Annotated in this window: 408 protein-coding genes and 4 pseudogenes (1 of these 412 only partly in view); 325 read left to right on the top strand and 87 right to left on the bottom strand. The window is 50.4% G+C overall.

Features of this window, described 5'->3' with window-relative positions:
- Positions 1–112: 112 nt before the first annotated feature.
- Positions 113–1,468 (bottom strand): NADP-specific glutamate dehydrogenase, encoded by a 1,356-nt coding sequence (gene gdhA, locus NSQ73_RS17205; RefSeq protein WP_445669672.1) that lies wholly within the window; start codon positions 1,466–1,468, stop codon positions 113–115.
- Between the two features lie 408 nt (positions 1,469–1,876).
- Between gdhA and NSQ73_RS17200 the strand changes: the two genes are divergently transcribed.
- The 7 genes from NSQ73_RS17200 (at position 1,877) to mnhG (ending at position 8,374) form a co-directional block, all read left to right on the top strand.
- Positions 1,877–2,485, top strand: a complete 609-nt coding sequence (locus tag NSQ73_RS17200) for a universal stress protein (RefSeq protein WP_042136847.1) — start codon at positions 1,877–1,879, stop codon at positions 2,483–2,485.
- A 65-nt stretch (positions 2,486–2,550) separates the two neighbouring features.
- A complete protein-coding gene (locus NSQ73_RS17195; protein ID WP_340987411.1) occupies positions 2,551–5,415 on the top strand; it encodes a Na+/H+ antiporter subunit A in 2,865 nt (954 codons plus the stop codon).
- Positions 5,415–5,750, top strand: coding sequence for a Na(+)/H(+) antiporter subunit C (locus NSQ73_RS17190; protein WP_039306114.1), 336 nt, complete (start codon positions 5,415–5,417; stop codon positions 5,748–5,750). Before NSQ73_RS17195 ends, NSQ73_RS17190 begins: the two co-directional genes overlap by 1 nt.
- Positions 5,747–7,240 carry a Na+/H+ antiporter subunit D gene (locus NSQ73_RS17185; RefSeq protein WP_042236055.1) on the top strand — a complete coding sequence of 498 codons (1,494 nt, stop codon included), beginning with the start codon at positions 5,747–5,749 and terminating at the stop codon, positions 7,238–7,240. The genes NSQ73_RS17190 and NSQ73_RS17185 overlap by 4 nt, the downstream gene beginning before the upstream one ends.
- A gap of 6 nt (positions 7,241–7,246) precedes the next feature.
- Positions 7,247–7,726, top strand: coding sequence for a Na+/H+ antiporter subunit E (locus tag NSQ73_RS17180; protein WP_042136855.1), 480 nt, complete (start codon positions 7,247–7,249; stop codon positions 7,724–7,726).
- On the top strand, positions 7,723–8,016 hold the full coding sequence (locus tag NSQ73_RS17175; RefSeq protein ID WP_039306104.1) for a Na(+)/H(+) antiporter subunit F1: 294 nt from the start codon (positions 7,723–7,725) through the stop codon (positions 8,014–8,016). Before NSQ73_RS17180 ends, NSQ73_RS17175 begins: the two co-directional genes overlap by 4 nt.
- On the top strand, positions 7,991–8,374 hold the full coding sequence (mnhG, locus tag NSQ73_RS17170; RefSeq protein ID WP_340989305.1) for a monovalent cation/H(+) antiporter subunit G: 384 nt from the start codon (positions 7,991–7,993) through the stop codon (positions 8,372–8,374). The genes NSQ73_RS17175 and mnhG overlap by 26 nt, the downstream gene beginning before the upstream one ends.
- A gap of 65 nt (positions 8,375–8,439) precedes the next feature.
- On the opposite strand, the gene NSQ73_RS17165 is transcribed toward mnhG, so the two are convergent.
- On the bottom strand, positions 8,440–9,693 hold the full coding sequence (locus tag NSQ73_RS17165; protein WP_340987410.1) for an MFS transporter: 1,254 nt from the start codon (positions 9,691–9,693) through the stop codon (positions 8,440–8,442).
- Between the two features lie 174 nt (positions 9,694–9,867).
- On the opposite strand from NSQ73_RS17165, the gene NSQ73_RS17160 reads away from it, so the two are divergent.
- The gene (locus NSQ73_RS17160) at positions 9,868–10,977 is read left to right on the top strand and encodes a metallophosphoesterase (protein ID WP_340987409.1); all 1,110 of its coding nucleotides are present in this window, start codon (positions 9,868–9,870) and stop codon (positions 10,975–10,977) included.
- A gap of 380 nt (positions 10,978–11,357) precedes the next feature.
- Here NSQ73_RS17160 and NSQ73_RS17155 read toward each other — a convergent pair whose 3' ends face one another.
- Positions 11,358–11,885, bottom strand: a complete 528-nt coding sequence (locus NSQ73_RS17155; RefSeq protein WP_340987408.1) for a MepB family protein — start codon at positions 11,883–11,885, stop codon at positions 11,358–11,360.
- 156 nt (positions 11,886–12,041) lie between these two features.
- On the opposite strand from NSQ73_RS17155, the gene NSQ73_RS17150 reads away from it, so the two are divergent.
- Positions 12,042–13,955 carry a serine hydrolase domain-containing protein gene (locus NSQ73_RS17150; RefSeq protein ID WP_340987407.1) on the top strand — a complete coding sequence of 638 codons (1,914 nt, stop codon included), beginning with the start codon at positions 12,042–12,044 and terminating at the stop codon, positions 13,953–13,955.
- Between the two features lie 198 nt (positions 13,956–14,153).
- Here the strand turns inward: NSQ73_RS17150 and NSQ73_RS17145 are convergent, their stop codons facing one another.
- The 4 genes from NSQ73_RS17145 to NSQ73_RS17130 all read right to left on the bottom strand — a co-directional run bounded on the left by NSQ73_RS17145 (position 14,154) and on the right by NSQ73_RS17130 (position 19,794).
- Complete coding sequence (locus tag NSQ73_RS17145) at positions 14,154–14,909, bottom strand: (2Fe-2S)-binding protein (RefSeq protein ID WP_340987406.1); 756 nt, start codon at positions 14,907–14,909, stop codon at positions 14,154–14,156.
- Between the two features lie 13 nt (positions 14,910–14,922).
- The gene (locus NSQ73_RS17140) at positions 14,923–15,885 is read right to left on the bottom strand and encodes an ABC transporter substrate-binding protein (protein ID WP_340987405.1); all 963 of its coding nucleotides are present in this window, start codon (positions 15,883–15,885) and stop codon (positions 14,923–14,925) included.
- A 120-nt stretch (positions 15,886–16,005) separates the two neighbouring features.
- Entirely contained in the window at positions 16,006–17,670 is a 1,665-nt protein-coding gene (locus NSQ73_RS17135) for a helix-turn-helix domain-containing protein (protein ID WP_340987404.1), read from the bottom strand.
- A gap of 18 nt (positions 17,671–17,688) precedes the next feature.
- On the bottom strand, positions 17,689–19,794 hold the full coding sequence (locus tag NSQ73_RS17130) for a bacterio-opsin activator (RefSeq protein WP_340987403.1): 2,106 nt from the start codon (positions 19,792–19,794) through the stop codon (positions 17,689–17,691).
- Positions 19,795–19,939: 145 nt separating this feature from the next.
- Here NSQ73_RS17130 and NSQ73_RS17125 point away from each other — a divergent pair, with 145 nt between their 5' ends.
- On the top strand, positions 19,940–23,410 hold the full coding sequence (locus NSQ73_RS17125; RefSeq protein ID WP_340987402.1) for an S-layer homology domain-containing protein: 3,471 nt from the start codon (positions 19,940–19,942) through the stop codon (positions 23,408–23,410).
- A 404-nt stretch (positions 23,411–23,814) separates the two neighbouring features.
- A complete protein-coding gene (locus NSQ73_RS17120; protein WP_340987401.1) occupies positions 23,815–23,961 on the top strand; it encodes a hypothetical protein in 147 nt (48 codons plus the stop codon).
- A gap of 126 nt (positions 23,962–24,087) precedes the next feature.
- On the opposite strand, the gene NSQ73_RS17115 is transcribed toward NSQ73_RS17120, so the two are convergent.
- Positions 24,088–24,345: a hypothetical protein gene (locus NSQ73_RS17115; protein WP_340987400.1), complete on the bottom strand. Its 258-nt coding sequence runs from the start codon at positions 24,343–24,345 to the stop codon at positions 24,088–24,090.
- Between the two features lie 660 nt (positions 24,346–25,005).
- The gene (locus NSQ73_RS17110; RefSeq protein WP_042136868.1) at positions 25,006–25,764 is read right to left on the bottom strand and encodes a DUF975 family protein; all 759 of its coding nucleotides are present in this window, start codon (positions 25,762–25,764) and stop codon (positions 25,006–25,008) included.
- A 131-nt stretch (positions 25,765–25,895) separates the two neighbouring features.
- On the opposite strand from NSQ73_RS17110, the gene NSQ73_RS17105 reads away from it, so the two are divergent.
- Complete coding sequence (locus NSQ73_RS17105; protein ID WP_340987399.1) at positions 25,896–26,582, top strand: hypothetical protein; 687 nt, start codon at positions 25,896–25,898, stop codon at positions 26,580–26,582.
- A 182-nt stretch (positions 26,583–26,764) separates the two neighbouring features.
- Here NSQ73_RS17105 and NSQ73_RS17100 read toward each other — a convergent pair whose 3' ends face one another.
- The 3 genes from NSQ73_RS17100 to NSQ73_RS17090 all read right to left on the bottom strand — a co-directional run bounded on the left by NSQ73_RS17100 (position 26,765) and on the right by NSQ73_RS17090 (position 28,999).
- Positions 26,765–27,727: a sulfurtransferase gene (locus NSQ73_RS17100; protein WP_340987398.1), complete on the bottom strand. Its 963-nt coding sequence runs from the start codon at positions 27,725–27,727 to the stop codon at positions 26,765–26,767.
- An 82-nt stretch (positions 27,728–27,809) separates the two neighbouring features.
- Positions 27,810–28,511: a zf-HC2 domain-containing protein gene (locus NSQ73_RS17095; RefSeq protein WP_340987397.1), complete on the bottom strand. Its 702-nt coding sequence runs from the start codon at positions 28,509–28,511 to the stop codon at positions 27,810–27,812.
- A complete protein-coding gene (locus NSQ73_RS17090) occupies positions 28,508–28,999 on the bottom strand; it encodes an RNA polymerase sigma factor (RefSeq protein ID WP_340987396.1) in 492 nt (163 codons plus the stop codon). The genes NSQ73_RS17095 and NSQ73_RS17090 overlap by 4 nt, the downstream gene beginning before the upstream one ends.
- A gap of 86 nt (positions 29,000–29,085) precedes the next feature.
- Here NSQ73_RS17090 and NSQ73_RS17085 point away from each other — a divergent pair, with 86 nt between their 5' ends.
- Positions 29,086–30,051: a phosphotransferase enzyme family protein gene (locus tag NSQ73_RS17085; protein ID WP_340987395.1), complete on the top strand. Its 966-nt coding sequence runs from the start codon at positions 29,086–29,088 to the stop codon at positions 30,049–30,051.
- A 103-nt stretch (positions 30,052–30,154) separates the two neighbouring features.
- Here NSQ73_RS17085 and NSQ73_RS17080 read toward each other — a convergent pair whose 3' ends face one another.
- Positions 30,155–31,087 carry an aminoglycoside phosphotransferase family protein gene (locus NSQ73_RS17080; protein ID WP_340987394.1) on the bottom strand — a complete coding sequence of 311 codons (933 nt, stop codon included), beginning with the start codon at positions 31,085–31,087 and terminating at the stop codon, positions 30,155–30,157.
- 240 nt (positions 31,088–31,327) lie between these two features.
- Positions 31,328–31,699: a hypothetical protein gene (locus NSQ73_RS17075; RefSeq protein WP_042136889.1), complete on the bottom strand. Its 372-nt coding sequence runs from the start codon at positions 31,697–31,699 to the stop codon at positions 31,328–31,330.
- A gap of 260 nt (positions 31,700–31,959) precedes the next feature.
- Here NSQ73_RS17075 and NSQ73_RS17070 point away from each other — a divergent pair, with 260 nt between their 5' ends.
- The 5 genes from NSQ73_RS17070 to NSQ73_RS17050 are packed head-to-tail and all read left to right on the top strand — an operon-like array spanning position 31,960 to position 35,491.
- Positions 31,960–32,931, top strand: a complete 972-nt coding sequence (locus tag NSQ73_RS17070) for an ABC transporter ATP-binding protein (RefSeq protein ID WP_340987393.1) — start codon at positions 31,960–31,962, stop codon at positions 32,929–32,931.
- Positions 32,924–33,673 (top strand): ABC transporter permease, encoded by a 750-nt coding sequence (locus tag NSQ73_RS17065; protein ID WP_340987392.1) that lies wholly within the window; start codon positions 32,924–32,926, stop codon positions 33,671–33,673. The genes NSQ73_RS17070 and NSQ73_RS17065 overlap by 8 nt, the downstream gene beginning before the upstream one ends.
- On the top strand, positions 33,673–34,047 hold the full coding sequence (locus NSQ73_RS17060; RefSeq protein WP_340987391.1) for a GntR family transcriptional regulator: 375 nt from the start codon (positions 33,673–33,675) through the stop codon (positions 34,045–34,047). Before NSQ73_RS17065 ends, NSQ73_RS17060 begins: the two co-directional genes overlap by 1 nt.
- Before the next feature lie 14 nt (positions 34,048–34,061).
- The gene (locus tag NSQ73_RS17055) at positions 34,062–34,763 is read left to right on the top strand and encodes an ABC transporter ATP-binding protein (RefSeq protein ID WP_042136895.1); all 702 of its coding nucleotides are present in this window, start codon (positions 34,062–34,064) and stop codon (positions 34,761–34,763) included.
- Positions 34,757–35,491 carry a hypothetical protein gene (locus tag NSQ73_RS17050; RefSeq protein WP_076244867.1) on the top strand — a complete coding sequence of 245 codons (735 nt, stop codon included), beginning with the start codon at positions 34,757–34,759 and terminating at the stop codon, positions 35,489–35,491. Before NSQ73_RS17055 ends, NSQ73_RS17050 begins: the two co-directional genes overlap by 7 nt.
- A gap of 92 nt (positions 35,492–35,583) precedes the next feature.
- Here the strand turns inward: NSQ73_RS17050 and NSQ73_RS17045 are convergent, their stop codons facing one another.
- Complete coding sequence (locus NSQ73_RS17045; protein WP_339303354.1) at positions 35,584–35,967, bottom strand: PilZ domain-containing protein; 384 nt, start codon at positions 35,965–35,967, stop codon at positions 35,584–35,586.
- 141 nt (positions 35,968–36,108) lie between these two features.
- On the opposite strand from NSQ73_RS17045, the gene NSQ73_RS17040 reads away from it, so the two are divergent.
- The gene (locus tag NSQ73_RS17040; protein ID WP_340987389.1) at positions 36,109–36,714 is read left to right on the top strand and encodes a pentapeptide repeat-containing protein; all 606 of its coding nucleotides are present in this window, start codon (positions 36,109–36,111) and stop codon (positions 36,712–36,714) included.
- Between the two features lie 127 nt (positions 36,715–36,841).
- On the opposite strand, the gene NSQ73_RS17035 is transcribed toward NSQ73_RS17040, so the two are convergent.
- Positions 36,842–37,129 (bottom strand): hypothetical protein, encoded by a 288-nt coding sequence (locus NSQ73_RS17035; protein ID WP_231637862.1) that lies wholly within the window; start codon positions 37,127–37,129, stop codon positions 36,842–36,844.
- 265 nt (positions 37,130–37,394) lie between these two features.
- On the opposite strand from NSQ73_RS17035, the gene NSQ73_RS17030 reads away from it, so the two are divergent.
- Entirely contained in the window at positions 37,395–39,029 is a 1,635-nt protein-coding gene (locus NSQ73_RS17030; protein WP_340987388.1) for a sensor domain-containing diguanylate cyclase, read from the top strand.
- Between the two features lie 418 nt (positions 39,030–39,447).
- Positions 39,448–39,552 carry a sporulation protein YjcZ gene (locus tag NSQ73_RS17025; protein WP_197073088.1) on the top strand — a complete coding sequence of 35 codons (105 nt, stop codon included), beginning with the start codon at positions 39,448–39,450 and terminating at the stop codon, positions 39,550–39,552.
- Between the two features lie 103 nt (positions 39,553–39,655).
- Here NSQ73_RS17025 and NSQ73_RS17020 read toward each other — a convergent pair whose 3' ends face one another.
- Positions 39,656–40,432, bottom strand: a complete 777-nt coding sequence (locus tag NSQ73_RS17020; RefSeq protein WP_340987387.1) for a DUF3169 family protein — start codon at positions 40,430–40,432, stop codon at positions 39,656–39,658.
- On the bottom strand, positions 40,425–40,649 hold the full coding sequence (locus tag NSQ73_RS17015; RefSeq protein WP_340987386.1) for a helix-turn-helix transcriptional regulator: 225 nt from the start codon (positions 40,647–40,649) through the stop codon (positions 40,425–40,427). Before NSQ73_RS17015 ends, NSQ73_RS17020 begins: the two co-directional genes overlap by 8 nt.
- Positions 40,650–40,844: 195 nt before the next feature.
- Between NSQ73_RS17015 and NSQ73_RS17010 the strand changes: the two genes are divergently transcribed.
- From NSQ73_RS17010 to coaD, 10 genes are all read left to right on the top strand, one after another.
- Positions 40,845–41,648, top strand: a complete 804-nt coding sequence (locus tag NSQ73_RS17010; protein ID WP_340987385.1) for a glycoside hydrolase family 73 protein — start codon at positions 40,845–40,847, stop codon at positions 41,646–41,648.
- A 5-nt stretch (positions 41,649–41,653) separates the two neighbouring features.
- Positions 41,654–41,935: a holin gene (locus NSQ73_RS17005; protein WP_039305999.1), complete on the top strand. Its 282-nt coding sequence runs from the start codon at positions 41,654–41,656 to the stop codon at positions 41,933–41,935.
- A gap of 100 nt (positions 41,936–42,035) precedes the next feature.
- Positions 42,036–42,458, top strand: coding sequence for a hypothetical protein (locus NSQ73_RS17000; RefSeq protein ID WP_171719319.1), 423 nt, complete (start codon positions 42,036–42,038; stop codon positions 42,456–42,458).
- Positions 42,459–42,609: 151 nt separating this feature from the next.
- Entirely contained in the window at positions 42,610–42,744 is a 135-nt protein-coding gene (locus NSQ73_RS16995; protein ID WP_099052468.1) for a sporulation protein YjcZ, read from the top strand.
- 142 nt (positions 42,745–42,886) lie between these two features.
- Entirely contained in the window at positions 42,887–43,138 is a 252-nt protein-coding gene (locus NSQ73_RS16990; protein ID WP_042136908.1) for a hypothetical protein, read from the top strand.
- Between the two features lie 52 nt (positions 43,139–43,190).
- The gene (locus tag NSQ73_RS16985) at positions 43,191–43,655 is read left to right on the top strand and encodes a GNAT family N-acetyltransferase (protein WP_340987383.1); all 465 of its coding nucleotides are present in this window, start codon (positions 43,191–43,193) and stop codon (positions 43,653–43,655) included.
- A 77-nt stretch (positions 43,656–43,732) separates the two neighbouring features.
- Entirely contained in the window at positions 43,733–45,460 is a 1,728-nt protein-coding gene (locus NSQ73_RS16980; RefSeq protein WP_340987382.1) for an alpha/beta fold hydrolase, read from the top strand.
- Positions 45,461–45,516: 56 nt separating this feature from the next.
- Positions 45,517–45,876 (top strand): hypothetical protein, encoded by a 360-nt coding sequence (locus tag NSQ73_RS16975; RefSeq protein WP_340987381.1) that lies wholly within the window; start codon positions 45,517–45,519, stop codon positions 45,874–45,876.
- A gap of 359 nt (positions 45,877–46,235) precedes the next feature.
- Positions 46,236–46,844: a 16S rRNA (guanine(966)-N(2))-methyltransferase RsmD gene (gene rsmD, locus NSQ73_RS16970; RefSeq protein ID WP_340987380.1), complete on the top strand. Its 609-nt coding sequence runs from the start codon at positions 46,236–46,238 to the stop codon at positions 46,842–46,844.
- Positions 46,828–47,346, top strand: coding sequence for a pantetheine-phosphate adenylyltransferase (coaD, locus tag NSQ73_RS16965; RefSeq protein WP_144026102.1), 519 nt, complete (start codon positions 46,828–46,830; stop codon positions 47,344–47,346). The genes rsmD and coaD overlap by 17 nt, the downstream gene beginning before the upstream one ends.
- Here the strand turns inward: coaD and NSQ73_RS16960 are convergent.
- Complete coding sequence (locus tag NSQ73_RS16960; protein ID WP_340987379.1) at positions 47,318–48,571, bottom strand: nucleoside recognition domain-containing protein; 1,254 nt, start codon at positions 48,569–48,571, stop codon at positions 47,318–47,320. The two genes, coaD and NSQ73_RS16960, sit on opposite strands and share 29 nt — an antisense overlap.
- A gap of 160 nt (positions 48,572–48,731) precedes the next feature.
- On the opposite strand from NSQ73_RS16960, the gene NSQ73_RS16955 reads away from it, so the two are divergent.
- Positions 48,732–49,772, top strand: coding sequence for a SepM family pheromone-processing serine protease (locus NSQ73_RS16955; protein ID WP_052421855.1), 1,041 nt, complete (start codon positions 48,732–48,734; stop codon positions 49,770–49,772).
- Here the strand turns inward: NSQ73_RS16955 and NSQ73_RS16950 are convergent.
- Positions 49,762–51,000 carry a nucleotidyltransferase gene (locus tag NSQ73_RS16950; RefSeq protein ID WP_340987378.1) on the bottom strand — a complete coding sequence of 413 codons (1,239 nt, stop codon included), beginning with the start codon at positions 50,998–51,000 and terminating at the stop codon, positions 49,762–49,764. The two genes, NSQ73_RS16955 and NSQ73_RS16950, sit on opposite strands and share 11 nt — an antisense overlap.
- Positions 51,001–51,204: 204 nt before the next feature.
- Between NSQ73_RS16950 and NSQ73_RS16945 the strand changes: the two genes are divergently transcribed.
- The 25 genes from NSQ73_RS16945 (at position 51,205) to NSQ73_RS16825 (ending at position 77,409) form a co-directional block, all read left to right on the top strand.
- Complete coding sequence (locus NSQ73_RS16945) at positions 51,205–51,726, top strand: YceD family protein (protein WP_039307410.1); 522 nt, start codon at positions 51,205–51,207, stop codon at positions 51,724–51,726.
- A 53-nt stretch (positions 51,727–51,779) separates the two neighbouring features.
- A complete protein-coding gene (rpmF, locus tag NSQ73_RS16940) occupies positions 51,780–51,953 on the top strand; it encodes a 50S ribosomal protein L32 (RefSeq protein WP_019911234.1) in 174 nt (57 codons plus the stop codon).
- A 312-nt stretch (positions 51,954–52,265) separates the two neighbouring features.
- Positions 52,266–52,862: a transcription factor FapR gene (gene fapR, locus NSQ73_RS16935; RefSeq protein ID WP_039307413.1), complete on the top strand. Its 597-nt coding sequence runs from the start codon at positions 52,266–52,268 to the stop codon at positions 52,860–52,862.
- Positions 52,846–53,835, top strand: a complete 990-nt coding sequence (gene plsX / locus NSQ73_RS16930; RefSeq protein WP_340987377.1) for a phosphate acyltransferase PlsX — start codon at positions 52,846–52,848, stop codon at positions 53,833–53,835. Before fapR ends, plsX begins: the two co-directional genes overlap by 17 nt.
- An 8-nt stretch (positions 53,836–53,843) precedes the next feature.
- A complete protein-coding gene (locus NSQ73_RS16925) occupies positions 53,844–54,833 on the top strand; it encodes a beta-ketoacyl-ACP synthase III (protein WP_144026103.1) in 990 nt (329 codons plus the stop codon).
- A 90-nt stretch (positions 54,834–54,923) separates the two neighbouring features.
- Positions 54,924–55,847, top strand: a complete 924-nt coding sequence (gene fabD / locus NSQ73_RS16920) for an ACP S-malonyltransferase (protein WP_340987376.1) — start codon at positions 54,924–54,926, stop codon at positions 55,845–55,847.
- 51 nt (positions 55,848–55,898) lie between these two features.
- Positions 55,899–56,648 (top strand): 3-oxoacyl-[acyl-carrier-protein] reductase, encoded by a 750-nt coding sequence (gene fabG, locus NSQ73_RS16915; protein WP_039307455.1) that lies wholly within the window; start codon positions 55,899–55,901, stop codon positions 56,646–56,648.
- 121 nt (positions 56,649–56,769) lie between these two features.
- Positions 56,770–57,003 carry an acyl carrier protein gene (locus NSQ73_RS16910; protein WP_039307421.1) on the top strand — a complete coding sequence of 78 codons (234 nt, stop codon included), beginning with the start codon at positions 56,770–56,772 and terminating at the stop codon, positions 57,001–57,003.
- Between the two features lie 221 nt (positions 57,004–57,224).
- The gene (gene fabF / locus NSQ73_RS16905; RefSeq protein ID WP_083442770.1) at positions 57,225–58,463 is read left to right on the top strand and encodes a beta-ketoacyl-ACP synthase II; all 1,239 of its coding nucleotides are present in this window, start codon (positions 57,225–57,227) and stop codon (positions 58,461–58,463) included.
- A 12-nt stretch (positions 58,464–58,475) separates the two neighbouring features.
- On the top strand, positions 58,476–59,180 hold the full coding sequence (gene rnc / locus NSQ73_RS16900; protein ID WP_039307426.1) for a ribonuclease III: 705 nt from the start codon (positions 58,476–58,478) through the stop codon (positions 59,178–59,180).
- Positions 59,181–59,372: 192 nt separating this feature from the next.
- Positions 59,373–62,942, top strand: a complete 3,570-nt coding sequence (gene smc, locus NSQ73_RS16895) for a chromosome segregation protein SMC (protein ID WP_340987375.1) — start codon at positions 59,373–59,375, stop codon at positions 62,940–62,942.
- An 81-nt stretch (positions 62,943–63,023) separates the two neighbouring features.
- On the top strand, positions 63,024–64,022 hold the full coding sequence (gene ftsY, locus NSQ73_RS16890) for a signal recognition particle-docking protein FtsY (RefSeq protein WP_171719333.1): 999 nt from the start codon (positions 63,024–63,026) through the stop codon (positions 64,020–64,022).
- 673 nt (positions 64,023–64,695) lie between these two features.
- Positions 64,696–66,159 (top strand): circularly permuted type 2 ATP-grasp protein, encoded by a 1,464-nt coding sequence (locus NSQ73_RS16885; RefSeq protein ID WP_042136925.1) that lies wholly within the window; start codon positions 64,696–64,698, stop codon positions 66,157–66,159.
- 58 nt (positions 66,160–66,217) lie between these two features.
- Positions 66,218–67,171, top strand: a complete 954-nt coding sequence (locus tag NSQ73_RS16880; RefSeq protein ID WP_039307436.1) for an alpha-E domain-containing protein — start codon at positions 66,218–66,220, stop codon at positions 67,169–67,171.
- Positions 67,168–68,034, top strand: coding sequence for a transglutaminase family protein (locus NSQ73_RS16875; protein ID WP_039307438.1), 867 nt, complete (start codon positions 67,168–67,170; stop codon positions 68,032–68,034). The genes NSQ73_RS16880 and NSQ73_RS16875 overlap by 4 nt, the downstream gene beginning before the upstream one ends.
- A gap of 184 nt (positions 68,035–68,218) precedes the next feature.
- On the top strand, positions 68,219–69,028 hold the full coding sequence (locus tag NSQ73_RS16870; protein WP_042136926.1) for an SDR family oxidoreductase: 810 nt from the start codon (positions 68,219–68,221) through the stop codon (positions 69,026–69,028).
- A 33-nt stretch (positions 69,029–69,061) separates the two neighbouring features.
- A complete protein-coding gene (locus tag NSQ73_RS16865; protein ID WP_340987374.1) occupies positions 69,062–69,718 on the top strand; it encodes a TetR/AcrR family transcriptional regulator in 657 nt (218 codons plus the stop codon).
- A gap of 68 nt (positions 69,719–69,786) precedes the next feature.
- Positions 69,787–70,620, top strand: a complete 834-nt coding sequence (locus tag NSQ73_RS16860; protein ID WP_340987373.1) for an oxidoreductase — start codon at positions 69,787–69,789, stop codon at positions 70,618–70,620.
- Between the two features lie 55 nt (positions 70,621–70,675).
- Positions 70,676–71,368 (top strand): epimerase, encoded by a 693-nt coding sequence (locus NSQ73_RS16855; protein ID WP_340987372.1) that lies wholly within the window; start codon positions 70,676–70,678, stop codon positions 71,366–71,368.
- A gap of 36 nt (positions 71,369–71,404) precedes the next feature.
- Entirely contained in the window at positions 71,405–71,749 is a 345-nt protein-coding gene (locus NSQ73_RS16850; RefSeq protein ID WP_340987371.1) for a DUF1801 domain-containing protein, read from the top strand.
- 179 nt (positions 71,750–71,928) lie between these two features.
- Positions 71,929–72,696, top strand: coding sequence for a DUF2087 domain-containing protein (locus NSQ73_RS16845; protein ID WP_340989303.1), 768 nt, complete (start codon positions 71,929–71,931; stop codon positions 72,694–72,696).
- 56 nt (positions 72,697–72,752) lie between these two features.
- Positions 72,753–73,142 (top strand): GIY-YIG nuclease family protein, encoded by a 390-nt coding sequence (locus NSQ73_RS16840; RefSeq protein WP_340987370.1) that lies wholly within the window; start codon positions 72,753–72,755, stop codon positions 73,140–73,142.
- Positions 73,143–73,206: 64 nt separating this feature from the next.
- Positions 73,207–73,605 (top strand): DnaJ family domain-containing protein, encoded by a 399-nt coding sequence (locus NSQ73_RS16835; protein WP_340987368.1) that lies wholly within the window; start codon positions 73,207–73,209, stop codon positions 73,603–73,605.
- Between the two features lie 540 nt (positions 73,606–74,145).
- A complete protein-coding gene (gene hrpB, locus NSQ73_RS16830) occupies positions 74,146–76,641 on the top strand; it encodes an ATP-dependent helicase HrpB (protein ID WP_340987367.1) in 2,496 nt (831 codons plus the stop codon).
- A 111-nt stretch (positions 76,642–76,752) separates the two neighbouring features.
- Positions 76,753–77,409 carry a general stress protein gene (locus tag NSQ73_RS16825; RefSeq protein ID WP_340987366.1) on the top strand — a complete coding sequence of 219 codons (657 nt, stop codon included), beginning with the start codon at positions 76,753–76,755 and terminating at the stop codon, positions 77,407–77,409.
- 140 nt (positions 77,410–77,549) lie between these two features.
- On the opposite strand, the gene NSQ73_RS16820 is transcribed toward NSQ73_RS16825, so the two are convergent.
- Positions 77,550–78,068 (bottom strand): GNAT family N-acetyltransferase, encoded by a 519-nt coding sequence (locus NSQ73_RS16820; protein WP_340987365.1) that lies wholly within the window; start codon positions 78,066–78,068, stop codon positions 77,550–77,552.
- A 687-nt stretch (positions 78,069–78,755) separates the two neighbouring features.
- On the opposite strand from NSQ73_RS16820, the gene NSQ73_RS16815 reads away from it, so the two are divergent.
- Positions 78,756–78,896, top strand: a complete 141-nt coding sequence (locus tag NSQ73_RS16815) for a hypothetical protein (protein ID WP_340987364.1) — start codon at positions 78,756–78,758, stop codon at positions 78,894–78,896.
- A gap of 788 nt (positions 78,897–79,684) precedes the next feature.
- Positions 79,685–80,044, top strand: a complete 360-nt coding sequence (locus NSQ73_RS16810) for a helix-turn-helix transcriptional regulator (protein ID WP_340987363.1) — start codon at positions 79,685–79,687, stop codon at positions 80,042–80,044.
- 34 nt (positions 80,045–80,078) lie between these two features.
- Here the strand turns inward: NSQ73_RS16810 and NSQ73_RS16805 are convergent, their stop codons facing one another.
- Positions 80,079–80,642, bottom strand: a complete 564-nt coding sequence (locus tag NSQ73_RS16805) for a TraR/DksA C4-type zinc finger protein (protein ID WP_340987362.1) — start codon at positions 80,640–80,642, stop codon at positions 80,079–80,081.
- Between the two features lie 189 nt (positions 80,643–80,831).
- Between NSQ73_RS16805 and NSQ73_RS16800 the strand changes: the two genes are divergently transcribed.
- The 7 genes from NSQ73_RS16800 to NSQ73_RS16770 all read left to right on the top strand — a co-directional run bounded on the left by NSQ73_RS16800 (position 80,832) and on the right by NSQ73_RS16770 (position 87,726).
- On the top strand, positions 80,832–81,215 hold the full coding sequence (locus NSQ73_RS16800; RefSeq protein WP_042136936.1) for a DivIVA domain-containing protein: 384 nt from the start codon (positions 80,832–80,834) through the stop codon (positions 81,213–81,215).
- A gap of 100 nt (positions 81,216–81,315) precedes the next feature.
- Positions 81,316–82,224 carry a CHASE3 domain-containing protein gene (locus tag NSQ73_RS16795; RefSeq protein WP_340987361.1) on the top strand — a complete coding sequence of 303 codons (909 nt, stop codon included), beginning with the start codon at positions 81,316–81,318 and terminating at the stop codon, positions 82,222–82,224.
- 45 nt (positions 82,225–82,269) lie between these two features.
- Positions 82,270–84,057, top strand: a complete 1,788-nt coding sequence (locus NSQ73_RS16790; protein ID WP_340987360.1) for an ATP-binding protein — start codon at positions 82,270–82,272, stop codon at positions 84,055–84,057.
- A 336-nt stretch (positions 84,058–84,393) separates the two neighbouring features.
- The gene (locus NSQ73_RS16785; protein ID WP_081972071.1) at positions 84,394–85,260 is read left to right on the top strand and encodes a PRD domain-containing protein; all 867 of its coding nucleotides are present in this window, start codon (positions 84,394–84,396) and stop codon (positions 85,258–85,260) included.
- A gap of 21 nt (positions 85,261–85,281) precedes the next feature.
- Positions 85,282–85,791 carry a PTS sugar transporter subunit IIA gene (locus tag NSQ73_RS16780; protein WP_340987359.1) on the top strand — a complete coding sequence of 170 codons (510 nt, stop codon included), beginning with the start codon at positions 85,282–85,284 and terminating at the stop codon, positions 85,789–85,791.
- A 42-nt stretch (positions 85,792–85,833) separates the two neighbouring features.
- A complete protein-coding gene (gene nagE / locus NSQ73_RS16775) occupies positions 85,834–87,285 on the top strand; it encodes an N-acetylglucosamine-specific PTS transporter subunit IIBC (protein WP_340987358.1) in 1,452 nt (483 codons plus the stop codon).
- A 126-nt stretch (positions 87,286–87,411) separates the two neighbouring features.
- The gene (locus tag NSQ73_RS16770) at positions 87,412–87,726 is read left to right on the top strand and encodes a hypothetical protein (protein ID WP_076244921.1); all 315 of its coding nucleotides are present in this window, start codon (positions 87,412–87,414) and stop codon (positions 87,724–87,726) included.
- Between the two features lie 161 nt (positions 87,727–87,887).
- Here the strand turns inward: NSQ73_RS16770 and NSQ73_RS16765 are convergent, their stop codons facing one another.
- A complete protein-coding gene (locus tag NSQ73_RS16765) occupies positions 87,888–88,100 on the bottom strand; it encodes a hypothetical protein (RefSeq protein ID WP_039292850.1) in 213 nt (70 codons plus the stop codon).
- A gap of 355 nt (positions 88,101–88,455) precedes the next feature.
- On the opposite strand from NSQ73_RS16765, the gene NSQ73_RS16760 reads away from it, so the two are divergent.
- Genes NSQ73_RS16760 through NSQ73_RS16745 form a run of 4 tightly spaced genes read left to right on the top strand, consistent with a single transcriptional unit; the run spans position 88,456 to position 91,977 of the window.
- Positions 88,456–88,971: a sigma-70 family RNA polymerase sigma factor gene (locus NSQ73_RS16760; RefSeq protein WP_042136946.1), complete on the top strand. Its 516-nt coding sequence runs from the start codon at positions 88,456–88,458 to the stop codon at positions 88,969–88,971.
- Positions 88,972–88,994: 23 nt separating this feature from the next.
- The gene (locus tag NSQ73_RS16755) at positions 88,995–90,119 is read left to right on the top strand and encodes a hypothetical protein (RefSeq protein WP_340987357.1); all 1,125 of its coding nucleotides are present in this window, start codon (positions 88,995–88,997) and stop codon (positions 90,117–90,119) included.
- A complete protein-coding gene (locus tag NSQ73_RS16750; protein WP_340987356.1) occupies positions 90,116–91,099 on the top strand; it encodes an ABC transporter ATP-binding protein in 984 nt (327 codons plus the stop codon). Before NSQ73_RS16755 ends, NSQ73_RS16750 begins: the two co-directional genes overlap by 4 nt.
- Positions 91,096–91,977: an ABC transporter permease gene (locus tag NSQ73_RS16745; RefSeq protein WP_340987355.1), complete on the top strand. Its 882-nt coding sequence runs from the start codon at positions 91,096–91,098 to the stop codon at positions 91,975–91,977. The genes NSQ73_RS16750 and NSQ73_RS16745 overlap by 4 nt, the downstream gene beginning before the upstream one ends.
- Before the next feature lie 74 nt (positions 91,978–92,051).
- Here NSQ73_RS16745 and NSQ73_RS16740 read toward each other — a convergent pair whose 3' ends face one another.
- Positions 92,052–92,378, bottom strand: a complete 327-nt coding sequence (locus NSQ73_RS16740; RefSeq protein ID WP_039292833.1) for a winged helix-turn-helix transcriptional regulator — start codon at positions 92,376–92,378, stop codon at positions 92,052–92,054.
- Positions 92,379–92,672: 294 nt separating this feature from the next.
- On the opposite strand from NSQ73_RS16740, the gene NSQ73_RS16735 reads away from it, so the two are divergent.
- From NSQ73_RS16735 to NSQ73_RS16695, 9 genes are all read left to right on the top strand, one after another.
- Positions 92,673–93,455 (top strand): GTP cyclohydrolase II, encoded by a 783-nt coding sequence (locus NSQ73_RS16735; protein WP_340987354.1) that lies wholly within the window; start codon positions 92,673–92,675, stop codon positions 93,453–93,455.
- A gap of 110 nt (positions 93,456–93,565) precedes the next feature.
- Entirely contained in the window at positions 93,566–94,621 is a 1,056-nt protein-coding gene (locus tag NSQ73_RS16730; protein WP_340987353.1) for an ABC transporter ATP-binding protein, read from the top strand.
- Positions 94,622–94,691: 70 nt separating this feature from the next.
- Positions 94,692–95,486: an ABC transporter permease gene (locus NSQ73_RS16725; protein WP_340989302.1), complete on the top strand. Its 795-nt coding sequence runs from the start codon at positions 94,692–94,694 to the stop codon at positions 95,484–95,486.
- Between the two features lie 6 nt (positions 95,487–95,492).
- Positions 95,493–96,278, top strand: a complete 786-nt coding sequence (locus tag NSQ73_RS16720; RefSeq protein ID WP_039292825.1) for an ABC transporter permease — start codon at positions 95,493–95,495, stop codon at positions 96,276–96,278.
- A 184-nt stretch (positions 96,279–96,462) separates the two neighbouring features.
- Complete coding sequence (locus NSQ73_RS16715) at positions 96,463–97,437, top strand: ROK family protein (RefSeq protein WP_340987352.1); 975 nt, start codon at positions 96,463–96,465, stop codon at positions 97,435–97,437.
- 318 nt (positions 97,438–97,755) lie between these two features.
- Positions 97,756–98,688 (top strand): NAD-dependent epimerase/dehydratase family protein, encoded by a 933-nt coding sequence (locus tag NSQ73_RS16710; RefSeq protein WP_340987351.1) that lies wholly within the window; start codon positions 97,756–97,758, stop codon positions 98,686–98,688.
- Between the two features lie 31 nt (positions 98,689–98,719).
- A complete protein-coding gene (locus NSQ73_RS16705) occupies positions 98,720–99,466 on the top strand; it encodes a 4'-phosphopantetheinyl transferase family protein (protein ID WP_340987350.1) in 747 nt (248 codons plus the stop codon).
- 213 nt (positions 99,467–99,679) lie between these two features.
- Positions 99,680–100,210, top strand: coding sequence for a hypothetical protein (locus NSQ73_RS16700; RefSeq protein WP_340987349.1), 531 nt, complete (start codon positions 99,680–99,682; stop codon positions 100,208–100,210).
- A gap of 41 nt (positions 100,211–100,251) precedes the next feature.
- A complete protein-coding gene (locus NSQ73_RS16695; RefSeq protein ID WP_042136964.1) occupies positions 100,252–100,590 on the top strand; it encodes a DUF6054 family protein in 339 nt (112 codons plus the stop codon).
- A 112-nt stretch (positions 100,591–100,702) separates the two neighbouring features.
- On the opposite strand, the gene NSQ73_RS16690 is transcribed toward NSQ73_RS16695, so the two are convergent.
- Positions 100,703–101,146, bottom strand: a complete 444-nt coding sequence (locus tag NSQ73_RS16690; protein ID WP_340987348.1) for a DUF4395 domain-containing protein — start codon at positions 101,144–101,146, stop codon at positions 100,703–100,705.
- A gap of 185 nt (positions 101,147–101,331) precedes the next feature.
- On the opposite strand from NSQ73_RS16690, the gene NSQ73_RS16685 reads away from it, so the two are divergent.
- Positions 101,332–101,901 carry a TetR/AcrR family transcriptional regulator gene (locus NSQ73_RS16685; protein WP_340987347.1) on the top strand — a complete coding sequence of 190 codons (570 nt, stop codon included), beginning with the start codon at positions 101,332–101,334 and terminating at the stop codon, positions 101,899–101,901.
- Between the two features lie 100 nt (positions 101,902–102,001).
- The gene (locus NSQ73_RS16680) at positions 102,002–103,456 is read left to right on the top strand and encodes a DHA2 family efflux MFS transporter permease subunit (RefSeq protein ID WP_340989301.1); all 1,455 of its coding nucleotides are present in this window, start codon (positions 102,002–102,004) and stop codon (positions 103,454–103,456) included.
- Between the two features lie 281 nt (positions 103,457–103,737).
- Here NSQ73_RS16680 and NSQ73_RS16675 read toward each other — a convergent pair whose 3' ends face one another.
- Complete coding sequence (locus NSQ73_RS16675) at positions 103,738–104,868, bottom strand: IS4 family transposase (protein ID WP_340986060.1); 1,131 nt, start codon at positions 104,866–104,868, stop codon at positions 103,738–103,740.
- 311 nt (positions 104,869–105,179) lie between these two features.
- Here NSQ73_RS16675 and NSQ73_RS16670 point away from each other — a divergent pair, with 311 nt between their 5' ends.
- The 8 genes from NSQ73_RS16670 (at position 105,180) to NSQ73_RS16635 (ending at position 112,756) form a co-directional block, all read left to right on the top strand.
- Positions 105,180–105,512 carry a PadR family transcriptional regulator gene (locus tag NSQ73_RS16670; RefSeq protein WP_039292805.1) on the top strand — a complete coding sequence of 111 codons (333 nt, stop codon included), beginning with the start codon at positions 105,180–105,182 and terminating at the stop codon, positions 105,510–105,512.
- The gene (locus tag NSQ73_RS16665) at positions 105,509–106,843 is read left to right on the top strand and encodes an FtsW/RodA/SpoVE family cell cycle protein (RefSeq protein ID WP_340987346.1); all 1,335 of its coding nucleotides are present in this window, start codon (positions 105,509–105,511) and stop codon (positions 106,841–106,843) included. Before NSQ73_RS16670 ends, NSQ73_RS16665 begins: the two co-directional genes overlap by 4 nt.
- Before the next feature lie 63 nt (positions 106,844–106,906).
- Entirely contained in the window at positions 106,907–107,683 is a 777-nt protein-coding gene (locus NSQ73_RS16660; RefSeq protein ID WP_340987345.1) for a M15 family metallopeptidase, read from the top strand.
- A gap of 100 nt (positions 107,684–107,783) precedes the next feature.
- Positions 107,784–108,554: a stalk domain-containing protein gene (locus tag NSQ73_RS16655; protein WP_340987344.1), complete on the top strand. Its 771-nt coding sequence runs from the start codon at positions 107,784–107,786 to the stop codon at positions 108,552–108,554.
- A 206-nt stretch (positions 108,555–108,760) separates the two neighbouring features.
- The gene (locus tag NSQ73_RS16650; protein ID WP_340987343.1) at positions 108,761–109,384 is read left to right on the top strand and encodes a TetR/AcrR family transcriptional regulator; all 624 of its coding nucleotides are present in this window, start codon (positions 108,761–108,763) and stop codon (positions 109,382–109,384) included.
- A gap of 30 nt (positions 109,385–109,414) precedes the next feature.
- A complete protein-coding gene (locus NSQ73_RS16645) occupies positions 109,415–110,914 on the top strand; it encodes a DHA2 family efflux MFS transporter permease subunit (RefSeq protein ID WP_340987342.1) in 1,500 nt (499 codons plus the stop codon).
- A gap of 364 nt (positions 110,915–111,278) precedes the next feature.
- Complete coding sequence (locus NSQ73_RS16640; RefSeq protein ID WP_340987341.1) at positions 111,279–111,842, top strand: PadR family transcriptional regulator; 564 nt, start codon at positions 111,279–111,281, stop codon at positions 111,840–111,842.
- Positions 111,839–112,756, top strand: coding sequence for an alpha/beta hydrolase (locus NSQ73_RS16635; protein WP_340987340.1), 918 nt, complete (start codon positions 111,839–111,841; stop codon positions 112,754–112,756). Before NSQ73_RS16640 ends, NSQ73_RS16635 begins: the two co-directional genes overlap by 4 nt.
- Here NSQ73_RS16635 and NSQ73_RS16630 read toward each other — a convergent pair.
- The gene (locus NSQ73_RS16630; protein WP_340987339.1) at positions 112,751–113,653 is read right to left on the bottom strand and encodes a DMT family transporter; all 903 of its coding nucleotides are present in this window, start codon (positions 113,651–113,653) and stop codon (positions 112,751–112,753) included. The genes NSQ73_RS16635 and NSQ73_RS16630 overlap by 6 nt on opposite strands.
- 120 nt (positions 113,654–113,773) lie before the next feature.
- On the opposite strand from NSQ73_RS16630, the gene NSQ73_RS16625 reads away from it, so the two are divergent.
- Positions 113,774–114,655 carry a LysR family transcriptional regulator gene (locus tag NSQ73_RS16625; RefSeq protein ID WP_340987338.1) on the top strand — a complete coding sequence of 294 codons (882 nt, stop codon included), beginning with the start codon at positions 113,774–113,776 and terminating at the stop codon, positions 114,653–114,655.
- Positions 114,656–114,721: 66 nt separating this feature from the next.
- On the opposite strand, the gene NSQ73_RS16620 is transcribed toward NSQ73_RS16625, so the two are convergent.
- Positions 114,722–116,035: a transcriptional regulator gene (locus NSQ73_RS16620; RefSeq protein ID WP_340987336.1), complete on the bottom strand. Its 1,314-nt coding sequence runs from the start codon at positions 116,033–116,035 to the stop codon at positions 114,722–114,724.
- Positions 116,036–116,267: 232 nt separating this feature from the next.
- Between NSQ73_RS16620 and NSQ73_RS16615 the strand changes: the two genes are divergently transcribed.
- The 5 genes from NSQ73_RS16615 (at position 116,268) to NSQ73_RS16595 (ending at position 121,782) form a co-directional block, all read left to right on the top strand.
- Positions 116,268–117,485 (top strand): M20 metallopeptidase family protein, encoded by a 1,218-nt coding sequence (locus NSQ73_RS16615; RefSeq protein ID WP_340987335.1) that lies wholly within the window; start codon positions 116,268–116,270, stop codon positions 117,483–117,485.
- A 29-nt stretch (positions 117,486–117,514) separates the two neighbouring features.
- Positions 117,515–118,354 (top strand): enoyl-CoA hydratase/isomerase family protein, encoded by an 840-nt coding sequence (locus NSQ73_RS16610; RefSeq protein ID WP_340987334.1) that lies wholly within the window; start codon positions 117,515–117,517, stop codon positions 118,352–118,354.
- Positions 118,344–119,180 (top strand): enoyl-CoA hydratase/isomerase family protein, encoded by an 837-nt coding sequence (locus NSQ73_RS16605; protein ID WP_340987333.1) that lies wholly within the window; start codon positions 118,344–118,346, stop codon positions 119,178–119,180. Before NSQ73_RS16610 ends, NSQ73_RS16605 begins: the two co-directional genes overlap by 11 nt.
- Positions 119,181–119,202: 22 nt before the next feature.
- Entirely contained in the window at positions 119,203–120,411 is a 1,209-nt protein-coding gene (locus NSQ73_RS16600) for an L-serine ammonia-lyase (protein WP_340987332.1), read from the top strand.
- A 210-nt stretch (positions 120,412–120,621) separates the two neighbouring features.
- Complete coding sequence (locus tag NSQ73_RS16595) at positions 120,622–121,782, top strand: Gfo/Idh/MocA family protein (RefSeq protein WP_340987331.1); 1,161 nt, start codon at positions 120,622–120,624, stop codon at positions 121,780–121,782.
- 57 nt (positions 121,783–121,839) lie between these two features.
- On the opposite strand, the gene NSQ73_RS16590 is transcribed toward NSQ73_RS16595, so the two are convergent.
- The gene (locus NSQ73_RS16590; RefSeq protein WP_042136992.1) at positions 121,840–122,709 is read right to left on the bottom strand and encodes a helix-turn-helix domain-containing protein; all 870 of its coding nucleotides are present in this window, start codon (positions 122,707–122,709) and stop codon (positions 121,840–121,842) included.
- A gap of 124 nt (positions 122,710–122,833) precedes the next feature.
- Between NSQ73_RS16590 and NSQ73_RS16585 the strand changes: the two genes are divergently transcribed.
- From NSQ73_RS16585 to NSQ73_RS16575, 3 genes are all read left to right on the top strand, one after another.
- Positions 122,834–123,721, top strand: a complete 888-nt coding sequence (locus NSQ73_RS16585; protein ID WP_340987330.1) for a sugar phosphate isomerase/epimerase family protein — start codon at positions 122,834–122,836, stop codon at positions 123,719–123,721.
- A 21-nt stretch (positions 123,722–123,742) separates the two neighbouring features.
- Positions 123,743–124,807, top strand: coding sequence for a Gfo/Idh/MocA family protein (locus NSQ73_RS16580; protein WP_340946001.1), 1,065 nt, complete (start codon positions 123,743–123,745; stop codon positions 124,805–124,807).
- A gap of 219 nt (positions 124,808–125,026) precedes the next feature.
- A complete protein-coding gene (locus tag NSQ73_RS16575) occupies positions 125,027–125,620 on the top strand; it encodes a class I SAM-dependent methyltransferase (protein WP_042141156.1) in 594 nt (197 codons plus the stop codon).
- 93 nt (positions 125,621–125,713) lie between these two features.
- On the opposite strand, the gene NSQ73_RS16570 is transcribed toward NSQ73_RS16575, so the two are convergent.
- Positions 125,714–125,920, bottom strand: a complete 207-nt coding sequence (locus tag NSQ73_RS16570; RefSeq protein WP_042136998.1) for a DUF1657 domain-containing protein — start codon at positions 125,918–125,920, stop codon at positions 125,714–125,716.
- A gap of 223 nt (positions 125,921–126,143) precedes the next feature.
- On the opposite strand from NSQ73_RS16570, the gene NSQ73_RS16565 reads away from it, so the two are divergent.
- From NSQ73_RS16565 to NSQ73_RS16515, 11 genes and pseudogenes are all read left to right on the top strand, one after another.
- Entirely contained in the window at positions 126,144–127,004 is an 861-nt protein-coding gene (locus tag NSQ73_RS16565; protein WP_042136999.1) for a DUF421 domain-containing protein, read from the top strand.
- Between the two features lie 1,031 nt (positions 127,005–128,035).
- Positions 128,036–129,349 (top strand): annotated as a pseudogene (locus NSQ73_RS16560) (right-handed parallel beta-helix repeat-containing protein); the annotation flags it as partial.
- A 97-nt stretch (positions 129,350–129,446) separates the two neighbouring features.
- Positions 129,447–130,424, top strand: coding sequence for an aldo/keto reductase (locus NSQ73_RS16555; RefSeq protein WP_340989300.1), 978 nt, complete (start codon positions 129,447–129,449; stop codon positions 130,422–130,424).
- 184 nt (positions 130,425–130,608) lie between these two features.
- Positions 130,609–132,057 (top strand): spore germination protein, encoded by a 1,449-nt coding sequence (locus NSQ73_RS16550; RefSeq protein ID WP_340987329.1) that lies wholly within the window; start codon positions 130,609–130,611, stop codon positions 132,055–132,057.
- Positions 132,054–133,202 (top strand): Ger(x)C family spore germination protein, encoded by a 1,149-nt coding sequence (locus tag NSQ73_RS16545; RefSeq protein ID WP_340987328.1) that lies wholly within the window; start codon positions 132,054–132,056, stop codon positions 133,200–133,202. The genes NSQ73_RS16550 and NSQ73_RS16545 overlap by 4 nt, the downstream gene beginning before the upstream one ends.
- 18 nt (positions 133,203–133,220) lie before the next feature.
- Positions 133,221–134,312 carry a GerAB/ArcD/ProY family transporter gene (locus NSQ73_RS16540; RefSeq protein WP_340987327.1) on the top strand — a complete coding sequence of 364 codons (1,092 nt, stop codon included), beginning with the start codon at positions 133,221–133,223 and terminating at the stop codon, positions 134,310–134,312.
- Between the two features lie 94 nt (positions 134,313–134,406).
- The gene (locus tag NSQ73_RS16535) at positions 134,407–135,384 is read left to right on the top strand and encodes an AAA family ATPase (RefSeq protein WP_340987326.1); all 978 of its coding nucleotides are present in this window, start codon (positions 134,407–134,409) and stop codon (positions 135,382–135,384) included.
- A 3-nt stretch (positions 135,385–135,387) separates the two neighbouring features.
- Positions 135,388–136,476, top strand: a complete 1,089-nt coding sequence (locus NSQ73_RS16530; protein WP_340987325.1) for a DUF58 domain-containing protein — start codon at positions 135,388–135,390, stop codon at positions 136,474–136,476.
- Entirely contained in the window at positions 136,473–137,816 is a 1,344-nt protein-coding gene (locus tag NSQ73_RS16525; protein ID WP_340987324.1) for a hypothetical protein, read from the top strand. Before NSQ73_RS16530 ends, NSQ73_RS16525 begins: the two co-directional genes overlap by 4 nt.
- A 27-nt stretch (positions 137,817–137,843) precedes the next feature.
- The gene (locus NSQ73_RS16520) at positions 137,844–138,251 is read left to right on the top strand and encodes a MerR family transcriptional regulator (RefSeq protein WP_340987323.1); all 408 of its coding nucleotides are present in this window, start codon (positions 137,844–137,846) and stop codon (positions 138,249–138,251) included.
- 98 nt (positions 138,252–138,349) lie between these two features.
- Complete coding sequence (locus NSQ73_RS16515) at positions 138,350–139,291, top strand: alpha/beta hydrolase (protein WP_340987322.1); 942 nt, start codon at positions 138,350–138,352, stop codon at positions 139,289–139,291.
- Positions 139,292–139,295: 4 nt separating this feature from the next.
- Here the strand turns inward: NSQ73_RS16515 and NSQ73_RS16510 are convergent, their stop codons facing one another.
- From NSQ73_RS16510 to NSQ73_RS16500, 3 genes are all read right to left on the bottom strand, one after another.
- Positions 139,296–139,622 carry an AzlD domain-containing protein gene (locus tag NSQ73_RS16510; RefSeq protein WP_042137016.1) on the bottom strand — a complete coding sequence of 109 codons (327 nt, stop codon included), beginning with the start codon at positions 139,620–139,622 and terminating at the stop codon, positions 139,296–139,298.
- Positions 139,613–140,332, bottom strand: a complete 720-nt coding sequence (locus NSQ73_RS16505) for an AzlC family ABC transporter permease (RefSeq protein ID WP_340989299.1) — start codon at positions 140,330–140,332, stop codon at positions 139,613–139,615. The genes NSQ73_RS16510 and NSQ73_RS16505 overlap by 10 nt, the downstream gene beginning before the upstream one ends.
- A 594-nt stretch (positions 140,333–140,926) precedes the next feature.
- Entirely contained in the window at positions 140,927–142,990 is a 2,064-nt protein-coding gene (locus NSQ73_RS16500) for a beta-galactosidase (RefSeq protein WP_340987321.1), read from the bottom strand.
- Between the two features lie 144 nt (positions 142,991–143,134).
- Between NSQ73_RS16500 and NSQ73_RS16495 the strand changes: the two genes are divergently transcribed.
- The 5 genes and pseudogenes from NSQ73_RS16495 (at position 143,135) to NSQ73_RS16475 (ending at position 150,283) form a co-directional block, all read left to right on the top strand.
- Positions 143,135–143,968 (top strand): helix-turn-helix transcriptional regulator, encoded by an 834-nt coding sequence (locus tag NSQ73_RS16495; protein WP_042137023.1) that lies wholly within the window; start codon positions 143,135–143,137, stop codon positions 143,966–143,968.
- A 183-nt stretch (positions 143,969–144,151) separates the two neighbouring features.
- The gene (locus tag NSQ73_RS16490) at positions 144,152–146,749 is read left to right on the top strand and encodes a hypothetical protein (protein WP_340987320.1); all 2,598 of its coding nucleotides are present in this window, start codon (positions 144,152–144,154) and stop codon (positions 146,747–146,749) included.
- Positions 146,750–146,813: 64 nt separating this feature from the next.
- Positions 146,814–147,503: pseudogene (locus tag NSQ73_RS16485) on the top strand (ABC transporter ATP-binding protein); the annotation flags it as partial.
- A 260-nt stretch (positions 147,504–147,763) separates the two neighbouring features.
- Positions 147,764–149,155 (top strand): ABC transporter permease, encoded by a 1,392-nt coding sequence (locus tag NSQ73_RS16480; RefSeq protein ID WP_340987319.1) that lies wholly within the window; start codon positions 147,764–147,766, stop codon positions 149,153–149,155.
- A 24-nt stretch (positions 149,156–149,179) separates the two neighbouring features.
- Positions 149,180–150,283, top strand: coding sequence for an efflux RND transporter periplasmic adaptor subunit (locus NSQ73_RS16475; protein ID WP_340987318.1), 1,104 nt, complete (start codon positions 149,180–149,182; stop codon positions 150,281–150,283).
- Between the two features lie 371 nt (positions 150,284–150,654).
- Here the strand turns inward: NSQ73_RS16475 and nagZ are convergent, their stop codons facing one another.
- The gene (gene nagZ, locus NSQ73_RS16470; RefSeq protein WP_340987317.1) at positions 150,655–152,028 is read right to left on the bottom strand and encodes a beta-N-acetylhexosaminidase; all 1,374 of its coding nucleotides are present in this window, start codon (positions 152,026–152,028) and stop codon (positions 150,655–150,657) included.
- Between the two features lie 116 nt (positions 152,029–152,144).
- Here nagZ and NSQ73_RS16465 point away from each other — a divergent pair, with 116 nt between their 5' ends.
- From NSQ73_RS16465 to NSQ73_RS16445, 5 genes are all read left to right on the top strand, one after another.
- Positions 152,145–152,648 (top strand): ferritin, encoded by a 504-nt coding sequence (locus NSQ73_RS16465; RefSeq protein ID WP_039292730.1) that lies wholly within the window; start codon positions 152,145–152,147, stop codon positions 152,646–152,648.
- Positions 152,649–152,974: 326 nt separating this feature from the next.
- On the top strand, positions 152,975–153,838 hold the full coding sequence (locus NSQ73_RS16460; RefSeq protein ID WP_340987315.1) for a cation diffusion facilitator family transporter: 864 nt from the start codon (positions 152,975–152,977) through the stop codon (positions 153,836–153,838).
- 160 nt (positions 153,839–153,998) lie between these two features.
- Complete coding sequence (locus NSQ73_RS16455) at positions 153,999–154,904, top strand: NUDIX hydrolase (protein WP_340987314.1); 906 nt, start codon at positions 153,999–154,001, stop codon at positions 154,902–154,904.
- A gap of 202 nt (positions 154,905–155,106) precedes the next feature.
- On the top strand, positions 155,107–155,520 hold the full coding sequence (locus NSQ73_RS16450; protein WP_081969990.1) for a bacteriohemerythrin: 414 nt from the start codon (positions 155,107–155,109) through the stop codon (positions 155,518–155,520).
- A 67-nt stretch (positions 155,521–155,587) separates the two neighbouring features.
- Positions 155,588–155,893, top strand: a complete 306-nt coding sequence (locus tag NSQ73_RS16445) for an HIT family protein (protein ID WP_340987313.1) — start codon at positions 155,588–155,590, stop codon at positions 155,891–155,893.
- 40 nt (positions 155,894–155,933) lie between these two features.
- Here the strand turns inward: NSQ73_RS16445 and NSQ73_RS16440 are convergent, their stop codons facing one another.
- Positions 155,934–156,563 carry a hypothetical protein gene (locus tag NSQ73_RS16440; protein ID WP_340987312.1) on the bottom strand — a complete coding sequence of 210 codons (630 nt, stop codon included), beginning with the start codon at positions 156,561–156,563 and terminating at the stop codon, positions 155,934–155,936.
- Positions 156,564–156,770: 207 nt separating this feature from the next.
- Here NSQ73_RS16440 and NSQ73_RS16435 point away from each other — a divergent pair, with 207 nt between their 5' ends.
- The 8 genes from NSQ73_RS16435 (at position 156,771) to NSQ73_RS16400 (ending at position 165,580) form a co-directional block, all read left to right on the top strand.
- Positions 156,771–157,961, top strand: coding sequence for a metallophosphoesterase (locus tag NSQ73_RS16435; RefSeq protein WP_340989297.1), 1,191 nt, complete (start codon positions 156,771–156,773; stop codon positions 157,959–157,961).
- Positions 157,962–158,475: 514 nt separating this feature from the next.
- Entirely contained in the window at positions 158,476–159,606 is a 1,131-nt protein-coding gene (locus NSQ73_RS16430; RefSeq protein ID WP_340987311.1) for an IS4 family transposase, read from the top strand.
- Between the two features lie 520 nt (positions 159,607–160,126).
- Positions 160,127–160,681, top strand: a complete 555-nt coding sequence (locus tag NSQ73_RS16425) for a MarR family winged helix-turn-helix transcriptional regulator (protein ID WP_340987310.1) — start codon at positions 160,127–160,129, stop codon at positions 160,679–160,681.
- Between the two features lie 2 nt (positions 160,682–160,683).
- Positions 160,684–161,520: an SDR family oxidoreductase gene (locus tag NSQ73_RS16420; protein ID WP_340987309.1), complete on the top strand. Its 837-nt coding sequence runs from the start codon at positions 160,684–160,686 to the stop codon at positions 161,518–161,520.
- 84 nt (positions 161,521–161,604) lie between these two features.
- Positions 161,605–162,282, top strand: coding sequence for a response regulator transcription factor (locus tag NSQ73_RS16415; RefSeq protein WP_039292716.1), 678 nt, complete (start codon positions 161,605–161,607; stop codon positions 162,280–162,282).
- On the top strand, positions 162,279–163,664 hold the full coding sequence (locus NSQ73_RS16410; RefSeq protein ID WP_340987308.1) for a sensor histidine kinase: 1,386 nt from the start codon (positions 162,279–162,281) through the stop codon (positions 163,662–163,664). The genes NSQ73_RS16415 and NSQ73_RS16410 overlap by 4 nt, the downstream gene beginning before the upstream one ends.
- A 117-nt stretch (positions 163,665–163,781) precedes the next feature.
- Positions 163,782–164,906 carry an ABC transporter permease gene (locus NSQ73_RS16405; RefSeq protein ID WP_340987307.1) on the top strand — a complete coding sequence of 375 codons (1,125 nt, stop codon included), beginning with the start codon at positions 163,782–163,784 and terminating at the stop codon, positions 164,904–164,906.
- Positions 164,903–165,580 carry an ABC transporter ATP-binding protein gene (locus NSQ73_RS16400; protein WP_042236243.1) on the top strand — a complete coding sequence of 226 codons (678 nt, stop codon included), beginning with the start codon at positions 164,903–164,905 and terminating at the stop codon, positions 165,578–165,580. The genes NSQ73_RS16405 and NSQ73_RS16400 overlap by 4 nt, the downstream gene beginning before the upstream one ends.
- 220 nt (positions 165,581–165,800) lie before the next feature.
- On the opposite strand, the gene NSQ73_RS16395 is transcribed toward NSQ73_RS16400, so the two are convergent.
- Positions 165,801–166,370 carry a TetR/AcrR family transcriptional regulator gene (locus NSQ73_RS16395; protein WP_340987306.1) on the bottom strand — a complete coding sequence of 190 codons (570 nt, stop codon included), beginning with the start codon at positions 166,368–166,370 and terminating at the stop codon, positions 165,801–165,803.
- Between the two features lie 119 nt (positions 166,371–166,489).
- Between NSQ73_RS16395 and NSQ73_RS16390 the strand changes: the two genes are divergently transcribed.
- From NSQ73_RS16390 to NSQ73_RS16345, 10 genes are all read left to right on the top strand, one after another.
- Positions 166,490–167,500: an NADP-dependent oxidoreductase gene (locus NSQ73_RS16390; RefSeq protein WP_340987305.1), complete on the top strand. Its 1,011-nt coding sequence runs from the start codon at positions 166,490–166,492 to the stop codon at positions 167,498–167,500.
- 82 nt (positions 167,501–167,582) lie between these two features.
- On the top strand, positions 167,583–167,882 hold the full coding sequence (locus NSQ73_RS16385) for a putative quinol monooxygenase (RefSeq protein WP_340987304.1): 300 nt from the start codon (positions 167,583–167,585) through the stop codon (positions 167,880–167,882).
- A gap of 692 nt (positions 167,883–168,574) precedes the next feature.
- Positions 168,575–170,827: a hypothetical protein gene (locus NSQ73_RS16380; protein WP_340987303.1), complete on the top strand. Its 2,253-nt coding sequence runs from the start codon at positions 168,575–168,577 to the stop codon at positions 170,825–170,827.
- 158 nt (positions 170,828–170,985) lie between these two features.
- Positions 170,986–173,991 (top strand): glycosyl hydrolase, encoded by a 3,006-nt coding sequence (locus tag NSQ73_RS16375; protein WP_340987302.1) that lies wholly within the window; start codon positions 170,986–170,988, stop codon positions 173,989–173,991.
- A 142-nt stretch (positions 173,992–174,133) separates the two neighbouring features.
- A complete protein-coding gene (locus tag NSQ73_RS16370) occupies positions 174,134–175,096 on the top strand; it encodes an ABC transporter permease (RefSeq protein ID WP_042137054.1) in 963 nt (320 codons plus the stop codon).
- Between the two features lie 76 nt (positions 175,097–175,172).
- Entirely contained in the window at positions 175,173–176,072 is a 900-nt protein-coding gene (locus NSQ73_RS16365; protein WP_171719403.1) for a carbohydrate ABC transporter permease, read from the top strand.
- A gap of 51 nt (positions 176,073–176,123) precedes the next feature.
- Positions 176,124–177,785, top strand: coding sequence for an extracellular solute-binding protein (locus NSQ73_RS16360; RefSeq protein WP_340989295.1), 1,662 nt, complete (start codon positions 176,124–176,126; stop codon positions 177,783–177,785).
- 138 nt (positions 177,786–177,923) lie between these two features.
- A complete protein-coding gene (locus NSQ73_RS16355; protein ID WP_340987301.1) occupies positions 177,924–179,489 on the top strand; it encodes a response regulator in 1,566 nt (521 codons plus the stop codon).
- A 1-nt stretch (position 179,490) separates the two neighbouring features.
- A complete protein-coding gene (locus NSQ73_RS16350) occupies positions 179,491–181,209 on the top strand; it encodes a cache domain-containing sensor histidine kinase (RefSeq protein WP_340987300.1) in 1,719 nt (572 codons plus the stop codon).
- Between the two features lie 42 nt (positions 181,210–181,251).
- Positions 181,252–183,045 (top strand): glycoside hydrolase family 36 protein, encoded by a 1,794-nt coding sequence (locus NSQ73_RS16345; RefSeq protein ID WP_340987299.1) that lies wholly within the window; start codon positions 181,252–181,254, stop codon positions 183,043–183,045.
- Between the two features lie 109 nt (positions 183,046–183,154).
- Here NSQ73_RS16345 and NSQ73_RS16340 read toward each other — a convergent pair whose 3' ends face one another.
- Positions 183,155–184,030 carry a LysR family transcriptional regulator gene (locus NSQ73_RS16340; protein WP_340987298.1) on the bottom strand — a complete coding sequence of 292 codons (876 nt, stop codon included), beginning with the start codon at positions 184,028–184,030 and terminating at the stop codon, positions 183,155–183,157.
- A 197-nt stretch (positions 184,031–184,227) separates the two neighbouring features.
- On the opposite strand from NSQ73_RS16340, the gene NSQ73_RS16335 reads away from it, so the two are divergent.
- Entirely contained in the window at positions 184,228–185,316 is a 1,089-nt protein-coding gene (locus NSQ73_RS16335) for a YeiH family protein (RefSeq protein WP_340987296.1), read from the top strand.
- 28 nt (positions 185,317–185,344) lie between these two features.
- Here the strand turns inward: NSQ73_RS16335 and NSQ73_RS16330 are convergent, their stop codons facing one another.
- Both NSQ73_RS16330 and NSQ73_RS16325 read right to left on the bottom strand, forming a co-directional pair.
- Positions 185,345–186,199 carry an SDR family oxidoreductase gene (locus NSQ73_RS16330; RefSeq protein WP_340987295.1) on the bottom strand — a complete coding sequence of 285 codons (855 nt, stop codon included), beginning with the start codon at positions 186,197–186,199 and terminating at the stop codon, positions 185,345–185,347.
- 138 nt (positions 186,200–186,337) lie between these two features.
- On the bottom strand, positions 186,338–187,015 hold the full coding sequence (locus NSQ73_RS16325) for a GntR family transcriptional regulator (protein WP_039292670.1): 678 nt from the start codon (positions 187,013–187,015) through the stop codon (positions 186,338–186,340).
- 210 nt (positions 187,016–187,225) lie between these two features.
- Here NSQ73_RS16325 and uxaC point away from each other — a divergent pair, with 210 nt between their 5' ends.
- Complete coding sequence (uxaC, locus tag NSQ73_RS16320; RefSeq protein WP_340987294.1) at positions 187,226–188,635, top strand: glucuronate isomerase; 1,410 nt, start codon at positions 187,226–187,228, stop codon at positions 188,633–188,635.
- Positions 188,636–189,063: 428 nt separating this feature from the next.
- Here uxaC and NSQ73_RS16315 read toward each other — a convergent pair whose 3' ends face one another.
- Positions 189,064–189,897, bottom strand: coding sequence for a helix-turn-helix domain-containing protein (locus tag NSQ73_RS16315; protein WP_340987293.1), 834 nt, complete (start codon positions 189,895–189,897; stop codon positions 189,064–189,066).
- 159 nt (positions 189,898–190,056) lie between these two features.
- Here NSQ73_RS16315 and NSQ73_RS16310 point away from each other — a divergent pair, with 159 nt between their 5' ends.
- The 8 genes from NSQ73_RS16310 to NSQ73_RS16275 all read left to right on the top strand — a co-directional run bounded on the left by NSQ73_RS16310 (position 190,057) and on the right by NSQ73_RS16275 (position 197,736).
- Positions 190,057–191,220: a Gfo/Idh/MocA family protein gene (locus tag NSQ73_RS16310; RefSeq protein ID WP_340987292.1), complete on the top strand. Its 1,164-nt coding sequence runs from the start codon at positions 190,057–190,059 to the stop codon at positions 191,218–191,220.
- A 70-nt stretch (positions 191,221–191,290) separates the two neighbouring features.
- Positions 191,291–192,067, top strand: coding sequence for a sugar phosphate isomerase/epimerase family protein (locus NSQ73_RS16305; RefSeq protein ID WP_340987291.1), 777 nt, complete (start codon positions 191,291–191,293; stop codon positions 192,065–192,067).
- Complete coding sequence (locus NSQ73_RS16300; RefSeq protein WP_340987290.1) at positions 192,064–193,152, top strand: Gfo/Idh/MocA family protein; 1,089 nt, start codon at positions 192,064–192,066, stop codon at positions 193,150–193,152. Before NSQ73_RS16305 ends, NSQ73_RS16300 begins: the two co-directional genes overlap by 4 nt.
- Before the next feature lie 39 nt (positions 193,153–193,191).
- Positions 193,192–194,217: a Gfo/Idh/MocA family protein gene (locus NSQ73_RS16295; RefSeq protein ID WP_340987288.1), complete on the top strand. Its 1,026-nt coding sequence runs from the start codon at positions 193,192–193,194 to the stop codon at positions 194,215–194,217.
- Positions 194,218–194,387: 170 nt separating this feature from the next.
- Positions 194,388–194,969: a TetR/AcrR family transcriptional regulator gene (locus NSQ73_RS16290; RefSeq protein ID WP_340786396.1), complete on the top strand. Its 582-nt coding sequence runs from the start codon at positions 194,388–194,390 to the stop codon at positions 194,967–194,969.
- A 22-nt stretch (positions 194,970–194,991) separates the two neighbouring features.
- Positions 194,992–195,426, top strand: a complete 435-nt coding sequence (locus tag NSQ73_RS16285) for a GNAT family N-acetyltransferase (RefSeq protein ID WP_340987287.1) — start codon at positions 194,992–194,994, stop codon at positions 195,424–195,426.
- A gap of 95 nt (positions 195,427–195,521) precedes the next feature.
- Positions 195,522–196,034 (top strand): peptide-methionine (S)-S-oxide reductase MsrA, encoded by a 513-nt coding sequence (gene msrA, locus NSQ73_RS16280; RefSeq protein ID WP_340987286.1) that lies wholly within the window; start codon positions 195,522–195,524, stop codon positions 196,032–196,034.
- Between the two features lie 343 nt (positions 196,035–196,377).
- On the top strand, positions 196,378–197,736 hold the full coding sequence (locus NSQ73_RS16275) for a glycoside hydrolase family 64 protein (protein WP_340987285.1): 1,359 nt from the start codon (positions 196,378–196,380) through the stop codon (positions 197,734–197,736).
- Between the two features lie 230 nt (positions 197,737–197,966).
- On the opposite strand, the gene NSQ73_RS16270 is transcribed toward NSQ73_RS16275, so the two are convergent.
- Positions 197,967–199,229 carry a hypothetical protein gene (locus NSQ73_RS16270; RefSeq protein ID WP_336100210.1) on the bottom strand — a complete coding sequence of 421 codons (1,263 nt, stop codon included), beginning with the start codon at positions 199,227–199,229 and terminating at the stop codon, positions 197,967–197,969.
- Positions 199,230–199,375: 146 nt separating this feature from the next.
- On the opposite strand from NSQ73_RS16270, the gene NSQ73_RS16265 reads away from it, so the two are divergent.
- From NSQ73_RS16265 to NSQ73_RS16255, 3 genes are all read left to right on the top strand, one after another.
- On the top strand, positions 199,376–200,566 hold the full coding sequence (locus tag NSQ73_RS16265; protein ID WP_340987284.1) for a cell wall-binding repeat-containing protein: 1,191 nt from the start codon (positions 199,376–199,378) through the stop codon (positions 200,564–200,566).
- Positions 200,567–200,697: 131 nt separating this feature from the next.
- The gene (locus NSQ73_RS16260; RefSeq protein WP_231575378.1) at positions 200,698–201,411 is read left to right on the top strand and encodes a response regulator transcription factor; all 714 of its coding nucleotides are present in this window, start codon (positions 200,698–200,700) and stop codon (positions 201,409–201,411) included.
- Complete coding sequence (locus NSQ73_RS16255; protein ID WP_340987283.1) at positions 201,401–202,786, top strand: sensor histidine kinase; 1,386 nt, start codon at positions 201,401–201,403, stop codon at positions 202,784–202,786. The genes NSQ73_RS16260 and NSQ73_RS16255 overlap by 11 nt, the downstream gene beginning before the upstream one ends.
- Here the strand turns inward: NSQ73_RS16255 and NSQ73_RS16250 are convergent, their stop codons facing one another.
- Positions 202,787–203,464, bottom strand: a complete 678-nt coding sequence (locus tag NSQ73_RS16250; protein WP_336100204.1) for a DUF1796 family putative cysteine peptidase — start codon at positions 203,462–203,464, stop codon at positions 202,787–202,789.
- A 230-nt stretch (positions 203,465–203,694) separates the two neighbouring features.
- Positions 203,695–204,180, bottom strand: coding sequence for a DUF6803 family protein (locus NSQ73_RS16245; protein ID WP_340987282.1), 486 nt, complete (start codon positions 204,178–204,180; stop codon positions 203,695–203,697).
- Between the two features lie 120 nt (positions 204,181–204,300).
- Here NSQ73_RS16245 and NSQ73_RS16240 point away from each other — a divergent pair, with 120 nt between their 5' ends.
- From NSQ73_RS16240 to NSQ73_RS16195, 10 genes are all read left to right on the top strand, one after another.
- The gene (locus NSQ73_RS16240) at positions 204,301–204,966 is read left to right on the top strand and encodes an HAD family hydrolase (RefSeq protein WP_340987281.1); all 666 of its coding nucleotides are present in this window, start codon (positions 204,301–204,303) and stop codon (positions 204,964–204,966) included.
- Between the two features lie 453 nt (positions 204,967–205,419).
- Positions 205,420–207,333, top strand: a complete 1,914-nt coding sequence (gene thrS / locus NSQ73_RS16235) for a threonine--tRNA ligase (RefSeq protein ID WP_340987280.1) — start codon at positions 205,420–205,422, stop codon at positions 207,331–207,333.
- 59 nt (positions 207,334–207,392) lie between these two features.
- Positions 207,393–207,989, top strand: a complete 597-nt coding sequence (locus NSQ73_RS16230; protein ID WP_340987279.1) for a GNAT family N-acetyltransferase — start codon at positions 207,393–207,395, stop codon at positions 207,987–207,989.
- A gap of 329 nt (positions 207,990–208,318) precedes the next feature.
- On the top strand, positions 208,319–209,317 hold the full coding sequence (locus tag NSQ73_RS16225) for a Wadjet anti-phage system protein JetD domain-containing protein (protein WP_340987278.1): 999 nt from the start codon (positions 208,319–208,321) through the stop codon (positions 209,315–209,317).
- Complete coding sequence (locus NSQ73_RS16220) at positions 209,314–210,819, top strand: hypothetical protein (protein WP_042137094.1); 1,506 nt, start codon at positions 209,314–209,316, stop codon at positions 210,817–210,819. Before NSQ73_RS16225 ends, NSQ73_RS16220 begins: the two co-directional genes overlap by 4 nt.
- Before the next feature lie 11 nt (positions 210,820–210,830).
- Positions 210,831–211,589: a DUF6063 family protein gene (locus NSQ73_RS16215; RefSeq protein ID WP_042137096.1), complete on the top strand. Its 759-nt coding sequence runs from the start codon at positions 210,831–210,833 to the stop codon at positions 211,587–211,589.
- Entirely contained in the window at positions 211,576–216,066 is a 4,491-nt protein-coding gene (locus NSQ73_RS16210; RefSeq protein WP_340987277.1) for a hypothetical protein, read from the top strand. Before NSQ73_RS16215 ends, NSQ73_RS16210 begins: the two co-directional genes overlap by 14 nt.
- 35 nt (positions 216,067–216,101) lie before the next feature.
- A complete protein-coding gene (locus NSQ73_RS16205; protein ID WP_340989294.1) occupies positions 216,102–216,935 on the top strand; it encodes an aldo/keto reductase in 834 nt (277 codons plus the stop codon).
- A 126-nt stretch (positions 216,936–217,061) separates the two neighbouring features.
- Positions 217,062–218,636, top strand: coding sequence for a TPM domain-containing protein (locus NSQ73_RS16200; protein WP_340987276.1), 1,575 nt, complete (start codon positions 217,062–217,064; stop codon positions 218,634–218,636).
- A gap of 194 nt (positions 218,637–218,830) precedes the next feature.
- Entirely contained in the window at positions 218,831–220,297 is a 1,467-nt protein-coding gene (locus NSQ73_RS16195; protein ID WP_340987275.1) for a TPM domain-containing protein, read from the top strand.
- Between the two features lie 123 nt (positions 220,298–220,420).
- Here the strand turns inward: NSQ73_RS16195 and NSQ73_RS16190 are convergent, their stop codons facing one another.
- The gene (locus NSQ73_RS16190; RefSeq protein ID WP_340987274.1) at positions 220,421–221,272 is read right to left on the bottom strand and encodes an aldo/keto reductase; all 852 of its coding nucleotides are present in this window, start codon (positions 221,270–221,272) and stop codon (positions 220,421–220,423) included.
- A gap of 168 nt (positions 221,273–221,440) precedes the next feature.
- On the opposite strand from NSQ73_RS16190, the gene NSQ73_RS16185 reads away from it, so the two are divergent.
- Positions 221,441–221,890, top strand: a complete 450-nt coding sequence (locus NSQ73_RS16185; protein WP_340945903.1) for a MerR family transcriptional regulator — start codon at positions 221,441–221,443, stop codon at positions 221,888–221,890.
- A 73-nt stretch (positions 221,891–221,963) separates the two neighbouring features.
- A complete protein-coding gene (locus tag NSQ73_RS16180) occupies positions 221,964–222,533 on the top strand; it encodes a dihydrofolate reductase family protein (RefSeq protein ID WP_340987272.1) in 570 nt (189 codons plus the stop codon).
- Between the two features lie 207 nt (positions 222,534–222,740).
- Here the strand turns inward: NSQ73_RS16180 and NSQ73_RS16175 are convergent, their stop codons facing one another.
- Together NSQ73_RS16175 and NSQ73_RS16170 are read right to left on the bottom strand one after the other, a co-directional pair.
- Positions 222,741–223,109 (bottom strand): VOC family protein, encoded by a 369-nt coding sequence (locus tag NSQ73_RS16175; protein ID WP_340987271.1) that lies wholly within the window; start codon positions 223,107–223,109, stop codon positions 222,741–222,743.
- Positions 223,110–223,240: 131 nt separating this feature from the next.
- Positions 223,241–224,191: a helix-turn-helix transcriptional regulator gene (locus NSQ73_RS16170; RefSeq protein ID WP_340987270.1), complete on the bottom strand. Its 951-nt coding sequence runs from the start codon at positions 224,189–224,191 to the stop codon at positions 223,241–223,243.
- A gap of 175 nt (positions 224,192–224,366) precedes the next feature.
- On the opposite strand from NSQ73_RS16170, the gene NSQ73_RS16165 reads away from it, so the two are divergent.
- The 24 genes from NSQ73_RS16165 (at position 224,367) to NSQ73_RS16050 (ending at position 251,458) form a co-directional block, all read left to right on the top strand.
- Positions 224,367–225,488 carry a phosphodiester glycosidase family protein gene (locus NSQ73_RS16165; protein ID WP_340987269.1) on the top strand — a complete coding sequence of 374 codons (1,122 nt, stop codon included), beginning with the start codon at positions 224,367–224,369 and terminating at the stop codon, positions 225,486–225,488.
- Positions 225,489–225,606: 118 nt separating this feature from the next.
- A complete protein-coding gene (locus NSQ73_RS16160; RefSeq protein WP_039291538.1) occupies positions 225,607–226,539 on the top strand; it encodes a LysR family transcriptional regulator in 933 nt (310 codons plus the stop codon).
- A gap of 15 nt (positions 226,540–226,554) precedes the next feature.
- A complete protein-coding gene (locus tag NSQ73_RS16155) occupies positions 226,555–227,670 on the top strand; it encodes a 5-methyltetrahydropteroyltriglutamate--homocysteine S-methyltransferase (RefSeq protein WP_340987268.1) in 1,116 nt (371 codons plus the stop codon).
- 852 nt (positions 227,671–228,522) lie between these two features.
- Positions 228,523–230,076 carry a lysine--tRNA ligase gene (lysS, locus tag NSQ73_RS16150; protein ID WP_340987266.1) on the top strand — a complete coding sequence of 518 codons (1,554 nt, stop codon included), beginning with the start codon at positions 228,523–228,525 and terminating at the stop codon, positions 230,074–230,076.
- Positions 230,077–230,170: 94 nt separating this feature from the next.
- Positions 230,171–230,890, top strand: a complete 720-nt coding sequence (locus NSQ73_RS16145) for a YebC/PmpR family DNA-binding transcriptional regulator (protein ID WP_039291545.1) — start codon at positions 230,171–230,173, stop codon at positions 230,888–230,890.
- A 141-nt stretch (positions 230,891–231,031) separates the two neighbouring features.
- Positions 231,032–231,211, top strand: coding sequence for a hypothetical protein (locus NSQ73_RS16140; RefSeq protein ID WP_340987265.1), 180 nt, complete (start codon positions 231,032–231,034; stop codon positions 231,209–231,211).
- 190 nt (positions 231,212–231,401) lie between these two features.
- Positions 231,402–231,836: an NUDIX hydrolase gene (locus tag NSQ73_RS16135; RefSeq protein WP_340987264.1), complete on the top strand. Its 435-nt coding sequence runs from the start codon at positions 231,402–231,404 to the stop codon at positions 231,834–231,836.
- Between the two features lie 122 nt (positions 231,837–231,958).
- Entirely contained in the window at positions 231,959–232,723 is a 765-nt protein-coding gene (locus tag NSQ73_RS16130) for a TSUP family transporter (protein WP_340987263.1), read from the top strand.
- 23 nt (positions 232,724–232,746) lie between these two features.
- Positions 232,747–233,193 (top strand): GNAT family N-acetyltransferase, encoded by a 447-nt coding sequence (locus NSQ73_RS16125; RefSeq protein WP_340987262.1) that lies wholly within the window; start codon positions 232,747–232,749, stop codon positions 233,191–233,193.
- A complete protein-coding gene (locus NSQ73_RS16120) occupies positions 233,186–234,358 on the top strand; it encodes an alanyl-tRNA editing protein (RefSeq protein WP_340987261.1) in 1,173 nt (390 codons plus the stop codon). The genes NSQ73_RS16125 and NSQ73_RS16120 overlap by 8 nt, the downstream gene beginning before the upstream one ends.
- Before the next feature lie 130 nt (positions 234,359–234,488).
- Positions 234,489–236,060, top strand: a complete 1,572-nt coding sequence (locus NSQ73_RS16115) for an ABC-F family ATP-binding cassette domain-containing protein (protein WP_340987260.1) — start codon at positions 234,489–234,491, stop codon at positions 236,058–236,060.
- A gap of 137 nt (positions 236,061–236,197) precedes the next feature.
- Positions 236,198–238,549 carry an ABC transporter permease gene (locus NSQ73_RS16110; RefSeq protein WP_340987259.1) on the top strand — a complete coding sequence of 784 codons (2,352 nt, stop codon included), beginning with the start codon at positions 236,198–236,200 and terminating at the stop codon, positions 238,547–238,549.
- A 47-nt stretch (positions 238,550–238,596) separates the two neighbouring features.
- On the top strand, positions 238,597–239,373 hold the full coding sequence (locus tag NSQ73_RS16105) for an ABC transporter ATP-binding protein (RefSeq protein WP_340987258.1): 777 nt from the start codon (positions 238,597–238,599) through the stop codon (positions 239,371–239,373).
- A 21-nt stretch (positions 239,374–239,394) separates the two neighbouring features.
- Entirely contained in the window at positions 239,395–240,075 is a 681-nt protein-coding gene (locus tag NSQ73_RS16100; protein WP_340987257.1) for a response regulator transcription factor, read from the top strand.
- Positions 240,062–241,348: a sensor histidine kinase gene (locus tag NSQ73_RS16095; protein WP_340987256.1), complete on the top strand. Its 1,287-nt coding sequence runs from the start codon at positions 240,062–240,064 to the stop codon at positions 241,346–241,348. Before NSQ73_RS16100 ends, NSQ73_RS16095 begins: the two co-directional genes overlap by 14 nt.
- Before the next feature lie 214 nt (positions 241,349–241,562).
- Complete coding sequence (locus NSQ73_RS16090) at positions 241,563–244,271, top strand: KAP family P-loop NTPase fold protein (protein WP_340987255.1); 2,709 nt, start codon at positions 241,563–241,565, stop codon at positions 244,269–244,271.
- A gap of 291 nt (positions 244,272–244,562) precedes the next feature.
- Positions 244,563–245,405: a GNAT family N-acetyltransferase gene (locus NSQ73_RS16085; protein ID WP_340987254.1), complete on the top strand. Its 843-nt coding sequence runs from the start codon at positions 244,563–244,565 to the stop codon at positions 245,403–245,405.
- Between the two features lie 514 nt (positions 245,406–245,919).
- Positions 245,920–246,903, top strand: coding sequence for an aldo/keto reductase (locus tag NSQ73_RS16080; protein WP_340987253.1), 984 nt, complete (start codon positions 245,920–245,922; stop codon positions 246,901–246,903).
- A 9-nt stretch (positions 246,904–246,912) separates the two neighbouring features.
- Positions 246,913–248,871, top strand: coding sequence for a translation factor GTPase family protein (locus tag NSQ73_RS16075; protein WP_340987252.1), 1,959 nt, complete (start codon positions 246,913–246,915; stop codon positions 248,869–248,871).
- Between the two features lie 19 nt (positions 248,872–248,890).
- The gene (locus tag NSQ73_RS16070; RefSeq protein WP_340987251.1) at positions 248,891–249,292 is read left to right on the top strand and encodes an NUDIX hydrolase; all 402 of its coding nucleotides are present in this window, start codon (positions 248,891–248,893) and stop codon (positions 249,290–249,292) included.
- Positions 249,293–249,474: 182 nt separating this feature from the next.
- Entirely contained in the window at positions 249,475–249,900 is a 426-nt protein-coding gene (locus NSQ73_RS16065; protein ID WP_039291582.1) for a DMT family transporter, read from the top strand.
- Between the two features lie 31 nt (positions 249,901–249,931).
- On the top strand, positions 249,932–250,630 hold the full coding sequence (locus NSQ73_RS16060) for a Crp/Fnr family transcriptional regulator (protein WP_340987250.1): 699 nt from the start codon (positions 249,932–249,934) through the stop codon (positions 250,628–250,630).
- Positions 250,631–250,678: 48 nt separating this feature from the next.
- On the top strand, positions 250,679–251,173 hold the full coding sequence (locus NSQ73_RS16055) for a DMT family transporter (RefSeq protein WP_042137149.1): 495 nt from the start codon (positions 250,679–250,681) through the stop codon (positions 251,171–251,173).
- A 144-nt stretch (positions 251,174–251,317) separates the two neighbouring features.
- On the top strand, positions 251,318–251,458 hold the full coding sequence (locus tag NSQ73_RS16050) for a hypothetical protein (protein ID WP_340987249.1): 141 nt from the start codon (positions 251,318–251,320) through the stop codon (positions 251,456–251,458).
- A gap of 359 nt (positions 251,459–251,817) precedes the next feature.
- Here the strand turns inward: NSQ73_RS16050 and NSQ73_RS16045 are convergent, their stop codons facing one another.
- On the bottom strand, positions 251,818–252,864 hold the full coding sequence (locus NSQ73_RS16045) for an anthranilate phosphoribosyltransferase (RefSeq protein WP_340987248.1): 1,047 nt from the start codon (positions 252,862–252,864) through the stop codon (positions 251,818–251,820).
- 12 nt (positions 252,865–252,876) lie between these two features.
- Positions 252,877–253,473, bottom strand: a complete 597-nt coding sequence (locus NSQ73_RS16040) for an ANTAR domain-containing response regulator (protein WP_039291592.1) — start codon at positions 253,471–253,473, stop codon at positions 252,877–252,879.
- A gap of 342 nt (positions 253,474–253,815) precedes the next feature.
- Between NSQ73_RS16040 and nirB the strand changes: the two genes are divergently transcribed.
- The 5 genes from nirB to NSQ73_RS16015 all read left to right on the top strand — a co-directional run bounded on the left by nirB (position 253,816) and on the right by NSQ73_RS16015 (position 258,749).
- Positions 253,816–256,242, top strand: coding sequence for a nitrite reductase large subunit NirB (gene nirB / locus NSQ73_RS16035; protein WP_340987247.1), 2,427 nt, complete (start codon positions 253,816–253,818; stop codon positions 256,240–256,242).
- An 18-nt stretch (positions 256,243–256,260) separates the two neighbouring features.
- A complete protein-coding gene (gene nirD, locus NSQ73_RS16030; RefSeq protein WP_042141172.1) occupies positions 256,261–256,572 on the top strand; it encodes a nitrite reductase small subunit NirD in 312 nt (103 codons plus the stop codon).
- 29 nt (positions 256,573–256,601) lie between these two features.
- Positions 256,602–257,471, top strand: coding sequence for a formate/nitrite transporter family protein (locus NSQ73_RS16025; protein ID WP_340987246.1), 870 nt, complete (start codon positions 256,602–256,604; stop codon positions 257,469–257,471).
- Positions 257,468–258,235, top strand: a complete 768-nt coding sequence (gene cobA / locus NSQ73_RS16020; RefSeq protein WP_340987245.1) for a uroporphyrinogen-III C-methyltransferase — start codon at positions 257,468–257,470, stop codon at positions 258,233–258,235. Before NSQ73_RS16025 ends, cobA begins: the two co-directional genes overlap by 4 nt.
- A gap of 193 nt (positions 258,236–258,428) precedes the next feature.
- Entirely contained in the window at positions 258,429–258,749 is a 321-nt protein-coding gene (locus tag NSQ73_RS16015) for an iron-sulfur cluster biosynthesis family protein (protein ID WP_340987244.1), read from the top strand.
- Between the two features lie 71 nt (positions 258,750–258,820).
- Here NSQ73_RS16015 and NSQ73_RS16010 read toward each other — a convergent pair whose 3' ends face one another.
- Entirely contained in the window at positions 258,821–259,579 is a 759-nt protein-coding gene (locus NSQ73_RS16010) for an SDR family oxidoreductase (protein ID WP_039291601.1), read from the bottom strand.
- Positions 259,580–259,716: 137 nt separating this feature from the next.
- Here NSQ73_RS16010 and NSQ73_RS16005 point away from each other — a divergent pair, with 137 nt between their 5' ends.
- On the top strand, positions 259,717–261,102 hold the full coding sequence (locus NSQ73_RS16005) for a sedoheptulokinase (protein WP_340987243.1): 1,386 nt from the start codon (positions 259,717–259,719) through the stop codon (positions 261,100–261,102).
- Positions 261,103–261,205: 103 nt separating this feature from the next.
- Positions 261,206–262,123, top strand: a complete 918-nt coding sequence (locus NSQ73_RS16000) for a class I SAM-dependent methyltransferase (protein WP_340987242.1) — start codon at positions 261,206–261,208, stop codon at positions 262,121–262,123.
- Positions 262,124–262,150: 27 nt separating this feature from the next.
- On the opposite strand, the gene NSQ73_RS15995 is transcribed toward NSQ73_RS16000, so the two are convergent.
- Together NSQ73_RS15995 and NSQ73_RS15990 are read right to left on the bottom strand one after the other, a co-directional pair.
- A complete protein-coding gene (locus NSQ73_RS15995) occupies positions 262,151–262,792 on the bottom strand; it encodes an AAA family ATPase (protein WP_340987241.1) in 642 nt (213 codons plus the stop codon).
- Positions 262,792–263,694, bottom strand: coding sequence for a LysR substrate-binding domain-containing protein (locus NSQ73_RS15990; protein ID WP_340987240.1), 903 nt, complete (start codon positions 263,692–263,694; stop codon positions 262,792–262,794). The genes NSQ73_RS15995 and NSQ73_RS15990 overlap by 1 nt, the downstream gene beginning before the upstream one ends.
- Before the next feature lie 141 nt (positions 263,695–263,835).
- Between NSQ73_RS15990 and NSQ73_RS15985 the strand changes: the two genes are divergently transcribed.
- The 10 genes from NSQ73_RS15985 to NSQ73_RS15940 all read left to right on the top strand — a co-directional run bounded on the left by NSQ73_RS15985 (position 263,836) and on the right by NSQ73_RS15940 (position 275,867).
- The gene (locus tag NSQ73_RS15985; protein WP_340987239.1) at positions 263,836–264,072 is read left to right on the top strand and encodes a thioredoxin family protein; all 237 of its coding nucleotides are present in this window, start codon (positions 263,836–263,838) and stop codon (positions 264,070–264,072) included.
- Positions 264,073–264,241: 169 nt separating this feature from the next.
- Positions 264,242–264,721 carry a GNAT family N-acetyltransferase gene (locus tag NSQ73_RS15980; protein WP_340987238.1) on the top strand — a complete coding sequence of 160 codons (480 nt, stop codon included), beginning with the start codon at positions 264,242–264,244 and terminating at the stop codon, positions 264,719–264,721.
- Between the two features lie 159 nt (positions 264,722–264,880).
- Positions 264,881–265,333 (top strand): MarR family winged helix-turn-helix transcriptional regulator, encoded by a 453-nt coding sequence (locus tag NSQ73_RS15975; protein WP_042137172.1) that lies wholly within the window; start codon positions 264,881–264,883, stop codon positions 265,331–265,333.
- 129 nt (positions 265,334–265,462) lie between these two features.
- Positions 265,463–266,356 (top strand): (Fe-S)-binding protein, encoded by an 894-nt coding sequence (locus tag NSQ73_RS15970; protein ID WP_340987237.1) that lies wholly within the window; start codon positions 265,463–265,465, stop codon positions 266,354–266,356.
- Between the two features lie 346 nt (positions 266,357–266,702).
- Complete coding sequence (locus NSQ73_RS15965) at positions 266,703–270,647, top strand: galactose-binding domain-containing protein (RefSeq protein WP_340987236.1); 3,945 nt, start codon at positions 266,703–266,705, stop codon at positions 270,645–270,647.
- Between the two features lie 149 nt (positions 270,648–270,796).
- Complete coding sequence (locus tag NSQ73_RS15960; RefSeq protein ID WP_340987235.1) at positions 270,797–272,398, top strand: peptide ABC transporter substrate-binding protein; 1,602 nt, start codon at positions 270,797–270,799, stop codon at positions 272,396–272,398.
- A 128-nt stretch (positions 272,399–272,526) separates the two neighbouring features.
- On the top strand, positions 272,527–273,447 hold the full coding sequence (locus tag NSQ73_RS15955; protein ID WP_340987234.1) for an alpha/beta hydrolase: 921 nt from the start codon (positions 272,527–272,529) through the stop codon (positions 273,445–273,447).
- A gap of 14 nt (positions 273,448–273,461) precedes the next feature.
- Positions 273,462–274,373, top strand: coding sequence for a fumarylacetoacetate hydrolase family protein (locus tag NSQ73_RS15950; RefSeq protein WP_340987233.1), 912 nt, complete (start codon positions 273,462–273,464; stop codon positions 274,371–274,373).
- A 255-nt stretch (positions 274,374–274,628) separates the two neighbouring features.
- The gene (locus tag NSQ73_RS15945) at positions 274,629–275,405 is read left to right on the top strand and encodes a flavodoxin family protein (RefSeq protein WP_340987232.1); all 777 of its coding nucleotides are present in this window, start codon (positions 274,629–274,631) and stop codon (positions 275,403–275,405) included.
- A 42-nt stretch (positions 275,406–275,447) separates the two neighbouring features.
- On the top strand, positions 275,448–275,867 hold the full coding sequence (locus tag NSQ73_RS15940; RefSeq protein WP_171719475.1) for an FMN-binding protein: 420 nt from the start codon (positions 275,448–275,450) through the stop codon (positions 275,865–275,867).
- 59 nt (positions 275,868–275,926) lie between these two features.
- Here NSQ73_RS15940 and NSQ73_RS15935 read toward each other — a convergent pair whose 3' ends face one another.
- Positions 275,927–276,610, bottom strand: a complete 684-nt coding sequence (locus tag NSQ73_RS15935) for a YitT family protein (RefSeq protein ID WP_340987231.1) — start codon at positions 276,608–276,610, stop codon at positions 275,927–275,929.
- Positions 276,611–276,962: 352 nt separating this feature from the next.
- On the bottom strand, positions 276,963–277,946 hold the full coding sequence (locus NSQ73_RS15930; protein WP_340987230.1) for an SHOCT domain-containing protein: 984 nt from the start codon (positions 277,944–277,946) through the stop codon (positions 276,963–276,965).
- 223 nt (positions 277,947–278,169) lie between these two features.
- Between NSQ73_RS15930 and NSQ73_RS15925 the strand changes: the two genes are divergently transcribed.
- The 31 genes from NSQ73_RS15925 (at position 278,170) to NSQ73_RS15780 (ending at position 318,370) form a co-directional block, all read left to right on the top strand.
- Positions 278,170–280,830, top strand: coding sequence for a sensor histidine kinase KdpD (locus tag NSQ73_RS15925; protein WP_340987229.1), 2,661 nt, complete (start codon positions 278,170–278,172; stop codon positions 280,828–280,830).
- Entirely contained in the window at positions 280,823–281,539 is a 717-nt protein-coding gene (locus NSQ73_RS15920; protein ID WP_039291624.1) for a response regulator, read from the top strand. The genes NSQ73_RS15925 and NSQ73_RS15920 overlap by 8 nt, the downstream gene beginning before the upstream one ends.
- A 229-nt stretch (positions 281,540–281,768) precedes the next feature.
- On the top strand, positions 281,769–282,095 hold the full coding sequence (locus tag NSQ73_RS15915) for a hypothetical protein (protein ID WP_340987228.1): 327 nt from the start codon (positions 281,769–281,771) through the stop codon (positions 282,093–282,095).
- Between the two features lie 225 nt (positions 282,096–282,320).
- Entirely contained in the window at positions 282,321–282,398 is a 78-nt protein-coding gene (gene kdpF / locus NSQ73_RS34985; protein WP_144026137.1) for a K(+)-transporting ATPase subunit F, read from the top strand.
- Between the two features lie 284 nt (positions 282,399–282,682).
- A complete protein-coding gene (kdpA, locus tag NSQ73_RS15910) occupies positions 282,683–284,359 on the top strand; it encodes a potassium-transporting ATPase subunit KdpA (RefSeq protein ID WP_340987227.1) in 1,677 nt (558 codons plus the stop codon).
- A gap of 18 nt (positions 284,360–284,377) precedes the next feature.
- Positions 284,378–286,411: a potassium-transporting ATPase subunit KdpB gene (kdpB, locus tag NSQ73_RS15905; RefSeq protein ID WP_340987226.1), complete on the top strand. Its 2,034-nt coding sequence runs from the start codon at positions 284,378–284,380 to the stop codon at positions 286,409–286,411.
- A gap of 40 nt (positions 286,412–286,451) precedes the next feature.
- Positions 286,452–287,075, top strand: a complete 624-nt coding sequence (gene kdpC, locus NSQ73_RS15900) for a potassium-transporting ATPase subunit KdpC (RefSeq protein ID WP_340987225.1) — start codon at positions 286,452–286,454, stop codon at positions 287,073–287,075.
- A gap of 77 nt (positions 287,076–287,152) precedes the next feature.
- Entirely contained in the window at positions 287,153–289,474 is a 2,322-nt protein-coding gene (locus NSQ73_RS15895; RefSeq protein WP_340987224.1) for a universal stress protein, read from the top strand.
- Positions 289,475–289,645: 171 nt separating this feature from the next.
- Complete coding sequence (locus NSQ73_RS15890) at positions 289,646–290,587, top strand: ketopantoate reductase family protein (protein ID WP_340987223.1); 942 nt, start codon at positions 289,646–289,648, stop codon at positions 290,585–290,587.
- A gap of 185 nt (positions 290,588–290,772) precedes the next feature.
- Positions 290,773–291,108, top strand: a complete 336-nt coding sequence (locus tag NSQ73_RS15885) for a hypothetical protein (RefSeq protein ID WP_340987222.1) — start codon at positions 290,773–290,775, stop codon at positions 291,106–291,108.
- The gene (locus NSQ73_RS15880) at positions 291,095–291,580 is read left to right on the top strand and encodes a nitroreductase family protein (RefSeq protein WP_340987221.1); all 486 of its coding nucleotides are present in this window, start codon (positions 291,095–291,097) and stop codon (positions 291,578–291,580) included. Before NSQ73_RS15885 ends, NSQ73_RS15880 begins: the two co-directional genes overlap by 14 nt.
- A 31-nt stretch (positions 291,581–291,611) precedes the next feature.
- On the top strand, positions 291,612–293,357 hold the full coding sequence (locus tag NSQ73_RS15875; RefSeq protein ID WP_340987220.1) for an ABC transporter ATP-binding protein: 1,746 nt from the start codon (positions 291,612–291,614) through the stop codon (positions 293,355–293,357).
- Positions 293,341–295,185, top strand: a complete 1,845-nt coding sequence (locus tag NSQ73_RS15870; protein ID WP_340987219.1) for an ABC transporter ATP-binding protein — start codon at positions 293,341–293,343, stop codon at positions 295,183–295,185. The genes NSQ73_RS15875 and NSQ73_RS15870 overlap by 17 nt, the downstream gene beginning before the upstream one ends.
- 148 nt (positions 295,186–295,333) lie before the next feature.
- Entirely contained in the window at positions 295,334–296,014 is a 681-nt protein-coding gene (locus NSQ73_RS15865) for a response regulator transcription factor (RefSeq protein WP_340987218.1), read from the top strand.
- Positions 296,011–297,765 carry a sensor histidine kinase gene (locus tag NSQ73_RS15860; protein WP_340987217.1) on the top strand — a complete coding sequence of 585 codons (1,755 nt, stop codon included), beginning with the start codon at positions 296,011–296,013 and terminating at the stop codon, positions 297,763–297,765. Before NSQ73_RS15865 ends, NSQ73_RS15860 begins: the two co-directional genes overlap by 4 nt.
- Before the next feature lie 57 nt (positions 297,766–297,822).
- Positions 297,823–298,347 (top strand): CDP-diacylglycerol--serine O-phosphatidyltransferase, encoded by a 525-nt coding sequence (gene pssA / locus NSQ73_RS15855; protein WP_171719489.1) that lies wholly within the window; start codon positions 297,823–297,825, stop codon positions 298,345–298,347.
- Between the two features lie 6 nt (positions 298,348–298,353).
- Positions 298,354–298,848 (top strand): DedA family protein, encoded by a 495-nt coding sequence (locus NSQ73_RS15850; RefSeq protein ID WP_039291658.1) that lies wholly within the window; start codon positions 298,354–298,356, stop codon positions 298,846–298,848.
- A gap of 190 nt (positions 298,849–299,038) precedes the next feature.
- On the top strand, positions 299,039–302,161 hold the full coding sequence (locus tag NSQ73_RS15845; RefSeq protein WP_340987216.1) for a GNAT family N-acetyltransferase: 3,123 nt from the start codon (positions 299,039–299,041) through the stop codon (positions 302,159–302,161).
- 20 nt (positions 302,162–302,181) lie between these two features.
- On the top strand, positions 302,182–303,057 hold the full coding sequence (locus NSQ73_RS15840; RefSeq protein ID WP_340987214.1) for an amidohydrolase family protein: 876 nt from the start codon (positions 302,182–302,184) through the stop codon (positions 303,055–303,057).
- 162 nt (positions 303,058–303,219) lie between these two features.
- A complete protein-coding gene (locus NSQ73_RS15835) occupies positions 303,220–304,020 on the top strand; it encodes an alpha/beta fold hydrolase (RefSeq protein WP_340987213.1) in 801 nt (266 codons plus the stop codon).
- Positions 304,021–304,038: 18 nt separating this feature from the next.
- Positions 304,039–305,166 (top strand): NAD(P)/FAD-dependent oxidoreductase, encoded by a 1,128-nt coding sequence (locus NSQ73_RS15830; RefSeq protein ID WP_340987212.1) that lies wholly within the window; start codon positions 304,039–304,041, stop codon positions 305,164–305,166.
- 142 nt (positions 305,167–305,308) lie between these two features.
- Entirely contained in the window at positions 305,309–306,928 is a 1,620-nt protein-coding gene (locus NSQ73_RS15825) for an ABC transporter substrate-binding protein (RefSeq protein ID WP_340987211.1), read from the top strand.
- Positions 306,925–307,914: an ABC transporter permease gene (locus NSQ73_RS15820; protein WP_340987210.1), complete on the top strand. Its 990-nt coding sequence runs from the start codon at positions 306,925–306,927 to the stop codon at positions 307,912–307,914. Before NSQ73_RS15825 ends, NSQ73_RS15820 begins: the two co-directional genes overlap by 4 nt.
- Positions 307,911–308,777, top strand: coding sequence for an ABC transporter permease (locus NSQ73_RS15815; protein ID WP_340987209.1), 867 nt, complete (start codon positions 307,911–307,913; stop codon positions 308,775–308,777). Before NSQ73_RS15820 ends, NSQ73_RS15815 begins: the two co-directional genes overlap by 4 nt.
- Positions 308,777–309,538, top strand: coding sequence for an ABC transporter ATP-binding protein (locus tag NSQ73_RS15810; protein ID WP_340987208.1), 762 nt, complete (start codon positions 308,777–308,779; stop codon positions 309,536–309,538). The genes NSQ73_RS15815 and NSQ73_RS15810 overlap by 1 nt, the downstream gene beginning before the upstream one ends.
- Positions 309,538–310,287, top strand: coding sequence for an ABC transporter ATP-binding protein (locus NSQ73_RS15805; RefSeq protein ID WP_340987207.1), 750 nt, complete (start codon positions 309,538–309,540; stop codon positions 310,285–310,287). Before NSQ73_RS15810 ends, NSQ73_RS15805 begins: the two co-directional genes overlap by 1 nt.
- A gap of 24 nt (positions 310,288–310,311) precedes the next feature.
- Entirely contained in the window at positions 310,312–311,376 is a 1,065-nt protein-coding gene (locus NSQ73_RS15800; RefSeq protein ID WP_340987206.1) for an aminotransferase class V-fold PLP-dependent enzyme, read from the top strand.
- Positions 311,373–312,533: an amidohydrolase family protein gene (locus NSQ73_RS15795; RefSeq protein WP_340987205.1), complete on the top strand. Its 1,161-nt coding sequence runs from the start codon at positions 311,373–311,375 to the stop codon at positions 312,531–312,533. Before NSQ73_RS15800 ends, NSQ73_RS15795 begins: the two co-directional genes overlap by 4 nt.
- Positions 312,534–312,685: 152 nt before the next feature.
- Positions 312,686–313,543 (top strand): Cof-type HAD-IIB family hydrolase, encoded by an 858-nt coding sequence (locus NSQ73_RS15790; RefSeq protein ID WP_340987204.1) that lies wholly within the window; start codon positions 312,686–312,688, stop codon positions 313,541–313,543.
- Positions 313,544–313,902: 359 nt separating this feature from the next.
- Complete coding sequence (locus NSQ73_RS15785) at positions 313,903–315,384, top strand: Lsa family ABC-F type ribosomal protection protein (RefSeq protein ID WP_340987202.1); 1,482 nt, start codon at positions 313,903–313,905, stop codon at positions 315,382–315,384.
- 172 nt (positions 315,385–315,556) lie between these two features.
- On the top strand, positions 315,557–318,370 hold the full coding sequence (locus NSQ73_RS15780) for a glycoside hydrolase family 2 TIM barrel-domain containing protein (RefSeq protein WP_340987201.1): 2,814 nt from the start codon (positions 315,557–315,559) through the stop codon (positions 318,368–318,370).
- A gap of 89 nt (positions 318,371–318,459) precedes the next feature.
- On the opposite strand, the gene NSQ73_RS15775 is transcribed toward NSQ73_RS15780, so the two are convergent.
- The gene (locus NSQ73_RS15775) at positions 318,460–319,908 is read right to left on the bottom strand and encodes a DHA2 family efflux MFS transporter permease subunit (RefSeq protein ID WP_340989293.1); all 1,449 of its coding nucleotides are present in this window, start codon (positions 319,906–319,908) and stop codon (positions 318,460–318,462) included.
- A 302-nt stretch (positions 319,909–320,210) separates the two neighbouring features.
- Here NSQ73_RS15775 and NSQ73_RS15770 point away from each other — a divergent pair, with 302 nt between their 5' ends.
- Genes NSQ73_RS15770 through NSQ73_RS15755 form a run of 4 tightly spaced genes read left to right on the top strand, consistent with a single transcriptional unit; the run spans position 320,211 to position 324,027 of the window.
- Positions 320,211–320,756 carry a hypothetical protein gene (locus NSQ73_RS15770; RefSeq protein WP_340987200.1) on the top strand — a complete coding sequence of 182 codons (546 nt, stop codon included), beginning with the start codon at positions 320,211–320,213 and terminating at the stop codon, positions 320,754–320,756.
- A gap of 49 nt (positions 320,757–320,805) precedes the next feature.
- Positions 320,806–322,260: a methyl-accepting chemotaxis protein gene (locus tag NSQ73_RS15765; RefSeq protein WP_340987198.1), complete on the top strand. Its 1,455-nt coding sequence runs from the start codon at positions 320,806–320,808 to the stop codon at positions 322,258–322,260.
- Between the two features lie 28 nt (positions 322,261–322,288).
- Positions 322,289–322,960, top strand: a complete 672-nt coding sequence (locus NSQ73_RS15760) for a response regulator transcription factor (RefSeq protein WP_340987197.1) — start codon at positions 322,289–322,291, stop codon at positions 322,958–322,960.
- The gene (locus NSQ73_RS15755) at positions 322,957–324,027 is read left to right on the top strand and encodes a HAMP domain-containing sensor histidine kinase (RefSeq protein WP_340987196.1); all 1,071 of its coding nucleotides are present in this window, start codon (positions 322,957–322,959) and stop codon (positions 324,025–324,027) included. The genes NSQ73_RS15760 and NSQ73_RS15755 overlap by 4 nt, the downstream gene beginning before the upstream one ends.
- Positions 324,028–324,049: 22 nt before the next feature.
- Here NSQ73_RS15755 and NSQ73_RS15750 read toward each other — a convergent pair whose 3' ends face one another.
- A complete protein-coding gene (locus NSQ73_RS15750; protein ID WP_340987195.1) occupies positions 324,050–324,649 on the bottom strand; it encodes a TetR/AcrR family transcriptional regulator in 600 nt (199 codons plus the stop codon).
- A 130-nt stretch (positions 324,650–324,779) separates the two neighbouring features.
- On the opposite strand from NSQ73_RS15750, the gene NSQ73_RS15745 reads away from it, so the two are divergent.
- Both NSQ73_RS15745 and NSQ73_RS15740 read left to right on the top strand, forming a co-directional pair.
- Positions 324,780–325,346 carry a cysteine hydrolase gene (locus tag NSQ73_RS15745; RefSeq protein WP_340987194.1) on the top strand — a complete coding sequence of 189 codons (567 nt, stop codon included), beginning with the start codon at positions 324,780–324,782 and terminating at the stop codon, positions 325,344–325,346.
- 45 nt (positions 325,347–325,391) lie between these two features.
- Positions 325,392–326,078, top strand: a complete 687-nt coding sequence (locus NSQ73_RS15740; protein ID WP_340987193.1) for an SDR family NAD(P)-dependent oxidoreductase — start codon at positions 325,392–325,394, stop codon at positions 326,076–326,078.
- A 108-nt stretch (positions 326,079–326,186) separates the two neighbouring features.
- Here NSQ73_RS15740 and NSQ73_RS15735 read toward each other — a convergent pair whose 3' ends face one another.
- Positions 326,187–327,077, bottom strand: a complete 891-nt coding sequence (locus tag NSQ73_RS15735) for a LysR family transcriptional regulator (RefSeq protein ID WP_340987192.1) — start codon at positions 327,075–327,077, stop codon at positions 326,187–326,189.
- 117 nt (positions 327,078–327,194) lie between these two features.
- On the opposite strand from NSQ73_RS15735, the gene NSQ73_RS15730 reads away from it, so the two are divergent.
- The 4 genes from NSQ73_RS15730 to NSQ73_RS15715 all read left to right on the top strand — a co-directional run bounded on the left by NSQ73_RS15730 (position 327,195) and on the right by NSQ73_RS15715 (position 330,721).
- Positions 327,195–327,989 carry an SDR family oxidoreductase gene (locus tag NSQ73_RS15730; protein ID WP_340987191.1) on the top strand — a complete coding sequence of 265 codons (795 nt, stop codon included), beginning with the start codon at positions 327,195–327,197 and terminating at the stop codon, positions 327,987–327,989.
- A gap of 249 nt (positions 327,990–328,238) precedes the next feature.
- Positions 328,239–328,946: a response regulator transcription factor gene (locus NSQ73_RS15725; protein ID WP_042137244.1), complete on the top strand. Its 708-nt coding sequence runs from the start codon at positions 328,239–328,241 to the stop codon at positions 328,944–328,946.
- A complete protein-coding gene (locus NSQ73_RS15720) occupies positions 328,924–330,345 on the top strand; it encodes a sensor histidine kinase (RefSeq protein ID WP_340987190.1) in 1,422 nt (473 codons plus the stop codon). Before NSQ73_RS15725 ends, NSQ73_RS15720 begins: the two co-directional genes overlap by 23 nt.
- A 22-nt stretch (positions 330,346–330,367) precedes the next feature.
- Positions 330,368–330,721, top strand: coding sequence for an Asp23/Gls24 family envelope stress response protein (locus NSQ73_RS15715; RefSeq protein WP_042137248.1), 354 nt, complete (start codon positions 330,368–330,370; stop codon positions 330,719–330,721).
- Here the strand turns inward: NSQ73_RS15715 and NSQ73_RS15710 are convergent.
- Positions 330,716–331,582 (bottom strand): MurR/RpiR family transcriptional regulator, encoded by an 867-nt coding sequence (locus NSQ73_RS15710; protein ID WP_340987189.1) that lies wholly within the window; start codon positions 331,580–331,582, stop codon positions 330,716–330,718. The genes NSQ73_RS15715 and NSQ73_RS15710 overlap by 6 nt on opposite strands.
- A gap of 181 nt (positions 331,583–331,763) precedes the next feature.
- Here NSQ73_RS15710 and NSQ73_RS15705 point away from each other — a divergent pair, with 181 nt between their 5' ends.
- From NSQ73_RS15705 to NSQ73_RS15685, 5 genes are all read left to right on the top strand, one after another.
- A complete protein-coding gene (locus NSQ73_RS15705) occupies positions 331,764–332,780 on the top strand; it encodes a Gfo/Idh/MocA family oxidoreductase (protein WP_340989292.1) in 1,017 nt (338 codons plus the stop codon).
- Entirely contained in the window at positions 332,781–333,770 is a 990-nt protein-coding gene (locus NSQ73_RS15700; RefSeq protein WP_340987188.1) for a Gfo/Idh/MocA family protein, read from the top strand.
- Between the two features lie 105 nt (positions 333,771–333,875).
- A complete protein-coding gene (locus NSQ73_RS15695; protein WP_340987187.1) occupies positions 333,876–334,490 on the top strand; it encodes an HD domain-containing protein in 615 nt (204 codons plus the stop codon).
- A gap of 249 nt (positions 334,491–334,739) precedes the next feature.
- Positions 334,740–335,819: a hypothetical protein gene (locus tag NSQ73_RS15690; protein WP_340987186.1), complete on the top strand. Its 1,080-nt coding sequence runs from the start codon at positions 334,740–334,742 to the stop codon at positions 335,817–335,819.
- A gap of 410 nt (positions 335,820–336,229) precedes the next feature.
- A complete protein-coding gene (locus NSQ73_RS15685) occupies positions 336,230–337,096 on the top strand; it encodes a S66 family peptidase (RefSeq protein ID WP_340987185.1) in 867 nt (288 codons plus the stop codon).
- Positions 337,097–337,180: 84 nt separating this feature from the next.
- On the opposite strand, the pseudogene NSQ73_RS15680 reads toward NSQ73_RS15685, so the two are convergent.
- Both NSQ73_RS15680 and NSQ73_RS15675 read right to left on the bottom strand, forming a co-directional pair.
- Positions 337,181–337,744 (bottom strand): annotated as a pseudogene (locus NSQ73_RS15680) (transposase); the annotation flags it as partial.
- Between the two features lie 8 nt (positions 337,745–337,752).
- On the bottom strand, positions 337,753–337,977 hold the full coding sequence (locus NSQ73_RS15675) for a hypothetical protein (protein WP_340987183.1): 225 nt from the start codon (positions 337,975–337,977) through the stop codon (positions 337,753–337,755).
- A gap of 94 nt (positions 337,978–338,071) precedes the next feature.
- On the opposite strand from NSQ73_RS15675, the gene NSQ73_RS15670 reads away from it, so the two are divergent.
- Positions 338,072–338,461 (top strand): DUF5071 domain-containing protein, encoded by a 390-nt coding sequence (locus NSQ73_RS15670; RefSeq protein WP_340987182.1) that lies wholly within the window; start codon positions 338,072–338,074, stop codon positions 338,459–338,461.
- Between the two features lie 19 nt (positions 338,462–338,480).
- On the opposite strand, the gene NSQ73_RS15665 is transcribed toward NSQ73_RS15670, so the two are convergent.
- Positions 338,481–339,908 (bottom strand): aldehyde dehydrogenase family protein, encoded by a 1,428-nt coding sequence (locus NSQ73_RS15665; RefSeq protein ID WP_340987181.1) that lies wholly within the window; start codon positions 339,906–339,908, stop codon positions 338,481–338,483.
- A gap of 173 nt (positions 339,909–340,081) precedes the next feature.
- Between NSQ73_RS15665 and NSQ73_RS15660 the strand changes: the two genes are divergently transcribed.
- From NSQ73_RS15660 to NSQ73_RS15635, 6 genes are all read left to right on the top strand, one after another.
- Complete coding sequence (locus tag NSQ73_RS15660) at positions 340,082–340,744, top strand: TetR/AcrR family transcriptional regulator (RefSeq protein ID WP_340987180.1); 663 nt, start codon at positions 340,082–340,084, stop codon at positions 340,742–340,744.
- Positions 340,745–340,753: 9 nt separating this feature from the next.
- Positions 340,754–341,098 carry a YojF family protein gene (locus tag NSQ73_RS15655; RefSeq protein ID WP_042137271.1) on the top strand — a complete coding sequence of 115 codons (345 nt, stop codon included), beginning with the start codon at positions 340,754–340,756 and terminating at the stop codon, positions 341,096–341,098.
- Positions 341,099–341,136: 38 nt separating this feature from the next.
- Positions 341,137–341,844 (top strand): bacillithiol biosynthesis deacetylase BshB2, encoded by a 708-nt coding sequence (gene bshB2 / locus NSQ73_RS15650; protein WP_336100463.1) that lies wholly within the window; start codon positions 341,137–341,139, stop codon positions 341,842–341,844.
- Positions 341,845–341,953: 109 nt separating this feature from the next.
- Entirely contained in the window at positions 341,954–342,496 is a 543-nt protein-coding gene (locus NSQ73_RS15645; protein ID WP_340987179.1) for a GNAT family N-acetyltransferase, read from the top strand.
- A gap of 51 nt (positions 342,497–342,547) precedes the next feature.
- A complete protein-coding gene (locus NSQ73_RS15640) occupies positions 342,548–342,856 on the top strand; it encodes a hypothetical protein (RefSeq protein WP_340987178.1) in 309 nt (102 codons plus the stop codon).
- Positions 342,857–342,955: 99 nt separating this feature from the next.
- Positions 342,956–344,287, top strand: a complete 1,332-nt coding sequence (locus NSQ73_RS15635) for a serine hydrolase domain-containing protein (RefSeq protein ID WP_340987177.1) — start codon at positions 342,956–342,958, stop codon at positions 344,285–344,287.
- Positions 344,288–344,369: 82 nt separating this feature from the next.
- On the opposite strand, the gene NSQ73_RS15630 is transcribed toward NSQ73_RS15635, so the two are convergent.
- Entirely contained in the window at positions 344,370–345,749 is a 1,380-nt protein-coding gene (locus NSQ73_RS15630; protein ID WP_340987176.1) for an MFS transporter, read from the bottom strand.
- A 113-nt stretch (positions 345,750–345,862) separates the two neighbouring features.
- On the opposite strand from NSQ73_RS15630, the gene NSQ73_RS15625 reads away from it, so the two are divergent.
- From NSQ73_RS15625 to NSQ73_RS15605, 5 genes are all read left to right on the top strand, one after another.
- Complete coding sequence (locus tag NSQ73_RS15625) at positions 345,863–346,744, top strand: LysR family transcriptional regulator (RefSeq protein WP_340987175.1); 882 nt, start codon at positions 345,863–345,865, stop codon at positions 346,742–346,744.
- A gap of 15 nt (positions 346,745–346,759) precedes the next feature.
- Positions 346,760–347,434: a bacillithiol biosynthesis deacetylase BshB2 gene (bshB2, locus tag NSQ73_RS15620; protein ID WP_340987174.1), complete on the top strand. Its 675-nt coding sequence runs from the start codon at positions 346,760–346,762 to the stop codon at positions 347,432–347,434.
- Between the two features lie 48 nt (positions 347,435–347,482).
- Complete coding sequence (locus NSQ73_RS15615) at positions 347,483–347,956, top strand: MarR family transcriptional regulator (RefSeq protein WP_340987173.1); 474 nt, start codon at positions 347,483–347,485, stop codon at positions 347,954–347,956.
- Positions 347,957–348,107: 151 nt separating this feature from the next.
- Positions 348,108–349,343 (top strand): MFS transporter, encoded by a 1,236-nt coding sequence (locus NSQ73_RS15610; RefSeq protein WP_340987172.1) that lies wholly within the window; start codon positions 348,108–348,110, stop codon positions 349,341–349,343.
- A gap of 140 nt (positions 349,344–349,483) precedes the next feature.
- Entirely contained in the window at positions 349,484–350,092 is a 609-nt protein-coding gene (locus NSQ73_RS15605) for a sugar O-acetyltransferase (protein WP_042137280.1), read from the top strand.
- On the opposite strand, the gene NSQ73_RS15600 is transcribed toward NSQ73_RS15605, so the two are convergent.
- The 3 genes from NSQ73_RS15600 to NSQ73_RS15590 form a co-directional block, all read right to left on the bottom strand.
- A complete protein-coding gene (locus tag NSQ73_RS15600; RefSeq protein ID WP_340987171.1) occupies positions 350,089–350,763 on the bottom strand; it encodes a LutC/YkgG family protein in 675 nt (224 codons plus the stop codon). The two genes, NSQ73_RS15605 and NSQ73_RS15600, sit on opposite strands and share 4 nt — an antisense overlap.
- On the bottom strand, positions 350,760–352,121 hold the full coding sequence (locus NSQ73_RS15595; protein ID WP_445669671.1) for a LutB/LldF family L-lactate oxidation iron-sulfur protein: 1,362 nt from the start codon (positions 352,119–352,121) through the stop codon (positions 350,760–350,762). Before NSQ73_RS15595 ends, NSQ73_RS15600 begins: the two co-directional genes overlap by 4 nt.
- Before the next feature lie 62 nt (positions 352,122–352,183).
- The gene (locus NSQ73_RS15590) at positions 352,184–352,933 is read right to left on the bottom strand and encodes a (Fe-S)-binding protein (protein WP_042137285.1); all 750 of its coding nucleotides are present in this window, start codon (positions 352,931–352,933) and stop codon (positions 352,184–352,186) included.
- Positions 352,934–353,102: 169 nt separating this feature from the next.
- Here NSQ73_RS15590 and aldA point away from each other — a divergent pair, with 169 nt between their 5' ends.
- On the top strand, positions 353,103–354,548 hold the full coding sequence (aldA, locus tag NSQ73_RS15585) for an aldehyde dehydrogenase (RefSeq protein WP_340987169.1): 1,446 nt from the start codon (positions 353,103–353,105) through the stop codon (positions 354,546–354,548).
- A 65-nt stretch (positions 354,549–354,613) separates the two neighbouring features.
- Here the strand turns inward: aldA and NSQ73_RS15580 are convergent, their stop codons facing one another.
- Complete coding sequence (locus tag NSQ73_RS15580) at positions 354,614–355,033, bottom strand: GNAT family N-acetyltransferase (RefSeq protein ID WP_340987168.1); 420 nt, start codon at positions 355,031–355,033, stop codon at positions 354,614–354,616.
- A gap of 215 nt (positions 355,034–355,248) precedes the next feature.
- On the opposite strand from NSQ73_RS15580, the gene NSQ73_RS15575 reads away from it, so the two are divergent.
- From NSQ73_RS15575 to NSQ73_RS15505, 15 genes are all read left to right on the top strand, one after another.
- Positions 355,249–355,992: a metal ABC transporter ATP-binding protein gene (locus tag NSQ73_RS15575; RefSeq protein ID WP_340989290.1), complete on the top strand. Its 744-nt coding sequence runs from the start codon at positions 355,249–355,251 to the stop codon at positions 355,990–355,992.
- A complete protein-coding gene (locus NSQ73_RS15570) occupies positions 355,985–356,827 on the top strand; it encodes a metal ABC transporter permease (protein WP_340987167.1) in 843 nt (280 codons plus the stop codon). The genes NSQ73_RS15575 and NSQ73_RS15570 overlap by 8 nt, the downstream gene beginning before the upstream one ends.
- Positions 356,824–357,747, top strand: coding sequence for a metal ABC transporter substrate-binding protein (locus NSQ73_RS15565; RefSeq protein ID WP_340987166.1), 924 nt, complete (start codon positions 356,824–356,826; stop codon positions 357,745–357,747). Before NSQ73_RS15570 ends, NSQ73_RS15565 begins: the two co-directional genes overlap by 4 nt.
- Before the next feature lie 223 nt (positions 357,748–357,970).
- On the top strand, positions 357,971–359,194 hold the full coding sequence (locus tag NSQ73_RS15560; protein ID WP_340987165.1) for an FTR1 family iron permease: 1,224 nt from the start codon (positions 357,971–357,973) through the stop codon (positions 359,192–359,194).
- A gap of 58 nt (positions 359,195–359,252) precedes the next feature.
- The gene (locus NSQ73_RS15555; protein ID WP_340987164.1) at positions 359,253–359,879 is read left to right on the top strand and encodes an iron transporter; all 627 of its coding nucleotides are present in this window, start codon (positions 359,253–359,255) and stop codon (positions 359,877–359,879) included.
- Positions 359,880–359,936: 57 nt separating this feature from the next.
- Positions 359,937–361,241, top strand: coding sequence for a Fe-S-containing protein (locus NSQ73_RS15550; RefSeq protein WP_340987163.1), 1,305 nt, complete (start codon positions 359,937–359,939; stop codon positions 361,239–361,241).
- A gap of 34 nt (positions 361,242–361,275) precedes the next feature.
- Positions 361,276–362,574 carry an ABC transporter permease gene (locus NSQ73_RS15545; RefSeq protein ID WP_340987162.1) on the top strand — a complete coding sequence of 433 codons (1,299 nt, stop codon included), beginning with the start codon at positions 361,276–361,278 and terminating at the stop codon, positions 362,572–362,574.
- 2 nt (positions 362,575–362,576) lie between these two features.
- A complete protein-coding gene (locus tag NSQ73_RS15540) occupies positions 362,577–363,713 on the top strand; it encodes an ABC transporter permease (RefSeq protein WP_340987161.1) in 1,137 nt (378 codons plus the stop codon).
- A gap of 20 nt (positions 363,714–363,733) precedes the next feature.
- The gene (locus tag NSQ73_RS15535; RefSeq protein WP_340987160.1) at positions 363,734–364,432 is read left to right on the top strand and encodes an ABC transporter ATP-binding protein; all 699 of its coding nucleotides are present in this window, start codon (positions 363,734–363,736) and stop codon (positions 364,430–364,432) included.
- Between the two features lie 201 nt (positions 364,433–364,633).
- Positions 364,634–365,365 carry an SDR family NAD(P)-dependent oxidoreductase gene (locus tag NSQ73_RS15530; protein ID WP_445669515.1) on the top strand — a complete coding sequence of 244 codons (732 nt, stop codon included), beginning with the start codon at positions 364,634–364,636 and terminating at the stop codon, positions 365,363–365,365.
- Positions 365,366–365,591: 226 nt separating this feature from the next.
- The gene (locus NSQ73_RS15525) at positions 365,592–366,140 is read left to right on the top strand and encodes a GNAT family N-acetyltransferase (protein WP_340987159.1); all 549 of its coding nucleotides are present in this window, start codon (positions 365,592–365,594) and stop codon (positions 366,138–366,140) included.
- 170 nt (positions 366,141–366,310) lie between these two features.
- A complete protein-coding gene (locus NSQ73_RS15520) occupies positions 366,311–367,063 on the top strand; it encodes a carboxymuconolactone decarboxylase family protein (RefSeq protein WP_340987158.1) in 753 nt (250 codons plus the stop codon).
- 25 nt (positions 367,064–367,088) lie between these two features.
- A complete protein-coding gene (locus tag NSQ73_RS15515) occupies positions 367,089–367,931 on the top strand; it encodes an SDR family oxidoreductase (protein WP_340987157.1) in 843 nt (280 codons plus the stop codon).
- Positions 367,932–367,991: 60 nt separating this feature from the next.
- On the top strand, positions 367,992–368,849 hold the full coding sequence (locus NSQ73_RS15510; RefSeq protein ID WP_340987156.1) for an aldo/keto reductase: 858 nt from the start codon (positions 367,992–367,994) through the stop codon (positions 368,847–368,849).
- A 215-nt stretch (positions 368,850–369,064) separates the two neighbouring features.
- Positions 369,065–369,490, top strand: coding sequence for a MaoC family dehydratase (locus NSQ73_RS15505; RefSeq protein ID WP_042137298.1), 426 nt, complete (start codon positions 369,065–369,067; stop codon positions 369,488–369,490).
- Between the two features lie 6 nt (positions 369,491–369,496).
- On the opposite strand, the gene NSQ73_RS15500 is transcribed toward NSQ73_RS15505, so the two are convergent.
- The gene (locus NSQ73_RS15500) at positions 369,497–370,645 is read right to left on the bottom strand and encodes an epoxide hydrolase family protein (RefSeq protein ID WP_340987155.1); all 1,149 of its coding nucleotides are present in this window, start codon (positions 370,643–370,645) and stop codon (positions 369,497–369,499) included.
- Positions 370,646–370,798: 153 nt separating this feature from the next.
- Between NSQ73_RS15500 and NSQ73_RS15495 the strand changes: the two genes are divergently transcribed.
- The 9 genes from NSQ73_RS15495 (at position 370,799) to NSQ73_RS15455 (ending at position 380,505) form a co-directional block, all read left to right on the top strand.
- Complete coding sequence (locus tag NSQ73_RS15495; protein WP_340987154.1) at positions 370,799–373,054, top strand: excinuclease ABC subunit UvrA; 2,256 nt, start codon at positions 370,799–370,801, stop codon at positions 373,052–373,054.
- A gap of 536 nt (positions 373,055–373,590) precedes the next feature.
- Positions 373,591–374,028 (top strand): hypothetical protein, encoded by a 438-nt coding sequence (locus tag NSQ73_RS15490; protein WP_340987153.1) that lies wholly within the window; start codon positions 373,591–373,593, stop codon positions 374,026–374,028.
- 32 nt (positions 374,029–374,060) lie between these two features.
- Positions 374,061–374,390, top strand: a complete 330-nt coding sequence (locus NSQ73_RS15485; protein WP_340989287.1) for a low molecular weight protein tyrosine phosphatase family protein — start codon at positions 374,061–374,063, stop codon at positions 374,388–374,390.
- A 47-nt stretch (positions 374,391–374,437) separates the two neighbouring features.
- Positions 374,438–375,142: a class I SAM-dependent methyltransferase gene (locus NSQ73_RS15480; RefSeq protein ID WP_340987150.1), complete on the top strand. Its 705-nt coding sequence runs from the start codon at positions 374,438–374,440 to the stop codon at positions 375,140–375,142.
- A gap of 124 nt (positions 375,143–375,266) precedes the next feature.
- On the top strand, positions 375,267–376,718 hold the full coding sequence (locus tag NSQ73_RS15475) for an IS1182 family transposase (protein ID WP_206101644.1): 1,452 nt from the start codon (positions 375,267–375,269) through the stop codon (positions 376,716–376,718).
- Positions 376,719–377,074: 356 nt separating this feature from the next.
- Entirely contained in the window at positions 377,075–378,313 is a 1,239-nt protein-coding gene (locus NSQ73_RS15470) for an FprA family A-type flavoprotein (protein WP_039307916.1), read from the top strand.
- 16 nt (positions 378,314–378,329) lie between these two features.
- A complete protein-coding gene (locus NSQ73_RS15465) occupies positions 378,330–379,544 on the top strand; it encodes an NAD(P)/FAD-dependent oxidoreductase (RefSeq protein ID WP_340987148.1) in 1,215 nt (404 codons plus the stop codon).
- Positions 379,545–379,571: 27 nt separating this feature from the next.
- Positions 379,572–379,754 carry a rubredoxin gene (gene rd, locus NSQ73_RS15460; protein WP_340987146.1) on the top strand — a complete coding sequence of 61 codons (183 nt, stop codon included), beginning with the start codon at positions 379,572–379,574 and terminating at the stop codon, positions 379,752–379,754.
- 40 nt (positions 379,755–379,794) lie between these two features.
- Positions 379,795–380,505, top strand: coding sequence for a Crp/Fnr family transcriptional regulator (locus NSQ73_RS15455; RefSeq protein ID WP_340987144.1), 711 nt, complete (start codon positions 379,795–379,797; stop codon positions 380,503–380,505).
- Between the two features lie 88 nt (positions 380,506–380,593).
- Here NSQ73_RS15455 and NSQ73_RS15450 read toward each other — a convergent pair whose 3' ends face one another.
- Positions 380,594–381,478, bottom strand: coding sequence for a ketopantoate reductase family protein (locus tag NSQ73_RS15450; protein WP_340987143.1), 885 nt, complete (start codon positions 381,476–381,478; stop codon positions 380,594–380,596).
- A gap of 164 nt (positions 381,479–381,642) precedes the next feature.
- Here NSQ73_RS15450 and NSQ73_RS15445 point away from each other — a divergent pair, with 164 nt between their 5' ends.
- The 3 genes from NSQ73_RS15445 to NSQ73_RS15435 all read left to right on the top strand — a co-directional run bounded on the left by NSQ73_RS15445 (position 381,643) and on the right by NSQ73_RS15435 (position 383,606).
- A complete protein-coding gene (locus tag NSQ73_RS15445) occupies positions 381,643–382,221 on the top strand; it encodes a TetR/AcrR family transcriptional regulator (protein WP_340987142.1) in 579 nt (192 codons plus the stop codon).
- Between the two features lie 13 nt (positions 382,222–382,234).
- The gene (locus NSQ73_RS15440) at positions 382,235–382,597 is read left to right on the top strand and encodes an NUDIX domain-containing protein (RefSeq protein WP_340987140.1); all 363 of its coding nucleotides are present in this window, start codon (positions 382,235–382,237) and stop codon (positions 382,595–382,597) included.
- Between the two features lie 97 nt (positions 382,598–382,694).
- The gene (locus NSQ73_RS15435) at positions 382,695–383,606 is read left to right on the top strand and encodes a glycerophosphodiester phosphodiesterase family protein (RefSeq protein ID WP_340987139.1); all 912 of its coding nucleotides are present in this window, start codon (positions 382,695–382,697) and stop codon (positions 383,604–383,606) included.
- A 143-nt stretch (positions 383,607–383,749) separates the two neighbouring features.
- Here the strand turns inward: NSQ73_RS15435 and NSQ73_RS15430 are convergent, their stop codons facing one another.
- Positions 383,750–384,928 carry a serine hydrolase domain-containing protein gene (locus NSQ73_RS15430; protein ID WP_340987138.1) on the bottom strand — a complete coding sequence of 393 codons (1,179 nt, stop codon included), beginning with the start codon at positions 384,926–384,928 and terminating at the stop codon, positions 383,750–383,752.
- Positions 384,929–385,077: 149 nt separating this feature from the next.
- Positions 385,078–386,040 carry a helix-turn-helix transcriptional regulator gene (locus NSQ73_RS15425; protein WP_340786113.1) on the bottom strand — a complete coding sequence of 321 codons (963 nt, stop codon included), beginning with the start codon at positions 386,038–386,040 and terminating at the stop codon, positions 385,078–385,080.
- 100 nt (positions 386,041–386,140) lie between these two features.
- Between NSQ73_RS15425 and NSQ73_RS15420 the strand changes: the two genes are divergently transcribed.
- The 3 genes from NSQ73_RS15420 (at position 386,141) to NSQ73_RS15410 (ending at position 387,719) form a co-directional block, all read left to right on the top strand.
- The gene (locus tag NSQ73_RS15420) at positions 386,141–386,620 is read left to right on the top strand and encodes a GyrI-like domain-containing protein (RefSeq protein ID WP_042137324.1); all 480 of its coding nucleotides are present in this window, start codon (positions 386,141–386,143) and stop codon (positions 386,618–386,620) included.
- A 24-nt stretch (positions 386,621–386,644) separates the two neighbouring features.
- Entirely contained in the window at positions 386,645–387,109 is a 465-nt protein-coding gene (locus tag NSQ73_RS15415; protein ID WP_042137326.1) for a hypothetical protein, read from the top strand.
- Between the two features lie 118 nt (positions 387,110–387,227).
- The gene (locus NSQ73_RS15410) at positions 387,228–387,719 is read left to right on the top strand and encodes a pyridoxamine 5'-phosphate oxidase family protein (RefSeq protein ID WP_340987137.1); all 492 of its coding nucleotides are present in this window, start codon (positions 387,228–387,230) and stop codon (positions 387,717–387,719) included.
- Positions 387,720–387,809: 90 nt separating this feature from the next.
- Here the strand turns inward: NSQ73_RS15410 and NSQ73_RS15405 are convergent, their stop codons facing one another.
- The 3 genes from NSQ73_RS15405 to NSQ73_RS15395 all read right to left on the bottom strand — a co-directional run bounded on the left by NSQ73_RS15405 (position 387,810) and on the right by NSQ73_RS15395 (position 391,108).
- Positions 387,810–388,544, bottom strand: coding sequence for a hypothetical protein (locus NSQ73_RS15405; protein WP_340987136.1), 735 nt, complete (start codon positions 388,542–388,544; stop codon positions 387,810–387,812).
- A gap of 385 nt (positions 388,545–388,929) precedes the next feature.
- The gene (locus NSQ73_RS15400) at positions 388,930–390,060 is read right to left on the bottom strand and encodes an IS4 family transposase (protein ID WP_340987135.1); all 1,131 of its coding nucleotides are present in this window, start codon (positions 390,058–390,060) and stop codon (positions 388,930–388,932) included.
- 454 nt (positions 390,061–390,514) lie between these two features.
- Positions 390,515–391,108, bottom strand: coding sequence for a TetR/AcrR family transcriptional regulator (locus NSQ73_RS15395; RefSeq protein WP_340987134.1), 594 nt, complete (start codon positions 391,106–391,108; stop codon positions 390,515–390,517).
- 218 nt (positions 391,109–391,326) lie between these two features.
- Here NSQ73_RS15395 and NSQ73_RS15390 point away from each other — a divergent pair, with 218 nt between their 5' ends.
- On the top strand, positions 391,327–392,436 hold the full coding sequence (locus NSQ73_RS15390; RefSeq protein ID WP_340987133.1) for an NADH:flavin oxidoreductase: 1,110 nt from the start codon (positions 391,327–391,329) through the stop codon (positions 392,434–392,436).
- A gap of 111 nt (positions 392,437–392,547) precedes the next feature.
- On the opposite strand, the gene NSQ73_RS15385 is transcribed toward NSQ73_RS15390, so the two are convergent.
- Both NSQ73_RS15385 and NSQ73_RS15380 read right to left on the bottom strand, forming a co-directional pair.
- Positions 392,548–393,774: an MFS transporter gene (locus NSQ73_RS15385; RefSeq protein ID WP_340987132.1), complete on the bottom strand. Its 1,227-nt coding sequence runs from the start codon at positions 393,772–393,774 to the stop codon at positions 392,548–392,550.
- Between the two features lie 42 nt (positions 393,775–393,816).
- On the bottom strand, positions 393,817–394,611 hold the full coding sequence (locus NSQ73_RS15380; protein ID WP_340987131.1) for a TrmB family transcriptional regulator: 795 nt from the start codon (positions 394,609–394,611) through the stop codon (positions 393,817–393,819).
- Between the two features lie 254 nt (positions 394,612–394,865).
- Between NSQ73_RS15380 and NSQ73_RS15375 the strand changes: the two genes are divergently transcribed.
- Entirely contained in the window at positions 394,866–395,669 is an 804-nt protein-coding gene (locus NSQ73_RS15375) for an AAA family ATPase (RefSeq protein ID WP_340987130.1), read from the top strand.
- Between the two features lie 181 nt (positions 395,670–395,850).
- Positions 395,851–396,279: an NUDIX hydrolase gene (locus NSQ73_RS15370; RefSeq protein WP_340987129.1), complete on the top strand. Its 429-nt coding sequence runs from the start codon at positions 395,851–395,853 to the stop codon at positions 396,277–396,279.
- Positions 396,280–396,705: 426 nt separating this feature from the next.
- Here the strand turns inward: NSQ73_RS15370 and NSQ73_RS15365 are convergent, their stop codons facing one another.
- The 3 genes from NSQ73_RS15365 to NSQ73_RS15355 all read right to left on the bottom strand — a co-directional run bounded on the left by NSQ73_RS15365 (position 396,706) and on the right by NSQ73_RS15355 (position 399,326).
- Positions 396,706–397,638: an AraC family transcriptional regulator gene (locus tag NSQ73_RS15365; protein WP_340987128.1), complete on the bottom strand. Its 933-nt coding sequence runs from the start codon at positions 397,636–397,638 to the stop codon at positions 396,706–396,708.
- Positions 397,639–397,659: 21 nt separating this feature from the next.
- Positions 397,660–398,511 (bottom strand): aldo/keto reductase, encoded by an 852-nt coding sequence (locus tag NSQ73_RS15360; RefSeq protein WP_340987127.1) that lies wholly within the window; start codon positions 398,509–398,511, stop codon positions 397,660–397,662.
- Positions 398,512–398,777: 266 nt separating this feature from the next.
- Positions 398,778–399,326 carry a TetR/AcrR family transcriptional regulator gene (locus NSQ73_RS15355; RefSeq protein ID WP_340987126.1) on the bottom strand — a complete coding sequence of 183 codons (549 nt, stop codon included), beginning with the start codon at positions 399,324–399,326 and terminating at the stop codon, positions 398,778–398,780.
- A gap of 231 nt (positions 399,327–399,557) precedes the next feature.
- Here NSQ73_RS15355 and NSQ73_RS15350 point away from each other — a divergent pair, with 231 nt between their 5' ends.
- From NSQ73_RS15350 to ppsA, 7 genes are all read left to right on the top strand, one after another.
- Entirely contained in the window at positions 399,558–399,956 is a 399-nt protein-coding gene (locus NSQ73_RS15350; protein WP_340945645.1) for a cupin domain-containing protein, read from the top strand.
- 28 nt (positions 399,957–399,984) lie between these two features.
- Positions 399,985–400,965, top strand: coding sequence for an aldo/keto reductase (locus NSQ73_RS15345; protein ID WP_340945641.1), 981 nt, complete (start codon positions 399,985–399,987; stop codon positions 400,963–400,965).
- Between the two features lie 44 nt (positions 400,966–401,009).
- Positions 401,010–402,044, top strand: coding sequence for a zinc-binding dehydrogenase (locus tag NSQ73_RS15340; protein WP_340987125.1), 1,035 nt, complete (start codon positions 401,010–401,012; stop codon positions 402,042–402,044).
- A 199-nt stretch (positions 402,045–402,243) separates the two neighbouring features.
- On the top strand, positions 402,244–402,846 hold the full coding sequence (locus tag NSQ73_RS15335; protein WP_340987124.1) for a lysozyme inhibitor LprI family protein: 603 nt from the start codon (positions 402,244–402,246) through the stop codon (positions 402,844–402,846).
- Between the two features lie 377 nt (positions 402,847–403,223).
- Entirely contained in the window at positions 403,224–409,619 is a 6,396-nt protein-coding gene (locus NSQ73_RS15330; protein ID WP_340987123.1) for a rhamnogalacturonan lyase family protein, read from the top strand.
- A gap of 606 nt (positions 409,620–410,225) precedes the next feature.
- Positions 410,226–411,497, top strand: coding sequence for a BNR-4 repeat-containing protein (locus tag NSQ73_RS15325; RefSeq protein WP_340987122.1), 1,272 nt, complete (start codon positions 410,226–410,228; stop codon positions 411,495–411,497).
- Positions 411,498–411,775: 278 nt separating this feature from the next.
- On the top strand, positions 411,776–414,388 hold the full coding sequence (ppsA, locus tag NSQ73_RS15320) for a phosphoenolpyruvate synthase (RefSeq protein WP_340987121.1): 2,613 nt from the start codon (positions 411,776–411,778) through the stop codon (positions 414,386–414,388).
- Positions 414,389–414,435: 47 nt separating this feature from the next.
- Here ppsA and NSQ73_RS15315 read toward each other — a convergent pair whose 3' ends face one another.
- Positions 414,436–414,924: a MerR family transcriptional regulator gene (locus NSQ73_RS15315; protein ID WP_052421872.1), complete on the bottom strand. Its 489-nt coding sequence runs from the start codon at positions 414,922–414,924 to the stop codon at positions 414,436–414,438.
- A 125-nt stretch (positions 414,925–415,049) separates the two neighbouring features.
- On the opposite strand from NSQ73_RS15315, the gene NSQ73_RS15310 reads away from it, so the two are divergent.
- Positions 415,050–416,183, top strand: a complete 1,134-nt coding sequence (locus NSQ73_RS15310; protein WP_340987120.1) for an NADH-dependent flavin oxidoreductase — start codon at positions 415,050–415,052, stop codon at positions 416,181–416,183.
- A gap of 291 nt (positions 416,184–416,474) precedes the next feature.
- Entirely contained in the window at positions 416,475–416,825 is a 351-nt protein-coding gene (locus NSQ73_RS15305; RefSeq protein ID WP_340987119.1) for a hypothetical protein, read from the top strand.
- A gap of 88 nt (positions 416,826–416,913) precedes the next feature.
- On the opposite strand, the gene NSQ73_RS15300 is transcribed toward NSQ73_RS15305, so the two are convergent.
- On the bottom strand, positions 416,914–418,212 hold the full coding sequence (locus tag NSQ73_RS15300; RefSeq protein WP_340987118.1) for an alpha-glucosidase/alpha-galactosidase: 1,299 nt from the start codon (positions 418,210–418,212) through the stop codon (positions 416,914–416,916).
- Positions 418,213–418,394: 182 nt separating this feature from the next.
- Between NSQ73_RS15300 and NSQ73_RS15295 the strand changes: the two genes are divergently transcribed.
- On the top strand, positions 418,395–419,258 hold the full coding sequence (locus tag NSQ73_RS15295) for an AraC family transcriptional regulator (RefSeq protein WP_340987117.1): 864 nt from the start codon (positions 418,395–418,397) through the stop codon (positions 419,256–419,258).
- Positions 419,259–419,358: 100 nt separating this feature from the next.
- Here the strand turns inward: NSQ73_RS15295 and NSQ73_RS15290 are convergent, their stop codons facing one another.
- The gene (locus NSQ73_RS15290) at positions 419,359–419,613 is read right to left on the bottom strand and encodes a hypothetical protein (RefSeq protein WP_340987116.1); all 255 of its coding nucleotides are present in this window, start codon (positions 419,611–419,613) and stop codon (positions 419,359–419,361) included.
- Between the two features lie 62 nt (positions 419,614–419,675).
- On the opposite strand from NSQ73_RS15290, the gene NSQ73_RS15285 reads away from it, so the two are divergent.
- The 3 genes and pseudogenes from NSQ73_RS15285 (at position 419,676) to NSQ73_RS15280 (ending at position 424,522) form a co-directional block, all read left to right on the top strand.
- Positions 419,676–420,158: an NUDIX hydrolase gene (locus tag NSQ73_RS15285; RefSeq protein ID WP_340987115.1), complete on the top strand. Its 483-nt coding sequence runs from the start codon at positions 419,676–419,678 to the stop codon at positions 420,156–420,158.
- A 293-nt stretch (positions 420,159–420,451) separates the two neighbouring features.
- Positions 420,452–420,916: pseudogene (locus tag NSQ73_RS34980) on the top strand (Ig-like domain-containing protein); the annotation flags it as partial.
- A 24-nt stretch (positions 420,917–420,940) separates the two neighbouring features.
- The gene (locus NSQ73_RS15280; RefSeq protein ID WP_340987114.1) at positions 420,941–424,522 is read left to right on the top strand and encodes a collagen binding domain-containing protein; all 3,582 of its coding nucleotides are present in this window, start codon (positions 420,941–420,943) and stop codon (positions 424,520–424,522) included.
- Between the two features lie 347 nt (positions 424,523–424,869).
- Here NSQ73_RS15280 and NSQ73_RS15275 read toward each other — a convergent pair whose 3' ends face one another.
- Positions 424,870–425,526, bottom strand: coding sequence for an MgtC/SapB family protein (locus NSQ73_RS15275; RefSeq protein ID WP_340987113.1), 657 nt, complete (start codon positions 425,524–425,526; stop codon positions 424,870–424,872).
- Positions 425,527–425,755: 229 nt separating this feature from the next.
- Here NSQ73_RS15275 and NSQ73_RS15270 point away from each other — a divergent pair, with 229 nt between their 5' ends.
- Positions 425,756–427,414: a DUF6138 family protein gene (locus NSQ73_RS15270; protein WP_340987112.1), complete on the top strand. Its 1,659-nt coding sequence runs from the start codon at positions 425,756–425,758 to the stop codon at positions 427,412–427,414.
- A 175-nt stretch (positions 427,415–427,589) separates the two neighbouring features.
- Positions 427,590–428,519: an NAD(P)/FAD-dependent oxidoreductase gene (locus NSQ73_RS15265; RefSeq protein ID WP_340987110.1), complete on the top strand. Its 930-nt coding sequence runs from the start codon at positions 427,590–427,592 to the stop codon at positions 428,517–428,519.
- Here NSQ73_RS15265 and NSQ73_RS15260 read toward each other — a convergent pair.
- A complete protein-coding gene (locus tag NSQ73_RS15260) occupies positions 428,503–429,282 on the bottom strand; it encodes an ankyrin repeat domain-containing protein (protein WP_340987109.1) in 780 nt (259 codons plus the stop codon). The two genes, NSQ73_RS15265 and NSQ73_RS15260, sit on opposite strands and share 17 nt — an antisense overlap.
- Positions 429,283–429,441: 159 nt before the next feature.
- Between NSQ73_RS15260 and NSQ73_RS15255 the strand changes: the two genes are divergently transcribed.
- From NSQ73_RS15255 to NSQ73_RS15245, 3 genes are read left to right on the top strand one after another with little or no spacing between them, the layout of a single operon-like run.
- On the top strand, positions 429,442–430,197 hold the full coding sequence (locus NSQ73_RS15255) for a TetR/AcrR family transcriptional regulator (protein WP_340987108.1): 756 nt from the start codon (positions 429,442–429,444) through the stop codon (positions 430,195–430,197).
- A 27-nt stretch (positions 430,198–430,224) separates the two neighbouring features.
- The gene (map, locus tag NSQ73_RS15250; RefSeq protein ID WP_076245909.1) at positions 430,225–430,971 is read left to right on the top strand and encodes a type I methionyl aminopeptidase; all 747 of its coding nucleotides are present in this window, start codon (positions 430,225–430,227) and stop codon (positions 430,969–430,971) included.
- 23 nt (positions 430,972–430,994) lie between these two features.
- On the top strand, positions 430,995–431,741 hold the full coding sequence (locus NSQ73_RS15245; protein WP_340989284.1) for a cyclase family protein: 747 nt from the start codon (positions 430,995–430,997) through the stop codon (positions 431,739–431,741).
- Between the two features lie 378 nt (positions 431,742–432,119).
- On the opposite strand, the gene NSQ73_RS15240 is transcribed toward NSQ73_RS15245, so the two are convergent.
- Entirely contained in the window at positions 432,120–433,406 is a 1,287-nt protein-coding gene (locus NSQ73_RS15240; protein ID WP_340987107.1) for an MFS transporter, read from the bottom strand.
- 31 nt (positions 433,407–433,437) lie between these two features.
- Positions 433,438–435,486, bottom strand: a complete 2,049-nt coding sequence (locus tag NSQ73_RS15235; RefSeq protein WP_340987106.1) for a B12-binding domain-containing radical SAM protein — start codon at positions 435,484–435,486, stop codon at positions 433,438–433,440.
- A gap of 561 nt (positions 435,487–436,047) precedes the next feature.
- On the opposite strand from NSQ73_RS15235, the gene NSQ73_RS15230 reads away from it, so the two are divergent.
- A complete protein-coding gene (locus NSQ73_RS15230; protein WP_340987105.1) occupies positions 436,048–437,136 on the top strand; it encodes an NAD(P)/FAD-dependent oxidoreductase in 1,089 nt (362 codons plus the stop codon).
- On the opposite strand, the gene NSQ73_RS15225 is transcribed toward NSQ73_RS15230, so the two are convergent.
- Positions 437,120–438,031, bottom strand: coding sequence for a ketopantoate reductase family protein (locus NSQ73_RS15225; RefSeq protein WP_340987104.1), 912 nt, complete (start codon positions 438,029–438,031; stop codon positions 437,120–437,122). The two genes, NSQ73_RS15230 and NSQ73_RS15225, sit on opposite strands and share 17 nt — an antisense overlap.
- A 147-nt stretch (positions 438,032–438,178) precedes the next feature.
- Here NSQ73_RS15225 and NSQ73_RS15220 point away from each other — a divergent pair, with 147 nt between their 5' ends.
- Complete coding sequence (locus NSQ73_RS15220) at positions 438,179–438,727, top strand: TetR/AcrR family transcriptional regulator (RefSeq protein ID WP_076246048.1); 549 nt, start codon at positions 438,179–438,181, stop codon at positions 438,725–438,727.
- A gap of 184 nt (positions 438,728–438,911) precedes the next feature.
- Here NSQ73_RS15220 and NSQ73_RS15215 read toward each other — a convergent pair whose 3' ends face one another.
- The gene (locus tag NSQ73_RS15215; RefSeq protein WP_340987102.1) at positions 438,912–442,637 is read right to left on the bottom strand and encodes a glycoside hydrolase family 9 protein; all 3,726 of its coding nucleotides are present in this window, start codon (positions 442,635–442,637) and stop codon (positions 438,912–438,914) included.
- A 282-nt stretch (positions 442,638–442,919) separates the two neighbouring features.
- Here NSQ73_RS15215 and NSQ73_RS15210 point away from each other — a divergent pair, with 282 nt between their 5' ends.
- The 10 genes from NSQ73_RS15210 to NSQ73_RS15165 all read left to right on the top strand — a co-directional run bounded on the left by NSQ73_RS15210 (position 442,920) and on the right by NSQ73_RS15165 (position 459,552).
- Complete coding sequence (locus tag NSQ73_RS15210; protein WP_340987101.1) at positions 442,920–444,572, top strand: response regulator transcription factor; 1,653 nt, start codon at positions 442,920–442,922, stop codon at positions 444,570–444,572.
- Entirely contained in the window at positions 444,460–446,295 is a 1,836-nt protein-coding gene (locus NSQ73_RS15205; RefSeq protein ID WP_340989283.1) for a sensor histidine kinase, read from the top strand. Before NSQ73_RS15210 ends, NSQ73_RS15205 begins: the two co-directional genes overlap by 113 nt.
- Before the next feature lie 106 nt (positions 446,296–446,401).
- On the top strand, positions 446,402–447,337 hold the full coding sequence (locus NSQ73_RS15200) for an ABC transporter permease (protein WP_216626735.1): 936 nt from the start codon (positions 446,402–446,404) through the stop codon (positions 447,335–447,337).
- Positions 447,338–447,353: 16 nt separating this feature from the next.
- Entirely contained in the window at positions 447,354–448,265 is a 912-nt protein-coding gene (locus NSQ73_RS15195) for a carbohydrate ABC transporter permease (protein ID WP_042137408.1), read from the top strand.
- Between the two features lie 77 nt (positions 448,266–448,342).
- Complete coding sequence (locus NSQ73_RS15190) at positions 448,343–449,914, top strand: ABC transporter substrate-binding protein (RefSeq protein WP_340987100.1); 1,572 nt, start codon at positions 448,343–448,345, stop codon at positions 449,912–449,914.
- Positions 449,915–449,999: 85 nt separating this feature from the next.
- A complete protein-coding gene (locus NSQ73_RS15185; RefSeq protein ID WP_340987099.1) occupies positions 450,000–451,103 on the top strand; it encodes a glycoside hydrolase family 88 protein in 1,104 nt (367 codons plus the stop codon).
- A gap of 39 nt (positions 451,104–451,142) precedes the next feature.
- On the top strand, positions 451,143–453,302 hold the full coding sequence (locus NSQ73_RS15180; RefSeq protein WP_340989282.1) for a GH92 family glycosyl hydrolase: 2,160 nt from the start codon (positions 451,143–451,145) through the stop codon (positions 453,300–453,302).
- A gap of 33 nt (positions 453,303–453,335) precedes the next feature.
- Positions 453,336–455,594 carry a polysaccharide lyase 8 family protein gene (locus tag NSQ73_RS15175; protein WP_340987098.1) on the top strand — a complete coding sequence of 753 codons (2,259 nt, stop codon included), beginning with the start codon at positions 453,336–453,338 and terminating at the stop codon, positions 455,592–455,594.
- 488 nt (positions 455,595–456,082) lie between these two features.
- On the top strand, positions 456,083–458,875 hold the full coding sequence (locus tag NSQ73_RS15170; RefSeq protein ID WP_340987097.1) for a polysaccharide lyase family 8 super-sandwich domain-containing protein: 2,793 nt from the start codon (positions 456,083–456,085) through the stop codon (positions 458,873–458,875).
- Between the two features lie 59 nt (positions 458,876–458,934).
- A complete protein-coding gene (locus tag NSQ73_RS15165; RefSeq protein ID WP_340987096.1) occupies positions 458,935–459,552 on the top strand; it encodes an SGNH/GDSL hydrolase family protein in 618 nt (205 codons plus the stop codon).
- Positions 459,553–459,646: 94 nt separating this feature from the next.
- Here NSQ73_RS15165 and NSQ73_RS15160 read toward each other — a convergent pair whose 3' ends face one another.
- Positions 459,647–461,373, bottom strand: partial view of a helix-turn-helix domain-containing protein gene (locus NSQ73_RS15160; RefSeq protein ID WP_340987095.1) — the 3' portion only. It continues 583 nt past the right edge of the window; the window shows 1,727 of its 2,310 coding nt (coding positions 584–2,310); its start codon lies beyond the right edge, outside the window; it ends in the stop codon at positions 459,647–459,649.

Genomic DNA, 461,373 nt, shown 5'->3' with positions numbered 1-461,373 from the left:
AAGCTTTATACATATAACAACATATAGCAACAGCATCTTTTCGGGCAGTCCAAGCTACTCGCTCGTATTAACCAAGGCTGTTCCGCCTCCCATTGATCTGCTGCTTATTTAGTTACACAATCCCTTGTGCCAGCATGGTGTCGGCAACCTTCAGGAAACCGGCGATGTTAGCGCCAGCCACCAGGTTACCGGCCACCCCGTATTCCTCTGCCGCCTGCACCGTTCTGCGGTAGATATTCTTCATAATCTCCTGCAGCTTGGCATCGACCTCTTCGAAGCTCCAGGCCAGCCGCATGCTGTTCTGGCTCATTTCCAGGCCCGAGACCGCTACTCCTCCTGCATTAGCCGCCTTGGCCGGAGCGAACAACACATCATTCTCAAGGAACAATTCTACCGCTTCAATCGTCGTCGGCATATTTGCCCCTTCACCGATGGCCTGAACCCCGTTCAGAATCAGCGTCCGGGCGGATGCCAGATCAATCTCATTTTGGGTGGCACAAGGCAGTGCGATATCGCATGGCAGACTCCAGATTCCGCTGCAGCCGTCAATGTACTGTGCGTGCGGATGCTCCTTCACGTATTCGCTGATACGCAGGCGTTCGGTTTCCTTCAGTCTTTTGACAGTAGCCAGGTTGATGCCTTGCGGATCATGAATGTATCCGTTCGAATCACTACACGCGATAACAAGAGCTCCCAGCTGCTGGGCCTTCTCAATAGCATAGATAGAAACGTTTCCTGAACCCGAGATGACTACCCGGCTGCCCTCGAAGCTGGTTCCCCGCGTGGACGACAGCATTTCCTGCACGAAGTATACACAGCCGTAGCCGGTAGCCTCCTTGCGTGCCAGACTGCCGCCGTACAGCAGCCCTTTTCCGGTGAGAACCCCGGCTGCATGTCCTCCGTGGATCCGTTTATATTGTCCGAACATATAGCCGATCTCGCGTGCGCCCACACCGATATCCCCTGCGGGAACATCCGTATCCTGGCCGATGTGGCGGTACAGTTCCGTCATGAAGCTTTGGGTGAAGCGCATAACTTCCTGATCCGACTTATCCTTGGGATCGAAATCACTGCCGCCTTTGCCGCCGCCCATGGGCAGGCCGGTCAGGGCATTTTTGAAAATCTGCTCGAAGCCCAGGAACTTGATAATGCCAAGATAAACGGATGGGTGGAAGCGGAGTCCGCCTTTGTAAGGGCCGATGGCGCTGCTGTATTGAACGCGGAAACCGCGGTTGACCCGGACCTTGCCGGCATCATCGACCCAGGGCACGCGGAAGGATATGCTGCGCTCGGGTTCAACCAGCCGTTCGAGAATCCCATGCTTCATATATTGCGGATGACGGGCCAGGACAGGCACGAGACAATCCAGGAACTCCTTGACCGTCTGATGAAATTCGGGCTCCTGCGGGTCGCGCTGCTGGACCTCCGCGTAGATCTGATGAACATATTGTACAGCCTGGTTAGTAATTTCTGAAGTAACGGAATGAACGGTGGACACTTTAGCTAGCACTCCCTGTCTGATAGTGGATTCGGGCAGCCCCGGATTTATTTTTAATTTAAAAGAATTCTATAAAACCTTACATCAATTTGCCAATCAATTATTTTTGGTGTGGTCATTAAGAAATTCTATGAACCTTACATGCGATGCCAGATATAGCTTGGGAAAGGACTGATTTAGGCTTCAATATAATGGTAATTATGTTTCAATGTTGTCATATCCTTGTCCGTAAACTTTACAAACAGTATCGGAATAGATATAATTTAAGTATAATTTTTAGGGTTTGAAACAACAGAAAGGGGCCTAACGCCAGTAGGCTCCTTTTGTATTTCTTGCCCATGTTACAGGAGGGCGAAGGTCATTCACAAGGAAAAAATTATGGTATGCGTTCATTATGGTCCGCACGGGGAGCGTTTAATCCGGCGTGGAGTCGAGCTGTCTGAGATGCTGGGGGCACCGCTCTATGTGCTCAATGTGGATAGCTCGGATAGTGATGAATACAATCAGAGCAAAGAAATGTTCATGGCGGTCTGGAAGCGTCTGGCCGAGGAGGCCGGAGCAGAGTTTATGGTCCGCAAACGCCGGGGCCGCAAGACAACGGATGTAATCGTTGAAGCGGCAGAAGAGAAGGATGTCACGCAGATCATTATCGGTCAATCCGCGCAGACGCTGTGGCAGGAGCTGACCAAGCGCAATTTTGTCAATGAGCTGATCAGTAAAATGAAGATGATGGATCTGCATGTTGTGGCAGTGCAGCGGATGCGCGCCGGTCTTGAAGAGACGCATGAAGAAGGTGTAATCTCCTATCTGGTGAAGAATGAGGGCGTTTATCAGCTCAGCGATGAGCCGGAAGGTCAGGATTTCATCAAAGGGAAATTTTTTCACGAATTGCACACGGAATTTGAGAATGGCTTGTTCAGAATTGAGCAAGATGGTAAAGCGAGATATTTGCATATCTGCGAGGGGACATTAAGCGATCCCTTATAACCGTTTTTACTTCCAGAAGTAAGTAACATTGTTCACAACTTAATTTGTAGAGTGGAAAAGGAGGCTTGCCTTTGCTGCATATAACCGTACTTGTTCCGTTTCTGCTGGCCCTAATGATAGCGCTTCTACGCGGGCGGATGGCCAGGCTCCACCGAGGTTGGCTTGTACTTGCCGGACCGCTGGCGTTGTTCATTTATTTCTTGACCCGGATTCCTGTCATTAAGGGAGGGGATTCCGGATATGAGACTGTATCCTGGATTCCGTCCCTTGGCATTAATCTGGTATTTCATCTGGATGGATTAAGTTTGCTGTTTGCATTGTTAATTACGGGAATGGGGATGCTTGTCGTCTTCTACTCGATTTATTATCTGGACAAACGCAAGGAAGAACTGACTCCGTTTTATGTGTATCTCCTGATCTTTATGGGCGCAATGCTCGGGGTGGTGCTGTCTGATAACCTGATGGTCCTGTACGGCTTCTGGGAATTGACAAGTGTATCCTCCTTCCTCCTGATTGCTTATTGGCACCGCAGACAGAAGTCACGCTACGGCGCCTTGAAGTCGATGCTGATCACGGTCTTCGGCGGCCTGGCGATGTTCGCAGGTTTCCTGATGCTGTTCGGCATGACCGGGACCTTCAGCATCCGCGAAATCTGGAGCCAGGCCGGGGACATCAGCGGACAGCCGCTGTTCATACCGTCGATGATTCTGATTCTGCTGGGGGCTTTCACCAAATCGGCCCAGTTTCCGTTCCATATCTGGCTGCCGGATGCGATGGAAGCACCGACCCCGGTCAGCGCTTATCTGCACTCGGCTACGATGGTCAAAGCAGGACTGTATCTGGTCGCGCGTTTCAGCCCGGTGTTTGCGGGGCAACATGAGTGGTTTTGGATTGTGTCGGGCGTCGGCCTGATCACCTTGATCTATGGATCGATCCAGGCGATGAAGCAGACGGACCTGAAGGCTCTGTTAGCCTATTCTACAATCAGCCAGCTGGGGCTGATTATGGGATTACTGGGAATGGGATCGGCGGCTTCATTCTATACGGGTGAAGAGGCTGTGTTCTTTACCGCCGCAACAACGGCTGCCCTCTTTCATTTAATTAATCATGCCATATTCAAAGGTTCGCTGTTTATGGTGGTCGGGATTGTCGACCATGAGACGAATACACGTGATCTGCGCAAGCTGGGAGGACTGGTGTCACTGATGCCGGTGACCTTCACGGTAGCGCTGATCGGCAGCTTCTCCATGGCAGGCCTCCCGCCGTTTGCCGGATTTCTGAGCAAGGAAATGTTCTTCACGGCTGTACTGAATATCAGACAGCTGGATATCCTCAGCCCGCAATCTTTCTTCACGATCTTTCCGGTGCTGGCCTGGATTGCAAGCATATTTACCTTTGCATACAGCATGATTATGGTTTTCCATACCTTCTTCGGTAAATACCAGCCCGAGAAGCTGGATAAGAAGCCGCATGAAGCACCGTTTGGGCTGCTGCTTCCTCCGATTCTCCTGGCACTGCTGGCCGTTATCACCGGACTGTTCCCGAACATCCTGTCCAAGACACTGATTGTGCCGGGAATGAATGCTATTCATCCGCAGCTTGCGGCAAGCTCGCCTTTTTATGTGAACATCTATTTCTGGCATGGCTTCACAGCTGAAGTGTGGATGACTCTGGGTGTGATCCTGCTGGGAATTGTCGTATACCGTGTGTATGGCCGGTTAAGTCTGGTCGATAAGGAATGGCGCAGCGGGTACACACTGAACCAGGTCTACGACGGCAGTATCCGGCTGGTGGAGCGGGTGTCCCGTTCGGTGACAGGGCTCTATATGACAGGCTCCATGCGCCATTATCTGATGTATATTTTCACCCTGATTATTGTTGTAGTTGGCGGTTCATTGCTGTACGCAGACGGAATTACGTTTGGCCAAGGGCAGTATGCTCCGGTCACCTTCTTTGAAGTCGTGGCCGTGCTGGTCATGCTGACAGGTGCGCTTGCGATTCCGTTCGCCAAGTCCAGGATTGCGGCAATTCTGTTAACGGGAATGGTAGGGTATATGGTGACATTGCTCTTCATCCTGTTCCGTGCACCCGATCTGGCGCTTACGCAGATGATCGTCGAAGTGGTGTCGGTGACGCTGTTCCTGCTCTGCTTCCGGCATTTGCCCAGACTGAAGCGGGAGAAGGTCAAATTCCGGGTGAAGATCCCGAAGCTGATCATCGCCGTAGGATTCGGGGCAACGATGACACTTGTCGCACTGGCGGCGCTTGGAAGCAGTCCGTTCGAGTCCATCTCAAGCTACTACGTGGAGAACAGCTATACCCTCGGCGGCGGCAAAAATATAGTCAACGTGCTGCTGGTGGATTTCCGCGGCTTTGATACCATGTTTGAGATTACGGTGCTTGGTCTGGCCTCGCTGGCTATCTATTCAATGATTAAGCTGCAGCTTGAACCGGGCAGTAAGCCTGATCTGGTCAGAGATGTGCCGGACGATAACAAGCCGCGTTATGCGCGCAGTAATGATGTGCTGCTGCAGTCTGTGGCCAAAGTGGCCTTCGTGATTATCATTACCTTCTCGCTGTATTTGTTCTTTGCCGGACACAACCATCCGGGCGGCGGATTTATCGGCGCATTGATGGCTGCAGCCGGGCTCGTGCTGCTCTCGATTGCGTTCGGTACAGAGTTTGTAGAGAAGGTGCTGCCTGTCGATTACCGTAAGTTAATTGCGGCCGGAATTTCTATAGCTTTTCTCACAGGGATAGGTTCCTTTGTATTCGATGTTCCGTTCCTGACCCAGACCTTCGGCTATTTCGAGCTGCCGGTGATGGGCAAGACCGAGCTTACTACAGCAACACTGTTCGATCTGGGCGTATACCTGTCAGTGATCGGTGTTACCATGAATATCATCTTTACGATCGGGAGGGATAACTGATGGAGATCCTTATTGCCCTGGCGATCGGCGTCTTGTTTACCGTAGGTGTATATCTGGTCTTATCCAAAAGCCTGCTCCGCATCCTTCTGGGGACAACACTGCTGACTCACGGTGTTCATCTGCTGCTGCTGACCATGGCAGGACTTAAGACTGGTGCTTCACCGCTGCTTGGCGAGAAAGCGGACAGTTATGTCGATCCGCTGCCGCAGGCGCTTATCCTTACTTCGATTGTAATCAGCTTTGGGGTATCCGCGTTCTTCATCGTGCTGGCTTACCGGGCATACCGCTCGGCAGGCATGGATGATGTGGAAGGAAGCAAGGGGGAGAGACCATGAACAATCTGCTGGTACTGCCTTTGCTGATTCCGGCTTTTACAGCGGTAATCCTCATTTTTCTGAAAGAAAGAATTAACCTGCAGCGTATAATCAGTGCAATCAGTGTATTTGTCAATATTGCTGTTGCGATAATTATTGTGTATCAGGTGAATACAAACGGGATTCAAACGCTGTACATGGGGGGGTGGCTGCCGCCCTACGGCATCGTCTTCGTTGCTGATATGTTTGCGGCATTGCTGGTATTAACCACGGCGGTTGTAGGCGCGGCCTGCCTGTTCTTTTCCTTCGCAAGCATTGGGGAACAGCGGGAGCGGTTCTACTACTATACCTTCTTCCACTTCCTGCTGACCGGTGTGTTCGGCTCCTTCCTTACGGGAGACCTGTTTAACCTGTTCGTATGCTTCGAGGTATTGCTGGTTGCCTCCTATGCGATGATTGTACTGGGCGGAACCCGGGTTCAGCTGCGGGAGACACTGAAATATATTCTTGTCAATGTGATCTCCTCCAGCTTGTTCGTAGCGGCAATTGCTTATCTGTACGCTGCGACAGGTACGCTTAACATGGCGCATCTGGCGGTCCGTGTAGCGGAGGCGGGGCAGGGCGGTGTCATGAATGTAATTGCTGTACTGCTGCTGCTGGTCTTCTCGCTCAAAGCCGGTCTGCTGCTGTTCTTCTGGCTGCCGGATTCATACAGTGCTCCTCCCCTGGCTGTAAGGGCGCTGTTCGGTGCCTTATTGACCAAAGTTGGTCTGTATGCCATCACACGTACATTCTCCCTGATTTTTGTTCATGATCCGGGGCTGACACATACGCTGATCGGCTGGATGGCCGGAGCAACAATGATTCTTGGAGCTGTCGGCGCGCTGGCTTACAATGATCTGAGCCGGATTTTTAATTACAATATTGTGATTAGCGTAGGCTTTATTGCCTTTGGCATATCGGTGGCAACCCAGGATTCATTAAACGGGGTAGTGTTCTATCTGATGCACGACATGATTGCCAAGGCGCTGCTGTTCTTCCTGGGCGGTATGATTATTGCAGCGTCAGGAACGGAGCAGCTACGGCAAATGGGCGGCCTGATCCGCCGGTATCCATGGACGGGCTGGATGTTTTTCATCCTGACTCTGGCGCTGGTGGGCGTTCCGCCGCTTAGCGGTTTCGCGGGGAAAGTGATGATGGTCCGCAGCGGCTTCGGGGAGCAGCACGTCGCTCTTGCACTTATTGCACTGGCGTCAAGTTTCGTTGTGCTCTATTCGCTAATCAAAGTGTTCCAGGAAGTATTCTGGGGTGGTGAACGAAGCGAGGAAGAAGTCCATCCGCTGCGCTACAAAGCAATGATGGCACCGGCTGCCGTGCTGTTTGTCCTCATCATTCTGATGGGGGTCGGCGCCGAAACGGTGAACGGGCTTGTGGCCCAAGCCGGGGCCGTGCTGGCTGATCCGGCAGAGTACATTAACGCTGTGTACATTAACGCTGTCATGAAGGAGTAGATGAAGATGGCCTTTCAAATATTATTAAATCTCATGATAGCGTTCTTGTGGATGTTCCTGAATAATGACTGGACGGCCTCCGGCTTCATTGTCGGGTATGTGCTGGGTATTGCCGTTCTTATGGCTATGCGGCGTTTCTTCGACGGGCGGCTGTATCTTGGCAAGGTATGGGCTATTGTGAAGCTGGCTGGCCTGCTGCTGCGGGAACTGGTTGTATCCAGCTATATCGTGGTCAAGGCGGTGCTTCGGCCGAACCTCAACATCCGCCCGGCGATCCTAATGTACCACACGGAGCTGGAGTCGGACTGGGAGGTTGCTGTGCTGATTACATTGCTCTGCTTGACTCCGGGCTCTGTGGTGCTGGAGGTATCCAAAGATAACCGGACGTTATACATTCATGCGATGGACATACAGGATGTGGAACAGTTCGGTGCCAATATCCGCAATACGTTCGAACGAGCGATTCTGGAGGTGACCCGTTCATGATTCATTTTATACTCATGCTGTCGCTTTCGATCATGGTCATTTCGATTGCAATTTGCGCCTGGAGGCTGGTCAAAGGACCCTCGCTGCCTGACCGGGTCGCAGCACTCGATACAATCGGAATCAACCTGCTGGCGATGGTGGCGGTTCTCTCGATCCTGTTCAAGACTGAGGCCTTCATTGAATACATTCTGCTGATCGGCATTCTCTCTTTCATCGGAACTATGGCGCTGGCCAGATATATCGAAAGGGGAGTGGTGTTTGAATATGGAAATGATCAAGACGGCCGTTGAATTGCTGTTCGTATTGCTTATCCTGACAGGTGCACTCCTCAGTGCTGTCAGCTCTGTGGGGCTGATCCGTCTGCCGGATGTCTATTTAAGATCACATGCTGCTGCCAAAAGCGCTACGCTTGGTGTATTGTGTGTGCTCACCGGGGCGTTTCTCTACTTTGCTTTTTTTCTCGATTACGTCAGTGCAAAGCTGCTGCTGGGGATTGTCTTCGTATTTATGACTTCACCGTTGTCAGCCCACCTGACCGGCCGGGCGGCCTACCGCTCCGGTGTTCCGCTGTGGAACCGCCGTATCCAGGATGACCTAAAAGAGGTGCTGGAGAAGGAACGGATCAAGTCGGATTCTTCAACGTCATAGCCGTAAGGTATAAACAGGGATGTCCTCCAGGCCATAAATGGTCTGAGGGACATCCCTGCCCTGATTTATTGTGAAAGCTGCTGCGGAGAATTGTGATTCTGTGCAGTCCGTCTGCGGTACAGATGCAGCAGTGCGTATGAGAGGACGAACGCAGCTGTAACCAGCCATAGAGGGATTCGCGGATCGAGCTTGTACGCCCAGCCGCCGATGATGCCCGCAGGTGCAGTGAACAGCAGGATCAGCACGGACAGTGTGGAAAAGACTTTGGCCCGTTTATCGTCATCGATGGCGTTCTGTACGGCAGCCTCCAGATAAGGGGAACTGATCATCAGTCCCACGGCTGCCAGTATGGTGCTGAGTCCGATCCACAAGAGGCTGGACGAAGGATATAACACCAGCATAGCATTGGACAGCGCAGATAGTCCGAAGCCGGCCATCATGGAGCGGTTGGCGCTCTGGTCCGGGATTTTGGGCATAAGAAGCCATAGGGTCAGCAGCATGATTATAGAGGAGACTGCGGGAAACAGGGAGAGGATACCGCTATCCATATGCAGATAATCAGCCAGGTACAGTGACAGATAGGTGCTCTTCAGCGTGGCCTGAAAGTTGAACAGGATGTATACGCCGAAGATCAGCAGCAGATTGCGTTCCACCCACAGCTCACGGAAGGCTCCGCCATATTCGACCATAATTTCCCGCAGTCCAAGTTCACGTGTTTCCTGACGTTTCCTTATTCCGGCTTCGGTTTCGCGGGTCGTTAGCTGACGGCCGACGAACTGGAAGGTCATGAACAGAAACGCGAGCACATACATAATCCGCATTCCCTGAATCATGCCATACTGGTGTACAAGCAGACCGCCCAGCGGTGCAAACAACCCTCCGATGACACCGATAATCTGCAGCAGCGTGAAGACATACGTCCGGTCAGAGGGCCGGGTGTCTTCGACAATCAGGCAATAAAAAGCAATATGCGGAACACGCTGGAAGCCGTTAATGACCGCAGCTGCCGCAAAAAACCACAGATTCTGTGATGCGGCCCATAACAGGGTGGCCAGGCTCCAGCTAAGCAGGTCAAAATATAAAATGGCCCGCTTGCGTCCCAGACGGTCCGTTAAATATCCGCTGATTAATGAAGAGAATACCTGTACGATCAGTCCGATGGTGGTAATCCAGCCGATGTTCAGCTCCGTCAGTCCCAGCTCGTACATATAAAGCGTGGCATAGGTGGAGAACATGCTGTAGGGAATCAGGAAAAAAGGCTCAAAGGTTAAGCAGCCCCGGCTGTTTCCCTGCAGCCGCGGAAATAAAGGTTTGGCCATGATGAAATCCTCCAGGGTTGTCTGTAAAGTAAGGAAAGGTCCAAACCATTAAATGATAATTACAGGACAATGTCAACAACAAAACACAGCTTAGTTGCAGTAGTGCCTGAAGTTACTGTAGACTGGTTAGAAAAGATTTTGTGCTCGGGATGAAATTTACATAAGGTGGTTAACATGTATATCCTTATCGGAATCGTATTTATCATTGTATATGCCTTAATTGTATTCTACATCGGCTGGAGCGGCTGGGGCTGGATCAGGCCGGTAGTGTCTGGCAGGTTCCGGCTATTCTATATCCTTGCGCTTGTTTTTCTGGCCAGCTCGCTGATCCTGTCCAGAGTGGTCGCTGGATCGGCCATTTTAAGTGTTATCGGCAGCTACTGGCTGGCATTGTTCAGCTTATTGATTATGCTGCTGCCGCTTGTTCATCTATCGGTCTGGCTAACGAAGCTGAGCAGGCTGCCGCGTCATGCAGTTCAGAAGTGGTCGGGAATTCTTACTATGCTGCTGCTGGCCGGTTTGCTTGGATTCGGGAGCTTCAACGCTTACAGTCCGGTTGTCCGTTCGTATGACATACAGATCGACAAGGCAGGTCCGGCGCAAGGTGAACTTCATATTGTGATGGCATCAGATATGCATTTTGGCTATTTATCAGGAAAAGGCCATGCGGAGCGGATGGTTAAGCAAATTAACGCACTTCACCCGGATATCGTACTGCTCCCGGGCGATATTGTAGATGATGATATTGTGCCGTATAAGGACAAGGGCATCGGTGCGATTTTAGCGGAGATTGAAGCGCCGCTCGGCGTGTATGCTTCACTGGGCAATCATGACCGCTTCAAAGGCGGGACGGAGGAGATCATCAGTCTTCTGGAGGAAAGCGGGATTCAGGTTCTCTATGATGAAGCCATTGAGGTGGGAGACTGGCTGACGCTGATCGGGCGGAAGGATTACAGTGATAAGGATAGAGCGGAGCTGTCTGTTCTGCTGGAGAACATAGATGGCTCGAAGCCGGTATTTATGCTGGAGCATCAACCGGTCGGCTTCGATACAGCAGAGGAGCTGGGGATTGATCTGATGGTATCCGGTCATACCCACCGCGGACAGATTGCGCCTGCCAATATATTGACTGACAGATTGTTTGAGAATGACTGGGGATATCTGCAGAAAGGGCGGCTACATTCCATAGTATCTTCCGGATATGGATTCTGGGGTCCGCCGATCCGTATCGGATCGCGGTCGGAGGTAGTGTCCATTCGTGTGGATTTTAATAAGTCACTCTGATTCTTGTAGAAATAGACTGCCTGCGCGCAGCCGGCGGAACCCGCGTCTGCCATGGTTTCCGGCAGCTCACTCTTGAGACGCAGCTCCTTTGCTGCTCAATATTTCCTTGTAGAGTTCTATAGCCAGCGCCCGTGACTCCTTAAGATAGCATCCGGCTCCCCGTAAAGAATATGGAGAAGCTTACCTTTATGCGCATATTCCTGCTGCAGGCTGGATACATGCTGGAGGAAATTCAGGCCGCTATGCTCAAGATCACGTTCATTCCGTAACAAAAAAGGCTCCAGAATCAATACATGCAGGGAGTTTTCCTGCGCAGAGCAGGGTGGCGTCAAAATCCGGAAGATCATACGTCCGCAGATCCTTCCGGTGAATGAACAGAATCATAGCTGTAATTCCTTTGGTTCATACAACCGGGTTAAGGCCTGCATATGCTGATCGTTCATGGGAGCTACTCTCGAAAAATAAGGCAGCTGCCATTTCTGCGCAGCAGAAGCCTGCTTATTAGTCACGGTATCCCAGTCCGGATACACGCGCATTGCCATTTTTCCTGGTGTATCCTTGTCCGCCAGCACCCCGTGCATTCTCAGCACGTCTTTGGGAAAGACGAACTGTCCACACTCCCCGCTGAAGGGATGGAAGGTATGGATTACCAATATATCGGGAGCGTCCGTATAGGCAAATGCCCGGTTTTTGCGCTCCGCATCCTTTTCCCAGAAGACGACAAACTGCCCTGTCTTCGTTGGGGTGATTTTTGCAACACGAAACCGAACGGACCGGGTATTCAACTGGAACCGCCCTGCTCCGTATTCGGCATTCTGCGGTTCTTCCCGCACTGAATCAACAGTGAAGCGGGCCGGTGCATAAAATGTATCAGTTATATAAGCTAACGTATGATAAAAGTTATTCATGAGATGCCTTCTTCCTGAGTGGGTATAATGCTGTCTCCAATTAAGATAATACCAGTCCATCCCGCATAAATGTAAGCTGTTTGTAATGTTATGGAGGATGATATTTGTTAGAATGGGGGAACTGCAGGAATTTACTCGACTAAAGGAGAGGTTTAATTGTTAAGAAAAGGATTTACCGTTATGTTCTCAATACTATTGCTATTATCCGGCAGTATCACGGCATTTGCTGCCGGGAAAGGCAGCGGGGGAGCAGAGGGAGCAACCCCATCAGGGATTCCGCTGACCGGTTTGGAAGCTTTTGTCGACGATTATGTAAAAGAGTACATAGGACAACAATCCGTAGGTGCGTCTGTTGTTATGGTAAAGGATGGCCGGGTGGTACTGTCCAAGGGTTACGGATACGCTGACTTGGAGCAGCAGGTCCCTGTTTCGAAGGATACGGTAATGGAATGGGGCTCAATCAGCAAGCTTACCGTATGGACCTCTGTAATGCAGCTGGTTGAGCAAGGAAAGCTCAATCTGAATGAAGATATCCGCAAGCTTTTGCCGGACAATTTCCTGACCAGGCTGAAATATGATGATCCCATAACGATGCTTCATCTGATGAACCACAATGCCGGATTCGAGGAGTATATGTTCGACATGGCTTATCAGTCCCCTGAGGAAGTACGCTCTTTGGAAGAGGGTCTGCAGCTGGCCCAGCCGGCCCAGATTTACAGACCGGGTGAGGTTGTTGCCTACTCTAACTACGGCAACTCACTGGCTGCCTATATTGTGGAGAGAATCAGCGGCCAGCCATATCATGAATACGTTCAGCAGCATATTTTTGATCCCCTCGGGATGAAGGATTCGATTGCCTATTCTGTTGTAGAGGACCGTCCGGAGCTGCTGGAGCATAAAGCTAAAGGTTATTTCTTCGAGGGAGAAGGGACCTTTACGCAAGGATCATGGAATTATATGTCCATGTACCCTAACGGAGGCAATAACGGCACTGCAGAGGACCTGGCTAAGTTTGCGATGGCGTTCATGCCTGCAGCCGGAGAAGCATCCCCTCTGTTTGAGAAGCCGGAGACACTGGGCACGATGCTGACTCAGAGTTATACATCAGCTGAAGGGATGCCGGGTATTGCCCATGGGTTCTGGGAATATCCCGGAATGAAGCGTACGCTTGGACATGGCGGAAATACGATTGCATTTGCCACCAATCTGCAGATTGTGCCTGAAGACCGGTTCGCGATTATAATTATGACCAATCAGGCCAGCGAATCCAATATTGTACATGGTCTGACCAAAGCTATACTGGGCACGCGTGAGCAGGCAGATGCCGGTGATCTGCCGGATTCGTCAGAGGTTCAAGGTGAGTTCATGGCTGCGCGGCGCCCCGGACACGGCTTCATGAATCTATTCCCCTATCTTACGCTGATGAAGCTTGAGCCGCAGGGGGAAGATCAACTCCGGGTATCACTTGCCGGGATGACCGGAAGCTATAAGCAGGTTCAGCCCTATCTCTATGAGAAAGTAAGCGGAGACTCGGCGCTGGATGCCTGGCCAATGCTGCATGCAACAGTCAGTGAGGGGAAGGTGGAGGCCATCTCGGTATATACGACAGATTATTTGCCGCTGCCTGCTGGTAAGTCAATGCCGGTGCTGCTCATGAATGCTGTGCTTGCGGCACTGGCCATCCTCTATTTCGTTATCGCCCCGTTTGTATTACTGATACAGGCAATATTGAACAAGCGAAGAGGCGGAACACGCCCTGCATCTCGTGGCGTTAGCCGTATGCTGGCAGCTGGCCTCACCTTGACAGGCACCGGCATTGTGGTGAACAACCTGATTCTGGCCTTGAGGATGCTAAGCAACAATGAACGAGCCTATGCCGAAGTGTATCCGCAGATTTTGGTTAACTATGGTCTGACTGGACTGGCGGTGTTGTTCTTGGCCGCGCTGCTGCTATCCTGGAGGAAGAACCGCTCTGTTACAACTGCCCGTGGCAAGTGGTCTGCTATTCTTCCTATAGTCATGATGGTTGTTCTGGTGGGGTTGCTTGTATTCTGGCAGTTCTACAGTTAAGAGCACATCCAGTTTACAGACGATTGAAATACATGTTGAAATAGCCCAGCCTTAATGATGGTTTTTCTATGCCGAATTACAATAGTTGGAAAAGAGGAATACATTGCCAAGTGGCGCATGCTCACCGGCGATGTATTTTTTGCGTTCCGAAGAGAGTGCGGTGTAATGCGACTTTATGCTCAGCTTGTTGCTGTCTGTCTATTCCACCGGCAGTATAGGACAACTGCTGCAATATCCATGATCCGCTCTGAGCAGGTAGGCCAGACAGCAGGTTGCCTTAACAGATATCATGTGATGGGGAGGGCTGGGGTCCGTCCGGAATCTGGTCCGGATACGGAACGGGTTGCTGCGAAGGCCGAATACTTCCGGCTCCAGTTCCCATGTCACCGCTTGGAATTGTTCCATAGTAAAGCTGCGGCGGCTGTCATCTGCTTCCTCCTGCACATCCTCTTCTACAAAGGTATACAGCTGATTATAAACATGCTTCCAGAGCATTACAGCCCTGGTCTGCGCAGCTTCGGCAAGAGCATGAATAATCGGTCTGACATCATTCTTGTAGAACAATCCAAGCTCCTCCAATGCTTCTTGTCCACATCCAGCCCGCTCCCGGATATTGTCCAGGTTCTCATGAAGATAAAAGGCGAATTTGGGGTATCCCTCCGTGCGGATGAGCTGCACAGACAGGTTGCCAAGGCGCAAAGCATAAGCCATCGGGTGTGCCGCCGTGAGCAGTGCATATTTGGCTCCGCAAATGCCGGCGATCCAGGTGCACAAGATGGCAGCCGCCAAGCGCTTGTCCTCTGTTCCGAGCATGGCGGCATACGTGCTCAGCAGCTGCTCCGCACTGGCGGGCAGGCTTAATTCGGTAAGCGATAAAGTAACCACTGCGTTCTCTGCAGCTTCCGGATGGATGAAATAACGTTCTGCCCATGGTGTTTCGCCGGTATGGCACATCCTTATTTCCCCTTTATTTTGACTTGTCTTCAAAGGCCTCTAGAACCGCATCAATCGCATAACGGTTCGCCAGCGGCGACATTCCCAGGTTGAACCAATCCTTGCCCGCCATCATGTACACCTGATTGTTCTTAACTGCATTCATATTCTTCCACAAAGGACTATCCACCATATTCTCATAGGTCTGCTTAACCTCAGCACTGTCCTCATTGTTCAGCTGAAGAATAAGGTGGTCAGGGTTATATTCGGGCAATTTCTCCAGGGATATGGATAATGACGGGTCCTTGGCAGGGAAGTCGGGAATCATCTCCAGCCCAAGCGTGGTATGAATAAACTTTCCGCGGTCGATCTGATCCCCGTAGAGTATAAGACTGTTAGGCATAACCATCATGTACATTACGGTTTCGTTGCCAACCAGGTCATCAAGCTTCTGCTTGGCTTCAGCTTCCTGATCCGCAAGCTCTTGTATGACCTTCTCGGCAATATCCTTCTTGCCCAGGACCTCGGCGATATCCTTCAATTCATCACGCCAGTCATCGCGCTCAGGCAGCAGCACCGTTGGCGCGATTTCGGATAACTGGTCATAGTCCTTGCCTGACCACCATACCGGAGCCAGGATCAGATCAGGATCGGAGGCCAGTATCATTTCAAAATTCGGGGTTTCGGCAATGCCCATTTTAAGAGTATCCTTGAACGGCTCTTGCAGATAGGTAGGGAAATCCTCCTGATAGTTCTGCACAGCTGCGGGGGTAACGCCTAAGGCCTGCAGGAACTCGGGATAGACTACGGAGAGGCCAATGACTCTGGCCGGATGGGCAGGGATCTTAATCTCACCTTGTTCACTGTTCACTACACGAAAGTCCGCTTCCGCTGTAGCGTCAGCCTTGGCCTGTCCATCCTTATTTGAGCAGGCCGCCATGATCAATATCAGTACAATAGCCATACTGAACGCCATAGTTTGTCTCATTTGTCTCATATATTTTGTAACCTCCTGAGTATCGATACCTTCATCCTCACCTGAGAGTGAGAATCAATATCACTGTTAGGAGTATAAAACAATCTTGAAGATTCGACTATTGATGATCACGCCAATATTTTATGTCCGATTACGCCAAAGAGACGGAGCCAGTTCAAGAATCAACTCCTGTGTGAATGAGGTATACTCCGACCAAGGGAAGGGAGGGAGGTGTTCAACACGCGGATATCCGGCAAGGTCAGGAGACTTCCACCGCTCCTTATTCCGGAGCTTGGACCAGACAGCCTGCGAGTTCGCATCCTCATCGACGATGAGCAGGAGCTTGTCCGTATCCGCAGACTCCAGCTCTTCCAGTGTCAAGGTCTGCCCTTCAAGCCTGCGGTTCACAACGTTCGCTGGAATAAACTTCAGATCATCGTAGAGTACTTCACCGAGGCTCCGGTTAGACAACACGGTGATTGTCTGTGCAGATATTCTCGCAATCAGTAGTCTGGTCCCGGCGGGTTCAAGAGCGAAGTCTGCGCGTACAGATTCGGCTTTGCGCTCATACCGGTTTAGCCATGCCGCCGCTTCCTTTGACTTGCCCAGACATTCTCCAATGAAGCTTAATTGTGTCCGCCAGTCCATCGGAAGACGGGGCACAAGATAAGTGGAGGCAATCTTTCCAAGCTGCTGCTGTATAGCCGGACTTAACGACTGCTCATGCCCCAGAATGTAATCAGGACGGAGGGAGGCGAGCTGCTGTATTCTACTACCATCATCCTGGGCAAGAGGAAGCACTGCACCGGGCTCATATTTACGGCGGTAATATTCAGTCCATGGATGCTCAGCCGGAGCTGCGCAGGCAATAATATTCAGCGTTAGCAGTGTCCCTATCAGGCTGCCGTGGTAAGCAACGATCTTCAGCTTGGCATTTCGCATGAAGGTTGCCGGAGCTACACCGGTAATGTGCTTGAATTTGCGCCGGAAATAAGGGACGTCCTTGTAACCGACGTAGGCGGCGATATCCTTCAATTCATAATTCATGTGCGGCAGCATGAGGCTTCTTGCTTGTCTGATACGGTATTCGGTCAAGTATTCAATCGCGCTGAGACCGTATCTCTGCTTGAACAGCCGGATGAAATGTCTTGTGCTGGTGCCTGCCTCGCCAGCCAGCTGGCGGATGGACAGCTCCTCGCGGTAATGCTGCTCAATATAAGTCTTGACCCGCTCCATAACAGCATCGGTATCGCCCGGCTGCAACTGGTCTGCATCGTTGAGTAATTTGTAGAGCAATTCATAGAATCTGCTCTGGGCCCGCAGCCGCTCCAGGCCGTTATCACTCTGCATGCAAGCGGTGATGGCTTCACAGTGTTTGCTGCAAGTAATCGTTGATGCAATCACTGCTTCGCCTTCTAATGGGAAGAGGAAATGAGGCACCGGAGAGCCTGCCGGTTCATGAGGTTCATGGGGTCCATGAGGTCCAGGCAGATCGCGCTGCCCAAATATATCAAAGCGCAGAATGTATACTCCCTGCTCACCTGAGCTGTCCAGCTGTGCTTCGATTAGCTGCCCCGGCAGGCAGACGAACACATATCCGGCTCTAAGTTCATTATATTTGCCATCTACCGTTATCCATCCCCGTGAAGATATTGGAATCAGGAGCATATGCGATTCAAGGAATTGCAGCCGGAGTGCCCCTTTTTCATTACCTCCGCTGTGCTGAACGATGCTCCGAAGCCTGAACCACATCTGATCAAACTGTCCGAAGCTTCCCGCAGGAGGCATTCTGTCCTTGTCATTCATTCTTCGTACCACCTTCCGCTATGTGTTACCGTGCAGATCATTATCCCTCAGCATCCTTGTGAGCACATGCCCCAGATGGATTAATGCCAGCCTGGAGTGACGGTAGAATGTAGTGCGGCTCATATGAAAAGCTTCGGCAAGCTGTGATTTGCGGTAGTTCTTTTGCAGATAACTCTCTCTCAATATGCTTTGCTCCAGCTCTGTGAGCGGATAAGGCGGCTGCGTATCCGTCAAGATATGCTGCACATTAAGACGTACAGACCCACCGGCAAGCCCAAGCCGCTGCACAAAGGGTATTTCCTCGAGCAGTGTATCAATATACAAATGTTGAACGATTTGCTTAACATCCTTCCAGTCCAGGATCTGCGGTTCTAGCGGAAGGTCTGCTTCCGGGACTTGCACAGCCAGCTGAAACACCCGCTGTACCCACACCTCAAATGTTACCTTGCGGAAATCCAGATCCCACACGGTCAGCATCGCGGGAACATCCGGTTCAAGTCTTGACTGTATCCGTTCCTGAAAGCCCAGAAGCGGCAATAGCAGGTTCAGCTGGTTATCGGCTGTTGCTACAATGGTGCGCAAGCCGCCGGAGGTATACACGAGCCATGACTGGAGCAGCATTGCACCCAGCTCTTCCGGCCGGTAATAGGGCTGCTCTGTATCTACCGCTGCCAGCAGAATGAACAATGTATCAGCAGCTTCCGCTGGCAGGGTGTGCAGAGGCCCGGCCAATTCTCCCAGCAGGTCCCTGTGGGATGGCGCGTAACGGTCGAGTAAGGACAGTGTAAGTGCATGCAGCCGCAAGCCGGCTGAGAATCCCAGCGGAATCCCGCTGCTGTCACAAAGGACAACAATGCTGTCCGGATCATGCGCTGCAATATCATCCAGCAACGGCTGATGTTCCCCGGCTGCAATCAGCTCCGACTGCCAATCCGATTGTGCCAGCGATGCCTCAAGAAAACGGTGCAGATAAGGAAGATCCCCCGGCTCATAACCCCGCTGACGTTCCAGGCTCCTTACTGCTGTGAAATCAGTATATGTGCCGGCAACAGGCAGCTGTTCGCGGTATAACTCCAGCATATGGGCGGCAATCTGCATTTGCTGCAGTGTATTGGACGCAGGGAACTTCTCAGTGAGCAGCTCAAGCATTCTGGACCGCATCCGGTGATATTGTCCCGGGTCCCGCCGTTGGAAGTCTTCACGTAACATCCGCGATACGAGCTGATGCAGGCATAATCCGTTCAAGCCGGTACGCACACAAGACAATCTGCTCAGCTCCGCATAGTCAGAGGCGGACAGAGGGCTGGCCAGCAATTGGTTCAGGATCGTCTGATCTGCCGCAGGAAGGAGAGATAAAAGCTGCAGAGCCTCGTACATAAAGGGGGAAGCGGCTTCCTTAAGCATTTCGGCGCTAAGTATCCCAGGAAGCTGGTATTCGCGTTCCTGTCTCTCCGGTTCCTGACGGAGCAGCATATCAAGCGTCAGCGCGAGCAGCAGGGGGTGGCCTTCTGTCTTATGTACGATATCAAGCTGAAGGGCCGGGGAGAATCCGCTGTCCTGGAGATATTCATAAATCTCTTCACGGGAGAACAGCTCCAGAGGGTAGGAATGAATTCTCCTGGACCAGAAGGGATGACAATGCCATTTAGTCGGCAGACCGCGCCGGGAGGCCAGAATGAGCAGACATTCAGCTTCGGCAAGCCTGGGTAACAGACTGGCCAGCAGCCAACTTTCAAGATAATCTATATGCTCACAGTTATCTATAATCAGTACGGTCCGCTGGCGGGTTAATTCCCTTACTGCATAAGTCAGCATTGTCTCGTCTGCTGCCCGAGTCAGGCCGTACTCCATCTCCAGACTCATCTCCAGATAGGACAGAAAAGCACCTGGAGTCTGCAGACAGATCTGTCCGTCCATCCATATTGTAAGTGTGGAGGAACGGCAGGCTTCGGCGTTCATTTCTGTGAGCAGGGTGGTCTTTCCGATACCGCCAATACCGGTTACCGAGAAGATCTGCGAACCGGCATCGGGGGCAGCAAGCCAATGAGAAAAGGCGTTCCTTTCCCGGCCGAAGCCGACGATTCGCTGGGCTGAGGTTTTGCTGTTAGCCGATGAGAGGTTCATGCTGCACACTACTTTCTATTCAAATTTGAAACAAAAACGGGACCCTTCGATTCATTTCATATATTATACTATTTTTTAATCCGCAGCTTCGGCAGATTTCGCAGAGGAATGAACCATTATTTTTGTAACCAAAGGGGAGACTGTAATGAAAAAACGCCTGACTATACCGGCAGCCTTGCTGGTTATTGTGATGCTCGTGGGACAACTTGGACTGTATACCTTAACGGTCTATGCAGCTCCGGATTCCAATGAAGCCAATGTCATCCCGCCTGTTGCAGACGGGTGGGTTGAGGTGTCCACCAGAGAGCAGCTTGTGTACCTTAATCAGAATCAGGAGGATTATTTGAGCGCGCATATTCGCCTGATGAAGAATATTGACTTATTAGGGGTGAATTGGATGCCGTTTGGCGGGAATGCTTATTCTGCCTTCAGCGGGATTTTTGATGGGCAGGGTCATACAATTACAGGTGTGGAAGTAACCGGCACCAGCTGGACTAATGTCGGCTTCTTTGGCCAATCTATCGGTGTGATCCGAAATATCAGTCTGAATGTCAATATAAACGGCGGCTCCATAGCAGGTGGTCTGGTGGGGCTTCAAAGCGGGGGGAGCATAGAGCGGGTCTATACGCAAGGGAACGTTCGAAGCGGAATCCATGGTGAAGTAACCTCAACCGGAGGAATAGCAGGCTCTCTGGTTAATTCCAGCCTAATCCGTTCTTCCTCCAGTGCCTCTGTCACAGTCTCGTATTCCCCTAACATGTATGCCGGCGGTCTTGTGGGTGCTCAGGGTTACGGATCTGTAGAAGATTCTTATTCGACTGGCGAGATAAGCAATGAGTCTCCCGATTTCTTTGTTTTCACGAGCGGGATTACAAGCTATCAGCATCATAATACAATAAAAAACACCTATGCTGCAGGACGGATCTCCACTTCAAATGCTGCAATCTATACCTGGAGAGGCGGCATTGGAGCTTACGGTTATGAGACTACTATTGAGCATTCCGTTTTTGACACGACAACAACAGGAATTCCTGCCAGTGGAATCATTACTAGTGGAACGGATTTATTCACAAACAGCACAACAGATATAAAGGCACTAACAACCAGTGAGATGAAGAAGCAGAGTAGCTATATAGGATGGGATTTCAATAATACCTGGAACATTCATGCCAATGTAAACAACGGTTATCCCTACCTGCGACCTGCCGTATTGACGGAGAAGCTTCCCGGAGTACCCAAGGGTCAGTCTTATTCCGTAGACCTGTCAGGCTTCGATGGCGCCTATGCCGGACTGAATTGGACTGCATCAGGACTTCCGCAAGGGCTCAGTGTCAGCACCAGCGGGGAGCTGCGGGGCACTCCGGAAGAGGCCGGCACCTTCAATATTCGTCTGCAAGTAACGGATGCGGGATTCGCCACCGCTTCACGTGATCTTCAGCTTGTTGTCAGCCAGTATGCTCCTGAAATCGGCAGGCTTGCGATTCACCCGGGCCAGACGGTAGACTCCACAGCAATAACGGCTGAACCGACCCACTCCGGCGGCAGCTTTGCTTATGTTCTGGGGAGTACCGGGATGTTACCCCCGCTGCTTGACAGTGCGCTGCCGGGGGACGCGGCCGATTATAAACCGGATACGGATATACCGGCTGTACATGCCGGACAATATCTGGATCTGTACGAGGTGAATGAGCATCGGCTGATTCAGGCATGGCACCAGTTCAAGCTTGAAGACGGTCATATCCGTAAGTTCATTCCGGTCAGCGGCGTTAACCTGAGTGCCTCCCGGTTAACTCTGAGCGTCGGCGGGCCCTCTGTCAAGCTGCAGGCAACCGTTATGCCAGAAGACGCAACGAATCCGGCTATCATCTGGAGCTCCAGCAACACAGAGGTTGTCACCGTTGACCAGAACGGACAGGTGGAGCCTGTTGCTGCTGGCGAAGCCACGATTAGCATTACTTCTGTACAAGGCGCCTTGACAGCACAGACAGACATCACAGTGCTTCCCGCCCTTGTCGAGACAGGGACGGTTACCGGTTCAGTCTATGGCGCGGGGAATTTACCATTGGCGGGAGCTACTGCATCTATAAACAGCTTCAGTGCCGTCACCGACAGCGAGGGTATTTACAGGCTGGAAGAGATTCCTGCAGGTTTATATACGCTCTACTTGTCAGCACAGGGTTATGCTTCCATGGAACTGCCCGTGAATGTGTATGCCGGGCAAACGGGAGATGCAGGCCGCACTCATCTAACCTTGCTGGCGACGCCGACACCGGTGCCAACGGCAACGCCGATAGCGACGCCTATGGCAATGTCGACAGCGACGCCTACGGCAATGCCGACAGCAACCCCAGCACCAACGGCAACTCCGGGGTCCTCGTTTGTGCAGGAAGCAAATGTCGTTCAGAGTACGCCTAATCCTGGCATTGTCCTGATCCGGCTTACTGCCAATGATCAGGAGCTTCTGGCGCAAGCAACGCTTGAAACCTTGGATGATGGCCGGTCGGCGATCCGGGTCAAGCCTGATGATGCTTTTATAGTCCAGGCGTTTGCTTCTAACAAGGAAGCCGTAATCAAGCTCGAGAACAGCAGGGATATCGCATTTGTTGATTTATCCCTTTCAGTTCTGAGGGAGATGTCCCAACAACGGCCGGGTGCTTCGTTAACCATTGAAGTGAATGGAACCGGCTTCGAACTGCTTCTTGACCCGTTACTTGAACGGCCTGACAGCAGGATCATTACAGTCGGAATGGGCACAGTCTCACCAGCAACCAGCTACAGCTTCAATGCAGCTTCTATGAAGAAGTGTTATAAGCTGCTCGGTAGCCCCGCAGACTTCTCGCTTGATATAGATGGTGTCCAGGCAGAGAGCTATAGCCCTCTGTACACCAGGCATATACTTCCTCTTGCCTCGCCAGCCGATCCGGGGACAACAACTGTGGTATGGGTGGATAACGACCAGGAGCTTCATTTTGTACCAGCAGTGTTTGCCGCTGACGGCCGATCGGGCCGGGCTATAGTCTACACGCCGCTTAACCGTGCATATGCGGTCGTTACGTCCGGACATTTCTTTGCGGATTTGGCTGGACATTGGGCGCAGGCTGACATTGAGCTGCTTGCCAATAAGCTGATTGTTAATGGGGCAAGCGGCGCATCCTTTGCACCTGAGCAGCAAGTTACCCGCGGTGAGGCTGCAGCATTGCTTGTGCGCTCGCTTGGACTTCATGACAATACATCGGCAAGCCCGTTTGCGGATATCCCGGCAGAAGCCTGGTATGCTGAATCTATCGGCATGATCCAGGCCGCAGGAATTATGGACGGCTTCGGGAAGAATGTATTCAGACCGGAAGATTTCATTACCCGGGAGCAACTGGCTGTAGTTATGGCCCGGGCTCTGAACTTCTCAGGGAAGCTTCCGCAGTTATCCGGAATAGAAGTGTTCACCGACCGGAACAGCATTTCAGCATGGGCATCTGAGTCTGTGGCTATACTGTCGCAAGCCGGGATTATCCAGGGAATTCCCTCAGGAGACTTCAAGCCCAAGGAGCCGGCAACCCGTGCAGAGAGCGCAGTAATGATTAGTAGGCTGCTGCAATATCTGCAATGGATTAATAGCTGAGCTTGTTGCATTGAAACATATAAACAACCTGTAACTAGCTTGCTCCTACCTTCATTCCGTAGGAGCAGGCTAGTTTTGTGATACTGTCTACAGACGCGGACAGAGTCTGCTATATAACCTTACCGGTGTATAATCTGGTTGCTGGCTAGCCGTTCGGCAATAGCCTCTGCTGTGTACAGACAACATGAGCAAACGCAAGAGCTCTAATATTATATCTTTAGTTCGTTAGTAGTTGTTCAGGATTGGGCGGATGTTCTAACATATAGGTGATATTCGCCAGGGTAATGGATCGATTTCCATGACCTTTCTGGGGGATATCGGAATCGTATTCCTGTTGTCCAGTGCAGTCGTGTTAGCGCTGCAGCAACTGGTCGAAGCGAATGAAAGCGTAGAAGAGATATCGCGTGCTGAAGAAGATCGGTGCTTCCGGACGTATGATCAACCAAACGATTCTGAGGCAGCCCCTTATCTACTTCTTCCTGCCGTTTGTAATGGCTGTCATACATGGTGTGGTTGGGGTGAAGGTTATGAATAGTCTGGGCTTAGTGTGAAGCTGTATGGCAGGCTTGTTCAGGCAGTAAGCTGATTGAGCAGTAAAAAGCCGTCCGGATTTCGCAAGTAGCGAAGCCCGGACGGCCCATCGTATTCTTATTCGCTTACGCGCACGTTATCTGAAATCACAACGTTTGAGCCGCATGTTCGGAAGCAGCAATGTCGTCTTTCTTTTCTGTAGACTCGGAGTCCTGGCGCTTGACGGCTTCTTCGTCCCGCACACCATTTAATTCATATTCGTTCTGGTGAAGCTCCTTGAGCATATTCCGGTAAATATGGGTCTCCTGACGGTCCAGTCCGTCGCGATTTTCTTTCATAACCCAGTTCTCGACTGTTTTCTTCAGGATTTCGCTTTTCCGTTCCAGTAATTCCGTATAACTCAATTGACTTCATCCTTTCCGGTTTGCGGTTTCAGACGCCGGATGGACGTTGTATACTTGCGGTTAGTAAGATTAGTATCACATCCGGCGTAACGTTTACAATTATACAGGAAATACGGAACGCACCCAATTCGGGCCAGCCGTCTTCAGAGAGGGTGAGTACTGCCAAGGCCGGAACGGAGGACCTTAGCGGACCACTTCGCAGAAGTGCGGGCAGATGCTCCCGGATGCTGACAGATGCTGCTCGGAGGCGAAGGAAGCGTTTTGAACAAGCCGACTGATTGCTTTTGTATACAAATGATGTATGAAGAGCTGGGTATAACATGATGGAGCTGTTCAAGGAGCCTGTCTATGAGAGCATTCCTGCGGTGAAGAATAACAGAATTATTAATGTATCCCGTATGCACTGGAACCTTCGAGTATCGGAACCAGATCGCCGCTGCTGCTATTTCAAAGGGTACAATCTGTCCATTTCCAGTAGGGTATGTTGTGGACTCGTATAAATCGTGATATGTAGACGTGGATCTATTAGGGGGCTGGGGAGAGCAGGCGAATCTAACAGGGCGCCGTAGAAGCTGAATCAATGGTAATGGAGCTGCTGTAGTTTGATGACTGCCGCTTTCAGCAACTCCCTCGTGGTATTAAAGAATAACAAATAAGTTTCTAATAAAAGGGGGTCTGTGCTAACCGGAGTTCATGGGCTGTTGTCAAATTATACGAAAGCGCATTGTGGCGCAACTCCAGGTACAGCTCGGCCTTCGTGGCGTTGATATAGGGCTGGACAAATAAGACACCGATTCCGAGTGCCAGCAGGCCCAGTAGAATCCAGCCTATGAAGCTCAAATCAAGCACAAACATGCTGAATTTATGACCGCGTGTCATTTGCTTGCTTAATTCTACTGCGCGGTTATACCCGATGTGCGGATTGTCCGCAAGGATGTAAGGCACCTGGCTGTATGCATAGGATTTTACAATGCCAGGAATGATCAGCAGCAGGAACCATAAGAAATTCAAAAAACCTCTCCAGAGCATAGTTAGAACTATAGCCCAATACCGGTCCCTGTTAAACGCATACCCGACATTGCCCATCCGGACTTCTCCCTCGGCAGATCGTTTGAAGTAACGCAGTGAACCTACAGTAAGGGGGGAGGCGATCAGAATATAAAACGCTATTCCAATTACTGCGAAGATGCCAATTAGTAAAAATGCGAATGCAAGAAAAGATCCTAACACGCTCCAATCTAATTCCACACCGGAGCTGGAAATTTTAGAACGTGCCGATGATCCCCAGTTCCGATCAAAGCTTGGAATACCTGAGCCTTCTCCGAGCAAAACCAGCAGTAAACTTACTACAAAAGCCTTCCAATACGAGGTGCGGAGGACATTCTTAGCCCTTCCCTTTATTTCTTTACGATCCCACATCAAAAAACCTCTTTCCTTTTGCATTTTGTTCTTCGTCTTACAATTGATACCATAGATTATGTCATTAGACAAACAATTAATTACTGTGACTTTTGGCTGGAGAGTGAAGATTGCAGAGTGAGGGAAGGACAATGGGCTTTAGGGAAGAACATGAGCATTGGCTGGGCGAACATGTTAAACGAAGAAAGGGAGAACGCCTGGATGCACTAAAACGCGGTCATGGCTATGGTAACCGCTTGTTTATCGAAGAGGTATGGTGGCCGCTGGCGGGACATTTTCAGGGACTACACCCGGAATATGAAGTTAAGGATGGGCGTGGCAGATCCTATTTTGTCGATGTACTACTATGGGAGGTCGGAGCCTCGCGTATTGCATTTGAGATTATGGATTTTGGCTCACATGGCACGGACCGGAGCAAATACCGGATGGACCTGAACCGCGGGCTTTTCCTACAGTCACAGGAATGCATGCTGCTCTTTATATTGCTGGATGAGCTGAAAGAAAATCCGTCTTTCATCCTCTCCGCGCTGCGGAGCATTCTGTATCCATATTTGTCGGCGGGATTGTCTGCACATAGAAGTGCTGAGAGAACCTATTCTAAAATCGAATGTGATTTGATGCGGTCAGCCATCCGTCACCATCGTGTCCTTCGCCCGGCTGATGCCGCGAGAGAGCTGGAGCTGCACACGATGACGGTCATTAAATACTGCCGCAAGCTGATGGATAAAGGAAAATTTCGCCCCGTGGCAAGAGGAGTATCTCAGCGAGTGATTTATTATGAGTATATGGGTACGCTCCAAAGTCTTGATTTGGTCTGATGAATAATGTAACCGGCGAATGGTTATGGAAAACCAGCCATTTAGAGAGGCGGAATGGTGAATTCGTGTAATTGTATGCGAAAAACCGAATACAATGTGCGGCTGCGAGGGTAAATAGCTTCTCTAATTGGCTGGAAAATAACAAGAGCCCGTGCCAGGCAGGCACGGGCTCTTCATGGTAACTATTCGCCAGTGGCGACAGCGTTCTCTTCGTACGAAATCCAGTCACTCCAGCTCCCCGCATACAGCCGCACGTTCTTGTACCCGGCCTTCTCCAAGGCCAGCACATTCGGGCAGGCAGTTACGCCGGAGCCGCAATAGACAATAATCTCAGCGTTCTTGTCCAGTCCGGCAAAGTGCTCCTCCAGCTGCTCTGCGCTCTTGAAGCTGCCGTCTGCATTCTGCGTGTCTTTCCAGAAGTAGTTGACCGCACCAGGGATATGCCCCCCGACCGGGTCCAGGGTCTCATTCCGGCCGTGATAGCGGTCATTGGCCCTGGAATCGATCAGAATAGGGAGAGCCGAGGGCGAAGCGGTAACGCCAGCAGTATTCCCTGTATCCATACCAGTATCGGCTCCAACTTCAGTCCCGGTATCCACCCCAGCAACGGCTCCAACTTGACTCCCGGAACCAGTCCCGTCACCAGCCGTCTTCACCGACACGCGGCGAACCTCTTCAACATCCACCAGCATATGAGGCTGCAGATTTGCCGTAAAAGTACTCGGCACCCGCACCGGCTGATGAGCCGTCACCGGGTATTTCCCGGCTTTCCACTGGCTGAAGCCGCCTTCCAGGATGAATACCTGCTCGTGTCCGAGGTAGCGCAGTAGCCACCACAGCCGGGCAGCGTTCATGCCGCTCTCATCGTCATAGGCAACGATACGGGAATCGTTCCCGATTCCGAGCTTCGCGAGCCGTGCCGCCAGCACCTCAGGATCAGGCAGGGGGTGACGGCCGCCATGCATCCCTACCGGACTGGACAGATCCAGCTCCAGATCGAGATAGACAGCGCCTGGAATATGCTCTTGTTCATAGCTTTCCCGGCCTGCTTCGGGTTTGCCCAGGGTGAAGCGGCAGTCGATGATAGCCTGCTCCGGCTCATAGAGCCTTGCCAGCAGCCAGCGTTTGGTAACAGTAGCGTCCATAAGTATCCCATCCTTTGCATATTTCATATGAAATACATTATAGCGGAAAAACCACAGCTTGGCAGAATATGCTCCCTAACAGTTAATTCTGTTCTGCGAATTGGGCTTCAACGGCTGCAGTTGCGGGAGGAAGATCCATGCCTTGCTTCCAGATCAGGATTGGATTATTATCCTTGGGGCCATAATAGATGGCCTTGATTTGAGTGGAGGGGTTGTTCCGGTTAGCGTTTAATAATTCGAGATCTATGGTGTCGTATCTGTTGCCAAGCCCGAGCTCTGCGAATTTTCGCGATTTAATTACAGGCCGTACTGGCGTAATATAGAAAATCCCGTCATTGCCCATTCTGGCATTGATCTGATTCACCTCATAGCCGTCGGTTATTTTTACATGATAAGCAATTTTACCGTTATTTAGCAGGCTTACATCGGTAATCTCGATTGAACTGGAAGGCACTTTGGTAATATTCCAGCGGAATAGAGTGGCATAGCCGAGAATAAGAACAGCACACACCGCTGTAGCCAGGAGCAGACCCTTAACAAAGGAAAGCACTCTTGCGCGGTGCCAGTAACCTTGAAAGCTGGAGAGTCCGGCGCTCTCCTGCTTGTTTCTGGCGATCACCTCAAATGGCAGGCTGCTATTCTGCTGAAGCTTGCGCAGGGCGGCGGAGCAATGTCCACAGGTGGCTAAATGGGCCTCTATGGCTTCCCTTGTAGCTGCACTGCATACCTCATCGTGATATAACGGCAGTAAATCCTCAACGACCTCACAGGACAGTTTGTTCATCGGTCTTCCTCCATTAATAAGTCTTGTATGATGTTTCTGGCGCGGTGATATGTAACCCTGGCCCAGCTTTCCGTTTTGCCGAATACCTGACTGATATGGTCAAAGGATAATTCTCCGAACACCCTCAGTGTGAAGACTTCCTTGTAGGGCTCCTTCAGACTGTGCAGCAGCTTATGGATTCGCAGGGCCTCTGTCTTGTCGATCAGCTTTTGTTCAAGATTAAGGCTGCTTGCCAGCAGCTTTTCCTGCGGCTCAGCGGGTTCCCGGCGTTTTTGCTTCTCCATATAGGTGAAGTAGGTATTTTTAGCGATTTGACAGAGCCAGACACTGATTTTACAATTGCCTTTGAACTGGTTAATATTTTTCACTGCTTTGACAAACGTTTCTTGCGTAATTTCCTCGGCAATTTGTGTATTCCGGCTTAAGGATAACGCAAATAAGTACACATCCTGAAAATATTGCTCGTAGATCTGCTCTACCTCGGCCACATGTTCACCACCTTACATAGATAAGACCCGGCTGCGGAAGATTCGTTACATATCAGCACAAAAAAAAGAGAAAGGGGCACAAGCCTATGAATAACATTGTAAGCCAGGCCTGGCCGGAGTGGAATGGAACGTTAAGGAAGCGGAGCGGAGGCTGGAATAACACCACCTACTTCGTGGACAAGGACGCCCGCCGCGCTGTACTAAGAATCTATGATACACATCGGGACCGGAATAAAATAGAGTTCGAGCATGCCGTGCTGCAGAAGCTGGCTATACTGGATTTGCCGTTTAAAACCCCCGTTCCCATTCTTACCTCCACAGGGGACACGATGGTCCAGCTTGAAGAGGGGGAAGGAAAGCTCGCTTGCCTGTTCGGCTATATTGATGGTGAATCTCCCGCTGAACAGGATTCCGGCTTCTATGAGTCGTTCGGTGAGGCAGCCGGGACATTATCTGCTGTGCTCGCTGATGTGAAGCCGGAGAGCCCTCCTGTATACAGGCCCTACTATGAGCTGGGGCGGTCGTACCCGCTGTGCACACGGGAAGCGCTCCGCGACCTGTTGTTGAATCCGCCTGAACCTCTCCAGGGTTTGCTGCCCGAACTGAAAGTGCTGGTTGAGGCTTATGAAGGTGTGGCAGACTCACTGGAGCAGCTGGAGGAATTACCCCACCAGCTGGTGCATGGCGATCTTAATGCTTCCAACCTACTGGTGGATGCGGAGGATGCTGCGCAGGTGACGGCACTGCTTGATTTTGAGTTCTGCACCTGGGATGTGCGGGCCATGGAGGCTGCGGTCATCTTGTCCGGGATGCTGTGCCACGAAGAGGAAGAGCGGATTATCCGTGATTTCTGGCGGGGCTTTAGCCGCAAAATCACATTTACCGCAGAAGAATTTGCAGCGATTCCGACGCTGATCCTGCTGCGTAAGGTTGACGTCTTTCTTCATTTTGTCACCCGTTACTGGAAAGGCATTGATGAAGTGAAGGTACTGCAGGAGCAGATCGCAGTGCTCGCTGCAGAGGTGATACAGATGTCGGGCGGGAAGGTGTAGCTGGAATTTTATTTTCTTAAAAGCGAGCCATAACAAATAAAACCTGTAAGTAGAAGCTTAGCTGAAAGAGAGCTTCTTACGGGTCTTTTGGCCGTATTCAATCTTATAATAAATTATTATCATAAATCCTATGTAAAAGCTCCCTGCCATAATGGATGACGTTCGGCTGTTTGTTGAGGGTGCCCCAATATATATCGCCAATTGCCATCTTAATGCAGCAGATTTGCACTTCTATATTCCTCTCCTTAAGTATCTCGGCTCCATAGCCTTCGAAATATGCTTTCATAGCACGTTTATTATCTTTGAAATATCGCCCGAATAGAATGGAGAAGTTATCCACATCAATACCCCATAACATATTCTCAAAATCAATCATTCCGGTGAAAATACCGTTATTATCAACCAGCCAATTCCCTGGTGTAGAATCCCAGCTTATGGGGACTGGTTTAGCAGGCTCAAAAATTTGAGTGTTCTGAAGAGCCCAATGGGTTAACTCGATCTCTGAAGATTGCAGCAACCCTTCCTGAGTACAACGCTTACTAACATCAATAATTGAATTGGATATATATTTAACCGGGTCTGCATTATGGTATAACTCAATTGGATTTCCATTCTTATCGGGGCGGCCAAACCAACGGCCATTCTGTGAATGATGTAAGACTCTTGTAAGTTCACCAGCTTTACGGTAAGCAGCATCATTAGCTGCGGAACTTAGTTCCGCTTCTCTCAGGATTGTCCCATTAATCGAAGTTATCAATATCGCTTGCCATTCATCGCCCTCAAAGGAACTGATCAGCTCTGGTACATACGGCTTCAAGTGACCTGTCCAATGAGTATAAGCAAAAACTTCCGGATGCCATCTTTGTTTTCTGGTATAGGTTTTTAAGTAATAACATTTGTTGCCGGTGTCTGAACTAAGCTTCCAGACTCCTGTCCTTACGCTATTTAATCTTAAATTAGCTATGACTTGAAAGGGGCCAATGGCGGATAGAACCAATCCGTTTAATTCAGGTGGATATATTTCTAGATTGAGCATGCTTATCCTAATCCTCCTCAAGCGTTGCCGGATACTATTGACATTTCTAACATATCATATTGTTCAGTCCGCGGATATTTTTGTTTACTGCCTGCCGCCCTTGAATTTGTCTCTTACCTAATAGTGATGCCGTACAGTTTGAATGTTAATAACAGTCCGGCTAACAGCCTTGAACAACCAAATAGGGCACACTCCGGCTGGGTGATACCGGAGTGTGCCCTATTTGTCTTGCGGATGCTACTAGATCAGCCGGTAACCCGAAGGCAGATTTCCGCTGCTGCGGATGCTGCGGATTTGTGCCAGGGTCAGCCTTTGGTTAGTTGAGATAATCGACTCTACATCGTTGCCGGAGATAAAGTCATCCAGATCACGGATGCTGTGGTTCCCGCGAAGCACACGGAAGCTGCCTCTGAACCGGGTTCTGCTGAACAGGACGAGCGTAGCATTGCTGCTGGTGGAGAAGAAACGGAGACTTTCGATTCCGTCCAGAATATTGTCTGTATTACGGATACCCAAATTGCCCCTGTAAATTCTGCTTCTTCCCCGGTAATTTTCTTCGCTGTACACCGTCAGCCGTGGATAAGTCTGTGAGATATGAACCTCTTTGTCCATGCGAACTCCTCCTCGAAGCTGGAATGGCAAATGCAGTGCGATACTGTCAGTTGCAATACTATTCTATGATTGCTTTGGAAGACTGGTATGGTTAAACCCCCCGCGTGAATAGCCTGTTTCCGGAGAGGATAAGGAAAAAATTCACAAACGGGCTTTACAGATTGAAATGTCTAGTGTACTATTTAACTAACACACCGACACAATAAATTAAATGCGCAGTTGGAAACAATAACAATCCCGTACTACACAAGGAGGCTGTCATGAATTCGTCCACTCGTAATCAAGGGCTGTCAGGCCCCATGAAGGAAGAAACCGTTTTGGAAATGCAAGGCGTCAGCAAGGTGATAAAAGGGAAGGCAATAGTAGATAACCTTAGCTTCGACATCCGCAGAGGGGAGATTATCGGACTGCTGGGTCCGAACGGGGCGGGTAAAACGACCACCATCCGCATGATGACCGGACTCATCCGAATGAGCGGAGGAGATGTCCTTATTCATGGGCACAGCATACAAAAGGATTTCAAGCGGGCCATCTCGCAGATCGGAGCGATCATCGAGAACCCGGAGTTTTATCCCCATATGACCGGTTATGACAATCTGAAGCAGTATCTGCGGATGAGTGACGGGGCCGGAGAATCGCGGATTGATGAAGTTGTGGCGCTGGTTGGACTGCAGGAAGCGATGGATAAGAAGGTAAAAGCGTATTCGCTGGGTATGCGCCAGCGTCTGGGCATCGCCCAGGCCTTGCTGCATTCGCCGAAACTGCTCATTCTGGATGAACCGACCAACGGGCTGGACCCCGCCGGAATCCGGGAAATGCGCGATTATATGCGCACGATTGCCGAGGTGGAAGGCATTGCAATTCTGATCTCCAGCCATATGCTGGCCGAGATTGAACAGATCTGCCACCGCGCGGTTGTAATTCAGAACGGGAAGCTTGTAACGGTTACGCAGCTTGCTGAGGCGCCGGAAGCGCGCAGTGAAGTAGCCCTCACCATCCGGGTGGATAATGCCGGGAACGCGCGTACTGTTGCCGAAGCACTGCAAGGTGTGGAGGTGACCGGGACAGATGAAGCTCATTCCGAGCTGCATGTAAGCCTGCCCGACGGGAACGTTCCGGAGCTTGTGGCTGCTCTCAGTGAAGCCAAGGTTGGGGTATACCGGATTACCGAGAATAAACAGAGTCTGGAAGATGATTTCCTGAAATGGACAGGGGGTAACCGCATTGCGTAAATTTAATCAGCTCGTACTGAATGAATGGCTTAAAATATCGAAGAAACGCAGCTTTACTGTTCCATATGCCCTTCTGGTGCTGATGGTATTTGTAATAGGTTATATTGTGCACACGGTGGCAGGGGCGGATACGTATGCCTCCGCGGCGGAATTCACAGCAGACTCACTGCTGCCTACAGGAATCGGCCAGGTGCTGGTGATCCTCGTCATTGTAGGGATAGCGGGGATAGTGTCCAAAGAATACAGCCAGGGGACCATCAAGTTTCTGCTGATCCGGGCCCGCAGCCGGACTGCGATACTGGCCTCTAAATATGTAACCGTACTGCTCTATTCATTGAGTATGCTGCTGATTGCGACAATCGCGCTGTTTGTCTCAGGAATGATCTTCTTTGGACTCAGCGGAGGGGATTCAGGACTGAGCGATATACTTACCTCACTGTTGTACTCATCCGTATACTGCATCGTGTATGCCACGATCGGATTTATGCTTGGAATACTGACCCGATCAACAGGAGTAACGATCGGTGCGACTATCTTTGCCACTACCATAGATAAAATCATCATCAACCGTGATTTCTATAAATACTTCCTGTTCCCGAACCTCAATCTCGCAGCTTATAAAGATGGCGGTGCGCCGATGCCGGGAATGACGTTGAACTTCTCCATTGTGCTGCTGTGCATATATATGGCGTTGTTCCTGCTCGCGGGATTTGCGGTCTTCAGACGCAGGGATGTTGCTTGATGGTTATCGAATTTGATAACAACCAGCCGATTTATCTTCAGATCATGAATTACATCAAAGGGGAGATCATCACAGGCAAGCTGAAGCCCGGTGACAAAATCCCCTCAGTACGAGAATTGGCCGCAGAACTGCAGATTAATCCGAATACGGTACAAAGAACCTTTCAGGAACTGGAGCGTGAGACAATCGTGGAGACCCGCCGCGGCATGGGCAGATATGTTACCGGAAGAGAAGAGACGATTCTGACCATCAAGAAGGAAATGGCACAGGATGTGCTGGACCGTTTTATCCGCGGCATGCAGGAGCTCGGCTTCCAGGGTGAAGATATTCTGGCTGCCGTAGCGGAGAATATACATCAGCGTAACCAAGAATAGGGGGATTACCAAGAGTGGATGAGTTACTTGAAGTACAGGGCGTGACCAAGAAGTTCGGCTCCAAACAAGCGCTGGGCAATGTCTCCTTTACACTGGGCGCAGGCAGAATTACCGGACTGCTCGGCAGCAACGGCAGCGGCAAAAGCACCCTCATGAAGCTGATCGCAGGATTGGCACAGCCGGGCTCAGGCCGGATTTCAGTCCTCGGTGTTCCCATTGGGGTGGAGAGCCGGAAGCTTGTATCCTTCATGCCTGACGTTCCCGTTACGGAGTCTTGGATGAATGTGGGGGATGCGTTGAAGTTCCAGCGGGATTTCTACCCGGACTTCGATCAGGCCAAAGCCCAGCGGATGCTCGATTTCATGAATCTCAGAGTACAGGATAAGGTCCGGACGTTATCCAAAGGGATGAACGAACGTCTCCAGCTCACCCTTGCGCTGTCGCGCCGGGCCAGACTCTACATGCTGGATGAGCCAATCGGCGGTGTCGACCCTGTAGCACGGACCAAAATTCTCAATGCGCTGATGGAGTTCTATGAGGAAGACAGCAGTATTCTGATCTCTACACACCTGGTGAACGATATCGAACGGATTTTTGACGAGGTTATTTTCTTGAAAAACGGGGAGATCGTTCTCCAGCGCGAAGTGGAAGAGCTCAGACTCGAGCGCGGAAAAAGTATAGATGAGCTGTTCAGAGAGGTGTTTGCCGAATGCTGAAGCTGTTAAAATATGACCTGAGACGCAGAAGGGAACGGATCCTCGTCTTTATTGTTATTGCTCTGCTGGTTCAGCCTGCGATTTGGATATCCAGCACTAAGGTCAATGAACAACTAATTTCGCTGAATCTGGTTATCTACTTTATACTTGCATTGGCGCTTGTATTTATAGCTGTATTCAGTTATTTCCGGAATCTGAAGTCTTACCAGCGGCGGCTTATCCCGGTTACTGCCCTGCAGACGGTCATGTCACCGTTGCTGTTTGCGCTACTGCTAATCTTGACGGTGATTGCTCTCGGTCTGGTGCATTTTGGCATTTACCAGCTTATCTACCCGCTGGACTTCCTGCCGGACAATATAGTGTCAGTTGGCTTAAGATGTTTATTGCAGTTTATGTGGTCAGTTGGTTTCATGATGATTATGGTTATGTTCTCTATTACTGTAGCATTAAGCTTTCGCTTCAAGGGGAGAGTATGGATAGGGATTGTGATCCTCACACTTCTGCAGAATGGTATAGCCTATCTTGAAAAGTTTATGTTTAACAGCTATTTCATTGGTCTGGACAATACCTTTAATTTTGAGATTTACGAGAATAATCTGCGGCCAGACAGCGGAGTAACGATCAGATATCTCTCTACGAATCAATGGCCGCTTCTTTTCGAATTTGTAGTTGCCATAATACTGATCTATTCAATGGTTGTAATGGTGAAAAAAAGAATTGAAGTTTGATCGCGTAGGGAGCTGCCCTGTGCATATGTCCATTCAACGAGAAAGCAAGGCTGACGATGTCAGCCTTGCTTTCGTTTTTGTGCAAATTACAGTTACAATCCCTGAGCCCTTCTGCTGTGGGTCCAGATCTCCAGTTCCCGCAGCAGCTGTTCTTCCTCGGCTTCCTGCAGATCAAGTCTTACCCCGTACTGGAACTGTCCAAGGCCGAACATCCAGCCCCAGCGGACACTTCCTTCATACTGAAGCTTCTCTTCCGCCAGCTGGAAATGTATAATCAGCTTCGTATCGCCTGCAGTGAAACGGAGGTTCAGAGAAGTACGTACCTTACAGCCGGAGCGGCTAAGGTCTAGCAGGATGCCTTCCGTCAATTTTCCGGCTCCGGGCCCGTTATTACTGGCCGGGATTTCAAGCCAGCAATCGATGGGCTGGTTCATAACATAACGGAACGGTTCTTTTCTGCTGGAGTCATCCATCATTTACCTCCGCGAGTTTATTTGCTATTATATCGAAACGGCTACACTTGGACAATCTCCTAAAGTAGTATATTTTAAAATAATTTATAATCCGGTATTCAGAACTTTAGATTCAATACCCATAAGAAGAGGGGTCAAAACATTATGTATCAATACCACAATGAAACTTTTCAGAATCATAATTTTGAGTATGCCAATATGCAGGATGGAGAGATGAACGGTTGCACCTTTGAACACTGCTCGTTCAGAGGGGCTTCCATGGAAGAAATGACCTCCAGCGGCTGCCGTTTTGTGAATTGTGATTTTACCGGTGCGCTGCTGAATGCTTCACTGCATAGAGACTGGGCTTTTACCAATTGCAAGTTTACCGGGGCGAATCTGTTTGTGTCGAAGTTCGAGAATTGTAAGATGATTGGTTCCGATTTCGCGAATGCTTATATGGATGGGATTACTCTCACCGGAGGGGACTGGGCTTATACGAATCTGCGCCACCTGAATCTCAGCAGGCAGGATCTGCGAGGCATCCGGTTCGCCGAAGCGGATATGCAGGGCTGCAATTTGCAAAAAGCGGATCTGCGCGGAGCCGACTTAAGCCGTGTACAGCTTGCGCAGTGCCAGCTTGCAGGAGCGGATCTGCAGGGTGCCAAGCTGGAGGGGATTGACCTGAAGAGTCTTGATCTTAAAGGGGTACGGCTGGATGTGGAGCAGGCTGTGCTGCTGGCCCGCTCGATGGGAGCCAAGGTGGGATAAGCGGAGGGTCTGGACGAATGGTTGCTATATACCTGGTTAAGTGAGCAATAAAGGAACTGCCGCCCCGTAACGGGACGGCAGGGCTGCAGTGTTTGTTGGAGCTGCCTTTATGTAACCTAGAGAAGAATTAGAGGCTATAGAGTGAAGCCATGCAGTCTACGAACATTTTGTTGTACTGGGAACGGGTCAGATCGCTGGAAGAGGCTATATCTCTGCCCAGGAACTCAAACCAGGTAATTTCCGTGCCGTCTTTTTTGTAGAGGAATCTCTGGTGTTCAATGGCAAAAACCTCATTCTCATAAGAAGGAACATGCTCAAATTTCAGTTCGGTCCCCTGTTTCTCTGATATAAGCGTTGCCAGCAGAATAAGCATCTTGAACGGATCATCATACATCTCAAATTGTTCTGTCATCATCAATCACTCCTTAAGGTGGCATGTGTTACAGGGCAGATTATACTATAATGCCAAAATGTAAACACTATCATCCGCGCAACTCAGCACAATATTGATACAACCTATGAGCTAAATTAAGGAAATCCGCAAGTCTGCCGGAAGCTGTATTATATTTCCGCTTATTCCTTCCGATAAATAATTATCGACCCTTTTCGACATAGAGTGAGCTACCAGGCAACCTCGGCGGTCGATGCTATGAAAAGGTCTTCCGAAGAGGAGAATGTGAATGTCTTTAAATCTGCGTACGTTATTTTCAACGGCTTTTGCGGTCATTATCATCCTGTTAACGGCATTGCTCAGCTATGTTATCGGCAACCGGTCTACACAGTCCGTAGAGGTCAGCATTGGCAGCTCTCTGGCGGAAGAAGCCTACCAAATGTCTGAGAAGCTTGATCATTTCATGTGGTCGCGTTCCGGAGAAGTGGAGGTATTGAGCAAGCTTAATGCATTTCAGGAGCCGGTTGACTCCTCAGAGGTCAGCGGATTGCTTAATCAGCTGAAGAAGAGTCTGCCGGTGTTCACCTGGGTGGGTTTCCTCGATAATAAAGGGAATGTCCTTTCTTCCACAGATCATATACTCCAGGGTACGAATATTAGCCAGCGGCCGGTGTTTCAGGAAGGCCTGAAGGGGACCTTCACCGGTGATGTCCATGATGCGGTGCTGCTCTCCAAGCTGCTTCCCAATCCTACCGGCGAAGCCTTGCAGTTTGTGGATCTGAGTGTGCCGGTTACTGACAAGCAAGGCCGGACAAGCGGTGTACTGGCTGCACACCTTAGCTGGGAGTGGTCGCGTGAGGTCGAGGCTTCCATTGTGACTCCGCTCAAGGAGCGCCTGAAGGGCGTGCAAGTGTTTGTAGTCAGCAGGAAAGATGACACGATCCTTCTCGGTCCTGAGGCACTCGTCGGCAAAAGAATGCCGAGTGAAGTGCTGCAGAAAGCCCGCAGCGGTAATAGTTCATGGATTATTGAACAGGAGCGGAATCAGGACTCCTATCTGACCGGCTATGCCTACGGGGACGGCTATCTGAATTATCCCGGGCTGGGCTGGTCGGTCATTATCCGCCAGCCAGCGGATATTGCCTTTGCCTCGGTGCATCAGCTTGAGCGCTTTATTCTGATCAGCGGACTGGTTACCGCAGTTGTCTTCGCGGTTATCGGCTGGCTGCTGGCCGGATGGATCAGCCGTCCGCTGAGGAACATTACCCGTACAGCCGATCTGCTCAGCTCCGGCGCTGATGTGGAGATTCCATCCTCGACCCGGTTCAAAGATGTGGCGATTCTGTCTGCGTCACTGCGCAACCTGGTGAATAATCTGACCAAGACAGAGAACAAGCTGAGCTACATGTCGGACATGGCGCTGCATGACAAGCTTACGGGCTTGCCCAACCGGGCAGCGCTGGATGAATTTCTGGCCCATGCGGTCAGCAAAGCCAAGCAGAACCGCACAACGCTTAGTTTCTTATACCTTGATCTGGACGGCTTCAAAAAAGTAAATGATACCTTCGGCCATGCAATCGGCGACGCCTTGCTGCAGGAGGTAGCCTTCAGACTGATGGACTGTACACGTGATAATGAAATCGTAGCCCGGCTGGGCGGGGATGAGTTCGTTATTATTCTTAATACTTCTGCCGGCAAACCTATGAAGGAGGCAGAAATTGTGGCTTCACGGATTATCAGTAAAATCAATCTGCCCATTGTGATCAGAGGCGAGAATCTGCATGTCGGCTGTAGTGTAGGCGCGGCAGTATGGACACCGGACGGGGGCAGCGACACTGTTGAAACCCTGCGGCTGGCGGATGAAGCATTATACATTTCCAAGCGGAGCGGAAAGAACCGGATTACTTTTGAGGCGGCTTCTTAAGTTCTCCAGCGCCTATTCATCACAGCAAATAACCTTTCTCCGTCAAATGACAGAGAGAGGTTATTTGGCATTCTGGTTATAGAGAACTATATGCAGATATGTATCTAACGAAGTCAGCGTAATCTCTTGCGTGGCTTAGACCACCATTTAACCCATAGAAATCCTTCGTCATCCCGGAAAAACTTAATACCTACCCAACTCAGCGGTGTCCAGAATTCCTTAAAATAATATGAAGGCATAGTAAATTAGTCCCTCCGATATAGTTAATTATTACTAGTTTACGCTACGATGGAAGATTTCACAATACTTTTTTTGCTTATAATTACCATATTGTGCATCAGCCCAGTTTTTTCAGGACCTCAGGCATATGATGCTAAGGAAAGACATAATGACGGCACAGGCTGAGGGAGGAATTGTAATGGGAGAGAATGTGGCTGGTTACGGCTATGGCTGTATTGGAACGTCGGCTGCTACCATTTTGGTACTGTTTATCTTGCTGGTTATTATCCTCAGCGTATTTTAGCTGAAGCTAACCGGACGAATAACTTAAAAAAGCGCCGGAGCGGGAGCTCCGGCGCTTTTTGCATAAATGATCCTTAAGGTTATACAGGTGCTGAATGCTGCAATCAGCTGTATTTATGGACTTGATGATAATAAACAGCTTGCTGGATAAGGAGAATTAGCGCGAGGACCATGATAGGCACCGGGGCAAAGCCAAATACCAGGGAGTACAAAGTGAAGAAGACCATCCCTATGAGCAGGGAGATGGATGTTACTGTGAAGGAGGAATAGGAGGAGCGGTATACAATCCACCGTTCGCCTTCATCCATTTTGGCAAAAAGCTCCCGCTGGGCGTCCCGCGAATTACCCAGACTAATATTTATCTGACGATCCGGATAATTGTTGTTGTACAGCTTGAAAGAATAGTGCAGCAAAACGAAGGAAAACAGCATGACAACTAGTGCGGTAAGCATGTTGGCTAACATGAACGGTGAATCCGAAGATTCTTTGCCTCCGGGTCCAAGCGCATGTGCGAGACTCATCAGAGTCCACAGTAATGAAATAATCATAGTATAGAAGCTTAACTGTATTACACTGCTCAGCGCCTTATCTTTAGAGTTCTCAATCTCTCCGTCATGCTTAGGCTCATCTTTCATCCGGCGGGCCTTAACCAGATTATAGAGAGTGAGCGCGGTCAGCAGCAGCGAGAGCAGGGCTATACTGCCAAACAGCACATCATAATCGTAAAAGATAGAAGGATTCAGATGGAAATCCTTAGGCACAGTAATCACGCCGGAAGCAAATACATAACCGATAGCTCCTCCAAGGGTCATGCTGCCGATCAGCATGATAAGCCCCCGGGGGTTCGTTCTCTTCTTAGTTTTCTTAATCTTCTTATTCATCGGGTTCACTCTCCTCTTTGTTAATCCAGAATACCGACTCCACCGTTACCGCAAATACCTCTGCGATCTTGAGCGCCAGCACTACTGAAGGCGAATAGTCTCCGCGTTCTATAAGGGCAATGGTCTGCCGTGAAGCGCCGATCCGCTGGGCTAGCTCGTTCTGGGACAATCTGTCCCTGGCCCTGAATTCTCTGACACGATTATTCAGCTCAGTCAAGTATTTCACCCCCTAAATTGAATTGTATATTATTATTGTCTAAATGTAAATTATTATATACAAAAAGACGATGATCATAGTCAAAAAATAATATTTCAGGTATGGAAAGATCCAATTTGAATAGTGTATATCAGGGATAAGCACAGGCAGCATAACTGAACGAGCATTTAATATAGTAGGAAGGGATGTGATGAAATGACGGATTCTGAGTTTATCTCCCGAATAGCCTCCTTTGCCGTGGCTGATATGCAGCGCAGTCATATTGCGGCTTCCCTGACTATTGCCCAGGCCGCGCTGGAATCCGGCTGGGGGAACAGCAGCCTGACCGTGAAGGCTAATAATCTGTTTGGCATCAAAGGCAGCGGACCCGCCGGAAGCTTGTCAATCCGGACTACGGAATATAGGAACGGCCAAGCTGTGCAGGTATCTGCGCTTTTCAGAGCCTACAATAACTGGGGTGAGTCTGTGGCCGACCACTCTGCGCTGATTGCCCAGGGCGTATCCTGGAACCGGGATTTATACAGCAAGGTGATTGGAGCGGACGGCAGAACGGCTGCCAGGGAGATTGCCGCTGCAGGGTATGCGACCGATCCGAACTACGCGTCAAAGCTGATTCAGATTATGGATGCCTATAACTTATATCAATACGATGAGCTGAAGGAGGATGAGGAGATGTCGGCTGAAGATAAACAAAGGCTTGCGACTCTGGAAACGGAGCTTCAGGAAATGCGGGTATTGCTGGCAGGACTTACAGTGAGCCGGGATACACTCAAAACAGGTGTTCTGGAACAGGGACAGGCAATTAAAGGAGTAGCAGAGCGGGTTACCGCAATAGAAGGACGTGCTGCAGTCAGTATACCTGCCTGGGCAGAGCCGGCGGTTCAGGCAGCGGTAGCAGCGGGATTGCTCGATACCCCTACAGGAGGAAGCTATGATTTCTACCGGATATTGACGGTGCTGAACAGGGCCGGACTGCTGGTTACCGGGAAGGAGGTGTAGACCTTATGTACAACGATGCGCTTAACAATGTGCTGGCGTTTGCGTCGCTGTTGGCCGTCTTTGTAATGGCGCTGGTTCAACTGGTGAAGAACAGTGTGAATCTTCCGCGCAACGTTGTTCCCGCAGTAGGACTGGGTATTGGTCTGCTGGTCGGAGCTGTAGCCTATCCTTTTACGGACATGAATCTTATTCTGCGTTTATGGGCAGGCGGGCTTGCGGGATTGTCGGCAACAGGATTGTTTGAACTGGCCTTTAACAAGCGTGGAGGGACCACCAAGGAAGATTAAGCAGGCTGCTCGTAATATGGGGAGATGTGCATTGGCGATATATCCAAGCAATCCCGGGGACTTGTTAATACACTGTATATGAAGAAAGGAGGTGCTTGATATGGGAACTTATGTTGATGGAAGAACTTCGCAGAATGCCAGTACTGCCAACTCTATTGCGATACCGATTCTGGTTATTAATACTCCGCAGCTGTTTGGGCAGATTGGTATTATCACTCAAGGTGTAACGACGAATCCGCGTGTAATTCTAAAAGGAACGGTATCTGTGCAGCTTCCGCTGGCACTGGTTGGTGTCACTATTAGTATTGTAAGAGGAACTTTGCCTACGGATCCGCTGGTGTATTCCGCTACCTCTACTTTCAGCCTTAGTGTGCTGGCTCCACAGGTTATCACCTTCTCTGCGGATGACTTCATTCCGCCGATTACTCCGCAGCTGACTTATACTGCATTCATCACCTCTAACCTTCTCGGTACGGTCCGTGTAGGTCCTGAGAGCTTTGACGGAATTCTGGTTTCCGATTAATCTGCAGATTCATGCATCCTGTCCGGTTCGGTTGACCGGGCGGGCAGGATGCCCTTGTACATACCCCCAAATTTTGACCGTTTCGCCCAATCTGTTAAGGGATTTCGCTCATATTCTGTTCTGTAGTCATCATTTTGAAGGAGGTAATCTCATGGGTGCAGATTGCGGATACGGTGGTAATGTAGGCGGCGTTAATGTGGTTCCGGTAAGTCCTTGGACTTCAACTGGTGCGATTCTGGTACTTTATATCCTGCTGGTCATTATTCTGAGTGCCTGCTTCTACTAGAACTTAACGTAAGTCAGCGCAGTCCGGGGCTAAGGCCTTGGGACTGCGCTTTTTTTTCTGATTAGCTATGTCTGGCAGATATATGCGATAATAGTAGTCATTGTCTTCATGGCAATCAGTGCAGTTATGAAAGAGGTGCTTCATGGAAGAGAAGGAATTGGTCTATGCCATACTTAAGCGGATTGAACTGGACAAGCCGGTCGGTCAGGATGAAATGGGGCTGGAGGCCGGGGCGTATGCCGATATTATGGAGGAGCTTGTGGACAGCCGGATGGTGGAGAATGTGAGCTTCCTGAGAGCTGGCAATGGCACTGTAACCGTCCGGACTGCCGGAATGAAGATGACCCGGCGCGGCCATGATTTTATTTTATTGAAAGAATCGGGCAGAATTTGAATTTACGCTGGTTGAGATACAGGATTTGATGTTTCAGAACAAGGGGGCATGTATGGATATCAGGAAATTGCTGCCCGGCGAATTGCCGCCGATGGATTTGCTGCTGTCTGCCGATCCGTCCGAATCATTGGTGAAGAACTACCTCACAAGAGGAGACTGCTATATTGCTGTCCAGGATGAGGAGGTATTGGGTGTGTATGTGCTGCTGCCTACCCGGCCGGATACAGCCGAGCTGGTGAATGTGGCGGTTGCTGAAGAGCATCAGGGCAAAGGGATCGGCAAGATGCTGGTGCAGCAGGCTATTGAGACGGCGAAGCAAACGGGCTATACAACTATTGAATTGGGGACGGGGAATTCAAGTGTGGGGCAGCTGGCGTTATATCAAAAATGCGGCTTTCGGATCGTTGGCATAGATTTTGATTTTTTCACCAGACACTACGCGGAGATCATATACGAAAATGGCATACATTGCAGGGATATGGTGCGCTTATCACAGGACTTGAATGGCGGAAAATAAGTTTGTGAATTATGTAACTATCTGCCAAACGCCCCGTATAAACAAAAGGATGTGATTATGGAAGGGAGTTGTAATCAATGAGAAGACCAAGACGATTCTTGTTGTCCATGCTGGCCTGCTCTCTGCTGTTATCTGCGGGCTTTGTCACACCGCGGGTAGCGCAGGCAGCGGATAACAAAGTAACTCTGAGTGTGAACGATGAAGTATTGAAGTTCCCTGTAGCCGAGGCGCCATATCTGGAGGGTACTATGATCATGGTGCCTGTCCGTCAGGCGGGGGAAGCTTTGGGGTTTCAGACGGCTTACATAAAAGAGAGCTCCAGTCTGCAAATCAAGCTCAGCGGTATAGAGCTCTTGATGAAGCTGGGAGGCGGTCAGTTTATCCTAAATGGAAAGGATACACTTACCATTGAAGGTGCAGCTGTTCTGAAGAACAATCGTATCTATGTGCCGTTGCCGCTGCTGGATGAGATCGGCTATATCACCAAGCCCGGTCCGGGCTCCGCCCAGGCAGAAGTAAGCACACCGCAGAATTATACCGAGTCAGTAATGAAGCTGCTTGCCTCCGGCCAGTATGAAGCATTATCAGACCGGTTCTTCAGTACAGAGGTGCGGAATAACTTGTCGAGTCTCAAACTTCAGCAGGTCTGGGAGGGCTTTACTGCTGCTTATGGAGAGTATGGTAAGGTCGGTTCACTGAAAAGCAGCCGTGACAATGGGCGGTATTCTCTGTCCGGTATCGCTGTATTTGCACATGGAAAGCTCACGGTGACGTTTACAGTTAACAGCAGTGGCCAGATTCAGGGACTATGGTTTGCTCCGTACGAAGATCCGCAAGCAGCGCCGGAGCTGGCTCTGCCGGCAGGTGTTACCGAAGAAGCGGTTACAGTAGGAGCAGGGACCTCACATCCGCTTAAGGGCATTCTGACACTCCCCAAAGCTACCGGCAAGCCTTGGCCTTCTATAGTACTGGTGCACGGATCGGGTATCTCTGATCTTAATGAAGCGGCATATGCGTACAAGCCCTTCCGTGACATCGCATATGGCCTTGCAGAGCAGGGAATTGCAGTTCTGCGTTATGACAAGCGGGGCTACAGCTATCCGCAGGAATTCATGGGTAGTGCTGCCGCATCGGTTACCGTTAAGGAAGAAACGGTTGAAGATGCCATTGCAGCGGCAGCTCTGCTTAAGCAGGACAACCGTCTGGATGCTGCGCAGGTATATCTTGCCGGGCACAGCCTGGGCGGGATGCTGGGCCCGAGAATCGATGCGGATGGCGGTAACTTCGCCGGGTTAATCCTGCTTGCCGGCTCACCGCGAAGCTTGTGGGAGATTATCTACGACCAGAATATGAGAGTGATCTCCAGGCTGGATGATGCTATCCCGGCTAAGGCAGAGGCCGCTTCCAGCGTGAATGCGGAGCTGGCCAAAGCCAAGGCGCTGTCGGCACTGACAGACGAGCAGGCCAAAGCAGCTCCGGCTGTGTTTGGTGCAGCTGCCTATTACTTTAAGGAAATGGATCAGCACAATACCGCCGAGCTGGGCCGGAAGCTGACCAAACCTGTGCTAGTTATGCAGGGAAGCGATGATTTCCAGGTCTATGCGGACGTGGATTATCCGCTCTGGAAGGATGTCCTGAAGAATAATAGCTTGGCAGAGTTCAAGCTGTATCCGGGCCTGAATCATTTCTTCGTAGGTTATGAAGGAGCGGGGGCAGGAACACCGGATGAATATAATGTCCCGGGTATGGTCGATGAGCAGGTGATTAAAGATATGGGGCAGTGGATTTTGAAGCAGAGCAGGTAGAATAAGAAGCTTGGTTCTGGTACAATCTATTTATTAAGTTTTAAGGAGCGGGATGCATGGATAATGATCTGGCAAAGTTGTTAAGATCCGTCATTCGTGAAGAATTAGAGCCTGTGAATGAGCGCTTGGAACGGATTGAGACTGAACAGACCGGCTTGAAGCAAGAAGTGCAAATAGTGAAGCAGGATCAACAGACGCTGAAGCAAGATGTGCATATATTAAAGCAAGATGTGCATATATTAAAGCAAGATGTGCAAATATTGAAGCAGGATCAGGAATTGATTAAACGTGCGGTATTGGATACCAATGAACGGGTAATCCGGATGGAGTCCATTCTGGAGAATCAGCATCGGATTATCGAACTCCTCTCGGCACGCTCGATTGAGCAAGAGGCTCTCATTAAACGAATTAAATAAATTTCTTAGTCCGGCACTGCATGGTGCCGGGCTTTTCTTTTCGTATAGGTTTCCCAACACACAAAAAATCGAGGCTCCCTTTCGGGAGCCTCTTTCATGGGAGAGGAGAAACCGGACGAAGAGCTTATGGGGAAACGTAAGCCTGCTCCGCGGTTGTCTACGACATTTTGCGATGTCGATAGTTACAGGATGGCCCGGTTGCCGTACTTTTATACATCCGTTCTCCAAAACTTCTGAACTGCGCATTGTGACAAACTCGGACAATCTTTTTATTTCACGGATTAATTGTGGTACTATAGGCTTGGACTTATGCCCTGAAACGGCATAATAAACAGAGACATAAAGCAGGTGGATGATCGGTGAGAGTAATATCGGGCACTGCAAAGGGCAGGCCGCTTAAGAGTGTTCCAGGCAAGGGCACCCGGCCTACAACCGATAAAGTGAAGGAAGCGCTATTCAGTATGATCGGGCCTTATTTTGAAGGCGGAACGGCCCTGGATCTGTATGCCGGTACCGGCGGACTTGGGATTGAAGCCTTGAGCAGAGGGATGGAAGCAGCCGTATTTGTGGATATGGAGCAGAAGGCGCTCGACACTGTGCGGGCGAATCTGAAAGCAGCCAAGGTGGAGGCGCAGGCCGAAGTCTACCGCAATGATGCCGGAAGAGCACTGGCTGCGCTGGAGAAGCGTGGGAGAGCGTTTGATCTTGTTTTTCTGGACCCTCCGTATCGTCTGAAGCACGGGGATGAGCTTATGATGACGATGGCAGCCAAGAATCTGCTGAAGCCTGATGCCTTAATTGTGCTTGAGCATGAATCGGGTTATGAATATCCGGAGAATATACCGGGATTCAGCAGGACACGGCAATCCGTATATGGGGAGACTACGATCTCAATCTATCAGTATGAAGCTGCTCTGCCGGATGTTGCCGTCAGTGGCGAGGAGGTTAATGATGAGTCTGCAAATTAGAAAAGAGCGTGTGGCAATCTATCCCGGAACCTTTGATCCGGTAACCCTGGGGCATATGGATATTATTCACCGTGCAGCGAAACAGTTCGACAGGCTGATTGTGGCGGTGCTGAACAATTTAAGCAAGAATCCGTTATTTTCAGTCGAGGAGCGTACAGAGCTTCTGCGCCAGGCTACAGCGGACATCCCGAATGTAGAGGTCGACAGCTTCCGTGATCTGCTCGTTAATTATGTCCGGCAAAAGGATGCACAGGTGATTGTCCGGGGAATCCGTACGGTCACGGACTTTGAGTATGAGCTGCAGAATGCATCCATTAATCATAATCTGGATCCAGAAGCGGAAACGATATTTATGATGACCAATCCGAGATATTCCTATCTTAGCTCAAGTGTGGTTAAGGAAATTGCCCACTTTGGCGGGAACGTCTCGGATTTTGTAACGCCAGAAGTGGAACAGGCCATGAAGCTTAAGTTCAAGCGGATGGATGGCGGCGCCAAGTAAAGAGCTTTAGAGCCACTGATAAGCTTAGCAGGAGCAGGAGTATTAGTCCCTGCAGACTAAGGATATGAGGGAATAAGCCCCAAATTCTGGCTGCAGAGCCTAAACCGGGTTCCAGACTGGCTGAACCGGTACCGGTGAAGACCGGAAGTACAGCGGCACGGATATTTACGAGCGGCTTCCAGAGCAGAAAGGTTAGTGCAAAGGCGGTTAGTCCATGCAATAACCGGACTGCAGCAAACGGGAGAAAGCGGACATTAGCCGGTTTAAGCACCGTCAGCGCCTGAAGCTGGGCGCAGATTCCGCTCCAGGCAAGCAGAGCTGACAGCAAAGCGGGACCGAGAAGACTGCCGGACAAGAACCCTCCAAGGCTGGCAGAATCCGAGGTTAACGCATGGGCACCGAGGTGAATCTCAAACACTCCGGCAACCAGTGGAGACGGGAGCTGCGGCAGCAGCCTGGTGATGATGTTAATAACTACAGCGAACATGATCATATAGCCGCCTACGATCATCAGATTCTGGACGGCGGCGGATACAGATTCGCCGAGCACCTTGCCGAAGCCCCGTCCGTCTCTCGCACGGGCATCCAGTGCCGCCTGATGGATTCGCCCGGGCAAGGATGCTTTTTTGGCGTGCGGGCCGCTGCCGGGCGGTCTGCTGACAGTGGCGGCAGCCCCGCTGCTCTTCCGCGTTCCGCTAAAGAGAGCGGATAGCCATCCGGCGGCAAGGCCTGACAGCCAGTGAATGGCAAGCAGGGCATATCCGGCTGCCGGACTGTGCAGAAAAGCGGTGCCGACGACAATAAGTAGTGTAACCGGGCTGGCATAATGGACCATGGAGGCCAGACGTCCGGCATCCTTGTCCGTGATGTCCCCCTGCTTATGCAGCTGCATTACCGCTCCGGCTCCGGCCGGGAAGCCGGCGGTGATTCCGAGCACAAGCGTCCAGCCGCCTGCTCCTGGAAGCCGGAACAGGCGTTTCATCAGCGGCTCCAGCAGGACGCCGATGCCGTGCACGAACCCTGAAGCGGTCAGCATCTCTGACAGGATCAGGAATGGCAGCAGTGCCGGGAAGACAAGGGTCCACCAGAGCTTCAGTCCCGCAAGGGAAGCCTTGAATGAGGACTCCGGTGCCAGGACGATCGCTATAGCGAGCAGGATCGCAGCCGCCCCTGATAGGAATGGAGCCGAACCCCGGAAGAACCGCCGTATTGTAAAGTTAATCATTAGTAGCATCACCTCTTCATAGCTTAGGACATGGGCAGAGCTTGTTATCAATTTATGCAGGGGAGACAACCATCATGCCACAGCCGGAGAGAAGCTCCCGGCTCCTGGCAGCACATTCCAATGCCGGGGCTGCATGCCGCGGGAAAGAAGGGGAAGAGACTTGAGGCAACAGAAACGCCGTGTGGGTATCCGCGCCACAGCCTACTTATTTACATTTGTGGTCATTCTCTATGTTGCTGTCTTTATGAATACTCCGTATATTGTGTATCAGCCGGGAAGCGCCTCCGAGGTAGCCCCGATGATCAAGGTGGAGAATGCTGATCCCGAGGAGCAGGGCACGTTCATGATGACTACCGTATCTGCCAGTTATGCCAATGTGGCTCTTCTGGTCGCCTCCGTATTTAACTCGAATGCAGAGGTTGTCCTGAAAGAGACCCGCCTGCAGGATAAGACGGAGCAGGAATATGCGGCTGAGCAGGTCTTTTATATGAACAGTTCACAGTCGTATGCTGTACAGGCCGCTTATCATGCTGCCAAAGTGCCGTATGAGGATATTGTGGATTATTTGTACGTGTTCTCGGTGCCGGACGCAACCAATCAGGGCCAGTTCAAGCCGGGCGACAAGATTATCAGTGTAAAAGGACAGCACGCAGCCGATCCGGCGGCTCTGTCCGCCTTGCTGTCCGCATATAAAATCGGCGATACCGTTGAGGTAGTCCTGCAGCGTGGAGGCAAGGAAATATCCGAGCAGGTGAAGCTGGTGGAGGTTAAGGATAAAGAAACCTCGGCCGGACGGCCGGGCTTCGGGGTTGTTATCGGAGCCGTTCAGAAGGTACAGCCTAAGGAAGAGGGGAAAGGCGTCAGTTTTGTGGATACGAATGTAGGAGGACCTTCCGCAGGACTGATGTTCACCATGGAAATCTATAACCGGCTCACTCCGGGGGATTTGACCAAGGGCCACCGGGTAGCAGGGACGGGTACAATAGATGCTGAGGGAAATGTGGGGGCAATCGGCGGAGTGAAGCATAAGATTGTGGCTGCTGACCGCAAAGGTGCCGAATTCTTCTTCGTTCCGGTCAAAAACTATGAAGAAGCCAAGGCGAAAGCTGACCAGATCGGCACAGACATGAAGCTTATTCCGGTATCGACTCTGTCAGACGCGCTGAAATATATGGAAGAACAGCCGGTCATCAAATCCTGACCGGCGGCTCCAGGTAATCGCTGTACAGATCATTTCGTACAGGATCGGCATAGGCAGCGGCGAACACAGCTGCCGCCTGCAGATCCTGCTCCAGCATGGGATGGGAGAAGCGCGCAGGGCTTGTGACTACCGGAAGTGCCGCGCGCTGCTTCATTTGCTTCAGCAGCCTGCGGCCGCTCTCCCGGAAGCCGAGAACCCGGATATAACCCGGACCCTGGGCCGGTGCGGCCGGGGTCATTTCTACTTTGCTGTGATTCAGCAAGGTATGAAGCAGCAGACGCTGCAGCCGTGTATGGGTGTAGCGTCTGCTCTTCAGCTCCTGCAGAAGACCGGCGACCGTGAACCTGCCGAGCTGGGGAAGGATGCGGAGTATCCGGTTCTCCAGCCCTTCATTCATATCCTGCACCGTTCGCAGCTCGGCGGCTGAGTGTGTGGAGAGCATGTGGCGCAGCGGAGCCCGGAAGTCCTCAAGCGTAACCGGACCCCGGCCCGCTGCATGCTCTCTCTCCAGGATGGACACGCTATACTCCGGCATGTATGCCGCCGGAGAGCTGCCTTCCCGCAGCAGCCTGCGGATTGCTGTCGCACTGGCAATGGACGACCCGCCCTGCAGCGGGTCGTGGAAGCCCGCGCCGGTCCGCGGCACGGTGAAGGGCCTGATTGCGCTGCCGAGCCGCTGCAGCGCGATCAGATAGTGCAGGCCGAGGCTGTTGTTGGGCTGCCGCAATAGAATTTCGGCATCTGCCGGTTTCTCCTCTCCCATGAAAGAGGCCTTCCAGGCCGCCGCCGCAGCTGCGCTGTATGCGGCGGGGAATCCCGCGCCCTGCGCCATGCGCGCGCGGATCTCGTCCTTAAGCGCGCTGCTCTCCTCGGCCAGGAATCCGGCCAGGGGGAGCAGCGCGTCCAAAGTGCCGGCTTCGGAGCCGAAGCACAGGCTGTCCACGACGCCGGTCGCCTCCAGCAGGAATACCGCTCCGAAGGCGAACCATTCCGCCGGCTGGACGGCATACGCCACCGGCAGCTCAATCACGAGGTCGGCGCCCATATGCAGCGCCATCTCGGTGCGGGCGCGCTTGCTGACCGCCGCCGGCTCGCCGCGCTGGGTGAACGGGCCGCTCATGATGACGATGGAGCTTTCGGCTCCGGAGATTCTTTTGGCCTCGCTGAAATGGTGGACATGCCCGTTATGTAAAGGGTTATATTCGGCTATAATGCCTACAGTTGTCACGTTTGCTTCACGCCCTATTCTGGGATATCTGACGATTCGGGTTCCGGAATCAGGTTCATTCCTTCCCGTTTTTTGCAGATTTCTTGTATTTAACTTATGTATATCATAAATTGTCTCTGTCCCTGAAACAATATAAAGGAAAAATGGTTGACAAAGTTCGGTAATAATAGGTATAATAAATTTTGTTTGTTTGGAGTGATAACTATGAACATTCACTTTCGCAAATTAGCGAATGCCGACGAGCCCCTGGTCCTCCACGATGTTGTGGATGTCAGTGAGGTTGTCAAAGGGCGCAAGGATATTCTTGCTGTTGCACCACTCTCAGTAGACCTTAAAGCGCTGCCCGCGGGAACCGATAGTGTGAACGTGGTGGGAACACTGAGTGGAGAAGTGGACATGTTATGTTCACGTTGTCTCACAGAGGTTAACAGTAAGCTGAACATTCCTTTCGCTGAGACTTTCAAGTGGCTTAAACAGCCAATTCTTCCGGAAGATGAAGGTGAGGAACTCATTTACATCAAGGATGAGATTGTGGATCTTATCCCCTATGTGGAAGAAAATTTCGTACTGCACTTACCGGATTCGGTATTGTGCAAGGCAGACTGTCTTGGTCTTTGTCAGAAATGCGGACAGAACTTGAACGAAGGCACCTGCAGTTGCGACAACACAGTGATCGATCCAAGACTCGCTGGGTTGAAAGGATTCTTTACCAAGCAAGATAACTAAGAACAAATCCCGGGTTATAACGGGTCAAAACCAAAATCAGGAGGTTGATTAACATGGCAGTACCACAACGCAGAACGTCCAAGACACGCCGTGACAAGCGTCGTACTCACTTTAAACTGGTAGTTCCAGGTATGGTGAAATGTGAACAATGCGGAGAGCTGAAACTGGCTCACCACGTATGCAAAGTTTGCGGAACATACAAAGCAAGAGAGATCATCAAACAATAGTTTGCATATTTGCATATAAGAGTAGCACTTCATCTGCCGGTGAAGTGCTATTTTTTTGGGGATATATGAATTTATATGCTTTACATGATAGTTCCCTTCTGATTCTTGCGCCGTATCCCCAAGCACGCCGCGGGTTTGCGCGGGTTTTCAAGTCAAAGCTTTATTTTTGCGGCGTCATGCTTTATACTACATATTAGTACCTGGTTCTAATTGTTAATTAAGAACAGAGAGTTATAACTACAAGCGGCCACTCTTGCGGCCGGATGCTTTTCATTAAAGGCATGTGCCAGGAGGTGAGTCGCCATCGAACGGTTGTCCAAGAAAGAACGGCAGCAGCAGCTGCTCTCAATCATTGAAGGTAATCCTTTTGTAACGGACCGGGAATTGACCCGCCAGCTGAAGGTGAGCATTCAGACGATCCGGCTGGACCGGATGGAGCTGGGGATTCCGGAGCTGCGTGAACGGATGAAGCAAATGGCAGAGCACTCCTATGATCAGGTCCGCTCGCTGCCTGTCGACGAAGTGGTTGGTGATATAGTCGATTTGCAGCTGGACCGGAGCGGGATTTCAATTTTTGAGATCCGTGAAGAGCATGTCTTCTCCAGAAACGGGATTGCCCGCGGCCACTATGTCTTCGGCCAGGCGAATTCGCTGGCAGTTGCTGTTATCAATGATGAGATTGCCCTGACCGCTTCAGCCGATATCCGGTTCGTGCGCATGGTCCGGCTGGGTGAGAAATGTATCGCCAAAGCGCAGGTACGCTCGCTTGCGGGCCGGAACGGCAAAGCTGAGGTGGACGTGTTTACATATGTTGGAGAAGAACTTGTATTTCAAGGCCATTTTGTAGTGTACCGTTCTGCAATTGAAGAGTACAGCGAAGGGGGAAACCGGAGTGCTGATCGCCATTGATGCCATGGGCGGGGATAATGCTCCTGAGTGTAATGTAGAAGGGGCCCTGGCTGCAGCAGCGGAGTGGAGTGATACGCAGATCGTGCTGGTCGGTGATGAAGCCAGACTTGCACCGCTGCTGAAGAACAAGCCGTCTAATGTGACGGTGCGTCATGCGGGGGATGTGATCGGTTCCGATGAGGAGCCAGTGAAGGCGGTCCGCCGTAAAAAGGATTCGTCCATGGTAGTCGCCGGACGGATGGTGCGCGAAGGTGAAGCCGATGCCATGATCTCGTCAGGCAATACCGGAGCACTTATGACTACGGGGCTGCTGGTTGTGGGAAGAATGCAGGGTATAGAACGTCCTGCCCTGGTGGCGATGATACCGACGCTGGATGATGTCGGCGTATTAGCCCTGGACCTGGGTGCCAATATGGATGCCAAGCCGCAGCATCTGGCCCAATATGCCCTGATGGGCAGCATATACCGCAATAAGGTGCATGGTATTGCGAAGCCCCGGGTAGGCCTGCTGAACGTAGGGACAGAGCCGGGCAAGGGGAATGAGCTGACCAAAGAAGCTTATCCGCTGCTTAAAGCTTTGACAGGGATTCATTTTGTCGGCAATGTGGAGGCACGGGATGTGCTCACCGGAGCCTGCGATGTGCTGGTCTGTGACGGGTTTGCCGGCAATATCCTTCTGAAGACACTGGAAGGAACGGCAGGCGCCATGTTCTCTCTGCTGAAGGAGCAATTCAGCAAGTCGCTTAAGACCAAGCTGGGCGCAGCCATACTGATGCCGGAGCTTAGAAGTCTTAAGGGCAAAATGGATTATAAGGAGCACGGCGGAGCGCCGCTGCTCGGTCTTAGCGGTCTCGTAGTGAAGGGGCATGGTTCCTCCGACGGCAACGCGGTGAAGAATGCGGTAAGGCAGGCCCGGATTGCGCTGCAGGCGGATCTGGTAGCCAGTATATCCAGAGAAATTAGCGGGAAGTGAGTGACGATATGAAACAATTACGTCCGGTAGGAATCATTGGTACAGGTAAATATGTACCCGAAAGAATATTGACCAACAGCGATCTGGAGAAGATCGTCGACACAAACGATGAATGGATTGTCAGCCGTACAGGTATCCGGGAACGGCATATTGCCGCTCCGGAACAAGCCACCTCCGATCTTGCTTATGAAGCAGCGCTGAAGGCATTGGAATCCGCCGGCATGAAGGCGGAAGAGCTTGATCTTATTATTGTGGCCACAGTTACACCGGACAGCACTTTCCCATCCACAGCCTGTATTCTTCAGGACAAGCTGGGCGCTAAGGGGGCTGCGGCCTTTGACCTGTCGGCAGCCTGCTCCGGGTTCGTCTACAGTCTGGCTACGGCAACCGGCTTTATCCAGAACGGCATGTATAACAATGCGCTTGTTATCGGTGCGGACACATTGTCGCGCATCACGGATTATACAGACCGCAATACCTGTGTACTGTTCGGGGATGGTGCCGGCGCAGTCATCGTAGGTGAAGTTCCGGAAGGCCGCGGCTTCCAGTCCTTCGATCTTGGCGCTGAAGGTTCCGGCGGCAGCCTGCTCAAGATGGAAGCAGGCGGTTCACGTCTGCCAGCCTCCCAGCAGACGGTAGAAGACAAGAAGCATTTCATCTATATGAACGGCCGTGAAGTATTTAAGTTCGCAGTGCGCGTTATGGGCACGGCTACGGAACGTGTGCTTACCAAAGCAGGATTGACCAAGGAGAATATCGACTTGTTCGTGCCTCACCAGGCCAACATCCGGATTATTCAATCGGCGATGCAGCGTCTGGATCTGCCGCCTGAGAAATGTGTCATCAACGTTGATAAATATGCGAATACTTCAGCGGCATCCATTCCGCTGGCACTTGTGGAAGCAGCAGAGGAAGGCCGGATGAAGGAAGGCGACACTGTGCTTATGGTCGGCTTCGGCGGCGGACTCACCTGGGGTGCTTCCGTACTGATCTGGTAAAGAATAGGGCAATACTAACAGAACGAAGCGGTTCTATCCTGGCGTAAGGCGGGAGGAGCCGCTGTTAACGGGAAGGGAGCTTTTAGCATCATGGGTAAAATCGCATTTGTCTTTCCCGGTCAGGGTGCACAGGCAGTTGGTATGGGTAAGGATGTATATGAAGCCCTGCCGCAGAGCCGTGCAGTATTTGAAAAGGGTGACGAAGTTCTTGGATTTCCGCTAAGCAAGCTTATATTTGAAGGACCTGAGAGCGAGCTTAAGCAGACTGTCAATACACAGCCGGCATTGGTTACAGCCAGTGTGGCTTATCTGGAAGCACTGCGGGATTTAGGGGTAACGCCTGATTATGTAGCAGGTCACAGTCTTGGTGAATACAGCGCTCTTGTAGCCGCCGGGGTCCTCTCTTATGAGGATGCAGTGCGGCTGGTACGTCTGCGCGGACAATTCATGGAAGAAGCTGTACCAGGAGGACAAGGGGCTATGGCTGCTACACTTGGCGCAGACCGTGCAGCACTCACGGAACTTTGCCGCAGTATTTCAGAGGCTGGCAATTCCGTTGAGCTGGCTAACGTCAACTGCCCGGGACAGATCGTGGTTTCCGGCACCGTGGCTGGCGTGAATGAAGTGGTGCAGCGTGTTAAGGAAGCAGGCGGCAAACGGGCAATTCCGCTGGAGGTCAGCGGCCCGTTCCACTCCTCATTAATGAAGGAAGCCGCTGAAAAGCTGGCTGCAGAGCTGCAGAAAGTAACCTTTAATGCTCCTGTTATGCCGGTAATCGTCAATGTCACAGCTGCCCCGGTTGCAGATCCGGAAGAGATTCGTAATCTGCTGGTAGCGCAGGTATTCTCTCCTGTACTCTGGCAGGACAGCGTGGAATGGCTCATTGCAGACGGCGTGGACACTTTTGTAGAGATCGGCTCCGGCAGTGTGCTGGCAGGCCTGATCCGCAAAATTGACAAGAATGTTAAGCTCGTGAATATCAACAGTCTCGAGAGCGCTCAGACTGGCTGGTAATCCGCTTGGCATGAGAATAGCGGCATGATTATTGAAGGGGGACAACTGGAAATGTTTGCAGCACTCAAAGGTCAGACCGCCCTTGTTACCGGCGGTTCCCGGGGGATTGGCCGCGCAATTGCACTGGCGCTGGCGGAGCAGGGCGTGAAGGTTGCCGTGAACTACTCGGGCAGCCTTCAGGCGGCAGAGGAAACTGTAGCCCGGATTCAGGAGCTGGGCTCGGAAGGAATTGCTCTGCAAGGGAATGTCGGTAACAGCGAACAGGCGGAGAACCTCGTGAAAGAGGTTATTAACACTTGGGGAAAAATCGATATTCTTGTGAATAATGCCGGCATTACCCGGGATAATCTGATTATGCGCATGAAAGAGGAAGAATTCGACCAGGTCATCGAGACGAATCTGAAGGGCGTGTTCAATTGCCTGAAGGCAGCGACACGTCCGATGATGAAGCAGCGTTACGGCCGGATCATCAATATTTCCTCTGTCGTGGGTGTGACGGGTAATCCCGGACAGGTGAACTATACGGCTGCCAAAGCAGGGGTTATCGGGATGACGAAATCCGCGGCACGCGAGCTGGCTTCACGGGGAATTACCGTGAACTGCATTGCACCGGGGTTCATCGATACCGATATGACCCGTGAGCTGTCCGATGAAGTCCGCAGTGAGCTGGTTAAGGGGATTCCCCTTGCCAAGCTTGGGCGGGCGGAGGACATTGCTAATACGGCGGTATTCCTGGCCTCGGAAGGGGCAGCCTACATGACAGGCCAGACACTTCATGTGGATGGCGGAATGTACATGTAAGGTAACGCCAGCGTTAGATCATTACGGGGGAAGAGAGCAGAGGCGGCCAGAAAGCGTTTTTTGTGCTCTATGGTATTTTGACTTCATATCTCGTATAATACCAAAAGAGGAGGTGAACCGGATGTCCGATGTATTGGAGCGTGTAAAACGCATTGTCATCGACCGCTTAGGTGCCGATGAAGCTGAGGTAACATTAGAAGCGTCTTTCAAAGATGATTTAGGTGCTGATTCTCTTGATGTAGTAGAATTGGTTATGGAATTGGAAGATGAATTCGATATGGAAATCTCTGATGAAGATGCAGAGAGTATTACGACCGTGGGTGAAGTTGTGAAGTACATACAATCTCATACCTAGAGTCATATGATTGAGGGTCCCGTTCCTGCCAGGGCGGGACTTCTCCTCATTTTAAGGTAATTTAAGGGCAGCAGCAAAGGGTGCATGGGCATCTTTATGGGGAAAATAACAGAACCGCAGATTGGTTAATTTTGCGGCGACTGCAGTTTATATAGACTTCTGGCCGGAATACATTTACATGTTGTAGAAGTATATACAGCCTACAGATGGGGTGAACGCGTTTGAGTCAAAGAGTGGTTGTTACAGGTATGGGAGTGATGACATCGCTGGGCAAGGATCTGGAAACGTTCTGGGACAGTCTGATGAGCGGTACATCCGGAGTATCTCTTGTTGAAGCTTTTGATGTCAGTGAATATACTACGCGAATCGCGGCTTCGGTCAAGGATTTCAATGCTGAGGAACGTTTCGGCCGTAAGGAAGCCCGCAAGATGGACCGTTTCGTGCAATTTGCGGTTGCTGCCGGCGAAGAAGCCCTGAAGGACAGCGGACTGAAGATTGGTGAAGATATCGATGCTGAGCGTATCGGCGTGTCTGTCGGCTCCGGTATCGGCGGTCTGGGTACTTGGGAAGACAATCACAATCTGCTGCTGGAAAAAGGCCCGAAACGGGTCAGCCCGTTCTTCATTCCAATGATGATTGCCAACATGGGCTCCGGCCAGCTGTCGATCAATCTCGGTGCCAAAGGTCCGAATACAACGACGGTAACCGCTTGCGCGACAGGCAGCCATTCCATTGGTGAATCCTTCCGCCTGATCCAGCGCGGTGATGCGGATGCGATGATCTGCGGCGGTGCAGAAGCAACCATCCGTCCTACAGGTATGGCAGGCTTTTGTGCAATGAGAGCCATGTCCACCCGCAATGACGAGCCGCAGAAGGCAAGCCGCCCGTTCGATGTTGACCGTGACGGTTTTGTTATGGGTGAAGGCGCAGGAATCCTGATTCTCGAATCTCTGGAACATGCAGAGAAACGCGGAGCCAAGATTTACGCCGAAGTGATTGGATATGGCCTGAGTGCCGATGCCCATCATATGACGGAGCCTGATCCTGACGGTGCAGCACGCTGCATGAAGATGGCGATCCGCGATGCCGGAATTAATCCGGAGGATATCGATTACATCAATGCGCATGGTACCTCAACACCGGTAGGCGACAAGTCGGAAACCGCGGCTGTCAAGAAAGCTCTGGGTGAGCACGCGTACAAGGTAGCAATCAGTTCCACCAAATCAATGACAGGCCACTTGCTTGGCGCTGCCGGCGGTGTGGAAGCGATTATCTGCGGTCTTTCGCTGCAGAAGGGCATGATTGCTCCTACGATTAATTTGGACAACCCTGATCCGGATTGTGATCTGGATTATGTTCCGAATGTGCCCCGCAAAGCGGATCTAAATATCGCGATGTCGAATTCATTCGGATTCGGAGGCCATAACGCGACTGTTATACTCAAAAAATATAATAAGTAGGGGGACAGTGCAGTGAAAGGAGACCTGAAGCAGTTACAAAGCCAACTTCAAATCCAATTTCACGATCCTGTACTTCTGAAGCAGGCTTTTACCCATGCATCTTATGTGAACGAACACCGTTTCAATCAGCATCAGGACAACGAGCGTCTGGAATTTCTGGGTGACGCTGTGCTGGAGCTTACGGTGTCCGAATACTTGTACAATCTGCTCCCGGACAGGCCTGAAGGGGAACTGACCAAGCTGCGTGCCGCTATTGTATGCGAGCCGTCGCTGGTCCGGTTTGCCGAGACGCTCGGTTTCGGACGGTTTGTGCTGCTGGGTAAAGGGGAAGAACTTACGGGCGGGCGTACCCGCCCGGCTCTGCTGGCCGATGTGTTTGAAGCCTTCGTGGGAGCGCTTTATCTCGATCAGGGACTGGAAACGGCCCGGAAGTTTCTGGATAATCACGTTTTCCCGCTGGTCGAAACCGATGGTAAGCTGCAAATGCAGATGAGCGATTTCAAAACAGAGCTTCAGGAACTGATACAGCATCATGGCATGGGTACGCTGGAATATCGGATTATTGAAGAACGCGGACCGGCGCACGAGCGCGAATTCGTATCTGAAGTGTTCATGGCCAGCCGTTCGCTGGGCAGCGGCAGCGGCCGCTCCAAGAAGGAAGCGGAACAGCAGGCAGCGGCAGCGGCGTTATTGCGTCTGAAGGAAGACGGGGCCTGAGGTAGACTTGAACAGCAAAGCTGAGCAAGCGGAGTAGAGCAGCAATGGTCTGAATGCCGGCGTTTAGGCGGAAGTCAGACTTTTGCTGCTCTTTTTCGAAATGAAGGATGTAACAGGATGCCCGGATTGGAGTTTGACGATTCTAGGCAAGGAAACGCTATGGTATAATGGGTTAGAGGTGATAGGCGAGTTATGTTTCTGAAACGGATTGAATTAGCGGGCTTCAAATCATTTGCCGACAAAACGGAAATGGAATTTGTGCGCGGAATTACGGCCGTAGTCGGCCCGAACGGAAGCGGCAAAAGTAATATTTCCGACGGCATACGCTGGGTGCTTGGCGAACAGAGTGCCAAATCACTGCGCGGCGGTAAAATGGAGGATATTATCTTTGCCGGAAGTGATGCCCGCAAAGCGGTCAATTATGGCGAGGTCTCCCTTACGCTGGATAATGAGGATCATGTACTGCCGCTGGATTTCAGCGAGGTTACGGTTACCCGCCGTGTGCACCGCAGCGGAGAAAGTGAATATTTAATCAATAAGCAAGCCTGCCGGCTGAAGGATATCACAGAGCTGTTTATGGATACCGGAATCGGCCGCGAGGCTTATTCGATTATTGGACAAGGCCGGATTGAAGAGATACTCAGTACCCGTTCTGAAGACCGGAGGGGGATATTTGAAGAAGCTTCGGGGATTGTTAAATATAAATCACGTAAAAAAGACGCCGGGCGCAAATTGGACGAGACCGAGCAGAATTTGCTGCGGATTCATGACCTGATCAGTGAGCTTGAGGATCAGGTGGGGCCGCTGAAGGATCAGTCCGAGAAGGCCATCCGTTACAAGGAACTGCGTGAGCAGCTGAAGCATCTCGAGATCTCGGTGTATGTGCATCAGATTGAAGGCATACATACGGCCTGGCAGGAAGGCAATACACGGCTTGAGCTGCTGAAGAATGAACAACTTGAGCTGTCCACGGTAGTCTCCGCCCATGATGCGAAGCTGGAGAGCGGCCGTGCTGAGCTGCGGAGCCTGGAGCAGGAAGTGGAGAAGCTGCAGGAGCAGCTGCTGCACTACAGCGAAGCGAACGAGAAGAGCGAAGGCTACGGAGAGCTCCTCAAGGAACGCCGCCGTAACCTGGAGAACAACCGCGAACAGCTGATGCAGACCCTGGGTTCTGTAGGGGAGCGTTCTGAGGGACGGCAGCGTGAGCTGGCGGAGCTTGAGCATAAGCTGAAGCAGTCCCGCCAGGCGCTGGAGGAACTGCGTCTGCAGCTGGCTGATGAAGAATCCAGGCTGCAGGGTGTTGCCGGGGGTATCAGCCAGAGCAAGGAAGAGAAGCTGAAGAGCGCGCTGCTCGAGCTGATGAACCTGATGGCTCAGGCGCGCAATGAAATCCGCTATGCGGATCAGCAGAAGGAGAGCCTGGAGAAGCGGATGAGCCGCAGCCAGGAAGAGAGCGGCAAATGGACAGCCCGGCTGGAGGAGCTGACCTCTGCCCAGAGCGGGCTTAAGGATAAGATTGCCGGACTCGGCAAGGAAATCGGCCTTTTGCGCGGTGCGTACATTACGGAGAGCGAGCAGACCGGTAAGCGGCAGAAGCTGCTGGAGGAAACGCAAAGCGGCCTGCGTAAATGGGAGCAGAAACGCGAAGCCCAGGTCTCCCGGCATGAGACGATGAAGGAAATGCAGGATGATTTTGACGGCTTCATGCTTGGGGTTAAGGAAGTGCTGAAAGGTGCCCGCAAAGGACAGTTAACCGGTGTACACGGCGCGGTTGCTGAACTAATCTCCGTTCCGGAGAAGCTCGAAATGGCTATCGAGACGGCCATGGGCGCTTCGCTGCAGCATGTTGTTATGGAGAACGAAGCTGTGTCCCGGCAGGCGATTGCTTTCCTGAAGCAGCGCCAGCTGGGACGGGCGACCTTCCTGCCGCTGGATGTAATCCGGCCCCGGCAGATTACCGGCAGTGACCGCAGTATGGTGGAAGGTGCCGAGGGGTTTGTCGGAATCGGTTCTGAGCTGGTTGGTTTCGAGGAGAAGTATTCTAGCATTGTAGGGAGTTTACTGGGGAATGTGGTTATCGCTGAGAGCCTGGAGCAGGCGAACCGCATTGCGGCCAAATGCCAATACCGGTACAGAGTCGTAACGCTTGAAGGAGATGTTGTCAATGCCGGCGGTTCGATGACCGGGGGCAGCCAGCATAAGAAGAACAATAGTCTGCTCAGCCGCAAACGGCAGCTGGACCAATTGTTCGGCGAGATTGAAGAGAGCGAACAGCAGATTGCCAAGCTGAAGCAGGGAATCCTCCGTCTGCGCACCGAGCAGGACAAAGCGGCTCAGAAGCTGGAAGAGCTGCGGCATGACGGTGACGAGAAACGTCTGGAAGAGCAGCGAGTATCCGGTGATCTAAAGCAGCTGGAGCAGGAGCTTCGCCATGTTAAGGAGCAGGTAGAGGGTGCGGGTGCAGAGCGCAGCGGATTCGAGAATGAGGTCCGCGGCTTCGAAGAGACCCGCAAGCAGGCGGAGGCTGAGCTTGCCCGGCTGGAGAAGGAAGAGAAGGAAGCCCACGAGGCCATCCGGAACGCCGAATCCGACCGTAAGGCAAATGAAACCGCCAAGGAAGAGCTGCAGGGTAAGCTGACGGGCATGAAGGTTACGGAAGGGAAGCTGGACCAGGAGATATTCTCCCTGGAGGAGCAGCTGCGGCGTATGCGACAGGATGCCGGCTCGCAGGAGAAAGAGCTGCGGCAGAGCCGCAGCCTGCTGATGACCATCGAGCAGGATCTGGAAGAGAATACACGCGAAGCTGTGAAACAGAAGGAAGATGTGAACAGCTTACGGCTCAAGAAGGAAGATACCTCAGCGAAGCTCGACCTGGCCCGTGCCGACCGCACCGCGATCTCACGCAAGCTGGAGCTGGCCGAAGGAGAGACCAAAGACCAGCGGCAGGCGCTTAAAGTGGTTGAAGACAAGCTACGATCAACGGAGGTTGCCGTCGGGCGGCTGGACGTGGAGCTGGATAATATACTGCGCAAGCTGAGCGATGATTATGAACTAAGCTATGAGCTGGCTAAGCAGCGTTATCCGGTTCCCGAGGATGTACCTGCAGCGCAGATGGAAGTACAGCGTCTGAAGCGCAGCATCTCCGGACTGGGTGAGGTGAATCTGGGCGCCATTGAAGAGTATCAGCGGGTGCATGAACGCTATACCTTCCTCAGCGGACAGAAAGACGATCTGGTCGAAGCCAAAACTACGCTGTATCATGTCATTCATGAGATGGAAGAGGAAATGTCCAAACGCTTCAAGCAGACCTTTGATGCTATCCGCCGTGAATTCGGCACGGTATTCTCAAAGCTGTTCGGTGGTGGACGGGCAGACCTGATGCTGCTTGATCCGGAGCATATGCTGGATACGGGGATTGATATTGTTGCCCAGCCTCCGGGCAAAAAACTGCAGAACCTGCAGCTTCTGTCTGGCGGGGAACGCGCATTGACCGCTATGGCCTTGCTGTTCGCGATCCTTCAGGTCAAGCCGGTGCCGTTCTGCGTACTGGATGAAGTGGAAGCGGCGCTGGATGAAGCCAATGTCGTGCGCTTCGCCCAATATCTGCGCGAGTTCTCGGAGCAGACGCAGTTTATCGTAGTCACCCACCGCAAAGGAACAATGGAGGAAGCCGATGTCCTCTATGGTGTGACCATGGAAGAGGGTGGCGTATCCAAGCTCGTATCGGTGCGGCTGGAGGATGAAGAGGCGGAAATTGCCTGATAGGTAGATGCTTACGAAGCGGGTTTTATTGCGGAGTAATTCTAAGCAGTATCGCTTCATAAAACTTTTAGGAGGAACAATATGAGCTTTTTTAAGAAACTGAAAGAAAGCATCTCCGGCAAAACGGAAAGTGTAACGAAACAATTCCGCGACGGCCTGGAGAAGACCCGCAAGGGCTTCGTTGAGAAGGTCTCTGATCTGATCATCCGCCGCAAAAAGATAGATGAAGAATTCTATGAAGAGCTGGAGGAGATTCTGATCGGTGCCGATGTTGGCGTCAATACAGTAATGAATCTGGTAGAAGAGCTTCGCGTCGAAGTGAAGCAGAAGCGGATCGAGGATGCTGCAGAGCTGCAGCCGATTCTCTCCCGCAAGCTGATGGAGCTGCTGCGCGGCGATGACGATAACAGTCTGAACGAGAACCCGGACGGCATTACAGTCATTCTGTTCGTAGGCGTGAACGGGGTCGGTAAGACTACAACGATCGGCAAGCTGGCGCACCGTTATAAGCAGGAGGGCAAGAAGGTACTGCTGGCGGCAGGTGATACTTTCCGTGCGGGTGCAATTGAACAGCTCGAGGTCTGGGGCCAGCGCGCTGGCGTGGACGTGATCAAGCAGCAGGCAGGTTCTGACCCGGCAGCTGTTATGTTCGATGCGGTACAGGCTGCCAAGCAGCGTAACGTAGACGTACTGATCTGCGATACCGCCGGCAGACTGCAGAACAAGAGCAATCTGATGGAAGAGCTGAACAAAATCTTCCGGGTCATTCAGCGCGAAATACCGAGTGCCCCGCATGAGGTACTGATGGTGCTGGATGCAACGACCGGCCAGAATGCACTGAGCCAGGCCAAGCTGTTTGGAGAGAAGAGCGGCGTGACCGGGTTGGTGCTGACCAAGCTGGACGGCACCGCGAAGGGCGGAATTGTAGTAGCCATCCGCCAGGAGATGAATCTTCCGGTGAAGCTGGTGGGTCTGGGCGAGAAGATGGAAGACCTCCAGCCGTTTGATTCCGACCAGTTCGTGCATGCCCTGTTCGCAGGCATGATCTCCGAAGAGGAAGAGACCGAAGGACAAGCGTAATATCCGGGTCTCAACTCCTGCTGCATCAGTATGAACGTAATCTACAAGGCCTCCAGGGAGCGAAAATGCCCTGGGGGCTTTTTTGTGTGGGAAAGCAAGAGGAAGCTGCAGCCAGTATGGGGAGCGGCCTGAGAGGAGCTTATTTCCTGAAAAAACCGCTTAATGATAGTGAAGCGGACTGAGATTCCGTTATCCTGTTCATTTGAGCTGAAAATGAGGCGTCAGAAGTCATATAAGGGATTCTCAGTCCGAATGCTCCGCAAATCACCGGAATTTGCAAGAATAGCTGAATTTCAGTCCGCATCATAGGTGATGGGCATGAAGCAGCCCGCCCACATTTAAATAGAAGGAACGGCTGTTGTTTTACCAAGAACACTATAAAATAACAGCACATGAAAAATTCATAATAGTACTGCTTGTCAACGCTTCTGCATACAATTTGATGTATGATTCCCATTAGTACGCCTCCAAAGCACCTTTAAGAGAAAGGAAGCGATTCCAATCATGCGGGATGGTTCATGAACTCCATTTTGCTGTTATATATATTGACATGAACATTATCATTTACGTATTATGAAGTTAGTATTTAATATTTTCATGATAAATTCCTAAAAATTAAGCTAATTTGTCAACAAACTTTACACACCACACTGATCCGAGAGGAGTCGGGCTCATGTCCAAACTAGATCCTTTGCCCGGTGTAGCTCCGTATCCATTGCAGCATTTTTACGACGAAATGTATGCCGATGAACGGAGTATCCGGCCTCATTACAAGCATGTGAACCGCATGTTTTCCGGGATGAGCCCCGAAGAGCTGCAAGGCAAGCAGAAGCTGATGCAGCGTCGGATGATGGAAGAAGGCATTACTTTTACACTCTACAACCCGGCACAGGATCAACCGATGGAGCGGACAATTCCCTTCGACATGATTCCACGGATCATTCCAAAGGCAGAATGGGAGCGGCTTGAAGCCGGCATTGTGCAGCGGATTACAGCACTTAACCTGTTCATTCATGATATTTACCATGAGCAATATATCGTGAAGGACGGGATTGTACCACGGCGGATGATTATATCCAACTGCTATTTCCGGCCGGAAATGACTGGACTTCGGGTCCCTGGCGGGGCGTACGTTACTACCTCGGGGATCGATCTGATCCGCCATCATGACGGTGAGTATTATGTGCTTGAAGATAACTTGCGTACGCCTTCCGGATTCTCCTATTTATTCAAAGGCAGATCCCTTATGAACCAGCTCTTTCCCGAATTATCGTTCGCCAGCTCGATCCGCGATGTGGATCACAGCCTGAACCGGTTCCTGTCGGTACTGCGCAGCCTTTCCCCTTCGCGCACCAAAGATCCGGTGATCGCTCTGCTGACACCTGGCGAGTACAACTCCGCGTATTACGAGCATGCTTTTCTCGCTCAGCAAATGGGGATCCACCTGGTAGAAGGACGAGATCTGGTAGCCCAGGACCATAAGATCTACCTGAAAGAAATGAATGGCCTTCGCCGCGTGGATGTACTGTACCGCCGTTTAGATGATGATTTCATCGATCCTTTGGCTTTTCAGCCCAGCTCACTTCTTGGGGTTGCCGGCTTAATGAATGCCTACCGTGCCGGGAATATCGCAATTGCCAATGCACCAGGAACCGGTGTCGCAGATGACAAGGCCATGTATGTGTATGTGCCGGATATGATCCGTTATTATCTCAATGAAGAACCGATTCTGGGCAATGTTCCAACGTACCTGTTATCCCGGCCGCAGGAGCGGCAGTACGTGCTGGATAATCTGTCCGAAATGGTGGTGAAGGAGACCTCGCTCTCCGGCGGATACGGCATGCTGATCGGAAGCGAGGCGACCAAGCAGGATCTGGTGGATTTCCGGCTCAAGATTCTGGCGGAACCGGAGCGGTATATCGCCCAGCCCATAATGTCGCTGTCCCGTGCACCAGTATTGTCGGGAGCGTCCATGGCGCCGCGCCATATTGATCTTAGAGCATTCGTGCTGATGGGGGCTGACCGCAAGCCCCATGTGATTCCCGGCGGTCTTACCCGGGTGGCGATGCGCGAAGGCTCGCTGGTCGTGAACTCATCACAAGGCGGCGGAGTGAAGGACACTTGGGTAATGGCCTAACGTGATATGGATTCACCAATAATGCAGCATCAATATGTAAGGTGAAGGGGTGGCTACGATGCTGAATCGCAATGCGGAGGCTTTATTCTGGATTGGCCGGTATATAGAACGGGCTGAGAATCATGCAAGGCTGATCGATGTGCATTATCATATTCAACAGGAAGAGGATTTCCAGGCGGAGGGCCATAAGTGGTCAAGGCTGATTGATGCGCTTGGTGTCCGGAATGAATATCTGCAGCAATTCGAGAGCTTCGCCGAGCAGGATGTGCTGTCCTTCATCACACTGGATCTAGGTAATACGAATTCATTATTCTCATGTGTGCATCAGGCCAGGAACAATCTGCGTACTCTGCGCCAGCATTTACCCAGTGAGCTGTGGGACATTGCCAACAGCTTCAATCTGTGGCTTGGCGAGCAGTCGGTAGCAGATATTATGAGCAGCCCCCACCAGTTCTATCAGCAGATCAAAGAACGCGCCGCCATGTTCCTCGGAGCAGAACAGTCGGTGATGCTTCGCGGCAACGAATGGCATTTCATTGAAAGCGGCCGGTTCCTGGAGCGGGCCGAGAATACAACGCGTATTCTTCAGGCAGTAACGGTATCCTGCAAATCGAAGGATATCAATTCGATCTATACGCAGTTGCAAGCGGTGCTGAAATCGGTGAGCGGGTATCAGGCATTCCGCCGGTATTATGCGGATGATATGTCACCGGAGTGCATTTTGGAATTCCTGATTGTAAATCCGCATTTCCCGCGTTCCATAAGATTCTCCTTCCATAAGCTGGAAGAGCATCTGGCTAAGCTGGAGCTTGATAGCTCCGAGAAGGGCTCGGGGCATGAGAAGGTCATCCGCCAGGCGGGGAAGATCAAAGCCGAGCTGGACTATATGGAGAAGGAAGAAATGTCCGGCGACTTGGTCGAGGATGTTCTGCAGGCTCTGATGTTATCCTGCCAGAAGCTCGGCAAAACGATGGAGGGTGCATTTTTTCGCCGTGAAGGAGTCTCGGTATGAAGATCCAAATCAATCACACGACAACCTACACTTATTCGGAGCCGGTGACGGACAGTGTCAATGAGGTCAGACTGACGCCGCGCACCAATTACCGCCAGTCCTGTTACCATCATGAGGTGGAGGTGCATCCGCCGGCCAATCTGTTGACCTATGAAGATTTCTTCGGCAACCGCGTCCATGCCTATTCAGTGAACAAGCCGCATACGGAGATGGTGATCCATACCAAAGCGACGGTGGTGACGCTCGACAAGGCCCAGGGTGCGGACCTGCCGCATATCCCGCTGGAGGAGCAGGTAAAGCTGCTTAATGATGAGAAGTTCCAGAACCGTTATGTGGAGTTTATTCTGCCGACAAGGTATACCGAGGTGACGCCTGAGCTGGTGGAGTTTGCTTCACAGCATCCTTTTGAGGAAGCCGAGGATATGTATGAGTGGACCAAGAAGCTCTCCTCAACGATCTATGAACAGTTCACGTATGACCCTGAAGCGACCAGCGTAAACACAACGGTCAAAAAGGCGCTGAAGCTCAAACGCGGGGTCTGTCAGGATTATGCGCATCTGATGATTGCCGTCTGCCGCAGTGTAGGGCTGCCGTCGCGTTATGTGAGCGGGTATCATTTTGTCGGCGATCTGCAGGGAGGCAATGCTAATTTCGAGCAGGCCTCGCATGCCTGGGTAGAGACCCATATTCCGGGAACGGGCTGGTTGGGCTTCGATCCGACTAATAATGTTGAAGTTAGCTGGCGCTATATCAAGCTTGGACATGGACGGGATTACAAGGATATTGTTCCGGTCAAAGGCGTCTACCGCGGGGTAGCGGGCACCCTTACTGTTAAAGTGGATGTCCGGCGGCTGGATAATTAAAGATAACAGGCGGGGCCTCACATTGGTGAGGTCCTTTCATGTTGTAATTGTGTGATTAACCTGTGCAAGTTGCACAAGTTTTGTGCAATTTTTGCATAAAATGATTATAATCCAGGCTCAATTGGGTAATCTTGAAACAGAGCCATTCACATGAAGATGGACGATACGGAAGGAGAGAGTACATATGAGCCCAAATATAGCTAAAAAGCAGCGTTTTCTCGGGAAAACAGCCATAATTACAGGTGCGGGCTCGGGGATCGGCAGAGCGGCTGCGATTCAGATGGCACGCGAAGGTGCTAATGTGGCCTTATTCGATCTGGTGAATGAACGTACCTCGATCCTGGAGCAGAAGCTGAACAAGCTGCGCAAAGACTGCGCATTAGCCATTGATGTGGATACTTCGGATGCCGTCCGGATGGAAGAAGCGGTGCGCAGGACAGTGGAGCATTTCGGAGGGCTTGATATTGTCTTCGCGAATGCCGGCATTAACGGAGCGGTCGGTCCGATTGAGGAGCTGAGCCTGAGTGATTGGGAGAAAACCATTTCAGTTAATCTGACAGGTACCTTCCTGACGCTGAAATACAGTATTCCCCACCTGAAGGAGAAAGGCAAAGGCAGCATCATTATCACCAGCTCGATTAACGGCAACAGCAGATTCGCCAGCTTCGGCTGGTCACCATACAGTACTACCAAGGCAGGCCAAGTGGCGTTTGCGAAGATGGCCGCACTGGAGCTGGCCAAGTTCAAAATCCGCGTGAATGTCATTTGCCCGGGAGCAATATCCACGAATATCGATGAAAGCACTGAGTTCAATGAGGATGTGGAATCGATTGTGATTCCGATTGAATTCCCCGAAGGTGCACAGCCGCTCGCAGACGGTCCTGGTAAACCTGAGAATGTGGCTGATCTGGTGGCGTTCCTGGCCTCGGATGAGTCGATCCATATTACCGGTGCACAGATTGTTATTGATGGAGCGGAGTCATTGTTATCTTGAGTAGCTTGTATAAATAGGTTGTAGAAAATAACCTTGTCCCAAGATCCGCGTGATCTGGACAGGGTTATTTTATGCCGGCTTGACGATAATCGAATGATCGTTTATTATAGCCTCATGAGACATAAAGATGAGAATAAAAGTGAAGCTATTTTTCAGGCAACCCTGGAGCTGTTGAATGAGATCGGATTCTCCGACACTTCAATGTCCAAGATTGCGAAGCGTGCCCAGGTGTCACCGTCAACTATTTACGTTTATTTTGCGAATAAGGAGGACATGCTCGGCAAGCTGTATACCCGTGTGAAAGAGAAGATGAGCCTGAATATGGTACACGGACTTGAGGCCGATCAGCCGGTGCAGCAGGGAATGGCGGTTATGATGAGGAATCTGCGTGATTTCTTGCTGGAGAACCGGGATTATTTCCTGTTCCTGGAGCAGTTCAGCAATTCTCCGCTGCTTGCGAAATTATGCCTTGATGAGAGTATGGCGCTGATGTTCAAGCCCCTGCATGATTATATCGGGCGCGGGAAGCAGCAGGGCGTGCTGAAGCAGCTTGACGCCAGTCTGCTGTTGACCTATTGTTATTTCCCTGTCACCGCCCTGGCCAAGGAGCATTTCAAAGGAAACGGCGAATTTAACGAGGACAGGCTTTCGGAGATTATCAAGCTTAGCTGGGATGCGATTAAGGCTTGATAATTTCTTTTTTTGATTATAAAAGAACGAACGATCGTTTAATAAATAAGAGAAAGAGGTTAAAGGATATGTCAAAAGTATGGTTCATTACCGGAAGTTCACGCGGTTTAGGCCGTGCCCTTGCTGAGGCTGTATTGGCTAATGGGGATAAACTTGTGGCCACAGCCCGCAATCCGCAGCAGCTTGCGGATCTGGAAGAACGCTACGGCGGGCAAATATTCGCGGTTGCATTGGATGTGACCGATCCGGGGCAGACCGAGGCGGCTATCGCAGCTGCAGTTGAACGATTCGGGCGTCTGGACGTTGTTGTAAATAATGCAGGATATGGTAATATGTCTGCAATCGAAGAGACTTCTCTGGATGATTTCCGTGCACAGATTGAGACAAATCTATGGGGAGTCATCCATGTCTCCAAGGCAGTGCTGCCTGTTCTGCGTGAGCAGGGAAGCGGGCATTTCCTGCAGATATCCTCTATCGGCGGACGTGCAGGGGCTCCGGGACTCGCGGCATATCAGTCGGCAAAATGGGGGGTGGAGGGTTTCTCGGAAGTACTCGCCAAAGAGGCTGCCCCGCTGGGGATCAAGGTGACCATTGTTGAACCGGGGGGATTCCGTACAGACTGGGCGGGGCCTTCCATGAGTCATGTAGAACCCGGAGAACCGTATAAGGACACAGTAGGTCAACTGCTGAAGCATGTGCGGAGCCGCACAGGACAAGAACCCGGAGATCCGGCCAGAGCCGCGCAGGCAATGCTGGCGATTGTGGAAGAGGCCCATCCGCCGCTCCGTCTGCTGCTGGGCAGTGATGCTGTGGGGATGGCCAAGGAGATTGATCAGGCCAAGCTGGCCGAAACCTTACGCTGGGAGGCGCTTAGCACTTCTGCAGATTTTGCCGCGGATTGATAAGATTAGACGCAGAGCGGTTACAGCTAATAGTTATAAGAAAGCAGGCGAATATATGAGATCATCCCAACCTATAACAGCAGGAGGCAAAATCCGTGCAATCATTACCGGTTCTACCGGTATGGTGGGTGAAGGCGTGCTGCATGAATGCCTTACGCATCCTCAGGTGGAACAGATACTGCTGGTCAACCGCCGTCCCTCCGGCATTTCGCATCCCAAAGTAACCGAAATAATCCATGAGAATTTCTATGATCTCAGCAGCATCAGCGGGAAACTTGCGGGCTATAATGCCTGTTACTTTTGCCTCGGGGTATCTTCGGTCGGGTTGAAGGAAGAGGAATACCGCAGGCAGACCTATGATCTTACGATGCATGTGGCCCGGCAGCTGTCTGCCGTAAATCCGGACATGGTCTTCTGCTATGTGACCGGATCAGGTACGGACAGTACAGAACAAGGGCGCAGTATGTGGGCAAGAGTGAAGGGCAAGACGGAGAATGATCTGCGCAAGCTGCCGTTCCGGGGAACCTACTTCTTTCGTCCGGGATTTATCCGGCCTACTCCGGGCTTGACCCGCACACATAAATATTATTATGCTATTGGATGGATGTACCCCGTGCTTCGCGCCTTATTTCCGGGGTATGCCGTAACTCTGCAGGAAATTGGACTGGCCATGATTCATATTGTGAGCCGGGGCCATGACCGTGATATTGTGGAGAACCGGGATATTGCTGCTATAGCCAAACCGTAAGACCCTGCATCACATCCTCCAGAAAAAGGTGATTCCATGAACGAAGAGGTTACAAATTTCATTGCACAAATCAAAGTACCCTGGCAAGCGGAGATATGCTCTAAGTTGCTTCAAGTGATTCACGAAACTATTCCTGACGTGACGGAACGGATTCAGTATGGCAAACCGCATTTTCTCAAAAACGGGAAATATGCAGCTGTAATCTCCACCGCCAAAGGCTGGGTGAGCTTCTCCATATTCAATGCAGCAGCGCTGGAGGTACCTGAAGGCCAATTCGAAGCGGGAAGCGGGGACCGTCTTACAACCAAGCTGCCGGAGGGCAAGACTGTTGATTATGAACTGCTGTCCTCCTTGCTGAAACAAGCCTCGGATTCATTATAGAACGTTTAATTAAATAACCACAGCCTATTTCCAGAGACACTGCCATGATTGGCAGTGTTTTTGTTTTTTAAACAAACAATCTAATTAGATAGTTGTAAAATAACAAACGTAATGATATTATGTCTATATAAAAATAAACAAAGAATGTGGTGATCCAGTTGTCGGAAGGAAATGAAGCGATCCGGATTTCGGAGAAATTCTGGAATGCTTCTATTGCAGAATTGAAGCAGGGCTATACCTGTGAAGGTGACGGACACCTGGCTGTGTTCCATTGTCTGGTCTGCGGTGAGCAGTTCGAGAAGGGGATTATTTATAAGGATGGGGACAGATTCTATGAAGCTGAGAGGTTCGCAGCTCAGCATGTAGATAACATGCACGGGGGGATGTTCGCTTGGCTGCTTACGCTGGATAAGAAGCTGACCGGATTAACGGAGCTGCAGAAGGGTCTGCTGCAGGCCTTCCGTCAAAGTCTCAGTGACGCTGAGGCTGCCAAAGAGCTGGGAATCGGCAGCACGTCCACAGTCCGTAATCACCGGTTCACCCTTAGGGAGAAGATGAAGCAGGCCAGGCTGTTCCTGGCTGTAATGGAGCTGGCCGAAGAGAAGCCGGGGGCTTCATCCCCTTTTGTCAGTATTCCGCGTACGGCTGTGATGGTTGATGAACGGTTCGCCATTACTGAACAGGAGAATACCGAGATATTGGGTGCATATTTCAAACAGGGCCTGGACGGCCCCTTGTCAGAGTTCCCGAAGAAACAGAAACGCAAAGCGGCAATTCTGCGGCATTTGATCCAGCGTTTTGAGACGGGACGTCAGTACAGTGAGAAAGAAATTAACGCCGTGCTGGAATCCGCTTATCCCGATTATGTGACACTGCGGCGCTACCTGATCGATTACGGACTGCTGGACCGCGAAGATGACGGAAGCAGCTACTGGGTGAAATTATAGCAGAAGCTTATGGAAGAATAGATAAGCTAACGCAGATGAGAAGGAGAGACAAGAGAATGGATAAATCAAGACGCAAAGAGCTAGGATATAATTATGCGCACACGCACAGGCCGATGGGGGTATACAGAATTGTAAATACCGGCAACGACAAAGCGTATGTAGGAAGCAGCCTGAATCTCGACGGGGTCTGGAACAAGCATAAGTTCATGCTGGATATCAACAACCATGACAACAAGGAGCTGCAGGCCGATTGGAATAAATATGGTGAGGCCGGATTCCGTTTTGAGGTATTGGAGCAGATTAAGCCTGAAGAAGATTTCGTGGCAGATGTACAGGAATTGAAGAAATACCGCAAAATGCTGCCGGAGCTGGAGACCAAATGGCTGGAGCAGCTGTCTCCTTACGGTGAGCGGGGTTATCATAAGGAGAAGGTAAACCGGGAATGAATTTCATCAGTGCCTGTGCTAAAATAAGGGCAAACAGCAGGTGCTGGCGAATGGAGCGGTGTGTATGGCTATATTATCTTGGCTTGCAGAACAGAGAATTCAGGAGGCCATGCGCAGCGGAGAGTTTGCTAATCTGCCGGGGCATGGCAAGCCGCTGGAACTGGAGGATCTCTCGGGAGTGCCTGAGGATCTGCGGATGTCCTACAAGATCATGAAGAATGCAGGGCTGCTGCCCGAAGAAGTCTCTCTGCGTGCGGAGTGTGTAACCCTGCAAGAATTGCTGGCTGCCTGCCATCGCAGCGGGAACAGCGATAGCGGCGAACGCAAGGAGCTGGAATCCAGGCTGTCCCTCAAGCGCCTGCGCCTGCAGATCCTGCTGCAGGAACGCGGACTGGACGGCAGTGCGGCTTATATGGATTACGGCGATAAGATCCGGCAGCGCCTTGAAGGAATGGACGAGTAGGGAATATGTAGGAGCAGCCTCCGGTTCGAAGAACTGGGGGCTGTTTCTCTGTGTACATAGGTGGAGCTTAAAATATACATAGTCTGTATAGCAGAGGGTTGTACCGTGAGCTCTTATAGTGCAGACAATAATACAGAGCGTTAGCGGATAGTTGTATTTCCTGCAGTTAAAAGACGGAGATGAAGCGGATGATCCGGGATAACAGCATTCTGTACAACTAAAAATAGGAGAATTGTTCTTTTACGGCATAAGAGAATTTAATAAGTGTAGAGAGTGCAATTAAACCGGCTCTAAGGCAGAAATAGCCCGTTATAGTTGTACAAATTACAGTTAAAACTTGAGCCAGAGTCTCCGGTAAAGGAGAGCCTTCAATTCAAACAAGTCGTCCGTTGTTAGTCCGCAGGCAGTTTATAATCTTAATTTGAGCTGAACTCCTTGATATCCGGGCCGGTTTCGCCCATGATAATGAAATGGATATAGCTGATTAAAGTATGTTAATTCCAATTATACCTAATTTGTAGCGGATGATGGAGAGATGAAATGAAGCAGCTTCCAATTATGCAGGTGCTCCCTGACCTGAAAAGAATACTTACAGATACTACTGCGGCAATACTGATCGCCGAGCCGGGAGCGGGTAAGACCACAGGGACCCCTCCGGCTTTTTTGGACGAGCCTTGGCTGGCCGGCAAAACCATTCTCATGCTGGAGCCCAGACGTCTGGCAGCCCGTTCGGCGGCGGCTTATATGGCTTCCTGTCTCGGGGAAAGTGTCGGTCAGACGGTCGGATACCGGATGCGGATGGATACCATGGTGGGCAGGAATACGCGTATTGTTGTGGTTACAGAAGGTGTATTAACGAGAATGCTGCAAAGCGATCCTTCGCTAGGTGATGTCGGACTCGTGATTTTCGATGAATTTCATGAGCGGAGCCTGCATGCTGATCTGGGGCTGGCGCTGACGCTCGAAGCGCAGAGTGTATTGAGGGAGGATCTGCGCATTCTGGTGATGTCGGCGACACTGGATGGTGAGCGGGTATCGGCTCTGCTTGGCGGGGCACCGGTAGTCAACTGTCCGGGACGGACGTATCCGGTTGAAACGGTGTATGTACCGGGCCCCGACAAGATCTATCCCGAGCTAGCGGCGGCCGCAGCCGTGCGCCGGGCACTTACCGAGCAGCCGGGGGATGTACTGGTCTTCCTGCCGGGCGAACGGGAGATCCGCCGGACGGAGCAGGAGCTGGCCTCCGGAGGTCTTCCGGAGGGAACTGTGCTGCGTCCACTCTACGGCCAGCTGCCGCAGCAGATGCAGGAAGCAGCGGTCGCAGCGGCTGTACCGGGAGAACGCAAGGTCGTTCTGGCGACATCCATCGCCGAGACCAGTCTGACGATTGAAGGTGTGCGCACGGTGATTGACACGGGTCTTAGACGGACCCAGGTGTTCTCTCCGCGCACCGGCATGCCGCGCCTGACCACGGTGCCGGTCTCGAAGGCCTCGGCGGATCAGCGGCGCGGCCGGGCCGGCCGCACGGCGCCGGGTGTGTGCTACCGGCTGTGGAGCCGGGAGGAGCATGACCGCCTTCCGGACGATAACGTGCCGGAGATTATGGAGACCGACCTGGCGCAGCTTGCCCTGGAGCTGGCGCTGTGGGGCGTGCCGGAGCCCGGAGCGCTCGCCTGGCTCGATGCGCCGCCTGCCGCGCCTTACGCGCAGGCCACGGCGCTGCTGCGCCAGCTCGGCGCGCTGGACGCCGGCGGCGCCATTACGCCGCACGGCCGCAGCATGGCCGCGCTCGGCGCGCACCCGCGCATCGCGCACATGCTGCTGCGCGCGGCAGACCTAGCAGCGGCGCCGCTCGCGGCACTGCTCGCGGCGCTGCTGCAGGAGCGGGACCTTTTCAAGGGTCCCGCGGCACTAAGCAGCGACCTCACGCTGCGCGTGGAGGCGCTGCTCGGGTCCGGAAGCTCCGCTGCTGCAAGCGGCGGAGCAGACCCGGCGATCTTGCGCGCGGTGCAGCGCGAGAGCCGGAACTTCCTGGCGCAGCTGCACGCAGCGCCGGGTGAAGCCATAGACAACATCAGCCTCAGCGGGCTGCTGTTGTCGTTCGCCTATCCCGACCGCATCGGGCAGAAGCGCGGCGATGGCGCGTTTCTCCTCTCCGGCGGCCGGGGGGCGGCGATGCGCGAGGGCCAGCCGCTGGCGCGCTCGCCCTATATTGTGGCGCCCGGCGTGGATGACCGTGCCGGGCAGAGCCGGATCATGCTTGCCGCAGAGCTCTCCGAGCAGGAACTGCTGAAGCATCATGCGGACAGCCTTCTTGAAGAGCGCGAAGTCTACTGGGACAGCGAGAGCGGAAGCGTGAAGGCGCGCAGAGTAACCAGGCTGGGCGCACTCATCCTGAAGGAGACGACGCATGAACGCGCAACCGCAGAAGAGACGGAACACGTACTGCTGAAAGTGATTGCTGCAGAAGGGCTGGAACGGCTGCCGTGGGACAAGGGAACCATCCAGCTGCGCCAGCGGATGGGCTTCCTTCATGCCTTGCGGGCGGACTTTCCGGATATGTCCGATGCTGCGCTATGCGATACCCTGGACGAGTGGCTGGCCCCGTATATCCATGGAATGCGCAATCTGCGCGATCTGCAGCGTGTGAATCTGACGCAGGCTTTGGAGAATATGCTGGACTGGAACAGCAGGCAGACGCTGAATAGAGAAGCGCCCACACATATTACCGTGCCTAGCGGTTCGCGTATTCCACTGGATTACAGCAATCCGGGATCTCCGGTATTGGCCGTGAGGCTGCAGGAAATGTTCGGGCAGACCGATACGCCGAGGATTGGCGGAGGGAAGATTCCGGTGCTGCTACATCTGTTGTCTCCGGCCAGAAGGCCGATGCAGGTGACCTCAGACCTGGCCAGCTTTTGGCAGGGCACTTATTTTGAGGTCAAAAAAGATTTGAAAGGCCGCTACCCCAAGCACTACTGGCCGGATGATCCGCTGCAGGCTATTCCAACCAACCGCACCCGTCCGTCGAAATAAACATTTTTGCATATTAACGCAAATTAGCCCGCAAAGAATTGGAATCGCTGTTTGGCACACCTGTGAACGGGTAATACAATAGCGAACGACAATTTCGAAGGAGGGCTTCAAGTGACAGATAAAATCGTAGGTGTATTCGATACAGAACAAGAAGCGACCAGAGCAATTGAAAGTTTACAGAGTCAAGGGTTCACTAACGACGATATTTCAGTAATTACACGGGATCGTGATGATTTAAAAAGCATTTCCGAGGATACAGGAACGATGGCGCCGGAAGGGGTAGCAACAGGAGCGGCAACCGGGGGCGTAGTCGGCGGAATCACCGGATTACTTGCAGGAATCGGCGCACTCGCTATCCCGGGGATAGGACCGATCCTCGCGGCAGGTCCCATTGTAGCCACTTTGACAGGTGCTGCAATCGGCGCAGGTGCAGGCGGACTCGTGGGCGGATTAATCGGACTCGGCATTCCGGAGGATGAAGCGCGTGATTACGAAGGATATGTGGACAGCGGCAAAATCCTCGTCCTCGTTGACGACAACGGTCGCGGCAGGGATATCCATAATGTTTTCCGGGGCAACCGTTCCCTTAATGCAAGCCGTTATGACAGCCTCTATGCCGATGATACCGTAAACAGCACACTGGCAGACCGCGGACCTACGAATCCCGATATTATTCCTGAGGATACGAGGGTCGGTAACACGCTGGGTAACAGAGGTGCGATGAACGCCGACAGCGATCCGGATCTCTATAACCGCGACAAATTCTAAATGTGCAAATTGGCCTGAACATGATCATAAATGATGAATGAAAGCAAGGACTGCCTATCAGGAGATGTTGGCCTGGGGCAGTCCTTATTGCTTTTATCCAGAGGTTACCATTTTGCAGAATAAAGCCATGTCAGGTTAAGCTAAATAAGCTTTTTCGTCATTATATAATCAGTCTGTTCCTCATCCCCCATATAGAAAGAGTGCGTCCCCGTCTGGACAAACCCCATTTTTGTATAAAAAGCAATCGCACTCCCGTTTCGTTCCCACACGCCCAGCCAAATTTTCTCGATATCCCGCTCTACCGCAATTGCTATGGCTTTATTTATCAGATATTTTCCAAGTCCCTGTTTGTGAAAGGGTCTCCTGATATAGATCCGCTCAATTTCAAGCGAATGGTTACCCACATATTCAGATTGGGCTTCATTCGTGTTTACCTTCAAATACCCGGCAAGCTCCCCTTTAGAATAGATGAAATAGAATTCAGAAGCGGTATTAGATAACTCGATATTTAATTGCTCCAGGTTAAAAGCTTTCTCTAAATAGGCTTGCATAACTTCTGCAGAATTTTGATGCTCAAATGTATCCCTGAAGGTCTCAACACTAATTTCTTGAAGTAAGCCCAAATCGCCGGCCGAGCATTTTGTTATAGTTATACTCATTTATGATTCCTCCTTATCTCAAACATTCTTCCGTTATTATATCTACCCTGTATAACCTGAACTTCAGAGACTAGAGACACTGACTAAAATCCTGCACGAAATACAACATTCCCGGCAGAATATCGAGTATATTCGAAAATTGTTGTAGAAAAAGCAGCATTTCCCTGTGTTTGAGCCGCTATGCGTGGTCGATTCTTGTATTTCATACAACAATCCTTACGAATTACCTTGGATCAATACATACAAGTTGCAATTTGTACAACATTTAGGACTGTTCGCTCGGGTAATCTTGCCGTGTCTGCTGCAGCCCGCAATATTATTTCACAGGGGGTAAAAAAATAGTACATGATTTATGTTGCATTTACAACAATAAATCTGTAAAGTGAAGTGAAATTTCAATACATGAAAAATTCACATTAGAAACTCCAGCATTAAAAAGAAGCAAAGTACCAAACAAAGAATACAAACAGACAAGGGAAGCAGACAAGAAAAACATACAAAGAAAAACCGATGGGAAAAACACACAAACAAAAACAGATGGAGAAAAACAGACGAGAAAGACACACAAACAATAACAGACCAAGAACACACACAAACTAAAATCGGCTAAGTAAAACACACAAATAAAAATTGACCAAAAAAGCACACAGACAAAAACAATTGAAATAAAAAGAAGGACGGAATCAGATGGATAAAACAATTCAATATAGAGCAGCAGAAGAGCAGTGTGGATCGACAGAAGACCAGCAGAAGACCAACAGAAGAACAATAGAAGAACAACAGAACACCAACAGAATACCAGCAGAAGATCAACGAGAAGATCAATAAAAGATCAACAGAAAACCAGTAGAAGATCAACAGAAGACCAAAAAACTTGTTGATATAATATCACTATGTGAAAATTTCATAATAGTTTGATTAGATTGAAAATCTCACCATCTATATTTACTTTAAATAACTTCTCAATAAATAGATCCCTATAAATAAACTCCCAAATGAAATAATCACAATAGATAAGTCCAGTCAGTACAGGTATCCAGCTGCCAAGAAACATAAAACACCACACCTCAACGGGTGATCTAGATGAAACTTACCAATTGTATATTTCGTTACCTTAACTTGGCGAGCTCTTCATGACTAATCCGCATGTAATGCGGACTGAGATACCGTTAAACATTCTGAAATGCCCCGATTTTTACTCAAATGAACAAGATAACGGAATCTCAGTCCGCTTGAGCAAGCAAGGCCACTTCGCCGCACTGATACCAGAGATTCTGCAAATTCAACATATGAAAAATTCACAATAGAAATACAAAAAAAACCACCGCGTACCTACCCACCCATACGCCTTAAGCCAAACTCAACATGTACCTATCAACTTTTCAAACCGGAAAAAGGAACTTTCAATTCAAACCCTTCCGATATCCTGAATTTTCACTTGGGCATTACTTGTTGTGAATGATGGGAAATAGGGTTTATACTAGGGATACAAGTAAGTCAAAACAAACTGTAAACAACCCTATCAAAGAAATCATATCAAACAACCCTATCAAACAATCCATATCAAACAATTCATATCAAAGAATCCATATCAAAAAACACCCAGGAGGTGTCCTATGGCGTTTATGATTGCCCAGCGGGCGTTTATAAAGGTATATCTGATTACGATGGTGGAACAGCACAAAGGATACGGTTATCAGATGCTGGAGGATCTGCGGAGAGATTTCAAAGCGTATGGGTATTCTCCTCCCCAAAGTGAAATTTACCGTGCGCTGCATGAATTAGTGCAGCAGGGGATACTTTACCGCACGAAGCAGCTAAAGGGCAATGATCCCAAAGTCGATTTTCAGGAGATTGTCCTATACCATTTCACTGCTGACGGGGAGGAGAAGGCCAAGCTGTACAAAAAGCAGGTGAAGACTGATCTGGACCGCTGTCTGGGGATACTGAATAAGGCGGTAGCAGACAACTTCTGAAGCTAATCTATTGACCTGTCATTCTGCCCGTGGCTCAGGAATCCTCTTCTTCGGTATCCTGGCCCGGAGGGGTGACAGGTGAGCTTGCACTGCCGTAATCCTCGACAGCTTCCCAGGCACCGGCGTCATCGAATCTCCCGCTATGCTCCTGCCGTCCCTGGCCTGCGCCGGAAGGCGGCGGAGTCATGACTTCTTCTTCCACGGGACGCACGTCTGAATTCTGGCTGGACGGGGCATATTCAACGGCGTAACGGGTGTAGGGGATGGCTTCAAGACGTTCATAAGGAATTTCTTGCTTGCTGATTTCACAGATGCCATAAGTACCTTCTTCGATCCGCTGCAGTGCAGCTTCAATATCGGTTAATTCTTCGGATAGCGAAGTGTTGATGGACAGGTCGCGGCTGCGTTCAAACGTTTCGGTTCCTGTATCGGCAGGGTGGTTATCAACAGAAGAGAGTTCTCCCGTAGAGAGTGTGAGTGAATCGCCCAGCAGGCTGTCTTCAGCCCCATTGCTGGAGAAATGCTGTTCCAGTTCTGTTTTGCGCTCCTCAAGTAGCTGCCGGAGCTTAGTTAACTCTGATTTTGATAAGTGGCTCATCGGGTCATCTTCCTTTCGGGTGTGTGAGTAGTTATACTGTTGTAATCTTTCCTTACCCTATTGTCCCGGAGTGCAATCAGCAGGCTCCGTTCTGCTGAAATGCAACTTTAGTGATGTTTTCAGGTTGCTTTCACCCTGTTATAATAATTACTGCCGGATGAATGCAGCATAACTTTGGAGGTTACTTAAATGGACGAACATATGAAACGCCGGTTGGACAAGCAAAGAAAGCTGTTCAGCCAGCTCGGTATTACCCTGGATGCACTTACTATTCATGAGAAGGAATTCAGCATGAAGCTTCGCGGTTACGATGCCGAGGAAGTGGATACGTTTCTGGATAGTGTAATTAAGGATTATGAGCGGTTCTATGCTACCATTGCCGATCTGATGGATAAGTGGCAGGAGCAGCAGATTGAAATGAAGGAGTTGAAGGCCGAGACCAAGGCAGCAACAGCACCTGCTCCGGTTATCAAAGGGATCGATCCGCTGGATTTGGAAGAAATTATTATTAAACTGGAAGCCAATGTACGGCAGCTCAAGGACAGATTGCCGCGCACAGAAGGATATTTGTAGGGCTGCACACCTGGAAACCGGTCTGCTTGTTAACCTTTGCTCCAGCCTTTACAATTATAGGGAATGCAGTATATTATAACGCAAGATGGGGGTTGGACCATTGCCGGAGAAGCATGCGTGGAGCTTGAAGATCCGTGGCAAAATCGCACTTGGATATGTCATCATTTTATTAATGCTGGGGCTGTTTCTGGTTATCGTCTCCAACAGGATTACCAGCCTGGAGAAAGAAACCGTGTTTCTGAGTGACCATGATATCGAGGTTCATGAACTTACATATCAAATTGAAAAAAATGTACTGGATATGGAGACCGGGCAAAGGGGATACGCCCTTACCGGGGACGAGTCTTACCTGGAGCCATATAACAACGGTCTTGTAGAATGGCGGATTAATTTCGCGAAGCTAAACGGTCTGATTATAGATAATCCGGAGCAAGTAGGGAACCTGAATAACATATCAGATAATATTGAGAAATGGATCGATGAGGCCGGTCAATATGTAGTTGATCTGAAGCGGAATGGCCAGGATGAGACTGTAAGTGCTTTTTTTCGCAATGATGCAGGTAAAATTGTGATCGATGCGATTCGCTCACAATCCGATTACTTCCGCGATATTGAACGCACGCTTACCAATGAGCGTATTAACAATCTAAAAGACAGCAACCATAAGCTGCTCATTACGATGTACATTCTTTGGGGCCTCGTAGCCCTATTAGCCTCACTTATTACCTATCTGCTCTCAGCCAGCATTGTGAATCCTTTGCACAGTGTGATCCTCGCCATTAACGAAATAGCCGGCGGAGGGAATAAGTCAGAGCGCATCAAAGTGAAGACGTTTGATGAGATCTATGAATTGGGAGAAGCGACCAATGGCCTGCTGGACACTGTGCAGCGGGATCAGTGGAACAGCGAACAGCTTACTTCGATGTCCATTGCACTACAGGAAACGACGGATATGGCTGCTTTGTGCCGGATCTTTATCAACCGCCTGTCGCTGATGCTGGAAATGTAGTACGCTACTATATTTGTGCTTAACCGGAATGAGCTTTTTGAGCGGATGTACTCGTATGCTGGAGCCGAGAACAAAGAAGCCCGTTTAAGCGGAGATCTCGTTCAGCCTGGAGCGGGTTTGATTGGCCAGTGCGCATTAGATCAGCGGGTTAACATTATCGAGCATCTGCCGGAGGATTATGTTTATATCTCTTCCGGGCTGGGCAGGACGGCTCCGCGGTTTGCGGTCATCGCTCCGATTGTTTTTGAGAACAAGACGGTAGCGGTGCTGGAGGTTGCTGCGCTTACACGGTGGGCTCCTTATCATTTCGAGCTGCTGAATGAATTGCTGCAAATGATGGGCGTGACCGTCAATTCCGTGATGACCCGGATGGAGATTCAGAAGCTCCTGCATGATTCACAGGTTATGAATGAAGAGCTGCAGGTGCAATCCGAAGAGCTGCAGGTGCAATCGGAGGAGCTTCAGGTACAGACTGAGGAGCTGCAGAACCAGACCAGTGAATTGCTGACAGTGAACAAGGAGCTTGAGGATCAGAAGTCTGTGGCAGAGAACGCAGCAATAGAGCTGGAGCGGTACAATGAACAGCTTGAGCTAAGCTCACGCTATAAATCGGAGTTTCTGGCCAATATGTCACATGAACTGCGCACACCGCTCAATAGCATGCTGATTCTCTCGCAGCTGCTTACAGAGAACCGCAATCACACATTGACAGAAGAAGAACAGGGATATGCCTCTGTAATTTACAATTCCGGCAGTGACCTGCTGAGTATGATTAATGATATTCTTGATCTCTCCAAGGTGGAGGCCGGCAAAATGCTGGTGGAAATGGATGCCGTTAATCTTACAGAGCTGCCGTCCCTGCTGCAGGGTTATTTCGGTAAGCTTGCTGAGGGAAGGAATTTAGAATTTGAAGTGAACATTGGCGCGGAGGTTCCCGATCTGTTCTTCACTGATGAAATGAGGATGCACCAGATCCTGCGTAATCTGCTATCCAATGCATTCAAATTCACACAGCATGGTTCAGTCTCTGTGGATGTCCATAAGCTGGATTCCTACTCGGATATGAATTACGCCATGAATGAATCCTTACTGTCCTTTGCTGTAAAAGATACGGGTATCGGCATTTCGGCGGAGAACCGCGAACTGATCTTTGAGGCCTTCCGTCAGGCTGACGGGACGACTGCGCGCAGATTCGGAGGAACCGGATTAGGGCTATCCATCTCGCTACAGTTGGCTAAGCTGCTGGGCGGACATATCAGCCTGGAGAGTGAAGAGGGTGCAGGCAGCACGTTCACGCTCTATCTTCCATGCCGTGAGCTGGACAGCGGGGAAGAGCCTGATAGCCTCACGGGGCAGACTCAGGCAGCAGCAGCCTCTGAACAGTTAGAGTCTGCCGGGCGGGAGACTCAGGTCAACAGCAAGGATTTACTGTTTGAAAAGGAATTCCAGAAGCTTCAGGGCAGAACTGTGCTGATTGTAGATGATGATGCACGTAATATTTTTGCACTTCAGAAGGGCCTGGAGCCTTATGAAATGAATATCCTCACTGCCCAGACAGGTTACGAGTGTCTGCAGATGGTCAGAGAACAGCCTGACTTGGATATTGTATTGCTTGACATCATGATGCCGAATCTCGATGGCTACGATACCTTGTCGATTATCCGGGAAGAACTATTACTCACAGAGCTTCCGATCATTGCAATTTCAGCCAAGACAATGAAGGAAGACCGCGAACGCTGTCTGACTGCAGGAGCATCAGATTTCATAAGCAAGCCTGTAGTAATGAAAGATGTAGTCACCCGGATGTGCCGGTGGATCCAGGAACGGGCTTAATAAGCCTACAACTGAAGAGTCAGGCAAGAACTCCTTCTACAGGGTTCTGTCTGACTCTTTTTTATACGAAATAAAGGGATTATTATGCATAAATACTGAATAATGGTGCAGACTACAACGATACAGCCAGACCGGCAGGGGCCAAACTTGACTTTTCGAAAAAGCCATTGACGGAATACAAGGTATGATTTATTATGAGATCATAAATGATCATTTATATGCAAGTGGCGTGTTACCTTAATAGGGCATGAGCCAAGATCTGATCTCATTCGTTTGAGTCAGTCTTGGCTCTTTTTTGTGCGAAAAATCAGGCAATGGACGGAAAGGAGGGAGAACTTGGCGAGGGAAAACGAACAATTTCAGGTTTTGCGGGTGATTGGAAATAATGTCGTGATGGTCCAAGGAGGCAAGAAAAGCAAGGAATATGTGATTATCGGCAAGGGCATCGGTTTTGCGCTTAAAGACGCAGGTGTGATTGATGCGGATGATCCCCGGATTGAGAAGCTGTTTCGGCTGGAGGACCGGGAGGAATGGAGCCAGTATCAGATTCTGCTGGAAGATATAGATCCCAAGGTCATGAGGATTACGGATGAGATTATTTCGGATATCGCCCGTGAGTTTCCCGGCAAGTTAAACGACAAGATCTATTTGGCGCTCCCGAGCCATATCCAGTTCACCATTTTCCGCTTGCGTAGCGGGATGGACATTGTCAATCCATTTCTTGAGGAAACCCGGATGACCTTCCCCAAAGAATTTGAGATCGCTTACAAGGCAGCGGAGAAGATCAGTGCGGAATTCGAGGTGCGGATTCCTGAAGATGAAGTCGGATTCCTCACCTATCACGTATATTCTGCGGTCAGCAATGTGCCGGTTGGCCAGCTGGTCAAAGCCTCCAACATCGTCAGTGATCTGATGGATATGATCCGCAACGAACGCAATATTATTTTTGAACAGGGCAGTATGAATCATGTCCGGCTGATGGTACACCTGAGATTCTCTATTGAACGGATTCTGCAGGGTTCGCTCATTGATAATCCATTCGTGAAGCATATCAAGAAAGAATACAAGGACGAATACAAGCTGGCTCTCAAAATGGGAAAGATCATGCAAGGCAAGCTCGGCGTAGACGTACCGGAAGAAGAAATATGCTTCCTTGCCATGCATCTGCACCGGTTATTCCAGACCTTAGAGAAAAATAAATAACAGCAGCAAGGAGTGACATTTATGTTTTCCAGATGGAAATCAAAAAAAGAAGAGAAACATGCTGAAGCAAGTATTGAGATATCCGCTCCGGTCAGCGGGCAAGCCGTTCCGTTATCTGAAGTACCGGATGAGACATTTGCCGGCGGGCATATGGGTAAGGGAATTGCCATAGAACCGACCGAGGGCAGATTAATCGCTCCCTTTGACGGAACAATCGCCCATGTGGTCAAAACCAATCACGCACTTATCCTGGAGCATTCCTCCGGTCTGCAGGTCCTGATGCATATTGGGATCGATACGGTCAGCCTGAAGGGAAACGGCTTCATCAGCAATATTGCCACCGGAGATGAAGTGAAAGCAGGCCAGACGTTGATTGAATTCGATCTGGAGGCTATCCGCACCGCCGGATACCGTACCATTACACCGGTCATTGTGACCAGTAACGCGGAGTATACGCCGGTTGTGGACTTCCATTACGGCTCCGTTACTGCAGGGAAGAACAGTATTCTTACAGTGGCTTCAAAGCTATAAAAACATATACGTACTAATATGAAACCGGGAGATGATTTCATTATGTTAGCTTTTTTACAGAAGTTAGGGAAGTCTCTGATGCTTCCAGTCGCCACATTGCCGGCAGCAGCGATTCTGCAAGGGTTCGCACTCATTAACTACGAGAAGGATTTCCCTCTGGGGGCAGCAGGCAGATTCCTGAATCAATATGTTGCACCATTCCTTAATGCAGGCGCAGGTGCAATCTTCGGCAACCTTGCTCTAATCTTTGCCATTGGGGTGGCTATCGGATTCGCAGGGGATGCAGTAGCCGCGCTGTCGGCACTCATAGCTTATCAGATTCTTGACAGTATTCTCAAAGTAATACCGGCCCAAATGCCGTTCATCGGTGACGATGTGAAGCTGAACATGGGTGTACTCGGCGGTATCTTTGCCGGAGCCTGGGCAGCATTCCTGTACAAGAAATATCATAATATCAAGATGCCGGATTGGCTTGGCTTCTTCGCAGGCAAACGGTTCGTTCCTATCATTACTGCAGTAACTACAATGGTTCTTGCTGTTCTGCTCGGTATGATCTGGAGCCCAATTCAGGATGTAATCAGTGACTTTGGTACCTGGGTCGTCGGTCTGGGAGCTGTAGGTGCATTTATTTTCGGCACTGCCAACCGTCTGTTGATTCCTTTTGGTCTGCATCATGTCATTAACGCAATTGCCTGGTTCCAGATTGGTGATTTCACGAACGCTGCCGGAGATATTGTACACGGTGACCTGACGCGCTTCTTCGCCGGTGATAAATCTGCAGGGATATTCATGACTGGCTTCTTCCCGATTATGATGTTCGCACTGCCTGGTGCGGCATTGGCATTCATTCATACAGCCAAGCCTGAGAAACGCAAAATGGTCGCTTCCATCTTTATCGGTTCGGCGATTGCCTCGTTCCTGACGGGTATTACTGAGCCTTTGGAATTCTCTTTCATGTTCCTTGCGCCGGCTCTGTATGTTGTACACGCTTTGCTTACCGGTTTTGCCGGATTCCTGATGTATGTGCTGGACGTGAAGCTCGGGTTCGGTTTCTCAGCCGGGTTAATTGACTACCTGCTTAACATGAAGCTCTCCACCAATGCGTGGGTACTGATTCCTGTGGGGCTTGCATTCTTCGTTCTGTATTATGTGCTGTTCCGGTTCATTATCGTCAAGTTCAATCTCAAAACACCAGGCCGTGAAGATGACACGGATGATGAAGCTATTGACTTGGGCAAAGGAACAACAACCGTATCAGCTTCTTCCCGGGCTGCCAAGATTCTGGAGAACATCGGTGGCCCTGCGAACATCCGCAGCATCGATGCCTGCATTACCCGTCTGCGACTTAACGTTAACGATGACAAGGCGGTTAAGGACTCTGCACTTAAACAGCTTGGCGCTTCCGGTGTAATGAGACTGGGGCAAGGGGCTGTACAGATTGTATTCGGACCGCAGTCCGAGCAGATTAAGGATGATATCCAAAAGCTGATGTAACTCTGCAGCGTAATAGTTATTCCGAAGCGGACATCTTGGATGTCTGCTTTTTTTTATGTAAACTATTGCAATATACATAATACCGAGTATAATACTTGGTATAAAGAAATTAAGGAGTCGGTACACATGTCAATCGATGATTATCTGGATCTTCTAAATTACGCCATAGCAATTAACGATGAACAGTGGCAGGCTGATCTCCTGGATCGCTTGAAGAACTATAAAGAGCTTGCGGAAGCACAGAAACAAGTGGATAGCGTAAGAGAGCTTTGGTCGCGGTTCGATCACATTAACTTCATGCTGCTGCAGTTATTCGATAAGCTGAGAGATCATGAGGATGATGAGGGTAGCGACCGGTGGAAAGAGCAGATTTGGGAGCTGAAGATGGAGCGGATTACCGTAGCCAAACAGATTCAGGATCGGTATATCAAGATCAGATAGATCAGGCAAGGGATACACGGAGATATAATAAGGTAGAAGATACAGAAATATAAATAAAAAATAGACATAAAAAATGGCATGCAGTTAGTCTGCTCTGCCATGATATGCGAATATAATGTTAGAGTGAATTTAGCGGATTCACTTCAACAACTTGCGGTCACTTACTTGGACATTTGCATTCCTTCACGCATCATGGTCATACACATAGTCATCATTTCATCGCATTCCTGCATTTTCTTCATCATCATGTCCATATCCATGTCCATCATGCCCATTTCGGTCATTTTTTCCATGCACATCTTCATGTTCTTCATCTTGCACATCATGTCCTCCATACACATGTTCATCATCATTTCCATACACATCTTTTCCATCGTTAGCTCCACCTTTCAATTTATAATAGCTTACACTTTTTAAATTACTATATTTTACCGCCCAGAGCAACCTGTCTATACTAAATAGGTGCGTTATTTCATTAATTTTTGTCACATTTATGGATATTCTGACCTTGCGGATGGTAATTATCTGAATACTTAACATGGACATGTAGGGTACGGGTAGTGCCTGTTAATTGAATATTCATCGAACTTAAGGCCCCACTTTTGGGGTTATTTTGCGTATCGGCAGCTCTTATGGTAAGAATGGGATGAATATTTGAAACGGGAATGATACAAATATGCTTCAGCCTTCGTCTTACTTATAGCTGCAGCGGATAAGGAGGATTACCTGATGGACATTCCGGAATCAGACAACTTTAAATCGATTTTTTATACACATTATCCAATCGTGCGCCGAAAGCTGTCCGCGCTTGTAAGGGATGAGAGTGCAGCCGATGATTTGGCGCAGGAGGTATTTCTGAGACTATACAGAAATCCGCCGGATGATCCCGAAGCTCTGGGAGCCTGGCTGCATAGAGTGCTTACACGGATCGGATACGATTACCTGAACAAGCAAGTGCGGGAGCGAAGACTGATTAATAAGCAGGAGTTAATGTACGACACAGATGCCTCAGCCCCTACGGGGGAAGAAGTAGTGCTGGGCAAGCTGGACCAGGAAGATGTGCGGAGCTGGCTGGACGGGCTTCCCGAGCGGGACCGGCAGGCTCTGCTGCTTAAGTATTCGGGTTACAGCTATGCAGAGATCGCCGGAGAGCTCGGTGTGAAACCGCCGGTGGTAGGCACGCTGTTAAGCCGGGCTACCGCCAAATTGAAACAGCATGCGGTGAAGTCGCTTCCGCAAGAATAAGATCATCCGGGAGGAATGAAGCAATGAACAATAGAGCAAACGGGAATTCTCAGCCCGTGGGAACAGACGAGGCATGGGCTAAATTGCAGGAGAAGCTCGGACAAGAACCGGTAAATCCGGTTTGGGCCGAATGGGGCAAGCAGGAGGCAGCATTAGCGGCTCAAACAGAGGAAACTGTTATAACGGATTCTGCGGCAAGCGGAATCAATTCTATATCTTCAGTAAGAGCAAGAGAAAATACAGGTTCAGAGCTTCCGCAGAATTCCATCCGCAAATCACGCAGACCAGTGCTGAGCCGCAGCCGTAAGTGGGCTGCTGCCGCTGCAGGGGTTGCCATCTTCGCCGCTATTCTGGCTACTCCAGTAGGCAATACCGCCATGGCAGCTATTCTAAACCAGTTCCGGATGCAGGATGTTGCGGTCGTGGAAGAGAGCGATCTGCGCGATATGTTCTATCAGGTGAGCGGGGAAGGGGATTTCCACAAGACGATGAATTCCTTTGGCACCTTCTCGATAGCTAACGGATCTGTCGAGGGCAAGCTCCCGTTTGGGGAAATACAAGGAGTGCTGGGATATGAACCCCTGAAGGGCCAAGATATTACTGGTATGAAGACTGTAGAGGTGAGTCCGTCCCGCGATATTACCCTTACACTGAACGTGGATGAAGTGAATCAGGCGTTGAAGCGTGTAGGCTCGAACGATCTGCTGCCGGAGTCTGTGGACGGCAAACCGCTTACGCTGCATTTGCCCGAAATTGTGAATTATGACCTGTCTCCAGATCAGGAGCACTGGGCTACCCTGTCACAGATGAATACACCTGTAGTTACCGTTGATCCTTCTATAGATATAGATGAAGCGTTGGATGCGGTAGTTAACTTTCCGTTAATTCCCGATTATCTGAGAAGCGACCTGCAGAAGAGCCGGATTCTTTCCGGTGATATTCCGATGCCGCTGATAAAGGGCAGCAATGATGAACAGATTACGGTGGCAGACACCCCTGTTATTCTTACCGAAATGAAATTCAGCAGAGGCTATAGCTATTCTGCAGTCTGGGTACAGGATGGTCAGATGCTCCAGCTTACGGGCGGAGATGTCTATCCGGACAGGGATAAGTTCATTCAGAAGGTACAGGAGTTGATCACACAATGAGCAGCGTACCTGCAATTGATGCTAACGCCCTGACCAAAGAGTATACTAATGGACGCGGTTGCCGGGATGTTACCATCACTGTGGGGAAAGGGGAAGCCTTTGGCCTCCTCGGCCCCAACGGTGCTGGCAAGAGTACTTTTGTCAAAATGCTTGTGGGACTCATCTCTCCAACGGGCGGGAATGCTTCCATCCTGGGTCACCCGCTCGGTTCTCTTGAAGCCAAAGCCAAGATGGGTTACTTGCCGGAGCTATACCGTTATCAGGAGTGGCTAACCGGAGAAGAGGTAGTCAGACTGCATGCCAGGCTATGCCGGATCGAGAAGACACTGGCGGATAGAAGGATTCCACAGCTGCTGCAGGAAGTGGGCATTGGTCAGCGCGGGAAGGACCGGGTCAAGCATTATTCAAAGGGAATGCAGCAGCGGCTGGGGCTGGCTTGTGCGCTGGTCAATGAGCCGGAAATTATTTTTCTCGATGAGCCCTCCTCTGCTCTTGATCCCATCGGGAGAATGGAAGTACGGATGATTCTGGAGCGGCTGAAGGAGAGGGGGATCACGATATTTCTCAACTCCCATTTGCTTGAGGATGTTGAAGTGCTGTGCGACCGGATGGCCCTGCTAAATAACGGGGCGGTCCTGCGGCACGGCAAAGTATCAGAGATCCTGAGCAAGCGGACAAGCTGGCATTTCAAAGTGGGCGGGTATACGCCTTTTTTGCTGTCCTGGCTGAATGAGCATACAGGGCTTACCATCCGGCAGACGGCCGCTGGAGCCGGAAAAACCGGGCAAGAGCCGGAATTAGGCAGCAGTGTCGTATGGCTGGAAGCAGAGCTGGACAACGAGGAGCAGGCGGGCTGGCTGAACGGGCTGATTGTGGAGCAGGGGATGACTCTATATGAAGTAACCCGCAAACAAGAACGGCTGGAAGAGTGGTTCATGGATGCCGTATCCGGACTTAGCCATAGGGGGGAGAGCGAATGAGTACCATACTTGAAATGACGTGGAAGGAAATGCTGCGCAAAAAGGTGATGCTGCTTACTCTGCTGCTCACGTTTGTCTTTCTGATCGCCTTCTGGTTTGTGGCCGATACGGTTGGAAAGAATGACCCCGGGGCAGGGTCTGTACATAACGGGAGCGAGTTGTTCACACGATTTACGAACGGCGCCTTTATTCTTAGTCTGGGATATTTCTTCGGCGCCTTTGTAATCGCCTTTCTGGCGATCTTCAGCTCGTTCTCGGTAATAGCCGGGGAAGCGGAACAGGGAGTCATGCAGGCATTACTGCCCCGGCCGCTGCCCCGCTGGAAATGGTATCTTGGCCGCTGGCTCGGTTTCGTAACACTGGGTGTAAGTTATGCATTCATTCTATTTCTGGCTATCCTGCTGATCACAAATGTCCATGCGAGTGTTCCCAGAGATCCGGCAGCACTATTGAAATCATTTCTGCTGTTTGCTTCTGTGGTTCCATTGTTAATCTCCGTATCCATGCTGGGCTCAGGGATCTTCTCGGCGCTGGGTAACGGTGTGTTCATGACGATGCTCTATGGGGCAGGGTTTCTGGGAGGAATGCTTGATAAGCTTAGCGGTTCGCTGCGGCTGGAGAACGACGCGCTGAATGTGCTGCATAATCTGACCGGAATCATGTCCATGCTGATGCCGGCAGATGCCTTGCAGCGCAGAATGACCGCCGAGCTGTTCAGTCTGAATGAGATTGGCGGTCTTGTTTCTCTTAGTAACGGCGGATTCAGCATCATTAATATCAGCGCGTACCCTTCAGTGTCATTCATCGTATATGCTGTGTGTTATACCGTAATTGCCTTTGCGATAGGAATTTTGCATTTTCAGCGCAAAGATTTATAAGACAAACAAACAGCGCCCTCAAAGTTTCCTTGTTAAGGAACTTCAGGGGCGCTGCTTCGCATGCAAGCCGGCAATCATTTGGTCACGCCAATCTCAATCCAATCCGTGGACCAGTTACCGATTTCACCAAGAATGGGAGCCAGTGCCGTGCCTTTGTCGGTTAACGAATATTCAATACGCACAGGCATTTCAGGATATACCGTGCGCTGAATGATGCCTTCGTTCTCCATTTCCTTCAGCCGGTCGGATAATACTTTGCCGCTTAGATTGGATAAGCAATGCTCGATTTCCCCGAATCTCCGCGGACCATCCATCAGTACGAATACGATCAGAGCAACCCACCGTTTACTAAGCACATCGACCGCTTTCTCGAAGCGTGGACACATTTCGAAATTGTTCATTAGCATCACCTCAACATTCATTATATCATAAACTTACAATAAGTAATCATTAATATTTAAATATATATTATAACTTGACGAACTTATATTACAATGATAAACTAACTTACAAATAGTTACTAGTGCAAATAATGAATATTAAAATTTTACGAACCAGGCATAGGCTATTACGCATTTTCGGGAGAAAAGTTGCTTGGGCTATGCTATCAAAACTAAGTGTATGCTTCCGAAGCAAGTTTTGCGAAACGGAAACGAAGAAGCTAATGCTATCAAAACTTTTAGGACGGTGCACTCATGATCAAACCCGATATCCTTTCTATATTACAGAACAAAATCAAACGGATCTCAATGGATGATTCCACGAATATACTGGTTGGTCCCATTACCTTACCTGTGAACCTGGACGGGGAGACCGTTACCTTCAAATGGTACAGCTGGCTGAAAGTGACGGATGAAGAGCTTCAGCAAGCGGAAGGTAAAGAGGCTACAGAGCTGCTTATCAGCCGGTTGTCTTCCATGAACCTTGCGGATGGACAACAGTCGAGCGTACTTGTCTATGGGGATTTCGAGAACTCCGACGAAGCGCTGATCCGGATGCACAGCATATGCCATACCGGCGATATTTTTGGCAGCAAACGCTGCGATTGCGGCTTCCAGCTGCACACATCGATGAAGATGATTGCCCAGCATGGTTCCGGTGCCCTCTTTTACCTGGCTAATCATGAGGGACGAGGCATCGGCCTGTTCAGCAAAGCCATGGCTTATATTCTGCAGGAAGAAGGATATGATACTGTTGAAGCTAATCTGGAGCTGGGCTTTGCCGACGATTCCAGAGATTACACTGACGCGATCAGCGTGCTTCAGCACCTGCGCAGCAAACCGGTGACCCTGATTACCAATAATCCGAAGAAGATGGAAGCTCTGAGAGCTGCCGGAATGAACACGGTCAAAAGAGTACCGCTATGGGGCGATGTCTCGGTCTTCAACGAAAAGTATCTGCGGACCAAAGTAGCCCGCTCCGGACACCTGGAGGCTGTGCAGAGCGCGGATTTTTTTGAGGGCAGAGTAGCTAAATAAGCCGGTCATACTCTGGCAGAGCAGAATGGTAAGGGAAATAGGTAGTACTTTTGGATTCATTCCATTATAATGGGGTACTGAACCCAATACTTAGCTTAGTGAGGTAACCTATGAATGCTATTCAAGTGCAGGACTTGCGCAAGACATTTAAAGTCCAAAAAAACCGCGAGGGCCTCAAAGGGGCCTTCGCTGATTTGTTTAAACGGCAATATTCCGAAGTGACCGCAGTGAAGGACATTTCGTTCAGTATTCCGGAAGGCGAAATATGCGGATACATCGGGGAGAACGGGGCCGGTAAATCGACCACGATTAAGATGCTCACCGGGATTCTTGTACCTACCGCCGGCAGTCTGTCTGTAGGCGGCTTCGTGCCGTATGCGGAACGGGAGAAGTTCGTACAGAATATCGGAGTCGTATTCGGACAGCGCAGCCAGCTCTGGTGGGATATCGGTGTCATCGAATCGTTCCAGCTGCTGCGTAAGGTGTACCGGGTCTCCGAGCAGGATTTCAAAAAAAGGCTGGATGAGCTCGTCGAGCGACTGGAGCTGCAGGAGCTGCTGAACCGTCCGGTACGCAAGCTCAGTCTCGGACAGCGGATGCGTTGTGAGCTGGTCGCTGCGCTGCTGCACAATCCGTCGATACTGTTTCTGGATGAGCCGACGATTGGCCTAGATATTGTCGTGAAGTCGGAGATTCGTGAGTTCCTCAAGGATATGAACCGTGAGCATGGCACGACCATCCTGCTGACGACACATGATCTGCAGGATATTGAAGCTCTCTGCTCGCGGGTAATCATGCTGGATGACGGGCGGATTATCTATGACGGGGGTCTTGAGGATCTCAAGCAGCGGTGGGGAACCGGACGTGAGGTGCAGTTCCAGTTCGGTACTGCGACGAAGCTGCAGCAGCTTATGCAGTGGACAGAGGGAATGCCGGTTACCTGGACAGCTGAGAATGAGCTGGGTGCCAAGGTATGGATTCCGCTCGAGCTGAATGTATCGGATGTACTGGGCCGTGTGGTTGGACAGGCAGATATTACAGACATCAAAATTATTGAAACGAACACGGATGATATTGTCCGCAGTATTTATCAGTCAGGTTCGGCAGAGAAACCGGAAGAGATGATAGCAGCACTCCGAGATGAGAAAGAGGTCATCCATGTCTGAGCAGCTTAATGGTGCAGTTGCCTCCTCCGGAGGCTCTTCAGGCGGTTCCGGAGAGAACGGACGCAGGCTGCTGCTCGGCGCTTATTTCGATTTCATCCGCATCCGCTTCCTGACGATGCTGGCCTACCGGATCAATTACTATTCAGGAATTCTGATCTACACGCTGAATATCGGGGTTAACTATTTCACCTGGAAAGCTATTTATGGAGGCGGGGAGTCGCTAGGCGGCTTTACCGGAGCACAGATGACTACGTATGTAGCCGTCTCGTGGATGGCCCGGGCGTTCTATTTCAATAACCTGGACAGGGAGATTTCTACCGATATCCGTGACGGCAGCATCGCGATTCAGTTCATCCGCCCTTATAACTATGTTCTGGTCAAAATGATGCAGGGACTTGGCGAAGGCCTGTTCCGCTTCATGATGCTGATGATTCCGGGCATGGTGATAGCCATTCTGCTGTTTCCGGTGCAGCTGCCGACAGAACCATCCGCCTGGATCGGTTTCCTGGTGATGCTCTTCTTCAGCTTCCTGATCAGCTCACAGATTAATATCATAACGGGGCTCTCTGCATTCTTCGTCGAGAATAATGAGGGGATGATGCGCATGAAGCGTGTTATCGTTGACCTGTTTTCCGGCCTCATCGTCCCGATTACGCTGTTTCCGGGCTGGTTATCGTCCATTCTTAAGGTTCTGCCCTTTCAGGCCATCACGTATCTGCCGGGTTCCGTATTCACGGGCCGTGTGCAGGGAGTGGGCATTTGGAATGTGCTGGGCATCCAGGTGATCTGGTTCCTGGTCCTGCTGGTTCCGATTGTCTGGCTATATCACGCAGCGCGCCAGCGGCTGTTCGTGCAGGGAGGTTGAGCCGGAATGTACTATTTGGGCTTGTTAATTGAATATCTGAAAAATTATATGAAGACAAGGTTAACCTACCGCGCTGATTTCTGGGTGGAGGTTGTTTCCGATCTGCTCTTCCAGGCAACGAACTTTATCTTCATTCTGGTCATTTTCATGCATACCGACAGCCTGGGCGGCTGGAATCAGAACGAAGTGGTGTTCGTCTACGGCTTCTTCATGGTGCCGTTCGGTGTGTTCAGCTGCTTCGTGAATATGTGGGGCTTCAGTGAGCGTTATATCGTCAAAGGCGAGATGGACCGCATTCTGACCCGTCCGGCGCATAACCTGTTCCAGATTTTCCTGGAAAATGTGGACCCGCCTTCACTTGTGGGCTCCTTCATCGGACTGATTGTTATGGCCATCAGCGGCAGCAATCTGGGTCTGCCATTCGAATGGTGGACGATTCCGATGCTGATTATCCTGACACTCAGTGCGGTAGCAATCTATACCGGCATCTATACGACATTGACTTCACTGTCGTTCTACTCGGATGCGCCAACCGGTATTCTGCCGCTGATGTATAATATCCAGACCTACGGCCGTTATCCGGTTACGATCTACAACCGGGCGATTCAGGTGCTGCTCACCTGGATTATCCCGTTTGCATTTGTCGGGATCTATCCGGCAGCCCTGTTCCTCCACCGTGATGAGATGAAGGGGATGGCGCTGCTGACCCCCGTTGTGGGTGCAGTGTTCCTCGGCATCGGCCTGATGGCCTGGAGCTATGGCGTTAAGCGGTACAAAGGTGCGGGGTCTTAAGGGATTCCGCAAAGAACATTATACAGGGTCGTCCAAGCAGCTATTCATTGGCTGGCGCGGACGACCCTTTTTGTGTAGAAAATACTATAACAATGCTCAAAAAATCCTACCTACCCAATCAATGAAAGCGCATAATAAGTGGTGAGAGTGAAGCCAGGACTATTACTGTAAAGGAGCAGAAGCGATGAACAATTATACTATAGGCGTCGATTTGGGCGGAACCAATATCAAAGCGGGATTGTTCGATGGGGATTTCAACGCAGTCGAGGAGCTGACTCTGCCAACGGAAGCGGCGGCAGGACCGGCGCATGTGCTGGAGCGGATCAGGTTGGCCGTTACACAGCTGACAGAGGGCAAGGGGATAGATCAGCAGCAGGTCACCTGTATGGGGATGGGAATTCCCGGTCTGCTGGACCCGGAGGAAGGCCTGTCCATCTTTTCACCTAACTTTCCCGGATGGGAACAAATACATATAGTGAATGCAATGAAACCCTTTTATGATTTTCCAGTCTACATAGATAATGATGTGCGGGTTAACTTATATGGGGAATGGCAGCAGGGAGCCGGAAAAGGATGCCGTAACCTGGTGCTGCTCACACTTGGAACCGGACTGGGCTCAGGCATTGTCCATGACGGCAAGGTGTTGTACGGAACTACCTTCAGCGCTGGTGAAATCGGACATATGAATATGTACCGGCAGGGCCGGCCCTGCCGCTGCGGGAGCTCCGGCTGCCTCGGGAGGTATGTATCTGCTGTGGGTATGGTCAACACGTTCAAAGAGAAGCTGCTGGATGGCAGGAGCAGTCTGATTCAGACTTGGACGAATCAGGATGACGGACAAATTACCGCAAAAATGATTTCGGAGGCTTATGATCTCGGGGACCCGCTGGCGATTGAGGTCATGCATGAAACCGGAGAACTGCTGGGGTACGGTCTGGCTAATGTAATTAATCTGCTGAACCCGGAGCTGATCATTATTGGAGGCGGGATGTCTGCCGCAGGAGAACGGCTGCTGGGCAGCGTCCGTGGCACTGTAAATGCTCATGCGCTGAAGCTCTCAGGAAGCAAATGCAGGATCGTTCAAGCCGAACTGGGCAGCAGGGCGGGCACACTTGGCGCAGCGGTATATGCGGACCAGAGACTGAATGCTCTTAAATGATGATTGACCGGGACAATGATCGGCGAAGATTAACGTAAGGTGATGCAAAACTATTGAATCTCAATAATTCACCATATCTACATATTAAGGACCTTAAACGACAATAATCGTCAAATTATCCCAATGATGACAGCATATTCTTGGCTGTATACTAATAGCAGGTTAAGAATTCGGCAGCAGTTCTATATCCGGCAGTTCTTGAGGAAGCGGCATGTAACGGTTCTTCATAACTGCTAAACATCATCCCGGGCAGACTGAATAAACACTGAAGCTGGTGGCTGAAGGTATTCATACGCTCGATAAGGAGCCGGTAATGTTATGAATCTCGTAATCGGAGGCAATGGCGGTTTAGGCCATTCCATTACCCAAGAATTACTGTGGCGGGGGAAGCTGGTAACAGCGACCTATCATCGTTCTAATGAGGCACTAAGCAGACTGAGAGGACCGCTGCTGACTATGGCTTCACTGGATATACAGGATGAGAGGGCTCTTGCTGCTCTCCTGACAGGAGTGAAAACGGTCTACTTCTGTCTTAATGTGCCTTACCAGGACTGGTACACGATCATGCCCAAAGCGCTGGAACGGGTTACCGCGAAGCTGCATTCCGGGCAGACGCTGGTATTTCCCGGCAATGTCTACGGATACGGCAGATTCCAATACCTTCCCGCGGATGAGAACCATCCCAAGGCGGCTCTTACCCGTAAAGGAAAGCTCCGTAACCAGCTGGAAGAGCTCCTGAAGAAGCGGGCAGCGGAGAACGGCTTCCGCTATGTCATTCCGCGTTATCCCGACTACTATGGCCCCAACGTTACGAACAGGGTATTCGGACCGATATTCAACGGAGCGCTGCGGGCCAAAACCATCGCCTGGCCGGTCAGGCTGGATGTTCCCCATGATCTGGTCTATATCCGTGATGCGGCCAAAGCAGCCGTGCTGCTGGCGTATAGCGGGGAAGAAGGGGAATGGCATGTGTCGGGCTCCGGGGCGATTGAAGGCCGCCAGTTCCTGAATCTCATCCAGGATGAAGCAGACAGTCCAAGGAAAAGCCGGACCCTCCCGGGCTGGGCCGTTGGTTTGGCAGGTATATTCGATAAAGAAGCTAAGGAATTCCATGAGCTGCTATACGAATTCCAGTATCCGCTGGTGCTGAGCGAGAACAAATTCATGAAGCGGTTCCCGGAATATTCTCCAACCGCTTACAAGGATGCAGTCAAAGAAACCTTGGGCTGGTTCCGGGAGCAGCAGGAATAGACCGGAGAACCGATAGGAGGCTTGACCGTTCATGCATATCATTGCTGTATCACTCGGGACCGCTTTTTCGGTTCCTGAGCTGCTGCCCCATGTGTCGCCGGAGCGCCGGATGAGCAGCAGCCGGCTGAAACGTGAAGACGATGTTCGCAGGTCTCTTATCGGAGACATCCTTGCCCGGATGTTCGCCATGGATATGGAGGGAATGCGGAATGATGAGATCTGTTTTGACAAAGGGGTGTTTGGCAAACCCCGGCTGTCTGCTATGCGCGAACCGTGGGACTATAACCTCTCACATTCGGGAAAATGGGTAGCAGGTATCGTCAGCCGCAAGGGACAGCGGGTTGGAATCGACATTCAGAAGATGGCTGCCATAAATCCGGCGTTAGCCCGGTACAGCCTGTCCCCTGAAGAAATGGAGCAATACCAGAGCTTGAAATCAGAGGCTCAAATACGCTATTACTATGACCTGTGGACGCGGAAGGAGAGTTATCTGAAGATGGAGGGCATTGGCCTGACGGTTCCGATCCGTTCGGTATTCTCCGAGCAGTATGCTTTGAAATATGAGCAGTCTGTGCTTAGTGACCGGCTGCCCGATCATGCGTTCAGGCAATATCCGGTAGATCCGGGCTACGTGCTGACCGCTTGTTCAACAGATTTCCGCTTTCCTGATCAGTATTTGGTGGTCCGGGCTAAGGATCTAACCGAAGTATTTCTGCGGCGCTGCCGGCTGCAGGAGGAGCAATCCGCTCCAGAGCCTGACGGACTCACCGTCTTGTAGGGAAGAGGGCACCTGCCAGCCGGTATTAGATATACAGGCACAGAATGTCCTTGCACTGCGCAACACTTACATATAGCAGCGTTTGCCAGTCTTGGCACCGCTGCTTTTTTGGCGAGTATTACCATTCAGGGCATACGTTCTAGGTCCAGGAATTGTACGCGATCCGGGGTAGCATGATATGCTGTAGATATTGAAGCACACAGGAGGGTAATGATGAAACGAGACATTCAGCATGTGCCTTATGGTTATGAACCCCCAGCCGGTGAACGCAAAGGGACCTTAATCTTCTATGATTCATTCGAGCATATCTCGGATATGGATTTGTTGAAGGCGGCTGAGACAGCGATAGAGCGCAAATTCACCAAGCTGGTGCTGTATCCGCTGCATGAAGAAACCGTGAGACGGATGACGAAGGAGCCGGTGCAGGCTTTTTATAAACGGGAGGACCGGCTGCATGAGTGGAAAAGATATCAGGGGCGCTCTTTCATTACGGTGGAAAGTCTGGAGGGGAAACGCAAGAAATACACCCCGCTTGATTCTGCGCTGCGCCATATCAGCGAGGTCTATTCCGCACCTTACTTTCTCTATCTGACTCCGGAGATGGCTAATCTGTTCGCTTCCTATTCCTCATTCGAGGAATGGATCGTCAAGCTGCGTTTGCTGTTGTCAGAAGCGCCGGCACAACTGCATCCGCGGCTGGAGAAATTCCGTCACCGCTGGGATGTGGCTGGCGAAGCCCGCTAGGCAAATAGTTGTATACCTAAACCCGTGGGAGGGTGATGAGCATGAATGAGGCCTACCAACTCGATGTTAGATTGCAGCCCAATGAGACGCTTGCGCTGATCAAAGAGGGAATGACGCAGGAGTCGGAGCTGTTGTACGAGGAGCTGAATGATCTCGGTGAAGGCAAGATGATCGGAACGCTGGTCTATGAGCGGTATTATTTCCGGTCCGGTAATCAGGCGGCGCTGGTGATTCTAGTGGATAATCTGAAGGGCAGAAGTAATGTCCGGCTTATTCCGGCGGGAGGCTCCAACGGGTTGATCCTTAAGCTCGATTGGGGCGCCGGCAAAAGCTTCGCTTCTTCAGTGGAGCGAATTCTGGCGGATTATATTGTGGAATAACCGGGGATGTTAAGGAGAAGGAGCTTGGAGGCCAGCATAGGTCTGGCAGCATACTGCTGCTGCGGCTTACTGGCCCTGTAAAATTCACCGTACGGGCAGCACAGACTCCTGCTTATTTGTGGAGGGCTGCCTGTTTGCGTCTATAGGTATACATTCTCCACTGGTAGTGGATGAAGCACCCGATGCAGAAGCCGAGGATAGCTACTGTGGCTGCTACCGCGACCATGATCGTGAAGATATAAGCCGCTACGGTCCAGTCGGCTAGGAAGCTGACCAGTCCTGCAGTCAGGCAGAAGACGGCAATGCTCTGGTTGAACTGCTGCTGTTCCCAGTCTTCCAGTACATAGGCGGAGCGCTCCTTAGTCAGGAAGTTCGCCGCAACCTTGATCACCGGATTATATCCGAAGATTAGGCCAGACAGTCCTGCGGCAAGCGGCAGGGCAAGAATCCAGTAAGCTCCCGTAAACAGTGACAATAATACAGAAATTACGATAAAAGCCTGATTAGTTCTGACTAACGGCCGGGGAATTCCCTTAATGATTGAAGGCTCACTCATTGAAATCACACCTTTCACATTGGAATAATTAAAGTATAACCAATGATCCGCAATGTGGCAATCGGTAAGCGTAAACATTAAAATTTGAAATTATTATCCATTGACAGCCGGAGCCCACTCGTGGTTTTATTATGTAGACCAATTGTTATAAAAGTGCAGAAACATCTATAAAGGAAGTGTCCGGCTTGTCAAACAAGCATAATGCACGTGAAGCTATTCTGGATACGGCTTCAAGATTGTTTTTCACACAGGGCTATCATGCAACCGGACTAAATCAGATCATCAAGGACAGCGATTCGCCCAAAGGATCATTGTATTATTATTTTCCTCACGGCAAAGAAGAGCTGGTGTTGACCTGTATTAACCGGACAAGTGAAATGGTCTCCCAAAATTTGCGGCATTATGTAGAGGGTGAAGACTCACCTGCTCAGGCGGTGCAGAATTTCATTCTGTCTATGGCCAGGGAAGCGGAGGAATCTTCTTTTGAAGGATTGGTGCCGTTCAGCTTCTGGGTAGCCGTGGAGACTTCCTGTGTCAGCAATGAGCTGCGGACCGCTTGTCAATGTGTGTTCAAGGATTGGCAGGATGTGATCGCCCAGCGTCTGATGAAAGATGGCATGCAGGAGGAAGCTGCTGTGGGAAAAGCGACTGTTGTGGTCTCCTTGTTTGAAGGTGCGCTGCTGCTGGCGTTGACGTGCCGAAATGTCCAGCCGCTGGTTGCGGCAGCAGAGAGTATTCCGGCAATACTGGTTTAAGGTTTCAACAGTACCACCGTAACACCGCAATACTGCAACACAGCAACAAATAGAGAGAGAACAAACAGATTATCAGGAGGATATGAGAGTGAACGCAACTATGACTGGTAAGGGGCACACAGAGCCCCGCAAATTCAAGACCCTTCCAATTCTCGTCTCCTTATTGCTTGCCGGATTTATCGGCATGTTCAGTGAGACCGCATTAAATGTAGCCTTAAGTGATCTTATGAATGTATTACAAATTACTCCGACCACAGCGCAATGGCTGACTACAGCTTACCTGCTGACGCTGGGTATTCTGGTTCCGATCTCCGGGCTGCTCCTGCAGTGGTTCACGACCAGACAGCTGTTCATTGCTGCGCTATGCTTCTCGATTGCGGGAACATTCCTGGCTGCAATGGCGCCGAACTTCGAATTCCTGCTTACAGCGCGTGTGGTTCAGGCGATGGGAACTGCACTTCTTTTACCGCTGATGTTCAACACGATCCTGATCATTATTCCCGCTGAGAAAAGAGGCGCAGCGATGGGTCTCATCGGACTCGTCATCATGGTAGCTCCAGCGATCGGCCCAACCATTGCAGGTCTGCTGATTGAGAGCCTCAGCTGGCACTGGATCTTCTGGCTGTCCCTGCCGTTCCTTGTGATCGCGCTGTTCAGCGGAATTTTCTTCATGCAGAACGTCACAGAAGTGACCAAGCCGAAGATTGATATCCTCTCGATTGTATTATCGTCACTCGGTTTCGGCGGCGTTGTGTATGGATTCAGCAGCGCCGGTGAAGCGGAAGGCTGGGGAAGTCCGAAGGTGATTATTGCCATTGCTATTGGTGTAATTGCGCTCGTTCTATTCTGCATCCGGCAGTTGACGATGAAGCAGCCGATGATTAATCTGCGTGCCTTCAAATTCCCGATGTTCGTGGTCGGTGTACTGATGGTCTTCATCTGTATGATGGTGATTCTGTCCTCGATGCTGATTCTTCCAATGTACCTGCAGCAGGGACAAGGCTATACTGCGTTCAAAGCAGGCTTACTGCTGCTGCCGGGCGGAATTATCAACGGACTGATGTCACCGTTAATGGGACGCCTGTTCGATAAATACGGACCGAAATGGCTCGTTATTCCAGGACTCGTGCTCGTAGCTATCTCGCTGTGGTTCTTCTCGAGTATTACAGCTACTTCTACTGTTATCTTCGTAATTGTACTTCACAGCGTGCTCATGATCGGAATCTCGATGATTATGATGCCTGCCCAGACGAACGGGATCAACCAGCTTCCGCTGGAATACTATCCTGACGGTACAGCGATCATGAATACTCTGCAGCAGGTTGCAGGGGCGATTGGTACGGCTCTGGCAGTAAGCATTATGACCTCCGGTACCAAGAGCTACATGAAGACGGTAACTGACCCTGGTGATCCGCTGAATATTGGCGCTGCATTTACCCATGGGGTGCAGAATGCGTTCATCTTCGGCATGGTGATGGCCATTATCGGTCTGGTTGTTGCTTTCTTCCTCAAACGTGTTATTGTCTCGCACAAAACACAGGCTTCCATGCACTAATCTCATTAATTGACTGCAAGCACATCCGTAATTCGGGTGTGCTTTTTTGCTATGTGCAATATGGAGCTTACAGAGCATTCATTGTATAAAATCCTGCCCTAAATACAACATTTTCCTCATGATATCGCTCCTAATTCACATTTGTTGTAAAAAATGCAACATTTGTTCTACTCCAAACGGATTATTGGGGCAATTCTTGTATTTCGTACAACAATCCTCTCTGGCGTCCGGGTATCTGGGGATCAAAGTTGTAAAACGTACAGGCGTGTTGATTCCCCATATTATGGAATGAATATAATTCCCAAAATGCTCTTGTTCCTGAGTAGACTCAGTTGAACCTGCCACTCCAGCGGAAGACTAAATATACGCCAATGCTGCATAAATTCCCAAAGGGTCAGTTGAGCAAAGGCAGGCACGTTGGAGTGGATTTCATCATAAACGCGTCTCAGAAGCACATAGACAGCAAGGGCCACAAACAATTGGCTGTATACTGCATTTTCGGTGGTTCCAAATAGACATGGCACGTTCAGATGCTGTTTAATCCAGCGGAAAAAGACTTCAATTTCCCAGCGTGCCTTGTAGATTTCGGCGATTACATGAGCGGACTCTTTTCTCAAATCGGTCACGACCCGTACGACTTCCCCCCGGTCATTTTCAAATTCTACGACCCGGTGGCGCTGAGCGGATTGGCACTTCCCTTGACCGATATAACAAGTCATATCACGAACAATTTTCGTTTCTCCCTCTGCGGGTCGCTGGAGGTTTCTCGGCTTCACCAAATGGAGATTGTCTTTGAGTCGAATCACAAACGACTGGCCCTGGAGCACATATTGATCCAATCTGCTAATTTTTCCATACGCCCGATCCTGTACCAAAATGTAGTCCGTATCTGCCAAAACTTCTCCAAACGGAGCGTCATTGCGCTTCGCAATCGATTCCTCCACGTTCACGGGTAAACGCTGACCTTGCGAAAGAGCGACATGCAGCTTAATGCCCCCTCTAAATTTTTTGTACGAGGCCCAAGGCATTCGGGAATTCGCCGCCGTGACCGTCGTCGAGTCAATCAGCAGAAGATCTTTAGGAAGATTCAGATGCCGCCGGGTTTGTCGGTTACATTTCTTGACGAGCAGTTGAAAGATACGTTTGAAGATTTCGTAAGGGACTTCACCGGCCTTGCCGGAAAGGGTGGAGTAATGAATCTCAGGCAAGTCAAAGTTTGGGCCTAAGCGGGCACTTTGCCGGAAGCCGTCCCATTTGTGGTAGCAGGCTTGGACAAAGTAATCGAGTAGCAACCCGACGGTCATTTTGGTTCCACTATCTACGTAGTCCTTGGTTTGTCCAGTCACCATTTGGACTTCTTCCGGTGTTAATACTTGTTTGAAAACGGCTAAAAATGGGGTATATTTATTCATGAGGTCGCCTCATTTCGGTTTGGTTTGGTCGTACTTACCATTACCCGAAATGGCGGCCTTTTTCGTCCCTTTTTTTGGGAAATCAACACGCCTATAAAACGTACAACATTAATGCCCCAAGAGGCTGCTTATCGGCAAGTATTAACGGGTTACTTGTCTGCCAGCGTTAACTGTTACTCATACGCAAGTTAACGGATTACTCATATGGCTGACGTGGACACAATGACTGGACATCAACTGGGAATTAAAGTATATTAAGCATAGATTAACGATGTATCAGTGTATTGCCATTCGTACGGGAGGGGATGCCGATGAAAGTCAGTAAAGAAATGCTGAAGGGCAGCACGGGGACCTTAATTCTCACTCTGCTGCTCGATAAGCCGTTATATGGCTACGAACTGATTAAAGAGCTGGAGCAGCGCTCGCAGGGGGTATTTTCCCTGAAGGAGGGCACGCTCTATCCGATACTCCATGCGATGGAGAGCGAACGCTGGGTAGAGGCGTATTGGCTTGAGGTAGAAGGGCGCAAACGCAAATATTACCGGCTGCTGGATGAAGGCAAGGCGAAGCTGCAGGAGAAGAGAGCGGAATGGAATCTTTTCAAAGGCGCGGTGGATTCGGTACTGGGGGAGGGCGGCGCATGATGGAGCAGCGGAAGAAGCTGGACAACTATCTGGACAGGGTGTGTGCAGAGGTTAGAGCCAAAGGGATGCACAGGGAGATAAGGGAGGAACTCAGCGGGCACTTCCAGGACTTAATGCTGGAGCGGCAGCAGCTTGGCGCAACTGAAGAAGAAGCACAGCAATATGCGATCGCGCAAATGGGTGATCCGCAGGTGCTCGGCCGGGATCTGCACAGAATCCATAAACCGCGGATTCCGTGGGGGCTGCTCACCGCAGTAATGATGTTGTCAGCTGTGAGTCTGCTGGGGATGGGGGCTATAGAAGCCGGAACCTCCTTCAACCCGGCCCTATCTGATCTGACGATGCGCCAGACGGTGTATATCATCCTTGGGATCGCCGTTATGACAGGAATGTACTTCGTCAATTTCAGGCTGCTTCAGAAAGCATCAGGATTCATCTATGCTGCAGCATTAATGGCTATCGTTGCCAGCCTATTGCTGGGTCCTGAATTAATCAATGGGAATAGACGCTATGTTGGTTTTATGGGCTTTTATTTTGATCTGGTTGGATACAGTCCTTATATATTTGTTGTCGCTCTGACAGGAATATGGACCAGCCGCAGCTTTATGCTGAAATGGAGCAGACGGACCAGGGAATTAGCGGAGGTAGCCTTACTGCTGCTGCCTGCGGTGATCTATGCGGCGATCCGGTCTTTACCGGAGCTGGTGGTTTATTTGGCAGTATCGCTGACGCTATATGTATGGATAACACGGCGCTGGATTACAGCCGGATTAATGGCTATAACATTTGTGTCGGGCGGAGCCATCTATGTTTGGAATAATTTGAACTTGCATGACAGGGTCATCGGAGCGATAAATCATAATTATATGCTTAATGGCCCGGGTTACCTCAACCGCAGAATTCACGAGACCATTACATCCGCAGGCTGGAGAGGGTATGGCTTCGGAGGTGCGGAAGAAGGACTGCCGTATGCGTATTCGGATCTTTTTCCGGTATTTCTGGTTCAATGCTTCGGCTGGGCCGGGGGCTTGCTCTTCATCGCGGCAGTAGGCTGGTTCGTTCTCAAAATGATCTCCTATACCCGCGCTGTACGCGATACCTACGGGCGGATGCTTATCCTTGCTCTGGCCCTTATGCTAGCCATCCGCTTAGCTTATGGTCTATCGATCCTCAGCGGAAGAATGCCAATTACAGCTATACCGTTCCCATTCCTCAGCTACGGACAGCATGTCTTCATTGAATTCGCCGCTGTCGGGCTGCTGATGGGTGTCTACCGGCGGAAGGATATGCTCCCTGCGGACACAAGCCTAGACTTAACTATGGACGCCTAGTGAGGCTGCACGTATACTGGTAGGGTGAAAATACGGACGAGGCAGGAGAGGGGGAGCATTGTGATGAAGCTGCGAAATACAGGTAGAAAATTAGGGCTGGTCTCATGTGCGCTTATCCTAGGCGGAGCTACGCTTTTAACGGCAACAGCCACAGCAGCCACAGCGGCTGCTCCTAAGCTACAGAATACAGCCGCTGCCCCGGCGCAAAGCAAGGTGGAGAAGAAACACAATCTTCCCGGCGGCTTTGTGTATCTGGATGAAGTGATTCCTACGGCGCAGTATGAGATACGCTACTACAGTGAGAATAATTTTACCGGAACAAGGGTGGAAGGGTATAAGGCTCCGCTGGCGATTTTCTCGCGGACAGCAGCGAGTGCGCTGAAGAAAGTCAGTGAGGATCTGGCTGGCAAAGGGTATATCCTGAGAATCTATGATGCCTACCGTCCGCAAAAAGCCGTTAATCACTTCGTACGCTGGTCACAGGATGCCGCGGATATTAAGATGAAGCAGCAGTATTATCCCAAGCTGGACAAGCGTAATCTGTTCAAGCTGGGCTTCATCTCCAAGAAATCGGGGCATTCGCGGGGCAGCACTATCGATCTGACACTGGCTGATAAAAAAACAGGAGCACTGGTTGACATGGGCAGCCCGTATGATTTCTTCGGCGAGATTTCTTACTATAATACCACTCTGGTCAACAGTACCCAGCATGCCAACCGTAAAGTTCTTAAGGATGCCATGTCGAAGCAGGGCTTCAAGCCCTATACCAAGGAATGGTGGCATTTCACACTGATCAAGGAGCCTTATCCGCAGCAGTATTTTAACTTTAATGTGGAGTGAGGCTGTTCCAAAGCTGCGCAGAACGGTTAATGATTAATATAAGTTTAGTCCCTGAAGTTTGCGTGCATAATATTTATATTACAGGAGAGGTGGGATCGATTTGAAGAACAGAATCGCAGCCGTTTTCCTAAGTGTACTGTTATTGGCAGCAGGATCGGGAGTATTAACCGGAAATAGTGTCCACGCAGCACCGGGTGTAAATATTATTGTGAACGGACAAGCCTTGCAGACGGATGGACCGCAAGCCTATACCAGCGGATCAACCCTCATGCTCCCGCTCCGGGAGACTACGGAAATCCTTAAGTATAAGACAACCTTTATAGGTGCCACAGGACAGTTCAAGCTGAATCGCTTCCAGGAAACCATTGAGTTCAGACTGAGCGGGAAAGAGATCATTCTGAACGGCAAGGATCGGGTGCCTTTTACAGATAGCATTGAACTGAAGCAGCAGCGCGCATATGCACCATTGTCCTTTTTTGCAGCGATCGGGCTGGTTACATCCTATAATCCGGCAAAAGGACAGGTTGAAATCTACTCACCGGAGGTAACTGCCGGAGCTGTAGCCGGATTGCTGGCCGCAGGGAATTATACAGGACTCCGCGAGCGTTACTTCGCTGCAGAAGCAGAGCAGCCCCCGCTGCCCGTCATTCAGCAGAACTGGGAGGGTGTAAGCGCTCCGGCTGGCCAGTACTTCGGAGTGAAATCTACGGAGAGCCGGCAGCATGACGGGAATATGACAATAACAAGCGTGTTGTCCTTCTCCAAATCCGAGGCGCTGCTGACCCTGGAGCTGAATACATCGGGCAAGATCGTGAAGCTGAGCCTGGCGGCGCTGCAGGCAGCGGAAGTGCTGGTCAACCCTTCGAAATAACAAATAATTGATCATTCATAGCAGGAGCATCTCGCAGCTGTAAACCGCTGCCGGAGATGCTTCTTTTTATTAATGCTAACTCTTTTGAAAATTCCTGAAAACTTCTGTTGACAGATCACTCCAAAGAGAGTAATTTTAAATTCTGATTAAACGCTGTTTAAATCAATGATTAGAAATCGCGGCAAAGGAGGGCGACAAGCTGCATTATGGTTAAATCTGACAACAAAGCTGATCCTTCAGATAAAGATACGAAGCAGATTATACTCGATGCAACCGTGGATTTGATCCGCGAAGAGGGGTTCAGCTGTATCACCCTTCGGAGTATCGCAGCAAGGGCAGAGACGAATCTTGCACTGGTGAATTATTATTACGGCTCCAAGGAAAAACTGTTTGGCGACGCAGTGAAGAAACTCGTGTCTACCTTTGATGATGCCTTCAGAACACTGGAAGATGACAGCCTGCCGCCGAAGGAGCGGATGAAGCTATTTTTCATGCGTTATATTATGAATCTCAGCCGTTACCCGGGAATGGCCCGGCAGATGCTTGATCAAAGACATCATATTATGGGCTCACAGGATGAATATGCGAAATACTCCAAGCTGATGAGGCTTGAGCGCATTAAGGAAGTGCTCAGTGAGATCACTGGGGAGCAGGACCGCGACAAGCTCATGATGATGATGATGCAAGTCTATGGGGCCATTGTTTTTCCGGTAATTATGGTCTCCAGTCTACCGAAGGACCGGGAGGATCTTAAGGAGTTCTTCAGGCTTTCGCCGCTTGAGGAGCAGATTGACGGTTTATTTGAACTTTATTTTCATAAGTATAACTAATTATAAACACAGAAAAGAGTGGAGAAGAGAATGACAAACACCTCAAATAAAGGAAACAGTGCAGCAGTGGAAGCACCGTTCTCGCTGAAAGCCATTATTCCGCCGTTAATGGCTATTATCGTCGGCATGATTATGGTTATCCTAGACAGCACTGCCGTAAACGTTGCGGTACCGAATCTGGTGCAGTATTTCGCAACAGATCTTAAGACCGTTCAGTGGGCCATTACGGGTTATACGCTGGCGCTGGCTGCTGTAATTCCGCTGGCTGGCTACATGACTGACCGTTTCGGTTCCAAGCAAGTCTTTCTAACGACTATTGTTATGTTTGTACTGGGGTCCGTTCTTTGTTCGGTTGCCCAGACCTCGACGCAACTGGTCATCTTCCGTGTCATTCAAGGTCTTGGCGGCGGGATGGTGGCACCAATCGGTATGGCAATGGTCTTCAGACTGGCCCCGGCAGAGCGCAGAGGTTCTATTATGGGGATGCTTGGAATTCCCATGCTGCTGGCTCCGGCACTTGGACCGATCCTCTCCGGCTGGCTGGTAGAATACGTGAGCTGGCACTGGATCTTCCTGATCAACCTGCCTATCGGTATCGTTGGTATCATTCTTGGAGTTAAATATCTGCCTGTTACCGAGAAGAAGGGCAAAGCGCATCTGGATATCTTCGGTATCATTCTGGCTCCGCTTGCGTTCTCCATGCTTGCTTATGGCGTCAATCAAGGCGGAGGTGAAAGCTGGACTTCGACGGGGGCTCTTGTAGGTTTGTCTGTCGGCGGTGTGGCGCTGGTGCTGTTCGTTATCGCTGAGCTGATGCAGAAGCATCCGCTGCTGGAGCTGCGCGTCTTCCGTTCATCGGACTTCACACGCGGCATTATCCTATCCTGGGTGACCCAGGCTGCCTTGTTCGGTTCCATGCTGTTCGTTCCGTTGTATCTGCAGCAGATCCGGAACTACACACCGCTTGAGACAGGTCTGATTCTGCTTCCGCAGGCGCTGGCATCCGGTATCGGTATGCCGGTGGGCGGCCGCTTATTCGATAAAATTGGTGCACGTCCGCTGTTGTTCGTCGGACTGAGTGTCATTTCCACTGCACTGTTCCTGTTGTCCGGTGTTACAGTAGACACCAGTCTTCCCGTTATCATGGGCTGTCTCGCTATGATGGGTCTGGGTATGGGCTTGTCGATGATGCCGGTCAACACTCATGTTCTGAACTCCGCTCCGCGTGAATGGGTTGGCCGGGTGACTCCGCTGACCGCCGCAGCCCAGCAGGTCGTAGTATCGTTCGCGGTTGCCGGTATGACCGGATACTTAACCAGCCAGATTACTGTTCATATGGGTGAGATGGCTGCCGGAAGCAATCCGCTTGTCGCCGCTGTACAGGGCTTCAATGATGTATTCTTCCTCTCGGCCTGCATCGCGCTGGCCGGAGTGGTCATCAGTCTGATTCTGCGCAAGCCGAAGACAGCCGGTTCCGCCGGAACTCCGGAAGGGCAGCAGGCCGACGCTGCTGTAATGATGGGACATTAATTCATATCTTGGGTTTACGGCCGCCTCAGCTAATCGCTGGGGCGGTTTTTTCTCATTTCACCCCCGTTGTCGCGATTACGATTCGAAATCCTGCACGAAATACAACATTTATGTCTTTACAGCAAGAACTTAAGTAACTCAATTGCTGTCATCTTATAGGACGCCTATACAGAAGGGCGAAAGGAGGAATTAGAGGTATACATCACATCGCTCTGGATGCGATACAGAAGGTGAAATGGGAGGAATTACGGCGGTATGTGGGATTTATCCGGGGCAGGCGCCAGTTGGAGTATTTGTGAACCGCTTGACGGCTGACAAGGAATTCTTTATAGTTTTATTAAAACTATTGACGAGGAGTTTCCTTATGTATGAATTACTGGTCCTGTCATTGCTGATGCATTTCCCGCTGCATGCTTATCTGATTGCGAAGATTATCAGCCCGTGGGAGAAAATCAGCCGCGGAACGCTGTCCACCCTGTTGTCCAGACTTGAGAGAGAGGGACTGATCTGCGAAGCCAATCCTTCTTCAGTGCCTTATCCCAGTGAACGGCCGTCCCGTGCGCTGCAGCTCACCGGTAAAGGGCGGGCCCGGTTCACCGAGCTGATGATGGATACGGGGACGGAGTCGGCAACCTATCAGAAGCTTTTTCATATTAAAGCCCAGCATTTGGAGTTCCTTGCCTCTGAAGCGCAGCTGGCGCTTGTAGACCATTATCTTGCGTACGCCGCTAAAGGCATTGCAGAGCTGCGAAAAGGGATAGACGCCTTCCGGAAAGAGACTGCTCCTGATGCTGCCGCGCCGGGAGGGCGGTTCTATGCGACAACGATGGATCTGCTGCAGGTGCGCCTGGAGGCGCAGGAGCTGGATCTGGCCTGGGCGCAGCGTTTGCGGGAAGCCGTGATGACGCAGAAAGAAGGACAACAATGAAGGGTTCCAAAGAAAGCTGGCAGAGCAGAGCGGTTAAGCTGGGCTTGCGCCTCATAAGGATTAACGCCATGTGGAAGGAGACAGGGATAGCTTTGCGGAAGGAAATTGAAACGAAACAGCGGAAGGAGAGCAGTAAGCCGCCGGCTAAAGTGTATACGTTATGCAGCGTCGAAGAGCGTGAGATAGCCGGTTCTCCTTACTATGTGCTGTCTGCAAACTCTCTTTCGGGCGGCAAACAGATCCTGTATCTGCACGGCGGAGGTTATGTACTGAAGATATCCCCGCTGCATTGGGAGTTCCTGGCCGGTATGGCAGACAAGCTGAAGTGTAAGATTGCGGTTCCCATGTACCCTTTGGCACCGCAATATGGACATAAGGAAGTATTTCAGATGCTGGTACCGCTATATGAGGAGATGTTAGCACAGAGTTCTAAGTGTGGAGACAAGCTTGTGGTCATGGGGGATTCGGCTGGCGGCGGAATGGGGCTTGCACTAGTGCAGCTTCTTAAGGAAAAGGGGATACCACGGCCTGCACACACGATCCTCATCTCCCCGGTGCTCGACATGACCTTCAGCAACCCGGATATCAAGGCTGTGGAGCGTAAAGATCCTGTCACGGCAGTTCCTGCCATCAAAGAAATTGCTGAGTGGTATGCGGGGAATCAGGAGATTACTTCTCATTTGATCAGCCCCGCTTATGGGGAGGTCACGGATATAGGGCTGGTCAGCATCTTCATTGGGACGCATGACATTGTGTATCCCGATGTCAAGAGGTTCAGAGACCGGTTACTGGTTGAAGGAATAAAGATCGGCTACTATGAATATCCGCAAATGCTGCATGTCTGGCCGCTGTTCTTCTTCCCGGAATCCAAGACAGCGAGAGCACAGATCAGAGCAATTATTGAAGACTTATAGATCTGCCCGCCGTTTCTTGAGCATCCTTGCCGGAAAAGGGGCGAAGTGCAATCTGCCGAGCAGTTCGGAAGCTATAATGCCCAGCAGGACAAGGGCAGCGCCGGTGTAGCCCTGCAGCGAAAGCTGTTCATGTGCGAACCAGTAGCCGAAGAAGGCGGCAAAGACCGGTTCGAGGGCGAAGATTAATCCGGTGCGGGTCGGCGTTGTGTATTTCTGGGCAACGGGCTGCAGGATGAAGCCGCAGGCGCTGCAAAAAATGCCGAGTGCGAGGATGGCGATCCAGCCGGGAAGTGTCGAAGGCAGTGCAGGAGTCTCTAAGACTGCTGACAGAATCAGGGCATAACCTCCGGCGAAGCCCAGCTGCAGAATGCCGATATTCAGCGAATCGCTGCTCTTGACAGCGCGGCTGGTAACCAGAATCTGCACTGCGTAGAAAATGGCAGCCAGAATACAGAGCAGATCACCAGGCTGTACTTGCAGTGACCCGTTCAGGGTGAGCAGCCCGATGCCGGCGATGGCCAGAATGGCACCGAAGATTTGCGGAGGGGCGACCTTCTTTTTGAAGATCAGAACATCCAGCAGCGGTACAAAAACAACGGTCAAAGCGACCAGAAATCCGGCATTGGAGGTCGTGGTGGTCTTCAGTCCGAAGGTGATGCAGGTGAACACACCGAGCAGAAGAAAGCCGAGCAGGGCTCCATATTTCAATGTTCTGGCGTCCACACTGCGCAGCCGTTTGCGGAACAGCAGAGCCGCCAGAATGAAGGCCAGTCCGAAGCGCAGTGCAATCAGATTGAATTCCCCCAGTGTGCCGAGTCCCATTTTCATGAACAGGTAGGAGGAACCCCAGAACATCGTTACTACTATGAGCATCAGCTCGGCCTTTAGCGGCTTCATTCCATCATCATCCTTCTTTATTTCAAGTGATTATAGTATAATACGCTCAAATACATAAGGTAACTGAATGTTTATCATGTGAAACATGAGGAATTCTCATGAAAACTGTGGGGGTCAGCGATGAGTATAATCAAATACGAAGTGTTCCTCAAAGTGGTTGAACTGGGCAGTCTGACCAAAGCCGCCGAGGTGCTGGGCTTCACCCAATCCGGTATCAGCCATACGATCAGCAGCCTGGAGAGCGAATTTGGTTTTCCGCTGCTTGTGAGGAGCCGTTCCGGTGTCAAGCTGACGGTCAATGGAGAGCAGGTTATTTCGCCTATCCGCGAAATCCTCAAATGGAATGAGCAGCTGAAGCAGCAGGTGGCCGATATTCATGGTCTGGAGACAGGAACAATTACACTAGGAACCTTCACAAGCGTATCCGTTCACTGGCTGCCGGACATGATCAAACAGTTCCGCAAAGAGTACCCATACATTGAATTCAAGCTGATGGAGGGCGGATATCTGGAGATTGAGCAATGGATTGAGGCTGGTGTGGTCGACTGCGGCTTCCTGTCGCTGCCTACCCGGGAGAAGTTTGAGGTCTTTCCGCTGAAGCAGGACCGGATGCTGGCGATTCTTCCGTTGGACCACCCGCTGAGCAAAGCCCCGTACATGCCGCTGGCCCAGATCGCCTACGAGGATTTCATCATTCCGAGACCGGGCTCAGACTATGATGTGCAGCGGGTGCTGGAGAAGGCGGGGATTAAGCCGAACATCAAATTCTCGGCCGGGGATGACTATGCGATCATAGCCATGGTAGAGAAGGGGCTGGGCATCAGCATCCTCCCGGAGCTGGTCACCCGGTTCCAGAATCATAATGTGGCCATGCTTGAGCTGGAGGAACGGAGTTTCCGCTCATTGGGAATTGCCGTCAGCTCGATGAAATATGCATCGCCTGCAACGAGACGATTCCTGCAGCATGTGCAGAGCTGGTCGTCCGGCCAAGAAGGGATTTGACTTGATAAATCCAGCGCAAAAAAGGCACGTTTTCAGTTTTGAAAACATGCCTTTTTGCAATGCGCATCATTTGCTTAATTTGCGTCCGTCTTTGTCGAGAAACAACAGCTCGTAGTATTTTTTCGGCCGCCCTTTACTGTTGTCACGTTTTTCAAATACCGTTTGTACGTATTTTTTTTCTTCAATTTTGTTAAGGATACGGTTTGCACCTTTGACAGTCATGGACAGGCACCCAGCAACATCCTCAGAGGATAATTTATTTGTTCTCATAATTTCTGCATAGGACATGATTTTCTGCAAATTGATGTTGTTTATTCCAATATTTTTGGCCAACGCGATGATTTCCGGGTCCCCCTGTTCAGAGAACTGTATGACATTCATGCTCTGCATTGGGCCGATAACCTTCTGATCCTCGTTTATAAAAAAGCTGCAGCTGCCCGTGTAGGCTTTCGCCTGTCTGTAAGCTTTGGCGGCATTTTCGTTAGCTTGAAAATATTCATGTCCCGAGCCCCACCCGATCTTCACCTTGTAGCTTACGTACAATTCCAGATACTCCAGAAGTGAGCAGTTCTGCGCATTGGAGGTAATTTTCATGAAATTTCCGTAAGTGGTGTATAGTCTGACAAAGCCTTCCGAAATTTGGGCTGTGTCAGCAAGATTCACACTATGCAGAAACCTGCCAACCAGGGCTTTCAGCTCTTGAAGCTGATCTTCAGATGGTGGCTGCTCATTGTGGACCGATAAGTATGCGACAACTGCCCGCTGGTTCTTAAGCTTGAGGATGGTAATCTCGTTGATGATCTCGCTTAGGGTCTCTTTAACATCTTCCAAAGTGGGCCGGATCAAGATATATCTGACTCCGTGCTTTTTGAGCTCTGGAACAAAGTGGCCGAACGCTGTAATGGACAGGTCTATTTTTTGGGCTTCCCACAAAGTGATATGGTTCTCCAGCATGGTCTCCACCCGTTCGAACAAATCTCCGCTGTCAACAGGCTTCCCTTCATGAGTCAGGTATTGCTGGAATTCACTGAAGGAATCGATAACATACGCATAATCCACATAGATCCTCGATATATCAAGCCCGGGCTCTGTCACCAGCAGCCGGAAGAGTTCTCTATATAGAAGGTTCTCATTATCCTGCAAAATGTGAATAGGGATCTTCTCATCCAGGCAATCCTTATTTATTGACTCATAAAGCATCCTGCCGCTGACCACAAATCCATCCACCGAATCTAAGTTCTGCAGATACAGGTCTGTTGTTTGTCCGAAGTTGCTGATGGTAAGGAACCGGAACTGGCATATGGGCCGCATTTCTTGTTCAATGGCGCGGAAATAATCCATATGGCTCTCTGGCGTGATAATACCCAGCTTGATTTTCATAGTATATTCCTTTCAAAAGACAATGCAATCAAAAGAGTTATATCACAATAAATGTGATATTACAACGTTCCGGCACCTTTAAAATAACGTTCTTAAAATGTCTAATAATCTCTTGACAGCGAATGAATTTAAAAGTACGATAAATGTGTTCTTAAAAAGTCTTAAAATGTGAAGGAGGCCATTTAAACTCTGTACTTACATTCATTCAATTTGTGTTTTGGGAGATGTTATTGTGATTGAAGAAACTGGAGACGATTTGAGTATGGCTCATCAGCTGCAGGACAAATTAGTCATGTACAGGCATCATCTTCATGCGATTCCGGAGCTTGATTTAAGTTTGCCCAGAACAACGGCCTACGTCAAAGAGGTGTTGGAGTCGATGGGTCTTAAGCCCGCTCCCGTAGGGGAATCAGGGCTAACAGTTACCATTGGCGGACAGCATGACGGGAAGGTGGTTCTTCTCCGTGCAGATATGGACGCTTTGCCCATTTCAGAGGAAACGGAGCTTTCTTACGCGTCGTTGAACGGGAACATGCATGCTTGCGGTCATGACATGCATACTTCCATGCTGCTGGGAGCGGCGGAGATCCTGAAGGCTAACGAAGAGCAGCTTCGCGGGACGGTTAAGCTTATGTTTCAGCCGGGTGAAGAGACGCTGCACGGGGCAAAAATGATGCTTGAGAGCGGGATTCTCGACAATCCTAAAGTGGATGCAGCCATGATGCTTCACGTGTTGACCGGAATGTCACTTCCTATCGGACAATTTGTAGTGCCTGAGGAAGGTGGAGCGATTTCTGCTTCTTCGGATTGGTTCGAAATCATCATCCGCGGACGGGGCTCACATGGCGCAATGCCCGAGGCCGCAGTGGACCCCTTAAATGTGGCTGCTCATCTTCATCTGGCGCTGCAGGGTATACTTAGCCGGGAAATTTCGCCAATTGATAATGCAGTACTTACCATAGGCGTGATGGAAGGCGGAAGTACAAGCAACGTGATTCCCGATACGGCCAGAATGAAAGGAAGCGTTCGCACTTTTAACGCCGCATTGCGGGATAAACTGGAGATTCGTATCCGCGAAATTGCAGCAGGTATAGGAGAAACCTTTCAGGCAAAGCTGGATGTGATCTATACGAGGGGTTGTCCTGAAGTGAAAACGGATGGCGGGCTTAATGAGCAAATGAGGGTTTCGATTGCAAATACCTTTGGCGACGGTTCCTATATCGGTATAACCGAACTGGTACCCGGTGGCAAATTAATGGGCTCGGAAGACTTCGCGTTTGTATCACAGGCAGTGCCAAGTACCACAGTATTTCTTAACGCAGGCAATGCCGAAGAAGGTTATCGTTACCCTGTACACCATCCAAAGACGATGTTCTCGGATGAGGTGCTTCATAGAGGGGCTGCGGCTTACGCTGCTTTTGCCAGAGACTGGCTTGAAAGTAACAGATAAGCTCTAAACAAAACTTAGGAGGAATTAAAATGACAGAGAGACGTATGATTGGACCCACCAAATTTGAAGAGTACTCGGAGAAATACAAGGAATTCCTGTTAATGACCCGCCGTGACGGAATCCTTGAAGTGCGTCTTCACACCGACGGAGGATCGTACACGCACAATTGGGAAGCTCATACCGCCTGGTCTCATGCCTGGTCAGATATTGGCCGTGACCCTGAGAACGAAGTCATGATTATTACGGGAACCGGGGATAAATGGTTGATTGGCGACCCTGAGGTCTGGAATACTAAATTCATGGACTGGCCGAAGCATAAGAAGCTCGAACAGTATCACGAATCGCTGAGACTGCTTGAGAATTTGATCTTCTGCATTGACATCCCGACCATCGGGGCGGTCAACGGGCCGGGAACGCACTGTGAACTCGCGACGCTCTGTGATATTACCATTTGCACGGAAGACGCGGACTTTTTCGATCCGCATTATCTGGGAGGCACGCCTCCAGGAGATGGAATGCTGCTCACACTGCAGAGCATGATCGGTTTCAAAAAAGCAGCCTACTACGCATACACCGGCAAGAATATCAACGGTCAGACCGCCTTGGATCTGGGTATTGTCAGTGAAGTTCTGCCCCGTGAGCAGCTTCTTCCCCGCGCTTGGGAGCTCGCGGAGATGATTATGCAGGCACCGCGTTCAACGAGACATCTGTCGCACTCCATTATCTCCCGGCCATGGAAGCAGGCTCTGGTCGCCGATCAGGGATTCCAGCTTGCCCACCAGATGTATGACATGGCTATTGATGAAGAAGGAGCTCTGGAGCGCCTGAAGAAAATGCAAGGACGCCTTATGGGCAAAGATGTTCAATAGAGAAATGACGGGACCTACACGATTCGAAGAATATTCGGAGAAGTACAAGGACTTATTCATCATGACCCGCCGCGGCGGCATACTCGAAGTGCGTATGCACACCGGCGGGGGACCGCTTCAATTCGACTGGCCGGTTCAAGCCGCATATGGTCATGTATGGTCCGATATTGGCCGCGACCCCGAGAATGAGGTGATGATCCTTACAGGGACAGGTGATTTGTGGCAACTAGGCAATCCTGAAGTCTGGACAACCAAATTCATGGATTGGCCGAATCGCCGGAAGTTGGAGATGTATCATGAATCGCTCAGAATGATTGAGAATATGGTTCATTGCCTGGACATCCCCACCATTGGGGTGGTCAATGGCACAGGCTCACACTGGCAGCTGGGGACGCTGTGTGATATTACCATCTGTGCGGAAGACACAGCGTTCTTCGATGCCCATTACCTGGGCGGTGTACCGCCCGGAGACGGAATTGTCTTAGCACTTCAACAACTGCTGGGAACCAAGAAAGCGGCATTCTACGCATATACGGGGATGAACATTAATGCTCAAGCGGCATTAGATCTCGGTCTGGCCAGTGAGGTGCTGCCTCGTGAACAGCTTCTTCCACGCGCGTGGGAGCTGGCAGAAAGAATCATGCAGGCGCCCCGCTCGGTAAGACATCTTACACATTCGATTGTGTCGCACCCGTGGAAAAAAGCCCTTGCCCATGATCAGGGTCTACAGATTACTCACCAGTTGTATGACATGGCCATGGATGAAGAGGGGATTCATGAGCGGCTGATGAAGCTCAAGGAACGTTTTCAGGGGAATGGGCAATAGCCAGAAGGGGGATAAGGGTGCTATGAGATCGTTGACTGAGCTATTTAAGATTGGCAGTGGACCGTCCAGCTCCCATACTATGGGGCCGGAGAAGGCGGCCAGGATCTTCAAATCAGAGAATGAAGACGCAGATGAGTTCAAGGCGTTGATCTATGGTTCCCTTGCCAAAACAGGCAAAGGCCATTTGACGGACAAGGCTATTCTTAGAGCACTTTCACCCGTTCCGGCGGAGGTTGAATTTGTTCCACAGGCGAATTTTGTTCTGCCCCATCCCAATACGATGGATTTGTTCGCTTACAAAGACGGGCGCCAAATCTCATCCATGCGTGTCGTCAGTATCGGCGGCGGGGACATCGTTATTGAGGGAAGGGAGGAGATGCAAACGCCCGATGTCTACCCTGAGAACAGCTTTGCTGAGATCAGCACCTTTTGTAACGCCAATCATATTCGTCTAAGCGATTACGTCGAGCAGCGCGAAGGCAAACAGATCTGGGATTTCCTCCAAGGAATCTGGGAAGCGATGAAGCGTTCGATTGACGAAGGGCTGTCTGTCACAGGTATTCTGGAGGGCGGTCTTGAGGTCGAACGCAAGGCGAAATATCTGTATCATCAGCGGGATATGGATGAGAGCCCGGAGACGAGGGAGAACAGGATCGTCAGCGCATACGCTTTCGCCGTCAACGAACAGAATGCCGCCGCCGGCACGGTCGTAACGGCCCCGACCTGCGGGGCCAGCGGTGTCGTGCCCGCCTCGCTCCGTTATATGCAGGAGAAGATGCAGGTCACGGACGAACAGATCCTCCGGGCTCTGGCCGTCGGCGGGCTCATTGGCAATCTGGTCAAGCAGAACGCCTCCATCAGCGGCGCTCAGTGCGGCTGCCAGGCGGAGGTTGGCACGGCTTGCTCTATGGCAGCGGCTGCACTGGCTGAACTGTCTGGTATGGAGATCGACCAGATTGAGTATGCGGCGGAGGTTGCTATGGAACACCACTTGGGGTTAACCTGTGATCCGATTAACGGACTGGTTCAAATCCCTTGCATTGAGCGGAATGCTGTCGGTGCGATGCGGGCGATCAATGCGCTGAGCCTGGCCAAATTCTTGTCTGGTACCCGTAAGATATCCTTTGATCTGGTTGTACAGACCATGTATGAGACAGGCCTGGATATGAACAGCAGGTACCGCGAAACTTCAGAAGGCGGGCTCGCTAAGCTCTACAAAGCTGACAGTTAAATGATACTTCCATGATCATGTGGCTGTAATTTCATACTTGTGTAATGTAACGAAGAACGTCCCGTGCTGCCGGTTGGCAGAAAGGACGTTCTTTTTTGGGAGGCTATATAGGGCAGGCTGCTGCTTCAAGAAGCAATTTGACGGGGCGCCGCTTGGATGAGAAAATGTATGCGTGTACATGGAGTGTGATTTCAACAGAGGAGGCTTCAAATGGAACAGCTACGCATTGGAATGATAGGTTATAAATTCATGGGCAAGGCCCACAGCAACGCCTACCGCAGTCTGCCGATGTTCTTCCCGAAGGCCGTCAAACCGCAAATGTCCGTCATCTGCGGACGCAATGAAGAAGCGCTGAAGGAGGCGGCAGACCAGCTGGGCTGGTCGGAGAGTGTAACCGACTGGAAAGAGCTGATCGGGCGTGACGATATTGATCTAATCGACATCAATGCGCCGAGCAATGCCCATAAGGAGATTGCACTGGCAGCTGCTGCTGCAGGCAAGCATATTTTCTGTGAGAAGCCGCTGGCGCTGAATTTGGCAGATTCGCGAGAAATGCTCCAGGCTGCAGAGGCGGCCGGCATTGTTCATATGGTTGGCTTCAATTACCGTTTCTCCCCGGCGGTCAGGCTGGTGAAACGGCTGATCGAGAGCGGGCGGCTGGGAAAGATCTATCATTTCCGTGCCTGGTTCCTGCAGGACTGGATTCTCGACCCTGAATTCCCGCTGGTCTGGCGGCTGCAGAAGGAGATTGCCGGTTCAGGATCGCATGGGGATCTGGGGGCCCATCTGATTGATCTGGCCCATTTCCTGGTAGGGGATGTGCAGGAGGTCATCGGCATGAGTGAGACGTTCGTCAAGGAACGGCCGCTGGCAACGGAGATGACAGGTCTCAGCGCCCGGGCCAGCAAAGATGCACCGCGCGGCGCGGTAACGGTGGATGATGCTACTTTGTTCCTGGCCCGTTTTGCAAACGGTGCATTGGGCAGCTTTGAGGCGACACGGTTCGCGGCCGGGCATCGTTCGACCAATTCTTTTGAGATCAATGGCAGTCTGGGCAGTGTGAAATTCGACTTCGAGCGGATGAACGAACTGGAGGTCTATCTGACCTCGGATGACGAGGATGTGCAGGGCTTCCGGAGAGTGCTCGCCACCGATCCCGCACATGACTATGCTGAAGCCTGGTGGCCGCCGGGTCATACGATTGGATTTGAGCACACATTCATTCACGAGATGCTGGAGCTGTCGAATGCGATTGCCGAAGGCCGTCAGCCTGAGCCGAATTTCCGGGACGGTGTGAAATGCCAGGCTGTACTGGAAGCTGTGGAACGTTCGATTGAAGAGCGGCGCTGGGTTCCGATATCTGAAATGTAGATTCTAAATGTAAAAAACAAACACCGCACATTAATGGATTTGCGGTGTTTGTTATGGCTATTTACGAACCATAGAAGGTGTCAGGCCTTTGTACTGCTTATAGAGCTTCGTGAAATAATTGGGATTGTCACAGCCGACTCTGCCGGAAATCTCTGTAATGCTGAAGCCGGTCTCCCGCAGCAGCCGCTCGGCTTCATCCATCCGGCACAGGTTCACATAGTCGATGAAGGTGCGTCCGGTCAGCTTCTTGAAGGTTTTGCAGAAATGGAAAGCGTTCAGATTGACAAAGCGGGCAGCACGCTCGACCGACATTTTCTGATCGACATGTGTTTCCAGGTATTCCAGCAGCGGCTTGAAGCGTTCGCGGTTGATAGAATGACGTTCACTCTGCTGGGCGGGGAAGGTACGGGACAGGAGTGTGAAGAATAAGTGGAGCTGGTTCTTCACCACGAGCTGAAAAGCCGGTTGTTTAGCCTGCACCTCCTCAATAATCCGCTCAAGCAAGGGATAATACGAGGCGCATTCCGGGTTGTGGACCACCGGCATGACCGGAAACTGATACTGATTGCTAAGATAAGGGGCCACAAATTGCTCATGCTGGGAATCCTGATTGCGGTCCTTGAACAATGAGGCATGAAAAACAATCGAGATATAAGAAACATCTCCGCTATACAAGCTATAGCCGACATGCAGCCCGCCGGAAGGTACCATGATTACGTCTCCGGGACCGGCTTCATACGGTTTGCTGTCCACATGAAAGATCGCCCGGCCTTCACGCATGACAATAATCTCGAAATGCTCATGCCAGTGCAGGAACAGGATATTCTGCTCGGGCTTGGCGCCCTGGCACTGATTAAAGAACAAGCGGAATGGATAGATCTTCTCCTCGAGCGCAGGATATTCCTTCAGTTCCTTCGGATAAGTCATGATGGCTTCAACTCCCACAAGATTCAGCTAGTTTAACACAAGATAAGAAGAGATTTTGCCCGAAATGAAGGATATACTTGGGTTGTTGAACTAACTATAAACCAATATTGGAGTGGTATACAAGATGCAGGATACAATGAGAATCGGGACACTGGTGGCAGGCGGGGATGCACTAAGAGTGATTCCGCAAATTATAGGTCACGGGTTCGAATCATTCAGCCTGACCTTCTGGCAGACAACGGGAAACACGGATCTGACAGAAACTGCTGCACGGGTGCGTGAACTGGCTGCGGAGCATGATTTCGTGATCTCTTCTGTAGGGATATTCGGGAATCCGCTTACAGGCACTGGGGATAACTCGGATGCGCTGGGCAGCTGGGAACGGCTGATCGACCACGCCCATTTGTTTGGAACCGATATGGTCTCCGGCTTCACCGGACGACTGCCCGGGGTTTCGATTGACGAGTCCATCCCGAAATTTGCAGAGGTGTTTGGTGAGCTCTCCAAAAGAGCCGCGGACCGCGGCGTCAGAATCGCCTTTGAGAACTGTTCCATGGATGGAAACTGGCAATCCGGAGACTGGAATATTGCCCATAACCCTACAGCATGGGAGAAGATGTTCAATGCGGTGAATGCCGATAATCTGGGTCTGGAATGGGAGCCCTGCCACCAGATGGTGCAGCTGATTGATCCGATTCCGCAGCTGCGCAAATGGACGGACAAAATTTTCCACGTGCACGGCAAGGACGCTACGATTGCCTGGGATATTATCAAGGAATACGGAATTCACGGACCTAAACCGTATGTGTGGCACCGGACACCGGGCTTCGGGGATACGAATTGGACCGATGTAATCTCGGTACTGCGGCAGGCCGGATACACAGGAACGATTGATATCGAAGGCTGGCATGATCCCGTTTACCGTGACGAGCTGGAAATGACAGGACAGGTTCATGCGCTCCATTATTTGAAAAATTGCCGGGGCGGCAGTTTCGTGCCAAATCCGGTCTAATCCAGAAAGCGGGGAACACCTATGACAGCAGAGTATCGTGTAGTTGTTGCGGGCTGTGGAGCGATGGCTAATGAATGGATCAGCTATGCGCTGAAGCATGCTGATATTGAAATCGTCGGACTCGTAGATATCCGGGTGGAATCCGCGCAGGCCATGGCAGAGAAACATGGACTCACCTGCCCGGTATTTACAGATATATCACAGGCAATTGAAGCTACAGCGGCCAATCTGGTGTTCGATATCACCGTGCCTTCCAGCCATTTCAGTATTGCCAGTAAGGCACTGGAAGCCGGATGTCATGTCTTTACCGAGAAGCCGCTGGCGGAAACGATGGAGCAATGTAATGAAATCGTTAACATGGCCGGACGTACCGGGCTGAGCCATGCCGTCATGCAGAACCGCAGGTATGATCCGCATATCCGCTCTTTGCGCGGGCTAATCACCTCGGGAGCCATAGGGCGGACGGGTTCCATAAGCGCAAGCTTCTTTCTGGCTCCGCATTTCGGCGGTTTCCGGGAAGCGATGGACAGCCCGCTGCTCCTGGACATGGCCATCCATACCTTCGATCAGGCCCGCTTTATCAGCGGCGCCGATCCTGTAAGTGTGTACTGCCAGGAATTCAACCCTCCAGGATCGTGGTATGAAGGGAATGCGGCGGCTATCTGTATTTTTGAAATGTCAGACGGCTCCGTATTCTGTTATCAGGGCTCATGGTGTGCAGAAGGTGCGCCTACGTCATGGGAAGCCTCATGGCGGGTCCAGGGGGAACGGGGGGCAGCCATCTGGGATGGCCGGGATATGCCGTATGCCGAGATTATCGGTGGCGGTGAAGCTGCCGGACAGTTCCTCAATGAATATGAGCGGGTAGAAGGGCCGGCTGTGCAGATGGAGGAGACCTTCCATCAGGGCTGTCTCGAAGAGATGTTCCGCTCGCTTGCGGAGCAGCGCCCAGCCGAGACCGACTGCCGCGACAACCGCTATAGTATGGCGATGGTGCTTGGCGCTTTGGAGAGTGCGCGGACAGGCAGCAAGCTGGACATTGCCGAATTCATCCGGAATGCCGAGCGGAATGTGCCGGATAAATAAAATGTGCGGAAGAGGGAAGGGCAGCCGACCGGCGGCTCTTTTCTTTTGTGAAAGATAGGAAATCAGCGATTCTCTAAGAAACTTGTAACTGGTTACTGGTAGTGCTGGAACAAGACGAGTAGCGTGATGCGGACTGAGAATCCGTTATGCAAAATAAGTCACATAAATCCATCTGAATCTGACAATGCTGTATTCCTGATTACTCCAATTGAGATTACAATGAATACCAGGGTAGTGGATGCTAATCAAGGAGTGATCCGGTTGAATGAACCATTAAGAGTAGTGATTGGAAGCGGAGGTAGTCCGCACAACAAAGGATGGCTGCATACGGAAGAAACGGAACTGAATCTGCTGCGTGAAGCGGACTGGTCAGAGAAATTCCGCCCCGGCTCCCTGAAGGTCGTTCTTGCCGAACATGTCTGGGAGCATCTGACCTATGAGGAAGGTGTGCAGGCAGCCTGCAACTGTTATACCTATCTGGCTCCAGGCGGATATATCCGCTGTGCTGTTCCGGACGGGTTCTTCCCGGATGAAGCTTATCAGAACATTGTGCAGATCGGCGGGCCGGGACCCCTGGACCATCCTGCTGCCTCTCACCGGATCGTACATACTTATATTACTCTGCAGAAGATGTTCACTGCCGCAGGGTATCAGGTTAAACTGCTGGAGTATTGTGATGAATCCGGCCAATTTCATGAATTTCCCTGGGATGAGCGCGGCGGTTTCATCTACCGGTCGAAGCGTTTTGATCACCGTAATACGGAGGGGAAGTTAGGTTTTGTTTCATTAATTGCAGATGCAGTTAAAGTGTGAGACTTGTATTTAAAAGTAACAAAAAGGCTGATCCGGTAGCAGAGAAATCTGCGTATGGATCAGCCTTTTTGCGTTCTTAATAACTAATGCCGGTTAGAACCCTTTATATTGCGGCTCTTCTTTCTCGATTTCGGCTACGCGGCCTTCCACCTGCTGGACAATCTGCAGCGTCTGCTCTGCAGCATTGGTGAACAGGGTTTTGGCTTCCTCGTTCTGGGTTTCCATGGCGAACTGCTCAAGACTGGCTTGGGCGCTCTTCAGCGAAGCTACGCAGGTTTTGACCTGTGATGCAACAGTCATTGGATCATTACCTCCTCGGGTCTGGGTTGGAACAGAATCTCACAGTGTAGTATCCGCATCCCTTAGCAGGACATACAGGTAACAAATCCCATTTGGCAGATAGTCTGTGCGCCCATTTGGCAGCAGGAATTTATTCTCTTGGTTATTTTCCGCCTGTTTTGACAAATAATGAAGCTGATGCAATATATGCGGGTAATGAATAACTTTACAGGAGGTTTTACGAATGCCGGAAGCACTGGAGGTCATTCTTCGGACAATTTTTGCTGTAGTAGTGCTTTTCTTCCTTACTAAAATACTGGGGAAGCGTCAGGTTTCACAGCTGTCTTTTTTCGAATACATTACGGGAATTACTATAGGCAGCTTGGCAGCATATATCTCGCTGGATACGGACAAAACCTGGCACCTCGGCCTCATTGCACTAATTGTCTGGGTTGCCTTCTCGTTCGGGATTGAATTCCTGCAGATTAAGAGCAAGAAAGCGCGGGATTTCATTGATTTCAAATCGACCGTACTGATCAAAGACGGTAAGATCCTGGAAGACAATATGAAGAAGGAGCGTCTGTCGACGGACGAGCTGCTGGAGGAGCTGCGCAAAAAGGATGTCTTCAAAGTGGCTGATGTTGAATTTGCCATTATGGAGTCGGACGGTGCGATCAATGTGCTGCTCACCCGTGAGAATCAGCCGCTTACACCCAAGCATCTTGGGATTAAGGTTGCTCCAGAGAGAGAGACTCAGGCTGTGATTATGGACGGCGAAATTATGGATGAACCGCTCGATACCCTGAATCTGTCGCGCGGCTGGCTGGAGGGGGAACTTGGTAAGCTTGATCTGAGCGTGGAGAATGTATTCCTGGGCCAGGTAGACTCTTACGGCGAGCTTACCGTAGATCTGTACACGGATAATGTGGAGGTTCAGCAGCCGCAGGACAAGCCCCAGCTGTATGCGCTGCTGAAGAAATGCGAAGCCGATCTGGAGCTGTTCAGCTTGTCAACGAAGCATAAAGAAGCCAAACAGATGTACGAAAATTGCTCAGAACAGCTGCAGACCTTGCTGAAGAAACTGAAGCCTTTTATCCAAAATTGACACCAAATATTGATTGAAGCTAAGACCCCACATAGTGGGGTTATTTCCTATGCACATCGCTGTGAATCCAGAAGAGTCCGGCGGAAAATTCATAGAAAATTCTATAATTCAAAGAAATACAATAAAATGGTTCTGAAACCTCTGTACAATTACAAATATTTACTTATAGTGGAGATTAGATTGGCTGCTGCGAAAAAGAACACAAAGCAGTGATCTGCATAGTCGGGCAAAGGGAGGAACGCCATGGCGTATAGCTGCTGCACTTAGACAGACAAGTTTTCGTTGGAATTGCAACCGTAATGCAAACGCTGCAAATGGTTATTAAATAATCCAATACTTTGGAGGTTAATGTTAACGTGAAAATAAAAAAGCGATTTACTTATGCTTTAATGATTGCGCTTTCTTCAGTGCTCGTCTTGGGCGGGCTGCAATGGGGTATACCTTCAGCTGCTGCGGCAAGTCTGTTCAATGATGATTTTGAATCCGGCAGTGCAGGCAGCTGGACCAGTACCACTGGCACATGGTCTGTGATTCAGGATGGCAGCTCCAAGGTATATTATCAATCTGCCAGTACAGAAGGCCGCACCTCCGCAGGCAGCAGCACATGGACTGATTATAGCGTGCAAGCAGATGTGAAGGTGGATAACTTCAACGGAAGCAACCGGACTTATGTGTGCGGGCGGTATACGGACGGGAACAACTACTACGCAGCTTCTTTGTCGAACAGCAATGGCGGCACACTGGAAATCCGCAAAAAAGTCTCGGGTTCGAGCACAACGCTGGCCTCCAAAGACTTCGCGGTTTCTACAGGCACTGTGTACACAGTGAAGCTTGAGCTGAGTGGAGATTCAATAAATATGTATGTGAATAATGTGCTGCAATTAAATGCACACGATAACAATTTGACTGCCGGAGGCATTGGCCTTGTCGCTTACAAGACTTCAGTCAAATTCGACAATATCGTAGTCAACGGGGCAGGTTCCACGGTTCCGACCGCTGCACCATCCGCAACACCAGCAGCGACAGCAACCGCAAGTCCAACTACCGCCCCCACAGCTACTGCGACTTCAGCACCTACGGCAACCCCAGTAAGTACACCAACAGCAACAGTAACACCGAGCACAGCACCAACTCCAGTTCCTACGGTCGCCCCGACGCCAACGGTAACACCGGTATCAGGAAGCCTGTATGTTGCACCCAACGGGGCAGCCGGTAATCCGGGTACAATTGGCAGTCCGACGACACTCTCTTCGGCACTTACCAGAGTGGCTGCCGGAGGAACAATTTACATGCGCGGAGGTACCTACTCCTTCACAGCTCCGGTAACGGTTGAGCGGGAGAACAGCGGAAGCTCCGGGCTGCGCAAGAACCTGGTGGCCTATGGAAGTGAGAAGCCGGTACTGGATTTCTCAGGAGAGACCTTTGCTTCTACTGAGCGCGGCCTGCAGATATTCGGACACTACTGGAATGTAAAGGGCCTTGAAGTGAAAGGGGCAGGAGATAACGGTATCTTCATCGGCGGTAACTACAACATTATCCAGAATGTTGAGGTTCATCATAACCGGGACTCCGGACTGCAAATCAGCCGCTATTCCTCTACCTTGTCTAACATGGCCGATTGGCCCAGCTATAACCAGATCATCGGCGTGTATTCCCATGACAACTTCGATCCGGATAATGGCGAGGATGCCGACGGATTCGCCGCCAAGCTGACGATTGGACCCGGGAATGTGTTCGACTATTGCATCTCGGCCTGGAACACAGATGACGGCTGGGATCTCTATACCAAATCGGATACCGGCCCTATTGGGGTGGTCACGATCAAGAACAGCATTGCTTATAAGAACGGCCAGACCTCGGACGGAAACAGCACAGCGAACAGTGACGGCAACGGCTTCAAGCTCGGCGGTGAAAAAATTGCTGTCAATCACATCGTGTTGAACAGCATCGCTTTTCAGAACAAAAAACACGGGTTTACCTACAACAGCAATCCAGGTTCCATTCAAATGACCAATAATACCTCGTGGAGCAATGGTCAGAGCAATTTTGCCTTTGATACAGGAACTCATCAGTTTACGAATAATCTGAGTTTTGCCGGCGCTTCCAGCGATAAGACCAGCGGAACGGACATCCTCAGCACCAATGTATGGTGGAAAAGCAATGCCAGCACCAATGCCAAAGGCCTAAGCGCAAGCAGTAGTGATTTTGTCAGTCTTACACCTTCGGTCGTGAGAAATGCGGACGGTTCGTTCAGCCTCGGCAGCTTTCTGAAGCTGGCCGCCGGAAGTGATCTGATCGGATCAGGTACGCCAAGCGGTACGAACATCGGCGCTACGTTTCAATAAGCCGGATAACAGGACGGATTTCCATTTCCGGCCGGCAGCGGTATACTATAATCGGTTTCATAGGATCTAATTTGCTATAGGGAGGATGCTGCCGATTATGGAATATGTGAAGCTGGGAACAACGGGACTGGATGTATCACGGATTTGTCTGGGGTGTATGAGCTACGGGGTGCCGGAGCGCGGAACTCATCCCTGGTCACTGAATGAGCAGGAGAGCCGGCCGTTTATCCGCAAAGCGCTGGAGCTGGGCATCAACTTCTTCGATACGGCCAACATTTATTCAGACGGTACCAGCGAAGAGATTGTCGGACGTGCGCTCAAGGATTTCACCTCCCGTGATGAGGTAGTCATTGCTACTAAAGTGCATGGTAAAATGCGCCCGGGCCCCAATGGCGGAGGCCTGTCGCGTAAGGCTATTATGAGCGAGATCGACCATAGCCTGAAGCGGCTGGGGACGGATTATGTGGATTTGTACCAGATTCACCGCTGGGATCCGTCGACACCTGTTGAAGAAACGATGGAAGCGCTGCATGATGTGGTGAAGGCGGGCAAAGCACGCTACATCGGAGCATCCTCGATGTCTGCCTGGCAGTTTCTGAAGGCACTGCATGTGGCGGAGCGGCACGGCTGGACACGATTTGTATCGATGCAGAATTATGTAAATCTGCTGTATCGTGAGGAAGAACGGGAAATGCTGCCGCTGTGCGAAGCGGAAGGGATCGGAGTGATTCCCTGGAGTCCGCTGGCCCGCGGGCGGCTGACCCGGGACTGGCAGGAGACGAGTACCCGATCGGAAAGTGACCAATTTGCTAAGCTGCTGTACTCCCGGACGGAGGAAGCCGACCGCCTTGTGGCGCTGAGAGTGAAGGAGATTGCTGAAGAACGGGGTCTTCCGCGTGCCCAGGTTGCATTAGCCTGGGTCCTGCAGAAGAAGCCGGTCACAGCACCGATTGTCGGAGCGACCAGCATGAGCCATCTGGAGGATGCTGCTGCAGCGGTATCGGTCACGCTCAGTCCGGAAGATGTACTCCGTTTGGAGGAGCCTTATATTCCTCATCCTGTGATGGGCTACTAAGGACAGATACAGTAACGATAATACACCGTTTAATGAAGGAGCCGGGATGATCCGGCTCCTTTTTTAATGAAATTTATATATTTTGGGGCCCGCATAGTGGGGCTATTTGCGCTTAGGGGGCATAAATTCAGGGTGTTCTGGCACACTAAGGAAGATTCTCTATAACCGGAAGGAGGCAGGCAGGGTGCCGGACAAGAATATACTGGAGCTCATCAAAGAACAGCTCACGGATTGCAGCGATGCTGTATACCAGTCGATACATGTGTACGGACACGCCTGCATGCTGATCTATATACCTGCCATCGTGGACATGCTCAGCCTGCAGGAGTTTGTTGCCAGCCCGCTGAAATCAGAGGCTAACAGTGAACCGGACTGGCCGCAATTCATGGAGCGTCTGGACCGCGGCTCAGCCTTTGTGATTCCTTATATGAAGGCTTTTCATCCGGACAGGGCCGTGGAGCTGATTGTCAGCGGGAATCCGGTTCTATGTATTGAAGGGCTGCCGTATGTCTATTATTTCGAAATTACCCAGTATCAGAAGAGGGCAGTGTCCGAATCGCAGAACGAGCTGGTGGTCATTGGACCCCAGGAGGCTTTTATCGAGGATGTTCAGACGAATCTGTCCTTGCTGCGCCACAAGATCAAGCATGCTGATCTGAAGACCAAACATTTCTCGATCGGCAGATACACCAAAACCGATGTATATCTGGTTTATATCGAAGGGCTCTGTAAACCGGAAATCCTGGCTGAAATGGAAGAGAAACTAAATAATCTCTCAGTCGACGGAATTCTGGGCATCAGCTATTTGGCTGAGCATATGCGCCAGGGGCATTTTTCACCTTTTCCAATCTATCAATATACAGAACGTCCCGACTCTGTAGCCGCATCATTGATGGAGGGCAGAATCAGCATATTGCAGGACGGTACCCCGTCGGCATTACTGGCACCTGTAACTTTCTTTGCGCTCCTGCAATCCTCTGAGGATTATTACCAGAATTTCTACGCTGGCAGCTGGATCCGGCTGGTCCGCTTCTTTTTCTCGCTGATATCAATGATTCTGCCTTCTTTATATGTGGCGATCACAACCTTCCACGCACAGATTATTCCGTCCAACCTGCTGATCACCATTGCTGCCGCCCGTGAGAATATCCCTTTCTCCGCACTGACGGAAGCTTTGCTCATGGAACTTACTTTCGAAGCACTGAGAGAAGCAGGGACCCGCATTCCGAAGCCGGTTGGCCAGACTGTCTCTATTATCGGCGGTATTGTCATAGGGCAGGCTGCGGTACAGGCGGGAATTGTCTCAGCACCCATGGTCATTGTAGTTTCCATTACGGGTATCGCCTCCTACATCATCCCCCATCTTGAGCTTGGATTGACCTTCAGGCTGCTGCGTTTCGTGCTCCTGATTCTGGGGGGGACGATGGGACTGATTGGTGTCTTCATCGCCGTTTTTATCATATATGGACATCTGGCTAATCTAAAATCGTTTGGCACTCCCTTTCTCCAGCCGGTGGCTCCGCTGGTTCTGGAAGACTGGAAGGATACCGTGGTCCGTGTTCCGTCCCAGTATATGACGGAGCGCAGCTCCTCCTATACCGACAGGAAGAATAAAAGGAGACAGAAGCAATGAAGCCCCTCAAGCTGATCCTTGTGTTAGTGCTGCTTTTGAATCTGACCGGCTGCTGGTCCAAGCTGGAACTTGACGAATTGACCTTTGTATATGGCTTGTTTATTGATGTTGGTGAGGAACCCGGAACGGTTGAGGTGACTATCAGTTCACCGCTCCCGAACCGTCTGGATTCAGGCGCACAAGGGGGCGCGGCTGGAGACGGAAAGAGCTACTCTATGGTATCCAAGACTGCACCGACCATTCCGGAAGCTATCCTGCTGATTCAGAAGGATTTGTCACGCAAAATGGAGGCTTCACATCTCAAGATTATTGTACTGGGCAAACAATATGCCAAGCAGGGGATAGGAGATATGCTGGAATGGTTCCAGCGGCAGCCTGAGAATTCTCTCGGAACCTATATTATGGCTGCTCCAGGCAAGGCTAAGGAGATCCCGATGCTGACACCGGTCTTCGAGCAATTGCCCGATCAGGTGCTCAATAATATGGCCAGGCAAAAGATTCTGTTCAGCACTACAATCAGAGACTGCATCCTGTCGGAATCCTACCATATGGGCTATGCCATGAATTATTTATCTTTCGGCAAAAAAAGTGAAACTTCCGAGCAGGGGAAAACGGAATATTGGTGCGGGGTAGACGGTGTGATGCTGTTTCAGGATAAGAAGATGAAGGCCATACTGAAGGTGAAAGAGGGTAGAGCCTTGGCTTGGGCAGCAGATCATTATGTTCAATCGGTAAATTCGTTTGCTTGGGATGATGACGGCAAGGGGACTGCCACTGCGTATTTTCTGAATGACAAAACCTCCTCCTCTGTCAAGATGACTCCTGGAGGGCCAGAATTCCATGTGAAGCTAAAAGGCCGGGCGAGTATAACCTCCTTCAAGGATTCCAAACAACGTAAAGCGGACCAGCTCAGCCATCTGCTTAAGACCAAACTTCAGGAGAAAGCGGTAAAGGAAGTTTCGGAGACGCTGGAAAATGTGCAGAAGGCGGGAATAGATGTACTTCAGCTCGGTATGCTGCTGGAATGGAATTATCCGGAAGAATGGAAACGTCTGCGTGATCACTGGGAGGATTATTACAGCAGGGAGGCCCGGATCAAGGTGACAGCTGATTTTAAAATTGCGGATTTTGGTTCGGAGAAATAAGGGGGCGAAGGAGGAAATATGCGGACATCTAAATGGCAAATGACTCGGTTCTCGATTGTATACCTTGGCTCTCAAAGTACGATGTTTCTGATTCCCGGTCTCATTGAAACCTCATCCTATCAAGGATGGATAAGCCTGATTCTTGGCGGTTTCCTTGGGCTGATTCTGTTATATTTCACGATCATGGTGGGAAAGCTCAAGCCGGGAATAGGCTGGGTTGAGTTCGGGGCAGAAATTATGGGGAAGTGGCTGCATGGAATCATAGTGATTCTGCTCTTGTGCTGGTGTATTTATTACGTATCATATGATATACACAATTTCGCACTGTTCTTCGGAGGCAATTATTTGCGCGGAACTCCCCCGCTTTTTATTATACTTGTTGTGGGTCTGGTCATTATGTACACCGCTCATCTGGGTTTTGCCTCTATGGTGTATATGTCGGAAGGCATTGCTCTGATCTGCATTGTCTTCGCCATTCTAAGTACGTATTTATTCATCCAGCATGCAGAATATTCTATGCTTCCGGCATTTATCCATTATCATGACCCGCGCATCGTCATTAAGGATTCGATTACGGTGATGTCCTGGTTTGGCGAATGGGTTGTGTTTCTTTTTGTTGCCCCGGAGCTTAAGATCAGCAATAAGATCATGAAGCCACTGAGTTTTGGGGGGATCACTGTGATACTGATTGTTCTGATAGTATGGCTTATGACCATGCTGAATTTCGGCCCGTATCTCGGGAAGGAACTGCAGTTTCCCTTCCTGCAGATGATCCGCAGTTCCTCGAATGATGATCTCCTGGGAAACTCTGATCCGATTCTGATTGGCATATGGTCGTCCTCAATGTTCATTCACAGCTCTTTTATGATCTATGTTGCTTATAAATGCGCCTTGTATCTTACCAGACAAAAAGCAAAAAAAGTTATGATTCCGCTCCTGACGGTCTGTTCCATTACAATTGCATTTGTATACTCGATGAATGTGGCCGTATATTACCACAATTATTATTCTTTCAATACGACTATTTTTTGGCTGATTGTGGAGTTTATACCGGTGTACTATTTTATCGTGGCATGGGTACGCTCGAAGTCCGGCAAGCAGCTGAAATGACTGTTGATTCTCCCAATTATATAATGTAGACGCTTTCTGGTATGATTAAGCTATAGTACATACCTTTTTTTGGAATAGGATGGTGTCATTATACATGAATCTTCAAGAAGCATCTGCTCTAATTGAATCGATAAGGGGAAATTTGGCTAAGGTAATTGTCGGAAAAGAAGATGGTGTAAACCTGCTGCTGACAGCATTGCTCGCAAATGGTCATGTACTCCTGGAGGATGTGCCCGGAACAGGCAAAACGCTGCTTGCCAAAACACTCGCCCGCTCGCTGGACTGCACATTCAAGCGGATTCAATTCACGCCCGACCTGCTGCCTTCTGACTTAAGCGGCATCAACTACTACAACCAGAAAAGCGGGGAATTTCAATTCCGTCCAGGTCCGGTATTCGCCAGTATTCTGCTCGCTGATGAGATTAACCGGGCAACTCCTCGTACCCAGTCAAGCCTGCTGGAATCTATGGAGGAGCGGCAGATTACCATCGACGGTGTGACTCATGAGCTGCAGCGGCCGTTTCTGGTCATTGCCACGCAGAATCCGATTGACAGCCAGGGGACGTTCCCGTTGCCGGAGGCACAGCTCGACCGGTTCTTAATGCGGATTACAACAGGGTACCCCACATTTAATGAAGGGGTTCATATTCTGCAGCGGTTCCGCCAGAACAACCCGCTGGAGGATACCGGTGCGGTTGCAGGTGCAGAGGAAATTCAAGAGATGCAGCGGCTTACCGCTGGTATTAATGTAAGTGATGAACTGCTGGCGTATATGATCAGTGTGGTCGAGGCTACACGTAAATCTCCTGCTGTCCGGCTGGGTGCGAGCCCCCGGGCAGGCTTCGCCCTCCTGCGTGCTTCGCAGGGATATGCTCTGATTCAAGGGCGGAATTATGTTATTCCGGATGACATTAAGGCCGTGGCCGTTCCGGTGCTTGCACACCGGCTAATCCTTCAGCGCGGACCCGGAGTCCGCGAGGGGCAATCGGCTGAGGTCGTGCTTCAGGTGCTGCGCGAGGTGGAGGTTCCGGCGGAGGCTGCTGTCCTGTCCAGAGGCGGAAGGGTGGAATGAGCCATGTCGCTGCCGTGGTTCATTGCAAGCACGCTGTTTCTGCTGTTATTCGTCTCTGCTATATACGACCGTAACGCGCTTAAGAAGGTCACCTATACCCGCTATTTCTCGGCCAAGGCCGTATATGCAGGAGAACAGGTGGAGATGGTCGAGGAGATCATGAATAAGAAGCTGCTTCCGCTGCCTTGGCTGCGTCTGGAATCCAGTATCGCCCGGGGGCTTGAGTTCGGCTCCCAGGAGAATCTGGGCATCAGCAGCGGCGAGATCTCACAGAATCATGTCAGCCTGTTCTTTCTCAGGTCTTACCGCCACATTAAACGCCGGCATAATGTGATCTGCCGGGAGCGCGGATTGTTTCTTCTGGAGACCGCAACAATGACCACGGGGGATCTCTTCGGGATGAGCCGCAAATCGAAGACCTTCCCGCTGCAGCTGGAGCTGCTTGTCTACCCGGGGCTGCTTCAATTTCATGAGCTTCCGCTGCCGGTGCACAGCTGGCTCGGCGAGCTGCCCGTCAAGCGCTGGATTGTAGAAGATCCGTTCCTGACCGCTGGTACCCGCGAGTACAGTGCAGGGGATTCCCTGGCTTCGATCAACTGGAAAGCGACAGCCCGGACAGGAAGCATGCAGGTGCATCAGAAGGATTACACGGCCGATTCGAGGCTTGTAATCTGCCTGAACGTGGAGATCAGCGATTCCATGTGGCGGACCGTAACCGATGTGGAGCGGATTGAGCTAGGCATCCGGTATGCGGCGACCGTGGCTGAATATGCCATCAGCCATGGCATTGAGACCCGGCTGCTCAGCAACGGAAGGCTTGACGGCGGCGGGGCAAGAGATCCGGTGGATACCTGGCCGATATCACATGCTGAAGAATTCCTTGGCATGCTGGCCAGACTGAATCTGGACAGAACATTGCCAATGAGCAGGCTGATGGAGATTGAAGCAGAGAAGGATGAAGGCGATACGGATTATCTGATCATTACCTGTCACCGGGGGGCGGAACTGCAGGATGCCGCTGCGGTATTGAGCTTCATGGGGAATGGCGTAGAATGGCTGGATATTCCGGAAGAAGGCGGTGCAGCGCTATGAAACTCCGTTTCTCGTCTTCATTCCAGGCCAACCTTGCGCTATGGATTACTGCCTTCATAGACTGGCTGCTGCTTCTGCCTGTCTGGCTGGCGCTGCAGACTTATCTGCAATCGGGTGAAGCAGCGGTACGGTGGATTTACCTATTACCGCTGCTGGTTGCAGGCGGTGTACTGCTGCGGCATAGATGCAGCCGGTTATGGCAGCAGCTGCTGGCGGCGCTGCTGCTGGGTCTCTTGACCGGACTGATAAGCAGCACACTGACACTCCCGGGCATCCCGCTGGTAACGGGTGCCGCAGTCTGTGCGTATCTTGGCATGACTACAGCTTCACGGGTGAACCGGTTCAGAATCTATCTGGCCGGAATCACAATCTATTTCATTGGTTCAATAGCCTTCTCCCAGATTCCGGAGCTTCAGGCTAATGTGACTATACTAACCTGGAGCGGAAGCTTATGCCTGGTGCTGGCACTGATTGACTCCAACAGCAGCCATCTGCGCTACAGCTCCTTAAACAGTGATTCTGCACGTCTGCCTGAAGGCCTGCGGCGGCATAACCGCCTGTATCTGGCGGGATTCATTGTCCTGGCGGCAGTCCTGGCGGCGGGCGGCGGCAAAGCGGCGGGTATGCTGCTGTGGAATGCGGTGAGGCTCTTCTTCACCTGGCTCAGCCGGCTATCCTCCGGTGCAGAGGAACCTCCGCCGGAGGAGGCTCCTCCACAAGCCATTCAGGAATTCCCGGCAGCGGAAGCCGGTGAACCTGGCATTCTGGCCGCAATTCTTAACATTGGCTTCTATATTATAGGTGCAGCTGCAATAGTTGTGGTGCTGTATTACGGAGTACGCTGGCTATACAGAAATACCGGTGGACTGCTCCGCAGAGCAATGGACTGGCTGTTGACAGTGCTGCGCAGAGAATCGCCTGCAGCTGCTGCCGGTTATCAGGATGAAGAGACCAGCCTGTTCACTTGGGAGCAGACCGTTCAGGGCTTCAGGGATTACTTGCGTACCAGGCTTACACCATCCAGCCGCCGGGACCGGTGGGAGACGATGGATGGAAGCCGGGCACGCATCCGCTGGCTCTATCGTCATTGGCTCCGCGCCAAGCATACCGACGGGTATGAGGTGAAGGCATATCTGACCCCTCAGGAGACGGCTGCCGATGTGGCAGCATGGTCAGAAGGACAGAAGCGGCAGCGCAAAAGCCCGGGCAGCGAAGGGGAAGCCTATAACCGCCTGCTTGCATTTTATATTAGAGCCAGATATGCAGATGAGGAACAGTCAGACCTCACTGAGCTCTCTGCTGAAGAGATTACAGCACTAAAAGAACAGTTGAAGCTGTAGCTAATCCTGCAGGAAGGAGAAATAGGGATGACCCCATATTTACGAGGCGAGCTGGCCAAAGAGGCCGGAGTAAACATAGAAACGCTCAGGTATTATGAGAAATACGGGCTGATTCCGCAGCCTCAGCGCACGTCCAGCGGATACCGGATGTATCCGGAGGAAGCGCGGGAACGGATCGCTTTTATTCAGAATGCGAAAGCTTGCGGTTTCACTCTGCGTGAGATCAAGAAAGCTTTGGTCAAATCTGCAGACGGCAGTATCGGAATACCGGATTTTATTACAGTTATTGAGAGTAAAATGGCTGCTGTTGATCTGGAGATTGCCAAACGGCACAAGACCCGCACAAAGCTGGAAGAATTGAAGAGCAGCCTCCTTACACAGGACAGGCATCCGGGTGTTCAGGAGACTCTTGATATCTTGAACATGAAAGGCTGAACCGGCGGGAATTTAATCTGAGATAGCCACTTGACCCTGTACTCCGGTACAGGGTTTATATTGTGTCTATGAACGATTAAGAGGAGGAATGAACCGTTATGTTATGCCCTAGTGTTACTCCAGCCGGACAGCTGCAGGCCATTTCCAACCAGTTGAAGCACAATAAACCCTATCCGGGACAACCGGCCCAAGAGATCCGCGCTGCCCTTGCGGAATCCGCCGGACAACTGCCTGTGCTAAACGGTGTGCAGGTTGAGCAGGTAAAGACAGAGAGGTTCAGTGGGGAGTGGGTCAGAACTGGTGGGAAAAAGGATGCGCATTGGGATACAAAGGTAATTCTGTATTTCCACGGCGGAGGGTTTGTGGCCGGCAGCTGTGCAGTCTACCGGGATCTGGCCGCCAGGCTCTCGGCCGCCAGCGGAATTGCGGTGCTTACTGTGGAATACCGGCTGGCTCCGGAATTCCGTTATCCGGCTGCGGGTGAAGATTGCCTGTCTGCGTACCTGTGGCTGCTGGACCAGGGCTTCAAGCCCGGGCATATCATATTTGGCGGAGATTCCGTAGGTGCCACGCTTGCCCTTATGACGCTGATCTCTCTGCGGGATGAAGGGAAGCCGCTTCCGGGCGGCGCATTCCTGCTCTCGCCTCATGGAGATCTAGTTCATTTGGACGGAGAGTCTTATACGAGCCGGGCGGATAGAGATCCGACCGGAAGCCGGGAGACTAATCAGCGTATTCTGGAAGATTATCTTGGGGAGTATGCCGGGGAAGCTCCTGCACTATTATCACCGCTGAGACAAGACCTCACTGGATTGCCGCCTCTGTTCATTCAAGTAGGTGATCACGAGGTTCTGCTGAGCGATGCCGAGCGGCTGGCCGGTAAGGCACTAGAGGAGGGGACACCCGCCAAGCTGGAAGTGTGGGAGAACATGTGGAGTGTGTTTCAGATGCTGGCTGCGCTGCTGCCTGAAGCGCAGCAGGCGATTCATCATATTGGCGAATATGTAAAAGAGACGCTGAAGCTGGAAGCTGAAGTATAAGGGTTCAAAACAGTAGGCGCAGCAGCATCAGCGCCAGGATGCCGGTGACTACGGTTCCGAGCAGGCTGCGGGTTTTGACGGCTACCCAGAAGGAGGGCAATGCCGCGATCAGCTCCACATTCGTGGAAAGGCCGGCGAACCTGCCGTCTGTTACGAATAGTTCCTGGGCGACCAATGCAGCCATTACCGCAATTGGTACAAAGCTTAACCAACGCATCCCCCAGTCCGGAATGGAGATCCGGCTAAGCAGCATAAGCGGAAGAACGCGCGGGATGAAGGTAACGAGTGCAGCGCCCAGGATAATGAAGAAGATGTCCAGTCTTATTTCCATTGTTCAATCACCATTCCAATCGTAGAGGCTATAAGAGCTGCCGCAATTACGCCCATGCTGGGCGACCACAGAATAGAGACCAGAACGGCAACAATGACAGCTATGAAGCCGACGGTAATGTCCAGCAGATATTTGCGCCGTGCCATGACCGTCAGTACCAGCAGTCCGATGAACATGGCGGGCAGAGCGAAATCCAGCCCCCACTTCTCCGGACTGGATATCCACTGTCCGAGGAAGGCGCCGGCGATATTGGCCAGGAACCAGTTCAGATAGGCTGTGATATTAAGCCCGTGCATCCATTTCTCGCTGATCCGCTTCCTGGAGGCGCTCTTCTGGATGGCTACCCCGAAGGTCTCATCGGTAAGCAGTGATCCAATCAGCAGATTGCGCAGCGGATTCAAATGGCGGAAGTACGGCGATATCGCCGCGCTCAGCAGCAGATGACGCAGATTGACCAGCAGAATTGTGATGATGATGCTGGAGGCGCTGCTTCCGGCCGCAATCATTCCTGCGGCGATAAACTGGGCTGATCCGGCATAAAGAATAATGGAGATCATGGCAATTTCGGCAATGGAGAGGCCGGCAGTTTTCTCCACGACACCTGCTGCAAAGCCAATGCTTAGATAGCCGAGCAGAGTAGGGAGGCAGTCTTTGACCCCTTGCAGGAAGGTGTCATGCCCCTCCGGTACCTCTAGGGCATCCCGCTGCAGGCGGCCATTCGCCGGAGACTCCTGTTGTATGAATTCTGGCTTCACGGATTCACTCGCTCCTCTATATTCTAAACTATTCATTTCCAAGCTATGTATAGCATCACATATAAACGTGTAATAACCGCTTTGGTAAACCGCTTGCTGAAGGTTTGACAGTGACCGGTCACAGTATATCAGGTATGCTTAATTGTACTTTGTACATCTAAATCACCTGATTTACTAGTGTTTAAGTGTTTAGTTGTATTTCGTGCAATTAAACTGCCCTATGTAGAGGGGGGCTCGCCCATTCGGGCAAATTTAGTTGTACAGACTACAGTTATAAGAGGCAAACATGCTTTTTTTCTGTTTTTAATTGCACATAATACAACTATCACTAACTTCCACGTTGAAACTGAATATGAATTTCAGTTTTTAATATCTAATAATTCACAGCGAATTGCAAGGAGATTCTATAATTTATATGCTGCAATGCCTTCGCCAGTTTCAGTGCCGGGCAGCTTGCAGCAGCAAAAGGGTTCCGCTATCCACAGAGCAATCTGCGGCGGCGGAACCCTTTTATATTGATTTAGTCATGCCTAAGCTTAACAGGAATTGTTATTCCAGCACCAGAACGCCATATCCATCCAGCGTATAACTTCCCGTGAGGGTTTGCCCGCTTAGCAGATCCGTTCTGGATTCCTTAAGTACGATCTCTGCCGGTTCTTCACTATAGTTAAGCAGGAAGGTGAGTCCTGCAGCGGTATCTCCCTCAGAAGCGCGGATCTGCAGCTCAATCTCCGGCGGCAATTCCAGCCATTCGGCAGCAGGTGAATTCAGTCCCAAACTTCCGATCATTTGCAGCACGGCCTGCTCATTGAATACAGCCCCGTAGTACCAGACTTCCCCCTTGCCGCGCTTGTTGCGGGTTACCGCCGGTTTGCCGGCATAATAATCGGTAGCGTAGGTACCCATAACCTCGACACTGTCCTCTTCCACATGAAGAATATCATTGAAAGCATCCGCACCCGTAAGCGTCCCTGGATTATTCGTCCAACGGATCGAGGTAGGCTGACGTGTTCCTTTGACCATAGTGAACTCTTCCACGGTTACACCGCACATCTCCTGGGCTGCTCCGGGAAAAGGCCGCATATAACATTGTCCGGTGGTATCCTTGTATCCGGTGCGGCAGCCAAAGATCAGCTTCCCGCCTTGCTGTACATATTGATCCAGCAGGGCCGCTGTGTCGTCACTCATAATGGCCGGATGCGGGTAGACCAGCACCTCGTAACTCACAAGCTCCGCAAGCGTTGTATTGCTGCGCATATACAGAACATCATTGGGGATATGCTTCCGCTGCAGTGCCTTGAACCATTCCTTGTTGCTCTGCCACATGAATGGCCCGTGCCAGATGTCATATTCCCCGTCCCACTCATTATCATAATCCCGCACGATGGCGATATTAGCCTGAGTCCGGCTGCCGATGAAGGCTTTGCCGATCTTTGCCAGCTCCTTGCCGATCTGCTCGGCTTCCTTCACGCGCCGATTCGGTTGGTTATGATAGTCATTCAAGCCGTGCCAATAGATTTCGTTCCCCATAGTAGCTGTCCGCCAGCGGAAATAGAGCAGCATATCCGCACCATGGGCGATAGACTGGTAAGTCCACAGCCGCATCTGCCCGGGCTTCGGAGAAGGCATATCCATCCGGTTGACCCAACCGCCGGGTCCCGACTGCTGTTCCATCACACAGAAGTTGCTGCTGACCGAGCGGACCGCAGAGAGTGACAGTCCCCAGCCGCGGTCACGCAGCGGGTTCACCTCTGCCGGATCATAGTAAATGGTCGAGAATTGCGGATATGAATCATAGCTGAAGAAGTCCAGCAGCTCGTCATTCAGTTCATGGCTGTCCAGATGTCCGAATAGGCCGTTCGTAGTCACCCACTGGTCAGGTGCCAGTTCACGGAGGATATCCGCCTGGATTTTGGCAAAATAAATCGTGTTATAAGAGATGAAACGCTTCTCATCCAGTGCCTGATGCGGATTGGGCTGGTTAGGCGAGGGGGTTGGCCGGGTCAGATAGACCTGTGACCAGCGGGTATAGGTCTGATTCCAGAACACAGTACCCCAGGCTTCATTCAGCTTATCCAGTGTCACATATTTATCCTGAAGCCACGTCCGGAAGGCAAGATGGTCACTCTCCGAGTAGAACACATTTACCTCACAGTTCAATTCATTATCGATCTGCCAGCCGGTCACTCCGGGGTGACTGCCGTAATGCTCTGCAAGCTTAGTCACAATTCTGGCGCAGAGCTCACGGTATTTGGGGCTGCTGTAATTATAATGACGGCGCATGCCATGCTGCATCGTCACACCTTCATGAGTCACATTTAATACCTCAGGATATTGCTCGGTTAGCCAGGCGGGCGGAGTGGCAGTAGGTGTTCCCATAATCACCTTCAGCCCGTAGCTGTGCGCCAAATCTATAGCACGGTCAAACAGGCCGAATTGAAATTGACCTTCTTCCGGCTCAAATACCGACCAGGCGAACTCGCCCAGACGTACAATAGTGAATCCGGTTTCAACCATACGGCGGTAATCATCCGCCCACATGGATTCAGGCCAGTGCTCGGGATAATAACAGACGCCAAGCTCGAATCGTTCTGCAGCAACAGGTTTCTTCATAGTAACCTCCAAGTGTAAATATATGCTTTATAGTTGGTACCAATCTATTGTATTATCAGCAGTGTATACACTTATATAACATAATATTGCTATTATATTACTATATTGCGTGCTTGATTCAAGGCGGAGAGAAGAGGGGATCGTATGAAAAAGCATTATGTTCTACCGCAGCCAGCGTATGCCCATTATGTATGTTATCCGGAGATGCTGGGCCATTACAGCGACTTCCCGCAGCATGCGGAGCGCAGAAGTGAAGGTTTCCTGGGCAGCTATAACCTTCATATGGTCTTTGGCGGAGAAGGGTATGTGTTCCAGGAAGGGGAACGGATATCGATGAAGCGGGGGAGCGGGTTTCTGTTCCCGCGGGGGGCTTACCAGCAATACGGTTCTGATCCGGGCCAGGCCTGGAATGTGCGCTGGGTCCATTTCGCCACAGCTTTATCTTTGCCGATGCTGGAGGAGGCGGATCACTCCCGCGGTTATTTTTTTACCTTCGATCCCGGAACGGGCTATGAGCCGGTCTTCGAGGAGATGTACAGGCTAAGTGCGGCTTATGAGACCCGGAGTGAACCGCGTCTGTCTACCCTGCTCTATGAGATTCTTGTGACGCTGATGCAGAATTCTGAGCCGCTGCACGGGTCGGTACCGCTGGAGATCAGACATTCCATCCGGCTCACGGCCGACAGGATACACAGCGAATGCGAGCGGCCCTGGACACTGGAAGCGATGGCCCGGCTTGCCGGTTACAGCAGCTATCATTTTCTGCGGCTGTTCCGGAGCATAATGGGCAAGACGCCGAACCGTTATTTAAGTGACTGCCGGATGGCCCGTGCCAAGCTGCTGCTGGTTTCGACTGAGCTGTCTGTCGCGCAAATTGCGCTGCAGAGCGGTTTTCACCAGTCGAGTTACTTCATTAAGGTCTTCAGACAGCTGGAAGGCATGCCGCCAAACCAGTACAGACGGTTGTTCAGCTCATAGAATCATAGTGTAGCCGAAACAATATTAACAAACTTTGTTACATTATCAGCGCTTTTTGTGCTGTACTTGACATGTTTTTGCTTGAGAAGGTTACAACCGGAGGCGAAGGGTTACAAAGTGGATACAATTTCCACGCTGTCTGCAACTATAATATTGCTAGTAAATACATCTGGAGGGAAATAAATGAGAAAGTATAGAGTTACATATGCTGCTCTGCTCGTGAGTACGCTTGTAGCCGGCCAGCTGGCCGGCAGCATCGCTGCCCCCGTTGCCGCCGCAGCCGCAACATCAAAAAACGCGGCGGCACCCGCCGCTGCACCAGCATTCAAATTCAATTCCGTTCCGCTGGGAGCCGGGGTGACTGCAGTCCTTGAGAACGTGAACATCTGGAGTCAGACCGGCGGAAATATCGTATCGTATACGCTGAAATATACCAATTCCGGTAATTCAAGCGCGAGTCTGCTGAAATATTTCTCACGGGTTGTAACACCTGGCGGTTCAGTGCTTCCGGGGAATCCGGTAGGAACGGATGCACTGAAGAAAAAAGTCGGCGCGAAAGAAAGTCTGAGCGTTACCTACTATGTAAATGTGGGACAAACTTCATCCTTGCAGGGCCTTAAGATCTCCATGCTGGTCTGGGACGCCAAGGCGAAGGGGTATCTGAAGCAGACGGGTTCTTACGCAGTTCCGGCGAATTACTCTACAGCTGCAGCAGCCGGTGCAAGCCTGAATACCACCATGAACGACATTCCTGTTACAGCCAGTGCAGATTCACTGCAGCTCTACAAATACGGCGGCAAAGTCTATGCCAAGGTTGGACTCAATCTGACCAATAAAGGAAATAAGGTGCTGGGTGATCCGGGGTATTCTGCGTATCTGGTATCCGCCAGCGGGACTTCCTTTGAGCTTGCGTTAAGCAGCACGCAGGCAGATTACAAGATTCAGCCGCAAGAGAAGCGGAGCATCTATTATCTGGCCGAAATACCAGTCTACCTTAAGACGGATAATATGAAGCTACAATTTACGCAAAAGGATGAAACTACGAAGCTGGAGCTGCCGAAATCGGCCTATAAGCTTCCAGCGGCCACATCACCTAATCTGGTCGTCGGCAGCGGCGTAGTCAAAAAAATCATCGTGAACAGCAATACCATAGAAACGCTGATACGCAATGCCAATGTATATTCACAGGATGCAGATGCGGTATGGACTTTTCAGATGCAGATCAAGAATACCGGCAACAAAGCAGTAACGCTGCCAAGCTATGAGCTGGCGGTCAAATCCCAGAAAGGCACAACCTTCCCGGTGAGTGCGAAGGGGTTAAGCGGAGTTACACTCAAGCCGCTAGAGACCAAAATCATTCCGCTGACGGTCCGCGTACCGCTTGAAGTGGAGCAGTCCGGCCTGCAGCTGATGATGATCGAAGCGGTTGGCGCGGATACAGCAGTTGGATCTGGTACGGCAGGTACAGAAGGTACAGAAGGAGCGTCTGGTGCAGGGAATGCCGGCAGCGGAGCGACGACATCCAAAATGATTTTCCCGGTTGCCTATTTCGTCATTCCTTACGCGCTTCGTGCGGATGTGCAGACGGGGCAGGAGTATATGACAACGAATTCATACGGCTCTTTCTCCTATAGTATTCAATCTGTGCAGCGTTACCCTTGGAGAGATGATGATATTGTAGCCGCCAGACTGAAAATTACCAATACACAATCCGTGTCGCTGACCCTGCCGGAACTTAAGGGTTCTATTAAGCTCGACAATGACAGCCTGCTCGTGACTACGGATCTGTTCATGGACAATAAAGAATCATCGGTCCTGGCCCCCGGCAAGTCAGTGGTACTGTATGTACTCGGCAAAATCGCCTATACGGCTGAGTTCCAGGATATCCGAATCGCCTTATACGGCACAGAGAATACAGAAACTGTTCCATTCCTGGATCTGAGCATCAACAACTCGATTAACAGTATCGCCATCATTCCGCAGGGCAAGAACTACACCGTCAATGGAAAAGGCAAAACAGCCACTGTGCAGGAGAACAGAACCACCGTCTATGAAGGGGAAAATTACAATCTGGTCTATACTGAGCTGCTCATGAGTAGTGAAGAGAAGCGACAGAGCAAGATGGCCCGGCTGCAGGCGTATTACAGAACCAAAGATGGCCAATATTTTGAGGCAACGCCTAGCCAATCGGATAACAGCGCTGCTCCCGGTGCGAAACAGCTCGTGGTCTTCTGGACCAAGCTGCCCAAAACCACGGACATCAGTGACATCTCCCTCTATCTGGGTGCCGGTATCAACGGAGGCAAGCTGATTGAGAGTAAAGAGGAAGCAACCGGATTTGTGGATGTGGCTGCGCTCCAGCTGAATCCGCAGGCCAATGTACCGGCAACCACACTACTGAATACCGTTCTGTATCCGTATACCATTTCCTTCCTGAGCTCAGAGGGCAGACATCTGAAATCCTCGGATACTATCAATATTTCAGTCAACTACAATTTGAAGCGGGATTATCAATACGATGCAGGAGCCTTGGAGCATAAGCTTATTCTACAAATTACCGATCCTTTCGGAATCTCGCAGGAAAAGACGCTCTCCATAGGTACCGACCTGATAGAGGGGACGAACAACGTCTACTCGCTCTCCATCAACAGAAGCCTGTACAAAACTCTCGACGGTGGTACTTATAAATTAACCTTGTATGATGAATTCCAGGGCGAACGGCTGATGCTCGGCGGCCAGGTCTATTTGGTCAAAGAAGAGCTTCCTCCTAAATCAGAGTAATTGATATTCACATCAGCCTAACTAAATATTTAAATTCTTGTATTCTTAAAAAGGAGCAGCTTCCATGTTGCGTGTTGAAGATATTACGCATTCGTACAAAACCGGCAATGAATGGACATCCGTTCTCCATAAAATCAATTTTGCCGTCAAGGAGGGGGAGATGGTTGCACTACTGGGCAGTTCGGGGTCCGGCAAGTCGACGCTTCTTAATCTGATGGCCGGCTTGATGAAGCCTACGGAAGGTCATATCTACATTGCCGACAAAGACATTGTGAAGATGGGCGAGAACAAGCTTGCCGAGTTCCGGCGCAAGCATATCGGATTTATCTTTCAGGCGTATGAGCTGATTACCAGCCTGACTGTCCGGGAGAATGTAGAGCTGCCGCTTGTATTCCAATCGGTGTCTCCATCCGTCCGCAAGAAGAAGGCGCTCGCCCTGCTGGAGCAGGTGGGCATTCCCGACAAAGCGGATTTATTCCCTTCCCAGCTCTCCGGGGGACAGCAGCAGCGGGTCAGTATTGCCCGGTCACTGATCACAGAACCGTCGGTCATCTTCGCAGATGAGCCTACGGGGAACCTGGATTCCAAGACCGAGGAGGAGATTATCAGCATTCTGCTGAATCTGAACCGTACGATGAAAACCACGTTTATTGTAGTTACACATGAATATAAGGTGGCGGAACAAATGCAGCGGATCTTTACGCTCAGAGACGGCTTCCTGATCACTGAGCAGCAGACAGCTGCGAAAGCCGGGCAGAAGGCAGCTGCAGAGACTGAAGCGCAGGCAGCTGCAGAGACTGAAGCGCAGGCAGCTGCAGAGACTGAAGCGCAGACAGCTGCAGAGACTGAAGAGCAGACAGCTGTGGAGGCTGAACAGAAGGCAGCTGTGGAAGACGAGCAGAAGGCAGCTGTAGAGACTGAGGAGCAGACAGCTGCAGGTACTGAAGAGCAGACGCCTGGTGAAGCTGAGCAGCAGACGCCTGGTGAAGCTGAGCCTGCAGAGGGAGGGAAGCCGTGAAGATCAGAGATATTTCACGGATGGCCTGGGAACAGGTCAAACGGCGCAAGGTGGTTACAGGTCTATGTATGACCGGGATTTCCATCGGCTGCGCAGCAATTATCGTGGCCTTGAGTGTGGGCCAATCTGCTCAAGTCTATGTGACCGAACAGGTGAACCAAAGTTTCAAAATGGACGAAATTATGGTCTCGCCGGGCGGGGGAATTCCTTCAAACGGCAAGGGCGGCAGCGGAGGCGGCGGTTCTGGAGAGGTGAATGAGAACCTCGACCCGGGCAAGCTGACGGACCAGAAGCTGAAGATTATCCAGGGACTGAATCATGTGAAGGCCGCTTCACCTTTTCAGGAGGCCGGATATCTGCAGCTGGTGACGATCGACAATAAGATTGCTGATGTCAGGATCATTGTCGCCGATCTGCAGATGCTGACGGAATACGATCATAAATTCAAGCAGGGCGGAGCGAATGGCCAGCCGGGAACGATCGTGCTCAATTACGGGGCGACGCTGGGCTTAATCGACTTGGAGACCCGCCAGAAGCTTTATGAAAGTATGGGCAATGATCCGTTCAATCAGGATATTCAGGAGCAGTATAGAAAACTATCGGTCCAGCCCTCCGAGCTGTACCGCAAGCAGATTCAGATTCAGGCGCAGGACTATAGCACAACTACACCTGCAACGAAGCTTAGCTCTCCGCTTCAGGTGGGCGGCATTCTGGAAGGAGCAAAAGGGATCGACGATATGCAGGCTTCGTATGACAAGATTATGTATATATCACCTGAAACTGCAGCGCAGCTCTCCAAGGAACTGGTATTTGATAATTCCACCACCAGTGTCCTCAATCTCCCGGAAGAGGGGAGCTATAACGCAGTTACAGTGAAAGTGGATGATGTGGCGAACATCAAGTCAGTCGAGCAGATGATTCAGAAGCTGTCACTGAACGCTCAAGACAATCTGTTCCAGCAGGAAATGCTGAAGGAACAATTTGACATGATTAAGATGGCTGCACTCGGCATCGGTGTATTTATTCTGATCATCGCCTCGATCTCCATTATTGTGGCTATGACGATGTCGACCCATCAGCGTCGCCGGCAGATTGGCATTATGAAAGTCCTGGGGGCTAACATGGGTCAGATCCGCAACATGTTTATTACAGAAGCCGCGCTTCTGGGATTGCTGGGCGGACTGCTCGGTGTCTTGTTCTCCTATTTAATTGTCATGGGGCTTAATAAGCTGGTCGGTTCGGCAGGCGATGGGATGAATTTCTTCATCCCGCCGATGAATTTGCCGATCGGGATGTCTTTTGCCATTATGACCGGAGTTCTGTCCGGAATCTATCCGGCCATCAGCGCCTCCCGAACAGATGCGTTGACCGCCATTAAACGAGATTAAGCCTAAGCTAGAAAGGAAGCCGAAATGATGAAGAGGACTCTAAAGAAGAGCCTGAAGTGGATCATAATCTTAGGTATCATCAGTACCGCAGGTTATCTGGGTTATACCAAATTCTTCAAGGGCAAGGAGGCGGCAGAGCTTCCGCCGGAAACGATGCAGGTAATCAGTTTCCCGGTAACGGAGGAGACGCTGACCAGCTCGATACAGGTAAAAGGAAGATCACAATACCAGCAGGAGACGCTGGTGTATGCACCGTTTGCCTCTAAGGTGACCGCTTGGAAAGTAGAGAACGGGGCACAGGTCAAGAAAGGGGACGTCCTCTTTACCCTGGATCAGAGCACACTCCGCAATGAGATTGCGACGGCAGAAGCTGCCAACCGCAAAACGAAGCTGGAGGCGGAGCTGAACGCTTTTGTCAGCCAGCAGGAGGATGATAGTGCGGCTCCGGCCGGTACGGAAGCGGAACGGCTGAAGGCGCTGGCTGCCCAGGAGGCTGCGCGTCTGAACGACGAGCTGAATCAGGTGAATGCGGAGATCCAGGCCAAGGAGCTTGCGGATAAAAAAGCGAAGCTGAACACGGCGGTCTATCATGCACCCGAGAACGGCATCTTCCTCTACGACAGCAGTACTGAACGTCCGCAGACAGTTACAGATAACCAGTACATCGGCAAGATCGTTGATCTGAACAAGCTGGAGTTCATTGCACAGGTCGGAGAGCAGGATATCTTCCGTATCAAAAAAGGGATGAAGGTACAGGTGAAGATGACAGCGATGAAGGATCTGATCCTTAATGGGGAAGTAACCGAGGTATCCAAATTTGCGACGACGACCACCGGCCAGAATACGGCTGGGCAAATCCCGCAATTCGAAGTAGTCATCTCCCTGCAGCCCGACGAGCATCTGATCGGCGGCCTCAGCCTCAGCGGTGACATCGAGACCTCGCGTAAAGAGAAGGCGGTAGTGGTCTCCAGTATTGCCGTTGTCCATGAAGGTGATCTGGCTTATGTCATGCTGGACAAAGGGAATGGCCAATATGAGCGCACGGAGATCAAGATTGGCATGGAAACGACAGAGAAGACTGAAGTACTCTCGGGCTTGAAGGCTGGGGATACGGTAGTTCTTCAGTAGTATAGCAGCAGTGAAAAGCCCCAAACCTGGTTGATTGCCGGGTTTGGGGCTTTTTTTAAATATAAATTACAGGCGGAGCGCGGCGGAAGATCTAAGTGGAATTAGTACATCTAATTTGATGTCACGGGTACAATTCCTGGAAACAGTTGGATAAACAACACTTAATCAGACCGAATTCTGCTAAAATCCTTGGGGCTCAGTGGATTAATTGTACTTTTTCCAACTGCTTCCCTGAAGCGCATGGTTTCGGCAGAATTAAGTGCCTTTTTTCCAACTCTGCTGGTTCACACCTCTCGCTACTGCATAAGGAGTAAGCTTCACTTCCCCAGAGCGTATAAATTGTTGAGAGTGGTACCGATTCCGCTTGTTAACTACTTGTTCTGCTGAAATGGCTTACGCCATGCTTTGATATCGCTGTTCAGCCCGGAAAGATCCGGGACGGGGACCGCCTGATCGGTCAGCTCATATTTGGCTTTCAGCGCAAGAATACGGTAGACACTTTCATCAATCCGTGCCTCTGTGATCGTACCGTCCTTCACGCTGCTGAGCAGAGCGGCCCGCACCGCCTGCTCATTCTTGTACTCGTGGGCGACCAGCAGAATATCACTGCCGGCCCGTACAGTATCGACTGCAGCCGCAGCGAGGCTGTAGTTCTTGACGATAGCGCCCATCGTAAGATCATCGGTTATAATGACTCCCTTGAAGCCCATCTCTCCGCGCAGCTGCTCACCGATGATTACTTGGGACAGGGAAGCGGGTTTCTCAGGGTCCAGCTTCGGATACAGGATATGGGCTACCATTACAGCATCTGCCTTCTCCTTAATGGCCGCCTGGAAAGGCAGCCATTCCAGCTTGGCGAGCTGCGCCTCTGTTTTGTTAATTACCGGCAGCTCCAGATGGGAATCGACGGAAGTATCCCCATGGCCGGGGTAATGCTTCACTACAGGCACAATTCCTTCAGACTCCAAGCCCTTCATTTCGGCGATGCCGAGGCGGACTACAAGATCTGCAGTGCTGCCGAAGGAGCGGTCGCCAATAACCGGGTTATCCGGATTGCTGTTAATATCTAGGACAGGTGCGAAATCCATGTTGAAGCCGGAGGACTTCACCGCCCGGGCCAGAAGTTCGCCCATCGTTCCGGCAGCGGCAGCACTATTCTCTTTCCCTACTGCTGCATTGGAAGGGAACACTGCATATTCATCAGGAAGTCTGCTCACCTTGCCGCCTTCCTGGTCCACGCTCATGAACAGCGGGGCCGGATTGCCGTTATTGCTCTTCTTCAAGGCATTGGTCAGACTGACCAATTGCTTCAGGCTGCTGATATTATCGGAATAGAGGATGATTCCGCCTACCTTGTCTTCGGCAATCATCTTCTGTGCGGCTGACTCTGCCGTAGTTCCATCGATTCCGACCAGCAGCATCTGCCCGATCTTGTCCTCCAGTGTCATTCCGGCTAGCTTCCGGGCGATATCGTCGTTAGTGTCTGTACTGTTTGCTGCCGAAGCAGGAGTAGCGGAAGGCTGGACACTGGCTGCAGATGTTTCTGCTGCTGTTGCTGCCGGTGTAGTCACCGGAGCAGAGGGAGAAGCTGATGCCGGTGCCCGCGAAGGACCCGTGCCTGCCTGTGCAGAGCTTCCGCTTCCTTCACAACCGCTTGCCAGCAGAAGACATACAACGGTTGTCAAGAGGAGGAGCGGGTGCTGATGCGGGGTCGACTTATATTGCCGTGGGCTGAACCATTTCATTGTTGAGATTCGTCCTTTCGTTTGCTGATTGGCGGGTAGGAATGATAAGATGAAGTAGATTTTACATAAGAACTGCTTACTGTGTACACAAATGAGAAGGATGAGGTGACCTGTCAATGAAAGAACAATTAATGAACACGCTTAATGAACAGATGAATTTCGAGTTCTACTCCGCTCATGTATACCTGGCGATGGCCGCGTATTGTTCCGGTGAAAGTCTCGACGGATTCGCCAACTTTTTCCTGGTGCAGGCTGAAGAAGAGCGGTTCCATGCGATGAAAATCTACAAATTCCTCAATGACCGTGACTATCGTGCCACCCTTGCCGCCCTGCCGGAGCCGAACAATGAATATTCATCCATGCTGGATGCGTTCGAGCATGCCTTCGCCCATGAGCAGCAGAATACGAAGAAATTCTATCATCTGGCTGATTTGGCCCTCGATGAACGCGAGCATGCTACAATCTATTTCCTCAAATGGTTCATTGACGAGCAGGTGGAAGAAGAAGCGCTCTTCAGCAATATTATCGCCAAGCTCAAACGGATTGAAACGGACAGCAATGCCTTCTATATGCTGGATGCCGAGTTCGCCGCCCGTTCCTTTACACCGCCGGCAGAATAATATGATTCCGGACTTGTCCCTTTCGTTTGCTTTTACAGCGGATGCCTCCTTTATAAGGAGGGTATCCGCTTTTTAATGCGGCTGCCGTGACCGCTTCCTATTAGTTAGACGATGTTTGCAATGAAAAGTTACTGGGTTCTGCAGCAGGGAGTTGTGCTCAATGTTGAACCGGGGCAAACAATGTTGTGCGAGGCAACATACTTCCGGCTCCGCAACTCTATTTGGCGGGGTTAACTCTTGCGCCGTCCGGCAACACTGTTTCTCTAGACCCACCCGCTAGTCAGCGTGTAGTATGGAACAATACTATTATTTGGAGGTCCTTTTTCTTGGATAATTACAGCGATATCAAGCAAAGTGAAAAAGGGGCTTGGCTTAGTCTACTAGCCTACATACTGCTATCTGCCGTCAAATTGTTCATCGGCTCTGTTTCAGGCTCGCAGGCATTACTTGCGGACGGACTGAATAACAGCACCGATATTATTGCTTCCATAGCAATTTTGACAGGTCTGAAGATTTCCCGCAGACCCCCGGATTCCAATCACAGCTATGGTCATTTCAGAGCAGAGACAGTTGCTGCATTGATCGCCTCCTTCATAATGATTGCTGTAGGCTTTCAAGTGCTGTATCAGGGTGTCAACAAGTTCATTCAGCCTTCACTGGAAACCCCTGATCTAATTGCCGCGTGGACGGCAGCTGCCTGTGCTGTGATTATGATCGCTGTGTTTAAGTATAACATCAAGCTTGCCCGCAAATTGAACAGCAATGCGATGCATGCCGTTGCGCAGGATAACCGTTCGGATGCGCTCGTAAGCGTGGGTGCCTTCATTGGCATTATCGGCTCACAGTTCGGCATTCCGTGGCTTGATCCGCTCACCGCTACCATTGTCGGTCTGCTGATCTGCAAAACTGCTTGGGATATCTTCCGCAAAGCCACTCATGACCTGACAGACGGATTCGATGCAAGTGAGCTGGAGTTAATGAAGCAGACGGTATCGGAGATTGAAGGCGTAGAGTTAATTAAGGATATCAAAGCCCGCATTCACGGAAACAATGTACTAGTGGATACTACGGTACTTGTGGATTCCAGGCTGAATGTGGTGCAGAGCCATGACATTACGGAAGAGATTGAAGATCAGTTGAAGGACCGCCATCAAGTAGCTACGGTGCTTGTCCATATTGAACCCTTGTGACGATAAAATATTATTTGACCGGTCGTTCTCAATATGGAGTACATATATAGATGGATTCAACACCTTTTTACTTGACGCATTCCTCGGCAGCAGGTATATAATAACGATATGTTATTAACAATGGGATAATATTAAGATATTCCTTTAAAGGAGCCTGCCAATGTCTAATCAACCCGTCACTGATTACAACGGTCTAACCGAGGAGCAGTTCCTGAAGACTTATGACGCCGGGAACTATGAACGTCCGTCTGTTGCTGTGGATATGCTGATCTTCACCGTAATGGAGGAGCAGCAGGATAATTACCGCAAGCTGGCGGAGAAATCACTGCAGCTTCTGCTCATACAGCGCGGTGAACATCCTTTTCTGGGACAATGGGCGTTGCCTGGAGGATTCGTGGGGATCCACGAAAGCGTTGAGGAGGCAGCCCGCCGGGAGCTGTACAGTGAGACTAATATCGATAACATTTATATGGAACAGTTATATACCTGGGGCGATGTTCAGCGTGATCCGCGGATGCGGGTGATCAGCTGTTCTTACATGGCACTCGTGGACCGCAAAGCCTTGACTGTACAGGCTGGGGATGATGCGGCCGCAGCCGCCTGGTTTGAGGTTTCCTACAATATCCTGGAGACCCGCCGCGAGGAGCTGGAGCAGGGTATCCGGCTGGAGACATTTGTGGAGATTATTCTGCAGAATGAACAGGCGAGGCTCAGTGGTGTGGTCAAGCTTACCGAAACCATCCGGGGCCATGTCCGCCATATGGACCGTGAGATTGTCCGGAGCTCGGGATTCTCTTTTGACCATCTGCTGATGGTGCAGGCTGCAATCGAACGCTTGCGCGGCAAAGCAGAGTATACCGATATTGTGTTCAATCTGATGCCGCCGCTGTTCACCTTGTCCGAGCTTCAGCGTGTGTATGAAATCATCCTTGGCAAAGAGCTGCTCGCCGCCGCATTCCGCCGCAAGATTGCTGAGCGGGTGATTGAGACGGATGAGAGTACCCGTGATGCCGGACACCGCCCATCGAAGCTGTACCGATACAATCTGGAGTGGAATCTAACTTGAGAAGGCGAAATACAGGCTCGTATATGAACAGGTTAATGACTTAGCTGTATCGTACTCCTTCCATAACAAACTGCAACGCCAATTCCGCAGAAATTTGTTTTCTGCTGTCGTGTGATGTTGTTAATAGAAGTTTTATGCGGAAAAGCGGACAATGAATTATGCTTTTCATTATGTAATTTATGGAAAAGGGTAAGGTGAGTCAATGATTAACTGGAAGGATTCATATGACATCGGAGTAGAGAAGATTGACTGCCAGCACAGACAGCTGCTTGTGAAGCTGAATGACTTTTTTGAAGCGTGTACCAACCAGCAGGGCAAAGAGAAGATCGAAGAAACACTGAAGTTCCTTAAGGACTACACCGTGGAGCATTTCGGCAGTGAAGAGCAATTGATGAAGGACATCGACTTCCCTGAACTGACAGAACACCAGAAGACTCATGCTGAATTCGTACAGACCGTTCTGGATCTGGAAGAGAGCATAAAGACCAAAGGGGTATCCGTATTGTCAACAATTAAGCTTAACCGTACTTTGACTGACTGGCTGATTAATCATATTCACAAATGTGACAAGCTGATCGGGGACTGCATCGCTGCAAAAGGTAACAAAGCCGTTTAACTACATAATCCGGAACACGAAGATGCCGCAGGGCATTTTCTTTTTTTAGAGGGGAGAGAGGCGCAATATGGAATGCCTGGGATGCAGAATCGCTAATGGTATTGAACCAGACCTGGACCCGGAAACCGCGCATGCGGTTATGGATGCTTCGCAGAAGGTTACTGCGCTGCTCAAAAGCTTGTACAAACCGGATGGGATTAGAATTTGTGCTGACGGCGGTAAATTTAACGATCTGACCCATTACCATATGCATGTTGTTCCAAGGTACGAGGGTGATGGATTGGCCTGGAGTGAGCCCTTGCACCCGGATGGTGCAGAGACGCGGCTAAACGAGACTAAAGCGAAAATTCTGAAAGCATTAAGTGAAGTTTAAAAGGAGCCTGTTAGGCTCTTTTTTACTGTGCATACACAGTTTAATAATCTTCCAGCAGCAATTCTTTATCCTCAGGCAGAAGTTTTGCAGCAAACGCTGATGGATCTTGTTTGGTATGCTCGATTGAATCAACAACCCAAGCATTATTGCCTTGTGTATAGCGGATAATCATTACTCCATCATCGTCTAGCTTATGTTCACTTGTTACCACCTTTTGCTGATCAGAGTAATTAAACTCCATGAAGTAGGGATCAATTTTTCCCACATCGCTTACTGTACTTTCTCCGATATTAATCTTGCTAAAGCTATCCTGACTTAACAAGTGCGTTAATCTCCATACGTCAGAAACATAGCTGCTGCTCATGTACATTATAAAAATATGACTGCCGCCAGATACATTTCGTATTTCATAGGAATAGCCTTTCATGCGTCTGGTGATATCGGCTTTTCCCAATTGCTTCTCAATTTCTGCCTTATGAAATGCAAAAGACATGCTCGAACGAATGGAATAGGGGATATTTGAAACGGAGCTTTTGTTAAGCTCTATTGGAGTGGTTTGTATATTTGCATTTGAATCACTGCCGGTTAATACGACAACCAGAATTAATAATGAAATGAATAGAGAAATCTTTGAATAAATACTAAACGAAATCTTAAAAGAGTGATCCAAGGAAATCCTCACCTTTCTCGCGCTTAACCTAAATAGTTACTCAACTGTTACATAGAACGGATTCGTTTATATTCAGCTAATTTCCTGCATGTGTCTAAGATTTTTCATAGTGGCGGAGCGCAATTTATACCTCTCGAATACTTTGTGATATGATCTGAAGTAGATATTATAGAAACTTACCTTAAGGGAGTGAATAGGGTGAAAAACATGCGCATGCTGGCTTCGGGAATTATCATGCTTCTTGTGCTTGGACTTGTTAATTTCTACATTGGATGGCATCTGTGGGTTCTGTTCCAGGAATGGCTGCCGGGTATTCATGCTGCTGCTTACTGGCCTGTCTTTCTTGTGATTGCCTTCTCTTATATTATTGGCAGAGTTCCGTTGCCGAAGGCGCTTAAGCCGGTTGGCCGGTTGTTCAAGGTGGTCGGCTCCTATTATTTGGCCTGTATGGAGTTTGCCGTGATTCTGCTGCCGCTGACCGATCTGGTATATGGAGTGCTGGCGCTCACCGGTGTGGGCCTCTCGGCGTTTGTTACCGAAGCTGGAGCTACCGTACTGGCACTGCTTGCCGTATTCCTGCTATGGGGTTCACGCAATGCCTGGAGTACAGTGGTGCGGAGCCACAGACTGAAAGTCGATAAGTCTATCGGAACCAGCGTTCCGCTGACGGTAGCGGTTGCCTCTGACCTGCATCTGGGCAACATTGTCGGGAACCGCCATTTACGCCGGATGGTCACGGAGATTAATGCGATGAATCCCGATATCGTGCTTCTGGCCGGAGATGTGCTGGATGACAGCATTGAACCTTTTATCCGCAATGGAATGGACCAGCAGCTGAAGCAGCTTAAGGCACGTTACGGGGTCTATGCTGTGCTGGGAAATCATGAGTATTATGGCGGTTCGATTGCACAGTACACTGAAGTGATGAATAACATCGGCATTAAAGTTCTGCAGGATGAGGTTGTGGAAACTTCGGGAGTGTACGTTGTGGGCCGCAAAGATAAGACGGCGGAGGCGATGGAAGCAGGCGGACGGCTCAGTGTAGAGGCGCTGCTGGACGGACTTGACCGCACGAAGCCGATTATTATGATGGATCATCAGCCGACCGGCTTCGAGCTTGCTGCGCGGGCTGGCGTGGATGTACTGCTGTCGGGACATACCCACCGCGGGCAGATTGCTCCGAATCACTGGATTACGAGACGCCTGTTCGAGCTGGACTGGGGTTATCTGCTCAAAGACAAGCTGCATGTCATTGTCTCCTCCGGCTACGGAACCTGGGGACCGCCAATCCGTCTGGCCAGCCGCTCTGAGCTGATCAAGCTGGAGGTTGTTCTGGAGGGTAGTATGAGCTACAACGAAGAACCAGTGACTTCAACGGCTAAGGCGGTATTGATCTAACGATTGTCTAGTGGAGGCAACATAATTGTACGTGAGTCAGCTACTGTGTTCTGAACCATCCACCGTGACTGTACCGTCTACTGGAACTGAACCATCTATCGGATGTGTACCATCTACTGAAACTGAACCATCTATCGGATGTGTACCATCTACGGTAACTGTACCATCTACCGGATCTGTATCATCTACCGGATCTGTATCATCTACTGGAACTGAACCATCTACCGTAACTTGTACCTTATGACGTATTCCGTGTGCCTTCCGCCATGCCCCCTACCTTCGACTGAAGGATAGGGGGTTTTATGTTATACGAAAAGTAGGACAAAGCAGGCCTGATCCGATCAAGCGAGGGAAATCCTGCAGAAAGTACAACATTTCAAATTCGATCTCGCTAATTTACCGGGAATCTTGCACAAAATATAGGCGTGTTGATTTCCCAAAAAAAGGGACGAAAAAGGCCGCCATTTCGGGTAATGGTAAGTACGACCAAACCAAACCGAAATGAGGCGACCTCATGAATAAATATACCCCATTTTTAGCCGTTTTCAAACAAGTATTAACACCGGAAGAAGTCCAAATGGTGACTGGACAAACCAAGGACTACGTAGATAGTGGAACCAAAATGACCGTCGGGTTGCTACTCGATTACTTTGTCCAAGCCTGCTACCACAAATGGGACGGCTTCCGGCAAAGTGCCCGCTTAGGCCCAAACTTTGACTTGCCTGAGATTCATTACTCCACCCTTTCCGGCAAGGCCGGTGAAGTCCCTTACGAAATCTTCAAACGTATCTTTCAACTGCTCGTCAAGAAATGTAACCGACAAACCCGGCGGCATCTGAATCTTCCTAAAGATCTTCTGCTGATTGACTCGACGACGGTCACGGCGGCGAATTCCCGAATGCCTTGGGCCTCGTACAAAAAATTTAGAGGGGGCATTAAGCTGCATGTCGCTCTTTCGCAAGGTCAGCGTTTACCCGTGAACGTGGAGGAATCGATTGCGAAGCGCAATGACGCTCCGTTTGGAGAAGTTTTGGCAGATACGGACTACATTTTGGTACAGGATCGGGCGTATGGAAAAATTAGCAGATTGGATCAATATGTGCTCCAGGGCCAGTCGTTTGTGATTCGACTCAAAGACAATCTCCATTTGGTGAAGCCGAGAAACCTCCAGCGACCCGCAGAGGGAGAAACGAAAATTGTTCGTGATATGACTTGTTATATCGGTCAAGGGAAGTGCCAATCCGCTCAGCGCCACCGGGTCGTAGAATTTGAAAATGACCGGGGGGAAGTCGTACGGGTCGTGACCGATTTGAGAAAAGAGTCCGCTCATGTAATCGCCGAAATCTACAAGGCACGCTGGGAAATTGAAGTCTTTTTCCGCTGGATTAAACAGCATCTGAACGTGCCATGTCTATTTGGAACCACCGAAAATGCAGTATACAGCCAATTGTTTGTGGCCCTTGCTGTCTATGTGCTTCTGAGACGCGTTTATGATGAAATCCACTCCAACGTGCCTGCCTTTGCTCAACTGACCCTTTGGGAATTTATGCAGCATTGGCGTATATTTAGTCTTCCGCTGGAGTGGCAGGTTCAATTGAGTCTGCTCAGGAACAAGGTTGTTTTGGGAATTATATCCATTCTATAATATGGGGAATCAACAGGCCTGCACAAAATACAACAATTCAGTCGGATAACCCGCTGAATCGTAAGAATTGTTGTAAAAAGTACAACAATAACCAATTTTACAAGTAAATATAGAATAAATCTTGCATTTAGTACAACAATCCAGGCTTAGTCCGGTTAAGTCACCAGTAATTCTGAGCAAGAACGAATGAATAACCAACCGCATGTCCAACCGAATGCCCAAACCAACCGAGTACTGAAATCGTATGATCAAACAAGTATCAAAACTGCAAGTCCAAACGCACACCTAAACTATGTGTCTTAAAAATGGCTTTTAGTATAAACCCACACCTACCAGGGGTGCTCTGATGCAACATTTTGACAATAAGAGCTGGTTGAGTTATTCTCTATATAAATATAGTTAAGCTATTAACTAAAATGAGCTTGCGGCGTTAAGAGGCGTTAAGAGGCGTTATGTCTCGTTAAAGGGCGATATGGACAAAACTTTGAATGGTAGAATGGGTGATCAAATGGGTGGGCGGATGAATAAACCAGCCGACGAACTATTGAACGGACTGATGGATGATTCTATGAATGGACTTATGAATGATCGAGTAAATGATCGGCTGGATGCACGGATGGATGCTTTGCAAAAGTATGTGCTGGAGCTGCCGCTCCACAATGAGGTTTTCTTCGCTATGGTGGGAGCGACAGCCCATGCAGTAGCCGTATCCGAGAAATACTGGCAGGCTCAAGGGCTGAACGGGGCAAGAATCCGCGTACTGGTTGAGATTGCGAAGCACGGGGGAGCGATACTACCTTCGCTGCTCGCAGAGAGAATCGGTGTAACCAAAGCCAATATCAGCCTCCTGCTCACTCCGCTGGACAAAGACGGTTATATCTCCCGTGCGGATCATGCCAAGGATGGACGCAAGACGGTGATTTCGATTACCGAAGCTGGCCGCGCCCTGCTGTCTGAACAGCTGCCTGGAAACCGGGAAGCTGTTGCCGGCGTGATGAAGCGTCTGGATGATACGGAGCTGCACCAGCTGCTGGGTCTGCTGAACAAATTGAGCAATCATACAAGGGAGAGATAATAATGAAGATTATGATTACTGGCGCCACCGGACAATTGGGAAGGCTGATTGTAGAAAATGTGCGCAGCCGTATCCCCGCAGAACAGGTTGTAGCCGGAGTACGGAAGCTTGAGCAGGCGGCGTATCTCCGGGAGCAAGGCTTAGAAGTCCGTTATGCCGATTACGATGTGACGGAATCGCTGGATGAAGCCTTTCGCGGAATTTCCCGGCTGCTGCTAATCTCCAGCTCGAATACGGATGACACCGTCCGTCTGATCCAGCACAAGCGGGTTATTGATGCTGCTAAGCGAAGCGGTGTCGGGCATATTCTCTATACGGGTTTTGCTTTTCCCCGGCAGAGATCTGAGCAGAGCAAGCCGGACAATGTGCACACGCTAACCGAACAGGCGATTATAGAGTCCGGACTGGAATATACTTTTTTGCGCAATGCCTTATACATTGATTTCGTAGGAGTGCTGGGGCTGAAGGAAGCACTGTCCAGCGGGGAATTGATAACCGCTCCGGGTGAATGGAAGTTCAATTCGGTAACACGTGGAGATCTTGCGCTGGCAACTGCGGCTGTGCTTAGTGAAGGTGAGGCAGGCAATCATATTTATGAGCTGGCCGCTGCACGTACCTGGGATTTTACAGATCTGGCTGAAGTATTAACCGAGGTTGCCGGGAAGCCGGTGGTACACCGTCAGGATGCCGCAGCTCAGCACTGGATCTATGCTTTTATGAGCAAGCTGGATACCTCATCCACTTCAGGAGATTTGGAACGGCTAATGGGGCGTCCTGTCACACCGCTGAAGGAGAGCATTATGCCTTTTATTGAGCTGCCGGAAGAACGGATAATGTAGAAATGGACTAAGGGTTGTCTCGAAACTGGTTTGTTGCTAGTATGATGTCATTGAATTCGGCAAGCCCGGAGGGAGAGCTTACAGTTGAAAAAGATTATAGTAGCCGACGATGATGTCCATATCCGCACGCTGCTGCGGCATGTCTTGACGAGAGAGGGGTATCATGTCCTGGAAGCCGGCGACGGCCGGGAAGCGGTAACCCTGATGCAGGAGCAGACAGTGGATCTCGCGGTGGTGGATGTGATGATGCCGCACATGGATGGTCTGGAGCTATGCTCGTACATAAGGGAAACTTACGATATTCCGGTGATCCTCCTGACGGCCCGCCAGCAGCTCAGCGACAAGGAGCAGGGGTATCTGCGCGGGACGGATGATTATGTGACCAAGCCTTTTGAACCGGAGGAGCTGCTGTTCCGCATTAAGGCACTGTTCCGCCGTTATTCGATTGCCTCTGACGACAAAATCCGCCTGAACTCACTGGTGATTGACCGTAAGAATTATGAGATCAGTGACGGGAATGAGGTGCTTTTGCTGCCGGTGAAGGAATTCGAGCTGCTGGCCCAGCTGGCGCAATATCCTGGACGGCTGTTCTCGCGCAGTGAGCTGATCGAACGGGTCTGGGGAGCGGATTATGAGGGGGATGAGCGGACGGTGGATGTGCATATCAAACGGCTGCGCCAGCGGTTCAGCGACTACCAGAATGATTTCACGATCCGCACGGTACGCGGGATTGGCTACAAAGTGGACATGGTGAACACATGAGATCGCTGTATGTAAGAATGAGTATTGTGTTCTGCTCGGTCATAGTGATCAGCAGTGTACTGGGGTTCCTGGTTTCCAATCTCTATTATCAGGCCAAAATCAAACCGCAGAACGATGCCAAGCTGACTAAAATGGCCATCGGCTTGCAGCAGTTCATTCAGGACCACCCGGATGCGGCGGAAGAGTATCTGCTGAGTACAGCCTCGTTAGGGTACAAGATGTATCTGTCCAATGACAACGGCGATGAACAATTCTACGGCCTGCCTTTCCGCAAAAATGACCTGCAGGAGGGAGCGCTGCAAAAGGTGCTGGCGGGGGGGATTTACCACGGAGTCGGTAATTTCCCCAGCTCAGCATTTATCACCGGCTTCTTCGATAATCAGCTCAGCAATTCGATTGGTGTACCTGTTCAGATCACCGGACAGACTTATGCGTTGTTCATGCGTCCGGATGCTGAGGTGCAGTTTGGGGAGCTGCGGATCTTTTTTGCCGTGCTGATTGGCGTCATTATCTTATTCAGCCTGTGGTTCATGCTCATTACAGTATTCCATGTGGTGAAGCCCATAACGCGGTTAACCGAGGCTACGCTCAAAATATCCAAAGGCAGATACGACATCAAACTATATACCGCCCGGCGTGATGAAATCGGCCAGCTGGCCTCCCATTTCATGACGATGAGCCGTGAACTGGAACGGACGAACCGGGCGCGTCAGGAATTTGTCGCCAATGTCTCGCATGAAATTGAATCCCCGCTGACGTCCATCCAGGGTTTTGCCCATGCGCTCAAAGACGGTGCGCTGCCCGAACCCCAAAGGCTGGAGTACCTGTCGATCATAGATGAAGAGAGCCGCCGGCTATCGGTGCTCAGCAAGCAGCTGCTCACGTTATCCTCACTCGACTATGAAGAACATGCCCTGCAGAAGCGAAGCTTCGACCTTCGTGCCCAGCTCCGCCAGGTCATGCAGATTATGGAATGGCATCTTACAGAGAAGGAGCTTGCAGTCCGGCTGCACGTAGCTGAAATTACACTGGAAGGCGACCCTAACCTGCTCTATCAGGTATGGATGAACCTGGTCTCGAATGCCGTGAAGTACACTCCGGCGGGCGGCACAATCAGTATTGCAGCACGTGCAGACGATCATACCTGCATTGTAACGGTGGCGGACAACGGTGGAGGGATTCCTGCGGAGCAGCTGCCGATGATCTTCGACCGGTTCTACAAAGTGGATCAGGCGCGCACCCGTGACAGCAACAGCAGCGGGCTGGGGCTGGCCATTGCACAAAAGATTATCCAGGCGCATAACGGTACGATCGAGGTGGCAAGTACGGTTGGAGAAGGGACTACCTTTACTGTCTCCCTGCCCAGCCATTATATTGATTGAGCAGACGTTTAGTAACTGATGAACTATAGTTCAATCTGTATAATGTAATTCTTTATTCATACTCCGTTCATTTTCATCCTCTAAACTGTGGATATACAGATTAGAAGGAGTGGTTATATGTTTTTGGCTTTACGGGAGATGAGGCATTCCAAAGCACGCTACAGCCTCATAATGGTGATTATGCTGCTGGTTTCGTTTCTGGTTCTGTTCGTAACGGGCCTGGCCAGAGGACTTGCCTATGCGAATATCTCGGCACTGGAGAATATGCCTGCGAATTATTTTGTCGTGCAGAGCGACGCTGACCATACGTTTAGACGTTCACAGTTAGGCGAATCGGAACTTGCAGCAGCCCGTGCGGTAGCCGGGGAGGCGAAGGCAACTCCGCTTGGCGTGCAGACCAGTACTATTACTGCTGCCGATGCGGATGTGAAGGCGGACATTACTTTTTTTGCCGTAGATATGGCGGGGATGCTGGCTCCTGAAGTGACGGAAGGTGCTGGAATCACCAATGAAGTTCAAGGTAGTGCCGTGGTAGATTCGAAGCTGAAAGAGTCCGGTGTCACGATCGGCAGTACAATAAGTGATCAGGCAACAGGCATGAGCTGGACGGTTAGCGGTTTTGTGAAAGACAGCTCATACAGCCACACTCCGGTGGTATATATTAACCAGCTGGATTGGCAGGCCATGAAGCAAGGGGCGGTTCAGGGCGGCAGCTCAGACAGCACAGGCAATGCTCCTTACAACGTTATCGCGCTAAAAGTATCTTCTGCACAGGCATCTGAAATTGCCGGACAGCAGCAGGCGGTAGAGGTGATTACCCAGAAACAGGCGATTTCCAGTGTCCCCGGATATGCGGCTGAACAGAATTCACTGCTTATGATGATAGCCTTCCTGTTCATTATTGCTGCAGTTGTACTTGCCGTATTCTTCTACGTCATCACAATCCAGAAGACCAGCCAGTTCGGTATTCTTAAGGCAATGGGTACCAAAATGTCCTATTTAGCCTGGAGCGTAGTCGGCCAAGTCCTGATTCTGTCTGTAGCCAGTCTGGCACTGAGCCTGCTGCTTACATTCGGAATGAATATGGGGCTGCCGGATGCGATGCCGTTCCAGCTGGACGGGCAGACGATGATTCTGACCAGCCTGCTGTTCATCGGAATGTCGCTGCTGGGTTCACTGATTTCTGTAGCAAGAGTAGCCAAGGTGGATGCCTTGGAAGCGATAGGGAGGACTGGAGCATGAGTGCCAAATTAATCATGAAGCAAGTGACCAAAACCTACGGGGACGGAGACGGGGCAATGACTGTTTTGAATAACCTGGATTTTACGGTGAACGAGGGTGAATTCGTAGCAGTACTGGGGCCTTCGGGGTCCGGCAAAAGCACTTTTCTCTCTGCCGCCGGTGCTCTGCTCACCCCAACTAGCGGGGAAATCTTCATCGATGGTGAATCGCTGCGTGACAAAGACAAAGGGGCTTTGACGGAGCTGAGGCTGCAGAAGATCGGCTTCATGTTCCAGAGCGCACAGCTGCTGCCTTTCCTGAAGGTGGAGGAACAGCTGCTCTATGTTGCCAAGCTGGCTAAGCTCACCACGAAGGAAGCCAAGGTTCGGGCAACCTATCTGCTGAAGCGTCTGGAAATCTGGGAGCGGCGCAATCAGTATCCCGAGCAGCTGTCCGGCGGTGAGAAGCAGCGTGTGGCTATTGCCCGGGCGTGGATGAACAAACCGGCTATCCTGTTCGCAGATGAGCCGACAGCGAGTCTGGATTACAGCCGCGGCAGAGAAGTAGTGCGGATGATCGCTGACGAGGTGCGGAGCGAAGGCAAGGCAGCCGTTATGGTAACCCACGATGACCGCATGCTGGAGTGGTGCGACCGTGTGCTTCATCTGGAGGATGGCGTGCTGGTTCAAGCCTAGGTTATGATTTGAGTGGATAGTGAGACTGAATCCCGGGGACGGGGTTCAGTTTTTTTGTTAGTTTGGAAGATGATGTACATCAGTTGTGGACAACTAAGTTTTAGACTGATCCATAAAATGAAGCAGCGGCAGAAGAAGACTGCATAGATAAAGTCTTCTTCTGCCGCTGTTGTTGTTTAACTAACCTCCACTAAGGATCCAACCTACCTTAAGTTCGCAGCTATGCCTTGAAATCGCTGCTCGCTCCATTCGTTAGAATTGCGCTCACAATAATACTGAAAACATGCTCAGCTCGTGGCACTGACGAGGGCTGGTCGCCGAGCCATGCAAGTGCAGCAGCTAGCGCGAACAGATCATCACCGTTCATGTCGGTACGCGCAAGTCCCCTGGACTGAGCGCGAACGAGAAGCCGTGCACCTGCCTCTCGTAACGTGATGCATGAAGCGTGGAGTGCGGACTCCGTGTCCTCCATGGCCTCAACCATAACTGTCACAACACCCTGATAGATCCCAGTGAATGTAACGACCTCACGTAGCCAAGACACAAGTGCATCACCGGGTGAATCCGCAGTCTCGAGCTCACATGCCTTTACGGTCAACTCGTCGAAGCCTGCACGGAGCAATGCATCAAGTAGCGCCTCTCTGGTCGGAAAATGACGATATAGTGTGCCGAGCCCGACACCAGCTCTGCGTGCGATATCGCGCAGCGAGGCATCGGCGCCGTGCTCAGTTACAACGACGTTCGCGATTGTCAGTATGTGCTCATAGTTTTTCTTTGCATCGGATCGCATAGTTATCCTCCTTGACAATAGGAGCAGTGCTCCGTATAATCATAAACGGAACGGTGATCCGTTTAAACGGAGCGCTGCTCTGGTAAGTATAACTCATTTGCATGAAGGGAGAAAGCCAGATGTCTAAAGATACAATGAAAGCAATTCGCCAGTATGAATTCGGCGGCCCAGAGGTACTGCGTTACGAGGAGGCGCCGTTTCCCGAGCTGAAACCAGGTGAGGTGCTGGTCCGCGTTCACGCGGTTGGCATCAATCCGCCTGACTGGTATTTGCGCGAAGGGTATAAGGATCTTCCTCCTGAGTGGCAGCCAGCGGTGTCCTTTCCCTTAATTCTGGGGTCGGACGTGTCGGGCGTCGTCGAGGCGGTAGCTACGGATGTACAAGGCTTCTCCATCGGCGATGAAGTTTTCGGTATGGTTCGTTTTCCTAGTATGGGGGAGAGCACTGCTTATGCCGAGTACGCCACCGCACCAGCATCAGATCTTGCGCTGAAACCGGCTGGCATCGATCACGTGCTTGCTGCAGGAGCGCCAATGGCAGGTCTCACCGGATGGCAGTTCCTGATTGAGCTGGGGCATAGTGAAGCGAATCCGTTTCAACCGGAGCCGCATCGTCCGGTGCCGCTTAAGGGCAAGTCGGTACTCATCAATGGCGCTGCGGGCGGCGTGGGGCATATAGCAGTACAACTGGCTAAATGGCAGGGCGCACATGTCATCGCGGTCGCATCTGGTAAACATGAGTCATTCCTGCGCGGGCTTGGTGCTGACGAATTCATTGATTATACCAAAAACTCTCCTGAGGATATCGCCAAAGACATTGATCTCGTCCTCGATACCCTTGGTGGTCCAACAACCGGTCGATTCTTGCGCACGCTCAAGCGAGGCGGAGCTTTGTTCCCGGTATTCATAGGCTTCTCTGACGCTGAGGAAGCCGCGAAACTGGGCATCACGGTATCAATGACCCAGGTGCGCTCCAATGGTCCGCAGTTGGCGGAATTAGGACGCTTACTCGATGCCGGGACGGTTCGCGTCGCCATTGATAGTACATTCCCGCTCGCCGATGCTCGCAAGGCGCATGAGCGGGTATCCGGTGGACACATTCAAGGCAAAATCGTGCTCACGATCGTGTAAAGATGGCAGCTCACTCTCCTAGCAGAACGAGAATCAGTTATGAAGCATTTTACTCACTTAGTTAAGAAAAGGATGAACAGCAATGATGATACTCATGGGTTACGCTCACCTAAATCCATCTGATGTGAATGAATTCACTACAGAAATTCAGGCCGTTGTTTCCAGTACGAGAGCTGAAAAGGGATGCCTGTTTTATGCCTTTACTTTGGAAGATGCACGCACCGGACGTATGCTGACTGTCCAGCGGTGGCAAGATCAAGAATCGCTGACGGCCCATGTTGAAAGACATGAGTCAGCGCCGTTTTTGAAAAAGTGGGGGAACAGGATGACAATGGACATTCAAAAATACGACGTCTCGAACGAGCGCTCATTTATGGAGTGAAAAAGTTGTTTAGACCGTGGACTCCCCCAATCTCTAACAGAAAAGATCAGAACGTGAAGTTTCACACTCATTCGGCTTTTGTTATCCAATTGCGGGCACTAGTTTCATTTTCCACTACTAAAAGAGATTTGAGCTGTTCTTGGCAACAGAAGTAAGAAGGATCCGCTGCGGCGGATCCTTCTGCTTTGTATTAATAAAGTATCGGCTCCTTAAACATAACTTCCTTTTGCTTAATGAAACATCTGCCAGTCTACAACTTTATTTTCTCCCAACCGCAGATTCGTCTGAAGGACGAGTATGCGAAAAACCGAACACAATGTGCTTCTACGAAGGTAATAGGGCCAGATGTATGCGAAAAACCGAACACAATGTGCTTCTACGAAGGTAATAGGGCCAGATGTATGCGAAAAACCGAATACAATGAGCTTCTACGGAGGTAATCGGGCCAGATGTATGCGAAAAACCGAACACAATGTGCTTCCCAGGATGCTGCTACGGAATGAGTCTGAATGGAGTTTTGTAAGGTAACTTTGTCCTAAATTAGGCAATTATGAATTTGGAAAAGAAGCAGCAGCTTTGTACTGCGATTCACATTCCTTGTTCAGCGGTAGATATCGTTGCTGCCGGGGATGCCGCTCTGGTCAGCTCCAAGTTATGCTTAGAGGAACTGGAGCGAGGGGGAAGAAGCTGACATGGAAAATTCATTGAATCTGCCGGGTGTCTTGCTGCCGGCGGCGCTGGGCGGAGGCGGTTATATTACCGGCCTGCTGCAGCATCCGGCGGACAACCGTGTATTATATGCCCGCTGTGATGTGGCGGGCGTCTTCCGCAGCAGGGATGGCGGGGAGAGCTGGGAGACCCTGAACCGGGGGATGACCCAGGCTTACCACCATCAGGTGCAGAGCTTTGCCATTAGCTGTCATCACCCGGAGGTGATGTTCCGCTGCTGCGGCGAAGTGAGGAGCAGGACCTTCTACGGCGCGGTGCACAAATCGGCAGATGGCGGGAACAGCTGGTATGAGGTCTGCGGCGGGATGGGCTTCTACGGCAACGGGCCGACCCGGATGTACGGGGAGGTCATTGCCGTAGATCCCTTTCATCCCGGTATTGTAGCGGCCGGAGGGTATACCGGCGGACTCTGGATCAGCAGGGATGAAGGAGAGAGCTGGGAGCAGAGCAGCCTTCCGGAGGAGCGTTTCGGGTGTGTAGCTTTTCACCCGGATCAGCAGGGTATGTTATATGCCGGAACGATCAGCGATGAGGAGCTGAATATGGATTATGCCGATCCGGGGGAGTACGGCATATTAGGGCTGCTGCAGGACCGCCCGCGGGGGAAGGCGGGCAGGCTGTATCTCAGCCGTGACTCGGGACAATCGTGGGAGCTGCTGGTTGAAGGTTCCAGCTTTGCCGGGCTGTCATTCGACAGCCGGGACCCGCAGCGGCTGCTGGCCGCCTGCATCTGGGGCGGCATCAAGAGCAGTGCAGACGGAGGGCAGACCTGGCAGTCTGCCGGAGTAGGTCTGCTGAAGGGAGCGCAGCGGTACGGGACCCTTGTCCAGGATTGGCATGTCCCGGAGCGCTGGTATACAGCACCTGATCTGCGCCCGCAGATGCAGGACATTCCGCCGATACCGCTGTATGTTTCAGACGATGGCGCGGAGCGGTGGAGGCTGCTGCATCATCACAGGGATAATGATTTAAGCGGCTTTCCGGCATACATGGACAGCTTTAACGGAGGTTCACGGGCTTCTGCTGCCGGCTGGGCGATCTCCAAGATTATCGTAGACCGGTTCACACCAGGCCGCCTCTATCTCTGCAACTGGTATGGGGTAGCCTACAGCGGGGATGGAGGAATGACCTGGCGGGCCGGGCAGTTCCGGGGGCTTGAGACCACCTGCATGGAAGCGGTGGTGGCAGATAAGCTGCAGCCCGGCAAGTTCTGTGTAACCATGGCGGATCATTCCCCGAAGGTGACTGAGGATGGCGGTCTCTCCTTCCGCAGTCTGCCCGGACTGTCCGGCTATTCCGGAAGCTCTGCGGCTGTTATTTCCGCAGCAGATCCGGGATTGTATCTGTACGGCCTCATCGGCCACGGCCGTACAGCCTGTATCGCTGTATACCGCGATGGTGAAGACCGTGCCCGAGCAGCTCTAACACTGGGTTCCGGGTTATTCGTGCAGGCTTTGCGTGAGGACGGCAATCAGCCGGGCATCTATTATGCCTATGTGGACGGGGCAGTCAGTGCAGGCGCAGGAATCTACCGGTCGCGGGACGGCGGCACTTCATGGGACCGCACAGCTTTTCGGCCTCCGGCTTATGTGGAGACACTTCCGCATCAGAAGCGCTGGATTGAAGCCGAGCTGCTGTCCGTTGTAGTCTATCAGGTCAAGAATGCCTGCGGGTCCAACCAGCTCATGGATACGAATCCGCATCAGGCAGGACAGTTAATTGCCGGAGAAGCCACGGAGGGGATTTGGCAATCCTCAGACCATGGTGACACCTGGGATTTCATAGGAGAGGGGCTTCCTTTTCAGCTTGGCGGCCCGGCTTCAGTACTGAGCGCAGTGGCGTACTCTCCCTCCTGTCCGGGGACAATCTATGCGGGGTTTATTTCGGAAGGGCTATGGCGCAGCAGTGACGGCGGACAGAGCTGGCACAAGCTGTTTCCGGTTATGGCAGGCAAGCTCTTCAATGTATCAGCACTCTGTGTTGGGCGGGGTGAACACGGAGAGGATGTGCTGATATCGGCCAGCGAACCGATGGTCCGGACCTCCACAGAATCTGAAATGGCCTGGAGCCGGGATGGGGGAGATACCTGGGAGGAGTGGGAGCATGCCCCGCTTGGAGCTGTCCGCTGGAAGGGGATTGCGCTTGATTGTGAGGTCAGACAAGTGCTTGCCGTCACCTGCGGCAACGGTGCTTTCCGCGGGACAATCAGCCTGTAGCGGGTATTGCTGCTTTTAACTGCGTTGTCATTGCTGAAACACAGTTTTCGTTGCTGCGGGTTCTTGTTGAGTCTCAAGGAAAACGCTTACATTTGATGGGCCGGACGATGTAATCATCGAATATAATCCGGCTCTATTCAAATGGAGGACTGAACAAAGTGGCTGCACGAACGAGCAAAAAATGGTTGCATGGTTGCCTGGCCCTCGCTCTGTTTGTTGCATCAATTCTCCTGCCGCCAGCGGTATCTAATTCGGCAGGGGAGAATCTGCTTGGAAATCCCGGCTTCGAAGCGGGAGATGTGTCGTGGGAGAAATGGGGGAGTCCGGTGGTGACAACCGCCGAGAAGCATGGTGGCACGAAGAGTCTTCAGGTGAAGCGGAATACAGGCGGGGCATCTGCGTCCGTAGCAGTGCAGGAAGGTAAAACCTACAGGGTAGGCTTGTGGGTCAAATTCGCAGGAACGGGAGTGACGAGTGCGGCGATCGATCTGGATGCCTTCGGCAGTCAGCAGACGAAGCAATATCTCTATTTCTCCGGTTCGACCCAGTGGGAGTATAAGCAGCTGCTGTACACACCGGCTCCCGGGGTGCAGTACATCCGTTTCTCCTTCTGGAACAGCACCAGCAAAGATTACTATATTGATGACGCTTTGATCCGGGAGAATGTTGACATTGAACGGCCGTCAACTCCCGGAACCTGGACAGCCGAGCATGAGCCGGATTCACTTAAGCTGACCTGGGCGGGCTCTACAGATGATATGGCGGTCGAATCTTACCAGCTGTCCTACAAAAAAACAGAAGACTCCGGCTGGAATACCTTATCGGTTCCCCATCAGGAGACCGTCACATCATACACCTATACTTTGCAGAATCTTGATCCATTCTCTGTGTATGCCATTATGCTGCGTTCCAGAGATACGGCCGGCAATACTTCCGGTGCTGTGATGGGGATGGAGGCGACACCGGGCGTGAATCTGCTCACTAACGGCGGTTTCGAAACGGCTTCGATCAGCCCGTGGACCGAGACAGGAACGGTGCAGACCACAACCTACGGAACATACGCTGGACAATATGCGGCGCGGTTGCCGGGTAATTCGGCGGTCAGAAGCGCAGAGATTTCTGTGGACGGGCAAGACTCTTATCTGGTTTCCTATTGGACCAGGTCAGCAGCAGTGCCCCCGGAAGCAATAACGGTCAGTGTCAGCGTTTATCATGAGAACTCTGATGAAATCGTTCATCCGCTCATTACGAACGCCGCTGCGGTGTGGGCGCGGTCAGAAGGACAGCTGAGCACAGTTAGTAACGGGGAATATATGCAGCTGACAGCAAAGAATCAGACAGGGACGGATCAGTTCCTGGATCAGGTATATATCGGCAAGCTGCCGGAGCTTCCAGAGGACCTTGCACCTGGGGCGCCAGCAGGGTTTACCGTGAACCGTGCCGATGGTGTCTCCGCAGATCTGGAGTGGCTGGCGGCTACGGGTCCTTTTGGTGTGAAGAATTATAGCATTACCTTCAAAAAGGCGGCGGATACTGAATGGAGCAGTATAACGGTGCCTTATGTTCCTGGTCAATCCTTGTATGCTTATAAGCTGGAAGGTCTGTCACCTGAGAGTCTCTATGAGGTGAAGGTGACAGCAGTCAGCGAAGGGACGGCAGTGTCGGCGGCGAGTTCACTGGAGCTCACTACCGGCAAGATGTTCCCGGTGAATCCGGGAGCCTCGGAGGAAGCTGCAGCACTTCTGGACCGGCTCTATGCCACGGTCGGCAATGCTGTGTACACGGGGCAGCATAACTATTACGAAGCGCCATCCCTTTGGTATGATACGGCAGCAGAATTGACCGGATATTATCCGGCGATCTGGGGTTCGGATTTCGCCTATTATACCGGCGGGGATTTCAGCGCCCTGCGCCAGGGCATGATTGACGAGGCTATCAACAAAGGTCATACGGGCAGCATTATTACCCTGACGTACCATGAGCCCCGTCCTATGGATTCTGCCACCGCCGGATGGGAAAGTGTCACAGGAGATGTAACGGCAGCTCAGATGACGGAGATTGTTACTCCGGGGACTGCACTCTACAATCAGTGGGCCGCTCAAGTGGATGAAGTTGCAGAATATCTTGCCCAGCTGAGAGACGAAGGCATTCCGGTGCTGTGGCGGCCTTATCATGAGATGAATGCCGAATTCTTCTGGTGGGGCGCGCGGCCGGAGCTGTTCAGGCAGCTGTGGGACAATATGTATGACCGTTTCACCCATCTGCATGGTCTGGATAATCTGATCTGGGTATGGAGCCCGAATGCCGAGAGCTCATGGGCCTATGATTCTGCTCCTTATTATCCCGGTCATGATGCCGTAGATGTGCTGGCGATGGATATCTATAACAACGATTACCGGGATACGTATTACAACAAGCTTGTGCAGCTTAGCGGCGGCAGACCGATTGCTATAGGAGAGAACGGGGAGCTGCCGGACATGGATATGCTGATGGAGAAGCAGCCCCGGTATGCGTATTTCATGACCTGGTCACAATATTTGACCGACAAAAATTCACTCAGTGCCATTCAAGCGATCTATAGCAATCCGCGTGCACTCCATAACGGCGAAACAGGCAACGGCCCGTATGTACCGCCGCCTGCGGACAGTTATCTCATTGATGATTTCGAACAGTATGGCAGCTCGAACAGCAGCCTGCGTGCCAAATGGCAGCGGAATGTCTCCGGTAACCTGGCGACGGTCACGCTGGACACTTACCATCTGAACAGCGGTACCTACGGGCTTAAGCTGGACTATACGGTAGGCAATCCCGGCTATGCGGGGTTATACCGCAGCATGGGCAAGGAATGGCCGGGGATGGAAGCCATCTCCTTCTGGCTGCAGCCGGATGGCTCGAACCGGCAGCTTGCGGTTCAGTTTCATGAGACGAACGGTGAGGTATGGGAAGCGAGTATTCCGGTTCAAGGCACAACTCCAGTGCTTGTTAGCATTCCTTTTACAGAATTCCTGCGGCCCGGGTGGTCTACCGGCGGCAACGGCGTCATCGATCTGGGTTCCATTAAAGAGTTCGCCTTCTATATTGCACAAGGCAGCGGGACACAGGGAAGCGGAACACTGTATATAGACGATGTAAAAGCTATCAAATTGCCCGTGGAGGAAGAATAAACCCACTCTAACTAACTCTAACTAACCAAAGTGAACCCTAAAAAAATCTCCGTTGCTGGACCACAGTTTTCGTTGGCTGCGCTACTGGTAGCTCCTTCCTGGAGATCATAGAATGAAGGTGTAAAGCAAAGAAACAGGAAGGATGACCAATGTGGAAATCGAGCGGAGATTGCCCGTCCGGAAGAAAGGAAACGCAGTATCCTGGTGGAATAACTGGATCAGACAATGGGATCTTCAGCTGATGGTAGTGCCTGCTTTGATCTTCATCTTTATTTTCAGTTACCTGCCCATGTACGGAGTTCTAATGGCTTTCCAGGATTATCAGCTGTTCGGCGGATTTCTACACAGCCCATGGGTGGGCCTGAAGCATTTCGAGGCTTTCTTCAATTCCCCCGACTTCTGGAGAGTCATGCGCAACACGATGGTGATCAGTCTGCTGAAGCTCTGCTTCGGCTTCCCGGCACCGATACTGCTGGCGCTGATGCTGAATGAAGTCCGGAGTATGATGTTCAAGCGGGTCGTGCAGACCGTCAGCTATCTGCCGCATTTTCTCTCGTGGGTGATCGTCGGCGGTTTCGTAGGCTCGATGCTGTCGACTGATAATGGAAGCGTTAACATGCTGCTGATGAGCCTGAATCTGACATCTGAACCGATCAGCTTTCTGTCTGTGCCGGAGTATTTCTGGGGTATTCTCGTAGGGACGGGGATGTGGAAGGAGATGGGGTTTGCCGCCATTGTCTATCTGGCTGCCATTGCCGGAATTGATCCGCATCTGTATGAAGCCGCTTCCATCGATGGGGCGGGGAGATTCAAGCAGATCCAGCTGATCACACTGCCTTGTATCCGGCCCGTCATTATCATCTTCATGATTCTGGCGGTGGGCAATATTCTTAACGCCGGGTTTGAAGATATTCTCATTCTGGCCACCAATCCGATTCTCCGTGATGTGTCGGATGTGATCGATACCTATGTGTACCGGATGGGGATTCTGAATAACCGCTTCTCATACGCGGCAGCAGCAGGGTTGTTCAAGGCAGTTGTCAGTGTAACACTGCTGGCACTGGCCAATAAGGCAGCCAGAAAAATGGGCTCCAGCCTATGGTGAGCGAAGCAGCATCAAAGCGGTATAGATGCAGAAATGTTCATGAAATCAGACGCTGCGGGGAAAGGGGTTACAGGTTATGATGAAGCTGTCAACAGGGGATAAAGTGCTGCAGCTGTTCATTTATATCGTTCTGATCCTGCTGGGCTTCGTCACCCTGTATCCCTTCTGGAATTCCCTGGTTATCTCCTTCAATATGGGCTCGGATACATCGCTGGGCGGCATCACGTTCTGGCCCCGGGTCCCAACGTTTGATAACTATGAGGTTGTCTTTCAGGACAGCCGGATCGGGCAGGCGTTCATGATATCCATTCTGAGAACGCTAACCGGAACGATCCTGTCCGTGCTGTTCACAGCTATCCTGGCTTACGGGCTATCGCGTCATGAGCTGATCGGGCGCAGGTTCTATATGGTATTCTGCATCATTACAATGTATTTCAGCGGCGGCTTAATTCCTACCTTTCTGCTGCTGCGGGAGTTTGGCATGATGGACACTTTTTGGGTTCTCGTTATTCCCGGGTTAATCAGTGTATATAATATGATTATTTTTCGGACCTTCTTTCTTGGCTTGCCGGCGGGACTGGCGGAGTCGGCACGGATTGACGGCTGCAACCATATCGGTGTGCTGATCCGCATCGTCCTGCCCATATCGGGTCCCGTCGTGGCCACTCTTTCCCTTTTTACCGCCGTCTATCACTGGAATGACTGGTTCTCAGCCAGCATTTATATTAACGACCCCAGCCTAATTCCGATCCAGACGCTGCTGAAGCAGATCCTGAATTCTAACATTGTGACCGATCAGCTTCAGTCCGTCGGCAATGCAGCAGCCCAGGACCGTCTGGCTCTGGTGCAGTCTGTCACCACCAAGTCGCTGATTATGGCTACCACTATGGTGGCAACGCTGCCAATCATTATGGTGTATCCGTTTCTGCAAAAATATTTTGTCAAAGGGGTACTCATCGGTTCCTTGAAAGAGTAGCGCAGATTTCTTGAACTCACATGTAGAGAGGGGTTACTTAATTTGAAACGGATGACCAAACGATGGACACAAATGACGGTTGTATTATGCACGGTGCTGCTGATGGCCGGGTGCGGCGGAGGGAATAACGCGGCAGTTCAGAGTACGGCGGAACCCAGTAAAGAACCGGCGGCAGCCACTGCTGCAGCGGAAACAGCGGTACCCGCATCCACGGAGCCTTCCACAGACGCAGTAAGCACAGTGAAGCCGGTAACCTTCAGCTATTACAGCAATTATGATTGGGATACTACTGAGCAGTGGGGCGCCGACTCAACCACACGCTGGATTGCCGATACCCTGAAGGTCAACATGACTCCCGTTCAGTCAAGCGGCGCTGCCGAGACGAAGTTCAGCACCATGATTGCTTCAGGCAGTCTGCCGGATGTCATTATGACGGACCGCGGTGCAAGTGTCGAGCGTCTGCGGCAAGGCGGAATGCTGGTGGCACTGGATGATTATCTCGACAAATATCCGAATCTTAAGAATAACGCCGGGGAAGCCACACTTGGTATGCTCCGCTCAGACGACGGCAAGCTGTACCAGTTCCCGAACTGGTATACCTCAAGCCCCAACGGCAACGGCGGATGGATCATCAACAAGAAGATCTATAAAGAACTGGGCTCGCCTAAGCTGGAAACCTTCGATGATCTGTATGCCTATCTGAAGCTGGTGAAGGAGAAGTACAGTGATGTTGTTCCCCTCGAGGTTGGAGCCAAAGGCCGGGGCATTGATACCATGTATGGCGGATGGGCGGAGAACAAACCTTATCTGACGAGAGCTAATCCTGTGGGCAATGAACTGAAGCCGATCTTTGAAGACCCGATTTTCATTGAGAACATGCAGTATGCCAGCAAGCTGTTCCGCGACAAGCTGATTTCACAGGACGTATTCACGCAGACCGGCGACCAGATTAACGAAAAGCTGAAAACGGGCCGCGTCGCGGTATACGTGGATGGCGATGTGGTCAATCCGGGCCGGGGAGCGGACGGTGCCCTGAAGGCAACCGATCCGGAAGCGGGCTACGAGATCATCTGGCCAATCCACAAAGCCGGCCTGGATGCCACCAAAATCACTCCGAATAATTACAATTCCCTCGGCTGGAATGTGCTCGTGATTACGAAGAATGCCAAGGACCCTGAAGCGATCTTCTCATACCTGGACTGGTTGACCGGGGAGGAGGGCCAGCGTATTATCAACTTCGGACGTAAGGGGCTCTACTGGGATGAGACTGACGCAGATGGAGTACCGATTCTGAATGCCGGGGGACTTAGCACAGAGCAGGCAGGGAAAGACAAGGAAAGAATCGGCCGCTTCAACTGGGTAGGCAACACGACATTCATCGATCAGACCAAAGCCAAGATGGATGCGCAGCTGCCGGCTGACAAGCAGAATTGGACGACGCTGGCCCAGCAGAAAGTGACCTGGAAGACTTCCCGGAACTTCACGGAATTCGTGAACCTTGATCCGCTTCCGGATTCGGAAGAAGGAACCATTGCTACTGCCGTTAACGATATCTATCAGGAGGCTTTTGCTAAGACGCTGTATGCCAAGAGTGATGAAGAGGTGCTGAGCCTGATTAAACAAGCGAATGAAGATGCCTCAAAAGCGGGTTACGGCAAGCTGCTGGCGTACCAGACAGAAAGATGGCAGAACAACCTCAGCAAGATGAAATAACAATAGAGTCTGCCTGGGGCGTGGGGTATACTGAAGCCAAGTATACCCCATTATTTGGGAAGGGGCTGCCTTCCGCCTTATGGGGATAACCTCCGCTCTTGCGCCTTGGCAGCAAGCGGGTCCGAAGGAGGGAATGGAATGTATAAGGTGCTGCTGGTTGACGATGAGCTGCTGGATCTGAAGGGTCTGCAATACTTCATGAACTGGGAAGACATGGACATGGAAGTGTGTGCAGCCGCAAGCAGCGGCTTCGAGGCACTTGAAGTGCTGGAAGCGCAGCAGGTGGATATTGTCGTCACGGATATCAAGATGCCGATTATGACCGGGATGGAGCTTGCCCGCAGAGCACTTGAGCTGAATCCGAAGCTGAAGATAGTTTTTGTCAGCGGCTATGAGGATTTCCAGTATGCCAAGCAGGCTATTTCCATGAGTGCCTGCGGTTATGTTCTGAAGCCTGTGGACGATGAGGATATGCGGCGGACGTTGATTGATGTGAAGGAGGCCCTGAACAAGGAACGGGCGCATAGCCATCTGGAGCATTATTTCTCGGAGTCGGAACCCCTGCTGAAGCGTGAGCTGTTCATGCAGCTTCTCGATGGAACACCGGAGGAGGACCGGGTATTGCCGCTGCTTCAGCGCATGGGGATTGCTTGGCAAAGATCCCGCCTGTACACCGCTCTGCTGGAACCGGATGACCTGGCCTGGAAGCTGAACGGCTATAGTGAGGGGGCCCAAGCGGAAATAGAGCGGCAGCTGAGCCTGTCGGTTGAACAGTTCTGTGCGATGGAACGGATTCAGGTCTGCAGACTGGATCAGTTCCATTTTGCTCTAATCCTTGAAGAACGTGTAGACCATGGACGGCTAAGGGAATTCATTCATCATGCGGTCAGCGGAACTCCGCTGACAGTGACCATAGGAGCCGGACCGCTGGTGAACAGTCTGAAGGAGCTGCATTACTCCTTCCAGCGGGCCAAGGAAGCCCTTGGATTGAAGCTGTTCCTGGGCAAAGGCAAGCTGATCCTGCACACGGATGCCAGAGGGCCGGTTACGGCTGAAGCCAAGGATCTTGATGATATTCTCCAGGCCTTGTTTCAGGCCATGTCCTCTTACCGGCTGGTTGCTATCGACGATTGTAATGAGGAGCTGTTCGTGTGGGTAGGTCATATGGAGACCAAGCTGGAGATCTATCAGCTGTTTCTGCATGTGGTGTCGAAGCTCGATGCCTATTTGCATACGATTAATGAGGACTTCTACGAGGTGCTCGGACTGGACCGGAAGCATCTGAGCATTCTCTATCATTTCGAGACTACCCAGGATATGAAATCCTGGCTGCGCCGCCGTATGTTCGAGCTGTCGGAGCATTTGCAGCGCAAACGGCAGGGCAAGAAACGCAAGCTCGTGCAGGAGATTGAAGCTTATATAGAGGAACGTCTGGAGCACAACGTGATGCTGCGGGATGCTGCCAATCATTTCTCCTTCTCGCCTAATCATCTGGGGCAGATTTTTTACGAAGAGAAGGGAATCTATTTCTCCGACTATGTCTCCTTAAGACGGCTGGAACGGGTGAAGCTGCTGCTTGGTGACCCGAAGCTTAAGGTTTATGAAGCTGCCCAGCGGGTCGGCTATAAGAATCTGTCCCATTTCAGCAAGCAATTCAAGGATTATTACGGTGTCAGCCCGGGCGATTACAGGAGACATCTGTAATATGCGGCGCAGATGGAGTATGCCTTACGGATACAAGCTGATTCTCCCTTATGTGGTCTGCCTGCTGCTAGCTGTGGGTACAGTGGGCTTGTTTGCTTACAGTCATTCCGTGAACTCGCTCAAACAGAAGACGCGCGAGAACATCCAAGGCACACTGCAGCAAATGCGGGATAACATCACCTACCGTACGGATAATATTGAACGTATCTCCAGCACTCTCTATTACAACTTCAATCTGCAAAGTGCACTGCGGCGTTATGAGCAAGGCTGGTACAGCTATGAGACGATGACTAAGACTCTCATGCCTACGCTTGAGAATCTGCTTAATTACACGGCAAGCAATGTCGGGTTATCCCTGTACCTGGAGAATGATTCTATTCCTGAACTATACTACAGCGAGATTGGACCCAATCCGCTGCTCTCGACCAAGCGGTATGAGATCTTTCATCTGCAGAGAATCCGGGGAGAAGACTGGTATCATGACCTCGTGGCGCCGGAAGCTAAAACGGGTGCCGGTCAATGGCGTCAGATCCTGCGCGATGAAGAGAACGGTAATATCTCGCTGATCCAGCGGATGGATGATATCCAGAAGCAGCGGAGCATCGGTCTGATCCGGGTAACGGTGCAGATGCGGGATCTGCTGGATTCGGTGGATTACCGCAAGATCGGCGAGTATGCCACTCTTATGGTGACTGACGGGAGCGGCAGGGTGGTGCTGGAGTCTTCACCGGAGGGTGCGGAAGCCGCCAGCCTGCAATCCGCCGGCAACCTGCTGCAACTGAGTGAGCCGCTGGAAGGCATCGGCTGGGTGCTGCAGGCCTATATTCCGAACAGCCAGTTCGATGAGAGTGCAAACGAAGTGCGGAGAATGACACTGCTGGTCTGTCTGGCCAGCGCTCTGGTTCTGGCCTGTCTCGGCATCGGAGTATCCAGCTATTTCTCCCGGCGGATTCAGAAGATCGTCGGATCACTGAACGCTTTTCACGATGGAGACTTTCACAAGAGAATTAAGTATAAGGGCAATGACGAACTGGCACAGATTGCCGTAGCCTTCAACCGGATGGGCAGCAATATCGAAGAGCTGATTCACAAGAATTATGTCGCCAATCTTCAGAAAAAAGAAGCGGAGCTGGAATCGCTGCAGGCGCAGATCAATCCGCATTTCCTCTACAATACACTCTCCTCGATCAATCGTCTGGCCCAGTTCGGAGATATTCAGAAGCTGCACACCCTTGTTCAGGAGCTGGCCAAGTTCTACCGTTTGTCTTTGAACCGGGGCGGAATTATCACAACCGTGGGCAATGAAATTGAGCATGCCAAAGCTTATATTGCCATTCAGGGCATCAAATACGGGGAACGGATGTCAGTATATTACGATATTGACCCCGGGGTGCTGGAGTATGCGACGGTGAAGCTGATTCTGCAGCCGATGATTGAGAATGTGCTGGAGCATGCCTGGTTCGGCAGCACCATCGGAATCCGGCTGGTGGCGGAGAAGAGGGAGGACAGCATCATATTCAAGATTATAGACAATGGGGTAGGCATGAATGCGGATACCATCCGGCAGATTCTGGCCCCTGAGGGGACCCGGATCGGCTACGGCATCCGTAATGTAGATTCCCGGATTAAGCTGCATGGCGGCAGTGAATACGGAGTGCTGATCGCCAGCCGTTCCGGAATCGGCACCTGTGTGCAGATTTCGATTCCCTGCCGGTTATAACCGTATAAGCAGTCAATCGGCTACAAAGGAGTTTGGACCGTATTGAAGACCATTCACACAGGAGATTACGAGATCCTTCTTGAAGGAAGCAGTCCGGACTTTCAATCTCAGCTTCATGTGGAGCATGGAGTAGATGGCATTGCCTACGCCATCCTGACGCTCAGTGCTCTCGTTCCGGCAGCTCCCCCCAAGCTAACCCTTCGCTGGAGCTGCCAGGCCATTGATATTCAAGGAATGTGGCATCCGGCAGCGGAACGAAACAGGGGACTGGTTCCCGACTGGCGGGAGGGGTTCCTGTCCAGATCCACTTTCTCTGCACCGGTTGTCAGCCTGTATGGCAGCAGGGGGAACAATGTTCTGACCTTTGCCTGCTCAGACGTCTTGAATCCGCTGGAGCTGCGTGCGGGGCTGAATGAAGAAACGTCCAGCTTTCAATGTGCAGTAACGCTGTTCGCAGGCGATGTCTCTCCCATAACACATTATGAGCTCATCCTGCAGCTGGATTCCCGCAGCGTTCTTTACTATGAAGCACTGGGCGCAGCGGGGAAATGGTGGGCAGGCTTGAAAGGGAGCGAGCCGTCCCCGGTTCCTGATACCGCAAGGGAGCCGGTGTATTCCACCTGGTACAGCTTCCATCAGCAGCTGAAGCCGGAGACCGTAGAGCTGGAGTGCAGACTCGCAGCTGAACTGGGCTGCGGCGCGGTAATTGTGGATGACGGCTGGCAGACGTCAGATGAAGCCCGGGGGTATGCATATTGCGGAGACTGGAAGGCCAGCCCGGACAAAATCGCGGATATGCAGGCTCATGTAGCCCGTGTCCATGACCTTGGCATGAAATACCTGCTGTGGTATGCGGTGCCGTTCATCGGCAAGCATAGTGAAGCCTGGCTGCGCTTCAAGGATAAGTTACTCTACTATAGTGAGAGCTTCGGAGCAGGCGTGGCCGATCCCCGTTATCCGGAAGTACGGGAATACTTAATTTCCTTATATGAGCAGGCACTGCTGGATTGGGATCTGGACGGCTTCAAGCTCGACTTTGTAGACAGCTTCTATGTAGAAGGGCAGGCTGCCAGTCAACACGATGACGGAACGAACGGCAGGGATACAGGCTCGGTTCCGGAAGCCGTCGATCTGTTGTTAAGCGGAATCCTCTCACGCTTGCGGCAGCTGAAGCCGGATATTATGATCGAATTCCGCCAGAATTATACCGGACCGCTGATGCGCAAATACGGCAATATGTTCCGGGCAGCAGATTGTCCGAACGATGCCCTGCAGAACCGGATGCATACAATCGATATCCGGCTGATCTGCGGGGATACCGCGGCACACGCCGATATGCTGATGTGGAATCCGGAGGAACCGGTCGAGGCAGCGGCATTGCAGTTCATTAACATTCTGTTCGCTGTGCCGCAGATATCCGTCCGGCTGGATACTCTGCCGGAGCCGCATAAGGCTATGCTGGGCTTCTGGCTAAGCTTCTGGCGCGGGCACCGGGATGTATTGCTGGACGGAACATTGGAGCCGGTGAGTCCCGAGCTGCTGTATCCGCTTGTCATCGCCCGGACCGCGCAGAAGTGGGTGTTTGCCGCTTATCATGATACAGTAATCCCTTTAGCAGGGGATTTGCCCGGGCTGGTTCTGGTAATCAACGGGACGCTGAACCCGCGCCTGGTACTGGAGATGGACCGCGATCCGGGTCTGCTTCTTGTGAATATCCTCGACTGCCGGGGAACGGTTGTAGCGGATCACAGGCTGCTGTGGAATAAAGGATTGCATGCACTAGAGGTGCCGCCGGCAGGGGTAATCATGATTCGGCCTGCCAGAATAGCTGAATAATTGATCTTACAAGACGCCTGGTCCCCCACACATATTCCAGTGGGGGGCCGGGCGTCTTGAAGCTGTTCTGGTCTGGCTACTGCCAGCTGATTAATGGGAGCAGAGTAAATCAATCCAGCAGCTTCCCGATAAAGACCCGCATAGCCAGTGTATCTGGAGCATGCTTCTGCCGGATGATCCGGAAATCCCGTTCAGTCAGTGTATGCCTGATTCTTAGTTCACTTAATTCGCCGCTGGCCAGCTCTTTGCGTACAATCCATCTGGACAGCAGGGACAGTCCAAGTCCGGCGCTGACCGCTTCCTTGACACCCTGGCTGCTGTTGAATACATAGGAGCGTTTGGCCTGAATACCTGATTCCTGCAAAAAACGGTCGCTGAAAGCCCGGGTGCCGGAACCCGGTTCCCGCAGCACCCAGACTTCATTATGCAGCATCTGATCCTCTACAGCGAGTTCACTGCTTAGCGGGTGAGCGGAAGGCGCGACCAGAATCATCTCGTCCTTCATATACGGGATGATGGACAGATCAGAGCCCGACGTTTCACCTTCGATGAAGCCGATATCCAGCCGGTTAGACCGGACCGCAGCAATAATCTCTTCCGTATTGCCTATGGTGACCTGGAGACTGACCAGCGGATATTGCCGGGCGAAATCGGCCAGGCGGGCCGGGAGCACATATTCCCCAATCGTGAAGCTGGCTCCGATCTGCAGGGTGCCGGTCACTTCATCCTGCAGCAGCCGGATCTGCCGGCCGGCCTCTTCATAATGCATGAGCATCTGTTTCGCATGCTTGTAGAGAATGGCTCCGGCTTCAGTAAGACGCACTTGCTTGGGGGAACGGTGCAGCAGCTTCACTGCGAATTCGTTCTCCAGATTGCGGATATGCAGGCTGACCCCGGGCTGGGAGAGGTTGAGCAGCTCGCCCGCCTTAGAGAAATGCTGCTGCTCTACTACGGTAACGAAAACGCGGAGCCCATCAGTAATCATAATAATCCCTCATTTATTGAAGATGGATGTAGCTGTAATTACGGTTTTTTTCTATTTTAACATAGTGAATTCGCCTAAACATAAGTATTTGTAATGATTGAAATAGCAAACCTGTATTTCACATTCCGTAAACATGCTTATATAGTAAAGCTATAAAAGCGTTGTTATAACGAAGTAGTGAATGGGGCGCGGGACGGATGAATGGAAGCGGAAGTTACAGATTGCAGCGGAGTAATCATAGATATGTCTACTTTGCCGGCGGGATTGTTGTTACACTCACTCTGGCGGTTGCGGCGAAATATTTAGCCATGCTGCCGGTCCTCGGCATTATGGGCCAGCTGGTGCTGGCCATTCTGCTGGGGATTGGCCTCAGAGCAGTAGCCGGTGTTCCGGAGCAGGCCATGGCAGGCGTACGGTTCTCGGGCAAAAGACTGCTCAGAGCAGGAATCATTCTGCTGGGGATGAGACTGAATCTGGGGGATATCGTACAGGCGGGTCCAAAGGTGGCCGGGATTGCAGCTATTAACCTGGTGTTCACGCTGTTCACTGTGTATGGTTTGGCGCGTTGGCTGAAGATGGACAGAAGACTGGGGCTGCTGACCGCGTGCGGAACAGCCATCTGCGGCGCGGCAGCAGTAGCTGCCATTGCCCCGCAGATCAAAGCGACAGACAACGAGACGGCAGTAGGAGCGGCAACAGTGGCGATTCTGGGAACTGTTTTTACACTTGTATATACGATTCTATATCCATACATGGGCTTAAGTGCTTCGGGGTACGGAATCTTCGCAGGAGCAACCCTGCATGAGGTGGCACATGTCATCGCTGCAGCCGTACCTGCCGGGCAGCAAGGCTCCGATCTGGCAGTACTGGTGAAGCTGACGCGGGTAGCAATGCTGGTTCCGGTCGCTCTGATTCTGGGCCTGATAGAAGGCCGCAGGGAGCGGAAGCTACACCACCGCATGAAACTATCCAATGGAGCAGAAGGATATGCCGCCGAAACGGAAGGAAACCGGGAGCGCAAGAAGCTCCCGGTTCCCTGGTTTATTGCAGGCTTCCTGTTGATGAGCGGCATCAATACGCTTGGAGTTATCCCTCAGCCGCTTGCGTCAGACATGATCACACTTGCCTATCTGCTGCTGGCCATGGCGATGGCGGGACTTGGACTCGGCATTGATCTCAAGACCTTTAGCAGCATGGGGCGTAAGCCGGTAATCGCCGGATTTATAGGTTCGTTATTCATGTCGCTGCTTGGATTTGGACTTGTACATTGGTTGGGATTATCTTAATTCAATGGAACCGCTGAATAGATCCCGCTCAAACCCCGGAATAAGCCATGAATCCGCCGTCCACAGGCACGGTGATTCCGGTGACGAACCCCGACATTTGCTCATCTGCCAGCCAGAGCAGGGTGCCGAGCAGATCCTTGGGCGTACCGAAACGGCGCATCGGGGTTTGGGAGATGATTTTGCGGGAACGTTCTGTCAGCTCTCCATTACTGTCCACAAGCAGCTGTTCATTCTGAGCGGTTACGAAGAAGCCCGGGGCTATAGCGTTAACCCGTATTCCCGCATCTGCCAGATGGACGGCCAGCCATTGCGTGAAGTTGTTAATTCCTGCCTTGGCAGCACTGTATGCCGGAACTTTGGTCATCGGCGAAGCGGCACTCATAGAGGAAATGTTGATGACTGATGTTCCGGTGCGCCCGAGCATCTGCTTGGCGAAGATCTGGGTCGGAATTAACGTTCCGGTCATATTTAATTCAAGGACATTGCGGAACCCGCTTACAGACAGATCGAAGAAGGAGACGATATCCGGATTCTCCAGGTCTCCGTCCGCGAAGGTCTCATGGGTCGTAATTGCCGAAGGCTGATTACCGCCGGCTCCGTTAATTAATAAATCACAAGGCCCCCAGTGCTTCAGAAGTTCATCGGCTGCCTGTTGCACATTGCTGGAATCCATAACATCACAGGCCAGGGAAAGTGCTTGGCCGCCGGCTGCAGTTATCTGCGCGGCCAGAGCGGCGCCTTTGTCCGCAGTGCGGTTCAGAATGGCGACCTTGGCGCCTTGACGGGCTAATTCCAGGGCCATCACGCTGCAAAGTGCGCCGGCTCCTCCGGTAATCACGGTGATTTTGCCTGCCAGTTGAGGCTGTAATGCCAACTCAGACATAGGTATCCAACCCTTCTCTAATGTAAGTATGATCCTAAGTAAGGACTAAGTCTGTTTACTATCGGGCATCATTACCCGCCGGGCGGGGCTTCTATTCAGTTCCCCGGATTCCTTGTTAAATGGACGGCAAAGCCGTTTCTACTTGTAGTACTGCGGGTATTTCTCCATCAGCATCTCCTGATCGGCAATGGTTAATGCCATATGCTCCTGCATCATATGATCACCCTGCGAAACATCATGTGTCTGAATCGCTTCATAGAGGCAATAATGCTGCTGATACAGATGCTCCCAATTATGATCTGCCGTAAGCTTAAGCATCCGGCTGCGGTTCAGATGGACCTTGATCTGCTGGACTACTTCCCAGGTATTCTTCTTGCTGCAGCCTGTAAAGATCAGATGATGAAATTCTTCATCCAGCATGAACATTTCCTTATAGTCCTGATCTTCAATGCAGAGTCTCTGTTTATCCAGATTCGCCTTAAGATCTATAAGATGTTTGGCCTGAAAAGAGCTGCAGGCCTCGCGCATAACCGCCCGCTCCAGATGCTCGCGCATGAAGCGGGCTTCTTCGACGAGGCCGGAATCAATAAGAGAGACAACCGTTCCGCGCTGAGGATAGACATCGAGCAGGCCCTCTTGGGCCAGTCGGACGAAGCTCTCTCTGACGGGAGTGCGGCTAACATTGAATTTAAGTGAAATTTCTTTCTCCGAGATGCTGGTGCCGGGAGGGAGCTCCAACAGCAAAATCTGATTCTTCAAAGAACGATACACGATGTCCCGTGTGGAAACCGCTTGTGTACCGATAATGTATTCCATCGCGTAGCCCTCCTGTTAAGTTGTTCAGAAGCACTACCATACTACCATACAAGTATGGTAGTATGGTAGTGCAAACAGGCAGAAACGGCTAATACCGTCCTTAGCAGGACAAATTTCCGCTTCTGCGGAAAAGATAAGAACGTTATATTGCGAGTAGCTTATACATTCTTATCTTCTAAAATACGGTATGACGAAAGGCTGGAGAACACATTGAGTACCTCACCTTTTATTCATGAAGATTGGCTGCTCCTCAACAAAAGTGCGCAAACCCTGTACCATGACTATGCCCAAAAAATGCCGATCTACGATTTCCACAGTCATCTGAATCCTCAGGAGATCAGCAGCAACCGCAAGTTCCGCAATATCGCCGATCTGGCGTTATCGGGGGACCATTACAAGTGGCGTGCGCTGCGCTGGCTCGGCATCGATGAACAGCTGATTACCGGGAACGCTCCGGACAAAGACAAATTTATGGTCTGGGCGCGTTCAGTGCCCGAGATGCTGGGCAATCCGCTGTACCATTGGACACATCTGGAGCTGAAGCGCTATTTCGGCATCGATGAGCTGCTCTCGGCCGATAATGCAGAGAGCGTCTGGGACCGCTGTAATGAACAGCTGCAAGGAGACGGCATGACTACACAGGGCATCCTTAAGAAGCAGAATGTTGACGTCGTCTGCACAACGGATGATCCGGTTGATTCCCTGGAGCATCATATCCTTATTAAGAATGACAGTGCACTGGAGACCGTGGTTGCTCCAACCTTCAGACCGGACCGGGTGCTGAATATCCGCGATGAAGGTTTTGCCGGCTATGTTGCCACGCTCAGTGAAGCCAGCGGACTGGAAGTTCACTGTTATTCCGAATTCATGAAGGCTGTGACTTCGCGGATCGATTATTTCCACAAGCATGGCTGCCGTCTGTCCGATCAGGCCTTCGGTGAGCTTCCGCACGCACATTCAACCGAACATGAAGCAGCTTACATATTTGCCCGTGCCTTCAAAGGCGAAGAGATCAGCGCCCAGGAGGAACAGAAGTTCCAGAGCTACACACTGCTCAAATTAGGCCGGCTGTATCACGAGCGGGGCTGGAGCATGCAGCTGCACATCGGGGCGCTCCGTAATAACAACTCACGGATGTTCGATGCGCTCGGCAAGGACAGCGGGTTCGATTCCATTCTGGACTTCAATATGGCCCGCAGCCTGAACGCCTTGCTGAATGATCTGGACGCTAGCGGACAGCTTCCGAAGACCATTGTGTATACGCTGAATCCGTCACAGTACGAGATGATTGCAACTTCGATCGGTAATTTCCAGGGCTCGGGGATCAAAGGCAAAGTGCAGATGGGCTCAGGCTGGTGGTTCCATGATCAGAAGGAAGGCATGCTGCAGCAATTGAAGGCGCTCTCCAGCATCGGCCTGATCAGTCCATTCGTCGGCATGCTGACCGACTCCAGAAGCTTCCTCTCCTTCACGCGTCATGAATACTTCCGCCGGATTCTATGCAACCTGTTCGGCACATGGATTGAAGAGGGCGATCTGCCGCGTGATTATGCTTTTGTGGGACAGACGATTGAGAACATCTGTTACAACAATGCCGATGCGTATTTCGGGATAAAATAGTATGTAGCTACAAAAAGGAACAGTCCTATCAGCCATCATATGGCTTGGGATTGTCCCTTTTTTATTGTGCGCACATGTTATGGTGACTTAAACTCGTGATAACCAATTTGATAATTCGCTTGCTGCGTGGTTGCAGTGACCAGATTAAGTTATGTCCTCATAGGTCCCGCAATTTTTAATTGCACTTTGTACAACTAAATCGCCTGATTTACAACCGATCATCCGTTTAGTTGTATTTCGTACAATTAAATTATCGGTTGTAGCTGGTTATCACCGTTCCGGGCAAATTTAGTTGTACAGAATACAGTTATAAGATATGGGCAGCCTTTTTCGCAGTTTTTAACTGCACAATCTACAACTATTATGAAATCAAGTTGGATTTTGAATGCAAGGATAGCGTAAATCATACTCCAACTAACAAATCCCCCCTACTTCGTACTGCTCCGGTAAGCAGAAGGAGAAACACCAGTAGTCTTCTTGAACACCTTGGAGAAATGGGCAAGCTCCATGCCGACCTGCTCGGCGATATTGGAGATGCTGAAGTCGGTGTAGGAGAGCTGTCTTTTGGCGAGCTCCATCCGTTTCTGCTGAACGTACTGCATCGGAGGGACGCCGATGAATTTCTTGAAGTAGGGAATGAAATAGTTCGGATGCAGATGGACGAGCTCCGCCAGTTCTTCCACATCAAGCGGCCGCATCAGACGCTGGTCAATGTAAGTCAGCACATTCGCCAGCTTCCCCTGATCGCTGGTATGTGTCAGGTCATCCAGGAAATTGCTGTAGCCTCCCGATTCCAGACACAGTGCCAATAGCGTGAGCAGTGAAGCCTGAGTGCGCAGAGTCGCCAGAAAGCCGGTATCCTGAAACAAATCAATCATTTCCGTGAAAATCGCCCTTACCGCATCCGGATCCGGCACATCGCTGATATAGAGCTTATTGGCAGAATGAAACAGCGGCCATTCCCCGATCTGCGCATCAAAGTGACAATAGTAGCGTGTGTAGGGATCATTCGGCGAGGTGTCCGTGGTCTGGGTAGAGCCGGCCGGCATGATCATTAATTGTCCGGGCTTGGGATAATAGGCCACGCCGTTGATAATCACCTTGCCTTCGCCGGAATCAATATAGTACAGCCGGTTGAAGGAAGGGGTCTCGTTCGTCCTATTCCATCCGGGATATCTGCTGGTCAACTGGGCATGCGTAACGGTAACGGTCAGATTCTGCAGCAGGCGTCCGGTCAGATTTCCGCTGGCATACATATTCATAGGGTTAGCTCCTTTACAACGCTCATAAATTCATTATACCGCTTTCATTTATCTAATACATCTTATTTATATACAAAAACACCTTAATTACAGTCATGTTCACCGGAGGCGATTAAGGTTATCCTCATATCATAAACTGTAATAGGAAGTGATTGGGAGATGGAAAAGGTACGATTTGGCATTATCGGAGTGGGCAATATGGGACGAGCGCATGCGCAGAGCCTGCTGAATGATATTAAGGGAGCAGAGCTGGCAGCCGTATGTGACACCAGCCCGGAAAGGCTGGACTGGGCTGAAGAGCATTTGCCGGATAGCGTACAGCGGTTCCTGTCACCGGAAGAATTGTTCAAGTCGGGGACCATCGATGCCGTGCTGATTGCTACACCGCATTATGATCATCCGCCGCTGGCGATTGAGGCACTGGGTTACGGGCTGCATGTTCTGATAGAGAAGCCCGCAGGTGTGTATACCAAAGCTGTTCAGGAGATGAACGACGCTGCTGCGAAGTCTGACCGCAAGTTCGGCATTATGTACAACCAGCGGACCAACCCGCTCTACCAGAAGCTGAGAGAGCTGATCAAGTCAGGAGAGCTTGGAGAGATCCGGCGTACGAACTGGATTATCACGAATTGGTACCGCTCTCAGAGTTACTATGACTCCGGCGGCTGGCGGGCGACCTGGGGCGGAGAAGGCGGCGGTGTGCTGCTTAACCAGGACCCGCATCAGCTGGATCTCTGGCAGTGGACGACCGGAATGATGCCGAAGCGGGTACGGGCTTTTTGCCACTTCGGGAAGTACCGCAATATTGAAGTTGAGGATGATGTGACTGCCTATGTGGAATATGAGAATGGCGCAACGGGGCTGTTCATCACCACTACAGGGGAGGCACCGGGAACGAACCGGTTCGAGATCACAGGCGACAACGGTAAAATCGTAATCGAAGACGGCAAGCTGACGTTCTTCCGCCTGCGCACACCGGAGCCGCAATTCAATGCTGAATTTACCGGAGGATTCGGAGCACCCGAGTGCTGGAAATGCGAGATTCCGGTTGCACCTGGTGATGGAGATCAGCATAAAGGCATTATGCGTAATTTCACCAATGCCATTCTTCATGACGAGCCGCTCCTGGCGCCTGGTGAAGAGGGGATTCACGGATTGACTCTTTCCAATGCGATGTACCTGTCAGCGTGGACTGACAACTGGGTGGACCTGCCGATCGACAGCGACCTGTTCCACGAGAAGCTGATGGTGCAGGTGCAGAACTCTACTTTTCAAAAGGCACCCGTCAGCCAGAAAGCCCTGGATGTATCGGGAACCCACTAGCATCGCTCTTTAACCTGCACGTATAGCATCATCTAACCAATTCAAACTAATCTGGGAGTGGATAAATGAGATGGAACGTTCAACGATTGCCGCACAAATGTATACCTTACGTGAATTTACCCAGACCCCGGAGGGGTTAAGAGAAAGTCTGCGGAAGGTGAGTGAAATTGGCTACCAGGCCGTGCAGATCTCGGGGATTGGCCCGATGGACCCTAAGCTGGTGAAGGAGTATGCGGATGAATACGGCTTGAAAATATGTGCAACGCATGTCCCCTGGAACCGGCTGGTGAATGATCTGGATGCGCTCGCAGCTGAACATAAGCTGTGGAACTGCAAGTACATCGGCCTTGGCGGACTGCCGGCAGAGTATCAGACCAGCCAGGAAGGTTACCGCACCTTTGCCAAGTTGGCTTCCGGAATCGCGCGTACGCTGAAGGAGCAGTATGGTCTGCAATTTGTCTATCATAATCATGATTTTGAATTTGAACGTTTCGAAGGTATGACTGGTATGGAAATTCTGCTGCAGGAAAGTGATCCGGAGGTGTTCGGCTTTGAGCTCGATCTGTACTGGGTTCAGGCTGGTGGCGGCGATCCTGTAGAGTGGATTCATAAAGTGAAGGGCAGAATGCAGGCCGTGCATTTCAAAGATATGACGGTTCTGTCGCGCAAACCAATTTTTGCCGAAATCGGCCAGGGGAACATGAATTACGGAGCGATTATTGAAGCCTGCCGCAAGACAGGTGTGGAATGGCATATCGTGGAGCAGGATGTGTGCCAGCGTGATCCGTTTGAGAGCCTGGAGATTAGTCTGAACTATCTGCACGCTAAGCTGGAGGTTGAGGCATGAGCCGCAAGGATGGGATGATGTATGCCCCTGTGCATGAGGCCAAGCCTGTGGTGGGGCCGGGTGAATTCGTAATTGCCGCACTGGCGCTGGATCATGGGCATATTTACGGGATGTGCAACGGGCTTGTGGAAGCAGGAGCACAGCTGAAATGGGTATACGATCCTGACCCGGAGAAGGTAAAAGTGTTCCAGAACACCTATCCCGGCGTCCGGGCCGCACGCTCGGCTGAAGAGATTCTCGAAGATCCTGAAGTCCGGCTCGTAGCAGCGGCCGCGGTTCCTTCGGAGCGGGGGCCGCTGGGTCTGCGCGTCATGGCACACTGCAAGGATTATTTCACGGACAAAACACCGTTCACCTCACTCGATCAGCTGGCGGCAGCACGGACTCAGGCGGAACAGACGAAGCAGAAATACATGACTTATTTCAGTGAGAGACTGCATGTGGAGAGTGCTGTGTATGCAGGTCAGCTTGTGCAACAGGGTGCGATCGGGCGTGTACTTCAGGTAATTGGAATGGGGCCTCACCGGTTAAATGCTCCGAGCCGGCCGGACTGGTTCTTCCAGCGTGATAAATACGGCGGCATTCTCTGCGATATTGGCAGCCATCAGATTGAACAGTTCCTCTTCTATGCCGGCTGCCGCGATGCCAAGATATTGCACAGCAAGGTAGCGAACTATAACAATCCGGCATACCCGGAGCTGGAGGATTTCGGTGATGCAACGCTGGTGGGCGATAACGGGGCAACCCAATATTTCCGCGTGGACTGGTTCACTCCGGAAGGATTAGGGACCTGGGGCGATGGACGGACGATCATTATGGGCACCGAAGGGTATATCGAGCTGCGTAAATACAGCGATATTGGCCGCTCCAGCACCCCTGACCATGTCTACTATGTGGACCGTGAAGGAGAGCATTATGAGCATGTAGCAGGTAAAATCGGATTTCCGTTCTTCGGTGAGCTGATCATGGACTGCCTGCAGCGTACAGAAAATGCCATGACCCAGGAGCATGCCTTCAAGGCGGCCGAACTATGCCTGGAGGCGCAGCGGCAAGCGCTCAATCTGACCCCGGATACTCTTAAATAGTTGTATAACAGCTAATAGAAGAACGGAAGGTGTATAACGATGAACACCATTGGAGCAGCGATTATCGGCTGTGGTGCAATTGCTCCGCTGCATGCCAGAGCAATTGCTTCTATAGATGATGCGCGGCTGCTGGCTGTAGTGGACAGTGATCCTGTTCAGGCAGCGCAATCCGCACAGGATTATGGATGCGAGGCCTTGACGGATTACAGGGAGCTTCTGGAGCGGGCAGATATCGGAATTGTCCATTTGTGCACGCCCCATCATCTGCATGCCGGGATGGCGGTGGAACTGCTGAAGGCCGGCAAACATGTATTAACCGAGAAGCCGATGGCGTTGGATGTACCTTCAGCCCGGTTAATGCAGGCAGCAGCGGATCAAGCGGAGGGGCAGCTCGGTGTAGTCTTCCAGAACCGTTACAATGACCCTTCGGTCCGGATCAGGACGATGATAGATTCCGGCGAACTGGGGGCCCTCATTTGTATGAAGGGGGTGGTTACCTGGACCCGGAGTGAAGATTATTACAAGAATAGCAGCTGGAGAGGGCGCTGGGCTACTGAAGGCGGAGGTGTGCTCATCAACCAGACTATTCATACTCTGGATCTGCTGCAATGGTTCGGCGGTGAAATCTCTTCCGTGAAGGGCAGTGTCACCACTGATGTGCTGAATGATGTTATTGAGGTGGAGGATAGTGCACATGCCTGCATCAGCTTTAAGAATAAGGTGCGCGGACTCTTTTACGGAACCAATGCTTATGGGGTGAATTCTCCCGTTGAACTGGAGCTGGTCTTCGAGCAGGGAACGCTGCTGCAGCGTAGGGATTGCCTGTATCTGTTGAAGGACGGGCAAGAGACGCTGCTCAGCGAACCGGCAACCGGCAGCACCGGAGGTAAATCGTATTGGGGGACCGGACATTCGCGGTTAATTCATGATTTCTATGCCCACATCCGTGACGGCCGTAAGTTCTGGATTGACGCAGCAGAGGGCATTAAGGCGCTGGAGCTGATCGATGGAATCTACAAGTCCTCGGCGAGCCGAACGGGTCTGTTGGCAGGACAGTATGTGTAGTACTGAACATGAGTGAGATAATACATTCTTGATAGCCAGAGAGAAAGGATCACGTGCTGTGATCCTTTTTTGGCGTGCTGCAACAATCATACAGGGGTGTTACCTGCAAGATTGACAAATTATAATCTGCATGCGATAATTACCTGACGATCGTCAGGGAGGCTGAAGAGATGACTGCTAACGCGATTCTGCAGGCTGCATGTGCACAATTTGCCGAGAAGGGCTTTGAAGGAGCATCATTGGCCGGTATAGCCCAGGCGGTAGGGATTAAGAAGCAATCCATTGCCACCTATTTTCCCAAAAAAGAAGATTTGTTCATGGCCGCCTTCGGCGAAATGGCCCGGCATTACTATGAATTTCTTGAACAGCTGTATAAGGGCCTCAGGGATACACCTATAGAGATGAAGCTGCGTGAGATTATGTATAAGAACTATTATTACAAAGTGGAGCACCCGGTATTGACCGCATTCTATAAAATGGCCGTGCAATTTCCGCCTCCTTTCTTCCAGGACTTGCTGGAGGCGCAGATTGCGGGGATGGAGCAGCGTTCCGCTGTATTGTACCGGGCGATTTTTGAGGAAGGCATGAACACGGGGATCATACGGCAGCAGCGGGCAGACAGTCTGCTCTCGGCTTATTACTGTTTGCTTGACGGGATCGCCATGCAGATGTTTTTTTACAAGCAAGAGGAATTTGAACAGCGCCTGGAGGATATCTGGGGGATTTTCTGGGCGGGCATTAAGCAATCTTAACCGGAAAGGGAGGCAGGATAATATGCGTGTAGACAAGGTTACGAATGAAGCAGGATTACAAGAGGCATTCCGGATCAGACGTGAAGTGTTTGTGGAGGAGCAGGGCGTACCGATGGCTGATGAATTTGATCATTATGAGAGTCAGGCAGAGCATATATTGGTGTTTCATGAGGCGGAGGAGGCTCCAGTAGGAACAGCCAGATTGCGGGTTGTGGACGGATGGGCCAAGCTGGAGCGGATCTGTCTGCTGGCCCCGTACCGCCGAAGCGGGCTAGGGTCCGTAATTATCGGCACACTGGAGGCAATGGCTGCAGAGCAAGGACTCCGGCAAGCCAAGCTGCATGGCCAGAAGCAGGCCGAAGGCTTTTATCAGAAGCTGGGCTATGAGACTTCCTCGCCTGTCTTTATGGAAGATGGAATCCCCCACGTCATTATGGTTAAAAGCTTGCAGGTCTAATCTCTCAAATTGACTTTATGACCAGCAGGCCTTATCTTCAGTACATGTGTTAATATATGAATTGCAGATGAGAGACAGGGAGAGGGATTAAGCTTATGGAACAGGCAATGTTTGCCGGAGGCTGCTTCTGGTGCATGGTTACACCGTTTGAAGAGCTTCCCGGAATTCACGGAATTGTATCGGGGTACGCCGGAGGCACGGTAGAGAATCCTACATACGAACAGGTCAAGACAGGGACAACCGGTCACTATGAGGTGGTTCAGATTACGTTTGATCCGGCACTTTTCCCCTACGAGAGACTGCTGGAGCTGTTCTGGCCGCAGATTGATCCGACGGATGACGGCGGACAGTTTCAGGATCGCGGAACGCAGTACCGGACAGCGGTATTCTACTATAATGAAGAGCAGCGGCTGGCGGCTTTGGCTTCCCGGGAGCAAGTGGCGGCCAGCGGCAGATTTGAGCCTCCTGTGGTGACGGAGATTCTGCCTGCACCCCATTTCTATCCGGCTGAGGACTATCATCAGGACTATCACAAGAAGAATCCGAAGCATTATAAAGAGGACCGTGAGCAATCCGGACGGGATACCTTTATTTCGCAGCACTGGTAAAAGCGGAAAATGAAATAAGGTTAGAAAAGCCTTTAATCACCTGGCATCTGGGGATTGAGGGCTTTTTGCTATTTTTGCAGCGCTCTAGAGGTGAAACGGAAGAAATTAAGTCATAAAACCAAAAAATGGGAACCTAAATCCGAAATTCCGAGCCTACTAAATGAAGATTTGCCCTACTATAATCATATTTGTAAACGCATACAATTATACATGATTCTGGCTTTGATCCGGGGAATGGAGGAGGGTGGAGGCTTTCTGAAATGCTGAATGATCTGTCTGTAGCTTCCGGTTGCCAAAGGTAATGATTACAGCAATGCCAATATAATTAAGGAGGAATATTACGATGCCTAAAAAATGGCTAATGTCCATGCTTGCGTTCGTGCTTCTGCTCTCTTGCCTGCCTTTCTTTGGTTCCAAAGCTGCCGCCGCTGATTATACACAGGGAGTAGATTTGTCGGGAACTACAGCGACGATCTGGTTCAAATCTACAGTAAGCACCAGTTGGGTGGATGTACATTACAAGGTCAATTCCGGAACGCAGCTGAATTACCGTACAACCTACAACAGCAGCAAAGCCCGATATGAGCAGGTGGTCACAGGCGTTGCCAGCGGAACCGTTCTCACCTATTTCTTCACGTACAACAATGGAACACCGGCATATGATACCGGCTGGTTTACGTATACCACCGGAACGGCGCCGACTACCCCGCCTGGGGGTTCCTCTGCTTCGATCTATTCCATAGCCGCCTCTTCCATTCCCACCCCGCCGGGAGGTTCCGTGTCGGTGAAGGTCATGAACGGCACGGGCGGGGCCTATCCTGACAACCAGATATATTGGGGTGTGATCGGCATCAATCCGGCCAACGGCAAATGGAGTTATCTGGATCTGAGCGGCAATCTGCTGCCAATCTCTAATGCGCTGAATGATGCCTCCGGCCATCTGACCAAAAACGGCGTGAATTACGCGAATATCTACCATACCGTAAGTCAGGCTTCCTGGGTAACGATGCCCAAAATCACCTCCGGCCGCATGTTCCTCAGCGTAGGCACGCCGCTGTACATCAAGACTTATGATGACGGCTTTGCCGGACCGGATATTGATAATCCAACCGACCCTAACCGTAATCTCTATTTCGACTTCGTTGAATTCACGGTGGATGCTACAGGCTATCACGGCAACACGACGCGCGTAGATGCCTTCGGTTTCCCGATCCAGCACCGGCTGGTTGGCTTGTCTGGAGGCTATGATAAGACCGTAGGTGAGCTGGAATCGGAGACACGGGCCGGAATCTTCAGCAAATACCAGAATGAAGTGCCATCTGCCTTCAAATCACTTGCTACCGATCAGGCACCTTACCGGATTATCGCTCCTGTCCATGGATCGTTTAAAGCCGGCGGGGCCAACAGCAATTATTTCGCAGGTTATTCCAGCTACAGCACCCAGGATATTCTCCGCAACGATGGCTCGCTCATTGATGCTGCCACCAGCGCTGCCATTAACCGCCATGTCTACACCTCAAGCAACTGGAACAATGTCGCGGACTATTACAAAGCAGCTCCAGCCAATTACTATGCGAAGTTCTGGCATGATCACAGCATTAGCGGGTTGGCCTACGGCTTCCCTTATGATGATGTCAATGGCCAGGCGGCCTATCTCGAAGTCGGCGATCCCAAAGGCCTGATTATCCGCGTGGCCTGGTAGGTAATCCGGTTTGATGTTTGAGTAAGCCCACGATCGGACAAAGAGGCTGTCCCAAGAGCCATGCAATGGCTTCTGGGACGCCTCCTTTTTTGAGTAAGATTAACGTGGGCTCTGGAGTGGACGCTCCGCGAACGGACTGTTGTTCCAATCGCTGTGCTGGTAAGAATTTTTTTCATTCCCTATAGCGCCTTGTTGGTTCACGGCGTGATTATCGTGTGATTCCGCCGGTATTAACTTCTTACCGGCTTTCTGGATATTCCCTCTAATACCTCATGTGAACGGCCGTATTTGCACATGGCGTCACATTCACACTGCAGATCCGAGAATAAAATATAAGATATGTGCCCGGCGTTGTTCTGCTGTAAGGAAGGACGCAGCAACTGGGCCTGAATTTCTTTTTCCCGGCTGTCAGGAGAAATAAGGTATAAACTGCATTCCGGTTCATTCAGTGATAAGGCTAAATCGTACAGTCTAAGGATGCCCGAATAGATAGAAGTGCTTTTCTCCACTTCAAAGGCAGCAATCATTCTGTTCTCATCATCAAGCCAAAGCACATCAATGAAGGATATAGTGTCAAAGGCTGCTTTGGATACCTGAAGCGGAGGCAATGTGGCCAGTGAAAGTTCGCCAAGCGTTGCGCTGTTCCATTGTCTCCGGTGATCATTCTGGGCGATCCATACCTTATACCCGAGCGAGCGGCCTAATCTTGCCAGATGATATTGCATTTCGCTATGTGTATTATCTTCACGGATATCATTCATGAACTCTGTATGACGTTTTAACCGGGTTTTCTCCTGCTTGACTGCCTCAGATTCCAGAATTCGCTCTGCATTACCGCTTACAATGAGACGGCCGGTGCCAATTTCAAACACAAACCCTCCAATAGCACCTAAATCATTGGACAGCAGGGAACGTTGTTCATTATTCATTTGGAGCAGGCCTTCACGCATTTCCAGATATGCAGTCCATGAACCCAGCTTGATTTTCTGGCCCAGAAGTTCGTTATAGCCTTTTACAATTGCGGTATTGAACGGCGGGAACAGGGTGGGATGAAGAAAATATATAATATTGGCTACGGCAGGGCCAAGCCCTTTGATATGCATATTGTCGAGTTTATAAATCTCCTCCAGAATTTGCTTCTCCTGGCTGGCTTGCTGCACTGCCTTCAGAAAGCGTCCAAAAGCGAGCTGATGGACATCATTCTCATAAATATCCGGAATACGCAATTTAGGTTTCCAGTAGAAGGCATGAGCCGCTCCTTCAAAAATCTGTTTCTGCTCACAAATGGCGGACATTACAAACTCCAAGGATGAACCCTTATAATCATTGCCGAATGTCCGGGCTTCAATGCTGCGGATGACGTCTGTCAGTCCGTTTTTGATTGTACGGAATGCCTTTAACCGCTCGCTATTATTCAGAAACCAAGTGTTGTAAACAGACTCCGGGTCTGCCTTATAAGCTTTGATACGATCTGCAATATAGTGATTGTCCATGCCGCTTATCCTCCAGGTACCATAGTATCCATATTGTACAGAAGCAGGAGGAGGTTCGCAGTATACTTTGTTGCTTCATTCTTTCTACACATTTGTCCTGTACACTTCTAGTTATTCGCGAGAGCAACTGAAGTGGAGGGACAATAATGAAGAGAAGACTACTGACGGCGACCTTTATCCTGCTGCTTGGAGCAACATTGGCGGGTTGCAGCCCGGGCGCGGATAACAAGGAAGAATCAAGCGCTATCACTGCACAAACAGCGGTAACTACACCTTGGATCGCTACCAAGAATACAACACGGATCAACACCTCTGACCCTGTTCAGGCGGCTGTGCTGGTCTCCCGGACCTTATGGACGGCTGAAACGAAGAGCAACCGGCCATCGTCTGTAGTCCTGACAAGTGTGGATAACTGGCAGATTGCCGCAGTAAGCACGGACCTGATCCACCATCCGAGCAACGGGCCGGTGCTCTTTTTCACCAAAGACGGTGTGCCGGATGAGACTCTTACTGAATTGAAGCGACTGAAGCCGCTTGGTGCGGACGGCAATGACGGCATTCAGGTTGTAATTGTCGGGCCTTCGTCTGAAGCAGTCGAGTCGCAGCTCAACTCGCTTAATCTGAAGCTGGACAAGATTGAAGGGGATGATCCAGCCGCAGTGGCAGGCGCTGTTGATTCTTACTATGCAAAAGTGTCAGGCGAGCTGCCGCAGAGTGTAATTATCGGCTCGATGGATAGTCCTGAATATACCCTCCCGGCTGTGAACTGGATCGCTCATATGCCGGAGCCTTTACTATTTGTGGAGAAAAGCGAAATCCCGGCTGCAACAGCAGACGCGCTCAAGGAACGCGGCGGCAGTGCAGCAATCTATATTCTCGGTCCCCAATCTGTCATTTCAGCAGATGTGGAGGAGCAGCTTAAGCAATACGGAACGGTTACGCGCATAGCGGGTGAGGATCCTTATGAGAATGCCATTGCCTTTGCCAAATTCAAGGATAAGGCAAACGGATTCGGCTGGGGAATCACTACTCCCGGACATAACCTGTCTTTGTTGACTACGGATTCTACGATGCTGGCGATTGCCGCTGCCCCCTTCTCCCACTTGGGCAAACACGCGCCGCTGGTCTTCATGAAGCAGGACGGATTGCCGGATTCTCTGATGAATTATACGATGGAGCTGCAACCTAAATTCAAGGATTCACCGGCTGAAGGCCCGTATAATCACGCTTGGCTGACTGGCGATGCAGCAACGATCAGCGCCGCGGCGCAGAGTGAGATCGATGACATGCTGGAGATTTCCTCCGCCTCCGGTGATAATCCGCACTCGGGGCATTAGACAGAGCAAGCCGGCAGCGGGACCCGCTGCCGGCCTCTTTATTTATAGAACAAGTAAGAAGGCATAACTGTTTCCACTTGGGTATAATGAATGCACGAACTATTAACCAGTCCACGAAAAGGGTGAACGGCTTGTCCAAATCTCAAATACTTATAGTAGACGACGAATGGAATATGCGGAATTTGCTGCGTATATATCTGCTGAACGAGGGCTTCACCACCAGAGAAGCTGCCACGGGGCAGGAAGCCATCCGCATGGCAGGGCAGCACGCGTTTGATCTGATTCTGCTCGATGTGATGATGCCTGACATGGATGGCTGGCAGGTCTGCCGTGTGATCCGGGAGCAGAGTCATATCCCCATCCTGATGCTCACCGCGCGTTCGGAGATTAAGGATAAGGTGCAGGGTCTTGGCATCGGCGCAGATGACTATCTGACCAAGCCGTTTGAGCCGGAGGAGCTGCTGGCCCGGATACATTCGCTGCTCCGCCGTTCTGCACTGACGCAGTCACTGGCGCCCCGGGAAGAAGTACTGGAGTATCCCGATTTGCGGATTTACCCGGAGGCACGCGAGGTGCGTGTACAGGGCCAGAACGTTGATTTTACATTAAAAGAGTTCGATCTCCTGGCCTTGCTGGCGCGCAGCGGACAACGGGTATTCACCCGCGACGAGCTGGTCGAACGGCTGTGGGGCAACGATTACGGCGGTGAAACCCGGGTCATCGACACCCACATCAAGAATATCCGCGAAAAGATGCAGAGAGCGGGCCTGGCGTATAATCCGGTGCAAACGGTATGGGGCCTCGGATATAAATTCCAGGTGACGGGTAGTCCGGATGAAACATAATATCATCGGCTCCAAGCTTGGGCTGGTGATTATGTCCGTATTCCTGATCGTGCTGCTGTCGCTGGGCATGGTGATCGACAGGATGTTCACCAGCTTCTATTACAACGAAATGCAGACGGAAACGGAGGAGCTGGCTTCCCATTTCACGGTCATGGCCCAGTCCAAGGAGTCCACGACCAGCCAGATGATGACGACGTTTGCTGAATTCTCCAATGTCAGTATATTTAACATTCTTCCTGATGGCCGTACGAATCTGCATTCAGGCGTTCACGATTCTGCGGACCGGGCGTTCATCCGAACCGGGGATCTTACAGACATTTTTACCGGCAAAACAGTCAGCTTCCTGTACAAAGATCCAGCGGGGCACCGGTATTTCGTCACTGGACAACCTATCACAGGGGAGGATGGGGTCAGTTCGGCGCTGTATGTAATGTCCTCTACCACGAGTATGGAAGAATCGCTGGCTTCGGTGCGCAATATTCTGCTGCTCGCGGGGATTGGCGCGTTCATTTTGGCGCTCGGCATCACCTGGATCATTGCCGTGGTCCTGTCCCGTCCGCTTCTGCAGATGCAGAGAGCCACCCGCAAGATCGCCGCTGGTGAACTGGAGACGCGCCTTACCATCCGCGGCAAGGATGAGATTGGTTTCCTCGCAGGAGCGATCAACGACCTGGCCTTTGACCTGCAGCGCTACAGGGATACACGCCAGGAATTTCTGGCCAATATCTCACATGAACTGCGGACACCGATCACTTACCTGCAGGGGTATGCCAAGGTAGTTAAGGGCGGGCTGTATGAGACAGAAGAGGAGAAGGTGCTGTATCTGGACATCATAGATCAGGAAGCACATCGGCTGCAGCACCTGGTCGATGACTTGTTCGAGCTGGCCAAGATGGAAGAGGGCAGAATTCCGCTGAACCTGGAACAGGTCAATCTCAGACAGATCGTGGATCAGGCGGTCCGCAGGGTGGAATTACCGGCGAAGGAGAAAGGTCTGCTGCTGACAGCTTCGTACGATGACGGGCAGGAGGTAAGAGTATTAGGCGATGGCAAACGGATGGAGCAAATCGTGATGAATCTGCTGGAGAATGCTGTCCGCTATACCGAAAAGGGACAGATCAAGGTGAGTCTAAGATTCACTCCGGACTCAGCAATATTTGTTGTGGAGGATACGGGAATCGGTATTCCGGAGGCAGAGCTTCCCTTTATTTTTGACCGTTTTTACCGGGTAGAGAAATCCCGCTCGCGGCAATACGGAGGCTCCGGCCTCGGTCTTTCCATTGTGAATAAGCTGGTCGAGCTGCTCGGCGGTACGATTGTGTTTACAAGTAAGGTGGGCGTAGGAACAGGCTGTGAGGTTGCTTTTAGGAGATAACTAAGAATGATTTAGACTTATACCTTGCAGGATGTAATCCCAATTCGCATAATCATTCATATCACCGGGCACTTCCAGAACGCAGACATTGCCGATACCCCATTCCGCTTCTCGTGTTGCACTAAGGCCGGGTATAGGATTAAGAATGAGGATTGTAAATTTCTTGTTATTTAATAGCTTTGATAAAATCATATGCAGCTCCAGTACCTGTTCAGCGCTTGCAAACCATCTGACAAATAAACTATCGTCGCTGCTGAGCAGACTGTTCCAGAACCGGCCGATCCGGTATTCCAGCTTCAGTCTGTAGGCGGGATAGGAAGCGCTCCAGCCCTGACCTGTAATAATCGGGAAATCGTGGGCGGAGATGATGTTATACAGTGAGTCTCGTATGAAATAAGATGGTGACAGATTGTTCCTGGAATGATCCAAATACACGGGATCTCCATCATCCAGCAAAAAATGGGTCTCATCCAGCGGATGCAGATTTCTGAAATCCATAAAGTTCCTGAACTCATTCTTTAGAAGCCGGTTGACATCGGCCAGTGAATACGAAATCATCCAGTCTAGAGGCATTGAGAATTTCCGTAGACCGTATCTCTTCAGGTTAATTGCTGGCGCACAAGATGAACCTAAGCTGACGATCAGTTCATAGTCCTTTTTGATGTCTTGTAGTTTCATGAATTCACCCATCTCTATCCAGTCTCCATCGTTAGTAAATCATATACGCGATGCTCCGGGATTGATTGGACGGATGAGACAAAATTCAGCAGCACACATGCTTCGGATAGCTGGTAGCAATCTCATCTGACGGGTTTGTGCGTAATGAAAACCAAAAGGCGCCCGGGCAGCTATTTCTATAGCCTCCCCGGACACCTGTCAATCTTTTATAAACTTAGGTGACTCAACTCTTAGTGGTTCATTCCAGCCATTCCGCCCATAATTTCCGGATTCACCATTCCGAAGATCATCGCGATGTGGGCAACAACGAGGAAGCCGCTGATCAGCATGAAATGCAGCTTAAGCTTGCTCTCTTCACTGCGTTTGCGGGCGATGAGACCGAGATCCAGCAGGGCCAGAGGCAGCAGGAAGATGACTCCGCTCAGATAAAAGCTTACCGCAACCACATCCACCCAGGTGTGCCATTCACCATTTGCGGTGAGCGGGATGAAGGCGGTAGGGAACAAGTACAGGAAAACTCCGGTGAAATAGAGTCCGGCAAGAATGCTGCATACCCGGTTGAACGCTCGGAGCGGCCCGTTCAGCTTCTTGGTGAACAGAATAATAAACTCTGTAAGCGTAATCGTCTCAGCAAAAATCACGGGAATCGCCATAAAAAGAATCAGATTCCATGGCTGATTGTCCGCCAGCAGGGACATATAATGCGTCATGTTCATGTTACATCCTCCAGGTTCAAATATAGCTTACATTGTGATGTTAGTAGATAAGTGTGTGGAAAGTATGAAGAAAGGAAGGTATGATGAACAAAGTTAAACAGGAAGGGAGCACGAACGGAAGTGAAGGACGCGTTGCATCATATTTTATTTGATCTGGACGGCACATTAACCGATCCCAAAGAAGGCATCACCAAATGCGTGGAATATGCGCTAAATAAATTAGATATTGAGGTGGAGCATCCTGACCTGCTGATCCCGTATATCGGGCCGCCGCTCTATGATTCTTTTGTTCACATCCAGGGGCTGACACATGAAGCTGCCCTGCAGGGTGTGGACTTCTACCGGGAGCGTTACCGGACGCTCGGCATGTTCGAGAACAGTGTGATTCCAGGGGTTCCGGAGTTACTGGAGAACCTGCGGAATCAGGGATTCAGCCTGTATGTGGCGACATCCAAACCCACGGTCTTTGCTGAGGAAATTCTCCGCCATTACAAGCTGGATCACTTCTTCAGGTTCACCGCTGGCAGCAATCTGGACGGGACACGCTCGAAGAAGCGCGAGGTGATCCAGTATGTGCTGGACCAGAATGATATTCCTGCCACACAGGCGCTGATGATCGGGGACCGGGAGCATGACATTATCGGGGCGAAGGCCTGCGGTGTGCCCTCCATTGGCGTGTTATTCGGCTACGGTTCGGAGGAGGAGTTATCGGCTGCCGGAGCGGATTATATTGCTGCTACGGTTGAAGAAACGGGTATGATTATTTCACGGATTTCAAGTGAATGATATTAACGGATAGATTGCCGGGGGACAGTGGCATACAACTATTATTTCAATGAGGTATTGACTTTTAGCGAAGGCATTCAGTATTATGTAACCAGCAACACCATACTTAAGGCAATGACCAGAGACAGGATATCCTCCCAGGACTGACCAGAGAGAGAAGTGCAAGGTGAGAGCTTCTTACAGAGACCAGCCGGATGTTACCCCTTTGCAGCCGTGACACTGAACCCTCCTGCTGTTAGTGAGGCTGTAAATGCCACCGACCCATCCCCGTTAACGGATGCCATGAGGATTGTGCTTATCACGTTTCCGCCGAACAGCCGGGGGTCCGTAGATACATAGTCGAATTAGGGTGGAACCACGAGCTTAGACGCACTCGTCCCTTTCCGGGATGAGATGCGTTTTTTTGCGTTCAAATCACACTAACAGAAACCTGAAGAAATGGAGGCCACAATCATGGAGATTCAAGTGAAACTGCCGGATGGAACAATTAGGAGGTATTCGCGTAACACCACAGTTGCGCAGGTTGCGGAGTCAATCAGTGCAAGTCTGAAGAAGAATGCGGTAGCCGGTAAAATCGACGGCAGGCTCGTTGACCTTGATCACCCGGTTGAACAGGATAGCCTCGTTGAAATTATAATGGCGGACAGCAGTGAGGGTCTAATGATCCACAGACATAGTACAGCTCATCTGATGGCCCAGGCTGTCGAACGGATCTACGGGGATCAGAATGTTAAATTGGGTATCGGTCCGGTCATAGAGGATGGATTCTATTACGATATTGATATAGCACGGCCGTTGTCCGTAGAGGATTTGGGTGCGATTGAGCAGGAAATGGAGAAGATAATCGGAGAAAATCTGCCGATTCTGCGCCGGGTTGTCAGCAGAAGTGAAGCGATGGAACGGTTCCGGCAGCTGGAGGAGCCACTTAAGCTTGAACTGCTCCGTGACCTGCCGGAGGATGCAGTGATCAGCTTGTATGAGCAAGGTGAATTCACTGATCTGTGCCGGGGGCCGCATTTGCCGTCTACTGGGCGGATCAAGGCCTTCAAGCTGCTTAGCGTAGCGGGAGCCTACTGGCGCGGGGATTCAGATAATCAGGTGCTCCAGCGGATATACGGAACTTCATTCTTCAAGAAATCCCAGCTGGAGGAGCATCTCCACATGCTGGAGGAAGCGAAGAAGCGTGACCACCGCAAGCTGGGCAAGGAACTTGGGCTGTTCATGTTCTCCGAAGAAGCGCCGGGCATGCCGTTCTATCTGCCGAAGGGCATGATCATCCGTACAGAGCTGGAGAACTTCTCGCGTGAATTGCAGAGGTATAGTGGTTACGATGAGGTCCGCTCACCCCTGATGATGAACAGAAGGCTATGGGAGCAATCCGGACACTGGGATCATTATAAAGACGAGATGTATTTCACAAAAGTGGATGAAACAGATTTTGCGCTCAAACCGATGAACTGCCCCGGACATATGCTGATCTACAAGAACAGCCTTCGTTCCTACCGGGAGCTGCCGATCCGGATTGCTGAATATGGCCAGGTCCACCGCCATGAATTCTCAGGAGCGCTGAATGGAATGATGCGTGTCCGCACGTTTTGCCAGGATGATGCCCACCTGTTTGTCCTGCCTGAACAGATTGAGGATGAAATTAGCCGGGTGCTGGAGCTCATTGATCAGATGTACAAAGTATTCGGTTTCGAGTACAAGGTGGAGCTGTCCACACGTCCGGATGATTATATGGGGGCTGAAGAACTCTGGGATCAGGCGGAGCTATCGCTCGAACGCGTGCTGAAGAATAACGGGATCGAGTATCGGGTGAATGAGGGGGATGGCGCTTTTTACGGGCCTAAGATCGATTTCCATGTCCTTGATGCCTTGAAAAGAAGCTGGCAATGCGGTACAATCCAGCTGGATTTCCAAATGCCGGAGAAGTTCGATCTGACTTATATTGGTGAAGATAACGGAAAGCACCGTCCGGTAGTCATTCACCGTGCTGTATTTGGCTCCATTGACCGGTTCATGGGCATTCTTACAGAGCACTTCAGCGGAGCATTTCCGCTGTGGCTGTCTCCCGTGCAAGTCAAGCTGCTGCCTGTATCCGGGGTTCATGCTGATTATGCCTTCGAGGTTAAAAAGCAGCTGCAGGCGGCCGGACTGCGGGTTGAGCTGGATGCGCGGGATGAGAAGCTGGGCTACAAAATCCGTGAAGCGCAGCTGGAGAAGGTGCCTTATATGCTCGTACTCGGAGATCAAGAACAGAACAACGGTACAGTTTCCGTACGAGGCCGTGCGGAGAGTACACAAATACCGCTCAGCGTGCAGGAATTCATTCAGCTGCTGGCCGGCCAAATCGCAGAGCGGAAATAAATTGCTTCATTAAATAGGTAGCCAAAAAATAGGTAGTCAAAGGTCTGGAGGGCTGATGCATGATTTCGAAGAATGCTGAGCAACTGGAGGGTGGCGTGATCAGGCTTGTGCCACTGATGGAAGAGCATAAGCCAGAGCTGGTTAAGGTGCTGAACGATCCGCTGATCTGGGAATATACCTGGAGAAGGATCACTACAGAAGAGCAGGTAGGACAATTGATAGACGCGGCATTGATGAACAAGGCCAAAGGTACGGATATCCCTTTTGTCATCATTGAGCAGGCTTCCGGCCGGATTGCCGGCACTACGCGGATCATGCATCTGGACCGGACACACCGCAATGCTGAGATCGGCTGCACCTGGATTTCGTCGGATTACTGGAGAACAGCTGTGAACACAGAGTCGAAGTTGTTGCTTCTGCAATACTGTTTCGAGGGACTCGGACTAATCCGCGTTAACTTCTCTATTGTCAGTACTAACCTCCGGTCGCAGCGGGCGGTCGAACGGATTGGCGCTGTCCGGGAAGGCGTGCTGCGCAAGCAGCGCCTCACCTCTGACGGCAAGGTTATGGATAATGCGCTGTACAGTATCATTGATGACGAGTGGCCTGCGGTGAAGGCTAATCTTGATTATCTGTTGAATGTGAAATATAAGTAGCTGCATCCATCCGGGTGCCCAAGCGAAACTTAGAGGGGTCCCATTGTGGGCTCCTCTATTATTTTTTGCAAATAGCCATATCTGAGAAACATTGATATAATAGAAAGACATGAGGATAGAAACATACATTCCCATTTTTTATGGGTCCTAATCATTTACTCAACGTCTATATCTCTGTATGTTCTGGCCCATACTTCACCCCTCGGGGAGGATTTGGGTTTATGCTATGTTGTGAGGGTGAAGGCATGAAAGAGCGAATCAAGGAAGTTATTGAGAGTAAGTTTAGGAATTCACGCAAAACCAGAAGTATTATTAAACTTGGAGACCTTGTGGAAGCAATACAGAAATCCTTCGAATACCGGGGTGACTACGAGGATAGTGCAGGAGGATTCTCGGCGTTTCAATCCGGGATTATACAGTTGGTTGATGAAGGATATTTAACAGCCATGTCTAAACCCAAGCAATACATGCATACAAAACTGGATGAAGTCTACTGGTTGGCTGCACCAGTTTATTCTCTGGCAGGCTGGAGTGAAGCTGCTATGATGCGTGTCATCGGTGCCAAAGAGCTGAATTTGGATTATTACAGGAATCATCCTGAAGCGCAGTCTGCAGTCGTGTGGAAATACATAGAGCGCATATATCATTTTTTGCGTACAGCAGAGCATAGAGAGTCAATAACTCGCGAGGAGCGTTCGCTGGAGCTTTTTGATCAGGAGAAGTTTCTGTCGAAGCCCGAAGGTAAGCAATTTCTAACCAGGCTCGGCATGAACCTGGAAATGCTTAAAGCTGATATTGTATATGAAGATTTCGAACATTATAAGACACTGAATAGACCTACACGGAAGGTACTGATCACGGAGAACCATTCATTCTACAATTCCGCCAAAAGATTGATGGTGAACGGACTAATGGTATGCGGATTGCAACCGGATATGCTGATCTACGGGGAAGGCTGGAAGATCATCAGCAGTTTGTATTTTTTGAAGGAACGGGTGGATCATCCGCTTGAAGCTGAGCTGTTCTACGTTGGTGATATGGATAAGACGGGCTGGGACATCTATGGAAATTTGAAGCGAAGCTATCCGGAGCTGAATATTAAGCTGGCACTCCCGGTGTATAGTTATATGCTCAGCAAGGCCCATCAATCGTACGATTATGAAAAAGAACAAAACGACTGCCCTCCGCATCATTTGAAGATTGTGCGTGAGGAAGTATCCACTGTTCCCGAACTGCTGCTGTGCATGAATACACTGCTGAAAGAGAACAAGAGGATTCCCCAGGAAGTCCTAAATTATGAAGTGATGGCGAGGTTGGCTGGAGCATGAACTGGAATGATTTTGGAGAACGGAATAAACGGCTGAATCCCCTATGGAGTCTGGGGGCAGGCATGAATCTCGGCGAGCTTCAGCCTTATAAGGAAATGATTGCTCTAAGCGTGCTGCTGCAGGTCTATTATCTGGAGCTGGAATCGAATGAGCAGAGATCCAGGGAGGACCTGGTCGAATTGACGTGGAGCTCGCTTGAACGCTTCGGCATCGCGAGGCTCGGAAGTCCGGAATCGGTGGAACGGCTGGTGGACGGGCTGCTGTGGAGCGGAAACGGCGGGGATTTCGAGGCCAATTATTACGATGATCAGTCCCGTCAGATGGCGGTGCAGAAATACAAATATTTCACAGTGGATGAAGATGCTACCCGGACCAGCTGGGAAGAGAACGGGACCACAATCTACCGGCTCTCCGAATATGCGATGGAGCTGATCTTCATGAGCCATGAGATCATTGACGAATTTCAGATCAGCATCAAGCTGCTCGAGATTCAGATGCATATCAAGCATGGACGGGTAACGAGGGCGATGCAGGATGTGAATGAACTGATCTCCCGGGTGCGGAAGATGACGCAGCAGCAGCAGGAATACCGCAATGCGCTGCGCCGCAATCCGAAGCATATCTTCAGCGAATATGGCGCTCAGCGGCACCAGCGGCTGGAGGAGATTCACCAGCAATTTGACGAAGAACGCAAGCATTTCGATAATATTCACCGCTCGCTGGCCCGGCTGGCCAATGATGAGAAGGATGTCATCGACTTCAATGAGCTGCGGCTGCTCTCCGAGCGGGTCGAACTCTCCCGTCGAGTGCATGATGAGCTTGCCGAAGTGGTACTTAGCATTTTTGAAGCGGAAACCAATCTCAGGCTCAACTTCCCGGAGCTGTTCTGGGGTGCCGCCGGCTTCAACTTCCGTACCCATGTCTGGGAGGAATGGGTGAAGCCGGAAGGGTTGCCGGATGGAGACAGCATGGAAACTCTGATCAGCGGGCTATTCTCTCCCAGCCAAGACTTTATTTATCCGCTGGCCTGGGCCTGGGAAGAGCAGGACGTCGGCTTCCTGCCGGACGAATTGCCGGACGACCCGGATGAAGCCGGGGAGGAGGAGGAACTCCACTATGTCCCCAAAAGCATACCGTGGACCGAGGTATCTGAGCTTTGGCTGCCGGTCTTTGCCGGACTGGCAGAACAGGGAAGCTTTACATTCTCGGCAGAGGCTTTCACGGAGGATGAACAGCGGCGCTGGGCGGTTACTCCCAATGCGGTGGACCTGTGGGTTCAATTTTTCCATACCGAAATTAAGGTGCAGGAGCAGGAAGCGGAAGGTCACGGCGGGGCCGACGAATGTCAGAAGCTGATTGGGCGTCTGATCGCGGACCACCCGGAGCTTGAGACCTTGCGGGGCAAAGTGCTGCAGACCAGGATTGCTAACGGGCAGCAGGACAGCATCCGCTGGCCCGGCCTGGAGATCAGTCCTTATACCATTACTATAGTAGAGAAGTGAGATGATTCAGCATGAGTTATTCGTTAGAGCAAGTACAACAGGCTTCACGGCTGTTCTTCGACCTGCTTCGCCGCAAGGTGATATCACTTGATGATCCCGCTGCTGCTGAATGCCTGCAGGATACCGTTGCTTATGATGCCTTACAATATGTAGCCAAGGAAGCCGGCTGCCGGATTATGAACTCCGGGCATCGTCTGCACCTGCTCGTGAGTCCAATGGGTTCCGGCTTTGCCAGCAACTTCACACAGCTGCGCAATAAATATTCGCGCATCGAACGCAAGACGCATCTGCATATCATCAACGTAATCATTCTGGTGTTCCTGGCCGAGATGGATCAGGATGAACAGCATTTCAAGCCGGGTCAGGACAGCATGTCCTACATACAGCTCTCGGATCAGGTATCCGCCCTGTTCCAGACATGGATGGACATGGACGAAGACGGCAGCTTCAGCAAGCAGTGGCGGTTGGATATTCAGGCGATGCACAAAGTATGGAGCAGCCTGTATATGCAGACCAAAAGCCAGGAGGAGGGCGATTCGCTGACCCGCGGCGCCGGCTCACGGATCGGCCTGATCCATGAGGGGATGAAGCTGCTGGAGGAAGAGCATCTGGTATTCATCTCCGAGAATGAGAAGCGGATTTTCCCCCGGGAAGAGCTGTATGAGCGGATGCGTTATCTCTATCATGATGTGGACCGCTATAAGGAGCTGAAGGCCCTGATTGGCCGGACACTCAGCGAGAAGGAGGAGGAAGCCCATGCCGCGCATTGAGCGAATCCGCATCGCCGGACTTAAATATGAGAAGATGCTGAAGAAATATGAGGATATGATCCTCGACCTGTGCAATGAGGAAGGCCCGTCCAACACGCTGATTACGCTGATGAACGGCGGAGGAAAGGGCGTGCTGCTGCAGTCGATATTCCAGCTGCTGATGCCCAAGGCTGCCTGGGGTAAAGATAACGAGAACCAGGTAGAAGCCTTCTTCCATAATCACAAAAAACAGCTGAAGCCCTATACGTTCCACGTTGCCATCGAATGGCGGCTGGACGAGCCGGAACGGACAGAATACATAACCACCGGAATCGCAATGACTGCCCAGAACTCGATGGATCAGCTGGAGATCAAAGTTGATTATCTGCTCTATGCGCTGCTCAATTATGATGAGAATGCGGAGCTTACATTGTCTACCCTGCCGCTCTATGATCACGAGCTGAACACTCCGGCCAGCTTTGAAGCGATTCAGCAATTTGTCCGTGAGCGGCGTAATGAGATCGTTGCGTATGGCAGCCACAGCTCGGACCTGAAGAAATATTATGCTTTTCTGGCAGACCGGGATATTCATATTGATGAATGGCGGAATATGCGGAGAATCAACGGCGAGGAGGGCGGAATCAAAGGCTATTTCCAGAAGAATGATGCCTTCACCAACCATAATCTGTTCGAGAAGCTGATTATTCCGGAAATCGGGTCCAGTCTGAACGGCAGCATGCGCGAGGATGAAGGCTCGCTTCAGCGGATGTTCATAGATTCCGCTACGGTTGCACAGCGGCTGCCGATGCTGGAGCAGAGAGAACGGGCTTTTGCCGAATTCACTTCACTTGCCGCCCCGCTCTACGAGGCTGTCAAGCAGGGGACGGAGGCTGACCGCAGCTTTCAGGAAACGGAATTGCTTGGACGGCAGCTGTACACCGTGATCTATGATGAGCTGAAGAATGCCGAAGACAAACGCCGCAAAACTACGGATGAGCTAGCCGGGCATTATCAGGAAGCGAAGCAGCTGAAATTTGAGACGGATAATCTGAAGTATCTGAAGCTCAAGGAAGAGCGTGACAGCAAGCAGGATGATTTCAAAGCGATCTCGGATAATCAGGCACGGGCTAAGCAGCGGCTGGAGGAATCGAAGATCAAGGAAAAGGATCTTGAGGTTGCCCATTATTTAGCCAGACGCAGACTGCAGATCCGCCAGATGGAGCAGTGGCAGAAGGAAATTGAAGCCATTGAAGGCTCCCTTGCGATGAAGGAGCGTCAAGAGGTTATCCAAGCGACCAAGCAGGAGCTTCGCCTGCAGTGGGATGAGGTCTACCGGTTGTGGCAGGCGCGAATGCTGTTCTTCAGCGGCCGCCAGCAGGCTCTGGGTGCAGAAGATGCTGTTCTGCGCAAAGGCCGGGAGGCATTCCTGCTTGAACTCGGCGGACTTGAGGGCAAGATTCATGAATTGACGGCGCTCATCCGCCAGTATACCGAAGATCTGGGAGTGTTCGCTTCCCGCCACGGGCAGGAGGCTGCCCATTCCCCGTCAGCCGCCCTTCAGCGCACGCTGATTGCAGCCAGAAGCATTGCCGAGAATATCGTTGTCCTGAACGAGCAGCGCAAATCCGCAGAAGAAGAGAAGCTTGCTCTGCATACCAGACATACACGGCTGACTGAGAAGCTGCTGGGGGCTGCAAGCCAGGTGGAGGAGCTTACGGACCGGATTGAAGGCCAGATGGGCAAGGAATCACAGCTCTGGTCACAGCTCGTAGTCCTGCTGGAAATGTATGAAGAACATCAGCAGCTCGGGACGACAGCATTGTTCGAGGCCAAATCACTTATCCAGGAACGGTTCATCCGCAGACTGGATGATGCCGAGCAGCAGACGAAGCGGCTCAGACGGGAATACTATAATCAGCTGCTGGATGTAGAGCTGCAGCAGGAAGCCTATTGGCTGCCTAATAATGATATCCTGACGGTGAAGGATGCCCTGGATGCCCTGAAGATCAGCTCCATGATCGGCAGTGCATATCTGAACGACCAGTCTTACCTGCTCCGTGAAGAGGAGCTGGAACGTCACCCGCTGCTGCCTTACGGGCTGATTGTAACGAAGCGTGAATCGGCTAAGCTTCAGCCTGAGCTGCTTCAGGAGCTTCTGCTCAAATCGCCTGTCCCGGTCTTCGTGCGTGAGGAAATGGCGGATGCCACAGGAGCTTCATTCCTGCTGCTCTCCCATCAGGGGCCACAGATGGTGCTGCAGCCGGAGCGTTTCCTGGACTGGAAGCAAGGGATCGCCTCCCGGCTCAAAGAGCGGGAAGAAGAGCTGCAGGATGCGGAAGGGTATCTGGCGAAGCTGAAATCAGCCAGACAGGAGTATGACCGGCTGCTCCAGAGTGAACACACCGTAAGTCTGCGGGCCAGACAGAAGGTATTAGAGACCCTGCAGCAGGAGCTTGGCAAGAGTCTGAATGAGTTGAACGCTGAAATGTCGCTGAATGAAGAGACTCTATCCGGAATTTCCAGAGACCTGGCTGTCAGTGAGGCCGAGAAAACCGAGCATGAGGCCAGGGCAGCGTCGCTGCGTGAGTGGGCGGAGCGTAGCCGGAAGCAGGAGCAGGATTACAAGGACAAACAAAAGTCAGTTGAATTGAAGACAGGCTTAAGCAAAGAGATTGCCGTTAAGGAACAACAGCTGGCACATTTAAAGGCAGATATGGACAGCCTCGCCCTGCAGCGTGAGAAATGGCTGGGAGAAGCTAAATATTCCTTGTTCCCGCGTTTGCAGAACTGGTTCCCGGAAATTCACTTCCCAAGTGAACATGGCGAAGCTGCACAAGATACTGTGCAGGAGGAAACAGTGCCGGATGAGGCTGTACAGGATAAGCTGCTGCAGCTGCTGAGTACCGTGGAAAGTCTGCAGCAGTCCCTCAGCCAGAATGAGCTGGAAATCCGCACACGGGCTGCCCAGATCAAAGCGGCAGGTCAACAGCTGGTTGAACTGGAAGCAGCTGTGCAGCAGGTTGATGCCGGATGGCCGTCCGCACCTGAACCGGCTGATTCACCGGAGGTTATTCAGTCGGCCAGAACGCGGCAGAAGAGTGACACGGGAATTCTCGATGAGGATTATCAGCATATCCGTGATTCCTACATCCGTTGTATGGCGGAGCTGGATAACCTGCAGAAGGAGCTGGGCAAATCCGAGAAGGCCATCAAGGAGAAGCACGAGCGTGCTGTGGAGCTCTGGCATGAGCCGCTGGGCCAGAAGGAAGAAGAGATCAGTGCGCGCTTCCGCGAGAATGAGTATTTGCTGAATACAAGCAAGCAGACGCTTGCCTCTATGGATATATGGCTGCAGACACTCTCTAATCAGAGCAAGGTCATGGATACCCATGTCGAGAGCCGCGTACAGCTGCGGGATGTTCCGGAAGAGGTGCAGCTGGATGTGCGGGAGAACTGTGAGCAGCTGGTTGCAGATTGGCTCCTGCGCAGCAAGGAGAGCCGCAGCCAGCGTGCGGAGATCTCGCGCAAAGTCAAAGAAGAGAAGACAGCACTCAGCGGCAGACTGGCCAAGTCCGGCTGGAACGCAGAGCTGGAGACCAAAATTCAGGATCGCCTGAACACGGTTCACTGGGATGATTTCTCGATTGCACTGCAGGTACTGGACTCCATGCTCCAGAGCTCACGTGATCAGATTGAGAGTATCCGCAGTGACAAGGAAGATATGGAGCTGTCGCGCAAGCTGTGGGTAGGACGTGCCGCGAAGCGGGTCGTGCAGATTACCGACATTCTCAAGCGGATGGAACGCCGGATGATTATTCATAATGAGAACGGGCATGCCTTCCCGCTGGTCCGGCTGAATTACAAGAATATTACCGTTCCGAGAACGACAGATGACATCGAACCGCTGGTCAGTGAGTATTTCAACCGCTGCATCAGCAGCCTGCTGGAGAAGTTCCCGAAGATCGAACAGGTTCCGGCTTCCGCAGTCAGAGAGCTGATTAATGACGGGCGGATGGTGTATGCCGCGCTGCAGAACCGCTTCCCGGTGCTCCAGGTATATAAACCGGTGACCGAGAATTATTTCCTCTACGCAGCACCGGAAGAGTACCATTACTCGGATTGGGAGGTCATTAACCGCGGGGCGCTGGATGAGGCCGTCGGCAGCGGCGGTCAACGCCAGTCGGTTCAGCTGCTGGTGGCGATGATGATTATGACCCACAAGCGCGTCAACCGTGAGAATAAAGGCTGGACGGTCTTCCTGTACGATAATCCGTTCGGTGAAATGGTCTCCAATAACGTGCTTGATCCGGTATTCGAGATTTCCAAGGCGCTGAAGTTCCAGTGGCTGATCGTTACGCCGCCGGAGCTGGTGAAGAATGATGTCAGCATCCGCTTCGGCGTGTACTGGCAGCTGTATTTTGGCGGTGATAAAGGAGATGCACTGGATTCAACCCTGATTAAGGGCGGCCGCAAGCTGATCCCTGCCTCATTGTTCTAGCAACAATCCAAATTATATAGATGGGTGGTATTCTTATAATGATGAATCTAAAATCGGCAACGAAGTTAGCTAACGGTGTAGAAATGCCTTGGTTTGGTCTGGGAGTGTTCAAGGTCCAGGAAGGTCAAGAGGTTGTGGATTCTGTCAAAGCAGCAATTAAGGCCGGATACAGAAGCATTGATACAGCAACTGTGTATGGTAATGAAGAGGGAGTCGGCCAGGCGATCCGTGAATCCGGGGTTGCCCGCGAAGAGCTGTTCATCACCACCAAGGTATGGAATAACGATCAGGGGTATGATTCTACGCTGGCGGCATTTGACCTGAGTCTCAGCAAACTGGGATTGGACTATGTAGATCTGTATCTGGTGCATTGGCCGATCCGAGCCAAATATAAAGACACCTGGCGTGCACTTGAGAAGCTGTATGCGGATGGCAAAGTCCGGGCGATCGGTGTCTCGAACTTCCAGATTGATCATTTGGAAGATCTTTTAACTGAAACTAACGTGAAGCCAATGGTTAACCAGGTCGAGCTTCATCCGCTGCTTAGCCAGCTAGAGCTCCGTGAGTATTGCAAGGCGCAAGGTATCCAGATTGAAGCGTGGGCTCCGCTGGCCCAAGGCAATCTGCTGGACAATGAGGTGATTGCTGACATTGCGGCACGCCATAACAAAACGCTGCCTCAGGTCATCCTGCGCTGGGATCTGCAGAACGGTATCGTGACTATTCCTAAGTCGGTCAAGGAAGAGCGGATTATCGCGAATGCCGATATCTTTGATTTCGAGCTGTCAGAGGATGAAATCAGCCGCATTAATGCGCTGAACAACAACCAGCGTTTTGGATCGCATCCGGACAGATTTAACAACGAGTAACCTCCGGGCAGTCTCTTTTGAATATTTACTAGATTCGGACATAAGTATAAAGGGAATGGAACTATATCCCATTGTGTGCTTAACCGATATAGTATAGTAGAGATATGAGTAGCCGGAGGGGTATTAATGTATGGGAAAACTTTAAAAACTGCGCTTATCGCTATCCTGATGATCCTGCTACTGCTGCCGCTGGCGTCAAGCCGCACGGAGGCGGCTGTTCCGGCACATTCGGAGTCCTTTTATGTGAATGACTTCGCGGAAGTCATTGATCAGAAAACAGAGAACTATATGGTCAATTATGGCGTGAAGCTGCATCAGCAGACCGGTGCACAGGTTGTACTGGTAACAGTGGATTCTACAGGCGGAACATCGATGGAAGATTACGCGACTTCGCTGTTCAATGCATGGGGAGTCGGCTCGGCGGATAAGAACAACGGAGTCCTGCTGCTGCTCTCCACCCAGGATGATGATTACTGGGCGGTACCGGGCAAAGGTCTGGAGGATACACTGAACGACAACGTGTTATCTCAGATTCTCTCGGAGTCACTGGAGCCGGATTTCGCGGCGAAGAACTATAGCGCTGGTGCGCGCAAAACCTATGGTTCATTAATTCAGGAGCTTGGCGGAATCTATTCGGAGCAGGTCGGCTCCAAGAACTATGTCGCAGACAATGCCGGAGTCTTCAAGCAGGTAACGAAGGATTATCTCAACCAGTCCAGCAACCGCTATGCGGCAACGACAGGCAGCGGGATCTATGTAGTGACTGTCAAGAATTCCGGTGATACAAGCCTGCAGGATTATACGTATGCGAAGTTCGCCGGCGTAGCAGCTGGACCTAGAGATGTAATGCTGGTGCTGGATATCGGCGGAGATAATTATCATGTCCTTCAGGGTAAGGATATCGACAATCTGTTGACTAATGATATGATCGGCGGGATTCTGGATACTGCGCTTGAACCGAAATTTGCGGCAAAAGATTACGCCGGCGGGGCAACCGCTACGGCGAATGCCTTCTACAACTTTTTCCTGGCCAGAGCGGATCATAGCCAACAGTCTGCAGTTCAAAGCGCTGAGTCTGCGGAGGTAAACACGTTGCCGGCAGCGGACAACCCTTCGAAAGTGCAGGTGCGTACGTATCCAGCCTCCGGCTATGATCCGCTAGACAAAGATCCGGTTGACCATTTAGACGGGAGTGCTATTATTCTTTGTTTTCTAATATTGGTGTTGGGCTTCAGCGTATCCGCCTCGCGCCGCAACCGGAATATTGCCCGGTACGGAATCGGATTTAACCCGCATCACCCCGGCAATATACAGCGCTATGGTGTTTGGACGGGGCAGCCGGATTATGGCATCAGGCGTAGGAGCTATACCCAAAGAAGCCATAGCCAAAGAAGCTATAACCAGCGGCCTCAACCCCGCAGCTCATCGTCCCGTAATGAATCACGGAGCAGCTTCTGGGGCAGTAATTCGGGAGGCGGAGGTTCAACAAATGGCGGGGGCTCGGGCCGCTCTTCCTCCTCCAGTAGAGAAACGAATCATGGAGGCGGAGGCTCGTCAAGCGGAGGCGGCTCAGGCCGTCATTCCTCGGGATCTTCCAGCAGCAGCGGAGTGGGCCGCCACTCCTCTGGTTCTTCTGGGGGCGGCAATTCCGGCGGAGGCGGCAACGCAAGTGGCGGCGGTGGTGTAGGCAGACACCGGTAATCTGTTCTTTTCAATTCTTATATCTGTAATAGTCTGACTAGAGACAGCACAAATACAACGGCAGCGCCTCCCCTTTTGCGGGCTGGCCTGCCATTTTTTTGCTTCATACATAAGTACAACCGGAATGGAACTATATACCATAATGTGCGTAACCGATATAGTATAGAAGAGATATAACTAGCGGAGGGGTACGAATGAATCGTAAAAGTATACTAGCAGCGTTTACCGTCATCCTTATGATCCTGCTTCTGCTGCCGCTGGCGCCAAGCCGGATGGAGGCAGCTGTTCCCGCTCATTCGGAGTCCTTTTATGTGAATGACTTCGCGGGCGTAATCGATCAGAAGACAGAGAATTATATGGTCAATTACGGCGTGAAGCTGCATCAGCAGACTGGTGCTCAAGTTGTGCTGGTGACGGTGAATACTACGAACGGAACACCGATGGAAGAGTATGCAACCTCGCTGTTCAATGCATGGGGAGTCGGCTCAGCGGCTAAGAATAACGGAGTCCTGCTGCTGCTCTCCACCCAGGATGATGATTACTGGGCGGTTCCGGGCAAAGGCCTGGAGGATACGCTGAACGACAATGTGTTATCCCGGATTATATCGGAGTCGCTGGAGCCGGATTTTGCCAAGAAGGATTACAGTGCTGGCGCGCGCAAAACTTATGGTGCGTTAATTCAGAGTCTTGGCGGAATCTATTCGGAAACTGTCAGCACCAAAAACTATGTATCGGATAATGCCGGAGTCTTCAAGCAGGTAACGAAGGATTATCTGAACCAGTCCAGCAACCGTTATGCGGCAACGACCGGAAGCGGGATCTATGTAGTGACAATCAAGAATTCCGGTGATAAAAGCCTGCAGGATTATACGTACGCAAAGTTCGCCGGTGTAGCCGCAGGGCCTAAAGATGTGATGCTGGTGCTCGATATCGGCGGAGATAACTATCATGTATTACAGGGCAAGGCAATCGATGGAGTCTTGACCAATGAACGCATTGGCGGAATACAGGACACGGTACTTGAACCCGAATTTGCCGCAAAAGATTACGCCGGAGGGGCAACCGCCACGGCGAATGCCTTCTACAGCTTCTTCCTGGCCAGAGCAGATGCCAGCCAGGAGGCTGCGGCGGGCACCAAATCAACCGCTGCAGCAGCAACCCAATCACCTGTGAAATCGCATATTAACGACAAACCGAAACCCGTCAGCGCATCTACAGGATTAAAGATTATGGGAGTGTATCTGATAATCATTGCTCTATTCAGTTTTGCTGCATCCGGCCGCAACCGTTTAATTGCCCGTTTCGGATCACAGCTTAATCCGTTCAACCAGCAGAATATGAACCGTCTAGTTACCAGGTTCGGCTCAGGTTCTACTATGAGGCAGCGGCGGCACCGCCGGCATGAGCGGCATCGTAACGAAGCCTTGAATCACAGCAGTTCGCAGAGCAGCTTCTGGGGTAGCAATGAGGGAGGCGGCGGTTCATCAAGCGGAGGCGGAGTAGGGCGCTATTCCTCTTACGAGGATGAAAATGAGGGGGACGGCGGTTCTACCAATGGTGGTGGAGCGGGGCGTTATTCTTCCTATGATGACGATGACGATAATAATTCCGGCGGAGGCGGCAGTGCAAGCGGCGGAGGCGGTGTAGGCAGACACCGGTGATAGGCTGGAGCTGTAGACTATGCAAATAAAGTATTGTAAAAAAGGACAGTGGCCGTGTGACCGCCCTGTCCCTTTTTCATAGATAAAGATATAGATGTGACGAGCTTACGGTTTGATCAAGGTTTACAGATCGACTCTCAAGGTGCCCAGCATCTTGACGAACTTCGGATCGTGATAGGATAAGAAAAGGCTGTCCCGCGTATCGAGGGCGGTAATTTGTCCGATGTCCTCCGCGCTCAACTCAAAATCGAAAATATTGAAGTTCTCCGCGATCCGCTCTTTTCTCACTGATTTTGGAATCACAACGATACCACGCTGAACAAGCCAGCGCAGCACGACCTGGGCGACGGACTTGTTGTGTTTCTCAGCAATTGAAGCCAGTACTTCGTTGCCGAACATGTTGCCCAGTCCTTCAGCGAACGGTGCCCACGACTGGTGCTGCACGCCCTGATCCTTCATAAAAGCAGCGCTCTCGGCCTGCTGGTAGAACGGGTGCGTTTCGATCTGGTTGACAGCAGGTACGATTTCATTATGCACAATGAGGTCCATCAGACGGTCGGGCAGGAAGTTGCTGACACCGATCGCCTTGATCTTGTTCTCACGGTACAATTCTTCCATCGCACGCCAAGCGCCGTAGTAATCCCCGAACGGCTGGTGAATAAGGTATAGATCGAGATAGTCCAGCTGCAGCTTATGCAAGGATTTGGCGAACGCCAGCTTGGCACTCTCGTAGCCGGCATCCTGAACCCAAAGCTTGGTCGTGATGAACAGCTCCTCACGCTTCACGCCGCTACGCTTGATTGCGCGTCCAACCGCTTCCTCGTTGAGGTAACCGGCCGCTGTGTCAATGAGGCGGTATCCCGCCATCAGAGCTTCATATACGGCGTTCTCGCATTCTCCAGCATCCGGGATTTGGTAGACGCCAAAACCGATGATCGGCATTTGCACACCATTGTTTAAGGTTACGTTTAGCATTATAATTCCTCCAAGTATTCAGATGTATAACAGCAAACGGTATGTATCCCGAAGTAGGATACTGAAGCGGGGGTTCCACTTCCATCCGAGTTGCATTACAATAAGCCTATCGCCTTCGTGTAACACGAAGTCAAGCGGTCTTATCATTTTTTTCAAGGAGGATCACACATGCATACGGTCAAAGAAGCCGCCCAGATTACTGGACTCACTGAGCATGCTGTACGCTTTTACACCGATAAAGGGCTGGTGCCCAGCGTACAGCGAAACCAGAATAATATCCGGCTGTTCGATGAAGAATCGATCAACTGGCTGCATGGCGTCAGATGTCTCAAGCAATCCGGCATGCCGATTGAAGTTATCAAAATATACATTGATCTCTGTCTCGAAGGAGATTCGACCCTTCCGCAACGCAGTGAACTCATAATGAAGCATAAAGAAGCAGCGCTCATTAAGCTTGAAGAAGCTAAACGGCATATAGCCCATCTGGAACAAAAAACTGCCCTATATCAGGACATTCTGGAGCATGGTGCACCAGATACGACCAATCCCCGCAACTGGGCCGAAATTCAGCATATGCATGCTGACGTATTTTACTCTCCCGCTGTCCGGAAGGCGTGAGATGCTCCGAACGAACAGATTTGCACAATAGTATTATCTTTGAAGAAAATTCGAAATCGGAGGAGAAGCAAACATGAGAAAACTCGTATTGTTCATGCATGTGTCGCTGGACGGGTATGCGTCGGATTCGAATGGAGGACTAGATTGGATTCCGTACAACGAGGAATTAGAGAAATACGCTGAGGAGGTCGTAACCGAGGTCGGCTCTCCCGTATACGGACGCACGACGTATCGGATGATGGAGAGCTACTGGCCCTCGGTGCTGGACGATCCGAATGCGTCGAGGCACGATATGGAGCATGCCAAATGGCTGCAGGATGTTAAGAAGATCGTTATTTCCGGCTCGATGGACATTGTGGAATGGAACAATACGATGCTGATCAAGGATAATATCGCCGAGGAAATCAGGGTACTCAAGGAGCAGCCTGGCAACAATCTCGTTATCTTCGGCAGCCCTGGGGCGGCGAAGACGTTGCTTGAGCTCGGCCTGATAGACGAATTCCTGCTGACGATTTGTCCGGTCATTTTGGGTAGTGGGAAATCAGCATTCCACGATGACGGTGAGAAAATCAGGCTCAAGCTGCTGTCCAGCCGAACGCTCAAGTCGGGCATTATCGCGGCCCGCTATGAGTTGGAGAAATAGCCTTGCCGTACAAAGTGTTACACTTAGCTTGACAATTCGCCGATATGAAAAAACTCCCCATACTGTAGACAGGTTGTATGATCTCACCTGTCTACCATATGGGGAGCCTATCACTTTTAGGAATACGGTCTTAATGTTGTAATAATTCCTTGGCTCCGTGTGAGGGAGGAGCCTATCACTAGTTATTAAGCTGAATACTTTTGCGTATTAGCCTTTACTGTGAAGAGTAACCTGGTAACCGTCCGGGTCGGCAAATGTGAAGGTTCGCCCGAAGGGGCCGTCTATTGGTGCGGATGTAATCTTTACGCCTGCTGCAATAAGCTTGTCGTGGATGTCTTGCGTATCAGGGGCATGAAGCCACAGAGCGACACCAAGTCCAGGTTGAGTACCTGCACCGAGTTCGATTCCAGGCATTAGGTCACGAAGAGCAAATGCAATAGGCTTGGTATCAAAGACCACAGCATGAGGTGGTCCCGCCTGAGAGCGTACCAGTCCGAGATAGTTTTGATAGAATTCCGCAGAGCCTTCAAGATTGCTCACCTGAAGTGAAATGAAGTCGGGTCCAATTGCTGACATAATAATGTCCTCCTGTTTATGTTATTAGAATAATCCTCTGACTCGCCATCGCCTCAAAATCAGCATTTGCAAATCTTCAATGCACTATTCGTATGTCTTGATTATACAAGCCCCCTACTGCCAACAGCATGTCAGTAGCGTTCTTTCATTTTTTCGATTTCTTCTCTTATCCGGTTTTTGAAGGATTCAGGTTCAGTGACTACTACATCTGCCCCCCATCCAAGCATCCAACTCAGCAATTCTTCCGGCTCGCGGACACGAAAGGTGACATGGTAACCGTCCTCTTTGGATTCGGCAGTCTCCATATAATAGTTATTGGCTTCTTCAACTCTATCTGTGATGTCTGAATTAAAAATGGCGCAGACCCGTATGCTGCGGGTATCCTTCGGCCGGTAGGACTCAAGGTTGAAGTTATCGGGAGTCTGAAACGTATCCTCAGTCACGGTAAGGTCACTGATCCGGGAGACCCGAAAATGGCGGATATCCTCCCTCAGGTCACAGAAAGCAAGTAACAGCCAGCCATTCTGCTCATCATGTGCCAATCCGTATGGCGATACAGTTCGCACATTTACCCGGTTTCCATCAGCTTCAGCCACCCGCTTGTGATAGGTGAAACGAATTTTCTTGCCCTCCAGCATGGCTTCACGAATGATTCCCAAGTTTATTTTCTCCCGGGCCATTACGACCTTTTCATCCTTTTGGAGCAACCGGATGCTCCCTTGTATTCGGGTTGTCTCCTCACGGATGGGCCGGGAAAGAATGGCTTCTATTTTTCTGCGGGAAGAACGGGCACTATTGCGATAAGTCGGATCAAAACGTTTTTCTATGAATTCAGCTCCAAGAAGAAGTGATACTGCCTCTTCTGTGGTAAAACTGATGGGTGGAAGAAAATAGCCTTCCATCAAAGAGTATCCTAATCCTGTCTCACCGATGATGGGAACACCCGCTTCACTCAGAGCATGCATATCACGATAGATCGTTCTTACACTAACCCCTAAGACCTCTGCTAATTCATCAGCTGTCTGCAATTTGCTTCGCTGTAGTTCCATCACAATCGATAAAAGACGCTCTGTTTTATTCAATGGAAGCTGCACTCCCTTGCTTAGAATTCAATCGTTGATCATATCTTTCGTGGTTTCAAACTGGACAGAGAATTGACCAAACTGAAACTTTTAAACTTCTATATTGGTCTATTATGAGATATGTGAGTTTATAGAAGTATACAACAAAAGGCTTGTTTAGGGAGGATATCTAGAAGTGAATTCTTCATCATTACCGCAACGTTCCACTGTCCGCAAGAAGAAAAAACCGGCCCGTAAGCGCAAGAAAAGGGGCTTTTTCCGTACAGTCTTCAGAGTATTTATGTTCTGCCTCATCCTGCTAATTATAGCCGGAGGCTGGCTCTACCTTGCACCGTCTGCCCAGAACACTCGATATCTGATCGCCGATACACTGATTACGACTCAACACCGGTATATGGCCAAATATATTATTGGCGAAGATGAGCTTAAGAACCGCGTCAGCGAATATACAGAGCGGTTTCAGGAGATGGGCAATGAGGTAGACACCCATGTGATTGAGCCGGAGCCCGTGGTCCCGGAGGATAAACCGCTGGTCGAGATTGAAAAGGTTACTGGCAGCGGGTACGCAGGTTATGTGATGATTGTTAACGATCCGAAGAAGGTTCGCCTCGGTGTACCTAATAAGATCGGTTCAGGGGAAAAGGTATCCAGTATGGTGGCGCGGACAGGGGCAATCGCCGGGGTGAACGGTGGAGGCTTCGCCGATCCGAACTGGAAAGGTAATGGCTTCAAGCCGATCGGGCTGGTCGTCTCGCAAGGGAAGCTGTACTATAACGGACTTGGCGGCAAGAAGTCTACGCAGATTGTGGGTCTCGATAAAGAAGGCAAAATGATTGCCGGAAATTACACGTTAGATGAGCTGAGCAAGATGGGTGTGCAGGAGGCGGTGACTTTTCAGCCGCGGATTATCGTGAATGGCAAAGGCCAGATCAAGAATGCCGCTGAAGGCTGGGGGATCGCCCCAAGAACGGCTATGGGCCAGCGGGCGGACGGTGCACTGATCTTCGTGGTCATCGACGGGCGGCAGCCGGGCTACAGCATCGGGGCGAACCTGTATGATGTGCAGCAGATTATGCTGAAGCAGGGTGCAGTGATCGCAGCCAATCTGGACGGGGGATCATCCACTGTACTGGTGAAGGACAACGAGATTCTTAACAAGCCTTCTTCACAATACGGGGAGCGTTATCTGCCTACGGCATTCCTGGTGTTTGAGAATCCCGAGCAGGCGGATATCAAGAACATCTGGGAAGGACTGGATCCGTCCAAAATCGATGCAGGCAAGAAGCGGGCCCAATAACTTCAGCTTTTCACGCTACATAATCCCTAGTAGATTGGGCGCGGCAAGGTGTGATAGGATAACTATTAAATTCTTATTTGTAGCATAGGTGAATTCCTTGATCAGAGGGGGAACAGGTTTGACATTGCAGCAGCTCCGCTACGCAATTGAGATTGCGAACAGCGGCTCTATGAACGAAGCGGCCAAAAGGCTATTTGTGTCACAGCCCAGCCTCTCGAATGCTATCAAGGAGCTGGAGAGCGAGCTTGGCATTACAATCTTCGAACGCAACAACCGGGGGATCAGCATCTCGGCGGAAGGCATGGAGTTTCTGGGCTATGCCCGGCAGATTATTGAACAAACGGAGTTTATGGAGAACCGCTATACCGGCAAGAAACGCAGTCCGATCTACTTTTCGGTATCAACGCAGCACTATGCTTTTGTTACGGACGCATTTGTGAAGCTGATGAAGGAGAGTAAGATAGCGGAATACAATTTCAGCCTGCGGGAGACGCAGACCTATGAGATTATTGAGGATGTGCGTACCCTGCGCAGCGATATTGGTATTCTGTATATCAATGAGAGTAACTATAAGGTAATGAACAAGCTGTTCAGCGACGGGAACCTGAAGTTTACACCGCTATTCAATACGAATCCGCATGTATATGTTCGGGCAGGACATGTGCTGGCCGGCAAAGAGAGAATCACTATTGATGATATTCTTGCGTTTCCTTATATTACTTTTGAGCAGGGGGATAACAATTCACTGCACTTCTCGGAGGAAATGCTTAGCTTCACACAGATTGAGAAGAATATTAAAGTTACCGACCGCGCCACACTGACTCATCTGCTGCTCGGAAGTGATTCGTATACGGTAGGCACAGGGATAATGGCCTCTGAGCTGAATGATGCAGGACTGGTCACTATTCCTTTTGACAGCAAAGAGGTGTTCTCTGTCGGCTGGATTGCCCACAAGGACCGAAAACCGAGCGAGATTATGTCGGGGTATATTAACATTCTGAATGATCTGGTGTCGGATAATTATTTCGAGCTTGAATCATTCCTACTTTAACAGCAGGAGGGACGTATGAGTAGTCCAGTTATCGGATCGACAAGAAATGCACCGCCCTTTCGCTATGACATTGTCGGAAGCTTCCTGCGGCCAGAGGAGCTCAAAGCTGCGCGCAGCCTGCATGCCCAAGGTACCATGACCGCCGGGGAACTGCGTGAGGTGGAGAACATAGAGATTGCCAAGCTGCTCCAGCAGCAGAAATCCCTGGGGCTGCATGCCGTAACCGATGGCGAGTTCCGCCGCTCCTGGTGGCATCTTGATTTCTTCTTCGGGGTACAGGGGACGCAGAAGATCACGCTCGGGCCGGCCGGCAGCTCCAAGGAACCGGTGAACCGGGCCGAGAGCTTCAAGATTACCGGTAAAATCGCATTCGGCGACCATCCTATGGTGGCAGATTTCAGCAGTTTGCAGCAGATGGCCGGAGACACGCTTGCCAAAATGACCATTCCCTCACCGGCGCTGTTTCATTTCGTGCAGGATTATAACGGAAACGAGGTCTACTCGGATTCCGCAACGCTGTATGGAGATATCATCCGGGTGTACCGGGATGCGATACAGGCCTTCTATGATGCCGGCTGCCGGTATCTGCAGCTGGATGATACCACGTGGGGCACACTTTGCAGCGGCAAACACCGGGCGCATCTGCGCAGCAGAGGCGTCGATCCCGACCAACTGGCGAAGGACTATGTCCGGCTGATTAATGAGAGCATCGCTGCGCGCCCTGCGGATATGACGATTGCGCTGCATGTGTGCAGAGGTAATCTCCGCTCGACTTGGTTTGCTGCCGGGGGGTACGGGCCAGTTGCCGAAGAGCTGTTCGCTGGCGCCGAAGTGGACGCGTTCTTCCTGGAGTATGACAATGAACGTTCCGGTGATTTCGAACCGCTGCGCTTTATTCGTAACCAATTTGTTGTGCTGGGGCTGGTGACCACCAAGCATGGCGGCCTGGAGAACAAAGAGCAGCTCAAAGCCCGGATCGCCGAAGCATCACAATACGTGGATATTAATCAGCTTTGTCTCAGCACCCAATGCGGCTTCGCCTCCTCCGAGGAAGGGAATATCCTGACCGAAGAAGAGCAGTGGGACAAGCTGCGGCTGGTGATTGAGACGGCGGATGAGGTTTGGGTGTAGAAGGTATATGCTGCATAGAGAGCGGGGGTGTACGAAGGAGTGACCTGTTCTCTTTTTTGAGGGGAGATATAAGATATATGCTTCGCCAGGACCTGATGGGATGGGGGGGTGACCACCACCTTGGGCCAAGCACCACGCGCCGGGATGAGGACCCGGAATTAGTTGGATTTAATCCACTTGCTGATGAACAAATGGTCCCTGTCAAGGTAGCAGTTGGAAAAACAACACTTAAATGATCATCTTTCACCCAGAGCAGCAAAAACCAATAGTATTAGATGTCATTTATCCACTTGCTTTCACTAATACTTCAGAAATGGGGAAATTAAGATACGTTTTTCCACTTGCTTATCGTGCGAGGCGGTACCCTAACAGCTTCCACACCGGCATCTCCCATGGGGGGGCTGTTCCCGGTTAATGCTTTGTTATTGACAGAATCCTCCCTCCCGCAGTACACTTGCAAATAATTACTTACATACACACAAGCGATGAAGAGAAGAGTAGGCAGGCGGCAGCGTTCACAGAGAGCTCCAGAGTGGTGAAAGGGGGCAGCGAAGCGTCTGATCTGAAAAAAGTCTCTGAGCTGCATACGGAATTGGGCATGGCGCCCAAGGATGCTATGCCGGGATCTCCCGTTACAGAGATAGGGTATAAGCGTAATGGCCGTACCCGAAGAGGCGGGCCTGGCAACATGTCCGCGAACAGAGGTGGTACCACGAAGCTTATTCAAGCTCTCGTCCTCAAGATAACAATCTTGAGGGCGGGAGCTTTTTTGCGTTCCCGGGCGGCCGGGCTTCGTGCCAAGTCAAACAGGCTCCACATGAACTCCATACTAACAGTAGAGGTGATTTGCCAATGCATTGGGCAGAAAAAATTGCAGGCCAGTTAATAGAAAACCATCCGGAGCGGCAGACTTTTGTATGTGCATCGGGGATCAGTCCGTCCGGATCGGTCCATATCGGAAATTTCCGCGAGATTGTGACCACTTCGTTCGTAGCCAAAGCGCTGCGGCGGGCGGGGAAGGAGGTACGGTTCATTTTCTCGTGGGATGACTTTGACCGGTTCCGCAAGGTTCCGAAACATGTGGACCCCGCGTTCGGACAATACATAGGGCTGCCGTATTCGCAGGTTCCCTGTCCGGATGGCTGCCATACTTCGTACGCGGCACATTTCGAGGCGGAATTTGAGCAGGCGCTGCAGGCATTTGAGATCGAGCCTGAATTCATCTATCAGAGCCGGGAATACCAGTCACACCGCTATAATCCGGCAATCCTGCATGCCCTGCGCCACCGGGAAGAAATCTACGATATTCTGATGTCGTTCAAAACAGGCGAGAGCTCTGCGGAAGAGCGGGCAGCTTTTTATCCGGTGAACGTATACTGCGGACGGTGCGGAAAAGATGCGACAACGATTCACAGCTTCGATGACAGCGCAGAGACCGTGGTGTACAGCTGTAAGTGCGGTCATGCCGATACCATATGTGTTCCTGAGGCTGACAACCTGAAGCTGCACTGGAAAATCGACTGGCCGATGCGCTGGAACATGGAGCAGGTGGTGTTTGAGCCTGGAGGACGTGATCACTCCTCTGAAACCGGAAGCTATAATGTGGCCGCAGTAATCTCGGAGCGGATCTTCGGCAACCCACCGCCTATGTATGAGCCCTATGAATTTATCAGCATTAAAGGCAGTTACTCCAAAATGTCCAGCTCTTCCGGGCATAATTACACACCCGATGATCTGCTGAACATATATGCCCCGGAGAATATCCTGTTCCTGTTCGCCAAATACCAGCCGAATGCGGCTTTTCATATTGGATTGGATGAGGATGTGCTGCGCAATTATGCGGAGTTCGAGCGATATGCTGCTGCAGTTCATGCCGGAACATTAACGGGTGATCTTGCGGATGCGCTGGAGTTATCGTTGCTTAGCGGCTCTACCGGAACGTCCCCGAGCTTCAATCAGGTGTCCAGTCTGCTGCCATTAATCAACTTCGACCGGGAACTGCTCCGGGATATTCTCACCAAGAATGGGGAGAAGGCAGATGAGCATCAGCTGCTGCTGACGGCGGACCGGGCGGAGCACTGGATCAGAAACTGGATGCCGCACAAGCTGATTACGGTCAATTCTTCGCCGAACTTAGCCTATTATCATTCACTGGACGCGGCAGAACTGAAATGGCTGCGCACCCTCTGCAGTCTGCTAAGAAACTGTGAGCTGGACGAAATGCAGAGAATGACCCAGATCTACGCCATCTGTCATCATGAGGACAAAAAAACGATGCGGACTCAGCAAAAAAGGCTGTTCACCATTATCTATCAGCTAGTTCTGAGTGCGGATGAAGGCCCGCGTCTGCCGATGCTTATTCAGGCTGCGGGGACGGACCGGATGCTGTCTTTACTGGATTTATGAATGGAGCCGGACGGCCCTTTACGGGATATATCGAACAGAGGTATAATATACAGGACTGTTTTTAATCAAATGTTGGAAAGCGAGCGGTAACGATATGGGTCGTAAGTGGAATAATATTAAGGAAAAGAAAGCATCCAAGGATGCCAATACAAGTAAGGTCTACGCCAAGTTCGGTGTAGAAATCTATGTTGTCGCTAAGAAGGGTGAACCTGATCCGGAATCCAACCGTGCACTGAAGGTGGTTCTGGAACGCGCCAAAACTTACAATGTGCCGAAGGCGATTATCGACCGTGCACTTGAAAAGGCAAAAGGCAGCGGCGACGAAAACTACGTGGAGCTGCGTTATGAAGGCTTCGGTCCAAGCGGTTCGATGATCGTGGTCGATGCGCTGACGAATAACGTTAACCGTACAGCTCCGCTGGTACGCTCCACCTTCAGCAAGAATGGCGGCAATATGGGTGTCAGCGGTTCGGTAACGTATATGTTCGATCCGACAGCTGTAATCGGTGTAGAGGGCAAAACTGCGGATGAAGTGATGGAGCTGCTGATTGAAGCAGACCTGGATGTCCGTGATGTGCTGGAAGAGGATGAAGCAGTGATCGTGTATGCCGAACCCGACCAGTTCCACGCTGTACAGGAAGCTTTCCGCGGAGCAGGCATTACGGAATTCACCGTAGCCGAGCTGACTCTGCTTCCACAGAATTATGTGGCCCTGCCTGAAGATGCACAGGCGCAGTTCGAGAAGCTGATTGACGCTCTCGAAGAACTGGACGATGTGCAGCAGGTCTACCACAACGTAGATTCGGAAGAATAGAATAAGCTGCTTTGCTAAGCGGACAAGCCTATTTCGGCCTTGTCCGCTTTTTTACTTCTGCCATGCTGTGTGTATATTCTGTACCGATCTTTGCCAAAATAAACCGAACCGAGTAGCACACTACTTAGAGGAGGCAATACAGTGGAAGATTACACAGAACCTGATAAGAATCTGGTCAATACCGTCAAGGAACTTGATCAAGACCCGGTCACCAGTCAGGAAGCGCAGCAGATGGAACAGAAGAAGAGCGATATCCGTAAGGAATCGCTGCGGGATGACAAAACGACCTATAAGAAAAACGAGCAGAATACGTATAAATGATTTGTTCCTGTTAATGTAGCAGGGGCCAAACGGGCGGTGAGGACAACCTCACCGCTTTTTGGCATTCAATGAAGAAGACAGTACCCTTTCCGTCTGACAAAGTACAGCCTGGTATGCTATAGTCGATTGTAAATATGCAAACTAGCGTTCTCTTTAATTGGTTGGCTGATCAAACAGGAGGAATTAATAAATGGAACCTTTCCGGTTGTTGAGTGTAGTCCATGTATTTCTGATCAAAGACGGGCAAATATTGCTGCTGAGGCGCTTGAACACAGGACATCATGACGGGGAATACGGTCTGCCTGCGGGCAAGCTGGATGGAGGAGAAGAGCTGCATTCCGCCGCCATCCGTGAAGTCCGGGAGGAATGTGGAGCTGTCATCGCACCCTCCGACCTTGATATGCTAGGCGCAATGCATATCCGGACTTCCGGAAATGAACGGATGGATTTCTTCTTCAGAGCGGAGCATTGGAGTGGTGAGATTAGCAATACCGAGCCGGATAAATGCGATGATTTACGCTGGTTCCCGCTGGATGATCTTCCGGAGAATATCATTCCTTTTGTACAGGAGGCCTGGAGCAAGTTCAGGGACGGTGTCTGGTTTGCTTCACATGGATGGGCGTGACAGGAGTAACCGTAGCCGAGCGCAATTTCACAAATCTATGGTGCATCCCGCCAAAATTGTGTATGCTGAATGAAGTTTACTGAAAACAAATGTAAAGTACATAGCAGGAGGATTTCCGCAGGATGGAAGATTGGACGATTGGCATGGTGGCAGTATTGGTGCTTTGCGGTTTTTTGGCCGGATTAATTGACTCTGTGGTAGGCGGGGGAGGACTGATTGCAATTCCTGCACTGCTGTCTGTAGGGATTCCGCTTCCTCTGCTCCTGGGCAGCAGCAAATTAGCCGGGTCAATGTGCTCGCTGACCAGTACGGCCTCTTTCGTGCGCTCCGGCAAAATCAATTTCAAGCTGGTCCGGACACTGATTCCGTTGTCCATTATAGGTGCGGTGGCCGGTACACTTACCGTCCGCCAGGTGCCATCAGAGTTTCTGAAGCCGCTGGTCATTGTGATGCTGGTAGTGATAACGGTCTATACTCTGTTCAAAAAAGCCTGGGGGGATGTATCCACCTTCTCCGGCAGCAATGGCAGAACGCGGCTGATCGGGATTACCGCTTCACTGGTCATAGGCTTCTACGATGGCTTCTTCGGACCGGGAACCGGATCTTTTCTGATCTTTGCTTTTCTGATGATGGGCTTCGAATTTGTTACGGCCGCCGGCAATGCCAAAATGCTGAATTTCGCCAGCAACATTACGAGTCTGCTTACGTTTATTGCCCTCGGCTCTGTCAGCTATACCCATGGGCTGATCCTGGGCATTCCGATGGTGATCGGAGCTATTGTGGGCTCCAGGATAGCCATCCGCAAAGGAGCGGCTTATATCCGCCCGCTATTCATAACAGTTACTGTTATATTGATCGGCAAGCAGATATGGGATACGATGCATTAAGTACATATAATGGAGTGGATGAGATGGAGATCAGAATCATACAGAAAGAAGAAGCATGGAAACTGAGGCATGAAGTGATGTGGCCCGAGCGTGAGCCGGATTACATCAAGCTGGCAGAGGATGAGCTGGGCGTGCATTACGGGCTGTATCTGGGAGAACAGCTGGTGTCAGTGTTATCCCTGTTCATTAATGGTTCGGAAGCGCAGTTCCGCAAATTTGCTACGCTGGAGCTGGAGCAGGGTCTGGGCTACGGCAGCAGACTGCTGCAGACCGTATTGAAAGAGGCAGAGCAGGCAGGCGTACAGCGGATCTATTGCAACGCAAGAACCTACAAAGCAGGCTTCTACAAGAAGTTTGGCATGCAGGCTACAGAAGATGTGTTCAGCAAAGGCGGCAAGGACTATGTCGTAATGGAAAGGTTCTTCACGCCCGCTGAAGACGGTAACGGAAAGGAGTCTAACCATGACTAAGAAGCTGTACTATGATTCGGCCTATTTGAATGAATGGAGTACAACTATAAGCGGAACCTTAGAACGTGAAGACGGGATTTATGTGACGCTTGCGGAGACAGCCTTCTATCCCCATGGGGGCGGACAGCCTTGTGATACAGGGTACATAGGTGAACTTCCAGTGCTGGATGTAGTGCTGGAAGATAATGAGGTGCTTCATAAGGTAGCGCAGCTTCCTGCGCATACAGAGGTTAACTGCAGAATCGACTGGAACCGGAGATTTGACCATATGCAGCAGCACAGCGGACAGCATCTGCTGTCGGCGGTCTTCCGTGATTTGTACCAGGCCATGACCCTTAGCTTCCATCTAGGAAGTGACTATGCCACGATTGACATCGGGCTGCCGGAGCTGTCTGCTGCGCAGATGGCGGAGGCTGAACAGGAGGTCAACCGGCAGATTTACCTGAACCGGAGCATTGTCAGCTACTTCGTAACAGCAGAAGAAATGGCCAGGCTGCCGCTTGTGAAGCTGCCTAAGGTGACAGAGGATATCCGGATTGTTGAGATAGAGGGTGTCGAACACAACGCCTGCGGGGGGACGCATGTAGCTTCAACAGGAGCCATCGGCATGATCAAGCTGCTGCGGTCTGAGAAGCAGAAGGGCAACACCCGGATTACCTTCAAATGCGGAAGCCGCGCACTGGATGAATTCAATGATAATGTACGTATTCTGGGGCAGCTGTCAGCCAGATTCAATACCGGTAAGGACGAAATTATCGACCGGATAGAGAAATGGGAGCATGAGCAGAAGCTGGTGCAGACTGAACTGGCTGCGCTTAAGGAACAGAATGATATCTATCTGGCCCGGGAGCTATTATCCGCCATGGAACCAGGCAGCCGGGTGATTACGCATATCTCCGACACCAGAACGCTGAAGGATTTGCAGAGTCTGGCTGTGAAGCTTACGGCGCTGACCGACCTTCCTGTTCTGCTGCTGAGCGCGGCGGATAATAAAACGGTGCTCGCCCACAGCGGTGCTGCTGATCTGTCCTGCGGTGCCTTCTTCAAAGCCCATCTCGGGGAGTACCAGGGCAAAGGCGGAGGCAGCGATAAGCTGGCCCAGGCCGGATTCCCCGCGTGGGAATCAGCCGTGGCCTTTTATGATTTTGCCAAAGGACTACTCTAATTTCAAGTAAAAAGGCCGCGGATCGCGGCCTTTGGTGTATTCGGAGAACGGCAATGCGGATTTAATGTTATAATCACCTCAGTGTGCGGATAGATGAATTCTGATGTTATGAACCAGAGGGGCGATAGGGTTGAGTGTAATACGTATGGAGAACGTGACTAAGAAATATGAGGATACATTGATCTTCAGAGATATCTATTTCCGCGTAAGCAAAGGTGAACGCATAGGTCTAATCGGACGCAATGGTGCAGGTAAATCAACGGTATTCAAGCTGATCATGGGACAAGAACAGCCTACGGCCGGGAACGTGGAGCTGGACCCGAAGGTTAAGATCAGTTACTTTTCCCAATTCTCGGAGCTATCCGGGTCCTTATCTGTTCAACAGGAGCTGGAACTGTGCTTCGGGCAGGTGACGCTTATCGAACAGGAGCTGCATCAGATCGGGGAACAGCTTGGGCAAGTAACGGATGATAACCAGATGAATACCCTGTTAGAACGGCAAGCGGAGCTTTTTGAACAGATGGATCATTTGGATGGCTGGAATGTCTCGGTGGAGATTAATACGGTGCTCACTAAACTGGGATTTGATGAGAGATCACGGCATCAGCCTGTAGAGGAGTTATCAGGAGGGTGGCGGAACCGCGCGGCACTGGCCAAGGTCTTAATTGAGGTGCCCGATGTCGTATTGCTCGATGAACCTACCAACTTTTTGGATATGGAAGGAATCGTATGGCTCGAGCAGTGGCTGCACCGTTTCACCGGGGCGATGCTTTTGGTCTCACATGACCGGCAGTTTATTGACAGGGTAGTTACACGGACCATAGAGATCGAGAATTATCATTTTCAGGAGTACGAAGGCAATTATACCGATTATGTTCAAAAAAAGAAGATGCGCAAAAAGGTACTCGACCGTCAGTTTGAATGGGAGGAAGAACTTCTGCTTATGGAGTCTGAAGCCATTGATACCCGGGGCCGTAAAAAGTCTCCCAAAGACCGCTTGTCGCGCAAGCTGACGGAGATCAAAAAGCGGGTGGAGCCGCATCCGGTGAATGTCCTGATTACCGATATATATAGCAATTTGCGTTTTCCGGACAAGCTTGCTGAAGTGAAGGGAATTGGCCAGACCTATGATGGCCGGACTATCTTCCAGAACATTAGCTTCGACATTCAAAAGGAAGACCGGATGGTCATAGTCGGCCCTAACGGAAGCGGGAAATCGACGCTAATCAAGGTGTTGACGGGTCAGGAGGAGCCGGATTCCGGGGTTGTGACTTGGGAGAGAGGTGTCAGTTACGCGTATTTCAATCGTATGTGGGACGAGCTTGATCCTAAAGATACAGTAAGTCATGCGGTTAATGTGTATGGTCTGGGACTCGATGCGCCGCGGAAAAAAGTGAACAAATTCCTGTCTATGCTGCAATTCTCGGAAATAGATCTGAGCAAAAGGATCGGACATCTGTCCGGCGGCCAGCAGGCCAGAGTAGCGTTAGCTAAGTGCCTTCTCTCCGGAGCTGCTGTGATCATCCTGGATGAGCCTACCAATCATCTGGACCTGACCAGTATTCAAGTGATGGAGCAGGCACTCATTCATTTTCCCGGAGCGGTAGTTACCGTCAGCCATGACCGGTTCTTTATTGATAAAATAGCGACGAAGATGCTTACCTTTGACCCGGAATCGGGGATCTCGGAGCAGGACGTTTAGGTAAGAAGTAATTAGAGAGCTATGGATCATTCCGTAGCTCTTTTTGTGCACGGACTTCTTTTGCAGCGACTTAAGGATTATTTAATATTTGCCCCGCTATACTCAGGACAGAGCTTGACGAAAGGAGAACAAACATCGTGTTCCTGAAAATACTTAAAAAAGATCTGCGGCGTAAAAAAGTGATGAACACCGTTCTATTGGTACTCATTATTCTGGCTTCAACGCTCGTAGCAAGCAGCTCCAGCCTGATGTATTCGACGTCCAGCGCCCTTACCAGCTTCATTAGCAAAAGTAAAGTGGCTGATCTTAATATCACACTGGCGGATACTCCCGAATATAACGGGGCGGTCCAGGACTGGGTTAAGAATGAGAAGAAAGTGGAGACGGCGTATACGGAGAAACAAATCAGTCTTTCACTGGAGCAAATCAAGATGCCAGAGGGGCGTACCAGCTTTTCCGGCAATACAAGTCTAGTACTGTCCGCCATCCCGGAACAGGTGAACCTGATTTTCGGCGCAGATAATGAGCCCTATACCCTTCAGCAAGGGGAGATTGGACTGCCTACGAACCTGATGCTGACTAGCGGCATCCAAACCGGAGACCGGATCAGCTTCCAGCTGGAAGGGATTTCGAGAACTTTTACCGTCAGCGGTTACTTCAAGGATGCATTTATGGGTTCGAATCTGCTGGGCCTCAAACGTCTGATAATCTCCACAGAAGACTTTAACGAAATTGAGAAGACACTGCCGGAGAATTCCCGCGTGAATTTATGGAGTTTCAACGCTGTTCCGGGTATCGAGCCTACTGAACTGTCCGGAGCATTTGCCGGTGCGGATCTGCCGATTAACTTCGAGGTCGACAAGTCGCTCGTTGCGATGTCCTATATGACGGACCGGATCATCTCCGCGATGATGTTTGCAATCAGCCTGTTCCTGATCTTCATTGCCTTTCTTACTCTGCGTTTCACGATTGTCTCCACATTGCAGGATGAGTACAAGGAGATCGGTGTCATGAAAGCGATTGGCTTCAGGAACCACGCGATCAAACAGCTCTATTTAACGAAATATATGGGGCTGTCCTTGCTTGGCGGCATCATCGGACTTGGAATCAGTCTTCCGCTTACAGGGCTGATGTCCGGCAGGACTTCGCAGTATATGATTCTGCCGGGCGGAAGTATCAGCATCATTATATCCGCGTGCAGCACTGTAGCCATTATAGGTTTCATTCTGCTGTTCTGTTTGCTCTGTATGCGCAAGATTAACAAGGCTTCCGCCATTGACGCCATCCGGCAAGGCCAGACAGGAGAACGCTTCAAGGCTTCCCGCAGAATTCATTTACATAAAAGCCGCTACCTGCACCCCGCATTCTTCCTGGCGCTGAGCGATGTGCTGAACCGGTTGAAGAGCTACACTTCACTCATCCTGACTCTTGTCCTGAGTACAGCGATCATCCTCATCCCGGTTAATCTGACCAATACGATCGTTACCCCTAAGTTTTTGGAGTATTTCGGCACAGTGGGGGCGGATTTCTATACCAAAACGGAAATGACTGAGAAGTCTGTGGATGAGATCCAGCGGGAAAAGGCGATACTCAGCCAGAGCTTCCGCGATAAAGGCTTCGATGTCTCCCTCACGGCCAACTATGCGCTCCTGATCAAATATATCTCAGATGACGGTCAGGATAACCGGCGCATCAACGCCCAGAAGAATGATCAGGATGAGTCCATTCCATATCTGGAGGGCACTGCCCCTATACTTAAGAATGAAATTGCCATAACGAGCATCATGTCCGAGAAGTACGGTAAGCAGGTAGGGGATACTATTGAGTTTGAAATGGATGGCAAGCAAAGCACTTTCATGATAAGCGGACTGTTCCAGAGTATCTCTAACGAAGGTTATGGGGTCTGGATTGCCCGGGATTACAACCCGCAGGTTGTATCAGCTTATCTGTTCTCAGGTAATATCAATGCCCCGGAGGAGCAAAAGGCGGAGATTATGAAAGGAATTCAGAGTCAGTTCAGCGGGCTTAACATCAAAACAGGTATGGAGATGCTGGGAGAGATCACTGGAGGTTTCATGGGCCAGCTGCGCAGCATTAATGCTCTGCTCACCGCGATCATCTGCATCATTACGTTCTTTATTACGAGCCTGTTCGTCAGGCTGATGATTACGAAGGAAGTGCACGGCATTGCGGTCATGAAAAGCATCGGCTTCACGAATTCAGCCATCCGGCTGTGGCAGGTACTGCGCATTCTGATTATCATGGCTGCCTCATTAATCCTTGGGGTGATCGCAGCGAATACCCTTGGAGGACGTCTGCTCGGCATCATCTTCCGGATATTCGGTCTGACGAAGCTGGACCTCGTCATCATTCCGCTTCAGGTCTATGTCTTCTATCCGCTCCTGATGCTTGCTGTCGTCATGCTGGCGGTATACACCAGCTGCGGACAAATCAGGCGCGTGCAGATCTGGAATATGAATAAAGAATGAGTGAGTATTAGCGAACTGCAAACAACTACCCAAGGAGGAATACAGAAATGGCAGCCGTACTGGAAGTAACCAATCTATGCAAAACCTATATTGTAAACAAAGGACAGAATAATGTCCTGCGGAATATTAATCTTACGCTTCATGAAGGAGAGTTCGTGTCCGTAATGGGACCGTCCGGATCGGGCAAATCAACGCTGCTCTATACTGTCAGCGGGATGGACCGGCTCACGGCAGGGGAAGTGGTGTTTGACGGGCAGAGCCTCTCACAGCTCTCCGAGAAAGAGATGGCCGAGCTGCGCCTGCATAAGATGGGGTTCATCTTTCAGCAGATGCATATGCTGAGCAATCTGTCCGTTTATGATAATATCATTCTATCGGGCTATCAGGCGCTATCCGGCAAAGGAAGCGGGCGCAGCCGCAGCGATGTCAATCAGTACGCCGATGCTCTAATGCGGAAGCTGAATATAATTGAAACTGCGGCACATGACATTACAGAGGTATCCGGGGGACAGCTGCAGCGGGCCTGTATATGCCGGGCGCTGATTAATGAGCCGGCGATGCTGTTTGCCGATGAGCCGACAGGTGCGCTCAACTCAAAAGCAGCCCAGGAAGTAATGAATGAGCTGTGCCGGATCAACCGTGAGGGAACAACCGTTATGATTGTAACCCATGATGTGAAGGTCGCCGCACAGAGCGATAAGGTATTATATATGGTGGATGGAAATATTCAGGGCGAGCATGTCCTGGGCAAATATTCACCGCAGCAGGGTTCGAGGGAACGTGAGCGCAGCCTGACGGGCTGGCTGATGGAGATGGGCTGGTAACAGGCAGCAGGAGGAGAGACCGTGGCGGATATTCTGATCATTGAAGACAATGCGGAGCTGGCGGAGGTGATTAAGGATTTTTTGCAGGTGGAGGGATATTCTGTATTCATTGCAGCCTCCGGAGAAGAGGGACTGGCATATCTGGAAGTGCATGCGGTCAAGCTGCTGCTGCTCGATATTATGCTGCCGGAGCTTGACGGCTTCGCCGTCTGCAGACTCGCCAGAGAGAAGTTCAATCTGCCGATTCTGATTATGAGTGCACGCCATGGGGATGACAATAAGATTATCGGTCTGGAGCTGGGTGCAGATGATTATCTGGAGAAGCCTTTTTCGGTCAACCTGCTGACAGCCAAGGTCAAAGCCCATCTGCGGCGCAGCTATGATATGAACGATGATAAGCAGCTGCTGGCCGATGGCGACCTTACAGTTAACCGGACCTCGATGATGGTATATAGAGGCGGGCAGCAGCTCGGGATGACGGCCAAGGAATATGAGCTGCTGGTGCTGCTGATGAATAACAAGGGAAAGGCTCTGCGCAAAGAGTGGCTGTTCCAGCAGGTATGGGGAGCAGACAGCTTCAGTGAGCCTTCGACGCTGACGGTACATATGAATAAGCTGCGGGACAAAATCGAACTGAACCCCAAAGAGCCGAAGCGGATTGTAACCGTCTGGGGGGTAGGGTACAAATATGAAGGCATTTAACCGGCTGATTCTCTGGACTGTGCTCACCGGGTTAGCCCTAATCACCATTCTGAATGGATATGTCTCCTGCCGCGATAGTGCCAAGCCCGGCAAAGCTTACCGGGTGGAGATCAACCGGATCATTGAGCAGGTGCAGCGCGGGGTGCCGCCGGAGGAGATTATATTTACTCCGGGAGATTATACATACGTTAACGGATTAAGCTGGATAGATCAGGGGGCGGAAGCACAGGCTGTTGAGCGGTTTTTTGCCGGAATAGGTGTAGCGGATTCATACGAATTCACGGTCAAACCTGTCTATCTGGAGCAGCAGCTGACAGGGTATTTAAGGTTCTCATACCGTTTGCCCGGTGCGGATCACAGCGTATTCCTAATCCTGAATGTGTTCCTGCTGGCGGCGCTTGGGGCGGTGACTGCACTGCTGTTCTATATCCGTAAGCAGATCCTCCAGCCGTTTCACACCTTGCAGGAGTTGCCTTACGAGTTATCCAGAGGCCAGTTGAATACAGGGATGAAGGAGCACCGCAGCCGGTTCTTCGGCCGGTTCGTATGGGGGCTGGACCTGCTGCGGCAGACACTGGATGTCCAGAAGCAGACCAATCTCCGCCTGGAAAAAGACCGCCAGACGCTGGTCGCCTCCCTGTCACATGAGCTCAAAACACCGGTCGCCGCAATCAGGCTGTACGCCAGTGCCCTAGACGGCAGCCTCTATGACAGCGAAGAGAAACGCCAAGCGGCCGCCAGGCTGATCGGCCAGAAAGCGGAGCAGATGGAGCAGCTGATCGGGGATATTATCACGGCCTCGGTCTCCTCCCTGCAGGAGATGGAGGTCGTGCCGGGAGAGTTCTATATCAATGAGTTGATCCGGAAGGTTGTCCCGGATCATAAAGAACGGCTGGAGCTGCTGAAGATAGAGCTGAAGGTGGGGCCTTATCAGGATAAGCTGCTGCTGGGTGATCTGGACAGGCTGTTTGAAGTGCTTAATAATCTTATCGAGAATGCGATAAAATACGGCGATGGCGGTACGGTCAGCATGACCTTCCGGGAAGAGGAGTACCGCCAGCTCATCGTCATTGAGAATTCAGGCGAACCGCTATTGCTGGGCGAGCTGGCCCATATCTTCACCAGCTTCTGGCGCGGCTCCAACGCGGACGGGAAGCCGGGCAACGGTCTCGGCCTATTCATCTGCAAGCAGCTGCTGGTGAAGATGGGCGGCGACATCTTCGCGGAGCCTCTGGAGCATGGGATGCGGTTTGTGGTGGTGCTGCGGTACTGAGGTATGTGCCTCATATTAGCCTTGTTTCGTTGACAATCTTAAAGGAAGCTGACAAAAAAACTCAAACCTAGGTTTGAGTTTTTTTGTCAGTAGGGAGACTGGGATTTCGAATAAATACTGGTGTTAACGGCAGTACTCAACCTATAATATGATTACTGGGATTTTATGCAATCTTGAACCCATCTACTTTTAATAACAAAGGGTGAAATTAGGATTGAAAACGATTTTTAAGTGGCTCAATCATATTAAGTTTTGGCCAATTAAGCTCCTTCCATTGATAATGACAACAGCTTTCATTTATTTCGGGCTACTGGTTTTAAGGGTTTCTGGAGCAGCGTTATTCGGCAGGGATTATGCAGGTTATGACAGGCAACTGATTATATTTGTTTATTCTTTTATTGGATTATTTATGGTGTGGGGTTACTTACGGGTACTCTGGTCTTCTGGCCCATGGAGTGATAACCCGCTAACCAAAAGAAAATTGCTTCGCATTAATGGCGTAGCGCTAGCGATTTTATTGGATCATATAATGAATGATCATAATTCTGGTTTGAACAAACCGTTGTTTTCCATTTTATATGATGTGACTTACATTTTTGCTGGATTGTCACTAGTGAGGTTGGAAATTTCTTTTCTGCTATTCTCAATCCTTAAGTATGAGCAGGCCGATAGATTACGCAGGCTTGCCTACCGGATGGAATTCTTAAAAAGCATTATTGCGGATAATAAAGGTACAGGCGCTGGTACAGATAACGATAAAACTCAGAAACCCGGTTTCAACACGGAAGGTTCACTCGGAAAGGAAGGAAAGGATAAACTTAATCGTGAAGAATTTGCCAAGCATGTTGCCCAAACCATTGAAAAACATATAAGTACTGCTAATGAAGGGGCATTGACGATTGGATTATATGGTCCTTGGGGTTCAGGGAAGTCCTCAATTTTTGACATGATGGAAAGGGTGTTTGTCAGTAAAGAGGACAAGCCGGTTATCGTCCGATTTCAGCCCTGGTTCTTTGGGAAAGATTATATGAACCTAATTCCCGAATTTTTGAATAAACTCATAGATTCCATTAAAGAGCATTCCCCAGATTATGATGCCGGGCTAATTCATGATCTGAAAACATACAGGAAATTCCTGACTCCGATAAGCCTGAGACCTCCCGGACTGATCATTAACCTTAAGGATTTTCCAACAAATACAGTATTCAGTAAAGATTATCAAGATGCTGAAGAGTTGCGTGAACATATTGTAAACCGGCTGAAGAAGGCCAAAATCAAACTTGTTGTTTTTATTGATGATTTGGACCGGCTGGATAATAAAGAAATTCAAATGGTATTCAAGTTAGTGCGTATGATTGCAGATTTCCCCAAGACTACCTATGTTATTGCACTAGATGAGGAGATTGTCAGCAATTCGCTGGCACAGCTCTATTCCAAGGATTTCTCGAAAAATGTTGGGAAAGAGTATTTAGAAAAATTCATTCAAGTTCCGTTATACATTCCAGCCTGTGATCCTGTGCTCTTGGCTAAGCTTGGTTGGGAGATGATAAAGCCGATATTGGTGGCAGAAGAAATTGAGATTAACCAGAGACAGATCAGTGAAATTCTAACAGAACTGAAAGTCTCTCCGCGCAATTTGCAGCGCCTGACTAATTTGTTACAGCTATTTCTGCCATTACTTAAGAAAGATGTATTTCCACTTGATCTGATTAGATTATTAACCATCAAAGTTAGTAAACCGAATTTATTCGATTTTATTGTGGAGCATGGTGATTTCTTTCTCGGTAAAACTGAAGATGAAGAAACGCAGTCAGTATTACGTAAGGAATTAAAGAAAGATTATGCTCAATATCTGTTCGTGATAAAGAAGCTTTTCCCTTTAATGGATACCAATCAGAGAGATGAGAAATGGAAGCTGCAAAAACGGATAGGCGATCCTGAGTACTTCTGGACCTATTTCATGTATTCAGTGCCGCAAAATAAATTGTCTGAGAATGATATGGATAATTTCTACTCTGCGTTGGAATCAGAAAATTCTAAGGCTAAAGCTGAAGAACAGCAGAACTATCTGGTTCGAAAGACATCACGAGAAGTGTTTTACCGGAAGCTGGAAGAGAAAATCGCTTCGTCTAATGAGAACAGAAATTTGATGCTCCTTATATATTTGACTACTAAATTCAACGCGGAATATGATAAGGAGAAATCTTATACATATAGTATTGAAGGTAAAACGATAACTTCCCTGTTCTCTCATTTATACAATAGTCCTTGGAGAACATCTGCCATCAACATTATATTCGCAAACAATGCTACCAATCTCGCTCTGACGGGGATAGTCTATGCTCAAATAACCAGCGAAGAAGAGCTTAAGAAAGATATTCAAAACTATTTATCGACCTGCTTTTCTTATTCACTGTTAATGGGGCATCATGAAGATGACATAAGAAGAATATATCATGCTTGGTCGGAAACTGCGGAGGAAGATGTAAAACAAAATATACTAAAAAATTGGTCTAGTCAATATGGAATCGAAGCTATAATAAGATTTCTTATGACAGATGTTCCATACGAAGATATGCTACTATTAGAATCTTACATAAATGTACTGAAGTACGTACCATTACACACAATTGAAAAGGGTTTAACAGGTTTAGAACATATTAAATCAGTTTCCAATATGATTGATGAGTTCAATATGGGTGGGAATCGTTATTTGATAATCCTCAGCTATATGCATAATACGATGTATGATTTTGTTCTCAATACGTTGAAGTTGATAGAGGAAAAAGACGGACTGTTAACATTTGAATTTTCACAAAAAGCTACAAGCTTATGTGAGTTGGGCAATTCGGAGCATATCGAAGAGATTATCCGTTTGCAAAACAAGTTATTATTTAATGATATTCACCAGGATTTTGCATAGATACTAAAACTGAACCGGCTGCTTGCCATAGGGGCAAACCATAATCCATACTTAAATCATTATTAAAAGACCTGACTGGCAGCCATTAGCCGGATCAGGTCTTTTAATATGCGGGTCTTATAGAGCGGCTTATTCAGCCTCAGACAGTCACGCCATCAACAATACAGAAGAAGCTTTGATGATAGCCGTAACAGGGGAGCCTTCAAAAGTGAATTTCCATTATTGTCGACAAATATCATAGTAGAGTATTATTGTAAACGGAAACATGGAGTGTATTGGAGGTTTAATGCGATGATTGAGCTGAAGGTAGTGGATTATCCTGCGGCTGAAGTTTTTTTTGCCGATAAGAAGCAGCATATTCCCGCATTGTCAGTCTTGCAGGGGAATTATCCCGGACGGGTATTTGCCGATGATGCAGCTGCACCATCCCTTGCCGTGGTATGGGCTACGGGGAGATGGATGTATGCTGCCGGAGATATCAGTACAGAGCTGAACAGGATGAAACTGACAGCATTTTTGCAGACCCAAGTGATTCCGGATTGCCGGCGGCGGCAAAAGAATTGGTTCGAGATATACACGGATGATTGTGATGCATGGACGGCATTATTTAAGCCCGGATATGCCGGACTGCAAGTATATAGACATATGGAATCGGTATATGAGTTCAATAGTGCGAGGTTCAACCCGCCTGGGAGCAAGGTTACGGAAGACGCTTCAGGCAGCGGTGTGACCGTTGACTACAGGCAATTTCCTGTTCTGAAGGAGCATGAAGATGATATGTCTGACATACATAACCGCGTCAGCAGCCCGACAACCACCGGAGCTGTGGTGAAGGTAGAGGGTCAGGCAGTCTCTGTCTGTAAGCATAACGGCTTCACCGTTAACAACAGATATTTCATTGATGTGGATACATACTCAGAAACTGAGCGCGGCAAAGGATACGCAAAGCTAGCCGCACGGTCACTGATTAGTTATTACCTGGACAGAGGCCAGCTTCCGTTGTGGGAAACCACACATGAGAATACCGCGTCACACAGGCTGGCATTGAAGCTGGGATTCGAGCCTGTGGAGAGCTATCCGGTGTTTGCTTTTGTCATGGAGAGCCTAGAGCTTATACTTCAGTCACCGGGGTAATATACAACATATACAATATAATCCAGTGACAGGAGGAGAGTATTATGAGAACTTTTGGCAGAGGGATGTTGTATTCCATTATCGTGGTAGTCATTTCGAGAAATGAGGACCGTTCTACCGGATAGAGCTATAATGTTGTACCGGGATTTAGTGAAAGACTGTGCTCCGTTATAATGGAGGCGGTCTTTTTTATTGTAAGCAATTCTATGTTGCATTTGGGTAAGAAAGCCAGTGTTGTACGGAGCGGACTGAGAGGACCCTATTTCCTGAAAAAACTACCTTTTGAGGATGAAGCGGACTGAGATTCCGTTATCTGGTTAAATCGTGCCCGAAATGAACAGTATTGAGTAATATAAGCGATTCTGAGTCCGATTAGTCTGAGATTAAGTATGGGGCGGTATAGCTATACAGAGACTGGACCTTCTCGCGCAAACCATTCATAATAATAAGGTCAGTTGTTAACGGTTCCATAGGGTTCATTACATTAACTACACTCATAAACGGAGGTCTTTCGATGAAATACCGCAAGCTGGGAAATACAGGTTTGTCAGTAAGTGAAGTCAGCTTTGGCACTTGGGCAATCGGCGGAGACTGGGGCAGCAGCAGGGATGAAGACGGGCTTAAGGGCTTACAGCTGGCTATGGAGCAGGGCGTTAATTTCTTTGATACTGCCGATGTATACGGCTCCGGGCATGCGGAAGAGCTGCTGGCCAAGGCAACCAAAGGCAAGCAGGATGAGATACATATTGCTACGAAATTCTGCCGTGCCGGTGATATTCATGATCCGGAGAATTACTCTGCGCGCAGAATAAGCGAATATTGTGAACAGAGCCTGCGGCGGCTGGAGAGGGAAGCAATTGATCTGTATCAGGTCCACTGTCCGCCGATTGAAATCCTCAGAGACGGCAGTGTCTTCGGGGCCCTTGACCAATTGAAGGCCGAAGGTAAAATCCGCCACTACGGCGTAAGTGTCGAAACCATCGAGGAAGGGCTGCTATGCCTGGAATATCCGGGAGTAGAGGCGCTTCAGGTGATCTTCAATCTGTTCCGCCAGCAGCCGGCGCTGGAGTTATTACCGCGTGCGGCTGCCCGCGGCGCAGGGATCTTGGTGCGTCTGCCGCTGGCCAGCGGTCTGCTGACCGGCAAGTTCAAGGAGACCAGTACCTTCCAGGAGAACGACCACCGCAGCTTCAACGCGAACGGCGAGCAATTCAACGTTGGTGAGACCTTCGCCGGACTTCCGTTTGTTACCGGAGTGGAACTGGCCCGCAAGCTGGAGTGGATTGCTGAAGGACGCGGCAATATGGCCAGAGCGTCCATGCGCTGGATTCTGGACCATCCCGCCGTCAGCTGTGTGATTCCGGGCTTCAAGAATGAAGCTCAGGTAGCGGATAATCTCGCTACACTTGAAGCTCCTTCCTATAGTTCAACTGAAATGGAGCGCCTGAGCGCATTTTATCAGTCCGAGGTTGTTCCGCATATCCGTGGAGGAGTGTAGCAGCACCTTATGAACAATATAACCGTCGGACTGCTTGCACATGTAGATGCCGGCAAGACGACCTTCGCTGAGCAGCTGCTCTACCATACCGAAACGATCCGCAGCCTGGGCCGGGTGGATCATCAGGATACCTTCATGGATACCCACGAGATTGAAAAAGCGCGCGGAATCACTGTTTTTGCCGATCAGGCGGAATTTGTATATAAGGATTCGCGATATTTCCTGCTGGATACCCCGGGCCATGTTGATTTCTCTCCAGAGATGGAGCGCTGTCTGCAGGTGCTGGATTATGCAGTGGTCATTCTGAGCGCGGTGGAGGGTGTAGAGAGTCATACGGAAACCGTATGGCAGCTGCTGCGCCAGCATAACATTCCCACCCTGTTCTTCATTAACAAAACCGACCGTGCCGGTGCGGACCCGCAGCGTGTACTCGAAGAGATCCGGCAGCAGCTCAGCGGCAATGCCTTCCTGCTGCCGCAGCTTACGGGGGAGGCGTTGACTGATGAGCTGAGGGCATTTATAGCGGAGCGTGATGACGCGCTGCTGGAAATGTATCTGGAAGGAGCTCTGCCTGACAACGTCTGCCGCAGTGCACTGCCTGACATGTTGAAACGGGGCGACATCTTTCCTTGTATGCAGGGCTCCGCATTGCTTGATCAAGGGGTGGACGGGTTCCTGGAGGTTCTGAACGCGTTAACCTTCACGGAGTACGATCATGAGCAGCCTTTTGCGGGGAGAGTCTACAAGATCCGCCATGATGACAAAGGCACCCGCATCACCTACATCAAGGCTCTACAGGGAGTTCTGAAGAATAGGGACAGCTTAATGTACGGACATGGACCGGAACGTGTATCGGCGCGGGTTACCGGAATCCGTAAATATAACGGCACCAAATATATTTCCGCCGATTGGGCTGCCGCAGGGGAACTGTTCGCGGTTGTAGGGCTTACTGAAGCCCTGCCCGGTGAGGGCGTTGGTGAACTGACGGACTCACAGGAAAGCGGCCTGATTCCTACGCTGAAATCCAAAGTCCTTTTTGAGCCGCCGGTACACCTGAAAGAACTGATGAATGCCTTTGGACAGCTGGGCGCGGAAGATCCTTCGCTCAATGTTAGCTGGGATGAAGAGCTGCAGGAGCTGCATATTCATGTGATGGGCGGAATTCAGCTGGAGATTCTGGAGCAGATCATGGCTGAACGGTTCCGGATCCGGATTGCTTTTGGGCCGCCTGAAATTCTCTACAAGGAGACGATCACTGGCACCGTCTACGGCTACGGACATTTCGAACCGCTTGGCCACTACGCTGAGGTTCATCTGAAGCTGGAGGCGGGGGATTGCGGCAGCGGTATTACTTTTATCAACAGCTGTCACCCGGATGATCTGGCCGTGGGCTATCAGCATCAGATTGAGCAGCATTTGCTGGAGAGCGGCCATCACGGCCTGCTGACCGGGTCACCGCTGACTGACCTCAAGATCACCCTGCTTAGCGGCAGAGCGCATAATAAGCATACGAGCGGCGGAGATTTCCGTGAAGCGGCTTACCGTGCCTTACGCCAGGGACTGGAGCAGGCCGGAAATCTGCTGCTGGAGCCAGTCTATGACCTGAAGCTCCGGATAGATTCAGACTACGTGGGCAAAGTAATGAGTGATATCCAGCAGGCCAGCGGGAGCTTCTACCCTCCTGAGATTACGGAGTCCAAGGCTGTCATTACCGGTACGGTTCCAGTGGCAAGCTTCATGAATTATGGGGTGAGACTGGCTTCCATGACCCAGGGCAAGGGTTCGCTGTCGCTTAGAGTCGCCGGTTATCAGCCGTGCCATCAGACCGAAACAGTAATTCAGCAGCGGAATTATAATAAAAATGCCGATCCGGCTTACTCCTCGACCTCGATCTTCTGCGCCAAAGGCCAGGCGTATCCGGTCCCCTGGGATGAAGCGGAGCAGCATATGCATATTAAAGTACGATGAAGAAAGGTGCAGACGGACAATGACTGAAGTAATTGATAAGATTGCCTGGATATATATCGTGGATGGCAAGGTGCTTGGCGCGCGTTCCAAAGGAAAGGACACCTATTATTTCCCCGGAGGCAAACGGGAGTCTGGTGAGAGTGATGCACAGACATTGATCCGGGAGATCGAAGAGGAATTATCTGTTCAGATCATACCGGAGACTATTGCAGAATTCGGAAGCTTTGAAGCTCCCGCGCATGGCAAAGCAGAAGGCGTTTCCGTCCGGATGACCTGTCTGACGGCTGAGTTCACGGGTGAACTGAGCCCGGCTTCCGAAATCGAGGAATTGGCCTGGTTAACCTATGAGGATAAGGACCGTGTGTCAGCTGTCAGTATGATGATTATGGACAAGCTGCGGGAAATGAAGCTGCTCTCCTAAACCATACAGCTATAAGCCCGTTTCGAGCCGGAAATCCGGTTTGGAATGGGCTTTTTATCGCTTTACCGGCTGCTTTCGGGCAGCCGTCCGCAGACACTTTTACAATTCAGGACATATGTCCTTCCCGAATCCGGCAAACTGGCTTTTAATTAAAGCAGACAGTATATAGAGGAGAGAGACAGATGAAGGGGATAATTTTCGCATTTATAGGCGGGGCCTGCATTACGCTGCAAGGGGTAGCGAATGCAAGAATCAGCCAGGATATTGGTACGTGGCAGGCAGCGACGATCACGCAGTTCACCGGGTTCCTGATGGCGCTGGTCATTGCGCTGATCGTACGGGACGGGAAGAAACACGGCTTCCGTAAGGTTAATCCGTTGTATCTGATCGGCGGCGGATTTGCCGCATTCGTTATTTTCAGTGAGGTTACGGCGATTCAGAGCATTGGTGTCACCTTAACCATCTCCGCTTTGCTGATTGCCCAGCTGTGCCTGACTTTTGTCATCGACATCAAGGGCTGGTTCGGGGTAGCCAAGCAGAAGATGAAGCTGCCACAGTTTATCGGGATCGGGATGATGATCCTTGGTGTGGTCGTGCTGAAGTTCTGATGATTAGGTCAAGCGGAGGTGAACCTGAGCGATGAAGGAAATTCAAGATCCCGGTCGGCTGCAGGCATATCTGCAGAAGCACCAGCTCGATCATATTTTCACAGAGCCGCTTAAACCGCTCTTGTCGCTGCTAAGCTACGATCCGGGGGAGCATATTTGTTCCAAAGGAGACCCTTCAAGCACACTCTATGTGCTGGTCAAAGGGAAGCTTAAGATTTACACGACCTCGGCAGAGGGCAGAACACTAATCATCTCATTCAAAACACCGCTGGAGCTTATCGGCGATGTTGAATATATTCAGGGTACGGAAATGCTCAATACGGTAGAGGCGGTATCACCGGTTCACATGATTGCGGTGCCGTACCGCTGGCTGAATAAATATGCGAAGGATCATCCGCCGCTGCTGCATTTTATGCTGGAGATCATCACTCAGAAGTTCTACCGGAAGTCCAGCTTCCTCAGTCTTAATCTGATGCATCCGGTGGTTGTGCGGCTGGCCAGCTACCTGCTGTCCATCTCCTACGACGAATCGGATCCGCAATTTACCGGCCAGCTGAATACGATTAATCTGGTGGATACCGCGAATTTCATCGGCACCAGCTACAGGCATTTGAACAGAGTGATCCGGAAGTTCTGCCAGGAAGGGCTGACCGAGCGCAGCTCCGGGGCAATTATCGTCAAGGACAGGGAAGGGCTCTCAGCTCTGGCCAGCCGCAATATTTACGAATAAACCCAGGCAATAAGGCAACACAAATCAGCATATAAGGGAGCAACAGATATGTTAGCAGGAATATTACTCGCGCTGATCGCGGGTGCACTGGTTAGTCTACAGAATATTTTCAATGCCAAGGTCAATGAGCATACAGGCTCCTGGACAACCACCACACTGGTGCTGGGCATGGGATTCGCAGCTTCACTGATTATGGGGCTGATTATGGAAGGGAAGAACATGTTCACGCTGCAGCATATGCAGCCCTGGTACTGGTTCAGCGGTATGATCGGTGTGGGTGTCGTCATCTGTCTGGTCCAGGCCACCCGAATTCTAGGCGCAACTTATGCCATCTCCATTGTCCTGACTGCTCAGCTCGGCTTCGCCTTACTCTGGGATTCCCTGGGCTGGCTGGGGCTGGAGAAGGTTCCATTCTCGTTCAACCAGCTGATCGGTGTGCTCATTATCGTTGGAGGGATTCTGGTGTTCAAATTAGGCGGCAAAAGCGATTCTAAAGACTCCGCCGGAGCCATCGAGCGCCGCAGTGCGCTGCATACGGATTAAATTAAATGTGAGGCGCGCACCCGTTCAAAAACGGACTGCGTGCTTTTTTTTCAACAGATAAGAATTTATTTGCTGCACACTAGCTGAAAAGATGCTGTCCTTATAGGGACGGGTAAGCCGCCGTTTCAGGAGAGATGCGGATAAGTGGAGGGCTTGCTAAGAACGGGTGCTGGTGGGGCTGAAGATACTGGTGGAACTGGTGGAGTTGGTGGTGCTGGTGGAACTGGTAATGCTGGTGTGTTGGAGGTGCTGGAACTGAAGCTGGCGATGGTGATGTTCGAATAAGTGAAGAAGCGGACTGATATTCCTCTATTTCATGTAAAAAGCTTCTATTGGTGCGTACGTGGACTGAGATTCCGTTATCCTGTACATTCGGACATAAAATAAGCGTGTTTCGGACACTTAACGGAATCTGAGTCCGCGTGTCATGCGATTTCGCCATAATTGCTGAAATAACGGAATCTCAGTCCTCGACATTAGCGAATGATTCGTGTAGAACCCCGGTATGCTCCCGCAGAAAAAGTGCCTGATTGCCGGTACTCCCGCAAAGCAAAGCAACACCATGCTGCAGCCCGGCGCTTAAGCGCGCGCAAATAGCAGACCGCAATACGGTCTGCCGCCCCTATATACGCCTGCAAAGCAGGCTACACCTGCCCGAGAGAGGCTGCTGTGCTGCCTTGCATGGCGCTTTTCCATTTCGCATACGTGTTCCACGCCTGGCCGTTGTCCAGCAGATGCTTGCAGGTATAGACGCCTTCCTCAATAGAGTTGACCCTGCCGGCGGCATGGAGCCTGGCTGCACCATTCAGCAGTGTCTGATTGTAGAACGCCAGATGTCCGCCGCCCTGCAGCACTTCCTCGGCGGTACGCAGCTGTCTTTCGGCTGTCCAGTCGACCTCCGGAACGGGTACTTCCAGTCCTAGCGACTCCGGATCAATGATATCCAGCTCCGCCGCTCCATCCTGAATGCGGTATACGCGGTTCGGCCGGTCGATATACAGATCCTCCGAGCCTTCCACGCCTTGAACAACCAGTCCCCGCTGATAGCCGAGCTTCACAATCAGCCGGGAGATGCGGTCGAATACCGTATTATGAAAAATGCCGAAGACGATATAAGGTGAACAGGAATAATCAATCAGCTTCTCGGCTGTGTTGAAAATCGTGCGCAGCCCAATGTCTTCACGCAGGCCGCGCAGAGCACCCAGCGGCGGGCACCACTGCTCCGCTTTCGCAAACAGCACACCGCTGGCCTCCGCCGCCTCAATGGCGGCACTGCGGCTCAGACCGGCAATATCAATTCCGGATGCATGAATGATATCCTGCAGCGTAATTCCCCACTTCGGAGGCAAGCCTGCGGAGCCATGCAGGGTAACCGGCAGACCGGCGGCAGACAGCAGAAAGGCAGTAGGGAACGTGGCGATGAAGGAATGCACCCTGCCGTCATAGGGTCCGGCACAATCGATCCCCTGTTGGACAGGTTCCCTTGAGGCATATTTGCGGCAGACCGCAACGAAGGCTTCCAGCTCTTCCAGGCTCTCCAGCTTCATACGTTCGGCGATCAGGAAAGCGCCAATCTGCACCGGAGAAGCAGTCTGTCCGAGAATGGCTTCCGCCGCATATTCCGCTTCCCTGTAGTTTAAATCCTTGGCACCGCGTTTGCCGCGGGCCACTTCTTTCAGAATATTAATCATATGGAAGTCTCCTTAAGTTTGATCCTGCAGCATCTGGTATACCTTGACGATGGAAGTAGCGACATCGACCATCCGTTTCCGTTCGTTCATGGCCTGCTTGCGCAGCAGGTCGTAAGCTTCGGATTCGCTGATGTTCCTGGCTTTGGAGAGAATACCTTTGGCCATGTCGATCCATTTACGCTCCTCAAGCCGGGATAACAGCTGTTCCCGTTCCTTGAGCCATTGCTGGCGCTCGAAGCATTGCCTGGAGCTGAAGTGAAGAATCCAGTGGATCTCCTGGGGCTGCATCGCCGGAGACAATATTCCGTCCACCATAATATCATCTCCACAGGCAGAGACGGATAACGTTGCGGTCCGCGGGGTACACCACCAGAGTACCGGGGCAACCTTGTGCTGAACCAGAATACTTCTCCAATAGCTGATCTCAGTAACGGGGAGATGGAGAATGAAGGCATCCGTGTCACCGATCAGCGGAAAGACCTGATCTTCCGAAGCAGCCGTCCCGATCACATAACCACAGGAACTGAGGATACTGTCAGGAGTTGGGGAGGAGCGTTCTTCTGCGGAATTCTCTGTTCTGCCCGGATCTATAACTAACAGGGAATGCATAGTTGACGACGCTCCTTTTACATATAATAAGGGGATAAGTCTGCACACCAGTGTAGAATAAGTACAGTCGGAATAAAGATGATGTAATATTATATAACACAGTTCAGGTAATTTTGTCGATGAATTAAAATAATAAAATTTTATATGTCATAATTATTGACGTAATCAGGATGGCTGTAGTATAGTCGTTTTAACAAATTCATCAATTCTGCGAATACAACGATGTATTCGGTTGAAGCGGCAATGGCGCCTGCTTTCACTTAAATCGCAACGGAAGAAGTATGTTTCCGGGCGGAGTGAAGCGGGCTATTTCTGTTGTTTACCTGGAGAGGAGAGAGATACATGTCAGCAATTCGCAAAAAACTGATATTAGTCGGTAACGGAATGGCAGGGGTACGGGCGATTGAGCATCTGCTCAAATTAGCGCCGGAGGCTTATGACATTACAATCTTTGGTTCGGAGCCGCATCCGAATTATAACCGGATCATGTTGTCTTCTGTTCTTGCAGGCGGTGCAAGCCTTGATGAGATCGTAATCAACGACCTGGAGTGGTACCGGAGCTTCAATATTCAGCTGTATACGGGACACACCGTAACCTCCATTGATCCTGTAGAGCGCAAGGTCCATACGGATAAAGGAATTACTGCAAGTTATGATGAGCTGATTCTGGCAACCGGCTCCAACCCCTTCATGCTGCCGATCCCAGGTGCCGAGAAGGAGGGCGTCATTGCCTTCCGGGATATCAAGGATACACAAATCATGCAGGAGGTATCGCAAAAATATGGCAAAGCGCTGGTGATCGGCGGCGGTCTCCTCGGACTGGAGGCGGCAAGAGGGCTGCTGCATCTGGGGATGGAGGTATCGGTAGTCCACATCCATGAATATATTATGGAGCGCCAGCTGGACGAGTCCGCCTCCGTAATGCTGCGCAAGGAACTGGAAGCCCAGGGAATGAAGTTCCTGCTGAAGAAGCAGTCTGAAGCGGTTCTTGGCAAAAAGCGGGTCAAAGGCCTTTTGTTCGCAGATGGCAGCATTGAAGACGCGGATCTGATTGTGATGGCTGTCGGCATCAAGCCGAATGTAGAGCTTGCCCGCAGCAGCGGGATTGAAGTCAACCGCGGAATCATCGTAAATGACTATATGGAGAGCAGCCTGCCCGGCATCTATGCCGTCGGGGAGTGCGCGGAACACCGGGGTATTGCCTACGGGCTAGTGGCTCCGCTATATGAACAGGGGGCTGTCCTGGCTAAAAGGCTGGCAGGTGTACCAACAGAAGGCTACGCCGGTTCGGTTACCTCTACCAAGCTGAAAGTATCCGGCGTCGATGTGTTCTCGGCAGGACAATTCACCGAACAGCCCGGCACCAAGGCGCTGCGGTTCCAGGATGAGACCGATGGTGTGTATAAGAAGCTGGTCATTCACGGTGATAAACTGATTGGAGCCGTGCTGTTCGGAGATACAGGTGACGGGGCGCAGTTATTCTCGATGATTAAGAAGGGCGAGAATATTAAGGGGAGAGAGAAAGAGCTGCTGCTCGGAATATCTGCCGATCCGCTGGCACCCAAAGGGAACCGGCTTGAAGGAATGGCAGATGATGAGATCATCTGCGGCTGCAATGGAGTCTCGAAAGGGGCGATTGCCGAGGCGATTACCTCCGGCGGCTGTACCAGTGTAGGGCAGATCAAAGCCTGCACCAAAGCCTCGGCTTCCTGCGGCGGCTGCAAGCCGCTGGTGGAAGGACTGCTGCAGCTATATGCCGGCGAGGCTGCCGTAACGGTCAAAGAAGGAATCTGCGGCTGCACCACGCTCGGGCGGGATGAGATCGTCGCCGAAATCAAGCGGATGAAGCTGATGACCGTCAAGGAAGTCATGAATGTCCTGGAGTGGGGCAATGAAGAAGGGTGCGCCAAATGCCGTCCATCCCTGAACTACTATCTGGGGATGCTCTATCCTGAAGAATATATTGATGAGAATGAATCGAGATTCACCAATGAGCGCTACCATGCCAATATCCAAAAGGACGGTACGTATTCCGTGGTACCGAGAATCTACGGCGGTGTTACCTCTCCAGCTGAACTGATCAAGATTGCCCAGGTTGCGGTGAAGTTCGAGGTGCCGCTGGTCAAGTTCACCGGCGGACAACGGCTCGATCTGCTTGGGGTGAAGAAGGAGGACCTGCCGAAGATGTGGGAAGAGCTGGATATGCCCTCCGGCCATGCCTACGGCAAGACACTGCGGACAGTGAAAACCTGTGTCGGCTCCACCTATTGCCGGTTCGGCACACAGGATGCCCTTGGAATGGGTATCCGGCTGGAACAGGCTTTTGAACGGCTGAACACACCGGGCAAAGTGAAGCTGGCCGTATCCGGATGTCCGCGCAACTGTGCGGAAGCGACAATTAAGGACTTCGGAGTCGTAGCCATTGACGGCGGCTGGGAGCTGCATATCGGCGGTAACGGCGGCGTTCATGTCCGGGCCACGGAACTGCTCTGCGTGGTGAAGACCGATGATGAGGTGATGGAGTGGGCCAGTGCGTTCCTGCAATATTACCGTGAGAATGCCGGGTGGAATGAACGGACTGCCCAGTGGGTGGAACGTGTCGGGCTTGACAGCATCAAGCAGGCGCTGGAGTCCCGCGAGGCACGATTGGCGCTGCAGGAGAGAATTCAGAAGACGCTTAGTCTTACCACCGATCCATGGAAGCAAATTGTGAATACACCGGAGCTGCGCAAAAATTTCGAACCGATCTCCTTGCCGGAGACAGTCTAAGGGGGCTTACAAATGACAATGACCAAGATGCTCATTGGTAACTTGAACGATATTGACATCAAGGGATCGCGTAAGTTACGGGTGGGAGATACCGAGATTGCCTTGTTCCGGTTAAGCAGCGGTGAGGTGCTGGCAGTGGAGAATAAATGCCCGCATAAAGGCGGAGTCTTATCCGAAGGAATGGTCTGCGGTTCCAAGGTGCATTGTCCGCTCCATGACTGGCGGATCGATCTCCATAGCGGTGACGTGCAGGCACCGGATACAGGGCATGTGACAACCTATGAGGTGGAGGTTGATCACACCAGCGGCAGCTTGTACCTAACGATATAATTCATCCGAGCATATAAGGGGGATTCCTAATGGACTATGTCAAACCAAGTGAAGTATTGACTTCAATGATTGAAGCCGGCAAGACCAAAGCGGAACTGGGCATTATGCAGCTGATTGTCCGCGGCAGTCTCGGCGGCGCCATTCTGGCCTGTGCCACAACACTGGCCTTTACCGCCACCGCCCAGACCAAGATCCCGATGGTTGGTGCACTTCTGTTTCCTGTAGGCTTTGTGATGATCATTCTGCTTGGGCTAGAACTCGTCACCGGCAGCTTTGCCCTGGTCCCGCTGGCTGTGCTGGAGAAGCGGACAACAATAAAACGGATGCTGGGCAATTTCTTCTGGGTTATTATCGGGCATCTGATTGGATGCGCAGTATACGCAGCTCTGTATGGACTCACAATTACGAAGATGGGGACGGATATGTCGAATCCGCTGATCCAGACATTAATTACGACCAGTGAGGCTAAGACTACAGCATACAAGAGCATGGGGGCTGAGGGGATGACCCTTGTCTTCATCAAAGCGATGCTCTGCAACTGGATGGTTACGCTGGGTGCGGTAATGGCTATGACCTCGAAGTCCACATCCGGCAAAATCTTCGCCATGTGGCTGCCGATCCTGACCTTCTTCGGGCAAGGCTTCGAGCATACGGTTGTCAACTTCTTCGTTATTCCTGCCGGAATGATGCTTGGCGCGAATGTCAGCTTCGCGGACTGGTGGATCTGGAACGGCATTCCCGTTCTGATCGGCAATTTCGCCGGAGGCCTGCTGTTCACAGGCATTCTTCTCTATCTGTCGCAAAAAAGCTTCAAACCCGGAGCCGCTTCTGAAGCCGGATTGACGCCGGGACGCGATACAGTGATCTCAACCACAACCGCCCTGGAGAAAAGCCTATGAAGCAGGGCAGCATATCCATTGTCGGTGCAGGCCCCGGTGATCCCGAGCTGATTACAGTCAAGGCACTGCGGCGTATTCAGAGTGCAGATGTGATTCTGTATGACCGCCTGGTGAATGAAGAGCTGCTGGGCTATGCCAAAAGCGATGTTCTGCGCATCTACTGCGGCAAAGCGCCCGGACTTCACTCGATGCCGCAGGAATCCACCCAGCAGCTGATGATCAACTATGCTGCAGCCGGATGTCACGTGGTACGCCTGAAAGGCGGAGACCCGTTTGTCTTCGGACGCGGCGGAGAGGAAACGCTGGAAGCCGCTGCAGCGGGAATCCCATACGAAGTGATTCCCGGGATCACCTCGGCGGTCGGCGCAGCCGCTTCTGCCGGCATCCCGCTGACCCATCGCGGTTTGGCAGCCTCATTCGCTATCGTGACGGGCAGCCGCTGCCATGATCAGGACTCTCCGGTACGATGGGATGCACTTGCCCATAGTGTAGACACCCTTGTCATCTATATGGGAGTCAGCAAACTGGGCGAGATTTGTGATCAGCTTCTTAAGCATGGCAAAGACCCGCTGACACCTATTGCCCTGATTGAGAACGGGACAACAGTGCGCGAACGGACAGTGACCGGAACGCTCGGCAGTATCGGCAAACTGGCAGCGGCGATGAGAATCAGCAATCCGGCCATCATCATTATTGGCGAAGTGGTTAAGGTAAGAGAGGAACTGCTCAGCCTGGAAAAGACAGTGCGCTCACAGATCGGCTAGGATATAGCATATCCCTAATCAGGCGTTGATATGTCCCAAGCACAGGCTTGGGCACGTCAACGCCTGATGATATGTTATATTAATGTCATACCCAAAGTGACTGCTGTCACAGGAGTCCGGGCAAAATACACACTATACTAGACACCTGATCGAATTCGCAGGCATTTTGCCCTACAAAGGAGAGAAATATCTGATGCATATACAACTAAACCCGCTCACCGAAGAACGGCTTGCGCAGAGCCTTGCCGGCCAGCCCGGGCAATTCAAAATGTTCTATGATACAGAGGATTGCGGCTGCAATGGCGTTCTAGTCATCCGGATTGTAAGCGGGCCTTCCCCGACGGATATCGTATTTCAAACCGAACCCTTTACCTTTCTGTGTGACCGGCAGCAGGAATCCCTATTCGATGAGATCATGCGACTGGAAGCAGAGGAAGGCTACCCAGCCTACAAACTGACAAGCGATTCTACCTTGTTCGGCAGTAATATCAGGGTGCAGGATGCACGCAACTAACAACGGTATGTAATAAGGCCATCAACCGTGAATAACGGGAGATGGCCTTGTTTTAGAAGCAGGGCAGACTTTTAATAAGCAGTCCATCCGCCATCGGCCGTTACCACCGCTCCATTAATAAAGCTTGCTTCGTCTGAGCCGAGGAACAGGGCAAGCTGCGCGATTTCCTCCGGTTTGCCTGTGCGCGGATTAAGAGCCAATCCCGGCTGCGTACGTCCCATCCCGAATTCATTAATATGCGTCATGGTAGATCCGATATTGGTCTCCACCCCGCCCGGAGCAATCGCATTGCAGCGGATGCCCTGAGGAGCATACATGAATCCGGTATTCTTGGTGAATCCGACAACCGCATGCTTGGAGGCTGTGTAAGCTGCACCTGCCCGGGCACCAAAAAGTCCGCCTGCGGATGCTACGTTAATGATCACCCCTTGCTGTTTAGCCAAGAAGATAGGGAGTACTTTACGTGTAGCACGCATTACGGATGTAGTATTGACGGCAAAGATGCGGTTCCAGCTGTCATCCTCAATGTCACCTGCCGGTTCAAAGTTATCCATAATCCCCGCGTTGTTCACCAGGATATCTACGGTTCCGTAGGTTTTTACTGTAGTGTCGATCAGGTTCTGGATATCAGATTCATCAGCAACATTTGCTTTCACCGCGAGGGCTTCACCGCCGCCGGACTTAATCTCCCCGGCCACCGTCTCCGCAGCCTCCAAGTGAATATCCGCCACTACTACCTTAGCACCTTCTTTGGCATAGAGAGCCGCAATCGCTTTGCCCATACCGGATGCCGCGCCGGTTACTATTGCCACTTTGTTCTGAAGTCTCACATGTACGCCTCCCGCTTGAATTTATACTTTGTCTGGTCTAGTATCATTTGATCCATGGGGTTTTATGCGCCGGGTTGACGCTATACTTCGTGAAGGCTTACCATATAGGCTATATGAACGGAAAGAGGATGAAGTACATGATCATGATCGGACTGGATATCGGAACCACCTCAATTTCCGGATTGCTCTACGATTTGGAGACACGAACCGTCCTGCATACGATTACTGAGGAACAAACAAGTAAACCATCCAGCCGGAATCATGAATGGGAACGTCTGCAGGAGCCGGGGATTATTCTGCAGCAGGCTGAACGTATCCTTGGTCTCCTGCTGTCAAGGGAGCCGGAAGCAGCAGGAATCGGCCTGACCGGGCAGATGCACGGGATTCTATATATAGACCAGAGCGGCAATCCTCTGGGCCCGCTCTATACCTGGCAGGATGGGAGAGGCGGCCAGCCTTGTGTGGAGGACAGCAGTTACACTTATGCGCAGAAGCTAAGTCGACTTGCCGGATATCATATAGCTCCCGGCTACGGACTGGCCACTCATTATTATAATTTGCAGCATCAGCTGGTGCCTGAGCACGCAGTCCAATTCTGCACGATTTCGGATTACATCGCGATGAGGCTGGCGAACAGCGCTGCACCACTAATGGATGCAACACAGGCAGCCGGTATCGGGGGCTTCAATTTACCGACGGGCGATTTTGACCAAATAGCGCTCATTAAGGCCGGAATCGATGTGACGATATTGCCGCCGGTCGTCCCTTCCGGAACCGCAATCGGTACAACACTTCAGGGAATTCCGGTGTATACTTCGCTCGGTGACAATCAGGCCAGCTTCCTGGGCAGCGTGCCGCAGCCCGCCGGTTCATTGCTGCTGAACATCGGTACGGGAAGCCAGCTGTCGGCCTGGCTTCCTGAATACAACGATGCGCCATCAGCAATGGAGGTGCGCCCTTATCCGGGCGGTGGAGTACTCATGGTAGGGGCTGCGCTTAGCGGCGGCAGATCCTATGCTCTGCTGGAAGGCTTCTTCCGGCAGCTGATCACAGCTTACACAGGAGAAGCACCTGCAGATATCTATTCTCTGCTGGCTCAGTTGCTTACGGAAGAGCCAGCAGATGGTATGACCGCCGGACTACAGGTGAACACACAGTTTCTGGGTACAAGAGCAGAGCCGGACAAGCGCGGCAGCATCAAGGGAATCACACTGGATAACTTCACACCTGCCGGACTGGCCCACGCTTTTCTCCAGGGGATGATTGACGAACTGTACAGCTTCCTTAAGGAGCTGGAGCAGCAAGGGGCGAAGGGGTTCACCTGCCTCATAGGTTCCGGTAATGCATTGCGGACTAATCCGGTGCTGTGTGCCAAGGCGGAGGCTTCGTTCGGATTACTGCTTACGCTTGGCGTGCAAGCAGAAGAGGCTGCTGTAGGCGCGGCGCTCTGTGCCGCTGTGGGCAGCGGGTTGATCTCCAGTTTCGGGGAAGCCGGAGCTTTTCTTGGAGACTATTATCATTGACAAAATATATTATTTATGCTATAATTTATATATTAAAAGTTTGCCTATATAATGAGATTCTCCCGGCCGGGGGAATCTTATTTTTTTATGGGAGGATACACGTTTGAAGCAGAATGAGTCCAGTTTAACTTCCAAAGTAGCAGCGTTTGGCCGAGCCTATCACAGTAAATATGACACACCTAAGATTTTCGATGATTATTTGGCCCAAGACTTGATTTCAGCGCCGGAGTTTTCAGACATCAGCAAGAATATGGTGCAGGGCATCTCTTTTTTCAACACAGACATTGCAAATCAACATCAGGATGATCCGGACGCCATTCTGAAATGGATTACACATGTACAGCTGTCTCCGACCCCGCTCGCGCGTGCTGCTTACTGTGAGGCAATATTACTGCATGAGCTAACCTTAGGACTGAAGCAGTATGTCATCCTTGGAGCCGGACTTGATACCTTTGGCTACCGTCATCCTGAATTGAAAGACCAGCTGGAGATATTTGAAGTGGACTATCCGGCTACACAGGAGTTCAAGCAGCAGCGGCTCAGTGACGCCGGGCTGGAGATTCCGGTCAATCTTCACTTTGTACCCATGGACTTCACCAGGGAATTCTCTTCTTCCAATCTGATTGGGCAAGGGTTTGATTCACAAGCCAAGACCTTCTTCAGCCTGCTGGGTGTGTCCTACTATCTGACGAAAGAGGAGAACGCCAGACTGATTACTGAAGTATTCGCCGGTCTCCCGGCAGGTAGCTCTATCGTATTTGATTATGCGGATGAGCGGCTTTTTGAAGAGAAGGGACTGTCCGGCCGGGTGGAAAAGATGCTACAGATGGCTGCCGTCAGCGGTGAGCCGATGCAATCCTGCTTCGCTTATCATGAACTGGAGCAGCTGCTGGAGCAAGCAGGCCTGCTGATTTATGAGCACTTGTCCCCGGCAGAGATCAATGACAGGTTCTTCAGCAACCGGAGTGATGCTTTGACCGCTTTTGAGACGATTCATTATATTCATGCGATAAAACAATAATAATTATCCGAATTACAAAGGAACCTCTCAGTCTATTATTATAGGCGGGAGGTTCTTTTCGATAAGGAATGCGGAGGAAGATGCTTCCCCGTAAATAAAAGCTTCCACAGCCGCAGCAGCTACGTTCCTGTCCGGATGGGAATTATCGATCTGTGCCACATGGGAAGCCGGAAGCGGCCATGCCACAGTGCGGCTGCCCAAGGAAGCGCTGAACTCATCCCAGTGTGCGAACTTCCAGGCATCCAGCGGGGACTGTCTGCCCTCAAGCCGTTCACGGAACGTTGCCGCATCAGGAAGACTGACCATCACAACTTTGACCTCGACCTCCGCCAGTGTACGTCCGATGCGCGACAATTCACGCACGATCCACTCCGGGTCGGCCGCTTCCTTGGTGAAGGGACCCACGACGAATATATCGCTTTGCAGGCCGATATTGTCCAGCGCAGCGTCCATCGTAATCCGGTACCCCAGGTCCCGGCATAAGCTTTTATATTCATCCGAATCCCTGTCATCGGGGTCCAGTCCATGCAGAGTCATGATCGCGGTAGCTGCCGGACGCAGCAGAATATCCATATCGAATACAGAGGCCGGGCGCCGGGCTGCTATGGTTTTGGCGAGTGTTGTTTTGCCGGCCCCGCCCGGACCGAGGAAAAATACAAGTTTGTTCATTAGACGCTCTCCTTGAAATGTGCAGCATTCTCTTGCAGCTCGCGGATGAAGCGCTTGGTCGCTGCACACATGTATTTTTCTTTGCGGAACACAACGCCTATCCGGCGTGTCGGCGAAGGATTAATAATCGGAAGCACCCGTACCGAATCCTTCTGCAGATGCTCCATTAAGCTGCGGGGCAGAACCGTGCACCCCATGCCGCTCTCCGCCATATGGACAAGTGCCTCTATCGTGGTCATCTCCAGAAAAGGTTTAATTGTGAATCCTAATGATTCACTGTAGTCATTCAACAGCTGCCGGATGAAGAAGTTGTCCGGCAGGAGAACGAGCGGAAGCTCCGCAAGCTGCTTCATAGGGATGCCGTCCTGCCAGGCTTCATACGCAGGTTCCAGGGGGGCGACCAGGCATAATTCCTCCATGAACAGCGGAATGCTATCCAGCTCCGGGTCCTCCGGCGGGAGGAAGAGGATACCCAGATCCAGCTGATTCATCAGCAGGCCCTCTCTGATCTGGCTGGTAGGCAGCCCAAGGATGGACAGCCGGATATTCGGATACTCCTTGTGGAACCGGATAACCGCAGGAGAGATCAGGTAGCTCTCCACAGTATAAAGACAGCCCACGGATAGCGCACCGCGTTCCAGCCCGTGGAGCTCGTCGATCGCATTTTTGGATTGATTCAATTCGTAGAAGATATTTTGGCTGTGATGCTTGAGTATTTTGCCCGCTTCGGTCAATGCGATCTTCTTGCCGATCCGGTCGAACAGCGGGGTGCCGACCTCATACTCCAGATTCCGGATCTGCTGGCTAAGCGAAGGCTGCGATATCCGGACCTTGTCCGCTGCGCGGGTAAAATGCATTTCTTCACACACGGCCAAGAAATACTCCAGCTGCTTCATTTCCATGAGGATTCACTTCATTCCTTTGTTTAATTTGCATTGGCTGAAACTATGATAATGATAGCCTATTCTGAATAGAAAAAGCACCTGCCATTCTCTAAAATAAGAGTTGTCAGAAACAACAAAACTTAGAAAAGAGGAATTACAATGGCAAAAGCGGTGTTTTATCATGCGGGTTGTCCGGTATGTGTAGATGCGGAGCAGATGATTCTGAACTATCTGGACCCGGCCAAAACCGAAATCGAAGTCGTGAATTTCAGCACGGATACCTCCCGGATTGAAGAAGCTGAGCTGGCAGGAGTGAAATCCGTTCCGGCACTTGTTCTGGATGGTTTGGTCTATCATATTAATTTCGGAGCCAGCATGGAGGATGTTAAAAAGTAATCAAAGTATAATCTTTTAGATATTGAGCTGCAAATACATCCTATTCCACAGGTATGAAGGGATGTGTTTGCGGCTTTTTGCGAGTAGATGGAGTAGGAAGTCTGCTGTTATGATAAAGTGTATAGGATAACGGGACATAGCCCGGAAGAATGGCGGGAGGCTTAACAGAATGTTGAATATCAGATACATAGAGCGCAGAGATAATGCGGCCGTTGAAGGGATTATCCGGGAATGTCTGATTGAATTCGGGGGCAACCGTGACGGTCTCGCCTGGGCTGATGACAGCATGCATGACCTATACACCTATTACAATAGTGCTGCGAACAGGGCTTACTGGATTGTTGAAGAAGATGGGGAGGTGCTTGGCGGCTGCGGAATTGCACCTTTTGATGAGGAGAACGGGATCTGTGAGCTGCAGAAAATGTATCTGTCATCCGCCATCCGCGGCCAAGGAGCTGCTGCAGATCTATTAGGGACGGCGCTGGCATTCGCCAGGCAGCATTACAGCAGATGTTATCTGGAGACGCTGCAGACCATGCAGGCCGCAGGCCGTTTCTATCTCAAACATGGTTTCGGGCTGCTGGATGCTCCGCTTGCCGGTTCAGAGCATTATGCCTGCGACGCCTGGTATATCAAAGATTTGTCTTAGAAATTCAGAACATTGTATCCACAATCCTTCCTTGAAGATCCAGGGAGGATTATTTTCATTTTTCAAATTACGCGTCCTTGTGATAAATGACTCTGACAAAAGCTCTCCATTTTGAAATAGTGTATGTACACGATAAATACAACAGGAGGAGAATAATCTATGACAACAGCCGGAGACCCTTCTTCACCCAATATCCGCGTTTCCAGTGTCTGCAGCTGTATTAATCTGCGGAGGGCTTCCTCAGCAGTCACAGGAATATATGACGGATTTCTGTCTTCAAGCGGTTTAAATATCAGCCAGTTTTCTTTACTGAAGCATATTTACTCCCTCGGACCGGCAAGTGTCAGCGACCTGGCACTTAAGATGAGACTGGACCGGACCACTATTGTCCGCAATCTCAAGGCACTGGAACAGATTGGCTATGTGGAGGATATTTCTCCGCAGGGAAGCCGGAACCGCCTGCTGATCCTGTCGGAGAGCGGGAAAGTGAAATATATAGCTGCCGGGAACCAATGGGAGCAGGCGCAGAGTTTTTTGCAGGAGGCATTGGGCGATGAAGATATGAAAGTACTTACTACCCTTTTATCCAAAGTGGAGAAACTGATGGCCTGAGCATAATCTCGACTCTTGGTTCATCAAACTTTACGCAGTAATGACGCAACAGCAGTTGCTTATCGCCAATTCGTGTATATACACGATAACTTCCGGATAGAAAGAGTACACTCAAGAGGAGGGAAGACCATGCACCCAGACAGTGCTGCAATTAATGAAAGAGCGGAAGAGGAACAGAAGCAGCTCATTATTGAAGTGATGAAAGCCTTTGTTAAGGAGAGCCCATTGAACTGGTCAGATGTACTTCAGGGACCTTATTATGATGAGCCTATCATTCAATTTGCTTCAGCTGACGATCCTTTGTTTCAGGAGTATAAAAGCATTATTGGTCCCGGCCATGCAACGCCAAAAGAGGTAATAGAGCGTTCATTCGGTTCAGGGACCTACAATGGCGGTTCGGTGATCAGCATAGTGCTGCCCATTCATGAATCCATCAGGAAGGCCAACCGTCAGCAGAAGGATAGAGCTTCACGGGAGTGGGCCCTGCTGCGTACGTTCGGGGATGAGTATTTCTTGAAGGCGGCACGCATTCATCTGACGGACTATATAATAAACCTTGGCCGCCTTGCGGCTGCGCCGCTGGATACGGATTGGTACGGGATCTCCAGTACAGAAACGGGCCCAATCTCCAATTGGTCAGAACGTCATGTTGCTTATGCTGCCGGGCTGGGCACCTTCAGTCTTAATGATGGATTCATTTCGGAGAAGGGAATTGCCATACGGCTGCTGTCGGTAGTAACGGATTTGCAGTTACCGTCTGATCCAAGATCCGCGGCTACTCATACGGGAAATTGTTTGTTATGCAGCAAAGGGAGCTGTGGCGTCTGCATTACCCGCTGCCCGGTGCAGGCGATCAGCACAAACGGCCATGACAAAATCGCCTGCATGAAATTTGTGTATGGCCAGAGTTCACGGGAGTGGGCGGTCCAGAACGGCGGAGAGGCTACATCAGGAGCTGGCTGCGGGTTATGCCAGACCAAGGTGCCCTGTGAGAGCAGAAATCCGATGCGAAATGTTAAGTGAAGTACGAAGCACTTCCCTGGTGGAGGTGCTTTTTTGTCTATTCAGGATGTTTCGGGCTGACCCGCTGCTGCAAATCATCACGATCATTGAATCGCCTATCTTTTCCGTAGAATTAGCTATTATAGATTGCACTGCGTTAAAACTATAATGAGTGTGTATTGCAGTGAGAGGGGGCTGGGCAGAACTATCGCAAGCCGGTTGAGTAGAGGCAATATCAGTAGAGTGGCACCTGCACGTTGGAAGCGAATGATGGATTGGTAAGGATTTAATTTTTTGTAATCGCTATCATTCTAGTACTTCAGAAAATTCTATGTGCCATTCTAACATCAGATTAAGGAGGATTATAATGCGCAACAAGTATGTCGTATGGTCGCTTGTAGTAACGCTGCTAATCTCAACTCTGTTTATGGCCGCCGGACCGCTGACACATTCATCAGCTGCCGGTGGACAGAATCTGACACTTAACAAAACCATTACTTCCAGCGGCCAATCGCAAACGTATACGCCTGACAATGTCAAGGACAGCAACCAGAGCACCTATTGGGAAAGCACAAATGATGCTTTTCCCCAGTGGATTCAGGTTGACCTGGGTGCGCTTACCAGTATTGACCAGCTTGTGCTAAAGATTCCTGCAGGCTGGGAGACACGCACGCAGACGCTGGCCGTACAAGGGAGTACGAACGGTTCCACATTTACAGATATCGTGGCTTCGGCAGCCTATGTATTTAATCCATCGGCTGCTGGCAACAGTGTCACGATTAACTTTGCAGCAGCCAGTACGCGTTATGTGCGCCTGCTCGTAACCGCGAACACCGGATGGCCGGCAGCCCAGTTCTCTGAGCTTGAAATTTACGGCTCCAGCAGCCCAACGGCCACGCCTGCAGTCACTCCTGCTGCAACTCCGGTTCCGGCCGGTACCTATGAAGCAGAATCTGCCGCACTCTCCGGCGGGGCGAAAGTGAACACTGATCATGCGGGTTACTCCGGTACGGGTTTTGTTGACGGTTATCTGACCCAAGGACCGGCAACTACCTTCACGGTGAGTGTAGCTGCAGCGGGTTCGCGGAATGTTACGCTGAAGTACGCTAACGCGAGCGGAAGCGATAAGACCCTCAGCATCTATGTGAACGGAGTCAAAATCCGCCAGTCCACCTTGCCGAATCTGGCGAACTGGGATACCTGGAGCACGAAGGCCGAGCTCCTGACGCTGAACTCCGGCAGTAATACCATCGCCTACAAATATGATGCCGGTGATACGGGTAACGTCAATCTGGATCAGATTGTAGTAGCGGCAGCAGTGACCGCCACGCCGACACCTTCACCTACAATAGCTCCAACAACGGCTCCATCACCAACACCGGTACCTACGGCTACGGTGGCGCCTACTTCCACAACTACACCTGCGCCTACCGCAACTCCAGTTCCGACGGCATCTCCAACGCCGACCGCCACACCGGTTCCAACGCCAACGGCGTCCCCTGGAGGGAACATCGCCATTGGTAAGGCGATCAGCGCATCCTCCAGCACACAGAATTTCGTTGCCGGTAATGCCAACGACAACAATACGGCTACTTACTGGGAAGGAAGCGGCAATCCAAGTTCGCTCACGCTTGATCTCGGCGCCAATCATAACATCACTTCGATTGTACTGAAGCTGAACCCGGCCACGGAATGGGGGACACGGACTCAGAATATTCAAGTACTAGGACATAATCAGAGCACGACAACCTTCAGCAATCTGGTCTCCGCTCAGGCGTATACGTTCAACCCAGCCAGCGGAAATACGGTTACCATTCCCGTTACGGCAACCGTCAAGCGTGTCCAGATCAATATTGCTTCCAATTCAGGTGCCCCTGCGGGACAGATTGCCGAGTTCCAGGTCTATGGAACACCTGCACCGAACCCTGACCTGACGATTACAGGCATGTCATGGACTCCGGCTTCTCCCGTTGAGACGAATGAGATTACATTGAATGCCATTGTGAAGAATAGCGGCAGTGCCGCAGCAGCGGCCACGACAGTCAATTTCTATCTGAACAATGAGCTGGCAGGCTCGGCCTCGGTAGCCGCTCTGGCAGCGGGTGCTTCGGCAACCGTGTCATTGAATGCCGGTACCCGAACAGCCGCCACCTACCCGCTCAGTGCCAAGGTAGATGAGACTAATCAGATCATTGAACAGAATGACAGCAACAACAGCTACAGCAGTCCTTCATCACTTGTTGTTGCTCCTGTATCAAGCTCTGACCTTGTAGGTACGACATCCTGGACACCGGGCAATCCGGTAGCTGGTAATAGCGTATCCTTTGCAGTCAATCTCAAGAATCAGGGGACGATTGCTTCCGCAGGAGGTGCGCATGGAATCACTGTAGTATTGAAGAATTCAGCTGGCTCCACCGTGCAGACCTTCACCGGATCCTACAGCGGGGCGATTGCTGCCGGTGCTTCTGTGAATGTCTCCATCCCGGGGACATGGAGCGCTGTCAACGGCAATTACACCGTCACCACAACAATTGCTGCAGATGCGAATGAAGTTACGACCAAGCAGGCTAATAATGTGAATACCGTTAATCTGGTTGTATATGCCCTGCGCGGAGCAAGCGTGCCCTATGCCCGCTATGATACGCAGGATGCGACCCGTGGCGGATCTGCTGCACTGAAATCTGCTCCAAACTTCGATCAGACGCTGATTGCTTCAGAAGCATCGGGTCAGAGTTACGTAGCGCTTCCTTCGAATGGCTCTTATGCCCAGTGGACCGTCCGTTCAGGTCAAGGCGGCGCCGGGGTCACGATGAGATTCACCATGCCAGATTCGGCTGACGGTATGGGTCTTACCGGAGCGCTGGATGTATACGTAAACGGCACCAAAGCCAAAACAATCCCGCTTACATCCTATTACTCCTGGCAATATTTCTCCGGCGACCAGCCCGGTGATGCACCAAGTGCCGGACGTCCGTTGTTCCGCTTCGATGAAGTACACTGGAAGATGGATACACCGCTTCAGCCGGGCGATACGATCCGTATTCAGAAGAATAACGGGGACAGTCTGGAATACGGGGTAGACTTCCTGGAAATCGAGCCTGTCCCGACAGCGATTGCCCGACCGGCCAACTCGGTATCGGTAACCGAATACGGTGCAGTTGCGGGTGATGGACAGGATGATCTTGCAGCCTTCAACAGCGCGGTTACAGCAGCAGTCGCAGGCGGCAAATCACTCTATATTCCGGCCGGAACCTTCAATCTAAGCAGCATGTGGGTGATTGGCTCCGTCAGCAATATGATCAATAACTTTACGGTTACTGGTGCTGGTTACTGGCATACCAACCTGCAGTTCACCAATCCTAATGCTGCGGGCGGCGGGATCTCGCTCCGCATCCTGGGTAAGCTTGATTTCAGCAATGTCTATATGAATTCGAACCTGAGATCACGTTACAACCAGAATGCCATCTACAAAGGCTTCATGGATAACTTCGGCAATAACTCTATCATCCATGATGTCTGGGTAGAGCATTTTGAATGCGGCATGTGGGTGGGGGATTATGCACGGACCCCGGCAATCTTCGCGAACAATCTGCTTGTGGAGAACAGCCGCATCCGTAACAATCTGGCTGACGGCATCAACTACTCCCAGGGTACCAGCAACTCGACCGTCCGCAACACCAATGTGCGCAATAACGGAGACGATGGTCTGGCCGTGTGGCCGAGCAACACTTTCGGTGCTCCGGATGGGGTGAATAATACCTTCTCGTACAATACAATCGAGAATAACTGGCGTGCCGGCGGTATTGCCTTCTTCGGAGGCAGCGGCCACAAGGCGGATCATAACTACATTATCGACACGGTAGGCGGTTCCGGCATCCGACTGAACACGACCTTCCCGGGTGCGCATTTCAACAACAACACGGGCATTCTTTTCTCGGATACCACGATTATCAACAGCGGCACCAGCCGTGACTTGTATGACGGGGAACGCGGTGCGATTGACCTCGAAGCTTCGAGTGACCCGATCAAGAACGTAACGTTCACTAACATCGATATCATCAACACCCAGCGCGATGCGATCCAGTTCGGGTATGGAGGAGGATTCTCCAATATCGTATTCAACAACATCAACATTAACGGCACAGGGCTCGATGGAGTAACTACCTCACGCTTCTCCGGCGCCCATAAGGGAGCTGCGATCTACACGTATACCGGCAATGGCTCGGCTACATTCAATAACCTGACTACCAGCAATATTGCTTATCCAAGCCTGTATTATATCCAGACCGGATTTGGGCTGCTGATACAGTAGACAGGGATAGTAAGGGGAGGGGCTCAAGCGGGCTCCTCTTTTTTTATTGAATATAATTCATGATCTTCGATAAATTACGACAGCGTAATATCTGCCCTCCATGCTATCCTATTACTAATACATAATGGCTATACAAAGGGGAAACGTTGATGAAAAGGTTGCTTTATATCATTTTGGCAGTAGGTTTAATGATGAGTGTAACGCTCACGGGAGAGACGGGCAGTTCATATGCTGCACAAGCTGATAAGGTATTGCGTATTGGTCTGGGAAGTCTTCCAGAGGTACTTGACCCGGCAGTAATTGCAGATGACAGTTCAGTTACGGTTGTCAAAGGATTGTTCGAAGGCTTGGTCCGCCTGAATGCTGCTGGCCAGGCTGTGCCGGCAATCGCAAAATCATGGACCCTATCGAATGATGGCCTAACCTACACCTTCACCCTTCGTTCGAATGCGAAATGGAGCAATGGGCAGCAGGTGCTGGCCTCGGACTTCGAGTATGCCTGGAAGCGGGCGCTCGCACCGGAAGCAAAGCATGTCTACGCTTTTAATATGTACATGATTAATAATGCGCAGAACTACAACGAGGGAATTCTCAAGGATGCTGCCAAAATCGGCGTAAAGGCGTTGAATAAAACTACTCTTCAGGTCACATTAAAGGAGAAGAGCTCCTATTTCATCCAGCTGCTCGCGGAGAGCATCTATCTGCCGGTGTACCCGAAGACCGCAAAGGCCAACAGCAAATGGGCAACAGACATCAAATCAATGGTAACTAATGGTCCATTTAAGCTGAAGCAGTGGTCCTACAAAGAAATTATTCTAGGTAAGAATCCGGATTATTATGCGGCCAAAGAAATCAAGCTGTCTGAGGTACGCTTGCTTCTGCCAAAAGCCGGAACTGCAAATCCGACGGCTGCTTTCGTCAATAAAGAGGTGGATTGGGTTGGAGGGGGAGGACAAGAGATTCTGGATTCATCTTCTATAGATTACAGAACCTCCAAGCTTACTTATGAAGCGCCTTATGCATCTAATTATTACTATCAATTCAATCTGAATAAGGCTCCTTTCAAGAATCTGAAAATACGTAAGGCATTGGCTATGGCCGTTGACCGCGAAGGACTGCGTTACGGTACTCCTGCATTTGGAGTTGTTCCCCCAAGCATTCACGGGGCGAAGCTGAATTTCAGGTCAGAGGTCTCCGACAAAGCCTATTTTAAAGAAGATGCTGCAATGGCCAAGGCGCTGCTGGAAGAAGGGCTGCGTGAAGAAGGTTTGACTACCCTTCCAGAATTTACAATTATTATGAATGATGAAGGCGACCATGCTTCCATTGCAGAGACTGTCATTTCGGATTGGAAAGAGAAGCTTGGCATTCAGGCAAGCATTGAGGTTCAGAGCTGGCCAGAGCTGATGGATAACCGGGTGAATCAGAATTTCTCGGTGGCTAGAGCTGGTTGGGGCGCTGATTTCAATGATCCGGCATCTATGCTGGAGCTGTTCACCTCCTGGAGTCCGGATAATGATTCAGGCTGGAGCGATGAATGGTATGACGCTTATATAAAGGAAGCCCGGCAAACGGCAGATCCTGTTATACGCATGCAAATCTATACGAAAGCTGAAAAAATGCTTATCGACCAAATGGTGATTCTCCCGCTGTTTTATTGTGTTTCCGGTGTACTGCATAATCCTTCAATCCAAAATGTATACGTCGACTACGACGGGTCTATAGCTTTTACAAGAGGGTTTTGGATGTAAATTTAGGAGAATCTATACAGGAGCTCGGTATCTTACCGCAGCTCTTTTTTTTGCACCTGAACGCATCGGCAAGACAAGGCATGAATAGAAGTGGTAAAATTTACTCAACTGATTTCAACAGGAGGCAAATGATGATGCGGATTGAACCCAGAGAGCTCAGCTACAAAGCATTCCCTGCATCGGAAGCGACAGCGGCGGGGATGAAAGTGCTGACTATGAATCCTGACGCGGTCTATTGCACGGTGCTGCATAATCATACCTATTGCGAGAGGGGCGGTCGGCCTCTGCATATGCATCTGATATTACCGTCACAGCATGAACGTCCGGATGCAACCTGGCCGCTGCTGGTGTTCGTGCAAGGTTCGGCATGGAGGCAGCAGCATCTGGATGCGAATCTCGCACCGCTGTCCTGGATATCCAGACAAGGCTATGCTGTTGCAATCGTGGAATACCGCCCGTCAGACATAGCGCCGTTCCCCGCGCAGATCCAGGATGTCAAGACAGCTATAAGGTATCTGCGGAAGAATGCCGGGCAGTTTAATATTGATCCGGAACAAATCGTAATTTGGGGAGACTCCTCCGGCGGTCATACGGCGGTGATGACGGGGATAACTCCGCATGACAAGACGCTCGATACGGATGTGTACGACGGATTATCCTGCGAAGTGAAGGGAATCATCGACTACTACGGTCCTACAGATATTACCCGGATGAATGAGGCGCACTCTACGATGGACCATGCCGGAGCAGATTCTCCCGAAGGTCTGTTGATCGGAGGTCTGAATGTACTGGAGAATCCGGTGCAGGCGGAACCAACCATTATTATGAATCATATTTCGCAGGAAGTGGATATTCCGCCTATCCTAATAATCCATGGCAATAAGGATCGTCTGGTTCCTTTTGAGCAAAGTGTGCTGCTGTACAACGACCTGAAGCAAAAGGGCAAGGATGTTGAGTTCTACAAAATAGAGGGAGCCGATCATGGCGGCCCGGACTTCTGGTCTGATGAAGTGCTCGGTATTGTCCAAGCTTTTATTACAAGACTATAAAGGGCGGTTTAGATATGAAACTACTATCCTATATTCAAGAGGGCGTCACCCGGCTGGGAGTACATACGGAAGCTGGCATACTGGATGTTGAACATGCTTTGACAGCATCTGGTTACCTGAAAGGAACAAGCTCCGTAACACTGCAGGATGTAATTGCCGGAGGGCCGGAAATGCTATCGCACCTTAACGGACTTGCCGGGCAGGCAGTAAGCGGATTAACTGTGCCAGAATCAGATACCGTAGTTCTGCTCGACGAATCCACGCTGCAGATTGCCCCCTGTGTTCCCAGTCCCGGCAAAATCATCTGTATCGGACTCAATTACCGCAAGCACGCAGAAGAAACGAATGCTCCTATACCGCAGACGCTAATTCTGTTCAGCAAATTCAATAACGCGCTGGCAGCTCATCTGGAGCCGGTACCGTTGCCTGCTGCCTCGCAGAAAGTAGACTATGAGGCCGAGCTTGTAATCGTGATGGGCCGGACGGCCCGGAATGTCTCCAGGGAGGAAGCCTATAAGTACGTTTATGGATACTGCTGCGGCAATGACCTCTCCGCCCGCGATCTGCAGATGCGGACCCAGCAGTGGCTCCTGGGCAAAACCTGTGATAAATTCGCTCCGGTCGGACCTTATCTCGTAACTGCGGATGAAGTGGGGGACCCGAACCAGCTTGCGATTTCGTGTACTGTGAACGGCGAGCTTCGCCAGTCATCCAATACAGCCGATATGATCTTTAAGTGTGATGAGATTATCAGCTATATTTCACAGCATTTCACACTGGAGCCGGGAGATATGATTATGACAGGTACTCCGGAAGGCGTTATGCTGGGGTATCCGCCGGAGCAGCAGGTATATCTGCAAACCGGGGATACAGTAACCGTAGAGATCGAGAAGCTGGGACGGTTGACGAATACGATGACAATTTAGTATGGACTAATCCCGGTTGAATACTATAAGGGCATGATGAGGTCATGAGCGGATAACGCTTGTGGCCTTTTTAACATGCCGGAAGGGACACAATAATAAGTAGCAAGTCTTCACTAATCGTTCAAGATCAAGCAGAATCCGGACAGACAACGGGGCATATCTATGTTATTATATGAAATGAATGAATAAAATTATATTCATTCACAAAGATTCGAAATGAAAGTAGGATCTCATCACTACTCTGGAGGGACAGTCATGAAGAAAGTCACCGCAATCATTGGTAATCAGCAAAAGCATGCCACGTACAAGGCAGTCTGCGAATTTGAAGCTCAGCTAAGGACATACGGGGAGATTGAGTTTGAGTACATTTTCCTGAAGGATTACAGGCTTGAGTTCTGCCGGGGCTGCAAGGTCTGCTTCAGTAAAGGCGAAGAATTCTGTCCGCTCAAAGATGACCGGGATGTGCTGATCGGGAAGATGGAGAACTCCGACGGCGTTATTATGGCCACTCCGAATTATGCATTCCATGTATCGGCATCGATGAAGAATCTGCTGGACCGGCTGGCTTATGTATTCCATCGGCCGCAGTTCTTCGGCAAGACCTATACAGCGGTCGTCAACCAGGGCATTCACGGCGGCAAGGGTATCGTCAAATATCTTAGCAGTATGGGGGAGAATCTGGGCTTCCAGGTAACCCGTGGCTGTGTGCTTCATACGATGGAGCCGATAACACAAGCTGCCCGGGTGAAAAATTCACAGGAAATCCGCAAGGCCGCCGCCAGATTCTACAAAGGGCTTATGCGTTCGTCCCCTCCGGTGCCCACGTTGTTCAGACTGATGCTGTTCCGCTTGTCCCGGACCAGTATTCATAACATGCTGGATGACAAGTCCAAAGATTACCGGCATTACAAGGATAACGGCTGGTTTGAGTCGGCTTATTATTATAAAGTTCCTCTGGGCCTCTTCAAAAGACTGGCCGGACGCCTATTTGATCGGATCGGTCGAAGAATGGCTAAGAACGCTAAAATATGAATGAATAAGATAATATTCATTCACGGAGAATGGGGGATTGAAGTGAAACCAAAGTGGAAACGCAACCTGCTCATTATGTGCATTTCTGTAATTATTATTGTATTGGTTGGACTTGCTGCAGGCTGGCTGTTCACGGAGAAAGAGCGGCGTGAAGCCCGGAATGTTCAAATCGGTGAAGTGGATTTCAAACAGCTGCATGCAGGCAATTATGTGGGTGAATACGCAGGCGGGATGTATAAATGGAGGGCGAATACGGTTCAGGTAACTATTGCAGCGCAGAAAGTAACAGCGATTAAGCTGCTGGAGCACGCGGAGAATCAGCCTGCGGCTTCTACGGAGGAGCTGTTCGGCAGAGTGATCCAGGCTCAATCGCTGCAGGTAGACAGTATCAGCGGCGCTACGCTTACGAGCAAGGCTTATCTCAAAGCGATAGAAGATGCACTTGATCAAGCGCAGCGGTAACAAGCATTAACCAATACTCGGGATCGCTGACTTGGCTGAGGCTGCTTCAATAATGTCAATTAAGAAGCTTCCGCCGCCGGGACGATACGGGTTTGGGCCGGGGCTTTGGCCGGAGCAGCGAAGCGGCTTTTGAACAAATGAATCATGAAGGACAGGATGACAATCGAAAGAACGGAGTAGATCCCCTTGAACAGCCCGATGGAGTAGAACGACCCGGCGATGATCAGACCGTCTAGCACGAACATAACTTTCCCCGGATTCCAGCCGAACTTTTTATGGAAAATTAGAGCCAGGATATTGCTCCCGCCCAGCGATGAGCCGTTCAGGAACAAGTAGGACATCCCGAGACCCATGACAGAGCCGCCGATTGCTGCTCCGAACCAGCCCGGAAGAACGAATTCAGGCAAGCGGGCAGCCGCAGCTGACATCAAGCTTAAAGCGGAGACAGCGAACAGCGTGGATACGGTGAATTTCCAGCCCATTTTGAACAGGGACAGCACGTAAAAGGGGATGTTGACCAGAAGATACGTAACGGAGAAAGAAGTACCCAACCAATAGGATAAACTGAGCGACAAACCGACGGTTCCACCGGTGATGATCTCGGAATGCTTGAGGATAAGTACACCAATGCTCACGATAAATGTGCCCAGCAGCACCTTGAGGATTTGCAGTATTCCTTGTTGTAATCTCTGGCTGGCCCTGATATTTCTTTGCTCAGTGAACTCCAGTTGAATTGTATTCATGTCAGGTTTACTCACTCCATCTCTATATTGAATCATTGTTATGATTATAAAGGGAGTTCGGAAATCCGGCAAAAACATGCATTGCTGCGCGTCCGCTTGTGCGCGTATATCCTTTAAAAGGATAAAGTTACGCTTGATACGTTTGGTTTTTCGGATTATTTATGTTGAGCTGGCAGTGCAGTCTTGTCGCCAATTCTTGAAGCAGAGGCTGTTATTAAACAAGAACATACATGTTATATTTTCTCACTTATGTTTCTTGCAAGATTAGAGCATCATGAATTTTACTCACAAAAAAAGAGCTAAGCCTCCTGCCACAGCAGAGGTCCTAGCTCTTCAAGATTCATGCGAGAAATCAGCTGTTCAGCAGCTCGGATTTCTTCCGGTCGAATTCCTCTTGCGTAATTGCGCCCATATCCAGCAGCTGCTTGAATTTCAGCAGTTCATCCGCGGCACTAAATTTCTCCGGTCTTGCAGCAGCAGTTGTTGCCGGCTCTGGCTTCGAATCAAACCCTAAGTCAAAAAATTCGCCTTCAATTACATTAATCTCCGAATCTGCAACCGCACGCTGTACCTTATCCCTATCCTGCGCCAGCTGAGCCTCTGAATAATGATCGCAAGCATCGTACAAAGCTTCCCGCAGGCGGTGCCCCATAGGCTTCATGGAGAAATAGGTCATCCCGCCGGAGAGAAGTCCGCCCAGAACAGGTATGAACTTGGATGCGCCTTGGGCAAAGGTTTTCTTGGTGATTTTAATCCCGATATAAGAAGAGATTTTCTTCAGCAGCGGGTAATACATCGTTTGGGCCAAGTCTTGCCGGGTCTGCTCATTCAGCAGCTGCCGGGAATTAGGTGCGTTCAGAATGCGCAGCATCGAAGCAGAGCCGGCCACTCCGAACATCACTCCCAGATATAACGTAAGCTCACGGCTAACCTGCTCCGAATCCGGGGTGTTGCCTTGCCACAGATCCGCGCCTCCATACAGGTAGGCTAATTCCTGGGACAAGCGCATCGCTACGCCAAAAAACTGCAGGGTGTCTGCCGGAATGGTCGCCGCCATGGCTAATCCTCCCGGAAGTCCGGCTGCTGTGGAGGCTGCAGTACTTAAGATAGTACGCTTTTCAATTAGCGTCTTGGCTAGTTTGTCAATGACCGATAGGCTGATCCCGGCCTCAAGCGGTCCTCTTTCCAGAATGGTACTCATATTTCCATAAGTATCATATTTGGCAAACTGCTGAGCAAGGAATTCACTCCGGTCTACCTGTACCCCGGGAAGCTTCACTGCACCAGCCAAAATCATCTCCATTGTCCCTTGCCCGGATTGCTGTTCGTTTGTCATCTCAGATCTCCTTAGAATCGGTATGTTGAAATTTGCTACTCTACAATATTCGGCACCGCCTGCGGATCACCTCCTAAATACTGCCATCCCTCCCCTCATCTTAATGCAATCTTAATGCCACAGCCAATTCCATAATGTCATGCTGATTGTGCACATGATATACTGACGCTATCATTAAGAGTACGAACGCACGGCATGATGCCATATAGGAAGGACCAATCGAATGGCAGGATACACAACGGATGAGAAGCAGCGGGGCAGGCTGAAAATATTCTTCGGATACGCACCCGGGGCAGGTAAGACCTGTGCTATGCTCTATGCCGCCCATGAAGAACAAAAGGAAGGTATTCAGGTGGCCGCAGGCTTTATCGAGTCTCATAACAGAGCAGATACGGCGGAGCTGCTGTCAGGGCTTGAGCGTCTTCCACCGCTGGAAATATCTATTCACGGGGAAATAGTCCGGGAGTTTGACATTGACCTCGCGATCCGCAGAAGGCCGGAGCTGATCCTGGTTGATGATCTCGCCCACACCAATGCTCCGGGAGGCCGACACAAAAGAAGATATCAGGATGTGGAGGAGCTGCTGCGGGCTGGAATTAACGTATACACCACGGTAAATGTGGAACATATAGAGAGTCTGACCGATGTCGTGACCTCCATAACGGGTATTCCTGTGCTGGAGCGTATTCCGGACAGCGTATTTGACCGTGCGGATCTGGTGGAGTTTGTTGATGTCGGACCCGGCGATCTGATAGACCGTTTAAAGAAAGGCCGGATATACCCGGATGAACAGCTGCAGCAGAAACATGCCGGTTTCTTTATTCCCGAAAAGCTGATTGCCCTGCGGGAAATTGCACTGCGTTATACAGCTGACCAGCTGAACAGAATTGCCGTTCAGCTCGGGGAGAAGGCGGCCAGTGCTACCTTTTATACGAAGGATCATATACTGGTCTGCCTGTCCTCGGCAATCTCCAGCAAGAAGGTGATCCGCACTGCGGCCAGAATGGCCGACGCCCTGCATGGAACGTTCACGGCACTGTATGTGGAAACGTCGAGGACAAAAGAATTAACCGCCAAGAACAAGGCAGAGCTGCGTGAGAATCTGAGACTGGCAGAGCAGCTCGGGGCACAGGTCGCGACCGTATATGGGGAGGATGTTCCCGGACAAATTGCCGAATACGCCAAAACAAGCCGGGTCTCCAAGATCGTTCTGGGACGTTCGCAGCACAAAACCCGCTGGCCGGCCAAATCTAACATTGTCGACAAGCTGACGGCGTCCGCTCCGAATATTGATATTTACATTATTCCGGATAATGGGCCTTCCTTGTACAAAAAGTTCCCGCAATATGCCAAATCTCCGCATCTGACGCTGGCTGATACAGGTAAAACTATAGGCATCCTGGCGGTTTGTACTTTAATCGGGTTGTGGTTCAAGCATCTCGGCTTCAGTGAAGCTAATATTATTACCGTATATATTCTTGGTGTTCTGCTGGATGCGATGGTTACAAAAGGGCGGTTGTACAGCGGGGTAACTTCGATTTTGAGTGTGCTTGTCTTTAATTATTTTTTTACTGCGCCTTTTTTCTCTCTGCAGGCCTATGATTCCGGTTACCCGGTGACTTTTCTGGTGATGTTCTCAGCCTCGTTCATTACGAGCACCTTGACTTTGAGGGTTAAGGAGCAAGCCCGGGAATCCGCGCAGAAGGCTTACCGTACCGAAGTTCTGCTCGAGACAAGCCGGAAGCTGCAGCAGGCCAAGGATACTCCGGCAATCATCAACGAAACGGCACTGCAGATGGTCAAGCTGCTGGACCGGAGCATTATAGTCTATGAGGTAGTGGAGGGGGAGCTTGCCGAACCGCTGATTTTTGCCAAGGAGGAAGCTGCAGTTGATCCCCAGAGCTATATCTTCGATGATGAACGCAAGGTTGCGGAATGGGTGCTGCAGAATAATAAGCGGGCAGGAGCTTCTACAGATACGTTCTCGGCAGCTCATTGTCTGTATCATGCGGTACGCGGAGGGGATACGGTCTTTGCGGTGGCGGGCATTGTAATGGAGCAGGAAGAACCGCTGGAGGTTTTTGAGAAAAGCCTGATGATTGCCATGCTGGGTGAATGTGCCCTTGCCCTGGAGAAAGATAAGCTGAATGAAAAGCAAAAGGAAATCTCTCTGCAAATCCAGCAGGAACAGCTGCGCACCAATCTGCTGCGGGGCATTTCACATGATCTGCGCACACCGCTTACGAGTATTTCCGGCAATGCGGGCATCCTGATCGGCAATTCGATGGTCCTGAATGAAGAGCAGAAGAAGGAACTGTATAACGATATCTACGATGATTCCATGTGGCTGATCAATCTGGTGGAGAATCTGCTGTCCATTACCCGGATCGATAACGGCGCCCTTCACCTCAATTTTCAGGCGGAGCTGCTGGAGGAAGTGATTGCTGAAGCGCTGCTGCATGTAAACCGCAATAAGGATGAGCATCACATTGAGATCCGGCTGGAGGATGAGCTGCTCATGGCCAGAATGGATTCACGGCTGATTATTCAGGTCATCATCAATCTGGTGGATAACGCGATCAAATATACTCAATCCGGGTCACATATAACGGTATCCGCCAGACGCGAGGCGGGCTGGGTAGTGGTGGAGGTTGCTGATGATGGCCCCGGCATTTCAGCTGAAGCCAAAGCCAAGGTGTTCGAGATGTTCTACACGGCAGACAACGTGCGCGGCGACGGCAGGCGCGGATTAGGCCTAGGGCTGGCACTCTGCAAGTCGATTATCCACGCCCATGGCGGCAATATTGAATTACGAGATCACGCACCGCAGGGGACGGTATTCAGCTTCACCCTGCAGGCAGAAGAGGTGAACGTCCATGAATAAACCTTTGATACTTGTGGTAGAGGATGACAAACCTATCCGCAAGCTGATTACGACAACACTGGAGACCCAGGGCTATAAATATCATACGGCCGAGACAGGGGAAGCTTCAATTCTGGAGGCCGTATCCAGTCAGCCGGATATCATGATTCTGGATTTGGGGCTGCCCGATATGGACGGTGTCGATATTATCCGGAAGGTCCGGGCCTGGTCCAATATTCCGATTATTGTGGTCAGTGCGCGCAGTGAAGACCGGGACAAGATTGAAGCGCTCGATGCGGGGGCAGATGATTATCTGACCAAGCCGTTTAGCGTGGAGGAGCTGCTGGCCAGGCTGCGGGTTAGTCTGCGCCGGATCCGGGGGGACAGCGAGAAGCTGATGAAGGATTCGTCTGTTTTTACCAACGGGAATTTGCGGATCGATTACTCGGCAGGCTGTGTCTGGCTTGAGGATGAAGAAATTCATCTGACACCGATTGAATATAAGCTGCTGTGCCTGCTGGCCAAGAATGTGGGTAAGGTATTGACCCATAATTACATCCTGCATGAAATCTGGGGCAGCCATACGTATGATATTCCGGCACTGCGTGTATTTATGGCTACGCTCCGGAAGAAGATCGAGAGCACACCCTCACAGCCGAAGATTATCCAGACGCATATTGGTGTCGGTTACCGGATGCTCCAGGCGGGAGACGACAGCAAGGTGATCTGAACCGGCTGGCGGAATCCGCACAGCTCCGGTTCCAAATAACTTCCATAACCATGTCCTTAACGGACATGGTTATTTGTCGTTCCAGCTATGGAGGCGGCTAACTGGAGCGGCTGCGCTACCGGCATTTTAACGAAATCTTAATTCGCTGAAGCAAACCCTAATCCTGAACTAATGGCGGGAGTGGTAAGCTGAACCGGAAGTGAAACACAGAAGAAAGAAGGCAATATTCATGGATCTGATGTTTAGAAATATCGGTCTGCTCACGGTCATAACAACATTACTGGTGCTGATCAAAAAGAGATACGACTGGGTCGGCCTGCAGCAGGAAGGCTGCTATGAGAACTGTGATGTATATAAAGCAGCGGACCGGTTCGCTAATGGAGCGTCTCCAGAGGAGGTTCGGGCGATTCTCACAGACAGCTTCGAGTTCGATCCGAAGGGGACGGAACAGATTCTTGCCCGGGCGCTGCCCCGCAGAATGGAACCGGACGGGGGCCATCAGGCTTTTATCCAGGCGGTCAATCAGGTGCTGGGAGAGGATATTTACCGCTCTTAATGTCATCTTAATACGCCTGCTGAAACCCTAACCCTGAACTAACGGGAGAAATGTTACGCTAGACCGGAAGTTACAAGAGAGAGATTCTTATAAATTCGGATGAGGAGTGGCAAAGACAATGATGGATGTGTATATGACGGTGGCCTTGGCAGCGGTATTCGCTTTGTTCTACGCATTTGTGCAATGGTGCGGTCATGTGGTGGATGAACAAGGGGGGAATGAGTGATGGCGGTAGTCCTTGCGGCAACGTTACTCCTGTTTCTGTATCTGGTTTATGCTTTGATTCATCCGGAGAAATTTTAAAAAGGGGGCTGTAAAAGCTGAAAGAGAATCTAAACTTATGGATTAGCCATGACTGCGGTGAACATTTGGACTTCCGGCCGCTGTTGTCATCAGATTTCTTGATTTATACCGCTGATCGCGGTGGAAATCCGCTGACAAAGGCGGTCGCTAACGCTCCTACAGTTCCAAATTTCCCCTCCGTCACTTTACCTTATAACGTTGATTTTTAATCTATTGATACAGTATGGAGAGAGAGTAGGCAAGAAAGAAATGAAGGTTAGTTTGTATATTGAGGAGGGTCATCCGTGGGTATTGTGCAAATTATAGCAGTCATTCTAATTCTGGTGCTGCTGGTGAAACCGGCAGGAACTTATCTATATCATGTATTCTCAGGTGAACCGAACCGGACAGACCGGATCTTCGGCGGAACGGAGAGAGGCATTTACCGTCTGATCGGGCTGAAGCAGCGGGGCGGGATGTCCTGGAAGAAATATGCGGTCAGCTTTATTGTAACGAATATAGCCTTGGTAACATTCAGTTACATCCTTCTGCGGCTGCAGAAGGGGCTTCCGCTCAACCCGGGCGGGATTGGCAATATGGAAGAGACGCTCACCTTCAATACGGTGATTAGCTTCATCACCAATACGAATCTTCAGCATTACAGCGGGGAGACAGGCGTGTCCTACTTCTCGCAGATGGCTGTAATGACGATGCTGATGTTCACTTCGGCGGCCAGCGGATTCTCGGTAGCTGTCGCTTTTGTCAGAGGGATTACAGGCCGCAGCTCGGTGGGGAACTTCTTCGAAGACTTCGTCAAAGCGCATATCCGGGTCTTCATTCCGCTCGCGCTGCTTGTAACACTGGCGCTCGTTGCGCTTCATGTGCCGCAGACACTGAAACCTGCACTTGAGGTTACGACGCTCGAGGGGCAGAGCCAGCAGATTGCGATCGGGCCGATTGCCTCACTGGAATCCATTAAGCATATCGGAACGAACGGCGGGGGCTTTTTCGGAGCGAACTCGGCGCATCCTTTTGAGAATCCCAGCCCGCTGAGCAATGTGCTGGAGATTCTCTCCATGTGGCTGCTGCCCGCTTCCCTGCCGTACATGTACGGGAAGTTTGCCAAGAACAAACGCCAGGGCTGGATGATTTTCGGTGCGATGATGACGTTGTTCGTCGTGCTGCTGGGACTGAATTATGCTGCTGAAAGTGCGGGTAATCCGGCGGTTAACGCGATGGGCATTGATGCCTCGCAAGGCAGTATGGAAGGGAAAGAGGTGCGGTTCGGGATTGCGCAGTCCGCTCTGTTCACAACAGTTACTACAGCCGCCACAACCGGCAGTGTGAATAATATGCATGATACGCTGACGCCGCTCGGCAGCATTACGCCTCTAACGCTGATGATGCTGAATAACGTGTTTGGCGGTAAAGGTGTCGGGCTGGTCAATATGCTGATGTATGCAATACTCGGAGTCTTCCTATGCGGGCTGATGGTCGGCCGGACGCCAGAATTCCTTGGACGGAAGATTGAAGCGAGGGAAATGAAGCTGATTGCCATAGCCATTCTGATTCATCCGCTGATTATTCTGGTTCCGACCGCCGCTGCTTTTCTGACCGACCTTGGTCAGGGGAGTATCAGCAACCCCGGATTCCACGGGATGACCCAGGTTCTGTATGAATATGTGTCCTCTGCAGCCAATAACGGCTCTGGCTTTGAAGGACTGGCCGATAATACCTCCTTCTGGAATATCACAACGGGTATCGTCATGCTGCTAGGTCGGTATGTCTCGATTATCGCCATGCTGGCGGTTGCAGGTTCACTGCTGCGTAAGAAGCCGGTGCCGGAGACGATTGGTACCTTCCGTACGGATAACGGACTGTTCACCGGAATACTGATTGGTACGGTGCTGATTATCGGCGCGCTGACCTTCTTGCCGGTCATTGTCCTCGGTCCAATTGCAGAATATTTGACTTTACGGTAGGGAGAGGGAGAGAAGAGAATGAGTACTGTACAAAGAAAAAAACTGCTGACAGGTCCTATCCTTCTAAGTGCGGCCAAGGACAGTGTAGTGAAGCTTAATCCGGTAACGTTAATGAAGAATCCGGTCATGTTCGTGGTTGAGGTCGGCACGGTAATCGTACTGCTTATGGTGCTGGCACCAGGCTACTTCAATGCGGAGCATTCGGTAGGTTTCAATATTTCGGTATTCTTCATCCTGCTGTTCACGGTGCTGTTCGCTAACTTCGCGGAAGCACTGGCTGAGGGGCGCGGCAAAGCGCAAGCCGATTCGCTCAAAAAAACGAAGCAGGACATTACAGCCAATAAGCTGGCTGGATCAGCGATCAAGCAGGTTCCGGCTTCCGAGCTGCGCAAAGGCGACGTTGTTCTCGTCAGTCAGGGGGAAATGATTCCCGGTGACGGTGAGGTGATTGAAGGTTTGGCCTCTGTAGATGAATCAGCTATTACCGGAGAATCGGCGCCTGTCATCAAGGAAGCCGGCGGGGACTTCGGCTCAGTTACAGGCGGTACCCGCGTAGTTAGTGATCAGATCAAGGTGCGGATTACGAGTGATCCGGGCGAATCCTTCCTGGACCGGATGATCTCGCTGGTTGAAGGGGCGAAACGACAGAAAACACCGAATGAAATTGCCCTGAACACGCTTCTGATCAGCTTGACGATTATATTCCTGATCGTTGTAGTTACGCTGCGTCCAATAGCTGATTACATCGGCGTTCAGCTGGAGATCCCTGTGATGATTGCTCTCCTGGTCTGTCTGATCCCGACTACGATCGGCGGACTGCTGTCAGCCATCGGGATTGCCGGGATGGACCGTGTTACCCAGTTCAATGTGCTGGCAATGTCCGGTAAAGCGGTGGAAGCCGCCGGGGATATCAACACAATGATCCTTGATAAAACCGGGACGATCACCTTCGGCAACCGGATGGCGAGCGAATTCGTCACGGTAGGCGGTGAGTCAGGAACTGAGTTGGCCGCCTGGGCGGCAGTCAGCTCGCTGAAGGATGAGACCCCGGAAGGACGCTCCGTACTGGAGCTGGCCAAGAAGCTGGAGCTCAGCTATGACGGCAGTCTTGCCGAAGGCGGAGCATTCGTCGAGTTCAAGGCTGAGACCCGGATGAGCGGTATCGATCTGCGCGACGGACGCCTGGTGCGTAAGGGAGCCGTAGATTCCGTGAAGAAATGGGTGCTGTCCCAGGGCGGTGCAGTACCGGCTGATCTGGACAGCAACTCGGATGCGATTGCCCGGTTAGGCGGCACACCGCTTGCGGTTGCAGTAGATAACCGGATCTACGGGCTGATCTATCTGAAGGACACGGTTAAACCCGGCATGAAGGAACGCTTCGATGAACTGCGCAGCATGGGGATCAAGACCATCATGTGCACAGGCGATAATCCGCTGACGGCGGCTACCATTGCCCGTGAAGCCGGAGTCGATGACTTCATTGCCGAGAGTACACCGGAGGACAAGATCGCGGTTATCCGCCGTGAGCAGAATGAAGGCAAGCTGGTAGCCATGACTGGTGACGGAACCAACGATGCGCCTGCACTGGCACAAGCCGATGTGGGGCTGGCGATGAACAGCGGCACGACCGCTGCCAAGGAAGCCGCGAACATGGTCGATCTGGATTCTGATCCCTCCAAGATCATTGAGGTTGTAGCAATCGGGAAGCAGCTGCTTATGACCCGCGGGGCGCTGACTACCTTCAGTATCGCTAACGACATTGCCAAGTATTTCGCCATCATCCCGGCGATGTTCACACTGGCGATTCCGGAGATGGAAGCCCTCAATGTGATGGGGCTCGGCTCCCCAAGCTCTGCCATTATCTCGGCGCTGATCTTCAACGCCATTATTATCCCGCTGCTGATTCCGCTGGCTATGCGCGGTGTCTCCTATAAGCCGATGAGCTCTACGAAGCTGCTGGCGCGGAATATTGTCATCTACGGGCTTGGCGGCGTCATTGTTCCGTTCGCAGGGATCAAGCTGATTGATATGATTGTTAGGATTTGGATTTAGTACACTCACACGATTGAATTCTTAAGGAGGCAACACCATCATGGCCAATTCCAATAAAGAGACTGCCGAAGAGCAGCAGTCACCTTCAAAAGCTGCCTACATCTTCACAATTATACGGCTAAGCGCGGTATTCATTGTACTCTGCGGAATCATATATCCGCTGGCGTCTACCGCGCTCGCCCAAGTGTTAATGCCTTCGCAGGCCAACGGGAGCCTGCTGAAGAATTCAGCGGGGCAGGTGGTCGGTTCCACACTGATCGGGCAAAATTTCACGGATCAGGCGTTGTTCCAGAGCCGTGTATCCAGCATTGAGTATAAGGCTGAAGCCTCGGGTTCGAACAACTATGGACCATCAAATCCTGATATGCTGCAGCGCACAAGCGATTCAATTACCCAGTGGAAGCTGGATAATCCCGGTGTACCCGTAAGTGAGCTGCCTATTGATCTGGTCACGAACTCCGGTTCAGGTCTCGATCCGCATATTTCACCGGCAGCAGCGATTGTGCAGATTCCCAGAATCAGCAATCTGAGCGGGATTCCTCCAGAGACACTTACAGCCATGGTGTCTGCGTATACCGAAGACCGGGATCTGGGACTGTTCGGTGAAGAGCGTGTCAATGTACTGAAGCTGAATCTGGCATTAACGGAACTCAAAGCGAAGTAATACCGGTCTGAACCCTGCCCGTAAGCTATACGGACAGGGTCATTTCCGGTTAGTGCCGCAGGAAAGGAGGTTAACTTATGGCACCATATAAACGCAAGTCACCGGAGGAAATCCTCTATTCCATCTATCAGCTGCAGCGGGGGCGGCTGAAGATTATTATCGGCTCGGTCAGCGGATCGGGCAAAACCTACCATATGCTGGAGGAAGGCAAGCTGCTGAAGCATCAGGGCATCGACGTAGTGATCAGTGCGGTATCAACCATGGGCCGGGCGGAAACCGTTCAGCAGCTTGGCGATTTGGAACGGGTTCCCAGCATCCACTGGTGGAAGGACGGGAAGGAAGAGAAGGATCTTCCGCTGGAAGCATTGCTGGAGCGTAATCCCGAGGTGCTGCTGGTCGATGGCCTGGCGCACCGCAACCGTGAAGGCGCCCGGTTCCCGACACGGCTGGAGGACATCCGTTATCTGATGGATCAGGGGATCAGCGTGATTACTACCATTAATGTCTATGAGCTTGCCGGTATGGGTGAGAGAATCTATGAGATGACCGGTATCCGTGCGGAAGACACCGTACCGCTGAACACACTGGAATTCGCGGATGAGGTACGGCTAATCGATGTCTCTCCGGAAACGATTCTGAAGCGGATGGAGGAAGGGGTGCTTGGAGAAGGGGCTCATCCCGCCCTCTCCCGCCGGGGGAATCTTGGCGTGCTCCGCGAGCTGTCTCTGCGGCTGATGGCGGAAGGGGTCAATGATTCGCTGGAGAAACACCGGGAAGCCGAGGGGCTGATCGGACCTTCCGGTGCAACGGAGCGGATTCTTGTCTCTGCGCAGTATCACTGGAATGGGTCACTTTATATCCGGAGGGGGCAGCAAATTGCCAAACGGCTGAACGGTGACCTGATTATTGTTACATTTCTCGTGCGCGGCCGCCCGCTGACCAAGGATCAGCAGGTCTTCAAGCGTTCCATTCTCAAGCTGACGGAACGGATCAATGCCAGGTTTGAAGAGTTAGAGTTGCTCCGCTTAAGGCTGCTTCCTTCGCTGCTCGTGCGTTATGCGATTCAGAATAATGTCACACGGATAGTCATGGGCCATTCGCAGAAAAGCCGCTGGCAGGAGAAGTGGCATGGCTCCATCGCCAGCCGTGTCCTGCGGCGGACGAGGAACATCGATGTGTTCCTGATGGCAGACCGCGCTGAACGGGACGGGGAGCGGATTCTGCCGGTCCGCTCGGCCCCTAAGGGAACAGAGGAGCCCTTCCACCGCTTAACCAGCCAGGAGCTGGAGCAGCGGATTGAGAAGATCCGCCGTGGTACCTTCAAGGTCTATATCGGCGCAGCCCCAGGCGTAGGCAAAACCTACAAAATGCTGCAGGAAGGCAATCTGCTGCTGAACAGAGGGATTGATGTTGTAGTCGGTCTGCTGGAAACTCACGGCAGGCTGGAAACGAAGGGGCAGGTGGGCGGATTAACGACGATCCCCAGAGCACAGATCCACTACCAGTCTGCTGAACTTACGGAGATGGATACGGAGGCGATCCTTGCCCGGCATCCCGAGGTGGTGCTGGTGGATGAGCTTGCCCATACCAATGTTCCCGGAAGCAAGACGAAGAAACGTTATGAGGATGTAATCAGGCTGCTGGAGAACGGGATCTCCGTCATTACCACAGTCAATGTGCAGCATCTGGAGAGCTTGAATGATGCCGTGGAACAGTTAACCGGAGTGCGTGTCCGCGAGACAGTGCCGGATGCGATCCTGCGTATGGCGAGTGAGGTGGAGCTCATCGACGTTACCCCGCAGATGCTGCAGCAGCGGATGCGGGAAGGGAAGATTTACGCTGCCGAGAAGGTCAATCAGGCGCTGGAGTCTTTCTTCAAGATCGGCAATCTGATCGCGCTGCGTGAGCTGGCTCTGCGCGAAATTGCCGATGATGTGGATGAACGTCTGGAAGCGTGGGACCGCGAGCCCTCCCTCCGGGGTCCCTGGAGCAGACGGGAAGTGATCTTCGTCTGTGTGGACACCGGCCCGCAGGCCGAACGGTTAATCCGCCGCGGCTTCCGCATAGCGCACCGCCTGAAGGCTGAGTGGCATGTGCATTATGTTCATTGTACCCGCATACGGACAATAGAAGAGCAGAAGCGGCTTGATACGCTGAAGCATCTGACGGAGCGGCTGGGCGGCGTCATGGATATTACCGAGGCCGTCAGCCGCAAGCATCTGCATAAGCATCTCCTGCAGCGGATGAATGAAATGCAGACGACCCAGCTGATCATCGGCCAGTCTCGCAGGCCTCTATGGCGTGCATTGTTTAAAGAAAGCTTCGTCCATTACCTGCTCCGGCATGCCCGGCATATGGATATGCTGATCGTCGCGGTTCACACCCCGATTGTAGAATGAAGAAGATCCGCCGGGCCTGGGCTCAAGCTTATTAATAGACAATCACCTGCCCATTGTTCATAAATGTACAGACATGCCCGCATTGGCAATTGCGCAACATCACCTCTGCTGATAATCTAATGAACAGATGTTCAGAAAAGAACAAATGTTTGAAGATGAGAGGGGATTAATATGCGGATATTAGTTATTGGAGCAGGTGTACTCGGCAGTTATTTGGCACATGTGCTAGTTCGGGGCGGTAATGACGTAACGGTGCTCGCCCGGGCGAAGAGAGCGGCTCAGCTGCGGCAGGACGGACTGGTGATCCGGCATTATTTTCAGCGTAAAACGACTGTAGACCAGGTGAAGGTCATTTCTGAACTGCGGACGGATGATATCTATGATCTGATCTTCGTAGTGATGAAGTACAATGACTTCCCGGCGGTGCTGCCGATTCTCGCGGACAACCTGAGCACCAATATTGTTCTGGTCGGCAATAACGGAGATACTCACGGGATGCAGCGGTTCTTCAAGGAGTATAGCCGGACTCCACAGAATATAGTATTCGGGTTTCAGCTTAGCGGAGGGATCCGGGAGAAGAACGGCCGTGTAATTAGCATCCGTATGGGCGTCCAAATGGTACTGGGCAGCCTGGAAGGGGAGGTTCCCTTCAAGCCCGAGCTTGCGCAGGCTTTCCGGCAGACGAAATACAAGCTTGATTATCCGGAGGATATTAACGCTTGGCTATTGAGCCATATTGTTCCAATTGTAGCTATCACTTCGGTCAGTTATCTTCATAACGGCGACTTGGCAAAAGCAACAAAGGATAACGCCCGCTGGAAACAAGCTGTTGCGTTGATCGATGAAGGGTTCAGCGTGCTTGACAAGCTTGGCATTAAGACGAATCCGGCAGCACTTGTCAAAGGGGTTAAGCGGCATCCAACAATGCTCTACCAAGGAATGAAGTTTGTTCATAAAATGCCTTTCATGAAGCTGGTGGACGGCTCCTTCAGCGAGATTTCCGCACTGTATCAAGCGTTTGAGCCGCTTAAACAGCATGCGGGTCTGTCCACTCCAGCCTGGGATGATTTCAAGCAGCAAACGTTCACGAAATATGCCCTGGAGCAGAAATGACGAACCAATTTGTAACGGATACCGTATAATTGCACTAACCAGAAACAACTCATGAAGAGACCGCTGCTGCGGACCTTTATGAGTTGTTTTTGTTATGCAGCTTGACACTTCCCTGAATAAGGGTATACATTTGTATACAAGTAATATTCGTATACAAATGTATACACAAGAAGGAGGAGAGCAGCATGCGCGAAGGTAAATATGAACATAGAGGGCACAAAGAGCACAGAGAGAATTGTGGACATCCCCATGACGACGGCAAGAGGAACTTCCAAAGCGCCCAAACCTTTCGCCGCGGCCGGGCGATTGCTTTTCTGGACCGGCTCCATGTCAAACGCTCTACCTTATTGCAGCAGCTCGACCAGCCGGAATTCGAAGCTATCAGACAGGTGATCAGCGGTGAACTGAAAGCAACGGATGGAATCATCCAGGAATTCATCCAGGCCTTCGAGCTGCGTGAAGTACTGGCAGAACAAGAGAATACAACTGAAGGAGTGGACATAAACCATGACAATCATTGATACCATTCAGACCCGCAGAACAATTAAGGCTTTCAAACCTGACGCTATCAGCGAGAATGAGCTGAACACATGGCTGGAGGCGGCGAGCTATGCTCCGAACCACCGGATGAACGAGCCTTGGGAGCTGCTGTTTATTGGACCCGAGACAAGAGCCGCGCTGAACCATAAGACAGATTTCGGCGGTGCTCCATTGTTAATTGGCATTCTCTCCAAGCCAGCCGCCAGCCCGATGGAACGTGATGAGAACGTTATGGCCGTCTCCTGCTATATTCAGAATTTCATGCTGGCTGCCCATGAAGCAGGCGCAGGTGTGTTCTGGTCGTCCCTGGGCGCTTCGGTCCGGGGCCGTGAGATTCTAGGCGTGCCGCAGGAGCATGATGTGATTGCTGTACTCGCTGTGGGTTATCCGGGGGAAATCCCTGCTGCCAAGCAGAGAACGCCAATTGCTGATAAAATCACATACTTGCCGTAAACGGACGACTGATGAGATGAAGGTGACCTGAATGTGGAAACTCAGGGGGTTCATGAAGCCGTACGTACTCTGGTGCGTGCTCGCCCCGCTGTTAATGGTAGTTGAGGTTGTTATGGACCTGCTGCAGCCGGCGCTGATGGCCAGCATCGTGGACAAGGGCCTGATGATGAATGATCTGCCGCATATTATTTCGACAGGCGGGATCATGCTTGGGGTTGCCATCGTAGGTATGGTCGGCGGTGTAGGCTGTACTGTTTTTTCAAGTATCGCTTCACAGAATTTCGGAAATGATCTGCGGATCAAGCTGTTTGAGCATATCCAGACCTTCTCTAACCGGAATCTGGACCGGCTGAAGACCGGATCGCTGATCACCCGTTTAACGAATGATGTGGTGCAGCTGCAGACTTTCATGCAGATGATATTACGGATGTTTGTACGGTCTCCACTGCTGCTGATCGGTAGTCTGGTGATGGCGATCCGGATCAGCCCATCGCTGGCGCTAATCCTGCTGGCTGCGGTGCCGCTGCTGTTCATTCTGCTATACGTGCTGATCCGTCTATCTTTTCCTTTGTTTGCAAGAATGCAGGAGAAGCTGGATGGGGTAAGCAATGTGCTGCAGGAGAACCTGTCCGGCATCCGCGTAATCAAAGCTTTTGTCCGCGCGGGACATGAGCAGAAGCGGTTCGATGCCGTTAACACAGACTATACCAATACCGGAATTAGAGCCATTCGCCTAATGGCGCTCAACATGCCGCTGATGATGCTTATCCTGAACGCAAGTATTATTGCCGTTCTCTGGTTCGGCGGGCTGCAGAACTGGAGCGGCAAGCTGCCGGTGGGTGAGCTGATCGCATTCATTAACTATGTAACCCAGCTGCTGATGTCCATGATGATGCTGAGCAATATGCTCGCGTTCGTATCACGGGCTAAGGTGTCAGGAGACCGGGTGAATGAAGTGTTCGCAACCACAAGCGAGATTACAGATGCTTCTTCGGCGATTAGTGATGTAATTACGCATGGCCGGATCGAATTCAACCATGTCTCGTTCGCCTATAACCGGGCAGATGAGAATCTTGTGCTGGAGGATATCAGCTTTGTTGCGAACCCCGGCGAGACAGTTGCTATTCTTGGGGCCACCGGTGCCGGCAAATCGACTCTGGTCAGCCTGATTCCACGGTTCTACGAGGTGTTGTCCGGAGCTATTGCCATTGACGGAACAGACATCCGGCAGATTGGCATTGATCATCTGCGCAGCCGGATCGGCTTCGTAATGCAGCAGTCGCTGCTGTTCAGCGGCAGCATCAGGGACAATATCCGCTACGGCCGTCCGGAAGCAACAGATGCAGAGGTAGAGCAGGCAGCTATAGCCGCCGAAGCACATGGATTTATCAATACGCTGCCGCAAGGCTATGATACCTTGCTCGGGCAGCGCGGCGTTAATCTGTCCGGCGGACAGAAGCAGCGGCTGTCCATCGCGCGTGCGCTGCTGATTCAGCCCGCCGTTCTGATTATGGATGACAGCACCAGCGCGCTGGATGCGGTAACGGATGCGCGGATTCGTCTGCTTCTGAAGACTCAGCTGCGGAACTGCACCATAGTGATGATTGCCCAGCGTGTATCGTCAATCATTGATGCGGACCGGATCCTGATCCTGGAGAATGGCCGGATTGCTGCCCAGGGCACCCATGAAGAACTGATGGCAGACAGCGAGATTTACCGGGATATCCGGGAGTCGCAGCTGAAGGGAGAGGAGGAGCCTTATGTCCAGTCATCCTAATCAGGCACAGGCCCCCGTTCGACCAGGCGGGTTCGGCGGGGGGCCACCCGGCGGCCGCGGAGCTGTGGTGCCGAAGGTTCGCGCGAAGAACCGTATGGCTACGATCAAGCGTATCTGGTCCTATCTGAACCGTCAGCGTACGGGACTCATTATGGTCTATATATTTACAATACTTAATTCCGTAGTAGCACTAATCGGGCCTTACCTGCTCGGAAAAGCAATAGACTCGGCAATTATTCCCCATGATTATGGGCTGCTCGTCCGGTTCTGCATCATGCTGGGCGGTGTTTACCTGCTCGGCAGCGCCGTCTCCTGGGTACAGGCCTATGTAATGACTTCCGTGTCACAGAGAACGGTGTTCGAGCTGCGGCGTGATCTGTTCGCTAAATATCAGGAGCTGCCTATAGGCTTCTTCGATACGCGTGCCAATGGCGAGCTGATGAGCCGGGCAACCAATGACATCGACAACGTATCGAACTCATTGAATCAAAGTGTTACCCAGCTGCTGAACAGTCTCATCACATTAAGCGGCTCGCTGGTCATTATGCTGATGCTGAATGTTCCGCTGACGGTAATCGCATTGGTGACGATCCCGCTGGTCCTGCTGGCCAGCCGTAAGATTACAGGCTTGAGCCGGATCTATTTCAAGAACCAGCAGCAGCATTTGGGTGAACTCAACGGCTTCATTGAAGAAGCGATCAGCGGCCAGAAGGTGATTAAGCAGTACCGCAGAGAAGAAGCGGAAACGGCAAGATTCCGTGGAATGAGCGGTATACTCAATAAGGTCAGCATTAAGGCGCAGATTGTATCCGGGCTGGTCGGTCCGGTCATGAACCTGATTAACAACCTGGATTTCGCGCTGATTGCCAGTGTGGGCGGTTGGATGGCATTCAAAGGACTGGCTACGGTCGGGGTTATTGTCAGTATGCTGAACTACGCCAAGCAGTTCAGCCGGCCGATATCCGAGCTTGCGAACCAGTACAATCTGATCCAGTCGGCAATTGCCGGAGCGGAGCGTGTATTCGAAGTGATGGATATGCCTTCGGAGTACACCGGCGAGCAGCCGCAAGAGCTGCCCCGGGTGCACGGGGAAGTGATTTTCCGTGATGTGGTCTTCGGCTATCAGGCGGATGCTCCGATCTTAAGCGGTGTAAGCTTCGAAGCGAAGCCTGGCGAGAAGATCGCACTCGTCGGCCCGACCGGGGCAGGGAAGACCACTATTGTTAACCTGCTGACCCGCTTCTACGAAATTAACAGCGGGGAGCTGCTGATCGACGGAAGAGATATCCGCGAGCTGAACAAAAATGAGCTGCGCAGCCAGTTAGGTATGGTACTGCAGGATGCGCATGTATTCTCAGGAACGATTCGTGAGAATATCCGGTTCGGCCGTCTGGACGCTACCGACCGCGAGGTTGAAGAAGCTGCGAGCCTGGCTAACGTCAACGGATTCATCGCAAGATTGCCGCAGGGATATGATACGATGCTGGGTACAGAAGGAACGACACTCAGCCACGGCCAGCGCCAGCTGCTGACGATTGCCCGTGCCATCCTTGCCGATCCGGCTATCCTTATTCTCGATGAGGCGACCAGCAGCGTCGATACCCGGACTGAAATGCATATCCAGCAGGCGATGCGGACCCTGATGAAGGGCCGGACCAGCTTCGTGATTGCCCACAGGCTCAGTACGATCCAGGATGCGGACCGGATTCTCGTCATCCAGGGCGGTCAGATCGCCGAGCAGGGCAGCCACGAGCAGCTGCTTGCCCTTAAAGGTGTGTACCATGAACTGTATAACAGCCAGTTCAAGCATGCGGTTCAGGCAGGGTAAGGCAGCAACAGTACATTTGATAGTTACTTTTCAGGAGGGCAGCGCAATGCGCTGCTTCTTTTTTTGGGGAAATATGAATCAGGGCACATAAAGGACATAACACTCGACTATGCTGAGTGGTATAAACGGGCGGAAAGCGGGGACTACATTGAAGAAAAAATTGCTGCTCGTCGAGGATGAGCTGCGTATCCGTGAACTGGTATCGGATTATTTCATCCAGAACGGCTGGGAAGTGCGCGAAGCCGACAACGGACAGGATGCGCTCCTCTGGTTCGATTCACTTCTGCCGGATCTGCTGATTCTGGATATCATGATGCCCAAGCTGAATGGATTTGAGGTCTGCCGGGAAATCCGCAAGCAATCAGCGATCCCCATTATTCTGCTGACCGCCAAGTCTGCAGATGACGACAAAATATACGGCTTTGAATTAGGTGCAGATGATTATGTTACCAAGCCCTTCAGTCCCAAAGTACTGGTGGCCCGGGCAAATGCGCTGATGAAACGGGCCCAAGGCACACATCTGCCGGATTCGGGCATTGTGAAGTTTGGTTCGGCGATCTTCAACACGCTGGCACACCGCCTGGAGGTAGAGGGTGCAGAAGTCGAGCTTACCCCGAAGGAATATGATCTCTTATGGCTGCTGATCCGCAATAAGGGGATTGTGATTTCCCGGGATACGATCCTCAGCCGGGTCTGGGGAATTGAATTTGAAGGAGACTCCCGTGTCGTGGATAGCCATATCAAGAAACTGCGCAGCAAGCTGGGTTATGAGTCCCGCTATATCCGTACGGTCATCGGTACAGGGTACAGGTTTGAGGTTGAGGAATGAGAAGACGCGGAATTACCTTTAAGCTGTTTGTGATGACCGTGATCTTTTTTGTATGTTTTTACGGGATGGTAATCTTGAGCCAGCTGCTGTTCTTCGACAGCTTCTACCAGAGCCAGAAGGAGAACAGGGTAGAAAAGCATCTTAAGAGCTTCGGGACGGGCTATACAGAAGAATCCTGGGGGCGGAGCCGTACTTCCCGCGAACTGGTCCGCTTCATGCTGCGCAATAAGACTCAAATGGTCATTCTGAAGCTGGATGGCCGAATGAAGTCTGAGGATCCGTTCCGGATGAAGGTGATGGATGGAGACGGCAAGATTCAGGTGATTCCGATGTCCCTGTTCATGAACGAGTACGGGGATCCGCTTAGGGCAGCCAATCTCAAGGAAAATGATCAAGTCACCGTCCTGGGAGAACGTCTTGAGGAAGACAATGACCCCGGGAATCTGATCTATCCGCTCACGATTACGAAGCAAGGCGGTCCGCAGATCGGCGAGGAGCCCGAAGATGGGATGAGTACTATTTCCGGGACAATCACTGAACTTGTATTACCGGATCTGAAAGTCTGGAACCCGCGGCAGGGCATCCTCTTCGAGGCCTTGGAGGACTGGTTTCCTCTGACACTTGACCAGAACGAAGAACTACGTAATCTGAACATAGTGAAAGAGGAGTGGACCGCTCCCTGGAGCGGTATCCGGAATTCTATCATCATTCTTCCGGTCAAGCAGGCGAATGGGGAAGTAGAGCTCTTATTCACGGTCACCTCCCTGCAGGATGTTAAGGATTCGAATGTAGCGCTGCGCTGGTTCTTTTTATATCTGGGGATCGGCGGGTTTGTTCTGATACTGGTCCTGTCGCTGTTCTATTCCAAGATGGTTACCCGGCCGTTGATTAAGCTCAATAATATCGCCAAACGGATGGTGTCGCTCGATTTCACAGGTCATTCTTCGATTCGTCAAAAGGATGAGCTGGGCAGCTTGTCCAAAAGCATGTTCACTTTGTCGCAAAGTCTGGATGCTGCACTGGGTGAGCTTCGTGAGGCGAATCAGCAGCTGGTTGAGGATATGGAGCAGAAGAAGAAAATGGAGCAGATGCAGCAGGACTTTTTTGCGAGCGCCTCTCACGAATTGAAGACTCCGCTCAGTATTATCAAGGGATTCGCCGAAGGTCTGGAGGATGGGGTTAGCGCCGGCAAACAGGATCATTATATCAAGGTCATTATCGAGGAAGCCGACAAGATGGAGTTTCTCGTCAAAGATATGCTCGATTTAGCCAAGCTGGAGTCCGGAACCATCAAACTCCGCAAAAGCTCCTTCATGCTGAGTGAAATGACGGAGAATGTGACGGACAAGCTGATACATTCACTCGGTGACAAGCAGCTGAATGTGGTTATTATTCCTGCGAACGAGCGGCCGCTTTATGCCGATGCGTCCTGGATTGAGCAGGTAATCAGCAACCTGCTGACCAATGCGATCAGACATGCGGAGCATGGCAGTACAATAACCGTTGCCGTGGAGGGTCAAGAGAAATCACTTTCATTCAACATACACAATAAGGGTGAGAATATTCCCGAGGATCAGCTGGAGCAGATCTGGGAGCGCTTCTACCGGGCGGAGGCTTCACGCAGCCGTCTGACAGGGGGAACGGGACTCGGGCTGTCGATTACGAAGCAGATATTGGATATGCACGGCTGCCGGTATGCAGTGATAAACACAACGGACGGCGTCTGTTTTAGTGTGACCTTTGAAGGCTGAACGGACTTATTACAACCTGTCAAGAATTCTTATATTTTGAGAAAGGAGTGAAACAGCATGAAATGGAACTGGCTGCCTTCAATGTGCACACTGGGAAACCTGGGACTTGGATCAGTTTCCTTGCTTTTCACCATTCAAGAACGTTATAATCTCGCCTTACTAATGATACTGCTTGCGGCAATATGTGATGTCATGGACGGATTACTGGCTAGAATACTCAATTGTACCAGCGATTTCGGCAAACAACTGGACTCTCTGGCAGATATTATTTCCTTTGGACTTGCTCCTACCTTCCTCATATTGCTGTACAGGCTGGAGAATATGCAGTGGCTTGGACCTGTTGCAGCGATTGCATTCCTGATCTGCGGGGCGCTGCGCCTGGCCAGATTTAATCTGTCTGCGCCTTCGAAGGGGTTCACGGGGATGCCGATTACGGCTGCAGGCGTTATTTTATCAATGATTGCACTGGTGGATGAACGGATGAAGCCGGAGCTGGTCATCGCCGTAATGGGGCTGCTGTCACTGCTCATGGTAAGCCGGATTCCATTCCCGTCGTTCAAAAAATTCGTCAACAGGAAGTGAAGCCTTATGCCCTGGATCATGGAGATGATCTCGCAATACGGATATATAGCTATATTTGCACTGCTCGCGCTGGGTCTTCTTGGACTCCCGGTTCCCGATGAGCTGCTGATGCTGTTCGTGGGCTATCTATCTTCGACAATGGTGCTGAATTTCTCAGTTTCGGTGCTGGTATGCTTCATCGGCTCAATAACAGGTATGCTGATCAGCTATACGATCGGTCTGAGACTCGGGCAGCCGGTGGTGGATAAATACGGGAAGTGGATAGGGCTTACGCCGAAGCGGTTTGCGAGTGTGAAACGATGGTTCTTCCGGTTCGGCAACTGGACGGTCTTCATCGCTTATTTCGTCCCGGGCCTCAGACATGTTACGAGCTATATCTCCGGAATCAGTGCAATGTCTTTCAGGAAATATCTGGTTGTCACCGTTGCCGGTGCATTTATCTGGTCGCTTCTGTTTGTTTCAATCGGGTATCTGGTGGGTGCAAGGTTATCCTTTGCGTAGCTTTGCATAGTTTTGCAATGACCGGAGCGGGCAGGGTATGATGATAGCTGTAGGTAATAATCTTTTATAATCAAAGAAGATATTACTATGGTTAAACCTTCTATTATATACTGTAAAAAACATCCACTTATTGCCGTGTGTGCATTGCATTAGGTGAGAAGCTATAGTGATCTGAGGAGGGAATACCGTAATGCCGGAAACACAAGAAATAGTCATTGAAGAATACGTGCCTGCCAAACATGCCGCGTCCATTGCCGAGATGTGGAATCGGAGCTTTGAGAGCTGGGGCGGGGACAATACTTACCGCACAGAGGAAAGTGTACTCCGTGAACACGAGAACAGCACGCTGCTCAAGGTATTTCTGGCCGTTGCGGGCGGAGAGGTTATCGGATATTGCAGCTTCTCCCACTACAAAGAGGATACAGGCGCGCTTTATATTCCACTGCTCAATGTCAGACCGGATTTCCATGGACGTAAGGTTGGCAAGAGACTGGTGAGACAAGCTGTCGACGAGACCATCCGGCTTGGCTGGCCCCGGCTTGATTTGTACACCTGGGCAGGGAACGTCAAGGCGGTTCCTACCTATAAGAAAAGCGGTTTTTTCTGGGAGAAACGGGACGATACCACCCACCTGATGAACTTTATCCCTTCAGTGCTGCAGACCGGAGCGGTGAAGTCTTATTTCGGGAAGATCGACTGGTATAACGACAGCATCCGCGAGATCAACGTTCAGCCTGACGGCCAGGGGGATAACGGATTTGACTATTTTACATATGAATGGCTGAAAGACGGCCTGCAGCTGAAAATGCAGTATGAGCGGAGCGGCCGCGGCCTGCGCCTGATAGAGACGGAGGATTACCGGATACAGGCAACGATTCCTGACCGGCATGAGCTGCCTTTTGGAGCCCGATACCCCATTGTCTATGAAGCTGTGAATAAAAGCGGAAAGCCTTTGGCTCTGGAGATTAAGGGCATAAGCAATCCGCAAATCAGCTTTGAGCTGAACGGAGCGCAGGAGATTGAATCCGAGGCAAGGATCGAAGGCAGCTTCTTCATCCATCCGGCAGAAGAGGAACAGAGTATCTATCAGACCCATCCGGTCGTTGAGGCCGAACTGCTCATTAATGGCCTGCCTGCAGTATTCAAACTCGGGGTTGAACCCAAGTTTCCGGTCAAAGTACAGCTGCATCTGCCGGACAGAATAGCTTATATAGGCGAAGAGCTTGAAATTGATGTGATTGTCGAAAATGAATACAACGCAGATACGGTGTTCGTCTTCGACCTGCCTGATGATGCTATACTCGCTTTCGGGCAGTCTGCACTTAAAGTCGAAGTTCCGGCAAAGGGCCGGAGAACGGTTACTGTACAAGCGCGGCTGCAAGTCTACGGTATTTGGCATCATAATGTGAAGATCCTTAATGGGGGCAGCAGTCCGGAGGAGGCCGCTTCATTAATTCTCCAGCAGGAGATGAGCCTGGTCTTCCCTGGGGCAGATGCTGCCTTTGGCGGCAAAACGGAGAAGGAATGGATCATCAGCAGCGGAAGATATTCGGCAGTCCTGGAGAAATCCGGCAATACGCTGAAGCTATATGACGGCCGTAAGAATGTCGTTAGCCTGCCTTATCCGAAGTTCGGTCTGCCTTATACCAATGAGTTCAAGAAGGTATCGCCTGTTGAAGTGCAGTATGGTACAGATGATGGAGCCATTGTGCTTGAAGCCGTCTATGAACTGACAGCAAGAAAGGGCATGCTGCTGACCATGGTGGTGAAACTGAACAGCAATGGGCTCATCTCCCGGCATTTCAGGATTCATAACCCGCTGGACACGGATCAAGAGGAAGAATTGGTCCTAAAGGACAGCTTCGAGTTCAGCCTTAGGGGAGGCGTTATTCCTTATAACGGCAAGTATCTGGATTTGAAATCAGGTGCAGAAGCTTCTAGCCCGGACTACTGGGATGTGCAGAAGTTTACAGAGAACTGGATGTTCGCTTCCCATGGAGCAATCTCGCGGGGAATCGGCTGGCCGGCAGAATTAGAGCTTATCCAGGAGTCGTGGCTGCATGCAGTTGAGCATTCGCTGGGCCGGATTCCGGCTGGAGGCAAGCTGGAGACAGCACCGCTGCGGATTGCGCTGGGGACCTGGAATACCTGGCAGGATTTCCGTTCGTTCGCACTGCAGTGCAGCAACAAGCGCGATCTGAATGCTGCACAACAATTGGACGTGAAGCTTAATCAGGGTAACCCGTTCATCAGCGGTCAGCTTGCACTCTCTATTCTGGAGCAGAAGAAGAGTTATTTGGACGGAGAGATCACTGTTTCTTCTCGTGCAGGCAGCATTGAGGAGACATCGATTACGGTACAAGTTGAACACAAGCTCTCGGAAATCAGCCTTCCGCTGACCCGTTCATCAGGCTCTGAGCCCGATCTCCTTACACTGCAGCTGGATATGGATATTTATGAGAGCTCCAGAGCTTTCCTTGTCCTTCCTGTGTCGGATCAGGTTATCCGCCGTCAGACGCTGGAGATTGAGCAGTCCCAAGTGCTTGCCGTAGACAACGGAATTCTGCGGATACAGGCCAGCAGCCATTTTGCCCCGGGATTATTCTCGCTGGAGTATCAGGGCCAGGAGTGGCTGGATTCCTCTTTTCCACAGCCCATAGCTAAATCCTGGTGGAATCCCTGGGTGGGTGGGATTTTAACTTCGGTCACTGACATGTCATTACGCAGCTTCATGGAGGAGCCGCGGACCGCTGAGTTCGCTGAGCTCACGGACGATAAGGGTAACCGCTGGTCGGGCATACGCATGAGCGTGACCATTCAGCAGAATGATAAATACAGAGGGCTTATCCTGCATCAGTATTTCATGATGCTTCCGGGTGTGCCTGTGCTTGCTTCTACTGTACACATTGAACAGAATACAGGCACGCCGTTATATCCGCTCGAGCTTGAAACCTCGTCCCATTACCGTGCGGCCGCCGAGCTTAAGGACAGCAGAGGGTATCTGAAGAACAGCAGTGGTGAAGAGCTTGTGTATAAGGCAGGAAGAGTCCAGCTGGGGGTTAGAAGTACTAACGGAATCCTCCAAATGGGCTCCACAGAACGTAAACAGCGCCTGACTCTAGTTACTGCACCGGATCTTACTTCAACAGCCTTGATGGCTAACACTCATGCGGCACTGTCTTATGCCATAGACCCGCTGTATCTTCAAGACGGGGAAGAGCGGTTCAGCAAGCCACAATTCTATCTTATCTCGGATCTGAAGATTCCTGAGCAGGCCTACGCCGATCTGCTGACAATCCGCTTCAACAAATGAGCTGAAGAAAGGAAGCACCCATGAAAATCATTGACGCACATGTGCATTATTCGAATATTGATACCTTTCACGAGACAGCCCGGACTTTAGCGCATATCGATTATACCGGCAAAGGACTCCTGGAGGAGTTCCGCCGTTCCGGTGTTGTCGCGGGAGTCGGTATGGGCGTAACGGAGACGGCCGCCGGTGCTTTTCCGGATTCCGAAGCGCTTAATCCCATGCTGCTTGATCTTAGCGGGACACTTCCGGGCAATTTGTTTACCTGTGCCGGAATTAATCCGCTGACCCTCCATCTGGACGGGCAGCTGGAGGCGCTGGAACAATCGCTGCAACAGAAGGATGTCGTTGGAATCAAGCTCTATGCCGGCTATTACCACTTCAATGTGGGGGATGAGATCTACGATCCGGTCTACAAGCTGGCCTCTGCTTACGGACTGCCGGTCGTTATTCATGGAGGTCTAACTTACTCTGACCGGGGACTGTTGAAATATTCGCATCCGCTGTCTATGGAAGAGACGTTCCTGAAGCACCGGGATATTACCTTTATGCTCTGCCATCTGGGCGATCCCTGGGTTATGGACACAGCGGCGCTTTTGGAGAAGAATCCGAATCTCTATACCGACCTGTCCGGCTGGATCGTCGGAGACCAGGCCAAGGTGGACCGTCTGCTGACCGAGCAGACCTACACCGATCATTTCCGCCGGGCGATTGTATTCGCCGAGAAATATGACCGGCTCGTCTTCGGTACCGACTGGCCGCTGGTTCCGCTGGATGCCTACATTACATTCGTGAAGCATCTGATCCCGGAAGCACACTGGGAGGATGTCTTCTATAATAATGCACTCCGCGTGTTTCCTAAGCTGGAGGAGCGGATTAGAGAACTGGACAACATTTAACCGCAGAAGCACTTTTATCTATCTGAGACTTAGAACAGTGATCCTCCTCTAACCGGGGAATTACTGTTCTTTTTGTTTTTTGCGTGAAATGGGTTGGGGCCAGGGTTTACTCCCGCCTGATGCTTGATGAGGCAACCTGTGCTAAGCTGTTAAGGGTCAGACTTGCCGAAATATAATTATTCCTGCAGATGGAGGGTTATTATCATGCCTCATGTTAAAGTTAAAGACCTGGAATTGTTTTATGAAAAAATGGGTACCGGAGAGCCAGTTATTTTTCTGCACAGCAGTTATTCGCGCGGGTTATTGGCCTTTTCTAGTCAAATTCTGGATTTCCAAAATAAGTACACCTGTTATTTCATTGATTTCCGCGGTCATGGCAGAACCAGGTGTAAAAGTCTTGAATGGTCTACGCCTCAGCTGGCGGATGATATCGCAGCCTTCATGGATTGCATGAGTATTGAAAAAGCGCATCTGATCGGCTACAGCATGGGTGCAAATGTCGGACTGTACCTCGCAGTAAATGATCCGGCAAGAGTTGCTACACTAACTACAATTGGAACCGGCGGATTCTGCAATCCGGCTGGTGCTGAAGACTTTGAGCCGGAGCGTCTGCTGGAGCTTGAGCAACAGGGCATCATCCGTCAGATGAAAGAGAGGCATGAAGAAGCACATCTAGGTAATTGGCAGGAATTCATGCGGCAATCAGCTACTGACTGGCGTAGATATCCGGACCTGAGCGAAGCACAGTTAAGCAGTATCGGCTGTCCAGTTCTAATCATTGCAGGAGAGCACGATACATACGCTGCAGCGGATAAGATCATTCAGCTAGTCTCGCTGATCAAAGGATCACAATGCCTGATCGTCCCGGGTGCCGGCCACCCGCCGCATATGGGAAGGGAACAGCCGGTGCTGGTGAACGATACGATCCTTGAATTTCTCGCAAAGAATTCTAACCTCAAGTGAAAGGGCTGTACATATCTTATGAAGAAAGTCATCGTAATTGGAGCAGGGATTCTCGGGGCATCTACAGCCTACCAGCTGACAACAATGGGGGCAGAGGTGCTGATTGTCGACCGTAAAGATCAAGGACAAGCCACGGATGCGGCCGCAGGCATCATCTGTCCCTGGCTGTCACAGCGGCGCAATCAGACCTGGTACCGGCTGGCAAAGGCTGGTGCACGATATTATCCTCAGCTGATCGCGGAACTAGAGCATGGAGGCGAAACCCATACGGGCTATGCCCGGGTAGGTGCACTTAGTATTCATACGGATGCGGGCAAGCTGGACAAAATAGAAGAGCGGACGCGTCTGCGGCGGGCGGATGCACCGGAAATCGGAGAAATTACGCGGCTTACGGCTGAAGAAACCCGTGAACGGTTCCCGTTGCTTGCTGAAGGGTATGCCTCCGTTCATATCAGCGGGGCTGCCCGGGTAGATGGACGCGCCCTGCGGGATGCGTTACTTCACGCTGCGCAGCAGCAGGGTGCCACCAGAATTGCCGGAGATGCGGCGCTTCAATATGAGCCAGGCCGGGTGACCGGGGTTACTGTAGGTGCAGAGTGTTACCCGGCGGATGAAGTTATTGTGTGCGCAGGCGCCTGGGCGAACCCGCTGCTCCAGCCGCTTGGCATTAATTTCAAAGTCAGCTACCAAAAAGGGCAGATCCTGCACTTGCAGGTTTCCGGTCATCAGAATACTGGAGAATGGCCGGTAGTTATCCCGCCAAGTGATCAATATCTGCTCGCTTTTTACCAGCAGCATATTGTAATCGGGGCAACTCATGAGAATGATATAAAAGGATATAATACCAGAGTGACCGCTGGCGGCATGCAGGAGATTCTGAATAAGGGGCTGGAGGTGGCACCTGAACTGGCAAACAGCACTTTGGGTGAAGTGAGGGTAGGATTCCGCCCGTTTACACCAGGCTTCCTTCCGGTCTTAGGTGCTGTCCCTGGATGGAAAGGGCTTCTCGCAGCCAATGGACTGGGAGCTTCCGGACTCACAATGGGCCCGTTTATCGGCAGCCAGCTGGCGAAGCTGGCACTAGGCAGAGAGACCGATATGGATATTAGCGCTTATGACCTCCAGGCAGCGATGGAGAGCAGATGATTACGAATTCATTTCCTGCAATGGAAGGATTAGATTCAATTCTGCCGCTCAAATGAACTTTTGTTTGACAGAAGAAGATGTGTAATCCATAATACAATCCATACTAAACATATATGATTTATATAGGAAGGGTGGATCACACGTGACCAAGTTAAATGCAAAATTTAGAAAAACGATTGGAATGGGAACACTGACAGTAATGTTTGTAATGCTGCTGGCAGGCTGCTCCGGTTCTAACAACAATGCGGACACCAGTAATGGCGCTCAGGCAAGTGCGAGTCCAGCCGCAACAGAAAGCACAAGCCCAGCAGAACCTGCTGCAGGAGGTACTTTTACCTATGGCCGGCCGGCTTCAGTAACCTCGTTTGATCTGCATAACCAGATCACCTCCAATAATGCGTTTGCGATTGATAAAGTGTTTGAATCACTGGTCGCTTTTGACAGCAAGGGTGAAATTAAGGACTTTCTTGCCCAGTCACACACGATCAGCGAAGATGGCTTAACGTATACCTTCGTATTGCGTGACGGTCTGAAGTTCTCGAACGGAACGCCAGTCACAGCAGAGGATGCCGTGTTCTCCCTGAACCGTCATTTGACGGTTGAAGGTCCGCTGGCGATCTCGGCGACGGTCGAATCCTTCAAGGCACAGGATGACAAGACATTGGTAATTAAGCTAAAAGAACCCTACACACCTTTCATCTCTGAGCTGTCCAACTTCTCCAATGGTATCATCCCGAATAATTTCGGAGGCGTCAGCGAAGAAGAATTCTTCAAGAAGCCGGTAGGCACGGGCCCTTTCGTAGTTGAAACCTGGGACCCTGCTGGTGATGTTACCTTCACCAAGAACACAAACTACTGGCAGGAAGGCAAGCCTTATATCGATAAGCTTGTCTATAAACTCATTGAAGACGACAGTCAGGCGATCAACCAGCTGAAGGCAGGAGAAGTGGATGCAGTAGAAGCGCTGTCCCTTCAGAATGCAGGTGAGATTAAGGACGGCACAGACACTACTGTCGTAACGAACGGCAGCTGGGTGACGGAGCAATTGTTCTTCAACACGCTGGATGAGCATTTCTCCGATGTGCATGTCCGCCGTGCACTGGCGCTGGCGCTGGACCGTGACGGTCTGACCAAAGCATTAACCTTCGGCTATGCACAGACCGCCAATTCTTTGCTGCCGACAACGATTCCATACAACGCCAATGATACCCTTAAGTCATTGAACTTCGATGCCGCCGCAGCCAAGGAAGAGCTTGCCAAATCTGCATTCCCTAACGGATTCTCAACCAAGCTGCTGATCGCTTCCGGCAACAGCACAAGAGCCCAGGAAGCACAGATTATTCAGGCAGCAGGCCAGGCCATCGGAATCAAGATTGAGATCGAATCCGTTGAACTTGCCACCTTCCGTGAACGCTTTTTCGCCTATGATTTCGCGGCGATGCTGAACAGCGGTCAAGCCGACTCTCCGGAAGCGAACTCGATCCTGGCGTTCCAGACCGATCCGGAAGGCTTCAGCAAGTCGTACTGGACGCATTACACGAACGATAATGTAACCAAGCTGCTGTATGAGGGTCAAAAAACAGCAGACGGCGATGCCCGCGCAGCCATCTACACCGAGCTGCTGCAGACGCTTGCAGATGAAGTGCCTTACATTCCGCTCTACTACCCGGATATCCTGATTGGTGCCCGTTCTTCGGTGGATGGACTGGTTGTTCTGCCTAACGGCAGTATCCGTCTGGAAGATGTGCGCTTAAGCAAATGATGAATTCCAGGCAAACCTTAACCGGTGCGCAAGGAAACAATGGTTCTTACAAGTGGCTGGGGATAGCACTTGTAAGAGCCTTAATTGTTATCCTCTGCGTGATGACGGCAGTCTTTTTCCTCATACGTATTGTACCCGGTGACCCTGCCAAAATGATTCTCGGAGAATACAGTACGCCCGAAGCGCTTAAGAATATGCATCACGCCCTGGGGCTGGATCTCCCGCTATGGGAACAATTCATCCGGTTTATGAAGACCTTGTTCACGCAAGGGGATACCGGCAACTCGATTATTATGGGCACCTCGGCACGAGAGCTGATTATGCAGCGGGCTCCTGTAACTTTGCTGCTTATCCTGATTGCCTGTGTGCTTGCGATTATTACTGCACTTCTGCTTGCTACTGCTGCAGCCACACATAAGGATAAACTGCTGGATCACCTGATCCGTATCTTTCCTGCGATCACTCTCGGTATGCCAATCTTCTGGGTTGGCATCCTTTTGATTCTGCTCTTTAGTGTCCGGCTGGGCTGGTTCCCTGTCGGGGGAGTAGGCGAAGGCTTCACAGGGACGCTGCGAAGCTTGGCGCTGCCGGCGATAACGGTTGCTTTTTCACAGATTCCTACGCTGGTCCGCTCGCTCAGAGCGCAAATGCTGGAGGTACTTGAATCCGACTTTGTCGTCACGCTGAGAGCAGCGGGCATACCTTCCAGAGTTATTCTGTTTAAGCATGTCCTGCGCAACTCTGCGCTGCCGACACTGATGCTGCTGGGAGTCAACATCTCTTATCTCATCGGGGGTACGCTTGTCGTCGAGCAGGTATTCGGCATCAAAGGGATTGGCAGCCTGCTGTTCACTTCAATTTCGAATCGGGATTTCCCTGTCATCCAAGGAATAGCCCTTTATTGCGCGCTATCTGTAGTGATTATCAGTCTGCTGATTGAAATCATCTCCTGGTGGCTGGATCCCAGAACGAAGGGGAAACAATGACAACTACAACGCCAGATATACAATTGCCAGAGGGCAAGAAGCAAGTAAACGGGCTGAGACGGATATGGAATACCCCATCCCTGCTGATCGGAATCATTATGTTTGCAGTGCTTATTCTGCTGGCTCTGTTCATCCCTTACTTAAGTCCGTATCATCCGACGGAGCAGAATTTGAGCGCCTTCCTGCAGCCGCCGTCTTCCACCCACTGGCTGGGTACCGATCAGCTGGGGCGTGATTTGTTTACCAGACTGATCTATGCAGCGCGGACGGATCTGACTATCATGGTTCTGGCCGAGATCATTCCGTTCTGTACCGGTGTATTATTGGGAATGCTGTCAGGGTATTACGGCAAATGGACCGATAGAATTATTGCACTGATTACAGATACATTTATCGCTTTCCCGTTCTATCTGATCGTAATTATTGTGGCCTTCGCCAGCGGTGCCGGGGAGCGGGGGATTTATATCACCTTCATTCTCGTGGGATGGATTGTATTCGCCCGTGTGGTCAGAGGTCTTAGCGCATCCTTCCGGGAACAGGAATGGGTGGCTTCTGCCCAGACCCTGGGACTGCCCGGCAGCCGCATTATTCTGCGCCATCTCCTGCCTAATGTATTGCCGCAAGCCGTTGTCGTGCTGATGACAGATATGGTCGGGCTGCTTGTAGCCATTGTTACACTGGGTTATCTGGGTATCGGTATCGCACCGCCTACACCGGACTGGGGGACAATGATCTCAGACGGACAACCCTTCATTACCAACGCCTGGTGGCTGTCAGCAGTTCCGGGATTCGCCGTGGTATATACAGGGATAGCGTTGTCTCTGTTAGGGGATGGCCTGGCCGATATTTGGAGGAAAAAATAATGTCAACTGAGCCTGTGCTTGAAGTAGAATCACTGACACTTGCAGCCAAATCGAAAGAGATACTCGTCAATAATATCAGCTTCTCGCTTGCACGCGGGGAGAGTCTCGGGCTGGTAGGGGAATCGGGCTCCGGCAAGTCGCTTACACTGCGGGCAATCCTTGGTCTCCTTCCTCGTGGTGTGGAGCAGACCGGAGGGGCCGTACGGAGTAAGGTAAGCAGTGCGATGGTATTCCAGGACCCGAGAGGTGCGCTGGACCCGCTCTGTCCGGTTGTGAAGCAGCTGGCAGAAGTCGTGTATTACAGACAACAGGTCAGCCGGAGAGCTGCACGGACGATTGCGCTGGAGCTGCTTGAAAGACTGGGTCTTCCGGATTCTTTGAGAAAAAAGGACCGCTATCCCAGCCAGCTGTCAGGCGGCCAGTGTCAGCGTGTTGTTATCGCATTGGCTCTAGCCTGTAAGCCCGGCATTCTGCTCTGCGATGAGCCGACAACCGCCCTGGACGTCACCGTTCAGCGGCAGATCATCGACACGATCACTAGTCTGCAGCGTGAGCTGGGCTTCGCCATGGTCTTCGTTACACACAATCTGGCAATTGCCGCTAACCTCTGCTCCAGATTGTATGTCATGAAGCAGGGGCAGATTGTCGAGCACGGTGAGACGCTTAGTCTATTGCAGCATCCGGCTGATCCCTATACGCAGATGCTGATCGATTCGGTGCTTCCGTTGCCGGAGCTTGAGCTTGAAGGGAGCGGACTATAATGAATTTAGCTTTGCAGGTGCGGGATTTAACGGTCCGTTACGGCGGATTTACCGCGCTCGACCATATTCAGCTGGATTTGGAGCAGCATACGACGCTGGGACTTGTCGGAGAGTCCGGTTCAGGAAAGTCTACGCTGGCGCGGGTTATTGCCGGGCTGATCGCTCCGGATGAGGGGCAGATCCTGCTGGGTTCCCAGGAATTGCGCAAGAAGAGAAGCAGGGAGCAGCATAAGAAGATTCAGATGATCTTTCAGAATCCGGATGCCTCGCTGAATCCCAAGCATTCTATCCGGCAGATTCTGTCTGAAGCCCTGCTGTTTCACCGGATTGTCCACCGTTCCCAAGTGGAGACAAGAAGCAAAGAGCTCCTTAGCCGGGTGCAGCTGGAAGCCAGGTCGCTGGACAAATATCCGCATGAATTCTCCGGCGGCCAGCGCCAGCGGATTGCCATTGCACGCGCTCTAAGTGTGGAGCCGAGTCTGCTGATCGCCGATGAGCCGACAAGTGCACTCGATGTATCCGTGCAGCGGAGCGTGTTGGAGCTGTTCCACACGCTCAAGGCTGAGCTTAATCTTACCGTGTTATTCATTTCTCACGATCTCGGGGTTATTCATGCGGTCAGCGATACCGTGGCCGTCATGCGGCAGGGGAAGCTGGTAGAGATCAATACCAAGGATCAATTCTTCATCCGTCCGGAGCATGAATATAGCCGCGAGCTGTTATCTGCGGTTCCGAAGATGCCACAATGAAATCAATTACATCAGGAGGTCTATATGAACCGAGAACCACAAGGATTTGTCCCGCTGTCCCTGTCAGAGTTCAAAACATTAACAGGACAGCTCTCTGATCTCTTATCCACCCAGTACCCTCCAGTGATCATTCCGGGGGAAGCCATATTAGGCATTGAAGCGGTAGCTGCAGGAATTGCTGCACCCGGCCGGACCATTCTAAATGTAGTGACTGGCCCTTACGGCAGTTTGTTTGGACAATGGCTGGAGCGAGGCGGAGCGACGGTAATTGAAGTGAAAGTTTCCTTTGATGAAGTCATTACTGTGGAAGAGGTGGCGTCTGCGGTTGAGCGGTTCCATCCGGTTGCTATTTCTTTCGTACAGGCAGAAGTAGTTACAGGCGGCTCTAACCCTGCGAAGGAAATCTTCGGGCTTGCACTCAAGCATAATCTTATTACGGTAACGGATTCCGTATCAGCAGTAGGCGGAGAGGCTCTGTTAGTCGATGAGTGGTCCGTGGACTTTGCCGTAATGGGTGCGCAAAAAGCACTCGCCGGACCTAACGGCGTCAGCGCAGTCAGCATTTCACCACGCGGCTGGGCCTTCCTGGAGTCGAATGAAAGAGCGCCCCGCAATTCCATTCTTTCCTTGCTCGATCTGAAGCCGGCACCGGACGGCACGCCGCCGCTTCGCGTCCCTCCAAATATTCCAACACTGGAGGCCAGAGCTCTGATCGTAGCCTTGACTACTGTGGCCGATGAGGGACTGGCTCAAGTGATCAAGCGCCATGAACTTGCAGCAGCTTCTGCCATAGCGGGGATCACAGCTCTGGGTCTTGAACCCTGGCAGAAGAACAGCCGGCAATATTCCACATTGACGACCACGGTTCGGGTGAACGGGGAGCAGAAGCTGCTGATCAAGCAGCCTATCGGCATCGTGGCTCCCGGAGACGGGGAATTATCCGGCCGGCTGCTGCGGATCAACCATTTCGGGGCAAATGCCAGCCGGGAAGGTGTTGAAGGCGCAGTGCGGACGCTTGCCGGATTACTGAAGCAGGATGCGGAGCAGGCAGTACAAGCAGTCCGTCAGGTTTGGGGTGAAGCCCTATGATTCTCAAGCACCCGCAATTTCAGGCGTACAGCGGCATCCATATCGCAGGTATCGAAGGCAAACCGTTCGATATTGAAATTCAGAATGGCCGGTTCACTTCGATTAAGGAAGCAGAACCGCAGCATGTACAGGGGGAACAACCTCAGCAGAAGCTATGGATCAGTCCGGGTATCATTGATCTGCATACGCACCTGGCCTGGACCGATTTCGATCATGCCGACCAGCTGAACCGGGACAGCCGGGAGGTTGAAGTGATGCAGGCAGAAGCCTTCGCAGCCACGTTACGGACTGGCGTAACTACTGCGCGTGATGCCGGCGGCATTCTGCCAAGCACCATCAGTCATCTCGTGAAGTATTATCAGCAGCCGCTCCGGGTGCAGACCAGCAGTGAAATGCTGGGCGCAGCAGATGCCAAGGGGGTTAAGCATCTGGAGGGCCGACTGGCAGAGATCTACGCTACCGGAGCAGGCTGGATCAAAATCATGGCAACAGGCGGTCTTGGCGCGCCTACCGAGAAGGTAACGGAGCCGAACTTCTCTGAGGAAGAGTTCGCCTTCATCGTTCGTCATGCACACGCGAACCGGAAGAAGGTTCTGGTACATACCTGGGGCGGCGTGACAATTGACTGGTCCATCCAGGCCGAAGTGGAGTCCATAGAGCATGGGATGTTCCTGACCTGGGATCAGGCGGGCCGACTGGCTGAGTCCGGCGTAGCCTTCGTGCCGACAACTTCGATCTACCGGATCGCAGCTGACCCCAAAGGTGTGCTGGCGCTGAGTCCGGTCATCTGTGAACGGGCCGCCCGTGCAGCCGATGCTCATGCCGCGGCCATTGGATATGCCAAGCGGGCGGGAATACGTCTTGGATTCGGTACGGATTATGCAACTCCTTCACTGCATGGCTACAACCTGCAGGAATTCGATACGCTGTTCGATTACGGCCTGAACCGGGCAGAAGCATGGAAGTCCGCTACGCAAGACGCAGCAGAGATCCTTGGAAGCGGTCATGAGCTGGGGCGGATTGCTGAGGGCTATATTGCCGATGCGGTCATCTATGCTGCCGATCCCTATCAGGCACAGAATGCAGATCAGCTGCGGAAGAGCATCATCTCGGTGGTTACCGGGGCGCAGGAATCAGATCTGATCCAGACCCATTGATCGTACTCTGCATGCTAAGGACTGTCCTATTAACCATTCTATGGTTTAGGGTCAGTCCTTTTTCGCGTTCATTGCTGAAAATAATCCTTGACCTGGAACGCATTACATAAATTATAGTTCAGAGGAACATTACACAAGGGGGCTGGGGATTCATGAGTCAGAGCAGCAGAAAAATAGTCTTCATCGACATTGACGGAACACTTCTCACAGAGAATGGAATCATACCGGAATCGGCGCAGCAGGCGTGCAGACAGGCGAGGGAGAACGGGCATTTGCTCTACCTGTGTACCGGCCGCTCGAAGGCTGAGATCTATGACTCCATCTGGAATATCGGCTTCGACGGCTTGATTGGAGCCGCAGGCGGGTATGTAGAGAGCGGCAATGAAATGCTTTATCACAAAAAAGTAACACCGGAAGACGCCAAACATCTGATCGATTATTTCCACGCCAATGAGGTGGATTTCATTCTGGAATCCAACACCGCACTATACGGGAGCCGCAACTTACAGCCTCATCTGGAACGCAGAATTTATGGTGATCTGCTGAATGATCCTGCAGCGCAGGAGAGAAAACGGCTGTCCCCGCATCCTTATATCGCTACACTGACATATGGAAACGAAGAATTATATTTGGATGATGTCAACAAAATTTGTTTTCTGGAGAGCAGTCTGCCCTTTCATCAGATCCAGGAGGCATTAGAAGGAAGGTTCACAGCACTCCAGAGTTCTATCCCCCTGTTTGGAGAGAACAGCGGGGAGCTGATGATTCCGGGTGTCCACAAGGGTTCGGCTATTGCCGATGTACTGAAACATCTGGATATCCCCCGTGAAGACAGCATGGCGCTCGGCGATGGGCTTAATGATCTGGAGATGCTGGAATATGTCCAGGTGGGGGTTGCTATGGGTAATGCCAGAGAGCAGCTCAAAGAGATTGCCGATGATATCACCGACCACATTGAGGAAGACGGACTGTATAACTGTTTCCTGAAATACGGCCTGATCTCAGCTTAAATAGACACTGTATGCATACGGACCGGGTTGATATCCAATAAAGCACATGGTAAAATGCACTTAATTAAACGATTGGAGTTGAATAGTATAGTGTAGGATTCTCTTGCGGTATTAAACAATAAAACAGCTTTATAGAACGTGAACTTAAGAATGGCTACATTTTCATTCATAAGTTCATCTTATAAGGGCGTTATTTCGTGCGCACGTTTTATTCTTTATATGCAAGAAGGGTCTGCATCTTTTCACTCAATCAATATATCCTTATTCAAGTCCGTCCGGGCTGAATTTGCTGTATTTATTTGAGCTGTAAGAAGATAACCTTCTTGCAGCTTTTATTATTTTATACAGGAGGATATTGTATGTCATTAATCAATGTGAGCAATCTGACGTTTGCCTATGAGGGCACTTACGATAATATTTTTGAGCATGTGAATTTCCAGCTGGATACCGATTGGAAACTGGGCTTCACCGGGCGCAACGGCCGGGGCAAAACCACCTTCCTGAACCTGCTGCTCGGCAAATATGAATACAGCGGGACGATATCCGCACAAGTAAGCTTTGAATACTTCCCGTTTCCGGTTGCGGACCCCACAAGTCAGACCCTGGATGTAATCAGTGAAATTGACCCGGAATATGTTCACTGGAAATTGATGAGGGAGCTGAACCTGCTGAAGGTGGCGGAGGATGTGCTGTACCGGCCCTTCAATTCATTGTCGAACGGGGAGCAGACGAAGGTGCTGCTGGCAGCCCTTTTCATCAAGGAGAATAGCTTCCTGCTCATTGATGAACCCACCAACCATCTGGATATGAAGGCTCGTAAACTGGTCAGTGACTATCTCAGCACGAAGAACGGCTATATTCTGGTCTCCCATGACAGAGCCTTCTTAGACAACTGTGTAGACCATATCCTGTCGATCAACAAGACCAACATTGAGATCCAGAAGGGGAACTTCAGCAGCTGGTGGGAGAATAAGACGAGGCAGGATAACTTCGAGCTGGCGGAAGACGAGAAGCTGCGGCGGGACATTAAGCGGTTATCGGCTTCCTCCAAACGGACGGGCGGCTGGGCTCATGAGGTAGAGAAGTCCAAGAACGGCACCCGGAACTCCGGCTCCAAATTAGATAAGGGCTATGTCGGCCACAAGGCTGCAAAAATGATGAAACGCTCGAAATCGATCCAGCAGCGGCAGGAATCTGCGATTACCGAGAAATCCAAGCTGCTGCGGAACATTGAAAGCTCGGACAGTCTGGAAATATCACAGCTTCCGTATCATAAGCAACAGCTGGCCGAGCTGGATGAAGTTTCGGTCTTTTACGGGGACAAAAGTGTTTGTTCAGAGGTGAGTTTCACGATTGAGCAGGGCGACCGGATTGCACTCACCGGCAGCAACGGTTCCGGGAAATCGAGTATTCTCAAATTGATCTGCGGGGAGGACATTCATCATACAGGTGTCATACGGAAGGACAGCCAGCTTACCATCTCTTATGTATCCCAGGACACCTCGCATCTGCAGGGCAGTCTGAGCGAATATGCCAGAGAGCACGGAATTGATGAGAGCCTGTTCAAATCGATTCTGCGGAAACTTGATTTCTCGCGGACTCAATTCGAGAAGGAGCTGTCCACTTACAGCGGCGGCCAAAAAAAGAAAGTACTGATTGCCCGGAGCCTCAGTGAGAAGGTGCATCTGCATATCTGGGATGAGCCGCTTAACTTCATTGACGTGATCTCCCGGATGCAGATTGAAGAGCTGCTGATGGAACATACGCCGACAATCCTGTTTGTGGAGCACGACCGGGAATTCTGCGCGAATATTGCTACCAAGATCGAAGCTATGGATTAAGATGACAAGCCTCTGCGAGCTGCAGGGGCTTTTTTTCTGCGTGTAAATGGAGTGTGAATGCATTCCGGAAGGTAGGACTGTAATATTTGGCGTAATATGCTAAGCTTATTCAGGAAGAATAGCAAGCAGCCTGCACTATAGAACAGAAGCTTAGAGATTACCACGATTAGGAGTGAGGATTTTGCAGACAAAGATCAGCCTCGAAGGCGAATGGAAGTTGCAGTTAGATGAGAGTAAGCACGGACTCGTATTACCTTACACAGATGTAATCACACTGCCGGGAACAACCTCCCATGCCCGCAAAGGACCGAAGAATGAGGAGTTTCTGGTAAGCGCTCTAACGGATGAATATCTGTTCGAAGGATCCGTCTGGTACTCCAGGGAGATCGACATTCCAGAGGAGCTGGCCGGCAAGAGCAGTTATCTATATTTGGAACGTACACGGCTTACAACGCTGTGGGTGGACGGGCAGGAGATTGGCAGCCGTGACAGTCTGAACACCGCCCATGTATACGAGCTCCCGCAGCTGTTGCCGGGTACGCATATAATCACGATCCGCGTAGATAACACGGGTTACCCGACCAAAGGCGGACATCTGACTTCGCCGGATACCCAGACGAACTGGAACGGAATTACCGGCCGTATGGAGCTGCAATTCTACGGAGAGTCACAGCTTAGCGGCATCCGCCTGGATTCGGAGCTGGCTGCACGTTCCGTCCGCATCACAGCAACTCTGGAGAGTAAGAGCGAGACTACTCTTGTAGTATCTGCCAAGAGCTTCAATAGTGAGGATTCACACACGGTAGAAGAGCAGGAGTACATAGTATCACCGGGGAAGTTCTCAGTAGACTATGCACTCGGCCAAGAGGCGCTGCTCTGGAGTGAATCCGCTCCCAATCTGTATAATATCCTCCTGGTTCTGAAGGATAGCGAAGGCAATGCCATCGACCGGCAGGAGGTTATCTTCGGACTGAAGGAATTCCGGGCAGAAGGCGACAAGTTCACGATTAACGGGGAGAAGACTTTCCTCCGCGGCAAACATGACGGACTGATCTTCCCGCTGACCGGCTATGCTCCTACAGATGTTGAAGAATGGGTCAGAATTCTTGGCATCGCCAAGTCTTACGGGATCAATCATTACCGTTTCCATACCTGCTGTCCGCCGGAGGCTGCTTTTACCGCTGCAGATATGCTTGGGATCTACATGCAGCCGGAGCTTCCGTTCTGGGGTACGATTACGGTAGAGACGGACGAAGGGCATAATCAGGCAGAGCAGGATTACCTGATCAGCGAAGGCTATGCCATTCTGCGGGACTTCGGCAATCATCCATCCTTTGTGATGATGTCTCTCGGCAACGAGCTGTGGGGCAGCAAAGAGAAGATTGATTCCTTCCTGAAGGACTACAAAGCGTTCGATGACCGGCCTTTATACACCCAAGGCTCCAATAACCACCAATGGGTACCGGAGGTTCTGGAGCATGACGACTTCTTCAGCGGGGTTCGCTTCACCCGTGACCGGTTGTTCAGAGGCTCCTATGCGATGTGCGATGCTCCGCTGGGGCATGTCCAGACCGCTGTGCCCGGCACGATGAAGGATTATGACGACCAGATCGTTCCTCCGGACTTCCTGAATGGAGGAGGACAGGCTGCTGCTGCCGGCGGCGAGATCCAGATCCAGTATGGCACCGAAGCCAAAACGGTGCAGGCTGGCGGAGAATCCGGCGAATGGATTCCGCAGGTTCCGGTAGTCTCGCATGAGATCGGACAATACGCTACGTTCCCTAATTTCGAAGAAATCACGAAATACACGGGTTCGATCAAAGCTGAGAACTTTGTGATTTTCCGTGAACGGCTGGAGAGTAAGGGACTGGGACATCTGGCGGCCAAATACTTTGAAGCCTCCGGCCAGCTTGCGGTAGCCTGTTATAAGGAAGAACTTGAGGCTGCCTTCCGCTCGCGGCGGCTGGCCGGCTTCCAGCTGCTGGACCTGCAGGATTTCAGCGGTCAGGGAACTGCGCTGGTTGGCGTGCTTGATGCCTTCATGGATTCCAAGGGACTGGTCAGTGCCGAGGAATGGCGTACGTTCTGCAATGATGCGGTGCTGATGGCACGATTCCCTAAGTATAACTATACTGCGGGTGAATTGTTCGCTGCCCATGTGGAGCTTAGCTGCTTCCGCAGCGGTATGCCGGATTCCGCTCAGCTGCTATGGCAGCTTGCAGCAGACGGTAATGTAATTGCTGAAGGATCAACCTTAGCGGCCCTTCCGGCCGGAAGCCATTATATCGACATCTGCGATCTGGCGGTAACTCTTCCTGTCGTAGAGCGGATGAGTAAGATCGTATTATCCCTTTCCATCCAGGGGACGGATATCCGCAAGAGCTACGACCTGTGGGTATACCCTGAGCAGAGCAGCAACCCGCTTGAGGACATTCATGTATTCACGGAGCTGTCCGAAGAGGCGCTTGCACTGCTGGAGAATGGCGGCAATGTGCTGCTTATGCCGAAGCCGGAATCCCTGAAGAATGCAATTGAAGGCTACTACTGCACTGATTTCTGGTGTTATCCGATGTTCCGCTCCATCTCGGAGAGCATGAACCGCCCTGTACCTGTCGGTACGATGGGTCTGCTGATTGATAACAGCCACCCGGTACTTCGTGAGTTCCCGGGTGAGGAGCATTCGACCTATCCATGGTGGAGCATTGTGGAGAATTCGAAATCGCTGATCATGGATGATGCGGACCGCAGCTGGAATCCCGTTGTGCAGACCATTGATAATTTCGAACGTAATCATAAGCTTAGCTTCCTTACGGAATGCCGTGTAGGCAACGGTAATCTGCTGGTATGTGCACTGGATGCAAGCAAGGTGAGCGAGACCCCTGAAGGCAGACAGTTCTTGACCAGCGTGGCTAATTATATGAAATCTGCTGAATTCAAACCGCAATACCAGGCAACTGTTGCCGAGCTTCAGGCGCTGATTCAATAGCAGTAACGAACGAATAACACAAAGGAGCGATTCTCCATCGGGAGAGCCGCTCCTTTGTGTTTTTTTCAAGAGTATAAGACTTCATCTATTCAGACTTTGGTTGTACCTGCCGTGGTCAGCTTCATTTCGGGTTTAGATTCAGTCTGCTCCCGGGAAGTCTGCTTCACTTGCTTAATGAACAGGGAGAGCAGTAATCCCGCAATGCTGATGCCGATGATGACGAGATAGGCGTCATTGATGCCCTGGATGGAAGCCTCCATTAGCATGTGCTCCCGGGTCATATTACCTGCGCCGCTCCCGGCAGCCATGCTCTTCATAGCAGAGGTTGTGCTGTTAGTCATTACCGTTACCAGCAGGGAAGTTCCTACGGCTCCGGCAACCTGCTTAACCGTATTGGAGATCGCAGTGCCATGGGCATTAAGCTTGGCGGGTAACTGATTCAGACCGGCAGTCTGGATCGGCATTAGGATCATGGCCAGTCCGATCCGCCGTCCGGTAGACATGACGGCCATATACAGATAGCCCGTTGAATCGGTTAGATTCGTGAAGCTGAAGGTAGTGGCGATCATGATCAGCAGACCGATGACGGCCAGCCATTTGGCCCCGAAGCGGTCGAACAGCTTGCCGGTGACCGGCATCAGGAAGCCCATAATCAACGATCCGGGAAGCAGCATTAATCCGGATTCCATGGCCGTGAAGCCGCGGGCATTCTGCAGGTAGAGTGGAAGTAATATCATATCCGCATACATCACAATGGTAACAGCAACATTAATAACAGTCGTTAAGGAGAACATCGGGTACTTGAACGCCCGCAGATCAAGCAGCGGGTTGGCGGAAGCTAATTGCTTCCAGGTGAACAGGGCCAGAGAGACGATTCCCGCGCCGAGCGAGAGGAGTACTTCCATACTGGACCATCCGGCGGTACCCGCCCGGCTGAATCCATACAGCAAAGCGCCGAATCCGACGGTCGACAAGACAACACTGAGAATATCAATCTTCGGATAGGAGCGATTAGATACGTTTTTCAAGTAAATGAAACCGCCGATGATGATAAGTACTGTGAACGGAAGGATACCGTAGAACATAGCTTTCCAGCTGTATTGTTCCAGGATATAACCGGCCAGCGTTGGTCCAAGTGCAGGGGCGAAGATCACGGCTAATCCAACCATGCCCATCGCCGCACCTCTTTTCTCAGGCAGGTATAGCGTTAGAATCACGTTCATAAGCAGCGGCATAATAATTCCCGCACCCACAGCTTGAATCAGCCGTCCGACCAGCAGTACGGGGAAATTCCCGGCCAGCGCTGATAAGACTGTACCTGCCAGGAAAATAAGCATGGAGCTCTGAAACAGCTCGCGGGTAGTGAACCGCTGCATTAAGTAGGCTGTGATTGGAATCAGTACCCCGTTAACCAGCATATATCCCGTTGTCAGCCACTGGGCGACCGATGCTGCGATTCCGAAATCAACCATTAACTCCGGCACGGCAACACTCATAATCGTCTGATTCAGCGTAGCCAGAAAAGCACCTAAAATCATTATGAACACAATAGGTCCCCGTCTTATTGAACTGATGCTTCCCGTTTTCTCTTTACTCACTCTACTCCACCCTCTCTAATGTGTAATTCACCGGCCGGTCCATGGCGCCCCGGGCAACAACATGAGTGTGCCAATGAAATGTTGAGAAGTTGTTATACAGATGTTAAAGAGTTGTTAAATCAGCATCGCGCACAGATTGTAGCGGAGTTTAACATTTATTTAACAACATTGCGTGATAATGAGGATCATAAAGCGTTGAGCAAGTGCTTATCCTTGTAATGATCTTAGAAGGAGTGGGGAGAATGGAAGAACGGATGGATAACGGATTCGTAGCTTTTGAGTACATCACGGTTCAGGCAGATCAGGAGCTTGCGCAGCTGTATAAGGATTGTTACAAGAATCTGGGCTGGATACAGGCAGAAGAGAATACGCAACGGCAGGTCCCGGGAGCAGCTTACATCAAACCCGGATCTGTCGCACTGAAATTTAAGCGGGACCGGACAATCAGAAAAGTAGACGGTATAGAGAGGCTGCAGCAGGAATGCGATCATGCACTCACTTCTATTAAACGGCTGGAGAAGGCCAAAACCTCCCGCGCTATCATTAATGCGTTAATTACCGGACTTATTGGCACCTGTTTTGTCGGCGGAGCCGTGTTCAGTTATCTGGACAGCAGAATTCTGCTGTGTATCTTTCTGGGACTCATCGGCTTTGCCGGCTGGGGGGCAGCCTATCCGCTATACAACAATGTATACAATAAGGTGACCGCGGAGGCAGGCCCGCTGATTGAGGAGCAATATGAGAGACTATATCAGGCCTGCGAGCAGGCGAGCCGTCTGCTGACTTAAAGCAAGAACAATTAATGCGGGACACTTAAGCTACTTGGGGGAACGGGAAATGAATGATAGCTTTTTGATGACCAATACTATAAAAGTGAATAAGATTATCGCCTGTATCCTGTGGATCACGTTTGCCGTCTTCTGCTTCTTCCTGGGTACCAGTGAAGTTAGAAGTGAGGTCGTGGTGTCGCTGCTCCTGGAGCTGGCCGCCGTTACAGGGTTCATTTACCGGAAGAAATTTGTACTGCAGACTACTGTTATTCTGACAATAGCGGTTCTGACCTGTACCATCCCATACATTGAATCACCGGGTGCAGGGATGCTGATCATGGTTGTGCTCTGTGTGATTGCCCTCTATGTGAATAGGGTGTTGCTGTACGGTTTTGGGGGCTTGTACAATATTTCGTATATCGTAATTTATTATTCGGAGCATCATGTGTTTGATACTACTTTCCTGATGACTATAGGTTTCATAGAACTGACTATTGTGGCATTGTACTTTGTCTGTAAAAGAAGTGCTGATCTGATTGAGCTATCCGCCCGCAAGGAAGCCGAAGCCAAAGAACTGTTAAATGCCGTGGATACTATGGTGGATGTTGTTCATGAGCATACGACGGCACTTAATACGGATATTGCCCACTGCAGCAGGGATGCGGGAGTGCTACAGAAGATCAGCAGTGTTCTTACAACGAATATCCATGAAGTTACGGAAGGCATCGTAGATCAATCAGAGAGTCTCACCCATATCAGTGCCATGATGAATGAAGCGGGCGGGCAAATGTCGGGTATCCATAGATTGTCGCAAGGTCTGGCAGATACCTCCGGAGAAGCCGGAGTAGTGGTTAGGCGAAGCTCGGAGAACATCCGGCAAATGGGCAAACAAATGGAGATTATCAACACAGCAGTTAGAGACTCATTGACTACCGTTGAAGAGCTGAACCGCAGCATGGATGATGTGAATAGCTTCCTGTCAGCGATCAAAGGAATCTCCGATCAGACGAATCTGCTGGCGTTGAACGCCAGTATTGAAGCTGCCAGAGCAGGCGAAGCCGGAGCGGGATTTGCAGTAGTGGCGAATGAAGTCCAGAAGCTGGCCCGGCAATGTATGGATACAGTACAGCAAATCGATGCTATTATTCATACTATCAAGCGCAACACACAGCTTGTCGTCGACAAGGCAACTCACGGCAGTCTTGCAGTTATAGAGGGAGAAGCTATCAGCAGTCAAGTGCTGGAGAGCATTGACAGTATACAGAGCACTTTCCGGCATATTGACGAATACATACTAACCGAACGGAATCTGACCGATCAGGTAAGTTCAATCTTCAATCAGGTGCGTGAGCAAGTGGGGAATATCTCCGGTATCGCCCAGAAGCATGCAGCGGCAACAGAAGAGATGCTGGCTACTACTGAGGAGCAGGAGCATAGTATCGGACTGATCTCTGAATTCATTGGCAGCATTAACAACTCAAGTGTCCGGCTGCAGGCACTGATTGAACACCGTAACGAGTGAATTGTACTTATAAAAGGAGGGGATCTGCATGATCCGTATTCTGGTGGTTGAAGATGATCTGAAGCTCAATCAAATCGTGTGCTCCTTTTTGGAAGAGAACGGTTATGAACCGGTCAGCTGCAGCACAGCCATGGAGGCTTTTGACAAGCTGGTCGACCATATGATAGATCTGATCATTTCTGATATCATGATGCCGCAGATGGACGGCTTTGAATTTGCATCGTTAATCCGCGACCAGGACAAGACCATTCCAATATTATTCATGACCGCCCGGGATGATATTTCTGCCAAGCAAAAGGGCTTCCGTATCGGCATCGATGATTATATGGTTAAGCCGATCGATATGGATGAGCTGGTGCTGAGGGTCGGAGCGTTACTGCGCCGGGCGAGTATTGCCAGCGACAAAAGGCTGTCTATCGGGAGTCTGCTGATGAATGCGGATGAACGGACGGCATATGTGGATGATGAGGAGGTTGCTTTGACGGTCAAAGAATTCAATATTCTGTTTAAGCTGCTGTCTTATCCCAAAAAAACCTTCACGCGCAACCAGCTGATGGATGAATTCTGGGGACTGGACAGCGAGAGCAGCCCGCGCACGGTAGATGTATATATCACCAAGCTGCGGGATAAATTCTCCCATTGTCCGGACTTTGAGATTGTCACAGTGCATGGACTCGGCTATAAGGCGAAGCCGTTATGAGCGGGAGAGGGAACAAGAACAAGAACAAACGGATCAACACCAGCTTCGTCCTCTGGAAGGACTGGATACTGCTGTCTATCGCCCTGATGATCGTTAACGGCTGTTTTGTGATGATCTACTTCTCGCTTAGAAAAGACGGCATTACTTCCGCACTCCTCATAGCGCCTTCCATGATCGGCTATTTCCTGTTCATCAGCCTGGTTCTCAGTGTAGTCACCGGCATTCTCCGCCACTATTCCTTCAGCCGGCCTATGCGGCGTCTTAGCGATGCTGCCAGGAAGATCGCCCAGGGTGATTTCTCGGTCAGGCTGGCTCCGCTGCGCAAGGATGGCAAGAAGGACTATGTAGAAGTCATGTTCGAAGACTTCAACACCATGGCGGAGGAGCTCTCCAGCATTGAGACACTCAAGGATGATTTCATCGCCAATGTATCCCACGAGCTCAAGACGCCGCTGGCCGTCATTCAGAGCTATGCGCGGGCTATACAGCAAGACAAGCTGTCAGATGAGCAGCGGAATAAATATGCAGATACAATTATGAACGCCTCACAGAATCTGTCGGAGCTTATCACCAATATTCTGAAGCTTAACAAGCTGGAGAATCAGGAGATCCTTCCCTTATCCGCACCCTATGATCTCAGTGAACAGTTGCGGCGCTGCGCTCTGGCCTATGAGAATCTGTGGGAGAGCAAGGACATCACCTTTCAAGCTGATCTGGAGACGATTGTCGTAAGGTATGACGAGAGTATTCTGGAGGTAATCTGGAACAACCTGTTGTCCAATGCCATCAAATTCACCGCTCCAGGCGGAAAAATCTCGCTTAAGCTGACAACCATAGCCGGTTATGCAGTGGTACGGGTGACGGACAGCGGCTCCGGTATGGACGAGGAGACGCTCAAGCATATTTTTGATAAATTCTATCAGGGCGATACCTCACATTCGCAGCAAGGCAACGGCCTTGGGCTGGCATTGGTGATGAAGGCGCTGCAAATGCTCGGCGGCAAGATTAGTGTAGACAGCAAACCGGGAACCGGAACCACCTTCAGCGTCCGTTTGAATATCAGATAGGGCAGAGCCTGCGCGCAGGGTTCTAAATAAATGTCTGGCACAGCTGATCCAGTATGGTGTCCTGGGAGTTGCCGCGTACATTGCGCTGGAACAGATACGAATCACTGCTCAGGGCAATCATCAGCATATCTGCTCTGAATACACTGTCCGGTCCGGCTTGCCGGGCTTCCAGACTGACCTCTTCAAAAAGCTGAACCAGCAGCTGATGGAATTCTTCATACAGCGAAGTGCTTGTCCTGGAATGCGCACCCAGTGCGGCAGACGAATGCTCAACGCCTGCAATCAGTCCGGCATGGATTTCTTTGAACTGCAGAAACAGGGCGAGCAGTCCCCGTAACCGTTCGGAAGGCGGGCTGGAATTGTTGTCTTGAAGATACGCTTTAATGTCCCTGGACAATTGATCCACGGGGTCCCTGATTAAGTCCATGCACAGCTCGTTTTTGTTGCGGTACCGGCGGTACAGCGTTCCGGCACCAATCTGCGCTTCCGCAGCGATCTGATTCATACTGACCGGCTCAACGCCGTGCTCTTCAAATAATCGTAATGCTGCATCCAGAATACGCTGCCGGTTCTCGGCGGCGTCTTTGCGTTCGGGACGGCAGTTAATAACCGGTTGATCCATTGATCATCACTTCCTGTTCTTCTGTAGTCCCCGCCTTGACAAGTGGAGACCTCTCCGTTTAATATCAAGGCAAGGATAAGCGGAGAGTTCTCCACTTCATACTATTCGATAACGAAGGAGTGTGCAAGACGTGACGAAGGAACTAAGCCAGACCGCACTGCTGGTGATGGATATGCAGAATGCCATTGTGTCGCGATATGTACAGGAAGAAGGGGCTCTACTGCCTTTTCAGAAGGCAATAATGACAGCCCGCGAGCATGGCATACCGGTCATTTATGTTGGTGTTGCCATGCGCGAAGGTGTTCAGATTAGCCCACTTAACAAAATGTTCGGCAGAATGCCCGGCAATAGCGGAATCACTGCGGAGCACCCGTCGATGCAGATTCATGCCGCACTCTCGCCTCTGCCGGACGAGCCGTTTGTCGGCAAATACCGTGTCAGCGCATTTTCCGGGAGTGAGCTGGAGGAGCTGCTTCGCTCCCGCGGAATAGATAAGCTGATTCTGAGCGGTATCGCAACAAGCGGAGTCGTCCTGTCTACCTTGCGCGAAGCGGCAGATAAGGATTATGGTCTTACCGTATTGTCAGATGCTTGTATCGACTCCGATCCTGAGGTTCACCGTGTGCTTACCGGGAAGGTATTTCCCGCCCAAGCTGATGTGCTGACGGTAGAGTCCTGGGCAAATTCGTTGAAGTAAGAATGTTAGTCACGGAGTTCTTAAGAATAGAAGGAGGACAGTACTATGGGTTCATTAACAGATCAGGTTGCAGTAGTAACAGGTGCGGGTACAGGCCTTGGCAGAGCTGCAGCGATTAAATTGGCAGAGCAGGGTGCAACCGTCATTCTGGTAGGCAGACGTCAGGAGAAGCTGCAAGAGACAGCTTCATTTATTGAAGAGTCCGGTGGCAGAGCGATAGTCATTCCTGCAGATGTTACAATTCCTGAAGAGGTCCAGCACCTGCGTGACCAAGTAATTGCGCAGGCAGGGAAGGCGGATATCCTGATCAACAATGCGGGCGGAACAGGAGCCCCGACACATATTCACGACTTAACCTTTGCGGCTTGGGATCAAACTCTACAGCTCAATTTGTACAGCCCTTATCTCGTAACTAACGCTTTCCTGCCGATAATGAGAGAGCAGCAATATGGACGCATCGTATCCATTACCTCGGTGATGGCCAATCTGGTCTACCCGGGACTGGGTGCCTATTCAGCTGCCAAGGCAGGTCTGGAGGCGTTGATGAAAACGGTGGCGGTTGAGGAAGCTAAGCACGGAATCATCGTTAATATGTTCGATCCCGGCAATCTGCAGACGGAACAGAACCCGGGAGGTGCGAACGATCCGGCTACGGTTGTTGATGCCATTATTGACCTTGCCTCCTTGCCGGCCGGCAGCGCTGGCGGAGAAGTGATCAGAGCCTTATCCTGAGGAATGATGACACTGGCAATAGCCCACAAAAGAGAGCGGTTCCCCGTATAAGGAGACCGCTCTTTCTTTGTGTCTGTAGACGGAAATCTACAGCAACCCCGTATTCCACTATCCCCGTACAGGCTCCAGTGAAGTCTGCTGAATATAATCCAGAAACCGTCTGGAGGCAGGAGACAGGTAACGGTCATGACGCCATTTCAAGCCGACCTCCCATTCCCAGCCCTCTTCCTCAATCGGAATCCAGACCAGGCCATCCAGCATCAAGCCCAGCGTCTGGGGCAGTACAGAGACTCCAAGCCCGGCTTTGATGAAGCCGGCTACCGTAATCAGGTCCTCTGCTTCATAGGTCGAGGCCAGCTCGAAATGGGTGTTTTTGAATAGTGAGCTAATCGTAGCTTTGAGCCCGCAGTTCGTTTTCAAGCCGACAAAGGGTTCACCGGACAGCTCAAACAAACTCAGACTTGAGCGTGAAGCAAACCGGTGCTGAGTGGATACCACAATAAAGATCGGCATGCGCCGGATAATCATCCATTCGTCATCGTTCATTGTGGTTTCTCTGGAAGTGATCAGCATATCAGAAGTGCCGGTCTCCAGAGCTTCATCGATATCCCCGTGATTTCCCTGATACAAATCAAACCGGACCTTGGGGTTGCCCGCCTGATAATCCCTGATCAGTGAAGGCACCAGATCAACACCGAGAATATTCAGATATGAGATGTGTACCACGCCTGTCTCCGCATTCGAACATTCATCAATTTCACGAATACCGTTACCGATGTTCTTCATGGCTTCTTCCACCCATTTGCTGAACGTTACCCCATACCGGTTCAACTGAACGCCCCGTCCATTCCGCTCAAATAAAGGAACGCCCAGCTCATTCTCCAGTTTGGAGATGGCATGACTCAGCGCGGGCTGGGTAATTCTAAGCGCTTTGGATGCCAAAGTCATATGCTCAAGCCGGGCCACAGTCAGGAAATACTCCAATTGCGTTAGCTCCATTTCAGGCCCCCTCTTATATTAATATTTGTAATGGATTTAATGAAAATAATAAATTAGACGCATGAGTAAATCAAGCATAAGATTAAAGAATCAAATGATGAAAAGGGGAACCAAACCATGACAATTACTTATGCAAATCCAATGACTGAATATGAAGGCAAAAAAATACTCGTAACAGGCGGAACTAAAGGTATGGGGGAGGCCATCGTAAACCGGTTTAAGGCTGCCGGCGCTACAGTGATGACTACTGCCCGCACACTCCCGTCCAGATTGGCAGATGCTGACTTGTTCGTACAAGCAGATCTGTCTGCTAAAGAAGGCGTGGAGAAAGTGATTGCGGCGGTTAAGGAACGTTTCGGCAGCATCGATATCGTAGTGAATAACATTGGCGGCAGTTCTACGCCTCCCGGCGGGTTCCTGGCGGCAAACGATGAGCACTGGATGGATGCGCTGAACTTGAACCTGCTTGCAGCCGTCCGGCTCGACCGGGGTCTGATCCCCTTGATGCTGGAACAGGGTAAGGGCGTAATTATCCACATTTCTTCTATTCAAAGAGTACTGCCGCTGATCGAGTCCACCATTCCCTATGCTGCCGCCAAGGCTGCGTTAAGCAATTACAGTAAAAGCCTCTCCAAAGAATTCTCCCCGCAAGGCATCCGTGTAAACCGCGTAGCTCCGGGATTCATTCAAACGACAGCGGCAGATGCCATGATGGAGAATATCGCCAAGGTTACGGGCAGTGCGGAAAGCGCGCTGCAGTCTGTAATGGATGCGCTGGGCGGGATTCCGCTGGGCCGTCCCGGCTTCCCAGAGGAAGTAGGCGAGCTGGTGGCATTCCTGGCCTCCGACCGTGCAGCTTCCATTACGGGGGCCGAATATGTGATTGACGGAGGAACCGTGCCTACGGTCTAAGCTGCAGCCTTACTTTCACTTTCACTGGCAATACAGGATCGATTCTGCGCTAAAATATAAAGAACAGACCGGCAAGCCACTTAATGGCTGCTCCAGGCTGTTCTTTTTGTCTGTTTCAGGATATCATTCTTAAGATTAGCAGCTTTAATCTTTAGCTTTTCTTTAGATTTGGTTTAGACTGGATTAAGAATGGCAGGCTATAGTTACAGTTAGCGCAGCTTGCATGACTAGATAGAGGGGGATTTCACCATGTATACCATTCTCATAGCGGATGATGAATCGGAGATTGTAGAGCTTCTGCAGCTGTATCTGGAGAAGGAATACAATATTCTGCAAGCACAGAACGGGATTGAGGCGTTGAAGCAGATGCAGAATAACAAGATAGATCTGGCCATTCTGGATATTATGATGCCGGGGATGGACGGGCTGCAGCTGCTGAAGCGGATTCGTGAGCATGAGCATTTCCCGGTGCTGTTCCTGTCAGCCAAGAGCCAGCATCATGATAAAATCCTCGGTCTTGAGCTGGGAGCAGACGATTATATCTCCAAGCCCTTCAATCCGCTGGAGATCGTTGCCCGTGTCGGGGCTCTGCTGCGGCGGGTGCACCAGTTCGATGCCAAGGCTGTAGAAGAAGAGCAGACGAAGGAACAGATTGTGCTCGGACGGTTAACGCTTGACCGGAGCAGCTGTCAGGTTGAGGTGGCCGGCGAACCGGTAGCTCTGACTTCTACGGAGTACAAAATCCTCGAACTGCTGATGGAGCAGCCGGGCCGGGTATTTACGCGCAAGAAGATTTATGAGGCCGTCTGGGAAGATTTCTATGTCTATGAGGATAACAGCATCATGGTGCATATCAGCAATATCCGCGATAAGATCGAGCGCGATTCCAAGAAACCGGAATACCTGAAGACGATCAGGGGATTGGGGTACAAAATTGAAGCACCCGTGGAAAAGTAGAGATAACCGCCCGCTGCAAACGTCGCTGACGATCGACTTTCTGCTGTTCAACTGTATGCTGGTGATGCTTGTACTGGTGGTCTATCTGTTCATCCAGAAGGATATCACTCACGTCATCATGGAGAAGCTGATCCCCGATCCGGATCTGTCGGTCGAAGCCGGAGATTACCGTAACGAGCTGGGCCAGGGACCGGAGAGCGACCGGCTGCTGCAAAGCGGAGGGTGGCTGGAGCTGCTCGATTCGGGCAAGCAGGTCATCCGCGTTATTGGAGAGAAGCAGGATCAGACCCTGGGCTATGATGAGAATAGTCTGTTCCAGGAGCTGGAGAACCGCAGCGATCAGCCCTATTACTACTCTATTTCTCAAGTGGATAGTGACAGCGGAGTGGCCTGGCTGCTGCTCAAGATTCCCCGCCATGTGGTCAGCGTATCCATTAACAACGAAATGCTGGTGGCCTATCTGAACCATTCGGTGTTCTTTTATGTGTTTGTGGTCAGCGGGCTGATTCTGATGCTGATTTTTGTATATAGCTACTGGGTCTCCAGACGGATCAAGAAGCCGCTGCGGGTTCTAAATCTGGGGATGAACCGTATGATGGAAGGGCACTACAATACACGGATTGCCCTCTATGCGGAGACGGAGTTTCTGCGGATTGGCAATAGCTTCAACTACATGGCGGATGTCATTGAGCGGACTACGGAGGAGAAGCGGCAGGCCGAGAAGAGCAAGCAGCGGCTGATGGTCGATCTGTCACATGATCTGAAGACACCGATTACCAGTATTCAGGGTTATGCACAGGCGCTGGTCGAAGGACGGGTTACGGACCCTGAACGGCAGACCAAATACCTGAATTACATTTATACCAAATCCGTACAGGTGACGAAGCTGATTCAGCATATGCTGGACCTGCTCAAGCTGGATTCACCGGATTTCATTCTTCGCGTGGAGCGGCTGGAGCTGGGGGATCAGCTTCGGGAGATTATCGCCGACACTTACGGGGAAATTGAGCAAAAAGAGTTCCAGCTGCAGCTGCAGCTGCCTGAAGAGCAGGTGTATGCCCATTATGATCCGGAGCTGTTCGCAAGCGTGATCAACAATCTGATCTCCAATGCGCTGGCCTATAATCCTGAAGGGACACGCATCCGTGTGACGGTCATTCCGGAGGACACGACTGTCCGGATTGAGATTGCCGATAATGGAGTGGGCATTCCCAAGGAGCTCTGGTCCACGATCTTCGATCCGTTTGTGCGGGGGGATGAAGCCAGGACGACAGCAAGCGGTGGGACAGGTCTCGGATTATCCATTGCCAAGAAGAACGTAGAGAAGATGGGCGGTTCCCTGATGCTGGAGAGCCGGGAAGGGGAGCCGACGGTGTTCATGATCCGGATTCCCAGATAAATAACTTTCAGGAGGAATAATAATGAAGCAGGATACGTTCAAGGGGCTTGTGGAGATTTCTGACCGGGTAATTTCAAGTATAATCCGCTATGCAGTTACCGAAACACCGGGCATTGCCGGAATGTCCGGCAACCCGGTCAGCGGAACTCTGGCCCGGCGCCTAAGCGGTAAGATTGGCACCAATGGATTATCAGTGGATGTTACGGATGAAGCCGTGGCGATTCAGCTGGATATCATTATTAACTACGGATACAAGATTCCTGAGGTATGCCAGATTCTTAAGGATAACGTCCATCAGGCCGTTGAGCATATGCTGGGTCTGTCTCCGCCTATCGTGAATATCAAGGTCGATAAGCTCGCTTTTCCCAACTTATAGATCTGTCTTCACGTCATCGGTATAGAAATCCTTCACGACTTGCCGTGCAGCCAGCTTGTTCTTCGAGTAGTTGATTCTATAGATGCAGGAATAGATGACATTTAGGACATATTCAAAAGCAATCTGCGATGAAAAGGTACCGATCTTGGCATGCTTCACTTCATCCTCAGGCACTTGGATACACAGTGTGCTGAGCTTGGCCAATTCCGTACCGTGAGCTGCGGTGATGGTGATAAAGGGGATGCTGTTGCGCGTGAAGTACTTTGCCGCCTGCAAATTATTCGCCGATAACCCGTGATAGGTTAAGAAAATGGCACAGTCCTGCTGCGTAAGATTAACCGTATGATATTCCCACTCCGAGAGCTCCGTCGCAATCACGGCGTATTTATTGATTTTGATTAATTTATTCTGGAAGCTCTTCGCCCGGATCTCGGAATCGCCCAGCGCATAGATGAATATCTTGCCGGCCCGGTCCAGGATTTCAGCAGCCTCGGCTAACTGGGCATTCTCCAGAAAAGCAAAATTCTTCTCGATGGTTGCCTTCATTACTTCCGCAATTTCTTTGGCTACCTGAATGGGCGTTTCACCATGCTCAAACGGATAATTGACATCCACATTAGAAATGCTATGGACATCCAGCTGGAACTCCCGGGCCAGCTTTAGAATGAATTCCTTATAGCCTGCAAGTCCGAGTTTATGGGTTAGGCGGTTAATCGCAGAATGCGAGGTATAGGTAGCTTTGGCCAGCTCCTGTATGGACATCGGCAGCATACTTTCCTTATGGGTCAGGATATAGGCAGCAATGCTTCGTTCGTTGGTGGTAAAATGGTTCATTTCCTTTAATTGCAGCAGCAGCTTCATGACTAAGGTTCACCTCAAGAATTGAATTTCTAAGCTATAACAGACCCGGCTCTGAACATAATGTTCAAGGATTTACGCCGGTAAATACATATGAACGGATAATTGTACCGTTATGCCTGCTAAGTCTTCACGGCGGATCTTTTTTTTCTATAATTAATGAAAGAGAATAGGAGGAATTATGATGTTAACACTCGGCTATATCGGCAACGGCAAAAGCACCAACCGCTACCACCTTCCATTTTCCATGAACCGCGATCACTTGAAGGTCAAGACGATCTATGCCCGCACGCTTACGAAAGCGGAATGGCCCAGAGTACCTGGGATTGAATACACGGACGATCTTGAATCAATGATGAATGACCCGGAGATTCAGCTGATTGTAGTATGCACCAACACCGATTCCCACTATCATTATGCCAAAATGGCGCTGGATCACGGCAAGCATGTTCTGGTGGAGAAGCCTTTCATGCTGACGGAAGAAGAAGCGGTCTCTATCTTTCAGTACGCCAAAGAGCGGAATCTTGTCATTCAGTGCTACCAGAACAGACGTTATGACTCGGATTTCCTCACCGCACAGCAGGTTATAGAATCCGGTAAGCTTGGAGATCTGCTGGAAGTGGAAATGCACTTTGATTACTACCGTCCTGAGGTTCCGGCTTCAACTCCATTCTCTAAGTACTACAGTTACTTGTATGGACATGGATGTCATACCATTGATCAGGTGCTGTCATACTTCGGCAAACCCGATACCATTCATTACGACGTCCGCCAATTGCTGGGACCGCAGCATATGAATGATTACTTCGATCTGGATTTCTTCTACCCTTCGCTAAAAGTATCGGTTAAATCCAGCTACTTCCGGCTCAAAGAGCGGCCAAGCTTCGTACTTTATGGTAAAAAAGGTGTGTTCGTCAAGCAGACGAAGGACCGTCAGGAGGAGCATTTGAAGTTATTTTACCTGCCTGAGGGTCATAGTGACTTCGGTATTGACCTGCCGGAGCATTATGGTATTCTAACGTATCTCGATGATGAGGGCAAGTACCATGAAGAGAAGGTCACCTCAGCCAAAGGCGATTATGCCAGGGTGTATGACGGGATCTATGATGCCATCGTTCTTGGCACAGATAAGGTAATTAAGGATGAAGAGACCATAGGCGTTATGCAGATTCTGGAGCAGGGAATGAAGGGGTGCCGCTAAATGAACTTGGGAATAGCCGGAGCCGGAATGATTGTCAAGGATCTGCTCAGCTTCATCGGAGAGATTCCCGGAATATCACTGACAGCCATCTTCGCCAGACCCGGCAGGGAAGACGCTCTGCAGGAGCTGCAGAACCAGTATGGGATAGCCAGGCTCTATACAGATTACAGCGCCATGCTTCAGGATACAGACGTTGATACTATATATGTGGCATTGCCGAATCACCTGCATTATGCCTTCACCAAGGAGGCGCTGCTTAGCGGCAAGCATGTTATCTGCGAGAAGCCGTTCACCTCTAATCTGGCGGAGTTTCTGGAGCTGAAAGAGATCGCTGAGCGAAGGGAGCTTATCCTGGTTGAAGCCATCTCGAATCAATATTTGAACAATGTCGTGGCGGTGAAGGAGCAGCTGGCTGGTCTCGGTTCCATTAAAATGGTGACGTGCAATTATTCGCAGTATTCTTCCCGTTATGATGCTTTCAAACGCGGTGAGATTCTGCCTGCATTCAATCCGGAGATGTCCGGCGGCGCCTTGATGGACATTAATATCTACAACATCCATCTGGTCCTCGGATTCTTCGGAAGTCCACTGTACGTGGAATACCGGGCGAACATGGAACGGGGAATCGATACGTCGGGGATGCTGCTGCTGGACTATGGTGATTTCAAATGCGTCTGCATTGGTGCCAAAGACAGCACAGCTCCTGGTGCAGTGAACATTCAGGGGACGGAAGGGTACATTCAGATCAATGGTTCTGCGAATGGATGCGACTCCTACGATTACGTCCTTAACCGGGAGAAGCCCGTCCGCGTGGATCGCAAGGATCACCCCCACCGGATGTATGACGAATTCCTTCACTTCGAACGATTCATCCGAGAGCAAGACAGGAAGACGGCCGCGGAAATGCTCGCACACAGTGAGCGGGTGATGCGGGTTATTGAACAGGCGAAGGCAAGCGCCGGGCTTGTGTTTGGATCAGATCGCGGATAATAAAGAGCAGGGCTTCTTCCGGTTGGGGGAAGCTCTGTTCTTTTGTTTATCTTTTCAGAGGATTGATATACAATTATTAACAAATGCCTAAAGGATGTGGACATAATGAATCTGGACAGAATTAGTGAAATTGCTCTTAACACAATGAGTCACCGGAAATCTCATCTGCAGAGAGAGACGGGGTTCGTCTATTATCATTGTCAGCGGGTAGCCAAGATTGCTCTAAGCTTAAGAAAAGAATTGTTCCCGGATGAAGGTACAATGGACGATATCATGTATGTTGCCTCAATCTTCCATGACGTTACCAAAGGAATTGAACCCCATCAGGAGACCGGCTCTGTTCTGGTCAAGTCACTGCTGAAGGATGAATGCTCCCCGGAGCAGCTGGAATTCATATCTGATATTATTGCATTACATAATATTCGCAATCATGAGGAGCTCCCGTACTACATAAAGCTTGTACAAGATGCTGATATGCTGGATCATTTCGGAACCATGGATATATGGATGAAATTCTTCCATAGTGCGCATGAAGAGGAGAATGTATGGGATACTATCCGGTTCTGGGAGAGTGAAGAGTTCGATAATTATCTTAAGAAGTCACGAGGTCAGCTGAATTTCGACCGCTCGAAGCAAATTTTTGATACTAAGCTGAAGTTTGAGCTGCAGTTCCAGGAACGTTTCAAGGCAGAGTGCAATGGAGAAGTAGATTTCAACTAACGAAGCAGATAAAACAGCAGGTACTCCGGAAATTTTTCCACAGGTGCCTGCTTTTTTATGGCTGTAGACAACAATGTTGTATGTTTTACAACTTTGATTCAAAGTCACCAGATCTCTGCTACAGAAAGTCGATGATTCAAGGAATTTTGCAGGAAATAATTAACTTATTGTCGAATTTACTGGTTTGGGCTAATCCGGCGTACAGCCAGGGGCAGCTTACATACAATGGGGGAAGGAATTCGAACAACTATGAAAAAGATTGTATTACTGCTCACTACACTACTGCTGATGATCGGGCTGGGTTATCCGGGAGGCACCGGACAGGCAGCGGCAGCCGCAGCACCGAAGTACACGGAGATTTCCACATTTGTGGACGGGACACTTATGATCTCGGCATCCAAGTCTGTACTCGTCAATGGTTCGGCTTATGTACCTGTGAAGCTGCTGAATCAGATTCCCGGCTTTACCGTTGCTACCGTAGCCTCTGTTGTGACCCTCACCGGAAGTAAGGGAAGCGCGAAGTTGAACAAGGACAATTCCATACTGTATAAAAACTCCAACTATGTCGCGTTCAAAACACTGCTTAAGCTTGGAGCCATAGACGGCAAATATGCCACCAGCTCGTATTCGCTGTTCATCTGGAGTACGGAAGAAGGCAAAATAAAGAGCAACAGTATGCTCTACGCCATCAGCAAGCTGCCAGGAACAATGGGCCAGGCTGTGGGCAAGAAGGTCTATCTATATGCACATCCCGGCAGCCACTGGGTGACAGATGTTCAATACGCGGATGATACCAATACTTCTACTTTCACCATGCTGAGCGAAGCTGGACTAACCTGGACGCTGGATATGGACGACAGTGAGACCGACACGTTGTACACGGAAGAGAATCTCTTTGCTTACAAAGAGAATTTCAACGGTGATTCGGCATGGGCTGTAAATGCAAAGATTCCGGACAGTCCTTTTAAGAACATGGAGAAGGTTACGGTCAAAGATTTCCGTTCCAGTCCCGGTGATGGCAGTTTAGAGGTACAAATCCGCCGGGCGAACGGTCAGGAAATTTATATCAGTCTAGACACGACCGTTAACCCTGTTGATTACCTTAAGGAGCTATTTTACTTTAAAAATCCTAGAACAGCTTATCCCAGCAGTGATGCCGTATGGGCTGCTATCCGGGATGAGCGGATCATTACCGACATGACGTTTGAACAAGTCTATCTGTCATGGGGAGAGCCCGACAGCTATAACGAAGATTTGGGATATATCGTATACGGCCATCAATATCTGTATTTCGTTAATAACAAGCTGAAATATTATTATGAGCTGTAGATGATTGCGCCATAATTTATGAATCATATTTTGAACTTTATCATTTAGCCAATACTTATGACATTGAATTATGTTTTGAGAATACTGGGAATTTTCATTTCTCTTATATCCGAGAATAGCTTGATAAATTAAGTGCTTTTCAAAATTTTTTCTCACATGGGATGTTGGTCACGATGCGAAGGCGGGTTTTGAAGAAGAATCAGTCTTCACACATTTTAAAGATCGTATAAGTCATATGCACCTTCATGATTATAACGGTAAGTCAGACCATCAATCTTTATATACAGGAATCGTCCCTGTGAATAGCAGATTAAATTTTGCTCAAAAAAATGATTTGTCTGTGGTTATTGCCGAATCTGTAGCCAAAATCAAGAATTCAGAGTTTCTTAGTTAAGAAAGGAATTCAAAAGATGACCGCGAATTTAAAATTGTCTAAAGGCGATAAAGTAGGCTTAATCGCTTGTTCAGATGGTGTGAGAGAAGAAAACTCACTTGAAGTAGAGGCCTTAATCAAGGTACTGAATTCTTTTGGACTTGAAGTAGTCGTTGCTAGTACATTGTTCAGAAGAGATGCCTATTTCAGTGGTGCTCCTAAGGTAAGAGCAGCGGAATTAAATCGACTATTTAATGATGATGAAATTATGGCTATTTTTGATATCTCAGGTGGAGATTCCGCTAACCAAATCTTACCGTACATAGATTACAATAGGATTCGAATGAATCCAAAGCCTTTTTTTGGAATGAGTGATTTGTCGGTAATTCTGAATGGATTATATACACTAGGCAATATAAATTCGTATCATTATCAGTTGATGAATCTGGTCTATTCTGATGGAAAAGAACAACAAAATGCTTTCTACCAATCCTTTTTCGAAGGTCATAATGATCTTTATGATTTCCAATATAAGTGGGTTCGTGGTAACCATATGAGTGGTATAGTAATCGGTGGAAACATTCGATGTTTTATGAAGTTGGCTGGGACTAGCTATTTTCCTGACCCTACTAATAAAATCATCCTCTTAGAAAGTTTAGGGGGAAGAGCGAATAAAATAGTCTCCCTAATCGCTCAACTTCAACAAGTTGGATATTTAGACAAGTGCGCGGGTTTGATCCTGGGATCTTTTACCGAACTGGAGCGTTACAATGAATTTTCTGTCGTTGAAGAGTATGTTAAGGAGATTAGCGAATCGACCAAACTTCCAATTGTTAAGACAGACGAGATAGGGCATGGAAGTAACGGTAAGTGTATCGTAATAGGACAGGAGATTATCTTATAAGAACTTGATTCGAGGGTGATATGAAATGTGTTCTATATAGAATCTATAAATGAACAAAAACGATACAGAAAATTCCAATACCACTTAGGCAACATTGAATCGCTCACAAACCGTATGAAACGGGATTTCCTTTTGGGCGCACTCGTAAACATACCTAAGTCGGTCTTGTTGGACCTGCTTTCGTACCATGCAAGCTAAAAGCGCCCATAAGCGGATAAACGCTTTCGCGGAACGAACTTGGTAGGTGTCAAAACCCAAGTTGTTTTTGGACTGGCGAAAGAAGATTTCGATAGGCCAGCGTTTGGCATAGTATGTGGCTATGGTTTCGGTTCCCAGGGAAATATCCGTGCAACAAAAGGCGCGCAAGGCTTTCGGTTCCCCAAAAGCCAGCTTCGGCCAACAAAGTAAAACCACGGCGTTCTCGATTCCAGTCAGCGCTCCTTCGTAGCGATACATCCAGTTCGACGAACCGTTCACGATCACGAGGCGAACATCTGATTTTTGGATGTGCTTCGCGAAGTCTTGCACCGAAGTTCGCATGCCTTGGGGATACAGAATCCGGTTGGTTTTCAGTGCTCCGATGAAGTGGTAGCCTGCAGCAGCGTAAGCATTGATCACGCGAGGGCAGGTAAACCAGAAATCTACCAAATATAATACTAAGAATTCTGCAGGGACTGGTTGAAATTCAACCTTTGTTCATACCCGTGAATATAGTTGAGGCCTGAGTGAGTTAACTCACCTGAATTAGCATAACCGGCTTCGTGAATATGGGTCAGGGTAATCTTGAAATCTCTTTCGTCCATACCTATTTGATTGAAGCGGGGTTCCTTCTCTTCTTCAAGCAACTTCAGAATCTGATATACCGGGTCCGTACGTAGCAATTCATTCAGCTTCCTTCCTGTAAGCAATATGGCTTTAGCATATGCACAAGGAGGGATGTTGGTGACCAACTAATACTAAGAAGGGGGCAAATAAATGAATGATTCGATCACTCTATTGCCAAGAGACAAACACGATTTTGAACGGGTACACGAACTGAAGAAGCTGGATAAAAAGGACCTCATCCCATTAATCCCGGAGTTGTTACAATGGCTGCAGGATATAAACTGGCCTATAGCAGAAGAAATCTCCAATTTGTTACTGACGGTTCCTAAAGAGACGGTTCCATACATAGAGGAGGTTCTAAACGGAGGAGATGACATATGGAAGACATGGTGCCTAGAGTGTTATGTTAGCCAATTGCCTGAAGAATTCAGACATCCATTAGAGAAGCAGATTCAGCGAATAGCCTATAACCCAACCAAGGGTGAGGAACTTGAAGAAGTCCATATTACAGCAAGAGAATTGCTCAAGGATTTCAGCTGAATTCCTTGAGCAATTGTAATTATTGTATACCGTGGCCCGTAATCGTCTTCGTCTCCAGACATTCCGCAATACCATATTCCCCGTATTCTCTGCCAAGCCCGGACTGTTTGTAACCGCCGAAGGGGGCTTTCATTTCCGGGCTGGCACCATTAATGCTCACAACACCTGCAGCAATTCTGGAGGCAACCCGGTTGGCCTGATCCAGGTCCGTGGAATGCACATAGGCCCCAAGCCCATAGTTGGTGTTATTGGCGATAGCAATCGCTTCTTCCACGGTCTTATAGGTGAGAACCACTAATACGGGTCCGAAGATTTCCTCTCTGGCAATCGTCATGTCCTCCGTAACATTTACGAACAGGGTAGGTTTAACGAAATAACCATGTTCTAACCCCGCAGGCCGGCCGGTGCCTCCGGTCACCAATTCTGCGCCTTCATCAATACCCGTCTGAATATAGCGCTGTACGTTCAGGAACTGCTTCTCCGTAACAATAGGGCCAAGCACCGTGTCTTCCTCCCAGGGATTGCCGATCTTCACTGCCCCGATAGCTGATTGTGCCAGCTGCTTCACTTCCTGGAGACGATGCTCCGGAACAAGAAGGCGTGTACCTGCTACGCAAGCCTGCCCATTATTCATAAATCCTTGAGCTACCGCTACTGGAATCACTTTGGTGTAATCGACATCATCCAGAATTATGTTAGGTGACTTACCGCCGAGTTCCAACGTAACCCGTTTCAGCGTTTCTGCTGCACCTTTCAGGATTTCTTTGCCGACACGGGTCGATCCGGTAAAAGAAATAAGCGCCACATCCGGATTGCGGGTGAATTCAGCACCCACGGTATGACCGTAACCATTCACGACATTAATGACTCCTTTGGGGAGTCCTGCATGGTGGAAGGCTTCCGTAATTCTTTCGGTCTGCAGGGCACTAAGCTCACTCGGCTTGATGACAACCGTACATCCCGCAGCAATGGCAGCCGCAAGCTTCGCCGTGATTTGTGAATAACTTGCATTCCAGGGCGTAATGATCCCGACGACACCGGCAGGCTCAGAGACTACCTTGGCAGAAGCGATATAACGGACAAACTCAAAGTTGTCCAGCGCCTGCTTCGTATCGAGGAAATTAGCAGCAGCCAGCTTCACGCGGCCGATGGCTGATTTTATCGGAGCGCCATATTCCATAATATTCGCTTCCGCCATTGCATCCATGTTTGCCATAACAGCATCATGCAGCCGCTGCAGCATTTCACTGCGCTCTTCCACAGAAGTCTGAGAGAAGGTTGCAAAAGCTTCCTTAGCCGCAGCAATAGCCAGTCGGGCATCCTCTTCATTACCGAGTACAACCTGACCTATCACTTTTTGGGTAGCCGGGTTGATCAGCCGCTGAATCTCCTTCCCTTGCGGTTCGATATACTCGCCATTCACATACATGCGATCCAATGTAAACATGTAGACATTCTCCTGTTCTTAAGATGGGATAGTATGAAGACGAGGAAATAATATCACGATAAGTAATCAAAGTAAACAAATAAAGCATAAAGTGTCTACAAAGTATATTTTGTTTCTTGCTATGTGATTTTCATGTATAATGGGTTCACTGGCCAACAGGAGGAAAAAACAGTATGTCCTTAGACCCAAAGAAGTCCCAGGCGCAAAGCAAGCTATTGAAAAAAATCATTCCAGCCGTTATGAAGGATGGCTTCCAGCAGCTGAAAATGGAAGAAATCGCGAAACTGATGGATGTCAGCCGTGCGACTATGTACAAGCACTTCTCCTCTAAAGAAGAGGTCATTGCTGGTGTAGTGTACATTTTTGTGGACTACATAGATCAATTGAAGCTTCCTTCCGTGCAGGTGGAGGGAGAATTATTCGGGGTTTCTTTTCAGCAGCTGTTTGAGCAGTCAGTTTCGCTCGCCGGTAAAATATCTGAGGTATTCCTGAAGGAGCTGCAGAGCGCTTATCCGGAGCTGTCCGACAGCCTGAGGTCGGCACTATTGCAGCGCGAGCAGCAATCGCTGGAATTCTACCGTCATGGTATAGACAAAGGCATATTCCAGCCTGTCAACGAAAGATTCATTCTGCTTCAAGATGAGCTGCTGCTGCGCGAGATTATGAATACGAAGTATTTACTGCAGAATCAGACCTCCATACAGCAGGTGCTGACGGACTACTATCAGTTTAAGAAAATTCAGTTGTTCCGCCCGGAGAAGATGGGGCTCATCGAGGATCATCTTATCATTCCGGTCATTAATTATGTCGCAGAGAAATACAATCGTACACTGTAGGAGGACAATATGCAGCTAATTCACCCCAAAGACATCCAAACCCAAATCGACCGGTTCACCGGTCAGGACCTTTATATACATCTGGAGCTCACAACTGGTGCTTATGCCAGTCACATTGACAGTTCGCGTCCGCCGGGATCGGCGTTCATTAGTAATGCACTTATCCGCTACACGCACGGCTCAATTTCGGGAACAGGTCCTTACCGGGTAGGCCTGAAGACAGAGCAGGGCTGGATTTATGCGGAAGGGCTTACCCATGTGGATGAGAACGAAACTGAGCGGCTAATCCTGGCCGGACATGATAATCAAGGCAAGCTGATTGTAGCGCTGCAGCTTAGCCGGAACCCTTTTTAAGGCAAATGGAGGATCAAGCAACCGTGAATAGCAGACCTATGGACAATAAGAAGATCTTAGTTGTACTTCCCCATCCCGATGATGAGGCGTACTTTGTATCCGGAACCTTGGCTATGTACATTGAAGAAGGTGCTGAGGTTACTTATGCTTGTCTGACACTCGGCGAGATGGGCCGCAACATGGGGGTTCCATTAATCGCGAACCGGGTTACCCTGCCGGCGATCCGTAAGGAGGAGCTCGCTGCGTCCTGTCAGGCAATAGGTATTCAAGACTTAAGAATGCTCGGCTTCCATGATAAAATGATCGAGTTCGAAGACCCGGATCTACTGGATAGTCAGATTATGAAGCTGATTCAGGAACTGGCTCCGTCGATAGTCATTACCTTTTATCCGGGGTACAGTGTCCATCCTGATCATGATGCCACCGGCGCTGCTGTTATTCGCACCATTGCCCGGTTACCTCTGACAGAAAGGCCAGTTGTACATTGCTCCGCTTTCTCTAACAATCATGAGAAGATGATCGGGAAAGCGGATGTAACTATAGATGTGACCTCATTCCTCGCTGTGAAGATTAAGTCTATTCTATCGCACAGCTCCCAGTTCCAAGCAGACAAGCTTCTTGGCGGCCGTGATATAACAGATGATATTATCCGTAGCAAGTTCGGCATAGAACGGTTCTGGACCTATTCATTCGAGGAGCATGATACGACTAACCGGATTGGAGAATTGCTGTGTGCGCAGACATAAGTGCTAAGTACATAGAACAAGTTTCCGTTACCGAACCGGACTATATTGCAGTGAATCTCGAAGATGCAGTGAATTATGTGATGAATTTAGCTCGATAGGAGTGTTACAGATGACTGAACAACAAGTGTACGTCCGCTTCCCTGAGGACACCGATGCCGGTGAGCTTACAGCGATGTACAAGCGCAACCGGGAGTTTTTTGAGAAACATTCGCCTGATATTCCTGATGAGTTCTATACGGAAGAGTACCAGCGCGACAAGATTGCACAGTATAAGGAAGACAGGGAAGAGGACGAAAGATACGATTTCCTGGTATTCCATAAGGCGGATCACCGGATTATCGGCACCGTAGGGTTGTCTTTTGTGGTGCGGGGACCGCTGCAGAGCTGCATGATCGGGTACAGCCTGGATAAGGATTATAACGGAAGAGGCTACATGACAGAGGCTGTGAAGCAAGTAGTACACTATGCCTTCGAGGAGCTGAAGCTCCACCGGATCACAGGGGAAGCTTCCCCCGCAAATCCCGGATCGATCCGTGTGCTGGAGAATGCCGGGTTCCACAAGGAGGGAATTGCCCAGCGCAACGTGAAAATCAGGGGAGTATGGGAGGATCATCAGATTCTGGCCATTCTCAATCCGTCAGATCTTATCTAACAGAAGCAATGCAGTCATAGCATTCATATTCTTAATTCCGGAGGTTCATCTATGAGTCAGCGTTTGCGTATTACCCGTTCTATGCAGGAAGGCAATGCAGAGCAAGCTATTACATTGGAAGAGTGCACACAGTATTTTGCAGACAAACCCGATTTCTCGTACTCACAAGTCTTAACCGTAAAAGGGCCCGAGAGCACGATGTCCATTGAGGGTGACTTTTTCATGTGGAGCTATGAAGGGATGGAGTTTCCTTTCCGGTTGTACATGGGAGATCTGTACGTAGCCCTTTCCACAGAAGCCGTAGTTCCTGTATTGCTCGAGGTTGCCACCGCCCTGCGGGCTGACGTGGTTGAAGGGTAGCTTAGGGAAAGTTCAGGTTAATCTGTTTATTACACATTAAGTAACCCCAGGTGATGTTATATTTATTCAATGAATACGGCACATTTAGGGGGCAATTGTATGAATAATATTAAGACTAGAGTAAGTCCGCTGCACGAGATGTTAACCGATTTTGTTGAGAATGGACCGTTTACGGGATTAGCTATAGGCATTGTTAAAGATAACGAGGTTATCTTCACAGGTGAGTATGGAGCAGCCAATGTGGCGACAGGTGAGCCAGTGGATAGCAGCACTTTATTTCATCAAGCCTCCGTCTCCAAAACATTCGTAGTTACAGCGGTTATGCGGCTGGTGGAACGCGGACAGGTAGAGCTGGATTCGCCCGTCAAGAACTATCTTCCTTATTTCAAAATGGAGGATGAACGTTATCTTCAGATTACTGTAGGGCAGCTGCTCAACCATACCTCCGGCATGCCGGATGAAGAGGATTATGCCTGGGACCGGCCTGAATACGATGAAGAGAGTCTCGAACGGTACGTGAAAAGCGTCAGCCGTCACAAGCTGCTGAGCGAACCCGGCACTCATTTTGCTTATAGTAATATCGCTTATGAGATTCTGGGGGATTTGATCGCCAAGGTCAGCGGTCTGAGCTTTGAGCAATATATGAATGAGCATATTCTTGAACCGGTGGGGATGACATCCAGTTCATTTCTGAAGCAGGAGGTGGAAACGGCTCTGGCCGCTCCTCATGTACTGAAGAATTCAGCAGAGTACGGCCCTGGTGTAAGTGAGGTGTTTCCATACAACAGGGCGCATGCCCCCAGTTCCACGCTGTATACCAATGCCCAAGATATGTGCCAATATATGCTGATGCAGCTGATTCAGGGGAAGGCCAAGGACCGGTATAACGCTTTACAGCCCGGCAGCTATGATCTGATGTGGAATCCTACCATGGCTACAGGCTGGGGCCCTGAGCATGAGCAGGTCGGGCTGGGCTGGTTCCTGGATGAGTATAAAGGGTCCCGGATTCTCTCGCATTCCGGATGGGATACCGGCTTTCTGAGTGAACTGATCCTGTTCCCGGATGAAAATATAGGCATCTCTATAATGACCAATTGTGACTATGTATGGCTGGGCAGCGTGACCCATCCAATCCTTGATTTGCTGCTGGGTTCGGATGTCAGTCAGCTCAAGCAGTCGATGGCACATCTCGTTGCCATGGTTGCTGTAACCAATGGAGTCGATAAGGCACTCGAAGAATACCAGCGTATCAATAGTTTGGAGCAGGACAACTATTATTCCGCAGATTTTGAATTTGTGCGCGTTTCGGATACTTTAAGCTGGAGGGGCCACCATGAAGAAGCTATCCGCGTTCTTACCTGTGCCGCCGCAATCTTCCCTGATAGTGAATCGGTTTCAGACAGGCTGAAGGGGCTTATGACAGAAGCATAGACGTTTTGCAGATACTTAATATGAACTTATCAAGGCTCCGCCGACAGTCAGAAGGACTGCGGAGGAGCCTTTTTATAAGATTCTATAGTTGCTGCACTGAATCCATACGCCGCCAGCCCATGTATACCAGAGACAGGGCAACAACGGTGAGGATGATCCCAAGGACCCGGAATCCGCCGAAGCTGAACTGATTCCCCATCACGATGCCGATCAGCAACGAAGAGAGGATGGTCCCGAAGTATCTGGACGTACTGAATAATCCGGAGGATACGCCGATGATGTCTTTGGGGGAACTGTTGAACAAGGCGGCTTGCATCGCGACATTGTTCAATCCGTTACTGATTCCGAAGGCCGCCAGAGCGAGGCATATGCTGATCAACGGAGATGACGGATTCAACATCACGATCCATACTGATCCGAGTGTCATAAGGATTGCGGATACTACCATGGCGGGCCTTGGACCTGACACATCAATCCATTTCCCAGCCAGCGGAGAGACAACCAGTGAGCATAAACCCAGACTTAACATAAGAATTCCCGTGTGGAACTCGCTGACATGACGAACCAGCTGCAGGTAAGACGGCAGGCCGAAAAAGACAGAATAAAACAGAAGATTAACCAGCATGAACTGGAGATTGACCCAAGTCAGCGCCGGATAGCTCGCGAAAGTCCGCAGCGGAATAAAGGGTGATTTGGCGAAGAGCTCATGCCGCACGAAGACTGCAAGGAGAACTAGTCCGGCCAGGCCGGCTATAACATTGAATAAGGAGACATGTCCGGAGGATTTGGCAGACAGCAGTTGAGCTAGCAAGGCAACCAGACCTACAGAGAATAGCAGAATACCAGCTACATCCATACGGTTCATCCATTGGCGCATAGACAGCTTATTGGCAGCGGCAGCCAGCGGCTGGTCCTTCGGAATAGTCCTCCAGGCTAACACAAAGCTTGCCGTCACAAAGGGAACGTTGATGAAGAAGATGGACGACCAGCCCCATAAGTGAATCAGTACCCCTCCGATAAAAGGCCCAATGGCTGCGGCTCCCGATGTGAACATAGACAGAACAGACAGCGCGGTAGCCTGCTTCTCCGTAATATGCACCCGTACAATAGCCATTCCTACCGCCACCACCATACTGGTACCAACGGATTGTACAATCCGGAATACGATCAGCCACCCGAAGCCCGGGGCCAAAGGAGCTAATATAGAAGCAACGAAGACGATAACCAGCCCGGTAAGAAAGATGGTCCTGCGTCCGAATATATCACTGGCTTTGCCCATGACAGGTTGAGCAACCGCGCTGGCAATATAGAATGAGAAGATAATCCAGGAGACTACAGTGTAATCAAGCTGGAACTGATGCTGTAATCGTGGTATAGCCACAGAGACCATTGAAGAGTTGAGCGGGTTTAGCAGGATTCCCAGCCCGACGGATATCATTAACCACCAGCTGCGGGTATTCATTGTAATTTCCCCCTATAATTGCGTTAGGGATATCGTACTTGAAATGGATTATTTACTCCAACGCATTTTATGTTATGATTTCATAGACTTGAGGGAATGAATGGAGGCGGGTTATGGAACTTCTTCAATTGCAATATTTCATCGCAGTGGCCCGTTTAGAGCATATGACCGAGGCTGCGCTTACGTTGCATGTGACTCAGTCCTCGCTCAGCAAGACCATTCAGCGCCTGGAAGAGGATCTTGGGGTTCCCCTGTTTGACCGGACCGGGAGGAAGCTGCGTTTAAATGAGTCCGGCAGCAGATTCCTTCCGCGTGCGGAGAAGGCCTTGTTTGAATTGGAGCAGGGGAGGCAGGAGCTTAGAGATTTGTCCAGCCTGGAGCCGGATACACTTGAATTAGCCGTCACCACCGCAAGCACATTGCCTAATATCCTCCGGGAATTCCGCAAAAAGCTGCCGGCTGTCCATTTCCACGTACAAATGCTGTCCATGCAGGAGATGATTACCCTTCTTCGAAGGGGAGAGGTCGATTTCTGTTTGTCCTCACCTCCGGTATGGGGAGAAGATATGGAGTGTCAAATCGTCTGCACCGACCCTATCTATGTTGCCGTTCCAGCGGGGCACCGTTTGGCAGGCCGCCAGAGCTTATCCCTAATAGAGCTAAAGGATGAATGGTTTGCCGGTGTGAGAAAAGGCTACGGGATTCGTGATTTGGTGGACTCCGTATGCCAATCTGCAGGATTTACCCCACAGTATGTGTATGAAGGGGATGAACCGGCAAGGCTCGTCGCCCTGGTGGAAGCCGGAATCGGCTTAGCCTTCATACCCGGCACGGCCAAGAATGCCCAGGATAATATAGTGTTGATCCCTGTTGAGGATCAGGGACTGGTCAGGGAAATCGCCTTGTTATGGCATAAGAGCCGATACATTTCACAGGCTGGACGGATATTCCGTGACGTTGTTATTGAATATTTTAATGGAAACAATGAAGAATGAAGGAGGCTGTGATCCATGGATTCTAATCAAGCTGAACATAAGCGCGTTCTAGTTGTATTTCCGCATCCCGATGATGAAGCCTTTGCTGCTGCAGGGACCCTGGCGAAATACATAGACAGCGGTTCCGGGGTGACCTATGCCTGTCTGACCTTAGGGGAGATGGGGCGGAACATGGGAATCCCGCCATTCGCGAACCGGGTTACTTTGCCGGAGATCCGCAAGGAAGAATTGATAGCCTCCTGCCGTGCGATTGGCATACAGGATTTAAGGATGCTTGGTTTCCACGATAAAATGATCGAATTCGAAGACCCGCAGCTCCTGGACAATACACTTTTGGCACTGCTCAAAGAATTGACCCCGTCACTCGTCATTACCTTTTATCCCGGCTATAGTGTCCATCCCGATCACGATGCCACCGGAGCAGCTGTCATCCGGGCGGTCAGCAGGCTCCCGGCTGCGCAGCGGCCAATAGTTCACTGTATTGCGTTCTCCAGCAACCATGAGCAGATGATCGGCCCGGCGGATGTGAACGTAGACGTGACTGCATTCCTAGCGAAGAAAATGGCCTCGATTCAGGCCCACCGTTCGCAATATCAAGCGGCGGAGCTTGTTGGAAGCCGGGAGCTGACTGCGGAGGAGATTCAAATCCGGTTCGGACGGGAATCCTTTTGGACCTACCAGGTGGAATAAGTGCTACAATAATAATGTTAATGCACTAAGGCGTCGGGAGGGCAGGCCATGAACAAAGAAGAACAGGTCCTGATGAATTTCAGGGATTTATTTAACAAGCTGAGCTGGCTGAATAAATCCAAGATGGAAGAGAGTCTTAAGGGGTACAAGCCCTCTGAGGTACATTGCATCGAATATATCGGGCAAAATGCGGATTCCAACGTGACCATACTTGCGGAGCATTTTTATATGACTAGAAGTGCTATAAGCAAAATAACCAAGAAGCTTATGGAAAAGGGCTATATCGAAAGCTACCAGAAGCCGGATAACAAGAAGGAAATCTATTTCAGGCTTACGAAGCAAGGGGAAGCGGTCAGCAAAGTCCATGAGGAGCTGCACCAGGAATTCCGCGAGCGGGATAAAGCTGTATTCGAGCAGGTAACCGAGGAGCAATATGACAATATGCTTGACTTCATTGAGAAGTATAGCAGGCATTTGGATACAGAAATCACAAAACTCTGTGCAGATTTGAAATCGGAATGAATTGAATACTCATAATGAAACCTCAGGCAGCCGGGCTCTTTCGAGAACGGTTGTCTTTTTTATTGCATTTTTGTTGACGAGGAAACAAAAATGCAGTAGGATGATTATGTTTCCTAGGAAACATAATCATGACGTTTGAGGGGAGAATTACATGTTCAAATCCAGATCACACTCTACACAGAACACAGAACAAACCGTAGACAGACACGCTTTAATCTTCGGCCTTATCTCTGTATTTCTGTGCGGAATAGGCTTCACTATCATAGCGCCTGTCGTTCCATTCTTAGTGCAGCCGTATACTGATAATCCGGGAGAACAAGCGGTAATGGTTACGCTGCTGACCTCCGTTTATGCATTTTGCGTGTTTTTTGCGGCTCCGGTACTTGGAGCACTAAGCGACAAATACGGCCGCCGTCCATTGCTCATTTTATGTCTGCTCGGTTCCGCGGTCGGGTACTTCGTCTTCGGGATAGGAGGAGCTCTATGGGTACTGTTCGCCGGTCGGATCATAGAAGGTATAACAGGCGGGAGCATCAGCACGATTTTTGCCTATTTTGCAGACATTATTCCTCCGGAGCAGAGAACCAAATACTTTGGCTGGGTGAGTGCGGTCGTAGGTGCAGGAACCATCATTGGCCCGAGTGTAGGCGGGTTACTTGCCAAGTTTGGTTATGCTGTACCGATGTATTTTGGAGCGGCCATTACTTTATTGAATGTTATCTACGGATTCTTCTACATGCCGGAGAGTCTGAGCAAGAATAATAGACTGCAAGAGATTACCTTTGTTAGACTGAATCCATTCTCACAGCTGGCCAGTCTGCTCTCCATGAAAAACTTGAACAGGCTGCTTATTTCCGCCTTCCTGCTCTGGATACCTAATGGATCTATGCAGGCTGTGTTCTCACAATTCACAATGGATTCCTTCAGCTGGAAACCGGCAATCATCGGACTAATGTTCTCCATTATGGGCTTCCAGGATATCCTGTCGCAAGGCTTCATCATGCCCAAGCTTCTGAAGAAATTAAGTGATCAGCAGATCGCCGTACTTGGAATGGTCTCGGAAATTATAGGCTATGGTTTCATTGCCGTCTCGTCTCTCTTAGCGTTCTATCCGCTTTTCATCGTTGGGATGTTCATCTTCGGCTTTGGTGATTCGATCTTTGGACCATCGTTCAACGGGATGCTATCCAAGTCTGTCGATTCGAGCGAACAAGGGAGGATTCAAGGCGGCAGCCAATCGATTCAGGCGTTGGCCAGGATGATCGGGCCTCTCATTGGGGGGCAAATCTATGTATCGCTTGGTCATTCCGCGCCCGCTGTTATGGGGATCATCCTAATCGCAGCGGCAATACCGGTTCTATACAAGAGAACGCATGTAACGATGTAAAATGTCTTGCAGCCCCGCCAATCAGCGGGGCTCTTGTTCTTCCTATATAATTATGGTATAACTTATTACAAGTCATTTAATAAGTGGTGATTGAGGTGCAGGTCGGCCGATTACTCTACAAGAAAAGGCAGGAATAAACAATGAACCAGAAAGAAAGAATGCTTGCAGGTCTCCCTTATAAAGCTTGGCTGGATGGATTAACGGAAGAGAGAACAGCTGCCAGACTGATGGTCCATCAGTTCAATCTGCTCCGTCCTGATGAAGAAGAGGAGAGAGCAGCACTGATCCGGAAGATTATCGGCAAGACAGGAGAGGTAATTCATATCGAAGCGCCCTTCCACTGCGATTATGGAACCAACATCTCTGTGGGGAATAATTTCTATGCTAATTTCAACTGTACTATTCTTGATGTCGGCAGAGTCGTCATCGGTGATAATGTCATGTTTGCTCCGAATGTATCGCTCTATACCGCAGGACATCCCGTCCATCCCGATTCCCGGAATTCAGGCTATGAATATGGGATCGCTATAACGATCGGCAATAATGTCTGGATCGGTGGCAACGTGATCGTGAATCCGGGCGTAACCATAGGTAACAATGTAGTGATCGGGGCTGGCAGCGTGGTTACCAAGGACATTCCCGATAATGTGATAGCAGTAGGCAGCCCATGCAGAATTATCCGTGAGATCACTGAAGAAGACCGGAAATTTTATTATAAGGACAGAGAATTTGATGTTACGGATTACTAAATAAGCACATAGGTAGCTCTCAGCGGTCCATGCACACCCACCACGAGTTTCATTTCGATATCGGCGGAATTGGAGGGGCCGGAGATGAAATTAATCGATGAGCCCACCGGCTCACCGGCTTGAATTCTCCGGTTAAACGCTGCTGCTGCCTGAGTAGAACGGAGCACAAGCCTCTGCCGCTCAATCACCGCAATATAATGGGCAGGCAGGAAGTGAAGGGAGCGGCCCTGATCCGGGCGGCTCTCTACCACAACCGTTCCCGACTCGGCCAGCGCACAGTCGGCGAAGATAATCGCTGTATTCGCTGATTCAGCCCGCCTAACATTCTCCTCTCTTCCTGCTGCTTCCTCCCACACGGCGGCATCCGGGAACTCCAGCCCGTATTCGGCAAACCGGGGATCTCCGGAAGTCATAACCAGCCCGCCGCCATTCGCTTCTATAAGATCATCCAAGGTCCGCTGCAGAATCTCCGGATTCGATTCAATCACCTGAGTGTGAATGAAGAAACACTGCTCCTTAAGAATCTCTACCAGATCGTCGTTAGTTAGCTCGCCATAGCTGTCCGGAATCAAGTCCTGTATAACAGGCCGCTGAACATTAGTCTTACGTTCCCGGCCCAGCTTAGCGGCAATTGTATTCAGAAATGCCTCCTTATTCGAGGATATTGTCATTGCTCTGACCCTCCTTTACGTTTCTCCATCCATGCCCGGAAGCTGTCCTGCTGCTTGACGGGCTGCTTGAGGTCGCGGGCATGAATCCAGCCGTGAATCATGGCGGGTCCTCTTACGATTCGCCCCTGTTTACTCATCAATCGGCTGGCGGAGTGTGCTAACCGCAGGGTCCGGCCGAATAGGGCAGGGGAGGACAGCAGCCGGCTGGCCGCTTTCATCTGAAGCCTGTCTGCGGCGCCGGTTCTTCGCTGCCCGACAATGTTCTGCCGGTGCATGATCAGCTGCTCATGCAGCGGAATCTTCACCGGGCAGACATCTGTACAAGCACCGCACAGACTGGAGGCAAACGGCAGCTCCTTATAGTCATCGTACCCGCCAAGCAGCGGGGTGATTACCGCACCGATCGGGCCCGGATAGATTGATCCGTAAGCATGCCCGCCGATATGGCGGTAGATCGGGCAGACATTAAGGCAAGCGCCGCAGCGGATACACTGCAACGCCTCGTTAAATTCACTTCCCAGAATATCGGACCGGCCGTTGTCGACAACAACCAGGTGGAATTCCTCGGGACCATCTGTCTCTCCGGCTGCAGAAGGCCCCAATACGGTAATGTAGCTGGTTAATTTCTGTCCGACGGCACTGCGGCAGAGCAGGTTATCCAGAACCTCCATTTCCTCCATGGTCGGGACAATCCGCTCCATACCCATCACCGCAATATGGGTCTTCGGAATGGCGGCCGTAAGATCACCATTGCCCTCATTGGTCACCAGATTGATCGCTCCCAGATTAGCTATAGCGAAGTTACAGCCCGTAATCCCGACTTCAGCTTCCAGGAACTTCTGCCGCAGAACCGTCCGGGCGAATCCGGCCAGATTCTCCGGGGTTTCATCTCCCGTATATCCGAGCTTCTCTGAGAACACCCGCCGGATTTGTCTCCGGTCTTTATGCAGTGCGGGAGCGACGATATGCGAGGGCGGGTCCCAATCATCCATTTGGAGGATATACTCCCCAAGATCCGTCTCAATCAGCTCACAGCCGGCTTCGATCAGGACATGGTTCAGCTCAATTTCCTCCGTGACCATAGATTTGGATTTTACAACCTTTTTAGCCTGCTTACGCACAACAACATCCCGTATATAACTGCTGGCCTCTTCTTTGGTAGCTGCAAAATAAATATGGCCGCCTTGTCGCTCCACATTATCAGCGAGCTGCTCCAGGTAATAATCCAGATTCTGCAGGGTATGCTGGCGGATAAGCTGGCCTACGTTCCGCCACTGCTCCCAATCCCCTAGTGCGGTGGCGGCAGACAGACGTCTCGTCTTGAGACTGTCCTGCGCAGAACCGACAGCATTTCGCATGAATGAATCCCCAAGGCCTTCTGTAGTCCGTTCGCTGAAATTACGTTTATCGGTTTGCAGGCTCAAGTCCGGCTTCCTCCTCTGCTAACAACAGGCTGATGCTGATTCAGCACTTCAGCAATATGCATAATCTTGACAGGCTCACCCTTGCGGGACAGACGCCCCCCGATATTCAGCAGGCAGCCCATATCTGCACTAATCAGAATATCAGCTCCGGTATCCTTGATACAGCCGCATTTCTCGTCTACCATCTGCTCGGAAATCTCAGGCATCTTGACCGAAAAGGTTCCGCCAAAGCCGCAGCAGTTATCGCTGTTCTTAAGCGGCTCCAGCTGCAGTCCTCTGACGTGTTCAAGCAGCTGGTATGGAGTTTCCTTCTCACCCAGCAGTCTTGTCATATGGCAGGAACGGTGGTAGGTGGCGGTTCCTTCAAGGCTTGCACCAACATCTGTAACGCCAAGCACCCTAACGATGAACTGCGTGAACTCATAGGATTTCTCCTTCAAAGCAACCGCTTTCAATTCCCACTGCGGATCACCTTTGAAGATCTTCGGGTATTCATGGAACATAGCAATGCAGGAGCCGGAAGGACCCACGACATATTCGGAGTTCTCGAAGGCAAGCATCATATTCTGCATGGCGAGCTTCGAATCCTTCAGATAGCCGCTGTTGTAAGTGGGCTGCCCGCAGCAGACCTGCGAAGCCGGGAAATCGATCTCACAACCCAGCCGCTCAAGGACTTCAACCATAGCAATACCAACCTCCGGGGTCATAAGGTCTACTAAACAAGTAGAGAAAATACTGACTTTCACAGCCGATCCCTCCAATCAATGTAACCCTATATTCATAGCTTAACTCAAGAAGTCAATGAAAAACAACATAAAAACAAATAGTAAATGTGAATCTTATTGACAATAAATATTGATAGCGTTTACACTATGGTTGGGCAATTGTAATAATCTACCTTGAGGGGGAGAAACAGTGACCAAGCATTTGATGTATATCGATGGCCAATTTACGGAATCCGAAGGCAAAGAATGGATCGAAGTAACCAACCCGGCAACAGATGAAGTAATCTCACAGGTTCCCAAGGCTACAAGGAATGATGTCATACGTGCCATTAATGCAGCCGAAGAAGCCCAATCAGCCTGGGAGGAAACTCCGGCGGTCGAGAGAGGCAGATATTTGCATGCCATTGCAGACGGGATACGCGCGGAGGCGGATAGCATCGCCAGGCTGATCTCGGAAGAAGTAGGCAAGACACTGGAATTATCTGCGGTAGAGGTTAACTTTACAGCGGATTATTTGGATTATATGGCGGAATGGGCACGGCGTTATGAAGGGGAGATCGTTCAGAGCGACCGTGATAATGAGAATATTTTTGTGTTTAAACGGGCGATTGGTGTAACGACAGGCATCCTGCCCTGGAATTTCCCGTTCTTCCTGATCGCGAGAAAGATGGCTCCGGCGCTGATTACGGGCAATACGATTGTCGTCAAGCCCAGTGCGGAATCCCCGAACAATGCCGTGGCCTTCAGCCGCATTGTTGATAAAGCCGGTCTGCCCAAAGGGGTATTCAACCTGGTAACAGGCAGAGGCGGAGAAGTAGGCCATGAACTGGCCAGTAACCCGAAGGTCGGAATGGTCAGTCTTACAGGCAGCGTACCCGCCGGACAAAAGGTGATGGAGGCAGCCGCCGAGAATATCATTAAGGTCAGTTTGGAGCTTGGGGGCAAGGCACCGGCCATTGTTATGAAGGATGCCGATCTGGACCTGGCGATCAAAGCGATTGTGGATTCCCGTGTAATTAATACAGGCCAAGTCTGTAACTGTGCAGAGCGCGTCTATGTACATGAGGCCATTAAGGATGAATTCACCTCCCGCCTGGTTGAAGCTATGAAGGCAGTGAAATACGGAGACCCGCTCAAGGACAAGGATATTCATATGGGACCTCTGATTAATAAAGCCGCACAAGAATCGGTTCAGCAGAAGGTGGACCGGGCAGTTCAAGAAGGGGCCACAATTGCTCTGGGCGGTAAAAAGGTAGAAGGTGCAGGCAGCTTCTTCGAGCCGACGGTCATCACCAATGCCACCAACGACATGGAGATTGTGCAGGATGAAATCTTCGGTCCGGTTATCCCGGTCATTTCGTTCTCTACCCTAGATGAAGCGATCGCGCTTGCCAACGATAGTGAATTCGGATTAACGTCATCGTTATATACCCAGAATCTGAATGTCGCTATGAAAGTAATCAAACGTCTGAAATACGGAGAGACCTACATTAACCGCGAGAATTTTGAAGCGATGCAGGGCTTCCATGCAGGCTGGAGAAAGTCCGGGATCGGCGGTGCCGACGGCAAACATGGACTGAACGAATATCTGCAGACGCACGTAGTCTATCTACAGTATGACAAGTCAGTTAACTAAATGAACTCATAATTCTCGCAGATATAATAAATGCTCCCAGGCAGTGTGGGAGCATTTTTGCGTGGTTATTCAAGACTTTTCTTCAAATAATATTTCGTCTGGCCTTCCTGGGGACAATTATGGATCTCCCCGAAGACCTCGTACCCCAGCTTCTGATAAAAGCGCGGAGCCTGCCAGCTCATGGTGGTTAATTCACTCACCTTACAGCCTCGCGACCGGGCTCTGTCTTCCAGCTCCTTGAGCAATATTGCGCCTAGTCCGTTGCCTCTATAGGCGGGATCGACGGCCAGCAGATGAACATTTAGAATCTTCCAGACCATATCTCCGGTAATACCCCCTACATATGTATCTCCTTCATACGCTGCCAGCGAGATCACTTCGCGCTCATACGGCGGAATGCTGTCATCCATCCGCCGGCTATGCTCCTCCAGTAATCCCGATATTTCCTGACTGTTCTGCTCCAGGTTCAAGTCTGCGATTCTCAACCCAATCACTCCTTCTGCTGAAATTGTAACACAAATTTAAATTATTATTGACAATTTGCCCGCAGTTAAATATATTGTTCATAAGACTAAAAGTTTCCCGAAGGAAACTTTTATGTATTCAGAACTTATTGTTTCATTCAGGAAACAAAAGATATTTAGACTCATAATTATATCAGATTTCAGACAGCAATTAGCAGATAAGGAGTTAGCATATGATCGAGATTAAAGACCTAAACGTTGATTATTTCGGCAGTTCAGCACTGGAGAATGTGAATCTCGAGATCCCGTTCGGGCATACGGTGGGGATCATCGGACCGAATGGCGCAGGGAAATCAACACTGATTAAGGCTTTATTAGAAGTGATTAAGAAGAGAACTGGCTCGGTCAGGGTTGAGGGCAGGGATATTTCGGAGTACAAACGGAAGATTGCCTATGTGCCGCAAAAAAACGATATTGATCTCACGTTTCCGATCACAGTGAAGGATACGGTGTTGACTGGAACGTACCCGAACCTGAGAATCTTCCAGCGCCCCGGCAAAAAAGAGCGGGAACGGGCCGAGGAATGTATGGCGATGGTGGATATAAGCGATCTTGCGAATAAACAAATCAGCAATTTATCCGGCGGACAGCTGCAAAGGGTCTTTATTGCCAGGGCACTCGCCCAGGGAGCGGACGTTTTTTTCCTGGATGAACCGTTTGTCGGGATCGACATGGTCAGTGAGAAGATTATCGTGAATCTGCTTAAGCATCTTCGTGAAGATGGGAAAACCATTCTCGTCGTTCACCATGATCTGCATGAGGTGGAAGAGTATTTTGACAAAATTATTATCCTGAATAAAAAACTGATTGCCTTTGGAGATGTGAAAGATACCTTCACTACCGACAATATCCGCGCAGCATATGGTGCCTCCTTGGGCAATGTGATCATCAAAGGGGCAGGAGGGACCGAATATGACTAATTATATGTCAGACTTGTTCAACATCCCGGTCTACGCGCTTAACGCCGGCTTATCCGCCATCATCCTGGGCATTGTATCGGGAGCGCTGGGCAGCTTCATTGTTCTCCGGAAGATGTCGCTGATGGGCGATGCTTTATCTCATGCTGTACTGCCTGGTGTAGCCTTGTCCTACATACTGGGGATCAACATCCTGCTGGGCGCATCCCTGTTTGGCCTGTTAGCCGCCATCCTCATTCAATTCATTACAAGCCGCAGTACGATCAAAAGCGACACCTCTATCGGCATTATACTCAGTTCATTTTTCGCCCTGGGGATTGTCCTCATTACTTTTGCCAAAAGCGGTCTGGATCTGACTCATATTCTGTTCGGGAATATTCTCGCTGTTCCGCAGTCTGAGTTAACGCAATCTTTCATCATCATGCTCGTTGTGATTGCCATTATTGTATTGCTGTATAAAGAGCTGCTGATCAGTTCGTTCGATCCGGTAGTTGCCAAGGCTTATGGTTTAAAAACAGGCTTCTATCATTATCTGCTGATGATGCTGCTGTCTGTAGTTACGGTATCCTCGTTATCGCAAGTGGGGATTGTGCTGGTCATTGCGATGCTGGTGATCCCGGCAGCCACCTCCTATTTATGGACCCATACGCTGATCCACATGATTGTTTTAGCCTCTGCGGTGGGTGCGGTATCGGGAATTGTAGGTGTGTATCTCAGCTTTGGCTTTAATCTCCCGACAAGTGCCACGATAGTACTGGTGGGTGTGAGCCTGTTCGCGGTCTCCTTCATACTGTCACCCAAAAATAATTTCTTAAGGAAAGGGCTGAAGCAAGGATGAAACAACTCAAATGGCTATCATCTATCGTACTGATCTCACTGCTCGCTGCTTGTTCTAATACTAATGAGAGGGAAGCGGGTGAGGATAAGCTGCAGATTGTTGCCACGTACTCCATCATCGCGGATATGACCGAGAATATTGTCGGGGACAAAGCTGAAGTATACAGTATGGTTCCCATCGGAACAGACCCGCATATGTATGATCCATTACCTGCCGATACGGGCAAGGTGTCCAGCGCAGATTTGATTTTCTATAACGGCCTGAATCTGGAGACGGGAAAAGGTTGGTTCCAGGACCTGCTGAAGGTGACGAACAAGAACGAGGTTGCCTTTGCTGTCTCCGATGAAGTGACACCGATGTATCTGACTGAGAAAGGCAAGGAAACGCAAGTGGACCCCCATGCCTGGCTGGATATCCAGAATTCCATTAAGTACGTGGATGTGATCACCACACGTGTAATTGAACAGGACCCGGACAACAAGGAGTATTATCTTAACAATCAGACAGCCTATGTGAAGGAACTGAATGAGCTGGACCAATACGCCAAAGAGGAAGTAAATAAGATCCCGCAGGAACAGCGGATTCTCGTTACCAGCGAAGGGGCATTCAAGTATTTCTCGAAGGCTTACGGCTTCGAATCGGCTTTCATCTGGGAGATTAATACGGACAGCCAAGGGACGCCGGAGCAAATGAAACGGATCATTAGTATTATTGAAGAGAATCAGGTGCCTGCATTATTCCTGGAGACGAGCGTGAACCCCAAGACGATGGAGACCATCTCTAATGAGACAGGAGTGCCTATACATTCTAAGATCTTCACTGATTCCTTAGCTAAAAAAGGGGAAGACGGCGACACCTACATTAAGATGATTCAATGGAATATCGACAAGGTCATCGAAGGGCTGTCACCTGATAAATGAAGGTAAGGCACATGAAGAGTGTCCAAAAGGCGGAATCCGCTGCTTGGAACACTCTTTTTTGTTTTACAGTTTGTATAAAAATGGACGAAAGACAAATTGAAATGACAAATATCATATTTTTGCGATGATTTATTCATTACACTAAACCACAAGAATGAAATTGATAATCATTATCAATTGTTGAACAGCAATTTTTATAATACAACTGGCGGGGGGGATTCGGTTGCAGGGTCGTTTTTGGCGGACTGTATTGGCAGTGTTTCTGTTGATGCTATTGATCATACCAGGTCAAGCTCATGCAGCGGACGGCAATTGGCGCAAGGTGGTAGAGCAGATTGATGACACTTTGCAGCAAGCGCTGAAGACTTATGTAAGCGGGGATGTCGCAGAGGCCAAGAACCAGGTCAATAATGCGTATTATGGTCCCTATGAAGCCGGTCAGATGGAGAAAGCTGTGAAATATAATATTTCATCGAAACGGAATGCCCTGATTGAGGAAGAATTCCGCCAGATCCGGAAATCCATGACGGCTGGGGCGACCAAAGCCCAGGTGAATCAACAGATGTCTGAGCTGGTGGACATGCTGCAGGAGGATGCGGCAACGCTAAGTAAGTCCGACAGTACGCCGTGGGGGATTTTCTTATCATCACTGGTCATTATCCTGCGTGAAGGTATTGAAGCAATTCTGGTTATCGCGGCAATCATTGCGTATCTGCTCAAGTCGGGCAATAAGGATAAGGTCAGGATTATCTACCAGAGCACATTAGTGGCACTTGGGGCAAGCGTGCTGACTGCCATCGGGCTCAAATATTTATTCAACATCAGCGGTGCCAGCCAGGAGAATCTGGAGGGAATTACGATGCTGCTGGCCGTAGCTGTATTGTTCTCCATGAGCTTCTGGTTAATCGGTAAAGCAGACGCCAAACGGTGGAAGAATTACATCGAAGGCAAGATTCAGACATCCATTACGACAGGTAACACCGTAACTTTGTGGCTTGCAGCTTTTCTTGCTGTATACAGGGAAGGTGCAGAAACTGTGCTCTTCTACCAGGCTCTAGTGACTGGACAAGACAGGGAAGGAATTAGCATGATTGGGCTGGGGATTCTGGTAGGCGCCTTGGCGCTGGTCGTCATATTCCTGGTTATCCGCTTCGGAAGTTTGCGTATCCCGCTGAAGCCGTTCTTCATCGGCACCAGCATTCTGATGTACTATCTGGCCTTCGTGTTCGCCGGAGAAGCCATCACGGAGCTCCAGGCTGGAGCAATGATTAGTGCAAGTTCGGTCTCCGGATTCCCGATTATCAGCTTCTTCGGAATCTATCCGACGGTCGAGAGCTTAACCGCGCAAGGTCTGCTGCTGCTGGCTACCGCCATAGGACTAATCTGGTACCTGATCTCTTCCCGCAAAGGGACAGTCAAACCGGATGGCAAGCCTGCACAGGGTTAAGCGTCATAACGTTATTGGCAATGCTTCATAAATAAATAATTCATTAGGGGTGTAGAGGATGAAACAAATTAAAAATGTATTGATGGTTACCGGAATTGTACTCGCAATGTCTGCCATAATGGCAGGTTGTAGTTCGGACAACAACAGCAGCAGCAATGCCGCGGCATCAGGCAATAATACGGCAGTCAATGCTGCGGCGGATGAAGCGCCAGCTTTTGAAGAATTCCCGATCGGGGAAGAGCAGGAAGTGGATGGCATCAAGATTGGCGCCCTGTACCTGCAGCCGGTGGATATGGAGCCTATGGATAAAGCAGGCTTGCCAGCCGCACAGTCTGACTTCCACCTCGAAGCAGATATTGCCGCACTGGAAGGGAACGAGACAGGCTTCGGTATCGGGGAGTTCATTCCTTACCTGACTGTTCATTATCAGATCAAAGCCAAAGATACAGACACCGTTGTCTCTGAAGGCACCTTCATGCCGATGAATGCTTCGGACGGCGCACATTATGGAGCTAACGTTAAACTTCCGGGCGCAGGTACTTATGTTCTGAACTATGTAGTAGAATCCCCGGAGAAAATGGACTATCTGCTGCACACGGATGATGCGACTGGGGTTACCGGCCGGTTCTGGCAGGAGCCGATCGACTTGACTTGGGAATTCTCCTGGGTGCCAAGAACCTGGTAAGCCGGACCGGACAGAACCTTCGCAAGCTCAATCGGAGAATAGTGTGGTGAGGAAGACATGTTAAAAGCTACTGCGATTACACTCAGCAACGGTTTTGAGATCGCGCTGATTATATCCGTTCTTATTGTATGGCTCCGCCATACCGGAAACAGCCGCTTCAGTAAATGGATCTATTCCGGGACAGCTGCTTCAGCCGTTATCGGTTGGGTAGTACTATACCTGCTGAAATGGTCCGGCCCGAAGAAAGAAAGCTTCACCGGCTGGACCATGGCGGTGTCCTTCATCCTGGAGATTGCATTGCTAATCTGGGTGATCAGGGAAAGAAAGCTTCACACCCGGAAGAACAATGCAGCGCAATTGCTGTGGAGCAGAGGCGGCGTGAGGACCGTATTCATTTGCCTCACTTCTGTCTGCCTGACCGTGCTGCCGGTGATGCGCATCCTGCAGTTTCCAAGCAGCATCTTCATCCAGACCTACAGTGTAGTCAACACGGAGCTTATCCTTAAGTTCACTGGCGGCTTGCTCGGCCTGGTATGCAGCATATTGTTCGGCCTGTCTTTTGTAAGAAGCACACGTACACTTTCGGCCCGCAGCTCTGTGGCTGGAAGTGTCTTGCTTCTGGCCGCGATGATGCTTAACCAGCTGTTTACAGTTGCACAGATCCTGTTCGCCAGAGGGGTATTTCCGCTAACTCCGGTGACGATGGACATTCTGATTCCCGTTATTAACAATATGGATAAATATCTATACGTATTGCTGGCAGCTTCTTTCATCTGGACCGTAACGGTCTTATTGTCGTTTTTCCGGAGAGAAGAAAAACTGTCAGAGACGTGGAATCCTGCAGTCCAGCGGAAATTCAAAGCCCGGGTACGAAATGACAAGCGCTGGCTGGCAGCTATTGCCGCCCTGATGGTGCTTGTTCCTGCCTTGCTTAGTGTTGAGGCAGTGCTGGCAAACCAAGTCATCGAATTGTCTCCGGCAGAGCCGGTTACTCCTGATGCCAGCCACCAGATCGTGATTCCGCAAGCTTCAGTAGATGACCGGAATCTGCACAGATTCGGATATACCGCCGCAGATGGTACGATTGTACGCTTCATTATCATCCGCAAATCCGAAACGATGTACGGGATAGGCTTCGATGCCTGCAAAATCTGCGGATCGTCTGGATACTATCAGAAGGGAAACAAGGTCATTTGCCGGAAATGCGACGTCATTATGAACATTCCGACCATCGGGTTCGAAGGCGGCTGTAATCCGATCCCGCTGGCCTATCACATGGATAAAGGCAATCTCGTTATTGCCAGCAGTGACCTCGAGAAGGAAACCGCTACGTTTCATCAGGAGGATCTGTTCCAGCATTAAGGGATGACGGCGTTATAAGATTGGGGATGGGAAAATGTTTTTCAGAATGCTCGCCAAGGCGTTTACTGTAGGCTTTAAGGGCAAGCTCCTGCTTATTATCACCATTGCCTTCGGAGCGTCCCTCGCTACAGCCATGCTGAATGTATCGCTGGATGTCGGCGATAAAATGAACCGGGAACTCAAAACCTACGGTGCCAATCTGCAGGTCCTTCCAAAAATGGATGCTTTGCCTGCGGAGATCGACGGGGTGGACTTCAATCCGCTGGCTGACAGAGAGTTCATTGATGAGCAGGAGCTGCCCAAGATCAAGACGATCTTCTGGGCCTATAATATAGTGGCCTTTACTCCGTATCTGGAGGCTTCCGCCAGCGTGAATAACGTGAACCATCCTGTAGCGGTGGTAGGCACCTGGTTCAACAAAGATCTGGATCTGCCTACAGGGGAGAAGATTAACACAGGTATCCGGCAGCTCAAAACATGGTGGCAGGTTGACGGGGAATGGGTGAAGGACGATGACGGCAGCACTGCGCTTGTAGGTTCAGCCCTGGCTGGACAGCTTGGATTAACACCCGGACAGACCGTGGACGTCAATATTGAAGCGGGCGGTGTCAGCAAGAGTCTGCCGCTGAAGGTTGCAGGCATCTTAAGCGGCGGAGGAACAGATGATGACAAAATCTTCGTTTCTCTAAGCACATTGCAGCAAACGACCGGGCTTACCGGTAAGGTAAGCAGAGTTGAAGTGAGTGCACTGACCACCCCGGAGAACGAGCTGGCCCGCAGGGCCGCGCTGAATCCGGACCGGCTATCCGCGAAGGATTATGAGACCTGGTATTGCACCGCGTATGTCAGTGCGATTGCCTATCAGATTGAGAAGGCGCTGCCCGGCTCCGAGGCTAAGGTTATCCGGCAGGTTGCCGAATCCGAGGGCATGATTCTAACCAAAATTCAGCTGCTGATGTTCATCCTTACAGCTGCTGCGCTCATCAGCTCCGGTCTCGGAATCTCCGGCCTGATGACTACTAAAGTGCTGGAAAGAAGCAAGGAGATCGGCCTGATGAAAGCGCTGGGGGCACAGAGCTCCGCCGTACTGCTGTTATTTGTGATGGAAGCCGTAATCTCCGGGCTTGCAGGCGGACTCCTTGGTTACGGTGCGGGTCTTGGTTTCGCCCAGATTATCGACCGCACTGTATTCGACACCGCGCTTTCATTTAAAGGACTGGTTCTGCCGCTCGTCCTGCTGCTCTCCGTGCTGCTCACCCTGGCCGGAAGCTTCTCGGCCATGCGGATGGTTATCCGTCTGCAGCCAGCTAATGTAATGAGGGGCGGGAGATAAGCATGCGCAAATCAACGATGTTCATCAGGATGCTGATCAGCTCCTTTCAGCTGCGGAAATCAAGAATGTTAATTGCGCTATTCGCTATCATTGTCGGAACCGCGGTAATCTCCGGCCTGCTAAGCGTGTACTATGATATCAATATAAAGATGGGGATGGAATTCCGCTCGTATGGCGCGAATCTGATCCTCACGCCAACGTCCGAATCGCAGAACAAGGTATTTTCAGAGAGTACTACACAGGAGATTGCCGGTATATTCCCGCAGCAGGATGTTGTAGGGTACACATCCAATCTCTATGGTCTGGTGAAAATCAATACCCGCAGACTGGTGGTAGTCGGTACCTGGTTCGATCAGATTCCGAAGATCACACCGTACTGGGAAGTTACAGGAACTATGGATACAGACCGGAATGCCTCAGGAACCGTGCTTGTCGGAAAGGACTTAGCGGAGAAGCTGGGTTACAAGATTGGAACGGTGCTTCCGCTTCAGGATGAAGTCTCAGGTAACGAGCAGAAGGTTACGGTAACCGGGACGATCAGCAGCGGCGGGACCGAAGATAATCAAATATTCATCAATCTGGCAGATGCCCAGAAGCTGTTTCATCAGGAAGGCCAAGCGAATGCAGCTTACTTCAGTATTGCCGGGGAGGGACTGGATGCGGCAGCCTCAGCGGTCAATCTGAACTATCCGCAAATGGAGCTTAGTCCGATCAAGCAAATCTCCGGCTCGGAGACCGTCATGCTGGACAAAATCAGCTCGCTGGTCTATATCGTCGTGATCATTATTCTCTTATCTACTCTACTATGCGTAGCCACCACGATGATGACGATGGTGATGGAGCGCAAGCAGGAGATTGCCCTGAAAAAAGTGCTCGGCGCTCAGAACAAAGCACTGGCGCTGGAGTTTCTGAGCGAAGCCGGGGTACTGGCGCTGGCGGGAACTCTCGCCGGACTGGTGTTCGGCTATTTCCTGGCCCAGGTCATCGGGGAAAGCGTCTTTCATTCCTCCATATCCTTCCGCTGGGCAGTTATTCCGCTTGTCACGGTTACGGCTCTGCTTGTTGCCGGGCTGGCTTCGCTGATTCCGCTCAGATCTGTAATCGGTATAGAGCCGGCAGTTGTGCTCAAAGGGGAATAAGACAGAAAGGGGTAAGGACAATGAGTATTCTGGAAATCACCGGAGTAAGCAAGAAATATGGCAGTCTGCATGCCTTGAAGGATATCACTTTCGCTGTTGAACCGGGAGAATGGCTGTCTATTATGGGCTCCTCCGGTTCGGGAAAGAGCACGATGCTCAATATGATCGGACTTATGGATAAACCGAGCAGCGGCCTGGTGAAGATAGACGGCATAGCCACCAGCTCGATGAGCTCGAGGAAGCTGACGGAGATCCGCAAAGATAAAATCGGCCTGGTCTTCCAGCAGTTTCACCTGATCCCGCATCTTACGGCACTGGAGAATGTTATGGTTGCCCAGTACTATCACAGTATGCCTGACGAGAAGGAGGCAGCGACGGCCCTGGCAAGAGTAGGTCTGGAAGGGCGTGCCAGGCATTTGCCGCGCCAGCTGTCCGGAGGAGAACAGCAGCGGGTGTGCATCGCCAGGGCGCTGATCAATTATCCGGCGCTGATTCTGGCCGATGAGCCGACAGGGAACCTGGATGAAGCCAATGAGAAGATTGTGCTGGACCTGTTCCAGGAGCTGCATCAGGAGGGACATACGATTATTATGGTGACCCACGCGCCGGAGGTCGGGGAACTGGCCGAACGGCAAATCCGGCTGGAACACGGAGTCATCAAGGAGATCCGGATGCCCAATAAGGTTGTTGCTGTCCAGCAGGAGCTGGTTAATAATTAAACAGATCACATTCGATTAGAGGAACGGAAGCCAGGTAATGCAGCAATTACCCGGTTTCCGTTTTTTTGCGCGGACATTATTTTGCGGACATTATTACATGAACTACAAGCATTCCGTTATGGATATGCCACGCTCGGACTCGTATAATCAACTGGTATATAGCAATATATTTATGTGAATTTGAGTCAGGAGGTGGTCCTGTTGGAGAGTCGATGGGCTATAGTTACGGGTGCTGACCGGGGCGTTGGGCTGAGTCTGGTTAAGGCACTGCTGGAGCAGGGTTATCATGTGTTGGCCGGGCAGTATCTGCAGGAGAGCAATGAGGCCTTGGAACAGCTGAAGGCAAGCTATGAAGAGCAGCTGCAGGTGCTGAACCTGGATATAAGCGACGGAGATAGTGTACAACAAGCTGTCGAGTCTATTGCAGCTTGCACGGACCGGGTGGATATTCTGATTAACAACGGGGCGATTCTGGGTGATATGAAGATGACGGTTCAGGATACGCTGGATTTCGAAGAAATGGAGCAGGTCTTCCGGGTGAACACACTAGGCTCGCTGCGAATGTCGAACGGTTTAATTGATTCTATTCTCCGGAGTGACAGCAAGCTGATCGTTAACATTTCATCAGAAGCAGGCAGTATTGGAACCTGCTGGCGCAACAGCTGGTACGCTTACTGCATGTCCAAGGCCGCGCTAAATATGCAGTCTCAGTTAATTCAGAACCAGATTGCGGCGCAGGGCGGCAAGGTTATGGTTATCCATCCGGGTCATGTCCAGACTTATATGCAAGGGAAGCTGGATACAACCGGGAGCCTCACCGCTGATGAATCAGCCGGGTCTATTCTTCGGCAGATCGCGAATCGCCTGAAGCCGGATTACGGACAGCAAGAGCTTACTCTGATTGACTATGCCGGTAATACGCTGCCCTGGTAAGTGGTGAGGATTCAATATCATTGAAAAATCCTGCACAAATTACAACAATTTGCTCATTTTTCCGGCGCCAATCCGCCATTGTTGTATGAAATGCAGCAATTCTTCGCTTCCCAGTGGCTAATTATAGAAGAAACTTGCCTGAAGTTTAGCTTTCGGGCTTTTTTTAATGGGATCGTATAATATGAAGCTGAGAGCCCGTCAGCAATTATATGTGGAGGTGTGTGTAATGGCAGAACAGAAGTACAGGCCGGAGGTAAGCATTGAACCTTGGGATGCCGGAGATTTCGGATTGCTGCAGCAATTGAATTCTCCCGAGATGACAGTGTTCCTTGGAGGACCGGAGACGGAGGAGAAGCTCCTGTCCCGTCATAAACGTTACTGTGAGATTGCCGGAACTGGAACAGGGAGAATGTTCAAGATCCTGTTGCAGCCAGAGCGAGAAGTAGCCGGCAGTGTAGGTTACTGGGATCAGACTTGGCATGGGGAACCGGTGAATGAGATCGGATGGAGCGTGTTAACTGCTTTTCAAGGACAAGGTATAGCTGTAGAAGCAACCGTTAAGGCCATAGCTAGGATCCATTCAGAGCAGAAGCACAAGTATATTCATGCTTTCCCCAAAATCAGCCATCCTGCTTCTAACGCCATTTGCCGTAAGCTTGGCTTCACATTTATGGGTGAATGTGATTTCGAATATCCTTTAGGCACGATGATCCGGTGTAACGACTGGAGATTAGCTCTGGACCTGGAAGTTAATTTTAATAGACATTTTCGTTAAAATAGTACATTACTGTACTTTTTAGGCGAAATCATAAATTGTATTACAAAGAGACTCGAGTATAATAATAGACATGAATTTATTTAAATAAAGGGTTAGCCAACTTGTTTGGTTGACCCTTTTTGGCGGAAGAATAATAAGCGTCCAGAAATGATCAGGAGGAGTACACAATGGAGATTACAGATGCCGCAAAGAAATACCACGAAAGAATGTTTCCGGGTTATGAATCCAAGCTTAAGGTAACAGATCCCGAGTTTATCGAGCGGTTTGATAATTTTGCATTTGATGAAGTGGTTCATCAGGATGATTTGGATGACCGGACCCGTATGATGGCCATTCTATCTGTATTAATCGGCTGTCAGGGAATCGATGAGTTCAAAGCTATGCTGCCCGCAGCCCTGAACTTTGGGGTTACACCGGTGGAAGCCAAGGAAATTGTCTATCAGTCCGTCGCTTATCTCGGCATTGGCAGAGTTCTACCCTTCCTGCATGTCCTGAATGATGTATTGTCTGCGGGAGGTGTGGAGCTTCCTCTACCGGGGCAGGCCACAACCACTATGGAAACTCGTCTTGAAGCGGGGATTCAGGCGCAGGTGGATATTTTTGGCGAGAGTATGCAGGAGTTCTGGAAATCAGGCCCGGAGGAGAGCCGGCACATCAATCAATGGCTTGCGGCTAATTGCTTCGGCGACTACTACACCCGGCAGGGACTGGATCTCAAACAAAGAGAGATGATTACGTTCTGCTTCCTGTATGCGCAAGGCGGTTGTGAACCGCAGGCGACCAGTCATGCCGCAGCCAATATGAGGCTTGGAAATGATAAGGAGTTATTGATCAAGGTCATTTCTCAATGCCTGCCTTTCATCGGTTATCCGCGCAGTCTGAATGCGCTCCGGTGTGTGAACGAAGCAGCAGCGAAATGATAGTTAACAGGAGGGTTGAATGATTATGCACAAAAGAACATGGCTGATTACAGGTGTCAGCAGCGGGTTTGGTTATGTGATGACGCAGCAGCTCCTTGAGCAAGGGGACAAGGTAATCGGAACGGTCCGCAACAAAGAGAAGGTAGCCGGTCTTATTGAGAAATATCCGGATACTTTCATATGCGAGCTGCTGGATGTGACCGATGTTCCTGCCATCCGGAAGCTGGTCGATGATTCTTTTGACAAATCCGGAGTGATTGACGTGATCGTAAGCAACGCAGGTTACGGTTTGTTCGGCGCAGCCGAGGAACTGTCTGACGCTGAGGTGGATCATATCATCGCCACGAATCTGACCGGCCCGATTCAGCTCATCCGTTCCGCCCTGCCACATCTGCGCGCACAGGGCAGCGGTCGTATTATTCAGCTGTCTTCCTATGGCGGACAGGTTGCCTTCCCGGGCAATTCGATGTATCACGCTACGAAGTTCGGCATTGAGGGCTTCTGTGAATCTGTGGCCCAGGAGGTCGCTGCTTTTAACATCGGGATTACACTCGTAGAACCGGGAGGAGCCCGTACCGAATTCCGCTATGGCAGCGCACAGGTTGCTTCATTAATGCCAGAATATGAGGGGAATCCTGCGCACGGCTTTTTGAGCATGCTGGACGGTTCGAATGGACTGGCTCCCGGCGATCCGGCGCGTATGGCTGCCCGTATTATCGAGAGTGTGGACGTAGAGCCTGCACCGATGCGTATGGTGTTAGGCTCCCAGGCATTGGCCGCCACCCTGTCGACCCTTAAGAAGCGTGTTGCTGATTTTGAGAAGCAGACCGACTTAGCTGCCTCAACGGACTTTCCGGCTGGTGAATAACCGGCACTAATCAGACGGGGTTAAAATCACTTATAACTATTAACTTAGGAGGAATTACAAATGGAGTATGTAACCTTAAACAACGGAGTACAAATGCCGATTCTGGGCTATGGAGTCTATCAGATTTCAGATCAGGCGGAATGTGAGAAATGTGTGCTGGATGCCCTAAGCGTAGGCTACCGTTCCATTGATACCGCACAAGCTTACCGGAATGAGGAAGCCGTTGGCCGTGCTATTAAAAAGAGCGGAGTTCCCCGGGAAGAATTGTTTATCACAACCAAAGTATGGATCTCTAATGCAGGCTATGAACAAGCTAAAGCTTCTGTTGAAGAATCCCTGCGAAAGCTGCAGCTGGATTATTTGGATCTCGTCCTGATTCATCAGCCGTTTGGGGATTACTACGGAACGTACCGTGCATTAGAAGAGCTGTATAAGGCCGGTACCCTTAGAGCAATTGGTGTAAGTAATTTCTATCCGGACCGATATATCGACCTTGTGCAGTTTACTGAAGTAGTGCCGGCTGTAAATCAGGTGGAGACCCATGTCTTCAACCAGCAGGTCAAAGCTCAGGAAATCATGGAGAAATACCATACGCAGATTGAATCCTGGGGTCCTTTTGCCGAAGGGAAAAACAATTTGTTCACCAACACCACCTTACAAACGGTGGGCGAACAATATCATAAATCCACGGCCCAGGTGGCGTTGCGCTATCTGATTCAGAGAGGCGTGGTAGTCATTCCCAAAACAGTTAGCCGAAACAGAATGGAAGAAAACATGAATGTATTTGATTTCGGACTGACGCCGGAGGATATGGCTCAAATCGCAGCACTCGATACGGACGAAAGCGCATTTTTCTCCCACTACGATCCGCAAGTCGTTGAGAATCTCACTGGCTACGGGAAACAGGGTCTGGAATAAATTTCATACGAAGTAGCGATGCTCGAATTGAATAGCAAGTTTTAGAGGGCTACCGGGATTTCCCGGGGCCCTTTTTCGTTTAAATAACATCAAAGTGAATCTTGCCGTTCCTATTCTACTAGGTTACAGTCAAGATTGTATAAGACGGTATTCCGGATCTGTGATATAATCCTACTCTAAAATAAACGAGCAAAATTACTTCAAGAGGTGCAATCATGCGGTTTCATGAATTTTATATCGGACAAGTATTTAGAACCAAATCTCTAACCTTATCGAAAGAGGATATCACCAGATTTGCCGGCGAATTTGATCCGCAATATATGCATCTGGATGAAGAGAAGGCAGCGCAAGGCCGATTCAACGGAATCATTGCTTCGGGAATTCAGACCCTGGCTGTGTCGTTTAAGCTGTGGGTGGAGACAGGCAGTTATGGCGATGAGGTTATTGCCGGAACTGCGATGAACAACATTAAATTCATGCGCCCCGTATATCCGGGTGATGAATTGTATACCATGGTTGAAGTGACCGGGGTAGAAGAGAAGCGGAATGCAACAGGCCTGGTTACGGTGTTATTATCAACGTTCACCAGCTCAGACGATCAGGTTTTTGAGGGCGAGCTGTCTGTGCTGGTGAAGCAGTGAAATCTTTTATTCTCTTAATGCTCTGAAGAATTCACGGATGTCTTCCGCCAGAGGCGCGGGATCTTCCATGGCTGTGAAATGTCCGCCGCGGGGCATGGTAGTCCAGCGGGTGATATTCAGATTGCGGTCAGCCCATTCCCGGGGCGGCAAGGCCACATCTCCCGGGAAAATAGCTATACCGGTAGGCACCTCAATGCGCCCGAGAGGCGGCAGTGAATGCGTGTTCTCGTAATAGATATTCGCTGTTGACCCTACTGTATTGGTAACCCAATAGATCATAATATTCGTAAGCAGTTCATCCTCGCTAAAGCTGTTCCTTAGGTCACCCTTGCAATCACTCCATGCATGGAATTTCTCAATAATCCAAGCTGCCAATCCTACAGGTGAGTCGTTCAGTCCGTAGGCAAGCGTCTGTGGTTTCGTCGATTGAATCGACATGTATCCGCCTTCATCAGCCATCCATTTCGAAGTATTCTTGATGTACAGGAGCTCTTCTTCAGTCAACCCCGACTTATCCTGGACAGCCAGAAGATTCCGGATGATACCGATGTCGGTAAGATGTATGCCGGTAAGAAGTTCAGGATGGTTGAATGCCAGATACCGTGTAACACCAGAGCCGATATCCCCGCCTGCCGCAGCGAATTTCGGGTAGCCCAGATGTTCAGTCATTAGTTTGGCCCACAGCTCAGCCACATAAGCATTATTCACACCAGTGCGTTTCAGTCCATTAGAGAAGCCGAATCCGGGCACGGAAGGGACAATGACATCGAAGGAGTCTTCGGGATTCCCGCCATAACGTTCAGGGTCCGTAAGCATAGGGATAATCTTCTCGTATCGCACAAAGCTGTCCGGCCATCCGTGCGTAAGGATAATCGGCTGCGGATTAGGGCCTTTACCGCGCTCGTGCACGAAATGCAGATCGATTCCATCGACGTTACAGCGAAAATGTGACAAGCGGTTCAACTCGGCTTCTCTGGCGCGCCAATCAAACTGCTCCCGCCAATACGTAACGAGCGACCGTAAATAACCCTGATCCGTACCCCGTTCCCAGTCGGAACCCTCTAATGGATCGGGCCAGCGGACATGATCCAGTCTGTATTTCAGGTCTTTAAGAACTTCCTCAGACACCCGGATTTGAAAACGTTCAATCGGCATATTGCTCTCTCCTTAAGTGTATTAGCTACAGCAACGATATAACTATAGTATATCTTTTCAAAATCATGAGGCAATGCCGTAATCAAATGCTAAGGATAATGCTAAGGATATTAGAAACAAAAGAAACCTATACCACCTGGAGGGATGCTAAGCATGAACGAAATGAATCAGGAGTATATCGTGATATCCGGTGCAAGGGAGAACAATCTTAAGAACGTATCCTTGCGTATCCCGAAACGGAAAATCACCATCTTCACCGGAGTATCCGGCTCCGGCAAATCATCCATCGTCTTCGATACGATTGCTGCTGAATCCACGCGGCTGCTGAACGAGAACTTCAGCATGTTCGTGCGAACCTTCCTTCCGCGTTATCCGCAGCCGGATACAGACGGGATCGAGAACCTGAGCATGGCTGTTATCGTAGATCAGAAGCGGCTGGGCGGCGGTTCTCATTCCACGATGGGTACGATAACCGACATCTCGCCTATTCTCCGTCTGCTGTACTCCAGGGTGGGACAGCCCCATGTAGGCGGAGTGAACATGTTCTCGTTCAACGATCCGCAAGGGATGTGTCCCGAATGTAACGGGATCGGCCGCAAGCTGGGGGTCGATATGAGCCGGGCAGTAGATATGTCGAAATCGTTGAATGATGGAGCCCTCATGCTGCCGGATTATGCAGTCGGCGGCTGGGATTGGAGCATGATCGTGCAGGCGGGTGACTTCGATCTGGACAAGAAGCTGAGCGAATATTCAGATGCGGAGCTGGAACAGCTGCTGTATGGCAAGGCCAGGAAAGTGAAGATGGATTTTGCCGGGAAGGCAACCAACATTACGGTAGAAGGTGTTATAGAGAAGTTCACGGGCAAGTATATCAAGCAGGATGTGAAGACCAAATCTGAGCGTACGCAAAAAATGGTTGCCCCGTTCATCACCGAAGGCAACTGCTCCAGCTGCCATGGAGCAAGACTTAGCCAGGCTGCGCTCAGCTGCCGGATCAATGGAAGGAACATTGCGGAGCTGTCCGCTATGGAAGTCGGGCAGCTTATCCGCACCATCCGGGAGATAGAGGAACCTGCCGAAGCTCCGGTCGTCAAGTCGCTGGCGGAGCGGCTGCAGCATCTGGTCGATATCGGGCTGGACTACCTGACGCTGGACCGTGAGACCGATACGCTATCCGGCGGAGAATCACAGCGCGTCAAGATGGTGAAGCATCTAAGCGGCAGCCTGGTGGATGTCACCTACATCTTCGATGAGCCCAGTGTTGGGCTGCATCCGCGGGATGTCCACCGGCTAAATGAGCTGCTGGAGAAGCTCCGCGACAAAGGGAATACCGTCATTGTCGTTGAACATGATCCCGATGTGATCAAGCTGGCGGATCATATTGTCGATGTCGGGCCTCACGCCGGCAGCCGGGGCGGTAATATTGTCTATGAAGGAAGCTTCCAGGGCTTGCTGGAGTCAGGTACACTGACAGGCACCCATATGAAGCGGCCGCTTCAGCTGAAGCAGGACTGCAGACCGTCTTCCGGCAGGCTGTCCATCCAGAATGCCTCTCTGCATAACCTGCAGAATGTAAGTGTGGATATTCCTGCCGGCATACTGACAGTGGTAACAGGTGTCGCAGGTTCGGGCAAAAGTACGCTGATTAATGATGTCTTCCTCAGTCAGCATCCGGATACGATCGTTATTGACCAATCGGCGATTGGCGTCTCAACACGCTCCAATCCCGCTACCTACACGGGGATTATGGATGATGTCCGCAAGGCTTTTGCCGCGGCCAATAAGGTGAATCAAGGGCTGTTCAGCTTCAACTCCAAGGGGGCCTGCGAGAATTGCCAGGGACTTGGTGTCGTGTATACAGACCTTGGTTTCCTCGACAGCGTGAAGCTGCCTTGTGAAGTATGCGGAGGCAGACGGTTCAAGGAGGAAGTGCTTGCCTACAAGCTGAACGGCAAATCCATTGCTGAGGTCCTGGAGATGACTGTTGAGCAGGCTCTTGAGTTCTTCCAGCTCAAAGAGGTGGTGCGCAAGCTTCAGGCTATGAGTGATGTGGGACTGAACTATATTACACTCGGCCAGCCGCTCAGCACGCTCTCGGGCGGAGAATGCCAGCGCATTAAGCTGGCCAGCGAGCTGCATAAGAAGGGCAGCATCTATGTGATGGATGAGCCGACGACCGGCCTGCATATGTCCGACATCGGCCACCTGCTGGAGATCATGAACCGGCTGGTGGATGCCGGCAATACGGTGATCGTCATCGAGCATAATCTCGATGTGATTAGCCAGGCAGACTGGATCATCGACATGGGGCCGGACGGAGGCAGCAAAGGCGGAGAAGTGGTGTTTGAGGGCACACCTTCGCAGATTATTGATGCGGAGCATTCGATCACGGGGAGATATTTGGCGTAGTTATCGTCTGGAACCCGCATTATATGCGGGTTTTTCTTTATAATGCTATAAATTATTATAGATAACTCCATCTTCAGAGCCAGAAATGAGATTGACCGTAGATAAATAGAAAGATACCATAGAGTTGATGCAATCACCTTTTCTTGGAAATGTGGTTATGTTAGACGTTAACACATGAAGTATAATTCTATTTCACTAAATAAATCGAACTTAAAAATGTCCTGCTCATTAGAAGCCTACGCCTTCAAATCTATTGAGAGTAAGTAACTAATGTGGAGTCCATAGCAAATAACTGTACTTCGTACAGTTAAATCATGGAGATAAATCTGATTTGACGGTTTAATTGTATTCTGTACAACTAAAAATAGCGGAAAGTCTTCTCTTACGAAATATGATGATTCTAATTGTAGAAAATACAATTAAAACACTCTCAACGCAATAATCGATCGCTTTAGTTGTACATAATACAGTTAAAGCTTACGTGCATGCTCGTTACGGCCAGCCTGCAGTTCAAGCAGGGAATAGGAGGAGTGATAATGTTTAATTACTTTGTAAAAATCATACCAAAGCATGAGAAAACCATCCCCGGCGAAAAAGAGAGAAATGCAATTAAAAATCAAATGAGATTAATGACCGTTAACAAAGAAATAAGTGAACAGCTATATAATGAAGTAACATTTATAGATAGTGGATCGAATTTTGAAGGGATTAGATGCAATCATTGTATGACGTATTTAGAACCCGATTGGTGGGTTGAGCAAATGGATACAAAAAGCTCCAACCAGTTTAATGATTTATCAATAATTTCACCTTGCTGCGCCTCGGCCTTATCATTAAATGAATTGTATTATATTTGGCCAATGGGTTTTGCAAAATATGTTATTGAGATCATGAATCCCGAAGAAGATGAAGTGATTAGGATTGAACAATTTATAGAAAATATAAACTACAAATTAATAAGAGCGCATTACTAGAAATCCCAAAGTAAATATAGAGGCGATACAACATTAAACTATTCTTTATCTGCAGCCGGAATAAGTGGCGCAGTTTGACTGCTGAGAAGATTTTTGACGGATATAACGGTTACGAAGCAAGGTCGGCAGGCACGGAAGAAGGAGCAAGAATAAAGGTGACCGAAGGACATATCGGATGGTCGGATCTGATATTCGTAATGGAGAAGAAGCATACAAGAAGGCTAAGGGACAAATTTGCAGACTCCCTAAGGAACAAACAGGTAATCTGTCTTGATATCCCGGACGACTATAGATTTATGGATGAAGAACTAATAGAAATCCTGAAATCCAGAGTATCTGAATATATTGAAGTTCCTGAATAAAGCAAATACAGAATGAAGTGGAATCGTTGAAAGCGTGAGGTGAACCAATGGACAGAATAGCCAACATCAGATCCGAAGAGAAGAAATATCATGATGACTGTTACGATACATACGACTTATTCAAGCCAGGGTCTTGGCTTCACAGGCCTGTTAAGACGGTGATCAGCCTTTTAGAGGAATATAAGGAGCGGGAATACTTAAGTGTGCTGGATTTGGGATCGGGGATCGGCCGGAACAGCATGCCTATCGCTGAATCTTTGAAATATAGGGATGGTAAAGTAGTGTGCGTTGACCTGCTGGAATCGGCTATAGATAAACTGAATAGCTACAGTAAGGAATTTGGAGTTGAACAATACATAGTGTCAAGGTTATCCGATATTGAACAGTTCACCATTGAACCAGATGAGTATGATATTATCGTAGCCGTATCTTCTTTAGAGCATATCAGTTCGGAACAGGCATTGGAGCGGAAACTGCAGGAAATGAATGCCGGAACGAAACAAAATGGAGCGAATTGTATTATTATCGCGTCGAACATTCGTGAAGTTAACCTCGCACAAGCGGAAGAACTCGATCCCATGTTTGAAGTGAATCTAACTACGGCAAGAATGTTCGAGCTGCTGGATCAGCAGTATGCCGGCTGGGAAGTTGAGCAACGCTTCGTAAAACCGCTGGAATATGAAATCAGCAGAAAGGGTGAACCTGTTAGGCTGACTTCGGATTGTATAACGTTTGTTGCTAAGAAGAGCTGATCTTATGGGCGGCCGCTGAAAAAGTCCAATAAGATCTCTAAGAGACATTCTCCCCATTTTTCCGAGGAGAATGTCTCTTTTTTTCGGTATAATTAAAGGATCAAATCAAAGGCTGGTGGTCTTCATGCTTCCTGAGCAGCAGAGTTTTATCTTGAGCCCGTATATCGAGCTTTACAATATACTTATTCCTAAAGATAACTTGCTGCGTCGCATGGACGAGCTGGTAGATTTTAGCTTTGTTTATGAGGAACTGAACGAAAGGTATTGCCATGAGAACGGTCGAACTGCAGTAGACCCGGTCCGAATGTTTAAATATTTACTGCTCAAATCCATTTATGACTTATCCGACGCCGATCTGGTGGAACGCTCTAAAACCGACTTGTCGTTCAAGTTTTTCTTACATATGGCTCCGGAGGAAGGGGTCATTGACCCCAGTCTACTGACCAAATTTCGCAAGCTGCGACTGAAAGATATGAAGTTACTCGATCTGCTCATTGGTAAAACGGTAGAAATCGCCATTGAAAAAGGCATCATTCGCAGCAAAACCATTATTGTAGATGCCACTCATACCAAAGCCCGATATACCCAAAAGAGCCCACAAGAAGTGCTGCGAGAACGCTCTAAAAAGGTAAGACAAGCGATCTATACCTTAGATGAATCCATGAAAAGTGCCTTTCCGGCTAAACCTGTTACAAATGTGCTGGAGGATGAAATCGGATATTGCCAGCAGCTCATTGCAGTGATTGAGCAAGACGGACGATTCACAGGGCTGCCCAAAGTCAGTGAGGCGTTAAACCTGTTGAAAGAAACGATTATTGACGACGCAAAACATCTGCAAACCTCTACCGATCCCGACGCCAAAGTGGGCCACAAAAGTGCGGACTCCTCCTTTTTCGGGTATAAAACGCATATCGCGATGAGCGAAGAACGAATCATTACGGCAGCAACGATTACGACAGGGGAAAAGTCGGATGGGAAAGAGCTACAGACCCTCATTGAAAAAAGCAAGGCCGCAGGCATGAACGTGGAAACGGTAATTGGAGATACCGCCTATTCCGAAAGAGATAACATTGCGTACAGCACCGAACATGAAATTGAGCTTGTGGCCAAATTACATCCAATGATTACCCAAGGAAACCGCAAGAAGGAAGATGAGTTTGAGTTTAACAAAGATGCGGGTCTGTATGTCTGTAAGGCCGGGCATATGGCGATACGTAGAGCACGGCAAGGGAAAAAAGGTCAGGGCAAAAACCAAACGAACACTTACCATTTTGATATTGAAAAATGCAAGCGATGTCCGCTAAAGGAAGGCTGCTACAAAGAAGGCGCCCAAAGCAAAACGTACTCGGTGAGCATAAAGAGCACCGAGCATGTAAAGCAAGCTGAGTTTCAGGAAAGTGAAGCATTTAAGGCCAAAGCTAAAGAACGATATAAAATTGAAGCCAAGAATAGTGAACTCAAACACAGACACGGGTACGACATTGCGTTCTCCTCGGGTTTGGTTGGCATGGAAATTCAGGGAGCCATGGCGATATTCACTGTCAATTTAAAACGAATATTGAAACTCATGGAGTAGCCAAAGTTAAAGAAATAGGCGAGAAAAAGACGACATCCATTCGAAAGAAACAGAATGGATGTCGTCTTTTTGATACGCATTCTTGCTTTTACCAAGAAAGGCGAGTTTTTCAGTGGCCTCTCTTATGGGGATCAGCTTTTTATTTTGACCGCTGACACGCAAGAGAAATTTCATTATTTCTGTCCAACTGTGACTATACGCACCACCCCTTCTGTTCAATCGTCTACATTAAAAGTATAGCGTTAAGCTTTTCATAAACTTCCGGAATTTGATTTGAATCCTCCTTTTTGTGTGGCAGCCGTAATAGAATGAGGTTGCTGATAAGGATTATCAATCAAACATTGGAGGTTAACAAAATGAGTACACAATTCAAACAAATCGCCGGGGATACTTACTGGGTAGGCAAAATAGATAACCGTCAGGTTCCGTTTCACCGCCTGATTCTGGCTAAAGGAACAACCTATAATTCCTATCTGTTAAAAACGGGCAAGCCGACCGTGATTGATACGGTAGATATGGAGTTCGGCCGTGAATATGCCGAGTGTCTCGCCGGTATGATTGACCTCATGGATATTCATTACATCGTAATTAACCATACGGAGCCCGACCATTCCGGCGGCCTGGCAGCCCTTGCATCCCAGGCGCTAAATGCCACGATCGTGTGCACGGAAATCGCTGTGCCGGAACTGCAGGAAATGTATAAGCTGCACAGCCGGAACTTCCTGGTCGTTAAAGATGGCGATACGCTGGATATCGGCGGGAAAACTCTGCTGTTCAAAGAAACGCCGTACCTTCATACTGCCGAGACGATGATCACGTATTGTATCGAGGATCAGATCCTGTTCCCCTGCGATATCTTCAGTACACATGTAGCTGTGGAGAATCTGTTCAGTGATGAAGCGGGATTTGATATCACCGAAGATTACAAGGGCTATTATGCCGCCATTATTCATCCGCACAGAAGATATGTAAGAACACTGCTGGAAGCGGTCAAGGATCTGGATATCCGCATGATTGCCCCATCCCATGGATTCCTGATCCGGGAGGATATCCCTAAATTCATTGATCTGTACGCCACGATGAGCCGCGAAACGACTCAGGGTAAAAAAGCAGTCATCGTATATACCACCATCAAGAACAGCACGAAGAAAATGGCCAAAATCATCCAGGATTGCCTGCAGGAGAATAATATCGGAACAGAAGTCTGGGATGCGGATAAAAGCAGCACTGCGGATATTCTGAACAGCATTGCTTCTGCAGACGCGGTCTTTATCGGCAGCTCTACTAAATATGCGGACATGATCGGGAACCTGGAGGATGTGCTGAAGGAGCTGCAGCATATGAATCTGGAAGGCAAGCTTGCGGCATCCTTTGGCTCGTACGGCTGGAGCGGAGAAGCCATCGAGGTCATTCAGGACTATCTGAACGGAACGAATATGACCGTGCAAAGCACTTCGGAGGTCATCAAAACCACCGGCATGACACATGTTGAATTCCCGGTTAGAGTAAGATTCTCCCCTAAAGAGCCAGAGAAGGTCCAGAAAATTAAAAATGCGGCTGAATTTGTATCGGATCTGCTGCTGAGCTCAATTTAGGGAGGAGGAACAACTCATGACGAAGCATTATGTAATCGTCGGCGGCGGCGTCTCCGCCGTCCATGCGGCCAAAGCAATCCGCGATCAGGACGCGGAAGCAGAAATATCGATACTAGGTGAGGAAAGCGGGCTACCGTATAACCGGATTAAGCTGACCAAAGGCCTGTTCACCGACCTGCACAGCGAGAAGGTGCTGATCAAGAAAGAGAAGTGGTACCGGGATAACCGTATAAACGTCAAGACCTCAACCCGGATCACCTCGATCCAGCCTGATCGCCGGATGGTAGAGACAGAAGACGGCCAGCGGGTGGAGTATCATAAGCTGCTGTTGTGTATGGGCGCGAGGAACCGCGCACTCTCTATCGAAGGTGCCGGACTTCAGAATGTCCACACCATCAGAGACATGAACGATGCGGACCGGTTAAAAGATAGTCTGCAGGATGGAAGCCGCGTAGCCGTAATTGGCGGAGGTGTCCAGGGCATCGAGACGGCTTGGGCCTTGTTCGAAGCAGGTTACGAGGTAACCGTGATCGAATCAGCCCCGTCCCTGATGGGCAGACAGCTGGACGGGCACTCCTCCAGCCTTCTTAAGGAGACTCTGGAACAATCCGGAGTGAAGGTGATTCTGCAAGCAGGGATAACCTCTATTACGGGTACAGACTATGTTACCGGAATTACGCTGGACGATGGTTCTAATCTCCCGTGTGACCATGTTGTATACTCTATCGGAATTGTCCCGAACACTGCGCTTGTTAGCGGCTCGGCTATTCAAGTCCGGAACGGCATTATTGTAAACGAACAATTGCAAACCAGCGATCCGAACATCTTTGCTGCCGGTGATGTTGCTGAAATTAACGGGTATGTTGAAGGACTATGGGGCGGTGCAATAGAACAGGGAAGGATTGCCGGCAGCAACATGGCTGACAGTCTGACCGTTTACCGCAGAGCGGTTCCGGTTACTTTGTTTAATGCTTTTGGGATTTCTCTGTTCTCCATTGGCAACACAGATGAACGGCAATGCGATGTGTCGGTCAGCGGAGAAGAGAATGGCGCCTATACGCGGATCTATGTGAAAGATAATACAATTACCGGTGCGTTATCCTGGCAAGGAGCCGCTGCCTCCCTGACGTATAAGTCGGCTGTAGAACAAGGGATCAGCCTGACCGGAATTCATCTTGACGGCAATAACATAGAAGCTATTATGGCTGAAGTACTATCCCGATTAAACTAAAAAACTACCTATTAGGAGCTGAGAAGAATGAAGAAATACATCTGCACACCCTGCGGCTATATTTATGACCCGGCAATAGGCGATCCTGATGAGGACGTAGAAGCCGGCACCGCGTTTGAAGATTTGCCTGAAGACTGGGTATGTCCGGTCTGCGGAGAGGATACAAGTCACTTCGTAGCAGTTGAAGATAAGAAATCTGTTACTCATTAGAGTAAGCAGCTTCTAAATACTACATTTCAGGGGGAACGGTATGAAAGAGCACTCCTGCCAGCACGCCGCAGAACCTTGTACACGCAAGGTACCGATTTTTGCTGCATTGACGGACGATGACCTCACCAGAATTAGCGCCATGATTAAGCACCGCAAGTTTACCAAAGGTCAGCCGTTAATTCTTGAAGGGGCGCCGTCAGATACGCTGTACATTATTCAACAGGGGCATGTGAAGCTATCCAAAATGACTCCTGAAGGCAAGGAACAAATCCTGCACATACTGACGAATGGGGATTTCTTCGGGGAGCTTAGTATTTTTAACAGTGATGAGCTTAGTAATTTTAACGCATATGCCCTGAAAGACACTAATATTTGTATGCTGACCCGGAATGATATGGAGCAGTTAATGACGGATAATCCGGAGATCTCTCTACGGCTGCTGAAAAGTGTAACCAAAAGACTCGCCCATACGGAGAATCTGGCGCAGAGCCTGGCGACCAAAGATCCGGAGATCCGGATTGCCTGCATGATCATGGAACTCAGTGACAAATACGGCAAGCGGCATGGAAGCCGTATTCATATTGATCTTCCACTGTCCCGTGAAGAGCTGGCTAGTTATGTCGGGGTGACCCGCGAGACCATTAGCAGGAAGTTCTCCAGGTTTGAGGATTCGGGCCTGATCAAGCTGATTGGTAATAAACAGATGGTACTCATGGATCCGGCCGGTGTAGAGAAGTATATGGGAAATTGAATTATAATAAAAGCGGCATTTCCACCATTAGATAATGGGGAGATGCCGCTTTTGAATACCCGGATTAGTTAAGGTGATCTGACTCACATCAATCGTCACGGAACGCCTCATCCAGCAGCATAATCTCTGCTCTTCTGCTGACAGCCTGATTTCCCAGCTTAACATCAATGATGAAGTCATTGCTCAGCATCTGGCGGTACCGGGCGATAATGTCCTCTTCCGGCAAATCAGCCATCTGTTTCGTTTCCGGGGGGATGACCTGTATTCCGGACTGCTCAGCTTGCTTAATATTGCGTTTAATATCAGCAGCAATCTTGCTCAATGTACTGTAGCTTCTTGCAGTCTCCAAATCCACCATACCCGTACCATCCTCCGTATAAAAGTGCTTGTTGACTGCTGCCAGGGCAGCGTGTGAGATATGGAAGGCCTTCATATGGGGTTCGATTATATAAGTAAGACCCGCATGCTCAAGGAGTCCGGCAAGACGATTCACTCTTTCGGTCGTCTGTCCATTGATTTCACCAAATATAGTCCCTTGACCAGGCTCCGTTCCAAACTGGGCGTAGAGCACACCGTCTTTGAGGTCTCCGCCAGCACCCGGGAAGCCTGGGAGCAGCCGCTCGCCTACGATTTCAAGCCAGGATTCATAACCTACCGTGTTGGTCAACGTAATAATGGTTTGGCTTCTGTTATTCTTAATCGACTCAAGAGCAGACTCCGCCTGATCATACCGGACCGGAACTAAGATGAAATCATAGATGTCATCGTTATCGAGCTCCGCAATTACCTTCACCGGAATTTGCTGTATCGTGCCTTTCTCATTGTATCGCAGACCCTTCTTCTGGAGGGCATCCAGCCGCTTGCCCCGGGCCAGTAAGGTAACGTCAAGTCCTGACCGTGCGAACCGGAGTGCGTACACACTGCCAATCACTCCAGCGCCAACGATTAATATTCTGTCTGAATGTATATTCAAGTTCATCTGTCCTTTCAGTTAGGTAACACGCATTGTTTAAACAACACATGTCTGATACGATTGATGATAGTCCGGCATTCTGTTGATTTCAATCGGCAGACTCGGGAATAAGTCGGTTAAACAACATAGATTAAGATTTGATGTCTAAGCAGGGGGAGTTAGCGATGGTTAACCAGATAGACCCAAGGGTTGTGCGCACTGGGCAGCTGATTAGAGAAGCCTTCCGGGAGTTGCTGCGCCTGAGAAGCTTCGATACGATCACCATCAAAGATATCGCAGAGAGAGCTACCATTAACCGCGCCACATTTTACACCCATTACGAGGATAAATATGCGTTGCTGGATGAAATCATCGAACAGGCTTTCCGCAAGATGATTCCCGGACCCGTGGAGCATGCGCTGGAGTTCACAGATGAAATATGTAACGAGCTCATCCTGATGACTTACCGGTACATTTTGGATTTTTATGAGATCTGCCGGATGGATTCCAAATCGATTGCTACGCTGGTAGACGAGAAGATCAAGCAGCTGCTGCAGCAGATTATTGAGCGCATTTTTGTAAAAGGAGATCATCCTCATTCCGCAGACCCCAATCAGACAACAATTCTGGCGGCCATGACAGGGTCAGCGATCTATAGCGCAGCGTATCAATGGTTCAAAGCCGGGGAGAAGGAACGGACGGATCTCCTTGTAGACATCGTACGTCCCTATGTGATGAACGGTCTGGGCCTACATTATATATAACGATAAGCTGCTCGTGTTCAGGCACAGGGACTACCCGGAAGCTGGTGTGCAGGTTCCTGCCGGGACTTTAGAATCGGGCGAGAGTGTAGAAACGGCATTATTTCGGGAAAAACTGGAGGAATCAGGAATAACGAAGGATGAGCTGCGGCTAGTCAAGCATTTGAAGACGTATCTGTACTACGCGGCGTATAAACAACAACATCATGAAAGACATGTGTATCAGTTAGAGTTAATTCAAGAGCGCCCGGCCCAGTGGGAACATACGATAGAAGCATCCGGAGAAGACTTAGGTCTGACCTTTGAATATTTCTGGATTCCGGTGCATGAGGCTGAACTCGCCGGCGGGCAGGGAGAATGCTTAGAATTATGCTGTTAGATTGCGCTGTAATTAAAAATGTGGATTTCAATTACCCTAACTGTTAATATAATAATATTTGCAAAAGTTAAGGTTACAGGAAAATGAGGACGACGGAATGAAGAAGATTGTCAGCCATAAAGCTTATTTTATCGGAATGCATGTACTAATATTTATCCTCTTATTTACAACACTGTACGCTTCCTTCCCGGCCATCCGGGTTAAAGTGAAAGAAATCATCGATCCGGCGGAAAAAGTATATACGATCGCCCACCGTGGTGCGTCCGGATATGCTCCGGAGAACACGATGCCGGCCTTCGAGCTGGCGCGTGAAATGGATTCCGACTCGATTGAGCTGGATATCCACCTGACCAAGGATCAGATTCCTGTTGTCATCCATGATGATACAGTCAACCGAACGACCAATAGCAAAGGGTATGTTAGGAACATGACGCTGGAGCAGATCAAACAGCTGGATGCCGGGTCGTGGTTCAATAAGGCGTATCCGATGTTTGCCAGAGAAATATACGCAGGGACCACCATTCCCACCCTCGATGAGGTATTCGAAACCTTTGGCAAAGATATCAGCTATGTCCTTGAAATCAAGGAATCAACGCCAAAGATTAATATTGAAGTCCTCTTGAATGAATACATTAAGAAATATGATCTGGAAAAAGTAGTGGCCATACACTCTTTCAGCGCAGCCAGTCTGCGAAAGTTCCATTCCATCAACCCGGATATTCCGCTGTACCAGCTTGTATGGAATGATTATACCTCGGTAAGACTTACCGAAGCTTATCTGGCGGATGTGAAGTCCTATGCTGTCGGCATCAGCCCGAATTTCCAGGGGACCAGCGCGTCTTATGTGGCGCAGATAAAGCGGGCGGGACTTAAGGTCATGCCCTATACCATTAATTATCAGCTCAATATGGATAAAGCTTATTCTTGGGGTGTAGATGGAGTCTATACCAATTTCCCTGACCGTTTCCATGAAGTCATTGAGACGAACAGGAAGAACGCGAACTGGTAACTTAGCAGAGAGTGTGGAGAGTGTGGAGAGTGCGGAGAGAAAATGCGGATTTTCTCATTTCATAGCACAGGGTCCAATTCTTGTTCTTTACGGAGGACAAGAATTGGACCCTGTGTGTATATTGGACAAGAAGAGCAGGTTTCTTACAACGAACTAAACACAATATTACGCAGCTTGCGAGTGACCGGCAGTGTGCCGGCATCTTTTTTCTGAATCATGAACAGGAAGGTAAGGCCGTCCTGCGGACTGTTGGTGAAATAAGCTCCAAGCCAGCCGTCCCAGCCGTATTCACCCTGGCCGCCGATCACTCCGGCTTTTCCGGTGTCTTTCAGGATACGCATCTGGTTGCCATAGCTATACCCCTGCAGGGAATGCCAGGTATCGAAGCCTTTTTGCTGCCCATCGCTTAGAACAGCTGTAGTCATATATTGAACGGTTCTAGGCTTGAGCAGCTGAACGCCGTTCAAGCTGCCCTGGTTCATCAGCATGGTGGTGAACTTGGCAGCATCGTCAATCGTTGATAGCAGGCCCGCTCCGCCTGACTCGTATGCCGGTTCCCGGTCCATATGATGGTAGATGCCCAGATGGCTCTCCGCATACAGCTTCAAGCCGCCTTCGCCGTCCTCCTGGTAGACTCTGGCCAGGCGGTTTCTTTTGTCTTCAGGCAGCCAGAAGCCGGTATCCTGCATTTGCAGCGGGTTGAATATTTCCTTCTGCAAAAATTCGCCGTACCGCATACCGCTAACCGCTTCCACAATGGCTCCCAGAACATCCGCTGAGGTCCCGTACTGCCAGAACGAACCCGGCTCGAACGAAAGCGGGCCTTCACCCAGACGGGTGGCGAATTCCATGGTGCTCATCCGGTTATCGCCGTGCAAGCGGCTGTCCAGCTCCTGAAACAAAGCCTCCGTGTGCAGAGCGGCTTTGTCTGTTCCTCCTCCATATACCAGTCCCGAGGTCATATTCAGCAGATCATGAATGACAACCTCCCGGCTGACAGGCACCAGTTCTCCGTTCTTTTCGACCAGCTGGTTCTTGAACCCTGGAATATAACGGCTTACCGGATCGAACAAATCGATCTCTCCGCGCTCAAGCAGCAGCATGATGGCGGCCGATGTAACCGGTTTCGTCATCGAGTATAGACGGAAGATCGAATCCCGGGTGATAGGACGTCCCGCTTCGACATCGGCTAAGCCGTCTTCGTGATAGAACACCTCGCTGCCGTCCTTGATGACCATCAGGTTCGCACCTGCGATTTCCTGGTTACCGATACTTGCTCTTAATGTTTTTTTCAATAGGCTGGTTGTGTTTGAATCTAGCATGTTCCTAAAGTCTCCTTTTCCGGATAAGTTCCCTGAAGCCAAATCAGATATTGTCATTACACTACTTGAAAATATTAAACTCTTTTGGACAGGTTGTATAGAGGCCAGAATTTCAATCTGAATATCCGGTACAATTGGTGGCACACTGATTATAGGCATAATAAACGCAGTCTCTCTTTTAACCCTTCCCAGATTTCCTCCGGCGCTTCCTTAAGTCTGATATCTCCGCCCAGGAAAAGCAGCCAGTTTATGATTTCCGCCAGTTCGTCGGGCATATCCGCATGGATATACGTCTTGAGAATGGCTGTGCTCTGGTAAGGATTCGTATAGGAGAGCGATACCTTCAATGGATGATATTTTTTGAATTGGGCAATCGCCTTGGGGCCGAGTTCAAGAACGAGGTTGACTTCTTCTTCCTGACTGCTCAGTTTTTCCAGGATCTTTTTCCTGCTTAATCTTTTTTTATCCGGATTTAGGACAACATCGGTGACTTGGTCCACAGGAATAATCCGCTTCCTTTCATCGTTTAAGTCGAAGGCCTCAATCAGCCAAAAGCTTTTCTCACGATAGAGGCGTAAGAGATAAACGGGATAAACCTGGAGGAGCTTCGCTTCTTCGCTGGTAATCAGCAAATAGCGGTCAACCAGGAGGATCTGGATCAGCTTCTCAAGCATGGGGTGGGGGAGATCAGACAGATCAAGCAGGTCAGGATTGTTCGGGTTGGTCCCTTCAAACAGCAGAATTTGATTCAGAAGAAACAGGTCCTCCTGCTGGTTCTCCGAGACGAGTCCGAGTAATTTTTCCGTTAGAGACTGACGGCTCTTGAGATAAGGGAGCTGCCCGTTTCTTGTGGCCATGAAGGCAATGAACAGGGCTTTGAGCTCATTATCTGTAAACCGGACCACGGGAAGGACAGAATTGCGCATCACAGAATACCCGCCATCCCGTCCAACTTCAGCGACAAGCGGCATCCCCAGCGCCTCGATTTCCCGGATATCCCGAATCGCAGTCGAACGGGAGATGTTAAATTCCTGCATGATTTCAGTAATAGTAAAGTGGGCCCGGTTGTTAATATACCGCATGATGACATTAACCCGTTCAACTTTTTTCATCGCGTCTCCTAAACAGTTTCATTTTATGACATGATTTAAGACTATCATATACATATCAAGACAAGAAGACAAATTTCAAATACAAAGGATGGTTGCAGACATGGCAAATTACACGTTAGAGGAAAAAGACAGCTTCATCGTTATCGGTTTGGGCACGGAGCTTAAGAGCGATTACACGGACTATGCCGGTATTAACAAAGAAAAGTCAGACTTCTGGCAGGCCGTCAGTGAAGATGGAAGGCTCGATAAGTTGAAGGCGATGGCCGTGAACGACTATATTTTTGCCGTGAGTGAAGCGGTGAACAACAAAATGATGTATTATGCGGGTGTCATGACCGAAGCAGCTGCGCCGGAAGAGGCCAGAGTTATCCAGTTTCCTAAGGGTAAATACCTGGTGGTTAGAGGGGAAGCGGCAACGGCTGATGAACTGAATAATAAGCTCGCCGGAGTTGCTTTTGGTCAAGCTCTGCCGGAAGCGAAGGATGTCGCCTATGTGGGCGGGCCCAATACATCGGTTGAGATGGGGCAGCAGGATGGTCAGGTTGTAGGTGAAATGTGGATTCCTGTTGTAAGTAAATAACGGGTTTGCCGAGGAGGAAGTGCAATGTCTTATATCGTTGATTTCAAAGAGGTGTCTACGGCCGGCTTGGAGTCGTCACCTGTAGTGGATGCACTTGCAGGATTGCGTGCGAATGAAGCGCGTTACTTCATGAATAAGTACAAGCATGAGTTCACGGTTGTCCCGGCCAGCGAAAGCCAGGAGACCCTGGATTATGTGAATGGAATTCTGAAAAAAGAACGTGATCTTGAATTTTCGGCCAAGCCTTTGGAGACCTCGCGGTTTCAGGTAGAGAATATCCGGTTTGCTTACGTCTTTTATGAGGACGGACTGGCGCTTAACGTGATGTATACCGTGGATGATCCCAAGAAGCGGGCTGTCGGATTCAAGCTCTCTGAGGGCATGGAGATTCCCAAGGAGCTGGAGACAAAGTTCAAATTCGCCAGGCAGAAGTCTAAGCTGGCCGGAACGATCCGGGGCTCGTTCTTCGTCATCAAGGGCGAATACTGAACCAGGTGATAAAGCTGTGATTGAACCGTTAAAGATAGGTTTTCGCCTAATCGGGTTAATAATAGGTACGCATTTGGATATCCTATTCCCATAACCCGGAAGAAACGAGGCGATAAGCATGTCAACTTTGGATAAAAGTCATCAGGAAGCTGTCGAGACGGTCAGAGACCTTATCAAAGGGATTGATACAGCGATGTTCACGACGATCTCACCCGAAGGCCTGGTATCCCGTCCCATGAAGACACAGGAGGTCGAGTTTGACGGAGACCTGTGGTTCCTGACCAAGAAGGACACCAGCAAGTTCGATGAGATCCTCCATGATCCGAGGGTTAATGTTGTGTACGCTGACAAATCCTATGTCTCCATCCGCGGAACCGCCAGGATTGTCGAGGATCTGGAGAAGAAAAAAGAATTCTGGAGTGCAGGCTATAACACGTTCCTGAAGACCACATATGATGACCCGAACGTGATCCTGATTCAGGTTCATGCCGAAGCTGCTGAATACTGGAAGAGCGGTAATCTGGCCGAAATGGCGACTTATATGTTCAAGCGAATCACCAATCAGGATACGGAGAAGTCGGATCTGAACAAGACGGTTGAATTGGAATAACGGAATCAGCGGAATCCGTCAATTCCCCACCTCGACCACACATTTTTTAAAGTTGAAGGCTATTAATACTTCAGACTAAAAGAAGGAAGCTCATAATGAGTTTCCTTCTTTTGTAATCTCTATTTTAAACGGCTCTAATTTCCCATTAACAAATGCATATCTAATGATTGCATCCCCTAAATAATTACCTGTTGAAATCTGAATGGGTAGCTCCGCAATAAGCTGATTATCCTTTATTCCAAATCTCAATATATTCTGAACCGTCGGTTGCTCAAACCAATCGTTTGAATCGCTCTCACTGAATTCAAATAAGTGCTCCTGACCATCAACTGAAACTGTATACTGTCGAATTTCCTTATCTGTTTTTAGATCAACGTTAAGATTGCTTAGAACGAATTCTCTTGGATCTGAAACTGATATTTCTGTAAAATCTGATTTAAGCACATGCACTTCCGAATCATGTACTCCAGTCCCTGCGCCTTTTGTCAGAACAATGACAATTTCATCTTCTCCATCTGCATCTAAATCAATGACCGATATTTGAGGATAGAAGGAGGGGTTCGTTACATTGATCCAATTGAATGTTTTCGTTTCTCCATTTATTACAACATCTAATGACGAAAATATGTCTTTTTGTGCTTTTTCTTGAACACCATAAATAGAAATTTTCTTATCTGAAGTCTCGGATAGTAGTGTATTGGGAATTGATGTAGCTGGTGTTGACGCATTTCCATCAATCTTTTCCGGACTTGAAGACTGATTATTTGCCCCACATCCGGATAACAAAATAGCTCCTACCATTGTGACAATCATGATTTTTTTCAAAAATATATCCTCCATTTACATTTTTTTAAGTATATACATTCTTATAATCCAATAAGTTTAAAAAATGTATTTTGTTTTTTAAAAAAAAGTAACATTTCAATTTACGCTTACTTGTAATTGCCAGAAAAGATGGCTGTTTTTCCGCCTTAGAGCCGGTATGTAAAAAGAAAAAGACTTTCCCCTGAAGGAAAGTCCTTTTAGTGTGTACGATAGAGAATCTAACCTCAGCCCCAACCGACACCATGCCCCATTGTGGTAAGTGTAGTCATAATAGGAGTCGCAACAACTGATTCGATACCGGTGAATGGGGAGTCTTAGGTAAGTAAGGAAGTAAGTGCTGTAAGCAAAAATGTTGTACGTTTTGCAGGCGTGTTGATTCCCCATATTATGGAATGGATATAATTCCCAAAATACTCTTGTTCCTGAGTAGACTCAGTTGAACCTGCCACTCCAGCGGAAGACTAAATATACGCCAATGCTGCATAAATTCCCAAAGGGTCAGTTGAGCAAAGGCAGGCACGTTGGGGTGGATTTCATCATAAACGCGTCTCAGAAGCACATAGACAGCAAGGGCCACAAACAATTGGCTGTATACTGCATTTTCGGTGGTTCCAAATAGACATGGCACGTTCAGATGCTGTTTAATCCAGCGGAAAAAGACTTCAATTTCCCAGCGTGCCTTGTAGATTTCAGCGATCACATGAGCGGACTCTTTTCTCAAATCGGTCACGACCCGTACGACTTCCCCCCGGTCATTTTCAAATTCTACGACCCGGTGGCGCTGAGCGGATTGGCACTTCCCTTGACCGATATAACAAGTCATATCACGAACAATTTCCGTTTCTCCCTCTGCGGGTCGCTGGAGGTTTCTCGGCTTCACCAAATGGAGATTGTCTTTGAGTCGAATCACAAACGACTGGCCCTGGAGCACATATTGATCCAATCTGCTAATTTTTCCATACGCCCGATCCTGTACCAAAATGTAGTCCGTATCTGCCAAAACTTCTCCAAATGGAGCGTCATTGCGCTTCGCAATCGATTCCTCCACGTTCACGGGTAAACGCTGACCTTGCGAAAGAGCGACATGCAGCTTAATGCCCCCTCTAAATTTTTTGTACGAGGCCCAAGGCATTCGGGAATTCGCCGCCGTGACCGTCGTCGAGTCAATCAGCAGAAGATCTTTAGGAAGATTCAGATGCCGCCGGGTTTGTCGGTTACATTTCTTGACGAGCAGTTGAAAGATACGTTTGAAGATTTCGTAAGGGACTTCACCGGCCTTGCCGGAAAGGGTGGAGTAATGAATCTCAGGCAAGTCAAAGTTTGGGCCTAAGCGGGCACTTTGCCGGAAGCCGTCCCATTTGTGGTAGCAGGCTTGGACAAAGTAATCGAGTAGCAACCCGACGGTCATTTTGGTTCCTCTATCCACGTAGTCCTTGGTTTGTCCAGTCACCATTTGGACTTCTTCCGGTGTTAATACTTGTTTGAAAACGGCTAAAAATGGGGTATATTTATTCATGAGGTCGCCTCATTTCGGTTTGGTTTGGTCGTACTTACCATTACCCGAAATGGCGGCCTTTTTCGTCCCTTTTTTTGGAAATCAACACGCCTATACGTTTTGCAACTTTGATTCCTAGAATACCGGGTGTTCGGGAGGATTGTTGTATGAAATACAAGAATATTCCACCAAAGTCGCTTGAAAAAGGAAAAATGCTGCATTTTATACAACAATCTTGGTTTTGAGCCTATTTATCTAAAAAAATGTTGTATTATGTGCAGGATTTGTTAGTACTTACTCCCTCCTAACGTAAATTAAGATGATTCATCTACCGTGTGCGCGACAACCTTCACCATTCAGCGCTTATGTGCCTCAATATTGACCCACAACGTGGGCTCAATATAAACAGCGGCAGCCCAGGACTCGATTTTCACGTCCGAGGCTGCCGCTGATTTTACACCTGGGCCCAGTCTGATTAGGAAACTTGCGGATTGAACATGGGGAATCCGCCCGTGATCAGCGGCATGACCCGCTCCGCAAGTTCGGAGGGAGATTCCGCTCTTCCTTCCACATTCCAGCGGTAGGTTACACCGTATAAGGACCAGCTTAGCAGGGTGGCCGCAGTGGCAAGCGGCTTCGAATCTGCAGCTGAGTCTGATTCGCTAATAAGCTGCAGGATAAGCTTTTCAAGATGCAGCTTGATATTCTCCTCAAGCAGGAGAGCTACGGAATCATATCTTTTGAAGCAGCGGTGGCTGGTTTCATGATAGTTACATAAGGCTACGATGAGCTCCTGAAGCGTCTTTTCGGTCAACGGTCCTGTTGCATCGACTTTATGGAGGACCATATTCGTAAAGGCGTCTAACAAAAAGGCTTCGAACAGCGCATATTTATCCTGGAAATGTGCATAAAAGGTGGTCCGGTTAATAGTGGCTGCTTTGGTAATATCGCCGACGGTTATTGAATTGAAGTCCATGATATTCAATTGCCGGATGAAGGCATCCAGAATTAATTGACGGGTCCGAATCACCCGCGGGTCGCTGGGATTGGGGGGAAGTATGCCAGCCATCCAAGGAACACCCCTTTCAGTAGAGATTATAATTCTCTTATTATAATCAGCTTATTGGCAGACGACAAATAGGATCTGCCAATACGACAGTTTTTCCGGCTTCTAGCTTAAGCAACAACTTGGGCAGATTGTTGGTTGAAGGGGGGACTGGAGCTTGTTACTATTGCATTCATACCCCGCTTTGAGAATAATCATACAATCTACAGGAGGCGTTAACCATGGCTAAACAGCAGGAGCAAATTCATTCACTGGAGACCTTATTTGAACCTTATACGGTTCAACAATTAAATATACCCAACCGGATCGTGATGTCACCGATGGCGCGTGCTTTTGCACCGGAAGGAGTGCCGGGTGAGGATATGGCAGCGTATTACCGCCGCCGCGCTGAGAATGGGGTGGGGCTGATCATCACCGTTGGTATGATTGACCATCCGGCGGCGAGCAGTGATCCGGGACTTCCTAATCTGTTTGGCGAAGCCGCTCTGAGCGGCTGGCGTGAAGTCGTCAGACAGGTTCATGAGGCTGGCGGGATTATCTTTCCCCAATTGTCACATATGGGAATGATTCGTCCCGCAGGTTCCGGGCCAGTCCCGGATGCTCCGTCGATCGGGCCATCAGGCATCGATATGCAAGGGAACAAGATTAGCGAGCCGATGACAGAAGAAGAAATTGCCGGCGTCATTCAAGCCTATGCCGATGCGGCAGTGAATACACAGCAGGCTGGCTTCGACGGGATAGAGCTTTCCGGCGGCCACGGCTTGTTGATTGACCAATTTTTCTGGGAACAAACCAATCAGCGGACGGACCGCTATGGCGGCGATTTCCTGAAGCGCACCACATTCGCAGCCGAAGTTGTCGCGGCCGTCCGCGCTGCAGTCGGACCGGATTATCCGATTTCCATCCGATTGTCCCAGTGGAAAATGACTGATTACACGGCGAAGCTGGTAGATACACCGGAGCAGCTGAAGCAATTCCTGGATGTGCTGGTACAGGCCGGCGTGGATATTTTCCATATCTCGACCCGCCGGTTCTGGGACCCTGAATTCGCGGGCTCGGAGCTGGGTCTCGCCGGATGGGTGAAGAAGCTCACCGGGAAGACAACGATTGCCGTTGGTTCAGTAGGCATGGACAATGATCCCGCTGAAGGCGGGGAAGCGGATCATCAAGGGATGGATGAACTGCTGAAGCGGCTGGACAATCAGGAGTTCGATCTGGTAGCCGTCGGACGCGCGCTGCTGGGTGATCCGGCTTGGGCAAAGAAAATCCGCGAGGGCAAGGTGGAGGAGATTCAAGCCTTTACTCCTGAGGCGGCTGCCCAACTGTATTGAAGCATAGAGAGTGTCTATAAACGCACAAATAAGGCTGCCCATGGGCAGCCTTAACTTTATTTTATTTAGACCATTATCTACAGGTGAATAATTTCCAATATCAGCTCTCTATTACCCTTTCTCCGCCATATAGGTCTTCTGCGTCCGGAGGACCGGGAAGAGCCAATACATCCAGACAACGGTGATGACGAGTGTACCAAGCCCGCCAATAACTGTCGCTGGTACGGCACCGACCAGACCGGCCATCGTACCGGACTCGAATTCGCCCAGCTGGTTCGAGGTGCCGATGAACAGGGAGTTGACGGCGTTGACCCGGCCCTGCATCTCTTGCGGTGTGTTGACCTGAACCAGCGTGGAACGGATTACGACGCTTACGACGTCGGAGGCGCCGATGAGGAACAGCGCGAAGAGCGAGAGCCAGAAGCTGTGGGACACCCCGAACAGAATCGTCGCCAAGGCGAATACAACGAGGGAGGCGAACAATGTCTTGCCGATTGCTTTCTCCACCGAATATCGGGTTAGAATCAGCGAGACAAGGATCGCCCCGACCGCTGGCGCAGAGCGCAGCAGCCCCAGACCGAGTGAGCCGGTCTTCAGGATATCCTCGGCGAAGATCGGCAGCAGAGCAGTCGCACCGCCAAGCAGCACGGCGAACAGATCTAGCGAGATAGTGCCGAGAATGATTTTGCGGGCAAAGACAAACTTCAGGCCGCTAAGGAACGTGTCCATATTGACGGCGTCCAGCTTCTTCACGAAGTGAACGGTCTTGACGAAGAAGATGAGCACGGTCGAGATCAGCAGCGCTGCAAGTGAGGCAATGTAGGCAGCGGCGGTACCCCAAACGACAAGCACTCCTCCAAGTGACGGGCCGACGATCATCGCGGTCTGCATTGCGGAGGCAGACCAGGCTGCGGCCTTCGGCAGCTGTTCCCGGTCCACGATGTCCGGCACAAGCGCAGCAGAGGCTGGGCCTTCGAAGGTACGGCAGGCGCCGAGAATGGCGGCGGCGACCAGCAGATGAAGCGAGCCCAGCCAGCCTTGCAGACTGCCTAGGACGAGCAGCAGGACAACTACGCTCTCCATTAGCTGGCAGAGATAGACGATAGTCCGGCGGTCGTACCGGTCAGCGGTCTGTCCGGCCGGCAGTGTCAGCAGGAGCATCGGCAGGAATTGCGCAAGGCCGACAAGACCCAGCTGGAAGGCGCTGTCAGTCAGCGCGTACATCTGCCAGCCAATGGCGACAGACAGCATCTGAAAAGCGCTGGTCGAGAATATCCGTGCGATCCACAGGCGCAGGAACGAGCGGTTATGTAATACGGACGAGCCTTTTGAATTCAAAACATGTCATCCTTTCTAATTCACAGGTATAAATTAAACTCATTACATGCCGGAGTTCTTCGCATGCATCTCGGGATGCTCCCGCCGGATCAGTGCATAATCCTTCCCGTACCGGTCCTCCAGCTCCCTGGCAAAATCCTTCTCGATCCGCATCATCACAACATCGTGGAAGTACGAGGTCTGCAGAACATTCAACACCGCCGGGTGGTTGCTCTCCAGCGCCGATACCGGCGCGTGCCGGCTAAAGCTGCCGAGCAGCGCCGTTTCCTTATCCAGCAGCATGGAGAAATTGCGTGACCGGTGCGGTCCCCCCGGCGGCACACTATGTACGATGACATGTTCAAGCTCCGTCGGCATTTCACCGATGATCATCAGATGAACGGCGGTACCCCGGTGCTCGGCTGAGAGCAGCGATTCCTCGATCCAGTGCAGATCCTCTGCCCAAAGATCGACCAGAATCTCCTCCCTGGCATTGGCGGCGAGGCGGCGGATCGCCAGATCTACCTGCTGATCTCCTTTCCAGTTACTGAAGAAGGGCGGAGTATCCGGCAGGGTAGTCAGCTCACTCTCCAGTAGGCGTGCAGTTCGTTCGAACTCCGATTGCAGCAGCTTAACAACCTGTCCGATTGGAATCGCCGCGAAGGTAATCGGATCACCTTCCTCAGCACGGCAGACACCTTTCTCCACAAGACCGCGCAGCGCAGCGTATACATTCGAGCGTGAAACTGACACCTGCTTAGAGACTTCATATCCTGAGGAGGGCGGCTGGCCATGCAGCGCCAGATAACAGCGGGCTTCGAGATCGGACAAGCCGAGTTTCCGTAAAGCATCAATCATATGGTACCTCCTTTGGATTGTATTATCTTCTTACGCATAGAAGTATTTCAAAATACTACTCCCGTCTTGGGTAGCTGTCAAGACTGCCGCACCATAATTTTGCCAGCCCCATTCATCCTCAAGCTCCCTTTGGGATGATCAGACTCTCTTGTGTGCCGCCGGTTGACAATCCAGGGAGTAAGCAGGTATATTTATTTAATAGTAAATATTACGATTAAATACTAACAACCCATTTAAGGAGCTTCAATACAATAATGAATAAAAACAGCAGTAATCAGCGTCTTCCCAGAGCTAAAGGGATAGATATGGGTACATATTATACACCTAAAGAATGTGCCAGGAAGGTAAAGCACCTTGTTCTGCCCCAGATGAACCGCAAGATTGTTGAGGAGTTCATTACCATTCTGGGGATGCATGCTACCTTCGAAGAACACAACGTACCCATTCCCAATAAAGTGGTCATGTATGGTCCGCCAGGCACCGGGAAAACATTGACCGCATTCTATATGGCTCAGATGCTGGAGCTTCCGCTTATTCTGGTTCGGCTGGATGCGGTTATTCACAGTCATTTGGGGGAGACCGGCAGCAATATCCGCAAAATATTCGAATATGCCAAAGCAACACCTTGCGTCCTCTTCCTCGATGAATTTGATGCGATTGCAAGAACACGGGAGAGCAATGATGAGGTCAAAGAGATGGCACGCGCAGTAAATACCCTGCTGCAATGTCTGGATGACTTCGGCGACAGTAGTATTTTTGTAGCGGCAACGAATTTGGAGAATGAACTGGACCGGGCGATCTGGAGAAGATTTGATACGAAGATGACTTATTCGCTGCCGGATGAATTCAGCAGACGTCAATATATTGAACTATTGATTAACGGATTTGATGGTGAAGCGGGGTTGACGGAAGAGGTATGCGGGCGCCTTGCGGGATGCAGCTTCGCAGATATTGAACAAATTGTCTTGAAGGCCAAACGCAAGGCGATCATAGAGCATAGCCCGCTAACACACGAACATATTGTGCTGTCCTATGAGGAATATAGTCCTTCCTTATAAAAGATAGAGTGTAATTTGAACGTCCCGGATGATGCTTGTACAGATCATCGGGACGTTTTGATTTGTGAGCGAGAACAGCCGTTTCGTGATATGTTTGATGCAATACGTCTCGGGACCGATAACCACTGTAAGTTCTATCACATCTTATTTACATAAAATGAAACCCGGAGGTTGAATGATCGTGCCCAAATTAACCGGAGCAGCAGCAGTGATTGTAGATTCTGACGGTAAAATATTATTAGTGAAGCATAGCTACGGCAAAAACAACTGGGAATTGCCCGGGGGAAAAGGGGAGGACAATGAGTCCGCAGAGGAAACCGCGCAAAGAGAGGTGTTTGAAGAAGTGGGGCTAGAGGTTAGGATCGAAGAGTTGACCGGGGTGTATTACGAAGCGGTGCATGATATGCATCATTTTGTTTTCATAGCGGATAACTTCAATCATCAAGTGCCACAGCCCACTTCTCCGGAGATTGTAGAATGCGGATTCTACTCCAAAGATGAACTGCCCAAACCCATCAGCGATTTTACTTGTAACCGTATAGAGCATGCTCTGAATCCTGATCGGAAACAGCTATTTCATACAGTGGGGCCTAGACAATGGTTTGAATAATACAGAATACTACAGTGCATCAGAAAAGGAGTACATTGCAACGGCAATCTGCTCCTTTTCTCATGCTCACAAGTAAGCGTTAGTGGAATCCACTTTAGCAAATCGCTTGCTAAGGGTTTTAAGTGACCCAACTATGGGATATGCCGGGAGTATGCGGTATGCTTAATTGCACTCTGTACAACTAAATCAACTGATTTACAACCGATTCTCCGTTTAGTTGTATTTCGTACAATTAAACTGCCATTGTACCTCGGTTCTCAGCCATTGGGGCAGATTTAGTTGTACAGAATACAGTTATAAGAGGAAAGCCTCCCTTTTCGCTGTTTTTAATTGCACAAAATACAACTATCACTGAATTCCTGCCTGATACTGAATACATCAATTGCTGCATTGTTGAATAACTCACTTCTATGCGCTGATGTTGTACTAATCTCCCAAGAAAACCATGCTTTTCGCAGGATCGTACATTTCCTTTAGCTGCTTCACATCGGATCTCGGGGGAGAGCCAAACATCCGCGAGTATTCACGGCTGAACTGGGAGGCACTCTCATAACCTACACGGAATGCGACTTCCGCAGCTTCTGCAGATTCTGAGAGCAATACACGCCGTGCTTCCTGCAGCCTGAGCTGCTTCTGGAATTGAATCGGGCTCATACCAGTCACTTCCTTAAAGTTGCGATGGAAGGAGGAGAGACTCATATTCGCGGCTTCAGCAAGCTCTTCAACACGCATAGATTGAGTGAAGTGGGTAGTAATCTGATCGATGGCTTCCCTGATCCGGTATGCATTGCTGCCTTCCATTGCGATTTGGCCTAAGGTAACCCCGTAAGGACCTTTTAGAAGAGTATATAGAATCTCCTTAGTGATCAGTGGAGCAAGGAAAGGGATGTCCTCCAGACGGTTCTGCAATTCTACGAGTCTTAATGTTGCATCCATTAAAGCATGATCCATATCACCTACAAATAAGGCGCGTTTGGCATTGTCATTCGGTACGATCCGGATGTTAGCCTCGTTAATCACCTCTAAAATTTGGTCATGCGTAAATTCTAATTTTAAACTCAGATATGGAATCTCGGCTGAAGCCTTTATAATCTGGCCGACCACAGGCAGGTTCATCGAAGAAATCAAATAGTTGGCTGACCCGTATTCGAACCGTTCCTGAGCCAGAAAAACCTCTTTGGAGCCTTGGGCAATGACACAAAAAGCGGGCTTGTACACCCTGTAAGCAGGCTCAGAGATTTCTGAATATCTAATAATGAACAGATGGGAAATTGCTGTTTCAAGTACACCATCCGCTGGTGAGAAGTGTTTAATAAGCTTTGCCAATTCTTTTTGTTGTTTGAAGATTGCCTCCAGCATGACGATTCCTCCAGCTTTTTATCAGATATCCAGTTTACGGCTGGCTAGCCACTTGACCATTTCAGGATCACGGTGGGAGAAGAACAGCCTCTCTTTCGTATCCAGCGCCGTAATGGAATTCATATCCCCGCTGCTCAATTCAAAGTCAAAGATATTGAAGTTCTCGGCCATTCTTTCCTTGCGGACCGACTTGGGAATCACGACAACATCTCTTTGAGTCAGCCATCGCAGAACGACCTGCGCAACGGATTTATGATGCTTGTCAGCGATTGAGGATAACAGTTCATTGTGGAACAAGTTATTCTTTCCTTCAGCAAAAGGCGCCCAGGACTCGATCTGAACCTTGTTCTCCTTCATGAAGGCTGCACTTTCGACCTGCTGATTGAACGGATGCGTCTCCACCTGATTCACGGCAGGGACGATTTCATTATGAAGAATCAGATCGATCAGACGGTCCATATGGAAATTACTGACGCCGATCGACCGGATTTTCCCCTCACGGTCCAGCTCCTCCATCGCCCGCCAGGAACCATACACATCACCAAACGGCTGATGGATTAGATATAAATCGAGATAATCGAGTTGCAGCCGCTTCAAAGAGTTCTCCACCGCCTGCTTGGTCTTCGCATAACCAGTGTCCTGCACCCAAAGCTTCGTAGTAATAAATAACTCGTCTCTGGCTACGCCGCTGCGTCTAATGGCTTTGCCTACCGCTTCTTCATTCAGATAGGAGGCAGCTGTATCTATCAGCCGGTAACCTGTTGAGATCGCGTCAAGCACGCTTTGTTCACACTGGCTTTGATCGGCAATCTGATAAACTCCGAACCCTAGCACCGGCATTTCCACACCATTGTTAAGAATGACTTGCCGCATATAATTACCTCCGTAGGTTGTGAAATATTGTCTCTCTATCGGGACATGCTATCCGTTACCTACTTATTATGCTGCAGATTACAAGAGAACCGTTAGACCAATCCTGCCATATGATTGCCTAATCCTCTTAATGAATACGTTTTGCTGGTGATAGGATTAGGCAATCATTTAGCATTTATGATCTAACGCCTGCACTTTTATTTATAGGATAATAGAAATTGGGGAAAATTGGGGAGGGAGGCGCCTCGAAATGTTGAACGAACTTACTACTCACAGATTCTATCCAGCAAGGCTCCCAGCTGATCTGCCAATACCAGATAAGATACAGGTCTGTCGTTCATGAACCACCACTCGACAACGCCAACATACGAGGCGGCCACAAAATTTACGACCAGATCCTGATTTAATCCTTCATTCTTTCCTTTGGTGTTGTCCACCTCATCCTGGAACTCATCCACCAGAAACTCCAGGAACCGGCTGCGGAAGAACGGAGCCCCTTTACTGGCCAGCATCGTGGAGAAAAAGGCATAATGGGACTCGAAATATTCCGTCCACAATACAGACCCGGTTGCAAAATCCAGATCTGCAGCAGCTGCACATCTTACCCGTAACTCGTCAATATGAGTCTCAATCAGTTTATCCAGCAGGTCGTATTTATCCATGTAGTGCAGGTATATCGTTCCGCGGCTGACGTTAGCCCGATCCGAAAGATCCTGAATGGTAATATCGTCGAAACTCTTTTCCTTCATCAGGTCAATGATTGCAGCCTTTAAGGCTTCCTGGGTTTTAAGGATTCTCCTGTCGATCTTGGTCATATCATTCACCGGGCTTTCTAATATTTATACTTGGTTATAATTATAAACAATTGTATATTATTTTATCAAACGAATTCTTACGATACTGAACAAATTCCTGCATTCGTTTCAGTATTGTACAAAAACGGCGAAATCAACAATTGGAAAGTTACTGAAGGTTGTTATAATAATAGACGTGAGTACATTAACGTAAGTTGTCACAATCATAATAAATGAAAGAAGGAATCTACGATGGAAAATGAACACCTTAGCAGCAGCACCATTTTCCCGCTAGGCAACAAGGTTGAAGCTAATTTCACAGGCGATGCTTACCTGCAGATGATATTTACAGATCCGGCACCGCTGAATACGGCAATCGGTAATGTGACCTTTGCTCCAGGCGCCCGCAATAACTGGCACGCACATCAGGCCGGACAAGTTCTGCTAGTTACCGGCGGCAACGGCTGGTATCAGGAAGAAGGCCAACCGGCCCGGCTTCTCCAGACAGGTGATGTAGTTAACATCCCGGCTAACGTGAGACATTGGCATGGTGCAACCAAGGACAGCTGGTTTGTACATCTGGCTATGACCCCGGGACCAACAGACTGGTTCGAAGCTGTTCATGAAGAATGGTATGCTGAATTGAAATAGATAATTATAGGAAACGGAGGGTTTGGCTATGGAATATATTAAGTTCGGAAATACAGGGATGGATGTGTCGCGGATTTGTCTGGGTTGTATGAGCTTTGGTGAGGTGCTGCCGGGAGGCCATCAGTGGGTTCTGGATGAAGAGCACAGCCGGCCGATTATCAAAAGAGCCCTGGAGCTCGGGATCAACTTTTTTGATACAGCGAACGTTTACGCGAATGGAACAAGTGAAGAGATTACCGGACGCGCGCTGAAGGAATATGCGAACCGGGATGAACTGGTTCTCGCTACGAAGGTCTGGGGACGTATGCATGAAGGTCCGAATGGTGCAGGGTTGTCCCGGAAATCCATCATGAGTGAAATCGATAAAAGCTTAAAGCGGCTGGGAACGGATTATGTAGATCTCTACATCATTCACCGCTGGGATTACAACACGCCGATTGAAGAAACGATGGAAGCTATGCATGATGTAGTGAAGGCCGGAAAAGCCCGGTATATCGGCGCATCGGCAATGTTCGCCTGGCAGTTCCAAAAGGCCCAGCATGTGGCCGAGAAGAATGGCTGGACAAGGTTCGTCTCGATGCAGAATCACCTGAATCTCATATACCGTGAAGAGGAAAGGGAGATGATGCCGCTCTGCGCGGATCAGAAAATTGCGGTCACTCCTTACAGCCCCCTGGCTTCAGGCAGACTGATCCGCGACTGGTCTGAAAGCACTCACCGGTCCGAGACCGACCATGTCCAGAAATGGAAATACGACTCTACAGCTGATGCTGACCGTCTGATCGTTCAGCGTGTGGCGTCTCTGGCCGAAGAGCGCGGTGTACCGCGCATCCATATCGCACTAGCCTGGCTGCTGCAGAAAGAATCTGTAGCTGCCCCAATTATAGGCGCAACGAAGCTGTCGCAGCTCGAAGATGCTGCCGGTGCACTGCAGGTGAAATTAACAGCTGAGGAGATTAATTTCCTTGAAGAGCTGTATGTTCCGCACAACGTAGTTGGAGCCCAGTAATTACAATAGGGCGGATAATTTAAGTGAAAAGGTGGAACTTAGAAATGAAAGCAAATATTATGTACGCTGCCGGTGATGTACGCGTAGAAGAGCTGCCCCTTCCGGAATTGAAACTACCAACGGATGCGATTATTAAGGTAGTGGCCGCCTGTATTTGCGGAAGCGACCTGCATCCTTATCACAGCATGCATGCCCATGAGCATGGCGAAGGTGATGCCATGGGGCATGAAGTGATTGGACGTATTCAGGAAATGGGTTCGGAGGTTTCCGGCTTCAAACAAGGCGATTTGGTTATTGTGCCATTTGCCGTCGGAGATAACACCTGTCCCTTCTGTCTGGAAGGACTGATGACCTCCTGTGTGCATGGAAGCTTCATGACCGGCTGTCAGGCAGAATATGTCCGGGTGCCGCAAGCACAGGGAAGCATGTTCAAGCTGCCGGATGAAATTAAGGATGACTCTCCTTTATTGCCGTCTCTGCTGACCTTGTCTGACGTATACGGTACCGGCTATCATGCGGCGGTGATGGGACGCGTGAATGAGAATACGACGGTAACCGTAATCGGTGATGGCGCTGTGGGACTGCTGGCCGTTCTGTCGGCGAAGAAGCTGGGAGCCAAGCAGATCATTCTGATGGGCCGTCACAAAGTGCGGACAGACCTCGGAATAGAATTCGGAGCCACAGATGTTGTTCCAGAACGCGGAGAAGAAGGCGTTGCAAGAGTACGGGCGCTGACGAACGGGGAAGGGACACATGTTGTTCTGGAATGCGTCGGGCTGATGCCTGCTTACGAGATGAGTATTGGAGCGGTCCGGGCCGGAGGCGTGATCAGCCGTGTAGGCGTTCCGCAGTATGAAGAAGCTCCTGTCGGTTTTGCCAGCTTGTTCGGACGTAATATTACGCTTACCGGCGGGCCGGCACCCACTCGTGCATACATGGAAGAATTGTTGCCGGATATACTTGACGGTACCCTTGAACCTGGACGTGTCTTCGACGTAACCGTTGATTTGGACGGGGTTCCGGAAGGTTACCGCGCGATGGACAACAGGGAAGCCCTTAAAGTACTGATCAGACCTTAAGGTGTGCAGAGAATATTTATTGACATAGTGTAGGTGAACTTAAGCGGCCCTGATCCTGAACATTTAGGATCAGGGCCGCTTTTTGTGTTGAATGATGTTCTTTGTCGGCAGTTACAGGTAATAAGTCTAGAGGCAGTTGATTCCAGCCGGATCAGTGAAGTATGCTAACTACTATACCAAACCGACAGGATGAGGACTTATGAAAAAAGCAATAATAACGACACTGTTGATCTCCAGTCTGCTGATAGGCGGCTGCGGCAATAATGAGGCCGGCAACGGCAATGCAGCGGCTCCTGAGCACACCGGGGTGGAAACTTCTGCAGCGCCGGAGATAACACCCGCAGCGACAGCGGTTGCCACTGTGCAGCCCACTCCCGAAGCCGCAACGACGGCAGCTCCCTCGCCGGAGACTACTGCTGAAGCTACCCCGGAGCCGGAGGAGTCCACTCGTCAGGTCTATTTTGACAAACTGGATAAGATTGAAGAGGGTTTGTCAGACCTGAAGGCTCTGTCGGATGAAGGCACAACGCTTGCAATGTCAGCAGCGGCCGTTCAGGAGAACGAACGGTGGGACAAAGCACTGAATGAGATCTACCAGGTGCTCAAGCAGCAGCTCCCCGAAGCAGAAATGGCTAAGCTGAAAGAGGAACAGCGGAACTGGATTACACTCCGCGATGAGACAGCGGCCAAAGCCGCAGCCAAATACGAAGGCGGGACAGCGGAGGGACTGGAATATGCCATCACGCTGGCCAGTGTTACCCGTGACCGCTGTTATAAGCTGGTTGAGTTGTATATGGATTGATGAAGGAGCTGTCAGACGGTACAAGGATAGGTAATAACATTACAGAAATCTCGGCAGGCAGTTGCCTATCGGGATTTCTTTTTTTTGTGCCTGTAAGAATGATTTATAACGTGAACTATATAAATCCTTATATTTTAAAATAGTCGATTCTGGGTTGAAAGTGCGTTTTTTTGAGCAGAATTGAATCCCATTATTTGATACACTTGTGCATATTTGGTGGGACCTAATGAAAGGGGATGATAACCTCTGGCTGAGCAGGTATAGCATATTGAAGTTAAGAGGACTGCAGCAGGTGTGTTAAATGACAACTATGATGTGAACGTACAAGTTTCCCCCGATTTCTAAATGAGTTTAGAATAATAGGAGGAGTTAAGTACATGGGCAAAAAAGTAATTTTCGTCAAAAAATCAGTGTTCGCATTCTTATTATCATTACTACTGGTTCTCCCGCTTGCCATTCCGGCATCTCCGGTACATGCAGAATCAACGGGCAGCCTTCCCGCACGTCAGGCAGAATATCTGAACCGGGGGTTAGTAGCGGTCCTGGTTGATAACGGTGTCTACTTGAGCTGGAGGTACTTGAATACGGATTTAGATGAAATCGCTTTCAATGTATATAAAAACGGATATAAAGTAAACTCAGCTCCGATCAGCGGCTCCACCAATTACATGGACGCGACAGGCGCAGACAGCTCGCAGTATCAGATTTCTACCGTCATTGCCGGTAAGGAAGAGATGCAGGCGGAGACCGTACCGGTGCTGCACAACGGCTATATGCCCATTCCGCTGGATAAACCTGCTGACGGCCGGACCAAAGACGGAGGCACATACTCCTATTATGCAGGGGATGCCTCTGTAGGAGATTTGGATGGCGACGGCGATTATGAAATCGTTTTCTTGTGGAGCCCGAGCAATTCCAAGGACAATTCACAGGCCGGGTATACCGGCAACGTATATATCGATGCGATTGAAATGGACGGTACGAAGCTATGGAGAATCGACCTGGGTGTTAACATTCGCGCAGGAGCCCATTACACACAACTGATGGTATATGATCTGGACGGCAACGGCAAAGCTGAAGTCGTCGTCAAAACAGCGGACGGCACGAAGGACGGCCAAGGCACAGTTATCGGTGACGGCACGAAGGATTACCGCAATGAGAGCGGATATATCCTCTCCGGAGCAGAATATCTGACGCTGTTTGACGGTCAGACCGGCGCAGCCGTATCCACCGTGAATTACGACCCTCCAAGAGGGGAGGTAAGTGCGTGGGGGGACGGATACGGCAACCGCGTAGACCGCTTCCTGGCGGGGATTGCCTATCTGGATGGCGTGAAGCCAAGCGTAGTCATGGCCCGCGGCTACTATACACGAACGACTCTCACAGCTTACGACTATGTTGGCGGCGAGCTGGTGAAGCGCTGGAACTTCGACACGAATGAAGCAGGAGCGCAATATGAAGGACAAGGAAATCACAATTTAAGCGTGCTTGATGTTGACAGTGACGGTAAAGACGAAATCATGTACGGATCCCTGGCGATTGATGATGATGGAACCCTGATCTACAGCACCGGACTCGGCCATGGCGATGCGATGCATGCCGGCAAGCTCGATCCGGGCCGGGAAGGTTACCAGATCGTGAGTGTGCATGAGCATACGAACGCTGAATACGGGCTGGAGATGCGTGATGCTGCAACGGGTGAGATTATCTGGGGCCAGTATACCGGTAAGGATACCGGACGCGGAATGTCGGCGGATATTGATCCGAACTACCCGGGATATGAATCATGGGCAGCCACGATTGTCGATGGTCAGATGAACCCTTTATCCCGCGGATATGCGGCTAATGGAGAGGTTATTTATGATCAGAATGAAGTGCCGCGAAGCGCCAACTTTGCGATCTGGTGGGACGGGGATCTTCAGCGGGAGCTGTTCGACCACGAATGGAATAACTCTACAGCGAAAGGCATTCCGCTCGTTTACAAGTGGGATTATGAGAATAAGCAGCTGAAGGAGGTTTTCCGGGCAACCGGTACCTTGACCAATAATCATACCAAAGGCAACCCTGCCCTTCAGGCGGATATCCTGGGTGACTGGCGTGAAGAGCTGCTGCTGCGCAGCGAAGACAGCTCGGAGTATAGACTCTATACGACAACCATTCCTACGAATTACCGGATTCCTGCGCTGATGCAGGATCCCGTATACCGTTTAGGGATAGCCTGGCAGAATGTCGCCTACAACCAGCCGCCACACACCGGATTCTATCTCGGAGCGGAAGCGACCGAATTCCCTAAAGCGAATGTCACTCTAACCGGAGCACAAGAAACACCTCAGCAGGTTTATTACTTTGATTTCGGCACTGACCCGGCTGCCGGAGCAACAGCAGTTCAGGATACACCTTACACAGAGGCAACCGGATACGGCTTTGAGAGTACAAGCGGAATTACTCTGGACGCAAATCATGTTTCGCTTCCGGACAACACAAAGTTTGCTGTTGACCTGCCGAGTGCCAATTACAAGGTAACGCTCAAGCTTGGTGCTGATGCCCGGGATTCCAATATCGGCGTCAAATCTGAATTTGTTCAAAAGCTGGCCGTCACTGGTGTAAGCGCGGGAGCACCTCTAGTCTACTCGTATGATATTGCGGTGGTAGACGGTCAGCTGGAGCTCATTTTCTCCGGCACAGCCATTGACGTGCAGGAGATTATTATGGAGAAGTACCCGGAGAAGACGCCGGGAGCTGCAAAGACGATCTATATGGCCGGCGATTCCACGATGCAGTCTTATAGCAGTGCACAGGCTCCCCAGGAAGGGTGGGGCCAGCAATTCGGACGGTATTTTGCGAATGGTGCGGTGGTCCAGAACGATTCGATCGGCGGCAGAAGCAGCAAATCATTCATGGTTGACGGCCGTCTCGATACGATATTGCAGCGGATCAAACCGGGAGACTTCTTCTTCATTTCTTTCGGACATAACGATGCCAGCATAGGAATTCCTGACCGCTATGCCTCCCCGGCGGATTATAAAACCTACCTGACCCGTTATGTGAACGGAGCCAAGCAGCGCGGTGCAACCCCGGTCCTGCTTACGCCGGTAGGACGAAGAGACTTCAATACAGTCACTCAGGAATTTAACGTAAGCTTCCCCGAATATGTGAAGGCGGCCAAAGAAGTAGCAGTAGAGCTGAATGTACCGCTGATCGATTTGAGCCAGTTAAGCATTGCGGATTACAATCGTATCGGCCTGGCTGCTACGGAGAAAATCTTCCTGTACGCTAATCCCGGCGAATATCCGAAGTACCCGAACGGCGTCGGCGATAATACGCATTTCAGCAGCTACGGTGCGCAGGTTATTGCCGGTCTGGTAGCCGGTGCGGTGAAAGACATGGGATTAACCATATCACCGTTAGTCATCGATCCGGATATTACGGAACCGGAGCCAGAACCGGAGGTTCAGGTCTATGAGGAGAACTTTGAGGGTGATCCGGCGGCCGCTCAATATTCAATGGTGAATGCCACGGGTATAGCCGGGACAATGACAGGCACGGTCACCGAGCAAAGCGGAAACAAGGTGATGTCGGTTACCGGTTCCGGCTCCGGGAATCGCGCGAAAGTGTTCCGGTTGTTCGATGCGGTGAACGGGGACATCGTTAATGTTAATTTCAACTGGCATTCCGGCAACGTAGGTGCTACCCCGTCAGAGGGACATCTGACCTTGCAGGATGCAAACGAGAATACCATTTTCACTCTATTAACAAAGACGGGAACCGCTAGTCCCAACACGAAAATCCATTATTTTGTAGGCCCGTATACACCTGACTACGGAACTGGCACTACAGCTGTTCCGGATGGGGGAATTGCGACGGACATTCTGAAGAACCAGTGGGTCAATGCCAATGTGAAGATTAATTTTGCCGAGAAGAAGCTTGATCTGACATTGACGAGTATGGCTGACCCCACTGTCACCCAGACGATCAAGGATATTCCGATGAGTCCCGGCGTTTACGCCAATAACGTAAGAGGCTTCCGGTTCCTGGGAACGAGAAAGGGAGGAGGCGGCACACTGAGCTGGACCACGCAGATCGATAATGTGAAGCTCGAAGGCAAGATGCTTCCACCGGTTGCAGGCGATCAGGCGGCATTGATTGCGCTGCATCAAGAAGTGAAAGCCTTGGATCTGTCAGCTTATACAGACGCATCTGTCGCAGTGTTGAATAAAGCACTGGCAGCTGTGGAGGCAGTCATGGGTACGGAGGCCACACAGGCTCAAGTCGACCATGCAGTCAATGTGCTGACGGTTGCGAGGGAATCATTGACCAGTAGCCCGGCTGGTGATATCAGCGTATACAAATTTGATTTCGGCTCCGGAAGCGCTGCGCAAGGCTACACTAGGGTAGATTCCAAAAGAGCTTATATTGAAGGGAATGGCTATGGCTTTACGGATACCGCGCTGGTACAGGATGAGAACCGCGAAACCGGAAATGCGCTGACAGAGGATTTCATCCGCATGAACGGCAGCAGCCTCCTGGTGGAGATGAAGCCGGCCAATTACCGCGTAACCATGACTATTGGCGATGCAGAGGAAGCGACTAACGCTGCTGTGGTTGTCGAACAGATGACCAAAGTTCCGGTTACAACCGTAGCCAAGGGCCAGTTTACCGAAGTGACCTATGATATTGCCCTGATTGACGGTGTCTTTGACTTTACGTTCTCCGGCAATTCTCCGAAGATCAATGCGCTGAAGATCGAGCGCCTGCCGGAGACCGGCGTAGCTGACCAGCCAACCCTCTATCTGGCAAGCGATTCCACGGTCGCCAATTATGCAGAAAGCTATCGCCCGCAGGCTGGATGGGGTGAGACGCTGGGCGGTTATTTCGATCTGGAGCAGATTCGTATTGATAACCGTGCTGTCAGCGGTTTAAGCAGTAAGACCTTCCTGGTTGGCGGATATCTTAACGACATTCTGCTGGGTATTCATGAAGGTGACTATCTGTCCATGCAGTGGTCGCATAATGATTCCACACCGTCCCGGCCGGAACGTTATCTTACACCGGAGCAGTTCAAGGTGTATCTGAAAGATTACATTAACGGTACTGTGCAGAGAGGCGCAATTCCGGTGCTGGTCACGCCGGTGAACCGGCGCGATTTCACCGGAGAAGTATTGAACAAGAGCTTCCCGGAATATGTGCAGGCGATGAAAGAAACGGCACAGGAGACTGGAGCCCTGCTGATTGATCTGAATCAAGCCAGCTGGGAATATTTCCAGGAGCTTGGGCCGGAAGGTACCAAATCCATATTTATGTGGGTAGGTACAACCGAGGACAACACACATCTTCAGATGAACGGTGCGGTAAAGGTATCCGGGATGGTCGCAAAGCTTGTGCAAAAGCTGGACATTCCGCTCTCTAGTCTGGTTACCCTTGAAGAAGAACCTTCGGACCAGACAGCGCCGCATACTACTGCGGCTATGGCAGGAGAGTTGCAGAATGGCTGGTATACTTCAGCGGTAGAAGTAACGTTTACCGCAACGGATGAAGATTCCGGAGTCGATTCGACTTACTATCAAGTCGACGGCGGGGAGATCCAGACCGGCACGAAGCTGACGATAAGCGATGAGGGCAAACACACCGTCACTTACTGGAGCGTTGACTTGGACGGCAATAAGGAGGCTGAACAGACACTTGCAGTACCTGTGGATCTCGCCCCTCCGGCCATCGATATTCAGGGCCAGACAGAATACACGATTGACCAGCAGGTAGAGATTATATATACAGCTTCCGATACCGTGTCCGGTGTAGCAGAACCAAGCGGCATGCTGTTGAACGCTCCTGCTTATACGCTGGAGCCTGGCTTGCATGAGGTAACAGCTAAGGTCTCTGACTTAGCGGGCCGGGAAACGAGTGTGGATTTCAGTTTCGGCATTTCGGCTACCTTTGCAAGTTTGGCTGAACTGACACGTACCTTCGCAGCGGCTTCGGAAGATCCGGGCTCCGGGGCACTTGCCGAACTGCTGGGAGGCAAACTGCAGCTGGCAGAACTAGCAGCGGGTGCACATGAAGGTGCGAAGGCACGGCAGCTGCTCGCAGCCTATGGCGATGATGTCAATGCCGGCAGAAATACGGTATTTACAGCGGAACAGGCAGATGTACTGGGTAAGTGGGCCGCATGGATCAGCAAGGGCACACCACTTGCGGACAGTGCCCCCGGCACTCCTGTATTGTCCGACAACAACGGCCATGATACTGGGCTGAGAGACGGAGATTACACCATCACCATGAATCTCTGGTGGGGTAACAACGGCACAAAGTTCAAGCTGTATGAGAACGGTGAGCTGATCCAAGAAGTGTCTCTGGCAGACCAGTCCCCTTCCGCCCAGTCTGTACAGATCGATATTACCGGCAAACGGAATGGTACGTATGTCTATACAGGTGAACTGAGCAATTCATACGGTACAACGAAGACCGCCCCGCTGAGTGTAACAGTCACGGATGCCTCTCCAGGGCAAGCCGTATTGTCTAACGACAACTGGGACGGGGACGGCAGCTATAATGTAAGTATGAATCTGTGGTGGGGTACGAATGCTACCGGATATGATCTCTATGAGAATGGAATTCTGGTAGATACCCAAACCCTGCAGGCACAGACACCAGGTGCACAATCGGCAGTCACTGCAATTTCCGGCAAAGCTCCGGGGACCTATGAATACGAGGTGGTGTTACGCAACCCGGCGGGTGAAACCAGAACGCCGAAGATGATCGTCACGGTACGGAAATAGACCGGCCAGGCTGATAGCCTGGCAGATGCCTAAGCTTCACATTCAGGAAAGTCCGGGACCCGGACTTTCCTTTTTTATTGCATAGGAAATGATGCTACGCGTGAGCAGTGGACAATCGGTTACTTTGGAATTTGGAGCATAGCAAATCTGGCAAAAGGACGAATGCGTTCTTGTATCAGGAATCCCGCCGAATCCCCGGAAGTCGGGCCAAAGGAGGGGGGGCAATGTATGCGGAAAATCGAATATATTGTGCTTACGTGGAGATAACCTGACCACATGTGTGCGAAAAATCGAACACAATGTGTTTTCCCGGAAGAAAGAAGAGCATTAGTGCGCTTGTTCACTGGATGCTGCTCATGTCTGAATGGAGTAATGTATTCGTTAGGGTGATTTTGTCTTGTAGAATTTTCTATCCCGTACACAGTAATCTTGCAAAAGTACAGTAACAAATCCCGCTTCCGCGTGCTATTCTTGGTCCAGAAATACTTGAAAGATCCTAGGGAAGGAGGTGCACCGGATAAAATTGAATACGTTTACATGAATGAATGGTTGATTGAATGAATACTGCGCTTTGTAAGAAGCATTTATCTGAAGGAGGCGGAAGGGTTGAAGAAAATTAAACAATGGAAGCTCGGACTCATGATGACAGTGCTGATGCTGATGCTGCCAGCAGGAACAGGTAGCGCAGCCGCTGTGCTGGAAGAGGTTCCATTTCCGATGGATTCCAGCAATCAGGCCGGATGGTGGTCTCCCCTTGCCACCTATGGACTGGGTTATGAGTATGCGTACATGGCCTATAATGCACCGGGAACAATTGCTGGTAAACATACCGTAGCCGTCGCCAGACGGGATAACGATGGGATTTGGAGCAAGCTGCCGCTCATGAACGGTACTGCACCTGCAGAGTATCTCGACGATCTGGGGCATAATCAGCCGTCGATGGCCAGAGACGGGAGCGGCCGGTTTCACGTATTTGCCTCCATGCACAGCAATCCGTGGCAGTACTTCCGCTCGGATACGGTAGGAGGGATTCCGCAGAATCACTCCGATGAGCTGCCTCAAGGCATGACGGTAACCTATCCGGTATTGGCGACAGCCCCGAACGGGGATTTGTATCTGATGGTGCGTGCTGATAAAGATCCGGCAGGCAAAAGAGAGGCCGTTCTGTTCCGCTGGAATAATGCCGAATCTGTGTGGAGCCAGGTCAAGGTGATTGCCGCGCACCTTAACCGGTCTGTCTACCCTGACGATCTGGTCTTTGATGCCAGCGGAGATCTTCATATCTTGTTCGAGTGGGCGTATTTCGCTGCCAGCCCGCTGCGCCACCAGCTGTCTTATCTGAAATATAGTCCTTCCACGGGGGTATTCTCCAAAGCAGACGGAACGCCTGTGTCAGCTCCGGTCTCACTGACTACCGCAGATATTGTGCAGCCTATGGCGCCTGGTGAAGCCTACATACAGAGTGGCAGCGATCCCGGCGGACCGGGCGTTCAGAGCGCCAAGATGACGCTCGATACACTCGGCCGCCCGGTTATCGCTTACCGCTATCGTGAAGAAGGCGCTACGAGCTTCTCAGTTAAGCAGGCCACTTATGGCACAGGAGGCTGGGTGCTGCAGACGGTCTATAATGCAGCTCCGACTACAGCCGCGATTGATGTGACCTGGGCAGGCAATGCCGCAAGAATCTATTACGTTAAAAGCAGCGGCAGCGATCGTGCATTCATGGCCGTAAATACAGTCGCAGGCTGGACCGAAACATCGCTTGCGCCGGGTATCCCGGTCGAGCGGCTGGCGGTTGACCGCAGTCCCAAAGGTATCGATATCCTGTATCTGGTGGATGTGACGAACCTGAAGCTCTACTACGGGCGTAACGAATAGACGAATAGAGGAGGACTCTGATTCCTTTATTTGTGTTAATCAGGCGTTATTCGCAGATCCTCAGTCCGCTTCAATATAACTTCCCATGCGTCAAAAAAAAGAACCTGAGCAGCAGCTCAGGTTCTTCATATTGCATATATACATACACGATGATATAATCACTTCACAACTGTTTTGATTTGAGATAACATAGTTAATGCATCTTATATATTTAATATAACATGCCGGAAATTTCTTGTCAAATTTTTTTTCAACTCAATAGTTAGGGGAGATACGGAATGGATGCTTTGGTTCTGGGTTTTGAGGAAATGGATAATACGCAGCTGCTGCTGGTTGGCGGCAAAGGGTTAAATCTGGGGATGTTATCAGGAATAGAAGGCATCCAAGTCCCCGAAGGCTTCTGTGTTACAACCGCGGCTTATCAGGAAGCAATCTTGCATAACGAAACCTATCATGTCTTACTGAGCCGGCTAACCACGCTGCGAGCGGACAACCGGGAGCAGATTAGTGAAATCAGCAGGGAGATCCGCCGGATGATTACGGAAGCAGAAATTCCGTCCGGGGTTGTAACGGCAGTTACACAGGTTCTCTCCCGGCTGGGGAGTGAACAGGCTTACGCGGTACGTTCCAGTGCGACTGCTGAGGATCTGCCGCATGCCTCTTTTGCCGGCCAGCAAGACACCTACTTAAATATTATCGGCGTTGATGCCATCCTCCAGCATATCAGCAAATGTTGGGCCTCACTATTCACGGACCGCGCGGTAATCTACCGGCTGCAGAATGGTTTTGACCACAGTCAGGTCTATTTATCGGTTATCGTTCAAAGAATGGTCTTCCCGCAGGCTTCGGGCATTCTGTTTACCGCTGATCCGGTAACAAATAACCGCAAGCTGCTGTCCATCGACGCCAGCTTTGGACTTGGAGAAGCATTGGTCTCAGGCCTGGTGTCTCCCGATTGTTATAAGGTGAAGGACGGGGAGATCACCGATAAGCGGATTGCAGCCAAAAAACTGGCTATTTACGGACTGCCGCAAGGTGGTACTGAAACCCGGCAGCTTGATTCCGGCCAGCAACAAGCGCAGACGCTTACTGAAATGCAGATTTTGCAGCTTGCACATATCGGTAGACAAATCGAGACTTATTTTGGCTCACCCCAGGATATTGAATGGTGTCTGGCTGATGATACCTTCTATATTGTGCAGAGCCGGCCCATCACCACGCTATTCCCGATCCCTGAAGCCAATGATCAAGAGAACCGCGCTTATGTATCTGTGGGTCATGGGCAAATGATGACAGATGCTATGAAGCCGCTGGGCCTGTCTTTTCACCTGTTAATAACTCCTGCTCCCATGCGTATAGCCGGCGGAAGACTGTTTGTCGATGTCACCTCCTATTTGGCTTCGCCCGCCAGAATGATGATCATTGATACCTTGGGGAAATCCGATCCGCTCGTCAAAGACGCGCTTATGACTATCGTGGAGCGGGGAGATTTCATACCCATCTCACCGCAAGCTGAAGCGGCGGCGCAGTCCGGCAAAAGCAATCCGGGTAAGCCGCCCGCAGGCGATCAAACACCTGCCGGCAGCGATCCGGCCATCGTTACGGAGCTGATCAAGAGTAATGAAGCATCGGTAGAAGAGCTGAAACACAACATCAAGACGAAATCAGGCCCGGCTCTATTCGAGTTCATCCTTGAAGATATCCAGGAACTGAAGAGGGTTCTATTCGACCCGCAGAGTACGGCAGTATTCATGGCCGCAATGGATGCTTCCGCATGGATTAACGAAAAAATGAACGAGTGGTTGGGTGAAATGAACGCGGCTGATACCCTTTCACAATCAGTGCAGAACAATATTACTTCGGAAATGGGTCTGGAACTGATGGATGTCGCAGATGTAATTCGTGCCTTCCCACAGGTCATTGATTATTTGCAGCAAGTACAAGAGGAGGACTTCCTGGACGGACTGATTAAGATAGAGGGCGGGCAAAAAACGTATGACACTCTAAATAATTATCTCAGCAAATATGGAATGCGCTGTACCGGAGAAATCGATATTACCAGAACCCGCTGGAGCGAGAAACCGGCGATACTGATCCCCATGATTCTTAGCAACATCAGAAACTTTGCACCGGATGCCAGCAGACAGAAATTTGAGCAGGGGCGGCAGGAAGCTTGGGATAAAGAAGAGGAACTGTTAGACCGCTTGAAGCAGTTACCGGATGGAGTACACAAAGCCGAAGAAACCAAAGTAAGAATTGACCTGGTCCGGAATTACATCGGTTACCGGGAATATCCTAAATACGGCATGGTTAGCCGTTACCTGGTTTATAAGCAGGCGTTACTGAAAGAAGCCGGACGGCTCGTTCAAGCAGGTGTTATCCCCGACAAAGAAGATATATACTACCTCAATTTTGAAGAGCTTCACGAAACCGTCCGCACGAATACAATCGATTACCGGCTCATCAATCAACGTAAAGAGGACTATAAATTATATGACAAGCTCACTCCCCCGCGTGTGATTACCTCTGATGGAGAAATCCTGTCCGGCCAATACAAACGGGCTCATCTCCCGGCTGGAGCTATTGCAGGTCTGCCTGTTTCTTCCGGAGTTGTAGAAGGCAGGGCACGTGTGATCCTCAACATGGAAGAGGCTAATTTGGAGGAGGGGGATATCCTGGTCACCTTGTTTACCGACCCCAGCTGGACCCCGTTGTTCGTCTCAATAAAAGGCCTAATTACCGAAGTCGGCGGACTGATGACCCATGGCGCAGTGATCGCACGGGAATACGGCTTACCGGCAGTTGTCGGAGTGGAGAATGCCACCAGACTCATCCAGGACGGGCAACGCATCCGTGTGCATGGAACCGAAGGGTATGTTGAAATATTGTGAGAAGAAAAATATTGACTTCGTGTGCACACGAAGCCCTAGACTAACTTTTAGGGTGAAACATGAGCCTTTGATGCTGAATGGATATGTTCCGGTATATCATATTTCTCACCGCATTCCGGATTATTGTTAACCGGATTCCAGGTATCGTTCAATTGGCCAGCCAAGACACTATTGTAATAAGCCTTCTTTTCTTTAATGTGCATTAATTGAAGGTTGTACGCATGGATCTTTGCCTCTAGTTCTTTTTCTTGCTTTGCAACAAGCTCAGCCCTGTCAGGAATCGTCTCATCACCTTGTAAACACATAGCAATGTAATGTTTGACTTCTGAAATCGGCAATCCTGAAATACGAAAGGAGTGAACCATTCGTAGCCAATCCAGATCATGGTCAGAGAATAAACGGTTGTTTCTGCCATCTCTTGAAACGAAAGGAATTAATTGCTGGTCATCGTAGTAACGGATCGTATGTTTGGTAAGTCCGGTGATTTCAGCTACATCTTTAATCGTATATTTGGGTTCATGTAATGATTGATTCAAGATTTCATACCTCCATAATATTGACTTCGAGTAACTCGAATACTTAATGAAGTTATTGTAACAATGTTGTTGCCGCTCATCAACTGGTAAGTTTAGAAATGAACTAATTAGAAAGAGGTAAAAAAATGAACACAAAATATAACAGCCTGTTCGAATCTTACACATTCAAAAATGGGATTTCTCTTAGAAATAGAGTAGTAATGTCGCCTATGACCACCTGGGCCAGCAATGACGATTACACAATTTCAGATGGTGAAGTGAACTATTACAGAAGAAGAGTAACAGGTGTAGGTCTGGTTATAACAGGGTGTACACATGTTCAGCCTAATGGGATTGGTTTTACGAATGAATTTGCAGCCTATGACGATAAATTCATTCCAAGTTTACGTAGATTGGCGGATGCGGCTAAAAGCGGCGGAGCTGCTGCTGTGCTTCAAATTTTTCACGCAGGCAGCAAAGCACTCCCGAATCTTACACCAAATGGAGATGTAGTTAGTTCCAGTGCTGTTGAGACGGAAGCTACAGGATTTGCTCCTTCCGTTATGCCGAGAGAGCTTTCGCACGATGAAGTATGGGAAGTCATTCTTGCATTTGGAGAAACAACAAGACGAGCGATAGAAGCAGGGTTCGACGGGATTGAAATTCATGGTGCACACGGATTTTTAGTTCAAAACTTTTTCTCTCCCTACTTCAACAGACGTGAGGATGATTGGGGAGGATCACTTGAGAACCGCCTTCGTTTTCCACTGGCAATCGTTAAGGAAATGAAACGGGTTATTGAAAAGCATGCTGTTAAACCGTTTATTCTCGGTTACCGGATTTCTCCTGATGAACATCAAGAAGGCGGTATAAGGATGAAAGATACTTATGTATTGATTGACCGTCTGATTGAAGCAGAAGTTGATTATGTGCATGCTTCACTAGCTGATGCTCTATCCTCTAAGCCAGTCGATAGCCAAGATGATAGGACTTATCTTGAGTTGATCGTTGAACATGTGAATAGCCGGATTCCCCTACTGGCTGCGGGTTCTATGGTAACGCCCGATGATGCTGCAAAAGGATTAGATAAAGGACTTAACCTAGCTGTGATCGGACATGCGTTAATTACAGATCCAGATTGGATTGACAAGGTTCAAAGCGGACAGGAATCAGATATTCAAACAGCTATCAAGGCTTCCAATATTAATACCATTGAACTTCCGGAAAAACTATGGGCTGTCCTTCAAGCTTCAGGTCCGTGGTTTAAAATCGAAAATTAAGTGTTTCTAGTGGAATCCCCCTTGACCCTGAAGTATACTTCAACCCTTATAATGCAAATACAGTAATCATGTAGCATGACCGGAGGGGTAAGGATGAGTATACAAGTTTATACCAAAAGACGTTTAAAGAAGAGTTTTCTGTTTGAGATGTTAAATTCATCAGCAGAAGATTATTGAGATTATTAAGAGCTAGGAGATTCTTATTGCAGACTTAGTGTTGACTTCTATATTATGGTATATTTACCCCTATAGATCACCAGCTGGATAATGGCATTCTGGAGAGGGTCGTATATGAGACTAGCTAAATATTTGAAGTTATCAATGATTGTCTTATTCGTTCTAATGATTGGTTCAGCATGCCAAAACAACCAGGAAGGAGGGCTGGACGGTTATATTTCATTAGATGAATTAACGGATTTATCGGAAAAGGGCAACACATTGGATTGGAGCGATTTGAACAAATATTCTTTTGAAGATACCGGTTCAGGATTATATATAAGGAATTATCCCATTGAAGGAGGGCGCCGGCTTGTACTTACGGGTAGAAGCCTGGAAAGTCCGCCGGAGAGAGTATATGTGGTTAATCAAAGCGGCAAGGAGTTAGATTTCAATCCAGACAGCATGAGCGAATGGAGTCGTTGAACTATAATTCATCATAAGCAAAGAAGCCTCTCCTATAGCGTCCTATAGGGGGCTTCTTTGCTTATAGCGATAAAACAAATTTCACCTTTTATTGATAGTCAGGCAGCCAGTCACCGTGGGCAGCGATCAGCTCATCACACATATTAATGATATCATCCATCGACAGCTCTGCTGAAGTATGCGGGTCCAGCATGGCTGCGTGGTAGATATGCTCTTTCTTGCGTGTCATGGCGGCTTCAATCGTTAGCAGTTGTGTATTGATATTCGTCCGGTTCAGTGCGGCACATTGCGGAGGCAGATCGCCTACGTAGGTCGGAGTCACTCCACTGCGGTCAACCAGACAAGGGACCTCGACACAGGCTTCTTTGGGCAGATTAGGAATCAGTCCTGTGTTCATAACATTGCCGCCGATCTTAAACGGCACATTGGTCTCCATCGCTTCCAGAATATAAGAGGCGTATTCATGTGAACGTTCATGCGTAAGCTCCTGATTATTCACCAACTCCTCACGCATCTGTTCCCAGCGTCCAATCTGTTCTACGCAACGGCGCGGATATTCGTCAAGAGGGATCTGGAACCGCTCAATCAGCTCGGGATAATTTCTTTTGATGAAATACGGATGGTATTCGGCATTATGCTCGGAGGATTCTGTAATGTAATAGCCGAATTTCAGCATCATCTCATAGCGGACCATATCACCGTGAGGCTCAAGCTGCTTCTCTGCAGCGAGGCGTTTGATCTCCGGGTACAAGTCCTTGCCGTCCTTGGTAACCTTGAGCAGCCAGGCCATGTGGTTGATACCGGCAATCGTCGCCTGTACACCTTCCTGTTCTATCCCGAGGTGACTGAATAATCCGGGGATACATTGCTGCACGCTGTGGCATAATCCCACCGTATTCACACCGCCGTAAGTGTTCATCACATTCGTTAGAACGGCCATCGGGTTCGTGTAGTTCAGGAATAGCGCATCCGGACAGACCTCACGAATATCCGCAGCGAAATCGAGCATGACCGGAATCGTGCGCAAATTGCGGAATATTCCGCCGATGCCTGCGGTGTCCGCAATGGTCTGACGCAAGCCGTACTTCTTCGGAATTTCAAAATCTGTAATGGTGCATGGATCATACCCGCCGACCTGAATGGCATTGATTACATATTTGGCGCCGCGCAGCGCTTCTTTGCGGTCGGTATAGGCGATGATGGTACAGGTGCTGCCGCCGCTGTTCTTCAGATTCGTAAGCATATTCTCGGAGTCTTTGAGCCGCTGAAGGTCAATATCATACAAGGCAAGCTCGAACCCCTGCAGGGCAGGTGTAGCCATGATATCCCCCAGGACGTTTTTGGCAAAAACCGTGCTGCCGGCACCGATAAATGTAATTTTGGACATTAGACATTAGCCTCCTGTAAGTTGCGGAATATGCTTCAGTCGTTTGGGAATAGGAACACTATTCCGTATGATAATCGTTGTTGTAGAAGCTTTTTCCGCTGTCTTCTTCTATAATCACTATAGAATAGAACAGAAGGCGAGGCTATGGAGAAAGACAAGATGAATATGGAGGAATGTTGCATATGAATCCAGAGCACTATGATTTTGTTATAGGCATTAACCTCACACCCGAGGAGAAGGAGCTGTCTGTGCTGTTCAGCGGGGAGGCAAGACCTTATCCCGGCCATACCATCGGACCTTCCGTACACGATTATTACTTGATACATACTGTTCTGGAAGGGGAGGGCCTGTTTCAAAGCGGGACGTTCTCTGCGCAGTGCAAGAATGGTGACACTTTCATTATTTTCCCGGGCTCGCTCTTCAGTTATCAGGCAGATCGGGATTTCCCGTGGCATTATGCGTGGGTAGCCTTGCAGGGAATTGGCGTTCAAGAACTTCTCTCCGCTGTCGGCATTACCAGAGAACAACCCTTTATGCATTCCGGTAATGTCACAGAGCTTCATAGCTTGTACGAACATATCCGGCATGCCTTCCAGCAGTCTGCTTACCCGCGGCTGGAGAGTCTGGAGGCTTCAGGCTGGGCACGGCTGCTGCTTCACCAATTCGGGCTGGGTAATTTAAGCGCGCTGCCCCTGCACCCTGCCGAAATGCCCGAGATTATTGACCGGCAGATTGACCAGGCGATCCGCTGGATTTCGCTGCAGTTCCACCAGCAGATCAGTATTGATCACCTGGCGTCCTCACTCGGCTACCACCGGGTGCATCTGTCCAAAGCCTTCAAGCAGCGGACCGGCTTGTCGCCCAAACAGTTTCTGCTCAAAATACGGATGGACAAGGCCAGACAACTGCTCGGGGCTCCGCTGACCATAGAGCAGGTGGCTTCGTCGGTGGGCTTCAATGATGCGCTGTATTTCTCCAAGCAATTCCGCAAGCACACCGGCATGCCGCCGAGCGAGTACCGGGCGGGTCTGAGAAGTGGGGAATAGCTGGGGCATAGTTGACTGTAATTCCGATAAGCAATAGGGGGCAGATATGTAATCCCCATGAGTAACCCAGCCGAACAAGCAGCTGGGTTACTCATAGTAGTTATTTCACTTTTTCGATCTTAAACACAAACTTCCACGTTGCGGTATTGCCTGAATATCGCCCGCGATTCTCGACAACCTTTACGGACAATGATTTATTTTGGGTCGTCTTTAAGGTTGATACTTTAATGGAAGCGGTTGCGGATCCTTCTTCGGGGATTTTATCTTGTTCCTGTGCTTCGGCAAGGAGCTTGATTGTTCCGGTTGAACTGACATCTACGGTGACGGATTCACCTTCTTTAATAAGAATAGGCAAGCATTATCCGGAGCTGAAATCTTATAAAGATCAGGTTCAGGAATCAAAGGTGGTTTTTGAGCATGAAAAACATAGATTGGTTATTTGTAGAAGAGAATCGAATTCATAATTTCCGGAGCGCCGGAGTTTTGCTTAATGAGGGTAAAATTCTTCTTCAACGGGGAGTCGAAGATACTGAATATGCTCTTCCAGGTGGTCATGTGGCTTGGGGGGAGACAAGTGCAGAGGCTCTCATCCGCGAGTATAAGGAAGAGCTCGGCGTAAACATATTAGTAGAACGGCTAGTTTGGGTTGAGGAAGCCTTTTGGAAGTGGGGAGCAAAAGAAGCGCATACGTTATGTCATTATCATCTGGTTTGTTTAAACAATGCTTCGCAGATTCCTTTAAGCGGACTTTTTAAGTCCTTAGAAACGGATGAATCCAGATTGATATTCCAGTGGGTTGATATCAATGAATTACAGGAGTATAAGGTTTACCCTGAGTTTCTTAAAAATAAAATATCGAATTTACCAGATGGGGTGGAGCACTTTGTAACCCGTGATTAAGTAAAAGGGATAAGCCGTATATAAGTACCAAATAACCTGCCGAGCCTTATGCTTGGCGGGTTATTTGGATATTTTAAAAAACACACATCAGGAAACTTATGTATATAGAAGTCACTCTTCACTTCCTTTTCACATGTAATTTATTGGGTTTCCCGAAGCTGTTCAGAAATTGTTCATATGTCAGGTTTACAGTAACTTAAACTGCTGTCGGCGCAGTTCTCCCACAAGTTGCGCAGGCAATGGCATGAAGCTTCAAACACAATCGATGACGAAAAAGGAGGAAGTATTCATCAATGAAAATGAAAAAGATTAGCATTTGGCTCGTACTTATTCTATTGGTTACCCAATGGACAACAAGCTTCGGCTCTTTCACTGAACGTGCTCATGCAGAACCCAGTAACATTACGGAAAATCTGATCACCAGCGTTTCTCTGGCCGTGTATACGGATGAGCACTACTCAGAGACAGTCACCGGCAATGTGTATCAGCTTGATTCCTATTCCGAGCTGAACTACACGTGGTCATTAGCAGATGGGCACGGTTACGAAGCAGGCTCCACTTTTGAATTTAATATTCCCGATCAGTTTGAGCTTTATAGTGATTTGGATGGGGATCTTCTATTTGGTGGAGATACAGTAGGCACCTATCATGTCGATAAAGGTAATAATCATGTTGTCTTTACGTTTAATGAATTTATTGAACAATATGATCAAGTGCAGGGGACCTTTACTGTCCGTTCACTGCTTAGTTCTAAAAAAATAAAAGGGTCGACCGCACAGCTTGTGGAGTTCCCGATCAATGGCGGCACCCAGGTAATTGAACTTCATTTCAAGCCTAACGTCAGTTCAACTGTAGAGAAGAAAGGTACTCCATTGCCTCAATTCTACAATCCGACGCAAATCGGCTGGACCGTCGATGTCAACAAGGTCTTGGAAAATGTGGGCAACGCTGCCGTTACCGATGAGATTCCGGACGGGTTGACGCTTGATACAAGCTCCATTGTTGTCCGTGAACTTGAAGTGAAGCTGGACGGTACAGTTATAGCAGGTGACATTGTTCCGGGTAGCAGTTATGATGCCTCCGGGTCCACACCGGCGAAGCTGGAATTAAAATTTAAACAGAGCCCGATCACCAAGGCGTATCGTGTAGAATTCACCACCGATATTACAGCCAGCGGTGAGGATGCGGTCAGCTATGAGAATACAGCTATTTTTACGGGAGACAACGGTTTATCTAAAGAATCGAAGACTACCGTAACCGTAGGACGGGGCAAGCCGCTTAGCAAGGTAGTCGTGCATCATGATGATGCAAGCCAGACTACGACTTGGGCGATTGAATTCAATTACAATGAAAAAAACATCTCTGCAAAAGACGCGATCCTGAAGGATACAATTGACCTTAATCATAAGCTCATCGAAGGTTCGCTGAACGTATACCCAGTGACTATTAAGGCCGATGGTACAGGGGTTAAGGCTACTGAGCCACTTCCGGAGAGTAAATACACGATCACAAAATCAGTGGTAGATGGTAAAAATCAATTTGAACTCAAATTCAAAGATGCTATTGATTCGGCATACCGCATCGAATACAAAACTAAAGCGCCGGAACGTGTTTTTGAAAATGGCAAGGTCACTAATACAGTGACTTACGGTGAACATTCGGACTCAGCTTCCCAGAATATCACCCAACAAATATTGGTCAAGGGTAACAGCGAAAAAGATTATCTGAACAAGACAGTACGTTGGACAATTACGATCAACAAAGATTCAAAGACGATGGAAAATCTGAAAGTAACGGATACCTTCGTTAACGCAGGGCTCAAGCTGGTACCGGGAAGCCTTACGATTAAACCGGTCGCTGGAGGTCCCGCAGTCGCCACTGAGGTTGTTTATACCGAACATGATCCTGTGGCGGTGAACGACGGGTTCACGATTACTTTTAAAGCTCCGATCTCTGAACCGTATACCATAACATACCTCACTAAGTTTAACTTTGATTGGTTGGCGGAGGATAAAAACCAGTTTGTCAATCAGGCATTGCTGGAATGGGTGGAGAATGGTCAGAGTCGGACCATCAAGACAACATCAACATTCGATCCAAGAGCAGAAGTGAAGAATAATGGACTCAAAAACGGATCGTACGATGCCATCAACAAAGAGATTACCTGGAATGTCGGGGCCAACTATAATATGAAAACCCTGACTAATGCTAAATTGGTGGACACGATCAGCAGCGGTCAAGTTGTGGATCTGGATTCCGTTAAGGTATTCAAATGGATCTATGGCTCGAATGGTAACCCTTCAGAGGACGTAAACGTCGATGAAAAGGACTACAACGTAACTCTGAACGACGGGAAGCTTGAGGTAAGCTTTAACAAAACGATCAATTATGCATTTTACGTTACCTTTAAGACTACTTTCGCAGATAAGGTTATTGACGTAAAGACTGTCGACAATACTGCAGTGCTGTATGACGGTACGACTAAAGAATCCGCTGACCTCAAAGCTTCTGTTAACATTCTTAATGGAGGCGAATATATCGCCAAGACAGGCGCACAAAACAACAATAAGATTGACTGGACGGTGTATATCAACCGTAATCAATCCGTTGTGAAGGACGCTTTAGTAACAGATACTCCGAGTGAGAATCAAATTCTGCTTACTAACACTTATCACCTCTATAAGACAAATGTTGCAGAAAACGGGACAATAACACCCGCCAGCGAGGAATTGATACGCGGCACAGATTATACACTGAACTTCTTGAAGGACAGTGAAGGCAAAGAAAGCTTCGTACTGAAGTTTACCAAAGAAATCTCGAAAGCTTACATTCTTCAGTACCAATCTGTGATCACTGCACAAAATAATGAAACAGTCAGCAACGAGGTAGGTCTCACAGGTAAGAATGTGAAAGAGGTTACCAAAGATACCAATTCTGAAGTTAAAGTTCAGCTCTCCAGCGGTTCAGGCACAGGCAGCGGTGTCAGAGGCACGCTCAGCATTGAAAAGGTTGATGCGAATAATCAGAACAAGACGCTCGAAGGAGCTGCATTTGACTTATTCCGCGTCATCGGCGATGAGCAAATTTGGATTAATGAGGGAGTAACCAATGGTGAAGGCAAGCTTGAATTCACCAAGCTCCTCGGTGGCGATTATGCAGTAGTTGAAAAAACTGCACCTGCAGGTTATCTGTTGGATACGACACCTCATGCAGTTAAAATTAATTCAACTACAGCCATAGATCTGCAAATAACAAACAAAACATCAGCGACGTCAACACCATCGCCAACGGCCACACCGACACCGACGGTTACGCCAACACCATCGCCGACAGCGACACCAACAGTAGCGCCAACACCATCACCGACGGCAACGCCGACTGTTGCGCCAACACCATCACCAACGGCAACGCCGACTGTTGCGCCAACACCATCGCCAACAGTGGCACCGACACCATCGCCAACACCATCACCGACGGCAACGCCGACTGTTGCGCCAACACCATCACCAACGGCAACGCCGACTGTTGCGCCAACACCATCGCCAACACCATCACCGACGGCAACGCCGACTGTTGCGCCAACACCATCACCAACGGCAACGCCGACTGTTGCGCCAACACCAGTGCCAACAACAACGCCGACTGTTGCGCCAACACCAGTGCCAACAACAACGCCGACTGTTGCACCTACACCAGTGCCAACCGCAACGCCGACTGTTGCACCAACAGCAACGCCAGCTCCAACAGAACCAACGGCGCCAACAGCAACACCATATGTGCCGTCAACGCCGTCATCAACGCCAACAACTCCTTCAATACCAGGAGTCATAGTCACTCCGGGTCCAACAGTTGTTCCAACGGTGACACCATCAGTTTCACCATCGGCTTCACCAGAACCTACAAGTGAACCGACAAATGCACCGACAGCAACACCTGTAATTAGCAGTCCTCCAAGTCCACAGCCAACAGCTGTCAACACAATAGAGGACATTCCGGTCGAGGGTGAAATCCCGCTTGGGGGAATTCCTAGCCTTGGTAATGAGCCTGAACATGGAACCGTCGTGATTACACCAGACGGGAAATGGAAGTACACACCTGACCCTGGCTATACCGGAAAAGACAAGTTCACTATTATCGTTAGCGATAATGGAGAGGACCAGGAGATCGAGATCGAAGTAGTGGTAGATGAAGTGCCTAAAGGAACAGTTGATGAACCTTCACAAAATGAACCAACGAATCAAGGCGGTCTGCCGGGTAAGCTGCCTCAGACCGGTGAAGAAAGTCCGATAGGCATGTACCTAGCCGGAATGGGTCTGATCATCCTTGGGTTCGTGCTCTCGAAGAGATTTAAGACACGCAAGTAGAAACGGTTTTGCGTCACTTATAAAGGACGGTACCGTTTCAGCCGAGAAATAGAAGGAAAAGTTATCGCGTGAAAGATTCGCAAAATCACCCTGTTAGCTTAGGCTAGCAGGGTGATTTTTTTGTCTTTAGAAAAGGATTGAAGACTTAACCCGAATTCCACAGGATCAAGGATGCTTAACTTTGCCTGTAACCCTTCATCAGTGTAAAAGAGAAAAGATTCTAGCCGATGCTTCATTAGGTTAACGGGCAGGATAATTCCGTTCAATGGTAAGATAAACTTAATAATTAATTCGAGAATAAGAGCTTAAGAGCATGACCATAAACATTTTGTTCAGGTCAGTCCTTATTATTCCACCTGCATCCGGATAATATGAGATTCCTCATTCATGACTGCAAGCAGTGTCTCCAAGTGAGCTTTGCGTTGAAACTTCACTGTCATAACTAAAGTGGTAAGTTCAGCCTCGCGTTCTGCTTCGAAAGCCAGCACGGATATATCATGACTCCGTAGCAGATTCAGCAATTGTTCCATTGTCTGCTCATAATAATCTGTTACAAGGGTGACCCGCTCGGTCTGTGGTGAACTTAGCCAGCCTATGTGCCCATGAAGAATAATCTGCCCCACAAAAATGATCAAGGCCACCCCAATGCCGATGAGATACATCCCTGCGCCAACGGCCATCCCAATACCTGCTGTAGCCCAAATTCCTGCGGCTGTAGTTAATCCTTTGACCGTATTATTCTGCATGAAGATCATTCCGGCTCCCAGGAAACCCACACCGCTGACGATTCCGGCAGCTATTCTCGATGGATCAACGGACAGATTCTCCCACCCGATCTGATCCTGAAACCCGTATTTTGAAACGATAATCATGAGCGCTGCTCCCACGGCTACGACAAAATGTGTACGAACTCCGGCTTCCTTCATGCGGTTCTTCCGCTCAAATCCAATGAAGATCCCACATAAACCCGCTAATAATACCCGGCCCAGCAATTCAAATTCCATCCAGTTTCCCTCCCGTACGCCGTGCGACCCTTTGAATCTTTCCATTATGGGTATATTTATTTGGGGTTGTCAAATTACATGAAGACTAGTATCAGCGTAATCGGTGGGTATCAACTCTTAAAATTTGAACGGTAAATCAAGATACGGTAATATTTAATGTACATAATTTTAGAGTGGGCATGAACAACTTCACTGCCGATATCGCTGTGTAAAGGAGCATGTAATAGACATGGATTATACGCTGGAAGCAATTCTTGAAGAAATGAAAATGGAAATAGACAAGTGGCTCATCTATATCAGTGATAAAGAAGCAGAGAAAATTGTAAAACGGACCACCCTGCAGGCAGGCATTCACGGGTATGCTCTCCTCGAATATGCGGATGGCAGAGTGGATGTGACAGATAATTTGCTTGGTTTAAACGAACCGGATAAAAGGAAGCAGACTACATCTGAGCAGTTGACAGAGGTACAAGTACGGGAGCAGATCATCCCTGAGCTTGCTTCGTATATGCAGAATAAATTAAATGCATTGCCGCAGGCAGTCCTGGATTACCGGTTCAGGTTTGACGGGAAATTCCAGGTAAGCAACGGTGTTGTAAATGTTCGTATTCTTGAATATGTAGATGAGGCGAAGAAGCAACAGCTGCTGGAACAGATCCGCCTCTATACCTTAAACAAGCTAGATGCCGGTAAATATCCGACCAAGCCGCTGGAAACTTTTTTCCTGGCCCGGCATCTCCTGGATGAAGGACTGTATCCCGTCTTGGATTCCGGCAGAATCACCGCTGTGTATGACAAGATACAAGAGCTGAACAAGGGGAACAAGCATCTGGCTGAGCATCGCAATACTATCACTGTAGCGCTCAGGAACTGGGTAGAAGATCATTGGTTGCCGCGTTATTTCGAGAACACAGGAACCCAGTGGCAGACGGGATTTACGAAGAGGAACGATGCTGTGCTGGAAAATGGCGGGCAAGAAACGGTTGGGCTCGTGATCTATGCTGCAGTTTGCATCCTTAAATATGAGCCTTCCTACAGCAGAAGTGCGGGGCTTGCCTTCCTGCAATGCGCGCTCGAACTCGGGAGTGTCCAGGCTGCACGGCTTATTAATTATGGCAGCGGTTCCTTTGCTGAAGAGGTTACGAGATTACGCAATGATCAGGTGGAATGTAGCGCTAATGATGTATTTGCCGAGGTACGCATCCGTATTAATCAGGAGTCAGAGGAGAGTTATGCGTTTGCGCTCCGGTATCTGACGAATCTGCTGAAGTCGGGCTTTCCAAAAAGCTATCAGATCAAGCTAACCTCCTCAGTTAAGCACTGGCTGCCGCTCAAAGGACTCGCCAAAACGGGCACGCACCGTTTCTTTGCGAATGCGCTTGAATACCCGAAGATACACCCGTTGCTTGAAGAATATGCCATCGCAGCGATGGAAACCTTCGAATGGTATACGGATGCAGAAGCGGAGAAATGCTGCATGCCGGGCAGCTATGCGGTCTTTGGACTGGGTCTCACAGATCAGGCATATTTCCCGTTGGCCCTTCAATATATGGAGAAGGTAGATGTTGAATATCAGTCTGTCCAGAATAGATTCACAGCTGCGTTAATCGAACAATATGGTATTAACAAAGAGATGCTTCCCGTGCTGTTGACGTGTATGCTGTACTGTACAGATTCATTAAAGCTGAAGATGACGCGAGAGTTGGAGAATGTGGGGCTGCTTAGACTGCTGCTCGATCAGGTACACGGCCTGCATTACTACCAGGTGGAACATCTTGTCTACCTGATCTGGGGCGGGAAGAACAAGCTGCAGAAGCTTGCTGACAAAGCTGAGGGAGAGCAGAAGCAATACCTTACCGGACTGATCCAAGCGGCCAATCGGAGCTGATATCACCAATGAAAGCTAATATTAATTTAAAAATAATCATTGCAAAATTGTAATAAACCTTCTATTGTGGATAAAGAAGCTCTTTGATATCTTTTTTAGCGGATCAAACAAGAAGTCCCAGGCTTCTTGCGGTATAATTGTAGATATTTCGAATCTATGAAGGAGGCTATTCATTATGGAGAAACATTATGTTGATGTGGCAATTATCGGCGGCGGACCGGCGGGTCTGAATGCCGCTTTGGTATTGGCGAGGGCGAAGAAAAAGGTAGTGGTGATTGATGAGGGGCGTCCACGCAATGCTGTAACTGGCGCGGTTCACGGGTTTATTACCCGTGATGGGATCACTCCGAAGGAGTTCAGGCGAATCGCACAAGAAGAGATTCTGGCCTATCCCACGGCATCATTCGTAGCGGATACAGTGATATCGATCGCAGGCACCAACGGTCAGTTTGAATTGAGCACGATGGAAGGACAAATGATAACAAGTAAAAAAATATTGTTTGCTGTCGGCATGAAGGATCAGCCGTTTTCTATTCCGGGCCTTAAGGAGGTATACGGAAAAAGCGCCTTCGTCTGCCCGTATTGTGACGGCTGGGAATTAAGGGATCAGCCGCTTGTCGTCATATCGAAGGGGACAGTCCTAATGCATTTCGCTCCGGTTGTTTCCGGATGGACAAGCCGGCTTACGGTTTGTACGAATGGTCCGGATGAACTGACCGAGGCTCAGCGCCAGGAGTTCCAGCACAATCATATTCCCTTGTTCGATTCACCGATCCGGCATATCGACTCGAAGGATGGTATCGTTCAACAAGTTGTATTGGAAGACGGGACGGTGATTCCAGCCAGGGGAATCTTTTTCAAACCTGAGCTGGCGATGGGCTCTGACCTTCCACGCACCATCGGATGCGAATTCACAGAAACAGGAGTACTCGCCGTTAATGAATCCGGACAAACAAATATCCCGGGCATTTATAGCGCCGGGGATGCAGCATCTATGATGCATCAGGCAATTGCTTCGGCTTCGGCCGGCTCATTTGTGGCTGCAGTCATGAATAATGAGCTGAATACAGAAGCTTGGCGGAGAAATATCAAAGAAGTCCGGTAGCGGATTTAGCATTCAGTCTGCGCAACCACTGTACCATACCTGTGGAGGCACTGCGCTGAGCAGCATCCAAGGGAGTGAGGCCGTCCCACACAGAAATCCAGTTTATATCCGCCTTCCGGTCGAGCAGGTATTCGGCAGCATCTCGTTGTCCACCGTGGCAAGCGCACCAGAAAGCGACGTTGACCTCGTCCGGAGGCGATGAGTGTCCCGCTCCCCAAGGGTATTGCTGTGAGAGCGGGTCTCCGGCAAAATGAACTTTCATAGCATCTACCAGACCCAACGCAGCTGCATGCCAAAGAGCAGCTTTGGCTCCACGCTCAATTAATCTATGTGCTGCCCGCCATTGCGCGAATGCCACTGCGTCGTCCAGCGGCGCTCCGCCGGCTATGACGGCGCCGGATGCCTCGATGTCAGCACCGGAATCGAGGAGGAGATCAAGCACTTCGACATCATCGCAGCTCGCAGCCCAATGAAGCGGGGTCTCGCTGTGCGGTCCAGTAAAACGGGCATTCACCTCAGCACCGGCATCAATCAACAGTGCAATTGTTACTGTATTGTTAGGGAAATGTCCGGGCCAATCAGTTGCAATATGCAGCATGGAACGCAATTCTCCGTTCCTTACAATTCTTGAGGCGGCCAACCCGGGATTCTCTTCAAGCAGCAGCTTCAGCAACGGGATATCGCCGGTATGAATCGCTGTAATTACCGAAATACCCAGCGAATGGTCCTCTGGAATGTAAGCTATGTTCTTCTCATCACTCATGATTAGAATGCCTCCCGTTCATAGGTATATCGCGACGGACTCCTTCACTAATCATACTTCATATGTATAGCCAACTTCAAAAAGATACTTGTTATTCCCGTGCCGATGTTTTATATTGACATAACAGCAGGTCAAAAATAAAAGAGGTGGATGGACGAGATGACTCCACGCACGAAGGAACAAAATGAGGATATCCGGCTGCGCCGGCTGGCGCAGATCCGCAAAGCCGCAGCCGATGTGTTTTTGGATAAAGGGCCATTACTGGAAATCCGCGATGTGGCCGCGCAGGCGGGACTCGGGTATGGTACGGTATATCACTATTACAGCAATAAAGGCGATTTGCTCAACGATCTGCTATGGGACGCGCTAGACCGGGCCGGGGGATGGATGGGTGCCCAGCGGGAGGCACCGGGCATAATCCCATTGGAGGTCCTACGCGATTCTACTTCAGTGGAGGCAACGGCGGGCAGACATATGGGGTTGGCTGCTGTGGCAGATACCGTGAGCACGGGAGCCTCGGATTCCTTAAGCGGCAGCGGTGAAACGGCCGGTGCCGTAGAGTTTGACCCCGCCACCGCCAGCGTCCGGCTGCTGCAGCTTTGGTCGGAGGACCATGCTTTATACCTGCTGTATAAGCAGGCAGGTGAAGGGTTTGCTTCGCTGCCCGAAGCCCGTTCCTCCCCGCTCTCGGCCGCCTTTCTCCAGGAGGTGCTCACACCGTTTGCCGCCCTGCTGGAAACGGGGAGCGCGGCGGAGGGGGCTGCCGCTTCCGGCGGAAACGCAGCGGAATCACCGGATAAGCTGCAGCGAGCGGAAATGCTGCTGGCCGCCATGACCGGGTGCGCCTCACTTTCGCTTCGCCGCGGGAAGCTGCACGAGGAGGCCGGGGAGATCGTCCGGCTTCTGAAATTCTAGCATGGATAAGGAGCGAATAAATCAAAGATGATTATTCTAAAATCACCCCGAGAAATCGAAGAGATGAAACAGGCGGGTCAAATCGTGGCGGATTGCTACCGCGCGGTGGCCAGCCTGATCGAACCTGGGATTACCACCCAAGAAATCAATGACTTTGTAGCCAGGCACATTACCAAGCTGGGCGGCAAGCAGTTTACGAAAGGTTATAACGGGTTCCCCGCAGAAACCTGTATTTCGATTAACGATGTGGTGGCACACGGCATTCCTTCGAATCGGGCGGTTATGGACGGTGACTTGCTGAAGCTCGACATCGTCGCGGAATACGGCGGATGGTTCGGCGATTCGTGCGTGAGCTATGCGGTGGGCAACATCCGGCCGGAGGCGCAGCAATTAATGAAGGTAACGAAGGAATGTCTGGACCTGGGGATCGCCCGGGCGGTTCCCGGAGGCCGGCTCGGCGATATCACATCGGCGATTCAACAACACGCGGAAGCGAACGGTTATTCCGTTGTGCGTGATCTGCTGGCGCACGGGATCGGGCGGAGCCTGCACGAAGAGCCGAGCTACGAGCATATCGGCATCGCCGGCAAAGGCATCCGGTTAAAGGAAGGCATGGTATTTACCATTGAACCCATGATCAACGAAGGTACGTACCGCATCACGATTGACGATGATGAGTGGACGGCAAGAACAGCAGACGGCAAGCTGTCGGCGCAATATGAGCATACGATCGCAATCACGGCGGACGGACCGCTGATTCTGACTGCCCAGTAAGTGTTATTAGAACTTAATAACCGATTAACGTTAATCAGGGTGAACTTGTACTATGCCCAAAGAAACTACAGGAGAGTGTTATTATTTCAAAATACGTCGAAATCGGTTACCCGATTTATGCTGGAATGCCGGTTTTTCCAGGGCTGCCAGAAGTGAAATTAGATCCTCGTGAGCGCTTGAGTAAAGGAGACGAATGGAACGGAAGTGTATTAACCATTTATCTTCATGCGGGTACCCATGTTGATGCACCGTGGCATCATTTGAATAACGGTAAGGGCATAGATGCTGTTCCAATTGAAGACTTCATCTACAGAAGCCCGCTATTAATTGACTGCCCGCTGGGCGCTGACGGTTTCATTACAACCGCTATGCTTGAGGCGTACGAAGAGCTTCATGAGGCAGATATTCTAATCTTCAATACTGGCTATTGGAAATACAGGGATACGGATTTCGAAAGATACGCCAATCATTTCCCGGCCGTCTCTCCGGAAGCTGCCGAATACATCCGGACGAAGCTGCCAAACTGCAAAGCCGTAGCTATTGATACCTTAAGCATTGAAAATATGGCGGAAGCCAAAAAAACCGGCTTTTTTGTCCACCATGCCTTTTTAGACCATGAGAAGTATAAAGAGCCGACAATGCTAATTTATGAAGACATTAATCCAGCGCCGTTAATTGATAAAAAACTCATTTCCGCCTTCGCAGCACCCCTTCGTATTAAAGACCATGACGCTTCTATTATTAATATCATTGTTGAAGTAGAAGCTTGATCGATTATGAAAAACTGGTGAAGCTTACTGCTAAAATAAAGACTGTATACTCGTAAATGAGTTGCAGTCTTTATTTTGTTTACCGAGGAACTTGGGATTCTCAAAAACCGTTAAGTCTGAATATTAGTATATCAATCACTCAGCTTGTATTTATGTAGAGTTGACCAGACCAGACCAGACCCTAGCAACAATAATTGTGGCAAATGGTTGAGTGATGAATGGCAGTAACGCAATGCAGACTGGTTTCAGCTGAACTGGTATTCAACGAAATATTTGAATGAAATAAAAAACCTGGCCCGGCAGGTTTTACCGGTCCTACCGGCATGACTGGACTTACCGGCGTACCGGGTCACGAAGAGATGCAAATATGTAGATTACTTATACCGACTGACTGGTCTGAGGTGATGGGGACGACTGTGGAGCCTGGATGTCGAGGCTGCGCAGATGATGATTGGTCAGCCCGATGATCAGACAAACGGCGAACAAGGCAGCGGCAAGACCGAAGCATACTTCCACGCCGATTCTGTCAGCCAGAATACCTACTCCGCCATAGGTTAACGGGATGGAGATGTTAAAGGCCATGGAGCTGATGCTGTTGACACGCCCCCGAAGCGGAGACGGAACCAGCAGCTGGAACAAGGTGCTCATCGGGATCACCGTGACTGTTACGCCAAAGCCCAGGATCAAGTTGCCGAAGCAAGCCGGCCAGAGAGCGGAAGATAAGGCGATCACACACATGCCAAGGCCTTGAACCCCAAGGCCGCAGGAGAACCAGACACCAATTCTCCGGGGAGACCTGCTGCCGACGAACAGTCCACCCAGAAGCAGCCCCACAGCTATAGCTGCATTGAAAATACCAAGCTCGCCGGAACCGCCTTCCAGCAGCTCACCGATCAGCATGGGGGGAAGCACATTGCTTGGCCCTAAGGCAATATTGCTGAGTGTACCGAGAAGGATAAGCACGAGCATGGCCGTTTGTCCCCGCAGCCATTGCCAGCCCTCGCCGATTTCCGCGAAGATGGACAAGCCGGTGGCGGCACGGGAATTCATCCCGACCTTGCCGCGTTGCTTAATTTGCTGGATCAGAGCAAGCGAGATGATAAAGGTTACCGCATCCACAATCACAGCCCCTGAATTTCCGATAGAGGCCACCAATATTCCACCCGCAACTGTTCCGAGAATACGGGTGATTTGCAGGGAAACGGACAGCAGTGAATTGGCTGAGATGAGATAGGTTTTATCCGCGATGAGCTCAGGCAGGAAGGAGCTCTGCGAGGTAGCAAACAGATTGCCCATAATCGATAAGCCAACTGTGATCAGATAGATATGCAGCAGATGAAGCTGCCCGGTGAGCATGAGTACAGCAAGGGTTACGGTGAGCAGAGCCTGAGCGGCATCGGCGATCTGCATCAGAATCTTTTTGTTCAAGCGGTCTACCCAGGCGCCAATGAATAAACCTAGTATCATTTCCGGCAGGAACTTGGCAACAATGACCAGCCCCACCTGGAGCGAGGAGCCGGTGATCGAGTACACGAGCCAGCTGATAGCCAGATTGTATAAGGAATCCCCGAAGACGGAGCTGGCACGGGCCAGCCATAGATAGCGGAAATCGGCATTATGTTTTAACAGGAGTCTGTAATTAGGTTTGCTGGTTGCGGGGTTCAAGGAATAGCACACCTCCTTCATAAAGCGATCTTCAAGCTTCTGCTGCCGGTAACCGTTTCAGCCGCAGAAACTGGTTCGAGATACAGTGTTGCCATAGCTCAGTATGGAACTCATGCTGCGCCGATTGCTGCAGCAGCTCTGTCAAACTTAAGCCAGGCACGAAATTCCACAAAAACTCGATCATGGGTACAGGAAACGGAAAAAGAGTGCCATCCCGACGGACGAACAGCTGCTGCTCTTTGGGCTGCGGGTAACTGGAGCAATCCGGGTTCCATTGCCCGAGAAGTTCTGTTATATTTTGCGCGGTGACTGCCTTACCTTCGCATTCGGATCTGTCAAGGATGTTATCCAGGTTCTTTTTGTTAAAAAGCTTGTGGACCGGAAGGTAATAATGTCCCTTTAGAAGGTGTCCGTTTAATTCCAAAATTGAGTTCTCGTTAGCTGCCGTCTGAGTTGTCCCGCTGATGACCTGGAGAACCTTGTTCCCAAACCGGTCGTGATAGAACATCGAATGCGCAGTATCCACTCCCCCCACCCAGGGACGGTCAAACAGGTTGCTTCTGAGGGATGCTTTGGCCTCTGTCAGCTCCTTCGGTCCCCAACGCGAAGTGTTGGCAAGCAAGTGCGTTTGCTCACTGTAATGCAGCCTCCAGGCGACATCTTCGCCCTCAAAAGGCCGGAGATCCTGAATGCCGAAGCGCTCCGGTTCTTTGGCAATAATGGCACCTTTGGTTAAGACGAACTGGCCAAGCCCGCCAAAAGTCCAGTGCCTGCTGTTATGCTGCAAAAAATCAACTGAACTCAGGGCATCGTCAACCGTTTCCGTAGGAAATCCGGTAAAGCCCATAATTTGTACGCCGATGCCGGCTTCGCTGAACATTTGGATTGTTTCCTGCAGCCGGTCCACCTTGGTTCCTTTATTAATCAGATTCAATATCCGCTGGTTGCCGGATTCAAATCCGACCGAGATGGCGGTACATCCGCTTTGCTGAAGCAACGCGCAGCGTTCCGGTGTCCAGTATTCCTCTAACCGGATCTCCGCTCCCCAGCGGATGTCGAGTCCTTCTTCCAGAATCGCTGCCGCCAGCTTAAGCAGCAGGGCCGGAGATAACACGTCCACTGAGAAGTAGATATATTTGTAGGTGACGGCGAGCGTCCTCAAATCTTCCATAATCTTATCCAGCGGGTATTGCCGCCAGGGACTGGTAGGCGAATCGGTATTTAAGCCGTAATCACAAAAGGTGCACCGGTTCCAATAACATCCCCGCGAAGGAGAATAGTAAATGAAAGGAAAGGGGGATAAGTATTTCTCCCAGGGCAGCTTGCTGTACTCCGGCACCGGAAAGGAGCAGATATCTTCGTATTTGATTTCCAGAGCGGAGGCACCATGCACCGCCTGGTACCGGGGATGCAGTGCAATATTCGGTGACGCAGGCAGCGGTTTATGGTGCTTCAATGCCTGGAGGATAGAGACCAGTGCACTTTCACCTTCGCCGATAATGCAGGCATCTGCAGAGTCAAATACAGCATAGAAATCGCTTTTGTTCAAAATATATTTCCAGTAATCTGAGACGGCAGTCCCGCCAAATATAATCCGGATTTCCGGGCAGCTCTCCCGGATGTGCTGCGCCATGCTGAGCGCGAAAGGAAGCTGGGCGACATAGGTGATGCTGATCCCGACGAGGGAATAACCGCCAGTGATGATGCCGGGAATCAATTCGTTCCTGAAATAGTCGGTGAAAGGTCCGGAGATCACTCCGGTAATTCGGGTATCGCGCATATCCATGGAGTTAAATACATTGAAGAATCCGCTGGTGGCTAAGCTGAACCCTCTGAATTGCCCCGGGAAGCCCTTTAGAGATAAGGCATCCATCCAGAGCATTACAGTCTCAACGGCGCTGGTATACAGCCTGTAGTCAAAAAATTCTGTTTCATCACGGAAAGTATGCAGCGCGGCTGGCAGCGCCCCGGCAAAATTCATGCCTTGTACTTTGAGCGCGTAATAAAGCTCCATCTGTTCAATGGGCGTAGGTTGTTCCAGTGCCTGAAGCTGCGCGGTCCGTTCATTTATATATTGCATTGTTCTTCCAATTTGCCCAGGCGTTACGGTATACAGCCAGGAGTCTATATTACTATCAATAATATCAATATCTTCAAAGCCGAATTGCCGCGCATAGCCCGCCAAGCAACATAGGCTGTGATAACCTGAAGTAGGATCGCTGACCGGAGGGTATATTAGCGCAGTTTTTACCATTCCAAAACCTCCATTATGAAGAGAATTCCTCCTCATTGGAAGATTCAATGAGGAGGATGGGCTGCGGAGAGTTACTTAGTGAATGTTATTGACGTTGTTCTGGCGTGTAACATCGTTATCAGATGCTTCGGTAACTTCCAAAATCGCTGCAAGCAGCTCTTTTTCTTCCTTTTTCATGTAAATTCACCTCCTTTAGCTAATTAAAGAGATTATATGCTATAAAATACCACTAGACCTATGAGTTAGCAGATTGACGATGAAATTAATTACAGATAAACTATTAAATTGGGTATTTCTGTGTAAAATCGCTCAAGCCTAAATGAATACTCACTCTGCTGTTACGGGAAGAATGTATGCAAGAGAATGTCTGGAAGGAGTGAGCTCTAGATGAAAGTTGCAATCATGGGGGCAGGAATATCGGGGCTTGCCTGTGCCATTACACTTGAGAAGCATGGAATAGAACCCGTAATTTTTGAGAGCCGCAGTATGATTGGAGACCGGTTTGTGAATGCCGAAGTGCTGCTCTCCATGTTCACCCGTCCCGTTAACGACAGTATCGCTTACTTATCGGAGCAATACGGTATATATCTTCATCCGGCTGCCGGCATTTCAAAGTTTACATTTTATTCGAAGCATGAGCAGGCTATTCTGGAAGGGCAGCTAGGCTTCACGAACATTCGTGGAAGACATAAGAATTCTTATGAAGCACAGCTGGGGAGGCAGGTTAAGTCAAAAATCCATTATAGATCTGACAAAACATATGAGGAACTGCTTGCAGACTATACGCATGTGGTGCTTGCAACGGGGGACAGCGATTACGCGAAGAAAACCCGCAATTTCAGGGAAGATCTGACGGTTTCGGTCAAAGGAGCAACGGTTGAGGGCCAATTCGATCCGTATGAGGTTAAGGCTTGGCTGGATTACGACCTCGCACCTTTCGGATACGGATACCTGATTCCCTTCTCGGAGAAAGAGGCTAACCTTGTCATTGCCATTCCTGATCTCCCTGAGATGAATACCGGTATAGAAACTCTATGGGAGCGTTATTATCTCAAGGTACAAGCGGAACTCCAGCAAGCGCTGCCCATCACAGACCAATTCCAAATCACCGGTTACCCCCTAGGGGTATGTCACTCCGGCAGGATCGGCAATACATTTTATGTCGGTAATTGCTTTGGGGCAATGATGCCGTTCATGGGGTTCGGACAGCATGCCTCCTGGATGACAGGGATTTATGCCGCCCGGGATTTATGCGGTTTGGGTAATTATGAGGAGCTTACCAAGCCGATCAGAGAGAGTTATGAGAACTCGATTGTCTTGCGCAGAACGATGGAGCATCTCTCGGATGAGATCCTGGATCTAATTATCCGTAATCTCGACAGCTACTTGGGCAAAAAATTGCTAACAAGCCCAAACCTTAATCCTTTAAAAATAGCAAGTTATCTGCTTCGTCCCTATATTAAGCTGAAGAGCTAACTTTTTGGCTTAAGAGCTTCAATAAATCGTTCCTCAGCTGCACAATTTCCCTGTTTGCACTATCCGCGTAATCCGGCAGCAGCATATCCCGTACCATATTAGTCCGTAGCCATAGCATAAAGAAAAAATCCAAAATCAGGTTTGGGCATAAAAGCATAAATTTAAATACAGATGGATGAATAGCAACACCAGCTTGTTGGATGGCCCTTAAATACGTTTTTAAGGTGACTGTTATTTGGTGTGCCGTTTGTCTGGTTCTGACTGTTTTTTCGTCAATAATCTTATGGTCAGAGTGTAAACTACTAAGCAATGCAATGTCCGATACGGAATGTGTTATGAGATAAGCTCTCATATCCTTATTGATTGCGTAGGGAAGCTTCGCTGTTGTCAATAATTGTGCAAGGTTATTTACACGTTCTGTCACTGAACCGTTGATTTCTCCAAATGTAGTAGCGAAAAGCATCTTTGGCGGAAACCGGGCATACAAAATCCCCTCTTTAATCTGTCCGCCAGCCCCGGGAAAAGCCGGTAAAAGTCTGTCTCCCACAATATCCAGCCACGAAGCAAATCCAATTGAATTATTAGTCATGGTAACAATATTTTTGCTTTGATTGTCTTTGAGTGCTAACAACGCGGATTCGGCTTGATCGTAACGAACGGTTACAAAAATAAAATCATATACATCATCATTTTCAAGCTTATCGATGACTTTTACCTGTACCGCTTTAACGGCACCTTTCTCATTATATTGCAGGCCTTTCTCTTTCAAGGCTGTAAACCGGTTAGAACGTGCAAACAGAGTAACATCCACCCCCGCTTCCAAGAATTTGATTGCATACGCGCTCCCTATAACACCTGCACCAAAAATCAAAATTCTATTTTGTTTTACTGGCATAATAATCCCCCTATTTTTTTAACATTCAGGTATTGACTATCCAACAACGTGTTGTATGATGTGATCATAAATCTTTAGTCTTCCCTCATCAACCATCAGTTTTTCAGGATGTGTCGGATGATAAGCTTGTCTGAGAAGGAGTATGAAATGAAAAAACAGCCCGAAATCACGGAAAAAACGAGACAAAATTTCATAGATGTTTTTTGTGAGCTGTATAGCCAAAAGCCGATTGAAAAAATCTCGGTGCAAGAGATTGCGAAGAAGTCGGGATATAACCGCAGCACCTTTTATCAATACTTCACTGATATTTACGAATTGTTGGACTCTGTTGAGAATGATTTGTTGAATTACATCAAAGAAGAGTTGGCGAATAAAAAGCTGGCTGCCTATACTGTTCAGGATGCGCTTCATTGTCTGGAAAACCAGGAATATCTCTCGGTCCTCAAGGCCCTCCTGGGTGATTATGGCAGTATCCATTTTATTGAACGCTTGAAAAGAGAAATGATCCTGGATAGATTGGATTTAAACGTTCCGCACAACGATTCCTTAAAGCCATACCTGATTGAGTTTCAGATCTCAACCTCACTTTCTCTGCTTCGTCTATGGCTTCAGCGGGAAAAGGATTTACCGCCGGAAGAATTCCACAGGTTAGTGGACAACCTATATACAGCGGGGGTAACGGCCTATTCGAATTAATGACTGTGCTCAGGCCAATTGGACAGCAAGCAGAGTGGCTCCAGGCACTATTGAATGTAAAAATAAACCTCTCCTTTGAAATGGTTGTGTGGAAACTCCATTTGACTAAAAGAGAGGTTTCTTAATTTGTTTTTTTAAGATTGTTGATACACACACGATGATCCTACTCCAAAAAAGGGGCTTATTAGCTACCCCAACCAACTATAGGGCCGCTCAGAATCTCTGTACTTATGGCATCCGTAAACGTATCGGTGGTGTGGAAGTAGTAGGAATGCTGGCCGGGAGGAAGCTTGGTCGTGTATTGATAGACTCTGCCGTCAACATAGTTAGTGTCACCTGGATTAGCAGGCTGCATGATCCGGACAACGCCGTCCAAGACCAGCTCCATGGCAAATGGGTCCTGATTGTCCGCATCGGTATAAGTGACTGTGAAAGTATACTCGGTCTGTGGCGTGCCTTCTGTATGATTTACGCCTCCTGAAGTTAACGTTGGCGCACTTCCGCTGACCTGATTGGTCGCCTTAATTTCATCAATCAGCATTTCACCGGCAGTGACACTATTTTGTTTCAGCCAAATGGACATCTTCAGCGCCTTTTTATCAATGGCCGGACTAAGTGCATTCAGATCAAATTGCAGATCGCTCCAGTCCGCTGGAACCTCTACCCAGCCTCCGGTCAGATTGTACGTTCTTTTGCCGTCATTAATTTCAATCCGGGTTCTGAGGTCAGGCGAGGCCGGATTCTTAAGCGTAAGATTCAAATACCGGTAGCCGCTCAGATCGACCACATCGTTCCACGGCTGGAATTTAGCCGCTGAAGTCACACTTGCCGGAGTCTGGGCGAATTTGCCGGCTGAACGTCCGTCTACTGTAAGCTTGGTGAACGTTCCTGTGCCGCCATTCTGATTATACCAGTTGACCCAGGTCGTGTTGGCCGCAGAACCACCCCAGAATCCGCCTCCTCCAAAATCATCATATAACAGCGGAGTGGAGGGGTCCGGCAACGCGGGAGCAACGGTGTAATGAGTCGAGCTGTAGGTGTATCCGCCGGAAGAGTCCTTCGCTCGAACATCTACTCTCCGGTTGGTATAGGGCAAGGATTGGCTCTCATCGATAACCGCAGCGTACACCGCACCGCTTACAGTTGAATATACATTACCGGAAACCGTCATCGGCTGATAAGGCAATCCGGCTGCCGCATACTCTACCTGGCTCAGACCATCCCCGGCCTCAGCAAAAACAGTTACATCTCCGCGGACCCATTCTCCAATCACCGGAGAGAGTAGCGGCAAGGCGGGCGGCTTCGCTGTGTTGTCTGCACCTGTTCCCGGAGTTGCACTAAGTCCCATAACTGTATATAGGAGTCCTGCCTGAATACTGATACTGAACTCGTTATACCGCCACTGATTCGTATCATCCAGATAGAGGGAACGGTCCTCGTACCAGGGGCTTATACTGGTTCGATTCTTAGGATCTTTCATATTCGGTCCGCTGACCATGGCGCCGGGGAAGATAATCCCGGTATCACCCGCAGTATTGGAATCCTCATTGTAGCGGGTATGCGGGAACATTACATGATGGGTGCCAATGCCGGAGACCCAGCTGATATTCCACGGATTTTCTCCGAACAGCCAATACATACCTTTTACCACCGCCTCCAGTGCTGCCGGGTCACCGAATAATTCATAGTACCGCAGCAGGTCCCCCAAATAAGAAGCATGAGGTTCGTTTACGCCGAAGTTTTTGAACTGGTTCAGTACACCATACGGGGTATCATCTGAAGTGGAGAGGAAGAAATCCGCTTGCCCTTTTAACAAACTGTGAATATGAGACTGTGTTGAGGCATCGGCCACCGGGTAGAACTCGGCCATGGACATTGGACTCATATCCCAATAGTTCGTGGATGAAATGTCACCCAGCGTTAAGGCGTTGATTGTAGTTGAAGCTGCATTCCTATACTGGTTATCGCCGGTCAGCAAGTACAGCTCCACATCAGCGAGCAGCTTGGAATTGGGGATGCCTCCTCTGGTGGAGTAGGAGCCTATTGGACCGTCAGGATGGGCAACCACATAATCATAAAAGATTACAGCTGCGCTCTCGCATTGGTCGGCAAAATCCGTGAGTTCTGCAATCCGGGCTGACGAGATGTCGCCTTCGTTAACCGCTGTGCGGATCGCGCGCGCTGTGGCTGCCAGTGTACCCGCTGACTTGGCTGAGCCGCCGACGCTTAAATCGGTCAGCTTCCGGTCATCCGCTGTGCCGGAGATGTTGTCGGTAGATTTCTCCGGGTGTACAAAAGAAGCATTGTTCCTGAGATTATACATTTCCCCGCCAAGCTGATCCGCGAACTTGATGAGATATTCGCTGCCGAAGACAGCTTCATCTACCAGGTCCGGGATGCCATTGCTGTCGTTATCGTACTTCACGCTGTCTTTGTCCGCATAACGCGTATAAGCAAGTGCAATCTCCGCGCCGACCCATTGGTTACCGCCATATTTGCCGTAATCACCGGCATCGTACCAGCTGCCTGTCAGATCATAATGGTTCAGGCCGTCCGCAGACTGGGCATCATCCAGGTGTCCCGCGACATGGTAGAGCTTGGCGGAAGGAGCTACACTGCTGTAACCCTCAGGATAGGCATCACTGGTGGCTACTGAGGCACGCAGAAGACGGTAGAAGGCAGTCATTTCATCCTTGTATTGATCCCACAGGTTAGGTCTGATTTCAAAAGGATATGAATATTGCTGATTACTTCGCACCCTGTAGTTGTTCCCGGCATCCGTGACGGAGGAGAAACCGATAGAATAGACATGCTTATTCCAATAGAAGCCCTCGTAAGTCATGGTACCTGAAGACACGACATTAGCTCCATCTAATATTTCATAAGTGGCATCTGTGACGGTTGTAGTTGAGATGAATTTGGCGTTCTTGATATCGTCTGCACTGTAGCCGGCTTGGCTCACTACAATATCAACCACAGAAGAGGAATTGGTTACGCTCATATTGTGAATTCCGGTCTTGACTTCATTCGAAGTCGTATCTGTGGTGCGGAAATAGTAGGAATGGGCTCCCGCCGGAAGCTTGGTCATGAACCTGTAATCTTTTCCATCCGTGTAGGTTACATCAGCTTGATCGGTTTCGCGCATAGTATAGGCCGTGTCATCAATGATCACCTGGACGGCATAAGGCGCCTCGTTATCCGGGTCGGTATAAGTGGCATCGAAGGTAAAATTAGTGTTCTGGTTATAGCTGCCATCTGTATCCGCACTCATCACAGCCGGGCTTAACTGAGGCGCGGTACCGCCGGAGGCCGTGGTAAACACGATATCATCGATCAGCATTTCCCCGTAAGTCCCGCCGGCTTGTCTAAGCCACACCTCCAGTTTGACTTTCTCCTTCTGAATCTTGGGCGACAGGGCATCCAGATCAAACTGCAGGCTGGTCCAGGTATCCGTTGCAGATACATAACCGCCGGTAAGATTGTAATTGGTGATGCCATCGCTTATGACAACACGAATGAGTGACTGGGCATAACCTGCATTTTGCAAAGACAGATTCATATAACGGTAGCCCGAGAGGTCAAAGGTCTCGTTCATCGGCTGAAACTTGGCCCAGGAGGTGGAGGAGCCTGGGGTTTGTGTGAACTTTCCAATCGTGCGGGTGCCTTGGACCGTCTTGGTGAAAGTACCGCTGCCCCCGTTCTGATTGTACCAGTTCGTCCAATTTTGTTTGAACAGCCCGCCGCCGGCAAAATCATCATACAGAAGAGGGTGGCCGGGTCCCGGCAAGGGGTTAACCGCTGCTGCGGCAGGCCGGGGAGACAGAGCGACAGTACTTATGATCAACAACAGACTGAGGCATACCGGTAATAACTTTTTGAGTCTCCCGGGGAATAGGCTTGATCTGAACATCTGTTTAACCTCCTCATAGTCGGATAGTGTGAACCCTAATCTCCTTTCCTCTTTTATGTAAACGCTTGCAAAAAGAGCATAAAAGAGTTACTATCACTAATCGATGATGAATTACGGGAAATATGTGATCTATACTAGGGCTGTAACGGCTTCAAACCTATGAAACAGAGATCTTTCTAAGCCTGGCGGTCAACAATCCTGATATAGATCACACAAAAGATGAAATAGATCATCTACCGGAATTTGCAGCGAGTGTACTGTGATACAAAAGGGGGGAGCATCATGTATAAAATTCTCGTGGTAGACGATGAGCCGAGAGTGAGTGCGGGAATCAAGAACTTCCTGCTCGCTTCGGATATGAACATCACTTATGTTGAAACGGCAATCAATGGGTTCGAAGCGATTGATTATTTGCGGATGGACCGCTTTGATCTGGTGCTGACCGATATACAGATGGGCCGGATGAGCGGAATTGAATTAATGGAGAATATCTATATGGAGCAGTGGAATGTCCCGGTGATTGTCATTTCCGCCCATGAGAAGTTTGATTTCGCCAAAAAATCGCTCCGGCTGGGGGCAAAGGATTATCTGGTCAAGCCGGTAGAGCGAACAGAGCTGCTGCGGGTAGTCCGCAAAGCGTTAACCCAGAAAGAGCTTCCGGGAAAAAGCCTTGAGGCGGACAGCAGGCCGGTACAGGACCAGTCCAGGCGCAATGAGTGGCTGATGGAGCTGGTTACAGAGCGGAATCTGACCCGGAAGGATATTGAAGATGTGACCAGTGAACTGGGAGAGCTATTACAAGGACAATTCTTCGGCGTGATCTCCAGCCGCATTGATTATAGCCAGGCCGGCTTCAGCCAACAGAAGGTCACTCTGCATGACCGCAAATTATTGAAATATGCGGCGATTAATATTATGAATGAAACCTTAATGGAGTGGAATGGTTTGACCTTCAACGGCTTCGGCCATTCGATCATCAGCATTATCCAGTTATCTGCCGAAGAAATGGGCGATCCCCGGGTTAGAGTACACTCGCAGATCCATATGATCGGGCAGATGATCGCCATGAATATGAAGCAGTATCTGAATGTGGAGGCAACGATCGGCCTCAGCACTTTAGGCGGAGATGTATTAATGCTCCCCAGGCTGATGGAAGAAGCAGACACTGCGGCGGAGTGGACCAAAGTCCATCCCGGACAAAGGGTCTTCTATTATCACGATATAGCCGTGCAGGACAATCTGAGTATGGTGGTCTGGATGAGCAAGGTCAGTGAATTCATGGAGCAGATGAAATCAGCGGTAGAATCCGCAGGGGACGTGAATCCGCAAAGCATCCTTGGCCAGCTGCCGGTGTCTGAACAGTCACAGGAGGTCACGAACAGCTATTGCGGGATGCTGATCTACCGGATTTACGGGCTGCTGGTCGAATACGGACAGGGGAACGGGGTTTCCCTCTATGATTTCAACCCGGATATGGTGTTCCAGGGACTTAGCGGACAGCAGAAGCTGGAACGGCTGCACCGGTACATTGAAGATTCGGTTGCTTTTTTGCAGCAGCTCTCTAAGGCCAGAGATCAGAACGTCATCTCGCGGATTACCAGCTACATCCAGAAGAATTACCGTAATCCGGCGCTGAAAATCCAGGATATTTCCGAGGAGGTTCATTTCAGCGCAGCTCACTTGGGTTATATTTTCAAACGTGATATGAAAACCAACCTCTGGGATTATGTGACGGCCCTGCGGATGGAAGAGGCCCGGCGGCTGATGATTACCACGGACAAGAAACGGTATGAAATCGCCTTTGCAGTAGGGTATGAGTCGCCTGAGCACTTCAGCCGGATGTTCAAGAGAATGCTGGGGCTCACACCGGCAGAATTCCGCAAGCAAGCCAGAGGAGGGAACCGGACTGAAGCTGAAACTGAAACTGAAGCATAAAGTCACCCTGGCATTCCTCGTATTGATTGTCCTGCCCTTTATAGTAGTAGGCTGGATTTCAGCTTATGTGGCTGTAGACACCATCAAGGAAGAAGTCGGCAGTACAACACTCCAGCTGGTTAAACAAAATCATGTGACGATAGACAAAACCATATCCGCGATCAATGACAGGACGGTCACACTGCTGGATAATCACTTTTTCAGTAATCCGGCGGGGTACAGCTTCTGGACCGGAATTGACACGTTGAATGAAATCCAGCAGGCCGATAATATTCTGGAGAGCTGGTCTACCGGGGGCACGGAATATGCAATTTATATGAGAAATATTGAGCGTAGAGATACGCCTTTTGATCTTTCCCATAAGACGAAGGGATTCAAGTATTTGGATAATGACTCCGGCGTGTTGCCTGACGCTATGGTAAGCAACATGGATGTCAGCGGCGGCGGGGCACTGCGCATTACGCTTGCAGAGACCGGTGAGCAAACAATCTCGTTCATGCGCAGTATCCTCAATCCCCGGGATTATAATGAGGCCATCGGCCTGCTGGTGGTCAACAAGGTAGAGGTGCTTTTAACCCGGGATATGGTATCTGTTGAGGTGCCGTCTGCTGCCGGTATCTTTTTATTCAACGACAAGGATGAGCTGTTAATGTCCGCAGGTTCAGGCAGCATTTCACTGGCCGAGATTGACAGGAATATCGGACCTGCGGCGCCTTACGGCTTCACCTTTGCGGAAGAAGGCGGGGAAGAGTGGCTCTATGCCTATTCGGACAGCCCGAAATTCCACACCAGATTATTGTACAAAATCCCCTTAGCGTCCATTACCGGTAAACAAATCTGGCTGCAGAATATGCTCGTCATTATCTCCGTCGTTTTTTTAGCATTTGTCCTCACGTTTGTGCTCTATTTAGTACGGCTTGTCGTTAAGCCCGTAGTGAAGCTCGTCTCGGTTATGAAAATTTATGAACCCGGCAAAACGCTGTCATGGACGGAGGAGCCGCTCAGGCATGACGAGTTCGGCATTCTATATGGATCATTTGTGAAAATGACCAAAAGGCTGGATTATTCGATTGAAGAAAATTATGTGATGCAGCTGAAACAAAAGGAGTATGAGCTGCTGATGCTCCAATCCCAGATCACGCCCCATTATCTGTACAATACCCTGGATTCGATTTACTGGTACGCGCTGGATAGCGGAAATACCGAGGTTGGCGAAATGGTCCGTGACTTGTCCATGCTGCTGCGTATCGGCCTCAGTAAAGGCCGGAAAATGATTACAGCCGGGGAAGAGCTGGAGCATGCCCAGGCCTATACACGGCTGCAAGAGAAACGCTACCCTGACACCTTCGGGGTCTGCTGGCAGATTGATGAAACATTGAGAGGCTATGAAACTCCCAAAGTCATTATTCAGCCTCTGATCGAAAATGCCATTATTCATGGCGTGCGCGGAATGGATGGGGAAGGAGAGATACGGGTATCTGCCGTTCAAAGTGAAGATACCCTCCGCTTCATTGTAGAGGACAACGGGCATCTGCCTGTAGATCCGGATGAACTCTCTGCCATTATGCAGGAAGAGCATAGTCCGAAGGGATACGGCATCAGAAATGTGCATCAGCGGATCCAGCTCCATTACGGGGAGGCGTATGGTTTGACCTATGAACGAAGCGATGAGGGGTGGACACGGGCAATCATCACCCTGCCTTTGCGCAAGCCTCCCGAATAAGGTACTACCGGCTATGGGCGTTTAAAAGATCACGTTTTTACGGGAATGCATCATCGTAGCCGTGTAGAGATGGTTCTATAATAAGTCCATGAAAGGAGTAATGGACATGACTAGAGCCACTGGATTCTCAAGATTTATCCATGCCATGTGGAAGTACAAGGCGCTGACACTAATGATGCTGCCGGCCGTTCTTGTCCTTCTGGCGCACAGCTATCTGCCGATGTTCGGTATATTCATTGCGTTCAAGAATGTGAATTACATTGACGGAATTTGGGGGAGTCCATGGGTAGGATTTGATAACTTCAAATTCCTGTTCTCCTCGGGGGATATGTGGAGAATTGTAAGAAACACGCTGCTGTACAGCTTGACCTTTATGATACTGAACCTAGTGCTGTCGGTATCGATCGCGGTGGCCATCAATGAGATCCGGCGGCGGTTTCTGGCAAAAGCTTATCAAAGCTTCATTATCCTGCCGCACTTCCTGTCAATGGTAGTAGTGAGTTATCTCGTATACGCTTTCCTGCAGCCGGATCATGGCTTCATCAATGCCACCGTTCTCAAAGCTTTCGGGCAGGATGCGGTGTTCTGGTATTCGGAGAAGGAATACTGGCCTTATATCCTGGTGTTCGTGAACGCCTGGAAGCATGCCGGCTTCGGTGCTGTAATCTACATTGCGGCGATCGCCGGAATTGACCCCGAATACTATGAGGCTGCACTTATCGACGGGGCTTCCAAGTGGAAGCAGATTACGAACATTACGATTCCTTTTATCCGGCCGGTCATTATCATTATGACGATTCTGTCGATGGGAAGTATCTTCAGTTCAGACTTCGGGCTGTTCTTCCAGGTTCCCATGAACTCAGGGGCATTGTATCCGGTAACGGATACCGTGGATACGTATGTATACCGGGCCTTGATGCAATTAAATGATATCGGGATGTCCTCGGCCACGGCGCTTGTTCAATCGGTGGTTGGGTTCATCATGGTGATCGCAACCAATAGCGCGGTCAGACAAATTGACCGGGAACAGGCATTATTCTAAATAAAGGAGAACAATCATGGCCAACGACTCCGGCAGCCGCATCGGCGGAATTTCTGTAGCTTCCAGTTTAATTTTAAACATTGCTTTTGTAATCCTCTCACTAATCTGCTTTTTGCCTGTTCTGCTAGTCATTATTGTATCCTTCACAGACGGACAGTCCATTCTGACTCAGGGGTACAGCTTTGTTCCGGATAAATGGTCGTTGATTGCCTACGAATCCATCTTTAAGGATTTTCAGACGATTCTGTCGGGCTACCGGGTGAGCTTTACCATAACCATTCTTGGCACAGCGCTCAGTGTACTGCTCATGGCACTGTATGCCTATCCCATTTCACGTGCGGATTATCCGTTCCGTAATGCATTTACGTTCTTTTTGTTCTTCACGATGTTGTTTAACGGCGGGATGGTCAGCAGATATTTAATCTATACTCAGGTGCTGCATATCAAGGACTCCTATATGGCGCTGATCTTGCCCATGCTGATTGTGCCATTCAACGTAATTATTATGCGGACCTTTTTCCAGACGACCATTCATCCTGCAGTGATTGAATCGGCAAGAATTGACGGTGCGGGTGAGCTTAGAATCTTCCTGCGGATCGTTCTGCCGCTCTCGTTGCCTGTCCTGGCGACCATGGCTTTGTTCAGCACTATCGGTTATTGGAACGACTGGTTCAATGCGCTGCTGTATATCAGCAGTGAGGACAAATATCCGCTCCAGTATTTGATGATGCGTGTCCTCAATGACGTGCAGTATCTGCGCAATAACGTAGAGCTGGCCGCCCAGAATCCAACGATGATGAAGAACCTGCCGAATGAATCCTTACAGATGGCAATGGCCGTCATAGGAATGGGGCCGATTCTGATCGCGTACCCTTTCTTTCAGAAATATTTTGTCAAAGGCCTCACAGTAGGGGCTGTTAAGGGCTAAAGCAGCGGTGGAACCGGCAAGCAGCCTATTCTGTCTGCCGTTCTATATATAAGCTTAATCATTTAGGGAGGGTTAATATGAAAAAGTTAAAAGGGCGCAAACCGCTATTCACAGCGATTATTCTGGTTCTTGCGTTATCCTTGCAGGCATGCTCTGGCGGTAATAACGGGGGTACTTCTGAACCGGCAGCATCAAAAGGCACGGAGAGCACGAGTACTGCGGCACCTGCTGACAGTCCGGAATCACTGAAGCCTTACGAGGTGTCGATTATCTACTTCGGTGCGCCGCAGCGGGATGATGCGCTGGTGGAAGCCAAGCTCAGTGAATATTTCAAAGAGAAATTCAATGCCACTGTTGATCTTCAGCCGATTGCCTCCAGCGAATACAAGCAGAAGACCGAGCTGATGTTAAATGCCGGTGAACCGATGGATCTTGTATTCACAGCCTCATGGCTTAATTTCTTCGGTAATGTCTCTAAGGGCGCCTTCCTGGATCTGGATGATCTGCTGGCCAAATACGGGCAGGGCATCTCGGAGAACCTGAACCCGATCTACCTGGAGGCTCCGCGCTACAAAGGGAAGCTGTATGGGATTCCCACAAACAAAGAGATTACCCAGGGCAAGGCCTACACTTACCGGAAAGATATAGTCGACAAATATAGTATCCCTATTGAGGATATTAAGACGATGTCAGACTTTGAACCCTGGTTCAAGCTGCTGAAGGAGAAAGAGCCGGCATTGATTCTGGATTTCATTAAGGAGTCGGGTGAAGGCATGATGTATGAGACACGCTCGAACTTCCGCGTTATCGGGCCGACGCCTAACAAGATTCCTTTGTTCTTATATGACTATACGAATACAGATAACATCCAGATAAAGTCGGTTGTTGATCCGGAAATCTCATCGATTGCTAAAGCGGAATATGAGCTGAACCGCAGCTATTATGAGAAGGGTTACATCAATAGCGATGCAGCTACAACAACGACTGACATCGGTGATTTAAGAAAACAGGGTAAAATCTGGATGCAGCAGGCCGTCTGGAAGCCGGGGGCTGATATTGAACTGAAAATTGCCACCGACAATAAATATGATTTCGTCTCTAAGGTTATTGAAGAGCCTATTGTAACCACGGACCTTGCCGCCGGATCGATGTTCTCCATCTCCCGCACCTCCAAAGATCCTGAGCGGGCCATGATGGTATTAAATGCGCTGCATACTGATCCTTATGCCGTGAACCTGTTCGTTAACGGAATTGAAGGCACCCACTATAAGAAGATTAGCGAGAACCGCATCGAGCCGATTGCCGATTCCGGATATGGCACCAGCGCCCTGTTCTGGGTGATTGGTAATCAGCTCATCAATTATCTCAAGCCGGGTCAGCCTGATGATTTGTATTCAAGCTGGAAGGAATTCAACAATGAGGCCAAACGTTCACCGCTGTTAGGGTTCGTATTCGATGAATCATCCGTCAAGAACGAGATTACTCAGCTTACCTCGGTCATTGGCGAATACCGGGCCGCAAGCACGGGGGCTATTCCTGACCCTGCCAAAATGCTTGAGGAAAGAAATGAGAAATTAAAGAAGGCCGGCATTGAGAAGGTCCAAACAGAATTGCAGACCCAAATTGATGCCTGGAAAGCAGCTCAATAATTAACAGATTGAAGCATGGCAGGAGGTCTGTTGTTTCAGGGCGTCCTGCCATTTAATTGTACAAGAGAAAAGGAGACCATACACGATGGAGACTTGGATCAATGAGGCCTGGGATTATTCCCTGGGCAAATTAAGCACCACGCGCCACAGAATCGGAGCAACCTTCCCTAATGCCTCTTACGGCGGAAAATATGATGCGCGTGACCCCGATTGCTGGACCAACGGGTTCTGGCCCGGAATCCTGTGGCTGGCTTATCGTGCTACCGGCGATGAGGAATACCGGAGTATCGCCGAGAACTGTGAAGAACAGCTGGATGCGCCTCTTCAGGAATACGAGCAGCTCCATCATGATAACGGATTCCTCTGGAGTCTGTCAGCGGTGGCCGACTACAAGCTCACCGGCAATATGCTGTCCAGAAGAAGAGGGCTGATCGCTGCCAGCCATTTAGCCAGCCGCTTTAATCTTAAAGGGCATTTCATCCGTGCCTGGCTGTATGAAGGCAGTGAAGGCCTGGCTATTATAGATTGCATGATGAATCTTGGCTTACTGTACTGGGCCAGCGAAGAGCTTAAGGACCCGCGGTACCGGCATATAGCCGCTGCACATTCTGAGATGGCGCTCCGCGAATTCATCCGTCAGGATGGCTCGGTGCACCATATCGTCCGCTTCGATCCCGGAACGGGAGAGCGGATAGAAGCGCTTGGCGGACAAGGGTATAGCCCGGATTCCGCCTGGTCCCGCGGTTCGGCCTGGGCGATTTACGGATTCGCTATAGGGTACCGCTATACGCGCGACATCCGGTTTTTGGATGCGGCCAAAGCGGCTGCAGATTATTTCGCCGCACAATTGCCGGAGGATCTTGTGCCACCGTGGGATTTCCGGGCACCTGAAGAACAGCTATGGGCCAAAGATTCAACAGCTGCGGCCTGCGCAGCCAGCGGAATGCTGGAAATTGCCTTTCTGCTGGAAGGTGAAGAAGCAGCGCGCTACCGGAAGCTCGGCGCGGCAATAACGGAATCGCTGTTCCGTCATTACACGCCGGAGGACCCGGCGGAAGAAGCGTTGATTACCAAGGGGACCGGCAGCTTCCCGTCCAATGCCGAAGTAGAGGTGCCAATCATTTACGGCGACTTTTACTTTCTGGAAGCCTTGCTGAAGTTAAAGGGCGAGAGCGAAATCTTTTGGTAGAGGGAAGGCTTTACCGGCAATGAAGGAGGTACAACGTTGATGAGAAGAAGAGTGGATTATGTCGATCCGTTTATAGGTGTGGATGGGGAAAACAATTGTCTGTGCGGGCCTTATCTGCCGGGCAGCATCGTAAGGCTTGGCCCGGATACGCTGCCGCCGCAGCTATCCCACGGCTACGACAGTTCGAGGCCGATTATCCGATTCAGCCATACGCATGTCAGCGGAACGGGAGGCGGAGGCCGTTACGGCAATGTGGGCTTCACCCCTTATACCGGCATGCAGCGGTTCCATATTGATCCTTACCTTAAGGAGAATGAGCAGGCCGAAGCAGGATATTACAGCGTGCGATTAATGCCCGCTGCCATACAGGCTGAATTGACCAGCACAGCGCGCACAGGCATCCACCGTTACAGCTTCAAGGCCGGGGATGCTGCCAACCTGCTGATTGATGCCGGAGCAGTAATTCAGGTAGGCGGAGATGAGCCGGGGAAGACTACCGGCGTCTCCACGGGCGGTTACCTTGAAGTAATATCGGAGTACGAGATTGCAGGCCGTTCCGACCTGCGCGGGGGCTGGGGGCATGAGTTCCCTTATTCCGTCTACTTCTATATCCGCTTCGATCAGCCGATGAAGAGCAGCCTGCTGGCAGACGCCGGCGGAGTACGGCGCAGCCCGTCTGTGGATGGTCCGAATTGTAAAGCTTCCCTTAGCTTCGGTGACTGCAAAGTTCTGGTGGCGAAGACAGGCATTTCTTATGTAAGTGTCGGCAAGGCCAGAGCCAGTGTGGACCGGGAAGCGTCTGCCGGATTCGATGAAATCCGGCAAGCGGCCGGCGGCATCTGGGAAGATAAACTCAGCAGAGTCACGGTGGAAGGGGGTAGCGAGGAGCATACGCGGCTGTTCTATACCCTGATGACCCGGCTGTTCTGTATGCCGAGTGACTTGGGAGTAGACGACGAGAACTTCGCCTGGGAATCCGGGGTCCGGCACTTCACTGATCTGTATGCACTGTGGGATAGCGTCCGAAATGCCAACTCGTTGATTACACTGCTCGACCCGCAGCTTGAAGCAGATATCCTCAATTGTCTGCTGGATATCGCGGATCATACCGGCTGGCTGCCGGACGCCTGGATTATGGGACATAGCGCGATGATTCAAGGAGGAAGCTCCGCAGATGTGCTGTTCTGTGAAGCGGCGCTTAAGAAGCTTGAGGGAATAGATTATGTTAAAGCCCTGAAGCAAATGCGCAAGAATAATGAGGTTACGTCCCCGGACACCTGGCTCTATGGCCGTCACCTGAAGGATTATCATTCCCTGGGGTACTTGTCGACGGATGTGAAGAAGAACTGTGTATCCCGTCATATGGAGTATACCTATCAGGACTGGTGTATCGGCCGGTTGGCCGAGGTTCTTGGTCAAGAGGAGACGGCTGAGACGTACTATGCAAGCTCGGAGAAGCTATGGAACCTATGGCGGGAGGATCTCCAATGCTTTGCGCCCCGGCTTCCGGGCGGGGAATGGGCAGAGTCCTTCGACCCCTTATCCTGCCTGCCGGATTCCTGGAATGATCCTTACTTCTACGAAGGAACCAGCCTGCAATGGTCGTTCAGCACGCATCATGACTTTCATGGACTGGTCGAACGGCATGGGGGGACAGAAGCTTTTATCAGGCATTTAGACCGTTTTTTTGACGGCGGATTCTATAACTCCAAAGAAACCATGCTGCATATTCCCTATTTATATATTTATGCGGGAAGACCCGACCGGGCGGCTGACCGGGTCCGGGAATGTCTGGAGACATACTTCAGGGCTGAACGTGACGGATTGGGTGATAACGAAGATATGGGCTGTCAGAGTGCCTTTTTCATCTGTTCAGCTATGGGGTTGTACCCTTTGATGGGTCAGGACATCTATTTCCTCGTTCCACCGTTGTTCAATAAGGTAACCCTGCTGCTGGGAGCGAAGGAGACTCCTGTTCCTCTGACGATCGAGACTCAGGGTGAATGCAGCGGGTCCGGCAACCGGTATATCCTGTCTGCTTACATCAACGGCAAGGAATTGAACCGTGCCTGGGTCCGCCATGAAGAAATCGCCGGAGGAGGCACGCTTCTGCTGGAGCTTGGCTCTGAAGCCGGAGACTGGGGAAGCATGATTCCACCTTCCCCGCTCAAGGAATGGGAACAGCGCACAAAGTCATAAAAGGCGAACCGATGGCTGAAGGAGAGAATTCCCATGCAGAACTTAAAAAACAAATGGCTGCAATATATCTCGGGAGATACGCTTAGTCATGAATCGCTGCAAAGTGTCAGGCATGATCAGGATACGATGCTCGATCACCAGGAGTTGCTATGGGCTGATGTTCCTTATGCTGAGAACGCTTCGGATGTATTTGTGATCATTGGCCGTTTAAGAGGGATGGCGATTGCTCTGAGATCATCCAAATGTCCCTACTATATGGACTCTGCATTAAGGCAGCAGGTGATTTATGGATTGAAATGGCTATATGCACAGAGATACAACGAAAGCTCCCGTCCCTATGGAAACTGGTGGTATTGGGAGATTGGCGTGCCGATAGCTCTGCTGGAAACCCTGCTGCTCATGGAGGAGCTGCCGGATACAGAACTTGTAGAGCGTCTACTCCTCCCCATAGACAAATATGTCGGTGATCCGGCGTTTCATGCACAGTGGTTCGTGGCTAAGGCTCCGCCGTCCACCGGAGCGAATCTGGTCTGGAAGTCTACGGCAGTTGCTCTTGCTGCCGTTATTCAGGGCGACGGGCAGAAGCTGTCCGCCGCCCTTAGTGCGCTGCTTCCGGTATTCAAGAATGTTAGCGAAGGGGACGGCTTCTATGAGGACGGATCCTTTGTTCAGCATGATAAATACGCGTACACCGGCGGATATGGGGTCTCACTGCTGCAGGATGTGGTCCGCCTGATGGTGTGGCTGCATGATACTCCTTGGGAATTGCCGGGTGAAGCCCGCGATTTGACAGCCAAGTGGATTGAAGATTCCTTTGTGCCCCTTATGTTCAAGGGGTCCCTGCTGGATATGACCAGCGGCAGGGAAATCTCGCGGGCGGATTCGCAGAATCATGAGAGCGGGCATTCGGTGATCACCTCCTGCTTACGCTTCTCGCGCATACTGGATGAAGCGGAGCAGGTACGTCTGCTCTCCAGAGCGAAAGGGTGGATTGTGGCTGACACGTATAAATCCTATACAGCCGGTGCACCGCCCGATACTGCGGCTCAAGCCAAAGCTCTGCTGGACAATGAATTCGTGCAGCCTGCCCGGGAAGAGTCCTTCTGCAAGCTGTTTGCGCATATGGACCTGGCGGTGCTGCAGGGTTCGGGTTTTGCCTACTCCATTAGTATGTTCTCCAGCCGGATCTATAGCTATGAATCTATTAATGGGGAAAATCTAAAGGGCTGGTATACTTCGTATGGCATGGGTCATCTGTATAATAGCGATTTGGGACAATATGCCGATGCCTACTGGCCGACGGTTGATCCCTGCCGCCTGCCCGGAACTACAGTAACAAACAAGCGTCAGGAGGATGGGGCCGGGCAAGGCCGTTTAAGCACCAAGTCTTTTGTCGGCGGGGCCGTACTTCACAACCAGTACGGCGCCATTGCCATGGAATTGGAGGATGTGGTTAACGAGGCCGATGGACTGACAGCGCTCAAAAGCTGGTTTTTGCTCGGAACCCGCATCGTTGCCTTAGGTTCGGATATTAAGAGCCGTAATTCCGCTAAAGTGGATACGATCATCGATAACCGGAAATTGAAATCGTTGGGAGACCATGCGATTACCGCAGACGGAAGAAGAATCTGCCGGAAGCCTGGATATGCCGTGACAGAGACCCTTCACCCCAAATGGATTCATATGGCGGGCAGTGACAGGGGAGCGGATGTTGGCTTCTTTTTTCCTGAACAATGCCGTGTACATGCCTTGCGTGAACAGCGCCAGGGGAGCTGGAAGGAAATCAACGATGCCGGTTCACCTGAGAAGATGGAACGGTTCTATCAGATGTTGTGGTTCGGTCATGGAGAAGCCCCGGCGGGGGATACCTATGCATATGTGCTTCTGCCTGGCTACAGTGAGCAAGAGACTGCTTGTTTCGCTGAGGAACCAAGGGTGAGAATCCTGGAATTGAATGCTCAGGTGCATGCGGTTGAAGATTCTGAACTGGGAATTACAGCAGCGCATTTCTGGAAGGCAGGCTGGTATACAAGCGGGGGGATTGCTTGCAGCAGCCAAGCCTCCATTGTGCTGCAAAGGAATCCGGCAGGCTGGAGCCTGGCTATAGCCGATCCGACACAAAGGCAGCGCAGTCTGATCGAAATCGGGATTGAATTCAATCACCCTGTTACCCGAGTGAAGAACAAGCCAGACCGGATAACGGTAGAACACATTGAACCCGGGAAGGTGAGACTGTGGTTTGACCCGGATGGTGCCGGGGGAGCCTCGTTTCACGTTGAGCTTGGGACCTAGCGAATCTATGAAATGTATTGGCCGCCAGAGTTGCGGCTTTCTTCTTGAAGAATGAGAGGGGGAAATCAGGGGCACCAGCGCCTTTATCCGCAAACCCGTCAAAAGGGCCTTTTAGGAGTGGTTAAGGGCTGTGGTGTCCGTATGGGTCAGATTTGGCTTGTATTCGGATTCGAAGAGATGGCATATATCCCTTTCATTTGCTCATCCTGCCCACTTCCGGCGGATTTAGAGGGATGCTCTTCATTCCGCCCGAAGCGGGCTAAATGGGAAAATGAAAGGTATCCTTCCGAGATCGCTCGAAATTTCATACCTTTTCTCGAATTCACGTAGTTTCTTTAGCGGCCATTCCATATCATACTATTAAATGTAAGCGCTTCATCATAGGCGAGATTACAGTTGGGAACGAAAGGATTATGGCTGGAAAAAGAAGTGTTTGGATTACGAAAACGAAGCAAACGAAGCAATGAATGAAAAAAGGAGGATTATGGATGAGAAGAATGCTAATGAAAAGCTGCATGATTATGTTAATTCTGCTCCTGTCTGTCGGCAGCTTTGGAGGAATAACGGGTATGGAGCGTGCCCGCGCAGCGGATGAATTCGACGGAATGAGGGAGCACCGCAAGGTTATGCTAACCGGAGGAGCCTCCCTGAATACTGCGGATACTGATATAGCCGCTGCAATTACCAGGCTGACTACCGAAGCGAACGGCTATTGGCAGACAATGAATACTTCGCCCAGCCGTACCTATCTATGGAGCGATAACCCTGGTATTGGGAATTCGATTCACATCAGGGTGACCTATGAACGTCTGTACACCATGGCACTCGCTTATGCCACCACTGGTTCGGCGTTGTACCAGGATAGTCAGCTTGAGACCGACATCGTTGCTGCACTCGATTATATGTATGCAACCAGATACCATGAGGCGGTAACGACGACCGCCAGCGGAACCAGCAATTGGTGGGATTGGCAGATCGGCATACCGATGCAGCTGAACGATACAGCAGTGCTGATGTATGACTCCCTAAGTCCGGCTCAAATTACGAATTATATGAAAGCCGTGGAACGTTTCTCGCCAACCGTCACCTTAACAGGAGCCAACCGCTCGTGGAAAGCGATCGTCGTAGGCGTTCGGGGAATCCTCGTCAAAGATGGTGCCAAGATTGACGCTGCGCGTGACGGGCTATCCTCGATTTTTAATTACACGGTTAGCGGAGACGGCTTCTATCGAGATGGTTCATTCATTCAGCATGGCAATATTCCCTATACCGGAGGGTATGGACTCAGTCTGCTGCTGGCTGTAAGCGATCTGATGGGGATGCTCCACGGTTCAACATGGCAGGTCACCGATCCCAACCAGTCTAATGTCTGGGATTGGGTATACAACACCTATCAGCCGCTGATGTACAAAGGCGCCATGATGGATATGGTTCGCGGCAGGGAAATCTCCAGAAACTACAGTCAGGATCATGACGCGGGACATACAGCAATGCAAGGTATCCTGCTGTTGTCCGAGATCGCGCCGCCCGCGCAAGCGGCTGACTTCAAGCAGATGCTTAAGGGCTGGATAATGTCGGATACCTTCAAGTCCTTCTATTCCAGTGCACCGATCCCATCCATCGTACTGGCCAAGAGCATAAGCGCGGACCCGTTGATTGAGCCGGCGGAAGAGCTTAAGGTCTATAAGCAGTTCTCGGCGATGGACCGGGCAGTCCAGCACCGGCCTGATTATAGCATCGGACTTGCTATGTATTCGAAGCGCATCAGCAGCTTTGAAGCGATCAACAGCGAGAACGCCAAAGCCTGGTACACCTCAGCCGGGATGACCAGCTTGTATAACAGTGATCTCGGACAATACAGCGATGATTTCTGGCCAACCGTCGATAATTACCGCCTGCCGGGAACAACCGTGTTGTCCCAGACCCCGTCAAGCAGCCATACCAGTGCAAATACGTGGACCGGCGGCTCCGACATTCAGAACTTATACGGCAGCTCAGGTATGGATTTGCAGTATGCGGATCATACGTTTGGCGCGCGGAAATCCTGGTTCATGTTTGACGACGAAATCGTCTCCCTGGGTGCAGGCATCACCAGCACGGACAATATTGCCGTTGAAACTATCGTGGAGAACCGGAAGCTGAACACAGCGGGCAGTAATACACTCACTGTGAATGGCGAAGTACAGCCTTCAGCTTTGGGGTGGTCGGATTCCCTAGACCAGGTAGACTGGGCTCACCTGTCCGGCAGCACAACTGGTGCCGATACCGGATATTATTTTCCACAGAATGTATCGCTTGCCGCCAAAAGAGAGGCCAGAACAGGGAACTGGAAGCAGATCAACCCACGTCCGGTAACCCCGTCCACGCCGATAACCCGCAATTATATGACCTTATGGCTGAATCATGGTGCGAATCCGGGTGGAGGGGAATATCAATATGTCCTGCTGCCGGGCATGACGGCTGCTCAAGTGGCTGCTTATGCCGCTGCGCCTGATATTGAAGTGCTGTCAAACTCCTCCTCAGTTCAAGCGGTAAAAGAAACGAAGCTGGGCATTATTGGGGCGAATTTCTGGGAAGATGGGGCCAGCTCCGTGGATCTGATCACAGTGAACAAGAAAGCGTCGGTCATGACCAGAGAAGCTGAAGAGGGCACTTTGGAACTATCGGTCAGCGATCCGACACAGTTAAATACCGGTGTTATTGAGGTTGAACTGGAGCGTTCGGCAAACGGATATACTGCGGACCCCGGAATTACCGTGACGCAGCTCAGCCCGACCATCAAATTAACAGTCAATGTCAACGCAGCCAAAGGCAAGACATTCAAGGCCTCCTTTGTACCGGGCAGCGGTACGCCGCCAACCCTCCCTGGAGAAGAGGTTATTGTGGACAATAACGACACCACAGGTGTGCTAAAGACGGGAAGCTGGAAGACCTCTGCGGTTCAGACAGACCGGTACGGAATCAACTATGTACATGATGACAACAGCGGTAAAGGCAGCAAAAGTATTGCGTATACACCCGAGTTGCCCGTCACCGCCACTTATAGCGTCTATATGATGTGGCCGGAGCATTTTAACCGCTCCACTGCGATCCCAATTGAAGTCATTCATGCCGGCGGGACGGCAACACTCACCATAGACCAGACTTCAAACGGCGGGGTATGGAACTTAATCGGAACGTACACCTTCACTGCCGGCACCTCCGGCAGTGTGACGATCCGCAATAGCGGAACAAGCGGATATGTTGCTGCCGATGCGGTCAAATTTGTGCGTAACCCGTAATGGGCAGCTAAGTGAATAAAGGTTGCATCAAGAGACACTAACGGGAAAGGAGACTTTATTTGAATAAATCCGGCAGATGGGCGGGCAAAAGCTGGGCCACGCTTGGCGACAGCATCAGCGCGGAGGGTGGCTATCAGCCGCTGGTGTGTGCTGAAGTTTGTTTCGCAACAATGGTCAATCTCGCGGTCAGCGGTTGTTCTATGGCAGCAGGCGGAGACCGCGACTACGGGGCGACTGTGCATGCGGGTCGAGCCTTACAGGATATTCCTGACTGTGTTACAGTTTTTGCGGGAACCAATGATTTCAGGCTCGATAAGCCGCTGGGGAGCATTGAAGGGCGGGACATTCATACCTTTCGCGGTGCCTACGCCACATTGATTGAGGACCTGTTAACCCGCAGGCCGGATACCCGTCTGAATCTATGGACTCCGCTTCAGCGGGATAAGGACGGGTGGGACACCACCGTCCGGAACGGCGCAGGCGTCCGCCTGGCGGAATACGCTGAAGCAGTCCGCGGGCTTGGAGTCTATTATGCCTTACCCGTCCTTGATCTGTATGCTGAAAGCGGGATTACCCGGTTAACCCTGGATTATTTCACCCTTGACGGTCTTCACCCGAACGAGGCTGGCTTTCAGCGGATTGCAGGACTGGCTGTTCCTTTTCTGGAGCGGCTTTGAGCCGTATATAGATAACAGCATTGTCGGACAAGAACATATACGCACAGAAAGCCGCCGGATAGGCGGCTTTCTGCGCTTTTCAAAGAGGTTTCACTCAGGAATTCAAATGCAGCTGCCGGTATTCCGTCGGCGTCATGCCATAGTATTTCTTGAAATTGCGCAGAAAGCTGGAGAAGTTGGTGTAGCCGACCTGCTCGGCAATATCATTCAGCTTCATGGGGGTTTCCAGCAGCAGCCGGTGGGCGGCCTTCATGCGTACTTCAATCAGATAGTCGACAAAATTGCTGAAGGTATATTCCTTGAACAGCTTGCTTAAATAATTGGGGCTGATGCTGAACCGGTCCGCCAAATAATTAACGGAAATGTCGCTCTGGGCGTAGTGCTCTGTGATATAAGAGAGAACGCTTTCAATTAACTCGCTGCTTTTTTTCTTACTGCTCCGTTTCTCCTGCAGAGACTGAATCAGTTCGGTCATCAGCGAGCTTAGAACCATCCGCATCTCGTACAATGTCTCACATTGCTGAAGACGGATGAACACCGCTTCATGCTCCGTCTGAAATTGTTCATTCAGGCTGGAGTCAGCTGCGGTCCGCAGCGCTTTTAGAATGACCTGCAGGCAGAGCTGGACCATCATCTCTTTGGACAGATTGCATCGCGCTGCCCGTTTGAACAGCTCCTCCAGCACGATTCCGGTTTTCTCCGCGTTCACCTGCTTGACCGTTTCCTGCACAGCATCAACGGACTCAAAGACCTCAAGCAGCCTGCCGCTGTCCCATGCGCCAACATCGTTTGAGGTGATGAGCGCATTATGACCCATGAGAATTTTACAGGAAATCAGCCCTGCCGACTCCAGATAAGACTTGCGGATATCTTGAAAATGGTCATAATACTCACCCATGCTGACGGAAATCGTCCGTCTGAACTGCACCTCAACATATGCCATGAAATCCTCTCCGAATGATCTGGCTTCCATTGTATTTTCCACACGTCCCGCATCTCTGAAGCTCAGAATCATTACCGCCTGATCATCGTTCATCTGAATCGCAGCCCCTTTGACCTTGTCCTGCCGGGAGCGGATCATCTCTTCAGCTACATTACATAGAGCGTACAGGTACAGATTCATGTCTCCAACCTTCTCCAGCATAGCCTTATTATCGAATTCAATGGTGAGGACGATATAATGCTGCGGATACAATTCAATGCCCACATGATTAAGCATAGGCTCAGCGGAGGCGAATTTCGTCCGGTTGCCGGTCAGAATATCGAACATAATCTGCAGCTTCAGCGCCGGAATGCTCTCGTGGAGCTTCTTTTCTGCATTGGAATATCCGGTGAATACCTGCTCTATTCTGTTATGCAGATCATTATAGGAGAGAGCCTGTGAGGATGTTGCGCTCTGAAAACCAGAAGGGGTGCGCACTGTAATCTCTTCCAGCCTTGCAATGAAAAACTCCATGGGAGCAAACCAGCGGTGATTGACAAAGCGGCTTGCGGAAACCGCGATGACAACCATCAGCACGGCCATGGCGATCAGAATATAGCGCACTGTAAGCGAAAGCGTACTGAGCTGCTGCTGGGATACGATGTAAATCAGCTTCCAGCCGGTATAAGCAGAGTTATCGTAGAATACGAGATTTTTCCCGGTGGCCGTTTTCTCTACCACGTACCCCCGCCCTTCGCGTGCAAGTACCCGGGAAGCGTAGCTGTTGTCCAGAATGCTCTGATGAATCAGCTTGGGGTCCTTATGGGACAGCACGTTCCCGTTCCGGTCGACCAGAAATACATTGTAGCTGTCGCTGAATTGCAGATCGCCGAACATCT

It is taken from the genome of Paenibacillus sp. FSL R10-2736 (genome assembly GCF_038000245.1).
GTDB classification, from domain to species: Bacteria; Bacillota; Bacilli; order Paenibacillales; family Paenibacillaceae; genus Paenibacillus_AQ; species Paenibacillus_AQ phytohabitans.
Note: the sequence above shows the minus strand (reverse complement) of the source record. Positions and strands in the feature narration are given on the sequence as shown.

Bases quoted from the DNA above. Each gene is read 5' to 3' on its own strand.
- NSQ73_RS17200 (WP_042136847.1), top strand. From the start codon at position 1,877: ATGGTATGCGTTCATTATGGTCCGCACGGGGAGCGTTTAATCCGGCGT.
- NSQ73_RS17190 (WP_039306114.1), top strand. From the start codon at position 5,415: ATGGAGATCCTTATTGCCCTGGCGATCGGCGTCTTGTTTACCGTAGGT.
- NSQ73_RS17185 (WP_042236055.1), top strand. From the start codon at position 5,747: ATGAACAATCTGCTGGTACTGCCTTTGCTGATTCCGGCTTTTACAGCG.
- NSQ73_RS17180 (WP_042136855.1), top strand. From the start codon at position 7,247: ATGGCCTTTCAAATATTATTAAATCTCATGATAGCGTTCTTGTGGATG.
- NSQ73_RS17175 (WP_039306104.1), top strand. From the start codon at position 7,723: ATGATTCATTTTATACTCATGCTGTCGCTTTCGATCATGGTCATTTCG.
- mnhG (WP_340989305.1), top strand. From the start codon at position 7,991: ATGGAAATGATCAAGACGGCCGTTGAATTGCTGTTCGTATTGCTTATC.
- NSQ73_RS17165 (WP_340987410.1), bottom strand. From the start codon at position 9,693: ATGGCCAAACCTTTATTTCCGCGGCTGCAGGGAAACAGCCGGGGCTGC.
- NSQ73_RS17160 (WP_340987409.1), top strand. From the start codon at position 9,868: ATGTATATCCTTATCGGAATCGTATTTATCATTGTATATGCCTTAATT.
- NSQ73_RS17155 (WP_340987408.1), bottom strand. From the start codon at position 11,885: ATGAATAACTTTTATCATACGTTAGCTTATATAACTGATACATTTTAT.
- NSQ73_RS17145 (WP_340987406.1), bottom strand. From the start codon at position 14,909: ATGTGCCATACCGGCGAAACACCATGGGCAGAACGTTATTTCATCCAT.
- NSQ73_RS17140 (WP_340987405.1), bottom strand. From the start codon at position 15,885: ATGAGACAAATGAGACAAACTATGGCGTTCAGTATGGCTATTGTACTG.
- NSQ73_RS17135 (WP_340987404.1), bottom strand. From the start codon at position 17,670: ATGAATGACAAGGACAGAATGCCTCCTGCGGGAAGCTTCGGACAGTTT.
- NSQ73_RS17130 (WP_340987403.1), bottom strand. From the start codon at position 19,794: ATGAACCTCTCATCGGCTAACAGCAAAACCTCAGCCCAGCGAATCGTC.
- NSQ73_RS17125 (WP_340987402.1), top strand. From the start codon at position 19,940: ATGAAAAAACGCCTGACTATACCGGCAGCCTTGCTGGTTATTGTGATG.
- NSQ73_RS17110 (WP_042136868.1), bottom strand. From the start codon at position 25,764: ATGTGGGATCGTAAAGAAATAAAGGGAAGGGCTAAGAATGTCCTCCGC.
- NSQ73_RS17105 (WP_340987399.1), top strand. From the start codon at position 25,896: ATGGGCTTTAGGGAAGAACATGAGCATTGGCTGGGCGAACATGTTAAA.
- NSQ73_RS17100 (WP_340987398.1), bottom strand. From the start codon at position 27,727: ATGGACGCTACTGTTACCAAACGCTGGCTGCTGGCAAGGCTCTATGAG.
- NSQ73_RS17095 (WP_340987397.1), bottom strand. From the start codon at position 28,511: ATGAACAAACTGTCCTGTGAGGTCGTTGAGGATTTACTGCCGTTATAT.
- NSQ73_RS17085 (WP_340987395.1), top strand. From the start codon at position 29,086: ATGAATAACATTGTAAGCCAGGCCTGGCCGGAGTGGAATGGAACGTTA.
- NSQ73_RS17080 (WP_340987394.1), bottom strand. From the start codon at position 31,087: ATGCTCAATCTAGAAATATATCCACCTGAATTAAACGGATTGGTTCTA.
- NSQ73_RS17075 (WP_042136889.1), bottom strand. From the start codon at position 31,699: ATGGACAAAGAGGTTCATATCTCACAGACTTATCCACGGCTGACGGTG.
- NSQ73_RS17070 (WP_340987393.1), top strand. From the start codon at position 31,960: ATGAATTCGTCCACTCGTAATCAAGGGCTGTCAGGCCCCATGAAGGAA.
- NSQ73_RS17060 (WP_340987391.1), top strand. From the start codon at position 33,673: ATGGTTATCGAATTTGATAACAACCAGCCGATTTATCTTCAGATCATG.
- NSQ73_RS17050 (WP_076244867.1), top strand. From the start codon at position 34,757: ATGCTGAAGCTGTTAAAATATGACCTGAGACGCAGAAGGGAACGGATC.
- NSQ73_RS17045 (WP_339303354.1), bottom strand. From the start codon at position 35,967: ATGATGGATGACTCCAGCAGAAAAGAACCGTTCCGTTATGTTATGAAC.
- NSQ73_RS17040 (WP_340987389.1), top strand. From the start codon at position 36,109: ATGTATCAATACCACAATGAAACTTTTCAGAATCATAATTTTGAGTAT.
- NSQ73_RS17035 (WP_231637862.1), bottom strand. From the start codon at position 37,129: ATGATGACAGAACAATTTGAGATGTATGATGATCCGTTCAAGATGCTT.
- NSQ73_RS17030 (WP_340987388.1), top strand. From the start codon at position 37,395: ATGTCTTTAAATCTGCGTACGTTATTTTCAACGGCTTTTGCGGTCATT.
- NSQ73_RS17025 (WP_197073088.1), top strand. From the start codon at position 39,448: ATGGGAGAGAATGTGGCTGGTTACGGCTATGGCTGTATTGGAACGTCG.
- NSQ73_RS17020 (WP_340987387.1), bottom strand. From the start codon at position 40,432: ATGAATAAGAAGATTAAGAAAACTAAGAAGAGAACGAACCCCCGGGGG.
- NSQ73_RS17010 (WP_340987385.1), top strand. From the start codon at position 40,845: ATGACGGATTCTGAGTTTATCTCCCGAATAGCCTCCTTTGCCGTGGCT.
- NSQ73_RS17005 (WP_039305999.1), top strand. From the start codon at position 41,654: ATGTACAACGATGCGCTTAACAATGTGCTGGCGTTTGCGTCGCTGTTG.
- NSQ73_RS17000 (WP_171719319.1), top strand. From the start codon at position 42,036: ATGGGAACTTATGTTGATGGAAGAACTTCGCAGAATGCCAGTACTGCC.
- NSQ73_RS16995 (WP_099052468.1), top strand. From the start codon at position 42,610: ATGGGTGCAGATTGCGGATACGGTGGTAATGTAGGCGGCGTTAATGTG.
- NSQ73_RS16990 (WP_042136908.1), top strand. From the start codon at position 42,887: ATGGAAGAGAAGGAATTGGTCTATGCCATACTTAAGCGGATTGAACTG.
- NSQ73_RS16985 (WP_340987383.1), top strand. From the start codon at position 43,191: ATGGATATCAGGAAATTGCTGCCCGGCGAATTGCCGCCGATGGATTTG.
- NSQ73_RS16980 (WP_340987382.1), top strand. From the start codon at position 43,733: ATGAGAAGACCAAGACGATTCTTGTTGTCCATGCTGGCCTGCTCTCTG.
- NSQ73_RS16975 (WP_340987381.1), top strand. From the start codon at position 45,517: ATGGATAATGATCTGGCAAAGTTGTTAAGATCCGTCATTCGTGAAGAA.
- coaD (WP_144026102.1), top strand. From the start codon at position 46,828: ATGAGTCTGCAAATTAGAAAAGAGCGTGTGGCAATCTATCCCGGAACC.
- NSQ73_RS16960 (WP_340987379.1), bottom strand. From the start codon at position 48,571: ATGATTAACTTTACAATACGGCGGTTCTTCCGGGGTTCGGCTCCATTC.
- NSQ73_RS16945 (WP_039307410.1), top strand. From the start codon at position 51,205: ATGAACATTCACTTTCGCAAATTAGCGAATGCCGACGAGCCCCTGGTC.
- rpmF (WP_019911234.1), top strand. From the start codon at position 51,780: ATGGCAGTACCACAACGCAGAACGTCCAAGACACGCCGTGACAAGCGT.
- NSQ73_RS16925 (WP_144026103.1), top strand. From the start codon at position 53,844: ATGAAACAATTACGTCCGGTAGGAATCATTGGTACAGGTAAATATGTA.
- fabD (WP_340987376.1), top strand. From the start codon at position 54,924: ATGGGTAAAATCGCATTTGTCTTTCCCGGTCAGGGTGCACAGGCAGTT.
- fabG (WP_039307455.1), top strand. From the start codon at position 55,899: ATGTTTGCAGCACTCAAAGGTCAGACCGCCCTTGTTACCGGCGGTTCC.
- NSQ73_RS16910 (WP_039307421.1), top strand. From the start codon at position 56,770: ATGTCCGATGTATTGGAGCGTGTAAAACGCATTGTCATCGACCGCTTA.
- smc (WP_340987375.1), top strand. From the start codon at position 59,373: ATGTTTCTGAAACGGATTGAATTAGCGGGCTTCAAATCATTTGCCGAC.
- ftsY (WP_171719333.1), top strand. From the start codon at position 63,024: ATGAGCTTTTTTAAGAAACTGAAAGAAAGCATCTCCGGCAAAACGGAA.
- NSQ73_RS16885 (WP_042136925.1), top strand. From the start codon at position 64,696: ATGTCCAAACTAGATCCTTTGCCCGGTGTAGCTCCGTATCCATTGCAG.
- NSQ73_RS16880 (WP_039307436.1), top strand. From the start codon at position 66,218: ATGCTGAATCGCAATGCGGAGGCTTTATTCTGGATTGGCCGGTATATA.
- NSQ73_RS16875 (WP_039307438.1), top strand. From the start codon at position 67,168: ATGAAGATCCAAATCAATCACACGACAACCTACACTTATTCGGAGCCG.
- NSQ73_RS16870 (WP_042136926.1), top strand. From the start codon at position 68,219: ATGAGCCCAAATATAGCTAAAAAGCAGCGTTTTCTCGGGAAAACAGCC.
- NSQ73_RS16860 (WP_340987373.1), top strand. From the start codon at position 69,787: ATGTCAAAAGTATGGTTCATTACCGGAAGTTCACGCGGTTTAGGCCGT.
- NSQ73_RS16855 (WP_340987372.1), top strand. From the start codon at position 70,676: ATGAGATCATCCCAACCTATAACAGCAGGAGGCAAAATCCGTGCAATC.
- NSQ73_RS16850 (WP_340987371.1), top strand. From the start codon at position 71,405: ATGAACGAAGAGGTTACAAATTTCATTGCACAAATCAAAGTACCCTGG.
- NSQ73_RS16840 (WP_340987370.1), top strand. From the start codon at position 72,753: ATGGATAAATCAAGACGCAAAGAGCTAGGATATAATTATGCGCACACG.
- NSQ73_RS16835 (WP_340987368.1), top strand. From the start codon at position 73,207: ATGGCTATATTATCTTGGCTTGCAGAACAGAGAATTCAGGAGGCCATG.
- hrpB (WP_340987367.1), top strand. From the start codon at position 74,146: ATGAAGCAGCTTCCAATTATGCAGGTGCTCCCTGACCTGAAAAGAATA.
- NSQ73_RS16820 (WP_340987365.1), bottom strand. From the start codon at position 78,068: ATGAGTATAACTATAACAAAATGCTCGGCCGGCGATTTGGGCTTACTT.
- NSQ73_RS16815 (WP_340987364.1), top strand. From the start codon at position 78,756: ATGGATAAAACAATTCAATATAGAGCAGCAGAAGAGCAGTGTGGATCG.
- NSQ73_RS16810 (WP_340987363.1), top strand. From the start codon at position 79,685: ATGGCGTTTATGATTGCCCAGCGGGCGTTTATAAAGGTATATCTGATT.
- NSQ73_RS16805 (WP_340987362.1), bottom strand. From the start codon at position 80,642: ATGAGCCACTTATCAAAATCAGAGTTAACTAAGCTCCGGCAGCTACTT.
- NSQ73_RS16800 (WP_042136936.1), top strand. From the start codon at position 80,832: ATGGACGAACATATGAAACGCCGGTTGGACAAGCAAAGAAAGCTGTTC.
- NSQ73_RS16790 (WP_340987360.1), top strand. From the start codon at position 82,270: ATGTACTCGTATGCTGGAGCCGAGAACAAAGAAGCCCGTTTAAGCGGA.
- NSQ73_RS16780 (WP_340987359.1), top strand. From the start codon at position 85,282: ATGTTTTCCAGATGGAAATCAAAAAAAGAAGAGAAACATGCTGAAGCA.
- nagE (WP_340987358.1), top strand. From the start codon at position 85,834: ATGTTAGCTTTTTTACAGAAGTTAGGGAAGTCTCTGATGCTTCCAGTC.
- NSQ73_RS16770 (WP_076244921.1), top strand. From the start codon at position 87,412: ATGTCAATCGATGATTATCTGGATCTTCTAAATTACGCCATAGCAATT.
- NSQ73_RS16765 (WP_039292850.1), bottom strand. From the start codon at position 88,100: ATGGAAAAGATGTGTATGGAAATGATGATGAACATGTGTATGGAGGAC.
- NSQ73_RS16760 (WP_042136946.1), top strand. From the start codon at position 88,456: ATGGACATTCCGGAATCAGACAACTTTAAATCGATTTTTTATACACAT.
- NSQ73_RS16755 (WP_340987357.1), top strand. From the start codon at position 88,995: ATGAACAATAGAGCAAACGGGAATTCTCAGCCCGTGGGAACAGACGAG.
- NSQ73_RS16750 (WP_340987356.1), top strand. From the start codon at position 90,116: ATGAGCAGCGTACCTGCAATTGATGCTAACGCCCTGACCAAAGAGTAT.
- NSQ73_RS16745 (WP_340987355.1), top strand. From the start codon at position 91,096: ATGAGTACCATACTTGAAATGACGTGGAAGGAAATGCTGCGCAAAAAG.
- NSQ73_RS16740 (WP_039292833.1), bottom strand. From the start codon at position 92,378: ATGAACAATTTCGAAATGTGTCCACGCTTCGAGAAAGCGGTCGATGTG.
- NSQ73_RS16735 (WP_340987354.1), top strand. From the start codon at position 92,673: ATGATCAAACCCGATATCCTTTCTATATTACAGAACAAAATCAAACGG.
- NSQ73_RS16730 (WP_340987353.1), top strand. From the start codon at position 93,566: ATGAATGCTATTCAAGTGCAGGACTTGCGCAAGACATTTAAAGTCCAA.
- NSQ73_RS16720 (WP_039292825.1), top strand. From the start codon at position 95,493: ATGTACTATTTGGGCTTGTTAATTGAATATCTGAAAAATTATATGAAG.
- NSQ73_RS16715 (WP_340987352.1), top strand. From the start codon at position 96,463: ATGAACAATTATACTATAGGCGTCGATTTGGGCGGAACCAATATCAAA.
- NSQ73_RS16710 (WP_340987351.1), top strand. From the start codon at position 97,756: ATGAATCTCGTAATCGGAGGCAATGGCGGTTTAGGCCATTCCATTACC.
- NSQ73_RS16705 (WP_340987350.1), top strand. From the start codon at position 98,720: ATGCATATCATTGCTGTATCACTCGGGACCGCTTTTTCGGTTCCTGAG.
- NSQ73_RS16700 (WP_340987349.1), top strand. From the start codon at position 99,680: ATGAAACGAGACATTCAGCATGTGCCTTATGGTTATGAACCCCCAGCC.
- NSQ73_RS16695 (WP_042136964.1), top strand. From the start codon at position 100,252: ATGAATGAGGCCTACCAACTCGATGTTAGATTGCAGCCCAATGAGACG.
- NSQ73_RS16690 (WP_340987348.1), bottom strand. From the start codon at position 101,146: ATGAGTGAGCCTTCAATCATTAAGGGAATTCCCCGGCCGTTAGTCAGA.
- NSQ73_RS16680 (WP_340989301.1), top strand. From the start codon at position 102,002: ATGACTGGTAAGGGGCACACAGAGCCCCGCAAATTCAAGACCCTTCCA.
- NSQ73_RS16675 (WP_340986060.1), bottom strand. From the start codon at position 104,868: ATGAATAAATATACCCCATTTTTAGCCGTTTTCAAACAAGTATTAACA.
- NSQ73_RS16670 (WP_039292805.1), top strand. From the start codon at position 105,180: ATGAAAGTCAGTAAAGAAATGCTGAAGGGCAGCACGGGGACCTTAATT.
- NSQ73_RS16665 (WP_340987346.1), top strand. From the start codon at position 105,509: ATGATGGAGCAGCGGAAGAAGCTGGACAACTATCTGGACAGGGTGTGT.
- NSQ73_RS16660 (WP_340987345.1), top strand. From the start codon at position 106,907: ATGAAGCTGCGAAATACAGGTAGAAAATTAGGGCTGGTCTCATGTGCG.
- NSQ73_RS16650 (WP_340987343.1), top strand. From the start codon at position 108,761: ATGGTTAAATCTGACAACAAAGCTGATCCTTCAGATAAAGATACGAAG.
- NSQ73_RS16645 (WP_340987342.1), top strand. From the start codon at position 109,415: ATGACAAACACCTCAAATAAAGGAAACAGTGCAGCAGTGGAAGCACCG.
- NSQ73_RS16640 (WP_340987341.1), top strand. From the start codon at position 111,279: ATGTATGAATTACTGGTCCTGTCATTGCTGATGCATTTCCCGCTGCAT.
- NSQ73_RS16635 (WP_340987340.1), top strand. From the start codon at position 111,839: ATGAAGGGTTCCAAAGAAAGCTGGCAGAGCAGAGCGGTTAAGCTGGGC.
- NSQ73_RS16630 (WP_340987339.1), bottom strand. From the start codon at position 113,653: ATGAAGCCGCTAAAGGCCGAGCTGATGCTCATAGTAGTAACGATGTTC.
- NSQ73_RS16625 (WP_340987338.1), top strand. From the start codon at position 113,774: ATGAGTATAATCAAATACGAAGTGTTCCTCAAAGTGGTTGAACTGGGC.
- NSQ73_RS16620 (WP_340987336.1), bottom strand. From the start codon at position 116,035: ATGAAAATCAAGCTGGGTATTATCACGCCAGAGAGCCATATGGATTAT.
- NSQ73_RS16610 (WP_340987334.1), top strand. From the start codon at position 117,515: ATGACAGAGAGACGTATGATTGGACCCACCAAATTTGAAGAGTACTCG.
- NSQ73_RS16605 (WP_340987333.1), top strand. From the start codon at position 118,344: ATGTTCAATAGAGAAATGACGGGACCTACACGATTCGAAGAATATTCG.
- NSQ73_RS16600 (WP_340987332.1), top strand. From the start codon at position 119,203: ATGAGATCGTTGACTGAGCTATTTAAGATTGGCAGTGGACCGTCCAGC.
- NSQ73_RS16595 (WP_340987331.1), top strand. From the start codon at position 120,622: ATGGAACAGCTACGCATTGGAATGATAGGTTATAAATTCATGGGCAAG.
- NSQ73_RS16590 (WP_042136992.1), bottom strand. From the start codon at position 122,709: ATGACTTATCCGAAGGAACTGAAGGAATATCCTGCGCTCGAGGAGAAG.
- NSQ73_RS16585 (WP_340987330.1), top strand. From the start codon at position 122,834: ATGCAGGATACAATGAGAATCGGGACACTGGTGGCAGGCGGGGATGCA.
- NSQ73_RS16580 (WP_340946001.1), top strand. From the start codon at position 123,743: ATGACAGCAGAGTATCGTGTAGTTGTTGCGGGCTGTGGAGCGATGGCT.
- NSQ73_RS16575 (WP_042141156.1), top strand. From the start codon at position 125,027: ATGAATACCAGGGTAGTGGATGCTAATCAAGGAGTGATCCGGTTGAAT.
- NSQ73_RS16570 (WP_042136998.1), bottom strand. From the start codon at position 125,920: ATGACTGTTGCATCACAGGTCAAAACCTGCGTAGCTTCGCTGAAGAGC.
- NSQ73_RS16565 (WP_042136999.1), top strand. From the start codon at position 126,144: ATGCCGGAAGCACTGGAGGTCATTCTTCGGACAATTTTTGCTGTAGTA.
- NSQ73_RS16555 (WP_340989300.1), top strand. From the start codon at position 129,447: ATGGAATATGTGAAGCTGGGAACAACGGGACTGGATGTATCACGGATT.
- NSQ73_RS16545 (WP_340987328.1), top strand. From the start codon at position 132,054: ATGAAGCCCCTCAAGCTGATCCTTGTGTTAGTGCTGCTTTTGAATCTG.
- NSQ73_RS16540 (WP_340987327.1), top strand. From the start codon at position 133,221: ATGCGGACATCTAAATGGCAAATGACTCGGTTCTCGATTGTATACCTT.
- NSQ73_RS16535 (WP_340987326.1), top strand. From the start codon at position 134,407: ATGAATCTTCAAGAAGCATCTGCTCTAATTGAATCGATAAGGGGAAAT.
- NSQ73_RS16530 (WP_340987325.1), top strand. From the start codon at position 135,388: ATGTCGCTGCCGTGGTTCATTGCAAGCACGCTGTTTCTGCTGTTATTC.
- NSQ73_RS16525 (WP_340987324.1), top strand. From the start codon at position 136,473: ATGAAACTCCGTTTCTCGTCTTCATTCCAGGCCAACCTTGCGCTATGG.
- NSQ73_RS16520 (WP_340987323.1), top strand. From the start codon at position 137,844: ATGACCCCATATTTACGAGGCGAGCTGGCCAAAGAGGCCGGAGTAAAC.
- NSQ73_RS16515 (WP_340987322.1), top strand. From the start codon at position 138,350: ATGTTATGCCCTAGTGTTACTCCAGCCGGACAGCTGCAGGCCATTTCC.
- NSQ73_RS16510 (WP_042137016.1), bottom strand. From the start codon at position 139,622: ATGGAAATAAGACTGGACATCTTCTTCATTATCCTGGGCGCTGCACTC.
- NSQ73_RS16500 (WP_340987321.1), bottom strand. From the start codon at position 142,990: ATGAAGAAACCTGTTGCTGCAGAACGATTCGAGCTTGGCGTCTGTTAT.
- NSQ73_RS16495 (WP_042137023.1), top strand. From the start codon at position 143,135: ATGAAAAAGCATTATGTTCTACCGCAGCCAGCGTATGCCCATTATGTA.
- NSQ73_RS16490 (WP_340987320.1), top strand. From the start codon at position 144,152: ATGAGAAAGTATAGAGTTACATATGCTGCTCTGCTCGTGAGTACGCTT.
- NSQ73_RS16475 (WP_340987318.1), top strand. From the start codon at position 149,180: ATGATGAAGAGGACTCTAAAGAAGAGCCTGAAGTGGATCATAATCTTA.
- nagZ (WP_340987317.1), bottom strand. From the start codon at position 152,028: ATGAAATGGTTCAGCCCACGGCAATATAAGTCGACCCCGCATCAGCAC.
- NSQ73_RS16465 (WP_039292730.1), top strand. From the start codon at position 152,145: ATGAAAGAACAATTAATGAACACGCTTAATGAACAGATGAATTTCGAG.
- NSQ73_RS16455 (WP_340987314.1), top strand. From the start codon at position 153,999: ATGTCTAATCAACCCGTCACTGATTACAACGGTCTAACCGAGGAGCAG.
- NSQ73_RS16450 (WP_081969990.1), top strand. From the start codon at position 155,107: ATGATTAACTGGAAGGATTCATATGACATCGGAGTAGAGAAGATTGAC.
- NSQ73_RS16445 (WP_340987313.1), top strand. From the start codon at position 155,588: ATGGAATGCCTGGGATGCAGAATCGCTAATGGTATTGAACCAGACCTG.
- NSQ73_RS16435 (WP_340989297.1), top strand. From the start codon at position 156,771: ATGCGCATGCTGGCTTCGGGAATTATCATGCTTCTTGTGCTTGGACTT.
- NSQ73_RS16430 (WP_340987311.1), top strand. From the start codon at position 158,476: ATGAATAAATATACCCCATTTTTAGCCGTTTTCAAACAAGTATTAACA.
- NSQ73_RS16425 (WP_340987310.1), top strand. From the start codon at position 160,127: ATGAATAAACCAGCCGACGAACTATTGAACGGACTGATGGATGATTCT.
- NSQ73_RS16420 (WP_340987309.1), top strand. From the start codon at position 160,684: ATGAAGATTATGATTACTGGCGCCACCGGACAATTGGGAAGGCTGATT.
- NSQ73_RS16410 (WP_340987308.1), top strand. From the start codon at position 162,279: ATGAGATCGCTGTATGTAAGAATGAGTATTGTGTTCTGCTCGGTCATA.
- NSQ73_RS16405 (WP_340987307.1), top strand. From the start codon at position 163,782: ATGTTTTTGGCTTTACGGGAGATGAGGCATTCCAAAGCACGCTACAGC.
- NSQ73_RS16400 (WP_042236243.1), top strand. From the start codon at position 164,903: ATGAGTGCCAAATTAATCATGAAGCAAGTGACCAAAACCTACGGGGAC.
- NSQ73_RS16395 (WP_340987306.1), bottom strand. From the start codon at position 166,370: ATGCGATCCGATGCAAAGAAAAACTATGAGCACATACTGACAATCGCG.
- NSQ73_RS16390 (WP_340987305.1), top strand. From the start codon at position 166,490: ATGTCTAAAGATACAATGAAAGCAATTCGCCAGTATGAATTCGGCGGC.
- NSQ73_RS16385 (WP_340987304.1), top strand. From the start codon at position 167,583: ATGATGATACTCATGGGTTACGCTCACCTAAATCCATCTGATGTGAAT.
- NSQ73_RS16380 (WP_340987303.1), top strand. From the start codon at position 168,575: ATGGAAAATTCATTGAATCTGCCGGGTGTCTTGCTGCCGGCGGCGCTG.
- NSQ73_RS16370 (WP_042137054.1), top strand. From the start codon at position 174,134: ATGACCAATGTGGAAATCGAGCGGAGATTGCCCGTCCGGAAGAAAGGA.
- NSQ73_RS16365 (WP_171719403.1), top strand. From the start codon at position 175,173: ATGATGAAGCTGTCAACAGGGGATAAAGTGCTGCAGCTGTTCATTTAT.
- NSQ73_RS16360 (WP_340989295.1), top strand. From the start codon at position 176,124: ATGACCAAACGATGGACACAAATGACGGTTGTATTATGCACGGTGCTG.
- NSQ73_RS16355 (WP_340987301.1), top strand. From the start codon at position 177,924: ATGTATAAGGTGCTGCTGGTTGACGATGAGCTGCTGGATCTGAAGGGT.
- NSQ73_RS16350 (WP_340987300.1), top strand. From the start codon at position 179,491: ATGCGGCGCAGATGGAGTATGCCTTACGGATACAAGCTGATTCTCCCT.
- NSQ73_RS16340 (WP_340987298.1), bottom strand. From the start codon at position 184,030: ATGATTACTGATGGGCTCCGCGTTTTCGTTACCGTAGTAGAGCAGCAG.
- NSQ73_RS16335 (WP_340987296.1), top strand. From the start codon at position 184,228: ATGAATGGAAGCGGAAGTTACAGATTGCAGCGGAGTAATCATAGATAT.
- NSQ73_RS16330 (WP_340987295.1), bottom strand. From the start codon at position 186,199: ATGTCTGAGTTGGCATTACAGCCTCAACTGGCAGGCAAAATCACCGTG.
- NSQ73_RS16325 (WP_039292670.1), bottom strand. From the start codon at position 187,015: ATGGAATACATTATCGGTACACAAGCGGTTTCCACACGGGACATCGTG.
- NSQ73_RS16315 (WP_340987293.1), bottom strand. From the start codon at position 189,897: ATGAATATGTATGCCAGCGGAAATCTGACCGGACGCCTGCTGCAGAAT.
- NSQ73_RS16310 (WP_340987292.1), top strand. From the start codon at position 190,057: ATGGAAAAGGTACGATTTGGCATTATCGGAGTGGGCAATATGGGACGA.
- NSQ73_RS16305 (WP_340987291.1), top strand. From the start codon at position 191,291: ATGGAACGTTCAACGATTGCCGCACAAATGTATACCTTACGTGAATTT.
- NSQ73_RS16300 (WP_340987290.1), top strand. From the start codon at position 192,064: ATGAGCCGCAAGGATGGGATGATGTATGCCCCTGTGCATGAGGCCAAG.
- NSQ73_RS16295 (WP_340987288.1), top strand. From the start codon at position 193,192: ATGAACACCATTGGAGCAGCGATTATCGGCTGTGGTGCAATTGCTCCG.
- NSQ73_RS16290 (WP_340786396.1), top strand. From the start codon at position 194,388: ATGACTGCTAACGCGATTCTGCAGGCTGCATGTGCACAATTTGCCGAG.
- NSQ73_RS16285 (WP_340987287.1), top strand. From the start codon at position 194,992: ATGCGTGTAGACAAGGTTACGAATGAAGCAGGATTACAAGAGGCATTC.
- msrA (WP_340987286.1), top strand. From the start codon at position 195,522: ATGGAACAGGCAATGTTTGCCGGAGGCTGCTTCTGGTGCATGGTTACA.
- NSQ73_RS16275 (WP_340987285.1), top strand. From the start codon at position 196,378: ATGCCTAAAAAATGGCTAATGTCCATGCTTGCGTTCGTGCTTCTGCTC.
- NSQ73_RS16270 (WP_336100210.1), bottom strand. From the start codon at position 199,229: ATGGACAATCACTATATTGCAGATCGTATCAAAGCTTATAAGGCAGAC.
- NSQ73_RS16265 (WP_340987284.1), top strand. From the start codon at position 199,376: ATGAAGAGAAGACTACTGACGGCGACCTTTATCCTGCTGCTTGGAGCA.
- NSQ73_RS16255 (WP_340987283.1), top strand. From the start codon at position 201,401: ATGAAACATAATATCATCGGCTCCAAGCTTGGGCTGGTGATTATGTCC.
- NSQ73_RS16250 (WP_336100204.1), bottom strand. From the start codon at position 203,464: ATGAAACTACAAGACATCAAAAAGGACTATGAACTGATCGTCAGCTTA.
- NSQ73_RS16245 (WP_340987282.1), bottom strand. From the start codon at position 204,180: ATGAACATGACGCATTATATGTCCCTGCTGGCGGACAATCAGCCATGG.
- thrS (WP_340987280.1), top strand. From the start codon at position 205,420: ATGGAGATTCAAGTGAAACTGCCGGATGGAACAATTAGGAGGTATTCG.
- NSQ73_RS16230 (WP_340987279.1), top strand. From the start codon at position 207,393: ATGATTTCGAAGAATGCTGAGCAACTGGAGGGTGGCGTGATCAGGCTT.
- NSQ73_RS16220 (WP_042137094.1), top strand. From the start codon at position 209,314: ATGAACTGGAATGATTTTGGAGAACGGAATAAACGGCTGAATCCCCTA.
- NSQ73_RS16215 (WP_042137096.1), top strand. From the start codon at position 210,831: ATGAGTTATTCGTTAGAGCAAGTACAACAGGCTTCACGGCTGTTCTTC.
- NSQ73_RS16210 (WP_340987277.1), top strand. From the start codon at position 211,576: ATGCCGCGCATTGAGCGAATCCGCATCGCCGGACTTAAATATGAGAAG.
- NSQ73_RS16200 (WP_340987276.1), top strand. From the start codon at position 217,062: ATGTATGGGAAAACTTTAAAAACTGCGCTTATCGCTATCCTGATGATC.
- NSQ73_RS16195 (WP_340987275.1), top strand. From the start codon at position 218,831: ATGAATCGTAAAAGTATACTAGCAGCGTTTACCGTCATCCTTATGATC.
- NSQ73_RS16190 (WP_340987274.1), bottom strand. From the start codon at position 221,272: ATGCTAAACGTAACCTTAAACAATGGTGTGCAAATGCCGATCATCGGT.
- NSQ73_RS16185 (WP_340945903.1), top strand. From the start codon at position 221,441: ATGCATACGGTCAAAGAAGCCGCCCAGATTACTGGACTCACTGAGCAT.
- NSQ73_RS16180 (WP_340987272.1), top strand. From the start codon at position 221,964: ATGAGAAAACTCGTATTGTTCATGCATGTGTCGCTGGACGGGTATGCG.
- NSQ73_RS16175 (WP_340987271.1), bottom strand. From the start codon at position 223,109: ATGTCAGCAATTGGACCCGACTTCATTTCACTTCAGGTGAGCAATCTT.
- NSQ73_RS16155 (WP_340987268.1), top strand. From the start codon at position 226,555: ATGAGTAGTCCAGTTATCGGATCGACAAGAAATGCACCGCCCTTTCGC.
- lysS (WP_340987266.1), top strand. From the start codon at position 228,523: ATGCATTGGGCAGAAAAAATTGCAGGCCAGTTAATAGAAAACCATCCG.
- NSQ73_RS16145 (WP_039291545.1), top strand. From the start codon at position 230,171: ATGGGTCGTAAGTGGAATAATATTAAGGAAAAGAAAGCATCCAAGGAT.
- NSQ73_RS16135 (WP_340987264.1), top strand. From the start codon at position 231,402: ATGGAACCTTTCCGGTTGTTGAGTGTAGTCCATGTATTTCTGATCAAA.
- NSQ73_RS16130 (WP_340987263.1), top strand. From the start codon at position 231,959: ATGGAAGATTGGACGATTGGCATGGTGGCAGTATTGGTGCTTTGCGGT.
- NSQ73_RS16125 (WP_340987262.1), top strand. From the start codon at position 232,747: ATGGAGATCAGAATCATACAGAAAGAAGAAGCATGGAAACTGAGGCAT.
- NSQ73_RS16120 (WP_340987261.1), top strand. From the start codon at position 233,186: ATGACTAAGAAGCTGTACTATGATTCGGCCTATTTGAATGAATGGAGT.
- NSQ73_RS16105 (WP_340987258.1), top strand. From the start codon at position 238,597: ATGGCAGCCGTACTGGAAGTAACCAATCTATGCAAAACCTATATTGTA.
- NSQ73_RS16095 (WP_340987256.1), top strand. From the start codon at position 240,062: ATGAAGGCATTTAACCGGCTGATTCTCTGGACTGTGCTCACCGGGTTA.
- NSQ73_RS16085 (WP_340987254.1), top strand. From the start codon at position 244,563: ATGATTGAGCTGAAGGTAGTGGATTATCCTGCGGCTGAAGTTTTTTTT.
- NSQ73_RS16080 (WP_340987253.1), top strand. From the start codon at position 245,920: ATGAAATACCGCAAGCTGGGAAATACAGGTTTGTCAGTAAGTGAAGTC.
- NSQ73_RS16075 (WP_340987252.1), top strand. From the start codon at position 246,913: ATGAACAATATAACCGTCGGACTGCTTGCACATGTAGATGCCGGCAAG.
- NSQ73_RS16070 (WP_340987251.1), top strand. From the start codon at position 248,891: ATGACTGAAGTAATTGATAAGATTGCCTGGATATATATCGTGGATGGC.
- NSQ73_RS16065 (WP_039291582.1), top strand. From the start codon at position 249,475: ATGAAGGGGATAATTTTCGCATTTATAGGCGGGGCCTGCATTACGCTG.
- NSQ73_RS16060 (WP_340987250.1), top strand. From the start codon at position 249,932: ATGAAGGAAATTCAAGATCCCGGTCGGCTGCAGGCATATCTGCAGAAG.
- NSQ73_RS16055 (WP_042137149.1), top strand. From the start codon at position 250,679: ATGTTAGCAGGAATATTACTCGCGCTGATCGCGGGTGCACTGGTTAGT.
- NSQ73_RS16045 (WP_340987248.1), bottom strand. From the start codon at position 252,864: ATGATTAATATTCTGAAAGAAGTGGCCCGCGGCAAACGCGGTGCCAAG.
- NSQ73_RS16040 (WP_039291592.1), bottom strand. From the start codon at position 253,473: ATGCATTCCCTGTTAGTTATAGATCCGGGCAGAACAGAGAATTCCGCA.
- nirB (WP_340987247.1), top strand. From the start codon at position 253,816: ATGTCAGCAATTCGCAAAAAACTGATATTAGTCGGTAACGGAATGGCA.
- nirD (WP_042141172.1), top strand. From the start codon at position 256,261: ATGACCAAGATGCTCATTGGTAACTTGAACGATATTGACATCAAGGGA.
- NSQ73_RS16025 (WP_340987246.1), top strand. From the start codon at position 256,602: ATGGACTATGTCAAACCAAGTGAAGTATTGACTTCAATGATTGAAGCC.
- cobA (WP_340987245.1), top strand. From the start codon at position 257,468: ATGAAGCAGGGCAGCATATCCATTGTCGGTGCAGGCCCCGGTGATCCC.
- NSQ73_RS16015 (WP_340987244.1), top strand. From the start codon at position 258,429: ATGCATATACAACTAAACCCGCTCACCGAAGAACGGCTTGCGCAGAGC.
- NSQ73_RS16005 (WP_340987243.1), top strand. From the start codon at position 259,717: ATGATCATGATCGGACTGGATATCGGAACCACCTCAATTTCCGGATTG.
- NSQ73_RS15995 (WP_340987241.1), bottom strand. From the start codon at position 262,792: ATGAACAAACTTGTATTTTTCCTCGGTCCGGGCGGGGCCGGCAAAACA.
- NSQ73_RS15990 (WP_340987240.1), bottom strand. From the start codon at position 263,694: ATGGAAATGAAGCAGCTGGAGTATTTCTTGGCCGTGTGTGAAGAAATG.
- NSQ73_RS15985 (WP_340987239.1), top strand. From the start codon at position 263,836: ATGGCAAAAGCGGTGTTTTATCATGCGGGTTGTCCGGTATGTGTAGAT.
- NSQ73_RS15980 (WP_340987238.1), top strand. From the start codon at position 264,242: ATGTTGAATATCAGATACATAGAGCGCAGAGATAATGCGGCCGTTGAA.
- NSQ73_RS15975 (WP_042137172.1), top strand. From the start codon at position 264,881: ATGACAACAGCCGGAGACCCTTCTTCACCCAATATCCGCGTTTCCAGT.
- NSQ73_RS15970 (WP_340987237.1), top strand. From the start codon at position 265,463: ATGCACCCAGACAGTGCTGCAATTAATGAAAGAGCGGAAGAGGAACAG.
- NSQ73_RS15965 (WP_340987236.1), top strand. From the start codon at position 266,703: ATGCGCAACAAGTATGTCGTATGGTCGCTTGTAGTAACGCTGCTAATC.
- NSQ73_RS15960 (WP_340987235.1), top strand. From the start codon at position 270,797: ATGAAAAGGTTGCTTTATATCATTTTGGCAGTAGGTTTAATGATGAGT.
- NSQ73_RS15955 (WP_340987234.1), top strand. From the start codon at position 272,527: ATGATGATGCGGATTGAACCCAGAGAGCTCAGCTACAAAGCATTCCCT.
- NSQ73_RS15950 (WP_340987233.1), top strand. From the start codon at position 273,462: ATGAAACTACTATCCTATATTCAAGAGGGCGTCACCCGGCTGGGAGTA.
- NSQ73_RS15945 (WP_340987232.1), top strand. From the start codon at position 274,629: ATGAAGAAAGTCACCGCAATCATTGGTAATCAGCAAAAGCATGCCACG.
- NSQ73_RS15935 (WP_340987231.1), bottom strand. From the start codon at position 276,610: ATGAATACAATTCAACTGGAGTTCACTGAGCAAAGAAATATCAGGGCC.
- NSQ73_RS15930 (WP_340987230.1), bottom strand. From the start codon at position 277,946: ATGACAAACGAACAGCAATCCGGGCAAGGGACAATGGAGATGATTTTG.
- NSQ73_RS15925 (WP_340987229.1), top strand. From the start codon at position 278,170: ATGGCAGGATACACAACGGATGAGAAGCAGCGGGGCAGGCTGAAAATA.
- NSQ73_RS15920 (WP_039291624.1), top strand. From the start codon at position 280,823: ATGAATAAACCTTTGATACTTGTGGTAGAGGATGACAAACCTATCCGC.
- NSQ73_RS15915 (WP_340987228.1), top strand. From the start codon at position 281,769: ATGGATCTGATGTTTAGAAATATCGGTCTGCTCACGGTCATAACAACA.
- kdpF (WP_144026137.1), top strand. From the start codon at position 282,321: ATGGCGGTAGTCCTTGCGGCAACGTTACTCCTGTTTCTGTATCTGGTT.
- kdpB (WP_340987226.1), top strand. From the start codon at position 284,378: ATGAGTACTGTACAAAGAAAAAAACTGCTGACAGGTCCTATCCTTCTA.
- kdpC (WP_340987225.1), top strand. From the start codon at position 286,452: ATGGCCAATTCCAATAAAGAGACTGCCGAAGAGCAGCAGTCACCTTCA.
- NSQ73_RS15895 (WP_340987224.1), top strand. From the start codon at position 287,153: ATGGCACCATATAAACGCAAGTCACCGGAGGAAATCCTCTATTCCATC.
- NSQ73_RS15890 (WP_340987223.1), top strand. From the start codon at position 289,646: ATGCGGATATTAGTTATTGGAGCAGGTGTACTCGGCAGTTATTTGGCA.
- NSQ73_RS15885 (WP_340987222.1), top strand. From the start codon at position 290,773: ATGCGCGAAGGTAAATATGAACATAGAGGGCACAAAGAGCACAGAGAG.
- NSQ73_RS15880 (WP_340987221.1), top strand. From the start codon at position 291,095: ATGACAATCATTGATACCATTCAGACCCGCAGAACAATTAAGGCTTTC.
- NSQ73_RS15875 (WP_340987220.1), top strand. From the start codon at position 291,612: ATGTGGAAACTCAGGGGGTTCATGAAGCCGTACGTACTCTGGTGCGTG.
- NSQ73_RS15870 (WP_340987219.1), top strand. From the start codon at position 293,341: ATGTCCAGTCATCCTAATCAGGCACAGGCCCCCGTTCGACCAGGCGGG.
- NSQ73_RS15860 (WP_340987217.1), top strand. From the start codon at position 296,011: ATGAGAAGACGCGGAATTACCTTTAAGCTGTTTGTGATGACCGTGATC.
- pssA (WP_171719489.1), top strand. From the start codon at position 297,823: ATGAAATGGAACTGGCTGCCTTCAATGTGCACACTGGGAAACCTGGGA.
- NSQ73_RS15850 (WP_039291658.1), top strand. From the start codon at position 298,354: ATGCCCTGGATCATGGAGATGATCTCGCAATACGGATATATAGCTATA.
- NSQ73_RS15845 (WP_340987216.1), top strand. From the start codon at position 299,039: ATGCCGGAAACACAAGAAATAGTCATTGAAGAATACGTGCCTGCCAAA.
- NSQ73_RS15840 (WP_340987214.1), top strand. From the start codon at position 302,182: ATGAAAATCATTGACGCACATGTGCATTATTCGAATATTGATACCTTT.
- NSQ73_RS15830 (WP_340987212.1), top strand. From the start codon at position 304,039: ATGAAGAAAGTCATCGTAATTGGAGCAGGGATTCTCGGGGCATCTACA.
- NSQ73_RS15820 (WP_340987210.1), top strand. From the start codon at position 306,925: ATGATGAATTCCAGGCAAACCTTAACCGGTGCGCAAGGAAACAATGGT.
- NSQ73_RS15815 (WP_340987209.1), top strand. From the start codon at position 307,911: ATGACAACTACAACGCCAGATATACAATTGCCAGAGGGCAAGAAGCAA.
- NSQ73_RS15810 (WP_340987208.1), top strand. From the start codon at position 308,777: ATGTCAACTGAGCCTGTGCTTGAAGTAGAATCACTGACACTTGCAGCC.
- NSQ73_RS15805 (WP_340987207.1), top strand. From the start codon at position 309,538: ATGAATTTAGCTTTGCAGGTGCGGGATTTAACGGTCCGTTACGGCGGA.
- NSQ73_RS15800 (WP_340987206.1), top strand. From the start codon at position 310,312: ATGAACCGAGAACCACAAGGATTTGTCCCGCTGTCCCTGTCAGAGTTC.
- NSQ73_RS15795 (WP_340987205.1), top strand. From the start codon at position 311,373: ATGATTCTCAAGCACCCGCAATTTCAGGCGTACAGCGGCATCCATATC.
- NSQ73_RS15790 (WP_340987204.1), top strand. From the start codon at position 312,686: ATGAGTCAGAGCAGCAGAAAAATAGTCTTCATCGACATTGACGGAACA.
- NSQ73_RS15785 (WP_340987202.1), top strand. From the start codon at position 313,903: ATGTCATTAATCAATGTGAGCAATCTGACGTTTGCCTATGAGGGCACT.
- NSQ73_RS15775 (WP_340989293.1), bottom strand. From the start codon at position 319,908: ATGATTTTAGGTGCTTTTCTGGCTACGCTGAATCAGACGATTATGAGT.
- NSQ73_RS15770 (WP_340987200.1), top strand. From the start codon at position 320,211: ATGGAAGAACGGATGGATAACGGATTCGTAGCTTTTGAGTACATCACG.
- NSQ73_RS15765 (WP_340987198.1), top strand. From the start codon at position 320,806: ATGAATGATAGCTTTTTGATGACCAATACTATAAAAGTGAATAAGATT.
- NSQ73_RS15760 (WP_340987197.1), top strand. From the start codon at position 322,289: ATGATCCGTATTCTGGTGGTTGAAGATGATCTGAAGCTCAATCAAATC.
- NSQ73_RS15755 (WP_340987196.1), top strand. From the start codon at position 322,957: ATGAGCGGGAGAGGGAACAAGAACAAGAACAAACGGATCAACACCAGC.
- NSQ73_RS15750 (WP_340987195.1), bottom strand. From the start codon at position 324,649: ATGGATCAACCGGTTATTAACTGCCGTCCCGAACGCAAAGACGCCGCC.
- NSQ73_RS15740 (WP_340987193.1), top strand. From the start codon at position 325,392: ATGGGTTCATTAACAGATCAGGTTGCAGTAGTAACAGGTGCGGGTACA.
- NSQ73_RS15735 (WP_340987192.1), bottom strand. From the start codon at position 327,077: ATGGAGCTAACGCAATTGGAGTATTTCCTGACTGTGGCCCGGCTTGAG.
- NSQ73_RS15730 (WP_340987191.1), top strand. From the start codon at position 327,195: ATGACAATTACTTATGCAAATCCAATGACTGAATATGAAGGCAAAAAA.
- NSQ73_RS15725 (WP_042137244.1), top strand. From the start codon at position 328,239: ATGTATACCATTCTCATAGCGGATGATGAATCGGAGATTGTAGAGCTT.
- NSQ73_RS15715 (WP_042137248.1), top strand. From the start codon at position 330,368: ATGAAGCAGGATACGTTCAAGGGGCTTGTGGAGATTTCTGACCGGGTA.
- NSQ73_RS15710 (WP_340987189.1), bottom strand. From the start codon at position 331,582: ATGAAGCTGCTGCTGCAATTAAAGGAAATGAACCATTTTACCACCAAC.
- NSQ73_RS15705 (WP_340989292.1), top strand. From the start codon at position 331,764: ATGTTAACACTCGGCTATATCGGCAACGGCAAAAGCACCAACCGCTAC.
- NSQ73_RS15700 (WP_340987188.1), top strand. From the start codon at position 332,781: ATGAACTTGGGAATAGCCGGAGCCGGAATGATTGTCAAGGATCTGCTC.
- NSQ73_RS15695 (WP_340987187.1), top strand. From the start codon at position 333,876: ATGAATCTGGACAGAATTAGTGAAATTGCTCTTAACACAATGAGTCAC.
- NSQ73_RS15690 (WP_340987186.1), top strand. From the start codon at position 334,740: ATGAAAAAGATTGTATTACTGCTCACTACACTACTGCTGATGATCGGG.
- NSQ73_RS15685 (WP_340987185.1), top strand. From the start codon at position 336,230: ATGACCGCGAATTTAAAATTGTCTAAAGGCGATAAAGTAGGCTTAATC.
- NSQ73_RS15670 (WP_340987182.1), top strand. From the start codon at position 338,072: ATGAATGATTCGATCACTCTATTGCCAAGAGACAAACACGATTTTGAA.
- NSQ73_RS15665 (WP_340987181.1), bottom strand. From the start codon at position 339,908: ATGTTTACATTGGATCGCATGTATGTGAATGGCGAGTATATCGAACCG.
- NSQ73_RS15660 (WP_340987180.1), top strand. From the start codon at position 340,082: ATGTCCTTAGACCCAAAGAAGTCCCAGGCGCAAAGCAAGCTATTGAAA.
- NSQ73_RS15655 (WP_042137271.1), top strand. From the start codon at position 340,754: ATGCAGCTAATTCACCCCAAAGACATCCAAACCCAAATCGACCGGTTC.
- bshB2 (WP_336100463.1), top strand. From the start codon at position 341,137: ATGGACAATAAGAAGATCTTAGTTGTACTTCCCCATCCCGATGATGAG.
- NSQ73_RS15645 (WP_340987179.1), top strand. From the start codon at position 341,954: ATGACTGAACAACAAGTGTACGTCCGCTTCCCTGAGGACACCGATGCC.
- NSQ73_RS15640 (WP_340987178.1), top strand. From the start codon at position 342,548: ATGAGTCAGCGTTTGCGTATTACCCGTTCTATGCAGGAAGGCAATGCA.
- NSQ73_RS15635 (WP_340987177.1), top strand. From the start codon at position 342,956: ATGAATAATATTAAGACTAGAGTAAGTCCGCTGCACGAGATGTTAACC.
- NSQ73_RS15630 (WP_340987176.1), bottom strand. From the start codon at position 345,749: ATGAATACCCGCAGCTGGTGGTTAATGATATCCGTCGGGCTGGGAATC.
- NSQ73_RS15625 (WP_340987175.1), top strand. From the start codon at position 345,863: ATGGAACTTCTTCAATTGCAATATTTCATCGCAGTGGCCCGTTTAGAG.
- bshB2 (WP_340987174.1), top strand. From the start codon at position 346,760: ATGGATTCTAATCAAGCTGAACATAAGCGCGTTCTAGTTGTATTTCCG.
- NSQ73_RS15615 (WP_340987173.1), top strand. From the start codon at position 347,483: ATGAACAAAGAAGAACAGGTCCTGATGAATTTCAGGGATTTATTTAAC.
- NSQ73_RS15610 (WP_340987172.1), top strand. From the start codon at position 348,108: ATGTTCAAATCCAGATCACACTCTACACAGAACACAGAACAAACCGTA.
- NSQ73_RS15605 (WP_042137280.1), top strand. From the start codon at position 349,484: ATGAACCAGAAAGAAAGAATGCTTGCAGGTCTCCCTTATAAAGCTTGG.
- NSQ73_RS15600 (WP_340987171.1), bottom strand. From the start codon at position 350,763: ATGACAATATCCTCGAATAAGGAGGCATTTCTGAATACAATTGCCGCT.
- NSQ73_RS15595 (WP_445669671.1), bottom strand. From the start codon at position 352,121: ATGCGAAATGCTGTCGGTTCTGCGCAGGACAGTCTCAAGACGAGACGT.
- NSQ73_RS15570 (WP_340987167.1), top strand. From the start codon at position 355,985: ATGACTAATTATATGTCAGACTTGTTCAACATCCCGGTCTACGCGCTT.
- NSQ73_RS15565 (WP_340987166.1), top strand. From the start codon at position 356,824: ATGAAACAACTCAAATGGCTATCATCTATCGTACTGATCTCACTGCTC.
- NSQ73_RS15555 (WP_340987164.1), top strand. From the start codon at position 359,253: ATGAAACAAATTAAAAATGTATTGATGGTTACCGGAATTGTACTCGCA.
- NSQ73_RS15550 (WP_340987163.1), top strand. From the start codon at position 359,937: ATGTTAAAAGCTACTGCGATTACACTCAGCAACGGTTTTGAGATCGCG.
- NSQ73_RS15545 (WP_340987162.1), top strand. From the start codon at position 361,276: ATGTTTTTCAGAATGCTCGCCAAGGCGTTTACTGTAGGCTTTAAGGGC.
- NSQ73_RS15540 (WP_340987161.1), top strand. From the start codon at position 362,577: ATGCGCAAATCAACGATGTTCATCAGGATGCTGATCAGCTCCTTTCAG.
- NSQ73_RS15535 (WP_340987160.1), top strand. From the start codon at position 363,734: ATGAGTATTCTGGAAATCACCGGAGTAAGCAAGAAATATGGCAGTCTG.
- NSQ73_RS15525 (WP_340987159.1), top strand. From the start codon at position 365,592: ATGGCAGAACAGAAGTACAGGCCGGAGGTAAGCATTGAACCTTGGGAT.
- NSQ73_RS15520 (WP_340987158.1), top strand. From the start codon at position 366,311: ATGGAGATTACAGATGCCGCAAAGAAATACCACGAAAGAATGTTTCCG.
- NSQ73_RS15515 (WP_340987157.1), top strand. From the start codon at position 367,089: ATGCACAAAAGAACATGGCTGATTACAGGTGTCAGCAGCGGGTTTGGT.
- NSQ73_RS15510 (WP_340987156.1), top strand. From the start codon at position 367,992: ATGGAGTATGTAACCTTAAACAACGGAGTACAAATGCCGATTCTGGGC.
- NSQ73_RS15505 (WP_042137298.1), top strand. From the start codon at position 369,065: ATGCGGTTTCATGAATTTTATATCGGACAAGTATTTAGAACCAAATCT.
- NSQ73_RS15500 (WP_340987155.1), bottom strand. From the start codon at position 370,645: ATGCCGATTGAACGTTTTCAAATCCGGGTGTCTGAGGAAGTTCTTAAA.
- NSQ73_RS15495 (WP_340987154.1), top strand. From the start codon at position 370,799: ATGAACGAAATGAATCAGGAGTATATCGTGATATCCGGTGCAAGGGAG.
- NSQ73_RS15490 (WP_340987153.1), top strand. From the start codon at position 373,591: ATGTTTAATTACTTTGTAAAAATCATACCAAAGCATGAGAAAACCATC.
- NSQ73_RS15480 (WP_340987150.1), top strand. From the start codon at position 374,438: ATGGACAGAATAGCCAACATCAGATCCGAAGAGAAGAAATATCATGAT.
- NSQ73_RS15475 (WP_206101644.1), top strand. From the start codon at position 375,267: ATGCTTCCTGAGCAGCAGAGTTTTATCTTGAGCCCGTATATCGAGCTT.
- NSQ73_RS15470 (WP_039307916.1), top strand. From the start codon at position 377,075: ATGAGTACACAATTCAAACAAATCGCCGGGGATACTTACTGGGTAGGC.
- NSQ73_RS15465 (WP_340987148.1), top strand. From the start codon at position 378,330: ATGACGAAGCATTATGTAATCGTCGGCGGCGGCGTCTCCGCCGTCCAT.
- rd (WP_340987146.1), top strand. From the start codon at position 379,572: ATGAAGAAATACATCTGCACACCCTGCGGCTATATTTATGACCCGGCA.
- NSQ73_RS15455 (WP_340987144.1), top strand. From the start codon at position 379,795: ATGAAAGAGCACTCCTGCCAGCACGCCGCAGAACCTTGTACACGCAAG.
- NSQ73_RS15445 (WP_340987142.1), top strand. From the start codon at position 381,643: ATGGTTAACCAGATAGACCCAAGGGTTGTGCGCACTGGGCAGCTGATT.
- NSQ73_RS15435 (WP_340987139.1), top strand. From the start codon at position 382,695: ATGAAGAAGATTGTCAGCCATAAAGCTTATTTTATCGGAATGCATGTA.
- NSQ73_RS15430 (WP_340987138.1), bottom strand. From the start codon at position 384,928: ATGCTAGATTCAAACACAACCAGCCTATTGAAAAAAACATTAAGAGCA.
- NSQ73_RS15425 (WP_340786113.1), bottom strand. From the start codon at position 386,040: ATGAAAAAAGTTGAACGGGTTAATGTCATCATGCGGTATATTAACAAC.
- NSQ73_RS15420 (WP_042137324.1), top strand. From the start codon at position 386,141: ATGGCAAATTACACGTTAGAGGAAAAAGACAGCTTCATCGTTATCGGT.
- NSQ73_RS15415 (WP_042137326.1), top strand. From the start codon at position 386,645: ATGTCTTATATCGTTGATTTCAAAGAGGTGTCTACGGCCGGCTTGGAG.
- NSQ73_RS15410 (WP_340987137.1), top strand. From the start codon at position 387,228: ATGTCAACTTTGGATAAAAGTCATCAGGAAGCTGTCGAGACGGTCAGA.
- NSQ73_RS15400 (WP_340987135.1), bottom strand. From the start codon at position 390,060: ATGAATAAATATACCCCATTTTTAGCCGTTTTCAAACAAGTATTAACA.
- NSQ73_RS15395 (WP_340987134.1), bottom strand. From the start codon at position 391,108: ATGGCTGGCATACTTCCCCCCAATCCCAGCGACCCGCGGGTGATTCGG.
- NSQ73_RS15390 (WP_340987133.1), top strand. From the start codon at position 391,327: ATGGCTAAACAGCAGGAGCAAATTCATTCACTGGAGACCTTATTTGAA.
- NSQ73_RS15380 (WP_340987131.1), bottom strand. From the start codon at position 394,611: ATGATTGATGCTTTACGGAAACTCGGCTTGTCCGATCTCGAAGCCCGC.
- NSQ73_RS15375 (WP_340987130.1), top strand. From the start codon at position 394,866: ATGAATAAAAACAGCAGTAATCAGCGTCTTCCCAGAGCTAAAGGGATA.
- NSQ73_RS15365 (WP_340987128.1), bottom strand. From the start codon at position 397,638: ATGCTGGAGGCAATCTTCAAACAACAAAAAGAATTGGCAAAGCTTATT.
- NSQ73_RS15360 (WP_340987127.1), bottom strand. From the start codon at position 398,511: ATGCGGCAAGTCATTCTTAACAATGGTGTGGAAATGCCGGTGCTAGGG.
- NSQ73_RS15355 (WP_340987126.1), bottom strand. From the start codon at position 399,326: ATGACCAAGATCGACAGGAGAATCCTTAAAACCCAGGAAGCCTTAAAG.
- NSQ73_RS15350 (WP_340945645.1), top strand. From the start codon at position 399,558: ATGGAAAATGAACACCTTAGCAGCAGCACCATTTTCCCGCTAGGCAAC.
- NSQ73_RS15345 (WP_340945641.1), top strand. From the start codon at position 399,985: ATGGAATATATTAAGTTCGGAAATACAGGGATGGATGTGTCGCGGATT.
- NSQ73_RS15340 (WP_340987125.1), top strand. From the start codon at position 401,010: ATGAAAGCAAATATTATGTACGCTGCCGGTGATGTACGCGTAGAAGAG.
- NSQ73_RS15335 (WP_340987124.1), top strand. From the start codon at position 402,244: ATGAAAAAAGCAATAATAACGACACTGTTGATCTCCAGTCTGCTGATA.
- NSQ73_RS15330 (WP_340987123.1), top strand. From the start codon at position 403,224: ATGGGCAAAAAAGTAATTTTCGTCAAAAAATCAGTGTTCGCATTCTTA.
- ppsA (WP_340987121.1), top strand. From the start codon at position 411,776: ATGGATGCTTTGGTTCTGGGTTTTGAGGAAATGGATAATACGCAGCTG.
- NSQ73_RS15310 (WP_340987120.1), top strand. From the start codon at position 415,050: ATGAACACAAAATATAACAGCCTGTTCGAATCTTACACATTCAAAAAT.
- NSQ73_RS15305 (WP_340987119.1), top strand. From the start codon at position 416,475: ATGAGACTAGCTAAATATTTGAAGTTATCAATGATTGTCTTATTCGTT.
- NSQ73_RS15300 (WP_340987118.1), bottom strand. From the start codon at position 418,212: ATGTCCAAAATTACATTTATCGGTGCCGGCAGCACGGTTTTTGCCAAA.
- NSQ73_RS15295 (WP_340987117.1), top strand. From the start codon at position 418,395: ATGAATCCAGAGCACTATGATTTTGTTATAGGCATTAACCTCACACCC.
- NSQ73_RS15285 (WP_340987115.1), top strand. From the start codon at position 419,676: ATGAAAAACATAGATTGGTTATTTGTAGAAGAGAATCGAATTCATAAT.
- NSQ73_RS15275 (WP_340987113.1), bottom strand. From the start codon at position 425,526: ATGGAATTTGAATTGCTGGGCCGGGTATTATTAGCGGGTTTATGTGGG.
- NSQ73_RS15270 (WP_340987112.1), top strand. From the start codon at position 425,756: ATGGATTATACGCTGGAAGCAATTCTTGAAGAAATGAAAATGGAAATA.
- NSQ73_RS15265 (WP_340987110.1), top strand. From the start codon at position 427,590: ATGGAGAAACATTATGTTGATGTGGCAATTATCGGCGGCGGACCGGCG.
- NSQ73_RS15260 (WP_340987109.1), bottom strand. From the start codon at position 429,282: ATGAGTGATGAGAAGAACATAGCTTACATTCCAGAGGACCATTCGCTG.
- NSQ73_RS15255 (WP_340987108.1), top strand. From the start codon at position 429,442: ATGACTCCACGCACGAAGGAACAAAATGAGGATATCCGGCTGCGCCGG.
- map (WP_076245909.1), top strand. From the start codon at position 430,225: ATGATTATTCTAAAATCACCCCGAGAAATCGAAGAGATGAAACAGGCG.
- NSQ73_RS15235 (WP_340987106.1), bottom strand. From the start codon at position 435,486: ATGCAATATATAAATGAACGGACCGCGCAGCTTCAGGCACTGGAACAA.
- NSQ73_RS15230 (WP_340987105.1), top strand. From the start codon at position 436,048: ATGAAAGTTGCAATCATGGGGGCAGGAATATCGGGGCTTGCCTGTGCC.
- NSQ73_RS15225 (WP_340987104.1), bottom strand. From the start codon at position 438,031: ATGCCAGTAAAACAAAATAGAATTTTGATTTTTGGTGCAGGTGTTATA.
- NSQ73_RS15220 (WP_076246048.1), top strand. From the start codon at position 438,179: ATGAAAAAACAGCCCGAAATCACGGAAAAAACGAGACAAAATTTCATA.
- NSQ73_RS15215 (WP_340987102.1), bottom strand. From the start codon at position 442,637: ATGTTCAGATCAAGCCTATTCCCCGGGAGACTCAAAAAGTTATTACCG.
- NSQ73_RS15210 (WP_340987101.1), top strand. From the start codon at position 442,920: ATGTATAAAATTCTCGTGGTAGACGATGAGCCGAGAGTGAGTGCGGGA.
- NSQ73_RS15200 (WP_216626735.1), top strand. From the start codon at position 446,402: ATGACTAGAGCCACTGGATTCTCAAGATTTATCCATGCCATGTGGAAG.
- NSQ73_RS15195 (WP_042137408.1), top strand. From the start codon at position 447,354: ATGGCCAACGACTCCGGCAGCCGCATCGGCGGAATTTCTGTAGCTTCC.
- NSQ73_RS15190 (WP_340987100.1), top strand. From the start codon at position 448,343: ATGAAAAAGTTAAAAGGGCGCAAACCGCTATTCACAGCGATTATTCTG.
- NSQ73_RS15185 (WP_340987099.1), top strand. From the start codon at position 450,000: ATGGAGACTTGGATCAATGAGGCCTGGGATTATTCCCTGGGCAAATTA.
- NSQ73_RS15180 (WP_340989282.1), top strand. From the start codon at position 451,143: ATGAGAAGAAGAGTGGATTATGTCGATCCGTTTATAGGTGTGGATGGG.
- NSQ73_RS15175 (WP_340987098.1), top strand. From the start codon at position 453,336: ATGCAGAACTTAAAAAACAAATGGCTGCAATATATCTCGGGAGATACG.
- NSQ73_RS15170 (WP_340987097.1), top strand. From the start codon at position 456,083: ATGAGAAGAATGCTAATGAAAAGCTGCATGATTATGTTAATTCTGCTC.